At 41.1% G+C, this 457516-nt stretch carries 469 protein-coding genes, 12 tRNA genes, 3 pseudogenes and 1 riboswitch (2 of these 485 only partly in view); of the genes and pseudogenes, 307 read left to right on the plus strand and 177 right to left on the minus strand.

The features are described from left to right. Both SMUL_RS00290 and SMUL_RS00295 read right to left on the minus strand, forming a co-directional pair. On the minus strand, positions 1-929 hold the 5' portion of the coding sequence (locus tag SMUL_RS00290) for a D-2-hydroxyacid dehydrogenase (RefSeq protein ID WP_025343271.1). 4 nt of this gene lie to the left of the window's left edge; the window shows 929 of its 933 coding nt (coding positions 1-929); its start codon is at positions 927-929; its stop codon lies beyond the left edge, outside the window. A gap of 3 nt (positions 930-932) precedes the next feature. Beyond that, positions 933-1490, minus strand: a complete 558-nt coding sequence (locus SMUL_RS00295) for a cysteine hydrolase family protein (RefSeq protein ID WP_025343272.1) — start codon at positions 1488-1490, stop codon at positions 933-935. A gap of 107 nt (positions 1491-1597) precedes the next feature. On the opposite strand from SMUL_RS00295, the gene SMUL_RS00300 reads away from it, so the two are divergent. From SMUL_RS00300 to SMUL_RS00310, 3 genes are all read left to right on the plus strand, one after another. Beyond that, positions 1598-2164 (plus strand): TetR/AcrR family transcriptional regulator, encoded by a 567-nt coding sequence (locus SMUL_RS00300; RefSeq protein WP_025343273.1) that lies wholly within the window; start codon positions 1598-1600, stop codon positions 2162-2164. Positions 2165-2168: 4 nt separating this feature from the next. Beyond that, positions 2169-3386: an HNH endonuclease gene (locus SMUL_RS00305; protein WP_025343274.1), complete on the plus strand. Its 1218-nt coding sequence runs from the start codon at positions 2169-2171 to the stop codon at positions 3384-3386. A gap of 161 nt (positions 3387-3547) precedes the next feature. Continuing rightward, on the plus strand, positions 3548-4393 hold the full coding sequence (locus tag SMUL_RS00310) for an AraC family transcriptional regulator (protein WP_025343275.1): 846 nt from the start codon (positions 3548-3550) through the stop codon (positions 4391-4393). A gap of 40 nt (positions 4394-4433) precedes the next feature. Here SMUL_RS00310 and SMUL_RS00315 read toward each other — a convergent pair whose 3' ends face one another. Continuing rightward, the gene (locus tag SMUL_RS00315; RefSeq protein WP_025343276.1) at positions 4434-6002 is read right to left on the minus strand and encodes an L-aspartate oxidase; all 1569 of its coding nucleotides are present in this window, start codon (positions 6000-6002) and stop codon (positions 4434-4436) included. A gap of 387 nt (positions 6003-6389) precedes the next feature. Here SMUL_RS00315 and SMUL_RS00320 point away from each other — a divergent pair, with 387 nt between their 5' ends. From SMUL_RS00320 to SMUL_RS00330, 3 genes are all read left to right on the plus strand, one after another. Beyond that, a complete protein-coding gene (locus SMUL_RS00320) occupies positions 6390-7361 on the plus strand; it encodes a malate dehydrogenase (RefSeq protein WP_025343277.1) in 972 nt (323 codons plus the stop codon). Positions 7362-7576: 215 nt separating this feature from the next. After that, entirely contained in the window at positions 7577-8893 is a 1317-nt protein-coding gene (locus tag SMUL_RS00325; RefSeq protein ID WP_025343278.1) for an ATP citrate lyase citrate-binding domain-containing protein, read from the plus strand. 10 nt (positions 8894-8903) lie between these two features. Continuing rightward, positions 8904-10721, plus strand: coding sequence for a citrate/2-methylcitrate synthase (locus SMUL_RS00330; protein ID WP_025343279.1), 1818 nt, complete (start codon positions 8904-8906; stop codon positions 10719-10721). Between the two features lie 346 nt (positions 10722-11067). Here the strand turns inward: SMUL_RS00330 and SMUL_RS00335 are convergent, their stop codons facing one another. From SMUL_RS00335 to amrA, 4 genes are all read right to left on the minus strand, one after another. Further along, positions 11068-11682, minus strand: a complete 615-nt coding sequence (locus SMUL_RS00335; protein WP_025343280.1) for a class I SAM-dependent DNA methyltransferase — start codon at positions 11680-11682, stop codon at positions 11068-11070. Positions 11683-11756: 74 nt separating this feature from the next. Further along, positions 11757-12551, minus strand: a complete 795-nt coding sequence (amrB, locus tag SMUL_RS00340) for an AmmeMemoRadiSam system protein B (RefSeq protein ID WP_025343281.1) — start codon at positions 12549-12551, stop codon at positions 11757-11759. Then, positions 12544-13536 (minus strand): AmmeMemoRadiSam system radical SAM enzyme, encoded by a 993-nt coding sequence (gene amrS, locus SMUL_RS00345; RefSeq protein ID WP_025343282.1) that lies wholly within the window; start codon positions 13534-13536, stop codon positions 12544-12546. Before amrS ends, amrB begins: the two co-directional genes overlap by 8 nt. Then, positions 13536-14078, minus strand: coding sequence for an AmmeMemoRadiSam system protein A (amrA, locus tag SMUL_RS00350; protein ID WP_025343283.1), 543 nt, complete (start codon positions 14076-14078; stop codon positions 13536-13538). The genes amrS and amrA overlap by 1 nt, the downstream gene beginning before the upstream one ends. Positions 14079-14148: 70 nt before the next feature. On the opposite strand from amrA, the gene SMUL_RS00355 reads away from it, so the two are divergent. From SMUL_RS00355 to SMUL_RS00370, 4 genes are read left to right on the plus strand one after another with little or no spacing between them, the layout of a single operon-like run. Beyond that, positions 14149-14643 (plus strand): DUF6622 family protein, encoded by a 495-nt coding sequence (locus tag SMUL_RS00355; protein WP_025343284.1) that lies wholly within the window; start codon positions 14149-14151, stop codon positions 14641-14643. Between the two features lie 43 nt (positions 14644-14686). After that, complete coding sequence (locus SMUL_RS00360) at positions 14687-15088, plus strand: hypothetical protein (protein ID WP_025343285.1); 402 nt, start codon at positions 14687-14689, stop codon at positions 15086-15088. Then, positions 15028-15915 (plus strand): AraC family transcriptional regulator, encoded by an 888-nt coding sequence (locus SMUL_RS00365; RefSeq protein WP_223809738.1) that lies wholly within the window; start codon positions 15028-15030, stop codon positions 15913-15915. The genes SMUL_RS00360 and SMUL_RS00365 overlap by 61 nt, the downstream gene beginning before the upstream one ends. Positions 15916-15952: 37 nt before the next feature. Further along, positions 15953-16852 carry a DMT family transporter gene (locus tag SMUL_RS00370; RefSeq protein ID WP_025343287.1) on the plus strand — a complete coding sequence of 300 codons (900 nt, stop codon included), beginning with the start codon at positions 15953-15955 and terminating at the stop codon, positions 16850-16852. Here the strand turns inward: SMUL_RS00370 and SMUL_RS00375 are convergent. After that, positions 16815-17381, minus strand: a complete 567-nt coding sequence (locus tag SMUL_RS00375; protein ID WP_025343288.1) for a YqiA/YcfP family alpha/beta fold hydrolase — start codon at positions 17379-17381, stop codon at positions 16815-16817. The two genes, SMUL_RS00370 and SMUL_RS00375, sit on opposite strands and share 38 nt — an antisense overlap. Then, complete coding sequence (locus SMUL_RS00380) at positions 17378-18664, minus strand: NAD(P)/FAD-dependent oxidoreductase (protein ID WP_025343289.1); 1287 nt, start codon at positions 18662-18664, stop codon at positions 17378-17380. The genes SMUL_RS00375 and SMUL_RS00380 overlap by 4 nt, the downstream gene beginning before the upstream one ends. A gap of 64 nt (positions 18665-18728) precedes the next feature. On the opposite strand from SMUL_RS00380, the gene SMUL_RS00385 reads away from it, so the two are divergent. Together SMUL_RS00385 and SMUL_RS00390 are read left to right on the plus strand one after the other, a co-directional pair. Further along, a complete protein-coding gene (locus SMUL_RS00385) occupies positions 18729-19013 on the plus strand; it encodes a hypothetical protein (RefSeq protein ID WP_025343290.1) in 285 nt (94 codons plus the stop codon). A 2-nt stretch (positions 19014-19015) separates the two neighbouring features. Continuing rightward, positions 19016-21085, plus strand: coding sequence for a molybdopterin oxidoreductase family protein (locus tag SMUL_RS00390; RefSeq protein WP_025343291.1), 2070 nt, complete (start codon positions 19016-19018; stop codon positions 21083-21085). On the opposite strand, the gene SMUL_RS00395 is transcribed toward SMUL_RS00390, so the two are convergent. From SMUL_RS00395 to SMUL_RS00405, 3 genes are all read right to left on the minus strand, one after another. Next, positions 21082-23721 carry an ABC transporter substrate-binding protein gene (locus tag SMUL_RS00395; protein ID WP_025343292.1) on the minus strand — a complete coding sequence of 880 codons (2640 nt, stop codon included), beginning with the start codon at positions 23719-23721 and terminating at the stop codon, positions 21082-21084. The genes SMUL_RS00390 and SMUL_RS00395 overlap by 4 nt on opposite strands. A gap of 216 nt (positions 23722-23937) precedes the next feature. Continuing rightward, positions 23938-24318: a hypothetical protein gene (locus SMUL_RS00400; protein ID WP_025343293.1), complete on the minus strand. Its 381-nt coding sequence runs from the start codon at positions 24316-24318 to the stop codon at positions 23938-23940. Then, complete coding sequence (locus SMUL_RS00405) at positions 24318-25559, minus strand: type II toxin-antitoxin system HipA family toxin (RefSeq protein WP_025343294.1); 1242 nt, start codon at positions 25557-25559, stop codon at positions 24318-24320. Before SMUL_RS00405 ends, SMUL_RS00400 begins: the two co-directional genes overlap by 1 nt. A 193-nt stretch (positions 25560-25752) precedes the next feature. Between SMUL_RS00405 and SMUL_RS00410 the strand changes: the two genes are divergently transcribed. After that, positions 25753-25935, plus strand: coding sequence for a hypothetical protein (locus SMUL_RS00410; protein WP_025343295.1), 183 nt, complete (start codon positions 25753-25755; stop codon positions 25933-25935). A gap of 5 nt (positions 25936-25940) precedes the next feature. On the opposite strand, the gene SMUL_RS00415 is transcribed toward SMUL_RS00410, so the two are convergent. The 5 genes from SMUL_RS00415 to SMUL_RS00435 all read right to left on the minus strand — a co-directional run bounded on the left by SMUL_RS00415 (position 25941) and on the right by SMUL_RS00435 (position 26843). Next, positions 25941-26216, minus strand: coding sequence for an addiction module antidote protein (locus SMUL_RS00415; RefSeq protein WP_025343296.1), 276 nt, complete (start codon positions 26214-26216; stop codon positions 25941-25943). Positions 26217-26435: 219 nt separating this feature from the next. Continuing rightward, a tRNA-Ser gene (locus SMUL_RS00420) sits at positions 26436-26523 on the minus strand. A gap of 34 nt (positions 26524-26557) precedes the next feature. Next, positions 26558-26631, minus strand: a tRNA-Cys gene (locus SMUL_RS00425). Positions 26632-26652: 21 nt separating this feature from the next. After that, a tRNA-Leu gene (locus SMUL_RS00430) sits at positions 26653-26739 on the minus strand. Between the two features lie 29 nt (positions 26740-26768). Then, a tRNA-Gly gene (locus SMUL_RS00435) sits at positions 26769-26843 on the minus strand. Between the two features lie 129 nt (positions 26844-26972). Here SMUL_RS00435 and ilvD point away from each other — a divergent pair. Genes ilvD through SMUL_RS00450 form a run of 3 tightly spaced genes read left to right on the plus strand, consistent with a single transcriptional unit; the run spans position 26973 to position 29512 of the window. Then, positions 26973-28652, plus strand: a complete 1680-nt coding sequence (gene ilvD / locus SMUL_RS00440) for a dihydroxy-acid dehydratase (protein ID WP_025343297.1) — start codon at positions 26973-26975, stop codon at positions 28650-28652. Beyond that, entirely contained in the window at positions 28652-29290 is a 639-nt protein-coding gene (locus SMUL_RS00445) for a MarC family protein (RefSeq protein ID WP_025343298.1), read from the plus strand. The genes ilvD and SMUL_RS00445 overlap by 1 nt, the downstream gene beginning before the upstream one ends. Before the next feature lie 9 nt (positions 29291-29299). Next, positions 29300-29512, plus strand: coding sequence for a hypothetical protein (locus SMUL_RS00450; protein ID WP_025343299.1), 213 nt, complete (start codon positions 29300-29302; stop codon positions 29510-29512). A gap of 12 nt (positions 29513-29524) precedes the next feature. Here the strand turns inward: SMUL_RS00450 and SMUL_RS17300 are convergent, their stop codons facing one another. The 9 genes and pseudogenes from SMUL_RS17300 to SMUL_RS17305 form a co-directional block, all read right to left on the minus strand. Next, a complete protein-coding gene (locus SMUL_RS17300) occupies positions 29525-29896 on the minus strand; it encodes an FmdE family protein (RefSeq protein WP_280938044.1) in 372 nt (123 codons plus the stop codon). A 50-nt stretch (positions 29897-29946) separates the two neighbouring features. After that, positions 29947-30051, minus strand: a pseudogene (locus tag SMUL_RS17600) (FmdE family protein); the annotation flags it as partial. Continuing rightward, complete coding sequence (locus tag SMUL_RS17605) at positions 30051-30596, minus strand: TonB-dependent receptor domain-containing protein (protein WP_280938051.1); 546 nt, start codon at positions 30594-30596, stop codon at positions 30051-30053. The gene SMUL_RS17605 and the pseudogene SMUL_RS17600, both read right to left, overlap by 1 nt. 5 nt (positions 30597-30601) lie before the next feature. Beyond that, on the minus strand, positions 30602-32269 hold the full coding sequence (locus SMUL_RS00460) for a TonB-dependent receptor domain-containing protein (protein ID WP_280938045.1): 1668 nt from the start codon (positions 32267-32269) through the stop codon (positions 30602-30604). A gap of 103 nt (positions 32270-32372) precedes the next feature. Beyond that, entirely contained in the window at positions 32373-33188 is an 816-nt protein-coding gene (locus tag SMUL_RS00465; RefSeq protein ID WP_025343300.1) for an ABC transporter ATP-binding protein, read from the minus strand. Then, positions 33185-34225 carry a FecCD family ABC transporter permease gene (locus tag SMUL_RS00470; protein WP_025343301.1) on the minus strand — a complete coding sequence of 347 codons (1041 nt, stop codon included), beginning with the start codon at positions 34223-34225 and terminating at the stop codon, positions 33185-33187. Before SMUL_RS00470 ends, SMUL_RS00465 begins: the two co-directional genes overlap by 4 nt. Further along, positions 34222-35253 carry an ABC transporter substrate-binding protein gene (locus SMUL_RS00475; protein WP_025343302.1) on the minus strand — a complete coding sequence of 344 codons (1032 nt, stop codon included), beginning with the start codon at positions 35251-35253 and terminating at the stop codon, positions 34222-34224. The genes SMUL_RS00470 and SMUL_RS00475 overlap by 4 nt, the downstream gene beginning before the upstream one ends. Further along, entirely contained in the window at positions 35241-35993 is a 753-nt protein-coding gene (locus SMUL_RS00480) for a class I SAM-dependent methyltransferase (RefSeq protein WP_025343303.1), read from the minus strand. The genes SMUL_RS00475 and SMUL_RS00480 overlap by 13 nt, the downstream gene beginning before the upstream one ends. Positions 35994-36419: 426 nt before the next feature. Beyond that, positions 36420-38090 carry a methyl-accepting chemotaxis protein gene (locus SMUL_RS17305; protein ID WP_025343304.1) on the minus strand — a complete coding sequence of 557 codons (1671 nt, stop codon included), beginning with the start codon at positions 38088-38090 and terminating at the stop codon, positions 36420-36422. Positions 38091-38258: 168 nt separating this feature from the next. Here SMUL_RS17305 and galU point away from each other — a divergent pair, with 168 nt between their 5' ends. From galU to recJ, 3 genes are all read left to right on the plus strand, one after another. After that, positions 38259-39128: a UTP--glucose-1-phosphate uridylyltransferase GalU gene (gene galU, locus SMUL_RS00490; protein WP_025343305.1), complete on the plus strand. Its 870-nt coding sequence runs from the start codon at positions 38259-38261 to the stop codon at positions 39126-39128. Between the two features lie 149 nt (positions 39129-39277). After that, positions 39278-40918, plus strand: a complete 1641-nt coding sequence (locus tag SMUL_RS00495; RefSeq protein ID WP_025343306.1) for a CTP synthase — start codon at positions 39278-39280, stop codon at positions 40916-40918. Next, entirely contained in the window at positions 40911-42494 is a 1584-nt protein-coding gene (gene recJ / locus SMUL_RS00500; protein ID WP_025343307.1) for a single-stranded-DNA-specific exonuclease RecJ, read from the plus strand. The genes SMUL_RS00495 and recJ overlap by 8 nt, the downstream gene beginning before the upstream one ends. A 9-nt stretch (positions 42495-42503) precedes the next feature. On the opposite strand, the gene SMUL_RS00505 is transcribed toward recJ, so the two are convergent. From SMUL_RS00505 to SMUL_RS00515, 3 genes are read right to left on the minus strand one after another with little or no spacing between them, the layout of a single operon-like run. Continuing rightward, positions 42504-43163 carry a protein-L-isoaspartate(D-aspartate) O-methyltransferase gene (locus SMUL_RS00505; protein ID WP_025343308.1) on the minus strand — a complete coding sequence of 220 codons (660 nt, stop codon included), beginning with the start codon at positions 43161-43163 and terminating at the stop codon, positions 42504-42506. After that, on the minus strand, positions 43141-43896 hold the full coding sequence (locus SMUL_RS00510; protein WP_025343309.1) for a carbon-nitrogen hydrolase family protein: 756 nt from the start codon (positions 43894-43896) through the stop codon (positions 43141-43143). The genes SMUL_RS00505 and SMUL_RS00510 overlap by 23 nt, the downstream gene beginning before the upstream one ends. Next, a complete protein-coding gene (locus tag SMUL_RS00515) occupies positions 43886-44908 on the minus strand; it encodes a ribonucleotide-diphosphate reductase subunit beta (RefSeq protein ID WP_025343310.1) in 1023 nt (340 codons plus the stop codon). The genes SMUL_RS00510 and SMUL_RS00515 overlap by 11 nt, the downstream gene beginning before the upstream one ends. 196 nt (positions 44909-45104) lie before the next feature. Between SMUL_RS00515 and SMUL_RS00520 the strand changes: the two genes are divergently transcribed. Next, complete coding sequence (locus SMUL_RS00520) at positions 45105-46454, plus strand: tetratricopeptide repeat protein (protein WP_025343311.1); 1350 nt, start codon at positions 45105-45107, stop codon at positions 46452-46454. Here SMUL_RS00520 and SMUL_RS00525 read toward each other — a convergent pair. From SMUL_RS00525 to purB, 6 genes are all read right to left on the minus strand, one after another. Continuing rightward, positions 46435-47127: an anaerobic ribonucleoside-triphosphate reductase activating protein gene (locus tag SMUL_RS00525; RefSeq protein ID WP_025343312.1), complete on the minus strand. Its 693-nt coding sequence runs from the start codon at positions 47125-47127 to the stop codon at positions 46435-46437. The two genes, SMUL_RS00520 and SMUL_RS00525, sit on opposite strands and share 20 nt — an antisense overlap. After that, positions 47102-47266, minus strand: coding sequence for an anaerobic ribonucleoside-triphosphate reductase (gene nrdD / locus SMUL_RS17560; RefSeq protein ID WP_025343313.1), 165 nt, complete (start codon positions 47264-47266; stop codon positions 47102-47104). The genes SMUL_RS00525 and nrdD overlap by 26 nt, the downstream gene beginning before the upstream one ends. Then, positions 47263-49368: a ribonucleoside triphosphate reductase gene (locus SMUL_RS00535; RefSeq protein WP_025343314.1), complete on the minus strand. Its 2106-nt coding sequence runs from the start codon at positions 49366-49368 to the stop codon at positions 47263-47265. Before SMUL_RS00535 ends, nrdD begins: the two co-directional genes overlap by 4 nt. Before the next feature lie 209 nt (positions 49369-49577). After that, positions 49578-50276 (minus strand): aspartate/glutamate racemase family protein, encoded by a 699-nt coding sequence (locus tag SMUL_RS00540; RefSeq protein ID WP_025343315.1) that lies wholly within the window; start codon positions 50274-50276, stop codon positions 49578-49580. Positions 50277-50303: 27 nt separating this feature from the next. Then, positions 50304-52670, minus strand: coding sequence for a ribonucleoside-diphosphate reductase subunit alpha (locus tag SMUL_RS00545; RefSeq protein ID WP_025343316.1), 2367 nt, complete (start codon positions 52668-52670; stop codon positions 50304-50306). Next, positions 52670-53998, minus strand: coding sequence for an adenylosuccinate lyase (purB, locus tag SMUL_RS00550; protein WP_025343317.1), 1329 nt, complete (start codon positions 53996-53998; stop codon positions 52670-52672). The genes SMUL_RS00545 and purB overlap by 1 nt, the downstream gene beginning before the upstream one ends. Positions 53999-54115: 117 nt before the next feature. Between purB and SMUL_RS00555 the strand changes: the two genes are divergently transcribed. Beyond that, positions 54116-55024 (plus strand): RluA family pseudouridine synthase, encoded by a 909-nt coding sequence (locus tag SMUL_RS00555; protein ID WP_025343318.1) that lies wholly within the window; start codon positions 54116-54118, stop codon positions 55022-55024. 2 nt (positions 55025-55026) lie between these two features. Next, positions 55027-55641, plus strand: a complete 615-nt coding sequence (locus SMUL_RS00560; RefSeq protein WP_025343319.1) for a fumarylacetoacetate hydrolase family protein — start codon at positions 55027-55029, stop codon at positions 55639-55641. Between the two features lie 146 nt (positions 55642-55787). Here the strand turns inward: SMUL_RS00560 and rlmN are convergent, their stop codons facing one another. From rlmN to hisF, 3 genes are read right to left on the minus strand one after another with little or no spacing between them, the layout of a single operon-like run. Next, positions 55788-56864, minus strand: coding sequence for a 23S rRNA (adenine(2503)-C(2))-methyltransferase RlmN (gene rlmN, locus SMUL_RS00565; protein WP_025343320.1), 1077 nt, complete (start codon positions 56862-56864; stop codon positions 55788-55790). Between the two features lie 6 nt (positions 56865-56870). Further along, positions 56871-57419 (minus strand): phosphorylase family protein, encoded by a 549-nt coding sequence (locus SMUL_RS00570; RefSeq protein ID WP_025343321.1) that lies wholly within the window; start codon positions 57417-57419, stop codon positions 56871-56873. Further along, positions 57416-58174 (minus strand): imidazole glycerol phosphate synthase subunit HisF, encoded by a 759-nt coding sequence (hisF, locus tag SMUL_RS00575; RefSeq protein ID WP_025343322.1) that lies wholly within the window; start codon positions 58172-58174, stop codon positions 57416-57418. The genes SMUL_RS00570 and hisF overlap by 4 nt, the downstream gene beginning before the upstream one ends. A 148-nt stretch (positions 58175-58322) precedes the next feature. Between hisF and rsmA the strand changes: the two genes are divergently transcribed. The 7 genes from rsmA to SMUL_RS00610 all read left to right on the plus strand — a co-directional run bounded on the left by rsmA (position 58323) and on the right by SMUL_RS00610 (position 66329). Further along, positions 58323-59168 carry a 16S rRNA (adenine(1518)-N(6)/adenine(1519)-N(6))-dimethyltransferase RsmA gene (gene rsmA / locus SMUL_RS00580; protein WP_025343323.1) on the plus strand — a complete coding sequence of 282 codons (846 nt, stop codon included), beginning with the start codon at positions 58323-58325 and terminating at the stop codon, positions 59166-59168. Next, entirely contained in the window at positions 59131-61134 is a 2004-nt protein-coding gene (locus SMUL_RS00585) for a ribonuclease J (RefSeq protein ID WP_025343324.1), read from the plus strand. Before rsmA ends, SMUL_RS00585 begins: the two co-directional genes overlap by 38 nt. 8 nt (positions 61135-61142) lie before the next feature. Beyond that, complete coding sequence (locus SMUL_RS00590; protein ID WP_025343325.1) at positions 61143-62108, plus strand: KpsF/GutQ family sugar-phosphate isomerase; 966 nt, start codon at positions 61143-61145, stop codon at positions 62106-62108. Between the two features lie 10 nt (positions 62109-62118). Beyond that, positions 62119-62919 carry a pseudouridine synthase gene (locus SMUL_RS00595; RefSeq protein ID WP_025343326.1) on the plus strand — a complete coding sequence of 267 codons (801 nt, stop codon included), beginning with the start codon at positions 62119-62121 and terminating at the stop codon, positions 62917-62919. Beyond that, positions 62909-64105: a replication-associated recombination protein A gene (locus SMUL_RS00600; protein ID WP_038532822.1), complete on the plus strand. Its 1197-nt coding sequence runs from the start codon at positions 62909-62911 to the stop codon at positions 64103-64105. Before SMUL_RS00595 ends, SMUL_RS00600 begins: the two co-directional genes overlap by 11 nt. A 218-nt stretch (positions 64106-64323) precedes the next feature. Next, complete coding sequence (locus tag SMUL_RS00605) at positions 64324-66054, plus strand: flagellar hook-length control protein FliK (protein WP_025343328.1); 1731 nt, start codon at positions 64324-64326, stop codon at positions 66052-66054. Then, positions 66051-66329, plus strand: a complete 279-nt coding sequence (locus SMUL_RS00610; RefSeq protein WP_025343329.1) for an EscU/YscU/HrcU family type III secretion system export apparatus switch protein — start codon at positions 66051-66053, stop codon at positions 66327-66329. Before SMUL_RS00605 ends, SMUL_RS00610 begins: the two co-directional genes overlap by 4 nt. Positions 66330-66344: 15 nt before the next feature. Here the strand turns inward: SMUL_RS00610 and SMUL_RS00615 are convergent, their stop codons facing one another. Beyond that, positions 66345-67130, minus strand: coding sequence for a YdcF family protein (locus tag SMUL_RS00615; protein ID WP_025343330.1), 786 nt, complete (start codon positions 67128-67130; stop codon positions 66345-66347). Beyond that, entirely contained in the window at positions 67130-68125 is a 996-nt protein-coding gene (purM, locus tag SMUL_RS00620; RefSeq protein ID WP_025343331.1) for a phosphoribosylformylglycinamidine cyclo-ligase, read from the minus strand. The genes SMUL_RS00615 and purM overlap by 1 nt, the downstream gene beginning before the upstream one ends. A 94-nt stretch (positions 68126-68219) precedes the next feature. Here purM and coaE point away from each other — a divergent pair, with 94 nt between their 5' ends. From coaE to SMUL_RS00635, 3 genes are read left to right on the plus strand one after another with little or no spacing between them, the layout of a single operon-like run. Next, positions 68220-68825: a dephospho-CoA kinase gene (gene coaE, locus SMUL_RS00625; RefSeq protein WP_025343332.1), complete on the plus strand. Its 606-nt coding sequence runs from the start codon at positions 68220-68222 to the stop codon at positions 68823-68825. Then, a complete protein-coding gene (gene dapF / locus SMUL_RS00630; protein WP_025343333.1) occupies positions 68806-69549 on the plus strand; it encodes a diaminopimelate epimerase in 744 nt (247 codons plus the stop codon). Before coaE ends, dapF begins: the two co-directional genes overlap by 20 nt. Before the next feature lie 4 nt (positions 69550-69553). Beyond that, positions 69554-70273, plus strand: a complete 720-nt coding sequence (locus SMUL_RS00635) for a glucosaminidase domain-containing protein (RefSeq protein ID WP_025343334.1) — start codon at positions 69554-69556, stop codon at positions 70271-70273. 3 nt (positions 70274-70276) lie between these two features. Here the strand turns inward: SMUL_RS00635 and prfA are convergent, their stop codons facing one another. From prfA to SMUL_RS00655, 4 genes are all read right to left on the minus strand, one after another. Beyond that, on the minus strand, positions 70277-71344 hold the full coding sequence (gene prfA / locus SMUL_RS00640; RefSeq protein ID WP_025343335.1) for a peptide chain release factor 1: 1068 nt from the start codon (positions 71342-71344) through the stop codon (positions 70277-70279). 36 nt (positions 71345-71380) lie between these two features. Continuing rightward, complete coding sequence (rpsT, locus tag SMUL_RS00645) at positions 71381-71656, minus strand: 30S ribosomal protein S20 (protein ID WP_025343336.1); 276 nt, start codon at positions 71654-71656, stop codon at positions 71381-71383. 101 nt (positions 71657-71757) lie between these two features. Next, complete coding sequence (locus tag SMUL_RS00650; protein WP_025343337.1) at positions 71758-73482, minus strand: potassium channel family protein; 1725 nt, start codon at positions 73480-73482, stop codon at positions 71758-71760. Between the two features lie 9 nt (positions 73483-73491). After that, positions 73492-73869, minus strand: a complete 378-nt coding sequence (locus SMUL_RS00655; RefSeq protein ID WP_025343338.1) for a DUF6394 family protein — start codon at positions 73867-73869, stop codon at positions 73492-73494. Positions 73870-73990: 121 nt separating this feature from the next. Here SMUL_RS00655 and glmM point away from each other — a divergent pair, with 121 nt between their 5' ends. The 7 genes from glmM to rplT all read left to right on the plus strand — a co-directional run bounded on the left by glmM (position 73991) and on the right by rplT (position 79100). Then, positions 73991-75331 (plus strand): phosphoglucosamine mutase, encoded by a 1341-nt coding sequence (gene glmM / locus SMUL_RS00660; protein WP_025343339.1) that lies wholly within the window; start codon positions 73991-73993, stop codon positions 75329-75331. After that, the gene (gene lspA, locus SMUL_RS00665; protein WP_025343340.1) at positions 75324-75773 is read left to right on the plus strand and encodes a signal peptidase II; all 450 of its coding nucleotides are present in this window, start codon (positions 75324-75326) and stop codon (positions 75771-75773) included. Before glmM ends, lspA begins: the two co-directional genes overlap by 8 nt. A 79-nt stretch (positions 75774-75852) precedes the next feature. Then, positions 75853-75928, plus strand: a tRNA-Val gene (locus SMUL_RS00670). A gap of 52 nt (positions 75929-75980) precedes the next feature. Continuing rightward, positions 75981-77798 (plus strand): threonine--tRNA ligase, encoded by a 1818-nt coding sequence (thrS, locus tag SMUL_RS00675; RefSeq protein WP_025343341.1) that lies wholly within the window; start codon positions 75981-75983, stop codon positions 77796-77798. Next, complete coding sequence (gene infC, locus SMUL_RS00680) at positions 77795-78310, plus strand: translation initiation factor IF-3 (protein ID WP_025343342.1); 516 nt, start codon at positions 77795-77797, stop codon at positions 78308-78310. The genes thrS and infC overlap by 4 nt, the downstream gene beginning before the upstream one ends. Positions 78311-78437: 127 nt before the next feature. Further along, positions 78438-78632, plus strand: coding sequence for a 50S ribosomal protein L35 (gene rpmI, locus SMUL_RS00685; protein WP_025343343.1), 195 nt, complete (start codon positions 78438-78440; stop codon positions 78630-78632). Between the two features lie 114 nt (positions 78633-78746). Next, entirely contained in the window at positions 78747-79100 is a 354-nt protein-coding gene (rplT, locus tag SMUL_RS00690; protein ID WP_025343344.1) for a 50S ribosomal protein L20, read from the plus strand. Positions 79101-79278: 178 nt separating this feature from the next. Here the strand turns inward: rplT and ccoG are convergent, their stop codons facing one another. Both ccoG and SMUL_RS00700 read right to left on the minus strand, forming a co-directional pair. Next, positions 79279-80646 carry a cytochrome c oxidase accessory protein CcoG gene (gene ccoG, locus SMUL_RS00695; protein WP_025343345.1) on the minus strand — a complete coding sequence of 456 codons (1368 nt, stop codon included), beginning with the start codon at positions 80644-80646 and terminating at the stop codon, positions 79279-79281. Next, positions 80636-81334 (minus strand): recombinase family protein, encoded by a 699-nt coding sequence (locus tag SMUL_RS00700; protein ID WP_025343346.1) that lies wholly within the window; start codon positions 81332-81334, stop codon positions 80636-80638. The genes ccoG and SMUL_RS00700 overlap by 11 nt, the downstream gene beginning before the upstream one ends. A 202-nt stretch (positions 81335-81536) precedes the next feature. On the opposite strand from SMUL_RS00700, the gene rpsU reads away from it, so the two are divergent. The 8 genes from rpsU (at position 81537) to SMUL_RS00740 (ending at position 88066) form a co-directional block, all read left to right on the plus strand. Next, positions 81537-81749, plus strand: coding sequence for a 30S ribosomal protein S21 (gene rpsU / locus SMUL_RS00705; RefSeq protein ID WP_025343347.1), 213 nt, complete (start codon positions 81537-81539; stop codon positions 81747-81749). Positions 81750-81882: 133 nt separating this feature from the next. Further along, the gene (locus SMUL_RS00710) at positions 81883-82602 is read left to right on the plus strand and encodes a helix-turn-helix domain-containing protein (protein ID WP_025343348.1); all 720 of its coding nucleotides are present in this window, start codon (positions 81883-81885) and stop codon (positions 82600-82602) included. 4 nt (positions 82603-82606) lie between these two features. Further along, positions 82607-83233 carry a UPF0323 family lipoprotein gene (locus SMUL_RS00715; RefSeq protein ID WP_025343349.1) on the plus strand — a complete coding sequence of 209 codons (627 nt, stop codon included), beginning with the start codon at positions 82607-82609 and terminating at the stop codon, positions 83231-83233. Positions 83234-83235: 2 nt separating this feature from the next. Beyond that, a complete protein-coding gene (locus tag SMUL_RS00720; protein WP_025343350.1) occupies positions 83236-84414 on the plus strand; it encodes a glutathionylspermidine synthase family protein in 1179 nt (392 codons plus the stop codon). A gap of 168 nt (positions 84415-84582) precedes the next feature. Further along, the gene (locus SMUL_RS00725) at positions 84583-85080 is read left to right on the plus strand and encodes a YajQ family cyclic di-GMP-binding protein (RefSeq protein ID WP_025343351.1); all 498 of its coding nucleotides are present in this window, start codon (positions 84583-84585) and stop codon (positions 85078-85080) included. Positions 85081-85148: 68 nt separating this feature from the next. Then, a complete protein-coding gene (locus tag SMUL_RS00730; RefSeq protein WP_223809740.1) occupies positions 85149-85385 on the plus strand; it encodes a hypothetical protein in 237 nt (78 codons plus the stop codon). Between the two features lie 38 nt (positions 85386-85423). Then, complete coding sequence (locus SMUL_RS00735; protein ID WP_025343353.1) at positions 85424-85789, plus strand: diacylglycerol kinase; 366 nt, start codon at positions 85424-85426, stop codon at positions 85787-85789. A gap of 108 nt (positions 85790-85897) precedes the next feature. Beyond that, positions 85898-88066, plus strand: a complete 2169-nt coding sequence (locus tag SMUL_RS00740; RefSeq protein WP_025343354.1) for a malate synthase G — start codon at positions 85898-85900, stop codon at positions 88064-88066. 115 nt (positions 88067-88181) lie between these two features. On the opposite strand, the gene SMUL_RS00745 is transcribed toward SMUL_RS00740, so the two are convergent. The 11 genes from SMUL_RS00745 to SMUL_RS00795 all read right to left on the minus strand — a co-directional run bounded on the left by SMUL_RS00745 (position 88182) and on the right by SMUL_RS00795 (position 97353). Then, positions 88182-89372, minus strand: a complete 1191-nt coding sequence (locus SMUL_RS00745) for a hypothetical protein (protein ID WP_025343355.1) — start codon at positions 89370-89372, stop codon at positions 88182-88184. Positions 89373-89381: 9 nt separating this feature from the next. Further along, entirely contained in the window at positions 89382-90719 is a 1338-nt protein-coding gene (locus tag SMUL_RS00750) for a c-type cytochrome (protein WP_025343356.1), read from the minus strand. Between the two features lie 464 nt (positions 90720-91183). Next, positions 91184-91480 carry a c-type cytochrome gene (locus SMUL_RS00755; RefSeq protein ID WP_025343357.1) on the minus strand — a complete coding sequence of 99 codons (297 nt, stop codon included), beginning with the start codon at positions 91478-91480 and terminating at the stop codon, positions 91184-91186. A 79-nt stretch (positions 91481-91559) separates the two neighbouring features. After that, positions 91560-91895 carry a hypothetical protein gene (locus tag SMUL_RS00760; protein WP_025343358.1) on the minus strand — a complete coding sequence of 112 codons (336 nt, stop codon included), beginning with the start codon at positions 91893-91895 and terminating at the stop codon, positions 91560-91562. Further along, positions 91889-93076 carry a sensor histidine kinase gene (locus SMUL_RS00765; RefSeq protein ID WP_025343359.1) on the minus strand — a complete coding sequence of 396 codons (1188 nt, stop codon included), beginning with the start codon at positions 93074-93076 and terminating at the stop codon, positions 91889-91891. Before SMUL_RS00765 ends, SMUL_RS00760 begins: the two co-directional genes overlap by 7 nt. Beyond that, entirely contained in the window at positions 93033-93707 is a 675-nt protein-coding gene (locus SMUL_RS00770; protein WP_025343360.1) for a response regulator transcription factor, read from the minus strand. The genes SMUL_RS00765 and SMUL_RS00770 overlap by 44 nt, the downstream gene beginning before the upstream one ends. Continuing rightward, positions 93694-93921 (minus strand): DUF1104 domain-containing protein, encoded by a 228-nt coding sequence (locus SMUL_RS00775; protein WP_025343361.1) that lies wholly within the window; start codon positions 93919-93921, stop codon positions 93694-93696. The genes SMUL_RS00770 and SMUL_RS00775 overlap by 14 nt, the downstream gene beginning before the upstream one ends. Before the next feature lie 2 nt (positions 93922-93923). Continuing rightward, a complete protein-coding gene (locus tag SMUL_RS00780; protein WP_025343362.1) occupies positions 93924-94520 on the minus strand; it encodes an ABC-type transport auxiliary lipoprotein family protein in 597 nt (198 codons plus the stop codon). 10 nt (positions 94521-94530) lie between these two features. Then, positions 94531-95484 (minus strand): MlaD family protein, encoded by a 954-nt coding sequence (locus tag SMUL_RS00785; protein WP_025343363.1) that lies wholly within the window; start codon positions 95482-95484, stop codon positions 94531-94533. Between the two features lie 7 nt (positions 95485-95491). Further along, the gene (locus SMUL_RS00790) at positions 95492-96226 is read right to left on the minus strand and encodes an ABC transporter ATP-binding protein (RefSeq protein WP_025343364.1); all 735 of its coding nucleotides are present in this window, start codon (positions 96224-96226) and stop codon (positions 95492-95494) included. Continuing rightward, on the minus strand, positions 96223-97353 hold the full coding sequence (locus tag SMUL_RS00795) for an ABC transporter permease (RefSeq protein ID WP_025343365.1): 1131 nt from the start codon (positions 97351-97353) through the stop codon (positions 96223-96225). Before SMUL_RS00795 ends, SMUL_RS00790 begins: the two co-directional genes overlap by 4 nt. 184 nt (positions 97354-97537) lie before the next feature. Here SMUL_RS00795 and msrA point away from each other — a divergent pair, with 184 nt between their 5' ends. Then, positions 97538-98065, plus strand: coding sequence for a peptide-methionine (S)-S-oxide reductase MsrA (msrA, locus tag SMUL_RS00800; RefSeq protein WP_025343366.1), 528 nt, complete (start codon positions 97538-97540; stop codon positions 98063-98065). A 21-nt stretch (positions 98066-98086) separates the two neighbouring features. On the opposite strand, the gene SMUL_RS00805 is transcribed toward msrA, so the two are convergent. Then, a complete protein-coding gene (locus SMUL_RS00805; protein WP_025343367.1) occupies positions 98087-98692 on the minus strand; it encodes a MarC family protein in 606 nt (201 codons plus the stop codon). A gap of 13 nt (positions 98693-98705) precedes the next feature. Beyond that, positions 98706-100398: pseudogene (locus tag SMUL_RS00810) on the minus strand (methyl-accepting chemotaxis protein). A 143-nt stretch (positions 100399-100541) separates the two neighbouring features. Between SMUL_RS00810 and SMUL_RS00815 the strand changes: the two are divergent. From SMUL_RS00815 to SMUL_RS00825, 4 genes are all read left to right on the plus strand, one after another. Next, entirely contained in the window at positions 100542-101732 is a 1191-nt protein-coding gene (locus tag SMUL_RS00815) for an MFS transporter (RefSeq protein WP_025343368.1), read from the plus strand. A gap of 22 nt (positions 101733-101754) precedes the next feature. Further along, the gene (locus tag SMUL_RS17610; RefSeq protein ID WP_280938046.1) at positions 101755-102960 is read left to right on the plus strand and encodes an HD-GYP domain-containing protein; all 1206 of its coding nucleotides are present in this window, start codon (positions 101755-101757) and stop codon (positions 102958-102960) included. Positions 102961-102998: 38 nt separating this feature from the next. Further along, positions 102999-103346 (plus strand): HD-GYP domain-containing protein, encoded by a 348-nt coding sequence (locus SMUL_RS17615; RefSeq protein ID WP_280938047.1) that lies wholly within the window; start codon positions 102999-103001, stop codon positions 103344-103346. 61 nt (positions 103347-103407) lie between these two features. Beyond that, the gene (locus SMUL_RS00825) at positions 103408-103740 is read left to right on the plus strand and encodes a hypothetical protein (protein ID WP_025343369.1); all 333 of its coding nucleotides are present in this window, start codon (positions 103408-103410) and stop codon (positions 103738-103740) included. Between the two features lie 38 nt (positions 103741-103778). On the opposite strand, the gene SMUL_RS00830 is transcribed toward SMUL_RS00825, so the two are convergent. Further along, entirely contained in the window at positions 103779-104417 is a 639-nt protein-coding gene (locus SMUL_RS00830; RefSeq protein WP_025343370.1) for a class I SAM-dependent methyltransferase, read from the minus strand. A gap of 153 nt (positions 104418-104570) precedes the next feature. Between SMUL_RS00830 and SMUL_RS00835 the strand changes: the two genes are divergently transcribed. The 7 genes from SMUL_RS00835 to SMUL_RS00865 all read left to right on the plus strand — a co-directional run bounded on the left by SMUL_RS00835 (position 104571) and on the right by SMUL_RS00865 (position 111106). After that, entirely contained in the window at positions 104571-105704 is a 1134-nt protein-coding gene (locus tag SMUL_RS00835; protein ID WP_223809742.1) for an ABC transporter substrate-binding protein, read from the plus strand. After that, positions 105694-107304 (plus strand): sensor histidine kinase, encoded by a 1611-nt coding sequence (locus SMUL_RS00840; RefSeq protein WP_025343372.1) that lies wholly within the window; start codon positions 105694-105696, stop codon positions 107302-107304. Before SMUL_RS00835 ends, SMUL_RS00840 begins: the two co-directional genes overlap by 11 nt. A 4-nt stretch (positions 107305-107308) precedes the next feature. Continuing rightward, positions 107309-107968 (plus strand): response regulator, encoded by a 660-nt coding sequence (locus SMUL_RS00845; RefSeq protein WP_025343373.1) that lies wholly within the window; start codon positions 107309-107311, stop codon positions 107966-107968. Then, positions 107969-108487 (plus strand): peptidylprolyl isomerase, encoded by a 519-nt coding sequence (locus SMUL_RS00850; RefSeq protein WP_025343374.1) that lies wholly within the window; start codon positions 107969-107971, stop codon positions 108485-108487. Positions 108488-108533: 46 nt separating this feature from the next. Further along, positions 108534-108872, plus strand: coding sequence for a P-II family nitrogen regulator (locus SMUL_RS00855; RefSeq protein ID WP_025343375.1), 339 nt, complete (start codon positions 108534-108536; stop codon positions 108870-108872). A 96-nt stretch (positions 108873-108968) separates the two neighbouring features. After that, positions 108969-110150, plus strand: coding sequence for an ammonium transporter (locus SMUL_RS00860; protein ID WP_025343376.1), 1182 nt, complete (start codon positions 108969-108971; stop codon positions 110148-110150). A 128-nt stretch (positions 110151-110278) separates the two neighbouring features. Beyond that, complete coding sequence (locus SMUL_RS00865) at positions 110279-111106, plus strand: BRO-N domain-containing protein (RefSeq protein ID WP_025343377.1); 828 nt, start codon at positions 110279-110281, stop codon at positions 111104-111106. Between the two features lie 59 nt (positions 111107-111165). Here SMUL_RS00865 and SMUL_RS00870 read toward each other — a convergent pair whose 3' ends face one another. Then, a complete protein-coding gene (locus tag SMUL_RS00870) occupies positions 111166-111825 on the minus strand; it encodes a hypothetical protein (RefSeq protein WP_025343378.1) in 660 nt (219 codons plus the stop codon). Positions 111826-111855: 30 nt separating this feature from the next. After that, positions 111856-112875, minus strand: a complete 1020-nt coding sequence (locus tag SMUL_RS00875) for an aldo/keto reductase (protein ID WP_025343379.1) — start codon at positions 112873-112875, stop codon at positions 111856-111858. 80 nt (positions 112876-112955) lie between these two features. Here SMUL_RS00875 and pyrC point away from each other — a divergent pair, with 80 nt between their 5' ends. From pyrC to SMUL_RS00895, 4 genes are read left to right on the plus strand one after another with little or no spacing between them, the layout of a single operon-like run. Continuing rightward, positions 112956-113963 carry a dihydroorotase gene (gene pyrC, locus SMUL_RS00880; protein WP_025343380.1) on the plus strand — a complete coding sequence of 336 codons (1008 nt, stop codon included), beginning with the start codon at positions 112956-112958 and terminating at the stop codon, positions 113961-113963. Continuing rightward, on the plus strand, positions 113953-114618 hold the full coding sequence (locus SMUL_RS00885; RefSeq protein WP_025343381.1) for a response regulator transcription factor: 666 nt from the start codon (positions 113953-113955) through the stop codon (positions 114616-114618). Before pyrC ends, SMUL_RS00885 begins: the two co-directional genes overlap by 11 nt. Before the next feature lie 58 nt (positions 114619-114676). Then, positions 114677-115453 (plus strand): sensor histidine kinase, encoded by a 777-nt coding sequence (locus tag SMUL_RS00890; protein ID WP_025343382.1) that lies wholly within the window; start codon positions 114677-114679, stop codon positions 115451-115453. Between the two features lie 39 nt (positions 115454-115492). Beyond that, entirely contained in the window at positions 115493-116647 is a 1155-nt protein-coding gene (locus SMUL_RS00895) for a PilZ domain-containing protein (protein ID WP_025343383.1), read from the plus strand. Positions 116648-116667: 20 nt separating this feature from the next. On the opposite strand, the gene SMUL_RS00900 is transcribed toward SMUL_RS00895, so the two are convergent. From SMUL_RS00900 to SMUL_RS00915, 4 genes are all read right to left on the minus strand, one after another. After that, positions 116668-117633, minus strand: a complete 966-nt coding sequence (locus tag SMUL_RS00900) for an amino acid ABC transporter permease (protein ID WP_025343384.1) — start codon at positions 117631-117633, stop codon at positions 116668-116670. 3 nt (positions 117634-117636) lie between these two features. Further along, positions 117637-118437: a transporter substrate-binding domain-containing protein gene (locus SMUL_RS00905; RefSeq protein WP_025343385.1), complete on the minus strand. Its 801-nt coding sequence runs from the start codon at positions 118435-118437 to the stop codon at positions 117637-117639. 24 nt (positions 118438-118461) lie between these two features. Then, complete coding sequence (locus tag SMUL_RS00910) at positions 118462-119202, minus strand: amino acid ABC transporter ATP-binding protein (protein WP_025343386.1); 741 nt, start codon at positions 119200-119202, stop codon at positions 118462-118464. A 292-nt stretch (positions 119203-119494) separates the two neighbouring features. Then, positions 119495-119809: a c-type cytochrome gene (locus tag SMUL_RS00915; RefSeq protein ID WP_038532842.1), complete on the minus strand. Its 315-nt coding sequence runs from the start codon at positions 119807-119809 to the stop codon at positions 119495-119497. A 185-nt stretch (positions 119810-119994) separates the two neighbouring features. Between SMUL_RS00915 and SMUL_RS00920 the strand changes: the two genes are divergently transcribed. Then, on the plus strand, positions 119995-120897 hold the full coding sequence (locus SMUL_RS00920) for a DMT family transporter (RefSeq protein ID WP_038532845.1): 903 nt from the start codon (positions 119995-119997) through the stop codon (positions 120895-120897). A 21-nt stretch (positions 120898-120918) separates the two neighbouring features. Here the strand turns inward: SMUL_RS00920 and SMUL_RS00925 are convergent, their stop codons facing one another. From SMUL_RS00925 to SMUL_RS00935, 3 genes are read right to left on the minus strand one after another with little or no spacing between them, the layout of a single operon-like run. Continuing rightward, positions 120919-121725, minus strand: a complete 807-nt coding sequence (locus tag SMUL_RS00925; protein WP_025343389.1) for a metal ABC transporter permease — start codon at positions 121723-121725, stop codon at positions 120919-120921. Continuing rightward, positions 121722-122483, minus strand: a complete 762-nt coding sequence (locus tag SMUL_RS00930; RefSeq protein ID WP_025343390.1) for a metal ABC transporter ATP-binding protein — start codon at positions 122481-122483, stop codon at positions 121722-121724. The genes SMUL_RS00925 and SMUL_RS00930 overlap by 4 nt, the downstream gene beginning before the upstream one ends. 12 nt (positions 122484-122495) lie before the next feature. Next, complete coding sequence (locus SMUL_RS00935; protein ID WP_025343391.1) at positions 122496-123374, minus strand: metal ABC transporter solute-binding protein, Zn/Mn family; 879 nt, start codon at positions 123372-123374, stop codon at positions 122496-122498. Between the two features lie 141 nt (positions 123375-123515). On the opposite strand from SMUL_RS00935, the gene SMUL_RS00940 reads away from it, so the two are divergent. The 21 genes from SMUL_RS00940 (at position 123516) to SMUL_RS01040 (ending at position 145212) form a co-directional block, all read left to right on the plus strand. Beyond that, positions 123516-123887, plus strand: coding sequence for a Fur family transcriptional regulator (locus tag SMUL_RS00940; RefSeq protein ID WP_025343392.1), 372 nt, complete (start codon positions 123516-123518; stop codon positions 123885-123887). Then, the gene (locus tag SMUL_RS00945) at positions 123884-124366 is read left to right on the plus strand and encodes a hypothetical protein (RefSeq protein WP_025343393.1); all 483 of its coding nucleotides are present in this window, start codon (positions 123884-123886) and stop codon (positions 124364-124366) included. Before SMUL_RS00940 ends, SMUL_RS00945 begins: the two co-directional genes overlap by 4 nt. A gap of 10 nt (positions 124367-124376) precedes the next feature. After that, entirely contained in the window at positions 124377-125219 is an 843-nt protein-coding gene (gene nfo, locus SMUL_RS00950) for a deoxyribonuclease IV (protein ID WP_025343394.1), read from the plus strand. 19 nt (positions 125220-125238) lie between these two features. Further along, positions 125239-126459, plus strand: a complete 1221-nt coding sequence (locus SMUL_RS00955; protein WP_025343395.1) for an OmpP1/FadL family transporter — start codon at positions 125239-125241, stop codon at positions 126457-126459. A gap of 2 nt (positions 126460-126461) precedes the next feature. Further along, complete coding sequence (locus SMUL_RS00960; RefSeq protein ID WP_025343396.1) at positions 126462-128030, plus strand: fatty acid--CoA ligase; 1569 nt, start codon at positions 126462-126464, stop codon at positions 128028-128030. A gap of 104 nt (positions 128031-128134) precedes the next feature. Beyond that, positions 128135-129868, plus strand: coding sequence for an ATP-binding protein (locus tag SMUL_RS00965; protein WP_025343397.1), 1734 nt, complete (start codon positions 128135-128137; stop codon positions 129866-129868). 147 nt (positions 129869-130015) lie between these two features. Next, positions 130016-130414, plus strand: a complete 399-nt coding sequence (locus SMUL_RS00970; protein ID WP_407701809.1) for an NAD(P)H-quinone oxidoreductase subunit 3 — start codon at positions 130016-130018, stop codon at positions 130412-130414. Continuing rightward, complete coding sequence (locus SMUL_RS00975; protein ID WP_025343399.1) at positions 130396-130905, plus strand: NuoB/complex I 20 kDa subunit family protein; 510 nt, start codon at positions 130396-130398, stop codon at positions 130903-130905. The genes SMUL_RS00970 and SMUL_RS00975 overlap by 19 nt, the downstream gene beginning before the upstream one ends. Next, positions 130902-131702 (plus strand): NADH-quinone oxidoreductase subunit C, encoded by an 801-nt coding sequence (locus SMUL_RS00980; RefSeq protein ID WP_038532850.1) that lies wholly within the window; start codon positions 130902-130904, stop codon positions 131700-131702. The genes SMUL_RS00975 and SMUL_RS00980 overlap by 4 nt, the downstream gene beginning before the upstream one ends. A gap of 2 nt (positions 131703-131704) precedes the next feature. Then, the gene (nuoD, locus tag SMUL_RS00985; protein WP_025343401.1) at positions 131705-132931 is read left to right on the plus strand and encodes an NADH dehydrogenase (quinone) subunit D; all 1227 of its coding nucleotides are present in this window, start codon (positions 131705-131707) and stop codon (positions 132929-132931) included. Positions 132932-132940: 9 nt separating this feature from the next. Next, positions 132941-133180: an NADH-ubiquinone oxidoreductase subunit E family protein gene (locus tag SMUL_RS00990; protein WP_025343402.1), complete on the plus strand. Its 240-nt coding sequence runs from the start codon at positions 132941-132943 to the stop codon at positions 133178-133180. Continuing rightward, positions 133181-134023, plus strand: a complete 843-nt coding sequence (locus SMUL_RS00995) for a hypothetical protein (RefSeq protein ID WP_025343403.1) — start codon at positions 133181-133183, stop codon at positions 134021-134023. Next, positions 134020-136497: an NADH-quinone oxidoreductase subunit G gene (locus SMUL_RS01000; RefSeq protein ID WP_025343404.1), complete on the plus strand. Its 2478-nt coding sequence runs from the start codon at positions 134020-134022 to the stop codon at positions 136495-136497. The genes SMUL_RS00995 and SMUL_RS01000 overlap by 4 nt, the downstream gene beginning before the upstream one ends. Further along, entirely contained in the window at positions 136490-137482 is a 993-nt protein-coding gene (gene nuoH, locus SMUL_RS01005; protein ID WP_025343405.1) for an NADH-quinone oxidoreductase subunit NuoH, read from the plus strand. Before SMUL_RS01000 ends, nuoH begins: the two co-directional genes overlap by 8 nt. 9 nt (positions 137483-137491) lie before the next feature. Then, on the plus strand, positions 137492-138106 hold the full coding sequence (nuoI, locus tag SMUL_RS01010; protein WP_025343406.1) for an NADH-quinone oxidoreductase subunit NuoI: 615 nt from the start codon (positions 137492-137494) through the stop codon (positions 138104-138106). A gap of 7 nt (positions 138107-138113) precedes the next feature. Then, positions 138114-138668, plus strand: coding sequence for an NADH-quinone oxidoreductase subunit J (locus SMUL_RS01015; RefSeq protein ID WP_025343407.1), 555 nt, complete (start codon positions 138114-138116; stop codon positions 138666-138668). Beyond that, positions 138665-138967 (plus strand): NADH-quinone oxidoreductase subunit NuoK, encoded by a 303-nt coding sequence (gene nuoK / locus SMUL_RS01020; RefSeq protein WP_025343408.1) that lies wholly within the window; start codon positions 138665-138667, stop codon positions 138965-138967. Before SMUL_RS01015 ends, nuoK (SMUL_RS01020) begins: the two co-directional genes overlap by 4 nt. Before the next feature lie 2 nt (positions 138968-138969). Beyond that, positions 138970-140826 (plus strand): NADH-quinone oxidoreductase subunit L, encoded by a 1857-nt coding sequence (gene nuoL / locus SMUL_RS01025; protein WP_025343409.1) that lies wholly within the window; start codon positions 138970-138972, stop codon positions 140824-140826. Positions 140827-140836: 10 nt separating this feature from the next. Continuing rightward, positions 140837-142363: an NADH-quinone oxidoreductase subunit M gene (locus tag SMUL_RS01030; RefSeq protein WP_025343410.1), complete on the plus strand. Its 1527-nt coding sequence runs from the start codon at positions 140837-140839 to the stop codon at positions 142361-142363. Then, positions 142363-143850: an NADH-quinone oxidoreductase subunit NuoN gene (gene nuoN, locus SMUL_RS01035; RefSeq protein WP_025343411.1), complete on the plus strand. Its 1488-nt coding sequence runs from the start codon at positions 142363-142365 to the stop codon at positions 143848-143850. Before SMUL_RS01030 ends, nuoN begins: the two co-directional genes overlap by 1 nt. A 39-nt stretch (positions 143851-143889) precedes the next feature. Continuing rightward, positions 143890-145212, plus strand: a complete 1323-nt coding sequence (locus tag SMUL_RS01040) for a tetratricopeptide repeat protein (protein WP_025343412.1) — start codon at positions 143890-143892, stop codon at positions 145210-145212. Between the two features lie 14 nt (positions 145213-145226). Here SMUL_RS01040 and SMUL_RS01045 read toward each other — a convergent pair whose 3' ends face one another. Together SMUL_RS01045 and SMUL_RS01050 are read right to left on the minus strand one after the other, a co-directional pair. Continuing rightward, positions 145227-145691: a transposase family protein gene (locus SMUL_RS01045; RefSeq protein WP_084613060.1), complete on the minus strand. Its 465-nt coding sequence runs from the start codon at positions 145689-145691 to the stop codon at positions 145227-145229. Continuing rightward, positions 145613-146074 (minus strand): transposase family protein, encoded by a 462-nt coding sequence (locus tag SMUL_RS01050; protein ID WP_025343414.1) that lies wholly within the window; start codon positions 146072-146074, stop codon positions 145613-145615. The genes SMUL_RS01045 and SMUL_RS01050 overlap by 79 nt, the downstream gene beginning before the upstream one ends. A gap of 39 nt (positions 146075-146113) precedes the next feature. On the opposite strand from SMUL_RS01050, the gene SMUL_RS01055 reads away from it, so the two are divergent. Continuing rightward, the gene (locus tag SMUL_RS01055; protein ID WP_025343415.1) at positions 146114-147205 is read left to right on the plus strand and encodes a hypothetical protein; all 1092 of its coding nucleotides are present in this window, start codon (positions 146114-146116) and stop codon (positions 147203-147205) included. Between the two features lie 142 nt (positions 147206-147347). Here SMUL_RS01055 and SMUL_RS01060 read toward each other — a convergent pair whose 3' ends face one another. Next, on the minus strand, positions 147348-148766 hold the full coding sequence (locus SMUL_RS01060; RefSeq protein ID WP_025343416.1) for an aldehyde dehydrogenase family protein: 1419 nt from the start codon (positions 148764-148766) through the stop codon (positions 147348-147350). A 24-nt stretch (positions 148767-148790) separates the two neighbouring features. Further along, positions 148791-149687: a tRNA (adenosine(37)-N6)-dimethylallyltransferase MiaA gene (miaA, locus tag SMUL_RS01065; RefSeq protein WP_025343417.1), complete on the minus strand. Its 897-nt coding sequence runs from the start codon at positions 149685-149687 to the stop codon at positions 148791-148793. Between the two features lie 131 nt (positions 149688-149818). On the opposite strand from miaA, the gene mqnP reads away from it, so the two are divergent. Genes mqnP through SMUL_RS01080 form a run of 3 tightly spaced genes read left to right on the plus strand, consistent with a single transcriptional unit; the run spans position 149819 to position 151726 of the window. Further along, positions 149819-150688, plus strand: a complete 870-nt coding sequence (gene mqnP, locus SMUL_RS01070; RefSeq protein ID WP_025343418.1) for a menaquinone biosynthesis prenyltransferase MqnP — start codon at positions 149819-149821, stop codon at positions 150686-150688. Positions 150689-150690: 2 nt separating this feature from the next. After that, the gene (locus tag SMUL_RS01075; protein WP_025343419.1) at positions 150691-151221 is read left to right on the plus strand and encodes a hypothetical protein; all 531 of its coding nucleotides are present in this window, start codon (positions 150691-150693) and stop codon (positions 151219-151221) included. Next, entirely contained in the window at positions 151211-151726 is a 516-nt protein-coding gene (locus tag SMUL_RS01080) for a DUF6115 domain-containing protein (protein ID WP_025343420.1), read from the plus strand. Before SMUL_RS01075 ends, SMUL_RS01080 begins: the two co-directional genes overlap by 11 nt. A 37-nt stretch (positions 151727-151763) precedes the next feature. On the opposite strand, the gene SMUL_RS17780 is transcribed toward SMUL_RS01080, so the two are convergent. Together SMUL_RS17780 and SMUL_RS01090 are read right to left on the minus strand one after the other, a co-directional pair. After that, positions 151764-153212: a methyl-accepting chemotaxis protein gene (locus SMUL_RS17780; protein WP_025343421.1), complete on the minus strand. Its 1449-nt coding sequence runs from the start codon at positions 153210-153212 to the stop codon at positions 151764-151766. Beyond that, the gene (locus tag SMUL_RS01090; RefSeq protein ID WP_025343422.1) at positions 153178-153678 is read right to left on the minus strand and encodes a PAS domain-containing protein; all 501 of its coding nucleotides are present in this window, start codon (positions 153676-153678) and stop codon (positions 153178-153180) included. The genes SMUL_RS17780 and SMUL_RS01090 overlap by 35 nt, the downstream gene beginning before the upstream one ends. Positions 153679-153845: 167 nt before the next feature. On the opposite strand from SMUL_RS01090, the gene moaA reads away from it, so the two are divergent. Continuing rightward, entirely contained in the window at positions 153846-154814 is a 969-nt protein-coding gene (gene moaA / locus SMUL_RS01095; RefSeq protein ID WP_025343423.1) for a GTP 3',8-cyclase MoaA, read from the plus strand. On the opposite strand, the gene SMUL_RS01100 is transcribed toward moaA, so the two are convergent. Beyond that, positions 154796-155950: a molybdopterin molybdotransferase MoeA gene (locus tag SMUL_RS01100; RefSeq protein ID WP_025343424.1), complete on the minus strand. Its 1155-nt coding sequence runs from the start codon at positions 155948-155950 to the stop codon at positions 154796-154798. The genes moaA and SMUL_RS01100 overlap by 19 nt on opposite strands. A gap of 79 nt (positions 155951-156029) precedes the next feature. Here SMUL_RS01100 and SMUL_RS01105 point away from each other — a divergent pair, with 79 nt between their 5' ends. The 15 genes from SMUL_RS01105 to SMUL_RS01175 all read left to right on the plus strand — a co-directional run bounded on the left by SMUL_RS01105 (position 156030) and on the right by SMUL_RS01175 (position 168122). Continuing rightward, positions 156030-156440 carry a hypothetical protein gene (locus SMUL_RS01105; protein WP_025343425.1) on the plus strand — a complete coding sequence of 137 codons (411 nt, stop codon included), beginning with the start codon at positions 156030-156032 and terminating at the stop codon, positions 156438-156440. Further along, positions 156441-157109 (plus strand): 16S rRNA (uracil(1498)-N(3))-methyltransferase, encoded by a 669-nt coding sequence (locus SMUL_RS01110; RefSeq protein WP_025343426.1) that lies wholly within the window; start codon positions 156441-156443, stop codon positions 157107-157109. A gap of 97 nt (positions 157110-157206) precedes the next feature. After that, positions 157207-157407, plus strand: a complete 201-nt coding sequence (rpmE, locus tag SMUL_RS01115; protein ID WP_025343427.1) for a 50S ribosomal protein L31 — start codon at positions 157207-157209, stop codon at positions 157405-157407. Positions 157408-157419: 12 nt separating this feature from the next. Further along, positions 157420-158232 carry a 16S rRNA (cytidine(1402)-2'-O)-methyltransferase gene (rsmI, locus tag SMUL_RS01120; RefSeq protein WP_025343428.1) on the plus strand — a complete coding sequence of 271 codons (813 nt, stop codon included), beginning with the start codon at positions 157420-157422 and terminating at the stop codon, positions 158230-158232. Positions 158233-158323: 91 nt separating this feature from the next. Next, entirely contained in the window at positions 158324-159007 is a 684-nt protein-coding gene (gene rlmB / locus SMUL_RS01125) for a 23S rRNA (guanosine(2251)-2'-O)-methyltransferase RlmB (protein ID WP_025343429.1), read from the plus strand. Then, positions 159000-159923, plus strand: a complete 924-nt coding sequence (locus tag SMUL_RS01130; protein WP_025343430.1) for a hypothetical protein — start codon at positions 159000-159002, stop codon at positions 159921-159923. Before rlmB ends, SMUL_RS01130 begins: the two co-directional genes overlap by 8 nt. After that, on the plus strand, positions 159920-160735 hold the full coding sequence (locus tag SMUL_RS01135) for a hypothetical protein (RefSeq protein ID WP_025343431.1): 816 nt from the start codon (positions 159920-159922) through the stop codon (positions 160733-160735). Before SMUL_RS01130 ends, SMUL_RS01135 begins: the two co-directional genes overlap by 4 nt. Before the next feature lie 14 nt (positions 160736-160749). After that, positions 160750-161961, plus strand: a complete 1212-nt coding sequence (locus tag SMUL_RS01140) for an LL-diaminopimelate aminotransferase (protein WP_025343432.1) — start codon at positions 160750-160752, stop codon at positions 161959-161961. 3 nt (positions 161962-161964) lie between these two features. Further along, positions 161965-163236 (plus strand): homoserine dehydrogenase, encoded by a 1272-nt coding sequence (locus SMUL_RS01145; RefSeq protein WP_025343433.1) that lies wholly within the window; start codon positions 161965-161967, stop codon positions 163234-163236. A gap of 1 nt (position 163237) precedes the next feature. Next, complete coding sequence (locus SMUL_RS01150) at positions 163238-163564, plus strand: YraN family protein (RefSeq protein ID WP_025343434.1); 327 nt, start codon at positions 163238-163240, stop codon at positions 163562-163564. Positions 163565-163650: 86 nt separating this feature from the next. Continuing rightward, positions 163651-163968 carry a thioredoxin gene (trxA, locus tag SMUL_RS01155; RefSeq protein WP_025343435.1) on the plus strand — a complete coding sequence of 106 codons (318 nt, stop codon included), beginning with the start codon at positions 163651-163653 and terminating at the stop codon, positions 163966-163968. A 128-nt stretch (positions 163969-164096) separates the two neighbouring features. Next, complete coding sequence (trxB, locus tag SMUL_RS01160; RefSeq protein WP_025343436.1) at positions 164097-165029, plus strand: thioredoxin-disulfide reductase; 933 nt, start codon at positions 164097-164099, stop codon at positions 165027-165029. Positions 165030-165044: 15 nt separating this feature from the next. Beyond that, positions 165045-165812, plus strand: coding sequence for a 4-hydroxy-tetrahydrodipicolinate reductase (gene dapB, locus SMUL_RS01165; protein WP_025343437.1), 768 nt, complete (start codon positions 165045-165047; stop codon positions 165810-165812). A gap of 19 nt (positions 165813-165831) precedes the next feature. Further along, complete coding sequence (gene purF / locus SMUL_RS01170) at positions 165832-167169, plus strand: amidophosphoribosyltransferase (RefSeq protein ID WP_025343438.1); 1338 nt, start codon at positions 165832-165834, stop codon at positions 167167-167169. Next, entirely contained in the window at positions 167169-168122 is a 954-nt protein-coding gene (locus SMUL_RS01175; protein WP_025343439.1) for a TIGR01212 family radical SAM protein, read from the plus strand. Before purF ends, SMUL_RS01175 begins: the two co-directional genes overlap by 1 nt. Positions 168123-168280: 158 nt before the next feature. On the opposite strand, the gene SMUL_RS01180 is transcribed toward SMUL_RS01175, so the two are convergent. The 5 genes from SMUL_RS01180 to SMUL_RS01200 are packed head-to-tail and all read right to left on the minus strand — an operon-like array spanning position 168281 to position 172067. Further along, positions 168281-168823: a DUF2393 family protein gene (locus SMUL_RS01180; RefSeq protein WP_025343440.1), complete on the minus strand. Its 543-nt coding sequence runs from the start codon at positions 168821-168823 to the stop codon at positions 168281-168283. Positions 168824-168833: 10 nt separating this feature from the next. Continuing rightward, positions 168834-169370 (minus strand): DUF2393 family protein, encoded by a 537-nt coding sequence (locus SMUL_RS01185; protein ID WP_025343441.1) that lies wholly within the window; start codon positions 169368-169370, stop codon positions 168834-168836. Continuing rightward, the gene (hisIE, locus tag SMUL_RS01190) at positions 169360-170043 is read right to left on the minus strand and encodes a bifunctional phosphoribosyl-AMP cyclohydrolase/phosphoribosyl-ATP diphosphatase HisIE (RefSeq protein ID WP_025343442.1); all 684 of its coding nucleotides are present in this window, start codon (positions 170041-170043) and stop codon (positions 169360-169362) included. Before hisIE ends, SMUL_RS01185 begins: the two co-directional genes overlap by 11 nt. Continuing rightward, entirely contained in the window at positions 170040-171134 is a 1095-nt protein-coding gene (locus tag SMUL_RS01195; protein WP_025343443.1) for a prohibitin family protein, read from the minus strand. Before SMUL_RS01195 ends, hisIE begins: the two co-directional genes overlap by 4 nt. An 18-nt stretch (positions 171135-171152) precedes the next feature. After that, the gene (locus tag SMUL_RS01200) at positions 171153-172067 is read right to left on the minus strand and encodes a branched-chain amino acid transaminase (RefSeq protein ID WP_025343444.1); all 915 of its coding nucleotides are present in this window, start codon (positions 172065-172067) and stop codon (positions 171153-171155) included. Between the two features lie 287 nt (positions 172068-172354). Here SMUL_RS01200 and bcp point away from each other — a divergent pair, with 287 nt between their 5' ends. Beyond that, the gene (bcp, locus tag SMUL_RS01205; RefSeq protein ID WP_025343445.1) at positions 172355-172819 is read left to right on the plus strand and encodes a thioredoxin-dependent thiol peroxidase; all 465 of its coding nucleotides are present in this window, start codon (positions 172355-172357) and stop codon (positions 172817-172819) included. A 40-nt stretch (positions 172820-172859) separates the two neighbouring features. Here bcp and SMUL_RS01210 read toward each other — a convergent pair whose 3' ends face one another. Continuing rightward, positions 172860-175736 (minus strand): DUF748 domain-containing protein, encoded by a 2877-nt coding sequence (locus SMUL_RS01210; RefSeq protein ID WP_223809743.1) that lies wholly within the window; start codon positions 175734-175736, stop codon positions 172860-172862. 143 nt (positions 175737-175879) lie between these two features. On the opposite strand from SMUL_RS01210, the gene SMUL_RS01215 reads away from it, so the two are divergent. The 11 genes from SMUL_RS01215 (at position 175880) to SMUL_RS01265 (ending at position 187341) form a co-directional block, all read left to right on the plus strand. Continuing rightward, positions 175880-176968 (plus strand): epoxyqueuosine reductase QueH, encoded by a 1089-nt coding sequence (locus SMUL_RS01215; protein WP_025343447.1) that lies wholly within the window; start codon positions 175880-175882, stop codon positions 176966-176968. A 33-nt stretch (positions 176969-177001) separates the two neighbouring features. Beyond that, positions 177002-177445, plus strand: a complete 444-nt coding sequence (gene fabZ / locus SMUL_RS01220; protein WP_025343448.1) for a 3-hydroxyacyl-ACP dehydratase FabZ — start codon at positions 177002-177004, stop codon at positions 177443-177445. A gap of 9 nt (positions 177446-177454) precedes the next feature. After that, positions 177455-178246, plus strand: coding sequence for an acyl-ACP--UDP-N-acetylglucosamine O-acyltransferase (gene lpxA, locus SMUL_RS01225; RefSeq protein WP_025343449.1), 792 nt, complete (start codon positions 177455-177457; stop codon positions 178244-178246). Further along, complete coding sequence (gene clpX, locus SMUL_RS01230) at positions 178236-179468, plus strand: ATP-dependent Clp protease ATP-binding subunit ClpX (RefSeq protein WP_025343450.1); 1233 nt, start codon at positions 178236-178238, stop codon at positions 179466-179468. The genes lpxA and clpX overlap by 11 nt, the downstream gene beginning before the upstream one ends. A 15-nt stretch (positions 179469-179483) precedes the next feature. Continuing rightward, positions 179484-180518 (plus strand): rod shape-determining protein, encoded by a 1035-nt coding sequence (locus SMUL_RS01235; RefSeq protein ID WP_025343451.1) that lies wholly within the window; start codon positions 179484-179486, stop codon positions 180516-180518. Then, positions 180511-181257 (plus strand): rod shape-determining protein MreC, encoded by a 747-nt coding sequence (gene mreC, locus SMUL_RS01240; protein WP_025343452.1) that lies wholly within the window; start codon positions 180511-180513, stop codon positions 181255-181257. The genes SMUL_RS01235 and mreC overlap by 8 nt, the downstream gene beginning before the upstream one ends. A gap of 61 nt (positions 181258-181318) precedes the next feature. Continuing rightward, on the plus strand, positions 181319-184576 hold the full coding sequence (gene carB / locus SMUL_RS01245; protein ID WP_025343453.1) for a carbamoyl-phosphate synthase large subunit: 3258 nt from the start codon (positions 181319-181321) through the stop codon (positions 184574-184576). A gap of 5 nt (positions 184577-184581) precedes the next feature. Beyond that, positions 184582-185022: a Sua5/YciO/YrdC/YwlC family protein gene (locus tag SMUL_RS01250; protein WP_025343454.1), complete on the plus strand. Its 441-nt coding sequence runs from the start codon at positions 184582-184584 to the stop codon at positions 185020-185022. Positions 185023-185068: 46 nt separating this feature from the next. Then, positions 185069-185977 carry a hypothetical protein gene (locus tag SMUL_RS01255; RefSeq protein ID WP_025343455.1) on the plus strand — a complete coding sequence of 303 codons (909 nt, stop codon included), beginning with the start codon at positions 185069-185071 and terminating at the stop codon, positions 185975-185977. Between the two features lie 57 nt (positions 185978-186034). After that, positions 186035-186658: a hypothetical protein gene (locus SMUL_RS01260; RefSeq protein ID WP_025343456.1), complete on the plus strand. Its 624-nt coding sequence runs from the start codon at positions 186035-186037 to the stop codon at positions 186656-186658. Between the two features lie 62 nt (positions 186659-186720). Continuing rightward, complete coding sequence (locus tag SMUL_RS01265) at positions 186721-187341, plus strand: lysozyme inhibitor LprI family protein (RefSeq protein WP_025343457.1); 621 nt, start codon at positions 186721-186723, stop codon at positions 187339-187341. Positions 187342-187375: 34 nt separating this feature from the next. Here the strand turns inward: SMUL_RS01265 and SMUL_RS01270 are convergent, their stop codons facing one another. Together SMUL_RS01270 and surE are read right to left on the minus strand one after the other, a co-directional pair. Further along, entirely contained in the window at positions 187376-188020 is a 645-nt protein-coding gene (locus tag SMUL_RS01270) for a tRNA threonylcarbamoyladenosine dehydratase (protein WP_038532867.1), read from the minus strand. Further along, on the minus strand, positions 188020-188805 hold the full coding sequence (gene surE, locus SMUL_RS01275; RefSeq protein WP_025343459.1) for a 5'/3'-nucleotidase SurE: 786 nt from the start codon (positions 188803-188805) through the stop codon (positions 188020-188022). Before surE ends, SMUL_RS01270 begins: the two co-directional genes overlap by 1 nt. 133 nt (positions 188806-188938) lie before the next feature. Between surE and lpxB the strand changes: the two genes are divergently transcribed. Continuing rightward, positions 188939-189973, plus strand: coding sequence for a lipid-A-disaccharide synthase (gene lpxB, locus SMUL_RS01280; RefSeq protein ID WP_025343460.1), 1035 nt, complete (start codon positions 188939-188941; stop codon positions 189971-189973). 73 nt (positions 189974-190046) lie between these two features. Here the strand turns inward: lpxB and SMUL_RS01285 are convergent, their stop codons facing one another. Both SMUL_RS01285 and SMUL_RS01290 read right to left on the minus strand, forming a co-directional pair. Continuing rightward, positions 190047-190280: a hypothetical protein gene (locus tag SMUL_RS01285; RefSeq protein ID WP_025343461.1), complete on the minus strand. Its 234-nt coding sequence runs from the start codon at positions 190278-190280 to the stop codon at positions 190047-190049. Beyond that, positions 190280-190528, minus strand: coding sequence for a hypothetical protein (locus tag SMUL_RS01290; RefSeq protein ID WP_025343462.1), 249 nt, complete (start codon positions 190526-190528; stop codon positions 190280-190282). Before SMUL_RS01290 ends, SMUL_RS01285 begins: the two co-directional genes overlap by 1 nt. 188 nt (positions 190529-190716) lie before the next feature. Between SMUL_RS01290 and istA (SMUL_RS01295) the strand changes: the two genes are divergently transcribed. The 9 genes and pseudogenes from istA (SMUL_RS01295) to SMUL_RS01330 all read left to right on the plus strand — a co-directional run. After that, positions 190717-191805: an IS21 family transposase gene (gene istA / locus SMUL_RS01295; protein WP_168156756.1), complete on the plus strand. Its 1089-nt coding sequence runs from the start codon at positions 190717-190719 to the stop codon at positions 191803-191805. After that, positions 191796-192614 carry an IS21-like element helper ATPase IstB gene (istB, locus tag SMUL_RS01300; protein WP_025343253.1) on the plus strand — a complete coding sequence of 273 codons (819 nt, stop codon included), beginning with the start codon at positions 191796-191798 and terminating at the stop codon, positions 192612-192614. The genes istA (SMUL_RS01295) and istB (SMUL_RS01300) overlap by 10 nt, the downstream gene beginning before the upstream one ends. 52 nt (positions 192615-192666) lie before the next feature. After that, entirely contained in the window at positions 192667-192894 is a 228-nt protein-coding gene (locus SMUL_RS16915) for a tyrosine-type recombinase/integrase (protein WP_158506014.1), read from the plus strand. A gap of 59 nt (positions 192895-192953) precedes the next feature. Next, entirely contained in the window at positions 192954-193175 is a 222-nt protein-coding gene (locus tag SMUL_RS01305; protein ID WP_226980672.1) for a hypothetical protein, read from the plus strand. Positions 193176-193196: 21 nt separating this feature from the next. Then, positions 193197-193436 carry a type II toxin-antitoxin system RelE family toxin gene (locus tag SMUL_RS01310; RefSeq protein WP_025343464.1) on the plus strand — a complete coding sequence of 80 codons (240 nt, stop codon included), beginning with the start codon at positions 193197-193199 and terminating at the stop codon, positions 193434-193436. Positions 193437-193650: 214 nt separating this feature from the next. Continuing rightward, a complete protein-coding gene (locus tag SMUL_RS01315; protein WP_025343241.1) occupies positions 193651-193935 on the plus strand; it encodes a transposase in 285 nt (94 codons plus the stop codon). Further along, positions 193863-194567 carry an IS3 family transposase gene (locus SMUL_RS01320; protein WP_148295254.1) on the plus strand — a complete coding sequence of 235 codons (705 nt, stop codon included), beginning with the start codon at positions 193863-193865 and terminating at the stop codon, positions 194565-194567. Before SMUL_RS01315 ends, SMUL_RS01320 begins: the two co-directional genes overlap by 73 nt. 26 nt (positions 194568-194593) lie before the next feature. Then, on the plus strand, positions 194594-195823 hold the full coding sequence (locus SMUL_RS01325; RefSeq protein WP_025343465.1) for an IS256 family transposase: 1230 nt from the start codon (positions 194594-194596) through the stop codon (positions 195821-195823). 45 nt (positions 195824-195868) lie between these two features. Further along, a pseudogene (locus SMUL_RS01330) lies at positions 195869-196162 on the plus strand (IS3 family transposase); the annotation flags it as partial. An 85-nt stretch (positions 196163-196247) separates the two neighbouring features. On the opposite strand, the gene SMUL_RS01335 reads toward SMUL_RS01330, so the two are convergent. The 7 genes from SMUL_RS01335 to SMUL_RS01365 are packed head-to-tail and all read right to left on the minus strand — an operon-like array spanning position 196248 to position 204085. Continuing rightward, positions 196248-197495 carry a radical SAM protein gene (locus SMUL_RS01335; protein WP_025343467.1) on the minus strand — a complete coding sequence of 416 codons (1248 nt, stop codon included), beginning with the start codon at positions 197493-197495 and terminating at the stop codon, positions 196248-196250. Beyond that, positions 197495-198280 (minus strand): helix-turn-helix domain-containing protein, encoded by a 786-nt coding sequence (locus tag SMUL_RS16445; RefSeq protein ID WP_158506015.1) that lies wholly within the window; start codon positions 198278-198280, stop codon positions 197495-197497. The genes SMUL_RS01335 and SMUL_RS16445 overlap by 1 nt, the downstream gene beginning before the upstream one ends. Before the next feature lie 15 nt (positions 198281-198295). After that, a complete protein-coding gene (locus tag SMUL_RS01345) occupies positions 198296-199312 on the minus strand; it encodes a 4Fe-4S dicluster domain-containing protein (protein ID WP_025343469.1) in 1017 nt (338 codons plus the stop codon). A 25-nt stretch (positions 199313-199337) separates the two neighbouring features. After that, positions 199338-199994: a TorD/DmsD family molecular chaperone gene (locus SMUL_RS01350; RefSeq protein ID WP_025343470.1), complete on the minus strand. Its 657-nt coding sequence runs from the start codon at positions 199992-199994 to the stop codon at positions 199338-199340. After that, positions 199991-200848: a dimethyl sulfoxide reductase anchor subunit family protein gene (locus SMUL_RS01355; protein ID WP_025343471.1), complete on the minus strand. Its 858-nt coding sequence runs from the start codon at positions 200846-200848 to the stop codon at positions 199991-199993. The genes SMUL_RS01350 and SMUL_RS01355 overlap by 4 nt, the downstream gene beginning before the upstream one ends. A 1-nt stretch (position 200849) precedes the next feature. Continuing rightward, positions 200850-201422: a 4Fe-4S dicluster domain-containing protein gene (locus tag SMUL_RS01360; protein ID WP_025343472.1), complete on the minus strand. Its 573-nt coding sequence runs from the start codon at positions 201420-201422 to the stop codon at positions 200850-200852. A 17-nt stretch (positions 201423-201439) separates the two neighbouring features. Then, positions 201440-204085: a molybdopterin-dependent oxidoreductase gene (locus SMUL_RS01365; RefSeq protein ID WP_025343473.1), complete on the minus strand. Its 2646-nt coding sequence runs from the start codon at positions 204083-204085 to the stop codon at positions 201440-201442. Positions 204086-204825: 740 nt separating this feature from the next. Between SMUL_RS01365 and istA (SMUL_RS01370) the strand changes: the two genes are divergently transcribed. Both istA (SMUL_RS01370) and istB (SMUL_RS01375) read left to right on the plus strand, forming a co-directional pair. Next, complete coding sequence (istA, locus tag SMUL_RS01370; RefSeq protein WP_168156756.1) at positions 204826-205914, plus strand: IS21 family transposase; 1089 nt, start codon at positions 204826-204828, stop codon at positions 205912-205914. Beyond that, positions 205905-206723 carry an IS21-like element helper ATPase IstB gene (gene istB / locus SMUL_RS01375; protein WP_025343253.1) on the plus strand — a complete coding sequence of 273 codons (819 nt, stop codon included), beginning with the start codon at positions 205905-205907 and terminating at the stop codon, positions 206721-206723. Before istA (SMUL_RS01370) ends, istB (SMUL_RS01375) begins: the two co-directional genes overlap by 10 nt. 24 nt (positions 206724-206747) lie before the next feature. Here the strand turns inward: istB (SMUL_RS01375) and SMUL_RS01380 are convergent, their stop codons facing one another. Next, complete coding sequence (locus SMUL_RS01380) at positions 206748-206939, minus strand: hypothetical protein (RefSeq protein ID WP_025343474.1); 192 nt, start codon at positions 206937-206939, stop codon at positions 206748-206750. Between the two features lie 256 nt (positions 206940-207195). On the opposite strand from SMUL_RS01380, the gene greA reads away from it, so the two are divergent. From greA to SMUL_RS01410, 6 genes are read left to right on the plus strand one after another with little or no spacing between them, the layout of a single operon-like run. Then, complete coding sequence (gene greA / locus SMUL_RS01385; protein WP_025343475.1) at positions 207196-207693, plus strand: transcription elongation factor GreA; 498 nt, start codon at positions 207196-207198, stop codon at positions 207691-207693. A gap of 1 nt (position 207694) precedes the next feature. After that, complete coding sequence (gene argC / locus SMUL_RS01390; protein ID WP_025343476.1) at positions 207695-208708, plus strand: N-acetyl-gamma-glutamyl-phosphate reductase; 1014 nt, start codon at positions 207695-207697, stop codon at positions 208706-208708. After that, positions 208698-209432 (plus strand): UDP-2,3-diacylglucosamine diphosphatase, encoded by a 735-nt coding sequence (locus tag SMUL_RS01395; RefSeq protein ID WP_025343477.1) that lies wholly within the window; start codon positions 208698-208700, stop codon positions 209430-209432. The genes argC and SMUL_RS01395 overlap by 11 nt, the downstream gene beginning before the upstream one ends. After that, a complete protein-coding gene (locus tag SMUL_RS01400; RefSeq protein ID WP_025343478.1) occupies positions 209425-210375 on the plus strand; it encodes a chemotaxis protein in 951 nt (316 codons plus the stop codon). Before SMUL_RS01395 ends, SMUL_RS01400 begins: the two co-directional genes overlap by 8 nt. A gap of 10 nt (positions 210376-210385) precedes the next feature. After that, the gene (locus tag SMUL_RS01405) at positions 210386-212722 is read left to right on the plus strand and encodes a hybrid sensor histidine kinase/response regulator (protein ID WP_025343479.1); all 2337 of its coding nucleotides are present in this window, start codon (positions 210386-210388) and stop codon (positions 212720-212722) included. Between the two features lie 13 nt (positions 212723-212735). Continuing rightward, positions 212736-213230, plus strand: coding sequence for a chemotaxis protein CheW (locus SMUL_RS01410; protein WP_025343480.1), 495 nt, complete (start codon positions 212736-212738; stop codon positions 213228-213230). Positions 213231-213281: 51 nt separating this feature from the next. Here SMUL_RS01410 and SMUL_RS01415 read toward each other — a convergent pair whose 3' ends face one another. After that, the gene (locus SMUL_RS01415; RefSeq protein WP_025343481.1) at positions 213282-214196 is read right to left on the minus strand and encodes a methylenetetrahydrofolate reductase; all 915 of its coding nucleotides are present in this window, start codon (positions 214194-214196) and stop codon (positions 213282-213284) included. 134 nt (positions 214197-214330) lie between these two features. Here SMUL_RS01415 and serB point away from each other — a divergent pair, with 134 nt between their 5' ends. Genes serB through SMUL_RS01430 form a run of 3 tightly spaced genes read left to right on the plus strand, consistent with a single transcriptional unit; the run spans position 214331 to position 216283 of the window. Further along, on the plus strand, positions 214331-214951 hold the full coding sequence (gene serB, locus SMUL_RS01420; protein WP_025343482.1) for a phosphoserine phosphatase SerB: 621 nt from the start codon (positions 214331-214333) through the stop codon (positions 214949-214951). A 12-nt stretch (positions 214952-214963) separates the two neighbouring features. Beyond that, positions 214964-215962: a transaldolase gene (locus SMUL_RS01425; RefSeq protein ID WP_025343483.1), complete on the plus strand. Its 999-nt coding sequence runs from the start codon at positions 214964-214966 to the stop codon at positions 215960-215962. A 15-nt stretch (positions 215963-215977) separates the two neighbouring features. Then, positions 215978-216283, plus strand: coding sequence for a hypothetical protein (locus SMUL_RS01430; protein WP_025343484.1), 306 nt, complete (start codon positions 215978-215980; stop codon positions 216281-216283). Here SMUL_RS01430 and SMUL_RS01435 read toward each other — a convergent pair. Together SMUL_RS01435 and SMUL_RS01440 are read right to left on the minus strand one after the other, a co-directional pair. Beyond that, entirely contained in the window at positions 216246-216710 is a 465-nt protein-coding gene (locus SMUL_RS01435; RefSeq protein ID WP_084613060.1) for a transposase family protein, read from the minus strand. The genes SMUL_RS01430 and SMUL_RS01435 overlap by 38 nt on opposite strands. Next, entirely contained in the window at positions 216632-217093 is a 462-nt protein-coding gene (locus SMUL_RS01440) for a transposase family protein (protein ID WP_025343414.1), read from the minus strand. Before SMUL_RS01440 ends, SMUL_RS01435 begins: the two co-directional genes overlap by 79 nt. Before the next feature lie 46 nt (positions 217094-217139). On the opposite strand from SMUL_RS01440, the gene SMUL_RS01445 reads away from it, so the two are divergent. From SMUL_RS01445 to SMUL_RS01500, 12 genes are all read left to right on the plus strand, one after another. Next, positions 217140-218099, plus strand: coding sequence for a type IV pilus twitching motility protein PilT (locus SMUL_RS01445; protein ID WP_025343485.1), 960 nt, complete (start codon positions 217140-217142; stop codon positions 218097-218099). Between the two features lie 66 nt (positions 218100-218165). Further along, a complete protein-coding gene (locus SMUL_RS01450) occupies positions 218166-218702 on the plus strand; it encodes a 50S ribosomal protein L25/general stress protein Ctc (RefSeq protein WP_025343486.1) in 537 nt (178 codons plus the stop codon). 8 nt (positions 218703-218710) lie between these two features. Beyond that, on the plus strand, positions 218711-219286 hold the full coding sequence (pth, locus tag SMUL_RS01455) for an aminoacyl-tRNA hydrolase (RefSeq protein WP_025343487.1): 576 nt from the start codon (positions 218711-218713) through the stop codon (positions 219284-219286). Continuing rightward, the gene (locus SMUL_RS01460) at positions 219283-220341 is read left to right on the plus strand and encodes an LptF/LptG family permease (protein WP_025343488.1); all 1059 of its coding nucleotides are present in this window, start codon (positions 219283-219285) and stop codon (positions 220339-220341) included. Before pth ends, SMUL_RS01460 begins: the two co-directional genes overlap by 4 nt. A gap of 78 nt (positions 220342-220419) precedes the next feature. Next, positions 220420-221625 (plus strand): diaminopimelate decarboxylase, encoded by a 1206-nt coding sequence (gene lysA, locus SMUL_RS01465; RefSeq protein ID WP_025343489.1) that lies wholly within the window; start codon positions 220420-220422, stop codon positions 221623-221625. A gap of 24 nt (positions 221626-221649) precedes the next feature. Next, on the plus strand, positions 221650-222717 hold the full coding sequence (pheA, locus tag SMUL_RS01470) for a prephenate dehydratase (protein ID WP_025343490.1): 1068 nt from the start codon (positions 221650-221652) through the stop codon (positions 222715-222717). Between the two features lie 3 nt (positions 222718-222720). Beyond that, a complete protein-coding gene (hisC, locus tag SMUL_RS01475) occupies positions 222721-223821 on the plus strand; it encodes a histidinol-phosphate transaminase (RefSeq protein WP_025343491.1) in 1101 nt (366 codons plus the stop codon). Between the two features lie 12 nt (positions 223822-223833). Next, positions 223834-225564: a flagellar basal-body MS-ring/collar protein FliF gene (fliF, locus tag SMUL_RS01480; RefSeq protein ID WP_025343492.1), complete on the plus strand. Its 1731-nt coding sequence runs from the start codon at positions 223834-223836 to the stop codon at positions 225562-225564. Further along, entirely contained in the window at positions 225561-226589 is a 1029-nt protein-coding gene (gene fliG / locus SMUL_RS01485) for a flagellar motor switch protein FliG (RefSeq protein WP_025343493.1), read from the plus strand. The genes fliF and fliG overlap by 4 nt, the downstream gene beginning before the upstream one ends. A gap of 4 nt (positions 226590-226593) precedes the next feature. Further along, the gene (gene fliH, locus SMUL_RS01490) at positions 226594-227397 is read left to right on the plus strand and encodes a flagellar assembly protein FliH (protein WP_025343494.1); all 804 of its coding nucleotides are present in this window, start codon (positions 226594-226596) and stop codon (positions 227395-227397) included. Between the two features lie 15 nt (positions 227398-227412). Then, complete coding sequence (gene dxs, locus SMUL_RS01495; protein WP_025343495.1) at positions 227413-229245, plus strand: 1-deoxy-D-xylulose-5-phosphate synthase; 1833 nt, start codon at positions 227413-227415, stop codon at positions 229243-229245. A gap of 228 nt (positions 229246-229473) precedes the next feature. Further along, on the plus strand, positions 229474-229893 hold the full coding sequence (locus tag SMUL_RS01500) for a Fur family transcriptional regulator (protein ID WP_025343496.1): 420 nt from the start codon (positions 229474-229476) through the stop codon (positions 229891-229893). Between the two features lie 43 nt (positions 229894-229936). Here the strand turns inward: SMUL_RS01500 and SMUL_RS01505 are convergent, their stop codons facing one another. Then, positions 229937-230533 carry a peroxiredoxin gene (locus SMUL_RS01505; protein WP_025343497.1) on the minus strand — a complete coding sequence of 199 codons (597 nt, stop codon included), beginning with the start codon at positions 230531-230533 and terminating at the stop codon, positions 229937-229939. Between the two features lie 109 nt (positions 230534-230642). Beyond that, positions 230643-232613, minus strand: coding sequence for a methyl-accepting chemotaxis protein (locus tag SMUL_RS01510; RefSeq protein ID WP_025343498.1), 1971 nt, complete (start codon positions 232611-232613; stop codon positions 230643-230645). Between the two features lie 208 nt (positions 232614-232821). Here SMUL_RS01510 and SMUL_RS01515 point away from each other — a divergent pair, with 208 nt between their 5' ends. The 6 genes from SMUL_RS01515 (at position 232822) to SMUL_RS01540 (ending at position 236196) form a co-directional block, all read left to right on the plus strand. Further along, complete coding sequence (locus tag SMUL_RS01515) at positions 232822-233106, plus strand: DUF362 domain-containing protein (RefSeq protein ID WP_025343499.1); 285 nt, start codon at positions 232822-232824, stop codon at positions 233104-233106. Positions 233107-233259: 153 nt separating this feature from the next. Next, the gene (ndk, locus tag SMUL_RS01520) at positions 233260-233673 is read left to right on the plus strand and encodes a nucleoside-diphosphate kinase (RefSeq protein ID WP_025343500.1); all 414 of its coding nucleotides are present in this window, start codon (positions 233260-233262) and stop codon (positions 233671-233673) included. Positions 233674-233780: 107 nt separating this feature from the next. Continuing rightward, positions 233781-234047 (plus strand): DUF177 domain-containing protein, encoded by a 267-nt coding sequence (locus tag SMUL_RS01525; protein ID WP_223809744.1) that lies wholly within the window; start codon positions 233781-233783, stop codon positions 234045-234047. A 1-nt stretch (position 234048) separates the two neighbouring features. Beyond that, positions 234049-234201 carry a 50S ribosomal protein L32 gene (rpmF, locus tag SMUL_RS01530; RefSeq protein WP_025343502.1) on the plus strand — a complete coding sequence of 51 codons (153 nt, stop codon included), beginning with the start codon at positions 234049-234051 and terminating at the stop codon, positions 234199-234201. Continuing rightward, positions 234202-235194 carry a phosphate acyltransferase PlsX gene (gene plsX, locus SMUL_RS01535; RefSeq protein WP_025343503.1) on the plus strand — a complete coding sequence of 331 codons (993 nt, stop codon included), beginning with the start codon at positions 234202-234204 and terminating at the stop codon, positions 235192-235194. It begins immediately after the preceding gene. Positions 235195-235203: 9 nt separating this feature from the next. After that, positions 235204-236196 carry a beta-ketoacyl-ACP synthase III gene (locus SMUL_RS01540; protein ID WP_025343504.1) on the plus strand — a complete coding sequence of 331 codons (993 nt, stop codon included), beginning with the start codon at positions 235204-235206 and terminating at the stop codon, positions 236194-236196. A gap of 42 nt (positions 236197-236238) precedes the next feature. On the opposite strand, the gene SMUL_RS01545 is transcribed toward SMUL_RS01540, so the two are convergent. Beyond that, a complete protein-coding gene (locus SMUL_RS01545; RefSeq protein ID WP_025343505.1) occupies positions 236239-237066 on the minus strand; it encodes a prephenate dehydrogenase in 828 nt (275 codons plus the stop codon). A gap of 129 nt (positions 237067-237195) precedes the next feature. On the opposite strand from SMUL_RS01545, the gene bamA reads away from it, so the two are divergent. Beyond that, positions 237196-239442: an outer membrane protein assembly factor BamA gene (gene bamA / locus SMUL_RS01550; protein WP_025343506.1), complete on the plus strand. Its 2247-nt coding sequence runs from the start codon at positions 237196-237198 to the stop codon at positions 239440-239442. A 61-nt stretch (positions 239443-239503) separates the two neighbouring features. Here bamA and SMUL_RS01555 read toward each other — a convergent pair whose 3' ends face one another. The 6 genes from SMUL_RS01555 to plsY form a co-directional block, all read right to left on the minus strand. Next, entirely contained in the window at positions 239504-240970 is a 1467-nt protein-coding gene (locus tag SMUL_RS01555; protein WP_025343507.1) for a Ppx/GppA phosphatase family protein, read from the minus strand. After that, positions 240970-241221: a YfhL family 4Fe-4S dicluster ferredoxin gene (locus tag SMUL_RS01560; RefSeq protein WP_025343508.1), complete on the minus strand. Its 252-nt coding sequence runs from the start codon at positions 241219-241221 to the stop codon at positions 240970-240972. Before SMUL_RS01560 ends, SMUL_RS01555 begins: the two co-directional genes overlap by 1 nt. A 66-nt stretch (positions 241222-241287) precedes the next feature. After that, a complete protein-coding gene (locus SMUL_RS01565; RefSeq protein WP_025343509.1) occupies positions 241288-242598 on the minus strand; it encodes a sensor histidine kinase in 1311 nt (436 codons plus the stop codon). Beyond that, positions 242577-243248, minus strand: coding sequence for a homeostatic response regulator transcription factor HsrA (hsrA, locus tag SMUL_RS01570; RefSeq protein ID WP_012856039.1), 672 nt, complete (start codon positions 243246-243248; stop codon positions 242577-242579). Before hsrA ends, SMUL_RS01565 begins: the two co-directional genes overlap by 22 nt. Positions 243249-243327: 79 nt before the next feature. Beyond that, a complete protein-coding gene (locus SMUL_RS01575; RefSeq protein ID WP_025343510.1) occupies positions 243328-243663 on the minus strand; it encodes a dihydroneopterin aldolase in 336 nt (111 codons plus the stop codon). Then, positions 243663-244289, minus strand: coding sequence for a glycerol-3-phosphate 1-O-acyltransferase PlsY (gene plsY, locus SMUL_RS01580; RefSeq protein ID WP_025343511.1), 627 nt, complete (start codon positions 244287-244289; stop codon positions 243663-243665). Before plsY ends, SMUL_RS01575 begins: the two co-directional genes overlap by 1 nt. A 100-nt stretch (positions 244290-244389) precedes the next feature. Between plsY and nadA the strand changes: the two genes are divergently transcribed. From nadA to ribD, 13 genes are all read left to right on the plus strand, one after another. Then, positions 244390-245382, plus strand: coding sequence for a quinolinate synthase NadA (nadA, locus tag SMUL_RS01585; protein WP_025343512.1), 993 nt, complete (start codon positions 244390-244392; stop codon positions 245380-245382). Then, positions 245379-246209 (plus strand): carboxylating nicotinate-nucleotide diphosphorylase, encoded by an 831-nt coding sequence (nadC, locus tag SMUL_RS01590; RefSeq protein WP_025343513.1) that lies wholly within the window; start codon positions 245379-245381, stop codon positions 246207-246209. Before nadA ends, nadC begins: the two co-directional genes overlap by 4 nt. A gap of 16 nt (positions 246210-246225) precedes the next feature. Continuing rightward, entirely contained in the window at positions 246226-247284 is a 1059-nt protein-coding gene (gene flhB / locus SMUL_RS01595; RefSeq protein ID WP_025343514.1) for a flagellar biosynthesis protein FlhB, read from the plus strand. Between the two features lie 62 nt (positions 247285-247346). Next, on the plus strand, positions 247347-248291 hold the full coding sequence (locus SMUL_RS01600; RefSeq protein ID WP_025343515.1) for a DHH family phosphoesterase: 945 nt from the start codon (positions 247347-247349) through the stop codon (positions 248289-248291). Further along, a complete protein-coding gene (gene pgp6 / locus SMUL_RS01605; protein WP_025343516.1) occupies positions 248288-249658 on the plus strand; it encodes a peptidoglycan metallopeptidase Pgp6 in 1371 nt (456 codons plus the stop codon). The genes SMUL_RS01600 and pgp6 overlap by 4 nt, the downstream gene beginning before the upstream one ends. After that, entirely contained in the window at positions 249655-250248 is a 594-nt protein-coding gene (minC, locus tag SMUL_RS01610; protein ID WP_025343517.1) for a septum site-determining protein MinC, read from the plus strand. Before pgp6 ends, minC begins: the two co-directional genes overlap by 4 nt. Beyond that, positions 250245-251129 carry a UDP-3-O-acyl-N-acetylglucosamine deacetylase gene (gene lpxC / locus SMUL_RS01615; protein WP_025343518.1) on the plus strand — a complete coding sequence of 295 codons (885 nt, stop codon included), beginning with the start codon at positions 250245-250247 and terminating at the stop codon, positions 251127-251129. The genes minC and lpxC overlap by 4 nt, the downstream gene beginning before the upstream one ends. Positions 251130-251320: 191 nt before the next feature. Beyond that, the gene (locus SMUL_RS17330; protein WP_223809746.1) at positions 251321-251584 is read left to right on the plus strand and encodes a hypothetical protein; all 264 of its coding nucleotides are present in this window, start codon (positions 251321-251323) and stop codon (positions 251582-251584) included. Between the two features lie 9 nt (positions 251585-251593). Beyond that, a complete protein-coding gene (gene thrB / locus SMUL_RS01625; protein WP_025343520.1) occupies positions 251594-252478 on the plus strand; it encodes a homoserine kinase in 885 nt (294 codons plus the stop codon). A gap of 279 nt (positions 252479-252757) precedes the next feature. After that, positions 252758-255415 carry a translation initiation factor IF-2 gene (gene infB, locus SMUL_RS01635; protein ID WP_025343522.1) on the plus strand — a complete coding sequence of 886 codons (2658 nt, stop codon included), beginning with the start codon at positions 252758-252760 and terminating at the stop codon, positions 255413-255415. Next, positions 255412-255789 carry a 30S ribosome-binding factor RbfA gene (gene rbfA, locus SMUL_RS01640; protein ID WP_025343523.1) on the plus strand — a complete coding sequence of 126 codons (378 nt, stop codon included), beginning with the start codon at positions 255412-255414 and terminating at the stop codon, positions 255787-255789. The genes infB and rbfA overlap by 4 nt, the downstream gene beginning before the upstream one ends. Continuing rightward, positions 255782-256210, plus strand: coding sequence for a ribosome maturation factor (locus SMUL_RS01645; RefSeq protein ID WP_025343524.1), 429 nt, complete (start codon positions 255782-255784; stop codon positions 256208-256210). Before rbfA ends, SMUL_RS01645 begins: the two co-directional genes overlap by 8 nt. Continuing rightward, complete coding sequence (gene ribD, locus SMUL_RS01650; protein ID WP_025343525.1) at positions 256204-257217, plus strand: bifunctional diaminohydroxyphosphoribosylaminopyrimidine deaminase/5-amino-6-(5-phosphoribosylamino)uracil reductase RibD; 1014 nt, start codon at positions 256204-256206, stop codon at positions 257215-257217. The genes SMUL_RS01645 and ribD overlap by 7 nt, the downstream gene beginning before the upstream one ends. A 4-nt stretch (positions 257218-257221) precedes the next feature. Here ribD and SMUL_RS01655 read toward each other — a convergent pair whose 3' ends face one another. Both SMUL_RS01655 and SMUL_RS16450 read right to left on the minus strand, forming a co-directional pair. Further along, positions 257222-257536, minus strand: coding sequence for a DUF309 domain-containing protein (locus SMUL_RS01655; protein WP_025343526.1), 315 nt, complete (start codon positions 257534-257536; stop codon positions 257222-257224). Next, positions 257523-260045 carry an EAL domain-containing protein gene (locus SMUL_RS16450; protein WP_025343527.1) on the minus strand — a complete coding sequence of 841 codons (2523 nt, stop codon included), beginning with the start codon at positions 260043-260045 and terminating at the stop codon, positions 257523-257525. The genes SMUL_RS01655 and SMUL_RS16450 overlap by 14 nt, the downstream gene beginning before the upstream one ends. A 187-nt stretch (positions 260046-260232) precedes the next feature. Here SMUL_RS16450 and SMUL_RS01665 point away from each other — a divergent pair, with 187 nt between their 5' ends. Further along, the gene (locus SMUL_RS01665; RefSeq protein ID WP_025343528.1) at positions 260233-260448 is read left to right on the plus strand and encodes a cold-shock protein; all 216 of its coding nucleotides are present in this window, start codon (positions 260233-260235) and stop codon (positions 260446-260448) included. Positions 260449-260451: 3 nt separating this feature from the next. Here SMUL_RS01665 and SMUL_RS01670 read toward each other — a convergent pair whose 3' ends face one another. Genes SMUL_RS01670 through SMUL_RS01680 form a run of 3 tightly spaced genes read right to left on the minus strand, consistent with a single transcriptional unit; the run spans position 260452 to position 263145 of the window. After that, positions 260452-261621, minus strand: a complete 1170-nt coding sequence (locus SMUL_RS01670; RefSeq protein ID WP_025343529.1) for a sensor histidine kinase — start codon at positions 261619-261621, stop codon at positions 260452-260454. Continuing rightward, positions 261611-262270 carry a response regulator transcription factor gene (locus SMUL_RS01675; protein ID WP_025343530.1) on the minus strand — a complete coding sequence of 220 codons (660 nt, stop codon included), beginning with the start codon at positions 262268-262270 and terminating at the stop codon, positions 261611-261613. Before SMUL_RS01675 ends, SMUL_RS01670 begins: the two co-directional genes overlap by 11 nt. Beyond that, entirely contained in the window at positions 262267-263145 is an 879-nt protein-coding gene (locus SMUL_RS01680; RefSeq protein ID WP_025343531.1) for a cache domain-containing protein, read from the minus strand. The genes SMUL_RS01675 and SMUL_RS01680 overlap by 4 nt, the downstream gene beginning before the upstream one ends. 328 nt (positions 263146-263473) lie before the next feature. Here SMUL_RS01680 and SMUL_RS01685 point away from each other — a divergent pair, with 328 nt between their 5' ends. From SMUL_RS01685 to SMUL_RS01695, 3 genes are all read left to right on the plus strand, one after another. Then, positions 263474-264469 carry a c-type cytochrome gene (locus SMUL_RS01685; RefSeq protein WP_025343533.1) on the plus strand — a complete coding sequence of 332 codons (996 nt, stop codon included), beginning with the start codon at positions 263474-263476 and terminating at the stop codon, positions 264467-264469. 131 nt (positions 264470-264600) lie between these two features. After that, on the plus strand, positions 264601-264948 hold the full coding sequence (locus SMUL_RS01690) for a nitrous oxide-stimulated promoter family protein (RefSeq protein ID WP_025343534.1): 348 nt from the start codon (positions 264601-264603) through the stop codon (positions 264946-264948). Positions 264949-264977: 29 nt separating this feature from the next. Beyond that, positions 264978-266636 (plus strand): TIGR01212 family radical SAM protein, encoded by a 1659-nt coding sequence (locus tag SMUL_RS01695; RefSeq protein ID WP_223809747.1) that lies wholly within the window; start codon positions 264978-264980, stop codon positions 266634-266636. A 51-nt stretch (positions 266637-266687) separates the two neighbouring features. On the opposite strand, the gene SMUL_RS01700 is transcribed toward SMUL_RS01695, so the two are convergent. Beyond that, positions 266688-267161, minus strand: a complete 474-nt coding sequence (locus SMUL_RS01700) for a hypothetical protein (RefSeq protein WP_025343536.1) — start codon at positions 267159-267161, stop codon at positions 266688-266690. Then, positions 267161-267442 carry an ECs_2282 family putative zinc-binding protein gene (locus SMUL_RS01705; RefSeq protein WP_025343537.1) on the minus strand — a complete coding sequence of 94 codons (282 nt, stop codon included), beginning with the start codon at positions 267440-267442 and terminating at the stop codon, positions 267161-267163. The genes SMUL_RS01700 and SMUL_RS01705 overlap by 1 nt, the downstream gene beginning before the upstream one ends. Before the next feature lie 527 nt (positions 267443-267969). Between SMUL_RS01705 and phsA (SMUL_RS01710) the strand changes: the two genes are divergently transcribed. The 10 genes from phsA (SMUL_RS01710) to SMUL_RS01755 all read left to right on the plus strand — a co-directional run bounded on the left by phsA (SMUL_RS01710) (position 267970) and on the right by SMUL_RS01755 (position 281308). Next, on the plus strand, positions 267970-270261 hold the full coding sequence (phsA, locus tag SMUL_RS01710) for a thiosulfate reductase PhsA (RefSeq protein WP_025343538.1): 2292 nt from the start codon (positions 267970-267972) through the stop codon (positions 270259-270261). 15 nt (positions 270262-270276) lie between these two features. Beyond that, complete coding sequence (locus SMUL_RS01715; RefSeq protein WP_025343539.1) at positions 270277-270849, plus strand: 4Fe-4S dicluster domain-containing protein; 573 nt, start codon at positions 270277-270279, stop codon at positions 270847-270849. After that, entirely contained in the window at positions 270846-271811 is a 966-nt protein-coding gene (gene nrfD / locus SMUL_RS01720; protein ID WP_025343540.1) for an NrfD/PsrC family molybdoenzyme membrane anchor subunit, read from the plus strand. Before SMUL_RS01715 ends, nrfD (SMUL_RS01720) begins: the two co-directional genes overlap by 4 nt. A gap of 129 nt (positions 271812-271940) precedes the next feature. After that, on the plus strand, positions 271941-274742 hold the full coding sequence (locus SMUL_RS01725; RefSeq protein WP_025343541.1) for an EAL domain-containing protein: 2802 nt from the start codon (positions 271941-271943) through the stop codon (positions 274740-274742). A 45-nt stretch (positions 274743-274787) separates the two neighbouring features. Continuing rightward, on the plus strand, positions 274788-277073 hold the full coding sequence (gene phsA, locus SMUL_RS01730) for a thiosulfate reductase PhsA (protein WP_025343542.1): 2286 nt from the start codon (positions 274788-274790) through the stop codon (positions 277071-277073). 11 nt (positions 277074-277084) lie between these two features. Beyond that, positions 277085-277651, plus strand: coding sequence for a 4Fe-4S dicluster domain-containing protein (locus SMUL_RS01735; RefSeq protein ID WP_025343543.1), 567 nt, complete (start codon positions 277085-277087; stop codon positions 277649-277651). After that, a complete protein-coding gene (gene nrfD, locus SMUL_RS01740; protein ID WP_025343544.1) occupies positions 277648-278616 on the plus strand; it encodes an NrfD/PsrC family molybdoenzyme membrane anchor subunit in 969 nt (322 codons plus the stop codon). Before SMUL_RS01735 ends, nrfD (SMUL_RS01740) begins: the two co-directional genes overlap by 4 nt. A gap of 10 nt (positions 278617-278626) precedes the next feature. Next, the gene (locus tag SMUL_RS01745) at positions 278627-279295 is read left to right on the plus strand and encodes a response regulator transcription factor (protein ID WP_025343545.1); all 669 of its coding nucleotides are present in this window, start codon (positions 278627-278629) and stop codon (positions 279293-279295) included. Further along, the gene (locus SMUL_RS01750; protein WP_025343546.1) at positions 279282-280463 is read left to right on the plus strand and encodes a sensor histidine kinase; all 1182 of its coding nucleotides are present in this window, start codon (positions 279282-279284) and stop codon (positions 280461-280463) included. Before SMUL_RS01745 ends, SMUL_RS01750 begins: the two co-directional genes overlap by 14 nt. Further along, the gene (locus SMUL_RS01755) at positions 280460-281308 is read left to right on the plus strand and encodes a cache domain-containing protein (protein ID WP_025343547.1); all 849 of its coding nucleotides are present in this window, start codon (positions 280460-280462) and stop codon (positions 281306-281308) included. Before SMUL_RS01750 ends, SMUL_RS01755 begins: the two co-directional genes overlap by 4 nt. On the opposite strand, the gene SMUL_RS01760 is transcribed toward SMUL_RS01755, so the two are convergent. Beyond that, positions 281298-282563, minus strand: a complete 1266-nt coding sequence (locus tag SMUL_RS01760; protein ID WP_025343548.1) for a coproporphyrinogen III oxidase family protein — start codon at positions 282561-282563, stop codon at positions 281298-281300. The genes SMUL_RS01755 and SMUL_RS01760 overlap by 11 nt on opposite strands. Positions 282564-282841: 278 nt before the next feature. On the opposite strand from SMUL_RS01760, the gene SMUL_RS01765 reads away from it, so the two are divergent. From SMUL_RS01765 to xseA, 6 genes are all read left to right on the plus strand, one after another. After that, positions 282842-283318 carry a hypothetical protein gene (locus tag SMUL_RS01765; protein ID WP_190278599.1) on the plus strand — a complete coding sequence of 159 codons (477 nt, stop codon included), beginning with the start codon at positions 282842-282844 and terminating at the stop codon, positions 283316-283318. Between the two features lie 104 nt (positions 283319-283422). Next, positions 283423-284340: a manganese-dependent inorganic pyrophosphatase gene (locus SMUL_RS01770; protein WP_025343550.1), complete on the plus strand. Its 918-nt coding sequence runs from the start codon at positions 283423-283425 to the stop codon at positions 284338-284340. Between the two features lie 10 nt (positions 284341-284350). After that, positions 284351-285130 (plus strand): hypothetical protein, encoded by a 780-nt coding sequence (locus SMUL_RS01775; RefSeq protein ID WP_025343551.1) that lies wholly within the window; start codon positions 284351-284353, stop codon positions 285128-285130. Positions 285131-285195: 65 nt separating this feature from the next. Next, positions 285196-285966 carry a complement resistance protein TraT gene (gene traT, locus SMUL_RS01780; RefSeq protein ID WP_025343552.1) on the plus strand — a complete coding sequence of 257 codons (771 nt, stop codon included), beginning with the start codon at positions 285196-285198 and terminating at the stop codon, positions 285964-285966. A gap of 174 nt (positions 285967-286140) precedes the next feature. Then, positions 286141-286821 (plus strand): bifunctional demethylmenaquinone methyltransferase/2-methoxy-6-polyprenyl-1,4-benzoquinol methylase UbiE, encoded by a 681-nt coding sequence (gene ubiE, locus SMUL_RS01785; protein ID WP_038533718.1) that lies wholly within the window; start codon positions 286141-286143, stop codon positions 286819-286821. Then, a complete protein-coding gene (gene xseA / locus SMUL_RS01790) occupies positions 286821-288074 on the plus strand; it encodes an exodeoxyribonuclease VII large subunit (protein WP_025343554.1) in 1254 nt (417 codons plus the stop codon). Before ubiE ends, xseA begins: the two co-directional genes overlap by 1 nt. Here xseA and SMUL_RS01795 read toward each other — a convergent pair. Further along, on the minus strand, positions 288071-288259 hold the full coding sequence (locus tag SMUL_RS01795) for a CCE_0567 family metalloprotein (RefSeq protein ID WP_025343555.1): 189 nt from the start codon (positions 288257-288259) through the stop codon (positions 288071-288073). The genes xseA and SMUL_RS01795 overlap by 4 nt on opposite strands. 159 nt (positions 288260-288418) lie before the next feature. Between SMUL_RS01795 and SMUL_RS16455 the strand changes: the two genes are divergently transcribed. Together SMUL_RS16455 and SMUL_RS16460 are read left to right on the plus strand one after the other, a co-directional pair. After that, entirely contained in the window at positions 288419-289471 is a 1053-nt protein-coding gene (locus tag SMUL_RS16455; protein ID WP_025343556.1) for a GGDEF domain-containing protein, read from the plus strand. Positions 289472-289574: 103 nt separating this feature from the next. Beyond that, positions 289575-291953, plus strand: a complete 2379-nt coding sequence (locus SMUL_RS16460; RefSeq protein ID WP_025343557.1) for a diguanylate cyclase domain-containing protein — start codon at positions 289575-289577, stop codon at positions 291951-291953. Here the strand turns inward: SMUL_RS16460 and SMUL_RS01815 are convergent. After that, complete coding sequence (locus SMUL_RS01815) at positions 291950-292942, minus strand: adenosine deaminase (RefSeq protein WP_025343558.1); 993 nt, start codon at positions 292940-292942, stop codon at positions 291950-291952. The two genes, SMUL_RS16460 and SMUL_RS01815, sit on opposite strands and share 4 nt — an antisense overlap. Positions 292943-293077: 135 nt before the next feature. Between SMUL_RS01815 and SMUL_RS01820 the strand changes: the two genes are divergently transcribed. The 3 genes from SMUL_RS01820 (at position 293078) to ribB (ending at position 295820) form a co-directional block, all read left to right on the plus strand. After that, positions 293078-293830: an SDR family NAD(P)-dependent oxidoreductase gene (locus tag SMUL_RS01820; protein ID WP_025343559.1), complete on the plus strand. Its 753-nt coding sequence runs from the start codon at positions 293078-293080 to the stop codon at positions 293828-293830. A 36-nt stretch (positions 293831-293866) separates the two neighbouring features. Further along, positions 293867-294766, plus strand: coding sequence for an AraC family transcriptional regulator (locus tag SMUL_RS01825; RefSeq protein WP_025343560.1), 900 nt, complete (start codon positions 293867-293869; stop codon positions 294764-294766). 173 nt (positions 294767-294939) lie between these two features. Beyond that, positions 294940-295093, plus strand: a riboswitch (FMN riboswitch). A gap of 91 nt (positions 295094-295184) precedes the next feature. Then, the gene (gene ribB / locus SMUL_RS01830; RefSeq protein ID WP_025343561.1) at positions 295185-295820 is read left to right on the plus strand and encodes a 3,4-dihydroxy-2-butanone-4-phosphate synthase; all 636 of its coding nucleotides are present in this window, start codon (positions 295185-295187) and stop codon (positions 295818-295820) included. A 27-nt stretch (positions 295821-295847) separates the two neighbouring features. Here the strand turns inward: ribB and SMUL_RS01835 are convergent, their stop codons facing one another. Beyond that, on the minus strand, positions 295848-296729 hold the full coding sequence (locus SMUL_RS01835; RefSeq protein WP_025343562.1) for a LysR family transcriptional regulator: 882 nt from the start codon (positions 296727-296729) through the stop codon (positions 295848-295850). A gap of 103 nt (positions 296730-296832) precedes the next feature. Here SMUL_RS01835 and SMUL_RS01840 point away from each other — a divergent pair, with 103 nt between their 5' ends. Further along, on the plus strand, positions 296833-297861 hold the full coding sequence (locus SMUL_RS01840) for a YeiH family protein (protein WP_025343563.1): 1029 nt from the start codon (positions 296833-296835) through the stop codon (positions 297859-297861). Here SMUL_RS01840 and SMUL_RS01845 read toward each other — a convergent pair. Further along, on the minus strand, positions 297856-298332 hold the full coding sequence (locus SMUL_RS01845) for a glutathione peroxidase (RefSeq protein ID WP_025343564.1): 477 nt from the start codon (positions 298330-298332) through the stop codon (positions 297856-297858). The genes SMUL_RS01840 and SMUL_RS01845 overlap by 6 nt on opposite strands. 110 nt (positions 298333-298442) lie before the next feature. On the opposite strand from SMUL_RS01845, the gene SMUL_RS01850 reads away from it, so the two are divergent. The 3 genes from SMUL_RS01850 to SMUL_RS01860 are packed head-to-tail and all read left to right on the plus strand — an operon-like array spanning position 298443 to position 299883. Beyond that, entirely contained in the window at positions 298443-298673 is a 231-nt protein-coding gene (locus tag SMUL_RS01850; RefSeq protein WP_025343565.1) for a ribbon-helix-helix protein, CopG family, read from the plus strand. Then, positions 298666-298917 (plus strand): type II toxin-antitoxin system RelE family toxin, encoded by a 252-nt coding sequence (locus tag SMUL_RS01855; protein WP_025343566.1) that lies wholly within the window; start codon positions 298666-298668, stop codon positions 298915-298917. The genes SMUL_RS01850 and SMUL_RS01855 overlap by 8 nt, the downstream gene beginning before the upstream one ends. A gap of 18 nt (positions 298918-298935) precedes the next feature. After that, complete coding sequence (locus SMUL_RS01860) at positions 298936-299883, plus strand: hypothetical protein (RefSeq protein WP_025343567.1); 948 nt, start codon at positions 298936-298938, stop codon at positions 299881-299883. A 16-nt stretch (positions 299884-299899) separates the two neighbouring features. Here SMUL_RS01860 and SMUL_RS01865 read toward each other — a convergent pair whose 3' ends face one another. Genes SMUL_RS01865 through mqnF form a run of 3 tightly spaced genes read right to left on the minus strand, consistent with a single transcriptional unit; the run spans position 299900 to position 302831 of the window. Further along, complete coding sequence (locus tag SMUL_RS01865; protein ID WP_025343568.1) at positions 299900-300751, minus strand: YitT family protein; 852 nt, start codon at positions 300749-300751, stop codon at positions 299900-299902. Continuing rightward, positions 300751-301611 carry a signal peptide peptidase SppA gene (gene sppA, locus SMUL_RS01870; protein ID WP_025343569.1) on the minus strand — a complete coding sequence of 287 codons (861 nt, stop codon included), beginning with the start codon at positions 301609-301611 and terminating at the stop codon, positions 300751-300753. The genes SMUL_RS01865 and sppA overlap by 1 nt, the downstream gene beginning before the upstream one ends. Continuing rightward, positions 301605-302831: an aminofutalosine deaminase family hydrolase gene (gene mqnF, locus SMUL_RS01875; protein WP_025343570.1), complete on the minus strand. Its 1227-nt coding sequence runs from the start codon at positions 302829-302831 to the stop codon at positions 301605-301607. The genes sppA and mqnF overlap by 7 nt, the downstream gene beginning before the upstream one ends. 78 nt (positions 302832-302909) lie before the next feature. Here mqnF and aroQ point away from each other — a divergent pair, with 78 nt between their 5' ends. The 15 genes from aroQ to SMUL_RS01950 are packed head-to-tail and all read left to right on the plus strand — an operon-like array spanning position 302910 to position 315590. Beyond that, a complete protein-coding gene (gene aroQ / locus SMUL_RS01880) occupies positions 302910-303395 on the plus strand; it encodes a type II 3-dehydroquinate dehydratase (RefSeq protein WP_025343571.1) in 486 nt (161 codons plus the stop codon). A gap of 1 nt (position 303396) precedes the next feature. After that, positions 303397-304425, plus strand: coding sequence for a M24 family metallopeptidase (locus SMUL_RS01885; protein WP_025343572.1), 1029 nt, complete (start codon positions 303397-303399; stop codon positions 304423-304425). After that, positions 304422-304889, plus strand: a complete 468-nt coding sequence (gene folK, locus SMUL_RS01890; RefSeq protein WP_025343573.1) for a 2-amino-4-hydroxy-6-hydroxymethyldihydropteridine diphosphokinase — start codon at positions 304422-304424, stop codon at positions 304887-304889. Before SMUL_RS01885 ends, folK begins: the two co-directional genes overlap by 4 nt. Continuing rightward, a complete protein-coding gene (gene flhF, locus SMUL_RS01895; protein ID WP_148295256.1) occupies positions 304886-306172 on the plus strand; it encodes a flagellar biosynthesis protein FlhF in 1287 nt (428 codons plus the stop codon). Before folK ends, flhF begins: the two co-directional genes overlap by 4 nt. Then, positions 306153-307025, plus strand: coding sequence for a MinD/ParA family protein (locus tag SMUL_RS01900; RefSeq protein ID WP_025343575.1), 873 nt, complete (start codon positions 306153-306155; stop codon positions 307023-307025). Before flhF ends, SMUL_RS01900 begins: the two co-directional genes overlap by 20 nt. A gap of 23 nt (positions 307026-307048) precedes the next feature. Next, positions 307049-307423 carry a hypothetical protein gene (locus tag SMUL_RS01905; protein ID WP_025343576.1) on the plus strand — a complete coding sequence of 125 codons (375 nt, stop codon included), beginning with the start codon at positions 307049-307051 and terminating at the stop codon, positions 307421-307423. Continuing rightward, the gene (locus SMUL_RS01910) at positions 307389-308108 is read left to right on the plus strand and encodes an RNA polymerase sigma factor FliA (protein WP_025343577.1); all 720 of its coding nucleotides are present in this window, start codon (positions 307389-307391) and stop codon (positions 308106-308108) included. The genes SMUL_RS01905 and SMUL_RS01910 overlap by 35 nt, the downstream gene beginning before the upstream one ends. Next, positions 308101-309159: a flagellar motor switch protein FliM gene (gene fliM / locus SMUL_RS01915; RefSeq protein ID WP_025343578.1), complete on the plus strand. Its 1059-nt coding sequence runs from the start codon at positions 308101-308103 to the stop codon at positions 309157-309159. The genes SMUL_RS01910 and fliM overlap by 8 nt, the downstream gene beginning before the upstream one ends. 3 nt (positions 309160-309162) lie before the next feature. Then, positions 309163-310026 (plus strand): flagellar motor switch protein FliY, encoded by an 864-nt coding sequence (gene fliY, locus SMUL_RS01920; RefSeq protein ID WP_025343579.1) that lies wholly within the window; start codon positions 309163-309165, stop codon positions 310024-310026. A gap of 7 nt (positions 310027-310033) precedes the next feature. Continuing rightward, positions 310034-310768 carry an LOG family protein gene (locus tag SMUL_RS01925; protein ID WP_025343580.1) on the plus strand — a complete coding sequence of 245 codons (735 nt, stop codon included), beginning with the start codon at positions 310034-310036 and terminating at the stop codon, positions 310766-310768. 2 nt (positions 310769-310770) lie between these two features. After that, entirely contained in the window at positions 310771-312459 is a 1689-nt protein-coding gene (locus tag SMUL_RS01930) for a hypothetical protein (protein WP_025343581.1), read from the plus strand. 20 nt (positions 312460-312479) lie between these two features. Next, positions 312480-313409: a glycosyltransferase family 2 protein gene (locus tag SMUL_RS01935; protein WP_025343582.1), complete on the plus strand. Its 930-nt coding sequence runs from the start codon at positions 312480-312482 to the stop codon at positions 313407-313409. Continuing rightward, entirely contained in the window at positions 313406-314098 is a 693-nt protein-coding gene (locus tag SMUL_RS01940) for a WbqC family protein (RefSeq protein ID WP_025343583.1), read from the plus strand. Before SMUL_RS01935 ends, SMUL_RS01940 begins: the two co-directional genes overlap by 4 nt. Beyond that, positions 314095-315228 (plus strand): dTDP-4-amino-4,6-dideoxygalactose transaminase, encoded by a 1134-nt coding sequence (rffA, locus tag SMUL_RS01945; RefSeq protein ID WP_025343584.1) that lies wholly within the window; start codon positions 314095-314097, stop codon positions 315226-315228. The genes SMUL_RS01940 and rffA overlap by 4 nt, the downstream gene beginning before the upstream one ends. After that, positions 315228-315590, plus strand: a complete 363-nt coding sequence (locus tag SMUL_RS01950; protein WP_025343585.1) for an EamA family transporter — start codon at positions 315228-315230, stop codon at positions 315588-315590. The genes rffA and SMUL_RS01950 overlap by 1 nt, the downstream gene beginning before the upstream one ends. 39 nt (positions 315591-315629) lie before the next feature. Here the strand turns inward: SMUL_RS01950 and SMUL_RS01955 are convergent, their stop codons facing one another. Beyond that, a complete protein-coding gene (locus tag SMUL_RS01955; RefSeq protein ID WP_025343586.1) occupies positions 315630-315953 on the minus strand; it encodes an EF-hand domain-containing protein in 324 nt (107 codons plus the stop codon). Beyond that, positions 315950-316774, minus strand: a complete 825-nt coding sequence (locus SMUL_RS01960) for a DUF4405 domain-containing protein (protein ID WP_025343587.1) — start codon at positions 316772-316774, stop codon at positions 315950-315952. Before SMUL_RS01960 ends, SMUL_RS01955 begins: the two co-directional genes overlap by 4 nt. Before the next feature lie 136 nt (positions 316775-316910). Here SMUL_RS01960 and SMUL_RS01965 point away from each other — a divergent pair, with 136 nt between their 5' ends. Genes SMUL_RS01965 through SMUL_RS01975 form a run of 3 tightly spaced genes read left to right on the plus strand, consistent with a single transcriptional unit; the run spans position 316911 to position 320208 of the window. Next, positions 316911-317840 (plus strand): ribose-phosphate pyrophosphokinase, encoded by a 930-nt coding sequence (locus SMUL_RS01965; RefSeq protein WP_025343588.1) that lies wholly within the window; start codon positions 316911-316913, stop codon positions 317838-317840. After that, positions 317840-319633 (plus strand): translation elongation factor 4, encoded by a 1794-nt coding sequence (gene lepA, locus SMUL_RS01970; RefSeq protein WP_025343589.1) that lies wholly within the window; start codon positions 317840-317842, stop codon positions 319631-319633. Before SMUL_RS01965 ends, lepA begins: the two co-directional genes overlap by 1 nt. A 2-nt stretch (positions 319634-319635) precedes the next feature. After that, the gene (locus SMUL_RS01975) at positions 319636-320208 is read left to right on the plus strand and encodes a ComF family protein (protein ID WP_025343590.1); all 573 of its coding nucleotides are present in this window, start codon (positions 319636-319638) and stop codon (positions 320206-320208) included. Between the two features lie 37 nt (positions 320209-320245). Here SMUL_RS01975 and SMUL_RS01980 read toward each other — a convergent pair whose 3' ends face one another. Then, entirely contained in the window at positions 320246-320752 is a 507-nt protein-coding gene (locus tag SMUL_RS01980; protein ID WP_025343591.1) for a hypothetical protein, read from the minus strand. Between the two features lie 86 nt (positions 320753-320838). Between SMUL_RS01980 and SMUL_RS01985 the strand changes: the two genes are divergently transcribed. The 9 genes from SMUL_RS01985 (at position 320839) to SMUL_RS02025 (ending at position 329863) form a co-directional block, all read left to right on the plus strand. After that, on the plus strand, positions 320839-321597 hold the full coding sequence (locus SMUL_RS01985; protein ID WP_025343592.1) for a transposase: 759 nt from the start codon (positions 320839-320841) through the stop codon (positions 321595-321597). A 78-nt stretch (positions 321598-321675) separates the two neighbouring features. Next, on the plus strand, positions 321676-324204 hold the full coding sequence (gene gyrA, locus SMUL_RS01990; protein ID WP_025343593.1) for a DNA gyrase subunit A: 2529 nt from the start codon (positions 321676-321678) through the stop codon (positions 324202-324204). Between the two features lie 48 nt (positions 324205-324252). Next, on the plus strand, positions 324253-324690 hold the full coding sequence (locus SMUL_RS01995; RefSeq protein ID WP_025343594.1) for an LPP20 family lipoprotein: 438 nt from the start codon (positions 324253-324255) through the stop codon (positions 324688-324690). Then, positions 324666-325058, plus strand: coding sequence for a hypothetical protein (locus tag SMUL_RS02000; RefSeq protein WP_025343595.1), 393 nt, complete (start codon positions 324666-324668; stop codon positions 325056-325058). The genes SMUL_RS01995 and SMUL_RS02000 overlap by 25 nt, the downstream gene beginning before the upstream one ends. A gap of 27 nt (positions 325059-325085) precedes the next feature. Next, on the plus strand, positions 325086-326249 hold the full coding sequence (locus SMUL_RS02005; RefSeq protein ID WP_025343596.1) for a sigma-54-dependent transcriptional regulator: 1164 nt from the start codon (positions 325086-325088) through the stop codon (positions 326247-326249). An 89-nt stretch (positions 326250-326338) separates the two neighbouring features. Next, on the plus strand, positions 326339-327367 hold the full coding sequence (locus tag SMUL_RS02010; protein ID WP_025343597.1) for an aspartate-semialdehyde dehydrogenase: 1029 nt from the start codon (positions 326339-326341) through the stop codon (positions 327365-327367). Continuing rightward, on the plus strand, positions 327367-327876 hold the full coding sequence (locus SMUL_RS02015; protein WP_025343598.1) for a YqhA family protein: 510 nt from the start codon (positions 327367-327369) through the stop codon (positions 327874-327876). The genes SMUL_RS02010 and SMUL_RS02015 overlap by 1 nt, the downstream gene beginning before the upstream one ends. Continuing rightward, complete coding sequence (gene hemE, locus SMUL_RS02020) at positions 327876-328898, plus strand: uroporphyrinogen decarboxylase (protein WP_025343599.1); 1023 nt, start codon at positions 327876-327878, stop codon at positions 328896-328898. Before SMUL_RS02015 ends, hemE begins: the two co-directional genes overlap by 1 nt. Before the next feature lie 11 nt (positions 328899-328909). Next, on the plus strand, positions 328910-329863 hold the full coding sequence (locus SMUL_RS02025) for a radical SAM protein (RefSeq protein ID WP_223809750.1): 954 nt from the start codon (positions 328910-328912) through the stop codon (positions 329861-329863). 23 nt (positions 329864-329886) lie between these two features. Here SMUL_RS02025 and SMUL_RS02030 read toward each other — a convergent pair whose 3' ends face one another. Then, complete coding sequence (locus tag SMUL_RS02030) at positions 329887-331962, minus strand: TRAP transporter permease (RefSeq protein WP_025343601.1); 2076 nt, start codon at positions 331960-331962, stop codon at positions 329887-329889. Positions 331963-332034: 72 nt separating this feature from the next. Continuing rightward, entirely contained in the window at positions 332035-332988 is a 954-nt protein-coding gene (locus tag SMUL_RS02035; protein ID WP_025343602.1) for a TAXI family TRAP transporter solute-binding subunit, read from the minus strand. 195 nt (positions 332989-333183) lie between these two features. Here SMUL_RS02035 and SMUL_RS02040 point away from each other — a divergent pair. After that, a tRNA-Asn gene (locus SMUL_RS02040) sits at positions 333184-333258 on the plus strand. A 188-nt stretch (positions 333259-333446) separates the two neighbouring features. Beyond that, a complete protein-coding gene (locus tag SMUL_RS02045) occupies positions 333447-334706 on the plus strand; it encodes a tyrosine-type recombinase/integrase (protein ID WP_025343603.1) in 1260 nt (419 codons plus the stop codon). 18 nt (positions 334707-334724) lie between these two features. Here the strand turns inward: SMUL_RS02045 and SMUL_RS02050 are convergent, their stop codons facing one another. Genes SMUL_RS02050 through SMUL_RS02060 form a run of 3 tightly spaced genes read right to left on the minus strand, consistent with a single transcriptional unit; the run spans position 334725 to position 336281 of the window. Beyond that, entirely contained in the window at positions 334725-334913 is a 189-nt protein-coding gene (locus SMUL_RS02050) for a helix-turn-helix domain-containing protein (RefSeq protein ID WP_025343604.1), read from the minus strand. After that, on the minus strand, positions 334903-335661 hold the full coding sequence (locus tag SMUL_RS16465) for a helix-turn-helix domain-containing protein (protein ID WP_025343605.1): 759 nt from the start codon (positions 335659-335661) through the stop codon (positions 334903-334905). Before SMUL_RS16465 ends, SMUL_RS02050 begins: the two co-directional genes overlap by 11 nt. A 2-nt stretch (positions 335662-335663) precedes the next feature. Continuing rightward, the gene (locus SMUL_RS02060; protein ID WP_025343606.1) at positions 335664-336281 is read right to left on the minus strand and encodes a hypothetical protein; all 618 of its coding nucleotides are present in this window, start codon (positions 336279-336281) and stop codon (positions 335664-335666) included. Between the two features lie 89 nt (positions 336282-336370). Here SMUL_RS02060 and SMUL_RS02065 point away from each other — a divergent pair, with 89 nt between their 5' ends. Further along, the gene (locus tag SMUL_RS02065) at positions 336371-337015 is read left to right on the plus strand and encodes a hypothetical protein (protein WP_025343607.1); all 645 of its coding nucleotides are present in this window, start codon (positions 336371-336373) and stop codon (positions 337013-337015) included. A 145-nt stretch (positions 337016-337160) separates the two neighbouring features. Here the strand turns inward: SMUL_RS02065 and SMUL_RS02070 are convergent, their stop codons facing one another. From SMUL_RS02070 to SMUL_RS02110, 9 genes are all read right to left on the minus strand, one after another. Then, positions 337161-338363 carry an IS256 family transposase gene (locus tag SMUL_RS02070; protein WP_025343245.1) on the minus strand — a complete coding sequence of 401 codons (1203 nt, stop codon included), beginning with the start codon at positions 338361-338363 and terminating at the stop codon, positions 337161-337163. A gap of 80 nt (positions 338364-338443) precedes the next feature. Then, positions 338444-341260, minus strand: a complete 2817-nt coding sequence (locus SMUL_RS02075; RefSeq protein WP_025343608.1) for a conjugal transfer protein TraG N-terminal domain-containing protein — start codon at positions 341258-341260, stop codon at positions 338444-338446. Between the two features lie 9 nt (positions 341261-341269). Then, positions 341270-341707, minus strand: a complete 438-nt coding sequence (locus SMUL_RS17215) for a hypothetical protein (RefSeq protein ID WP_025343609.1) — start codon at positions 341705-341707, stop codon at positions 341270-341272. A gap of 87 nt (positions 341708-341794) precedes the next feature. Further along, complete coding sequence (locus tag SMUL_RS02085) at positions 341795-342202, minus strand: hypothetical protein (RefSeq protein WP_025343610.1); 408 nt, start codon at positions 342200-342202, stop codon at positions 341795-341797. Positions 342203-342245: 43 nt separating this feature from the next. Then, positions 342246-342737, minus strand: coding sequence for a hypothetical protein (locus SMUL_RS02090; protein WP_025343611.1), 492 nt, complete (start codon positions 342735-342737; stop codon positions 342246-342248). A gap of 624 nt (positions 342738-343361) precedes the next feature. Then, on the minus strand, positions 343362-343721 hold the full coding sequence (locus SMUL_RS02095; RefSeq protein ID WP_025343612.1) for a type II toxin-antitoxin system HicB family antitoxin: 360 nt from the start codon (positions 343719-343721) through the stop codon (positions 343362-343364). Beyond that, complete coding sequence (locus SMUL_RS02100) at positions 343718-343948, minus strand: type II toxin-antitoxin system HicA family toxin (RefSeq protein WP_025343613.1); 231 nt, start codon at positions 343946-343948, stop codon at positions 343718-343720. Before SMUL_RS02100 ends, SMUL_RS02095 begins: the two co-directional genes overlap by 4 nt. A gap of 73 nt (positions 343949-344021) precedes the next feature. Beyond that, positions 344022-344666, minus strand: a complete 645-nt coding sequence (locus tag SMUL_RS02105; RefSeq protein ID WP_025343614.1) for a tyrosine-type recombinase/integrase — start codon at positions 344664-344666, stop codon at positions 344022-344024. 66 nt (positions 344667-344732) lie between these two features. Next, positions 344733-345770, minus strand: coding sequence for a hypothetical protein (locus SMUL_RS02110; protein ID WP_025343615.1), 1038 nt, complete (start codon positions 345768-345770; stop codon positions 344733-344735). 272 nt (positions 345771-346042) lie between these two features. On the opposite strand from SMUL_RS02110, the gene SMUL_RS02115 reads away from it, so the two are divergent. The 3 genes from SMUL_RS02115 to SMUL_RS02125 are packed head-to-tail and all read left to right on the plus strand — an operon-like array spanning position 346043 to position 349498. Then, positions 346043-347080, plus strand: coding sequence for a DNA cytosine methyltransferase (locus SMUL_RS02115; protein WP_025343616.1), 1038 nt, complete (start codon positions 346043-346045; stop codon positions 347078-347080). Positions 347081-347114: 34 nt separating this feature from the next. Then, complete coding sequence (locus SMUL_RS02120) at positions 347115-348521, plus strand: ATP-binding protein (RefSeq protein WP_025343617.1); 1407 nt, start codon at positions 347115-347117, stop codon at positions 348519-348521. 5 nt (positions 348522-348526) lie between these two features. Beyond that, positions 348527-349498 (plus strand): O-methyltransferase, encoded by a 972-nt coding sequence (locus SMUL_RS02125; RefSeq protein WP_025343618.1) that lies wholly within the window; start codon positions 348527-348529, stop codon positions 349496-349498. A 451-nt stretch (positions 349499-349949) separates the two neighbouring features. Here SMUL_RS02125 and SMUL_RS02130 read toward each other — a convergent pair whose 3' ends face one another. The 4 genes from SMUL_RS02130 to SMUL_RS02145 all read right to left on the minus strand — a co-directional run bounded on the left by SMUL_RS02130 (position 349950) and on the right by SMUL_RS02145 (position 351119). Continuing rightward, positions 349950-350138, minus strand: coding sequence for a hypothetical protein (locus SMUL_RS02130; RefSeq protein WP_025343619.1), 189 nt, complete (start codon positions 350136-350138; stop codon positions 349950-349952). A gap of 119 nt (positions 350139-350257) precedes the next feature. Next, a complete protein-coding gene (locus SMUL_RS02135; protein ID WP_025343620.1) occupies positions 350258-350440 on the minus strand; it encodes a hypothetical protein in 183 nt (60 codons plus the stop codon). After that, a complete protein-coding gene (locus SMUL_RS02140; RefSeq protein WP_025343621.1) occupies positions 350437-350748 on the minus strand; it encodes a hypothetical protein in 312 nt (103 codons plus the stop codon). The genes SMUL_RS02135 and SMUL_RS02140 overlap by 4 nt, the downstream gene beginning before the upstream one ends. Further along, positions 350745-351119 (minus strand): hypothetical protein, encoded by a 375-nt coding sequence (locus SMUL_RS02145; RefSeq protein ID WP_025343622.1) that lies wholly within the window; start codon positions 351117-351119, stop codon positions 350745-350747. The genes SMUL_RS02140 and SMUL_RS02145 overlap by 4 nt, the downstream gene beginning before the upstream one ends. 558 nt (positions 351120-351677) lie before the next feature. Here SMUL_RS02145 and SMUL_RS02150 point away from each other — a divergent pair. From SMUL_RS02150 to SMUL_RS02200, 11 genes are all read left to right on the plus strand, one after another. Next, a complete protein-coding gene (locus SMUL_RS02150) occupies positions 351678-352163 on the plus strand; it encodes a hypothetical protein (RefSeq protein ID WP_025343623.1) in 486 nt (161 codons plus the stop codon). Further along, the gene (locus SMUL_RS02155; RefSeq protein ID WP_025343624.1) at positions 352163-352729 is read left to right on the plus strand and encodes a DUF6036 family nucleotidyltransferase; all 567 of its coding nucleotides are present in this window, start codon (positions 352163-352165) and stop codon (positions 352727-352729) included. The genes SMUL_RS02150 and SMUL_RS02155 overlap by 1 nt, the downstream gene beginning before the upstream one ends. Positions 352730-353094: 365 nt before the next feature. Beyond that, on the plus strand, positions 353095-354213 hold the full coding sequence (locus SMUL_RS02160) for a metallophosphoesterase family protein (RefSeq protein WP_025343625.1): 1119 nt from the start codon (positions 353095-353097) through the stop codon (positions 354211-354213). Next, positions 354200-356569 carry an AAA family ATPase gene (locus tag SMUL_RS02165; protein WP_025343626.1) on the plus strand — a complete coding sequence of 790 codons (2370 nt, stop codon included), beginning with the start codon at positions 354200-354202 and terminating at the stop codon, positions 356567-356569. Before SMUL_RS02160 ends, SMUL_RS02165 begins: the two co-directional genes overlap by 14 nt. Positions 356570-356591: 22 nt before the next feature. Further along, a complete protein-coding gene (locus SMUL_RS17020; protein ID WP_025343627.1) occupies positions 356592-358400 on the plus strand; it encodes a P-loop NTPase fold protein in 1809 nt (602 codons plus the stop codon). Continuing rightward, on the plus strand, positions 358357-359559 hold the full coding sequence (locus SMUL_RS02175) for an IS256 family transposase (RefSeq protein WP_025343245.1): 1203 nt from the start codon (positions 358357-358359) through the stop codon (positions 359557-359559). The genes SMUL_RS17020 and SMUL_RS02175 overlap by 44 nt, the downstream gene beginning before the upstream one ends. Positions 359560-359596: 37 nt before the next feature. Next, complete coding sequence (locus SMUL_RS02180) at positions 359597-360724, plus strand: P-loop NTPase fold protein (protein WP_025343628.1); 1128 nt, start codon at positions 359597-359599, stop codon at positions 360722-360724. 3 nt (positions 360725-360727) lie between these two features. Further along, complete coding sequence (locus SMUL_RS02185) at positions 360728-362215, plus strand: DUF2779 domain-containing protein (RefSeq protein WP_025343629.1); 1488 nt, start codon at positions 360728-360730, stop codon at positions 362213-362215. A 261-nt stretch (positions 362216-362476) separates the two neighbouring features. Then, positions 362477-362707: a type II toxin-antitoxin system HicA family toxin gene (locus SMUL_RS02190; protein ID WP_025343630.1), complete on the plus strand. Its 231-nt coding sequence runs from the start codon at positions 362477-362479 to the stop codon at positions 362705-362707. Then, complete coding sequence (locus tag SMUL_RS02195) at positions 362704-363063, plus strand: type II toxin-antitoxin system HicB family antitoxin (RefSeq protein ID WP_025343631.1); 360 nt, start codon at positions 362704-362706, stop codon at positions 363061-363063. Before SMUL_RS02190 ends, SMUL_RS02195 begins: the two co-directional genes overlap by 4 nt. A gap of 166 nt (positions 363064-363229) precedes the next feature. Beyond that, positions 363230-364192 carry a lactate/malate family dehydrogenase gene (locus tag SMUL_RS02200; RefSeq protein ID WP_025343632.1) on the plus strand — a complete coding sequence of 321 codons (963 nt, stop codon included), beginning with the start codon at positions 363230-363232 and terminating at the stop codon, positions 364190-364192. Here SMUL_RS02200 and SMUL_RS02205 read toward each other — a convergent pair. Both SMUL_RS02205 and SMUL_RS02210 read right to left on the minus strand, forming a co-directional pair. Continuing rightward, positions 364155-364718, minus strand: a complete 564-nt coding sequence (locus SMUL_RS02205) for a toxin-antitoxin system YwqK family antitoxin (protein WP_025343633.1) — start codon at positions 364716-364718, stop codon at positions 364155-364157. The two genes, SMUL_RS02200 and SMUL_RS02205, sit on opposite strands and share 38 nt — an antisense overlap. Positions 364719-364763: 45 nt before the next feature. Then, positions 364764-367124 (minus strand): phosphoketolase family protein, encoded by a 2361-nt coding sequence (locus tag SMUL_RS02210; RefSeq protein WP_025343634.1) that lies wholly within the window; start codon positions 367122-367124, stop codon positions 364764-364766. Between the two features lie 109 nt (positions 367125-367233). Here SMUL_RS02210 and SMUL_RS02215 point away from each other — a divergent pair, with 109 nt between their 5' ends. Further along, a complete protein-coding gene (locus tag SMUL_RS02215) occupies positions 367234-368004 on the plus strand; it encodes a dimethylarginine dimethylaminohydrolase family protein (RefSeq protein ID WP_025343635.1) in 771 nt (256 codons plus the stop codon). On the opposite strand, the gene SMUL_RS02220 is transcribed toward SMUL_RS02215, so the two are convergent. The 4 genes from SMUL_RS02220 to SMUL_RS02235 form a co-directional block, all read right to left on the minus strand. Further along, positions 368001-368390 carry a VOC family protein gene (locus tag SMUL_RS02220; protein WP_025343636.1) on the minus strand — a complete coding sequence of 130 codons (390 nt, stop codon included), beginning with the start codon at positions 368388-368390 and terminating at the stop codon, positions 368001-368003. The two genes, SMUL_RS02215 and SMUL_RS02220, sit on opposite strands and share 4 nt — an antisense overlap. A 53-nt stretch (positions 368391-368443) precedes the next feature. Continuing rightward, positions 368444-369022 (minus strand): DJ-1/PfpI family protein, encoded by a 579-nt coding sequence (locus SMUL_RS02225; protein ID WP_223809751.1) that lies wholly within the window; start codon positions 369020-369022, stop codon positions 368444-368446. Positions 369023-369083: 61 nt separating this feature from the next. Next, a complete protein-coding gene (locus SMUL_RS02230; protein WP_025343638.1) occupies positions 369084-370973 on the minus strand; it encodes a hypothetical protein in 1890 nt (629 codons plus the stop codon). After that, positions 370954-372729 (minus strand): PhoX family protein, encoded by a 1776-nt coding sequence (locus tag SMUL_RS02235; protein ID WP_025343639.1) that lies wholly within the window; start codon positions 372727-372729, stop codon positions 370954-370956. The genes SMUL_RS02230 and SMUL_RS02235 overlap by 20 nt, the downstream gene beginning before the upstream one ends. 355 nt (positions 372730-373084) lie before the next feature. Here SMUL_RS02235 and SMUL_RS02240 point away from each other — a divergent pair, with 355 nt between their 5' ends. Together SMUL_RS02240 and SMUL_RS02245 are read left to right on the plus strand one after the other, a co-directional pair. Further along, positions 373085-373825, plus strand: a complete 741-nt coding sequence (locus SMUL_RS02240) for a dienelactone hydrolase family protein (protein WP_025343640.1) — start codon at positions 373085-373087, stop codon at positions 373823-373825. Positions 373826-373869: 44 nt separating this feature from the next. Then, the gene (locus SMUL_RS02245) at positions 373870-374232 is read left to right on the plus strand and encodes a hypothetical protein (protein ID WP_025343641.1); all 363 of its coding nucleotides are present in this window, start codon (positions 373870-373872) and stop codon (positions 374230-374232) included. Here the strand turns inward: SMUL_RS02245 and SMUL_RS02250 are convergent. Further along, positions 374229-374582, minus strand: a complete 354-nt coding sequence (locus tag SMUL_RS02250; RefSeq protein ID WP_025343642.1) for a hypothetical protein — start codon at positions 374580-374582, stop codon at positions 374229-374231. The genes SMUL_RS02245 and SMUL_RS02250 overlap by 4 nt on opposite strands. 305 nt (positions 374583-374887) lie before the next feature. Here SMUL_RS02250 and SMUL_RS02255 point away from each other — a divergent pair, with 305 nt between their 5' ends. Next, positions 374888-376192, plus strand: coding sequence for an EAL domain-containing protein (locus SMUL_RS02255; protein WP_025343643.1), 1305 nt, complete (start codon positions 374888-374890; stop codon positions 376190-376192). 18 nt (positions 376193-376210) lie between these two features. Here SMUL_RS02255 and SMUL_RS02260 read toward each other — a convergent pair whose 3' ends face one another. The 4 genes from SMUL_RS02260 to SMUL_RS02275 all read right to left on the minus strand — a co-directional run bounded on the left by SMUL_RS02260 (position 376211) and on the right by SMUL_RS02275 (position 378388). Next, positions 376211-376561, minus strand: coding sequence for a hypothetical protein (locus tag SMUL_RS02260; protein WP_025343644.1), 351 nt, complete (start codon positions 376559-376561; stop codon positions 376211-376213). Between the two features lie 108 nt (positions 376562-376669). Next, complete coding sequence (locus tag SMUL_RS02265; RefSeq protein WP_025343645.1) at positions 376670-377074, minus strand: gamma-glutamylcyclotransferase family protein; 405 nt, start codon at positions 377072-377074, stop codon at positions 376670-376672. A gap of 51 nt (positions 377075-377125) precedes the next feature. After that, on the minus strand, positions 377126-377548 hold the full coding sequence (gene trxC / locus SMUL_RS02270) for a thioredoxin TrxC (protein WP_025343646.1): 423 nt from the start codon (positions 377546-377548) through the stop codon (positions 377126-377128). A gap of 3 nt (positions 377549-377551) precedes the next feature. Further along, positions 377552-378388 carry a DUF4392 domain-containing protein gene (locus SMUL_RS02275; RefSeq protein ID WP_025343647.1) on the minus strand — a complete coding sequence of 279 codons (837 nt, stop codon included), beginning with the start codon at positions 378386-378388 and terminating at the stop codon, positions 377552-377554. Positions 378389-378474: 86 nt separating this feature from the next. Here SMUL_RS02275 and SMUL_RS02280 point away from each other — a divergent pair, with 86 nt between their 5' ends. Continuing rightward, positions 378475-379242: a putative hydro-lyase gene (locus SMUL_RS02280; RefSeq protein WP_025343648.1), complete on the plus strand. Its 768-nt coding sequence runs from the start codon at positions 378475-378477 to the stop codon at positions 379240-379242. Between the two features lie 3 nt (positions 379243-379245). On the opposite strand, the gene SMUL_RS02285 is transcribed toward SMUL_RS02280, so the two are convergent. Next, positions 379246-380145 carry a polysaccharide deacetylase family protein gene (locus SMUL_RS02285; RefSeq protein ID WP_025343649.1) on the minus strand — a complete coding sequence of 300 codons (900 nt, stop codon included), beginning with the start codon at positions 380143-380145 and terminating at the stop codon, positions 379246-379248. Between the two features lie 123 nt (positions 380146-380268). On the opposite strand from SMUL_RS02285, the gene SMUL_RS02290 reads away from it, so the two are divergent. Next, complete coding sequence (locus SMUL_RS02290) at positions 380269-380538, plus strand: hypothetical protein (protein WP_223809752.1); 270 nt, start codon at positions 380269-380271, stop codon at positions 380536-380538. Continuing rightward, positions 380539-380952, plus strand: coding sequence for an ester cyclase (locus tag SMUL_RS02295; protein WP_025343650.1), 414 nt, complete (start codon positions 380539-380541; stop codon positions 380950-380952). It abuts the gene before it with no gap. A 3-nt stretch (positions 380953-380955) separates the two neighbouring features. Here SMUL_RS02295 and SMUL_RS02300 read toward each other — a convergent pair whose 3' ends face one another. From SMUL_RS02300 to SMUL_RS02310, 3 genes are read right to left on the minus strand one after another with little or no spacing between them, the layout of a single operon-like run. Then, positions 380956-381816: a DMT family transporter gene (locus SMUL_RS02300; protein WP_025343651.1), complete on the minus strand. Its 861-nt coding sequence runs from the start codon at positions 381814-381816 to the stop codon at positions 380956-380958. 4 nt (positions 381817-381820) lie between these two features. After that, positions 381821-382054, minus strand: coding sequence for a VF530 family protein (locus SMUL_RS02305; protein ID WP_025343652.1), 234 nt, complete (start codon positions 382052-382054; stop codon positions 381821-381823). A 54-nt stretch (positions 382055-382108) separates the two neighbouring features. Then, entirely contained in the window at positions 382109-382864 is a 756-nt protein-coding gene (locus SMUL_RS02310) for an SDR family oxidoreductase (protein ID WP_038532909.1), read from the minus strand. 268 nt (positions 382865-383132) lie between these two features. Here SMUL_RS02310 and SMUL_RS02315 point away from each other — a divergent pair, with 268 nt between their 5' ends. The 8 genes from SMUL_RS02315 (at position 383133) to SMUL_RS02350 (ending at position 392334) form a co-directional block, all read left to right on the plus strand. Beyond that, positions 383133-383357 carry a hypothetical protein gene (locus SMUL_RS02315; protein ID WP_025343654.1) on the plus strand — a complete coding sequence of 75 codons (225 nt, stop codon included), beginning with the start codon at positions 383133-383135 and terminating at the stop codon, positions 383355-383357. Next, positions 383350-384015, plus strand: coding sequence for a hypothetical protein (locus SMUL_RS02320; RefSeq protein ID WP_025343655.1), 666 nt, complete (start codon positions 383350-383352; stop codon positions 384013-384015). The genes SMUL_RS02315 and SMUL_RS02320 overlap by 8 nt, the downstream gene beginning before the upstream one ends. Before the next feature lie 63 nt (positions 384016-384078). Next, positions 384079-385206 carry a branched-chain amino acid ABC transporter substrate-binding protein gene (locus SMUL_RS02325; RefSeq protein ID WP_025343656.1) on the plus strand — a complete coding sequence of 376 codons (1128 nt, stop codon included), beginning with the start codon at positions 384079-384081 and terminating at the stop codon, positions 385204-385206. 65 nt (positions 385207-385271) lie between these two features. Further along, positions 385272-386174 (plus strand): branched-chain amino acid ABC transporter permease, encoded by a 903-nt coding sequence (locus SMUL_RS02330; RefSeq protein ID WP_025343657.1) that lies wholly within the window; start codon positions 385272-385274, stop codon positions 386172-386174. Beyond that, entirely contained in the window at positions 386171-387124 is a 954-nt protein-coding gene (locus SMUL_RS02335; protein ID WP_025343658.1) for a branched-chain amino acid ABC transporter permease, read from the plus strand. Before SMUL_RS02330 ends, SMUL_RS02335 begins: the two co-directional genes overlap by 4 nt. Next, complete coding sequence (locus SMUL_RS02340) at positions 387121-387903, plus strand: ABC transporter ATP-binding protein (protein WP_025343659.1); 783 nt, start codon at positions 387121-387123, stop codon at positions 387901-387903. Before SMUL_RS02335 ends, SMUL_RS02340 begins: the two co-directional genes overlap by 4 nt. Next, positions 387896-388618: an ABC transporter ATP-binding protein gene (locus tag SMUL_RS02345; protein WP_025343660.1), complete on the plus strand. Its 723-nt coding sequence runs from the start codon at positions 387896-387898 to the stop codon at positions 388616-388618. Before SMUL_RS02340 ends, SMUL_RS02345 begins: the two co-directional genes overlap by 8 nt. A 119-nt stretch (positions 388619-388737) precedes the next feature. Continuing rightward, positions 388738-392334 carry a bifunctional proline dehydrogenase/L-glutamate gamma-semialdehyde dehydrogenase gene (locus tag SMUL_RS02350; protein WP_038532913.1) on the plus strand — a complete coding sequence of 1199 codons (3597 nt, stop codon included), beginning with the start codon at positions 388738-388740 and terminating at the stop codon, positions 392332-392334. A 132-nt stretch (positions 392335-392466) separates the two neighbouring features. On the opposite strand, the gene SMUL_RS16470 is transcribed toward SMUL_RS02350, so the two are convergent. The 3 genes from SMUL_RS16470 to SMUL_RS02365 all read right to left on the minus strand — a co-directional run bounded on the left by SMUL_RS16470 (position 392467) and on the right by SMUL_RS02365 (position 393988). Then, on the minus strand, positions 392467-392871 hold the full coding sequence (locus tag SMUL_RS16470; RefSeq protein ID WP_025343662.1) for a hypothetical protein: 405 nt from the start codon (positions 392869-392871) through the stop codon (positions 392467-392469). 101 nt (positions 392872-392972) lie between these two features. Then, positions 392973-393194: a hypothetical protein gene (locus SMUL_RS02360; protein WP_025343663.1), complete on the minus strand. Its 222-nt coding sequence runs from the start codon at positions 393192-393194 to the stop codon at positions 392973-392975. 50 nt (positions 393195-393244) lie between these two features. Then, positions 393245-393988: a YaaA family protein gene (locus tag SMUL_RS02365; RefSeq protein WP_025343664.1), complete on the minus strand. Its 744-nt coding sequence runs from the start codon at positions 393986-393988 to the stop codon at positions 393245-393247. Between the two features lie 117 nt (positions 393989-394105). Between SMUL_RS02365 and SMUL_RS02370 the strand changes: the two genes are divergently transcribed. The 25 genes from SMUL_RS02370 (at position 394106) to yedA (ending at position 417261) form a co-directional block, all read left to right on the plus strand. After that, a tRNA-Thr gene (locus SMUL_RS02370) sits at positions 394106-394181 on the plus strand. A gap of 53 nt (positions 394182-394234) precedes the next feature. Beyond that, a tRNA-Tyr gene (locus SMUL_RS02375) sits at positions 394235-394319 on the plus strand. A gap of 2 nt (positions 394320-394321) precedes the next feature. Further along, positions 394322-394398, plus strand: a tRNA-Gly gene (locus SMUL_RS02380). A 144-nt stretch (positions 394399-394542) separates the two neighbouring features. After that, positions 394543-394617 (plus strand) — tRNA-Thr (locus SMUL_RS02385). 73 nt (positions 394618-394690) lie between these two features. Continuing rightward, positions 394691-395890 (plus strand): elongation factor Tu, encoded by a 1200-nt coding sequence (tuf, locus tag SMUL_RS02390; protein WP_025343665.1) that lies wholly within the window; start codon positions 394691-394693, stop codon positions 395888-395890. Positions 395891-395945: 55 nt separating this feature from the next. Further along, on the plus strand, positions 395946-396104 hold the full coding sequence (gene rpmG, locus SMUL_RS02395) for a 50S ribosomal protein L33 (protein WP_025343666.1): 159 nt from the start codon (positions 395946-395948) through the stop codon (positions 396102-396104). A 29-nt stretch (positions 396105-396133) separates the two neighbouring features. Continuing rightward, positions 396134-396209, plus strand: a tRNA-Trp gene (locus SMUL_RS02400). Positions 396210-396226: 17 nt separating this feature from the next. Continuing rightward, a complete protein-coding gene (gene secE / locus SMUL_RS16925; protein ID WP_041956442.1) occupies positions 396227-396406 on the plus strand; it encodes a preprotein translocase subunit SecE in 180 nt (59 codons plus the stop codon). Between the two features lie 9 nt (positions 396407-396415). After that, positions 396416-396946, plus strand: a complete 531-nt coding sequence (nusG, locus tag SMUL_RS02405; protein ID WP_025343667.1) for a transcription termination/antitermination protein NusG — start codon at positions 396416-396418, stop codon at positions 396944-396946. A 16-nt stretch (positions 396947-396962) separates the two neighbouring features. Beyond that, positions 396963-397388, plus strand: coding sequence for a 50S ribosomal protein L11 (gene rplK / locus SMUL_RS02410; protein ID WP_025343668.1), 426 nt, complete (start codon positions 396963-396965; stop codon positions 397386-397388). A gap of 65 nt (positions 397389-397453) precedes the next feature. Next, on the plus strand, positions 397454-398158 hold the full coding sequence (gene rplA, locus SMUL_RS02415; protein WP_025343669.1) for a 50S ribosomal protein L1: 705 nt from the start codon (positions 397454-397456) through the stop codon (positions 398156-398158). Between the two features lie 186 nt (positions 398159-398344). Next, positions 398345-398827 (plus strand): 50S ribosomal protein L10, encoded by a 483-nt coding sequence (rplJ, locus tag SMUL_RS02420; RefSeq protein ID WP_025343670.1) that lies wholly within the window; start codon positions 398345-398347, stop codon positions 398825-398827. Positions 398828-398966: 139 nt separating this feature from the next. Further along, complete coding sequence (gene rplL / locus SMUL_RS02425) at positions 398967-399341, plus strand: 50S ribosomal protein L7/L12 (RefSeq protein ID WP_025343671.1); 375 nt, start codon at positions 398967-398969, stop codon at positions 399339-399341. Between the two features lie 136 nt (positions 399342-399477). After that, positions 399478-403635 carry a DNA-directed RNA polymerase subunit beta gene (rpoB, locus tag SMUL_RS02430; protein ID WP_025343672.1) on the plus strand — a complete coding sequence of 1386 codons (4158 nt, stop codon included), beginning with the start codon at positions 399478-399480 and terminating at the stop codon, positions 403633-403635. Further along, positions 403613-408139: a DNA-directed RNA polymerase subunit beta' gene (gene rpoC, locus SMUL_RS02435; RefSeq protein ID WP_025343673.1), complete on the plus strand. Its 4527-nt coding sequence runs from the start codon at positions 403613-403615 to the stop codon at positions 408137-408139. Before rpoB ends, rpoC begins: the two co-directional genes overlap by 23 nt. Positions 408140-408223: 84 nt before the next feature. Next, positions 408224-408601: a 30S ribosomal protein S12 gene (gene rpsL / locus SMUL_RS02440; RefSeq protein WP_012856158.1), complete on the plus strand. Its 378-nt coding sequence runs from the start codon at positions 408224-408226 to the stop codon at positions 408599-408601. 72 nt (positions 408602-408673) lie between these two features. After that, positions 408674-409144: a 30S ribosomal protein S7 gene (gene rpsG, locus SMUL_RS02445; RefSeq protein ID WP_038532920.1), complete on the plus strand. Its 471-nt coding sequence runs from the start codon at positions 408674-408676 to the stop codon at positions 409142-409144. An 80-nt stretch (positions 409145-409224) separates the two neighbouring features. Then, complete coding sequence (fusA, locus tag SMUL_RS02450; RefSeq protein ID WP_025343675.1) at positions 409225-411303, plus strand: elongation factor G; 2079 nt, start codon at positions 409225-409227, stop codon at positions 411301-411303. 173 nt (positions 411304-411476) lie between these two features. Next, on the plus strand, positions 411477-412436 hold the full coding sequence (locus SMUL_RS02455; RefSeq protein ID WP_025343676.1) for a methionine ABC transporter ATP-binding protein: 960 nt from the start codon (positions 411477-411479) through the stop codon (positions 412434-412436). Position 412437: 1 nt separating this feature from the next. Next, positions 412438-413118 carry a methionine ABC transporter permease gene (locus SMUL_RS02460; protein ID WP_190278600.1) on the plus strand — a complete coding sequence of 227 codons (681 nt, stop codon included), beginning with the start codon at positions 412438-412440 and terminating at the stop codon, positions 413116-413118. Positions 413119-413231: 113 nt separating this feature from the next. After that, positions 413232-414053: a MetQ/NlpA family ABC transporter substrate-binding protein gene (locus SMUL_RS02465; protein ID WP_025343678.1), complete on the plus strand. Its 822-nt coding sequence runs from the start codon at positions 413232-413234 to the stop codon at positions 414051-414053. A 118-nt stretch (positions 414054-414171) separates the two neighbouring features. After that, positions 414172-414248, plus strand: a tRNA-Arg gene (locus tag SMUL_RS02470). 213 nt (positions 414249-414461) lie between these two features. Further along, positions 414462-415670: an OprD family outer membrane porin gene (locus tag SMUL_RS02475; protein ID WP_025343679.1), complete on the plus strand. Its 1209-nt coding sequence runs from the start codon at positions 414462-414464 to the stop codon at positions 415668-415670. 176 nt (positions 415671-415846) lie between these two features. Further along, positions 415847-416299 carry an Lrp/AsnC family transcriptional regulator gene (locus tag SMUL_RS02480; RefSeq protein WP_025343680.1) on the plus strand — a complete coding sequence of 151 codons (453 nt, stop codon included), beginning with the start codon at positions 415847-415849 and terminating at the stop codon, positions 416297-416299. 20 nt (positions 416300-416319) lie between these two features. Then, positions 416320-417261, plus strand: a complete 942-nt coding sequence (gene yedA, locus SMUL_RS02485) for a drug/metabolite exporter YedA (protein WP_025343681.1) — start codon at positions 416320-416322, stop codon at positions 417259-417261. Here yedA and SMUL_RS02490 read toward each other — a convergent pair. Continuing rightward, complete coding sequence (locus SMUL_RS02490; RefSeq protein ID WP_025343682.1) at positions 417250-418089, minus strand: aldo/keto reductase family protein; 840 nt, start codon at positions 418087-418089, stop codon at positions 417250-417252. The two genes, yedA and SMUL_RS02490, sit on opposite strands and share 12 nt — an antisense overlap. Before the next feature lie 236 nt (positions 418090-418325). Here SMUL_RS02490 and SMUL_RS02495 point away from each other — a divergent pair, with 236 nt between their 5' ends. Next, positions 418326-419597, plus strand: a complete 1272-nt coding sequence (locus SMUL_RS02495; protein WP_025343683.1) for a nitroreductase family protein — start codon at positions 418326-418328, stop codon at positions 419595-419597. Here SMUL_RS02495 and SMUL_RS02500 read toward each other — a convergent pair. Continuing rightward, a complete protein-coding gene (locus tag SMUL_RS02500) occupies positions 419573-420925 on the minus strand; it encodes an MATE family efflux transporter (RefSeq protein WP_025343684.1) in 1353 nt (450 codons plus the stop codon). The genes SMUL_RS02495 and SMUL_RS02500 overlap by 25 nt on opposite strands. Positions 420926-421214: 289 nt before the next feature. Between SMUL_RS02500 and torA the strand changes: the two genes are divergently transcribed. The 5 genes from torA (at position 421215) to SMUL_RS02525 (ending at position 428364) form a co-directional block, all read left to right on the plus strand. Next, positions 421215-423764 carry a trimethylamine-N-oxide reductase TorA gene (gene torA / locus SMUL_RS02505; RefSeq protein WP_084613065.1) on the plus strand — a complete coding sequence of 850 codons (2550 nt, stop codon included), beginning with the start codon at positions 421215-421217 and terminating at the stop codon, positions 423762-423764. 3 nt (positions 423765-423767) lie between these two features. After that, positions 423768-424328: a hypothetical protein gene (locus SMUL_RS02510; protein WP_025343686.1), complete on the plus strand. Its 561-nt coding sequence runs from the start codon at positions 423768-423770 to the stop codon at positions 424326-424328. Positions 424329-424428: 100 nt separating this feature from the next. Continuing rightward, the gene (locus SMUL_RS02515; protein WP_025343687.1) at positions 424429-425115 is read left to right on the plus strand and encodes a response regulator transcription factor; all 687 of its coding nucleotides are present in this window, start codon (positions 424429-424431) and stop codon (positions 425113-425115) included. A 43-nt stretch (positions 425116-425158) separates the two neighbouring features. Beyond that, entirely contained in the window at positions 425159-426688 is a 1530-nt protein-coding gene (locus tag SMUL_RS02520) for an ABC transporter substrate-binding protein (RefSeq protein WP_223809753.1), read from the plus strand. Then, positions 426685-428364, plus strand: a complete 1680-nt coding sequence (locus SMUL_RS02525) for an ATP-binding protein (RefSeq protein ID WP_025343689.1) — start codon at positions 426685-426687, stop codon at positions 428362-428364. The genes SMUL_RS02520 and SMUL_RS02525 overlap by 4 nt, the downstream gene beginning before the upstream one ends. Before the next feature lie 48 nt (positions 428365-428412). Here SMUL_RS02525 and SMUL_RS02530 read toward each other — a convergent pair whose 3' ends face one another. The 3 genes from SMUL_RS02530 to SMUL_RS02540 form a co-directional block, all read right to left on the minus strand. Further along, on the minus strand, positions 428413-429864 hold the full coding sequence (locus SMUL_RS02530; RefSeq protein ID WP_025343690.1) for a methyl-accepting chemotaxis protein: 1452 nt from the start codon (positions 429862-429864) through the stop codon (positions 428413-428415). After that, on the minus strand, positions 429836-430342 hold the full coding sequence (locus SMUL_RS02535) for a PAS domain-containing protein (RefSeq protein ID WP_025343691.1): 507 nt from the start codon (positions 430340-430342) through the stop codon (positions 429836-429838). The genes SMUL_RS02530 and SMUL_RS02535 overlap by 29 nt, the downstream gene beginning before the upstream one ends. Before the next feature lie 231 nt (positions 430343-430573). Then, the gene (locus tag SMUL_RS02540; RefSeq protein WP_025343692.1) at positions 430574-431050 is read right to left on the minus strand and encodes a hypothetical protein; all 477 of its coding nucleotides are present in this window, start codon (positions 431048-431050) and stop codon (positions 430574-430576) included. Positions 431051-431186: 136 nt separating this feature from the next. Between SMUL_RS02540 and SMUL_RS02545 the strand changes: the two genes are divergently transcribed. The 9 genes from SMUL_RS02545 (at position 431187) to SMUL_RS02585 (ending at position 441993) form a co-directional block, all read left to right on the plus strand. Then, a complete protein-coding gene (locus SMUL_RS02545; protein ID WP_025343693.1) occupies positions 431187-432701 on the plus strand; it encodes a 2Fe-2S iron-sulfur cluster-binding protein in 1515 nt (504 codons plus the stop codon). Further along, positions 432698-433981 carry a complex I subunit 1/NuoH family protein gene (locus SMUL_RS02550; protein ID WP_025343694.1) on the plus strand — a complete coding sequence of 428 codons (1284 nt, stop codon included), beginning with the start codon at positions 432698-432700 and terminating at the stop codon, positions 433979-433981. Before SMUL_RS02545 ends, SMUL_RS02550 begins: the two co-directional genes overlap by 4 nt. Then, on the plus strand, positions 433982-434476 hold the full coding sequence (locus SMUL_RS02555) for a NuoI/complex I 23 kDa subunit family protein (protein ID WP_025343695.1): 495 nt from the start codon (positions 433982-433984) through the stop codon (positions 434474-434476). It begins immediately after the preceding gene. After that, positions 434473-434970, plus strand: coding sequence for an NADH-quinone oxidoreductase subunit J family protein (locus tag SMUL_RS02560; RefSeq protein ID WP_025343696.1), 498 nt, complete (start codon positions 434473-434475; stop codon positions 434968-434970). Before SMUL_RS02555 ends, SMUL_RS02560 begins: the two co-directional genes overlap by 4 nt. After that, the gene (gene nuoK / locus SMUL_RS02565) at positions 434967-435287 is read left to right on the plus strand and encodes an NADH-quinone oxidoreductase subunit NuoK (RefSeq protein ID WP_025343697.1); all 321 of its coding nucleotides are present in this window, start codon (positions 434967-434969) and stop codon (positions 435285-435287) included. The genes SMUL_RS02560 and nuoK (SMUL_RS02565) overlap by 4 nt, the downstream gene beginning before the upstream one ends. After that, positions 435284-437167, plus strand: coding sequence for an NADH-quinone oxidoreductase subunit L (gene nuoL, locus SMUL_RS02570; protein ID WP_025343698.1), 1884 nt, complete (start codon positions 435284-435286; stop codon positions 437165-437167). Before nuoK (SMUL_RS02565) ends, nuoL (SMUL_RS02570) begins: the two co-directional genes overlap by 4 nt. Beyond that, positions 437140-438648: a complex I subunit 4 family protein gene (locus tag SMUL_RS02575; RefSeq protein WP_223809754.1), complete on the plus strand. Its 1509-nt coding sequence runs from the start codon at positions 437140-437142 to the stop codon at positions 438646-438648. Before nuoL (SMUL_RS02570) ends, SMUL_RS02575 begins: the two co-directional genes overlap by 28 nt. Next, entirely contained in the window at positions 438648-440153 is a 1506-nt protein-coding gene (locus tag SMUL_RS02580; protein WP_025343700.1) for an NADH-quinone oxidoreductase subunit N, read from the plus strand. Before SMUL_RS02575 ends, SMUL_RS02580 begins: the two co-directional genes overlap by 1 nt. 61 nt (positions 440154-440214) lie before the next feature. Beyond that, the gene (locus SMUL_RS02585; RefSeq protein ID WP_025343701.1) at positions 440215-441993 is read left to right on the plus strand and encodes a DUF4209 domain-containing protein; all 1779 of its coding nucleotides are present in this window, start codon (positions 440215-440217) and stop codon (positions 441991-441993) included. Positions 441994-442042: 49 nt separating this feature from the next. Here SMUL_RS02585 and nuoF read toward each other — a convergent pair whose 3' ends face one another. From nuoF to SMUL_RS02610, 5 genes are read right to left on the minus strand one after another with little or no spacing between them, the layout of a single operon-like run. After that, positions 442043-443287 (minus strand): NADH-quinone oxidoreductase subunit NuoF, encoded by a 1245-nt coding sequence (gene nuoF, locus SMUL_RS02590; protein ID WP_025343702.1) that lies wholly within the window; start codon positions 443285-443287, stop codon positions 442043-442045. Then, positions 443284-443763, minus strand: a complete 480-nt coding sequence (nuoE, locus tag SMUL_RS02595; protein ID WP_025343703.1) for an NADH-quinone oxidoreductase subunit NuoE — start codon at positions 443761-443763, stop codon at positions 443284-443286. The genes nuoF and nuoE overlap by 4 nt, the downstream gene beginning before the upstream one ends. Continuing rightward, on the minus strand, positions 443760-445427 hold the full coding sequence (gene nuoD / locus SMUL_RS02600) for an NADH dehydrogenase (quinone) subunit D (protein ID WP_025343704.1): 1668 nt from the start codon (positions 445425-445427) through the stop codon (positions 443760-443762). The genes nuoE and nuoD (SMUL_RS02600) overlap by 4 nt, the downstream gene beginning before the upstream one ends. Beyond that, positions 445420-445938, minus strand: a complete 519-nt coding sequence (locus tag SMUL_RS02605; RefSeq protein WP_025343705.1) for an NADH-quinone oxidoreductase subunit B — start codon at positions 445936-445938, stop codon at positions 445420-445422. The genes nuoD (SMUL_RS02600) and SMUL_RS02605 overlap by 8 nt, the downstream gene beginning before the upstream one ends. Beyond that, positions 445929-446291: an NADH-quinone oxidoreductase subunit A gene (locus tag SMUL_RS02610; RefSeq protein WP_025343706.1), complete on the minus strand. Its 363-nt coding sequence runs from the start codon at positions 446289-446291 to the stop codon at positions 445929-445931. The genes SMUL_RS02605 and SMUL_RS02610 overlap by 10 nt, the downstream gene beginning before the upstream one ends. Positions 446292-446484: 193 nt before the next feature. Here SMUL_RS02610 and SMUL_RS02615 point away from each other — a divergent pair, with 193 nt between their 5' ends. The 3 genes from SMUL_RS02615 to SMUL_RS02625 are packed head-to-tail and all read left to right on the plus strand — an operon-like array spanning position 446485 to position 448861. Beyond that, on the plus strand, positions 446485-447582 hold the full coding sequence (locus tag SMUL_RS02615; RefSeq protein WP_025343707.1) for a L,D-transpeptidase family protein: 1098 nt from the start codon (positions 446485-446487) through the stop codon (positions 447580-447582). 9 nt (positions 447583-447591) lie between these two features. After that, on the plus strand, positions 447592-447828 hold the full coding sequence (locus tag SMUL_RS02620; protein WP_025343708.1) for a hypothetical protein: 237 nt from the start codon (positions 447592-447594) through the stop codon (positions 447826-447828). Positions 447829-447832: 4 nt separating this feature from the next. Beyond that, on the plus strand, positions 447833-448861 hold the full coding sequence (locus tag SMUL_RS02625; RefSeq protein ID WP_025343709.1) for an alanine racemase: 1029 nt from the start codon (positions 447833-447835) through the stop codon (positions 448859-448861). 62 nt (positions 448862-448923) lie between these two features. Here SMUL_RS02625 and SMUL_RS02630 read toward each other — a convergent pair whose 3' ends face one another. Genes SMUL_RS02630 through rsmG form a run of 4 tightly spaced genes read right to left on the minus strand, consistent with a single transcriptional unit; the run spans position 448924 to position 451348 of the window. Then, the gene (locus tag SMUL_RS02630; RefSeq protein WP_025343710.1) at positions 448924-450177 is read right to left on the minus strand and encodes a GGDEF domain-containing protein; all 1254 of its coding nucleotides are present in this window, start codon (positions 450175-450177) and stop codon (positions 448924-448926) included. Positions 450178-450187: 10 nt separating this feature from the next. After that, a complete protein-coding gene (locus SMUL_RS02635; protein WP_025343711.1) occupies positions 450188-450565 on the minus strand; it encodes a hypothetical protein in 378 nt (125 codons plus the stop codon). Continuing rightward, positions 450565-450789 (minus strand): PP0621 family protein, encoded by a 225-nt coding sequence (locus tag SMUL_RS02640; RefSeq protein WP_025343712.1) that lies wholly within the window; start codon positions 450787-450789, stop codon positions 450565-450567. The genes SMUL_RS02635 and SMUL_RS02640 overlap by 1 nt, the downstream gene beginning before the upstream one ends. Continuing rightward, positions 450779-451348, minus strand: coding sequence for a 16S rRNA (guanine(527)-N(7))-methyltransferase RsmG (gene rsmG, locus SMUL_RS02645; protein ID WP_025343713.1), 570 nt, complete (start codon positions 451346-451348; stop codon positions 450779-450781). The genes SMUL_RS02640 and rsmG overlap by 11 nt, the downstream gene beginning before the upstream one ends. A gap of 177 nt (positions 451349-451525) precedes the next feature. On the opposite strand from rsmG, the gene SMUL_RS02650 reads away from it, so the two are divergent. Beyond that, positions 451526-452122, plus strand: a complete 597-nt coding sequence (locus tag SMUL_RS02650; RefSeq protein WP_025343714.1) for a superoxide dismutase — start codon at positions 451526-451528, stop codon at positions 452120-452122. A 56-nt stretch (positions 452123-452178) separates the two neighbouring features. Here the strand turns inward: SMUL_RS02650 and mscL are convergent, their stop codons facing one another. From mscL to ribA, 3 genes are read right to left on the minus strand one after another with little or no spacing between them, the layout of a single operon-like run. Further along, positions 452179-452607 (minus strand): large conductance mechanosensitive channel protein MscL, encoded by a 429-nt coding sequence (mscL, locus tag SMUL_RS02655; protein ID WP_025343715.1) that lies wholly within the window; start codon positions 452605-452607, stop codon positions 452179-452181. 9 nt (positions 452608-452616) lie between these two features. After that, positions 452617-453039: a GNAT family N-acetyltransferase gene (locus tag SMUL_RS02660; RefSeq protein WP_025343716.1), complete on the minus strand. Its 423-nt coding sequence runs from the start codon at positions 453037-453039 to the stop codon at positions 452617-452619. Between the two features lie 8 nt (positions 453040-453047). Then, entirely contained in the window at positions 453048-453611 is a 564-nt protein-coding gene (gene ribA / locus SMUL_RS02665; RefSeq protein ID WP_025343717.1) for a GTP cyclohydrolase II, read from the minus strand. 78 nt (positions 453612-453689) lie between these two features. On the opposite strand from ribA, the gene hemB reads away from it, so the two are divergent. The 5 genes in view from hemB to SMUL_RS02690 are tightly spaced (at most 29 nt apart) and all read left to right on the plus strand, a layout consistent with a single transcriptional unit that may run on beyond the window. After that, a complete protein-coding gene (gene hemB / locus SMUL_RS02670) occupies positions 453690-454664 on the plus strand; it encodes a porphobilinogen synthase (protein WP_025343718.1) in 975 nt (324 codons plus the stop codon). 1 nt (position 454665) lies between these two features. After that, positions 454666-455592, plus strand: a complete 927-nt coding sequence (argF, locus tag SMUL_RS02675; protein ID WP_025343719.1) for an ornithine carbamoyltransferase — start codon at positions 454666-454668, stop codon at positions 455590-455592. 29 nt (positions 455593-455621) lie between these two features. Further along, positions 455622-456080 carry a DUF2603 domain-containing protein gene (locus SMUL_RS02680; RefSeq protein WP_223809755.1) on the plus strand — a complete coding sequence of 153 codons (459 nt, stop codon included), beginning with the start codon at positions 455622-455624 and terminating at the stop codon, positions 456078-456080. Between the two features lie 8 nt (positions 456081-456088). Continuing rightward, positions 456089-457462, plus strand: coding sequence for an oxygen-independent coproporphyrinogen III oxidase (gene hemN / locus SMUL_RS02685; RefSeq protein ID WP_025343721.1), 1374 nt, complete (start codon positions 456089-456091; stop codon positions 457460-457462). A 3-nt stretch (positions 457463-457465) separates the two neighbouring features. Continuing rightward, positions 457466-457516, plus strand: partial view of a (Fe-S)-binding protein gene (locus tag SMUL_RS02690; protein ID WP_025343722.1) — the beginning only. It continues 1212 nt past the right edge of the window; the window shows 51 of its 1263 coding nt (coding positions 1-51); the start codon lies at positions 457466-457468; the stop codon falls past the right edge of the window.

The following is a 457516-nucleotide window of genomic DNA, read 5'->3' on the forward strand; positions in this document are numbered from 1 at the left end:
TGATTTAGAAAATTTTGAATGTTTTGTGCAACCAAATTCATAAGCGCTGTGCGTGCTTCAACGCTTGACCATGCGATATGCGGCGTCATAATCAGACGCTCAGGATGCTTTACATGTAAAAGTGGATGTGCCTTTTGCATCGGCTCAGTTTCAAGGACATCAAGTCCTACGTAAAGCTCTTTTTCATCGATAATTTTTGCAAGGGCTACCTCATCGATGATGCCGCCACGCCCGACATTGACAAGCACGGAACCCTCGCTCATTAGGGTGAGCGCGTTACTATCTATAAGCCCTTTGGTTTGAGCATTGAGCGGTGCGTGGATGCTGATAACAGAACATGTTTGAAGCATCTCTTCTAAGCTAAGTCGTTGATAGAACGCATCATTATTGGCGCCACTGGTGGAGAAATAAACAACCTCCGATCCAAATGCCGTCGCAATCTTCGCCACCTCTTTACCAATCGTTCCAAGCCCGATAATCCCCCAACGTTTGCCTTTCAGTTCCCAAAAAGGACGCTCGATATGCGTAAATGTTGGCGCTTCAACCCAGCCACCTTTTTTGACAAAATCGTCGTAATAGCCGCAACGACCGATAAGGCTAAGTGCTAGCATGATCGTCGTTTGCGCTACGGACGCGGTGGAGTAGCCTGCCACATTTTTAACCACGATGCCCTTTTCGCCTGCATGTACCAAGTCAACATTGTTCGTTCCCGTTGCCGTGACGCAAATGAGCTGAAGCTGTGGGCACGCATCCATTGTCGCGGCATCGATGAGGACTTTATTGGTCAAAACGATGTTTGCATCTGCGATATGCGCAACACACTCTTCGGGTGACGTGGTTTCGTACGTGTGAAACTCCCCAAAGGATTTAAAGAGGCTTAGGTCAATATCTTTTCCCATCGTTTGGGCATCTAAAAAAACGATTTTCATACATTAATCCTTTTTAAGTAATGGTATCCATTCGTTTAGCGTTAAAACGCGACTAAATCCAAACGCCTGCGCGACTAAAAAAGCTCGGTGCAACGCTTCCGCACTCACGCTTCCTGCAGTGTTCTCAAAATCCAGTGTACCATTGGCATCGCTGAGAAATTCAACATTATAGCCAAGCTGTGAGGCATCTCTTGCCGTAGCATCGCAACAGTTTTGCGTCATGTACCCGATGATGGAAACCGTGTCAATACCAAGAGCTCTAAGCCTGTAGTTTAAGTCCGTTCCCACAAAAGAGCTCGCATGGTTTTTTTCGATGTAAAGATCGGGTTTAATGGCTTTGATCTCATCGTGAAATTCCCACAGATGACTTCCTCTCACAAACGCTCCCGCATTTTCTTTGAGGCTGGTGTGTTGCATAAAAACGATCAAAATTCCCGCTTTTTGCGCTTCAGCAATGGCGGTTTTGATTCTCTCAAAACTATTGGACGGGTAGCTAATAGGCAAAGCGCCACCTTCAAAATATTCATTTTGTACATCTACAACGATAAGAGCACGTTTCATAAAACCTCCTTGACTGTTTGGTCAAGTGGCATTTTAACAAAAATTGACCAAACAGTCAAGGGGCGTAAAAATATGTTATAATTTGCCTAGAATATAAAGGAAGAATTATGGAAACGACACGCGACAAGCTTATCAACGCAACATTTGACGAGGTCTTTTCACACGGCTATCAAGGCGCATCACTCTCCGACATCTTAGCCAAAGCGGGTGTACACAAAGGCTCGATGTATCACTTTTTTGCCAATAAAAAAGAGATGGCACTCGCCTCCATCGAAGAGACAATCCTTCAAAGAAATGCCGAAAAATACCGTTACGTCGAAACCTACACCAGCGGCTTTTTAGAAGAGTTCTACACACGCCTACGCGACACCTCTGTGCGAGACTTCAAACGCGGATGCCCCATCGCCAACATCGTCCAAGAGATGTCCAACATCGACGAAGATTTCAACACGCTGATGAAGTCTATCTACGGAGCGTTTCGCGCGAATATTAAAGCCATTTTAGACAAAGCCATTGAAGTAAAAGAGATGAAACCCTGTGATACAACGAAACTGGCACTCTTCATCACCTCAACCATCGAAGGTGCTATTCTCGCGGCAAAAGCGAGCGACAATGCGCAAGACTATGTCGATGTGATAGAAGAGTTGATAGAACATATTGAGGGGAAAAGGTAATTTAGTGCAAAAAGATCTCGAGATTAAAAAAATAAAATGCTTATATTGTAATATAGCAAAAGATGAAGATAGTTTTTCATTAGAACATATTTTCCCTGTGGCTCTTGGTGGAAAAGTAATAACTGATAGTCTTTTTAAAACAAGACAAGTATGTAAAGATTGTAATAGTAAACTAGGGTTAGATGTTGATGGTATCTTTTTAAAGAATTTTTTTATTAAAAAGAACGCATCAATGGACTTTTTGAATTATATAAATTTTGAAGATGATAAGTATGTTATACCTTTCATGTATATGGGCAAGAATGAACAAGTAAATCATCCTATATACAAAGATTGTGATTCTTGGTTGTGGCAAGGGGGTAGTAGAGTCTATCATTTTCACAATAACTATTCGGATAGATTTAATGCTTATGCTGGAGGCAATCCAATAGGGCATAATGACAAAAAAAGAGCGGGCGAAGCGTATCTTGTTTCTTCAACAGATAATTCTCAATGGATTAAAAAATTACTTGTTTCTTATAGAGAGTATTTTAAGAATGCAAAGCGATATAGCACTAATATTAACATTCAAAATGAAAATAATTTTTTGAACTCTCCAAGTTCAAATGAGCAAAATATTATAAATGAGATTACAAAAATATCGGAAGAGAACAGGCTACAAATCAATCAGCTTGTATTTCAAATAGGGTTTGAAATACGATTTTTATCTAAAATTGCTTTGGCTATTGGGCATAATTTATTTGGGGAAGAGTATAGCAACTCCAATTATGCACAAATTCTAAGAGAAGTTATCTGGGAAAGTGATTATCAGAAATTGCAAAACTATGAACATAAAATATCTAACTTTTTTTCTGAATCCAATACTCTTTTAAAGGATGTCTCACAAATAATTGCGTGGAAAGGTGGCACTACAATTATATTACTTCCTATAAATAATAGCTTGGTTTTACTACTTTATCTAGTAGGAAATAAGCAACCTATAGTTATAACTATTACGGATGAATTAGATTGTTTTGCAGTAGAAACTTTAAATAAATTTCCAAATGGATGTGTTTGGATATTGATACCACAAAGGCAAGTATTTAAAGGGGCATACGGTTTGCCTGAATATTTGGCGTATAAGACAGAAGACAAAAGTTTTATAAACGATTTAAATGAAATTGAAAAACTGTATGTTGAATTTGAAAAATTGCCACCGTTTGTGATTGAAAATAAACTTTAAAATGAGAAAATATGCCAAGTTGGGATGTATTGTGTACGATGAAGGAACTAAAGCCGTTCATTTCACAAGACTATGTTCATACTTCAAAACTTAGCAACCATGGAGTAGTTTTAATTTTACTATTACTCTACACTTTCACATAAACGTTTTAAAGAGGGGCTATGAAAGAGATCACCAAAGAGGACTACGTTCACAGTGTGTATAAGGTCATCTTTTACATTGAAGCGAACTATGCGCAGGAGCTGACTCTTGAAGAATTAGCCAAAGTGGCGGGGTTTTCAAAGTATCATTTTCATAGGATTTTTAGGGCTGTGAGTGGTGAGAACATTGGGGATTACATTCGTCGTATAAGGCTTCAAGGAACGACGTGGAAGCTTAAAATCGAGCCAAAAATCACTCAGATCGCCCTTGATAGTGGTTACGAAACCAATGCCTCTTTTACCAAAGCGTTTAAAAAACATTTTGGGATGAGTCCGAGAGCTTTTGCGGATCAGCTCAAAGCGAAAAAAGGAGTTGTGATGGTAGCGCCAAAAGTGGTTAATGTAGAGCCGATAGCGGTTTTATATGTACGAAAAACAGGTTCGTATGCGACCTCAGCGTGTGAAGCGTGGAATGTGTTGATGCCTTTTGCGTATGAGCAGAAGATGAAGTTTCATAAAAAAATTATGGACAAAGAGACGATGCACTTTGGCATCGGGCATGACAATCCTAATCTTATAGAGCCAGATTTACTGCGCTACGATGCGTGCATTAGCTGTAATGATGTGAGTGTTGAGTCAAAAGGTGAAGTGTTTCGCAAGGTGATGGAGGGTGGAAAATGTGCAGTCTTTTTGCATAAGGGTGCGTATGAAAATCTCAAAGCAACGTATGATGAAATCGGTCAATGGATCGTGCAAAGTGGTGTGAAACTACGCGATAAACCCATTTTTGAAAAGTACCTCAACCGCGATCCTAGGCGCACCAAGCCTGAGAATTTGCGTACCGAGATTTATGTTCCTATCGCGTAACTTCATCGTTACGCGATAAAAAATAGCGTTACATGTAAGGCTATAAATCCCCCAATCCAATGAGTGTATTGGTTTTAAATTTTCGATCTTTTTCAGGATAATCTATGCGAAAATGCGACCCCCTGCTCTCTTCTCGAAGCAGGGCTGATTTGGCAACTGCTTTTGCCACCACGAGGACATTTATCAGCTCAAGTATGCTTTTGATGGTTGAGGGCTTATCGCTTTGCATTGTTTCCATAGACTCTTCCATTTCTTCAAATCGTTTCAAGGCACTTTGAAGGTCAGCCTCCGTGCGGATAATGCCAATTTTTTCAAACATGATCTGCCCTATTTCATTGCGAAGGGCGTTGGCATCGACATGCTTAGCAAGCGCTTCTAGCCGCTCGACCAAATGAATGTCATTGGTGATGTCATAATAATCCACGCCGTTAAACTTTTTCATCTTGTTGGCAAATTTGATAGCCTCATACGCTGAAATCTTTCCGAAAACAGCTCCTTGGCTGAGTGAATTTCCCCCAAGTCTATTGGCACCATTCACCCCATTGTCGCCTGCTTCTCCGATGATAAACAGCCCTTTGATACTGGTTTTTCCGATCACATCGGTTTGAATCCCACCCATGGTATAGTGTGCCACAGGGGTAACGGGAATCAAGTCTTTGCTTGGATCTAGTTTTTTAAGGGTGTAAACCCTTTTTTTGATGCTGACAAGCTTTGTATCGATAACCTCAGTGGGCACATCGCGTAAATCCAAATAGACTTTATTGCCTTTTTGCATCTCTTTAAAGATGGCACGTGTGACGAAGTCTCTGGTATTGAGCTCATCGACAAAAGAGTCGCCATTTTCATCGACCAATTTACCACCCTCCGCGCGTGCGGCTTCACTGAGTAAAAAATTGGTTCCTTCCAAGCCCGTAGGGTGAAACTGAACAAACTCCAAATTCATCGCTTTGAGTCCCGCACGAAGTCCTATTGCGATGGCATCTCCTGTAGCGTCTTTGACATTGGATGTGTAGTTTCTGTACAAAGAGCCAAACCCACCCATGGCCAAAATAATGCTTTTGCCTTCACACACAACCACTTTTTGACTCTCTTCATCAAAAAGCGTTATCCCTGAAATAATGTTGTTTTTCATAATAAGGTTAATCGCCATATGATTTTTGATAATATCAATTTCATACTCTTTAATCACCTCATACAGAGCCTTCATGATGGCAGGTCCCGTTTCATCGGAGGCATACACGGTGCGTTTAAATTTTGAGCCCCCAAAAGGGCGTTGCGCAAGTTTGCCACTCTCAAGCCTGCTAAACTTGACACCATAGCCCACCAGTTCACGCACCGCCGCAGGGGCTTGTTCACAAAAGATACGAATCGATTCTTCATTCCCTATATCAACAGAGCTTTTAAGCGTCTCGTTGATGTGCTGAAAAATGTTGTCGTTATCGCCCATGTTTCCAAAAGCGGCATTAATGCCACCCTTTGCCATAAAGGAATTATTGGCCGATGGGGAAGACTTTGTTATCAGAACCACATTGGCACCTAGCTCTTTTGCCTCAATGGCAGCTCTCATTCCTGAGATACCACTGCCAACCACAATGACGTCGTATTTCATTTTGTGCCTTTATGTTTCAAATATACACATAATTGTATCTTGAAGAGTTTATTAAAAGATTATTTGAGTGTAATTTTGTATCAAACTAACTAAATAAGTTACAAATATACTCTTTATTTATATAAAACATACAAAATTTGTATGATTAGGTGCTATACTGCAAACGTGCTTTGGCGCACTGCTAGAGCAAACACAGCGTTAGCGTAGTTTTTTCACAGAAACTTCGTTTTGAGCTTTGCTCTAAAAGCGTGTCAAAAGTTCTGCAAGAACTTCAGTAAAAGCGCCATAGGCGCGTGGGCTCACTGCCGAAGTGAACACAGCGTTAGCGTAGTTTTTAGAGCTCTGCTCTAAAAGCGTGTCAAAAATAAAAAAACAAGGAGGCATAGCATGGGGAAAAGTAAAAGAGTTGGCATTGTCGGTGTTGGCAATGTGGGTTCAACCGTTGGTTACTCGATAGCTATGCGAGGTTTAGCACATGAAGTCATCTTGTGTGATCACAAAGTTGAACGTGCTAAAGGGATGGCTCTTGATATGAGTCAGTCCGCTCAAGCGGCTAGAATGAGTACATCTGTCAAAGTTGCTGAAACACCTGCACAGTTAATAGATTGTGATTTGGTGGTGGTGACAGCGGGAAGCCCAAGGCTCCCTGGAATGAATCGAAATGATTTGCTCATAAAAAATGCTCAAATCATGAAAGAAGTTGTGCGTGATATTAAGACGTATTCACCCAACGCGATTATCATCCCTGTTTCAAACCCACTGGATGTAATGGTCTATGTGGCACTTAAAGAGACGGGGTGGGAGAGAAGCAGGGTTGTAGGAATGTCAGGCATTTTGGACAGCGCTCGAATGGCACATTATATTCAAGAGGCAATTTTTAATAAACATAAGATTGAATTTGGCGGTCAAGTAAGGGCACAAGTCATCGGTGGACACGGCGATACGATGGTTCCATTGCCTCGCTTTACGACGGTTGCGGGCTTACCTTTAACCGATTTTTTGGATTGGAATGAGATCAATGAAATTGTCTCCAAAACGAAAAATGGTGGCGCTGAAATCGTGGGATATTTGCAAACAGGCTCAGCCTATTATGCCCCTGCAAAGGCAACTTCACTGATGGTTGAGTCTATTTTGCAAGATAAAAAACTGGTCTATCCTTGTGCCGTGATGCTTGAGGGTGAATATGCGTATGAAGATGTTGTCAGCGGTGTTCCTGTCATGTTGGGTGCACGAGGGGTAGAACAGGTATTTGCCCCAAGCTTAGACGCCGAACAAGACAGACTTTTTGCCGAATCCATACGCTCAGTCAGAGAATTAATTGACGTCCTTAATCTCAATAAGTTTTTTGAGACAAAGTAATTTCTACTGGGTGCCAGATAACTTTTGAAGCTTTACATGTAAAGCATGGTAACGACAGCTTCTGCCTCGAAAGCGTCTAAAGTGTAAAAACAATAAGCACTAAAAAATGCTTAAGCCTCTGCCTCGCACGAGGCAAGCTTTAGCGCCTAGTGCAACGTAGCTTTTTAGGCTTTGCCTAAGAAGCGTGTAAAAATGAAAAACAGGAGAAGTAGCAGATGGCACAAAGGGGAATTTGTGAATACGATGGCAAAGCTATTTTTTCGAAACATTGGGGAAAATACTTTAGCGGATTTCACTATGGATTTAGATCGGTCTCAGTTAGCAGTGGCGATGCGTTGCGCACAAAAGCCAATGAGCATGGTTTTGAGTGGCTCAAACAAGTGCCTTTGGTTGCAAAGCCCGATATGCTCTTTGGTAAACGTGGCAAAAATAACCTCGTTTTATACAAAACAAAAAAAGTAGGCGATGTGACGCTTGAAGATGCGGCAGCTTGGATTGATGAGAAGATTTCGTATAAGACGATTCTTCTCTCAGGTCAAAAAGGCACGTTAAATCGCTTTATTGTAGAGCCATTTACGCCACACAGCGAAGATCAAGAGTATTACATTAGTGCCACAACGGTGGGGGAGGATGATGTACTGTACCTCTCTGCTGAGGGTGGAATGGAAGTGGAAGAGGGATGGGAGAGTAAGGTAAATGAGGTGGTGGTTCCTATCATGATGGATGAAGCCAACATCTCGCATCTGATTCGAGCCAATGTGCCTGAGGGCATTCCCGCTGAAAATAAAGAGCGATTTATCACATTTGCAGAGCAGTTTTATACCTTTTATCGTGATATGAATTTTGCGTATCTTGAGATCAATCCTATCGTAATGATTGGCAATGACATGCACATTATGGATGTGGTGGCACGGTTGGATGATACGGCGGGATTTATGATGAAAGAGGATTGGTGTGGTGCAGAATTTCCAACCGCTTTTGGTATGGAAGACCAATCCACAGAAGAAAAAGCCATTGCTGATGCGGACGCTAAATCGGGAGCTTCCTTGAAACTGATCGTGCTCAATCCTATGGGGCGCATCTGGACGATGGTTGCAGGGGGTGGTGCTTCGGTGGTGTATGCCGACACGATTGCTGATTTGAGTGGTAACGTGAGCGATTTGGCAAATTATGGCGAGTATTCAGGTGGCCCTACCACGGATGAAACACGCTTTTACGCTGAAACGGTTTTGGATTTGATGACCCGTCATAAAGACCCAAAAGGGCGCGATAAAATTTTAATTATCGGAGGTGCCATTGCCAATTTTACGGACGTAGCTAAGACGTTTACCGGCATTATCCAAGCCCTTGAGGTGTACGCCGATAAAATGAAAACGATTGGTACACGCATCTATGTAAGGCGTGGCGGGCCTAATTATGAAAAGGGTTTAAAAGAGATCAAAGAAGCGGCGGATCGTTTGGGTCTTTCTATCGAAGTTTACGGACCTCAAACCCATATCACGGATATCGTGCGTATGGCACTTGAACACTAAGGAGACAAAGATGAGCGCTTTATTTACCCAAGAGACACAGGCCATTTTTTGGAATCTCAATACCAGTGCTATTCAAAGAATGCTTGATTATGATTACAGTGTCAATCGCATGAAGCCCTCTGTGGCGGCGATTGTAGCACCTACATCCAACAACAAATTTGAAAAGTTTTTTTACGGTGCTGATGAGATTATGGTGCCAATTTTTAGAAACACTATTGATGCCGCAAATGCCTATCCGCAAGCAGATATATTGCTTAATTTTGCTTCGTTTCGTACCGCGTATGACGTAACGATGGAGGCGATTGGTATCCGAGGGCATTTTAGGATGATTATGGTCACAGCAGAGGGCATTCCTGAGAGGCTTGCTCGAAAGATGAACCAAGCAGGGCGTGATGCAGGCGTTGTGATTATAGGACCTGCTACGGTGGGTGGCATCGCTCCGGGGGCATTTAAAATCGCCAATATCGGGGGAACGATTGAGAATATCATCGCTTCAAAGCTGCATCGAGGAGGTTCATGCGGACTTGTGACCCGTTCAGGTGGGCTTTTTAACGAGCTTGGCAATATTATTGCGATGCACGCGGATGGTATTGCTGAGGGCATTGCTATTGGTGGAGATCGTTTTGTTGGCTCTGTTTTTATCGACAATCTTCTTCGCATGGAAGACAATCCCAATGTCAAATACTTGGTGCTTCTAGGCGAAGTGGGAGGATTGGAAGAGTATAAAGTCATCGAGGCGGTCAAATCAGGTCGCATCAAAAAGCCTGTAATTGCGTGGTGTATCGGAACGATTGCGAAGTATTTTAGCTCAGGCGTGCAGTTTGGACATGCGGGGGCTTCTGCTAATGCGGATGCTGAAACGGCAGGGGCTAAAAACAAAGCGATGGCAGAAGCTGGCTTACATGTACCAGCAAGTTTTAATGATTTGCCACATACCATTGCTAAAGTCTATACCATGCTTTGCGAGCAAGGTGTGATTGAAAAAATCATCGAGCCTGAGCTTAGAATCATCCCTAAAATCCGTCGAGGAAAAGAGTTTATCTGTACGATTTCAGACGACAGGGGCGATGAAGCGACCTATGCAGGCTATCCTATTAGCTCTTTAGCAACGCCTGAAACGGGCTTTGGCATTGGTGATGTGATTGCGCTTTTATGGTTTAAAAAACGCTACCCCAAATGGGCAACGGATTATATTGAAACCGTTTTAAAGACGGTTGCGGATCATGGTCCTGCTGTTTCTGGAGCGCACAATGCCAAGGTAACTGCACGCGCAGGAAAAGACATGGTAAGCTCACTTGTGAGCGGTCTTTTAACCATAGGTCCTCGCTTTGGTGGGGCGATTGATGATGCGGCACGCTATTTTAAATACGCAAACGATAACACGATGAGTGCCAGTGAGTTTTTGGACTATATGAAAAAAGAGGGTAAAACGATCTCAGGCATTGGTCATCGTGTCAAGTCGGTACGCAATCCCGATTTGCGGGTCTCAGGCTTGAAAAAGTACGCAAAAGCGCATTTTCCGCAGACTTCATTGCTTGAATTTGCCCTAGAGGTCGAGGCGATAACGACCTCTAAAAAAGACAATCTCATCTTAAATGTTGATGGAACCATCGGTGTTTTGATGGTTGATATGTGGCGTTCACTAGGGTATGCGGAGCATGAAATCGATAATTTTATCGAAGCAGGAACACTCAATGCGCTGTTTGTTTTGGGACGATCCATTGGATTTATAGGGCACATCTTGGATGAAAAACGCCTTGGAATGCCGATGTATCGCCATCCAACGGATGATATTTTGTACAACGTAGCGCTTGCAGACGAGATCTAAACAGTAGACTTTTAACCGTAAGAGCTCTTAAAAAACTCTTACGGTCTCTTCACATATGGCTCTTTACACCACAAAAATAGTGCGAATTAATCTTAAGTGTTACTAATTTACTCTTAAAATAGTTCAATTTTAGGTACTAGTTCAAAAAATATAAAGAAATTAAAATATTGTGTTAAAAATAAGTTACATTTCAAAACATGAACGCTTTTCTAGGGTAAATTTATCGCCATTTTAGCGTTACATGTAAAGAATTTTTACGCAAAAAAAGCTCTTCTAAAGAGGAATAATTGGTTAAGGTGTGGGTGAAGTTGTTGTGAAATGTGGGAGCATTTCACAACAGAGTCTTTTACTGCTTGCGTGCGGTGAGTAAAAAGATGGGGTAGTCTCCATAAGGTTTTTTCGCCACGCTGACAATTTCGATAGAGACATCCTCAAATCCTGCATTTTGAGCCCAAGTAGCAAACACTTCTTGGTCAAAACCAAAGTGAAACACGCCCATATCTTCGGTGTGAAAACTGCCATCTTCTTTGTCCAAATCCGCCAGCGCAATGGTACCTCCACGGTTGAGCAAGCGATGAAATTTGTGAAAGAGGGCTTGTACATCTTCGACATGGTGAATCGTCATCGAAGAGATGATACCATCAAAGTTCTCATCCAGCTCGCTACTGACCAAGTCAAGCTCTAACATGTTCAGCTCACACCCGAGTTGCTCTTTCTTGGCACGAAGCGCTTCGTTCATCGAAGGAGAAATATCAATGGTGGTCATTTTGCGCACAAAGGGAGCGATCTGTTCGGTCAAAAGCCCTGTGCCTGAGCCAAAATCCATCACATGGGTTGTCGTTTTATCATACGTTAGTCTCTCTAAAATAGCTTCACCAATGTTTTTGACGTTGTTGGTGCGCGCAGCTTCTTTTTCATACTGTTTTGATTTTTCATGAAAATAATCTTTTTTAGGTTGCATTAATAGCCTTTGAGTGTGAATGCGAAAGTATAACACAGGCCGTCGAGGAAGAAAATTAATGCACACAACTAACCTTATCCCAGCACAAACGAGGCATAACCGACCACGCGACTCGCATCGTTACTGCGTGCAAAACTTGTGCGGTAATCTAAAAAATGGGCTTGAAAATTGCGTGTAAGTGCGCTTTGAACCATTGCTTTTACGCCTGTTATGCCACACGCTTCACAGCCGTGCGTTAGGGCGTGAAGATCAAGATGTGAGATAGCATCGATGCAAGCCTGATCAAGCGCATTGGCTTCCTCTTCGGTGTAAAAATGACTCAGATCAGTGCTGATGACCAGAAGTGTTTTTTCATCTTTGAGTAGCGCATCGATCAAGCGAGAGAGTTCTCCAGAGGTAACGTCGCCATAGACGATTTCAACGACTTTGGCGTGTTTAAAGTAGTGGCGAATCAAGGGCATCTGCACTTCGGTGGAGTGCTCTTCGTGTGCGAGCGGGTTGAAGCTTAGAAAAGCGAACTGTTTTTCAAGCGCATGGCTGAGTTCGAGGTCTATTTCGATTTCACCGCACGGTGTGTGATAGCTCTCAAACAAGGCGATGGACGCACCCGCAATGTAGATACGATGACTTGGCCCTAGCACGACCACACGCTCGATGTCGGAGCGTTTTGAAGCGGTGTAGTGATAGGCAAGATTGGCGGTGTATCCGCTGTAAATGTAGCCTGCGTGGGGCACGATGAGTGCGCGAGGCAGGACATCCAGTTCCAACGGAGGCATTGCTTTAGTAAAATGGTCGATAAAGTGTTTGATCTCACTGCAGTTATCGGGATAAAACATGCCTGCAACGGCACTTTTTCGGTGTTTATTCATCAAAAACTCCTGCGAGTTTGGTTTTACATGTAGGACAGCGCGCATCTTTGATCAGATGGTTTTCCATCACATCAAAGCGGTAGCGCTTAATCAAAACCGCGTTACATGTAACGCACCGTGTTGGGTTCTCAAGTCCGGCATTGCCGATGTAGATGTGTTTGAGCCCTGCTTCTTTGCCGAGCGTTTCGGCGCGTTTGAGCGTCTCTATCGGTGTGGCGGAAAGAGAAAGTTCGTGGTAATCGGGATGAAACGCGCTGATATGCCACGGCGTCTCTTCTCCCAACTCTTTGGCAATAAACGAAGCGATGGCGCCTAGCTCTGCGTCTGAGTCGTTTTTTGATGGAATGATCAGCGTGGTCACTTCGACCCAAATGCCGTTACGCTTGAAATGTTTGAGGGTTTCTAAAACCGTTTCAAGCCCTCCTCCAAGCTCTTTTTTGTAGTAGTCGTGGTTGAATGATTTTAGATCGACATTTGCCGCGTCGATGATGCCTTTCATGTCGTCAAGCACTTCGGATGATTCAAAACCGTTCGTAACGAAGATATTTTTGATGCCTCGTTCATGCGCCAAAAGAGCGATATCATGGGCGTATGGGTAAAAAATGGTTGGTTCATTGTAGGTGTAGGCGATGGAGGCACATTCGTATTTGAGCGCCATCTCTACGATTTGCTCTGGGGTAATAAACTCTTTTACATGTAACTTTTTTTCTTGGGAAATACTCCAATTTTGACAAAAAGGACAGACGAAGTTACAGCCAATGGTTCCTAAGGAGAGCGCTCGGGTGTCGGGTAAAAAATGGTACAGCGGTTTTTTCTCAACAGGGTCAACATACAACGCCACAGGAAAGCCGTACACCAGATTTTTGATGGCGCCGTCTACGTTTTTATTGACACCACAGATGCCGCTTTGTCCCTCTTTGAGGTGGCAGTAATGTGCGCAGAGCAAGCAAACTAAACGTGAACCTTCCGTTTTAAAGTAGTTCATTATTTCACCTTTTTAACCCTGTAACGTGAAATGTCAGGATGGCTTTCTAAGCAATGTGCGTCCAGTCCTGCTTTTTGGCAGAGATGGGAAAAAAAGAGTTCAAACGTAGGCAGTTGCTCCCAAACTTGGGGTAAAAAAGTCGCTTTTCGCGCCCCTTTTTGAAGAATAATGCCATCTTCTCCCACGGTAATTTTGGATTTGAGATCGGTTGTATCGCTGTATTCCACGCTTTCTGGCGCACTTAAAAGCGAGACTTCAATGCTTACATGTAAAAACTCTTCAGAACTGAGTGGATAAAAACGTGGGTCATCAAACGCGGCGGCTTTGGCGTTGTAAATGAGGTCGTCCAAAAAGGGTCGATGCGCGATAAGTGAGCCGATGCAGCCACGAAGCTGACCATCAAGAGTAAGCGTTACAAAGGTCGCTTTGGGTTTGGAAAATTCAGGGTAGTGTTTCAGAAGGGCGTTTGTATCGATAGTCGAAGTGTGCTCCAAGCCGTCTTTGATGGCTTGTTTTGCAATAGATAGGATCACGTTTTGCATGGTATCTCCTTGTGGGAGCTTTATTATATGATAAAATGGCTGATAGGTTATAGCTCAAGGAGTCTTTAGGATGATGGCGATTTTGGAGCACACCCCATTGTGGGTTTATTTTCTTTTTAGCGTGTTAGTGATTTTAGGATGGATGCAGAGCAAGGATCGTATTGTGCCCTATTTTCGCGCATTCATCGTGCCTTGCATGATGATGCTTTTGTCTATTTATGGGGTTGTTTCCGCCTTTGGGATGAGTATGGGCATTGTGGCGTGGAGTCTTGGAATGATCATTGTGCTAGCACTTGGCATTCGCGTCAGGATTTTGTATAACGCTATTTTTATGGAAGAGCGTAATGCGTTTGCGGTGAAAGGCAGTTGGTTTTGGCTTTGCGTGATGATGGTGATCTTTGGACTCAAATTTGCGGTGAGTGTTGCCTTCGCGAGAGAGTTAGCCATGGTGTATGAGCCTTGGTTTATGCTGAGTATCAGCCTGTGTTATGGACTTTTGAGCGGTCTTTTTCTTGTGCGCATGGTGATTTTATGGAAGATCAAAAGCTTACATGTAAAACATTAACACTGTTTTGCTAGACTACCGTATAATTTTTAAGGAGCAATGGATGAAACAGTGGTTGGTCATCGTGATGAGTGTTGCATTTTTTTCAGGCTGTAGCATGAGTTTTAATTATAATTTTTGGAGCCAAAAAGCCCCTGAAACGCCCGCTCCTACTGTTGTGACAGAAGCTAAAATCGCACTACCAAGTACTGTTTTGATGTACGATCTTGATATTACCGATCGCCCTTACACCAGCCTTGGTGAAGTCAGCGTGACACTGACCAAACTCAATCCGTGGGGCGAAGAGCCGACCCAAGCGGAAGCGGAAGCGAAGCTCAAAGATGAAGCGGTGAAAAAGGGTGCGGACGCGCTCATTTACGTGCGTTACACCAAACTTGGTGCCTCGTGGAATCGACTGAGCGGCATCGAAGGCAAAGCGCAAGCGGTGAAATTTACACGCTATTAAAAGCACAATTGCGTTATACTTTTGCCATGAAAACCACGTTACTCAGCGACACGGCGTTTGAAAATATCGCCGATTCGACCAGTAGTTTTTCCTGCCACTTTCACGACACCTACACGATTGGGCTAACGCATCATGGCATGTTTACGTCTCTTCATGAGCATAAAATCACCCAAGCCTATGAGCGTTCGGCGCGCATCATTAACCCTGGTGAAATTCACGGTGGGGATTCACACGCGTGGCAATACACCAATTTTTACCCCAGCATTGAGCTCTTAAGCACGCTTTACGAGCAGATGTACGGCGAGAAAAAGATGCCGATTTTTGAGAAACACATCATCCAAGATGATGAACTCTACGCTCGATTACTCCTCTTTTTTCAAGCGGTTTATGCTAACGAAACGGCGATGCTTTTGGAGTCCAAGCTCATCGCCGCCCTCTCCTATCTCATCGCGCATTACGCGCATCAAACCTCGCCTTATCCTTTTACATGTAAAGATCCCAAAGCGATGTCTATGGTGGTGGAGTACATTCACGACAACATCGCTTCCGACATTAGTTTAGACGCACTTGCTGGAACAGCAAAGGTGAGTAAGTACCATTTTCTAAGGCTTTTTACCCATCACACAGGGCTCACCCCGCACCAATACATCTTAGCACAGCGCGTCTGCAAAGCCAAAACGCTCGTACTCGAAGGCGAATCATTAAGCCTTGCAGGACTGCATGCCGGCTTTAGCGACCAGTCCCATTTCATCCGCACGTTTCGCAAAATTTACGGCTATTCTCCCAAAACACTGCTTCAAAAAAGCAATTTTATTCTATACACCTAAATTTAAAAAGAGTACACTTTGCGCCAAGGAGTTGGCTATGACACATAAAAATCTTTTCTTCTTTTTACTCTTCATCGCGATGCTCGCGTGGGGTGGTTCGTGGGTGAACGTGAAAATTTTAGGGCACTATATCAGTGCGTATGAGATGATCTTTTTACGCTTTGGCATCACTGCCATTACGATGGTTCCGATCATTATTTGGCTGAAACATTCGTTCAAAATTGACCTCAAAAGCTTTGGGTTGGTTGTTTTAGTCGCCCTTGCGCTGATCTTTTACAACAAATACTATTACCTTGGTACGAAGTTTGGAACCGCCTCTTTGGGTGGGGCGATGGTGACCACGATGATTCCCATCTTAACCTTTGTTTTACTCGCTTTGATGGGGGTTAAAAAGGTGAGTTCTAAAGATTTGTTTGCCCTTGCTTTGGGGGCTGTGGGTGTTTTGACGATGCTTCATATTTGGACATTTGATCTCGCACACATTTTGCTGATCCAAAATCTTTACTTTATCATTGCCGCTTTTTTATGGGCGATTTTGACGATTATCAGCTCCAAATCAACGAAGATTTCGCCGATTGTTTTTACGTTTTACATGTACATTATGACCGTTGTGTTGGATTGCGTTTTGTTAGTGGATGTGAGCGCGATGCCTTTTGAAACGTTTGATGGCATCTTTTGGATTAACATGCTTTTGATCTCCCTCGCTGCTTCCACCTTTGCCAATACCATTTTCTTTTTAGGAATTGAAAAATTAGGCGCAGCCGAGGTGAGCTCTTTTGTCTTTTTAGTACCGTTTTCTGCGATTGGGCTCAGTGCCATTTTCTTAGACGAAAAAGTGGATCTTTTCATCATCATTGGAACGATCTTAACGCTTTTTGCCGTTAAGATGCTCAATAATATTACAATTTTAAAGCGACGCCGAAAAAGCGTTGAATAGTCTCAAAATGGCGATCCAGCCCTTCAAAGCTGTGATTGCCACCCTCTTCCACGACCATCTTCGCTCCCTCTAAAAAATCAAGCGCCTCTTCATAATCTAACACCTCATCGCCTTTTTGCAAAAGCAGTAAAAGATTTTCAAGATTGGGCTCTTCAATCTCATAACTCTCAAGCATCTCCAAATGCGATGCGTTCCATTCGTACGTGCTGTTATCGTAGTAATTCACCCCATGCCCAATGGCGCGCTCAAGCGTCTCGGACGCATTCACCGCAGGATTGATAAGCACGGCTTTAAGGTTGTACTTATCGCTGAGATAAAGCGCGTAATACCCACCAAGCGATGAGCCCATAAGATACACTGGCTCTTGATACGATTCGATCAGTTCACTGAGTGTTTTAATCGCAAGATCGGGAATCGTAGGCAAAGATGGCGCAATGAAAGCAATGCCTTTTTCGTGGCAATAGGCACGAAGCAATTTCGCTTTACTCGCCTCGCCACTGGAGCCAAATCCGTGAATGTAAAGTATCATACGTTCTCCTTTAAAATACCGTGTGCGGCGCGAATGCCTGAAGCCCATGCGGCGGTGATGCCTCTGCTGGTTCCTGCGCCGTCTCCGATGATGTAGTAGCCTTCTTTGACGCAAAAGTGTTTATTAATAAACGCTGGTTTATTCGAGTAGGTTTTAATTTCGGGGTAGTAAATGATGGTTGAGGGGTGAAGGACGCCTGGGATGATCGTGTCAAGCATCTTGAGTGATTTCCAAATGTCTCGTAAGATCTTTGCGGGCATGCACAAAGACAAATCCCCTGCAACCGCACTTTTTAAGGTGGGTTCAAAGTCGTACAAATCGTTGTTAAACGTCTCCGCCTTAGAGCGTGCTCCCATGCGAAAATCCCCCACGCGCTGCATGATGACAGAGCCACCGCTGAGTTGCATCACCATCTCGCCCAAAATCTTTCCAAATTGCTGACCGCTGACGACGGGTTCGGTGAGGCGAATGGTTTTGAGCATCGCAAAATTGACTAAATTGTTGCGTTCGTTTTCACGTGAGAGCGAATGACCATTGATGGAGTAGTAGCCTTTGTATTTTTCACGCACGATATGCGCACACCCTGAGTTGGTACAAAAGGTGCGTACTTTTCCTGGAAAGAGAATCTTAGGGTCATAATAATCCCGCACAATGGGGTAATTTTCCTCTTTCGTTTCGATCCTCACACCAATGTCCACGATATTGTCGCTGTAGGTTACACCCAGCGTGTCCATCTGCTCTTGCAACCAATCATAATCGGCACGGCCTGGGGCTAAAATGAGGTGATTAAAGGAGATGCGGGTGTCATCTTCAAGCAAGATGGTTTTCTTCTTGGCGTGAATGCTGTGCACTTCTGTTTTAAGCGCGACGTTTACATGTAAGACTTTGAGCGCATCAATCAAGTTCCCAATCAGCTCTGAGGATTTGTCAGTTCCGACATGTGCTTGGTCGATACTGAGGATTTCAACCCCAATTTTTTTCGCACGTGCCGCGTATTTTTCAATGTTAATTTTTGTTTCAATTGTAGGGTTCAGATGAGAAGCGACCTCTTTGAGCAACTCCTCCGCCTCTTCTTTGCTCCAATGCTCACACGGAAAACCCACGGGATACGTGTAGTTTTGCTTGCAGTCGTTGCGCAAGCCGCCTGAGCTTATCTTCTTTTTTTCAACGAGTAAAATGGAGTGTTGAGAATTTTCAGCAAGCTTAAATGCTGCACCTAGACCTGCAGGTCCTGAGCCTACGATGATGACATCGTAATGTGAGTTGAGTCTGTTTTTTTCCATGGAAAAGAGTATAGCAAAAGATTCGTTAGGCTATAATACGCGCAATTACTTATAAGAGGTTACTATGAAATTACAAGAATTGGAAGCACGAAAAATCATCCAGATGGTGATGGGTGAGTCGCGTCCCCTCACCAAAAATGATGAAGAATTGGCACTGCTTCTCAAAAAGAGATTGACCAAAAAAGAGTGTGAAGTCTTAAATGCACAAGCACGTGGCAAAGACAAAGAAGCGCTTATGAACGAGCAAAAAATAGATGCAACACGTTACGATGCGCTGATGATGAGTGCGACTAAAAAGATCAAAAATGAGTTCGTTCATGGAGACTTTTTCTATACCAAAGGTGAATAAATATGGAACACGTTGAAGTCATAGACAGCGTCTGTACCTATTGTGGTGTGGGGTGCGACATCGCCGCCAATGTCAAAGATAATAAAATCCAAAGCATTTTCGCCCATCCTGAAGGTGTGGTCTCAGAGGGAAATCTGTGTGTCAAAGGCAAATATGGCTTTGAGTTTGTGGATGCTCCTGATCGTCTCAGAATCCCACGTATTCGTAAAAGCTTTTTGGCTCAAAACCCTGTAATTTACGAAGCGATTTCTTTACATGTAAACGATTTGGATGAGACGTGGGTTGAGACAACACTCGATGCTGCAACCACCGCGGCGGCGATGAAGCTTCAAGAGATTCAAGCAAAGTATGGACGAACAAGTGTCTGCTCCATCGGAGGAGCACGAACCTCGTGTGAAAGTTCGTACCTACTTCAAAAATTTACCCGTCATACGCTGAACTCTCCCCATGTCGATAACTGCGCGCGCATTTGTCACTCTCCAAGCCTTAAAGGCATGCGCACGACCATCGGCGAGGGTGCGGCGACCAATCCTTACAATGACATCTACAACGCCGAATTTATGATCGTTTTTGGCTCCAACACCACCGAAGCGCATCCGATTATCTCCAACCGCATCGTCGATATGGCAAGCAAACACGATAATCTAGCCGTGTTTGATGTGCGAGAAATTACCTTGCACCGCTTTGCCAAATACAAAGGCATCATCCCTCACGAAGCCAATTTGCTTGTTTTGAATATGATGGCGTACGTCATTATCACCGAAGAGCTTTACAATGAGCATTTTCTCTCAGATCGCACCAAAGGTTTTGAAGCGTTTAAAACAAAAATACTCAATGATCCGTATGCTAATCCAAAGTATTTTGAAAGCATTGAAGGCTATGAAAGCCTAAGTAAACTCATCCCCAAAGTGGCGCGTGAATACGCACTTAAACGATCGATGATCTTTTGGGGATTGGGCATTACAGAACACATCGATGGTTCGTACGCTGTTATGGCGATAACGCATTTAGCGCTTATGACAGGTAACATTGGAAAACAAGGTGCAGGGCTTATGCCGCTTCGTGGGCAAAACAACGTCCAAGGTGCGTGTGATATGGGTATGCTGCCTTACTACGACCCCGATTATCAAACACCTAAAGAGATAGGGTTGATGACGCCACAGTTGGTCGATGAGATGCTAGAGGGTCGCATGAAAGCAATCATCAATATGGGAGAAGACCTCACCCACGTTCACCCCAACAGTAACAAAGTCAATCATGCGCTTGATAATGTAGAATTCATTATGGTGCAAGAGCTTTTTATGACAGAAATCGCTAATCGAGCGGATATTGTCATCGGCGTGAAATCTGCCTATGAAAAAACAGGTGTTTACGTCAACGCCATGCGCCGTCTTCACCTTTCGCAACCGCTTGTAAAGTCTGACTTGCCCGATGACTGGGAAGTGATCAAACTGCTGGGTAACAAAATGGGCGGAAGCTACGCGTATGAAGACTCCAAACAGATTTGGGATGAAGTACGCGAAGTGGCTTACCGACGTTTTTCGGGTGCAAGCTACAACAGACTAGAGCGCCACCGCGTGCGTGGACTACAATGGCCCGTACACACCGAGGATACACCGATCTTGCATCAACTAGACTTTAGAACCGAAGATGGTTATGGTGAGTTTCACTACCATCCCTATCAGCTTCGTGGAATGGTGCAAGAGATACAGGAGAAAAGACTCACAGGCTATCATCTTACCACTGGAAGAACCTTAGCTCAGTACAACAACGCTTCGCAAACCAGTCGTTGTGAAAAGCTCAATAAACGCTACGATGAAACGATTTTGTTAGTGCATGAAGAGGACGCGGCAGATTTTACCAGTGAAAAAGTCATACTCAAAACCGAGTTTGGGCAAAGTGCGCCACTTACGGTTAAATTTACCGACAAAGTAAAGCAAAAAACGCTTTTTTGCACCTTTCATCACGCCAAATCAAAAATCAATAATCTGTTTGGCGACAGATGTGATGAACTCATTTTAACGGCAGCCTTTAAGTCGATCAAAGTGGAAATTGTAAACGCGTTAGATTAAATAGTCATAACCCTGTTTCTTCCTGTCGTTTTAGCGGCATAAAGTGCTTTATCTGCACGGATAAACATGCTGTCTTTGGTGTCATTCTCTTGATACTGGCTAACACCAAAGCTGCATGTTTGAAAAATACGCGTTCCAAAAGAGTGCTCTTCGATGATAAGGCGCAGTTTTTCTGCCAAACGAGACGCCTCTTTTTGCGCGGTGTTCGGACAGATAATCAAGAACTCTTCGCCTCCCCAACGTCCAAAAATATCGATGGATCTAATATGCAGTTTGATCAATTGTGCCAGCTCCACCAAAATGGTATCGCCCATAGTATGACCGTAAGAGTCGTTAATGTCTTTGAAATAGTCAATGTCGATTAGGATCAGCGAAAAGAGATTGGTGGGAGAACGAGAAGCGCGTAAAAGCTCTTTTTGATAGTGTTGATCCAACGAGAGTCGGTTGTAAATTTGAGTCAATTGGTCGGTTTGCGAAATCTCTTCGATACGCTTTTTGTCGGTAATGTCTACTCTAAAACTGTTATAGCCTTGAATCGTTCCATCTTTGGCAACGATAGGTGAAATACGCGCATGAACCCAATAAATCACGCCATTTTTTTTGATGCTTTTAAGCTCACCTTCCCATGTTTGAGCTTTGAGAGCTGCTTTTAAAGCCGTTTCAAACAGTTTTGTCGAAACATCAGGATGGTTTAAAATCGTTTCCGATTCTCCCATCAACTCCTCTTTGGTGTAGCCACTTAATTGACACAGCGCTTCACTGACATTGGTAATGATACCTTCGTTATTGGCACTGATGAAAAGCACGTACTGATCGATCACTTCGATGTGTTTTTTGATTTTGGTGTTGTAGCGTTGCATGACTCGGTAGCGATACATGAGCAGTATAAAAAGTAGGAGTACAATAAAAGCCAATTGCCAAAAAAGAGCATAGTCAAATCCATTTTCATAGCGAATGTTAACCCATTTGGTTGTAATGGACTGTTGGGTATTTTCATCAAGGGTACTCAGTACTTTTTCCAAAATCTGTGCAAGCTCAGGCTCATCATTGCGTGCAGCAAAGCCCATATCCCATGATTGGTTCATTTTCCCCGCAATTTTTAGCATATTGGGGTACTCTTTTTGGATCATATAGCCCACCGTCATCAAGCTATCAACAAAACCGTACAGCTCGCCTCTGGCTACTTTTTCAAGACCTTCTTTGATGTTTTTGACTTCAACGAGCTGGATTGTGGGGTAGTCCGTCTTTAATAATGCTACGAGCGAATAACCCTTTACCACACCTATTTTTTTATCCAGAATATCTTCCGCTTTAGCAATAAAAAATTTATCATTGGTGGTTGCTATAACGATCGGCGTTGAGAGATACGGTCGGGTATAGATCATATAGCGCTCATTTTCAGGAGTGCTCATGGCGAGTGAAAAAATGTCGCATTTGCGCTCTTTGGCATACCGTAAAGACTCTTCCCAGCTAGCGGTTGGAACAAGGGTAAAGGGTATGCCCGTGATAGGCTCTATAAGATTGAGATAATCCACACTCAGACCCTTAAGTTTGCCATTTTCAATTTTTTCAAAGGGCATCCAATTGGGATCTGAACAGACTTTTATCTCTTTCTTTGCTTCCAAATAGGCTTTTTCTGTGTCACTTAGCTCACCAAAACGGTCTTGCACAAAATCCTCAATCTTCATTTTGGTGGGAATATACCCCATGACATTGTAGAGGTCATAAATTCTCTGAAGCTTGTTTTTATCCATTTTACCGAGCGTTTCAGTTTTATAATAAGAGAGTTTTTTAAGCTCTTCCCCTTCATAGATTAACGCTTCTTTAGAGAGATTTTGAGTGTTGTATTTTTCCAAGATAAGCTCGGCACTCTCTTCAATATGAGCGTAAGCGTATTGCCATCCTTTGAGAGAGGCTTGCTTAAATGCTTCAACGAGCTTTGGATTTTTCTTGATGAGCGCTTCGTTGGTGTATAAAAAATCACTGTACATATCAAACCCATACTCTTTGGGATGAAAAATCGTGTACGAAATCCCTTTTTCTTTCAAATCAAAGGGCGCTTTTGAGAGATACGCGGACATAATATCGACTTTTCCATCGATCAAATCGTTAATCGTGTGGCTATGTTCGATAAAGGCATAATCTTGAGGCTTCAGATGGTACGAGTTGAGCATGGCTTTTAAAGAGACTTCAGAAGAGTCGTTCAATGTTGCCATGAGGCGTTTGCCCGCAAAATGGTGTAAAGAGTTAATGGCAGAAGATTCTTTGGTGATAAAAATCAAAGGCGAAGTTTGAAACAGAGCATAAAGGGCGACAATCTTTTGATTGAGCGCTCGCTCTACAATCAAGGTCTCTCTTCCAATGGCAAAATCCGTTTTCTGTGCTACAACGTCATGAACGCTGTTTGCCCCAAATTGAAAAGGTAGAATCTCAACATCAAGCCCCGCCTCTTTGTAGTACCCTTTTTCTTTTGCGATATAGTAGCCCGCAAATTGGAATTGATGAAACCAAGAGAGTTGCAATGTCACTTTCGTAGGCTCACCATTAAAGGCAGAAGCATACGTCGATAGAAGAGAAATCCCTACCATACATTTGACACAAAAAATGATAAAACGAACTTGAGGTTTCATACGCATTTGATTCCAGTATCGTGTAAAATCTTGCTCAATAGTAGCTAAAATTGAATAAAAATTACAGAATCCCACCAATAGGCACTTTTAAAATACTATGAATCCTAAGAAATGGAATTTATTCTCATGTGAGGTATAAAATCATTTGGTATAAGAAAGAGAAAGATATGTTACATGTAAAGAGGGAATATTGAAAGATGCATGCGTGAATCTAAGATAAAGCTACCTAACGCGTTTTTTAGGTACGAGAATATTCGCTTTGACATCTTCAATTTGTTCTTTAACGGTTGGACGCAATAATGCTTCTAATTCTTCCAATCGGCCAAATGTTCGCATAACCTTGATAAAATTTGCTAGAGAAATGATTCCTTTTTGTTCAAAATTTGCATACGTTGTTGGTGAGCTGAGCTCTGCTTCTGTACTAAATTCTCTTTGTTTCTTATCCTGCTTTATTCTCAACTCTTTAGCTCTCATCGCTATAACTTGAGCTATCTCATCATCGGTAAGTGTTGCAAATGTACTCGTAGGGGTCAATTTTCTTTTTACGATTTTCTTTGCGTTTTGCTGTGAGTGTTTTAACTTTTTAAGGAGTTCACTTTGCATTATAATGCTCCCATGAATGTTCTTTTGTTTACGGCATCTAAAATCTGTTCTTGTTTTGGAGTATCTACGTTGTACTCTTTTAAAAGCTTTGGTAATTCAATGTCTCGCGTTTTTTTCATCGTTTCCAAAGATAAAGCAACAAATTCCATATCAATAGAAAATTCCGTTCCTAAAGCTGCGATTTCATCCAGGCCAATTTCAGATAGTGGTTTACCGTAAAGGGATAATTGATGCTCTACTGTTTGTCCACCACCTTTCGCAAAAGTAAGATCATACGCTGGAGTTGCTCGCCATTTAAAATCTTTGTCACACATAAACGAGAAATTTCGACTATGATCATCTTGGTTAACGAACATATAATTGAACACCATTTGCAGAAAGAGTTGCTTTAAACTATTATGAGCACCTAATTGAACAGCCGTTCTCAAGAGATCCTCATATCCTATTGCACGTGGGATATTATAATCTAAGTGCAAGAGCCCGGCAAGCGAATGAACATGGTATCTTTTTGCATTTGGCTCAATATCAAATCGCTTTGTTATAAAATGATGCTTTCCATCCGCTTCCAAGAGATAACTATCTGTCATAGTAAGCCCACATTGCTTTGCCAGGCAGTAATAGATATATTCAACTTTTGAATAAACTGACTTTTTCTTGTCAGAATCATCGTATTTAATAATGACATGCGTTAAGCCGTCTTCTAGTGGTTTTGTACGATCACCTAAGAATACAGTTTTTGTATCAAGATTTATCGCGCAAACAGCTTTGCTTCTTGCTCCTCCCACAAAAGAGTGTGCACTTACCAAAAAGACATCTTGCAGAGCGTGATAATGTCCACCACGTTGAATTTCCCGTGCTTGTTCAAACATACTCTTAAGCGAGAGCGTATGTTCTGTGTAGTCTTCTTTTATAACGGATGGTTCAAATGTAAGTGCACCAAGCCCACGATTGCCTATAAAAAGTAGCTTATCACTCACCGTAGGATTTGAGCGATGATTTTGGAGGAAAAAATTCTTTAGAATTTCATTTCCAAAGTTACCAGGTAATGAATCACTGATAAAGCCGGCCACTTTTTCCAGATGTACCAATGTTGTTGTATCAATCTCTTTGATGGTCGGAGATAATCGTAGAGGGCTTACTTTATGGCACATATCATTAACCTGTTCTAAAAATATGCGATCATCATTTTGATACATATCAGCCACATGTTGGTCAAAAATATTAATGGATACTTTTTGCATGGTTTTTATCCTAAAACATATATATTTGTAATTATAGCACTATTTGTTTGTTAATTACAAATATATATGAATTATTTACAGTCGTTGGAATGTATGTTTTGACTAGTAGAAACTTAGTAATAATTTGGCAAAATGATAGCTCAGGATAAATATTAGCGCAGCATGTCGCTATAAAATATAGAGGAAATATAAAATGGAAATTACATCCATAAGAACTGAAAAAGATTATATATTAGCGTTACAAAGAATTGATACGCTCATGGACGCAAAGCCTAATACTAAAGAATTTGATGAACTAAATAGTTTAGTTCATCTTGTGGAAGTCTATGAAGAGAAACATTATAAAATTGATGCACCGAGTCCAATATTTATGTAAATTTTTTATTTGATTTGTAGAGTAAATCCCATTGCATTCATGACGCTAACAATAGTGCTGAATTCTGGATCAGCACCCTTCTGAAAAGTTTTATCAAGACTTTCTATATCAAGGCCAGTTTCTTTTGAAATTTGTGTCATGCCTTTTACTTTTACAAGATATCCTAATGCTCGTAAAAATTCATCTTGATCTCCTCTTTCAAGGACTTGAGATAAATATTCCATTATTGCTTCTTGGTTATCAAGATATTCTGACATATCAAAATCTGTTAATTTTTGCATTTGAGTGCCTTGTCTTTAATTAAAGATGTATCTTAAAAGGCATATTTTAGCAAAGAAAATTATAAATTATGGGATGAAAAATACAGCTGAATTGACCGTTAAAAGCTATGTATGTTTTTGTGATTGTTGGAAATAGGTTGGAAAGAAGCTTTTTTTATTTTTCTTAAATTGTTTTAGAATATCGATAAAATGGGAGTTTTGAAGGAGTTTAAGTATTAGTGGCCGGGAGAGAGGGATTTGAACCCCCGGAGGTATAACCCTCAACGGTTTTCAAGACCGCCGCATTAAGCCGCTCTGCCATCTCCCGACAGAAAATTTGTAGATGATACATAATACAAAGGTGGAGGCGACACCCGGATTTGAACCGGGGATCAAGGCTTTGCAGGCCCATGCCTTACCGCTTGGCTATATCGCCACCGTATTCTCTATATCGAGGTGGTGCCCGGAGCCGGATTTGAACCGGCACACCCAAACGGGCGAGGGATTTTAAGTCCCTTGCGTCTACCAGTTTCGCCATCCGGGCAACGCGTTTCTTTTTAAGATTAAACTAAATGGAGCGGGAAACGAGGTTCGAACTCGCGACCCCGACCTTGGCAAGGTCGTGCTCTACCACTGAGCTATTCCCGCATCTAAAAAAGAGATGAGAGTATAGCAGTTTTTTTTCGCAATGTAAAGTGCTATAGGCTAAATTCTTTACATGTAAGCTTTTTTAGAGCGGTTTTGCTATAATCTAAGAAAATTTTTAAGGAATAATTGATGCGTAGTGATCAAGTCAAAAAAGGGTACAACAGAGCACCACACCGAAGTTTGTTTCGAGCAACAGGTTTAAAAGATGAAGATTTTAACAAACCATTCATTGGAGTCGCAAACTCATATATTGATATTATTCCTGGTCACTTTTTCTTACACGAATACGGACAAATCATTAAAGATGAGATTCGCAAGAACGGCTGTGTGCCATTTGAGTTCAACACCATTGGTGTCGATGATGGCATTGCGATGGGGCATGATGGTATGCTCTACTCTCTTCCAAGTCGTGAATTGATTGCTAATTCCATTGAAACAATGATGAACGCGCATATGTTGGACGCGATGATTTGTATTCCTAACTGCGACAAGATTGTTCCTGGTATGATCATGGGAGCACTTCGTGTCAATGTCCCAACGGTCTTTGTGAGCGGTGGACCGATGAAAAAGGGGTATACCAAAGAGGGAACACCGATTGACTTAACCACGGCTTTTGAAGCGGTGGGGAAATTTGAAAAAGGCGACATTAACGAGGCCGAACTCAATGACATTGAGTGTAATGCCTGTCCAAGTGGTGGTTCATGTTCTGGTATGTTTACCGCCAATAGTATGAATACATTGATGGAAGCAATGGGAATTGCCCTTCCTGGTAATGGCACGATTCCAGCATTAACGCCTGAACGTGAAGTGCTTTTACGCGCTGCTGCGAAGCGCATCTGTGAGATTGCCATCGATGATCGCTTTAAACTTCGTAATATTCTCAATGAAAAAGCGGTACGCAATGCCTTTGCTGTTGATATGGCGATGGGTGGAAGTTCTAACACTGTTTTACATATGTTAGCGATTGCCAAAGAAGCAGGTGTTAACTTTGCGATCAAAGATATTAATGAGATCAGTAAAAACGTTTCACATATCGCCAAAATTGCCCCTTCACTTTCAACGGTTCACATGGAAGACATTAACCGAGCTGGAGGCGTGAGTGCGGTGATGAAAGAGGTCAGTCGTCGTGATAACGGCATTTTACATTTAGATAATTTAACCGTGACAGGTGAAACGATTGGTGCACGCATTGCCAATGCTGAGATCAAAGATACGACGATTATTCACACGCTTGAAAATCCTTATTCAAAAGTGGGCGGGCTTGCGATCTTGTTTGGTAATTTAGCAGAAGAAGGGTGTGTTATTAAAACGGCTGGTATTGTAGGGGGTCGTCAGTTCATCGGTAAAGCGGTCTGTTTTGACTCACAACAAGAAGCGCTTGCGGGCATTATGGGTGGAAAAGTCAACAAAGGAGATGTTGTTGTTATTCGCTATGAAGGCCCAAGGGGTGGCCCTGGTATGCAAGAGATGCTTGCTCCTACGAGTTTAATCATGGGTATGGGACTCGGTGCTGATGTGGCACTGATCACCGATGGGCGCTTCTCTGGAGCAACCAGAGGGCTTAGCATTGGTCATGTAAGCCCAGAGGCGGCTGAGGGTGGACTTATCGGTCTTGTGCAAGATGGCGATACCATACAGATCGATGTGGATGCCTATACGATTGAGGCGTTGATTGATGAAGCAGAATTGGCGCGTCGCAAAGCGGCCTTTAAACCCAAAGTAAAAACGATTCAAGGAAGTTGGTTGAAACAGTACCGTCAACTGGTCACCAATGCAAGCAGTGGCGCTGTTTTAAAGACTGATGAATAATGGCTGAATTTTTTAATTTATTGCTACAACATACCATCACAATGATGGCGATTGTTGATCCTTTAGGCGTGAGTGCGATTATGCTCTCGCTTCTGCCTCAAAGTACCACCAAAGAGCATATCGATAAAATTGCATGGAAAGCTACGATGACAATCATCGTAGCTTTCTTTGTTGTCCTTTTAACAGGTAATTTTTTGCTCAATCTTTTTGGCATTGAAATCGATTCACTGAAAGTGATGGGCGGTATTATCTTACTTTTAACTGCGATTAAAATGGTACAAGGCTCAATGGAGTCGAAAAATCAAACCGAGGAAGAACGCGAAGAGGCGATCAAAAATGATGAATTCTCCGTCATTCCTCTAGGTGTGCCGATTACCTTTGGTCCTGGTATTTTTGCAACGATCATTATTTTGCGTGGGCACAGCGAAGGCATTGCTTCGATTGCAGCACTGATTATTGCCTATCTCATTGTCGCACTGAGCGTTTATCTTGCGTTTAAAAACAGCATTTACATTCGTCATTACCTTGGCATTACGGGGCAAAAGATCGTGAGTCGTTTGATGGGACTTATTGTCGGAGCGATTGCAGTGCAGTTTATTGTGGGTGGTGTGAGTGTGCTGGCGAAACATTACATGTAAGGATTTTTCATGAATCAAGGTGGTTGGAGCTGTCCTCATGATGTGGAAGGAATTTGTGATATTATTCACAAAGAGTGTGATCCGGGAGATCGCGGATGTGTGTTGTATGGAAAAGCAAAATTTGCCTGTGAAGACTCCCCTTCCAATGAAGCCTTTGAAAAACGCATGGAGCGCAAAATGCGTGAAATGTTAGGCGAGAGTCCAAAAGGCCCTAGCACCTAACATTTTTATCGCTTACCAGCCGCGTGAATACGCCTTTGCACACTCAATGCAGACAGTTTTGCCCTCTTCTAATCGCATTTTGTGCTCAGGGGCACTCTCACCGCATTTCTCACAGATAACAGACGTAAAAATCCGTGCTTCTTCTGGAAGTTCAAAAGAGGGCTCTTTAAGATCAAAAAGTTCATCCAGTGGTGCACTCAAGATATGCTCTTGGAGTTGCTGGCGTTCGAAATTGGGATTGAGCGGACGCTTAAACACAATGCGCCCTTTTTTACCATTTTTACGATCAAAAAAACTGAAAGCCTGTTTGCCCGTATCTTTGTAGATAAGATTGCCTTTTCCCATACTGCAACCAAGAAGCACTTGAATGGCATGACGCCACAAGCATCATTTTCGGTGACACACACTAACTCCTCATCTTGGCTAAATCCAATCATTCCAAGCCACGTGTGTGCCGCTTCTGCTGCCCTAAAACCAATCGCTAGTCCTGGACACGCATGTCCATGAAATGCGATACATTTTTCCCATAAGTGTTGCATTAGAAATGTACCCCCATTGTTAACATAACGGTGCGCGGAGCACCTTGGTAATAACTGGCTGCGCCATCCATTGTATCGTCCGAAGCATTAATCACTGAAATATACTCCTTATCAAAAATATTATTGATTTCAAGTGCCACTTTAAGTTTTGCTTTGTCGTAAAAATTCTTTTGCGTATAGACAATTTGCCCATCAAATAACCAACACGCATCTACTTTATTATTGTTAGTAGCATCCCCATACCGTTCACCCAAATAGCGCGCCATTGGAATGATCTCAAAAGGACCTACTTTATAGATAAGACCCGTGCGCGCCATCCATTTAGGCGTATCTACGATCTGATTATCTTTGGTAGCCATGGTAGCGCCTAGGTACGTGATCTCGTCATCGTAGGTAAAGTGGCTGTAGGTTGGATTGACAAAGAGGGTTAGGGAATCACTCATATAAAGATTGATCTCTGTCTCTAGTCCATAACTGGTCGCTTTCCCAATATTTTGTTGGTAATTGATAGGCTTACCGCCTGAGAGTACTCTGCTATCGGAAATAGTGGTTAAAAGGTCTTTGTGTTTGCCATAAAAGAGTGTTGGGAGATCTCAAAGAGATCTGCTTTGTAACGAATTCCTACATCAAAGTTATCGGATTTTTCAATGCCATAACCATCAAACAGGTCTTGCGCAGTTACACCTGCTGCTTGAAACTGTGTTCTGTAGGTATTGTAGGTGTTCATAAGGGGCATATAAGAGTAAGGACGAATAAAATTTTTGCCATAATTTGCATAGAGTTGCCATGCTTCATCCATATCGTAAGAGGCTCCAATCGTTGGAAGGACAATGGTATAATCCGTTGCATCCCGATCCAAATCAGAAGCACGCTCTAACGCATACGTTGTGCTGTTAGTTGTGTAGCCTAAGCTCTCTGAATCTTCAAATTTGAAGTATTTTACCCCACCTTGCCAGTTAAAATCTCCCTGTTTTCCTGAGACTTTCATATACGGCGTGTTAATGTACGTCGTTCCTGATGTTCCCACAACGCCATAACCACGATACGAAAGACCTGAGCTTGTGATGGCATAGTTTTGGGTGGAGATGTCCATGGATGAGTTTTCATAGTGGTAGCCTAAAACCGCTTTCATATCGCCAAACGTAGCCTCAACTTCACTTAAAATACCATAGCGCTCTATATCGCGTGTACGTTTTTGAATGCGGCCTCCATTGGAGGTCACCCCTTGATAAATTTGCGTATCTTCGGAGGAGTAGTACGGTTTGAGATTAAGGGCAAACGTGTCGTCAATGTGGTATGTTATAACCGATAAAAAATCATCGTTTTTATAGGTTCCTTTATTGTAATCGTAATAGTAAATATCCTTGGAAGCGACACCGCTTAATGCGCTATTATAATCTGTTTTGTAGTTTGAGGAGAGATTGCCGTTACTGATTTGGCTATAGGTGAGGGGGCGATAGAGATGTTGTTCTTGATCATTGTGGTTGTACCAGAGTTTAATCGTTGCTTTATCGCCTACGGGTTGAACAAGGGAGACATTTCCATTGACACGAGGTCCTAGTTCGCCCTCCCCTCGAAATTTATCCGCCTCAGCGTAAGAGAGAGAGCCCGAAAAACGTGTACCACTTTCATTGAGTATGCCACTATCAAGCCTAAAATAGCTTTTGGTGTAATCATTACTGCCGATGCTTTGGCTGACATCAAATCCAAACTCTTTTTCCGCCCATCTTGGATGCAACGTAATAGCCCCGCCACGAGAGCCAACGCCCGTGCCAATATCTGCAGGAACGCCCCCTTTGTAGATGGAGATCGATTCCATATTTTCCATATCGTAAAGATAATCCCTAGGGCCTATGGGATTGCCACCATAATTGGGCACACCTTCAACGCTGAGTGCTCCCATAGAGCTTTTAACTCCTCGCACGCGCACGCTACTTTGCTCAATGGCAAGTCCACTGCTATCGGGTGTTTCGACACTGATACCTGGCAAAAGACCAATCGCTTCATAGACGTTTGTGGTCGCTTTTGTTCCTTGGAGCTCCATACCTTTTTGGGTGACTTCGCTGCCCGTGTAGACCGTTTCGTTCGCCTGCATCGTTGGCGTTATCAACCTGTCCGCCTCAACTTCAATTTTTTCAAGCTCAACAGCGTGAAGAGACACGGCTAGTAAACCGATTGCTACGTAAGGCGAAAGCGATGTTTTTTGAAAATAGATCACCACAGCACTCCTTAATAATCAGTAATTTTAATAAATAATTCGTGTTACTATAGAGTTTTTAAGCTGTAATACAAATTAATTTTTATTAATATTTAAAATAGATTTATTGATTATTCTTAGCGATTGTAAAGGTATGTGCGTGCTTGTGGGGCGTCTCATCGTGCGCATGCCCATAATAGACAAAGGTGTGTCCCTCTTTTACATGTAAGCTTGCTTCGACATCAAAAAGCTCTTGAATCATCGATTCACTCAGAGTTTTGGTGGGGACATGATGCAGAATCTTTCCCTGTTTGAGCAGCACCAGCGCATCGGTGTAGTGGATCGCATGTTGGATGTCATGCAACACAATAAGAGTTATCAACCCTTTTTCACGGGTCACATGGCGCACGGCGGAGAGCATTTCAAGCTGATTTTTAGGATCAAGATGGGAGATGGGCTCATCTAAGAGGAGAATTTTGGGCTCTTGCAACAGTGCACTTGCGATCAATACTTTTTGTCTTTCTCCTCCGCTGAGTGTCTCAATTTCCTCTTCCAAAAGAGGTGCGAGTTCAAAGTGCTCAACGATGGTTTCAATTTTTTCTTTATCGCTCTTGCTGAGTCGCATACCACTGTAAACCCTCCTTCCAAGCTCTAACACCTCTAAAACCGTTGCATGAGAAGGGGTGTTAAATTGTGAAAGATACGCAATATGCGAAGCCAATGCTTTGGCATCCAGACTGCTAAGATCTAACGCGCCTAGTGTGATGCTTGAAGCAGGGCTTCGTAAAATACCTGCAACATGTTTTAACAGGGTGCTTTTACCTGCACCGTTTGGTCCGATGAGTCCCAAAACTTCATTGGGAAATGCTTGAAGGGTGATGTTCTCAAGCAGATGGCGTTTTTTAACCTGAAAATGAAGATGGTTGATGCAAAGATTCATCGCATTTTTCCTTGGCTGACAAGAAGGTAAAGCAGTAAGGGCGCTCCAATAAATGAGGTAAGAATCCCCACAGGCAGTAAGGAAGGGTACAGAAGCATCCGTGCTGCTAAATCTGCCCCCAAAAGTAAAAATCCACCGCACAATGCCGAGAGCGGAATTAACGCGCTATGTGCGCTTCCAAGGATGAGACGCACCATATGTGGAGCAATCAAACCGATGAAGCCAATAATGCCAAAAAATGCCACAGCAATAGCCGTACAGAGTGCGGAGAGAAGAAGCACTAAAGGGCGAAAAGAACGTGCATTGACCCCTTTGTTGAAGGCACTTTCATCGCCAAAAGCAAGGGCGTCAAATTTCCAATGCACCATGCCTAAAAAAAGAAGCGATGGTAAAAGAATCGCACTCATCAGCCAAAGATTGAGCGTGGTTGCTTTGCTGAGATCTCCAAACGTCCAAAACAGGGTTGCGGCGGCGTTAATTTCGGTTGTAAAATACTGTAAAAACATTGTTCCTGCATGAAACAGTGAGCCCAAACCTACACCCGCTAAAATCAGTGAACTAGGGCTCATGCCCACTTTTTTGCCGATCCAGACGATCATCAGCGTGCAGAGCATACTTGCCCCAAACGCAAATAGCACGATATTAAATTTTGCCATTAATGGGTTGGTAAAACTCTCTGGATGGCATACAATGATGGCAAATGTCGCCCCAAATCCAGCGGCTTGCGAGATGCCTAAGGTAAAAGGCGAGGCAAGAGGATTGCGTAAAATGCCTTGCATCGTAGCACCCGAAAGTCCCAAAAGCATTCCAACCAAGATAGCCGCTAAGGCTCGTGGAAGTCGTATGGATATGACGATCATCGAAAAGCTATCGGACGTAGACCCCAGTGTGAAAAGTCTAGCCGTATCGGCTAAAACAAGATGGCCCGCGCCACTGATAAGCGTTGCCCATGTGAGCACGATAATGCCCATAAGCAAGAAGCTTCCCAAAAGAAGGCGTTTACGGGTTCGCGCGCGGTACGCTTTGTGTACGCTCATGGTTGATTCAAATGGTAAGGAAGTTTGGTAAGCAATGCGTCTGCTTTTTCACCGTAAAACGTGGTAAAAATCTCTTTTGCTTTGCTGTTGATGTCAACAGGAGCTCCAAGGGCGTGCGCTACTTGCCATGCAATCACAAAGAGATTTTCGATATTGGTACTGTAGTAGTTGTACCCAATCACCTCTTTGACATTTCCTTTTTGATACGCTTGAAGACTCTCAAAAAGAGGCTTTTTCTCCGCATACTCCTCTTCAACTTTTGCTTTACCAAAAAGATCAACAAAAATAATCTCAGGATCAGCTTTTAGAAGAGCCTCTAATTCGATAAATTGGTGACCTTTGGCATCGGTGTTTGCAAACACACTGTTTTTCAGTCCGAGCAGTTCAAAAGGAGGATAATTGGCTTCCGTACTCGTCATTCCCTGAACTCCTTTGTAGCCGATACCTCCTACGTAGAGTGTTTTAGGGCTTAGTTTCAAAGCCGAAAGTCCTTTCTCTTCATTTTGCATAAAGGCAGTTAATTTTTGGGCACGCGCTTTGGTTTGGGTCACCTCTCCTAGTAAAAGCAGTGATGCCTTAATCTCTTCAAGATTTTTTTGACTGCTTCCTCCATACGAGGCGCCATAACTCACCGCAAGAATGGGAATAGTGGTTTTAGAAGCAATGAGGTCAATCTGATTTTGATCAACGAATGAGGTGATGATCAGATCAGGTTTCAAAACAATCAACGCTTCAAGATCAGGCATTTTTCCAGGACCTCCTGGTCCTACAAGGGGTAGTTTAGCGATCCATTCTTTGCCTAAGAATGTACGGTAAGGAGAAAGAGGTGAAGCATCATTTTCCGTTTTTTCGATGCCGACAAGACGCTCTTCAAGCCCCAAATAAACACCCAAACGCAAGGCGCCTGGTCCTAAAAAAACCAATTTGGAAGCGCTCTTGACTTCAACATGACGCCCCAGCATATCGGTATAAGTTTGGGCACAAAGGCTGCCTAGAAGGATGAGCGTGCAAAGGATTATTTTTTCCATGAGATGAGTTCTACTCCTATATTGGTTTCAAACGCAATGGTGTTGTTATGATTTAGCGGGGCTAAAAGCTCTTGAATGCGCTCTAATTGAGGAAGGGTTTGGTTGATCTCTAAGTGCCATAAAACAGAAGCAAGCGCTTCTTCATAAGGCTTTACATGTAAACGTTTCTCTTCGATGTATTCGCGCTCATAATCAATTTTTTGATCGTGTAACCATGCTTTGAGAGGTTCGGCTCCTGGAGGTGCTTTTAGGGGTAAATCGTGTGCTTGAAAGATGGGATCTAACAGTGTTGACTCACGTTTTCCTGCCCAACCAAGATAGATACAGTGTTCGTGTGCGAGGTCATGAAATTTTTGAAAATCCGCATCATTTCGTAATGCAGGTGACATGGAACAAAAAAGAATCTCAAATGTTTCGGGCGCTTCAAACGCTTCCCATGTTTTACATGTAAGGGTCAGTTTGGAGCAAAGTCCTTCGTGTTTGGCATCTTCGTTTAAAAGTGCGAGCATTTCACCAGAGAAATCAAGCGCGTTTACATGTAACGCTTCTTGGGCGATATGAAGCGTGTAAATACCTGTGCCACAGCCAACATCTAAAACGCTCTTGTCATGAAAATGAATACCGCGTGCTGCTATTTTAGAGAGAATTTGCTTTTGAAAGCTGTTTTCATGGTGTGAAAAGCGTCCGTACTGCGAAGCTTTTTTATCCCACATCTGTGGTTGAGAGGCTTGAGTGAACATTTTTTATGCCTTTGTGTAATAACACTAAGTTAATATTTTTATTATCTTAGCAGTAAAAGTTTAAAGCATAACTGAAGAGGAGGGATGGTTCTGTTTAGAGTCCAAAACCATCGGTGTGCATAAAAAAAGAGGTTTTTAATCTATTAAAATGATTGAGATTGTGCCAAATATACAAAACCCAGGGCAAATAAAACAGCGTTAAGAAGTGTCATCACTAATCCAACTTTTGCAACGTTTAACTTTTTCATCGTTATAACTCCTTTTTTGTATTTTCGGAATTATATGTATATTAAACTTAAAACTAAGTAAATAAAATAAGAATAATTTTAAGTATTGAAAATTGGTAACCTTTCTACACTTCAGTTTGAATGAAAATACCTTAATTAATCATATAAATTAAGCTATTTATAAGTAGAATAGACGTAGTTACGCTTTGGGTTTGTAGCCTATTCTAAAGCCACCCCAATGACGCCCCTTAATGTAGATGGGGATCGAAATATCATGCATAACATCGCCATTTTCCCGACGATAGGTCTGAAGTAGCACGCGCTTTTCATGGTTCGCACCTCTAATACCACTGTCGGTGAAGATGCGTTTGGAGCGGTTGCCAAAGAGATCTTTTTCATAATTGCCTGTAAGCGGTGCACGCGCGTTATGGGTGGAGATGTAGCCTGATGTGTGCATGGCGACCGCGTAAAAAAGCGTTTGCGTATTCTCTTTCATCAACGTATCCACAATATCGGGGAAAGTTTGGTCGGTAAACGCATCGTATGCGGTCGTGTATTTTTGAGGATTGGTATTGGGGATTGGTTTAAAACGGGTATCAAAAATGGCTTCAAGGGTGAGTTTTCCACTCTCAATGGCATTTTCAAAAAGCGCTTCAACGCGCGTTTTGGCATTTAAACAACGCTGATACATTTTTTCATGGTACTCATCCATCGCAAATGCGCTGAGGTTTTCATGCGCCTCTTCAGATCCTAGGATGATCGCTTGTGTCTGTCCTGAGATGGCTTTCATCTCTTGAGTACCCGATTCGAGCTGTTCACGCATCTTTAAGATCATCTCTTTAATGTCCAGCAACTGCTCGCTGTTATAATCTGAACTCTGTGCAATGGTTCCGATTTGGTGCTCAATCTTTTCTGCATTGCTAATAAAATGTTTAATCTCATCGCCCACATGTTGCACGGTATGGGATGCTTGTTCTATCTCTTGGCGCAGGGTTTCGATGCTAGTGTATACTTCATTGGTGTCGTGTTGAATCTGTTTTATAATGAGGGTGACTTCACTGGTTGATTGGGAGGTGCGCTCTGCTAGATTGCGCACTTCATCCGCCACCACGGCAAAACCACGCCCATGCTCACCTGCACGTGCTGCTTCGATGGCGGCATTGAGTGCAAGCAGGTTGGTTTGATCGGCAATATCATCAATGACAGTCGTGACATTGTGAATGGTGATCGATTTTTCTTTCAGATCATTGACTTTGGATGAAGCGTCCGCCGATTGGGCATTAATATGTTTCATACGGGTGATAATATCGTTGAGTTCTGCAATGCTTTGTTGGCTCTCTTTCATGGAAAGCTTGGCAAATGAAGAGGCTTCTTGCGCGTTAGAGCTGACTAAATGCACGTGTTCAAAAATGTTTTGAGTTGCGTTTGAAATTTCTGCAATGGAGTGTGCTTTTTCTTCAAGCTTCTTCGACATAGCGTCGATTGAATACATCAGTTGTGCCGTTGCAATGGAATTTTTGCCCGCACTTTGTGAGTAGTTCTCACTCAAATAGGTTAAGAGTGTCACAAGCGTATAGATTCTAGGAAAAAGTGTGCTCAGTAACGTGTTCTGTTCGGTTACATGTAAAAACTTTTTTTGGTAGCCCTCGCGCACGGTTTTGTCTCTTGCATCAAATTGAGACAGGAGTTCTAGGGCATTGGAAAGGGGTTGAATGATGATTTTAAAGAAGATGATTAGAAGCACACACAAAGAGATCACTGCAAAGAGTGCAACCCAAAAAGGCTCTGAAACACGCCATGTAACAAGAAAAAGTGCGATGCTTAAGAGAATCATAACAGCGCTGATTTTAAGAAAGTAACGTTGAAGCATGGTGTCCCTTGAAATGAAGATGTATGAGCGTAACATATTTAAATGACAAAAGTATAAAAACACGTAAGCGTTGAAAAAAAATGAGTTTAAATGTTTAGATTTGCTACTCATGAAAAAAAGAGCAAAATTAAGCTAAAATTGCACATTTAAAACCTCAGGAGCGATACAGTGTCGAGTATCTCAAAATATAGCAAAATTAATAGTTTAAAATCCGTCAAAAAATGCCTTTTCCCAGCCGCAGGCTATGGAACACGCTTTTTACCAGCCACCAAAGCGATGCCAAAAGAGATGTTACCCGTTCTTACCAAGCCTTTGATTCAGTATGGTGTTGAAGAAGCCGTGAGTGCGGGTATCGATACGATGGCGATTGTTACAGGTCGTGGTAAACGAGCGATTGAAGATCACTTTGATGTGAGTTATGAGTTGGAACACCAAATCAAGGGAACCTCGAAAGAGAGTTACCTGACTGAAATTAGAAATTTGATCGATAATTGTACGTTTAGTTACACCAGACAAGTGGAGATGAAAGGTTTGGGTCACGCGATCCTTACAGGCAAAACGTTGATTGGAGATGAGCCGTTTGCGGTTATTTTGGCGGATGACTTATGTGATAATAACGATGAAGACCCTGTGCTTAAACAGATGGTCGAAGTGTATGAAAAATACCGTTGTTGTGTCGTTGCCATTGAAGAAGTGCCTAAAGAAGAGACGAATAAATACGGTGTGATTGATGGCAAAATTGTGGATGGCAATGAGTCCGTGCTTCGTGTTTCCAACATGGTGGAAAAACCAGATCCTAAAGATGCGCCAACGAATTTGGCGATCATTGGTCGTTACATTTTAACGCCCGATATTTTTGATGTGATTGAAAACACCAAACCGGGAAAAGGTGGCGAAATTCAGATCACCGATGCACTTTTGGAACTGGCACAACAAGGTAAAGTTATTGCGTATAAATTCCAAGGAAAACGGTTTGATTGTGGCTCCATCGAGGGCTTTGTTGAAGCAACCAATTACTTCCACGATAAAGCAAAATAACGTTTTTAAATCGTTACATGTAAGCCTCTTGACCCCATAATAAGAGGCTTTCCGCGCGTATTCACTTTTCTTCACCGCTTGGGAATAAACCCTTTATTAGCTTACATGCGTTATAATCAAGGCATTAAATAATAATGAGGCGGAAGAGTATGTCCAATCACGAAACGAAGTATATTTTTATAACCGGAGGCGTTTTAAGCTCTCTTGGTAAAGGCATAGCAGCGGCGAGTATCTCCACACTTTTAAAAAATGTTGGCTTTAAAGTCAGCATCCTAAAAGCTGACCCTTACATCAATGTCGATCCAGGAACAATGAGTCCTTTGGAGCACGGCGAAGTTTTTGTCACCGATGATGGCGCCGAGACCGATCTTGATCTTGGGCATTATGAGCGTTTCCTTGATGAAAATCTTACCCAAGCGAACAACTTCACCACAGGACGTGTTTACTCGGCGGTTATTGAAAAAGAGCGCAGAGGCGATTACCTTGGTAAAACGATTCAAGTGATTCCTCACATTGTGGATGAGATTGCAAACCGCATCAAAGAAGCGGGTCGTGGTCAAGATATTTTGATCGTCGAGATCGGTGGAACCGTTGGCGACATCGAAGGACTTCCTTTTTTAGAGGCGATTCGTTCCCTTAAAAGCGAGCTTGGCAAACGCAGAGCCATGAATATTCATCTTACCTTGGTTCCTTTTATTAAAGCTGCGGGTGAACTTAAAACCAAACCAACCCAACACTCGGTTCAAGAGCTCCGTCGTATTGGTATCACGCCTGATATGTTGATCTGCCGCTCTGAATACCCGCTTCCAAAAGAGCTGAAAAACAAGCTAGCATTTTCATGTGGCGTTGAGCGCAATTCCGTCATTGAGTGTCTGGATGCTACGACCATTTATCAAGTACCCCTTAGTTTTCTTAAAGAGAACATTTTAGTACCGATTTCAGAAGCACTGAATCTGGGTGATCTTACACCGCATATGGATGAGTGGGATATCTTGGTCAAACGTGTCATAGCACCTCGTGATGAGCTCATGATCGCCTTTGTAGGTAAGTACCTTGATCTGAAAGAGTCATACAAATCACTCACTGAATCATTGATTCACGCAGGGGCAAATCTCAATGCCAAAGTGAAAATTCGCTGGGTTGATTCTGAGATGATCGAAGAAAAAGGGTGTGAAGAGATACTCTCCGATGTCGATGGCATTTTGGTTGCGGGCGGTTTTGGTGAGCGTGGTGTTGTGGGTAAAATGGCTTCTATCCGTTATGCAAGGGAGCACAACATTCCTTACCTTGGGATCTGCCTTGGAATGCAACTTGCGATGATCGAATTTGCACGCAATGTTCTGCACATTGAAGATGCTAATTCGGCAGAATTTGATGCTACATGTAAAAATCCTATTATCTATTTGATCGACTCATTTATGGATGCAAGCGGTCAAAAACAGCTTCGTACGTTCCAAAGTCCATTAGGCGGTACCATGCGTTTGGGCGGTTATGAGTGCGAAACCAAAGAGGGTTCGCTGCTCCGGTCTGTTTATGATGGCGCTAAAGTGATTCGTGAGCGTCATCGCCACCGATATGAAGCCAACCCTGCGTATCGCGAAGCGTTTGAAAAAGCGGGTCTCATCATCAGTGGCGAGAGCGAAGGCTTGATCGAAGCGGTGGAGCTTAAAGGGCATCCATGGTTTTTGGGTGTTCAATTTCACCCTGAGTTTACATCACGTTTAACAAACCCAAACAAAACCATTTTAGGTTTTGCGAAAGCGGCTTTGTTACAACGTCAAAATGGCTAGTTTACTGACCAAAGAGGAGATAAAACGGATTCTTCAAAGCAGGTTCGAGAATGACGAGTGTACCCGTCTAAATGAGATTCCTAAGCCCTCCTCTTTAAAAGATATTGCGCGCGCGTCAAAACGCATTGTCCACGCCATGAAAAATCATGAACGCATTGCCATTGTGGGCGATTACGATGTGGATGGTGTGATCTCTTCGGTGATTTTAAGCCAATTTTTTGATGATTTGGGTGTGGATTACTCGTTGATCATCCCCAACCGTTTTACCGATGGGTATGGCTTAAATCCTGACATCGTTGCCAAACTGGATGTGCATGTGATTATCACCGTCGATAACGGCATCTCTGCGATTGAAGCGGCGCACATTTGTAAAGAACAAGGGATTGATCTTATCATCACCGATCATCACAGTGTTCCTTCCATCTTGCCCGATGCATATGCGATTGTCAATCCCAAGCAAGACGATTGTGCGTTTCCGCATTGTGAAATTTGTGGTGCGCAAGTGGCGTGGTATCTGGTCGCAGCGCTTAAAGAAGAACTCGGCGTTGAGTATGATCTCTCCAGCTTTTTAGACCTGCTGTGCATCGCCATTATGGCCGACATGATGGCACTGGTTGGCATGAACCGCGTGATGGTTAAAAAAGGGATTGTCGAGCTTAACCACTCCAAGCGTGCCGCCTTTGAAGCGATCAAGCAGTATTTTGGTAAAGCAACCTTAGAGGGCGATGATATTTCCTTTTTGATAGCACCTCTGATTAACAGCTCGGGACGCATGGAAGATGCGATTTTCTCCTATGAATTTTTGAAATCCAAAAATGTGAATGACGCACTGGTTAAACTCGATTACATTGTCTCATTGAATGAAGCGCGTAAAGAAGAAGAGCGGCTTTTATTTGAAGCCACGCTTCCGTACGTCAAAGAGGGTGAAAATATCATCGTGGCGTGGGGTGAAGAGTGGCATGAGGGCATCGTCGGGATCGTCGCCTCGCGGCTTTCTAAACGCTTTAAAAAGCCTGCGATTGTCTTTTCTATTCGCGATGAGAGAGCCAAAGGGAGTGCGAGAGGCATTGGTGATGTCGATATTTTAGAGCTCATTCGTTCTCAAGAGGCGATATTGCTAGGTTACGGTGGGCATAAAGGGGCTGCAGGTGTTTCGATTGAGATCAAACATTTGGAGCAGTTTCGTGCTAATTTGGAGCAAGCATCAAGCCATTTAAACAAAGAAACGTTAGAAGCGGATAATGATCTTTTAGGTGAAATCACTGCCGATCAGATCGATTTTGAGTTACTGGAAATTTTGGAAAACCAAGAGCCTTATGGGCAAAAAAACCCAAAACCGAGCTTTTTATTACGTAATATCGCTGTCAAAGTCGATCGTTTGATCGGCAAAGATGGGCAACATTTAAAGCTTATTTTGCAGGAGGGAAGTAATGCCCTTGAAGCACTGTTTTTCAATTACGATATGAAAGCCAAACAAGGCGATCACATCGACATTCTCTTTACCGTTTCGCGCAATGACTATCGAGGACTCGTGACGCCTCAGCTTTTAATCAAGCAGATTGTGAATAAATATTAGCAAAATGTACTAAAACTCACGACCATCTTGCACGGGCACAAAGAGGCAATCGCCGATTGTCTCTTTGTGTATGCCCTCTTCTGTTTTGATAAAACGGGTAATGATCTGTTTATTCCCTTTTTCAATGGGCGCAACCAAAATCCCCCCTACTTTTAACTGTTCAAAGAGTCTTGGCGGTACTTCAGGCGTTGAGGCTGAAAAGAGGATGCGATCGTAGGGAGCAAACTCTCTCCACCCATTTTGCCCGTCGTCAAAACGCGTGTGAATGTTAGAAATTCCCAAGAGTTTAAAACGCTCACGCGCCTCTTTAAGTAATCTTTCAATGCGCTCAATCGTAAAGACTCTGCGGATGATTTTACTGAGAATAAGCGCTTGGTAGCCACTACCACAGCCGATCTCCAAAACACTGTCCGCACCTTTACATGTAAGCGCTTCGGTCATTTTAGCAACCGTTAAAGGCGAGCTGATCCATTGATTCGCAGCCAAGGGCAGAGCGTCGAGTTTGTAAGCGTGCATGCTCATGCCTTGTGGCACAAAAAGCTCTCTCTCACTCTGACAAAACGCATCGTAGACGTTAGGGCTGATGGGACATATTTTGGCGATTTCATCTGCCATTTTCTTGTGTTTTTGAAAACTAATTTTCTCTTTAAAGTGAGCCGTTTGCGGCATTATGGTTTAATCCTATGTCAAGGTATCGTCGCATTTTTTTGATCTCGTTCGTATCAAAAGAGTGCAGTATTACAGTAGCGCTATCATCGCTCGTTACGTCGCCAAATGGGGAGATAATCGCACTTCCTTTTGCCATACTTTCATCCGCTCCATTGGCACACAGCACATAGGCTTGATTGGCAATGGCGAGCGCGGTTGTAAGTATTTCAAAGTGCTTTTTGCGAAGCGTGCCCCAGTAGGCTGGGACTAAAATAAGATCTGCCCCTTTGATTTGCTCCCACAGTTTTGGGAAGCGAAGTTCAAAGCAGATAAGTACAGCAATTTTTATTCCATCCACGTCGATGATGCCAATCTCTTCAGGGTTTCCTGCTTGAAAATAGTGCTCTTCTTCGCCTAAGGGGAACAATGTTGCCTTTGCGCGCGAGAAAATAAGCGCTCCGTGGTGAAACAGTTTGAAGTTATTCACATAGCCAGTCTCTGTTTTTTCAATTAAGGTGAGACCAACTGTTTTACATGTAGAAAGTTTTTCAAGTTTTGGAATGACCAAAGCCGAAAAGGCTGCGGCTTCTTCCATCGTGTCGTAACTGTACGCACTTAGACAAAGTTCTGGCGCTAACGCGATGCACTTCTCGGGTGTTTGCTCGAGAAGTGCTTGCAAGGTTGCAAAATTCTCCTCAAAGCTTCGGCCTTCATAGGCAAATTGTAAAGCGCAGAGCATGGGTTTAGAAGTCATCGAACGTCAGACTTCCTTTGCTGTAGTTGGAGACATTGCCTTCAAAAAAGTTCGTTTTTTGGTCATTAAATTTCGAGAAGTCATCGACCCATTTGATTGGATGTTTGGCATTGTAAAGCTTTTCAAAACCTACGGCGGTTAAACGATCATCAATGAGGTAGTGAATGTACGTCTCGATGATGTCATCGGTGAAGCCCATAATTTGATTTTGGGTGATGTATTTACCCCACTCAATCTCAAGATCGCCTGCTTTTTGGAACATATCGTAGACTTTGGCTTTGAGTTCCGTGGTGAAAAGATCAGGTCGCTCTTTTTGAACGGAATTAATCATATTTTGAAAGATCAGAAGGTGCGTAATTTCATCGCGTTGGATAAAACGAATCATCTGCGCACTGCCAAGCATTCTTCCCGCACGGGCAAGCGCGTAAATCGCCGTAAAACCAGAATAGAAGTAAATCCCCTCTAAGATTTGGTTGGCAAACATCGCTAACACAAGTTTTTCATCGGTCACATCACCGGCTAATTCTTCGTAAACACTGGAAATATAGTCATTTTTACGACGCAACACTTCATCGTGTTTTTCCATCTCGTAAATCAAATCGGTGTTATCGCAAATCGCTTCGACCATAACGGCATACGATTTTGAGTGGTTCGCCTCTTCGTAGGATTGACGTGAAAGACACGCGTTGATCTCGGGTGCGGTGATGTAAGGGTTGATGTTATCGGTTAAGTTATTGGTTTGGAAACTGTCCATGCTGATCAGTTGTGACCACACCAGATCGTACATCCGTTTTTCGGCATCGGTGAGGTTGCGGTTGTAGTCGATGACATCTTTAGTCGTATCGACCTCTTTAGGAAACCAGGTATTGGCCTCCATCATATCCCAAAGTTTGAGTGCCCATGTGTATTTTGCTTTGGTAAAATTTAAAATTCCGTGTGGATTTCCGCCAAAGACTCTGCGATCATTGATGCTCTCATCTGAGTTTGGGTTGTAGATTTTCTTGCGCTCCATTGCCATTCCTAATACGTTAATCTAGGAACTATTTTATCGAAAATTTCTTAATTCTATGGGCAGTGGAGGGTTTAGTTGGCTCACATCAAACTGATTTTGTTGCTCTTTTGTTGCTTTTACATGTAAATCATTTTAAAGATGCTAAACTCCCATAAATACAGTTTTTAACGCACTTTTTGGGAGAACGTCACATACGATGAAACAGCACGCAAAACCGCATAACGATGAAATCGACGCTTTATGGGAACAAGCGCTAAAATTTCATAAGCTTTCACACGACGACGAGGCTCAAAAACTGTATGAGAAACTCTTAACCATTCAGCCGCATGCGCACGCTTATTACAATTTAGGCACGATTTTTCAAAAACAAGAGAAGCTTGAAGAAGCCATCGAAATGTATGAAAAAGCCATCGCATTGCAACTGAATCATGCGAATGTTTACTACAATTTAGGCGTTATTTTGAAAACACAAAATAGATTTGAAGAAGCTGCTACATTCTATGAAAAAGCCATCGCATTGAGTCCAGATCATGCCAATGCCTACACCAATTTAGGCAATATTCGCAAAGAGCAAAACAGACTTGAAGAAGCCATGGCACTCTATGAAAAAGCCATTGCTTTAAATCCAAACAATACCAATGCGCACCTTAACAAATCGCTCATTCTTTTGGCAAAGGGCGATCTTTTAGAGGGGTTTGCGCTGTATGAAAAACGAAGGCCTGTAAGATCGTTTTCAAAGCCTGCTTGGACAGGTGCGGAATCGTTGGAGGGTAAAACCCTTTTGATCTATTCTGAGCAAGGATTTGGCGATACGATTCAGTTTTGCAGGTATATTGAGATGGTTGCAAAATTGGGTTGTACCGTCATTTTTGAAGTCGCCAAACCACTTTTGCCGCTTATGCGTCAATTACGCGGCGTTTCTTGCTTTGTGGAAAAAGGTGAAGCTTTACCCCCATTTGATCTTCATTGTTCCCTTTTAAGCCTTCCTTTTGCGTTTCAAACCACGTTGGAGAGTATTCCTTCAAAAGAGCGTTATTTGACTGCAGATCCTCAAAAAGTTGCTGATTGGCAGAAGGTATTAAATGGGACAAAACCCAAAGTCGGGTTGGTTTGGAGCGGTAGCGAGACCAATAAGGGTGATGTGTATCGAAGTATTTTTTTAGAAACATTGCTTGCATCTCTTCCCAAAGGTTTTGAGTATATTTGCTTGCAAAAAGAGGTGCGACAGAGTGATCACACTGCTTTAGAGAATTCTCCGATACGTTTTTTAGGAGAATCATTACATGATTTTAGCGATACCGCAGCGGTCTGTTCTCTTATGGATTTGGTTGTAAGTGTCGATACGAGTGTTGCGCATTTAGCCGCGGCTTTGGGTAAAAAAACTGTGGTGCTTCTGCCGTTTGCTCCTGATTGGAGGTGGCTGCTTGAGCGAAACGATAGCCCTTGGTATCCTACGATTCAGCTTTTAAGACAAGAGACAATGGATGATTGGGAACGTGTGTTACAAAAGCTCAGCCAAATATTGCTTAATTTCGAAAAGCAATAGGGATAAGGGTTAAAAGCTCCGTTTGATCAAAAGTGCGTGTTGGTGGTGCTGTATGCCCCATTGTTTCGTTTACATGTAAATAATTTTGGAGGTAATACGTTCCTGTATAGCCTTTTACATGTAAATCTTCTATGATCGTATTGATGTTAGCAGTTGTGAGCAGATCAGGGTGAAGTGTGGTTCGAACTTCAAACGGAAATGAGCGTTGAATAAGCATGCTCAGACTCTGCTCAAAGCGTTCAAAGTGACGGTAATGCGTTAGGGTCTCATACTGCTGCTTTGGGGCTTTATAATCAAGGGCGATGTAGTCCACAAGCTTTTTTTCGATTAAGCGGGTGAGAAGCTCTGGATTGGTGCCGTTGGTATCGATTTTGATCTTATAGCCTAAGGCTTTAATCGCTTCGCAAAAGGGTTCAAGATGTGGGTAAAGGGTACACTCGCCGCCGCTTAAAACGACACCATCCAAACGACCTTGGCGGCTGTGTAAAAATTGCAGGGCAAATTCGAGGTCAATCGTTCCATTGTCTCGTACGATGTGAGGATTGTAGCAATATGGACACGCCATATTGCACTTGGCAAACCAAAAAATAGACGCTAGATGATGGGGATAATCCAGCGTCGTAAATTTGGTAATGCTGTGGATTGCCTTATCGGCAAGAGCATTTTTCAACAAATTGAATGCGCTCCCTATGTTCGCCTGTTTTACCAACATTAAAACTCTCTACGGGTCTGTGGTAGCCCATAACACGGGTGTAGACGATACATTTGGTACGTTTTTCTTTCAACTTCTCTAAAATTTCGGTTTGACTCACGATACTTCTCCTTTTTTGAATTGTTCGACTAATTCTTCATCGCATTTCGGGCAAAATTCATGCTCACCACTGATGTAGCCATGCTTCTCACACACCGAAAAAACCGGCGTGATCGTAAGATATGGCATACGGTAGTTCGTAATCACGTTTTTCACCAACTTTTTGCACGCTTCACTGGAACTAATGCGCTCTTTCATGTAAAGATGCAGAACGGTTCCGCCTGTGTAGGAGCATTGAAGGTCATCTTGGAGATCCAATGCTTCAAAAGGATCATCGGTAAAATTCGCAGGAAGTTGAGAGGAGTTGGTGTAGTAGACATTTTTTCCCGATCCTGCTTGGATGATCTCAGGGTAGCGTTTTTTATCTTCTTTGGCAAAACGGTACGTTGTTCCTTCTGCTGGGGTTGCTTCAAGGTTGTAGAGATTTCCACTCTCTTCTTGATAGGCGACCATTTTGTTGCGCACAAATTCTAAGATTTCGTGAGCAAATTCCATTCCATACTCATCGGCAATCGTGTGCTTGTCATCTGTAAAGTTACGAATCATCTCGTTAATGCCATTCACACCAATCGTTGAAAAATGGCTGTTAAACCCTGGCAAATAACGTGCCGTATACGGGTAAAGTCCACGGTTATACATTTCTTGAACAAAGACACGCTTTTTCTCTAACGTTGATTTTGCCAAATCCATCAGGTACTTAAAACGCTCCATCAACTCAGTTTTATTGCCTTTGTACAGATAACCAAGGCGCGCCATATTGAGCGTAACGACACCGATGCTTCCGGTCATCTCAGCGCTTCCGAAAAGGCCACCACCGCGTTTTAGAAGCTCTCTAAGATCGAGTTGTAAACGACAACACATCGAGCGTACATGACCGGGCTTATAGGCTTTGGGGTTTTCAACGAGTTTTCCATCCGCATCTCTGACATATTGACTTCCGATGAAGTTTTGAAAGTACGAAGAGCCAATTTTGGCAGTATTTTCAAAAAGGAGTTCGGTGTTCTCTCCATCCCAATCAAAATCTTCGGTGATATTCACGGTCGGAATTGGGAAGGTAAAGGGTTGACCTGTTTTATCGCCTTCGGTCATCACTTCATAGTAGGCTTTATTGATCTGATTCATCTCTTTTTGGAAATGTTTATAGGTCATCGCTTCCAGTGAATTTACACCGCGTTTTTTTGCCTCTTCAATCAGCTCTGCATCGTTAATCTCTTTAAAAAGATGGTGTTGGCTTGACGTTGGAATTTGATCGGCTAAATCGGTCGGCACGGTCCAGTCAATCGTAATGTTAGTAAACGGACTTTGTCCCCAACGTGCAGGAACATTGAGGTTGTAAATAAAGCTACGAATCGCTTTTTTGATCTCTTTGAATGAGATTTTATCTTTAAATGCGTACGGCGCTAAGTAGGTGTCAAACGAGCTAAATGCTTGCGCACCTGCCCATTCGCTTTGTAAAATGCCTAAAAAATTTGCCATCTGCCCGAGTGCTTCTCTAAAGTGCATTGGAGGACGACTCTCCACGCGACCGCGAACACCGTTAAAGCCTTCATCTAAAAGGACGCGAAGGCTCCAACCCGCACAATAAGCGGTTAAACAATCCAAATCATGAATATGGTAGTCTCCATTACGGTGCGCTAAGCCCTCTTCTTTAGAATAAATTTTATCAAGCCAGTAGTTAGCGATGACTTTGCCTGCGGTGTTGTTCACAAGCCCTGCATTGGAGTAGCCTGTGTTAGAGTTTGCCTTAATTCTCCAATCGCTTTTGCCAATATACTCTTCAATCGTTTGGCTGGAATTGACATAGGTTGTATCTTCACTTAGCCCGTAAATATGCTCGCGTTGCATTTTGTGGGTATGGCGATAGAGAATGAATGAACGCATAACGTCAAAATAGCGTGATTTGTAAAGCTCTTGTTCGATCATATCTTGGAAGTCTTCGACCGCTGCTACCCGTTTCTTCTCGATCCGCTTTTGAATCTCTTTGAAAATGCTTTCATCGTACGTGACACCTTCACTTTTAAAGGCCTTCTTGATGGCGTCTTCGATCTTGTAGGGTTGAAATTCTTCGGTTGTACCGTCGCGTTTGAGAACTTTGGTGAGCATGGTTATCCTAGATTTAAAAGTAGAGAAGATTATAGTAAGTCTAAAGTTTAAAGAAACTTAATAATTAACCTGAAACACTTATGTCACAGCTAACAAGTAAAGCTTTTTTGATGAGTTTTATTAAAGCAATAAATCCCTAAATTATGGGATTATACTTAACTTTATGCTTTAAAATATTAAAATTTAAAGTTAATTTTTATTCCAAGTTATTATGGCGTGAGTGCGCGCCGAAGCGCTGCATTTACATGTAAAACGGTTGTGTCAAACAGCGGTAAAGGGGAGCTTTTTTGATCCAGTAAAAGACCAATTTCTGTGCAGCCTAAAATAACCGCATCAATCGCTTTATCATGGACTTTCAGCGCATCGATGATGTTTATAAAGATCTCTTTGGAGGCTGTTTCAATTTTACCAACACAAAGCTCATCAAATATAATGCGATTGATCTTTTTGATAGACGTAGTATCGGGGATAACAACCTCAATCTGATGGGCATTTAAAACCTCTGTGTAAAATGTCTCTTGCATCGTAAACGTGGTTCCAAGTAAAATAGCTTTACGCGCACCTTGTGTACGAAGCGCGTTTGCAGTCGCTTCGGCAATGTGTAAAAAAGGTGTTTTTACATTGGGCGTGATGAGTGGAAGAATTTTGTGCATCGTATTGGTGCACAGGAGTATAAAATCTACTCCTGCGCGTTCCAGTGAAAGTGCTGCTTCTTGGATAAGCTCAGCCGCCTCTTCCCATTTACCTTCGCTTTGAAAGCGTGCAATCGGTGCAAAATCAACAGAATAAAGGATGATCTTGGCGCTATGAAGTCCACCGCAGTGTGCTTTGACACCCTCGTTTAAAAGTGTGTAATAACTCTGCGTGGACTCCCAACTCATGCCGCCGATCAATCCTATTGTTTTCATTTGCACCTTTACATGTAAAACATTTTTTTATTGACAACCCTCGCACTCAATGCTACGATCTGCCACTTCGAGCTTATTCTCAGGCGATTGAGAGCGTAGGTAATAGGTCGATTTAATACCGAGTTTCCATCCAAGCATATAGATGTCATTGAGGTACTTTCCGCTGGCTTTATCAAGGGTGATAAAGATGTTAAGGCTTTGCCCTTGATCGATCCATTTTTGACGAATCGCACCTGCTTTAATGAGCACTCTTTGATCCAGTTCGTAAGCGGGTGTGTAAAAATTCCACGTATCGGGACTCAGGTTTGGAACGACCACAGGGATCATGCCAGAGAGATTCTCTTCAAACCATTTACGTTTGTACACAGGCTCTATCGTTTGCGTTGTGCCCACTAAAATGGAGATAGAACTCGTTGGGGCAACGGCCATCAAATAGCCATTGCGCATACCATTTTTTTTCACTTTTTCTCTCAAACTATCCCAGTCGTACATGTAACCAAACAGTCCACCACGATCGACCAATTTTTTTGCCTCTTCATTGGCAGTGTCGATTGGGAAAATACCTCGGCTCCATTTAGAGCCTTCAAATTCAGGGTACATCCCTTTTTCAATCGCAAGATTGGAAGAGGCAAGAATAGCGTTGTAACTCACCGCTTCCATCACTTCATCGATTTTGCTAAAGTGCTCGTAGCTTCCCCACGCAATGTGTTGTTCTGCCAGCATTTGGGCTTCGCCCATGACGCCCAACCCAATGGCACGTGATTTGAGGTTGGTGTGTTTGACTTTGGCATGCGGGTAGAAGTTCAGATCAATCACGTTATCGAGCATGCGAATTGCAATTGGAACGGTTCTTTCAATATCTTCTTTGGTATGAATCAGTGAGAGATTGACACTGGCAAGGTTACACACGGCAGTTTTTCCCTCAACCATCTCTTTTTCAACAATGAAAATATCTTTGCCATTGATGCTATCCAGCGCCGTTACTTTTTTCGCCTCTTTGGTTACGCCACTATCGACTTTGACCAAGTCGCTCTCTTCATAGGTATCAATGCTCTGGTCATTGTAAACAATCTTGATTTTATAATGATTCGGTGCCGTATTTTGAAAAATCTCGGTGCATAAGTTGGAGCTTCGAATGATACCTGTATGATCATTGGGGTTAGCACGATTGGCATTGTCTTTGAAACAGAGGAACGGACTGCCGCTTTCAAAGTAACTGGTTAAGATTTTTTTCCACAACTCTTTTGCAGGTACATACTCTTTAGAAATAGCATCGTTTTGCTCATATGCAGTGTAACGACGCTCAAACTCTTCGCCGTACACTTCAGCAAGATCACCTGCTTCAGCAGGATCAAACAGTGTCCACATCGCATTGGCTTCAACACGTTTCATAAAGAGATCATTGATCCATAGTGCTGGGAAAAGATCGTGTGCACGACGTCTCTCTTCACCCGAATTTTTCTTAAGGTCTAAAAAGTCAGAGATGTCCATGTGCCATGGTTCCAAATAAACCGCAATCGCACCTTTACGCGTTCCGAGTTGATCAACGGCAATGGCGATGTCATTGGTGATTTTAAGAAAGGGTATCACGCCACCTGCGGCATTTTTATGCCCATCAATCATGCCACCCATTGACCTAACCAAGTTCCAATCCCAACCAATGCCGCCACCAAATTTACTCAGCAGTGACATCTCTTTGTAAGAGTCAAAAATACCTTCGATATTATCAGGGGTACTTCCGATGTAGCAGGAACTGAGTTGATGACGTGTGGTTCTTGCATTGGACAGTGTTGGCGTTGCGAGCATCACTTCAAATTTACTAATCACATCGTAAAACTTTTTCGCCCAATCTTGTGAGTTCAGCTCATTTTGCGCTAAAAACATTGCAATCGCCATAAACATATGCTGTGGCAATTCAATCGGCCTGCCTTGTCTGTTTTTAATAAGGTAACGATCGTGAAGGGTTTTAATCCCAAGATAGGTAAATTGAAGATCGCGTTCTGGTTTGAGGTGCGCTTCAAGGTCGTTAAGATCGTATTTGGCTTTCATACCAAGCGCGATACGTCCCTCTTTTTCACCACGATCCAGATACTCAGCAAAGCTTCCATAACCCGTAAAGCCATTGACTTTATGGTAAAGATCATACAAAAACAGGCGTGCGGCAACAAAAGTCCAGTTGGGACGATCAATATCGATCTTATCTACTGCTGTTTTGATCAATGTCTTTTGAATCTCTTCCGTGGTAATTTGATCGCGAAACTGAATCTTCGCATCAACCTCAAGTTCACTTTGAGAGACGTTGTCCAAACCTTTGATGGCAGAGCTGGTGTATTTTTGAATTTTAGAGATATCTAGTGGCTCAATGCGACCATTACGCTTTTGGACGGTTAACATTATTTGAACACCCTTTGAAAGATTTTGTCGACATTTTTTGTATAGTAAGCATAGTCAAAACACTCTCTGATTTCTGTTTCGTCCAGTTTGGCTCTGAGGTCTTCATCGCCTAGCAAGTTTTGAAGGTACAAACTTTCGCCATCACTGTTAAGAGCAGGTTTTCCATGTTGAAGATCTTCCCAGACTTTCATCGCATTACGTTGAACGATTTTGTAGGCATCTTCGCGTGATACATTTTTGAGTGGAAGTTCAAGTAAAATGCGTTGAGAGAAAACAAGACCGCCCGTAAGATTAAGGTTGCGCATCATATTGTCTGGATAAACCACCAGTTTTGAGATAACGCTATTGAGTCGGTTGAGCATGAAATCGGTCGTGATAAACCCATCCGGTAAGATAAAACGTTCAACCGAGCTATGACTGATGTCGCGCTCATGCCATAATGCCACATTTTCCATAGCTGGGATCGCGTAGGATCGTATCATACGGCAAAGCCCCGTAATGTTCTCACTGAGGACGGGATTGCGCTTGTGAGGCATTGCAGAGCTTCCTTTTTGCCCTTTTTCAAAGAACTCTTCACATTCATACACTTCGGTGCGTTGATAATGACGAACAGCCACAGCAATTTTTTCACAACTGGAAGCTAAAAGTGCGAGTGCATTCATTAAAGCAGCATAACGATCGCGCTGAATAACTTGGTTGGAAACTGGAGCAGGTGTGAGTCCAAGATCAGCACAAACATACTCTTCAAGTTCGATCGGAGAGTGCGCCATATTTCCCATAGCGCCACTGATCTGCCCTACCGAAATCACTTCCATAACATTTTCAAGATTTTTGAGGCTGCGTTTGATCTCTTCGTACCAAATAGCAAGCACCAAACCAAAGGTAATAGGCTCACCATGAATGCCGTGACTTCGTCCGACCATTAAGGTCATCTTGTGTTCCATCGCTCTTGTTTTTAAAGATTCCATCAATGTTTTAACATCTTCTATGATTACATGTAAAGAGTCTCGCATCTGAAGTGCAACGGCGGTATCGATACAATCGGAACTGGTCATGCCATAATGCACCCATCTGCTCTCTTCGCCAAGGCTGTCCGCAACGCTGGTTAAAAAAGCGATAACATCGTGTCGTGTTACTTTTTCGATCTCATCAATGCGGTCAATATTAAATTTGGCATTCTTAACGATCTTCTCACAATCACTATCTGGAATGAGCCCTAATTTATTCCATGCTTTGGTTGCGGCTTTTTCGACTCTGAGCCATGCGTCGTATTTTGCCTCAATTGTCCAATGCTTTTTCATCTCTTCTCGTGCGTAGCGCTCTACCATTCTCATTCCTTGTCTGTTTGTGATTTTTCTGTGATAAAATACGGTGAATTTATCTATCATTGCGTGTTTTATGTAATGATTTATTTTAACAATATCGGACTAAAAAAGGGTTGAATTTTGGCGTATACTTTGAAAAAGTTTGTTCTTGAAAAACCAACACTAGCCTTTCGTTTCTTGATGGATACCTTTGAGATTCGTATGGGTGAAGCACAAAAGATGATTGACAAACGACGTGTTTTTGTCGAAGGCGAACAGCTTCTGAAAAAATCAACAGTGATCGTAGGTAATATTAGTGTGGTCGTTTTTGAAGGCGAATCCAGAGGGTTGGCTCCTGTTTTTGAGACAGAAGATTTTGCTGTATTTGAAAAGCCCAGTGGCGTGATGATGCACCCACGAAAGCGCAGTGATGGTTATACACTCAATGATGAGATAAAATCATTGTATGGGAATGATGCCAATGCGGCGCATCGTATTGATAAAAGTACGAGCGGATTGGTTTTGGTTGGTAAACATAAACAAGCCGAAATTGAGCTCAAACGTCTTTTTGCCACGAGACAGGTTCAAAAAAGTTATTTGGCGTTGGTTCATGGGAAAATGGATGATGTGCTGATGATCGATGAAAAACTCAAACGCGATGTTGAAACCAGTCAAATTCGCCTCAAAGTCCATGTGGATGAGAGGGGCAAATTCTCTCAAACAAAAATAACCCCGCTCCACTATTTTAAAGATAAAAATGCCACGTTGGTTGAGGCGATTCCTTATACAGGTCGGCAACATCAAATCAGGGTGCATTTGTTCCACGTGAAACATCATATCGTTGGTGATCCCATTTATGGTGTTGAAGAAGAAGATGCTGAACGCTTTTTAGACGGCACAATGTGCCTTGATGAGCAAATCACCCTGACCCACAGTTCCCGTCTTCTTTTGCATGCACAAACCTTAGCATTTGAATATAAAGGGATTTTTTATAAGATAGCATCACAATTTGATGCTAAAATTGAATTTTACACATTGATGAAAGGTTAGAGATGAAAACAGTTGTTTTTGATGGTATACGCGTTGCCCCAAGCAAGGTTGTTTGTATTGGACGAAATTATGTTGAACATATCAAAGAGTTAAATAATGAGGTACCAACCTCGATGGTTCTTTTTATGAAGCCTAACGCAGCACTTAGTGGTGAGTTAATAACAGGTGCACAAACACCGCTGCATTATGAAGGTGAAATCTCTTTTTTAATCAAGCAAGGAAAGATCTGTGCTGTTGCTTTTGGACTCGATTTGACTAACCGTGAACTTCAGAGTGAGCTTAAGGCAAAAGGGTTGCCATGGGAGCGTGCAAAGGCTTTTAATGGTGCTGCTGTTATGAGTTCGTTTGTCAGTATTGATGAATCTGATGTCAACAAACTCTCGATGCAATTATGGATTAACGGTGTGTTAGTACAAGAAGGAAACATCGATCTGATGATTCACAAACCTTTGGCTGTTATTGCTGAGATTAACTCCTTTTCAACACTGATTGATAATGATATTGTAATGAGTGGAACACCAAAAGGGGTAGGGAGTTATGTCAAAGGAGATTTGTTTATTGGTAAGATTTTTATTGGTGATAGAGAAATCATTTCTCAGGAGTGGATAGCAAAATAAAATAATAGCGCTTAGGATTTTACTAAGCGCTATTCTAAAATACGCTTTACATGTAAAGCTATTACTTCTCTTTTTTAAAGAGGACGGTTACCAATCCCCCTACTCCTACAATAACAACGATAATTAAAAATCCAAGTTGAAAAAGATCAAGCATTGTCATTTTTTTGCTCCTTATCTTTAAGTTGACCACAAGCGGCGCTAATGTCTAAGCCTTTGGATTGACGAATAGTACAAAGCACTCCGTGATCCACAAGATACTGTTGAAATGCAACCATATCTTTCTCTAGCGGTCGTCCAAATTCACTTCCTGGATGTGGGTTAAAATAGATAAGATTAACTTTCGATTTTATGCCGTGTAGGAGCTTCACCAGCTTCTTTGCACTCTTCTGGTCATCGTTTACCCCTTTCATCACCAAATATTCAAACATGACGCGTTTACGTGCGTCTATGGGGAATGCTTTGACGGCGTTGATAATGGACTCAATATTATAGGCTTTATTGATGGGCATCAGTTTTTGCCTAAGATCATCATCCACTGCATGCAGTGAAATAGCTAACAGTACCCCTAAATCCATAAGGCCGAGTTTTTCGATTTGCGCACTCAGTCCACTGGTAGAAATGGTTTGTCTACGAGGTGAGATGGAAAGACCATCAAGATCGTTAAAAATGCGTACCGCTTTACTCACGTTAGCAAGATTGTCCAATGGTTCACCCATCCCCATATAAACGATATTAACACGTCTGTTTTCGGCAATAGCATTGTCTCTTTTAATCATGAGAATCTGGGTTGTTATCTCTCCAGCAGTTAGGTTGCGTTTAAAGCCACTTTTCCCTGTAAGACAAAAGGCACAGCCTATTTTACATCCGACTTGGGAAGAAATACAGATCGTGTAGCGTGTATGGTGAAGTAACTTTCCCTCTTCATCTGTTTGTTCTTGTTTCATAGGAAGAAGAACAGATTCGACGGTATTGCCATCTTTGAGCGCAAAGAGATACTTCTTGGTACCATCTCTACTCTCTTCAATTTTATCGATCGAAAGAGGATCAAGATAATAATGTGTATTGAGCTGCTTTTTGAGCTCTTTGGGTAAATTTTTCATCTCATCAAAAGAATTCACATATTTTTGATACAGCCATTGGTAAATTTGCTTTGCTCTAAAGGCAGGTTTAATGACTTCCGATAACTCTTCTTTGGAGAGATCAAATATATTTTGTTTTTCCATAATACCTCAAATTTTCATATTTTTTTCTACATGTAAAGTGATTAGCGCTTTTGCTTGAGCATGATTTTTTATAAAATCACTATGTGCATTTTCATCGCAATAGTTGGTAACAACAAAAAGTCCAGAACAAGGTATTCTAAATTGGTTAGCAACGCTCACAATGGAAAAGAACTCCATATTTTCTAGTTCAATATTTTTTGTAAGCATTTCATTTGCCAACGTTGCATCGGTAGTAATGTAATTACTTGAATTCACACAAGGAGAGGAATGATTTGTTCCACGTGAAACATAGATTGTGTCTGCTTCAATTTGGTTTTGTAAAGGGGTATAACATTGATTTTGTAAATATCCAAGTTCAATATTGGCGGCACGATGACTGTAAATGAGATCAAGTGGCTGATGGTTCCCATAACTTCCTGCAGTACCTACAAAAAATAAAAAGGCAGGTTTTTCCTCAAGCACAAGTTTTGTAAGGTTGATGGCACTTTCTATCAGCCCAACGCCAATAGGTTTGGCAAAGTCAAATGTTTCATTTCGCCCCGCGCAGAGAATCATAACCGTACTGCAATCCCCTCATTTCTGAGGTAACGTTTAAGATCCATAATATCAATCTCTTTGAAGTGAAAGATAGAAGCAGCCAAAGCCGCATCAGCACCATTTAAAAACGCATCTTTAATATGCTCCATCGTTCCTGCTCCACCACTGGCAATCACAGGAATATCAAGCATGCCACTCATTTGAGAAGTAAGAGGAATATCATAGCCATTTTTTGCACCGTCGCAATCCATTGAGGTTAAAAGTATTTCTCCCGCGCCTCTTTCTTGAACTTCTTTAGCCCAAGTAAGCGCATCAATGCCTGTATCAATTCTTCCGCCATTGATGAAGACATGCCACGAATCACCTGTGCGTTTAGCATCAATTGCCACAACAATACATTGTGACCCAAATCGTTTGGAGGACTCATCTATAAAATGAGGATTAGCAATTGCCGGAGAGTTGATGCTTACTTTATCACAGCCTACATGTAAAAGGCTATAAATATCATCTAATGTTCGAATCCCTCCACCAACGGTTAGGGGTATAAAAACTTCACGTGCGACTTTTTCAACAATCTCAACAATGGTGCCACGCCCTTCATGACTCGCTGTAATATCCAAAAATGTGAGCTCATCTGCACCTTCTTCGTTGTATCGTTTTGCTATTTCAACAGGATCGCCTGCATCTTTGAGTCCAACAAAATTAACACCCTTAACAACACGTCCATTTTTGACATCCAGACAAGGGATAATACGCTTAGCAAAATGCTCCATAAGGCTCTCTTTTTTAGGTAAATATAGGCACAAATGATAGCGAAAGAATTAAAAAAAACTTCTGAATACTAAGATTAATTAAGACTATAACTCTTTTATAAGTAAAGGTTAGCTACAATCGGTTAAATTTTAGAAAACAGGGTACAAATTGATAGAGGCAAAAAAGAAATTTGGCCAAAATTTCTTAAAAGATAGCAGTGTTTTAAGTAAAATCATCCAAGCGATGCCCCAAAACGATCGAAAACTCGTTGAAATAGGGCCTGGCTTAGGTGATTTGACGCAAGAACTACTGAAGGTTAAGCCTTTAGTAGCATACGAGGTCGATGAAGACTTGTGCGTTTATTTGAGAAAGAAATTCTCAAAAGAGATAGATCAGGGGAGCCTGACATTGGTCCACGCCAATGTTTTAAACCAATTTGAAAAAGGGTCATTGCTCAACGAGCCCTATGATTTGGTGGCGAATTTACCCTATTATATTGCGACAACCATTATTTTGGAAGCCTTAGAAGATCCTTATTGTAAATCAATGGAGGTGATGGTTCAAAAAGAGGTTGCAGAGAAATTTGCAGCAGCTCCAAAAACCAAAGAGTTTACTTCTTTAGCGATTTTAACCCAAAGTATTGGTACTGCAAAGTTACTTTTTGATGTCGATCGAACATCGTTTGATCCACAGCCTAAAGTGGTCTCTTCTATTCTCAAAATTGATAAACACAAAGAGTTTGTTGAAGGATCCTTTGCGGGTATCTTTGAAACCAAAGAGCAATTGCAAAAATTTAAAAAATATTTGCGCTGTTCCTTTCAAAGTCCGCGAAAAACTTGGTTGAAAAATATTTCTTCTGAGTTTGATAAGCAGTCTGTTCAAGATTTGATGCAGATGCATGATCTTCCAATAACCATTCGTCCTCATGAAATAAGCGTCTTGTCTCATCATCTACTATTTAAACATTTAAGGTTGAATGATGCAAGAAAACGAAGTAACGCAACAACAGAATAACAGTAACGAGAAGCCTAGAGAAAATACTCCAAAACTTTCAGGTCAATCTAAACAAACTCCCCACCCGAATAACAGAACTCAGGTGAACCCTAACCAAAATCCAAACCCGAATGCACCCAAAGATGCTTCTGGTGAGCCAAGTGAGAAAAAGCCACGCAATAATAGAAGACGCAAAAGCAATAAATCTCCTACCGCAACCATTGAGGGGAATGAGCCTTGGCAACGTGATATGAAAAAGGCAATTGAAGCCAACCAAAAAATGCACAAAGATAGGTTAAATCGCTCAAATTTGCTTGACCAAACATCCAAAGGAAAGATTAAAATCACACCTCTTGGAGGATTGGGTGAAATCGGCGGAAACATCTGTGTTTTCGAGACTGAGACATCAGCCATTGTTCTTGATGTTGGTATGAGCTTTCCAAGTGAAGATATGCACGGTGTGGATATCTTAATACCTGATTTTAGCTATTTGCGCCAAATTAAGAAAAAAATAGCTGGAATTATTATTTCACATGCCCATGAAGATCATATTGGCGCACTGGCTTATTTATTCAAAGAGATGCAGTTTCCACTCTATGCGACGCCATTGCCTCTTGGTATGATCGCAAATAAATTTGACGAACACGGTCTTAAAGGTCACAAAAAATATTTTAGACCTGTTGAAAAACGCAAAATCTATAAAATTGGTGAGTTTGAAGTAGAGTGGATACACATTACGCACTCAATTATTGACGCTTCTTCTATTGCCATTACCACAGAAGCTGGAACAATCATTCATACGGGTGATTTTAAGATCGATCATACCCCCATTGATGGTTATGTAACGGATCTTAACCGCTTTGCCTCTTACGGTGAAAAAGGGGTTCTTTGTTTGATGAGTGATAGTACCAACTCTTATAAAGAGGGCATTACGCGTAGCGAAAGTACTGTTGGAAAAACATTTGATTCTATTTTTTCCAAGGCAAAGGGTCGTGTTATTATGTCTACTTTTTCGTCAAATATTCATAGGGTTTATCAAGCGATTGATTACGGTTTAAAATACGGCAGAAAAGTCTCAGTTATTGGTCGTTCAATGGAGCGAAATCTCTTTACGGCAATTGATCTTGGGTATATAGAGCTGGATAAAAGTATCTTTATTGATCCACATGAGGTCAATAAATACCCTGATAAAGATGTTTTGATTGTCACCACAGGAAGCCAAGGCGAGACGATGAGTGCACTGTACCGAATGGCTACGGATGAACACCGACATGTTAAAATTAAGCCAACCGATCAGATCATCATCTCTGCAAAAGCGATCCCAGGCAATGAAGGGAGTGTCTCAAAGGTTCTCAACTTTTTGCTTAAAAGTGGTGCGAACGTAGCGTATCAAGATTTCAGTGAAATTCACGTGAGTGGACACGCCGCGCAAGAAGAGCAAAAGCTCATTTTACGTTTGGTTAAGCCACGCTTTTTCCTCCCCGTTCACGGCGAATACAATCACATCACCAAACACAAAGAGACAGCGATGCAATGTGGTATTTCTGAGCGAAATATCGTCTTAATGAGCGATGGTGATCAAATTGAAGTGTGTTCAAAATACATCAAAAAGATTAAAACCGTCAAAACAGGCAAGGTGTTTATTGATAACCAAATCAATGAGCAGATTGCAGATGACGTTGTGATTGATCGTCAAAAATTAGCAGATTCTGGTTTGGTTATGTTAGTGATTCAGCTCGATAAGAGTGATCATAAACTTATTTCTAAGCCAAAAATCATTAGTTATGGTTTGGTGCCTGATCGTGACGACAAAGCATTCTCCATTGAGATGGAAGGTGTTATTGATCAATTTGTTGCGAATGCCAAAAAAGAGCTTCTTGAGAATGCACGAGCCCTTGAAAATGAAGTACGCCAAGTGGTGCGTAAACATATCTATCGTACAATGAAAAAATACCCAACGATCGTTCCAACGATCTTTATGATGTAGGAACGTGTATGGAAGATTTTAAAGCAATAGCGAAAGAAGTGTTAGAACTTGAAGCCAAAGAGCTTCTCAGTGCCGCTCAAATGATTGGCGAAGAGATGAGTGAAGCAACGAATTTAATTGCTAACATCAAAGGCAAACTGATTGTTACAGGCGTGGGCAAAAGTGGACTTATTGGGGCAAAAATTGCCGCAACGCTAGCCAGTACGGGAACCAGTAGTTTTTTTCTTCATCCTACTGAAGCCATGCACGGTGATCTTGGCATGGTTGGTAAAGACGATGCGGTGCTTGCCATTAGTTACAGTGGTGAAAGTGAAGAGCTGATCAAGATATTACCGCATATTAAGCGCTTCGAGATTCCTCTCATTGGAATGGCACGTTCATGTGACTCTTCTCTTGGGCGTTACAGCGACATTTTTATCCCTTTACATATAGAAAAAGAGGCATGTCCATTGGATGCGGCACCAACGTGTTCAACGACACTCACCCTCGCATTGGGTGACGCGTTAGCAGTTTGTTTGATGAAGAAGAAAAACTTTCAAAAAGAAGATTTTGCATCCTTTCATCCAGGTGGAAGTTTAGGTAAGCGTCTGTTTGTTAAAGTAAAAGACTTGATGCTAACAGACGAACTTCCGATCGCACATGAGACAACAAGGCTTAAAGATGCCATCATCACGATGAGTGAAGGCAGACTTGGCAATGTTCTTATAACCGATAAAGATAACAAATTGTTAGCTATTTTAAGCGACGGGGATTTACGTAGAGCACTGATGCGAGATGATTTTAGCATGGATGCAACGGCATTCGAGTATGCTTCTAAAAATCCAAAAAAACTAGACGACGAGACGCTTTTAGCCAGTGACGCATTAGCTTTCATCGAAAAACATAAAATACAACTTTTAGCCATTACCGATAAAATTGGAACGCTTAGAGGTGTTTTACATATCCACCATTTAGTGGAAGCAGGAATAAAATAATATGGAATTAATGAGACTCAATAAAATGATTTCGCATAACACGCACTTTTCTAGGCGTGAGGCGGATGAACTGATCAAAGCAGGGCAGGTCAAAGTCGATGGTGCCGTTGTGCAAGATCTCTCAACGCAGGTGAGTTTTAAAAATAAGATCGAACTCAATGGTAGAGCCCTTTTTGAAAAACACGGTTATTCTGTAATTGCGTATCACAAACAAAAAGGCGAGTTAGTGAGTAAAAAAGATGATCGTGGTCGAAAGACCATATACGATACGCTTCCTGCGCAATTTGGGCATTATCTCAGTGTAGGAAGACTCGATTTTGCGAGTGAAGGGTTGCTACTTTTGTGCGATTCTCCCTCCGTCGTTTCAGCGTTGATGCATGGCGATTTAGAACGTGTCTATTATGTGAAAATCAATGGCATGATCACACCCGCAATGGAAAAAGCGATGCAAGAAGGGCTTTACCTTGAAGATGCCCGTAAAGGTGGACACTCGCGCAGTGAAATTCATTCTATGGATTTTGCACCGTTTCTCTCGTACCGCATTATTAAAAACAGCCCAACATTCTCAACGATTAAAGTGATGATTAACGAAGGCAAGAACAGAGAGCTTAGACGCTTTTTCGGCTATTTTGATGTTGATGTCGTGGATCTCAAGCGCGTGAGTTATGGTAAAATCGATTTAGGCATGCTTAAACCTGGAAAACATCGCTATTTCACGGGGAGTGAATACTCAGCGCTGAGAGACTATCTTGAGTATATGAAAAAAGGTAAAGAGAAGGTTAACGAGATTGAAGAGGATGATGATCAATAACTTCGCCCTCTTCTTTCGTCCTCAAGCGATTGAAGAGTTAGCCGGGCAAAAACATCTTAGTGGTGAGCGTAGCCCTTTTCGTAAACTTCTTAAGTCTGGCTCCATGAGCCATTCGCTTTTCTTTGGTCCTGCCGGTGTAGGGAAAACGACGTTAGCCCGTATTGTGGCTAACGAGTTAGGACTTCCTTTTTACGAATTAGATGCGACAAGTGTTAAAGTCGAAGAGATTCGCAAGATCCTTTCACAACACCGCGGCGCTCTTCAAAAACCACTTATTTTTATCGATGAGATTCACCGTCTCTCTAAAACACAGCAAGAAGTACTCTTGCTCCCCATGGAAAATCATGAAGCGATTGTCATTGGTGCTTCAACCGAAAACCCCTACTTTGTTCTTAGTTCTGGCATACGTTCACGTATGATGCTCTTTGAATTTTATCCCCTTGAAGAGGATGATCTCAAAGCCATTATTGAACATGTTCGCGAAAAAGTTACGTTTGAGATTGATGATGATGCCATAGCCTATTTGATCAGTTCAAGTGCAGGAGATAGCAGGGCACTCTTGAATTTACTTGAATTTGCGCTCAAAGTGGATTTACATGTAACGCTCGAAACCCTTAAAATGCTGCGCCCTAGTGCGCTTAAAGATGGTGTAAGCTCCGATAACACACACTATAACTTGATTAGCGCGATGATTAAAAGCGTGAGAGGCTCTGACGTGGATGCGGCGCTGTATTATCTTGCGCGTCTCATTGATGGTGGAGAGAGCCCTGATTTCATCGCTAGGCGGCTTGTCATCCTTGCAAGTGAAGATATTGGCAATGCTAACCCTAACGCGCTTAATTTGGCCTCTAGCACGCTTGCAAGCGTAAGTAAGATTGGTTATCCTGAAGCGCGTATTATTTTATCGCAGTGTCTGATCTATCTAGCATGTAGCCCCAAGTCTAACAGTGCTTATATGGCGATCAATAATGCGTTAGCCTATGTTAAAAATGAAAAAGCACTGAAAGTCCCAGCACATCTTAAAAGCCCTTCGCCTAAAGGGTATCTCTATCCACATGATTTTGGTGGCTGGGTGGAGCAGAAATATTTGGAAAAGCCCCTTCATTTTTACGATAATTTGCCGATAGGGTATGAGAAAACACTTGCTGAGTGGCTTGTGAAAATTAAGACAAAAGATACTAAATAACTGATGTTACGCAATGTGCGTAACGGTATCTTCAACAATGAGTAAAACCCATTGTTGAAGGTCAGGGATAAATCCCCGACACCTCCTAAAGCTTCATAAAACAAGTTTTATGAGAAATAAAAGGTGAGATGTTGCGCTCTTTTGAAAAAGTGCGTAACATCCATAAATAATCGTAAAAAGGCACGGACTATGATAGTGTGTGGCACAAAGGTGTTTTAATGGACATTTCAACGACGTCACTGCTTGCAAATCAGCTCCAAACGCTTGACCCAAAAGCGACAGCCAAAGAGAATGCCACAAAGATTATCCAAAACAGTGCCGATATTCCGTTATCGCTTACCGCTCAAAAAAGCACAACAACGCCAAGTAATGCCCAAGAGGTCATTGGTCAACTGTTAGGATCTGCTGTGAGTGAAGCCAAATCGAAAAGTACTATTTTTGAGATTTTACAAAACAATCAACTTTTTAAAAACATGGGAAATTTTGCCGAAGATATTAAAAATCTAAGCTCTATCGTTAAGATGGATTCAACCATTGCACAACCTTTAGCCCTTTTGCAGATTTTTTCCAAGAGCATTGATCAGATTGATACGAAGATGCTTCAAACACAAGTGCAAAACTCAGGTGTTTTTTTTGAATCAAAGTTAGCGAACATTGTGACTCAAAAAGGAGTTGCAGAGAGTATTCAAACACTCCTGTCCGAGCTTCAAACCCATCTTGAGGGAACCAACAAAGCCATTGCTCCCCTGGCAAAAGAGATAACGGCGATTATGGATCGTCTGAATGCGTCACAAGATCTCTCCTCTAAAGAAGCGCAAACAAGCCTGAAAAGTCTGTTAGATCTTTTCCGTCAAAGTGTAAAACAAGAGATCGCAAGTGAGGGAGTGGCTGCGTTTAAAGGTGTTTATCAAAACGTTCAAAAACTTAATTATGCGATTGCTCAGATGGATTTGATCCATTCTAAAGTAGAGAATTATGCTACCAATATGAAAGTGGAAGAGCATTTTACAACACAAGTGAAAGTTCTTTTAGAGATGCTAAAAGAGAACCTCAGTGCCTTGCAACTGGATGAGTTGCAACCTCAAATCGATCAGCTACTCAAAAAAGAGACATTGTTAAAAGCGCCTTCCACTGCGGCGTTATCTTTGCCTTTAGCTGAAGGGTTAGAAGAGGTCGTTTTAGCCACAAAAACAGTGCAAGAGAGCTCTTTAGCAACCGCAATGAGCAAAACTTCTATGCCTCCTGCAACAGTAGAAGAAGCGCTTCAGATGGTGGTGAACCGCATTAAACAACAGATTGAAATTCTAGACAGTAAAACGATTCAGCAAGCAGACTTCCTTGATAAGAGTAGTACGTTAGAGCAAAAGATTCACAGCCTGATTAAGCCTGAGCTTTTTGTGGGCAAAGCCATTGCGCAAAAACTCTCACTTGATCCTACAGATGTAGAGTTGCTCAGCGATATGAAAGGCGTTTTAACCAAACTGAGTGATCATCTTCAAGCATCGGGGCAAAACAAAGAAGCCCTAGAAATTACGAATCGTCTGCTAACACAAATCGAGTACCATCAGTTAGTCTCCTACGTGAGTAGTTCGACACATCTGTATGTTCCTTTTAGTTGGGATGGACTCAAAGGTGGTTCCATGATGATGAAGCAAAGTAGCGATGATAAATTCCATTGCCAAATAGACCTTGATCTTGAAGCCTATGGAAAGCTTAATATGATGCTGGTGCTTTCAGGCGAGAAGTATATTGACATTACCATTGCATCGCAGAAAAAAGAGCTAGGAGAGAAGATTACACAGCAACTTGCAAAACTCAAACGTGCTCTCAACGAGGTGGGCCTTATCACAGGAACGGTGAAAATGTTGGAGTATAAAGACGTCAGTGTTGTCAAAAATGACTATTTTAGCGGTGAAAAACTTCAATTTGGGATTAATATAACAATATGAATACACCCTCCCCTAAACCTCAAAAAGCGGTTGCGCTCAAATATGACCGAGAGAAAAAAGGTGCCCCTCGGGTTGTTGCTTCGGGTAAAGGTGAAGTGGCAAACAACATCATCAAACTAGCGCAAGAGCATGACATCTTCATCAAAAAAGATGCCGATTTGGTCGAGCTGCTCTCAAAAATTGAACTCAATAAAGAGATCCCGCCCATGCTGTATAAAGCCGTGGCAGAAGTTTTTAGCTTTATCTATAAAATTACGGGCGATAAACGCAAATAATCTTTACATGTAAGCCTAAATCCCTCGAAGTTTTAAACTCAACAACCCAACATATTCATGCAGTGCAATGTAACTTTTGTAAAACGAGTGCGCATTTGGAAGGTAATCCCAAGTATCTTTGGCTCTGTGATTGATTTTAAAGTTCGTCGCAGCAGGAATGACGTTGAAGCCAAAGTGCTCATAAAGGCGGATAGATCGTCTCATGTGATACGCAGAGGTTACAAGGTAAATGGTCGGTGTAGCCAGTCCTGCTTTTTCAAACGCAACTTTGCAAAACTGTGCATTTTGATAGGTATCGAGGCTTTTATCTTCTACATGTAAAGAGAACTCTTTGGATCCTAAGCTTTTAGACGTGGGTGTTGGGATTTCGAGGTAGAGTTTTAACTCTTTAAGGCTATCCAAAAAGGCATCGCTTTCCAAATACTCTTTTTGCATACCGCCGCCGCTAAATAAAAGTGGCACATTGTTCGACTTTGCAACCATCAATCCCCACATCATACGCTTATACGCATCGCTGCTCAGTGGTAAATTGGCAACCCCTTGCGTGTGCCCTCCTCCAAGGACGATCACCGCGTCTACGGGCGCTTTGGTGATATTTTGGTTAAAAGGCTCTTCCAGAGGTTTTAAAAGCCAGTCGGCGACATAAGCGTTGCTCAAAAGATAAAAAATGACAGCATTGGCTACAAAGAAAAGACGAAAACGTTTGGCATAGAATGAGGCAACTAAAAAGAGGATAATAAAAATACCTGGCGGTAAAACCAGGTATGTAAAAAGCTTTGAGAAGAGGTAAACGTTACTCATTAGAGCATAATGGCACTACGTTCGCCAGCTTTAAGTTCCCCGATGACATAGCCATCACTGTTTGCAAGGACATCATCGACATTCTCAGGACTGACCACGAGAATCATTCCTACGCCCATATTGAACGTGCGGTGCATTTCGCTCTCTTCGACGTATTGACTCATAAAGTCAAAAATGGGGAGGGTTTTGATTTTAGATTTATACACCTGCGCTTGTAATCCCTCAGGAAGAACACGCGGAAGGTTCTCAACGATGCCACCGCCTGTGATATGTGCTAAAGCGTTGATCTTGGGTTTAAGCGCTTTAAAGAGTTTCACGTAGATACGTGTGGGGGTTAAAAGCGTCTCGATAAGTGGTTTGCCATCAAACTCTGTCTTAAAGGTGTAGCCTAATTTGTCAAAAAACAGTTTACGAACGAGTGAAAAACCATTAGAGTGAACACCTGAACTTGGAAGTGCTATAAGAACATCACCAGCTTTAACGTGTGGAAGACGGTTCATTTCATCTTTTTCAGCGATTCCAACTGCAAAACCTGCAAGATCAAAATCTTTACCGTGATACATGCCTGGCATTTCAGCCGTTTCGCCACCAATGAGAGAACATTCGGCTTGAATACACCCTTGCGCAATACCTTTGACAATGTTCACAGCAGCATCGATCTCAAGCTTGCTCATTGCATAGTAATCCAAGAAGAAAAGTGGCGTTCCAAAGTTACAGATAAGATCGTTCGCACACATAGCAACTAAGTCGATACCAACAGTATCATAAATCCCTGAATCGATTGCCAGTTTAAGTTTGGTTCCAACGCCATCGGTTGCGCCTAAAATAACAGGTTTTTGATACCCCAAAGGTAGCTCATAAGCACCTGCAAAAGAGCCAATGCCTCCGATAACATTTTTATCAAAAGTGGACTTGACGAGTGGTTTAATATTTTCGACAAATTGGTTTCCCGCGTCTATATCGACACCAGCGTCTTTGTAGCTGACAGTGCTCATGGATATGCCTTTAGTGAGGTTATTTATTGTTTAATAGATTTTAACAAAAGTATGTTAAAATCGTTATAAAAATAGCAAAAGGTGTTAGGATTCTATGGCGTATGAACATGCGATTGTTTTAACGGGTGGGATTGCCACTGGCAAAAGTACGGTCTCGTCAATGCTAAAATCACATGGTTTTGATGTGATTGACGCGGACGTCATCGCAAAAGAGGTTTTACCTTTACATGTAAAAGAGGTGGAAGCACTTTTTGGGGATCGTGTCATTAAAGAGGGCACGATTGATCGTAAAGCACTTGGTGCATTGATTTTTAATGATAAAAAAGAGCGTGAAAAACTCAATGCTTTTTTGCATCCGTTGATTCGTCAAGAGATTTTCAGACGTTGTGACCTGTTAGAAGCGAAGCAGAAGCCTTATATCATCGATATTCCGCTCTATTTTGAGAGTGATGGCTACGCGTGTAAGCTCGTCGCTGTCGTCTATGCACCTGTTGAGGTTCAGCGCAAACGGTTAATGGTGCGGGAAAACTTTACCAAAGAAGAGGCGCAAAAGCGCATTGATGCGCAAATTAGCATTGAAGAGAAGAAAATCTTAGCTGATTTTCTGATTAACAACTCCTTTGATATGAAATTCTTAGAGAGTGAAATCGAAAAATTTATCAAATTTGTACGAGGTATCTATGCACATTGCAAAATATAATGCGAATGGAAATGATTTTATTATTTTTCATACTTTTGTTGAGGTGGATCGAAGCACACTCGCCCAACAGCTCTGCGATAGACAAAAAGGTGTGGGTGCAGATGGATTAATTGTGTTGCTTCCCCACAGTGAATATGACTTTAAATGGCAATTTTACAATAACGATGGCAGCATCGCTTCGATGTGTGGTAATGGTACGCGTGCTTGTGCACATTATGCGTTTACGAATCAGCTTGCAGACGCTTCGATGCGTTTTTTAACAGGCGCTGGGGTGATTACTTCCGTGGTCGAAAACGATGTGGTCGAAACAGAGTTGACAACGCCCAAAGTGCTCAGCGAATCCTTCGAAGAAAATGGGCTAACATGGCATTTTTGCGATACAGGAGTGCCTCATTTGGTGACATTCGTTGAGGATATTGGCTGTTTTGACAAAGTGATTGCACGCCAAATGCGCTACAAATACAATGCCAATGTCAATTACGCGAGACTTGAAAAAAATGCTTTACATGTAAGAACGTATGAGCGTGGGGTCGAAGATGAGACTTTGGCATGTGGGACGGGCATGGCGGCATGTTTTTACAGTGCGTATCGTCAAAAACTCGTCGGGACGAGCGCTACGATTTACCCTATCAGTGGTGATGAGTTAAGTTTGCGTATTGTGGATCAAAAACTTTTTTTCAAAGGTAGCGTTCAAAAAGTCTTTGAAACGGTGTTGGACCTCTAATTTCGTGAAAGTATTTTCTACTTTTTTGATCGCCTCGTGTCTGCTTTTGCAAAGCGTACTTCATGCAGGAGGTTTATCTTCAGAGTATTATCAGATTGATGACAGCGCTAAACAAAAAGAGGAATTTATTCGCCAGATGAAAATTCTTGTGGATAAAAGCAACGAAGAGATTCGTAAAGATCGTGAGTTTATTACCAATTTTTTTGCCAAAGCAATGCCCGATGCGTTTCGGGGGCTTAATCAGCAAAATGTAGGTTATTTGATCTCATTACGCAATAAATATGGCATAGAATCGCTCTTTGACAGGGATGAATACTTCAAACGTATTGACGTTATTCCAACTTCATTAGCCCTCGCACAAGCCTCTCTTGAGAGTGGGTGGGGAAAGAGTCGTTTTGCCAGAGAAGCGAACAACCTTTTTGGCCACTGGACTTACTCCGGTGTTGGTTTGATGCCTCAAAATCGAATGATTGGTAAAACGCATATGATTCGTATTTTTGGTTCGCTTCAAAAATCCGTTAACGCCTATATGCTCAATCTCAATACCAATGACGCGTACAGCCTCTTTCGTGAAAGAAGACTCATCGCACGTAACAGTGGGAAAGCATATACGGGAATGGATGCGGCTAAGACGATGGTCAATTATTCAGAACTAAAAGAAGAGTATAACAAAATGATTAAAGAGATGATTGAGCAAAACAATCTCCTGATCTACGATCAATAGACGTTAGAGATTTGCTTCTTTCATAAGCTCAGTTTGATAGTGTGTGATAATCGGGTCAATAATCTCATCGTACAAGCCACCTTCCATAATCGCATCCAAACGGTACAACGTTAGCCCTACTCTGTGGTCCGTAATGCGGTTTTGTGGATAGTTATAGGTTCGAATTCTAGCACTTCTATCGCCTGAACCGACTTGAGTTTTTCGCGCTTCACTCTCTTTGGCATTGCGTTCTTGCATCTGCATGTCGTAAAGCTTTGCTTTAAGAACTTTCATTGCGGCATCTTTGTTTTTGTGCTGAGATTTGCCATCTTGATTGACAACAACAAGTCCTGTGGGTAAGTGCGTGATTCTTACGGCACTATCGGTCGTATTAACCGATTGACCGCCATTTCCAGAAGATCTCATAACATCAATTTTGAGGTCTTTTTCCAATATCTCAATTTCAACATCATCCACTTCGGGCATAACCGCAACGGTAACCGCTGAAGTATGTACCCTGCCCTGAGATTCCGTTAATGGAACCCTTTGGACTCGGTGTACACCGCCTTCGTATTTGAGGCGTGAAAAAGCACCCTGCCCTTTAATAAGCGCGATAACCTCTTTATAGCCGTTAAGTACGCCTTCACTTAAAGAGACCACTTCGACTTTCCAACCACGGTTTTCAGCGTAACGAAGATACGATTTGAAAAGATCTGCCGAAAAAATAGCAGCTTCATCGCCACCTGTTCCTGCGCGAATTTCCAAAAAGATATTGCGATCATCATTGGGGTCGGTTGGGAGTAAAAGAAGTTTAATCTCTTCTTCAATCTCCTCTTTGCGAGGTTCAAGAATTCGAAGTTCATCTTTAGCAAGTTCACCGAGTTCTTCATCATCAAAAAGAAGTTTGTTCTCCTCAATTTGCTCTAGTGTTGAAAGATATTCCAATGTTTTATCTTTGATTTTCTCTAATCCTGACTGCTCTTTAGAAAGTGCGGTCATTTTTTTAATATCAGTAGCGATATTAGGATCACTTAAAAGTGTAGAGAGCTCGTTGTAACGTTCAAGAAATGGGAGTAATTTATCTTTCAGCATGAGAGGAGACTAAAATAAAGAGGGAGTTGCCGCACGTTATGCAGCAACACTACCTAGCGTATTAACAAGTTGTGACAATCTGCTTACACGACGCGCAGCTGTATTTTTAGTTAAAATACCTTTGCCTGCATAAGAGTGAAAGTTTTTATTCACATTTTTCAACGCAACTTCAGCTGCCGCTTGATCACCTGCCTCAACAGCTTCTCTTACAGCACGGGTTAGATTTTTGATTCTAGTTTTATAAAATCTATTTCTTTCAGTGCGTTTTTTTGTTTGTCTAATACGCTTTTCTGCTGACTTGTGGTTTGCCATAGATAAGCCTTTCGTTTTTAAATTTAGGCGTAGATTATATAAAAATAAATATTAAATAGAACTTATTTTAAGGACATTTTAAAATAGAAAGAGCAATCTTTTCATCCATTTGAGAGGTTTTTCGCCGAAATAGGCTTTTTTTGCCAGAGTTTGTTTAAAAAACTCTTCTCTTCTCCATAATAAGCATAGTGAAATTCATAAAAATTATTGGCAATGTACTCTAAATGATCTTGTGCATTGGCATCACCTGCAAATAAGAAGAGGTCGTTTCGCTCCAAAGAACTTTCCCAATCAGGCAGTATCTCAATCTCTTTATGACGCACGCGCATAAGAGGAATGAGATTGTTATTAAAATTTCTATCTTTGAGCGATCGTTTAAGCAATGAGAGCTTGAATGACAATGTTTGAATGTTTTGAACGAGCATTGGTGCTTGTGCCTCATCAATTTTAAGGGTAAAAAGAAGCGGGTGCAAATTGATCTCTAAAAGTTTTTTGGTTAAGCTCATCACTTCATCTTCTGCTAAACGGTGAACATGTTTAATGAAAAGGTCCAAAGTAGGATTTAAAATGGCATTCACCGTTTTATTAATCAGCACTTTGGCGGGAATAAAGATCGTATCAATATTGGAGCTTTCGAAAATGGAAAAATCTTCGAGCTCATTTTCGCGCGCGATGGTAATAATATGAGGATTCAACTTTTTGGCGGTTGCTAAGATCGAAAGGTTATTGGTGTCATCGTCAGTTCCTGCAATAATGGCTACACAGCTATCAATACCCAGTTGTTTGAGGATCTCTTTATCGTCTCCATCGCCAATCATGATCTTGGGGTGATCGTTGCTAGCAGCATTAGGATGAGATATCTTTTGAGGATCAATTTCGGCAAAAGCAATCTCAAAATTATTTTGCTTGAGGACTTCATAAATACTTTTTCCCATTCGCCCGTATCCACAAACAATGTATTTGCCATGCGGAAGGCTTAATAGAGGATCAAAAAGGGTGCCAAGACCATAAATCCAGCGCACCAGTCGCAGTCTATGCGGCGTATTGATTGCCATATTGATGTGCTCTGCAATAATCTCAAAAGGATTTTCAATGATTTGAACTCCCACATCCATCAGATTTTCTGTTTGATTTTTAGTGGTTGATTTAATTGCCATAAAGATAGTGGGGTTGAGAACTTTCGATGTTAATGCGATGCGAAGATTGAGGGCATCGTTTTCAAAAAGACTCACAATCGCGCGGCAATAGGGCGACTTGATTCCTGCACGCTCAAGCGCTTCTGGGTTGTACGCATCGGCATTGAGGCAAAAAACAGGCGGTGTAAAGTTTTCCAAAAGCAGATGATCTCTCTTTTGCTCCTCTTTTTCAATCACAACCGAACGAAGACCATACTCATTAGCTTTCTTAATAATTTCACTTGTAATGCTGTTATAGCCTAAGATAATAATATATTTCTCTTTGAGATATGCCACTTTACGTGTAAATTTGGCTTTTTCAAACTCTTCTAAAAAAAGTTTATTTTGCAAGAGCGCGATGAGGGTTCCCACACTGTAAAACCACCCAGTTACGGTAAAGAAGATCGACATCGAGACCCAAATACGTTGAGGATAGGTAAAAACAAAAGGTGTCTCTCCAAAGCCAATGGTTGTAGCGGTGTAACTGATAAAATAAAAAGCATCAAAAATAGTGAGATGATACACATTCCCTTCATTATCAACCCCATCAATCAGTAAAAGACCAATAATGGAAAGTGTGTATGTGAAAATTATCACCAAAAAAGGGGTGCGCATCCGCTGTAAAATGAGCCATAGTGAGCTGTGTTTCACGTAGCTTCTCTAGCGCTTGGATTTGAGCGTATCACCGATGTAGAGCAAAACGCTGGTAATATTGGCAAGCAGTGCGCCTCCACTGAGGCTGATAATCATCGAGGTCACTTCACGATCAATACTGTAAGCATACGCTGCAACCGTCCAAATCGTTGCCGAAGCGATGAGTTGAATATCAGCAACTAAACTGGTGGCTAAGAGTACCGAGCCTAATTGTGTTTTATCACCAATTTTAAGTGTTGTAGCGATAATATTTACAACCAATGCGGCAAAAAGTTCATATTTACTGTGTAATTCCAGGTCGCCCAAATCGCCGTAAAAAAATCCAAAGTTAAGCGTCATGGCTAAAATAATAAAGAATCCAGAGATCACTTTATCTAAATTCATTCATTTCTCCTCGTGGTGTTAGGGTGCTAAAGTACCATTATACCCTTTACATGTAAAGATTAAAAAAGTTTTGTTACAATTTGCGTATCATTTTACATGTAAAGAGAAAACAGGAAAAACAATGAAACTTTTTGGAACTGATGGTGTACGAGGCAAAGCAGGTAAAAAACTGAGTGCTTTTATGGCAATGCGTTTGGCTATGGCTGCTGGGATCTATTTTCGTAAAAACTCCATTACCAATAAAATCTTAGTGGGAAAAGATACCAGACGCAGTGGTTATATGATCGAAAATGCGATTGTCTCAGGCTTAACGGCTGTGGGGTACGATGTACGACAAATTGGACCTATGCCCACACCTGCCATTGCATTTTTAACCGAAGACATGCGTTGTGACGCGGGTATTATGATCAGTGCATCACACAATCCTTATTTTGATAATGGCATCAAATTTTTTGACTCTTTGGGCAATAAACTTGGTGAAGTGGAAGAAGCGGCGATTGAGAAGATCTATTTTGATGATGAGCTTATTGAAGCCAATCAAAAAATCGAATTTGACATCGGACGATCTAAACGAGTCGATGATGTTATTGGACGTTATATCGTTCAGATCAAAAACTCCTTTCCAAAAAACTTAACCCTTAAAGGGCTGCGCATTGTGCTTGATACTGCCAATGGTGCAGCGTATAAAGTCGCACCGACGATTTTTAATGAACTGGGTGCGGATGTGATTATGATCCACGATGATCCGAATGGAAGCAATATCAATCTTAATTGCGGTGCTTTGCATCCTGAAGAGTTAGGCGAAGAGGTGAGACGCTTGCGAGCAGATGTGGGATTTGCCTTTGATGGTGATGCCGATAGACTGGTTGTTGTGGATGAAAATGGAAATCCTATTCACGGCGATAAGCTTTTAGGGAAGATTGCAACCTTTTTGCAAAGCCAAAACAGGCTGACTAACAAAGGCGTGTGTGTTACGGTTATGAGTAACCAAGCGTTAGAAGATTATTTGAAAAAAGCAGGGATTAAAACGTACCGATGTGATGTGGGCGATAAAAATGTTCTAGAGACCTTGTACAGGGAAAAAATTAACTTTGGAGGCGAGCAAAGTGGGCATATTATTCTCTCCGATTTTGCCAAAACAGGCGATGCGTTAGTTGCAGCACTTTCTGTTATGCACTGTATGCTCACAGAAAAGAAAAAAGTGAGCCAACTGCTCAATCCTTTTGAGCTTTATCCGCAGTTACAACAAAATATTAAAATTGACAATAAAATTCCTCTGAACGAACTCAAAGGCTACACCACCCTCGTCTCAGAATTGGAAAGTAAAAAAATCAGAGTGCTGATTCGCTACTCGGGAACTGAAAATTTACTGCGCATTTTACTGGAAGGTCAAGATGAAAAAACGCTCGAAGAGCAGATGGAAAAAACCGTTAAATTTTTCAAAAGTGCCTTAAATGAATAGAGCTTGGATTGTTGTTTTGGGAGTCGGGTGTTTCATTTTTTTCGCGGATCAATGGATAAAAATGTTTTTTTTAGAAGGTTTTCGCTGGCAGGGAGAATTTTTTTCTTTAATTCTAACCTATAATAAAGGCGTTGCTTTCTCGATGTTTGCCTTTTTAGAAGAGTACCTTAAATACATACAGTTATTGTTAGTGGGTGGCTTAGGGATTTACCTATTTTTTAATAAAGAGATACTTCGTATGTACGCGCTTCCTATTGGAATTATCGCAGGAGCTGCGCTTAGCAATATTTTTGATCGGTTTATTCATGGCGGAGTGGTTGATTATTTCTTTTGGCATTATGGCTTTGAATTTGCCGTTTTTAATTTTGCCGATGTTATGATTGACTTGGGGGTGGTTTTGATTTTATACCGTTCATGGAGAGCGCCTAAAAAAGTGTTTTAATCTTACATGTAAAGATTTTTTCACAAAAAACGTTGCATTTTCGTTTTTTTTTGGTATAATCTCAGCTCTTAAATTGTGTGGCCGCGTAGCTCAGTTGGTAGAGCACTACCTCGACAAGGTAGTGGTCGGAGGTTCGAATCCTCTCGCGACCACCATTTTTTTGTTCTCCCGTCTGTTTGGGAGTTCATACAAGTAAAAGGATTTATTATGATGAATGATGTTATAGCCTACAAAGATGGCGCCCTTATCATCGACACCCAAACCGCTGCTGTTTCCTCAAAGACTTACGAAGACAAAATCTTATTTGACAACTCTAAAGAGGCTCTTGAAGTGATTCGTCACTCCTGTGCACACTTAATGGCTCAAGCCATCAAAGCGCTGTATAAAGATACACAATTTTTTGTTGGACCGGTCATTGAAGACGGTTTTTACTACGATTTTCGTGTGAATGAAAAGATCGGTGATGCTGATCTTAAAGAGATCGAGAAAAAGATGGCAGAACTTGCTAATGCCAAGTTACCCATTGAAAAAAGTTATACGACAAAAACGGCTGTTATTAAACATTTTGAACACGATGATCTGAAACAAGAAGTGTTGCTTCGCATCCCTGATGGTGAAGTTTCCATCTACAAACAAGGGGATTTTGAAGATTTATGTCGTGGCCCTCACGTTCCAAATACCAAATATCTTAGATTTTTTAAATTGATCAAAGTCGCGGGTGCTTACCTTGGCGGTGATGAAAAACGTGAGATGCTGACACGCATCTACGGTATAGCTTTTGCAGATAAAGAGAGTCTCAAAGATTATGTAACCATGATTGAAGAGGCGAAGAAGCGCGATCATCGTAAAATCGGTAATGAACTTAAACTCTTTACCTTTGATGATGAAGTAGGCGCAGGACTTCCTATTTGGTTACCTAATGGTGGAAAATTAAGAAGCAAATTAGAGCAACTTTTATTCAAAGCGCATAGACAACGTGGTTACTTGCCTGTACGTGGTCCTGAGATTTTGAAATCAGAAGCGTGGAAAATTAGCGGGCATTATCAAAATTACGGTGAAAACATGTATTTTACAGTAATTGATGAAACAGAATATGGTATTAAACCGATGAACTGCTTAGGCCATATAAAAGTGTTCCAAAGTGAAGTCAGAAGTTACCGTGATTTACCGCTGAAGTTCTTTGAGTACGGTGTTGTTCATCGTCATGAAAAAAGTGGAGTACTTCATGGACTCTTTAGGGTTCGTGAATTTACGCAAGATGATGCACATATTTTCTGTACACCGGATCAAATTAAAGAGAACGTTTTAGAAATTTTAAGTTTTGTCGATTCTATTATGAAGACTTTTGGATTTAAGTACGAGATGGAGATCTCCACACGTCCTGAAAAATCAATCGGCGATGAAAAATACTGGATAGCAGCAACAGAAGGGCTTAAAAACGCGTTAGATGAAAATGGCATCCATTACGGTATTGATGAAGGTGGAGGAGCGTTCTATGGTCCTAAAATTGACATCAAAATTACCGATGCGCTTAAACGTAAATGGCAATGTGGTACTATTCAAGTTGATTTTAATTTGCCTGAGCGTTTTGATATCTCGTATGTGGATGCCAACAATGAACATGCGCGCCCCGTAATGCTCCATCGTGCCATTTTAGGTTCATTTGAGCGTTTTATTGGTATTTTGATTGAGCACACCTCTGGTGAGTTTCCATTCTTTATAGCGCCAATTCAAGCGGTGATTATTCCTATTTCTGATGCGCATTTGGATTATGCGAAAACATTAGCCAATGCATTGATGGCTGAAGGAATTGACGTTGAGGTCTCTTCTAAAAATGAGAGTCTGAATAAACGTATTCGTAACGCTGAAACCATGCGTGTACCGATGATTTTGGTGATTGGTGATGCCGAAGTTGAAGGACAGAGCGTTGCAGTGAGAGATAGACGCGAAAGAATACAGTATAATTTGACAAAAGAAGCATTAATATCAAATATGAAGGATAAACTTAGTGAGGTACACTTTTGAGTAAAGACAAAGACGTTATGCTAAACGACGAAATCAGGGCAGCTGAGGTAAGATGTGTTGGCGATGATGGCACACAATATGGCATCATTACCAGAAATGAAGCTCTTGCGAAAGCAGACGAGCTAGGATTAGATCTCGTTTTAATTGCACCTGATGCAAAACCACCTGTTTGTAAAATTATGAACTATGGTAAGTTTAAGTATCAACAAGAAAAGAAGTTAAAAGAAGCGCGTAAAAATCAGAAAATTATTGAGATCAAAGAGATCAAACTTTCTGTTAAAATTGCGGCGAATGATGTTAACTATAAAGTCAAACATGCTAGAGAATTTCTAGAAGAGGGTAAACATGTTCGTTTTAGGGTTTTCCTAAAAGGGCGTGAGATGTCTAATCCAGAGATTGGTGAGCAGGTTTTAGAGACTCTTTGGCCACTCATAGAAGATATCGCCGAACGCGAGAAAGCGCCAAAGCTTGAAGGACGTTATATTAATATGCTGGTGACTCCTAAAAAGTAACTCCAGTTTATCGCAATCTTTCCACTCTTTTAATCCCCTCTAAGGAAAATTAAGCTATTATAGCCGTTTTCTAACGCTAGAGGGGATATTTCCTCATTAGATTTTAGAATAATCACAAGGAGTAAGCATGCCGAAAATGAAAACGGTACGCGGTGCAGCCAAACGCTTTAGAGCAGGTAAGAACAGAATCAAAAGAGGCGCTGCCTTTAGAAGTCATATTCTTACTAAAAAACCATCGAAAAGAATGCGTGGTTTGAAAGTCGCTAAAACAGTTGATGCACGCGATGAGAAGTCCGTTAAATTAATGCTTTGTAAAGCGTAATTTAAAAAGAGTTTTTGACAAGAGTCATTCACCCAACATGTAATGTTCCCCTCATTATGAGGGCAAGTTCCCCCGCGGGACACCGACATTGATTTATTTGGTCAAGGAGACACCATGGCAAGAGTAAAAACAGGTATCGTCAGAAGAAGACGTCACAAGAAAATTTTAAAGATGGCAAGAGGCTTCTTTAGTGGAAGAAGAAAACACTTTAGAAAAGCGAAAGAGCAAATAGAGAGAAGTTTAGTTTATGCATTCCGTGATCGAAGACAAAAGAAAAGAGATTTTAGAAGACTTTGGATCACACGTATCAATGCAGCATGTAGACTTAACGACATTAGCTACTCACGCTTCATCAATGCCCTAAACAAAGCAAATATTGATTTAGACAGAAAGATTCTTGCAGATATGGCGATGAATGACCCTGAAGCCTTTGCAACCGTTGTAAAACAAGCAAAAGCAGCGATTTAATACCTCTACACACTAGATGGTGGTTTAACCATCATCTAGCCCCTTTTTTTACCTTCACTTTTTTATTCCACTATCCAGACTTGTTTTGTAAATAAGAAGTAATGAAGATATAAAAAATAACTATTGCAGTATTGAAAAAGTGTGTAAGGAAAAAGTTTCCTTACACACTTTACTCTTTCTAAGGTTGGACATCACTTTTTTTAGGATAGATAAAAATCGTATGTCGTTCTACAATGATGGTCTCTTTTGCATCAACGGCAAAGGCTTTCACCGTAATAGGAAGATCCTCGCCTTCGACTTTAAGCTCTTTAGGCACAGAAACGAGAATCACAACTTTTTTGACTTTTTCACCCGCTTTGAGTAAAAAAGGCTCGCTTGGTTTCTCTATTTTTATATCATTATTGGAAATGTCAAAATAATAAAGATGGTCTTTTGAATCCGTATTTTGAAACAAGAAGGTATAGACATTTTCAACAGTTTTACCATCGTCTGCCATTTTGTAAAGTTGGCTGGTACGGTTAATATTTAAGAGCATATACTCTTTTTGCGTTCCCATAGCAAAAAGTCCGATAAGCGCAATACTTAGCGCCACCATATAGGCAATGGTTCTAAAGCGGAAATATTGTGTTTTAACACCTTTTTCTGCCGCATTATAGCTTGTCCATGTGATCAGAGACGTTTTACCTAATTTTTCCATCACTGGAGTACACGCATCCGCACACTCTAAACAGTTGATACACTCTAATTGCATACCTTTACGAATATCAATATGCGTTGGACAGACGCGAACACATGCTTCGCACCCTGTACAGTCATCGGTTGCCAAAGGAGGTTTGCTTCCGAGTTTGTGACCTTTTTCATCGTAAATCTTTCCACCACGCTTTTCATCATAAATGGTTTGGATGGTATTTTCATCAAAGAGTGCGGATTGAATACGTGCATAAGGGCAAATATAGACACAAAAATTTTCTTTAAGCGTAACAACATCGTACACTAAAAAAGCAGTGATACCTATCAAAAAGCCATACATAATGCTATTATCAAGAGGGTTTTGAAGGTAAACAAAAAAGTCTTCTGGTGGAATAAAATACCACAAGAAGTTCGATGCTGCGAGCAATGCTAAACAGGCCCAAATGACCACTGCTACAAAGCGTTTTAGTATTTGACCCTCGGGCTCTTTTTGTTTATTATGAATATTTTTTCGGATTCCTAGGAGTTGTGTCTGGATGAGATCGCGAAAAATAACTCTGAAAATGGTTTGGGGACATGACCAGCCGCACCAAACTCTACCACCAAGGGTGGTGATAAAAAAGATGCCTAAGAAAAAGAGCATGATAACAAAAGGCATTAAATAAAGTTCTTGCATATCAAAAGCAGTAAAAAAAAGATTTAACTGTTTTTTGTCAAAACTCAGTAAAAAAAAGTGTTTCCCCTCTATGGTAATAAATGGCAAAATCAGTGCAATAAGTGTAATGATGCCAAAAACAACATAGCGTTTTATCCTATAATAGATTGGTTGTGTTGAACAATCGCTATTACAATTCATGGTGTAATCCTTCTGGTTGATCTATGATTTGCGTAATGAGTGAGCACTCTTTCGCGGTTTGAGCTTTCGTAAGTGTTAGTGGTCGTTGACGAGGAGATTGAAGTAAGGTTGCTTTTGCTTTAACAAGTTCTTTTAAGCCTCTTGAATTGACATAATCTTTTAAAGACGTACGGCTTACATGTAAGATTTTTGCAATCTCACTAATGGACGTGCGATTTTCAAGCAGTTCAATCACTTGAGGACGATACGCATCAAATTTGGATTTGGACATACGCCCTTTTGGTCTTCCTTGCGCTTTTTCTTTGTCCAATTTTTTATTGAACTCGCGTTGTTTTACCAGAAGATCCAGTAAGACTAAGGGTTTTGAGTCAACATGAATACAGGCATTTGCATCGGCAATGTGTATCGAAATGGAACGTGTTAGCAAGCACTCAAATACTTTGACTAATTCTTCCACATTGTTGGAAAAGGTTGATAGATCAAAAATGATAATATGATCATTTTTGGAAAGTGATCGTAAAAAACCTTTAAACTCTTTACGCTCTTCTAACTCCAACGTAGAATCGGAGTTCTCAATCTCTGTTGTATCGATTTTGAGATCGTGATGATGAGCGTACTTCATGATCTGTTTTTGCTGAACAATGATGGGAGCATCATCGCTTCTGTTTTTTAAAAGGACAATATTCATAAAAATGTCACCTTTTTATCATTTATATAAACGAAAGTATACAGATATTGACGTAGAAAGTCAATATAAAATTGAATTTCTACGTCAATATTCATAATAATATAGTATTAGTATAAAAGTAATAAGTTGTTTTAAGCTTACATGTAAAAAGAGTTGGCTAAAATGCAACCCTAAATTCATCCAGAAAGGTGGTGGATAGAGTATGCCAGGAATTAAAGTACATCCTAACGATTCGTTTGACGAAGCGTATAGAAAGTTTAAAAAACAAGTTGATCGTAACCTAGTTGTAACCGAAGTGCGTGCAAGACGTTTCTATGAAACAGCAACCGAAAAACGCAAAAAAGATAAAATTAGTGCGCGCAAAAAACAGTTGAAAAGACTTTATATGCTTCGCCGTTACGAGTCGAGACTCTAACACACACAGCCAAGAAGTTAGCTTCTTGGCTTCTTCTCTTCACTCTCCAAAAAACTTTCTCAAAATAAACTAAACAAACCTATGATAACATGAATGCAAATATATTTCTCTTTGTTAGCAAAAGGGTCACAAGATGGATAAAAAACTAACCGTTATTGAGGCGGCAAAGCTTTTAGGCGTGAGTAAAGAGGCTATCTACAATCGTTTGCGAAGAGGGTCGTTACAAAGCGTTGTTGAAAATGGAGTAAAGTACATTTTACTAACAAAAAATAGTCTCAAAGAAGGAACGCCTGCGCGCAAAATCCAGAGTCCTACCGAGAGTGCTTATGTTGAGCTTCTTAAACTACAGCTTGAAGAGATGAAGCTTAAAAACGAGAAGCTAGAAGGAGATAAAGAGCGACTGATTGCCGATAAAGAGCGTTTATTAATCGAATCCAAAGAAAAAATCGAGATGATCTATAAAGAGAGAGATGAACAGCTCAAAGCCATTCTTACGTTAGCCAATCGCCAAATCGTGCATGCTCCCATAAATGAAACCGTCACAGCGGCTAACGCATCTACGACAGATGCTTCTATGCCAAAGAGTCCTAGTGAAGACACTTTTTCTTTCGAAGAGGCGGATGTCTTAGATGAAGAGGAAGAGGGTGGTGTTTTGGAAAATAGGTTTGAGGCATACAGTGACTGGAGAGATTTGCGCAGTTATCTTAAGGAAAAAGGATTTTCTAAAAAAGAAAAACAGTATATTAGCGATAAAGTAGGTAAAAAAGTAGGTCAGCTGAATGATGTGATGGATAAAAATGGCAAACTTTTTATCAAAAAAGGAAAAAAGCTTAAAGAGATATTGGGAGAATAAAAAAATGAAGTATATTCGTAAAATTTCAGACTATATGATTGCCGGAGGCATAGGTGTGCTTGTGATTGCCAGCATGCAAGGGTGCGATCAAAAAGATGAGAATAAAAATGTTCTATCCGATGCCGCTAAAACACAAGGGGCATTGGTCATTGTCGATGAAAGTGCTACAGGTGAGTATAAAATCGCAGAAGAATACCCAAGCTCAACAACACGGGTCATTGTGCGAAAGCCCGATGGAAGCGAGCGTATTTTATCGCAAACCGAAATTGATGCACTCGTCAAAGAAGAAGCCGCTAAAATTGATAACAACACATCTGCGCTCACAAATCCAAGCATGGGTACAGGTCAAATGGGATTAGGTGGTATTTTACTCTCCAGTATCGCTGGTGCGATGATTGGTAGTTGGATAGGCAATAAACTTTTTAACAACCAAAATTTTCAAAATCAACGTGCAGCAACGTATAAATCTCCACAAGCTTACTCACGAAGTACCAGCAGTTTTAACAAACCGATGTCAACATCAGGCAGCAGTAGCGCTACTAAAAGCAGCGGGTTCTTTGGTTCTTCAGGCTCAAGTAGTGGCTCTTCATCCAGTGGTACTTCAAGTGTACCTAGAAGTTCAGGAAGTTAATCATGTTACATGTAGAAAAAATTAAACCTTTAAGCAGAGAATTTTTAGAGTCGATCGGCTTTTACTGGCATACCGATGCCGATCAAACATCGTATGTTGCGGACGAGCTTGTTCTTGTCAGCAACGATGAAGTGGAAGCGTATTATGAAGCGGCTAACACGCTGTACGATATGTTTGCACAGGCAGGTCAGCATGTGATCGATAACAATCTTTTTCATGAGCTAAACATCCCTTTTAATTTAGTGGAACTGATCAGAAACTCATGGGCAAATGATGTGCATTGGCATCTGTATGGTCGTTTTGATTTTGCAGGTGGTGTGGATGGTAAGCCAATTAAACTCATCGAATTTAATGCCGATACACCAACCTCACTTTATGAGACAGCCATTATTCAATGGGCAATGCTTAAAGCCAATGGTATGGATGAAGCGAAACAATTCAATACCGTTTTTGAAGCGCTAAAAGAGAATTTTAAACGCCTTGTTGTACTGGGTGGAAATACAGAAGATTTTGCTGAGTATTACGATGGTTGGAAGATTTTGTTCTCTTCAATTCGCGGAAACATTGAAGATGAAAATACTACACGGTTACTTCAAACAGCCGCAAATGAGGCGGGATTTCATACCGATTTTGCGTACGTGGATGAGGTAGGATTTAATGCCGAAGGGATTTTTAAAGAAGATGAAAATTTCGAATTTTGGTTTAAATTGATTCCTTGGGAAAATATCGCCATCGAAGAGGGAGATTTAGCTCTTATTTTAGATGAAATTGTGCGAGAGCAAAAAGCGATTATTCTCAATCCTGCCTATACACTGTTGTTTCAAAGCAAGGCATTTATGAAAATTCTATGGGATCTTTTTCCTAACCATCCGCTATTGTTAGAGACATCGTATGAGCCACTAAAAGGCAAAAAACAGGTTGAAAAACGGGCGTTTGGACGGGAAGGTGCTAACACGGTTATTTACAATACCGATATGTCTGTTATGGCAAAAGTTGAGGGTGATTATGGCAATTTTAAACCCATTTACCAAGAATATGTGGAACTTCCCAAAGACAATGAAGGTAAATCCTACCAAGCAGGGGTCTTCTTTGCTTATGAAGGGTGTGGTCTTGGTTTTAGAAGAGGAGGGCTCATTATGGAGAATTTCTCCAAATTTGTGGGTCACCGCATTAACGATTAAAGTATGAGACTTCTTGCAAAACTTAATTTTGTAAGAAGAAAAAGCACCAAAGGTGCGTGGGCACTCTGCCGAAGAGAACCCAGTGTTAACGTAGTCTTTAGAGCTTTGCTTTAAAGACGTGTAAAGAGTTCTGCAAGAACTCTATTGATAAGATTATAAGGAGAAAAAATGGCAAAAGAGCATAGTTTTGACATTACTGCAGAGATAGACAAACAAAAATTTAAAGATGCGTATGAGCAAGCTAAAAAAGTCATCACCAATCGATGGGATTTTAAAGGCATTACGTGTGAATTTGAACACAATGAAAAAGCCAAAACGGTGACGTTGTTGACGACAAGCGATACAAAAGCGGATGCTATGGTGGAGTCATTGATTTCCGAAGCGATTAAACGTGACATCTCTTCAAAAGCACTCAAAGAGACCAAGCGAGAAGTCGCAGGTGGCAATAAAACCAAAGTCACCGTCAGCATTGTTGATGCGATTTCCGGTGAAGATGCGAAAAAAATTGTCAAAGAGATTAAAGAACTTAAACTCAAAGTGCAAGCTTCCATTCGAGGCGATGTGGTACGTGTGGAGGGCAAAGCGATCGATGATCTGCAAGAGGCGATCAAAGCGATTCGCGGATGCGATTTTGACTTTCCTGTCAATTTTACCAATCTTAAGTAGCTATGGAGCAGATACCTCCTATTCTTGAGCTCGTTCCCAAGATCAAAGGATTTTGGTGTAGGATTTTAATGTTTAGCCTTTATGGTGCGTTAACCTTCATCCCTTTGATTGTGGGACTGTGGATAGGCTATGTGTACAATATCTGGATAGGCATCGCTTTTTTTCTGTTTTTGACGCTTGTAAGCGGCGTCATAAGCTCGAAAATGCGTGTCTGTTCCATTCCTTTTGACCAACGCGAAATGAACTATTCGACGATGGCGATTGTGAAGTGGTATTTGGCGCGAAATATCTGTTTCAAAGCGTAATCAATCCTTACATGTAAAATTTTGATATAAGGCTTAGTGTGCGAAATCAACCTAAATACCATTTTATAAAAAATACAACCTACGCTCTTAAAGGGCTTAGGGATATTATTGTCAATGAGACCTCTTTTCGCTTGGAATTGATCATTGTGTTGTGTTTATTGCCTGTGAATTTTTTAGTGCCTTTGGAGCTTTCGTATAAACTATTGATGTTTATTGCTTTGATGGGAATGCCTTTGGCGGAGGCAATCAACAGTGCCATTGAGCGAGTGACGGATTTGGTCACGCTTGAGTACCACGAAATGGCAGGGCGCGCGAAAGATGCAGGAAGTGCGGTTGTGTTTTTAAGCATCGTGATTGTTGTGGTTGTATGGGGTGCTTGTTTTATTAAAATTATTTTTGGGTAATTTTTACACGACCGTTGCGTTGTGTGTGAACATTTGTGTCAAACATCGCAAGATTGTCATGCGGTTGTGTTAGCCTTTACGAAAAGAGAGATTCGTAGGAGGCAAAACGTGTCAGATAAAATTTTTGTAGGTCATTTAGCCATTGATAGCGTACTGTATGATTTTATGATCAATGAGGCACTTCCCCAAACGGGTATTTTGCCAGAGCGATTTTGGAGTGGGTTTGAACAAACCGTACAAAGCCTTGCTCCGTTAAACAAAGCCCTTTTAGACAAACGAGATGCGTTTCAAGCAACTTTGGATGCGTGGTATAAAGCGCGTCGTGGTACTTCGTTGTCATTTGAGGAACATCACGCTTTCTTGCGCTCTATTGATTATCTGATCACCCCTCCATCACCTTCTTTCATTGCACCGTTACATGTAGATCCTGAAATCGCTCATTGTGCCGCACCTCAGTTAGTCGTCCCCGCAGACAATGCCCGTTATGCGCTCAATGCCGCCAATGCACGGTGGGGAAGTTTATTGGACGTTTTTTATGGAACCGACGTAGTAGAAGAGGCAGTGGGGTATGAAAAACAAAAGGACTATAACCCCAAGCGAGGTGAAAAAGTCTTTGCGCTGACGTATGATTTTTTAGATGTTATTATCCCGTTAAAACAAGGCTCTTATCGTGATGTGAAATCCTTTACAGTGCGAGATAAAGCCGTAATTATGACGCTTTTATCAGGAACTGATACAACGCTCAAGGTGCCTGAACAATGGGTGGCTTACCTTGAAAAAGAGGGTGTGTTAACTTCGCTTGTTTTTAAACATCATGGTTTACATGTAGAGATTCAATTCGATGCAAAAAGTCCGATAGGGCAGAGCAATGCCGCTGGTATCAAGGATGTTATTTTAGAATCGGCGCTTAGCGCTATTCAAGATTGTGAAGACTCGGTTGCGGCGGTAGACAGTGCGGATAAGGTGAATATTTATCGTAATTGGAATGGACTAATGAAAGGTGATTTGTCTGTTGATTTTGAAAACAGAGGCAAAAGGATTCATCGTACCCTCAATCCCGATAAGCACTTTTTAACCCCCGATGGACAAACACTCACGCTCAAAGGTAGGGTGTTGTTATTGATTCGTAATGTGGGAATGCACATGTACACCGATACCATCACCTACCGAGGCGAAGCCATTCCCGAGGGTTTTTTAGATGCGTTTGTCACCACGTTGTGTGCTATACATGATGTGCGTAAACGTGAGGGCATTCGCAACAGCGTGGAGGGGAGTGTTTATATCGTAAAACCAAAATGCCATGGTCCAGAAGAGATAGCTTTTGTAAGCACTCTTTTTGCGCAGGTTGAAGAGGTTTTGGGGCTTCCTGCATACACCATTAAAATGGGCATTATGGATGAGGAGAGGCGTACCAGTGTCAATCTCCAAGCATGCATTGAAGCGGCAAAAGAGAGCGTCTTTTTTATCAATACAGGATTTCTTGATCGAACGGGCGATGAAATTCATTCGTGCATGGAATTGGGCGTCGTTGTTCCCAAAGAAGAGATGAAAAAAGAAGTTTGGTTGAAGGCCTATGAAGACCAAAATGTCGATATTGGACTTCTTTTAGGGTTTAAAGGAAAGGCTCAAATTGGGAAAGGTATGTGGACGATGCCCGATGCTATGAAAAAGATGGTAGAGATCAAAATCGCTCATCCCCAAGCGGGAGCTACCACAGCATGGGTGCCTTCTCCTACGGCGGCGACATTGCATGCGTTGCATTATCATTATGTGGATGTGATGGCAAAACAAGATGAACTGATGACACGGCAAAAAGCGTCACTGGAAGCATTGCTGACACCGCCTCTTTTGAAACGTGCATTGAGCGCAGAGGAGAAAACCAAAGAGATTGAAAATAACATCCAGAGTATTTTAGGGTATGTTGTGAGATGGATAGATCAAGGTGTTGGATGCTCTAAAGTACCTGATATTAACAATGTTGAACTGATGGAAGATAGGGCGACGTTACGCATTTCAAGCCAACATCTTGCGAACTGGTTGCACCATGGATTGGTGAGCGAAACAGAGGTGAGAGAGGCGTTTAAAAAGATGGCGATAATCGTCGATCGTCAAAACAGTCATGATCAACAGTATAAACCAATGGCACCCCATTTTGAAAAAAGTGTTGCGTTTCAAGCTGCATGTGATTTGGTTTTTAAAGGAAGAGTTCAACCCAATGGCTATACGGAATTTATTTTACATGTAAAGAGAAAAGAGGCTAAAAAAGAGAGAACGTGAAACGATCTTAACTCTTCGGACGCAGCTCGTTTTGTGAGAATGTATTGGATGAATGGTTACATGTAAAGTATCGCAAGGCTCATTGAGCCTTGCGATACTTCAATAGAAGACGCGCTTAGAGTGTATTTTTAAAGACGACAACAAGTCCCCATGCAATAAAGACTAATGCCCAAATAATCGTAATGCCAACCGTAGCATTGGCCAGTTTAGTAACGGTACCATCTGCCGTATAAAGACCTTTGGTTCGTCCTGCCCTCCATGCTAATGTCAACATAAATCCAACGCCCGTAAAGCCAACGCAGACAAATGTTGATAAGAACATAATCACAGTTGGCCAGTCGATATTCATTGGATAATCATAGATACTGTAGCCGTATTTGCTCATGATATTCATGCGAATGACTTCACGCAGTGTTGAAATGAGAAGTGCCGTTACCACTAAAACAAGGGTTGTAATGTAACTGTTGATCTCTTTGATCACCATAAAAAGCAAAATAAGCACAAAAAGTACAATAGCAAGCACCAATGGATGAAATAACATATGAAGTGTAAGAACCCATGCTGCAAAAAGAACAGCACTGATCAGTAAGCCTACAATAGCTATTTTCTTACCAAGGCTCTTCACAAATGCGAGATATTCAGCCGTATAGCCATCGCATTTTGATGTGTAATCTGTATAGTTGAGCAAAAAGATACCCACAACAGGTGTACTAAGGCTCACCATAAAGGCTAAGCGTAGAATATCAATATGCAAAACAGTACCAGATGTGTCTACCACGCCATTGGGGGCGTACCAGTTCATCCACTGATCGGGTTGAATGGATTCGTTGGCAAAAGCATGCATCAAAACCCCTGCTGCGATAAAAGCAACAAAAGAGACGCTACCGATAAGCCATGTAAACGAAGAATTGCCTTTATTGGCATAATAGAACCAATACCAAAGTGAGTACGCTAAAATCAGGATATAGATAAAAGCAACAACCCAAAGTCCTGATAATGTGTTGGTGACGTACCAATTCGCATCATAGATGACTTGCGTAAATAAAAGAGGAGCGACCCCTAAAACAATGAGCAAAGAGACGCTGATTTTGGCAACCTGTGTCATATGCGCACCTAGTTTTTTCCAGTTTTCATCAATGGATTTTTTAGCATTACCAATCAATGCAAGGGGTATTCCACCAAGCGCTAACAAAACAAAGGCGATATGCAATGCCCATGTTAGAATATAAAGTGCTTGAAATACAATGGGATAAAAGGGTACGCCCGCAGGATCGCGAAGCGTATTTAAAACAAGACCAATATCCATGTCGTCCTCCTATTTATTTTGCGTAGCAAGCCAAGCTGCTAACGCTTTAGTTTCATCTGCAGGTAGTTTAATCGGTGGTATATAACTACGAACTCCCGTTGCAATAACCTCTGTTAGTACCATTTCAATCGTATCCTCATCCATTTCTGGAAACTTATCGGGTAATGGTCTAAATTTAGCTCCTTTTTCCAAGGAGTGGCAATTGGAACAAGCGATTTTGGCGAGCAACTGTCCTGCTTCAAGTTGATTTTCAGGCGTAATGGTTCGCAGACGATCAGGAATAAAAGGGGCTAGCTTTAACAAGCCTTTTTCTGCGACAAGCGCCATTTCAGATTTGACATGTTTACCAGGAACATCTCTTGAAATCAGTTGATTACTGTAAATATAGCGACCTGCAACATAAGGTTTACGCATACTCTCTCGCATTTTTTCACCCGGCCAAACTCCGATAACGCCAATAACGAGCATCATCACGACGGCTAAGACTGTATTGATAGATCGAGGGAGTGCAAACGCTAACAGTAGATAGAATGCAATAACGCTTACGACAATAATTCGTGTCATTCCATCACGTTCCCAGAGCACATCATGGAAAAGATCCCATGCGCTTTGTGGCAATGTTTGCACATACCATAAGAACGACATCATGACCGTAAGCCCACCAATCATTCCAACAACCGCAAGTTTACGCGTTAGCTCAGCTCTAAGATCTTGTTCTTTTAGGCTACTACTGATAATAAATCCAATGATAGCTGACATAACAATCATAAAGCCAATGCGTAGAAACATATGTGGGAATGTATTGATACCAAAAAACGCGTCGCTGGCTGAACCTGTTTGATACCATGCTTCCGTTCCAGGCCACATCATAAAGCTGATGATGCCGATAATGAGGAATAGGGTAGAAATGGAAGCTAACGCAAACATATAAGTAAGCTTTAGATGTGTTTTGCGATCAATCTTCCCAATCGTATAAATGAGTGTAAAGATACCAATCACTTCAACAATAAAGAAGACCCATTCAGTTGCCCACACCCAAACGAAGTTATGAATCAACGCGCTAATACCACGAGGACTCGCCGCTGTGGCGGTATACCAAATACCAGGCCCCGTAATAGAACCGATAACATAAGAGAAGATCACCAAAAACATACCATACTTTTTCATATAGTCATAAAGTTCTGGTCGGTCTTCGTGGTATGCTTTGTGTGCTAAAAAAGCAAACAATAAAGCCGCGCCAACAGACGTATGCGACGCCATAATATGTATGCTGCCCGTAATTCCCATCAGCCAAGCTGAGCCAATTTCTGGAAAATAGAATAGAGGATATAATCCAATGTATTCCACCTAACACCTCCTTAAGATTTTAAAATGGTTTGCAAAAGCAGAGCCTCTTAATACGTACTATTTTTGTGACATAATGGTGCACCAAGAGGGGAGGTGTCTCTGCCTTTGCAAACTATTTTTAGATATTACATGTAAAAGGTACTTGTGGTTAATGCAGAAATAGCTTAGTCTTTAAGCCAATGATTGAGTAGAATATTTCCACGTTGCAACAAGCACGTTGTGCTTACCCGATGTAGGTTTGGCGATCACTTCGGGTAAGCGGCATTTTGAAACTAAAAGTTTCCTTGTGTAAAAGAATGACATATAAGTGTTAATTTAATGTTAAATTTAGAGCCGTTAGAAAAGGGTTAGAGGATGTGTTTGTAGATGAACAGATAAGGATTTTGGATAAATAGGATTTTAAAAGAGTTTAAACAGAAAGAAGTGGGAGCGGAGGGGAAAAATTTCCCCTCGGAAAGGTAAGGCTATTTAAGTGTAGGGATGTACTCTGAGAGTACTTTAATGTCGTCTGCGCTCAGGTTCTTAACCTGTGGTGTCATAGTGCCCTTTAGTGGACCACCGTAAGTGCCTGCTTTATAACCATTTAGTGCGGCGGTGATTTTAGCAGCATCCCAACCCGCGATAATTTGCGATTTGTTTAGGGCTGCTTTTTCTGCTTTCATCCCATGACAGGCAGTACATGTTTTAAAAAGTGTTGCCCCATCTGCTGCAAAAATAGAAGTAACACACACAAGACCTGCCAAGAATACTGTTTTTTTCATCTTTCATCGAATCTCCTTATATAAATAATAGAAGAATTATATAGCTTAAAAGTGAATCTATTGTGAAATAAAAAAGTAGTTATTTTAATTTATTAAAAACTTGGTATTTTAGCCAATACGTATCGAGGGCTTCTTGGAGTTCTGTGTCGCTGAGTGTTGTTTTTTTCTTGACACCAAAGCGGTTAATCAGTCCATCGACCAAGATAGAGTTCTCCGCTTTTGGGTTTTTAAGATACTTTGTCATCGCGTTTTTCACTTCCATTTCACTGCTGTATTTCAGTAAATAACGGTAGAAAAATTTATCGATTTTAACCGCCATATCTTCATGACACGGGAGGCAATTTTTCTCATAAACGCCTGTTTTTGCATCAAGGAAAGAGATGACAAGCGTGAAAATAAGCGCTTTTTTTACCATGAAATCCTCACTGTCGTTCCTTCATCAAGTACCGATTCTAGCTTTACATGTAAAGCATACTCCTTCGCAATGCTCGCCACAATACTCAGCCCAATACCAAAGCCTCCCACACTACGATCAAAGCGTGAATAGCGCTCAAAGACTTGGTTGATTTGACTCTTCTCAATGCCTCTACCACTGTCTTTGATCGCGATGCCCTGCTGGCCGAGGGTGACTTCAATGAAACCACCAATTTTATTGTATTTTATCGCGTTGGAGAGAATATTGTCGATGAGTTTTGTCATCTTTTTACGATCAATAGTGAGGTAAACTCCCTCTTCAAGCGTATGGGTAAGTTGGATTTTTTTAGATTCAAAGAGCAGAGAAAAATACTCCAACCTCTCCTCAAGAAGCAGTTTAAGATCAATCGTTTCATCTTGAGAGAGAATTTTGTGGGAAAGCACCAAATAGGTCAGATCATCGTAGAGGTTGCAAATCGTTTTCGATGCGATCGTAATGCGTTTGATCTTCTTAAGCATATTCTCATCAAGGCTTTGAAGGTCCATCATCTCGATGTTGGAGAGAATGGCATTGACGGGTGTATTGAGTTCATGCGTTGTGTCTTTGATAAAACGATCTAAAAGGGCTATCGTGTCTTTCATGGGACGCAGAAGAAGACCCAGCAGAAAATAGCCAATCACCACCAAAATAGAAAAGATAAGCGCGCCATAACCTAAGAGTTTACGAAAAACTTTTTCGCTCCATGCTGGGGGTGCAGGTACTTCCAAAACGATGTAACGCGCTCCTAAATAGTAAGACTCGAGCTCTTTAATAAAATAGATACGGTCGTTTTTAAGGTAAATATCCTCATAAAGATTGACTTTGTGTGTGCTCAATGTTGAGAAAATTTGCTTAAGACTGCTGTCATAAATGGCAGAGTTGAAACGCTCATCTCTAGGATATATTTGCTCTTTTTCAAGGTTTACATGTAAAGATTTTAAGCGCGCGATCTGTTCATTGGTCAGGTTTGAAAGCGCTTCTCTTTGGTTTTGAAGCATCAAATCACGCTCCAAGCCATAGTATAAAAATGCAACAAAGGCTAAGATCAGCAGTGTTAAAAAGGCGTAAAGAAATAAAAACGATCGAAGCGTCTTTTTTTCACGCGAGCGTAAATTTATATCCCAGTTTTTTAATACTAACAATGCGGTCCTTCCCCATAATTTTACGAAGGTTTTTGATGTAAGTGCGAAGGGTTTCGTCACTGCCTTGTTCGTCGTATTCCCATAAATGCGTCATAAGCATCTCATGACTGATAATCTCATTCTTCTTTTGCAAAAAGAGTTTAAGCAGTTTTGCCTCTTTGTTTTGAAGTTGTACTGCTGTTTGATTGATGAAGAGTTGGTTACTCATCGAATCATACGCGATGCGCTCATCTATCTGTATTCTAGGACTTATTGCGTGGAAAAACTCCCGTTTTAAAATGGTTTCGATGCGAAAAAGCAACTCTTTAAGGGCAAAAGGTTTGCGCAAATAGTCATCGCATCCACTCTCATAGCCTTGTTCTAAATCTTCAATCGCATTAAGGGATGTGAGAAAAATGGCAGGCGTTGTATTGCCCTCTTTTCTCACGTTTTTCAAAAGCTCAAAACCATTTAATAAAGGAACATTGACATCGAGTAAAAAAAGATCAAAATGATGCTCATAGATGAGTGTTTCGGCGGCTTCTCCATCGTAAATGGGCGTTATTTCATACCCTTTAGACTCCAAAAACTCACACATAGTTTCACTGAGATTGGTATCATCTTCCAAAAGGAGAAGCTTAGTTTTGGGCATGGTCTCTTCTTCGTTTATCTTCCTCGTAAAGCGCTTTTTGTGCTTCACTCATCTGCTGGGTTCGACGCTCTAGCTCTTCATAAAAGCGCTCCTCTTTTGTCTTATCCACATAGCCCATCAAGGCGACAAGCTCTTCGGTACTCATTTCACTAAAATCCGTTTTAGCGAATAGAAACGAGAGCGTGCATAAGACTAAAAAGAGAATTTTTTTCATCGTTACTTGCGAACCTCATTGATCCAGGTGGCGAGGCTTTGGATGACATCGGCAGTTGCTAAATTAAACGCTTCAACCGTTCCTACTGCACCGTTGGTGTTGGTAACCTCTTCTTTGGAGGAGAGTTTGATACTGCCTAAGACGTCACCATTTTTGATTTCGACGACGCGAAAACGTAGGCTAACATGGACATAGGATGTTCCATCTTCTCTAAAAACTTCTTCAAAATTTTGAAGGACAGGCTCCAATACAAGGTTATTGGCTGCCATGGACGTTCCTGAAATAACCGAACTAAAATGGTGTTGATCCATCAAGGCTTCGGTGATGAGGTGCTGGAGTTTTAAAGGGGGAGTTTCGCTCCATGTTCCGTATTTGTAAGGTTGCATCGCACCATCTTTTTTGTACAAGATCGCTCGGCTATTGAGCCCACTAGGCGCATCGATGTAGGCAACTTTGAGCACATCTTGGTTTTGGACGCTAACGTGTTTTAGCTTTAACATGGGCTCTAGAGTATAGTTGTAGGGTTTCAAAGAGGTCTCTTTGACGCTACATCCACTGAGTATGAAGAGTGTGAAAATTGCAAGCAGTATCGGTTTCATTCTTTTTCCTTTATCGTTCATTTGGAGCAGGTTTGATGGTCTCTTCTTTGAAGAGAAGGTCACTTGGACTATCTTTGAGGTTACTGACAAGACCTTGTGTTTCATTCAGCAGTACCTGTAACTCTTGAAGCGTTTGGTGTAAAGGCATCAGGTTCTCTTTCAGTAAAATATCGACATCGAAGGAGCCTTTCTCAAGTTTTTGATTGAGTCCTCCCATAACATTCGTAATGCTTTGAGAGGCTTTACTCACGTCACGCATCATTGTAACGCCCGTGGTATCAACGGCGGTTGAGAACGAATGCGACATATCTTTAACCCCTTTGACAGCAGCAGTAGCTTCTTGTAAGAGTTGATTGATCTCTTTGTTGTGTGCTTCGATGTTTGCCATGGTTTTGCTGGTAGATTCAGCTATCTTGGCACTATTTTCAATGATAATCTCCAAGTTTTTGACATTTTTCTCACTCATAATGCGCTCAGCCCGCTCAAAAATCATCTCTGCTTTGGTGCTTAACGAGGTGATTGTTTTATCGAGCCTTGAAAAGGTTGAAGGTTTAGAGTAGATAATGCCATACTCTTCGACTTTACCGCTGGTTTTAAGCTCTTTGGCTTCGTTGGTTCCGCCTTGAAGCTGAATAAAACTAAGCCCCGTAATCCCTTGTGCTTCGATAACAGCATACGTATTTTCTTTAATAGGTGCGTCATCTTGAATACGAATGGTAACTAAAACTTCTTCAGCATTTTTGGGGTTAATGGTGATGGCGCGTACTTCACCGATTTGAACACCTCGAAGTTTGACAGGTGCTTTTTCATTGAGTCCTGAAACAGACTCTTTGGTCGCCACCCTGTAAAATTTAAAGGTTCCTTCATCGGAATAGTTTCCCAACCAAAAGATCGCCAAAACACCTCCGATGAGCAATATAAAAATAAATGCGCCTACTAAAATATAACTGAGTCTATTTTCCATGTTTTCCTCAACTTAAAAATTTTTTCAATTCGTCGTTCGTTGTCTGTTTTAACTGTTCCATATTGCCTTCAAAGAGCACTTTCTTATTGCCTAAAATGACAAAGCGATCAAGGACATTTGCCATCGTGTCTTTATCGTGCGTGACCATCACCACGGTAATGCCTAGGGTGTCTCGAAGCGTGAGTATAAGCTCATCAAAGGCTCTTGCACTTTGAGGATCAAGTCCCGAGGTTGGTTCATCTAAAAAAAGTAGTTTTGGATCAAGTGCAAGAGCCCTCGCAAGTCCTGCTCTTTTTTTCATACCACCGCTGAGTTCTGAGGGAAACATCGTGGCTACTTTGGGAGGAAGTCCTACCATGGAGAGTTTCATCAAAGCAGATTCTTCGATAATCCAAGCAGGAAGATCTGTGTATTCACGCATCGCGATGGTTATATTTTCTAAAATGGTTAACGAGGTGAACAGAGCGCCAAATTGGAACAGCACGCCCCATTTTTGCCTTAACTTTTGAGCCATTTTGGATGAAGCTTTCATCACATCGGTGCCTAAAACAAGCATCTGCCCCTCGGTTGTTCTTTGGAGCATGATCATCTCTCGAAGCAGGGTTGTTTTACCGCTACCGCTACCACCCAAGAGTCCGAAAATCTCCCCTTTTTGGATTTTAAAGCTGATGCCATCGTGAATGACATTTTTGCCAAACGAGGTCACAATCTCTTTTGCTTCAATAACAACATGATTTTTCATAGGCCGATCTCCGTTAAAAGAACAGAGATAATCGCATCAATGGCGATCACCCAAAAAATAGCATTGACGACGCTAATCGTGGTGTATTTACCGACACTCTCGGTGCTACTGTCGATCTGAAAGCCACGAAAACAGCCAATGGTTGCGATAACAGCTCCAAAAATAGGCGCTTTAATCAATCCAATTATAAGGTGTTTAAGCGCAACGGTCTCTTTAATGCGGTCAATAAATTCGACAAAACTCACATCCAGTTTGGTTGTAGCGATGACCATACCGCCAAAAATCGAGACAATATCAGCAAAAAAGACTAAAAGAGGCATGGAGAGTATCAAAGCAAAAAGGCGAGGTAAGACCAAAAAATTCCATGGCGAAAAGCCCATGGAGCTCATGGCATCGACTTCATCGGTGATTTTCATAACACCAATTTGCGCGGTGTAGGCAGAAGCACTTCGTCCTGCTACAACGATGGCGGTTAAAAGCGGTGCTAACTCACGCACCGCAGAGATCGTGACCATCTCGACAATGAAAATATTGGCGCCAAATTTTTCCAGTTGGGCTGCCCCTTGATACGCAATGACAATACCAATCAAAAAAGAGGTGAGTAAAATGATAGGGATAGCCCCAGCACCGCTTTGCTCAATGTGATACAGCGTTGCTTTCAGACGAATGGTAAAAGGTTTTAGAAAAGCAGCAATAACAAAATGGGTCAACTCTCCTGTAAAAGCGAAGAAAAAAGAGAGGGTTTTGTAGCCTTCAAATATGTGTTTACCGACGTTTTCTAAATACGAGAGTATAAAATTTTCGTGAGGGAGAATGATCTTGTCTGCGGGGTAGTTTTGCTCACAAACCGCGAATAGCTTTTCGAACGATTCACTCGCACCCACTTTTGAGACAGTGCATTTGTGTGCTTCCAGTTTTTTAGCATAGTGCAAAATAAGCATAATACCATGCGTGTCAAATTCACGAATGCCTGAGAGATCAAATGTATAAGCAGTTTCTGGTTTACATGTAAGCGCGTTAAATGCCAGGTCAAGCGCTTTGACCGCCTCTTTGACCCATTGACCCTGCAATGCCACCGTAAAACCATCGTTTGTTTGTGTTACTTGCAGTGAGGGTTTGCTTTTCATTTTGACATACACCCTATTTTTTTGGTTATTATAACATAATTAGATTACTCGAAACGGCACAGATTAGGTTTTATCAGCAGATGCTATAATCTTTGGTAAAAGGGAGTTATTCATGAAAAAAGTGCTCTTTTTAATGCTGCTTTCACTGAGTGTTATCACTCACGTGAGTGCAAAGGAGGCAGAGATGAAATACGAAGTTGCAACATTGGGTGGTGGCTGTTTTTGGTGCTTGGAAGCGGTTTTTGAAGAGACACGCGGTGTGATAGACGTGGTGAGTGGTTACGCAGGAGGAATGCTTCACACTCCAAGCTATGAGCAGGTCAGCAGTGGCGCCACAGGACACGCTGAAGTGGTGCAAGTGACGTTTGATCCTAGCATCATTTCGTATAAAGCACTGCTAAAAATCTTTTGGCTCATTCACGACCCCACCACGCTTAATCGCCAAGGAAACGATGTCGGAACCCAGTACCGCTCTGTCATTTTTTACCACGATGAACACCAAAAAGAGCAAGCAGAAGCTTCGCTCAAAGCATTTTCAAGCAAATTTACCAAGCCCGTTGTCACCGAAATAAAGCCTTTGGAAACGTTCTACAAAGCCGAAGCTTACCATCAAGACTATTTCAAAAACAACCCAAACCAAGGCTATTGCATGTTTGTCGTTTCCCCTAAAGTAGAGCATTTTAAGCATGAATATAAGGATTTGGTGAAATAGCCAAATCCTTTACATGTAAACCTAAAACGTGTGAATAAGCCCTCGTATACCGTCTATAAACATCTGCACCGACATCATTAAAAGTAACATTCCCATCAAGCGTTCAAGCGCTGAGAGTCCTTTTTCGCGTAGCAGTTTGTAGAGTAGGGGCGAGAGGTACATGATGAGTGCGGAGGCAAGCCATGCTAAAATGAGCGCGGCAAAGACACCGCCTAGTTCGTGCGTGTGTGCTTTTCCAAGGACTAAGAGCGTTGCGAGTGTTGAGGGGCCTGCGATGAGTGGCATCGCGATAGGTACCATAAAAGGCTCTTTAGATGAGCCGTACAGTCCGCTACTGCCTTCGTTTCCTGGGAAAATCATCTTGATGCCAATGACAAAAAAGATCACCGCTCCTGCGATGCGAACCGACTCTGTTTCCAAGTGAAAAATACTTAAAAAGAGCTCTCCACCAAAAAGAAAAAGCATCAAAATAACAAGTCCAAAAAGCATTTCTCGGATAATAATAATCCTTCGGCGCGCGATGTCTACATCTTTGAGGATGGAGAGAATCACTGGAACCGCGCCAAAAGGATCAATCACGAACATCAATAGAATAGCCGTCGAAACAATGGAAAAATCAGCGTTCATTCGCACACATCCATCATGTTCTAAACTCAGAAAGTTTGAGGTTGAGTGTTTCGGTCATACGGCTGAGGTGTTCCGCCGCACTCGCGATCTCTTCAACACTTCTAGCATTTTGAGAGGAGATGTCGTTAATGCGACTGACATCATCAATCATCGATTCGATGTCGGAGCCAGTTTTGAGGTAATTTTCTGCAGTTTTATCGGAAACTTTGGTGGCATTGCCCATGACGTTGAACATATTGTTGATTTTTGTCTCAACATCACTCGCCGTGGTGGCAAGGGATTCTACTTTTTTGGAGTTAGAGGTCATTTGATCGCTACTGTCCGCGATGGCTTGGACAATGACATTGATGGTTGCATTGATCTCTTGCAGACTTTTTTGGGTTCGCTCTGCTAGTTTTCGCACCTCATCCGCAACAACGGCAAAGCCTCGTCCATGCTCACCTGCACGCGCTGCTTCAATGGCAGCATTGAGCGCAAGCAGATTGGTCTGATCGGCAATATCGCCAATAACGACCAAGATGTCTTTGACTTGGCTGGCATCGGAGCTGAGTTGTTGAACACGGTGTGCGAGTTCAATCTCGGTGCTTGCGCTAATTTGAATCTCTTTGGTCAGCTCAAGTATGGCATGGTTGGCTTCTGTGAGATAGTTGTTGGCTTTTAGAAGCTCCTCTTTTCCTGACTTGGCTTCATTCATCCCCGCATTCATCTCTTGTTTGAGTGTTGTGGCTTTGCCCGTGGTGTTGCCTACAATGTTCATAGATGTTTCAACCGAACGTCCTACTTCAAGGGATGTTGAAGAGAGTTCATGCGAAATAGAAGAGTTTTCGTTCGAGAGGTTCTTCGCTTCCGCGATTAAAATACGCACTTTTTCGATAAAACGGTTAATGCTCGTACTCGCTTCTGCGATCTCATCGCGTCCGACCACTTCAAGTTTGCGCGTCAAGTCGCCATCGCCACTGGAGAGGTTGTCTGCTCGGAGAATCAGTGCGTTCAAAGGGTTTGAAATCGTTCGTTTGATGATAACCATGGTTCCTGCGATGCTGAAAACCACAAGGACTAAAGAGATGAGCAAGAACGAGCGAATCTGAGAAGCAACATTGTCACTGATTTGTGTTTTGATTTTACCCACTTCCGCTTCGACATTATCGACATAAATACCCGTTCCTAGCGTCCATTTGTAGGGTTCAAAGGGTACGGCGTAGGCAAATTTCAAAAACGGTTGTCCATCTTTGATTTTTGGGAAAAAGTATTTCACAAGACCGCCACCTTTTTGTGCCATTGCAATGAGTTCTTTCACAAAAAAGACGCCATTAGAGTCTTTTAATCCAATGAGGCTTTTACCTTGTAGTGATTTATTGGTGGGGAGAAGAACGTTAGTGCCATCATTTTCATAAATAAAAACATAACCGCTTTTGTCATTGAAAAAACGCAGTTCATCCAATTGTGCCAAAATAGCTTCTTTAATGGTTGCATCAGAGCTGCCTTTGGCTTTTTCTGCTTTATAGATGGTGTTTGCATTGTGTTGCATCATCTCCATAATTGTTTTGAGTTCATTTTCATAAAAGGTATAGGCACTTTTTTCATAATCACTGACAAAGGTCTCGGCGTTACTTTTGGTATTGCTATTAAGATATACCAATTAAACATCCACCTAAGAGTAGCAGTGATAGAACGAGCGAGATTAAAATCCGCGTTGAAATTTTCATTTTTCCCCCTTATTGCTAGTGTCTTTTATTGTAACACAAAATACGATTTATTGCGATATATCTTTAGGACTAATTAATACCCACAAAAGCTTAAAAGAGCGTATGAAAAGTTACAATGGCGGTGAAAAAATTTAGGAGAAGAAATGAATCAGTATGTTGAGTTGTTACGCAACAACACAACGCTTCGTCGCTTAAGCATTATCCAGCTTATTAGCTATTTTGGCGCATGGTTTAGCCACATGGGAATTTATACCCTTTTGATACAGTTAGATGCACCTGTTTGGGCACTCAGTGCGGCGGCGGGATTTACCTTTTTGCCTTCGATGCTTTTAGCCCCTTTTAGTGGCGCGATCATCGATAAAGTTGATACGAAAAAGTTTATGCTTTTTTTAACAGCGATCGAAATTGTAACAGTTTTTTGGCTTATGTTTATCACGTCACTGGACGCTCTGTGGATTTTACTGGGATTGATTTTTATTCGCATGGGAACGGGAAGTATCTACTTTCAAACAGAGATGTCGCTTTTACCCAAACTTTTAAACAATGACGAACTTAAACTTGCCAATGAAATTCACTCGATGATCTGGTCTATTTCGTATGCGTTTGGAATGGCGGTGGCGGGGTTTTATATTCACTACTTTGGAACAACCAGTGCTTTTATTGCCGATATGGTTCTTTATTGCATCAGTTTTTACCTGCTGTTGGGCTTAGATATTCCCTCCATTGCAAGCCAACATGCTTTACATGTAAAGGCAATGATCTGGAGTGGGTTTGTCTATATCAAAGAAAATCCAAAGATTATGCATCTGATTTTTCTGCACGCGAGTGTGGGGCTAACGGCGTATGATGCGCTCATCGCTCTTTTGGCGGATCATCAATACAAACAGTTCTTATCGATTGCGCTCGTGATGGGTTTTATCAACGCTTCGCGTGCGCTCTCTCAGGTTTTAGGGCAATTTTTACTCAGTCGTTATATCACGAAAGAGACTCTTTTTTACATTTTTATCGTTCAAGGTATAGGCATTATCCTCTGGGGTGTGTTGCAGTATGATTTTTACCTCAGTTTTATCGGGATCTTTGTGTGCGGGCTTTTTACGACAAGTTTATGGTCGTACACCTACACGCTTTTACAATACGAAACCGATGAAGCCTTTTATGGCAGGGTGATTGCCTATAACGATATGGTTTTTATGGGCATGTGTACACTCGTCTCTTTTGCCATTGGGATCTTGTTTGAATGGGGGCTTTCGTTGTCACTGATTACAGGTGGGTTGGGATTCTTTTTTATCGTGTTTGGGTTCTATTGGAAGTGGGTTCAAAAAGTGATAAAATAGTTTTTTAGCTCAAAGGAGTGTTATGAATATTCGCACGAAAGTCAAACTGAGCTTTGTTGTGGTTGTTGCAATGTTGCTTTTTTTAGGGGGCATTAGTACGATTATCACCTATCAGATTAAAGAAAATAACATGTTTCGAGAGAACATCTCTTTTATTCTGCTGATGCAAGAAGGCATGAATGATATCATCCTTGAAAGCACTAAACAAGGCGATGCTCTTAAATTAGAACAATTGCATACAGAATTTATGATGTATGAAAAGAATTTTGAAGATTTACGCGCCATACTCTCTTCGCACGTTCATGCTCCTATGCTCAATACGTTTATCGTCAATATTCGCGAAGATAAAATGATCCAAAATTACCTGAATGCGCTGTATGCCAATGAGCATCGCATCGAGTTGATGTACAGTGCGCTTTTTAACCTTGAACGTGAGAAGCTTGATTATGTCACGATCTTTAATGCACTTTATCCCGAAGAAAATCGCGCGCGTCTTGAAATTCAAGAACATCTTTTGCACAATAATCACTTAGATCAGATCAAAGCTTTGAGTGATTTAAGGTACTATAGCAAAGAGACGCTTTACCAACATGGCAATGAAGCCACACTGCAAAAATGGCTCGCACCTATTAATGAGCTTCTTGATGCAACTGCGAATGAAACCGAGGGTGATTTGCATGAAAATTTGCTCTATTACAAGGAAGTTGTCGGCATTATCGCGGAAAAAGCCATTAGCATTGAACGAACCAAAGCGATTGAAAATGAGACGATCACCGAAGCATCTAACGTGTTGGATGAAAACAAAAATGTCAGCATTGCCTTAGAAAAAACGATCTCACAATTATCAAATGAGTTTATTGACCAAATGCGTCTTATTCAGCTTTTTGTCGGTATGGCAACGATTGTATTTATTGTGCTTCTTGCCATCAAAGTTTCACGCAATGTCTCGCTGAGCATGGATGAGGTGGAAGCGAAAATAGAAGAGGGTTTGCAAGAGGTAAATGCGCTCAATCAAGAGATCGAAGACACGCAAAAAGAGGTTATTTTTACGATGGGTGCCATTGGCGAAAGTCGCTCCCAGGAGACAGGAAATCATGTAAAGCGTGTTGCGGAGTACTCTAAGATTCTTGCGTTGCATTACGGGTTGGATGAAGAAGAGGCAGAAATGCTCAAACTGGCGTCTCCAATGCACGACATCGGTAAAATAGGCATCCCTGACGTGTTTTAAACAAGCCGGGCCGGTTTGATGAAGAAGAGCGCGCAATCATGGACACCCACGCAATGCTAGGGTATGAGATGCTCAAATATTCCACACGCCCTTTGCTGAAAATTGCAGCGATTGTAGCCAAAGAGCATCATGAAAAGTACGATGGCACAGGCTATCCTGAGCAAAAAAGTGGTGAGGAGATTCATATTTACGGTCGTATTACCGCACTCGCAGATGTTTTTGACGCCCTTGGAAGCGAGCGCGTGTATAAATCTGCATGGGATGATGAGAAAATTTTCGCACTTTTCCAGAGCGAAAGAGGGAAGCATTTCGATCCTAAGCTGGTCGATATTTTCTTTGAGCACTTGGATGAATTTTTACATGTAAGAGAGCAAATGCGCGATTGATTTCACAAATACTTCACAATTATCTGTTAAGATTCTACCAAATAAACGAAAGGAGTATCCAATGAAAATGTTAAAAATGAGTTTAGTTTCAATCCTGTTGGTGCTCGGTGTAACTACGAATTCTTATGCGTGGGGCGATAGAGAACAAGGTGTATTGCTTGGTGCAGGTGCTGCTGTTTTATTAGGCGGCATTATTAATGCGGCTCAACAACCAACACGATACGTCGAAAGCCCTGCTGTCTATTATGAACCAAGACCGACCGTGGTTTACAGAGAGCCTGTTTATGTTCAAGAAAGAGTGATCTATGTTGATCCTCCACGTTACTATTATCCACCGCGTCATCATCGTGATCGTTACGACCGTTATGATCGCTATGATCGTCACTACCGATAAGCACTCAAAGTTCAAATCAGAGGTAGCGCCACCCATCGCTACCTTTTTCTTAAAATTGCGATCCGCTTTCCATCCGTTTTAACAACGTCCAATCCACATTTTTTAGCTAAAACATCAAGCGTATGCGGCGTGTAAAATGTAATATGCGTAGGATCTCTTCGGTACCACCATGTTAAAAAAGAGGCTTCGTCATTAGTATGAAACAGTGTCATCAGTGCGATCATTCCCTCTGGTTTAAGATGCTGATTTAAAAGACTGAGTGTTGCCACAGGATCTTCTAAATGTTCAAAAACTTCAGTGGAAGTGATGAAGTCATAGGATTGATTTTCAAAGCATTTGATCGGTTGATAAAACTTATCGTAATGATCAACATTCACGCCTCGTTGACGAAGAAGTTCCGCTAAAACAGGCGTTGGGCCAGATCCAAAGTCGAGCCCTTTTTCTTTACATGTAAGATCATTCCAAAAGAAATCCAAAAAATCCTCAAACATTTTCACATAGCCTGCATTTTCCAACGAGTTGTGATGGTTGTCGTAGAGGCTATTCTCTTTTTCTAATGAGAGCTGATATCGAGGATCAAGCATGATGCACTGGCAGTTTGGGCAGATGTAAAACTGTTTATGAAGGTCTGGATCGTCAAACACTTTTGTATCAAAATCACAAATTTTACAGTTCATTTTTTAACTCTCTTTCATTTTTTCCGAAAAAAATATTTAAGTAAATATTTTTTTACTATTTAAGCGTTTTTATAAAAAATAGTTGATATTATATCGCTAAAATAAGATGAAAGCTAAAAAAAGATGCGCAAATTCGTAGGAGTTATCCTTGTCGTGTTAACGCTACTGCTTCCGTACTACTTCTCAAACACAAAATTTGAAGGCAATGTCATTCGTTTGGGAATGAGCGGTCCTTTTAGCGGAGGGCTCAATAGCGTTGGCAATCAGTTTCTCTTAGGCGCTGAAATTTATCTGCAAAACCTCAATGATCAAGGGGGCATTTACGGTCGAAAAATAGAGATCGTTGCCAAAGATGACCGTTATGAGCCTAAAATTGCGATTGAAAATGTTCATGAACTGATTGAAAAAGAGAAGGTGTTTGCGCTCTTTGGCATTATCGGAACCCCTGTAATAGAAGAAGTTTTTCCTATCGCCATTGAAAAACGCATTCCTTTTGTGGGTGCTTATTCGGGTGCCGAATTTTTACGCAATCCTCCCAATCCCATTGTCCTCAATGCAAGAGCGGGTGATCTTGATGAAATCGAAAAATTGGTGCAACATTATGCGGATGATTTGAAATACAAGCGTTTTGCCCTTTTTTATCAAAACGATAGTTTTGGAAGAGCAGGGCTTAAGGGCGTCAAAACGGCTCTGTCCAAACGTAACTTAGTGCTTGTTGGCGAAGGAAGCTACAAACGCAATACGCTCTCTGTAGGAAATGCGCTGTATGAAATCGAACTGTGCAACCCTGAAGTGATTTTGATGATAGGCTCAACCAATCCTACGGCAGAGTTTATCAAGCGAGCACGTAAGAGTACAAAAATACGCCAAGAGGTACAGTTTGGGCTCTTTTCATTTGTTGAACCCAAACCTTTGATCGATCTTTTGCATGGTCAGGGCAAAGGCATTACGTTTGCGCAAGTGGTGCCTTCTCCTTGGACCTCAGAGGTTGATGAGGTGGAAAATTACCGTCTGTTGATGCGCACCTATTATCCCAAAGAAGCACTGGGGCATGTCTCATTGGAAGGTTATTTTGCTGCGCGTATGATCACGGAAGTGTTTAAAAGTTTAGGTCGTGATTTTACGAAAGAGGAATTTATCAAAGCGCTGGGAAACTTTTCTAAAACACTTGATGAGACCGCTGTCTCTAAAAATAGGGATGAACGTTGTAAATGTTTGCACCGCGTGCATTTAAGTGAATATGTCGATGACGACTTTTACTCCGTAGGAAAAAGTGATGAACAATAACCCTTTAAGTGATTTTATGGGTAGCATCGATGAGATGACCATCGCGAAAAAAACAACGCTTCTTTTTCTCATCATGGTGGTTGGAATGCTTTTTATTGGGAGTTTTGCCCATCTGAGCATTAACCGCATTAAAGACAATTTCGATATTTTGTATACCAAACGTATGCTCCCAACCATTCGTCTTGAAAACCTAAAAGACATCTACACGGTCAATATCTTAGACACGATTCGTGACATCGAAAAAGGTTCCATCAGTGCCCATGAAGGACAAGTCGTGATCGCTCTTGCACAAGAGCTGATCAAGATAGAGTTGCAAGAGTATAAAAACAGTTTAGGGATTGACGAGAGTGATTGGTTGATCAAGTTAGCGCGTTCGTGGGGATTGATAAATACCACGAGTAAATCTTTTTTTAAAACCAAGGAAGATGATGTTTTAACCTTCAAGATAGAACAAAAAATTCACACCATTGATGGCATTTTGCTTAAAATGTTTAGCTATTTTGAAACCAAACAAGCGCTCAAAGCGATTGACACGCTCCAAAATGAGCTCTATCCCAGTGTTTATTCTATCAACATTGATCTTACGGGGCTGATTAACCTCAATTTGGATGGTGCAAAAGAGGGCTATGCGCGCACAACAAAAGTGTATGACAATACGTTTGAGTGGATCGTTGTAGCAACGCTGGGTACAATTGCATTTGCCGCACTTTTGGCAATTGTGTTATTGCAAAATATTCGTTTACTTCACGCCAGACTGGCAAAAATGGTCGATGCCAAAACCAAAGAGTTACAGCAACTGAACCGCGATCTTGAGCTTAAAGTGCAGCATGAAGTCGAGCAGAGCCGTCAAAAAGATCAGATCATGTTTCGTCAATCAAGACTCGCTTCAATGGGTGAGATGATCGGCAATATTGCCCATCAGTGGCGTCAACCCCTCAATGCCATTGTGCTTATTATTCAAAGTTTTCAGATGAAACGCATGGCAGGATTAGCGCTGAGTGATGAATTTATCGACAAGCAGGTCAATGAAGGTCTTCAACTTGCTTCATTGATGTCGCATACGATTGATGATTTTCGTAACTTCTTCAAACCCAACCACAGTGAAGAGAAATTTAGCGTTAAAGAGACCGTGTTGTATAGCCTTAAATTGGTGCAAGAGTATTACGCCAAATCGGGGATTGAGATCTTTTTAAATTGCAATCATGATGTGCAGATTTGTGGTTATCCCAATGAATTTTCCCAAGTGATAATGAACCTCTTCTCCAATGCCAAAGACGCCCTTGAAGAGCGCGGTGTGGAAGAGAAGTTGATTGAAGTTGTGGTAACAAAAGAGGCGAGTAATGCGGTTATTAGCGTGATCGATAATGGAGGTGGCATCAGCGATGAGGTGCAAGATAGGATGTTTGAGCCCTATTTTACGACCAAACACAAAGCTTCAGGCACAGGAATTGGACTTTACATGTCAAAACAGATTATTGAAAAACAGATGCAAGGAAGTATGAGTAGCACGAATATCACGTATGTTTTTCAAAATGGCAAACGCTATGAGAAATGTGCTGTTATGACAATTTTAGTACCACTTGAAAAAAAGGAGGAATAATAAGATGGATTTTAATGGGTTAAAAGACTGCGTCGTATTATACGTCGAAGATGAAAAATCAGTTCAGATGCAAACACAGATGATTTTGAAAGATTTTGTGAAAGAGGTGTATCTTGCTTCAAATGGCGAAGAGGGGCTGAAAATTGCACTTGAAAAAGAGGTTGATATTATCGTGACCGATATTTTAATGCCGGGAATGAATGGCATTGAGATGCTTAAAAAGCTCAAAAAAGAGTACAACCGTGACATTCCTGTCATCATTACAACAGCGTTCACTGAGACAGAGTATCTTATTGAGGCGATCATGCTGAAGGTGGATGGGTTTATAATGAAACCGATTAACGTCAAAGATTTGATTAGCAATATTTACACTACGATGCTTCCAAAACTTCATAGCAAAGAGATCCAAGGGTGCTCATTTATTATTGAAGGGCTTGCCGCGCTCATCGGTGGTAAAAAAATTGAAATTTTAAAATACATCATCAACCATCTCGATGAAAACAAGATCTTTAATGGCTCCTACCAAGATATTATTGACAACATTGGTGTGAGTAAACCAACCGTGGTGCATATGTTTCAACAGCTCATTAAAGTTGGTATATTAGAGAAAGTGAAAAATAAAATGTATCGATTCCGCAATACAAAACTTATTGGAGATCAGTAAATGAAAAAAGTGATTTTTGTTCTATTTTTAGGGCTTTGGAGCGCACTTCTTGCCAAAGAGGTGGTGTTTGAAACAACGCAAGGAACCATTATTTTTGCTCTCAAACCAGACGTTGCACCTAAAGCGTGCGAGAATTTTGAGGGATTGGTGAAAAAAGGGTACTACGATGGCATTAGCTTTCACCGTATTATCAAAAATTTTATGATTCAAGGTGGAGATCCTACAGGAACAGGTCGTGGTGGCGAATCGTTGAATGGAGCGCCATTTGAAGATGAGTTTAAACCCAACGTGACATTTACAAAAGCAGGGATTTTAGCGATGGCAAATGCAGGTCGAAATACCAATGGAAGCCAGTTTTTTATCACCACGGTTCCAACTCCGCACCTCAATGGCAGACATACTATTTTTGGTGAAGTCGTGGAAGGAATGGATGTTGTTCGCAAGCTTGAAAATGTTGCGACCGATGGTAGAGATAAGCCCATGCAACCACAAAAAATTCTCAAAGCATATTTAAAATAATTTAAGGTAAAATAGACCCAATTTGAAACATTAGAGGAGAAAAATCATGAAAAAAATCGAAGCGATTATTAAACCTTTTAAACTTGAAGAGGTCAAAGATGCCCTTGCAGGTGTTGAGATCACAGGTATGACCGTGCATGAAGTCAAAGGCTATGGCAGACAACAAGGACACTCTGAGCTTTACCGTGGTGCTGAGTATGTGGTTGATTTTTTACCAAAAATTAGACTTGACATCGTTGTAGCTGATGAAAATGTAAACAAAGTGATTGCAACCATCACAGAAGCCGCAAAGACTGGTAAAATAGGCGATGGTAAGATATTTGTGAGTAATATTGAGCGTGTTATCCGCATTCGTACCGGTGAAGAAAACGAAGACGCTATCTAGAAACTAACAAAAGGTGATTAAATTTTAATCACCTGCCATCCTCCCTTTTTTGTACAATCCTCCATTACATTTTAGTTCACACAAAGGTTACATGTAATGGATGTATCTTCAATTCACTATGTCATTGACACCTTCTTTCTTCTTTTTGCGGCTGTCTTAATTCTTTTGATGGTTCCAGGTTTTGCCATGCTTGAAGCAGGGCTGGTTCGTAGTAAAAATGCCTCAGCCGTTTTGACAGGCAATGTGATGCTCTACGCGATTACGTCGTTTGTTTTTCTGCTGTGGGGTTATAATCTCATGTTTGGTGGCAGCGGCTTTTTTTTAAACGGTGTCGCCGTTGAGGGTTACAGTGCGTATGCGTATTTTCTCTTTCAGATGGCATTTGTAAGTAAAACGGTTTCTATTATGAGTGGTGGTGTGAGCGAGCGTATTCGCATTGTTCCTTTTATGATTTTTGCCGTTCTTATGAGCGGATTTATCTACCCTATGGTCGGCAATGCGATTTGGGGCGGAGGCTTTTTAAAAGAGGTGCATGATCTTGCGGGCTGTACGGTGATTCACTCTGTTGGTGGTTGGGCACTGCTAGCAGGTATTTTAGTCTTAGGTGCAAGGCGAGGGCGTTATGGTAAAGAGGGACAGGTACGTGCCATTCCTGCGTCTAACATTCCTTTGGTAACCCTTGGTGCGATGCTCCTTTGGATTGGTTGGTTTGGCTTCAATGGTGGCAGTGCTTTTACGATTTCCAGTGTTGAAAAAGCAGACTTGGTTGGACTCATTATCGTCAATACCAACACCGCTGGGCTTGCAGGAGCGATAAGTGCTGCGTTTATTATCTATTTTCAGTATAAAAAACTGGACATTACGATGATACTCAATGGTGCATTGGGCGGACTCGTCGCTATTACCGCAAGTGCCGATGTCGTTGGACTTTGGGAGCCCATTATCATCGGTGCCATTGGTGGGACATTGGTCGTTTTTGCCGTTCCTCTTTTTGATAAATTAAAAATCGATGATCCTGTAGGTGCGCTTTCTGTTCACTTGGTCAATGGCATTTGGGGCACGCTTGCAGTGGCACTCTTTGCCGATTTCTCACTGCTTACACAACTCAAAGGCATTGCATTAACAGGATTGTTTACCTTCCCAATTTCCTATATTGCGTTTGTTCTGATTAAGAAAATGATTGGTCTGCGAAGTGACGAAGAACACGAATACGTAGGGCTTGATCTCGAAGAGTGTGGCTTGGAAGCGTATCCAGAATTTGCCAAATCCAAAGTCTAAAAAATCTTTACATGTAAGGGATATCCTTACATGTAAACTCACTATCTCTTTTATTCCATCCTGAAATATTTTCAAACAATCCAAGAAGATTATGGTACGTTACATGTAAAGATTATGAGGAGTGTAACATGAACAATATCAAGCTCTTTGAAGATAAAAAAATTCGCAGTCATTATGATGAAGAGCATGAAAAATGGTTTTTTAGCGTGGTGGATGTCGTAGGCGTATTGACACAAAGTGTTGATGGTAGAAAATACTGGAATAAACTCAAACAAAGACTAAAAAAAGAAGGTAATGAAACGGTGACAAATTGTCACCAGTTGAAACTGAAAGCCGAAGATGGCAAACAAAGGCTCACGGATGTAGCCGATGCAGAACAACTTTTACGCCTTATACAGTCTATTCCCTCTCCTAAAGCAGAACCTTTTAAACTCTGGCTTGCCAAAGTGGGGTATGAGCGCATTCAAGATATGAGCGACCCATCATTAAGCGTTGATAGAGCTAGAGGCTTTTGGAAAAGTGCAGGTAGAAGCGAAAAGTGGATACAACAACGCATGATGGGACAAGAAACGCGCAATAAGTTGACTGATTATTGGCAAGAAAATGGGGTTGAGAAGCCCAATGAATTTGCTCTTTTAACAAACATCATTCATCAAGAATGGAGCGGACTGAGTGTACAAAAACACAAAGCCATCAAGGGACTTAAAACGCAAAACCTTAGAGATCACATGAGCGAAGCAGAACTCATCTTCACCGCACTCGCAGAACTCTCAACTCGGCAGATTGCCGAAGTTGAAGAGGCAAAAGGTCTGGATGACAATGCAAAAGCTGGCAAAAAAGGTGGAGGCATTGCCAAAAAAGCCCGCTTAGAGTTGGAACACACGACAGGTAAAAGTGTGGTAAGTGGCAAGAATTTTTTACCACCTAAAAAGAAGAATAATATTAAAAAGGTTTGAAGTTTAAAAGTCTCAGCTTTTTGTACCTAGAGATAGAAAGCCAAAGTTCTATTTTGCTTTTATTTTCCATAATATCCTCCATTCAAAATAAGTCTATTGATTAATGAGTTCCACACAAAACTTATATTTGTTATTGATATTCCATTTCTAACAGGGATAGCCATAACACCATCATTAAATCTAAGTAAAATATAACGTTCTATTTTGAAATTCAAAATAATATAAAGACATTGCATTATCAACGTAATTCCTACATATAAAAAAGAAAAAAGCCAAGCCCAATGCTTTTTATCTCTTTCTTTAATATCAGTAATCCATATTTCATCAGTCATCACAGAATAAGGAAAAAAACTCCAACTAACTTTTTCTATTTGAGTGTAAAAAAGTGTGTGAGTCTTTTTTTCACCTTTTTCTGTGATATATTCATAAGCAATTTGATCTTTATTAAGTGTGATAAAAAGTTTATTTTTTATCAATCCAATGAGCATTTTTCCATGCCCTAAAAAACTCCAAAATAGACCAGAAATAAAAGTTCCTAAAGCCATTTTTCGATACAGCTCATTTAATGAATCTTCTTCTACTACTAAATTAGAACTGATACCCCAAGTAAAAAGAACTATCAAAATAATTCTTAGCATTAAATCAACTCTTAACAAATAATTGTTTTGAATTTGAAGAGGCAATATTTCTTCAGGAACACCTAATGCTGAATAGTTCATTTTAACCTTTCATTTTTTTACATGTAAAGCTTACCCCATCGGGTATAAAATCTCTTTTTGCACCTTCTCACATTCGTTTAAAATTTCAGGGCTGAGTTTGAGTTCAAGCGCTTTAAAACTCTCTTCTAGCTGTGTGGCATAGCGCGCGCCGATGATGGTAGATGCTACAAAATCAAAGTGCATGCTCCACGCAATAGCGAGGGTGACAGGACTCATGCCGTATTTTTTGGCAATGTCGAGGTATTTGGCGGTTGCGCCGAGTGATTTTTCATTGACGAAGCGTTTATACATCGCTTTTTGTCTGGGTTCTTTTGCTTGAAGGTATTCGCCAAAACGACTTTTGGGGTCGATGAAGGCTTGATTGTATTTACCGCTCAAAACGCCTCCAGCCATCGGCGAGTAAGGAAGCAGTGAGACATTTTCTTTACGGCACACGTTGGAGAGTTCATCCAAAAAGCGAGGATTGAGCAGTGAAAAGTTGTTTTGGATCGACTCAAAGTGAGCGAGTTTTTCATACTGCGCAATCGTGTTGGATTTGGTCAGTCCATATGCGGTGTCATTGGATGTGCCGAGGTAGCGTACTTTTCCACTTTTGACCAGTTCATCGAGTGCGCGCATCGACTCTTCTTTGGGAACAAGCTCATCGGGCCAATGCACTTGGTAAAGGTCGATGTAGTCCGTTTTAAGACGCTTCAAACTTCCTTCTATGGCTCGTTGAATGTGAAAACGATCGATCGCAGTGAGTCCATGACGAATCGGTGGAACAAACCAACCGTTCGCTGCACCTGCCATTTTGGTTGCTAAAATAATGCTTTCACGCGGTTTCGTCGCAAGCCACTCAGAAATAATTTTCTCAGTCTCCCCTGCATAATCACCACGAGGAGGAACGGGATACAGCTCTGCGGTATCAAAAAAATTGATACCACGATCGTACGCCGTGTCGAGGATTTTAAAGGATTCGGCTTTGTCGCTCCAGCTTCCAAAACTCATCGTTCCCATACAAATAGGGGTTACTCTTAGTCCGCTTTTCCCAATGTAACGAAATTCCATAGGTATGCCTTAACATTTTTGATGGAAGTATAACATTTTGGGCTTGCTTTGATATAATTAAAACCAAAAAGGCATGCGTAATGACCCACACTCTGATTTCTCCTCTTGATATGCACCTGCATTTACGTGATGAAGCGATGCTCAAGGTGGTGGCACCTTTGAGTGCGCACAGCTTTGTGGGTGGTATCATTATGCCCAATGTTGTTCCTCCTATTACGACCATTGAAGCAGTCATTGCCTATAAAGAGCGCATTATGAGCGCCATTGGCAACAACGTGTTTGAGCCTTTGATGACACTTTTTTTTCGTTCGGATTACACGCGTGAATTTTTAGAAAAAGCGGCGTTACATGTAAAGGCGTTGAAGCTCTACCCTTCAGGCATTACGACCAATTCTGAAGGTGGTGTGGCGAGCATGGACATTGAAGTTTTGCGCCCTGTGTTAGACGCGATGAGCGATTTGGGACTGATTTTATGCGTGCACGGTGAGACCAATGGATTTGTGATGGATCGGGAAAAAGAGTTTGGCTCCATTTATGAAAGTCTAGCTTCGTCTTTTCCAAAACTGAAAATTGTGATGGAACACATCACCACCAAAGAGAGCGTGGCGCTTTTAGACCGATATGAAAATCTTTATGCCACGATTACACTCCACCATCTTTTAATTACGTTGGATGATGTCGCAGGTGGCATGCTTCAGCCGCATCTTTTCTGTAAACCGATTGCGAAGCGTTATGAAGACAGAGACGCACTTTTACATGTAAGCCTTAAAGCCCATCCTAAAGTGATGTTTGGAAGTGATTCTGCTCCACATCCGATTCATAAGAAAGAGTGCTGTGGCTGTGCAGCGGGTGTTTTCACAGCACCCATCGCACTACAGGCGTTGGTTGAACTCTTTGACAAACATAACGCCTTAGCAAACCTACAAGCGTTTGTGAGTAACACTGCACAAACCATTTATGGCTATAAAGCCCCACATAAAGAGGTTGTTTTAGAAAAAACACCCTTTGTAGTAACACACAGTTATGGTGACGTTGTTCCTATGTTTGCAAACGAAACATTAGCTTGGAGTATCAAACATGTCCTATAAAATTCTCATCTTAGAAGATAACACACTACTGCTGCAAACACTCGAAGATTTTTTGAGCGGGCATGGGTACGAATGTACGTTGGTGAAAAGTGGCGAAGAAGCGCTGAAACAGTGTTATGAACATAAATTTGATCTCTATCTTTTAGATGTCAAAGTGCCAGATATGAACGGATTTGACTTCTTAAAAGAGCTTCGCGCTGCTGGGGATCGCACGCCTGCTATTTTTGTGACATCACTCAATGATCAAGAGAGCCTTGCGAAAGGTTTTATGTTGGGTGGGGATGACTACATCAAAAAACCGTTTGATTTGGAAGAGGTATTGCTGCGCATTAAAGCGTTGCTAGCGCGTGCAAAAGGGATTGTGGATGATTGGCTAAGCATCGATGAAGCGTATAAACTCAATCTTGCGCGCAAACGTCTTTTTTGCAATAAAGAGGAACTTGATATTAACCTCAAAGATTTTGAACTGCTTTATTTACTGGTTAAAGAGCGCGGAAACGTGGTCACTAAAGAGATGATTCATGAGCGCCTTTGGAGCAGTAGTGAAGAGATTAATGAGGGTTCTATTCGTGTCTATATCAATAATCTTAAAAAGATTTTTGGTAAAGAAGTCATCGTCAATATTCGAGGAATTGGGTATCGTTTTGAGAAGTAGTGGTCGTTATTTTTTAGTGAGGACTATTATAGGGCTGAGTCTAGGTTTGTTTGTTTCCATGACATTTACAGCGGTATTGTGTTTTTGGATTGATTCATGGGCTTGGATATTAGGTTTAAGCATTGTATTTGCCACGATTGTTGGTTATGTAACGGTAACATCGTGTCTCTCTACGCTTTTGAAAACCAACCGTTTTTTAGATATTTTACTCAAAGACACACTCCATGAGCTCAATATCCCTCTTTCTGTCATCAATGCCAATCTGCAGATGCTTCAAGCTGATGAACAAGATGAAAAGAGGCTCAAACGTTTAGGGCGTATTGATTTGGCGAGTAAAGATCTGTATGCGCTTTACAAAGAGGTGGATTATTACATCAAAAAAGAGATTCAAGAAGATGTTCGCGAGAAGTTTTACCTTGATGAGCTCATTGTAAGCGTTGTTGAAAAACAACAGGAGATGGCGGAAGGTGTTGCCATCATCCAGACTCTTTTACATGTAGAGATTTTTGCCGATAAGCACGGCTTCGCCAAAGTCATTTCAAACCTTGTACATAATGCGTTGAAATACAATAAAGATCATAATGAGATTCATATTTTTCAAGAAAAAGAGAATCTTATCATTAAAGATCAAGGGTTAGGTATGAGTGAAGCAGAGCTCTTTTTGGCGTTTGATCGCTACTACCAAGCCGATACAACCAAAGAGGGATATGGCATAGGGTTGAGTCTTGTTAAAGCTTATTGCGATGAGTTTAAGATTACCATGCGGATCCATTCTCAAAAAAATGTGGGCACCGAAGTCATCTTGGATATTTCACATCTTCTGAATAAAAAATGATATAATCAAGCCAAAATCAACAATCAACGGGACATTACGATGGAAAAAGAAGTTATCTCCTCCAGCGACAAAGAGAAATTTTTAGCTGCTTCTGCACTTTTTTTGAAAGAGTTTGAGCTCTCTTTTACAGAATATTTTACCTGCTTGTGCATGAATTACGCTAAGGCTGTGAGTAAGGATGAGGCAAAAGAGATCGCCTTAACGATTTATCACGGGCTTTTTAAGTGTGATTATGACATTGAAGAAATCAGAGAAGATCTTTTTGTCCGTATGGGGCATGATGGTGTTATGATTGGTTTTTTGATCAATCGCATTCTTTTTTATGTGATTGAAAACTATCTCTCTTTTGTGCGGAAACAAGAGATTGATTCACAAGTGGAACTTTTGATTGGGTGTGTGAGTCATTTTATCCATGTCATTGAAAGTGAAGTAATGCCTAAAGTGTGCAATGCCACAGCTGCTTTTGATGTCAGTTTTAGCAGTGATGTGATGTTTACCCCCACCAACAATATTATTGAAGCCTTTCATACGATGCGAGACGATAATCAAAGCGTTACCTTTCTGAACCTCTATAAAGGTGTTCCGATCAGTTCTGAAGCGAGTATTGTCGAGATTGAGGGTGAGCAAGTAACCTTTCGCATCGATAAATTGCAAGAGATTGCGATGAAATTAGATGCGCAAGCGTTCATTGTCAAAAATAACTATTTTAATAAACACCTCAAAGCGGACATCGTTCACAGCGATTTTCAAAACAATACGGTGGTGTTAAAAAACTTTATTTATCTTTTAAATATGCCTGCACTGCAACGTGAGTTTATTCGCGTCCATCCGGATATTATCGCCAATGTTTATCTGCATCAGTTTGACAATATGCAAACCATAGGGCGTTTGTATGATCTCTCTATGAACGGTTTAGGTGTTGTGAGTAGTGAGAATAATGGTATTTTTGTAGGTGCAAAAGTCTTGGTTGCGTTTGAACTTAACAGCGCTTCCATTTCTTCTGTGAAGGGAGATAAAAAGATTGAAGTTCAAGGTGAAGTCATTAATGTGATTGAGTATAAGGACTCTTACCGCTATTGTATGCGTATTGTTCCCAATCGCGAGATGAGTGACAAGATTCTGCACTATATTACTAAACGTGAGCGTGAAATTTTAGAAGATCTCAATAATGAATTAAACGAATACAGGGTGTGATGGCACGTAAGCTTTGGTGCTTACATACCACCTTGTTTTTTCATTTTCATTTCGATTTTATGTCCGAGTACTGAGAGTAAAAATGTAATTGCAAAATAGACTGCTGCAATAATAAGCCATGTTTCAAAGGGTGAAAAGGTGTTAGCAACGATCTCGCGGCCTACTTTGGTTAGATCGGTTATGGAGATAACAGAGACGAGTGAAGAGTCCTTAACAAGCGCGATCATCTCTCCTACTAAGGTTGGGAGGGCACGTTTCAGTGCTTGAGGCATAATAATATAAATCATCGTTTGCGTATAGTTCATACCCAAAGATTTTGCAGCTTCATATTGCCCTTTATCGATGGATTGAATCGCACCTCGTAAAACTTCAGCTATGTAAGCTCCAAAGAAGAGTCCGAGTGATATGGCACCTGCTAGAAAGCGTTCAAGCTCAAAGATTGTAGCAATAATAAAATAGAAGATAAAAATTTGAACCAGAAGAGGCGTTCCTCTGATGACTGCAATGTAAACGGTTGCAATATCTTTTAAAAATTGGTAATTCGAGATACGCATAAAGGCAAGCAGTGTGCCTATCGAAAAGGCTAAGATCGCAGCAAGACCTGAGATCTCAAGTGTTACAATTAAGCCCTCAAGCAAAGGTCCCATTTGCATGGATGTTTTTTTAGCAAGGGTATCATTTTCATAAACACTATCACCCTCTTTGACACTCAAAGAGTACCCTGAGTCAATGGTAACCTCTTTGCTGTCATCACGTCCTTGAATAACCAGTGCAGATCCTCGCACTTGGATGACGCCATCAAGCGGTGCTGTAATAGTCTCTGTTTTTTCATAGGCAAAGTATTGTGGTACGCTCGTCCACTTCCAAATGTAGTTCATGTTAGAAGCTGCTGTAAAGAGCAAGTAGCCAAATGTAACATAAAAAGCAACGGCCACAAAGTGACCGAATGCTTTATTATGCAAAAGATTTTGTTTTGTCTTTGCCACTGCTTACATTACCTTTTTTTGCCAAGCGGTATCTGCAAACCATCTGTCATAGATTTTTTTGTACGTACCATCATTTTTTGCTTGATTTAGGAAGTTGTTGAGCCAGTTAAGAAAATCTGGATCGCCTTTACGAATGGCAAAACCAAGAGGTTCATAGGTAAGTTCATCACTTAGGTGTGCTAATTTATCGGCACCTTTTTCAGCGAAGAAGATAGCATTGTAAGGTTTGTCATAGACCATTCCATCTGCATTGCCATTAAGCACTTCTTGTGCAGCATCTGCTTCTGTCTCAAAGGTTCTGATTTTTGCTTTTTTAAACATTTTACGTGTTGCGATTTCGCCGGTTACACCGATTTTTGTGACGATGGTGTATTCTGGTTTATCCAAATCACTCCATTTTTTACCCGCATGTTTTTTGCTAGCAAGAATGGTTTGACCCACACTGATGTAAGGATCAGCAAAGTTGATTTTGAGGTTTCTCTCTTGAGTAATCGTCATACCCGACATAATGATGTCATATTTGCCTGTCAAAAGTCCTGCAATAATGCCATCCCATGCGGTTGGAACCAGTTGGAGTTTGACACCCATTGCTTTTGCCATTTCATTCGCCATATCAACATCAAAACCGATGATGTTTCCTTGTTTGTCTTTCATCTCAAATGGCATATAACCAGGCTCCAAGCCTACCGTTAAAACCCCTTTTTGCACGATGCTGTTGAGGGTTGATTTTTGCCATAGGTTGATATCATCAGCCATAGCGTTAATGCCTAGCATTACAAGTAATGCTGCTAAAAGTTTTTTCATTGCTACTCCTTAAAGATTTGGGTTTTAGTGTGTTAAGATCTCTTGTAAAAATTTTTGAGCACGTTCTGTTTTGGGGTTGGCAAAAAAAGCTTCAGGGGTTGCCTCTTCTATAATAACACCCTCGTCCATAAAGACGATGCGATCGCTCACTTCTTTGGCAAAACCCATTTCATGCGTCACACAAACAATCGTATAGTTCTCATGGGCAAGTTCGCGCATAACATCCAAAACACCACCGATCATCTCAGGATCAAGCGCACTGGTTGGTTCATCAAAGAGGATAATTTTAGGCTTCATTGCAAGCGTTCTCGCAATGGCAACGCGCTGTTTTTGCCCACCACTCAGCTCATTTGGGTAACCTTCTGCTTTATGCACCAGTCCAACACGCTCCAATAATTTAAGCGCTGCTTCGTTGGCATCGTGTTTGCTCATCCCTTTAACTTTACGTTGAGCGATGGTAATGTTCTCCAGAATCGTTAAATGGGGGAAAAGATTGAAGTGCTGAAAGACCATTCCTGTCTCAGCACGCACTTGGTTGACGTTGGTTTTTCGATCGTAAAGATTGTAGTCGTCGATGACAATTTCACCACTATCAATCTCTTCAAGTTTATTCATACAGCGAATAAGCGTTGATTTGCCACTGCCACTAGGACCGCAAATGACAACGATTTCACCTTCGGTAACAGAAAAATTAATATTTTTAAGCACATGAAACGCGTCATAATATTTATTGACATTTTCCATGCGCACGATCGCTTGACTCATTCAAACCTTTCATTTAAAAGGGTTCGTGTAGAACTCTTTTTATTACGGCTTTTAGGTAAAGCCTAAAAACCTACGCTAAGCCACGGTAGCACTAAAGCTTGCCTCTGCAGAGGCAGAAGACTTTTGCCGTTTTGCAAGAAGTCTATTACGTGGCGTTGCGCATAATTGTAGCAGTAGAATATAAAAGTAAGATAAAGGAGTTTTTACATGTAAAAAAGCGCAAAAATCTTTGTGATTAGTAAAAATATAGACACTTTTTTACCTCAAAAAGGCATGGCAGAGCATGTAAAAGCTATTTTTGCAATTTAGAGACATAGGTTGCTATGTCTTGAAGATCTTGTAGATTCATATTTTTAACCTGTTTGGACATGACCAACGAGGTTCCATGGGTTTTAAATTCGGTCTCTTTATAATATTTAAGGCTTTCCACCAGCACTTCAGCATCTTGACCTGCAATGATACCACTTTTACCAAAGGCTTTATTGCGTCCATCGGCTCCATGACAGCCTGCACATTGTTTAAAAAGTACCTCACCGTTGTTCGCGGCATGTAAAAATGAGCAGAGTAAAAAAAGAGAAAGAAGGGAGATTTTAATGTGTTGTACCATAACCCAAAGCCTCCAAAAATTAAATAGTCATAAAAATATTTTACTAGGTTTGGATTATAGCATGTTCTGACAAATGAGGTAAAGGAAATTTTCTGAAGCAGAAAAATTTTGAGCGTAGGTATTCGGTATTTCACATGTCATTGTGATACAATGCCGATTTTATCTATGGTATGAGGTGTGTGGTGATGAATCATAAATTGCGAGAATTGGGTGCAGATTTTTTACTTTTAATGGTGGCTGTGGCATGGGGAAGTACCTTTTTTGTGGTACAAGCTGCGGTCAATGAAACACCGGTGTACACTTTTCTATTTTGGCGCTTTTTCTTAGCCGGCCTTTTGATGGCACTCATTTCATTTAAACACCTGCATTTGATCAATAAAGAGGTTTTAAAAGCGGGAATGCTTTTGGGTCTTTTTATGTTTTTAGGCTACGCGTTTCAAACCTTTGCACTCACCTATACCTACTCTTCAACGGTTGGCTTTATCACGGGGCTGAGTGTGATTGTGGTTCCTTTTGCTTCGTATCTTATTTTTAAACATAAAGCTTCAGTTTTCTCCTCTTTAGGGGCGATTGTGGCAGCCATTGGGCTCTATTTTTTAACGCTTAACAGTGAAATTGGACTCTCTTTAGGCGAATTGTACGCCTTCATCTGTGCGATGATGTTTGCACTGCATATCGTCTTTACGGGGCATCTTTCCCGAAAGCACAATGTCTATCTTTTGGTCACCATTCAATTTTTAACCGTGGGCATCTGCTCTTTGATGGGAGGTCTTTTCTTGGAAGGTTCTATCGTTCCGCCTCAAATGGATCTGCTTTTTATCAATGCTATTGCGATTACGGTTATTTTTGCGACAATTTTTGCCTTTTGGGTTCAAACGGCGATGCAACGTTTTACAACCGCGGCTAAAACAGCGATTATCTTTACGATGGAGCCTGTGAGTGCGGGGATTTTTGGCTACTATTTTGCGAACGAGCTTTTAAGCTTTTCTCAAATGTGTGGTGCTGTGATGATTTTGTGCGGCATGGTGATTGCAGAACTAGGCTCTTACTTTATCGAACAGTACCGAAGACGAAAGAGTAGACTTTAATTAGAATTCGTAACACGTGTTCTAAGCTTTCGTCAATCTGCTGTATAAAAGTTGTAGGAAAAAAAGCGTGGTTGCGACGAGAATGATGGATGCACCGCCACTGAGGTTGAAGCGATACGAGAGGTACAGCCCAAGTATGCAAAAAAGTGCTGAAAGAAGCGAAGATACGACCATCATGCCCCCCACGGAATTGGTGAATTTTTCGGCAATGTAGGGTGGAATGGTCAGCAGTGCAATGACTAAAATAAGCCCTACCGCGCGAATGATAATGACAACACCCAGCGCTACCATTAAAACCAACGCAAAATAGAGTAGTGTGACATTGATGCCTCGAAGTTTGGCAAATTGCGCGTCAAAACTCATCGCTAAGAGCTGCTTGTAAAAGATAATGGCAAAGGCTAAAACTAACACCAACACCGTACCCATACTGTAAAGATCTTCGGGTGTGACCGATAAAATCGCACCAAAAAGATAACTCATCAAATCCACATTGTATCCAGGTGTAAGGTCGGTCATGATGATGCCCAGCGCCATACCAAATGCCCATAAAACACCAATCAGTGCATCAAGACGTGCGTTGTTTTGGTGTGTTATATAGGCGATAATGGCTCCTAAAAAAAGCGCAAAAAGTGAAGCACCTAGCATGGGAGCAATACCAAAATAAAGTGCTAAACCAATGCCACCGTACGAGCCATGTGCAATGCCTCCTGCGATAAACACCATGCGATTGATAACAGTGAGTGTTCCAATCACACCACAAATAACGCTGACTAAAAGTGACGCCCAAAGGGCATTTTGCATAAAATCAAAGCTTAGAATATCCATCATGCGAGCTCTTTGGGGAAATGATTGCAACGGGTGGCGCTGATGAGTTCAACGGGGCAGACATGTTCGTTTTGATTTTCAAAGACTTTGAAATTTTGGGTTTTTGGCACATCGTGAACGAAGAGCGTTTTGTTGACATGGACGACTTTTGTGGCGTAATTGAGTGCAACGTTAATGTCATGACTGATGATGACAATGCCGACCGTTTCATTGAGCGATTTGAGCAGTTTAAACATACTGATCTGCCCTGCAGTGTCAATACTTGCAGTTGGCTCATCTAAAAACATGATTTTAGCTTCACACGCAAGGGCGCGGGCGATGAAAACACGTTGGCGTTGTCCGCCTGAGAGCGTGTTGATCTTTTGGTTTTCAAACCCTTTCATGCCCACTCGCTCTAACATGCCAAGCGCAATCGCGCGATCTTCTTTTGAGTACGTTGCAAAGGCTTTGGATTTGGAGAGTCTGCCCATCAAAACAACGTCCATCACTTTAATGGGGAAGTCTTTATTGGCGATAGTATCTTGGGGAACATAAGCAATTTCATGGCTTACATGTAAAGGGTTTTCACCAAAAAGAAGCACTTCGCCGCGTTCAGGTTCCAGTAAGCCTATCATCATTTTTAAGAGGGTGCTTTTACCGCCACCGTTGGGACCAATGATGGCTAAAAATTCGCTCGTGTTGTACTGGAGGTTGATGTCCTCCAGCACGCACGCGCCATCATAACTAAAATAGAGGTGATTGATTTGAATATCATTTTGCATAAAGCGATTATATCATTTTAGTTCTGATTGAAACGTTTTGGCAATGCTCAAAAGATTTTCACTCCACGCATAAGCTAAAGGATCGATGGGTACTACTTTGCCATTAATTTGCTTGGCAATACTGATGGCACTTTTTTGAGAAAACTGAGGCGCAACAAAAATCACTTTAGCATTTTCCTCTTTAGCTTCTTTGATGATGGTCGCTAACTCACTTGGTTTTGGCTCTTTTCCACTCACTTCAATCGCAATTTGCTCTAAATCATAACGTTTTGCAAAGTAGCCATACGAAGGATGAAAGACGATAAATTTACGGCTTTTAATGTCGCTAAGGGTCTTTTGAATAGACGTATCTAAAGCATCGATTGAGACGATAAATGCTTCGTAATTTTTGGTAAATTCACTTGCTTGTGCTGGATAAAGTGTGACCAGTGCATTGTAAATGTTTTTAGCTTGGGTTTTGACTAAAATGGGGTCAAGCCAAACGTGTGGATCGAGAGATTCATCTTCATGGTCGTGATGCGCCTCTTTTTTAGAATCTGCTTTTTCATCTTCATGATGATGTTCCGCCATTGCTATTTTTTCAATGCCTTTTACTGTATCGACCATCACCATTTTAGGATTGGTGCTTTGAAATTTAGGAAGCCACGCTTTTTCAAACCCATCACCGATGCTAAAGTAGGCATCTGAACTGGCAAGCTCTTTCATTTGCGAAGGCTTCGGCTCATAGGTGTGTTGGTTCGCCCCAGGCGCTACCATAACGTTTACATGTAAAAAATTTTTCGCGATTTGTTCCACAAAATATTTTTGAGGCAAAATGCTGACCGTGACGGTCTGCGCGGCACTTAAGAGTGAACCAAAGAGAAGTGTGACGAGAAGAAGAATGTATTTCATGATGTTTCCTTTGCGACTTAGTTGCATAATTTTGTGAAATCTTAATCAAATGCAACTTAGTTGTGACTTAGAATGATTCTTTAATCGTATATGAAAAAAAATTGGGTACTATTTCTTAGATTTCATCCCAAAGAGGAAACTATGAGCGAACAGCTTCAAAACGTGTTTCAAGAATACGACATCAAATTTACAACCGCGCGCGCTTCGATTTTAGAGGTGCTCAAAGTTGCCAACAGTCCGCTAAGTTACGAGCAGATCAAAGAAAAAATGAGCGTGAGAATGGACAAAGCGACCTTTTATCGCAACATCGCTAAGTTTGAAGCGTTAGGCATGGTGCATAAGTTTGAGTCGGATGATCGTAAGTGGTATTTTGAGCTTTCCAGTACGACACATGCGCATTTTATTTGCGAGCAGTGCCATAAAATCACCTGTATGAACGTCGATATTGGCAATGTTGAGGGCGAAGTGACCAGCATCGTTTTAAAAGGTACATGTAAGGAGTGTCATTCGTGAAAAAACTTTTACATGTAAGCTTTTTAGCCTTGCTTTTTTTGAGCGGATGTGCACTGAAACAAGAGATTACCTCTTCTGAGACGTATGTGATTACCATTAAAAACAAACACGTAGCACTTTCCGATACAGGGTTTATTAACCACGGAAATGACTATACGAATGTTCAAATTTTCACGGCAGGCAGTGCTCTTTTCAATCTTGAAATCATGGGAAGCACTATCTGTTTGGATGGGCGTTGTTTGGACAAACTCGCTTTCAATGAGCAGTTTTTTCAAGAAGAACACTACGCGGAATTGATGCAGGAAATTATCGCCAAAAAGCCTATTTATGAAGGGCTAAATCTGCTTCAAACTTCTAGTGGCTTTGAGCAAGAGATAGACCGCCCAAACAGCCATCTTATCTACACAGTGCAAGGGCAAATACTGAGCTTTAGAGATACCAAAAACGGTATTTTGATACGCCTAAAACCATTACCATAAAGGAATTTTCATGAAATTTGTCGGGGCACATGTGAGTGCCAGTGGCGGAGTCTTTAATGCTCCCATTAATGCTACAAAAATCGGAGCCAAAGCGTTTGCGCTTTTTACAAAAAATCAACGTCAGTGGGAAGGAAAGTCTTTAACCCAAGAAGAGATTGATCGTTTTAAAGCTGAGTTAGAAAAAGCGGAGATTTTACCCAAACATGTGTTACCGCACGACAGTTATCTGATCAATCTTGGGCATCCAGAGCGTGAAGCGCGTGAAAAATCATTGAACGCCTTTTTGGATGAGGTGCAACGCTGTGAAGCTTTGGGGTTGGATAAGCTCAATTTTCACCCAGGAAGTCATCTTAAACAGATCAGCGAAGAGGCGTGTTTGGAGCTTATTAGCGCTTCCATGAACGAAGTGCTACGTCAAACAAACGGTGTGACTTTGGTTGTGGAAAATACTGCAGGGCAAGGAAGCAATATGGGTTACAAAATGGAACACCTAGGCTACCTTATGGAGCACTCCATCGATCAAGAGCGTGTCGGGGTTTGCATCGATACTTGCCATCTGTTTACTTCAGGTTACGATATCAGAAGTGAAGAGTCTTATAGGCAAACGATGGAAAAATTTGCTACAATCGTCGGATTTAAGTACCTCAAGGGGATGCATCTTAATGATTCTAAGCCAGATTTAGGCACTCACGTTGATAGACATGACTCTATTGGCAAGGGGAAATTAGGCGTAGAACCGTTTGGGTTTATCATGAACGATGCGCGCATGGATGACATTCCTTTAATACTTGAAACGATCGACGATTCGCTATGGGCAGAAGAAATTGCACTGCTTTATAGTTTCACTCACTAAAACATTCTAAGGACAATCTATGACACAAACGGTAAGAGTTGCCACGTTACTCAGTCTGAGTGCGGCGACGCTTTTGGCTTCAGGATACCGTATCCCTGAACAATCTTTAAACTCAGTAGCACTCAGTGCAGCGTATGTCGCTAGTGCCAATGGCGCAGATGCGAGTTATTATAACCCTGCCAATATGGCATTTATGGCTGAAGGTGGTTATATTGAAACCTCTTTAACGTATATTAATTTATCAGAGGTTAGTTTTGAAGGTGTCTCTTCTTCTATGGATGGAGATTCTAAAGAAGAAGAATTTTTACTTCCAAATTTGCATTATGTCTCCCCCAAAATGGGTAATTGGCGCTATGGTCTCTCTATTGTTGCTCCTGCAGGTCTTTCAAAGCGTTGGGATGAATCTTTTGCCAAAGCAAGTTCTGAAGAATTTACGCTTAAAGTCATTGAGGTAAATCCAACAGTGAGTTATCTTGTGAATGAGCAACTCTCACTGGGTTTTGGTTTACGTGGTGTTTATACGGATGGGGTAGTAAAAAGTGATGCTTCAGGTCTTGGTTCTCAAGCAAACAGGGATCTTACAGGTGATTCGATTGACTTTGGTTACAATCTAGCTCTCAGTTACAAGCCGATTAAAGATGTGACCTTAGCTGCAACGTATCGCTCTAAAGTAGATTTGAGTGTTGAAGGTGATGCTACACTTGTCAATGGAATGTATAATGGAGGTGCAAGTGTAACGATTCCACTTCCTGCCTCCTTAGCATTAGCGGCAGCGTATACCTATGATAAAACAACGGTAGAATTTGTGTTTGAGCGAACCTATTGGTCAAGCTATAAAGATTTGGATTTTAACTATGATGTTGATTTAACCGCTACGGCTATGGCTGGATTTGATAATCCCATTGCCAAAAATTGGAAAGATGCTAATGCGTATCGTATTGGTTTAAGTCATCAATGCACCGACAATCTCAAAATGATGCTTGGTTTTGCGATCGATAAATCGCCAGTTCCTAGCAATACCCTCGGTTTTGAGCTTCCTGATTCGGATGCAAAACTCTACTCCATTGGCTTTGAATACGCCATGAGTCAAAATCTTAAAGTGGGTTTGGCATACCTTTATGACGACAAAGAAGATCGAACCGTAAGTAATTATACGGGAGGAACATCGGTAGCGCCATCGGGTACCTTCACCGATTCAGCTGCCCATCTTTTAACAGCATCACTCAAATATAAGTTTTAAAGATGCTCACCTATCCGTATCAAAATTTTTATGAGATCATGGAGGCCAATGCTAAAAATGATCCTAAAAAAACGGCTATTTTTATGGATGATCACAAAGTATCGTATGTGAAGCTTAAGCATCACATCGATACGTTTGCGCGTTTTTTGGAATTTAGCAGTATCAAAAGTGGGGATCGGGTTGCCATGATTGTGGGCAACTCGGTGGAGTTTATTGTCTCTTTGTTTGCGATTACGAAGATTGGAGCGATTGCCGTACCTCTGAATACTTTTTTGAAAAAAGAGGAGTTTGAGTATATTTTGAATGATTGCAGTGCCAAAATGCTGGTTTGCTCCGCATCGTTTGCCAATGAGACCAAAAACTTACTGGATACGACGAAGATTGAAAAGATCATTTGGTGCGATGATTACCCGCATTTGGATGAACGCAATTACAGCTTTAGCGAAATTGATGCAAGTGCGGACAGGCATGGCTATGGAGCCAAAAAGCCAAAATTGGATGATTTGGCCTGTATCGTTTACACATCAGGCACAACAGGTAAACCCAAAGGCGCTATGCTCTCGTATCGCAATATCTTCTCCAATGCGATCTCAGGCGCAGACTCATTTCACATTACATGTAAAGATCGTTTCATCGTTTTTTTACCGATGTTTCACAGCTTTACGCTCTCCATTATGGTACTTTTGCCCCTCTTTACGTGCTCTAGCATTGTCATCGTGCGTTCGGTTTTTCCTTTTGCCAATGTGCTTAAACAGACCCTACTTAAACGTGTGACCATTTTCCTTGGCGTTCCAACCTTGTACAACGCGCTGTTGAAAGCAAAAATTCCATGGTATTTTATGTGGTTCAATCAGGTGCGTATTTTTATCTCAGGCAGTGCGCCACTCAGTGAGCAGTCACTGAATGATTTTAACGCCAAATTTAAAAAAGCGACGCTTTTAGAAGGCTATGGACTCAGTGAGTGTTCGCCTGCGGTGTGTGTGAACCGATTGGATCACCAAAAACCGCTCTCGGTTGGTTTACCGCTTCCAAGTTATGAAGTGAAAATCGTCAATGAAGAGCGCGTTGAGGTCAAAACGGGCGAAGTGGGTGAAATTATGGTGAAGGGCGATTGCGTAATGCAAGGGTATCTTAACCATGCCGATGCAACCGATGAGACCATCATCAATGGCTGGCTTTTAACGGGCGATTTGGGTAAAAAAGATAGCGATGGCTTCATTTACATTGTGGATCGTAAAAAAGATCTGATTATCTCCAAAGGAATCAACATTTATCCTAGAGAAATCGAAGAGATTATCTATAAATACGAAGGAATAGATGCGGTTGCGGTGATTGGTATTCGGGATGAACAGACCAAAGATGAAGAGGTTCTCGCTTTTATTCAACTCAAAGAGGGTATGGAGATTCAAGAGAGCGAATTGCGCGCTTATCTTAAGCAACATGTGGCAAATTTCAAGTTACCGAAGCATATTTACTTTGTTGAAGAGCTTCCTAAGAATGCAACGGGTAAGGTTCTAAAGCGTGTTTTAAAAGAAAATGTCAAAAATGGTGGAATCTTACGTAAAAGATAGAGATTAACTTTTTAACCAAAGGGTTATTTTATCATCATCTTGTCATCATATATTTCCATGTAGTCGTATAATAATATTTTTACTATGGATCAAAAGGCTTTGTATTGCAGTATTTGATAGATTTTTTAGAGAGTAAAACGGTTCAAACATCCACAATCTATGAGCATCTTAAGTGTTCGATTGACGAAGCAAAATTTTTACAATTGATGACCAAAGAGTACGTGCAAGGCTCTGTTGATCTCGGTGTTGGGGAGATTTTGATCAAACTTTTTGGCGATAAAAAGTATGCGCATCTGCAAAAACTCTCGTTGGTGAAAGAGTTGATCGAGCAAGGGTGGATTGTTCAAAACAATTTTCTAACCTCAAAGATCATGGATGTCTCCAATTTAGAACTCTTAAACAGCAGTGTTACGCTGAGTTCTGCTTTTTTAAAGCTTTTGGAAGAGGGAACCCTAGAGGTTGTGTTACCAGACGTTACGCCATACGCCGATCATCTTGAATATCTTAAAGATCAGTTTTTCAGAATTGAGCTGTATCAAAAACTAAGCCAAACCAAACACAATGCAACGGAAAATTCACCCAGCATTGGACGCCTTAAAAATAAACTCGATCTTTTAGAGAGTCGTATTGTTGAGCGTATTAAAGTCACTCAAAACGAGATCATCGTTGAAACTATTTTCAAAGAAAATGAGTTAAGTCCTAAAGAACAGCTCATTTTTCTAGCACTTCTCAAAGAGGAGTATGCCGGTGAGTTCGAAAGTTTACGCGATATGAATACACTCATTAGTCTTATCAGCGTCGATGATTATGAGAAGATTAAAAATCGTTCTTTGTTGGAAGAGGGCTCAAAACTCATCGAAAATCTCATTATTGACTACGATGAGATGCTGAGCACCTTTGGTGGCGTGACGCGGAGCTTTTTCATCTCTGAAGAGATTTTACAAAAAATCATGCACCCCAATAAAGAGAAAAAAAGCAAGAAAATTAAGCTCGATATGCTCATTGGCGAGCAAGAGCTTTTTGAACTGATCGACCCTAAGACTAATTTAGATGATGTGATTTTGCATCCAAAAACCAAAGAGGTGCTTGACAATTTACTCAAACAAATTGATAAAAATGTGGTGAAATTGCTTCGGGAATGGGGGATAAAAGAGCGTCGCAGTGGCATTGATGCTAAGATCATTCTCTACGGTCCTCCGGGTACGGGTAAAACGATGACAGCGCTCTCTTTAGCGAAGTCGATGAAAAAGCGCGTGCTCAGTTTTGACTGTTCTAAGATTCTCTCCAAGTACGTTGGTGAGAGTGAAAAAAATGTACGTAGTATCTTTGACACCTACAAAGAGTTGTGTAAAAAGACGAAAAGTGAGCCTCTTTTACTTTTAAATGAGGCGGATCAATTTTTAAGTGCGCGATCAACCGACAGTGGCGCAAGTGCGGATAAAATGCACAATCAGATGCAAAATATCTTTTTAGAGCAGATTGAGCGTTTTGATGGACTACTTATTGCAACTACGAACCTTTTGGAGACGATCGATCCTGCATTTTCAAGGCGTTTTGATTATAAAATCGCGTTTGAAAAGCCTGATTTAAAACAGCGAATAGCGCTTTGGAAAAAACTTTTACCTGAAAATGCTACCTATGAAGAGGGTTTAGATATTGAAAAACTCGCTTCGTATCCGCTCACGGGTGGGCAGATCAAAGTCGTGCTTAAAAACACAGCGCTCAAAGTCGCTGCCAAGGCAAAACCGCTGTTTACGTTTGAAGATTTTAAACTCTCGATTGACCGCGAAACCAAAGGCGCCTTTGGCGACGCAAAATCCGTTGGATTTATGAATTAAAGGCATAAACAAGCCTTTTTGAGTGCTTTACATGTAAAGCACTCAGATGGATTTGTTGTGAAATGATAGATTCTGCCTTGATAGAGGTAGTAGCGTTTTGGGCTTTGCTCAAATAGCGTTATAAAATGAATGAATGAAGGAATGATGATGACCCCTTTGTCGCATATGGATTTTGCCCATCCCTATTTTGGAGCTTTTTTCCTCCTTGTTTTTGGCGCCGTTGTCTTTTATGGCATTACCGTCTTAGCACGTCTTGTTAGCCGTAAAATGGCGCGACTCGATACGGAAAAACTTAAACTCAGCATTTACGAATGCGGTCCTGAAGTGACCAAACAGCCCAATAAAATTTCGGCACATTTTTACCTTTTTGCGCTTTTGTTTATTTTATTTGATGTGGAGATTATCTTTATGTTTCCGTGGGCGGTGGATTTTAAAGTTTTAGGCATGTTTGGGTTTGTTGAGATGATTTTATTTGTCATTATTTTAACCATTGGTTTTGCATACGCATGGAAAAAAGGAGCGCTCGAATGGCACAGCATAAGATAAATTACCTTCAAGAAGCAGGACTTCCTGTGGCACTGACCACAGTCGATAAGTTGGTTCAATGGGGTAGAAGTAACTCGTTGTGGCCACTGACCTACGGGCTTGCCTGTTGTGCGATTGAGATGATGGCAACGGGTGCGAGTCGTTATGACTTTGACCGTTTTGGAACGATTTTTAGGGCGAGTCCTAGACAAGCAGACGTCATCGTCATTGCAGGAACACTTACCAAAAAACACGCGCCGTTTATGCGTCGTTTGTATGACCAGATGCCCGATCCAAAATGGGTCATTAGTATGGGAAGTTGCGCCAATACGGGTGGTATGTTCAACACCTATGCCACCGTTCAAGGCGCTGATCGCATTATTCCTGTGGATATTTATTTACCAGGGTGCGCGCCTCGTCCTGAAACCCTTCAATACGCACTTATGCTTCTACAAAAGAAAATTCGAACCGAGAAAGCATCACGCAGACTTTCTCCCAAAAGGTTGGTATGATGAGACGTTACAGCGATAAACAAAATGTTCAAAAAAAGCCGTATTACAGTGATCGTTACTTTGTAGCCCCTCAAATTCCAAAAGAGGCTGTGGAGAGTGACGAAATCTTTGCCAATGATGTCAAAGTATTGCAAGAGAGTTTTGAGATCAAAGAGGCGTATATTCAAAGGGGGCAATTGGTTGTTTATATTGACCCAAAAGATAACGTCGATGTTTTAATGGCTTTAAGAGATCAGCTCTCCTACAACTTTTTGAGTGAACACAGCGCGATTGACTGGTTAGCCAAAAGTGGTGAATTTGAGATTTTTTACCAGATGCTTTCAACCTCAAAGCGTAAACGCATGCGTGTGAAATGTTTTATCAAAGAAAAAGAGGTGCTTAAAAGCGTTATTAACGTTTACAAAAGTGCCGATTGGGCGGAGCGCGAGATGTACGATATGTTCGGTGTTATTATCAGTGGACATCCGTATATGAAACGTATTTTAATGCCCGATGATTGGTATGACCATCCGCTTCGCAAAACCTATCCGTTGCACGGTGATGAAGTGGCGCAATGGTATGAGATCGATAAGATTTTTGGTAAAGAGTACCGTGACATCATAGGACCCGAAGATCGCGATAGTGCACGTGTGGATGTGAACGATACGTACCGTTTTGCACACCTTAACCACGAAGTGCCTTTTGGTGCTGAGCCAAGCCAAGAAAAAACGAACATCGATTACCAAGAAGAGGGTGGCGTATTTATCGTGAAAAAACTCAAAAAAGAAGATGCTAAAATCGTGAAAGAGAGATATTAATCATGCAAAAAGTCAATCGTCTAAAACCTTTTTTTGAGAATATTGCTTTTGAGCGTGAAGATAACCACATGATCGTTAACTTTGGCCCTCAACACCCAAGTGCACACGGTCAGCTTCGTTTGATTTTGGAACTTGATGGCGAAAAAGTGAGCAAAGCGACCCCTGATATTGGCTATTTGCATCGCGGTATGGAGAAAATGGCTGAGAATATGATCTACAACGAATTTTTACCAACGACCGATCGAATGGATTATATTGCCGCAACTGCCAATAACTACGGCTTTGCGCTCTCGGTTGAAAAACTCATCGGTCTTGAAGTGCCAAGACGTGCTAAAGTGATTCGTATGATGCTTTTGGAGCTTAACCGCATCTCTTCTCACCTCTTTTGGCTCGCAACGCATGCCCTTGATGTGGGCGCGATGACAATTTTCCTTTACACCTTTAGAGAGCGAGAATACACGCTGGATTTGATCGAAGATTATTGTGGTGCGCGTTTGACGCACTCTTCGGTGAGAATCGGTGGTGTGCCACTGGATTTGCCAAAGGGATGGATTGACGGGCTCAATAAATTTATTAACCATTTGCCGCTTGATATTGCAGATTACGAAGGCTTACTTGACCAAAACCGTATCTGGAAAATGCGTTTGGAAGATGTGGGCGTTGTGAGCCCTGAACAAGCGCAAAGTTGGGGCTGTTCAGGACCGATGCTCAGAGGAAGTGGCATTGCATGGGATATTCGCAAAGAAGAGCCGTATGAACTCTACGATGAAGTGGAGTTTGATGTGCCTGTAAGTACGACCTGCGATAGTTATGGAAGGTATAAGCTTCACATGGAAGAGATGCGCCAAAGTGTTCGCATTCTCAAGCAACTCATTCCGATGTATGCGGAGACCTCACCCGAAATTATGGCCCATGCGCCTCAATATATCTCTGCGCCTAAAGAGCAGATTATGACGCAAAATTATTCGTTGATGCAGCATTTTGTACTCGTGACGCAAGGGATGCGTCCTCCTGTTGGAGAAGTGTATGTGGCGACCGAATCACCTAAAGGGGAGCTTGGTTTTTACATCAACTCTCAGGGCGATCCGTATCCTTACAGGTTAAAGCTTCGCGCACCGAGTTTCTTTCACACGGCACTTTTACAAGAGATTTTAGTGGGTGAATATTTAGCCGACGTGGTTGCGATTATTGGTAACGCGAACATCGTCTTTGGCGAAATTGACAGATAGGAGAAGGCGATGCAACGGTATGATTTACGCCATTTAGGGGATGATTTTTACGGACGTATGCTTGAGATTATCGATGAGACAGCCATGGGTGAAGTGTCCATTTTTATGTTTGAGATCGGTGATTTTTCTCCCATTCAAAAAAGTGCAGACGTCATCAAGGAGGCAGGTTGGACACTCATGAACTCGTTGAAATTCAATGAAGCTGACTGGACAATTGTGGTTAAAAAAGTGAAAAGTGAAGTAGCATAGATGGTAAAGAAGCAATTTATAGAAGCCTTAAATCAGCCGAGCCAAGACGCTTTTGCGTTTACATGTAAAGAGTTTGATCTTATTATTTGTCTAGGAACGCTTCCTTCTCGCCATGACACAACACTCTTGGAAGATTTGAGTGCGAGTGAGGCTAAAGTGGTCTATCTCTTTACGATGGAAGATTCCGATTTGGTTGAAAAAAGTACTTTTTTTAGCCGCTATGAAGTGGGTGCAGAAGAGGGTGTATTGGCACTTCTTGCCAAAAGTTTTCTTTTACATGTAAAGCTTCCAGAAACTGTTCAAAACTATTTTGAAGAACTCGATGAGGGTTACATCAGTGCGGAGAGCAATCTAGGCGAAGAAGAGATTGAAGAGATCGAAGCGTTGTATCAAGAGGCTAACCGTGTGCTGATTGTTTTAGGTGATGATCTGATACGTCATCCACAAGCTGCTTCTATTGCACATCTTGCAGGATTGATCGCAAAGTTTGGCAAAGCGAAATTGCTTGTTGTGGGTAGCACACCTGAAATGATTGTCTCATCACACAATGAGAGCGTTTTAGGCGCAGTTGAAAATCTGAAAAGTTTTGATGGGGTTGTGGTTTACCAATGCCCTGTAACGCAAGCGGATGAAGAGCAACTTCTCATCGGTTCCGCCCAGTTTCAAATGGCAGCCAAAGTGCAAAACAACGACAAAATCACGGTTGCCATCAACCAAGAGGTCTATCCGCGCACCTTTGTTCGCGACGATAGTTTAAAAGGCGTGATCGCTTTAATGCCCTGTGCGAAAGCGGACTCTAACTATCCCTACCATGTAGTAAAAATAGTGAAGGCAGAGCAATGAGCGATGTTTTAATAACCATAGATGGAAAACAGTGTACCGCGACAGAGGGTGAATACGTTTTAGGCGTTGCGCGCAGAAACGATATTTTTATCCCAGCGCTCTGTTATGTAACGAACTGTTCACCAACGCTTGCGTGTCGTTTGTGTTTGGTGGATATCGATGGCAAAAGGGCGTACAGTTGTAACGCACGCGCCAAAGAGGGCATGAACGTTATCACGAAAACGGAAGAGATCGAAAAAGAGCGAAGAGCGATCATGGAGATTTATGACATTAACCATCCTTTGGAGTGTGGTGTCTGCGACCAAAGTGGTGAATGCGAACTGCAAAACTACACCTTGCATATGGCTGTGGACAGCCAACACCACTGCATCGCCGACACGCACCGCCCAACCAAACAGTGGGGTAAAATCCATTACGATGCATCACTCTGTATCGTGTGTGAGCGTTGTGTCACGGTGTGTAAAGATATGATCGGCGAATCAGCCCTTAAAACCGTTCCTCGCGGTGGTGCTGAGCTTGATAAGGCATGGAAAGATAAAACCGAAAAAGACGCCTATGCGATGTGGAATAAACTCCAAAAGTCGATCATCGGTATTGCCAGTGGTGCTGAAACACTCGACTGTACACAGTGTGGCGAGTGTACGGCGGTATGTCCTGTAGGAGCGCTTGTTAGCTCAGACTTCCAATACACGTCTAACGCATGGGAACTTCAAAAAATCCCAGCGTCTAATCCGCATAGCAGTGATTGTTCGCTTCTTTATTACGATGTCAAACACACCAGTACGAGTAATCCTGAACCTAAAATTTACCGCGTCAATAGTGACCATAACTACGCGCCCCTTCATGCGGCAGCTCGTTATGGTTTTGACTTCCAAAACGAGGTTACATGTAAAGATGAAAGTGCGTTTGCACGGGTGGTTGAACTGCTTCAAACCAAAGTTGATACCATCGTTTTTGACAGTTACATTACCAATGAAGAAGCGTTGATTTTACAAAAACTCAAAGAGAAATTTGGCTTTAAGTTAGTAAACGAAGATGCCAAAGCGTATCAAAACTTCCTCAAACATTTTGCAAGTACATCAGGTTCAAATCTCTACAGTGGCGATTTAAAATTTATTTCTGAAAGCAATTTTGTCGTAAGCTTTGGATCTGCGATTAAAACTGATAGCCCTAATGCAGGGTATGCGATGAATAATGCGATTGGTATGAACAAAGGTGCTGGACTTTATTTCCACCCTGTGGCAGACCCCATCGTTTCGGCTTACTCAAAAAATCTTCTTAGTATCACTCATAAAATTGGCGCAGAAGAAGCCATCGCTTATCTTCTACTTGACCTTTTTGGTGATAAAGCGGCGATGCCAAAAGGTGTCGTTGACTATCTTGCCTCTTTTCACGCAGTAGAGAAAAAAATCATTCAAGAGAGCGTCAAAGAAGAGATCAAAGAGATGGTCAAAGACGAAGAGAGTGGCGAAGAAAAAGAGGTTGTTAAAACCATCACGAAAATGGTGGAGACCGAGATTGAAGTTGACACCAATGCGCTTCTTGAGATGATTGGTGAGGAAGTGGATTTGGTTGAGAAAATTACTAAACTGCTGGATAAAAAAGATAGCTTTAGTTTGATCGCGGGCGAAGACCTTTACACGCATCCACGAGCGGAAAATATCGCCAAACTGTTAGGCTTGATTGAGCGTTTTACCGCGTTTAAACTGGTCATTATTCCTTCACGTACCAATACATTGGGTATTTCGCTCATCTGTGATTTGGACGATGTAAAAGGAAACTTTAGTCTAGGCTATAACGTGAAAGGTGATTTTACGCTGAGTAGTTTGGGTAAGGGTGATTTGGATATGCCAGCCCTTAATCAACAAGAAGGAACGTTTACGTCGATGAACAAATGCGTTGTTCCTACCAACGCGGCACTTGCTTTTAAAGGCTATTGTCTTAATGATATTGCTAATGCCGTGGGCTTGGAAGCGGAGTGGACGATTGATTATACGCCTTATTTACCGAGTGAAAAAGGTTTTAAGAAAGAGAAATTTGATACCTTGCCGAACCGTTTTGAAAACGATGGTACTGAAAATCGTGGCTACGCCCTTGAGCCTCAAACGTTTACATGTAAAGATAATGTTGAACCAATTGCAAGCTTTACATGTAAAGAGGGCGATGTGGTTTACCGTGCTAATCCAGTATATCAATTTAGCGCCTTCACCAACAAAGCGCATCAACTCAGTGAAGCAGGAGCGCTGTACGCATCGACGGCATTCTTAGAAGCTAAAAATCTTCACGATGGTGCAGTCGTTACCGTGGAAAATGAGGCAGGTGCGAAGTTGGTTATCGCTGTAAAAGAAGAGAAGATGATCGATGGATTGATCGCGTATCTTCCAACGTTCGATACCAAAATCGATACCGCACCGTTTTTTAAAGAGGGTTACCGATTCGCTCACGTCGTGATTAAAGGAGTTGAACATGTTTGAAACAGCCGTTTTGGTTGAAACCATTGTCAAAGCCGTCATTGTTGTTGCGGTGGTTGCAGGTATGGCAGGGTTTGCGACGTTTATTGAACGAAAAGTGTTAGCCTTTATGCAACGCCGTCTAGGACCCATGAATGTGGGCCCGTATGGGTTATTACAACTCGCAGCCGATGGTATTAAACTCTTTACCAAAGAGGACATTGTCCCTCAAAATGCGGTCAAGCCTATTTTTATGATAGCCCCCGTGATTGCTGCAACAACAGCGTTTGTGGCGATGGCAGCGGTTCCTTATTTTCCTGAATTCACCCTTTTTGGCTATGTGATTCATCCGATTATCTCCGACATTAACGTAGCACTTTTGTATGTGATGGGCGTGGCATCGGTGGGCATTTATGGTCCACTACTAGCTGGTATGAGCAGTGCCAATAAATGGTCACTTTTAGGTGCGGCACGCGCTGTGGTGCAGATGCTCTCGTTTGAAGTGGTCACGGGTTTATCGGTACTTGCACCGATTATGATGATAGGCTCTTTATCACTGATTGATATTAACGATTACCAAAGTGATGGTCTTACCAGTTGGCTGATTTGGAAGCAACCTTTAGCCTTTATTTTGTTTGCGATGGCGGGATTCATGGAGACCAATCGTGCGCCTTTTGATACGATTGAGTTTGAAGCCGAAGTTGTGGCTGGGTATGCGACGGAGTATTCAGGTATGCGTTGGGGACTCTTTTTCATTGGTGAATATGCCAATATGATCACGATTTCAGTCCTTGTCAGCATCCTCTTTATGGGCGGCTACAATTCACTTTGGTTTATTCCAGGAGCCGTGATGATGTTAGTGAAAGTCTCTTTTTGGGTCTTTTTATTTTTATGGGTAAGAGCAGCATGGCCACACATTAGACCCGATCAGTTGATGTGGGTCTGTTGGAAAGTCTTAATGCCTTTAGCGGTGATTAACATCTTAATCACTGGCTTTGTGCTGATTTAGGAGGATGAAATGGAATTAAAAGATTTTAAGCAACGTAATATTTCTCCTGGATACATCTTTCTTGAGGGTGAAAAAGCACCTGAAAATGGGTGGCAAGCGTTTCAAAAAGTGGTCAAACGAACGCTCAAAGGCGAGCTTTTTGTTGGTCTTTGGATAGTGTTTCGAGAGATGATTCGTTTTGACATTCACACGATTCAGTACCCTGCCGAAAAAATGGAGATGAGTCCACGCTATCGTGCCATTCATCGTCTGCTTCGTCTGTTTGAAAGTGGTAGTGAGCGCTGCATTGGGTGTGGGTTGTGTGAGAAAATTTGTATCTCGAATTGTATTCGCATGGACACGCACATTGATGAGAAAAGCCGAAAAATGGTGAGCGAATACAGCATTAACTTTGGGCGTTGTATCTTTTGTGGGTATTGCGCTGAGGTCTGTCCTGAACTTGCCATCGTGCATGGGGTAGAGTATGAAAATGCCAGTGAACAACGCGCTCATTTTGGTCTCAAAGAGGATATGTTAACCCCGCTTGATACCTTTAGAGCCAACGAACAAAAAGAGTTTCCAGGGTTTGGTGCATTAAGTGATAATGCCGATGAAGCTGTGAAACAGACACCATTAGCGTATTGAGGTAGCCATGTATGAAATTATAGCATTTTATGTTTTTGCCGCATTGACCATCGGTATGTTTAGCATTGTGGTGACGAGTCGTAATGCCCTGTATGCGATGAGTGCATTAGCGGGCGGAATGATCTTCATCTCGGGCTTCTTTTTCATTTTGGATGCCGAGTTTTTAGGGGTCGTTCAAATCGTCGTTTATTCGGGCGCTATTATGGCACTTTACGCGTTTGGTATGATGTTTTTTGATACAACCCGCGATGTTTCAGAGAAAATGCGCTCCAAAAGAATCGCCTACAGCCTCTCCCTCTCCAGTGCGGTTTTGATTGTCGTCATTTTATGCGCACCGCTTGTGGGCGAGAGTGTGGAAGCACTGTATCCTAGCATCGAGGGTGTAGGCAATGTTCAGATGATCGGCGTTGTGCTCTTTACCAAATACTTAGTTCCGTTTGAGTTAGCCGCCATCATGCTTTTGGTTGCGATGATCTCAGGCATTGTGCTTGCGAGTAAAAAGATGGATGAGTATTTAGCCATCGAAGATGAAGATCTTGAAGATGTCAAGGAGGGCAGATGATCACCTTAACACACTATTTTATTTTAACAGGTATTCTATTTTCCATTGGGCTTGTCGGTGTGATGCGACGAACGAACCTTTTAATGCTTTTTTTCTCAACCGAGATTTTGCTCAATGCGATTAACGTAGGGTTTGTAGCGGTTTCAAAATATTACAACGATCTGAGCGGTCAACTTTTCGCCTTTTTTATCATTGCCGTTGCGGCAAGTGAAGTTGCCGTGGGGCTTGGACTTCTCATCTTGTGGTACAAACGCAATGGCTCGGTTGATCTTAACAGCCTTCAAACGATGAAAGGGTAAGCATGGAAAATTATCTTTATACCGCACTCTTTGCACCCTTGGTAAGCTCACTGTTTGTCGCCTTGTTTGCGGCACGCCCTAAGATGCTTTTTACGGGCATTGTGGCTTCTCTTCTTATTGCGATTTCGATGATTGCCTCCTTTGTGTTGCTCATCGATGTGAACACGTATGGCCCTTTACATGTAACGATGATGGACTGGATTGCCGCGGGCAATTTGGACGTTCCGTTTGGCTTTGTGGTCGATGAAATTTCTGTCATTATGATGGTCACCGTCACGCTGGTTTCAACCATCGTTCATATCTATTCGATTGGGTATATGGATTACGATAAGAGCTTTAACCGCTTTTTCTCTTACCTTTCCGCCTTTGTTTTCTCGATGATGATTTTGGTCATGAGCGATAACTTTGTAGGGCTTTTCATTGGTTGGGAAGGCGTGGGACTGTGTTCATGGCTCCTCATTGGTTTTTGGTACCAAAAACACTCTGCCTCTTGGGCGGCGAATGAAGCGTTTATTATGAACCGAATTGCCGACCTTGGCATGTTGATGGGTCTTTTTCTGATCTACTGGAGTGTGGGATCATTCCAATACGATGAATTTTTTGCCAGCGTAAAAACGATGGATTCTACGCTTCTGACAACGATTGGTATCTTCTTATTTATCGGTGCGATGGGTAAATCAGCACAGTTTCCCCTTCACACATGGCTCGCCGATGCGATGGAAGGTCCAACACCGGTTTCAGCACTCATTCACGCGGCGACCATGGTAACCGCAGGTGTTTATCTGGTTATTCGTTGTGGCGAACTCTATGCCCTTATCCCCGATGTGGGCTTTGCAATCGCATCCTTAGGCGCATTTGTCGCACTCTTTGCCGCTTCAATGGCATTGGTCAATAACGATCTTAAACGCATTATCGCCTACTCAACGCTTTCACAATTAGGTTACATGTTTGTGGCAGCAGGACTGGGTGCCTACTGGATTGCACTGTTTCACTTGATGACACACGCCTTCTTTAAATCACTTCTTTTTTTGGGTGCGGGTAATGTGATGCACGCGATGCACGATGAACTCAACATCAAAAAAATGGGTGGGTTGTATGGTTCGATGAAAGCAACGGCTATTTTGATGAGCGTGGCTTCGGTGGCATTGGCGGGAATTTATCCTTTCGCTGGCTTTTTCTCCAAAGATAAAATCTTGGAAGTTGCCTTTAATGAAGGTGCATACTTTTTATGGTTTGCCCTTTTCATCGGTGCGGGACTCACTGCATTTTACAGTTTCCGTTTGGTAATGCTCGTTTTCTTTGGCGAAAAAGAGCATGTGAAGTATGGCATTCATCCGCATGAAGCGCAACCGTTTGTCATTTATGCCCTGCTTCCTTTAGGGCTCTTAGCTATTGTGGCAGGATTTCTAGAACATACGTTTGAAGGGTTTGTAACGCGTCTTTTGGCACAGTATGAGATTCACATCGAACACGGTACGGAAGTGTTGCTCATTGCCGCCACATTGGGAATTGCGCTCAGTGGAATTGCTTTTGCAGTTTACATGTACAGGCACGGAGGTTTCCCAAAATCGTGGGAAGAACGTTTTTGCTACAAACTTTTAAGCAACCAATACTATATACCCAAACTCTATGAACTCTATATTATGCGTCCTTTTAGTGCTTTAGCAAACTTTGCATGGCAAAAAATTGATACGAAAGTGGTGGATTTAACAGTGGATTTAATTGCTAAAATGGTGTACTCCACAGGTGAAAAAAGCAGAAAAATGCAAAGTGGTAACCTCTCTGATATGCTCAGATGGATGGTGGTTGGTATGATTGGCTTACTCATTTTAGCCTTCGTTTATAGACCGATGGTTTAGGGAGTAGAAGATGGAACATATTTTATCACTTCTTGTATTTTTCCCTGCAATTGCAGGGCTCTTAGGCTTTTTGGTCGTTAAAGAGAGCATTCGAGCGTATGGTATCAGTGTCAGTGCGATTGAGTTTTTTCTCTCGATTATTTTATGGATTGGCTATGATGGTTCCAATGCTGGCTATCAATTTGTCGAGTATTATCCTTTTATCTCAAGCTATGGTATGAGTTATTATCTTGGCGTGGACGGTATTTCCCTTTTCTTAGTGATCTTATCGACCTTTATTACGATGATCGCACTTATTGCACTGAGTATCGAAAAAGAGATTAAAAACCTTATCATCTCCGTGCTCTTTTTAGAGATGACGATGGTGGGCGTATTTGTGATCTTGGATGTGATTTGGTTCTACGCCTTTTGGGAACTCTCTTTGGTGCCGATGCTCTATATCATTGGTGCGTGGGGAAGTGCGAACCGTATGTACGCTTCGATAAAATTCTTTCTCTACACCTTTGCAGGCTCCGTTTTAATGCTTGTGGGCATTTTGTATATGGGCTTTTTATACCACGAGGCAACGGGTATTTGGAGTTTTGCATTGCCAGATTGGTATTTGTTGCAAGTACCATTTGAGACGCAACTGTGGCTTTTTGGAGCGTTCTTCTTAGCGTTTGCGATTAAAGTGCCGATGTTCCCGTTTCATACATGGCTGCCTTATGCGCACGGTCAAGCCCCAACGATTGGTTCGATCATCCTTGCAGCCGTGCTTCTTAAAATGGGAAGTTACGGTTTTGTCCGTTTTTCACTCCCGCTATTTCCGGATGCGTCGGTCTATTTTCTGATCCCTGTGGCGGTGATTTGTATCATCATGGTGATTTACGCGGCGATGATTGCGTATGCACAAAAAGATATGAAACAGGTGATTGCCTACAGTTCGATTTCGCATATGGGTATTGTCATCCTTGGAACGTTTGCAATGAATGCTGAGGGCATTACAGGCTCCATCTTCTTGATGCTGAGCCATGGTATTGTCAGTGGCGCTCTGTTTATGCTGGTGGGGGTCATTTACGATCGCCGTCATACGAAGCTTATGAGTGATTTTGGAGGTCTGGCTTCCGTGATGCCAAACTTTGCAACCATCTACGGCATTATGCTGATGGCCTCTGTTGGACTTCCTCTTTCCATCGGATTTGTTGGGGAGTTTTTATCCTTAGCAGGGTTTTACCGCATTAGCTGGGTAATGACATTGTTGGCGGGAACGGGCATTATTTTGGGTGCAGTTTACATGCTCGTTTTGTATAAAAAATCTTTTTTTGGTGAAGTCGTGCATGCTGAGAATAGAACCCTCAAAGATCTTAACGCAAAAGAGTTAACGGCACTGATTCCGTTAGTGGCACTGGTCGTCATTTTGGGTGTTTATCCCAAACCCGTACTCAGTGTGATTGATATGAGTGTTCAAAAGATGCTGGTACTCATGGATCAAAAAGCGGTTGTGCAAGAGACAAAAGATCTGTTGTTTAAAGCCAATACGATAGGAGGAGCCTACTAATGTTAGAGCCTATTATCATTGATGTCGCAAGCCTCAATCTGCCTGCGCTTCTTCCTATGGCAATTCTTGTTGTGGGTGCCCTAGCGGTTATTTGTGCTGATTTAGCGGTTAAAGGGCTCAATCGTAGTTTTTTAACGATGATTACAGTGCTCTTCATTATCTTGGATTTTGGCGCGGTGATTGGCTACACAGGTCCTTCACGTGGATTTTTTGATGTGCTTTTGGTCGATGGCATTGCCATAATGGCACAAGTGATTATTTTAGTCGCTTCGGCTCTTTTCTTACCGCTCTCGTTAAGTCATCGCCACTTTAGAGAGTTTCGAATGGCAGAATTTTACGCCCTCTTTATGTTTATGATCGTAGGGTTCCAATGTATGGTGGTCAGCGACAATCTCATTTTGATTTTTATTGGATTAGAAACTTCAAGCCTTGCGCTTTACACACTCATTGCGCTACACAACCGTGCTAAAGCCTTTGAAGCAGCGATTAAATACTTCACTATGGGTGCATTGGCGGCTGGATTTTACGGAATGTCCGCACTTATTTTTTATGCTCTCACGGGGAGTGTTGAGATTTATCAGATCGAAAAAGTACTGATGGCGCGTCATTTTGAGCCACTTATTGGTGTGTTAGCGGCAACGGTATTTATGTTAGGTGCGCTTGGATTTAAACTCTCCTTGGTGCCATCACACACATGGACACCTGATGTGTACGAAGGAAGTTCAGCACCACTGGCTGGGTATATGTCCGTTGTACCAAAAATCGCAGGATTTGTGGTCGCAATGCGTCTGTTTGAGATGCTCGTAGCTTCGGGTGTGGTATGGGTAGAGCACATTCTTTACGTAGCCGTAGTGCTCACAATGACGTTAGCCAATCTTACAGCTCTTGTGCAAGAAGATGTCAAACGAATGTTAGCCTTTAGCTCCATTTCGCATGCGGGCTTTATGATGGCAGCCATTTTAATCGGAACAACCCAAGCCAATACTGCTCTTTTTCTCTATTGGACGCTTTTTATGTTTACCAACCTTGGCGCATTTACAATGCTTTGGATTGTCCGACATCGTAAAAATCTTTGGGATGAGCGTTATCAACACCCCTACACCAAATTTTCTGGCTTGGTCAAGATTATGCCTACAACGGCAACGATTATGGGTATTTTCATGTTTGCACTTGCGGGTATGCCACCTTTTTCTGTCTTTTGGGGTAAGCTCTATCTGATCAGTGCTGCGATTAACAGTGAGTTTATTTTCTTAGCTGTTATCATCGCGCTCAACAGTGCTATTGCGGTGTACTATTACATGAAGTTGGTCATTTACATGTTCTTAAAAGAGCCTGTCACTATCGATGCAAAGTTGTATGCCACCAATGCGTCAACCCCATTAAAAGTTATTGTGGGTGTTGCGGTTATTTTCACTATTTTTGCGATTGTTTTCGTGGATCCTTTATTAATGGTTATTACCAAATATGTGATCGCTAGCGGTTTTTAATAAGGGGTGAAAAACCCCTTATTTTGCTATAATGCACGCATGAAATCTATTTTAATCTTCCTTTTAGCATCGGTACAACTCTTCGCTTTGGAGATTGTTTTAAACAGTGGAAAAGAGAGTAGGGTGAATTACGCCATCTTACATGTAATGGATGCAAAGCCCTTTTTATGCCAAACAATCCCTGATGCCCTCGATAAAAAACACTACATTTGTACGATCAATCGACCCATTGACAAACCCATAGATTCGAAGAAAATGAAGCTCGTAGAGCTTGATTTTTATGAAAAAGAGGGTCTGTTTTATGTCGCGATTGAGCCAAAAGTCGATTCAAAACTGATCCCTGTGGAAGAGAGTCTTTATACGACCAGTGAGATTTTAACGAAACCTCAAGAGAAGCTTTATTCCCACTGGACGATTCTCTTGCAAGAAAAACCCCTTTATGAAGAGAAGAGTGTTCAAGATGGAATTGACTTTCCTGTTGAATTCCCCAAATATCAAAAGCCTTACATCGGCGCACTTGATCTCAATGGTGCTCCTATTTCATACGCACAAAGCAAAGATATAGGGCTCTATTTAGAGATTAAGAAGGCGTATGAGAGTGGTTATTATGATAATGTGGTGAAAGATGTCAAACGTGTTTTAACGCTTTTTCCTAACTCGATTTTTCGAAGTGAACTGGAACTGTATCAGATGCGCGCCATGGATAAAGTCTTGAGCGCTAAAGGTGAAGACAAATCCGATAATCTCGCTTTCAATGAAAATGACATTATCACTGTGGGTAAACGGTGGACAAAAGAGTTTGCCAGCGATGAGAATATTCCTGAAGTGTTAATGTTGATGACCAAAGCGTATATCAAAAGTGGCTCTAAATCGGATACCAATTATTTTATTGATATTTTAATCAGCGAGCATCCCGATAGTCTTTTTACCAAACGTGCCATTTTGCTCTATGCCGATAATCTTTTCCTTAAAAAAGAGAAAGATAAGGCGATGAAACTCTACCTCGATGTTCTCTTTAGCGCGCAAGATTTGGACATAGCATCCGAAGCGGCGATTCGCTTGAGTGATCATCAGATGGATGCGGGTAAGATGAAAGAGGCTAAAGAGTATCTGCTAAAAGTGCTCAATGTCAATGCGCAGTATCTTCTTAAAGACAAAGAGGCCAGTTATAAGTTAGCACGAAGACTTTTTGAACATCGGCTGTATGACTTAGCGGCGAAGATTACCGATTTGCTCTTAGATAACGCATCGAAGCGAGAGGATAATCGAGAGCTCTTACTTAAAGAGAGTGGAGATTGGCATGCCAAAGCCAATGAGGTGGAAGCGGCACATGCACGCTATCAAGAGTATTTAAATGATTAGACATCTTGCAAAACTCATTTGTATTCCACAGCAAAACCACGGTCAAAGTTGATTAATCCACATATCAAATTAAAGCGTAGATTGAATCGTTTTCTTCTGTTTCTGTATTTTTGGGTGAGTATCTGAAATGTTTTGATTTTAGCATTCACATGTTCAACACATATTCTAGCACTTGCTTTTTGTCTGTTTTCCTCTTTTTGCTCCTCACTCAAAGGATGAAGTTTGGAGGCTTTATGGGGAATTTGACAATGGCTATGTTCTTTGGCAATACCCAGATATCCCAAATCAACATAAACACAGGTCTTGGGCATCAAGGGGAGATTAGATTCTTGAAACAGTCTAAAATCATGTGTCGTACCTTTAGCGGTATGCACACACATAATCCTCTCCTCTTTATCAATCACAATCTGTCCTTTAAGGGTATGACGCTTTTGCTTACCTGAGTAGTACTCTCTTTGCTTTTTTTGGGTCTTTGACAAGGCGTTTCTGTCGCATCAATGACAACAAAAGAGAGGGCAACATCACTTTTATAGAGTTCTCTCTTGCTTGGCAATGAAAATCTACCAGACTTAATCAACACTTCTTCTACTTCACATACAATCCTTGAAGCCGTTGATTCACTCACACCATAATCAAATCCAATATGTTCAAGGGTGCGATACTCACGATAATAGCCAAGCATCAAAAGTACTTTATTTTCTGGTGAAAGAGATCTCCTCCCTCCTACACCTAATCCTTTTTTACGATTCTCATCGTATTGCCTAAACACCTCTATCATTGCGTTAAATGTCTCTTCATTAACGCCAATATGGCGCTTAAAATCTTTGGGTTTATGCTTTTGCATTTGTTCATATTTTTTCATGCCTCTTGCCAAGCATTTTTAGTGCCTTTTATTTGAGTTTTGCAAGATGTCTATTATAAAAACAGTGGTGATTATGTTCAAGAAGTAACGGAGAGTTTGGATGAGCTCTTTTTTAAACGGAACGAAAACAATGAGACAAAACTTGCCAATTACTATGATAAATTGATCGAAAAATACAACAATGAAATTGGGCAAAAAGCGCTGTTTGAAAAAGCAAAATTATTGCTCAAACAAGAGCGATTTGAAGAGGTTTTAAACCTTCAAAAAGAGCTTGAGCGCGTACCGGACCGCTTTGAAATTAAGCCTGAAGAGTTGGTCTATGAAGCGGCAAAAGCTTTGGCATTGCAACAACTTCAGAAAGATGAATGCCATACTGTGGTCAATCTCATTGAAACCTATAAACTTCAAATTACTGAGCCTGAATACGAAGAGAAACTTTTTCAATGTTTTATGCGTGTATCGCGCTTTGATCGAGCTAGGGAGATTTCAACAGCACATCTTAAAGACAGCACTCTTTCAAACAGGTACTACTGGGCTCAAAAAGAGGTTCAAGCACTCTTTAAAATGGGCAAATACCCAGAAGCACTTGCGTTTAAAGAAGATCTGAAAACCCTCTCTTTTTCACTCAGAGAAACCATTGGACTAGAGACGATTCGCGATCTTTTCTTCTCGTTGGTCAAACTCAAAAACCTTGAAGGTGCCGCTTCGTTGGCGGAGGGTATTAAAATTCTCTATCCTAATGAAGCGAGCAATTTGGATATCTATTATGAGATTGTGAAAATGGCGAGTGATGCTAAAAACGATCTTCTGCTCGTAACATACGCAGAGGCAAGCCTTGAGATGCAAAAGAAGTTTAACTCCACAGCCCTTAGCCCCACACTGGAGTTTAGTTATGTGGATGCGCTAAAGCGTTTGGGTCGAGATGAAGAGGCTTTACGTATCGCAGAGTCGCTTCTACCTCAAAATTTAACACCTAAAGATAGAATACGACTCTTCTATCAAGCAGGAGAGCTCAGTTTAAAATTGCAAGATACGGCTAAAGCCAAATCGTATTTTACACAGTGCGTCGCCATTAACGATAACAGCTCATGGAAAAATATCTGCCAACAAAATCTTGATTTAATGCCTTAAAACGTATTTTGTAAGAAGTAAAAAGCACCAAAGGTGCGTGGGCTTACTGCCGAAGTAAACCCAGTGTTAACGTAGTTTTTTCACAGAAACTTCGTTTTGAGCTTTGCTTTAAAAACGTGTTCAGAGTTCTGTAAGAACTCTATTAAAACAATATAGACTTGATCTCGCAAAAAGCGTCCATGGAGTAGCGTCCACCCATTCTGCCTAGACCTGATTGTTTCATGCCACCAAAGGGAGGGTTTTTTGCCTTTGATGCAGCAGTATTGATCAGAACTCTTCCACTTCGTATCTGTTTAGCAAATTCATACGCCTTCGTTTCATCGCTTGAAAAGACATATGCAGAGAGCCCAAAAAGAGTGTCGTTTGCCATGCTGAGCGCTTCTTGCTCACTCTCGTAAGGTAGAACGCATAAAACGGGGCCAAAGATCTCTTCTTGCACGATTTTTAATGTTTGATCGTGACAGATAAAAACGGTTGGTTTGACAAAATAGCCTTTCTCAAATTCTTGAACCCTTCCAAGTCCACCGCACAAAAGCTGCGCCCCTTCTTCAATACCACTTTTGATGTAGGCTTGTACCGTATTAAACTGGGTTTGGTTGATCATTGGACCAATCTTTGTCTCTTCGTTTTTTGGATCGCCGATTGTGAGTTTTTGGATCGTTTCGAGGAGTAGCCGTTTGACTTCGTTCAATTTTGCTTTGGGGACTAAAAGTCTACTGCCTGCATGGCACGCTTGCCCGCTATTGCTATAGGCACTGCTTAAGACATGAGGAATCACTTTGGCTAAATTCGCATCTTCTAAAAGAATCGTAGGGGATTTTCCACCGAGTTCGAGGGTCATACGTTTAATGGTTTTAGAGCAGTTTTCAAAAATTTTTTTGCCTGTTTTGGTACTTCCAATAAACGAAATAGCATTGACAAGCGGATGTTTTGTTAAAATTTCACCGACACTCTCACCGGTGCCATGAACGACATTGACAACACCTTTGGGAACATTGGCTCTGTGCAAACACTCTAAAAACGCTTGGGTTTCAAGGGCATTAAATTCACTGGGTTTAATCACCAGTGTACATCCAAGTGCGATGGCAGGAGCGATATTACTACATAAATGCGCTAGATTGGCATTCCACGGAATGATCACGCCAATGACGCCCACGCCCTCTTTGATTGTTATGGAGTAGTCATCTTTTTTGATAAAATCGTAGCTTTTAAGCTCTTCTTTGATCGCTAAAAAGAGGTTGATAGCATTTTTGGTTCGTCTGCGTGTCGTGGTAATCGTCGCGCCAAATTCTAAAACGGCTAAGTCAATCAGTCTCTCTTCGTGCTTGATCAGTTCATCATGAATATGCTGTAAAATCTCCATTCGTTCCTGAATCGACGTTTTTGAAAAGGATTCAAACGTCGTCGCTGCGCAATGAATGGCTTCGTCCATTTCAGAAGGCATGCTCAAATAAATTTGAGCGATTTCCTCTTCGGTTGTAGGATTTTTCAGCGTTAAGCTTTTGCTCGAATCAATTTTTTTAAATTCGCCGTTGATGTAGTTTTGGTCGATTATTTTCATTTAATGAGATTACCTTTATCGTTGTTAAGATTTAAAATGCGTTTCAATGGCGCCAAAAAGATCATTCACATCGCCTTTGGGATGCGGCGGAAATTGCGAAGCATTGAAGGTGCGTTGGCGTTTGGCTAAATGAATTGTATTAAAGCTAATGCGCTCGCTAAGAGCATTAAACGTCAATTTCCCATCGAAATAATCCAACACCTCTTTGATGCCAATCGCTTTCATACATTGGGGCGCTCTGCTGTACCGTTTTTCCAACCCAAAGACTTCATCCACCAAACCTTGTGTGAGCATGTTCTGCGTGCGCAGTGCAATTCTTTGCGCAAGAATTTCTCGTGGCGTATCAATTTCAAACAGGGCAACCTCTTTAATGAGAGGCGCTTGCTTGGCATGCAAAAGATAGGCTGAGGGAATTTCACCTGTTGTCAAAAAGATCTCCAACCATTTCTCGATGCGGTAACGATCACTGGAAGCAATTTTACTCGCAAATGCCTCATCATGCGCGTTTATGAGCGCATACGATGTTTCGAGATTCAGCAGGAGATGATCGATTTTTTCTTTTACATATAAAGATATTTCAGGCTTGATACTGAGTCCTTCCATCATCGCTTTGAGGTAAAAACCTGTACCACCTACGATGATCAGATTTTTCCCCTCACGCAAAGCTTCGTGTTTTGCTTCGTTAAAGAGCTCAAAAAACATCGTGACATCAAAATGCTCGCTGGGCAAAAGAACATCCATCCCAAAATGCTTTATGCCTTGTCGCTCCTCAAGGGTGGGTTTTGCAGAAGCAATATCAATCTCTTTATAGATGCTGAGCGAATCAAGCGATACAATATGTGCGTTATATTTCAGCGCCAATTCGATGGAAAGTGCTGTTTTACCTGAAGCCGTTGGTCCTAAAATAGCGATGGTTTTCAATGAGTTTCTCTTACATGTAAGTCTGAGTACCGTTGTACTTTTGCGCCTTTTAGCGGTGCTGTGCGTGCAATTATAACACTTTTAAAGGGTTTTGTTGTAAAATCAAGCCATCTTAAACGTAAAGGTTAGTATTGCAACAACTCTGGCTCAAACTCAAAGATATTAGTGATTTGATCGTCTTTAAACACTCCGTTTTCGCACTCCCTTTTATTTTCGTGGCGATGATTGTCTCCTCCAAAGCGCAAAGTGGCACCGTCTGGTTTGGATTTAAACTGTTAATTTTTGGACTACTCGCCGCTGTAAGTGCGCGTAATTTTGCGATGGCATTTAACCGCTATGCCGATCGCGATATTGATAAGTACAATCCACGAACCGCCAATCGCCCGAGTGTCGATGGACGCATTGGTACGTTCAATATGCAGCTTTTTATTGCGCTCAATGCTATTGTTTTTATTGTCGTCGCATATCTTATTAATGATCTTGCCTTTTACCTCAGCATTCCAATTTTGATTATTTTGGGCGGTTATTCCCTGTTTAAACGTTTTTCACCGTATGCACATTTGGTACTTGGAGTTTCGCTTGGATTGGCACCTATTGCGGGTGTCGTCGCGATTCAAGAATCCATTCCGTTGTGGTCGATTTTACTCTCCATTGGGGTGATGTACTGGGTGGCAGGGTTTGATCTGCTTTACTCCTTGCAAGATATGGAGTATGATAAAGCCAATGGACTTTTCTCGATTCCCTCCCGCTTTGGCAAAGAGGCGACTTTTTTTATCTCACGGCTGTTTCATGCCCAAACCGTACTGTTTTGGTTTCTATTTGTGCTCAGCGCTGATCTTGGATTTTTGGCGTATGTGGGTGTTTTAATCTCTGCGATTGTGCTCTTTTTTGAACATCGCATTGTGCTCAAAGATTTTTCCAAAATTGATCGCGCTTTTTTCACGCTCAATGGCTATTTGGGAATCATCTTTTTTGCCTTGATCTTTTTAGATAGGATCTGAATATGGAAACCATTCGTTTCGTGACCGCTTTTTTAAAGATCGCCTTTGAGCCAAGTGATGTGGAAAATTCACCGTTGATGCAAGAGTATTACACACTTTTGCAGATCAATGATGACCCGTTAGGCGTTTGGCTCAAATCTTCTAGAATTCGCAAAGAAGCCGAAGCGAGCGATCAGGTACTTTTAACACTGTTGATTGAACTGCACCGCAAAATCGATAAATTGACCCATCTGTCGACCAGTGACACACCGTTGTATGTGCCTTTAGCGATGCACGGAAATCTCAAAGCGATTGGGCATGGGTACATTGAGTTTGATAGCGCTGTTTTAAAATTAAACGAGAGCTATTATGCACGCATTGATATGCCAACGTTTCCAAGGCGTCAGATTCCCATTTTTTTTGAAGCGCACACGCAGAGCATCGGTAAAATTGTGATGATGCACGAAGATGATGAGAACGATTGGAACGCTTATATGGTAGCGTGTGAGCGTGTGATGATACGCCAAATGAAAGGAAATCAAAGTGAGTATTGAAACCCTCGCCTTTATAGCATTAGCAGCCCTTGTGGTGATCATTTTTTTAATGGTCTATATTCGCGATATCGAGGTCAATAAAAAACTGATGATTTATGAAAAAAGCATCGAAGAGCTGAACTACCAAAATCATGTGCTCAATAAGACATTAAACGAACTCACTTCCGCTTCTAAAGAGCCTGCACTCGATGCTAAGGCGTTGGAGAGTAAGATTCTTGGGAGTGTAAAAGAGGAGATCCATCAAAGCGTGTTTCCTCTGGTGGCTTCCCTCCAAGATGTTGAAAAAATTATGCAAAATTTCAGAGATGAGCAAAGTGGTCGCATTGATCGTTTGGAGAGCCGTACCAAAGAGATGGGATTTGCCTCCTCGTCGCCTTCAAGCTCGAATGAAAAAGTGATCGTTTCCCAATACGCCAAAGGCAGAAGCGAAGCTGAAATTGCCAAAGATTTACGTATTGGCATTGGTGAAGTTGATCTTGTGTTGAAATTGGCAAATTTAAAATAATGTAAAACGGCTTTACATGTAAAGCCGTTTTAAGTACTTACTTCCCTGTAGAACGGCACTCCGAAGCGGATTCTTGGATCATGGAATCTAAAAGAGTAAAGAGGCTGGTACTCGCATCTTCCATCTTTTTAAAATTGTTAATGAAGTGTGAAATCGTCTCACTGGTATACCCATTTTTAAGCAGTTGCATATTTTCAAGCACAGAGTGATGCACCGTTTTGTGCGGTTCGTGAAGCATCGGATACGATTTGGTACTACCAAAGCGCTGTTGAGTCGTAGGCTCTTGGTACCACTTTCCAAGCCTACACGTCTCATGGTCTGAGAATGCAATATCTTGTTTTTCATTGAGAACGGCAGAGTAAGCATTGGTTTTATAGACAACATGATCGATCTTCGCCAAAATTGTAAAGATTTTATTTTCAAGCTTATACGAGATGTCCGCTGTAGCATTAGCATCTTTGTTAAAGGCACGCAGTGCATCTTCAAAGTGAATGACATTTTGACCGCTCGTGTTAGCAATAACGCTAATACGATCCGAATTGGAGTGAATGCCATTGGTCTCTTGTTGCAAGGTTTGAATCGTCATGGCGATCTCTTGCGTCGCTTTTTGGGTACGTTCAGCAAGCTTTCGCACTTCATCCGCAACAACGGCAAAGCCACGTCCGTGTTCACCTGCACGTGCTGCTTCAATGGCGGCGTTGAGTGCGAGCAAATTGGTTTGATCGGCGATGTCTTTAATGAGGTTTGCCACAGAAGAGATTTCCGAAGTGCGTTCACTCAAAGAAGTAATCGCCTCATTGGTGCTGGCTAAAAGTTCTAGGAGCTCTTGAATGCCTGAAGAGAGCTCGATGACAGTTTCTAAACTATCATTGGATTTTTCAGCGGTCATATTGGAAACTTCAGTGATTTGCGACATCTCTTGAATGCTGTTGGAGAGGTCTTGTTGAATGCTAATCACACCGTTATTTCCATTGCCAAGGTCTGAGAATGCCGAAGAGAGCATGCCTCTGGCTTTTCCTTTTTGCCCTTCTGAGATGCCACTAACCCCCTGGGAAAGATAACGTGCATTAATCGCAAAGAGTCCACGGAACCCTTCGTTAAAGATATTACGATACGTTTTGCCTTGACTAGCTGATTCGATAGAGGTTTTTGTCTCTCTCATCAATGCTTCCATTTGGTCTAACAGATCGTTGATGGCGTACGCCACTTCGCTCATCGGTTGTTTGGGATTGACATTAACGACACGAGGCTCTAGGTTACCTTTAGCCGCCTCTTTAACCACATTGAGCACTTTTTCATAGATGTCAACATCACACTGCATACTCTTACGGCTTCCAAAAAAAGAGCCGACACCCACACCCAGAAGCAATCCAGACGTCGCCATCGTATCGGTATAGCCTGCAAAGTAACTTCCACAAGCGATGAGAACGAAAAGAGCAAAAAAAGTCAGTTTAGAGTCGTTGAAGCGTGTTAGAAAGCTCTGCATAGCTGACTCCTTTTTGATTGAGTAGATCGGTAATATAGGCTTGTGAAGCATCGATGCCGCCTGTTTTTTCCAATTCAAGTAATTTGGCGTACAGAGGTTTGATAATTTCTAACGCTTTAGGATTGGCTTTGCGTCTGACGGAGTAATACCCGATAATGTTGCCTGATTGATCGGTTGAAGCGGTGACATTGGCATACACCCAGTAACATCCTCCATCAAAACTAAGATTTTTAACATACGCAAAAATCTCTTCTTTATTTTTGACATGATCCCATAACAGTTTAAAGATGATGCGAGGCATATCAGGATGACGAATAATACTGTGAGGTTTACCAAGAATTTCTTGCTCGCTCGCACCTACGATTTTGATGAAAGGTTCATTGCAGTAAGTGACTTTGCCATGGATATCGGTTTTAGAAACCAAAAAGGCATCCGCACTTACGGAATGTTCCTTACTATTGGGAATAGGCTTTTGCATACCTATACTCCTTGCAAAGATTATTTAAAAAATGTCACACATTCTAGCTCAATCAATTTTAGAAATAGCTTGAAAGTTCTGAGAATCACTTTTGCAATCTATATTGTGGATATTTATGTATAATGACCTCCGCATTAAAGTAACAAGGAACAAAAATGTTAGTGGATGGATTTGGAAGAAACGTCACTTATTTAAGGGTTTCCGTAACGGAGAGGTGTAATTTTAGGTGTCAGTATTGTATGCCTGAAAAGCCTTTTTCATGGGTGCCTAAAGAGAATTTACTGAGCTTTGAAGAACTTTTTTTATTTGTAAAAGTCGCCATTGATGAAGGCATCACCAAGATCAGAATCACTGGAGGCGAGCCTCTTTTAAGAACCGATTTAGATAAATTTATCGCCATGATCAATCAGCACAAGAGTGGATTGGATTTAGCGCTCACGACCAACGGTTTTTTACTCAAAGATGCGGCGCAAAAACTCAAAAATGCTGGACTTCAACGCGTTAATATCTCATTGGATAGCCTAAAGCCTGAGGTCGCCAGTAAAATGGCGCAAAAAGATGTCTTAGCTAAAGTGCAAGCCGGTATTGAAGAAGCACTCAAAGTGGGACTCAATGTTAAAATTAACATGGTGCCTATTAAAGGCATTAACGCTGATGAGGTTTTAGATGTGCTTGAATATGCGAAAGAGCGTGGCATGTCGATTCGCTTTATCGAATACATGGAAAACACCCATGCCAAAGAGCAACTCAAAGGTTTGAGTGGCGATGAGGTGCAAGCACTGATCGCGCAACGATACCCCTTTAAAGCGATAGGCCGTGTGGGACCCAGTCCTGCGCATCTTTTTGAGTTGGATGATGGGTATGTTTTTGGCATTATTGACCCGCATAAACACGATTTTTGTGAAGATTGTAACCGTATTCGACTCACCGCAGAGGGCATGCTCATACCCTGTCTTTATTTCGATGAGGCGATGAGTATCAAAGATGCGGTGCATAAAGGCGATGTTGCCGCAGCGGCTGAGATTTTAAAAGAGGTACTCCGCAATAAACCTGAAAAGAATAAATGGAGCGATGATGATCAAAATGAGACATCAAGTCGCGCCTTTTACGAAACGGGTGGGTGAGTAAAATAGAAGAAGGGGATCTCTTCGCCTTCTTCTATACTCTCTTTGCCTTCGCTTAGGGTATAACCATTGCATTGACTGAGGATATTAAGCCGTCCTGCCTCGTAATAGGGAGCGCATACAAAGTGTCTTCCATCGCTGTAACCTGGAATGGCACTCATCGAATTATCTTTACATGTAATGCGTTTTTGGTTGATGCAGGTGATAAAATCAGGAATAATGCAATGCCGGTGTTGCAGGTGTCGAAGCAGTGGAACACCCAACATTTCAAATCCCAACATGCACCCCAGCGGAAGTCCTGGAAGATGTAAAATAGGCGTGTTCTCAAAAAGTGTCAGTGCACTTGGCTTAGCAGGCGTAATGCGGACTTGGTGAAAAAGAGGCAGAAGTGTTTTGGTCTCCAAGAGATGGCGCATCGCATCGTGACGACTGAGTGCTCCCGTTGTTATCACACAATCTGCTTTGCCAACCAGTTCTTGCAGTGCTTTTAAAATCTTAGCGTCATCCTCTTCGCCAATAACAATTTCCCCTACTTTCCCCCCTAATTCGATAACCCGTGCCGCTAAACTCATCGCATTGGAGTTATGAATTTCGCCCGTTGCGAGTTGAGAGCCAATGCTTAAAATACTTACCGTTGGTCTTTGAACGGCTTTGACGGTATTAATGCCTTGTGACGAGAGGGCGGTGATTTTTTGCGCACTGATGCGCTCATATTTTTTCAACAACAACTCTCCCTTAGAAATGTCTTCGCCCTCTTTTTTGATGTGTTGGGATTGGCTTACATGTAAAGGAATTTTGATGCACTCATCGTGGTCAACCAAGACATCTTCTTCGGCAATAATGGTATCGGCACCTTCGGGAATGCTCTCCCCCGTGGAAAGCCTAACACCGTACCCCAACGGAATGGGCGTAGGATAGGGTGGATTTAAAAGTGTGTAGGTAAGGGTAGTTGGCTCAAATGCAATGCCATAGCCTTCTTTCAGGCTCATCGGATGTTTTGGGAGCGCAAATTTGGCGTAAACATCGCTACTGGAAATGCGGTTGATCGCTTTTAAAAGAGGCAATGTTTGGTTTACATGTAAAGGTTGAATCTGCGTCTGAATGATCTGAAGCGCTTCTTGGTACGAAATAGGCATGGTTTAACCTTATGATTTATGGGTACTATTATACTAAAATGGGTAGAATCTGTGATTATTTTTTGAAGGATTTTTCATTATGGAAGAACTGATCCAATTATCGAGTCAACTGCATTTGGTTTTTATCATCCTTTTAGTCGTACTCATCGCACTCAATCTCTATTTGCTCAAAAGTGACAAAACATTTCTTAAACTCTCCAAAAGACTTGAACTGATTGCTCCTCAATACTACATCGTCCTCTCCGCCATCTTTTTCACAGGCATTATTGTCATGGCAGTGCGTCAATTTACCTTTTCGCTTTCGGTGTGGGTGATGATTGTTGTCTGGATTGGTATTGTCGCTTTTGGCATCAGAGGGCATAAAATGTACAAAAAATTGGAGCGAACCGAAGCGTCTCAAAGCGCTTATAAACGTTATGCCATTAAAAAATACACGCTCGATTTACTCGCACTCGTGCTCACAAGCGCGCTCTTTTATACGGTGCATTAAATGCAGTTTGTCTATCATCCCCGTGCAGGTGAGCCACTCCTCAAAGTAGATACGAGGGAATACGAACATCTCTTTAAAGTGCGTCGTATCAGCGTGGGAGAGAAGCTTTCGTGGCGAAATTTAGAAGATGCGTTTATCTATGAGTATGAAATTACCCAGATTGGTAAAAAAGAGGCAGAGCTCGCACTTGTGTCTCAAAAAGAGTTGCCATTGATGCCTTCAAACGTTTTACATGTAGGTTGGAGTATCATCGATCCTAAGATCATTGAAAAGACACTTCCGATGCTCAATGAACTCGGTGTTTCTAAGATCAGTTTTGTTTATGCCGAATTTTCGCAAAAAGGGCATAAACTGGACTTGGAGCGCATGAAGCGTATTTTGATCAACTCTTCCCAACAGTGTGGGCGAAGTTTATTGATGCCAATCGAAGTGTTTACTTCGCTTCAAACCTATTTAGAAGCGTATCCGAAAAGTCATGTCTTGGACTTTTCAGAGGTCAAATTAAAGGGCGATGAAGCGATTAGTTCAATCTTGATTGGACCGGAGGGCGGATTTAGCCAAAAAGAGCGATTGTTACTTCAAACTCAACCGATTGTGGGTCTTACATGTAACACAATTTTACGAAGTGAAACGGCAGTAGTGGCTGCGGCTTCCAAAATATTGGCATGACTTGAAATAATGAATCTTTTGTGCTATAATTTGCACCCTTTGGCAAGACGTGCCAAATAATAGATTTTATTTTTATGAACAATTAAGGAAAAGCATTATGAAAAAAGATATTCATCCAGAATATGTACCATGTGTTGTAACGTGCGCATGTGGAAATAGTTTCGAGACTATGTCCAACAAAGCCGAGTTAAGAATTGACATTTGCAGTTCATGCCATCCGTTCTTCACGGGCAGTGAGAAGATCGTAGATGCTGCAGGTAGAGTTGAGAAATTTAAGAAAAAATATAGCTTAAAATAGTTCTTAAACCCATTGATCTATTTCATTCCTACCCCTATAGGAAATTTAGATGACATCTCCGTTAGAAGCCTTAAACTTTTAACGGAGTGCAAAACCCTTTTCTGCGAAGACACCAGAATCACTAAAAGACTTCTCTCCCTCCTTGCTCAAAGACATAACGTAACCTTTCAGATCCAAAATTTTATCTCCATGCATTCACATAACGAAGAGGCTGTTTTAGCGAGTATTGATAAAAAAATCTTTGAAGAGCATGTAGGCTATCTTAGTGATGCAGGCATGCCCGGTATCAGCGATCCAGGCGCTGCATTGGTACGTTTTTGCCAAGCAAATGCCCTAGCGTATGAGATCCTCCCAGGTGCGAATGCTGCCTTACTAGCGTATGTCACCAGCGGCATTAAAACCCATCAGTTTTTGTTTTATGGCTTTTTATCGCACAAAGGAATGGACCGTCAAAACGAGCTGTTTGAGGTGTTGAACGCTCCGTACGCGGTGATTGTGTATGAGTCGCCTCATCGGATTGAGAAATTGATTGAAGAACTCGCCCAGTTTGCCCCCAACCGTCAGATATTTGCGATCAAAGAGGCAACCAAGCTGTATGAAAAACGTTTTTTTGGAACTGCACTTGAGGTGCAAAAAGCGTCTAAAACAGCGAATCTCAAAGGCGAATGGGTCGTAGTGATTACGCCTGAAACAAAGCACGGTGGTGAAGCCATTACCAAAGAAGATTTGATTGATCTTGACCTTCCTCCAAAACAAAAAGCCAAACTGCTTTCCAAACTCACCGGAGAGAGTATCAAAGAGTGGTATACGAAACTTCAAAATTAATGTCCCTCTTTTGTTACATGTAAACTCTTAAAAATGGTATTTTACATTCAAGCTAGTATTATTTTAAGCCAGTTTGGATACAATAATTGCCATGATAATCTATGGAAAACAACTCTTTTTACATCTGTTAAATCACTATCCTTCAAGGATTGAAACGGTCTTCTTGCCCAAGCAGTGTGACCCTAAGCTCTTCTCTCAGATTGCGCGTGTCACGCAAAAGATCTGCACCATTGATGAGCGAAAAGCACAAGCGTTGTGTCATGGAGGAAACCATCAAGGCTTTATTGCTGAGATTAAGGATTTTGAACTTGCTTCGTTTAATGAAATAAAGCATGGCTCTTTCTTGGTCATTTTGGATGAAGTCACCGATGTGGGAAATATTGGTGCTATTGTACGCAGTGCGTATGCCTTTGGGGCGGATGGCTTGATCTTAAGTGGTATGAAAACATGCAACTTGGAGGCAATTTTGCGTACTAGCAGTGCTGCTGCATTTGAATTGCCCATTGCACTTTGTCCTTCAACACGCGATATGCTCAATGAACTCAAGCAAATAGGGTTTACACTCTATGGCGCCGACATGAGTGGCGTGGATGTGAAAGAGGTCACCTTTGCACCCAAACGGGCTTTGATTATGGGAAGCGAAGGCAAGGGTTTGTCTCCTAAGGTAAAAGAGCGATTGGATACACTTATTTCAATCAAAATGACAAGAGCATTTGACTCTTTAAACGTAAGCGCAGCTGCCGCGGTACTGTGTGATAGGATTGCCAATGGATAAGGATATCAGGGTCTTAGAAAAGGTTGGTTTACAAGAGGTTTGCAAACAAACCCATATTGAAGTCAAGCAACTCGAATACATGGTTAACAATCAGTATGACAAGCTTAATCAAGTCAATACTTTAGGCTTTGTCAAAATCTTATCCAGAGAGTACAAGCTTGATTTAACCGATTGGCTTGAAGGCTTTTATGATTACTGGGCTGAGCACAGTGTTGAAGAGGATTCTCATAAAGATAGGATTTTTATTCGCGCTAAAAGCGATCGCGCTTCTAAAAAAGGGGCATGGCTTTTTCTCTTTATCTTCTTAATTGCAGGCATCTTTGGTGTTGTCTCTATTTTTAACGGTGAGATTACTATTGATCTTATGGCTCTTTTGGATAAAGCCAAAATTGAAACCAATCAGACCAGCGCTTTTCAAAGTGCCCCTATCGTTCAAGAAGCAGCGACATCTTTAGGTGTCAAAGTGGAAGAGCGTGTTGTTGAAACGAACAGTAGCAATAGCACCGTGGAAGCTGTTGTGGTCAGTATTGATGAGAATTTAACACGTAAAGCAGAAGGGAATGATAGCAATGCTTCAAGCATACCTCTGCCAATGCTTCCAGAATCCAATACGACGTTGATCAATACAGTTCCTCACAATAATGCAATCATTATGCCAACAAAACGTATTTGGATTGGTCGTGTCAATCTTGAAACCTTTAGCCGTAATGAGAGTACCAACGATCAAAATATTACCATCGATTTAAGTAAGAATCAAATCATTAAAACAGGAAATGGCTTTTTCAAACTCTCCTACGATGGAAGTGTGGAAGATTTTAGTGAACAAGGATCAACTCGTTTCTTAGTGGAAAATGGTGTAATGAAAAAAATCTCTGAAGAGAAATTTGTAGAGCTCAATCGAGGCAAAAACTGGTGAAAAAATTATGTCTTATTCTCATCCTTTCACTCTCTTTATTTGGGGCGCAGAGCCTTCAAGAAAAGATTCGAAGTTTTGTGGGTGCTTCAAAATATGAAACACAAAAAAACCTAATTCAAGTCCTTTTTGCGCAAAATAGCACCTTTGTAAAACCCAATGGTGAAGTGGACAGTGTCAAAGTGATTTCAACGCTTAAAAAAAATGGGTTGCTCCAACTTTTATACGATAGACCCATCCAGTTACGTTTGGCATTTCGTACACAAAGTGATCCGCTTATTTTTCTCAAAATTGTGAATGAATCCCTTGAAGCGATGGGGTATAACTATTTTTTAACAAACAATGCACTGCGCGATAGTGCGGGTTTCGTATGGGAGATTTACCTTCAAACCGAGCATATCGTCGATCCTGAAACCTTCGCGAATGCCCTTGAGGCTAGAGGATGCACTGTAACGAATATCGTAAAAAATGAAGACCATTACTGGTTTTATGACATTGATTCAAGTAACGCTTATCTGGGCGCTAAAAAGGTAGAAAGTGGTGTTACAACACCCTTAGGCAAGCCTTTAAAGCCTTATTGGATTGATGTGAAAAATAGGAGAGAGGTCACCATAACCGTTCACTCAGGTGATCGTTGGTTTCCCGATGTTGTCTTTTTTGATGAAAATTTGCATCTACTCAGTGATGTCAAATCGGAAGAATCGACACGAACGCTGAAGCTAAAAGTTCCTAGTAATGCCGTTTATTTGAAAATTGGCGATGCTTTTATGCTTGAGAATATAAAACATGGATTATCTTTACATGTAAAAGAGTAATAGGAGAAATAAAGATGTTTGATGAGATTAGATTTAATACCATTGATAGATTACCAGGGTATGTTTTTGCCGAAATTAATGAACTAAAGCTTGCAGCACGTCATGCGGGTGATGATATTATCGACTTTTCGATGGGCAATCCTGATGGAAGAACCCCACAGCATATTATTGACAAACTCGTAGAATCTGCTCAAAAAGATGGCACACATGGCTATTCGGTGAGCAAGGGTATTTATAAATTGCGATTGGCAATTTGCAATTGGTATGCACGGAAATACGGTGTTACACTTGATCCTAATACTGAAGCGGTTGCAACCCTAGGAAGTAAAGAGGGCTTTGTGCATTTAGCCCAAGCGATTATGAATCCAGGTGACGTGGCGGTTGTGCCTGATCCTGCGTATCCGATTCATGCCTATGCGTTTATGATTGCTGGTGGAAATGTTCATAAATTTAGCCTTGATTATGATGAAAAATATGTCTTGGATAAAGAGCTATTTTTTACAAAACTCAAAAAAGTGTTTAAAGAATCAGCTCCCAAGCCAAAATTTGTCGTCGTAAATTTTCCACACAATCCGACCTGTGTGACCACCGATGTCTCTTTTTACGAAGAGTTGGTTGCGTATGCTAAAGAAGAGCGCTTTTACATTATCAGCGATATTGCCTATGCAGATCTCTCCTTTGATGGCTATGAGACACCTTCCATTTTCCAAGTTGAAGGTGCTAAAGATGTCGCAGTTGAGTGCTATACGCTCTCCAAAAGTTACAATATGGCAGGCTGGCGTGTCGGTTTTGTTGTGGGTAACAAAAAACTTGTGGGTGCACTTCAAAAGATTAAATCATGGTTTGATTATGGCATGTTTACACCGATTCAAGTCGCTTCTACGGTAGCACTCGATGGCCCGCAAGAGTGTGTGGATGAAATCAGATCTACGTATCAAAAACGTCGCGATGTTTTAGTAGAGAGCTTTAACAATGCTGGCTGGCCGATGGAAAAACCGCAATCAACGATGTTTGTCTGGGCAAAAATTCCTAAAGTGGCAGCACATTTAGGCAGCATGGAGTTTGCAAAACAGTTGCTTCAAGAGGCAAAAATTGCTGTGAGCCCCGGTATTGGTTTTGGTGAAAGTGGCGATGGTTATGTGAGAATTGCGCTCATCGAAAATGAGAACAGAATCCGCCAAGCCGCACGTAATGTGAAGAAGTATTTGAAGAGTTTAGAAGGTTAAAGAATGATCAGAGTCGGAATTATAGGCGTAGGAACCGTTGGTAGCCACGTGGTTAAAATTTTACAAGAGAATGAAGACATTATCACAGCGCGTAGTGGCAAAAAAATTATTCCTATCATCGGTGTCGTCAAAGATACAACCAAAAAAAGGGATGTTAACCTCCCTTTGAGCAGCGATGTTAATGACGTTTTAGACAATCCTGAAGTCGACGTTGTGGTTGAACTCATGGGCGGCGTGGATGAAGCCTATAAAATTGTCACCCGTGCACTTAAAAATAAAAAAGCTGTTGTCACCGCCAATAAAGCACTTTTGGCGTACCATCGCTATGAATTACGCGATCTTGCTGGCGATACCCCCATTGGCTATGAAGCTAGTGTTGCGGGTGGAATACCCATTATTAAAGCATTGCGCGAGGGCTTAAGTGCCAATCATATTGAAGCGATTAAGGGCATTATGAATGGTACATGTAATTTCATTTTGACTAAAATGATGAATGAAAAAGCGGAATTTGCAGATGTTTTAAGAGAAGCGCAAGCGCTAGGATATGCCGAAGCTGATCCAACCTTTGATGTTGGTGGATTTGATGCTGCGCATAAACTGCTAATTTTAGCGAGCATTGCGTATGGCATTGATGTCAAGCCTGAAGAGATTTTGATCGAAGGCATTGAGCATATCAATAGCGAAGACATCTACTTTGCCAAAGAGTTTGGGTACAACATCAAACTGCTAACGATTGCGAAGAAAAGTGGCGATCAAGTTGAGCTTCGTGTGCATCCTGCCCTTGTGCCGATCACGCAGATGATCGCTAAAGTGGATGGTGTGATGAACGGCATTAGCGTTATCGGTGATCGTGTCGGCGAGACGATGTATTATGGACCAGGAGCTGGTGGAAGCGCTACGGCGAGTGCGGTTGTTTCAGACCTCATTGACATCGCGCGGCATACGCAAAATTCACCCATGCTTGGATTTATCAAACCGCTTGAAAAAAGTGGTTTGACGCTGATGAATAGGGATAATATTTGCACACAATATTACATTCGTGTTACGGTGGAAGATAAAATTGGTGTTCTCTCTAAAATCTCAGAGATTTTGGGAAAACACTCTATTTCTATCAGCAGTTTTTTACAAAAACAAGATGTGAAAAAAGAAGAGCGTGCGGTATTGCTCTTTTCAACCCATACATGTAAAGAGAGCGATATTCAAAAAGCACTCCAAGAGCTCAGTCAGTTGGAATTTGTTGAGCTTAAACCTGCAATGATCCGTATCGAGGCGTAAAATGAGTTTAAAGGTAGGAAAAGAGGCTGAAGAGAAGGCCTCTGCCTACCTTAAAAAAGAGGGACATACGATCCTTGCACAAAATTTTCACTCGAAATTTGGCGAAATCGATATTATTACATGTAAAGAGAATACCCTTCATTTCTGCGAAGTTAAATTTTCACACAAATACGATCCTATCACGCGTATTACCCCTTCTAAAATGACAAAAATCATCAAAACAATACAGTATTATTTGCTAACGCACCCCAATTCGTATGATTATCAAATTGATGCTATTTTAGTAACGCCAGAAACCATTGAAATAATAAAAAATATTAGTTACTAAAAAAATAACTTTATCCACTATGGTAATTTTAAAGTTAGAGTGAGTATAATTGACCATCTATAAAATAACGTTTTAGGGGAAAAAAAATGGGAAAATATTTAGAGTTGAATGCATCAAATTTTGATAGTACCGTAGCAGAAGGCGTAGCCCTAGTAGATTTTTGGGCACCTTGGTGTGGACCTTGTCGTATGATCGCTCCCGTTATTGATGAATTAGCAGGTGATTTTGAAGGTAAAGCAAAAATTTGTAAAGTCAATACCGATGAAGAGCAAGATGTTGCGATTAAATATGGCATTAGATCTATCCCTACGATCCTTTTCTTTAAAAATGGTGAGTTAGTAGACCAAATGATTGGTGCATCATCAAAACAAGTTTTAGCGGACAAAGTTAATTCACTTCTTTAATTAAAATTTTGCACGGAAGCCGTTAGACTTCCGTGACTACGTTACCTCTTTTGAACCATAAACATGATTTGTACGAGTATAGATACAACGTGTCATTCGGTCACTCTAAAAAAAGATAAGGAAAAATTATGTTAGATCTAGCAATTATTGGCGGCGGCCCAGCAGGTCTTAGTGCTGGATTGTACGCAACACGCGGTGGTTTGAAAAATGTAGTGATGTTTGAAAAAGGACTTCCTGGCGGACAAATCACCAGCAGTAGTGAAATCGAAAATTATCCAGGCAGTGCAGAAATACTCAGTGGTTTAGACTTTATGGCTCCTTGGTCAGAACAGTGTATGCGCTTTGGTCTTAAACATGCGATGGAAGAGGTCTCCCGCATTTCAAAAAATGCAGATGGCACGTTTACAATAGCGCTATCAGGCGGTAAAAGTGAACAGGCTAAAAGCGTCATTGTTTGTACTGGAAGTACGCCTAAAAAAGCCAATTTTGAAGGTGAAGCCGAATTTTTTGGAAAAGGGGTAAGCACCTGCGCAACCTGCGATGGCTTTTTTTATAAAAACAAAGAAGTTGTAGCCCTAGGTGGCGGTGACACTGCTCTTGAAGAGGCACTTTATCTCTCCCATATCTGCTCAAAAGTTTATCTTGTTCACAGACGTGATACCTTTAGAGCCAGTCCAAGTACCATCGAAAAAGTTAAAAATAATCCAAAAATTGAACTTATTTTAAATGTGACGGTCAAAAAAGCGTATGGCGATAAAACGGGACTGAACGGCATTATTGTCGTTGATGCTGAAGGCAAAGAGCGTGACATTGCCGTTCCTGGTGTCTTTGTCTTTGTTGGAATGAATGTCAATAATGCTATTTTGAAGCAAGAAGATGGTAGTTTTTTATGCGATATGGATGAAAATGGCAATGTGGTTGTTGATCTGAACATGCACACCTCGGTAAAAGGACTTTTTGCGGCAGGCGATTTAAGAATTAAAGCTTCAAAACAAGTGGTATGTGCGGCAGGCGATGGCGCAACGGCAGGTATTCAAGCTTTAGAATATGTGAACCATTAAGAAGGAAACGCGCGAATGATAGATGTTGGAATCCATGGCTCGACCGGTAGAGTAGGCAGATTGTTGATTGAAAACCTCATAAAAGATAAAGAGGCAAGACCACACGTTTTGCATGCACTGGAAGATTTTAACTTTATGCCTCCCAAAGAGGCAATCGTAACGGATGATGTTGTAGAACTGTTACAAAAAAGTGCTGTTATCATTGACTTTACCATTGCTATGGGGTGTGAAACATTGCTTGAAAATGCGCTGAAGCATCCTACTCCTCTTGTTATTGGAACGACAGGGCTTAACGAACATCAACAAAATCTCTTAAAAGAAGCGGCGAATAATATGCCTATTCTTTACTCTACTAATATGTCTTTGGGTGTAGCCGTACTCAACCGTTTGGTTGAGCTTGCTTCTAAAAGCCTGAGTGATTTTGACATTGAGATCGTGGAGCAACACCACCGTTTTAAAAAAGATGCACCCAGTGGTACGGCATTAACCCTTGGAGAGCACGCTGCTCGTGGACGAGGTCTTAATTTAGATGATGTACGTGTCAGTGGTCGTAATGGTCTTATTGGTGAACGTAGTAAAGATGAGATTGCTATAATGGCACTTCGTGGTGGTGACATTGTTGGGCGCCATACGGTAGGATTTTACAATGATGGTGAATTTATTGAGATGAACCATACGGCAACCAGTCGTGATACCTTTGCCAAAGGCGCTATCAAAGCCGCAAAGTGGATCATCAATCAACCAAATGGTCTTTATACCATTAGTGACTGTTTAGGTCTTTAAAAAAAGGTGATATGAACTTATGTGTGCAATTGTTGGTGTATTTGATGTAAAACATGCTTCTAAGATAGCCTATTATGCTCTGTTTGCGATGCAACATCGTGGTCAAGAAGCAACAGGTATCAGTGCCAGTGATGGCAAGAAAATCCGAACGATTAAAGATAATGGTTTAGTCACCGAAGTCTTTAACGAAGAAAAACTCGCTTTCTTACATGGCGACATGGCGATCGGGCATAACCGTTATTCAACCGCAGGAAGTGACTCGGTAAGAGATGCACAACCTGTCGCCGCTAGTTATAAACTGGGCGATATTTCTATTGTTCATAATGGAAATTTGATCAATAAACATGAAGTGCGAAGTAAATTGGTGGAACAAGGTGCTATTTTCCAATCTTCCATGGATACGGAAAATATCATCCATCTCATCGCTCGTTCCCAACAAGGCAAACTCAAAGACCGTATCATTGAAGCTTTACATGTAATCAAGGGAGCGTATTGTCTTTTGATTCAAAGTAGATCCAAAATGTTTGCTATCCGTGATCGTTACGGAGTTCGTCCGTTATCGATTGGTAAAATGAAAGAGGGCGGTTACATCGTTGCAAGTGAGACATGCGCACTTGATCTCGTAGATGCTGAGTTTGTAAGAGACGTCAGACCTGGCGAGATGGTTATTTTTCAACACGGTAAAGAGACCTTTGAAAGCATCCAACTTTTTGAGCCCGATCCACATATCTGCGCCTTTGAATTTATCTATTTCGCTCGTCCTGATAGCGTCATTGAAGGTAAAAATGTTTATGCCGCACGCAAAAAAATGGGTATGAAGCTCGCAGAACTCGCTCCTGTTGAAGCAGACTTTGTGATTCCCGTTCCTGATAGTGGCGTTAGTGCAGCATTAGGATATGCACAAGCCAGTGGCATTCCTTTTGAAATGGCGATTGTTCGAAATCATTACGTTGGAAGAACGTTCATTGAGCCAACCCAAGCCGTACGTGATCTCAAAGTAAAACTCAAACTCTCTCCAATTCATAAAATTTTAGAAGGTAAAAAAATCGTTGTGATTGATGATAGTATCGTAAGAGGTACCACGTCACGTCAGATTGTAAAATTACTTAAACGTGCGGGTGCTGCTGAAGTGCATATGCGCATCGCGGCTCCAACGATTGAGCATCCGTGTTTGTATGGCATTGATACCCCAAGCTATAAAGAGCTTATTAGTGCCAATAAAACTGTTGAAGAAGTCAGAGAGTATATTGAAGCAGATTCATTGGCTTTTTTAAGTATTGAAGCGCTTAAAGAGAGTATTGGCAACGATATGAACTATTCACTGGTTAGCTTTGATGGAAACTATTTTATTAAATAATGCGCGAGATTTTAACCGCTGGGCGGTACTTTAGGAGAAAATTTGGGGAAAATGTGTACAAAATCCCCATCTCTATCTCTGGATTTACCTGTCCGAATATCGATGGTACGGTTGCGCGAGGTGGCTGTGTTTTTTGTGAAAATGAATCATTCAGCCCCAATTTAGAGCACAACCAGCCGAAACGATTTTTCCTCAACCCGACTTCAGAAAATCCTTACTTAGCATTTCAACTGATTCAGTTAGAAGCACAGTATAAGAAGACCAAAAAAGTACTGGCTAAAAAATTTGGCGCTCAAAAATTTATCATCTATTTTCAATCCTTTACCAACACCTACGCTCCACTTACGACACTTCAAGCCCTTTATACGAAAGCGCTTAGTTTTGAAGGGGTTGTGGGGCTTAGCATTGGCACGCGTACCGATAGCATCAACGAAGAGGTGCTTGCGTATTTGGCTGAGCTTTCCACACAGCATGAAATTTGGGTCGAGTATGGGGTGCAATCTTCATCGGATGAGACACTTAAACGCATCAATCGTGGACATGATAGTGGTAATATTGAGAGATACATCACTTTAACGCATCAGTACGGGCTTAAAATGTGTGCGCATGTTATCTTTGGACTCCCTGGAGAAACACCTGAAATGGCGTTGGAAAGTGTGAAGTTTGCCCTTAGACTTGGCGTTCACTCGTTCAAATTTCATCCCTTGTATGTTGTCAAACGAACAGCCTTGGCGAATGATTTTAAAAAAGGAGAGTTTTCGCCTATCTCAGAGGAGTGCTACATTCAAACGTTGATTGAAGCGATCAAGCTTTTGCCAGAAGAGGTGATGTTACAACGTGTGAGTGCAGGCATTGAAGATGAAACACTGCTCTCTCCTGCATGGTGTTATACCAAACATCAGCAGATGTTTAATATTCGACAAGCCTTAAAAAAAGAGGGGTTTATGTATTAGACTTCTTGCAAAATACATTTTGCAAGAAGAAAAAGCACCAAAGGTGCGTGGGCATTGCGCCGAGCAAAACCCAGTGTTAGCGTAGTCTTTTCACAGAAACTTCGTTTTGAGCTTTGCTTTAAAGACGTGTAAAGAGTTCTGCAAGAACTCTAATAGCACTAGTGGCAGAAAAGCTCGTAGCGTGTATAAGGTTTTGCATAAGAGGGTGGATAGCGCATAAAGACGGTGAAGTTGCGCATCTCACCTTTATATAAATTCTCAGCAATCACAAACTCTTTCGTTGTCTCAACACTATGGCTCTCTTCTCCCCAATTAAACAGGTTATCAAACGCAGATTTTGGAACAAAGCTTATACCTTCTGTGCCAGCTCGCTCAAACGATTCATTGGAAATTTTGACTTCCAAAACACATGCGCCAATTTTAAAATGACCAATATTACGAATTTGTCCTGAGATAGAAAACGATTCATTGATCAGGACTTTTTTCTGTACTATATTTTCAAGTCGTGCAATTTTAGTGTATTTATCAAGACCATAAATAGCAAAAGCTGCAAAAACAGTTGCAATAAAAAATGCAGTAAAAATAGGTGGATAGAGGGAAGATTTGCCATCATGGCTACGAATGGTCAATACGATGGCCAAGATAAAGAGTAAAAAAATAACAATCATAGCGAACCAATGGAGTATGGTAAAATAAGTCATTTGCACTCCTTTAGTAGCATTCTGCGCTAAGTGACGCATTCACATCGCCACTGTAGACAAAATCATCGAAGACACTTTGGAATTCCATGACACCCTCTTTGAGAAGCGTTTGTTTTACTAGTATCGACTGATTCGCGATCGGTTTTAATCTGTTAATAAACGCTTTAATCCCTTGTGCATCGGTTTGTTTGAAAACAGTGGTATGCACTAAACAGAGTGAAAAATCTTTTGTTGAATGGTTAGTAATGGACCCCTCAACAATCAAAGAGTCAGAAAAGGTCAATTTTTTCACCAGACTGATTTCCGTTGTGGTCGCTCGTGTGATTTCACTGAGTTTTAGTTTGATAAAAAAAGGTGAAACCACAAGAAGAATCAGTGCAATAATAATCATAAAAAGTGAGGCAACAGAAGATTTTTTGGCAATTAAACTTGCCAAGATAATCAATGCTAAAAAGGTAAAAAGTAGCCATCCAAATGCCAAATAATCATAAAGACCAAAATGTTTTACATAGGTCAATAGTGATAATTTAAGGGCATCAATGTTCATTGCGGCTATTTTTCTCCTCTATTCCACTGAGTCCAAAGCGCCTCTCAAGCTCTTTGGAAATGAGTGATGGATGAATGTTTTTAGCGCCGAGTGCTACGAGGGCATGAAACATAAGATCGGCCGCTTCATAGACAATCTCTTTACTCTCACCATCTTTACATGCAAAACAAAACTCACCCGCTTCTTCAACCACTTTTTTCAAAATGCTGTTATCGCCTTTGTGCAGCAGTGATGCAACATAAGAGCTTTTAGGATCAGCGTGTTTACGCTCTTGAATGATATGGTAAATTTTATCGGTGATCGAATAAGCTTCGATCTTTATTTCTGGCTCTTTAGGTATCTCTTCAACGTCTACACGGTTAAAAAAGCACGATTTACGACCCGTATGACATGCAACACCCTCTTGCTCGACTTTGAGCAATAAGGTATCGCTATCACAATCCAAATAAGCCTCTTTAACGTGTTGAAGATGCCCACTGGTTTCACCCTTTTTCCAGAGGCTTTGGCGGCTTCTGGAATAGTAGTGTGCAAGTCCTGTTTGCAGTGTTAATGCAAGCGCTTCTTGGTTCATGTAGGCAAGCATCAGCACTTCACCACTTATAACGTCCTGTGCGATGACAGGCAAAAGCGGTGAAGCATTCCAGTCGATGGAATTTAAAAGTGTTGAACTCATTTGCTTATACTAACTGCTTTCTGGCTATCTTTAGTATCAACCCAAATGTTTGGCACTGCGCCACCAGGTGTTAGGAAAATTTTTGCATCTTTGTTTTCACGAAGTGCTTCATTAAACTTTCCTTGAACTTCAATTTGTCTAAGTGTCAAAAGAGGTGTTGAGATACTGTCGCTGATTTTTTTGTTGGCATACGCATCCGCTTCTGCTTCAATTTTAATCGCATTGGCTTGACCTTGCGCATTAATTTCTCTCGCTTTTGCTTGACCTTCTGCTTCAGCAGCACGTTTTAAAGCTTGTTGGTTAGCGATTTCAACCTCATAACGTGTTCGTTCTACCTCTTGTTTTGCTACTTGTACACGCTCAATTTGCTCTTTGATTTTCACCGGCAAAACAATTTCTCTAAGTTGCATCGTGAGAAGTTCAACAGGTTGACCCGGTTGTGCATCAATCGCTTTACGAATGCCTTCTTCAATGTTAACCGCAATTTCATTCCGTTTTTGAGGAAGTTCCTCAGCGTTAAATTTACCAACAACGGCACGTGTTACATCTCGAACGACGGGATTGATAATTTTATCTTCCCATGACATACCCCATGTTGCAATGGTTTGTGGTGCTGTGGTTGGTTCAAGTTTGTATTGAACGGTGAGTTCAATCGAAACAGGAAGACCTCTAGCATCAAGAACGGAGATAGCAGCATTTCGTTTAATGCCTGAGCCTCTTTGCAGCACTTCGCCCAAATCTTCTGTGGAGGAGTAGTTCATAATACGCACTTTCGTATCAACAATAAAAACTTGTTGAATAAACGGAATGAAAAGGTGAAAACCTGGTTCCATCGGCGTTGATTCAAATTTACCTGCGGTGGCTTTAATACCCATTTCACCTGAGTTAATAATAACAAAAGGTTTTGCCACAACGGCAATGATAATAATGGCAATGAGCACATAGATAATCCCGGCTTTTTTGCCAAGGTTTTTCAAAAAATCAGGAGGTTCGATATTAAAAGGCGTACGATTGTCATTGTCACCGCCACCGCTGTTTCCGCTTCCTCCACCGTTTTTCTTTTTAAAATAATCGTTTAAATCTGCTGGCATAATGTTCCTTTTAGTTGTTTAGATAAATGTTAATAAGTGTTTGTATTTTGGATTGCGTCCGTAGACAACATCAAAGTACGCATCTTGAAGTTGTTTGGTTACGGGACCTCGGTTACCATCCCCTATGATGTAGTTATCGATGTCTTTAATCGGTGTGACTTCAGCAGCTGTACCTGTAAAGAAAGACTCATCGGCAATATATGCTTCATCACGAGTAATGCGTCTGCGCTCAATGGGGATACCTGCTTCGCGTGCAAGATCTAACACGGTTGCTTGGGTAATGCTTTCAAGTGAAGTGTCATTTGGTGGTGTAATTAAAACACCGTCTCTTACGATAAAAAAGCATTCACCACTGCCTTCTGCGATAAAGCCATCTTTATCGAGCAATAAGGCCTCTTCATAACCAGCTTCTAAAGCTTCGTATTTTGCCATTTGTGAGTTAAGGTAGTTTGCCGCGGCTTTGGCTTTACCCATGGTTGAACTCACAGGGTTTCGTGCAAACGAAGAGATTTTAACACGAATGCCATTCTCTAACCCTTCATCACCGAGGTAACTTCCCCATTGCCAAGCCGCGATGGCTGTTTTGACAGGCGCTTGAACGTGGTTTAGTCCCATAATACCGTAGCCTAGATAGATCAAAGGTCTAATATAAACATTTGACGTAAAGTTATTGGATCTTAGCACTTCAATGTGCGCAGCTTCAAGTTCTTCAAGTGAATAAGTTGCTTTAATACGTGTGATTTTAGCAGAATTGAGCAAGCGTTTGGTGTGCTCTCTGAGCTTAAAAATTGCCAGACCATTGTCTGTCATATACGCACGCGTACCTTCAAAAACACCATTGCCATAGTGAAGTGTATGGGTCAAAATATGTACTTTTGCATCGTCCCATGCAACGAGTTCGCCATCCATCCAAATGTATTTTGCTTTATCCATTTTCTACCTTCTTAAAAGTCGTTTTCTAAAGAGATACTATGTTAGCCAAAAATTAATTAAAGATAGTTTTAGTATGAAAAGTTGCGTTATAATTTGGTGACAAACCAAGGCGTAAAAATCATGAAAGTAATGCTTTATTGTGGTTTTACATGTAAAGATATAGGAGCGTATAAAGAGGTGCATTCACCTTGCGATGGGTGCATGACACTGTATTTTTCGCTCTGAGATGACGATACTCAGATAAAATCTGTGGTAATATGCTGAAAAATATAAACAAAGGAAATACTATGTTAACCATAGGCGATAAAGCTCCCGCTCTAAGTCTTCCCAATCAAGACAATGTCGAAATTTCACTCAGAGACCTTGAGGGCAAATGGATCGTGCTCTACTTCTACCCCAAAGACAGCACACCTGGATGTACCACTGAGGCGTGCGATTTTACAGCAGCACTTCCCGCATTTGAAGATCTTAATGCGGTTGTGTTAGGTGTAAGTCCTGATAGCACAGCGTCGCATCAAAAGTTTATAGCCAAGCAAAAATTGGACATTACACTGCTTTCGGATGTGAGTACCGAAGTAGCGCAAAGTTATGGGGTTTGGCAACTCAAAAAGTTTTGCGGCAAAGAGTATATGGGCATTGTGCGCTCAACGTTTTTGATCGATCCCAGCGGTAAAATTGCCAAGCTTTGGTCCAATGTGAAAGTGAAAGACCACGCAAGTGACGTTAAAAAAGCTTTGGAATCACTAAGCTAAAGTGTCATTTGGAGGCTTAAATGCGAGCCTCCAAACTTTCTTAGTTACTCACTGAAATCGAACATCCCACCCACTCTTCACGAATCGCATCACTGGCTTGAGGCTCATTTTTTATAAGTCGCGCAGGTGCTATTTTATACTTTGTCGTCAAGGTTTGAAAGATAGTATCGAAGCGCTTAAGTGCTAAAGCGTGAAGTGCTTCAGGTGCTATCGTAATGCTTTCTGCAATCTTAGAGATCAAAGAATCGTGAATAGCACCAAGATCTAAATTCTCTTCTTTATAGGTTTTCATCAGCTTACTGTACGCATCATCCGAGTATTTTTGAATGAAAAGTTTTTTGATCGTTTTGCCATAACTATCATCTTCTTTGCTTTTTTTAGGAATCAAGGTTTCGATTTGTGCTGTGACATTTTGTTCTTGAAGCGCCTTGGTATCGAGGGTTTCATTGTAACTTGGCGTAATGATGAGTTTGAGTTCCGCTCTTTTGTCTAAAATTTGACGATACTGCTCCATTTTTTCCTCTTCCGAGGCAATAAGTACAGATTCACCAGCCGCAAAATCGATACTTTTAAGATTTTCCGTTTCAATTCCTAGCATAGAGCCTAAAAGTTTAAACGGAGATGTCACAATGCTCCCGATGAGGTTTCCAATCGCTTTCCATACAATGCTTCCATAACGAAATTCAGGGTCATTCAAGTCGCCACTCACGGAGAGGTCAAGGTCAATTTGCCCTCTAGAATCTTTCAAAATAGCAATCGCAAGTCCTAAAGGAAGATTGGATGCGTCTTTACTTTCGATCTTTTCACCCAGGATGAGTGAATCGAGGTTGATTTTATTGGCACCTTCCATGACTCCTTTTTTAATTTTATAGTTCAGATCCATCGAGAGTTTTCCCTCTTTAATCGCATACCCTATGAATTTACTCGTATAAGGTGAAAGAGAAGGCATATCGATGTTTTTAAAGAGGATTTTGAGTGCGGCTCGATCTTTAAAATCAAACGGCAAAACAGATCCATCAATTTTTGTATAGCCGTATTTATCCACTTTTCCTTCGAGTTTGAGCACGGAGGGTTTGGTGCTTTTAGTGTCAAGGGTTGACATCGATCCATTGAGGCGATCTGCAAATGTCGCAAAAGGAAGGAGCAAGGAAGCATCTTTAAAATGCGTTGTTCCTCTTTTGAGTACGATATTGCCAATATACATGGACATCGCATCGTGTGTGGTTGTGGCTTTTTGTGTTTGAGACGACTTTTGGGGTTGTGTGGTTGATGTGTTTAAAAGATTGGAAAAATTGGTGGTGCCATCTTTTTTGATGTCAAGATTGATATAAGGTTTATCCAGCGTGATCTTTTGAATACTAAGTGCTGCAGGAGAGAGATTGTAAGCGATACTGTTAACATTTAGCGTTTCCCATGCCACAAGCGAGTTTTTGAATTTATCGGCGAGTGAAAATTTAGAGACGGTTGCATCTCCTTCGATTTTGAACGTTGGCTTTTGATCAAACGAAGCGGTGAGCTTAGACGTGAGCGATAAGGAACCGTCTTGAATGAGCGTTGTTGTAAAAAGCGTGATGTAAGGTTGCGCTTTTTCTAAAGAGAGTTTAGAGGCATTCATTACCATCTCAAGTGAAGCCGTCGCAGGGATAAAAATACCTTTTGCGTTTAAAGAAGCGGTGGTGTCGATGGTGCTGTTAAAATCATAACTAATAGGGCTATTTTGATCGTGCGTAATGTTTTGAGCCGTTAGTTTCAAAGGTGCCAAGTGGATAGGCGTACTTTTGACATTTTTGTCCGTAACATCAATGGTTGCTTCATTGATTTCGAACGTTTTGAGTGCAAATTTCCACTCATTTTTAGTTTCTTGCGCGGCAGGTGTTGGAGTTTTGGGTTGCGTTGGTCCACTTTTAGGGGTAAACAGTTGTACCAAATTCACCGCATACTCTTTCTCCAACTGCACATCCACAAACGGTTTGGAAAGGGTGGCTTTTTCGATGCTGATGTTAGACGTTTGCAGGTCAAAATCAATCGTTTCAAGTTTGAGAGAAGGCACTTCAACGACTGTTTTTTGCTCCGTATCGACGAAGCGAATTTTTTCCAATAAGGCAGATGCTTTTTCGAAAGATACCAGTGGTTTTTCTTTGCTTAGATCTATGGAAAAAGGAACTTTAAGTGAGAGCTCGCCTTGGGTAAGGGTTGCTGGAATGTTGGGTAATGCGTATCGCCAAAAGTGTGAAATTGGAAGATGTGAAATACCCAGTTCCCCGTAAAATTTGAGAGGTTCAAAGGAAGCACTGCTGGCGAGCGTTATTTTTTCTTCATTTTTTAACATCACTTTGAGTGCGTGAATGCTCAGATCATCTTTGTAAAAACTGAGATTGTTGACCGCATAATTGATAGGGCCAATTTCGAGTTTAAACGGCTCACTGGGGCGTTCATCGCTAAAGTTAGTTTTCGCATTTTGAATTTCAACATGCTCGATGATAAAAGGCATCATCAGACTCGTATCCGTGGTTGTATTGCTTTCGCTCGAAGGGTTTGTTGGAAAAAGGCTCAGGAGTGTTAGATTCCCTTTTGGATCGATTTTAAGGTCAACAAAGGGTTGCTCAAGCAGGAGTGATTTGACAAAAAACTCTTTCTTGAAAAGATAGGTTGGATCGTAATTGATGTAAAGATGCTCCAGCGTTGCAACATCGTTTTTTGCCGTATCGCGCAGTGCAAAATGGTTTACATGTAACTCAAACGTAAAGGGGTTAAAAAGCACTTTTTCCATGGAAACAAAGAGATGAAATTTCTCTTCCAAAAGGGAAGGCATTTGGGTACGCACCCACCATGGAAGGATCACAAAACCACTCAACGTATAAAGCAAAGGGAGAAAAATCAACCAGAATAGTAGACTTTTGAGACACTTTTTGATCATAGTATTCTCCTTCGGTGGTAAATTTATTATACTACAAAATACAAAATTCTATTTAAAAATACGATTAGTTGTATGAGGCAGGAAAGGTTATATGTTACCTATGTTATACTTTATACAAAATTTAAACGTGATAAAGAAATGCCATGCTCGTACATATTTGCTGCTCCGTCGATAGCCACTTTTTTCTTCAAAAACTACAACAAGCGTATCCCAAAGAGAGACTGGTAGGCTTTTTTTACGATCCTAACATTCATCCTTTTAGTGAGTATGAACTAAGGCTTTTAGATGTGAAACGCAGTTGCGATAAATTGGGTATTCCTTTACATGTAGGCGCGTATAATTATGAAGGATGGATCGAAGCCGTACGAGGACTAGAAAAAGAACCAGAAAAAGGAAAACGCTGTTTAGTCTGTTTTGATAACAGGTTAGAAGAGACTGCACGAAAAGCACTGGAACTGGGTGAGAAAGTGATAACAACGACCTTACTAACAAGTCCCAAAAAATCACTCGATCAGTTAGGAAACGCATTGCGTTTGATTGCCGATCGGTACCATCTTGAAATCGCCGTACCTGATTTTAGAAAAGGGGGTGGCACGCAAGAACAATTTGCTCTTGCTAAAGAGGCGATGTTGTACCACCAAGATTATTGCGGGTGCATTTTCGCACTCAGTGTTCAAAGGCAACAGCAACAAAGATGGGCAGATGAATTAAGCTCTCCTTTGCGACCGCAGATACTTCCCTCTTCCATTGAAGCACGCACCGTTTTGTATGAAAAGGTCATGGAATGTGAAGCGCAAAAAATTCCGTTTAAACTGGTGCGCGAAAAGTTTTTAAATTACAGATTGCTTCGCGCATGGGTGAAAAACAGTGAAAAAGAAGTGGTTCCCAGTTATGTTCTTTTTTACTCTACATGTAAAAAAGAGAAGATCAAAGCAAACATCGAATTTATCAACGAAGGTGTTGGTTTTTTAAGCAAAGAAGAGGCGCGGTTTATTGCGCTTGAAACGTTTAATACGTTAGCCAATACGCACTATGAAACACTCAAAGAAATGCTACAAAATCCCCCAACGGTGGAAATTGAAATGGCAGTGAGAAACGCGATAATGAAGTTATCCTTTGCCTCTTTAACCCCTCTTATCGTACTGGATGAGGTGAACGTGGGTGCTTATGAACTCTTCCTTCAAAGCAAAACCTACCATGACATTAGAGAAAATTTAGTATTTATTAGCTAAAATATTAGAATTTTCATTGATAAGGTTTCAAGAATGATAGATGTTATAGAAATTCAAAAAATACTTCCCCATCGTTACCCTTTTTTATTGATTGATCGTGTTGAAGAGCTGATTCCAGAGCAATCAATCAAGGCGTATAAAAACGTGACCATTGGAGAACAAATTTTTCAGGGGCATTTCCCTGGTCATCCCATCTATCCGGGTGTTATGATTTTAGAGGGCATGGCGCAAGCTGGTGGCGTGCTAGCATTTAAGAGTATGAACATGACCAATGAAGAGGCAGCGCAAAAAGTGGTTTACTTTATGAGCATTGACGGTGCTAAGTTTCGAGCTCCTGTTCGTCCTGGTGATAAATTGGAATATCACATGAATGTTGTGAAACATAAAGGCTCCATTTGGGTTCTATCAGGCAAGGCGTATGTCGGTGATGTGCTGATGAGTGAGGCTGAACTTAAAGCCATGATCGTTGATAAATAGGCGGTTACGATGAGTTTAATTTCCCCCCATGCCCTTATCGAAGAGGGTGCTATTATCGGACCTGATGTTGAAATCGGGGCGTTTTGTTTTATTTCAAGTCAAGCTAAAATTGGACAAGGGACAAAAATTGCTCCAGGTGTTCACATCTGTGGCAGTACCACCATTGGCAAGCACAATGAGATTTTTTCGCATGCCGTTTTAGGGTCTATCCCACAAGATCTCAAATACGCAGGTGAAGCGGTTGAACTGATTATTGGCGATTACAATAAAATTCGTGAATTTACTCTGTTCAACCCAGGAACCCTTGGCGGTGGTGGTAAAACGATCATCGGAGACCATAACTTGTTTATGGGCTATGTCCATCTAGGGCACGATGTCATTGTGGGTAATCACTGTATTTTAGCCAATGCCGCAACGATTGCTGGGCATGTTGAGATGGGAAATTACGTGGTCGTTGGTGGAATGACACCGGTGCATCAATTTGTTAAAATTGGCAGTTACGCGATGATTGCAGGAGCGGCGGCACTTTCACAAGATGTTCCTCCGTTTTGTTTAGCAGAAGGCAATCGTGCGGTTTTAAGAGGACTGAATCTGACAGGACTTCGCCGTCATCTGGATCGCCAAGACATTGATGCCCTTAGAAGTGCTTACCGTGAATTATTTGAGTCGGGTCAACCGTTACAAACACAAGCTGCAAAATTGTTAGAAGAACAGCCTAATGTTCATGTTCAACAAATGTGCAATTTTATTATGGAGTCCACACGTGGCATTCCATTTGAGAGGAAAAATAATGGTCAATAGAGAGTGTAGTTTTTGTGGCACGAAAGAGAGTAGTGACACACGTTTGATCGCAGGCGATGATGTTTTCATCTGCGAGCATTGTGTTATCTCCGCCCATAAGATATTTTTTGGAGAAATCCCAGAGCCTTCTGTAAGTGGCAATGAAGAAGCGTTCGATCAAGAGCTTTTAGCACCCAAAGAGCTCAAAAAAGTGCTCGATGATTTTGTGATCGGACAAGACCATGCCAAAAAGATTTTTTCGGTGGGTGTGTATAACCACTATAAGAGAATTTTCAAACAAAGCACTATTGCTGACGATACTGAAATTTCTAAATCCAACATTTTACTCATTGGCCCAACGGGTAGCGGTAAAACTTTGATGGCTCAAACTTTAGCACGCTTTTTAGATGTGCCGATTGCCATCTGTGACGCTACGAGTTTAACGGAAGCAGGTTACGTGGGTGAAGATGTTGAAAACATTCTTACAAAATTGCTTCAATCCGCCAATGGCGATATTAAAAAAGCAGAGCAAGGTATTGTGTTTATCGACGAGATCGATAAAATAGCTCGTATGAGTGAAAACCGCTCCATCACCAGAGATGTTTCAGGCGAGGGCGTTCAACAAGCATTGCTTAAAATCATCGAGGGTAGCGTGGTCAACATTCCACCCAAAGGTGGACGAAAACACCCAAATCAAGATTTTATTCAGATTGATACCACCAATATTTTATTTGTCTGTGCGGGTGCTTTTAATGGCTTGGAAGAGATCATCAAACGTCGTATCGGCAAAAATGTGCTTGGATTTGAGCAAGAAAAACGCACCAAAAGCCAAGATGCAGGACTGTTTGATTTGGCAGAGCCCGATGATTTAGTGCATTACGGTCTGATTCCAGAGCTCATTGGACGTTTACATGTAACCGCAAAACTCTCACCAATTACGCAAGAAGACATGGTGCGTATTTTGACGGAACCTAAAAATGCGATCTATAAACAGTACCGAAAACTCTTTGCAATTGATAACGTCGAGCTCTCTTTTGAGAAAGAAGCGCTTGATTCTGTGGCAGAGCTTGCGATCAAACGCAAAACGGGAGCGCGTGGACTTCGAAGTATTATAGAAGACATTATGGTGGATGTAATGTATGAGCTTCCAGAGTTGGATGGGTACGAAGTGGTGATTACAAAAGATGTGGTTACAAAAGGTGAAAAACCGCTTTATATCAAAAAAGATAAAAAAAGTGCGTAAAAAAGGATTAGAGAGATGATTTTAGACAAGATAATAGGATTTTTCTCAAGTGATATGAGTATCGACCTTGGAACGGCTAATACATTGGTATTGGTCAAAGGTAAAGGTATTATTATCAATGAGCCTTCCGTTGTTGCTGTACAACGCAACCGTTATGGTAAACAAAATATCCTAGCGGTGGGTAAAGAAGCGAAAAATATGGTGGGTAAAACACCAGGTGACATTGAAGCGATTCGTCCGATGCGTGATGGCGTTATTGCTGATTTTGATATGACAGAAAAGATGATTCGTTACTTCATTGAAAAAGCGCACAAAAGAAAAAGCTTTTTACGACCGCGCATCATTATCTGTGTCCCTTATGGTTTGACGCAAGTGGAGCGTAAAGCGGTACGTGAGTCTGCAATGAGTGCGGGTGCGCGTGAAGTTTTCTTGATCGAAGAGCCTATGGCAGCAGCGATTGGCGCAGGACTACCGGTTCGTGAACCCCAAGGAAGTTTGGTCGTTGATATCGGTGGTGGTACGACAGAAATCGGCGTGGTTTCCCTGGGTGGTTTGGTTATTAGTAAATCAATTCGCGTTGCGGGTGATAAGATAGATCTTGCCATCGTGGATTATGTGAAGAAAAAATACAACCTTCTCATTGGTGAGCGAACCGGTGAAGAGATTAAAATCGCCATCGGTACAGCGGTTCCTATGGATGAGCCTATCTCCATGATGGTCAAAGGTCGTGACCAAGTGAGCGGACTTTTAAGCCGCATTGAGCTTACCAGTGAAGATGTGAGAGACGCGATTAAAGAGCCACTTAAAGAGATTGCAGACGCGCTTAAAGATGTGCTTGAAGTGATGCCTCCTGATCTTGCGGGTGATATCGTTGAAAACGGTGTTGTCCTCACAGGTGGTGGTGCATTGATCCGCGGGTTTGATAAATACCTCTCAGACATCGTCAAGTTGCCTGTTTTTGTTGCAGATGAGCCACTGTTAGCGGTTGCAAAAGGTACGGGTAAAGCACTCGAAGAGATCGAACTTTTACAACAATTGTCGAATGAGTAAATTAAAAATTATCATTTTGCTTGGCATCTTTGTGTTTGTATCGTTTCGGTACAGCACGGAGGCTAGGCACATCATAGGTAGCGCGAACACAAAAATTCTTGCTTTCTATGTTGAGATAAAGACCAAAATTCAAGATAAGATCGACGAGCATTTCTCTCAACAAGAAGAGATACAGCGACTCAGAACTGAAAATCAAACCTTGCAAAAATCAGCCGTTCTTTCGATCGCTTTTGCCAGTAAACTCAACGATATGTTAAAAGAACACAATACCACAGGGTATGATCCTCAGGTGAAGATGGTTCAATCCATTGGGTATACCAATCTGAATGATTATGGCAAAGTGTGGCTGAAATTTGATGATTTTAATCAAAGCAAGATTTACGGCTTGTTGCAACAAGGGTATGCTGCGGGCATTGTGGTTTCAAATGATGGGCATCCTCAAGGTTTGCTTTTGAGTGACCCCAAAGCTATTTTTGCGGTTTATGTGGGCAATCAAAAGATGCAAGGTGTTGCGCAAGGCAATAGCAAAGAGCTTTTGGTCAAATACATTTCCCAATGGCTTCAACCTCATGTAGGCGATGAGGTCATTACAAGTGGGCTCGATACGCTCTTTTTTGAGGGAATTAAAGTGGGCGTGGTCACCGAAGTGATTGAAGAAGAGTCTTCAAAAACAGTGGTCGTTAAACCCTATGCAACATCGCATGTACCTTCGTATATGCACGTGATCGTACGCAACTAGTTTTGAATCCAGAGCCTAAGAGGCATTGGGTTGAATACTACATGTAGAATAAAGGAAAGAGATGCCAAAACGTCAAGATATTAAAACCATATTATTAATCGGATCAGGTCCTATTGTTATCGGACAGGCATGTGAATTTGACTATTCAGGAACTCAAGCAGCGAAAACGTTAAAAGAGCTCGGATACCGAGTCGTACTTGTTAACTCCAATCCAGCGACCATTATGACAGACCCTGAATTTGCAGATCGCACCTATATCGAACCGATCACGCCTGAAGTGATCGCACGCATTATCGAAAAAGAGGGTGTTGATGCGGTACTTCCAACAATGGGTGGACAAACCGCACTCAATGTCGCGATGACGATGCACGATCAAGGCATGCTAGAAGGCATCATCTTTTTAGGTGCCAATCCTGAAGCGATTAAAAAAGGCGAAGACAGACAAGCCTTTAAAGAGGCGATGATCAAAATTGGTATGGATTTACCTATTAGTGCGTATGCGTACAATTTAGAAGAGGCGTATGCGGCAGCGGAGAAAATTGGCTTTCCTCTCATTATTCGTGCTTCTTATACCTTAGCAGGTGGCGGTAGTGGCGTTGCGTATAACATCGATGAATTCAAAGAGCTTGCGATGGCAGGTATTGATGCCAGTCCGATTAATGAGATTTTGATCGAAGAGTCACTCCTTGGTTGGAAAGAGTATGAGATGGAAGTTATCCGTGATCGTGCCGATAACTGCATCATTGTTTGCTCCATCGAAAACTTTGACCCCATGGGTGTTCATACGGGAGATTCCATTACCATTGCTCCAGCTCTTACCTTAACCGATAAAGAGTACCAACGTATGCGCAATGCCTCGTTTGCGATTCTTCGTGAAATTGGTGTGGATACGGGTGGTAGTAACGTACAATTTTCCATCTGTCCTGAAACAGGCAGAATGACCGTTATCGAGATGAACCCACGTGTAAGTCGTAGTTCTGCCCTTGCTTCTAAAGCGACGGGGTATCCTATCGCTAAAGTAGCGACGCTTTTAGCGGTTGGTTTTACACTCGATGAGATTAAAAATGACATTACAGGCACAGCGGCAAGTTTTGAGCCTGTTATTGACTACATCGTGACTAAAATCCCTCGTTTTACGTTTGAAAAATTCCCTCTGGCGGATTCTACACTCACCACTTCGATGAAAAGTGTGGGTGAAGTGATGGCGATTGGTCGAACGTTTAAAGAGTCTTTCCAAAAAGCACTCTGCTCACTTGAAACCAATTTGAGCGGATTTGAAAGTATCAAAGCAGATGAAGACAAACTCAAAAACGAGATTAGAAGACCCAATGCCGATAGAGTTCTTTATGTGGGCGAAGCATTCCGTAGAGGTTACAGCGTGGAAGATGTTTTTGCGCTGAGCAAAATCGATCCATGGTTTTTAAGACAAATCAAAGAGATCATTGATTTTGAGAAAAAGATCGATATGTTTATTCTCAACGATGAAAAACTGTTACGTCAAGCCAAAACAATGGGCTTCTCCGACAAGATGATCGCCAAACTGATCAACAAAGAGGACAATTTAGAGCTCACAACCAATGACATCTATTTTGCACGCAACAAACTGGGTATCGATTTTGAGTACAACGAGGTCGATACGTGTGCGGCAGAGTTTAAAGCGCTTACACCGTACCTTTACTCAACGACCAATGTGACCAAACTTCCTTTACATGTAAAGGAAGAAGAGACACAGAAAAAAGTGATGATCATCGGTGGTGGACCAAATAGAATAGGGCAGGGCATCGAGTTTGACTACTGTTGTGTGCATGCGGCGTACGCGTTAAATGATATGGGTGTTAAAACCATTATGTACAATTGTAACCCAGAAACCGTTTCGACTGACTATGACACGAGCGATATTCTTTACTTTGAACCGATTGATTTTGAACACGTGAGAAGTGTGGTTGAAAAAGAGCAACCCGATGGCGTCATTGTCCATTTTGGTGGTCAAACACCCCTTAAGTTAGCGAAAAAACTCACCGTGATGGGTGTTAAGATCATCGGTACAACGGCGCGTGTGATCGATATGGCAGAAGATAGAGAAAAATTCTCCAAGTTTATTACAGAAAACAACATTAAACAACCAAACAATGCAACCGCAACGAGTGAAGAAGAGGCGATCGAAAAAGCAAAAGAGATCGGCTATCCCGTTCTTGTACGCCCAAGTTATGTTTTGGGTGGAAGGGCGATGCGTATCGTTTACAACGAGAGCGAACTTCGCACGTACATGAAGGAAGCGGTGAGTGTAAGCCATAATTCACCTGTTCTGATCGATCAATTCCTTGATCGCGCCATTGAAGTGGATGTGGATGCGATTTGTGATGGTAAAGAGGTGTATATCGGTGGTATTATGCAACACATCGAAGAAGCGGGTATTCACAGTGGCGATAGCGCATGTTCATTACCTTCAATTAGCCTCAGTGATGAACTGCTTGCTAAGATTGAGTCACAAACTAAACAAATCGCCCTTAACCTTGGCGTTGTCGGTTTGATGAACATTCAATACGCCATCTATCAAGATGATGTCTATATGATCGAAGTCAATCCTCGTGCGAGCCGTACGGTTCCATTTGTGAGTAAAGCGACAGGTATGCCGATGGCAAAAATCGCGACACGCGTCATGTACCAAGGCAATCTGAGAGAAGCGCTTGCTTTTTATGACAAATTTGACGTGGTACGCGAAGGCAATGGCATCTTGAAACCTAAAAAGTTCGACCATGTTGCAGTTAAAGAAGCGGTTTTCCCGTTCAACAAACTTCAAGGTGCAGACCTCATTTTAGGACCTGAGATGAAATCAACAGGCGAAGTTATGGGCATTAGCAAAAATTTCCCAGCGTCGTTTGCAAAAAGTCAAATCGCTTCAGCTAACGTGCTTCCTAAAAGTGGTTCTGTCTTTATCTCGTTAGTCGACATTGACAAATCGTTTGCCAAAGAGATCGGGACGAAATTTGAAGCCTTAGGCTTTAAAGTCGTCGCAACGGGTGGCACACACAAAGCCCTTCAAGAAGCAGGTGTCAATGCAGAGTTTGTCTATAAAATCTCCGAAGGTCGTCCAAATATCGAAGATAAACTCAAAAATGGCGATATCGCCCTTGTGATTAACACGAGTGATGCCAAATCAAGCAAAGACGATGCAAAGAAAATTCGCCAAGCGGTTCTTCGCTTTAAAATCCCATACTTTACCACCGTTGCCGCAGCCGCAGCAGCAACGACGGCGATAGAGTACATCCAAGACAAAAGTGCGCTTGAGCCACGTGCTTTACAAGATTATCTAAACTAAATCCCATGAACCCCGACCTTGTTTATCTAGCCCAAACAGAGACAACGGCGGGGTTCCTCTCCCAAAATGCTGAGGCACTCGCTCGCATCAAAAATCGCCCAAGCGGTAAATCTTTTCTCATCAGTGTCGATTCGCTGAGCACACTTCGTAGTTTTACCAGAGTTCCAAAAAGACATAAAAAAAGTGTTCGTAAATCCCAAAAAACAACCTTTGCTTATCCCTGTGGTTTAGCCATTCGTGTGGTTAAAGATGCAGAGCATTTACAGTTTTTACAAAAACTAAAATGGAGTTATTCTACTTCATCCAATCCCAGTGGAAAGGGCTTTGATGAAGTTTATGCCCAAGAGAAAGCTGACGTCATACTCTTTATATGTAAAGGTTTTTTCGAGTCCAAACCTTCTTCGATTTTGAAGCTTGGAAAAAGAAAAATGAGGAAATTACGGTAAGATTTGAATGGTGTTCTCTAACTAACTCAAAGTGAGAAGCAGATTTATGCAAACGCAAAACGATCAAGTGCCCAATCATTTCGATGCGCATTTTATTTTCCAAGCGTTAAATCAAGATATTCATAAAGATAGATGGTCGATTCCTTTCATCATTCTTCTTTTTTTAGCTCTGACGCTTTTACTCTTTCCGATCACTTTTTTATATTTAGTGGGTATGGTAGCTTATGCCGATTTGCCAATTGTAAACCACAGTCTCCTCTCTACATTTAGTACTACAAAATTTGTTTTAGTGCCGTACTCTTTGGTCTTAATCTTTTACTTTTATGCAACCTATAACTCCATTCAAGATAAAAAACAGCATGCGTATGAAAAAGCACACTTTTTTCTTATCACCTCCTTGGTTGTAGGGTGTTTCCCTTTTATATGGTACGAGTATCGCTTAATATGGTATGTCATCTATGCACTGCTTTTTGGCGCAAGTATTTATTACCTTTCGATTGCTTATTTAGGTTATGAAGACAAAAAAGGCGATTTTACGCCCATGAATGAAAATAATTTTATCCGCAATGAAGACATGGGCATCTATGGATTTATCGACGATCCACTGAGCACATCCGATGATATAAACAGGGCAAAACTAACCGTTGCAACCGCTTCGGCTGGATTTACATTGATAGGATTTTTAACGAAAATGGCTTTGCATTCATGGATCTATTTTATTGCAACGGGGAACAAAAAGTATATCTTAGAAGCAGTGCGTTTTTTAGATGCTCTCTTTGAAAATAAGATGAATCAACCGCGTACCAATTTAAGTCATTATGCAAAAGCAATTTTGAGCTATAAAGGGTATATTGTCTTTGCATCAAGCGGTTTGGAAGTCACAGAAAAAAGCAAACAATTAGCAGATAGGGCAAGAAAAATTACAAGAGAAAAAGAATTTTATGAAAACCATTGAAGCAAAAGCCTCTTTACATGTAAAGACGTTAAAAAAGAAAATGAGGAAATTACGGTCATGAATCTGCATAAGCTCAAAGAGGCAGAAGCCTATTTTTTGGAAATCTACCCACAAGGTTTTGAAGATGTAGGACTTTTGCCCATCATCAAACGACACAATACCGCGAAAATCGGCGAACAAGTCCGTGAGCTGTTCGCCAAAGAGAACTTCACACAGCCCGAGATCATCTGCGAAAACTTCACCAAAATCGTCTCAAAATCAACCCTCATATCACTCTTTGAAAAACCAAAAGTAAGAGATATGATCAAATCGATGCGTATGGAGCGAAGAGATATGTTCGCTATTGGTCTGTATGAAATGCTTTATGGTGATCAAAAAGAGGGATTTGACACTTTGGTAGAGGTGCTCTCATTTTATAGTTTGGCAAAATGGTCTATTGTAACACTCATTCCTTATTATTTCTACAGAGACAAAGAGTTTTTCATCAAGCCTACAACCACCAAAAATATCATCACATTTTTTGAGATAGAAGGGTTAGTCTATAAGCCAAGACCGAGCTATGAATTTTACGTGCAGTATACAAAAGTTTTAGAATGTATGAGAGCGGAAGTTAGTGAGAAGATAAGTCCTAATGATAATGCTGGGTTTACGGGATTTTTGATGATGGCGATGGAAGAGTAATTGGATATAAAAGACAATATTGGAAAAGTTTTTAAAATAGACAATTTGGTGTGGAGACATATATGAGATGTTCTATCTTGATATTTATTCTTTTAGTGATTAGTAGCGAAAATATGTATAGTGCCAGTTTTGACTGCACAAATTCAAAAACAACAATTGAGAACATGATTTGCTCCGATGAACTCTTATCTGAGGTTGATGAACAATTAAACCATGAGTATCAAGATATTCTTAATAACTTGGAAATGGAAGAAGCTGAACAAATAAAATATAAACAAATAGAATTAGAACGCAAAAAATGGTTAATAAAAAGAGATCAATGTAGAAATATAGAGTGTGTCTATGAGGCGTATATTGAGCTCGCATGCGAAGGAAATCGCATAGGTTCATATAGAGGAGCTGGTGAATGTTTTGATCTAAAACTTAATACTTTAGAGCGATACTTAAACGCGATAGAAGAAGAATACGTGAAAAAAATTCTTGTTCAATCTGAGAATCCAGAATATTTGAAAAGCGTAGTGGAAGATGAAAGAATCAAATGGAAGCAGTACCGTAACTCCTATTGTGAGCTTGTAGGTCAAGTTACAGGTGGTACGGACGGATGGAAAAGTGTTTGGACAGTTGATTGTAAAGTTGAAGAGACAAACAAACGGATAGATTGGTTAAAAAATGGTTGGCACTAACAATTAAGAAGAGGTTGTGTATTCCTCTCCTTTTTTACATTTTATCCGTTAATTTACGAATCGCCAACGAAGCAAGCGTCAAACCAAACGAAGCGGTCACACACATCAAACTTCCCATCTCTTTACAAATAGGCTTTTCATCCGAAAACACCGTTAAAAACGAGCCTTGAAAACCTGTTTTTTTAAGCCCATCTCTAAAGCCCTTTGCTAGCATATCGCCATACGTGTCCCAAATAGGGGCATAGTGAATTTTAGTTGGGTCAATTTTTTTCGCACCACCTGCGGAGCTTAGAAGTTTGGTGTGGGCTTTGTGCGCCACGGCGATTTTCGCTTCCATATCATCGATCGCGTCAATGACGATGTCGTAGGGTTCAAAGTCAAAACTCTCGACCCATTCAGGGGTAACTTTTGCTTCGATGGGTGTTACGCCTTTGTAAAGGCTTGCCATATGCAAGACTTTGACTTCGCCCACGGCTTCAGAGCCTAGCTGTCTGTTTTGGTTGGTCACATCGTAGGTATCAAAATCAACGATGGTGATGTCACTGATACCTGTGCGGTAGAGTGCGTCCAAACAAGGGCTTCCGACACCGCCGATGCCTAAAAGAAGTATTTTTGCTTGTTGGAGTTTTTCAAAGTCTTCACCAAAAACGCGTCTAACACGTGAATAACGATCTTCCATTATTTTATCCATTCTTTTAACGTTTCAAGTTCATCGTGTGCGGTCATATCGAGTTTGATCGGGGTGATGGAGACGTAGCCATCATCAATGGCGCTGAGGTCACAGTCATCTGCCTCACCTTTTTTCCACTCCAGCGTATGAACGCCCAGCCAGTAGTACTCTTCTCCTCGTGGATTTCGGTGCAGATGCGCGTCGTTGCCGTACATTCTATAGCCTGCGCGTGTAATTTTGTAGCCTTTGCACTCTTCGGGTTTGAGCGGAGGAATATTGACATTTAAAAAGCGACGCTCTGCAAGAGGAAAAGTGCCGTCTAAAATGCGTTTAGCCAGATCGTACACGGTTTGCTCTGCGAGATCATAGCCGTGGGTGAGTTCAATGTTTTGAGGACCACCGGTGTAGACTTGGGAGATGGCGATGGCGGGAACACCGTGCAAGGCTGCTTCCATTGCCGCACTCGCTGTTCCGCTATACGTGATGTCTTCGCCTAAATTGGAGCCTTTATTGATGCCACTTACGATCAAATCAGGTTTTGACTCTCCCTCAAAAAGGGCGTTCAAGGAGAGATAAATACAGTCCGTGGGCGTGCCATCGTCAAGTTTGAAAAAATCATCGCCTATGGCAACAAAACGAAGGGGACGTGTAAGAGTAAGTGAGTGTCCGCAGGCGGATTTTTCAGACGTGGGGGCTACAATGGTTACTTGCCCTAAAGGACGAAGTGCGCGAGCAAGGGCGTGAAGTCCAGGACTTTCAAAGCCATCATCGTTGGTAATTAAAATACGTTTCATTGAAATGCCTATTTTTTAGTTACATTATAACGAAAGAGGCTTATAGTTGACTTCCTTTTTAGCTCGTAAAAGAAGTCTATTTTTAAGAGATTTTTGTATAGACTTCGTGTAATAGAATGTAAAAGGTACCATTTTGAAATTACTTGTCTCCGCCCTAGAGCCATCCGCCAATTTACACTTAGAGCCTATTTTAAATGCCCTTGAGCAGTGCGAAATTTATGGCATCTTTGATGAGCGTTTTGGCAAACCTTTGATGCCCAGTCGAGCTTTTTCGATTATGGGTTTTTTAGATGCTTTACCAAAAATCCGTAAAGCCAAAAAGGCGATTAAGATTATGGCGCGTATGAGTTTTTTTGTGGATAAAGTGCTGCTCATCGACTCACCTGCGTTTAATCTTCCGCTTGCCAAGGCGATTAAAACGATCAATCCGAATGTCGAAATCATTTATTATATTTTGCCAAAAGTGTGGGCTTGGAAACCCAAACGTGTCGCCGCGATGGAGAAGTATTGCACCGTTTTAGCTTCCATCTTTCCGTTTGAACAGCAGTTTTACACCAAAGCAACCTATGTGGGCAATCCTTTGCTGGATGAAATTCCTCTGTTTAAACTGCGCTATGAAGAGACGGGGATTGTTTCTTTTTTCCCAGGGAGTCGTAAGAGTGAGATTCGCAGTCTTTTCCCGATTTATAAGGAGTTGGCTTCTAAAATTGAGGGAAAAGAGAAATGGCTGGTGATTCCTGCGCATTATGATTACCGTGAAATTGCAGAGATTTATGGCGATATTCATGACTTTAAAATTTGTCGTAACACGTATGAGGCGTTAGAGCAAAGTGAATTTGCGTTTGTCTGTTCAGGAACGGCGACGCTTGAAGCTGCCCTTGTAGGAGTTCCATTTGTCTTGGCGTATAAAGCCAAAGCGCTGGATTATTGGATCGCGAAGCAGTTTGTGAAGCTTAAACACGTGGGATTGGCGAATATCATTTTCGACTTTGAAAACAAAGAACCATTGCATGAGGAACTGTTGCAAGAAGAGGTGTATGCGCAACGTCTGTTTGAAGCGTATGAGAGTGTGGACAGAGAAGCATTTTTTAGCCGTATCACCGAGCTTAGGAAGATATTGGGGCATGGAAGTCAAGAGGCAATGATAAGCATAATGAAGATTATATGATGATTTGTCAAGAGGTAAAGCGGTTTTTTTAAAAGATTGTGATTTTTTTGAAGTTTTTAGAGGAAAGAGGCGTTTAAGCCTCTAACCTTGTTTTAGAGTCAAGTTGCTTGATAACCATGTCAAGCTTAGTGTTCAGAACTGCTAAAAGCTCATGTTTTTCTGTAGCATCTTTTTGTGCTTCTTTTAATTCTCGAATATCTTCCTCATTACGTTTTACTCGTTCTCTAAGAGAGAGAATAACAGAACCAAAAGCGATCACATAACCAAAAATGGCAAGAGCTAAAGAAATCCACTCAAAAACTGACATTAAGCGCCTACCGCAACTTCACGCATTGTAACAAAAACAGTATCAGCTTTAACACCGTTGATTGTTTTACCAACGAGAGCCGTTTGAATTTCAACATCGGTTACACCTGCTTTAGCTAAAAAGCCAAAGTATGTTTTAGAACCCGTTGAAGAAGCAATTTGGATACGTACATCGTGATATGATGTGATACCTGAATCGGTACCGCTCTCACTTTGTTTTGTATAACCTACATATTCACCATCCAACATAGCCGCGCAAAATGCGCTAGCCGCGGTGTCATCAGCAGGTGTCAGACGAAGTGCTAAACTCGTCAGTTGAAAATGTAATTTGAACGTTGCATTTTGATTTAAAACCTTAAGAAACCAAGTTAAATTGGTTAAACTCCATTTTCAAATTTCTGGAAAGGAGTTGAGTGTTAAAAAAAGGTGAAATTAAAATGATAAAGAAGTTTTTAGCTGAGGGTTTGAGTAAGAGTGCCATTGCACGAAAGTTAGGTATTTCAAGAGATACCGTAAGGCGTTACGCCAATCTTCCTGATGATTATGTTCCTCATATTAATCGACCTCCTGTCATCAATAGTGTTGATCCTTATCTACCGCATATTGCCAAGATGTTAGAGATGGCAGAAGCGACGAAAAGTGAAATCCCTTTAACGGTTATTTATGAAGAGATTAAGAAGCTAGGCTATGAGGGAAGTTTGCGTTGGTTGCAGCAAGTTATCCAAAGATATGAGTTAAGAAGTCGAGCCAAATTGGATGAACCTATCATTCGCTTTGAAACCAAACCTGCCCAACAGATGCAAGTCGATTGGATAGAGTTTCCAAAGGATAATTTATCAGCATTTGTGGCAACGATGGGATATTCTAGGGCTTCGTATGTGGAATATGTCAATAATGAGAAGATAGAGACGCTCATTGGATGCCATATGAATGCCTTTAGCTACTTTGGAGGTGTTCCAACGGAGTGTTTGTATGACAATATGAAAACGGTTATTTTAGGACGGAATAGTTATGGCAGAGGCAAACATAAACTCAATCCACTCTTTGAGGACTTTGCCAAACACTGTGGCTTTAGCATCAAAGTCTGCAAACCCTACCGTGCCAAGACCAAAGGAAAAGTAGAGAGATTTAACCATTATCTACGGTATAACTTTCATAATGGATTGATAGTGAGACTTTCTATGAAGCATTATGCATTAACGCTGGATAATGCGAATGCAGAAGTGCTCAAATGGTTGGATAATACCGCCAATAAACGCATCCACCAAACAACATTACAGATACCATTTGAATTATTAGCACAAGAGCAGCTGCAACTGCGTCCTGTGCCTAAAGCCTATCAAGGAATCCACCCTAAAGCTTTGATTGAAAGTGTAGCTAAAAAATATACGCCAATCAATTCATACCATGACATCGATAAGCTCTACATTCCCCATCGTGACATTCAATGCTACGATGAGTTTATCCCGATCGTTGCCAATATTATTCTTCCAGTTGGATTATACGGTGGTGCATTATGGAATTAATTGTATCCATTGAAGCACTCTGTAAAGAGCTGAATCTCTCCACCATTAGTACACACTATCATGAGATAGCAACAACAGCAGCCAAAGAGAATTGGCAGTATGTTCAGTTCCTTGAGGAACTCTTACGCCAAGAGGTGGATAATCGCTTAGGACGCTCCAAAAACACATTGACAAAGCTTGCAGGCTTCCCCGTTATTAAAACCCTAGAGCAATTTGATTACACTTTCTCAGTAGGCGTAAACAGAAAACAGATTGAAGAGTTATCCAATCTCACCTTTGTAAAGAAGCATGAGAATATCATCCTCTTAGGTGAAAGCGGTGTGGGTAAAACCCATCTGGCTATTGCTCTAGCATTAAGAGCTGTACAACATCGCTACAAAGTGAGATTTACCACCATCAGTGAACTCTTAAGCAGTGCCAATAGAGCTAAAAAAGAGAAAAAATACGATAGCTTTCTCAAATCCATCACAAGCCCATCGGTTCTTGTTATCGATGAGATTGGATACTTTAATATGAGTAAAGAAGAAGCTAATCACTTTTTTCAAATTATCTCTAAACGCTATGAAAAAAGCTCCACCATCTTTACATCAAATTTGGTATTCAGTAAATGGGTTCAAGTATTTGCAGGGGATAAAATCGTTACAACAGCTATTTTAGATAGAGTATTACATCACTCACATATCATCAATATTCAAGGAGACAGTTACCGACTTAAAGAGAAAAAACTAACAGGAGTTTTACACTCAGAAATCTATAAGTTTGAAGCTAAATCTTCAAACCTAGAAGGTCAAAATTCAGAGGTGGTTTAAGTTTCAATTCGCAACTTTCTTACATTAAAAACTGACGACTTCTGCGCTTCGCTTGACAGCACTAAATCTTCTTTTTAATAAAAATCCCAATGCTGATAGAAAACAAAAAGTTGTGCAACACTCATTAAGACATACCTTTGCCACCACAGTTTTAAATAATGGTGCTGAACTTAATACCGTGCGCCACCTTTTAAATCATCGCTCTATTGAAACAAGTTTACGCTATTCAAAAATGGCTGATTCTACCATGAATAAAGCAGTTGAAAATTTATATGACTAATCATTATTTATTATGTGCTATAATGATGTTTATACATCACTACGTTATGAAAGGAGTATATGATGCATAGAATTAGTTTAACCATAGATAAAGAGCTTTATGAACAAGCAAGAGCATTTGGTTTTATAGAAAAAAAATCTGTTTCTCAAATTTTACGCGAAAGCTTGGAAGTTTATTTTAAAACATCAAATTCCAAAGATAAAGCAGCTCTGATTTTAGATGCCAAGACAAGAAGATGTTTTACACATCTTGAATTCAGATACGTTTACAGATCAAAATGATTTTGCTAAAAAGTATAATGTGTGAAAATATCATTCTCAAAAACGTTTGAAAAAAGCTTTTCAAAATATGACCATACTTTACAAAAGCGCATTTATGATGCGATTGTAAAATTACCAGAAGGTGATGTCAAACGATTAGCGGGTGATGACATACCACCCATTTTTAGATTGAGGGTTTCGAAATATCGCATTCTTTTTTATATGAATGACATTGAAATCAAAATCTTAAAAGTTGATAGTCGAGGCGATATCTATAAATAAGATTCTCCGCCTCGGCTTTCGATAAACTTTCCTTCTAAAAATTCTCAGAAAAATTTTGAAATGTATTATGCAAAACCAATGTTGCCTTCTTAGATATTGCATTAATATACTTTTTCATAACTCATTGGAATGACCCCACAATACTAGACACTCTTGAAACTGTTAATCTGGTCGATAATGACCAAATAAAATACCAAGAGGAGAAAGTCATTCCATGGCAAATAAACTATACACAGACGAGTTCAAACAAGAGGCTGTCAACCAAATTATCAAAAATGGTTATCCCATTAAAGATACTGCACAAAGATTGGGAGTGCATCCTGATTCGCTCAAAGCATGGATAAAAATCTACAGTAATCCGCAAAGTACCTCACAACACCAAGCTTCCAAAGATTTGTCATCGGAAAATAGAAAGCTCAAAGCAGAATTAAAAAGAGTCACAGAGGAGCGCGATATTCTAAAAAAGGCCGCAGCGTACTTTGCCAAAAACCAAAAGTAAAGTACGCCTTTATCAAAGAGTATGAGCCACTCTATCCTGTGAGAAGAATGTGCAAAACTTTGCAAGTTCATTTTAGTGGTTATTACGCATGGGCTAAACAACCAGAGTCAAAGCGTGACATAGCTAATAAAGTTGTGTTGCACCACATTAAAGAGGCTTATGAGCATAGTGGGCGTATTTATGGATATCGAACTGTTACAAAAGATCTTGTGGCATCAGGTATTGGTGTTAATAAAAAACGCGTTGCAAGATTGATGGGTGAAGCCAAACTCTTTGGTGCAGGTGTAAAGCAGAGAAAACCTCGTTACAAAAAAGGGAAAAGACATGTGGCGCATCCTAACCATCTTGGACAGTGCTTCAATGTTCAAGAGCCAAATCACACATGGGTAACAGATATAACCTATATCAAAACATACGAAGGATGGTTTTATTTAGCAGTTGTATTAGATCTTTTTAGCAGAAAAATAGCAGGATGGGCAACAAGTCATCGCATGACAACTGGGTTGGCTCTAAAAGCCCTGGAAATGGCAACCTTTAGACAAAAACCACATCATGAAGTGATTGTACACTCAGACCAAGGCTCACAATATAGCTCATACGGGACCGTTCAGAATTCTGTGTCAATCGGGTAAAATAACAAATACCCAAGGACACAGATATGAAGATAGAAATAGACGTAGAGCAATTTGCTCAAGATATTAAAGCCGGCAAGAGTATTGGTGGCTCAAATGGAGCCTTAGGATCACTCATCAAACAGCTAACCGAAGCCGCGCTAGCAGCTGAGATAGATTCGCACCTCTCCCAAGACCTCAATAGAAATCGAAAAAATGGCTATAGTTCAAAGACTATGAAAAGCGATCATGGTGCCTTTGAACTTGATGTTCCAAGAGACCGTAACGGTAGCTTTGAACCTGAAATCGTAAAGAAAAACCAGACCAGCATGACGAGTGAAATCGAAGAGAAGATTCTTTCTCTCTTCGCACTTGGCAATAGCTATTCCCAAATAGCCAAACACATAGAGGATTTTTACTGCGTAGGCTTCTCTAAAGCCACTATAAGCGCCGTAACCGACAAGATAATACCAATGCTTCAAGAGTGGAAAACAAGACCCTTAGAAGCTGTGTATCCATTTATATTCTTAGATGCCATTCACTACAAAGTAAAAGAGGATGGTCGCTACATCTCAAAAGCATTTTATACAGTGCTTGGTGTTCGAGTGGATGGCAAGAAAGAAGTCTTGGGACTTACCTCAAGAAAGGAAGTCTTGGGACTTTACCTCAATGAAAGTGAAGGCGCCAAATTCTGGCTACAGGTGCTTACCGATTTGCAAAACCGTGGCGTTAAAGATATCCTCATTGCTTCGGTAGATGGGCTTAAAGGCTTTCCAGAAGCGATAAACTCAGTCTTTCCAGATACGGAGGTGCAACTCTGTGTAGTTCACCAAATACGCAACAGTCTCAAATATGTGGGCTCTGCTTATCAAAAACAATTTGCTAAAGAACTCAAAGCCGTCTATCAAGCTTTTACCAAAGAAGAAGCAGAATTTGAGCTTGATAAGTTGGAAGAAAAATGGGGTAAAAAATACCCTATCGTCTTTCAATCTTGGAGAAATAAATGGGATAATTTATCTGTCTACTTCCAATATCCAGAAGATATACGTAGAGTTATTTACACAACTAATATCATCGAATCAGTCCACCGCCAGTTTAGAACTCTAACGAAAACCAAAGGTGCTTTTCCCAATGATGATAGCCTGCTAAAACTACTTTATATGGGGATTCAAAATGCCCAGCAAAAATGGACTATGCCAATTAGAAACTGGAGCTTAACAATCTCTCAATTAGCCATTCACTTTGAGGGACGGCTTGATGACGCTTTAAACTTATGATACAATTTTAGGAATTATCCGATGTTGACACAGAATCTTGAACACTACCGCTCATACGAGTGGCAAGCACTTCTCCAAAAATACAACCTTATCCCTAGTATGAGCAGGCGAGGAAATTGTTATGATAATGCAGTTGCTGAGAGCTTTTTTAAAACATTTAAGCGTGAATGTGTCAAAAAGCAGATTTATATTACACGAGAAGAAGCACAATCAGACATATTTTACTACATCGAAATGTTTTATAATTCAACTAGAAGGCATAGTTATCTTGGTTATATTTCACCCAATGAATTTGAAAAAAGATATAATGAGAAATTAAATATGGCTTCGCAGAATTAAATTGTGTCTACAAATTTGGGGTCATTCCAAAAATAATAGCAGTACGTTCCAAAGAAATTATGGAAAGATATAGAGTTTCATTTATTTAGATAGTTTGCAAAATAAAATTTTTCTGATCAATTTTTTCAATTTTTAATTCTTTAATAAAAACATTACTATTGATCTCTTCAATTATATTATATGACATACCAATATCTATATTTACCATATCAAATAATGTTATATATTTAGGATGAAACTCTAAAAAATTATAATCATCATTCTTATTATATTGAAGAAGATTATTTTTTCTTAACACATGTTCAACACAATGTATGTCATTATCATATACTTTTGCACTTTTTAAAAAATAATCTTTCTCACTAAGATAAAACCATTTGTCAATAGGATATGCTGTATTGTATTGATATATTTGTCCCAAATGTTTATTTGCTAATGAACAATAATGAATACCCATTTTAAAATTATTTTGTTTAGCAAATCTAAGTAATTTAAGGCTGTCTTCTTCACTTCCTGCAATAGCTAAACCACCGGAATACCAATAGTTATAATATACTTGAAATGGTGGATATTTCAATAAAAAACCTCTTCTTATAAATTCTTTTTCATTGTGCAATGGAAAACAAAATTCAAGCAAATTAATACCCCTAACTCCAATGCTTTCTAAAGTAGTTATAATGTTTTCCATATGTGAATATGTCTTTGGAATGACTGGCATTTCTACAATAACATCAGGTATATAATATCTTGCTTCTTCAATTTTTTCTAAAATATCTGCCTGTTTTTCTAATGAATCTTCAAGCTTAATGCTAAATCTAATTTCTTGTAAGTTGCAGTTTTTTAATTTTTTTAAAATAAACGTATCAATTAATTCTCCATTAGTATATAAACGTTTGTGAATTTTTGAGTTAAATCTTTCTATTCTCTGAAAAAAATTTATAGCCTCTTTTTTATGTAACAAGGGTTCACCACCAGTGAGAGCGACATATTGTATTCTTGGATTTTCTTTTAAAAGGTGATTGGCTATTGATTGCCCTTTTTTAATATTTTGAGTATTGTCTAAAAAATCAATTTGATTTGGATTAAAACAAAAATAACAGCTTTTATTACATTTAAGTGATAAAAAATCTGAACGAGAATCAATACCTTTTTCACATGCAATACATGCAGAAGATTTAAAATTAATATATTCACTTGGTGAATACATTCTATCGCTTGAATAAATATTATGTTTATCAAATTTGAGGCCATATTGTTGTTCAATACTATTTATAAAGTCGTTCTCAATTTTATTATACATTTGAATGGATGTCGCAAGATTATTAGGAATCATTAATTCATCCCTAATGTAAATTTTATTGGCTGGTACAGGAAAACTTTTTTAAGAGGCAAATATCCCCATCTATAATTACAAATAGCGCCTGATTGCATTACAGTATCATAACAAAATGGAAAACATGGAACTATACTTAAAATTTCATTATGAAAATGGTCATTTTTTTCCCAAAAATCCTCTATGGTGTTATTAAAGGGTAAATTAAAAACAGCATTCCACAAATTTAGTTTATTATTGTTATTCATTTTATTTTTTTCTGTGAATAAACGGTCAAGATATTCTTGAATAATAACTTTATCTTCTATTAAATCAGCATTCCTCCAATATCCTTCAATATTCATGTGAAATTCATCAGCAAATTCTAAAAAACTTAAAAAACATATTCCTTTGTTTGTTATTCCCATTAATGCTTTGCCTAAAGGGCTTTGACCTATACCATATGTAATTTTTGTTTGATAGCCAAAATGTTTATATTGATCAGGGCTAACAGCACAACTTTTTATAAAAATATCATATAACCTGGAAGAACTAGATAAGCCTAAATCTAGGGTATTATCTAAAAGAGTTTTATTAATTCTAAGATTTTTCTTTGCATCATTTAAAATTCTCATATGTAAAAATTGAATAGGAGTAATCCCTATAAATTCTGTAAATAATCTTATAAAATGATATTTACTTAAATGCACAGTTTGTGCCAATTTTTCAATATTTGTACTGTTCAGATTTAAAATAATGCTATCAACATTAGTGATAAACTGACTAATTTTTTCAAATTTTTTCATACTTCCCATACTTTTTTATGAGTTAAAAAAATTATAAATATTCTTTTGACTTTTGCACTCAATACACATAGTATCTTCTTCATTGGGCATAAAATTACCACATATAGTACATTTTTTAGGAGTGATTTTTATTGTTGCATAATTTATTAGTGAGTTTTTTGCGTTATATGACTTTAATCCAAGGTTTCCTTTGAATAAACAAACGGTTTGACATAACATGCATTCCATACATCTCAAGGGTGAATGCTCATAAATAATATAATTTTTAGACTTTGTAATAGATATCGCGTTATTAGGGCACATTTTTTCACAAATAGCACATCCAATACAATTTGCTTGGATATCTAATGTTTTCCATCCATGATCTTGATCATATTGTTTTAAATATTTAAACATAATTTTTCGACTAACATCATTTAGTAGGTGAAATTCTGGATCATCAATGAAATCCTTCGCATATTTTTTAAATAATTTAAATATTTCACGCTTTCTAATTTCAGAATTCACTACTTTATCTTCAATAAGAACCCTTTTATGGTACTCTACCCCTAAAAACTCTTGTGCCCTATGTAAAGATTTTTTGAAAATGTCTAAATGAGATGTTAAATTACATGTAGAACAAGTATCCATGAAAAAAATCACAGGCTTTTTTAGTGCTGCATAAACAATAAATTCCCAAGGAAGGGAAGCAATACAAAAAAGTTTTAAATTCTTATAATTTTGACTTTTTTCACAGCCTATATATATGAAGTCATCAGATGTTTCATTCAATGCCTGCCAAATTGATAATGCATTTTTTTTTGAAAAGGAAATAGAACGAGTTGGGCAACCAACTAAGCATAAATTACAATCTATACATTCTTCAGAATTTATTTTAGTATAGGGGGTTGTTTTCATAATCTGTTTTGGACAGACCGTCTCACAGTTATTACAAGGTTTTTTACTTTGCAAAGTATTTAAACATGTATCAATATTTTTAGATACATGTGAAGAATAGTACTTCATATCAATTGTTGTTAAAAAACCACTCATAATAATGTCCCTCTAAATATCAATATTAACTAAAATATTGTTGTAAAAATTTTTTATCAGCAATAAGAAAACTAGATAAATGCCATGCAATTTGCTTGATATATATGCTCTCACTCTCATTCAATTGATTTGCATATAAATTAATCCATTGGAGTAAATGATTTTCTAGAAATAGCAAGCTATCGCCAATCACATTAACATCTTTTTCATCTTCACATAAAAGGCCTGCTAGGTAAAGCATATAATTTAATTCGAACATAATATGATCATCTGAAACATGAGGATACTCTTTTGGAAGAAGATTATATTTCTGATATTCACTCCTAACTTGTAATGTATACTCAGTAAAAATGACATTTTCTTTTTTACGATATACACTTTCCCATGGTGGCGCTACAAGTTTATGTGGGCCAATCATCAATTCAGTATATTCCTTTTGTAACCTATTCTTGAATTGACTATTTCCAAAATTATTAGCCAAATTTATTACAAAATTATAGTAGTCTATATTATTATAGATATTTTCCGCTATCTCAAAAGTTTTCTTAAATTCATTACTTGTCAAAAAGCTAATATCATCTGTATCTAAAGCTTTTGAGAATAATAGGTAAAATGACTTGTAGAGATACACTCTACAAGCCAAAATTAAATCCAAATCTGATATATATGTTAACTTTTTCATTGCAAACCTATAGTACTTGTTTGCATTGCTAAATAAAAAATTAATTTTGCTAATAATGCAGCAGTAGTTAGTAATAACGCTGAAATTATACTGGAATTTATCGCAAGTTGATTATTGCTGACCTTTTCAAATCCAATAAATTCAAGAAAATTCTTCAAATAGTACAAAACTATTGATAATCCTCCAGTAATCCATGCTAATAACATAACATCTTTATATGAATAAAGTATTTCTGCACTTTTTTGTATGACATTATTTCCGTTGGCTAAAGATAAACCATGGAAGACATAAGAAATAGCTAAAATACTCGCTGAAACAATAGTAATAGCTCCTAAAAAGACATATTCTTTACTTGAATATTCAATATTTGCGCCAATACTGTAGAAAATTGCTCCTAAAGCTATGGCTGAAGCATAGTATTCAATATAGGTATGGTTTGTATGCCAAAAAGGGACACTTGTATAAATATAAACATTACTCATTGCAAGTAATGTAAATATTCCAACTATAGCTGAAAGAGAACCAAAGATTTTTTCAAGACTTCTTTGATTTTTGAAGCTAACAAATAAATATATTATTGTAAAAATGGTAAAAGTACTAACTGATAAAATTTCTCTTGAAAGCCAGGACGTTTCTATATTTACTATAGAATAATAAACATGGAATGGATAACCTAAATGTTTCAAGGAGACAAGAGAACCAATAATTGCGCATATAGCAGCTATACTAATTACTCTCTTATTCGTTTGACCATTTTTGAAACTATAAAAAACTTCAAATAGAATCATACCTATTGATATTTCAACCAATATCGTAAAAAGACTAAGTCCTAATTCTCCAAAAAAATGTTCCATCTTATAGCTCCTTGATTTTAAAATACTTATCAAATGCTTGTGCCTTTGGCTTAATCAATATACTTGGTTGAGTAATAGATGACTGTGGCAAAATAGGAAGATCTTTTATATACGCAGAATCTTCTTCTATGTTATCTAAATCAACAATCTCCAAACAACGCATAACACAAGAATCAACACAAGCTGGATTTTGCCCTTTATTTTGTAAATCTTGGCACATATTACATTTAGCAACCATTCCAGTTTTTTCTATGTACTGTGGTACACCATATGGACAATTCCATGTACAATATTTACATCCAATACATTTTGAATCATCATGTTGCACACTACCATCAGAACTTATATGCATTGCGCCAGTTGGACACCCTTTAACGCATTTTGGATCACGACAGTGATTACATGTGGCAGTATAGTGATACATCTTGGCATTGGGGAAAACGCCTGTTTCAAAACTTACTACTTTCCTAAAAAAAGTACCTACATCTAAGTTGTTTTTATCTTTACATGCTATTTGACAAGTTTTACAACCAATACAGCTAGTCATATCTAGTTTAAAACCTTTTTTTCCCATAATTATCACTCCTTGATTTATAAAACAATTCTTTGTGGTTTTTTAACATCATTTATAAGCTGGTCATTGAATTTACTTATATTTACAATACAACTATTGTAGCCTGACACCCCTTGCCCTGTTGCAAATTGACCAGATAGCGTATTATCCGCCCCACCCTTATCTATACCTGTTTTAGGATCAACATCACTCCATGCACCATGTGGCAATGCAACAACTCCTGGCATTAAACACTCTGTAACTAATGCATTTCTCAATACTTTTCCATATTCATTTTCTACCAAAACAGTATCACCATCTTGTAAATTTTTTATCTTTGCATCATATGCATTGATAAAAATTGGATTTTTCCATGCTTCTTGAAGCCATTTGATATTATCAAAAACAGAATGTGATCTTCTCAAATAATGTGGGGTTATTAATTGAAATGGATATTTACCTTTTTTCTTTTTTTGCCAATTCTCAAAGGTATCTACATAACCATCTTTAACATTGATGTATGTAGGTATTGCCTTAATTGTTGAGAATCCCATTCGATTAACTTTTTGAGCTAGTGTTGGAGAACAAATTTCTAACTTACCAGTTTGTGTTGTTAATGGATATGCATCAGGATTTTTTCTAAACTTTTCATAGGCAATATAACCAAAATTATCACCTTGGAAACGTTCAACTTGATATACACCATTTTCTTTGAATTTTTTATAAGAAATTTTTCCTTTTTGCGTTTTACCGATAACACCTAATTCTTTAATATCTTCCTCTGTAATAGTTACAAGAGGTGAATATGTTTTCCCATCATCATTAACAACTTGAATAGTTGTTAATTCATTAAAATATTGTTGTTTTTCATCAAAAGGATAAACATCTTTTTCACTAATTCCAAGTTTCTTTGCAAGTTCTTTTGCAATCCATTGCTCAGATTTAGCTTCATAGAGAGGATTTGTAACTTGTGAATAGTGAATAATCATTTCTCTATTACCACTATGAATCAAATTACCACCTAAAAAACCTCCAAATTGTTCCCATGGTGTAATAATTGGTAAAACAATATCAGCATATTTTGCATTTGTTGTCAAAAATTGACCATGAGCAACAACTAAATCTACTTTTTTGTGGGCTTCTATTCCTCGTGCCATACCATCATTGGTTTGTAATAATGCACTCGCTGCATGATAGATAACTTTAATATTAATATTTCTTAATTCACCTTTACTATATTGCGTCGGTGAAGCGAAGGAGCCTTGACCGGTAAAAGTATATTTTCCATCAAGAATAGCATTCCATAACTCATTGGCATTAATTGTGTCATCGATAGGATTTAGAATGGCTGGCAATCCTTTACTCCCAGCTTTTACAAGTGCTGGACCACCATTCCCTGAAGTACAATGCATTGTACTTCCTGTCATATGTCCTGATTTACCCATATGTCCGGTCATAGCACCAATAGTCATAATTAATTGTGGTAAATTATCAGAATTTCTAGTTCTTGCAGATGCCATACCACATAAGATAGCAACCTTATTATTCTTACCAATAGTTAATGCTAATTGCTTAATTTCATTTTCGTTAACACCACAAATATCCGATGCCCATTTTGCATTTTTAGGTTGTTTATCATATGTTCCAAGAACATAATCTTTAAAATTATCTTCTTTTTTCATATTGTCTGGCATGTGATCCGCATCAAATCCAATAGTACATTTTGATAAGAAATCCCAATCTATAAGGGGCTGGTGTATTGGATCATCCATTACTAATAAAGAGTGTGCAACACCAAGTAATAATGCAGTATCTGTGGATGGACGTGTTGGTAGCCATTTGGCTTCAAGAAGGTTATGTGTTTCATTATACATTGGATCAATTGCAATAAATTGCGCACCTGCTTTCTTTGCTTGCAAGTAATTTAAGGTAGAACTACCCATCGCACTCCATGCTGGATTCATACTAATCATAACGATTGTGTCACAATTTCTTAAATCAAATCTATCATTAACAGTTTGATCCCAAACTCCCAATTGCATAAAACCAACTGTTGCAGGTGTTAAAGACCAACTTCCAAAAGAATTTGTATTCCAACATTCTGTATATCCACCAAAAAGTCCTAAAGTTCTTGAAATATCAGTAATGGCGCTATTCCATCCAGCAGATATTAAAATTGAATTATTACCAGATTCTTTTTTTGTTTTTTTTAATTCATCTGAAATATAATTGAATGCCTCATCCCAAGAGATTCTTTCCCATTCATCTTGACCACGTAAGTTTTTATCACCGCCACCAGGTTTCCAATGTTTTCTCTTCATTGGATATTTTAATCTATCAGCACCAAAAACCTGTTTTCGCTGGCTCCTACCACGTAAACATCCTCTTTGTTGTGGGAAATCAATACTATCTGAATGGGTGTCATCTGTTTTTTGTCTAATGACAATTCCTTCTTTTACTAGTGCTTTATTTACACATCTACCACCACAGTTATGCCAACAAGCTGCTGTAATCCATTGTCCCTCATCAATGTCCTTAGATACTTCTTTTGTAGATAATTTATTTATTAACGTATTATCAGAAGTTGCCACAGAAGTAGAAGCTGCTGTTAATGCAGCAGCTTTTAAAAAATCGCGCCTATTAAATTTTTTTTCATTTACACCAATGGAATCAACATAAGACATTTTTATCCTCCAAAACTAATTTTTTAGAATAATATTTAATAAAGAAAGTTATATCAATCTGAATATTGCGATTTTATAGAACACTAAAAGTTCATTTGAGAATAAATCTTTAGAACTGCAAGATAATATTAATTATACCCAAACTGCTAGTTGAACAGCAAGGCTTTTTTGTCATCACTAAGCTTCAAAAAGCAGTTGATAGCGTAAGTGTCAAACGAAGTGTAGAACTAGGCATATATTTTTAAAAACTATCCCTTTTGTTTAGGCTTTTAACAAAATTATACATGCAAAAAATTGCACTTCGCCTGATAGAAGATAAAAAAGTTATTGTAGTGATTGATGTTTTGTTCTTTTTGAAGTCTTTGAATGACTGCATTTTTAACACTTTCACATTCACAGACTATGACAACTTTATGTGGTTTTAGCAGGTTGTATTTCTCTGATAGGACTCTTTTTGAAATTGCAAAGACATGAACACATAATTGTTCAAATAGCCTTTTGACATCTTGACCGTTATGCTGCTCAAATAAATAAAGGTGCTTTTGACATCTTGACCGTTATGCTGCTCAAATAAATAAAGGTGCTTTTGACTGTCAGACGAAGTGCTAAACTCGTCAGTTGAAAATGTAATTTGAACGTTGCATTTTGATTTAAAACCTTAAGAAACCAAGTTAAATTGGTTAAACTCCATTTTCAAATTTCTGGAAAGGAGTTGAGTGTTAAAAAAAGGTGAAATTAAAATGATAAAGAAGTTTTTAGCTGAGGGTTTGAGTAAGAGTGCCATTGCACGAAAGTTAGGTATTTCAAGAGATACCGTAAGGCGTTACGCCAATCTTCCTGATGATTATGTTCCTCATATTAATCGACCTCCTGTCATCAATAGTGTTGATCCTTATCTACCGCATATTGCCAAGATGTTAGAGATGGCAGAAGCGACGAAAAGTGAAATCCCTTTAACGGTTATTTATGAAGAGATTAAGAAGCTAGGCTATGAGGGAAGTTTGCGTTGGTTGCAGCAAGTTATCCAAAGATATGAGTTAAGAAGTCGAGCCAAATTGGATGAACCTATCATTCGCTTTGAAACCAAACCTGCCCAACAGATGCAAGTCGATTGGATAGAGTTTCCAAAGGATAATTTATCAGCATTTGTGGCAACGATGGGATATTCTAGGGCTTCGTATGTGGAATATGTCAATAATGAGAAGATAGAGACGCTCATTGGATGCCATATGAATGCCTTTAGCTACTTTGGAGGTGTTCCAACGGAGTGTTTGTATGACAATATGAAAACGGTTATTTTAGGACGGAATAGTTATGGCAGAGGCAAACATAAACTCAATCCACTCTTTGAGGACTTTGCCAAACACTGTGGCTTTAGCATCAAAGTCTGCAAACCCTACCGTGCCAAGACCAAAGGAAAAGTAGAGAGATTTAACCATTATCTACGGTATAACTTTCATAATGGATTGATAGTGAGACTTTCTATGAAGCATTATGCATTAACGCTGGATAATGCGAATGCAGAAGTGCTCAAATGGTTGGATAATACCGCCAATAAACGCATCCACCAAACAACATTACAGATACCATTTGAATTATTAGCACAAGAGCAGCTGCAACTGCGTCCTGTGCCTAAAGCCTATCAAGGAATCCACCCTAAAGCTTTGATTGAAAGTGTAGCTAAAAAATATACGCCAATCAATTCATACCATGACATCGATAAGCTCTACATTCCCCATCGTGACATTCAATGCTACGATGAGTTTATCCCGATCGTTGCCAATATTATTCTTCCAGTTGGATTATACGGTGGTGCATTATGGAATTAATTGTATCCATTGAAGCACTCTGTAAAGAGCTGAATCTCTCCACCATTAGTACACACTATCATGAGATAGCAACAACAGCAGCCAAAGAGAATTGGCAGTATGTTCAGTTCCTTGAGGAACTCTTACGCCAAGAGGTGGATAATCGCTTAGGACGCTCCAAAAACACATTGACAAAGCTTGCAGGCTTCCCCGTTATTAAAACCCTAGAGCAATTTGATTACACTTTCTCAGTAGGCGTAAACAGAAAACAGATTGAAGAGTTATCCAATCTCACCTTTGTAAAGAAGCATGAGAATATCATCCTCTTAGGTGAAAGCGGTGTGGGTAAAACCCATCTGGCTATTGCTCTAGCATTAAGAGCTGTACAACATCGCTACAAAGTGAGATTTACCACCATCAGTGAACTCTTAAGCAGTGCCAATAGAGCTAAAAAAGAGAAAAAATACGATAGCTTTCTCAAATCCATCACAAGCCCATCGGTTCTTGTTATCGATGAGATTGGATACTTTAATATGAGTAAAGAAGAAGCTAATCACTTTTTTCAAATTATCTCTAAACGCTATGAAAAAAGCTCCACCATCTTTACATCAAATTTGGTATTCAGTAAATGGGTTCAAGTATTTGCAGGGGATAAAATCGTTACAACAGCTATTTTAGATAGAGTATTACATCACTCACATATCATCAATATTCAAGGAGACAGTTACCGACTTAAAGAGAAAAAACTAACAGGAGTTTTACACTCAGAAATCTATAAGTTTGAAGCTAAATCTTCAAACCTAGAAGGTCAAAATTCAGAGGTGGTTTAAGTTTCAATTCGCAACTTTCTTACATTAAAAACTGACGACTTCTGCGCTTCGCTTGACACTTTTTTTATAAGTAGTTTTTAAATAATCAAAAAAGCCTAGAATTGAACCCTCATTATTTAAAATTGTGAGAGAGTCGTATTTTTGACCATCACATGTAAAAGAAATATCCAACTTATCCTTGGCAACATCTACACCAACAAAAACAACTTTACGCATGGTAAATCCTTTTTTATGTATAATGTGTACTTCTTTATACTTGTAAACGTGATCTAGTCACTAGATTATTATTAAAAGTTAGTACACGAAAACCCCTATCTTCATTTAAAGCTTAAAGCCTAAGGTATAATTCGGGGTTAAACGTGTATATCGTGAGAATCAAGTAACTTTTAACACGAATAATTCAAAGAGTATTAAAAGGATGAATGACAAAAAGCATCTTACAAGGTATAATGGAAGATATTAAGGAGTGAAAATGAGCAATGCAAAAGAACCAATGACCGAATACGGTTACAAAAAATTAATGAATGAACTGAATGATCTTAAAAAAAAGCAACGACCGGAGACGGTTATTGAGCTTGATATTGCGAGAAGCCACGGCGATTTAAAAGAAAATGCGGAATACCATGCCGCGAAAGAGCGTTTAGCGTTTATTGATGGGCGTATTGGGGAACTCAGCGATCTTGTATCGCGCGCGCAAGTGATTGACCCAACCACGTATGAACATGAGAAAATTCGCTTTGGTTCGACCATTATGTTGGAAAATTTAGAAACCAACGAAGAGGTGACGTACACCATCGTGGGAAGTACGGAGAGCAATCCGGACCTAGGGCTCATTTCGTACTATTCACCTTTAGCGATTCAGTTAATGGGACGAGGAGAAGGTGAAGAAGTAACCATCAAACTGCCTTCAGGCAAACAAGTGTATGAGGTTTTAGAAGTCGCATACCGTGAGATCAATTTCGAGGGATAACATGGCAAAAATAGACGTAGCCATCATCGGCGCAAGCGGTTATACAGGCTTAGAGCTGATCAAAATTTTGATCAATCACCCCCATTTTAACATTAGCTACATCGCAACCACAGAAGGCGGCATCAAAGCGAGCGAATTGCATCCAAGTTTACTGGGCGTTTTCGAGCAAGAGGTTTTAAAAGCAGATGCTTCAGTCGTTGCCAAGCATGCTAAGCTCGCTTTTTTAGCGCTTCCGCATAAAGCGGCGATGGGGTTTGCGAAAGAGCTTTTGGGTTTACATGTAAAGGTAGTTGACCTTTCCGCGGATTATCGTTTGGAGTTAGAAGCGTATGAGAAACACTACTGTGAACATGAAGATAAAGAGCATTTAAAAGAGGCTATTTACGGGCTTCCTGAGATCAATCGTGCCAAAATCAAAGAGGCGAATCTGATTGCCAATCCAGGGTGTTATCCAACGGCTTCGATTTTGGGAATTTTACCGTTTTTGAGTTATCTTAAAAAAGATGCGCCCATCTTTATTGATGCAAAAAGTGGTGTGTCGGGTGCGGGTAAAAAACCGAGTGCGACAGCGCATTTTGTCACCATCAATGAAAATATCTTTGCCTACAATCCGCTCAAACATCGCCATGAGCCAGAGATTTCTGAAAAACTCCGACTTGTGAGTGGACATCCGTTTGAGGTGAATTTTGTACCGCATTTATTGCCTGTGAGTCGTGGCATGTTGGTAAGCTCGTATTTGCAAACCAATGAGGTGATTGACGCGAAAGCGATTCTTCAGGATTTTTATAAAAATGAACGTTTTGTACGTATCCGCGAAGTACCTGTGGATATTAAATCAACCGCAGGAACGAACTTTTGCGATATTTTTGTGAGCCAAAAAGGCAAATCCATTTTTGTCTCATCAAGCATCGACAACCTTTTACGGGGTGCGTCCGCCCAAGCGGTCGTGAATGCCAATCTGATGTGCGGCTTTGAAGAGTCCGCAGGAATCCCTATTATCGCCTATGTCCCCTAATCTTATCATCCAAGAAGGAGCGCTTTTTATTGCCGATGCGCATGATTCAGATGAGCGCTCTTTCTTCTTTGATTTCCTTTTACATGTAAAGCAAAATCCTCCACCCCAACTCTTTTTAATGGGCGATATGTTCGACCTTTTGGTGGGCAGTGTTGCGCATGGGGTTCAACAGTACCAACGCTATATTGATCTGATTGAGGCGCTTGGAAAAAGTTGTGAAGTTTACTATTTTGAGGGCAATCACGACTTTGATCTCTCCAAACTCTTTAACCATGTAAAAGTGATTCCGATTGAATCACAACCACTTACATGTAAACTTCCCAGTGGCAAAACCTGCTTGTTGTTGCATGGCGATAAGTATGGAACGCTTCTTAATCGCACGTATACCAAAATCATCCGCAATCAAAGTGTCTTAAAAATCCTTAATTATATTGATAAAAGAACAGGCGCTTCAATCTCAAAAAAGATCCAAAATGATCAACGCACGAAAAAATTGTGCAAGACCATCGAGCATTTTGCAACGCAAATACAACGCAAGCTTCATTTTTACCCCCAAACGGACGTTATTGCAGAGGGACATTACCATCAGAATGTCGATTTTATGGTCTCTGGCGTGCATTATGTAAATTTTTCCTCTTTTGCGTGCGATCAAAGTTACTTTAGTGTACAATCTTCCTCAGAGACAGAATTTGCGCAAAAGCAACTAAGGGGCTGCAATGGCTAAAGAGAGTATTTTGAAAGTAGGCTCTAATGAAATGGAGCTGGTGGACTTCCGTATTTTTAAAAAGGAAGAAAACGGGGTGTATGAGGGAATTTACGGTGTGAACGTTGCGAAAGTGCGCGAGATCATCAAAATTCCTAATTTAACAGAACTTCCAGGCGTTCCTGATTATATCGAGGGAATTTTTGACCTTCGTGGCATCGTAATTCCTGTGGTAAATCTTGCAAAATGGATGAACATTAAAGAGCCGGATGATGGATCGATTAAACCTCGTATTATCATTACGGAGTTTAGCGACATTTTGATCGGTTTTGTGGTGCATGAAGCCAAACGCATTCGTCGTATCAGCTGGAAAGATATTGAGCCAGCATCGTTTGTTGCGGGCATGGGCTCACTGGATAAGAGTCAGATTACAGGTGTAACGCGTATTGAAAATGACGATGTACTTTTGATCTTAGATCTTGAGAGCGTGGTTCAAGCACTGGGCATTTACCAACCGAAAATGGATATTAATGATGACCAAATTCTTAAAGTAGAAGGCACCGCACTCATTTTGGATGACAGTATGACGGCTCGAAAGCTTGTCAGCGATGCGCTTAAAAAGATGGGCATGCGTGTGGTTGAAGCCAAAGATGGAATGGAAGGGATGCAAAGACTCAATGAGCTTTACGCAACCTACGGTGATCGTTTAACCGATGAGGTCAAAATTATTATCAGCGATGTCGAGATGCCTCAAATGGATGGATTTCACTTTGCAGCCAATGTGAAAGAGGATGCCAGATTTAAAAACATTCCGATCGTTTTTAACTCTTCAATTAGCGATCATTTTAGCGAGATCAGGGGCAAAGAGGCGGGCGGTGAAGCCTACTTAACGAAGTTTGATGCAGGAATTTTCTACAAGGAAGTCTCAAAAGTCATCAAATCACACGTGAAAACAGCACAATAGGGGTAGAACGATGGAAGATATTCAAGAAATTTTAGAAGATTTTTTGGTTGAAGCGTTCGAACTTATTGAACAACTTGATCAAAACTTAGTGGAGCTTGAGTCCAATCCCGATGATTTGGAACTGCTCAACAGTATTTTTAGGGTCGCACATACGATTAAAGGATCATCATCCTTTTTAAATTTTGACATTCTAACAGGTCTCACACACCACATGGAAGATGTTTTAAATAAAGCACGCCATGGTGATTTGAAACTCACACCTGAGGTTATGGATGTGGTTTTGGAGTCTATTGATTTGATGAAAAGCTTGCTTCATGCCATTCGTGACAGTGGAAATGACACTTCAGCGGGTATTGATATTACGGATATTTGCCGTCGTTTGGACATCATCTCTAATGGTGAATCTGCCGCCAATGTTGTCGTAACACCAGCGGAAGTGGATGAGTCTCCAACCCCTACGTATGAAGAGGATGATAACACAGACTACTCCAAACTAAGCGACAAAGAGGTCGAAGACGAAATTGAACGTCTTTTGAAAATGCGTAAAGAAGAAGACCGCAAACGTAAAGAAAACACCAGTGCTGCTAAAGCGGCGGCTGTGCCTACACCATCGTTTGAGAGTTTGAAAGACAGCGATGAAGAAGTAGCACCAAAAGCGGCGGCTGAACCTGTTGTTGCAAAACGCGCTTCAGCCGAAGCGAATGCGCCAGCTAAAAAAGAGTCAGCCAGTGCGATGGAGCAAACCATTCGTGTTGAGGTTAAGCGACTAGATCACTTAATGAACCTTATTGGTGAGCTGGTTTTGGGTAAAAACAGACTTTTAAAAATTTACGACGACGTGGAAGAGCGTTATGAAGGTGAAAAGTTCTTAGAAGAGCTGAACCAAGTGGTTTCATCGATTTCACTCGTCACAACCGATCTTCAAATTGCGGTTATGAAAACCAGAATGCTTCCAATTGCAAAAGTCTTTAACAAATTCCCAAGAATGGTAAGAGACCTCTCTCGTGAACTTGGAAAGCAGATCGAACTTGAAATTTCAGGTGAAGAGACCGAGCTTGATAAGTCCATCGTTGAAGAGATTGGCGATCCACTGGTGCATATTATTCGTAACTCATGCGATCATGGTATTGAAGATGGTGCGACCAGACGAGCGCAGGGTAAATCCGAGATGGGACTCATTCAGCTTAAAGCGTACAATGAGGGAAATCACATTGTTATTGAGATTACCGACGATGGTAAAGGACTTGATCCTGATCTTCTTCGTTCAAAAGCAGTTGAAAAAGGTATGATTACCGAGCGTGAAGCCGATGCAATGACCGACAAAGAAGCCTTTGCATTGATCTTTAGACCATCATTGTCTACTGCGAAAGTGGTAACAAACGTTTCAGGTCGTGGTGTGGGAATGGATGTTGTTAAAACCAACATCGAAAAACTCAACGGTATCATTGATGTCGACAGCGAAGTTGGACATGGTACGGTGATTAAACTCAAAATTCCTCTTACTTTAGCGATTATTCAAGCCTTGCTTGTCGGTGCGCAAGAGGAGTACTATGCGATTCCTTTGGCGTCTGTTTTAGAGACGGTTCGTATACCATTGGATGAGATTTATACGATTGAAGGCAAAAATGTTTTAAGACTTCGTGATGAAGTGCTCTCTTTGGTTCGCCTCTCAGACATCTTTGGTGTCAAACAGGTGTATGAAGGTGGCGAGCATACCTATGTGGTTGTTATCGGACTTGCAGAGTCTAAACTGGGTGTTGTGGTTGACACATTGGTAGGTCAAGAAGAGATTGTTATTAAATCACTCGGTGATTACCTCCAAGGCATCGAAGGCATCGCGGGTGCTACGATTCGAGGAGATGGACGTGTGACATTGATCGTCGATGTTGCCGCTCTTATGAATCTTGCAAAAGGCATCACGGTTGATATTCGTGCGAGTGCAGAAACCGTTGTGAAGACCAAAACGGTACCAAGCGACTACATCGTTTTAGCGGTGGATGATAGTGCGATGGATCGTAACATCATGAAAAAATCGATGGAACCTATTGGGGTTAAAGTGCTTGAAGCCAGCAATGGTCAAGAAGCTCTTAACATGCTCAAATCGGCTGAATACAGCATCGATGCGGTTTTGATTGATATTGAGATGCCGCGCATGGATGGATACACGTTAGCGGGCGAGATTCGTAAATACTCGAAGTACAAAAACCTTCCACTCATTGCAGTAACATCTCGTACGTCTAAATCAGACAGACTTAGAGGCGTTGAATCAGGTATGAGTGAATACATCACCAAGCCATACTCTCCCGAATATCTCGAGAGTGTTGTGCGAAAAAATATAAAACTATAAGTGGGGCAAAACGATGAATGATAAACTCAATCAAATTCTTAAAAAACAGCAAGAACAAGTTGATGAGCCGCACAAAAAAGAGGATGATGTTATTCAACTGGTCGGATTTATTATAGGGCAAGAAGAGTACGCGGTGCCCATTTTAAGCATTCAAGAGATCATTAAACCGATTGAATACACAAGGGTTCCCAGTGTGCCAACGTATATCTTAGGTGTCTTTAACCTTCGCGGAAGCGTCATTCCTTTGATTGATCTTAGAAGCAAGTTCAAAATGGATCCAGCTAAAGTGACGGAAGATACGCGCTACATCGTTATGAAGGGTGTCGATAATACCGCAGGCTTTGTGATTGATCGTCTCACAGAGGCGATTCGTATCAAAAGCAGTCGTATTGGACCACCACCTGAAACGATTCATGCGGAAAAAGGGATGGTGTACGGCATTGGAATGCGGGATGAAAATATCTTGACAATTCTCAAAGTCGAACAACTCTTAAAACGCGATTTCTAAACCCTTGTAAAGCGCCAAATCAAAAGGTTTGGCGCTTTACATGTAAACACCTTAATACTTCACCAAATCTGCGACCAATTCAAAGTTATTGGCACTCATTATATGAATCTTTGGATGAATCTTTTTAAGTTCTAAAAAGGCATTTAAAGAGAGTTCAAACCCTACTTTTTTCTCTTCTTCTTCACTGATTTTTTTAGCATGTGCTAGTTTGTCCATCCAGATAGAAGGCACATGAATGCCTGGAACGTGCGCGCTCAAAAATTGAGCGGTACGCAGTTTGATAATCGGAAAAAACCCTAAAATGAGTTGCGCTTGGCTCTGCTCTTTGTTGATCTCGGCTTTGGCATCTTTGAGTAAGTCTAAAAGCATTTTCGCATTTTCAACGCTGTAAACAGGTTGGGTGATGATGCCCACCGCGCCATGTTTGATCTTTGTTGCCATCTTTTTCATTAAATTTTTAGGGGTATTGGCATGTGCATTGCACACCGCAAAGGAGTAAATGGGTTTGGGTTGCGTTTTAAACGGTTTTCCCGAGTAGTCAATGCCTGCATTAAAGCACTGAATGATTTCTAACAGAAGCGTACTGTTTCCTTCAAAAACCCCTTTAACGGCGGGTTGATCACTTGCGCTCGCTGGGTCTCCCGTAAGGGCGAGAATCGTGCGCAGATCAAATCCATTGGCGCCCAAAAGGTCCGATTGTAAGGCGACTTTATTGCGGTCTCGCATGCTCATTGTCGCGATGACGGGTTTATGAAACTGTGTTTGAAGTTTGAGCGCGCCAAAAAGGGCATTGAACTTAAGACGTGCGAGCGGATTGTCGGTGGTGCTAAAGCCATCCACAATTTTATCCAGTCCAAACGTCGCAATTTTTTCAATAATCGGCTCAAACGTTGGCTCGTGCATCGGGGTTGTCTCAAGCGTCAAGAAGGTGTCATGCTTTAATTTTTCAATAAAATTTTCAATCATTTCGTTTATCCATTCGGGTGAACTTTGGCGTATTATAACTTAAACGCTGAAAAAGAGGTAATTGTTTTATGTTTTATTGCCTAAGCAAGATACTGCTATAATAAGTGCCTTAAGAATCACAAGGAGCAGTCTGGATGAAGTTGTGTGTGTTTGATTTTGACTCAACGCTGATGGATGGCGAAACCATCGATTTTCTAGCCAAAGCGCATGGAGTCGAAAAAGAGGTTTCAACGATAACTGAAGCTGCGATGCGTGGAGAGCTTGATTTTTTCGAGAGTTTGAGCACACGTGTAGGGCTTTTAAAAGGGATGAACGCCAAAATTGCAGAAGAGATGTGCGCTTGCTTACCTCTGATGAATGGTGCCAAAGAGGCAATCTCTGGACTGAAAGCCAAAGGCTATACGGTAGTCGTTTTTAGCGGAGGTTTTCGCATCGCAACGACACCTGCTAAAGCGATTTTAGGGTTTGATGTGGACTTTGCGAATGTTTTACATGTAAGAGATGGACATCTTAGTGGACTGGTCGGTGGCGACATGATGTTTGGTTTTTCCAAAGGTGATATGCTAAGACGCTTGCAAAATCTTTTACATGTAAGTTATGAAAATACGATTGCCGTGGGTGATGGCGCGAATGACATCTCGATGTTTGAATGTGCGGCGAAGAAAGTAGCCTTTTGCGCCAAACCGATTTTGAAAAATGCAGCGAATATCGTGATCGATGAGAAAGATATGCGCAATCTTCTCCAATTTATTTAAAAGAGTCAAACAATGTATAACAATGAACTGAAATTTTCGTTATGGTGTGATTTTGTGGAGCGAAGCTTCCTTGAGGGTGAATTTGGCGAGTTGATCGCAAACAATGTTGTTAATGCGGCAACGAGTAATCCTTCTATTTTCCAAGCCGCTTTTTTAGGCTCGCCTGCGTATGCAGAAGATAAAGCCAAACTCCAAGGCAAATCGGCTAAAGAGATTTATGAAGCGCTGGCGATTAGCGACATTCAACTCGCCGCCAAAAAGCTTTTAAGTTCGTATGAAAAAGGCGATGATGGCTTTATCAGCATCGAAGTAGACCCTTTCTTATGTGACGATACCGAAGCGACCGTAGAAGAGGGCAAACGCCTTTTCAAAGCGATCGGTTATCCTAATGTGATGATCAAAGTACCAGCTACGGAGGCTGGTTTTAGTGCGATGGAAGCGCTTTTGAGCGAAGGCATAAATGTCAATGCTACTCTTGTTTTCTCTGACACTCAAACCAAAGAGTGTATTAAAGCCTTTGGCAGTGCGAATAAAACGTTAGTCGAAAAAGGGGTTAAAAAACTGCCTCAAGCGGTCATCAGCATCTTTGTCAGTCGTTTTGATCGTAAGTTGGATGGTGAACTTGCAAAGATTGATTTTGTAACATCACGTGTGGGCATTATGAACGCCATGCGTTGCTATGAGCTCATTCAAAATGCAAAGTTACCCAATGTGAGAACGTTGTTTGCGAGTACAGGCGCTAAAGGCGATAAGCTGAGTCCTGATTATTACATTAAAGAACTTTTGCTTCCAAACTCGATCAATACCGCTCCACTTGCAACCATTAAAGCATTCATTGCCTCTTCTAAAGCGTGCAAGCCTATCGAGCTTAGATCGGACTGGATTGAGAACTTTTTTCACTCTGTAGAAGCCAATGGCATCGATATGAACGTTGTATGTGATGAATTGATGGATGAGGGTTTACGTGCCTTTAAAGAAGCTTTTGTAGAGATTTTAAACGAACTCAAATAGACAAAGGATGCCCAAATGGCAGCAGTTGAAGTCAATGTAAGCGAACTCACATTTGAGATGACCAAAAAGCTGAAGTTTTATCTCAGTAAGCTGGTTGAGCACAAAGGAAGCGATTTACATGTAAAGACAGGAGCGACAATTCGTGGGCGTATTCATGGTGAAATTGTCTCCTTTTCAAAAGAAGCGCTTGGATACCAAGATGGACTGACGTTGGCAAAAGAGCTTTTACGAAGTCGTTTCCCTGAGTTGGTTGAGAAGAAAAACATTAGACATCTTGCAAAACTCATTTGTATTCCACAGCAAAACCACGGTCAAAGTTGATTAATCCACATATCAAATTAAAGCGTAGATTGAATCGTTTTCTTCTGTTTCTGTATTTTTGGGTGAGTATCTGAAATGTTTTGATTTTAGCATTCACATGTTCAACACATATTCTAGCACTTGCTTTTTGTCTGTTTTCCTCTTTTTGCTCCTCACTCAAAGGATGAAGTTTGGAGGCTTTATGGGGAATTTGACAATGGCTATGTTCTTTGGCAATACCCAGATATCCCAAATCAACATAAACACAGGTCTTGGGCATCAAGGGGAGATTAGATTCTTGAAACAGTCTAAAATCATGTGTCGTACCTTTAGCGGTATGCACACACATAATCCTCTCCTCTTTATCAATCACAATCTGTCCTTTAAGGGTATGACGCTTTTGCTTACCTGAGTAGTACTCTCTTTGCTTTTTTTGGGTCTTTGACAAGGCGTTTCTGTCGCATCAATGACAACAAAAGAGAGGGCAACATCACTTTTATAGAGTTCTCTCTTGCTTGGCAATGAAAATCTACCAGACTTAATCAACACTTCTTCTACTTCACATACAATCCTTGAAGCCGTTGATTCACTCACACCATAATCAAATCCAATATGTTCAAGGGTGCGATACTCACGATAATAGCCAAGCATCAAAAGTACTTTATTTTCTGGTGAAAGAGATCTCCTCCCTCCTACACCTAATCCTTTTTTACGATTCTCATCGTATTGCCTAAACACCTCTATCATTGCGTTAAATGTCTCTTCATTAACGCCAATATGGCGCTTAAAATCTTTGGGTTTATGCTTTTGCATTTGTTCATATTTTTTCATGCCTCTTGCCAAGCATTTTTAGTGCCTTTTATTTGAGTTTTGCAAGATGTCTATTGACTTCACCTTTAAACTCAACGATGAGTACCGTTTCCGTGTTAATATGTTCTTTCAAGTCGATGGTGTCTCCGCAGTTTTTAGAACGATCCCGATGGTGCTTCCTACGATTGAAGCCCTTCATTTGCCTGATATTTTGAACACGCTGTGCGATCTTCCTCGGGGTCTTATTTTAGTCACAGGTCCTACGGGATCGGGTAAAACAACGACACTTGCTTCGATGATCAATCGCATCAACAAGACGCAAAAAAAGCATATTATTACGATTGAAGACCCCGTGGAGTTTATCTACAAAGATGAATCGTGCGTGGTCAATCAGCGTGCCATCGGGCAAGATGCCATCTCCTTCTCCGATGCGCTTCGTGCCGCACTTCGTGAAGATCCTGATGTTATTTTGGTGGGTGAAATGCGTGATCTTGAAACGATCGAAACGGCGATGCACGCAGCCGAAACCGGTCACTTAGTGCTCTCCACACTGCACACCGTAGATGCAAAAGAGACCATTGGGCGTATCATTGGTATGTTCCCAGGAAGCGAGCAAAACCGCATCAAGATGTCATTGGCGTCTGTTTTGCAAGGCATTGTTGCGCAACGATTGGTTAAAACGGTCGATAATGGACGAACAGCAGCAGTCGAAATTTTGGTCAAAAACGCCCGTATTGAGGCATTGATTTTAGAAGGGCGTGAGGGTGAAATTCCTGATGCGCTTAAAGAGGGAAAAGACGTTTACAAAACCCAAACCTTTGATCAAGCCCTTTTAGGATTGTACGCGGAGGGAAGAATCTCACGTGAAGCGGCGATTCAAACCTCGACCAGTCGCAATGACATTACGATGGCACTCGATTTTTACGATGCCGATAAAAGTCAAAAAGAGACACGCAAAGATGAGACGCGTGTAAGCATCAAAGAGCTTCAAGAGATCGACAAAGACATCCTTAGCTTAAAGAAATAGAAACTTTATACAGCTTTTAGGTTTACTCCTGTACAATTAGCACCTTATTTTTTACAAAGGAAAACTATGTTAGAAGGCATCATTAGAGATAGTATCGAAAAAAAGGCTACCAAAGCGCTTCGTAGAGATGGATATCTAATTGCTAATATTTACGGTAAGGGTGAACAAAACATCAATGCTGCATTTAAAGCAAACGAATTCATCAAAGCAGCAAAGAACAAAGAGACTCTTATTTTCCCAGTCAAAGTTGCTGGTAAAGAGTACAATGTTGTGATCCAAGATTACCAAAGAGACCCAGTAAATAGCAATCTTTTACATGTAGATTTGCGTATTGCACTTCCAGGTGTTCTTAGTAAATATTTAGTGCCTGTTATGCTTGAAGGTCTTCCCGTCGGCACAAAAAACAAAGGCGTTTTGATTCAATCAAAAAAACGTTTAACCGTTAAATGTACAGCAGAAAATTTACCAAACAGCTTCGTCATTGACGTCAGTGGACTTGATGTTGGTAATACTGTTCTCGTACGTGATATCCCCGTTCCAGCAAACGTTATCATCATGGATGAGACACGTGTTTCTGTTGCCGGAGTTATTAAAGCGAAGTAACGCTTATTATGACACTGATCGTAGGGCTTGGAAATCCAGACTTACAATACAAAAACAATCGACATAATGTCGGTTTTATGGTCATCGATGCACTCATCGATGACCAATCTTCTTGCGAAAAAATCACCAAAGCCAATTTCAAAGGCGAGCTTTTTAAAGCCCCTTCGATGCTTCTTCTTAAACCCACAACGTATATGAATCTCTCAGGCGAAAGTGTTAGAGCCGTGGATGATTACTTTAAACCTGATCAAATTATTGTGATTCATGATGATTTAGACCTTCCTTTTGGAACCCTGCGTTTTAAAATCGGAGGTGGTCATGGCGGTCATAACGGGTTAAGATCGATTGATGCACATATTGGTGCTGAGTATATACGGGTGCGCATTGGCATTGGAAAACCCTTGCATAAAAGCGATGTAGCCAAGTATGTGCTTTCTGATTTTTCAGCGTGTCAGCGAGAATTTTTACCCGAAATTCTTTTACATGTAAAGAAAAGCATTCAAGCCCTCCTCTCACAGGATTTAAAAGAAGTTTCGCTACAATACTCCCTTAAACAAACACTGTGCGAGGCGGATAAGGTATGAAACTTTTTGAGAAATACATTGTTAAAAATTATCTCAAAAATTTCTTTGTTATTTTCATAGCGCTTGATCTTTTTTATGTCGGTGTTGATCTGCTTACCAATTACAATAACATTCCCGATTCTGCCAATTTACAGCTACTCTACGCAATTTTCCAAGGGATGAATGCGGTCAATTATGTATTGCCACTCTCTATTGTTTTTGGCATGGTTGTAACCTATTTTGGGATGATCAAATCCAATGAGCTCATTTGTATGTACGCTTCAAGTATCTCAAAACGCTCTTTGGTCAGACCTTTCTTTCTGACGGCTTTGCTCCTAACGCTGGGCTACATTGGGCTTAATTGCACCGAGTTTGCCTATGCGTACGAGTACAGTGCCAATCTTAAAAAATATAACCGTATTTCCACCAGTTCCGAAGATCTTTTCTTAAAACACGATAACCAGTATGTCTATTTTAAGCGGCTTGACCCTCTTAAACAAGTCGCATACGATGTCACTATTTTTGAAGTGGAGAGTGTGGATCTTACCAAGATTATTCGCGCTTCCGTTGCTTCGTTTATTCAAAATCATTGGGTTTTAGAAAATGTCAGCATCATTCATAAACCGCATGTCAGCTCGCTGGATGATACAGGATACCGCACGGAAAGTGTTGAAACACTCAAAACGATGGAAAATTTTAAACCAAAGATCATGGACAATGTGTATCAGAGTGAATATGCACTCTCCATTATAGACGGCATCGATGCGCTACTCTTTTTTGAAACCCAAGGGGTGAATACCCATAAGATCAAAGCGACACTTTTTTACCAACTTTTTTTCCCGCTTTTTGCCCCTTTTTTGATTGTCATTTTGTACTATAAAGCACCTGTTATGGGGCGTTATTTTAATATGGCACTGATTGCTTCTTCGTTTGCCTTTATCACCCTTGTGGTGTGGAGTGGACTCTTTTTGCTCAGCCGTTTGGCAGCCAATGGCGTTATTTTTGCTGAGATTGCTATTTTACTTCCAATTATTCTGCTCTTTTTTACAGCATTACATTTTTACGCTAAACGCTAAATTGGGCTCTATTTAATCATTTTTTGTTGAACTTTTTGATAGAATAGTAAATTATTGTTATCTCTGATAAGGTTCAAAATGACGAAATTCCAAGCTTTGGCACAAAAATATGGCACCCCTTTATACGTGTATGATTTTGATACGATCGACACAAAATTTTCTGCTCTCAAAGAGGTTTTTAAAGCACGCAAATCACTGATCTGTTTTGCCGTAAAATCAAACTCCAATCTCTCTGTTTTAAAACACATGGCACACCTAGGTGCAGGATGCGATTGCGTCTCCATTGGCGAAGTGAAACGCGCTTTAGTGGCGGGAATTCCAAAATACAAAATTATTTTTAGTGGTGTCGGCAAACGGGATGAAGAGATTGAAGAAGCCCTTCAAAACGATATTTTGATGATCAACCTTGAGAGTGAAGAGGAGATGAATCGCGTTGAGATGATTGCCTCAAAACTAGGCGTGATTGCACGCATCAGCATTCGTGTCAATCCCAATATCGATGCTCAAACCCATCCGTATATCTCAACGGGTCTTCATGAAAATAAATTTGGCGTGGATTTGGACAGTGCCAAACGCATGTACATTCATGCCAAAAACAGCGCTTCACTTGATCCTGTGGGCATCCATTTTCATATTGGAAGTCAGATAACCGAAGTGGAGCCTTTTAGAGAAGCGGCACTGGTGTTGGCGAATTTATTACGAAATTTAAAAGCGCTCAAAATAGAGATTAAATTTTTTGATGTGGGTGGTGGCATTGGTATTCAGTACAAAGATGAAACAACTGTTGATCTTTATGCTTACGCTCAATCAATTTTTGCAGCCCTTACCGGTCTTGATGTCACACTTGTGTGCGAACCAGGACGCTATTTGGTAGGCGATTGTGGCTTCTTTTTAACGCGTGTGCTGTATGAAAAAAACAATGGTTTTAAACGCTTTGTGATCGTTGATGGCGCTATGAACGACCTGATTCGCCCCAGCCTTTACCAAGCGTATCATGCCATTGATGTTGAAGGCAAAGAAGAGCAAGCGACAAGCGTGTGTGATGTCGTTGGTCCGATTTGTGAAAGTGGTGACTTTTTTGCGAAAAATATTGCCTTACCTGCCCTTGAACACGATGATCTTCTGGTCGTTAAAAGTGCAGGAGCCTACGGCTTTACGATGAGTAGCAATTACAACACACGTACGCGCGTCGCCGAAGTTGCACTTGAAAAGGGCGAAGATCGTTTGATTCGCCAACGTGAAAGCTTTGAAGATGTGATTGCATTAGAGAAAGCATATCTGTGAGTTATTCCATAGGAAAGGCACATCATGCAGGTAATCGATAAATTTCGAAAAGAGATTGATCTGATTGACAATGAGATCTTAAAACTACTCAATGAACGTATGGAAAAGGTCAAAGAGATTGGACGTGCCAAACAAACCAGTGGAACAGCAATTTACCGACCTGAGCGTGAAAAAGAGATCTTAGATCGTCTCAAAGCGCTCAATAACGGTGCGCTGAACACAAAAGCGATAGATGCAATTTTTTTAGAAGTTTTTGCCGTAAGCCGCAACCTTGAATTTCCTGAGAAAATCGCATTTATGGGACCAGAAGGCAGTTACACGCATCAAGCCGCAGAGAGTCGTTTTGGCGCGATGGGCAGTTATATTGAAGTCAGTTCCATCGAAGCAGTGTTTCATGTCTTGGAAAATGGTGAAGCAAAATACGGCGTGGTTCCTGTGGAAAACAATACCGCAGGTGCCGTGGGTACGACACTGGATTGTTTAGGAAAATTTAGCTCAAAAATTGTAGCAGAACTGTATATGGACATTCACCACTCCTTTGCTACGGTGTGCGAGGACATTAAAAAAGTAAAACGCATCTACTCACATCCGCAAGGTTACAACCAATGTCGAAGATTTTTGGAGGAGCATATGCTCTTAGGCGTGGAGTTTATTCCCACCAAATCAACGGCAGAAGCGGCAAAAAAAGCAAGCGAAGATCCAGATGCCGCAGCGATTTGCTCACACATTGCTGCTAAATTGTCGAACTTGCCCATTTTGTTTGAAAAAATTGAAGACAATATGGCAAACCAGACGCGCTTTTTGATTTTAAGTGACTTCAAAAACAAAAAAGGGGTACATAATAAAACCTCCATTTTGGCAAAAACTGATGATAAACCAGGCGGACTTGTGGAGTTTTTACAAACCTTCCAAGATCAAAAAGTGAATCTTACAAAGATTGAGTCGCGCCCAACAAAAGAAAAAGGGTTTCAATCCATTTTTTACATGGATTTTGAGGGACACATTGATGATGAAAATGTCCAAAAAGTGATCGATGAAAATAGAGACAGATACGATATTAAATGGCTTGGAAGCTATATTTGTGGAGGATGAGGAATGCAATTTAACGGTATTTTAGCAAATTTAAAAACGTACGAAGCGGGCAAGCCGATTGAGCTTGTGGTACGTGAGTATGGCATTGAAGCCAAAGATGTGATTAAACTAGCAAGCAATGAAAACCCAAGAGGGTGTAGTCCAAAAGTGATTGAAGCGGTACGCGCAGAAGCGGTTCATATGAACCGTTATCCCGATGACAGTATGTATGAACTCAAAGAGTCTTTGGCGAAAAAATACCATGTTGAAGATAAAAACATTATCATAGGCTCAGGTAGTGATCAAGTGATTGAGATTGCGATTCACGCGAAAGCCAATGCGAATACGAAAGTGTTAATGGCAGGTATTACCTTTGCCATGTATGAAATTTATGCGCTTCAAACAGGTGCAAAAGTACTTAGAACGCCTTCTGCTCAGCACAATTTGAAAGAGATGCTTGAAATTTATAAAGCAAATAAAGATATTTCGATCATTATGCTTTGTATCCCAAATAATCCATTAGGCGAGTGTTTGGATGCTAAAGATGTTTATGCTTTTTTAGATCAAATTGACAAAGAGACATTGGTGGTGGTTGACGCCGCTTATTTAGAGTATGCACGCTTTAAAGATCCTGCTAAAAATATTGATTCCCAAGAGCTAATAACCAAATACCCTAATGCCATTTACACCGGAACCTTCTCAAAAGCGTATGGACTGGGCGGTATGCGTTGTGGTTATGGCATTGCACAGCCTGAGATCATTCAAACGTTTTTGAAACTTCGAGCACCGTTTAACATCACCAATCTCACACTTAAAGCTGCGATTGTAGCACTCAGTGATGAAGCGTTTGTGGATGCTTCGGTTAAGGAAAATTTTGAGCAGATGAGCGCGTATGAAGCATTTGCAAAAGAGCTTGGATTTAAAGTGATTGAGAGTTATACCAACTTTATCGTTTTAGAATTTGATGCGAGTAAAAACTCTGGCGCAATTGCGCAAAAGTTGATGGAAAAGGGTATAATCGTTAGAAATTTAGGATCGTATGGTATGAATGCTATTCGTGTTACTATCGGAACACCAGAGCAAAATGCACGCTTTTTTGAATGCTTTAAAACACTTTACATGTAAGAGAAAGAGACTATGGAGCTTAGAACACTTTTAAACCAAATAGCAACACTTATACAAAACTTGACCTTGCGCCAAAGGATTGTTGCTGCCGTATCGATTGTTGTTTTGATTGGTTTTTTAGTGTTTCTGACGCTTTATAAAAATTCAACTTCGGGCACAGGCAATGGCTACAGTGTTCTGTTTGAAAATACAACCGCAGGTGATTCTGCACTGATTATTCAGCAACTCGAAAAAGAAAAAGTTCCTTATAAAGTGCTCAATGAAGGCACCATCGCAGTTCCGAGTGATGTCGTTCATAAACAGCGCATTGCGATTGCAGCCCTTGGCATTCCTAAAAACAGCAAAGTAGGTTTTGAGATTTTTGATAAAACGGAGTTTGGTGCGACCGATTTTGAACAAAAAATTAAATACATTCGCGCCCTTGAGGGCGAACTTGCGCGCACGATTGAAAGCCTGGGTCCTATTGCCAATGCGAGTGTGCATATAGCGATTCCAAAAGAGACCGTTTTTGCGCAAAAACAAGCGGCTCCAACGGCTTCCATTGTTTTAAATATTCGCCCCAGTATGAACCTCTCTATCAAACAGATTATCGGCATTAAAAATCTCGTTGCAGCTTCTGTTTCTAACCTCAATGCGGAAAATGTCTCTGTTGTCAATCAAGATGGTGAGCCTTTGGGCGACGAGCAGAGCAACATCTTCCAAGGTGAGCTTGTTAAAAGTCAGATGCGTTATAAAAAAGAGTTTGAGAATAATGTTGAGCAAAAAATTATCAATGTCTTAGCGCCTGTTATTGGTGGTGTGGATAAAGTGAATGCCAAAGTAACAATTGATTTTGACTTTTCACAGCAAGATTATGTGAGTGAAACGTATGATCCAAACTCAGTTCCCAGAAGTGAGCAGAGCGTTGAAGAGAAGCGTGAAGGAAAAGAGCCCCAAGATGTGGGTGGCGTTCCTGGTGCTATTAGCAATATCGGACCTGTTCAAGGGTTAGAAAATGGTAAAAAAAGTGAAACCTATCAAAAAAGTTCCACCACAACCAATTATGAAATTTCTAAAAAAGTGGTCAATTCTAAAGATGAGTTTGCAAAAATTAAACGCTTAACTGCAGCAGTAGTGGTGGATGGTGTTTATAAATACGGAGTGGACAGTGAGGGCAATAAAAAGAACGAGTTAGAGTATTTTTCACTTTCCCAAGAACAGATGGATGCCATTCGTGATGTGGTACGTCAAACGGTTGGATACAATCAAACAAGAGGGGACGAAGTCACGGTGAATAACTTTGAATTCAAGCCACTCTCCAGCGATGGAACCCGTGCTCCAACCAAAGATATGATGGATAAAGTCTCTAATTACGTAGGGCCATTGGTGCCACTGGTTAAATACCTGATTGTTGCTATTTTGCTCTTTATCTTCTACAAAAAAGTTATCATTCCCTTTAGCCAAAAAATGGTGGAGACAAAATTGGATGACTTTGAAGATGAGGTCGAACCTGTTACGACCCATGAAGAAGAGGGTGCCGAAGATACCTTGGAGAAATTTAGACAAGCGCGTAAAAAAGTGGAAGATCAACTTGGTATTGGTCAAGACTTTAACGAAGAAGCCCTTAAATACGATGTTTTACTTGAAAAGCTTAAACATGTTGCTGAGCAAAAAGGTGAAGAATTTGCTTCACTTTTACAGTCTATGATTCGCAATGAAGGCGACTACGATAGTAGCAGAAACAGTTCTAAGGATATTGGATAATGAAACTAACAGAAGAGCAAAAAACCCTCTATAATGAACTCTCAATGTCTGAAAAAGCGGCAATTTTGATGATCCAACTGGGTGAAGATTCAACCGCTAACCTTTTTTCACATATGGAGATAGACGTTGTAACGGATATTTCCAAATTTATTGCAACGGCCAAAAATATTGATAAATCGGTTGCTAATGCTGTTTTAGAAGAATTTTATGTCATTTTACAATCCAACCAATACATCCGAAGTGGTGGTATGGAGTATGCGAAAGAGATTTTATACCGTACGTTTGGAGCGGAGGGTGCTCAGAAAATTCTTGATAAACTCTCTAAATCGATGGAAAATTCTCAAAGTTTTGGTTACCTCTCTCAAATTAAGCCTCAACAGTTGGGTGATTTTATTATGAATGAGCACCCTCAAACGGTTGCGCTTATTTTGGCACATATGGATCCAACGAGTGCGGCTGAAACACTCTCGTTTTTCCCTGATCAGTTGAGAAGTGAAGTAACGATTAGAATGGCAAACTTAGGTGAGATTTCACCTTCTGTTGTTAAAAGAGTGTCGGCTGTTTTAGAGAATAAACTCGAATCCTTGACTTCGTATAAAGTGGAAGTGGGTGGGCCAAGGGCTGTGGCTGAAATCCTCAACCGTTTGGGTCAAAAAGCGTCTAAAACAACGATTGCCTACATTGAACAAGCCGATGAGAAACTGGCTTCTATTATTAAAGATATGATGTTTACGTTTGAAGATATTATGAAACTTGATGGCAATGCCGTGCGTGAAATCCTTAAAGTTGCCGATAAACGTGATTTGATGGTAGCTCTGAAAGGCTCAGCCGAGGATCTTAAACGCAAGTTCTTTGATAATATGTCACAACGTGCTCAAGAAGCGTTTGTCGAGGAGATGAACTTCTTAGGCGCTGTTCGTGTCAAAGATGTCGAAGAGTCTCAACGAAAGATTGTTGAAGAGGTGCAAAAACTTTCAGAGCAAGGCATTCTCCAAATCGGCGAAGCCGAAGAGATGATAGGTTAAGATCGTGACAGAAAATATCATTGATAAAGAAAAAGTAGACGATCACTCGGTTAAACCGTATCGGTTTAAAGTCCTAGGCTCCAACGTAGCAGATGGCGTGGCACCTTTACATGTAAATGAAGAGTACGTCACTGAAAACGCTTTTGCTAGCGAATCAAAGCATGTTCCTGATGAAATCGTTAACATTGCCCGTATTGAAGAGGGAACCCAAAATCAGTTTATTGAAGAGCTGCTCAAAAAGACCGATGAGCTGACAACTAATGTGGTAAAACTTCAAATTCAGATTGAAAAACAAGAACAAGATTTTAATAATAGACTCACAGAAGAGCTCACCAGAGAGCGTGAAAACGCCTATGCTCAAGGGTACCAAAAAGCCAAAGATGAGTTTGAAGAGGTGACATCTGAGATGAAGTCACGCTATTTAAAATCGATTGGGCATTTGGATACGCTGTATAAAAGCATCGAAGAGAGATTGGCTAAACTAGAAACCGATATGAGTGTGACGGCTTTTGAGATCGCCAAAGAGGTGATTAAAAAAGAGGTGAGTGTCTCAAGTTCAAAAATTGCTGCATCGCTTTCAAAAGCGTTATTGCAAGAGGTTAAAGATGCGATTAAAATTGAACTGAGGGTCAACCCTAAAGATTTAGAGGCACTTAAAGAGCTTTACGCAGAAGATGAAAAGATCAAAGTAACGTCTGATGATGCGATTACCTTAGGTGGCGTTGTCATTCTCAGCGACGTGGGAAACCTCGACGGCAATTTGGCAATGCGTTTAGAAAAAGTAAAATATTTACTACAAGAAAATTAAAAAGCACTGGAAGCGATGAAAACATTACGAGAATACTCCATTGAAGAATTGAACGAATATTGTGAGCAAATTAGGCAAAAAATTATTCAGACCGTCAGTAAAAATGGTGGGCATCTGAGCAGCAATGTAGGCGCTGTGGAGCTAATTGTTGCCATGCACTACGTCTTTGATGTGAAGAATGATCCTTTTATTTTCGATGTAAGTCATCAAGCCTATACCCATAAACTCCTCACCGATCGTTGGGATCGTTTCGATACGCTTAGGGAAATTGATGGCATTAGTGGCTACACAAGACCCAATGAATCACCGTGTGATTACTTTGTTGCCGGGCATAGCTCCACCTCAATTTCACTTGCTGTAGGCGCTGCAAAAGCGATAGCACTCAAAGGAGAGCAATACAAACGCGTACCCATTGCGTTGATTGGAGATGGCTCACTCAGTGCGGGGATGGTGTATGAAGCACTCAATGAGCTAGGCGATCGCCGTTACCCTGTTGTCATTTTACTCAACGATAATAAAATGAGTATTTCAAAGCCCATTGGTGCCATTAGCAAGTTTTTATCCAGTGCGATGGCGGGTGGATTTTACCAAAGAATTAAAAAAACAACCGAACAAATTTTGCAGTACCTACCTGAGAGTGCTACATACATGGCGAAAAAGTTTGAAGAGAGTTTTAAGCTGATTACGCCTGGTATTTTATTTGAAGAGTTGGGTATTGATTATATTGGGCCCATTGATGGTCATGATGTTGAAAGCCTGATTCGTGCATTGCAATCGGCGCGAAGTCTTAAAAAACCTGTGATCGTTCATGCACAAACCCTCAAAGGCAAAGGCTATGAGATGGCGGAGGGGTACTACGAAAAGTGGCATGGTGTAGGCCCTTTTGATGTGGCAAGTGGCGAAGCGATCAAGCAAGGGCTGAGCAAAAATGCAACAACGATGTACTCTGAAGCACTGATGCAATTGGCTAAAACGCACGACAATGTCGTAGGTGTTACCGCAGCCATGCCCAGCGGCACAGGATTAACGCCTTTAATTCAAGCGTATCCAAATCGTTTTTGGGATGTGGCAATTGCTGAACAACATGCTGTAACATCGATGTGTGCCATGGCGAAAGAGGGTTTTAAACCCTATATTACAATCTACTCCACATTTTTGCAACGAGCGTATGATCAAGTGATTCATGATGCCTGTATTATGAATTTGGATGTTGTGTTTGCAATTGATCGTGCGGGCATTGTGGGTGAAGATGGCGAGACGCATCAAGGGGCATTTGATATTTCTTATCTTAGTGCCGTCCCCAATATGACCTTAATGGCACCACGCGATGAACGAAGCATGCACGCAGCGATTCACTACTCGTATCTTCACAAAGGGCCATTAGCCATTCGTTATCCAAGAGGATCATTTTTAGAATCAGATGCTTTTGAATCCTTGCCGTTTGAGTATGGAAAAGCACAACTGCTCCAACAAGGGCAAAGCAGCATTCTTCTTTTAGGGTATGGTGCAGGGGTTGGAAAAGCTGTGGCAACCGCAAAATTATTGGCTGAGAAAGGTATTGAAGCAGCGATTGTCGATTTACGATTTGTCAAACCTTTGGATGAGCCATTACTGATCTCTTTAGCGCAAGAGTATGATCAATGGTATGTCTTTAGTGACAGTGTAAAGATTGGTGGCGTTGGCTCATTGCTGATGGTATTGAAAGAGAAACATGCTTTACATGTAAAGATTAAAAGCTTTGAATATGAGGATGCTTTTATCACGCACGGTGCGACACATTTGATTGAAAAAAAATTGGGCATTAGCATTGAACAGTTATCCGAAGCCATTTTAAAGGAACTCTATTAGAGCTCTTGTAGAATTTTTTACACGTCTTTAAAGCAAAGCTTTAAAGACTACGTTAACACTGGGTTTTGCTCGGCGCAATGCCCACGCACCTCTGGTGCTTTTTCTTCTTGCAAACGCATTTTGTAAGAAGTATATTAATTAATAAAAACTATTAGTTAGTTTTTTTTCAGGAAAATTGATCTGAATTATGGAATCATTCAGAAAATAGTAATAAGAAAGGGGTCTATGATGAATGATTTTATCACTCTTCTCAAAACCAAAGAGCTTAAAGCAACACCCCAAAGAATATCGGTTCTTAAAGAGTTAGGTAAAAAGATGCATCCGACAATTGATGATCTTTATGAGGCACTTAGAAAAGAGAATCCATCGATGTCTTTGGCAACGGTTTACAAAAACCTTGCAACACTGAAAGAAAAAGGTGTGGTGATTGAGGTCAATACCGCTGAGGGGAAAATGCGCTATGACATCTACTCAAAGCCACATATTCATATTATTTGTAAACAGTGTGGAGCGATTGAAGATGTGGATTATGACCAAAATTTGTTTGAATATCAAACAGCGTTAGAGCAAGCTAAGAGCGTTAAAATTGATCGAATGGATGTGATTGCCAGTGTTGAGTCATGTTCTGTGTGTCACAAGAGGTCATAAAAAAGAGTACGCTAAGAGAGTTCATCTCTCTTAGCGAAGATGATTATAGTTTTTCTGAGTTATGCGCTAGATAATCAGCAACACCTTCTGTGCTTGCTGTCATACCTTTATCGCCTTTTTGCCAACCGGCTGGGCACACTTCACCGTATTCATTTGTAAAGAGCATCGTATCGATCATTCGTAACATCTCATCAATATTTCTTCCAAGAGGTAAGTCATTGATCACAGCGTGTCTTACCGTACCGTCTTTGTCGATCAAGAATGAACCACGAAGTGCGACACCCTCTTTGAAAAGAACATCGTAATCACGAGAAATTTGTTTGGTAATATCGGCAACCAATGGGAATCTTACTTGCCCAATTCCACCTTGATTGACAGGAGTATTTTTCCATGCAAAGTGTGAAAATTGTGAGTCAATAGAGACGCCAACAACATTAATTCCACGGTTTTTAAACTCTTCAAGTCTTTTATCAAAGGCAATGATTTCAGATGGACATACGAAGGTAAAATCGAGTGGATAGAAGAACACAACAGTGCCTTTTGATCCAAAGTTTTCGTATAGATTGAAGTTGTCGACAATTTGGTTGTCACCAAGAACGGCAGTTGCTGTAAAGTCAGGAGCTTTATTGGTTACTAACATAGGTATCCTTTAATTGAGAATTTTTATTGGTACAGAAATTATACAATTAAATATACAAAACTCTTTTAATCAAGAAGACTAATTTTATCCAATAAGTTTTAACCCAAAATTATGTTCTAAATTCTTCGAGCTTATGGTTGAGGTTTTCCGTCATTTTGCTGAGGTGTTCTGCCGCTCCTGCTATCTCTTCAACGCTTCTGCTATTTTCTGTTGAAATTTTATTGATTTCACCTATCTTAGTGATAATCGCATCAATTTCAGTGCCTGTTTGAAGATAATTATCAACGGTATTTTCGGTTGTTTTTGTCACCGCATCAATAATCGTGAAGCTCTCTTGCAGACGATTTTCAACTTCTTGGGCGCTGATAGCGAGTGCTTCAATTTTTTGAGAGTTATGGCCCATCTGTTCACTGGAGTTAACGATGGATTGGACAATGACATTAATCGTTGCATTAATTTCGATAAGGCTTTTTTGAGTACGTTCCGCTAGTTTTCGTACTTCATCCGCAACAACAGCAAACCCACGTCCATGCTCTCCTGCGCGTGCAGCTTCAATGGCGGCATTTAAGGCAAGGAGATTGGTCTGATCCGCAATGTCACTGATGACGGTTAAAACACTTCTGACTTGTTCTGCATCGGTACTAAGTTGGCTTAATTTTTGAGCTAACTCAATTTCGGTGACAGAACTTTTTTGTATCTCATCCGTGAGCGCAACAACGGCATTACTGGCGGAGTAGAGTGAACGGTTGGCTTTAATCATCTCTTCTTTACTGCTCTTAGCTTGCTCAATAGAGCCTAACATATTTCCGCGCACTTGATTGGCTTGTTTGGTGGTATCAAAGACAATGGTGGTTGATTGTTCGACCAATTTTTCAACTTGTAATGAGGTGGTTGAGAGTTCATGAGAGATGGAAGAATTTTCACTGGAGAGCGATTTTGCATTGCAAATGAGCACACGCACTTTTTCAATAAAATGGTTGATTTGCTCACTCGCTTGTGCGATTTCATCACTGCCTTTAATCTGCAGTTTTCGGGTAAGATCGCCATCGCCACTGGAGAGCTCTTTGGCTTTTTCAATCAGGTTATTAAGCGGTTTGGTAATAATTTGATTGATAATAATCCAGATAACAAGCACAATTACCACGGTAAGAATTAAAGAGGTAATGATAAGTATATCTCGTAGTTTGTCGTTTGCTGCTTGAAAATCTTTTTCATTGGCTTTGGCAACTAAAACCCAATTCCACTTATTAAAGGCTTGAAAACTTAAGATTTTCTCTTCCCCTTCTTCAATAATATGGAACATTCCATTTTTTTGTGTGAGCATTTTTTTATCGAGCTCTGAAGTAATTTTCGCTCCGTCATTTTTTGGGTGAATGTCATACGCTTCACTTTTGGTATTCATCGCATAAAAATAGCCATGTTCCCCAATTTTCATCGTATTGATCTGTGCTTCAAGTGCTTTAAGCCCCTCCGTAAAATTGTAACCAATAAATAAAATTCCCAAAATTTTATCATCTTCAATAATAGGAGCGTAAACGGTAATATAATCTTGACCAAAAAGCCTTGCACTTCCAATGTATTTTTGCTTTTTCATAATGGGCTCATAGGCCGGGCTATTTTTCCCTAAATAAGTTCCCATGGCACGTGAGCCGTCTTCTTTTTTTAAAGAGGTTGAGACACGAATAAAATCATCTCCACTCAATGCAAAAACAGTTGAAATCGCTCCTGTAAGCTCTTTAAAAGCTTCTACTTTTGAAAAATTATTATTGAGTGTGTATCCGCCTGCTGCAATTAAAGGTGTTTCAATACCGTTGACCTTGATCTTCTCATTGGCATCGACATTAAAAGAGCCAAAGCCCGCTTCAAAAATACTAAAAAGTTTCACCGCAGTATCTTCAAGCGCACTGTTATAAACTTGAACCGTTTGTTGTAAATCTGTAATATTTGAATGAATTTTTTGTTCAGTTTCTTGCTTAATATAACCACTCAGATAAAAATTGATGTAAAAAATAAATGAAAAAATAGAGATAGAAACAATGAATACTTGTAAAATTGTCACTTTTTTTGCTATTGAGTTCATGTAATACGCCTCCGCTTAACTAAAATCTAATTGAATGATAGTATTCAAATAATCCTTTTAAGATCGTTAAGGGGAAGCAGAAAAAACGTCAATGGGCGTTTACCTTCTTTTGGTTTGATGTGTTTAGATTACAATCCATTTTAATATCAAATTTAATTTAGTTTCGGTATAGTTTTTTGCTAGTATAAAACTAAAGTAAGGAGAAATTATGGCAGTTAAAATTACTGATATTTGTATCGCATGTGGTGCCTGTATCGACGAGTGTCCTGTGGAAGCAATTGTAGACGATAGTGACAACCCAACAGGTGCAGATATTTATTATGTTTATGCAGACAAATGTGTAGAGTGTGTCGGACATCATGATGCCCCTGCATGTGCAGAAGCGTGCCCAACAGAAGGCTGTATCGTATGGGATGCTCCTTATCCTGGTCAGCCAAGTCGTGATGAAATCGGCGCAGATTTGAGAAAAGGCACAACGCCTTGTGCTGAGTAAAAACAGTAAAAACTAAAGAGGATTTTTCCTCTTTAGTTTTACATGTAAGATACTTTCTCGTCTCTTTATTGATATTAAAAAAAAATTCTGCTATACTCCCACGTTCTAATTCCCTACAAAGTTATGAAATTAAATTATCTATAGGAGAGAATTGTGGAGAGCACATTATCTATTATTAAACCAGATGCAGTAGCAAAAAACGTTATTGGTAAAATTGTTGACAGATTTGAATCAAATGGGTTAAAAATTGCAGCGATGAAAAAAGTACAACTCAGCCAAGCGGATGCAGAGGCTTTTTACGCTGTTCATGCAAGCAGACCATTTTTTGGCGAATTGGTTTCATTTATGATTAGTGGTCCTGTTGTGATTATGGTTTTAGAAGGCGAAAATGCCGTTCTTAAAAACCGTGATCTTATGGGTGCAACCAATCCTAAAGAGGCAGCTAAAGGTACGATTAGAGCTGATTTTGCCGATAGTATTGATGCAAATGCAGTTCATGGTAGTGATAGTTTAGAGAATGCAAAAATCGAAATTGATTTCTTTTTTGCACGAAGAGAAATTCTTTAATTTCAATGCAGATCGAATTCAAAAAAATTCCCACAACTGGGATTCATTTTGAAACATCTTTAGGTGAAATTAGATTTTTCGGAGAAGCGTTAAAGACAAGTAAGACAATGGTAAAATGCACAGGTACAATGGAAGGAACCCTTCTTCATGTGTGTGATCGATGCGCTGAAAGTTTTAAGCTGATGGTCAATGAAGATGTTGAAGTCTTTGCCTGTGAGGGTCTTTATGAAGATCAAGAAGGCGAAGGGCTTTTAAATATAATAGAATTTTTTGACGGTTCGATTGATGTGGATTCAATGCTTCAAAGTGAGATCGAAGCCTTCAAAAGCGATTACCACTACTGTGGACAATGTGAACAACTAAAAGGAGAATAAAATGGCAGTACCTAAGAGACGCGTGAGTAAAACCAGAGGCGCGAAAAGAAGAACACACTATAAAGTAACCCTTCCTATGCCTGTTAAAGACACTGATGGAACATGGAAAATGCCTCATAGAGTGAACAAAACGACAGGCGAATATAAAAACTAAATGCTAACCATAGCAATTGACGCGATGGGCGGGGATTTCGGTCCTGCCCCCATTGTTGAAGGAACGCTTCACGCATTACGAGAACGTGATTTTAAAGCACTTCTTGTTGGGGACGTCACTCTTCTAAGATCCCTTACTCCTCATGAATATTTAGACAGAATCTCATTTGTTGAAGCTTCCGATGTTCTTGATATGCACGAAGCAGCCACCAATGCCCTTAAACGCAAAGAGACCTCTATTTATAAAGCCGTTGATTTGGTGAAAGACAAGGTAGCTGACGCCGTTGTTTCCATGGGACACAGCGGGGCAACGATGAGTTTGGCAACATTGCGTATTGGAAGGCTTAAAGGCGTTTTACGGCCTGCCATTGCAACCATTATGCCAACAGCTGTTCCTGGCAGATTGAGTTTGGTATTGGATGTGGGTGCTAATGTGGATTGTAAAGCAGAACATTTAGCACAATTTGCGGTCATGGGCGAAGCCTATGCCAAAGATATTTTAAAAATTGCTAAGCCTAAAGTTGGTTTACTCTCTAATGGCGAAGAAGAGAGTAAAGGTAATGAAATTACAAAAGAGGCATTTTTAACACTCAAAAAATGTGAGAGTTTTGTCGGTAATGTCGAAGGTAATAATATTTTTGACGGCTCTGTTGATGTCATCGTTTGTGATGGTTTCGTGGGTAATATTTTGCTTAAAGCCAGTGAAGGTGTTGCCGATTCGATTACCAAGATTATCAAGCAAAATGTTAGGCGCTCTCCTTTAGCGATTGCGGGGGCGGTACTGATGCGCAAAGTATTTAGAGTGCTTAAAAAGCAAGTTGATTATGCAGAATACGGTGGAGCACCACTGATTGGTATTAATGGCTGTGCGATTATAGGGCATGGTAAAAGCAACTCTAAAGCGGTCAAAAATGCTATTTTTCAAGCGATCAATTTTTCAAGCTCCAATATCAACGCTGATATTGAGCAAAAAATAGCGCTACTAGAGCAATAAAGGATAAACGTGTACGCATCTTTAAAATCCATTGGTGGTTATGCCCCTTCTCACATCCTCAGCAATGTGGATCTTGAAAAAATGGTTGAAACAACAGATGAGTGGATTGAGAAGCGTACAGGCATTAAAGAAAGACGTATTGCTGCGGATGATGAGACAACAAGCGATTTGGGCGTTAAAGCAGCGCTTCTTGCCATTTCGCGTGCGGGGATAGCGAAAGAAGAGATTGATCTTATCATCTGTGCGACACTTTCACCTGATTATCTGTGTATGCCCTCCACTGCGTGTGTGATTGCTGGTAAACTGGGCATTAATGATGTGATGGCATTTGACATCAGCGCTGCGTGCAGTGGGTTTGTCTACATGCTTTCCATGGCAAAAGCTTTCATTGAATCAGGCATGAAGAAAAATATTTTGCTTATTGGTGCCGAAAAAATTAGTAGCATGATTGACTATACCGACCGAGGAACCTGTATTCTTTTTGGTGATGGGGCCGGTGCAGCAATTATTGGTGCGACTGAAGATAAAAACGAAGCTATTTTAGATATTCACGCCTCTGCTGATGGTCGTTATGGCGATCTTCTGATCACTCCAGGGTGTGGCTCAAAATACCCATGTTCCCAAGAGACACTGGATAACAAACTTAATTACATCAAAATGCAAGGCAATGAAGTTTACAAAGTGGCGGTTAAAACTTTGACCAACGATGTGATTGATATTTTAGAAAACAATAACATCACAGCTTCTCAGGTCGATCATTTCATCCCACATCAAGCCAATTTTAGAATCATCGAAGCGGTGCGTGCAAAACTTAATTTCCCTATCGAAAAAACCGTTCTAACCGTCGCAAAATACGGCAATACTTCTGCAGCGTCCATTCCGATGGCAATGAACGATGCTTATGAAGAGGGACGTATCAAAAAAGGCGATCTGATGCTCTTAGATACCTTTGGTGGTGGTTTCACGTGGGCAAGCGCTCTTGTGCGTTTTGGCGGTCATTAATCCTTACATGTAAACCTAAAAAAACTTACATGTAAAGCTTTTTTAGAGAATTTTATGCAAGGTGGTGGCTTTACTCATCCACGCTTCAAGACCATTCCAGTCCTCTTCTTCAATCATCTTTTTTGACTTTTCAAGCTCTTCTTTAAACACCTCAATCGAACTTAAAAGATTGGCTTTATTTTGTCTGAAAATGTCCGACCACATTTGAGGCGAACTCTTAGCCACACGGCTCATGTCCCTAAAACCACCTGCTGCAAGGGCTAAAATGCTTTTTGGGTCTTCTTGCCCCATAACACTGTTGGCTAGTGCATAACTAATCACATGGGGAAGATGCGAGATAAATGAAGCATGCGCGTCGTGTGAGATCGGATCCATAAAGACGATTTTCATTCCAATGTGGGAGAACATCTGAATGGCTCGGTTTTTATGCAGGTCATTGCTGTTGTCTGTATCGCACAAAACAACCACTTTGTCATGATAAAGATTTTGAATCGCGGCACTGGGGCCAAATTTTTCGGTACCCGTCATCGGGTGTGCGGCAATGAAGTTGGATCGAATTGCTTCAGGCACAGAAGCTACAATCTCCGCTTTGGTACTTCCTAAATCAATAATGGTCGTTGTATCGCGCACATCTTTAAGATCCTGGAGTGCTTTGATAATGCCTCCAACAGGAATGGCAAGGAAAATCACATCGCAAGCTTTAATCTCAGCGAAGGAGACAATGTCATGTACAAGATTGAGTTTTAATGCCTCTTCACAGTGGCTCAGATTGTGGTCGAAGCCAACAATTTTAGAGACCAATTTGGTGTTCTGGAGTGCTAAACCTAAAGAGCCTCCCATCAAACCAAGTCCAACAATACCAACAACCATCAAAACTCCTTTTCTACCGTATCTTCGAGCACTTACATGTAACCTTATATGAGGTTTAATAGGCACTTAATTCTAGAGATGGTATTATATTCAAAATATCTAAAAAAATAAATTCTAGGGCTGATCAGTATGAAAAAAATAACTGCGTTGTCTCTTGTTGTCGCGACTGCTTTGTGTGCGGCTCCGTTAAAAAACCTTCAGTTTGATGGTTTGATCCATCTTTCACCAGAGATGGCTTCAGAGATGATCGATATGAGAGCCGGTGACTCTGTCGATATGGAAAAAATCGATAAAGCAGTAAAAACGCTTTACAAACAGAACTATTTTGAAGATGTTTGGGTCGAAGAGGTGAGCGAAGGTGCTCTGTTGATCCATGTGAAAGAAAAACCCGTTATTGCTAAGGTCGATTTTTTAGGCATTAGTGAGAGCGACAAAGATGAGATGAATAAACTTGCAGGCATCAAAAAAGGTGAAGTTTATGATGCTGAACGAGCAGAACTCTCCAAACTCAAAATTATCAAGTTTTATGAAGACAAAGGGTATTTTGATACCGTTGTTGAGATTAAAACGACTTCGCTCAGTGAAAAACTCTCTATGTCATTGGATTTTATCATTAACCGCGGTGAAAACGTTGTGATTAAAAACGTTACCTTATGCGGTACAAAAGAGCTGGATTATGATGATGTTGAGCCTAATATCGCCAATAAAGCTGCAGAGTGGCTTCCTTGGATGTGGGGCTTTAACGATGGAAAGCTGAGAACCAGTGATTTAGAGCATGATTCTGCGCGTATTAAAGATACCTATATGCAAAAAGGTTACTTGGACTGTGAAGTGAGTCAACCTTTCTTAAAAACCTACCTCGATAGTTATACCGCTGATCTTGTTTACAGTATCAGTGAAGGCGAACAGTACAAAGTGGGTACGATTGCGATTGAAATTCCAGAAGGGTTTATCGATAGCGATGAAGTGATTAAAGCGATGTTCCTTCAAAATGGAAAAGTCTTTAACGTTGCAAAACTTCGTAAAGATATGACACTGATTGAGACCAAGGTCGCGGATCAGGGGTATGCGTTTGTGAAAATTGTTCCGGATGTTAAAAATGACAAAGCAACACACATTGCAAACATTACATACCGTGTTATCCCGGGTGAAAAAGTGTATATCAACAATGTCAGAATCGCAGGCAATAGCCGAACGATTGATAGGGTTGTCAGACGCGAAGTTTACTTAGCCAATAATGATCTTTATAGCAGAACCGATGTTACCGATACAAAAAGTGCGCTTAAGCGAACAGGGTATTTTGAAGATGTTGAGATCAAAGAAGAGCGTTTGAGTAAAAACTCTATGGACTTAGTCATCAATGTCAAAGAGGCTTCAACAGGTTCAATCGGTGGTGGTATTGGTTATGGCTCATCCGATGGACTTTTGTTGAGTGCGAGTGTGTCTGATGGCAATATCTTTGGTTCAGGCTTGCGAGCTGGTATTGATGTGGAAAGAAGTGATAGTGAGCTTAATGGTGCACTTTCTTTAAGTAACCCACGCCTTTTTGACTCTGTGTACAGCCTTAGTGGTAAAATTTATGCCGCCGACAATGACTACGACTATTATGATGAAGAGCGATACGGAATTAACATTGTTTTAGGGCGTAAAATTGCACGTAACTGGGGTGTTTCAATAGGGTATATTATTGAGCAAAACAAACTCTCTGATGTGGATGACAGCGTTGATCCCTCTTTGTATACCACGGAACGAACACTTAAAAGTTCGGTTGTTCCAGGTATCTCGTTTAACAATACCGATGACTACTACCTTCCACGTAGTGGTATCGCTGCAAGCAGCAGTTTAGAGATTGCAGGATTGGGTGGTGATGAGAAGTTTATGAGCAGTGTCAATAAATTTGCAACCTATTACGGTCTGCAAGATTTGATCGATTATGATTTGATTTTACGTTACAAAGCTCAGTTCAAATACCTTGCCATCAATGATTCAGATGAAATATACTCTTACGGTGAGAAGTACTATATGGGTGGTGTTAGAACCATTCGTGGTTATGAGTCTAACTCCATTTCTCCAAGAGGGACTCTAAAAACGACTGATGAGCCTTTAGGTGCGCTTGTTGGTGGTAACACAATGCTCATTAATACCGTAGAAGCGAGCTTCCCATTGATCGAACGTCTTAAAATGCGTGCCGCAATCTTTTTTGACTATGGTATGATCGGTGAAGATAATTTAAATATTAAACGCGGTGGTACAGGTATTGCGCTTGAATGGGTTTCTCCATTAGGACCGATTGGGCTTATCTTTGCACAGCCGGTTATGGATGAAGCAGGGGATGAAAAAGCATCCTTTGAATTTACCATCGGACAGAAATTCTAATCTTACATGTAACCAAGGAAAGCGTCTCTTTCCTTGGTCTTCTTCGCTTCAACTTCCTAAATTACTTAATAATAATCGCAAAAGAGGCTGGTTTAATCAGTTGCTTAATCTGTTCACGTGCTAAAAAAAGTCTTTTCTCTGCTTGAATAGTGAGAGTATGATTTTGGTAGCTAAAGGAAATTTTGCTGCGACGCATATCGCTGTTAATGGCTTTGGCTAACGAGAGAATGAAGCTGAGCCATTGCACGGTTTGCATATCGGGCAAAAGGGTTTTATAAAGCGTCATATCCTCTTGTGTTGGAAGTTTGTTGACGTGGTATTTAATCAACATCGCAATGAGAATTTTTTGTTCATGCGAAAAGCCGTAGTTGAGGTTATTTAAAATAAAGTAGAAACTGTGCAGATGATTTTGATAAAACCCTAGCTTTGTGCCTATGTTATGAAGTTCTGCGGCGACACCCAGTTCGTATTTAAAATGCTCGGTCATGCCATGAAGTGGTGATAGTGTTTCAAAAAGAAGGTGCGAAACCCTTTTAATATAAAGATTGTCTTCTTCCATCAGTGAAAAACGATCTTTAAAACTGCGAAGGCTGAGTTTAAAATCAGCGCTAAATTTATGATGGTGGGAGCGTAAAAGATCGCATAAATAAGCCCCTTCTCTGATCCCCGCACCACTGGTGATCATTGTTTTGCTGGAGAGCTTTTGCAAGATAGACTGAAAGATTATGCACCCTTCGCGCATCGTATCAAAGCGATCTTTACGCACACCCAGATTCTTGAGTCCCAAAACATCGGAACTGACGATAGCATTGACCAAAGAGGTGTGCGAAGCGATCTCATACTCAAAGCCATGCACCGTTTTAAGCGGATAATTGGTGCGTTCCATAATGATCTTAGAAAGCGATCTTAATGTTCCCCCAATACCAATCATATCGTTACATGTAAAACGCTCTGGAATCTTTTCAATGGCTTCATTGATAAAAGCACGAATTTTTTCCAAAGGTATTTTTTTATCAAAAAAGAGCTCTTTGAGTCGGACAGTGCCAATATTAAGTGAGATCGTTTCAACAATCAGACCATTTTCAATCTTAGCAAGCTCCGTTGAGCCTCCACCAATGTCAATCGTCACAGCATCGTGGATCTCTTTAAGGTAGTTAAGCGCTCCAACAGCGCCATAATATGCCTCTTTCGTTCCTTCAATAATTTTAATGTTGATATTAAGCTCATGATGGACTCTGTTAATAAAAGCATTGGCATTGGGGGCATCACGAAGTGCAGATGTGGCAATGCAAAGCACTTTGTTGCACTTAAACCCTTTAATGATGTGCCCAAACTCTTCAAGTGCCGTAAAAGCGCGATTCAGTGCAGGTTCTTGCAGTACGCCATCAAAGTTGTAAGCACCTTCTCCAATGCGTACACGACTCTTGGTCTCATTAATCAAATGGAACGCAAAACGGCTGCTTTTTTCAAAGATTGCCATTCTTGCAGAGTTGGATCCTATATCAATAATGGCTGTGCGTTTAGACATTAAAGGTCGCTATTAAGCTGTTCGTATTTTAGCTTTAGCTCTTCAACGCTTTCGATATTATCGGGGTCTGCAACGATGCACTCAACAGGGCACACAGAGATACAAGCGGGCTCATCATAGTGACCAACACACTCTGTACACACATCAGGATCAATGATATAAATAGGATCAGACTCCTCAATTGCTCCATTGGGGCATTCATCGCGACACGCGTCACACGCGATACACTCTTCCGTGATCATTAAAGACATGCTTGTTTTCCTTATTTAAGTCAAATTTATTGACGAGTTTATACACTAAAAATACTTTAACGAAATTTAAAGAGAACGTTTGCGAAGAGGAAGTAAGAGTGTAGCAACCGTTCCTTGCCTATCTTCCCTGTTTTTTAATGTGATTTTTGCCCCAATAGCATCGGCGGCATTCTTTGCAAGGAACAGTCCAAGCCCTGCACCTGTTTGATTTCCATAGCGTTTAAACGGTGCAAAAAGATCTTTACTCTCATCAATACCAATCCCTTCATCAATCACATGTACCACAAAACCCTCTTTTGAAAGGAGTGCTTGAATCGTGATATTTCCGTGCTTTGGCGTGAATTTGATTGCATTTTGAACAAAATTCTGTAAGATATGAATCAAAAGAGTGGGTTGAAGCATCATTTTATAGCTCAAAGGTGCGATCTCTTCAATAAGATTTTTATCTTCCATCTTGGCTAAAATGGTGTAATTATTCACTTGCTCTTTTAAAAAAGCAATCAAATCAATCTCTACAGGTTTTTCAAATTGCGCCCCTTCTTGCCTACCAATCTCTAAGATATTGCTGATCATCTTGTTCATATCGTTAATCGTTTGGTTATTGCTTTTGATCGTATCGATATATTTTTCATTCTCTCTTGGTTTTAAAAGTGTTACTTCATTTTTTGTTTTCATAACTGCTAAAGGTGTTTTGAGTTCATGTGCGGCACCGATGAAGAGCTCTTTTTGAGAGTTAACAAAGATTTGAATGCGCTCAACCAGTTTATTGATACTTGATCCCAAAGGTTGAAACTCACTGGGGAGCTTTTGTGTCTCAATCATCTGTAAAAAGTTTTCATTCATATTGGCAAGTTTGTTGGTCAAAGAGCGAATGGGAAGGACTAGCATCCGAGAAAGAAAAAGCGCATAAAAAAGGATCAAGAAGATCGCGGTCAGGTTAATGCTCAAAATATTTTTAAGAATTTTATTCAGCAAAATATCGGTATTGGAAATATCTTTGGTGATAGAGATGAAGTAATGTTCGCGTTTTTCCAAAGGGTAGTAGATGGTCAGAAATTTTTGCTCATCTTTTTCACTGTGCTCAAACGAAGGGGTATTGCCTTGATTGACACGAATGGCAATGGTGACTTTCACATCGTTGGGGTTATTGATTGAACTTAAGGATGGATCAAAAATATTAATGCCCATGCGCTCAATAGAGCTGGTGCGTGAGGTAGCAATAATTTGGGCTTGTTTGGTGAGTTCTTGGGTAATATCTTCAAAAATGGAGATTTTAATGTAGTTGTAGAGGATAACGGAAAAGATTACAATCAGTGTCGCCGAAGCGGACACCAATTGTAATATAAAACTTTCTCTTATACTTTTTTGGGAAAGCAAAATCTATAACCTCTTCGTCTAACGGTCTCAATGGTTGAGATTTCCAATGGTTTATCCATTTTTTGACGAATTTGGTTAATAGCAACTTCAATAACGTTGGGTGTAACAAGCTCTGGCTCTTCCCAGATCGCGTCAAGGAGTTGCTCTTTGGAGACGATTTGGTCGCTATGGCGAGCAAGGTGTGTTAATACTTCAAACGGTTTACCTTTAAGTTCAATCTCTTGACCTTTGTAGGTAATTTTTTCTTCATCAGGATCGATCGTAAGGTCATCAATTTTGATAACATTGGTACCGCCAAAACGAAGACGAGCTTCGATACGAGCGACTAAAATATCAAAATCAAATGGTTTACGAATGTAATCATCAGCACCCGCTTTAAGGGCTTTGATTTCGCTCTCTTTGTCATCTTTTGCAGAGATAATCACTGCAGCCGTGCGTGGAGATTTTTGTTTAATGAGGTTGATAAGATCAACGCCATCGCCATCAGGGAGCATCCAGTCTGTTAAAACGAGGTCATAATTACGAATACCAATGTAGTATTCTGCATCTTTATAGTTTTCAGAGCTGTCGGTTTGGTACCCAAATTCTTGTAAGCCTTCTGCAATAGTCTTATTGAGGGTTACTTCATCTTCAACGATTAAAATTCGCATTATAAATTCCTTAGTTGCTAAAATTTAAACGGGATTATAGCATAATTTTAGCTAGATTTAAAGTTTTTTTAATTAAATTTTAATTTTGGGCGTAGTAAATCGTGTGCGAAACCCCAACTATCGCATTTGGCAAAATATCGGGTTTTAAAATTTTGAGTTTAAGTTTTGAGATTTGTGGATAGAAAACTTTAAGTTTTTGACTTAAATCCTTTAACGCATCTTCGAGTAAAAAGTAGCACATCGCGTTCATTTCAGATTCTAAAAAAGCAGAAACTTTGGCATAATCAATGAAATTATCCCCCTGATAATCATACGCAATCTTTACATGTAACGTAACCTTTTGAGGGGTGAGGCGCTCTTTTTCAAGAATGCCTACAATTGTCTCAAACGTTAAATTGTCAATATGAATCTGCATTAGACAACTTTAGATTCTTTGCCTTGAAAGAGTCGAATGATATTGGGAATGTGTTTATACACAATCAAAAATGCGATGATAAAAATCGGCGCATGGGTTTTAATCCCTTCAAGATCAGGATGCAGGATAAACGAAGAGAGAATCAAAGCACACAGTGCCAAAAGGGATGATAACGAAGAGATTTTAAGCACTTTTCCCGCGACAAACCATGTTACAAAAGCGATCAAAGTTTCAAAAGGAAGCATCACAAATAGCACACCCGCTCCTGTTGCCACGCCTTTACCGCCTTCAAATTTCAGGTAAGGACTGTAGCAATGCCCAATGACGGCAAAAATAGCGATCGCCCACAGCGTTTCGATGCTTAATCCCAAAAATTTACCAACTAATAAAAGAACAATGCCTTTCAGTGCATCTAAAACAACCGTAACAATGGCGAGTTTTTTTGCCAATACGGGATTGGTCTCTTTGAGAACTCGAAGCACATTGGTCGCCCCAATACTTCCACTTCCTGCTTCTCGAATATCTTGACCTGTAAAAAGTTTTGCTAAGAGTAAACCAAACGGAATACCGCCCACAAGATAGCTTAAAATATAAAATTGAACGTTAATATTATAGAGAAAATCCACACACAATCCTTCATTGAAATTGCCACAGTATAGCAATAATTTTGTTATTATTTCTTTAACGCTATAATAAGTTTTTTCAATAGAACGCAAGGAATTTAGGGTGGATAATTCAAAACTCAAAGCAGAAATTTTAAAACTCAAAGACGAGTTACATGTAAGCATTGTGGCCCATTTTTATCAGAAAGATGAAGTGTTTGAACTGGCTGATTTTGCAGGAGATTCGCTTCAACTTGCTCAATGGGCAGCCAAAGATAAAAATCCTTATTTGCTCTTTTGTGGTGTGGGATTTATGGGGCAAAGTGTCAAAATTTTAGCGCCCGAAAAACGCGTTTTAATGCCTAAAATCGCCTGTTGCGCGATGGCTCGGATGATTGATGTGGATTATTTTGATCAAAACGTTGCCCTTTTAGAAAAAGCAGGCATTGCCAAAGAAGACATTTTACCCGTGACGTACATCAACTCCTCGGCAGACGTGAAAGCGCGCATTGGTATGATGGGTGGGTATGTCTGCACGAGCTCCAACGCTAAAAAAATTATCACCAAAGCACTGGAGAGCAACAAGAAAATTCTCTTTGTTCCCGATCGCTGTTTGGGACAAAACATCGCCAAAGAGATGGGGCTAAAATCATGCATCGTTGGGGACGGAAGTGATCCTAAAGAAGCGGATATTTTATGCTATAACGGTTTTTGCTCGGTGCATCAACTCTTCGATGTCGATGACATCGCGTTTTACCGTGCTAAGTATCCTGGCATCCTCATCGTCACGCATCCCGAGTGCAAGCCTGACGTGTGTGATCTCTCCGATTTTGTAGGTTCTACGAGTCAGATTATTGAGTACGTGAAAAAACTTCCACTGGATCAAAAAGTTGCGATTGGTACGGAGTACAACATGATTAAGCGTTTGCGTAAAGAGAATACCTATGTGCTCTCCTCTTCAAAACCAGAGTGTCCTACGATGAATGAAACCACACTTCAAGATGTGTACAACGTGCTTCTCAGCATCAAAGAAGGTCGATTTGAGAATGAAATCATGATTTCTGAAGAGACCCGAAAATGGGCGCATGTAGCGCTGAATCGGATGTTTGAGCTATGATCAAAACATTTGTCAAAAAAGCACTTGAAGAGGATGTCGGCAGAGGAGATCTTTTTTCATTGGTCGGCAAAGACAGTTTCGCGAGTGCCAATATCATCTGTAAAGATGAGGGGATTTTTGCAGGAAAGCCTTACGTTAAAGCGCTGTGCAAGATGAATAAACTGGATGTTACCTTCTACTTTGACGATGGCGATACACTTCAAAAAGGTGATTTGGTAGCCTTAATCGAAGGCAAATCTAAAGATATTTTGCGGTGTGAACGAACAATTTTAAATCTTATGCAACACGCCAGTGGCATTGCAAGCAATGTTGCGGCGTATAAAAAAGTACTGGAAGGTTACCGTGTCAAACTGCTGGATACTAGGAAAACCAGACCGCATTTGCGCGTGTTTGAAAAATATGCCATTCGTTGTGGTGGCGGTAATAACCACCGAATGGGCTTGGATGATTGCTTGATGATTAAAGATACCCATCTGAAAACCATCGACGATCTGAATGTTTTTATTGAAGAAGCCAGAGAGAAACTTCCCTTTACATGTAAGATTGAAATTGAGTGTGAAGACGCGGAGTTTGCGAAGTTTGCGATGCAATGTGGCGCCGATATTGTAATGTGTGACAATATGTCGTATGAAGCGATCGAAGCCGTTGTTGCGTATAAAAACAGCGATTTCCCTCATGTACTTTTAGAAGCCAGCGGCAACATCACCAAAGAAAATATCGTAGCGTACGCTCAAACAGGCGTGGATGCGATTAGCAGTGGGAGTTTGATTCATCATGCTGTTTGGCTTGATTTTTCAATGAAAATCACCCATAAAACCGTAATCTAAGTAGGAATAGTGCACTGTGGCAGATGATCAAGAAAAGACGGAAGAGCCCAGTTCCAAGAAGATAGATGATGCCAGAAAAGATGGCAATGTTCCCAAAAGCCAAGATACCAACGCTTTTGTTACGTTAGTCGTGGCACTGGTTGCTTTTTTAGCGCTCTTACCGTGGATAGAATCACGCATCGTCTATCTTTATTTCTATTATCAATCCCTCATTGGCACCGAAATCACCAAAGAGGTAACCTTTCAAATTTCAATGATCTCTTTTCGAGAAGTTCTTTTTATGGTCATTCCTCTCTCCTTAGCCGTAGCTATTTCTGGAATTTTAGCCAATGTGATGCAAACAGGTTTTATTTTTACCACCAAACCACTGATCCCGGATCTTTCAAAACTGGATCCGATGAAAGGGCTAAAAAATCTTTTTTCGATGAAAAAAGCAGTAGAGTCGATTAAAATTATTATCAAAGTGAGTGTGATTTTATGGGTATGCTACTATTTTTTACTCTCGTTTACGAAAGAGCTTCCTACCGTTATCTATTTTCCACTTTATGATCAATTGGCGTGGCTAAAAGAGAAAATGCTTATTTTAATTGCCGTCATTTTATTGCTCTTTTTGGTTATCGCCTTAGCGGATTTGATGTTTGTTCGCTATAACTACTTTAAAAGTTTGCGGATGAGCAAGCAAGAGTTGAAAGATGAATACAAACAGATGGAAGGTGATCCGAAGATCAAAGCCAAAATCAGGCAGATTCAGATGCAGATGACGCGCAAACGCATGATGCAAGAGATTCCTCAAGCCGATGTCGTTATCACCAATCCAACGCATTATGCCGTAGCCATTCGTTACAACCAAGAAAAAGAGGCAGCGCCTAAAGTGATTGCCAAAGGGACAGATTACATAGCCCTTCGCATTAAAGAGATTGCGATGAATTATAATATTCAGATTGTTGAAAATCCTCCATTGGCAAGAGAGCTTTATAAAAAGTGCAATATTGGTGAGATCATTCCTGAAAATCTTTACAAGGCCGTTGCTGAAGTATTGGCGTTTGTCTACAAAAGCTCTAAAAAAATGCGCTAGGGCATCAATAACTTTTCAGCAAAAATTAAGTATAATCACTGTTTTACGAATGTGGAGTTAAAATGTATCACCAAGCGTGGAAGCGTATGCAAGACGCCAATCATATTGTTATTGTCTCTCATGTACATCCCGATGGCGATACGCTAGGGAGTGCGCTCGCGTTGTATGATGCACTGATTCGTGCAGGAAAAAAAGTAACGCACTACAACAAAAACAGTGAATTGCCACGTGTGTATGATTTTTTGCCAGGTTTCTCAAAAATAAAAAATAGTGTACCAAAGCATTTTGATCTTGTGGTCAGTTGTGATTGCTCAACCCGTGATAGGCTCAAAATCCCTCTTGGTGATTATGAGATTATCAACATTGACCATCACCTTACCAATCACTATTTTGGAGACATCAACCTTGTCGTAGATCACTTCAGCAGTGCGGGTATGGTGGTTTACGAGCTTTTAAAAGCCAATGCCATTGAAATGAGCCAAGCGTGTGCAACCTGTCTTTACACGGCAATTGCAGATGATACAGGGTTTTTTCAGTATGGCGATATGGATGAATTTACGTTTAGCATTGTGGCACAACTGGTGAAAGATGGTGCCAATCCAAAAGAGATCGCTTCTAAAGTAAAGCGCAGGGAATCACTTTCAAAGATAAGACTCTATGGGTATATGCTCAACCATTTTGACCTTTATGAAAATGGGTGTATCGCGACCATTATTTTTGATAAAGCAGCCCTAGAAGCAACAGGCGCCAAAAGAGAAGATACCAAAAATATCGTCAATATGCTCAGAAGCATTGCGAATGTCACCATTGCTATTATGATATTGGAAGAGAAAGAGGGAGGCTATAAAGTCTCATTACGCAGTAAAGATATCAATGTTTCAAACGTTGCGTTGGCGTATCAAGGAGGTGGTCATAAGACTGCTGCAGGGTTTGAAGTGCCCCTCTGTGATCCCAAAATGCTTCGAGATGAAATTGTGGAAAAAATAAAAAGGATAGACAAAGAATGAAAAAACAGAGAAAATCATCTATAGCCGCGTTTGTGTTAGGATTTATTTTTTTACTCCTCGTGGGCGGTGTTGCGTTTGTATTTAACTCCAATTTGTTTGAAAGAGAAGTCCCACAGATCGTTCTTCCCAAAGAGATAGAGTGGAATTTAAAAGATCCGATTAAAGTTCAGATAGCCGATGCAAGCGGACTTCGTTTTGTACGTGCTTCGCTTTTTGATGGTGAAAAAAGCATTATTTTAGATACCAAAGAGTTCAAATCAGCTGAAAAAATGGTTGATTTAAACCTCTCTTTCCCAAAAATGGGCTTTGGTGCGAATAAAAAAGTATTTGAGTTAAATATCGAAGCAGTCGATGGTAGCAAATGGAATTTCTTCTCTGGCAATAGTGTCAGTGCCAAATCGGTGATTAAAGTCGATACCAAAAGACCTGATGTCAATATCATTGGAAGTTCGTATAAGATTATGAAGGGTGGTGTTGCGGCGGTGATTTTTAAAGCGCAAGATGAAGCGATGAAATCACTCTACGTTGAGACGAATTTTGGTAAGAAATTTTATCCGACACCGTTTTACAAAGAGGGTTATTACATCACGCTAGTGGCATGGCCTACAAGTATCGAAAGTTTTAGTGCTTCTGTGATTGCCATAGACCGCGCAGGAAATTTAACCAAATCCCATGTGCCGTATTTCTTACAAGATAAAAAGTACAAAACATCTACGATTGCATTGGAAGATCGCTTTTTGGATGGTAAAATTGCCGATTTGATTGCGGAGATGGCACCTGAACGCTCATCCCTTACCAAACTAGAGAAATTTAAATTTGTTAATGAAGATATGCGCAAAGGCAATGAAGCTAATATTTTAAAAGTAACCTCTGCCGTTCCAATAGAGCCTATTAGCGGATTTTATTTAAAACCTTTTTACCCGCTTCGCAATGGTAAAGTGGTTGCCAGTTTTGGTGATCACCGCTATTATGAGTATGAGAAGCAACCTACCAGTGAGTCATACCATCTAGGGCTGGATCTTGCCAGTAATGCACAAGCGCCCATGCAAACTTCAAACGATGGGGTCGTTGTCTTTGCGCGTGAAAACGGCATTTACGGCAATAACATCATTATCTCCCATGGTTTAGGTGTTTATTCACTGTATGGACACTGTTCTAGCTATATGGTCAAGGAGGGCGATGTGGTCAAAGCAGGAGAGTCCATTGCCAAAACAGGCTTAACAGGCTTAGCGTTAGGAGATCATCTTCACTTTGGTATGTATGTTCAAGGTGTGGATGTCAGACCCGAAGAGTGGATGGATGAGGTGTGGCTTAAAGAGAGCATTTTTAATGTAATAGAATCAGCAAAGAAGATTATGGATCGATGAAAGTAACGCAAAAAAACGTCAGAGTGTTTCATATTGAGATTGATGATGAAGCCTCTTTTTTAGACTATTTTAGAAAAAATAGCCTTCTTTTAAGGGAATTCTTTTTGCTTATAGAAGGTGAAATTACGAAGAATATTGTCTTTGTTTTAGAGCAAAGTGGCGTGTGTTATAAAGAGATCAATCAGTGTAACATTCGTTTTGGTGGTATTAAAAAAGAGGCACCAGCTCTTGAAGAAGCACCTAAAAAAGAGAAAGTTTTAGAAGTGCAACCACTAAAACAGATGCCAAAACTCAAGCTTTATGATCGTCCGATTCGTTCAGGCGAAGAGATTGTTGAGAGTTTACCGATTGTTATTTTCGGTCGCGTTAACAGCGGTGCAAAAGTCTTTTGTGAAGAGAGTATGAGTATTTATGGTATTATTGACGGATTAGTACAGTGCGATGGCGAGTATATCGTGCTGAGTGGCATGAGCCCTAGAGGTCACCTCATTTTTAATGGCGAGATCGTGGATCGGGAGATGCTCAAACTTAATGTGCTTCAAAAAATCGTTATGCGCGATAACGTTCTTGAGATAAAGGAAGTTGTGTGAAACAGACCACATTAGCCAAAGCTGTCAGCGGTGTTGGAATTGGGCTTCATAAAGGTGAGCCTATTCAAATACGCCTTGAGCCTCTTGAAGCCAATAGCGGTATTCTTTTTTACCGAAGTGATATTGGACTCTTGGTTCAAGCTTTGCCCCAAAATGTTGTGAATACGCAAATGGCAACGGTCATTGGCAATACAAGCGGCTATATCTCAACGATTGAACATCTTCTCTCTGCGGTATATGCGTATGGTATTGATAACATTAGAGTGGTTCTTGATGGTGCTGAAGTGCCCGTGATGGATGGCAGCAGTGCCAGTTTTTGTATGATGCTCGATGAAGCGGGAAAGCGAAAATTGGATGCAACCAAACAGGTTTTGATCCTCAAAAAAGAGGTCGAAGTCGCCGATGGCAAGAAATTTGCACGCGTGACGCCGAGTCTTAAACCTACCTATAACTTTATGATTGAATTTGCGCATCCTTCCATTGGGAAACAAGAGTATCACTTTGAATTTAGCAAGAAAAATTTTATTGAAGAGATAGCGCGAGCACGTACATTTGGCTTTATGAAAGATGTACAAATGCTACGTGCTCGCGGCCTTGGGCTTGGTGGCTCGTTGGATAACGCGGTTGTTTTGGATGAGACGAAGATTCTCAATCCTGAAGGGTTACGTTTTACCAATGAATTTGTCAGGCACAAGATTTTAGATGCGATTGGCGATTTATCACTCCTAGGAGCTCCTTTTTTAGGTGACTACACCTCCTTTGCAGGAAGTCACAACTTAAATCATGAGCTGACCAAAGCGATTTTAAGAGATCCAAGCAATTATGAAATTCGTACGCTAAGTGTTGAGAGAGCCCAAGAATTTGAGAAGGTGTACGCATAAAAACGGCTGTTGATATTGTTGTTATAACGCTTACTTCGCCTTTACATGTAGGCATTTATGAAAATAACCAACTCATTAAAACGTATGAGACAGCGGAGCAAACGAGCGAAGTTTTGCCCTTGCTTTTTGAGGCTATTTTAAAAGAGTATCATCTTGTGCGTCTCTTTTTTGCGAGAGGTCCAGGAAGTTTTATGGCAATTAAAATTACCTACATTTTTTTAAAAACGCTCAGCATTACACTGAACATTCCTCTTTTAGCCTGCGATGGATTTGCTTTTAATGAAGGAAGAGCGATTCGTGCGATGCGCAATCTTTATTTTATAAAAGAAGCAAAAGCGATTACCACGGTGCGTTTGGAAAGCCCTGTGGAGCAACATTTTACATTACCGAAAGTTTTAGATGAAACCCTTTTCACGAACGAAATTGAACCACTTTATATGTTACCAGCAGTTTAGGAGCGATGTGTGAAGATAAAGATACCCGCGACCAGTGCCAATTTAGGACCCGGATTTGATTGTTTAGGTCTTGCCATCGCACTTTACAATGAAGTTTGCATTAAACCTTCAAGTTACCAAAGTATCTCTGTTAAAGGAGAGGGGGAAGAGAATGCAAAACTTAAAAAAAACAATATTTTTGTCTCTATTTTTTACGATATTTATCAAGAATTAGCGGGTAAAAAAGATCCTTTTAGGTTTGAGTTTTTTAATGCTATTCCTTTTTCAAGAGGGCTTGGAAGCAGTTCAGCCGTCATTGTTGGTGCCATCGCAAGTGCTTATGAGATGGCGGGTGTGAAAGCGAGTCGTGAGACTATTTTAAACAAAGCTATCTTATATGAAACGCATCCTGACAACATTGCCCCAGCCGTTTTTGGAGGCTTTACTAGCTCAGTGGTTGAAAGTGGAAGAGTAAGAACGCTGAAAAAAGTGCTTGGAGAGAAGCTTAAAGTGGTGATGGTGATCCCTGATCGCCCTATGTCCACCGCACATTCTAGGACACTGCTTCCTAAATCGTATCCGATGAAAAATGTGGTGTATAATCTTTCGCGCGCATCCTTGCTAACGGCAGCACTTTTTAGCGAAAATTGGGAATTTTTAAGAGTGGCATCCAAAGACTGTATGCATGAACATCGTCGCATGAAGCAGATGAAAGAACTTTTTGAAGTACGTGAGATTGCTTTAAGAAGTGGTGCATTGATGAGTACCCTCTCAGGAAGTGGCTCATCGTTTTTTAATCTCGTTAAGGCGGAAAATGCTCTAAAGGTTGCTACAGCGCTTAAAAACGCATTTGGAATGTTTAGAGTAGAAATCTTTGAATTAGATAATAACGGTTTTGAAATCGTAAAAAGCTGAAAGACAGCTAAAATTTGATATAATCAGGCGCAAAAATGAGTCAACCCATACGAATGTGCATTGTTTGTAGAGAAAGATCTTTACAACACAGTTTACAAAGATTGCAGATTGTAGATGGAGAGCTCATGCTCTTTTCCAAAGTTGGAAGAAGCTTTTATATCTGCAAGGCATGTATGACACACAATGAAAAGAAAGTTGTAAAAATACTCAACAATAAATGCAAAACAAATCACAAAGCAATGATGGAATTTGGTAAAATTTTTAAGGAGATAGGGTCGAATGGATAAAGTTCGTATAACCGAAATAGCAAAAGAACTGGGCATGAAGAACAAAGAAATCGTTGACAAAGCGGTAGATCTTGGTCTTGATGTCAAAGGGCATTCAAGTTCAATTAGTACAGAAGATGCCGAAAAACTCATGAATTACGTCTTAAGCGGAGAGACAGCACAAGCAAGCAAGCCGTCCCCTCAACCTAAAGCTCCAGAGATTAAACACGTTGAAGTCGTAGAGACTCCAGCACCTGTCGTTGAAAAACCAAAAGTACCTGAAGTTGCTGCTCCTAAAACGAAGACATTAAAAGAAAAAGAGCTTGAAACGGGGCATACCGCTCAAACTATCCCTCAAAAAGAGGTGGTTGAAAACGCAGTATCAGATGTCGTCGCAGATAAAGTAGAGACCGTAGACAAAGTAGATCCAACCAATGTACAAAAGCGCAGAGGTTTGGTTATTGTCAAAAAGAAGCGACCTGAAGTTAAAGAGGTCGAAGTTGAAGTAAGACAAAGCCCATCATCATTTTATGGTTCACGCGAGAGTACCCCTTCAAGGAGTATGGAGTCTATGTTTGCTACGTCTAACAGTGCAAGCGAACTTCAGAAAAAGAAAAAGAAGCTTAAAAAAATACCTGCTGAGAAAAAATCTACAACAGAAAAATTGGATATTGCTTTAAATATTGAGATGGGAGATAACCGTATTGATACGGAAGAAGAGGATATGATTGTCCTTCCCGATCTTAATGTGGGCCTCTTGGTGAATGAAGAAGCCAAAAAGAAAAAACAGATCGATCCAAGCCAAATTAGAACCACTAAAAAAACCAATTTTGTGATGCAAGGTATTCAAAGAGTTGGGCGAAAGCGTAGACGCCGTCCAGCGCAAGTGCAAGAATCCGAAGCGATTAGTGCGATTGAAATTCCTGAAGAAATTAGGGTGTATGAGTTTGCTGAAAAGATCAATAAACCGGTGAGTGAAGTCATTAAAGAGCTTTTCTCGTTAGGTGTTATGTTTACTAAAAATGACTTTTTAGATAAAGATTCGATTGAAATTTTAGCAGAGACCTTTGGCATCAATGTGACAACGGTTAATGATCAAGAAGCGTTTGACTATGTTAAAGCGTACGATGATGAAGGCGAAGCTAGTGATCAAATTCTTGTCGAGCGTGCTCCTGTTATCACGATTATGGGTCACGTCGATCATGGTAAAACATCTCTCTTAGATTACATTAGAAGTGCCAAAGTCGCTGCCGGTGAAGCAGGTGGCATTACCCAACACGTGGGTGCTTATATGGTAGAGAAAAATGGTCGAAACATTACCTTTATCGATACCCCAGGCCATGAAGCATTTACGGAAATGCGTTCACGTGGTGCGAAAGTGACCGACATCGTTATCGTTGTTGTCGCTGCCGATGATGGTGTTAAACCTCAAACTAAAGAGGCGATTGAACATGCAAAAGCGGCCAATGTTCCTATTATTATTGCCGTCAACAAAATGGATAAAGAAGCCGCCAATCCTGATCTTGTCAAAGCGCAACTTGCAGAGCTTGGTATTACCCCTGTTGATTGGGGTGGAGAGCATGAATTTGTGCCAGTATCTGCCAAAACAGGTATGGGTATCGAAGACTTACTTGAGACTATTTTATTGCAAGCAGACGTTTTAGAGCTCAAAGCAGATCCTAGTCGTGAAGTGAAAGCAACCGTTATTGAAAGCTCCCTCGAAAAAGGGCGTGGTCCTGTCGCAACCGTTGTTGTTGAAGATGGTACGATGCGTGTGGGCGACATTGTGGTTGCTGGCGTTGCCTTTGGTAAAGTCAAAGCATTGCTCGATGATCTTGGACGTTCCGTCAAAGAAGCACTTCCTGGTGAGCCAGTCGTTGTGCTAGGGCTTAGCGAAGTTCCAGGCGCTGGTGATACATTGATTAGCGTTAAGACGGATAAAATTGCACGTGAATATGCGAAGAAAAAAGCAGAATACCTCCGTCAAAAAGAGCTCTCCAAAACGACTAAAGTAAGTTTGGATGATCTAAGTGCGATGATTGCAGAGGGTGCTTTAAAAACATTGCCTGTTATTATCAAAGCGGATGTTCAAGGAAGTCTTGAAGCCATCAAGGGCAGTTTAGAAAAAATCAGAAATTCTGAAACCAAAGTTAATATCGTTAGTGCAGGTATTGGTGGCATTACAGAGAGTGATGTCGCGATTGCGAGTGCGAGCTCAGACTGTATCATTCTAGGTTTCCATGTACGACCTACAGGTGTGGTTAAAGAGAAAGCAAAAAGTGCTGGTGTTGAAATTAAAACCTACAATATTATCTATGATTTGATTGATGATGTCACCAACATTGTGACAGGCCTCATGGCACCGGTTATTCGTGAAGAGAATATCGGTCAAGCAATGGTTAGAGAAGTCTTCCCTGTGCCAAAATTGGGACACATTGCAGGTTGTATCGTAACGGATGGAACCATTAATCGTGGTGTTAAAATCAGGGTTATTCGTGATGGCGTTATCATTTATGAAGGCAGTGTTTCATCCCTTAAACGTTTCAAAGAGGACGTTAAAGAGGTGGGCAAAGGGTATGAGTGTGGTGTAGGTATCACAGGATACACAGATATTAAAGTCGGCGATTATATCGAGAGCTTTAAAGAGGTTGAAGAAAAAGCGAAACTATGATAGACAAAAGTATTAAAATCCAGAGAACCCAAAGCGTTTTAAGAGAACTTATTCCTGAGGCGCTTTCAACGTTAGAAGATGAGATGTTACGCGGGGTTTGCGTGATCGATGTTGAGTGTAGCCGTGGAAAATACGATGCGAACGTCTATTTAGATGGTTCTGTGTATGATGAAAAAGAGAAAAATTACATTCTTTCACGATTGGATCGCGTTCAGCGTCACATTCAAACCCACTGTATGCAAGCAGAAGGTTGGTTTCGCTGCCCCCGTTTCACGTTTTATTTCGATGATAGCTTAGAGCGCCAAAATAAGATGGATGCTCTGTTTGCCAAGGTAGATGAAGAGCTCAAAAAAGGTAAGAATAACGATGCTTGATCAAGAAAAAATTGTAAAAATTGTAGAGAGCTGCGGTGTCTCTTTCTATGATACCGAAGTAGCCAATGAATTTGATAAAAGAATTTTTCGTCTTTACATTACGTCAAAAGAGGGCATTAGCCTTGATAAATGTGCGGAGATTAGCCGTATTTTATCCCCTATTTTTGATTTAGAGCCACCACTTGAGGGTGAGTATCTTTTTGAAGTCAGTTCTCCTGGCATTGAGCGCAAACTCACTAAACCTGAGCATTTTACAGCTTCCATTGGTGAAAAAGTTAAAGTCAAGCTGAACAGTAAAGAGAAATTCATCGGGCTTCTTGAGAGCTTCGCTGACAATGTTGCCTGTGTTCGCGTTGAAAATGAACTCAAACAGATTTCACTGAATGAGATCGAAAGTATCCGAACTTATTTTGAATGGTAAGCGCGTTTGACACTCTTTTAATGCAAAAAGCACTTGATGCTGCTTGGGCGTATCAGGTGCTGACGTTTCCAAACCCTGCCGTGGGCGCAGTTGTGAGCAATGACCAAGGCGATATTTTGGGGTTAGCGGCACACCAAAAAGCGGGATCGGCTCATGCTGAAGTACTCGCGATTAAAGCAGCTTACGAAACACTCACAGAAGATAGGCGCATCAGCGACATCGAAGATGCGAGCGAACTCCATACATTTTTAAAAAAACATCACACCCATCTTTTCCACAATCTCTCTTTACATGTAACCCTAGAGCCGTGTCACCATTTTGGCAAAACCCCTCCATGCTCCTCCTTGATTGAAGCGCTTCATTTTAAACGGATTGTTATTGGCTCGTATGATGAAAGTATGGCACAAGGCGGTGGGGCGTATCTTCAAAGCAAAGGGATGGAGGTGCATTTTGGATGTCTGAAAAAGGCGTGCGATCTGCTTTTATCTCCTTTTACATGTAAAGAAAAAAAAGAGCCGTTTCTCTTTTTTAAACTCGCACTGAGTGCGAATGGCGTGGCTACGGGCGGGATTATTACTTCGCTTGATTCGCGCATTATGGTGCACCGTTTACGGGATCGCTGTGATCTTTTAGTTATCGGAGGCAATACGGTTCGAACCGATCGTCCCATTTTAGATGCGAGGCTGTGTGAGGGTAAAGCACCCGATGTGCTTATTTACTCTCATCACAACGATTTTGATTGTACCATTCCTCTGTTTGACACTCCTGATCGCTGCGTAACCGTTGCTTCTGATCTTAATCACGTCAATGACTATGCAATGGTGATGGTTGAAGGAGGGCAAGGGCTTTTGGATGCTCTTTCAAATGAAATCAAGTGGTATTTGATCTTTGAATCACCGCATGAAAAAGAGGGGAAGACGATCGTTTTACCCACAGGATTACAAAAGGTTTTTTCTCAAAGAGTGGGCGAAGATACGATGAGTTGGTATTTTAAACACACCTCTTAAACGTTTACATGTAAAGCGAATATTTGCGTAATAAAAGCGCTTGAGCCTCTTCGTAGCGTGGGGTTAAGGATGAAGGTGTGGAGGCAATTAGCGGAGCGTATTTTTCATACGTTTGCCACACGCGTAAAGCGCCCTCTTTTTTCCCTTTGCACGCCAATGCCAAAGCGGTAGAGGCATTGATCAGTCCTTTAAGGATTTTGGCTTCATCGGCGTGCTCTGGAAGTTTTTTCAAACGATGCCACTCCACTTCCAATACTTCGTGTCCTTCGACAAACTCATCACGTTCAACGACGTTCAAAAATGCTTCAATGGCTAACATAATGACTCTTTAGTTTTGTTTTTGGGGAAGGTTCATGCAAGTAGAAGCCTTGTGCAAAGTCAATGTCAAGCTCTTTGACTTTTTCTAAGATCTCTTTTTTATGAACAAATTCAGCTACGACTAAAATACCCAAGTTTTTAGCAAAATGGGTAATTGTTTTTACCGTCGCATACGCATTGGCATCGGTATCAAGGTTTTTAATCAGTGAACCATCGATTTTGATGAAATCCACATTGAGGCGCAGTAAGTATTCAAAGTTAGAATACCCTGCACCAAAATCATCAATCGCAAGCAAACAGCCGTATGTGCGTATCTGCTGCAAAAATGTTTGCACTTCTGTGGAGTCTTCAATGCCCTCTGATTCGACGAGTTCTAAGGTGATGTGCCCTTGAAGTGTGGGGTATTGGTGTAACATATCCATCAAAAACGCCGTTGTTTCTTGGTTCATAATATCTTCTTTGGTGATATTGATCGAAATATCACAATGCAGCTCCAAAGCGGCTCGCAACCCCTCTTGAATGACAAAACGTGTGAGTTGGTCGTACAGGTGCATGCGTTTTGAGAGGTCAATAAAATGAAAAGGGGAGATAATGCGTCCATCGGTATTAATGAGGCGAATCAGTACCTCATACTTTTTGCGCGCGTTCTTCTTTACATGTAAAGGAACAATTTCCTGCAAAAATATGGTAAAACGGTTCTCTTTAAGCGCACTCATGATGGTTTCATTCCACTGAATGTCTTTTTGCAAACGCTCTTCAAAGCCTTTATTGTCATCGTAAACCACGAAATTTTTGCGAGATTCGCGTGCCTCTTTCATGGCTATTTCCGCACGGTTGTAAAGATACCCAACCCCGTTGGCAATGCCAAAACGAAGGGTGAGTGGGTAAAACGATTGTTGTATGAAAAGCCCTTCATGCGAGAGAATGGCAAGAATGTGTTGGCACTCATTGTTAAAGGCTTGGTCAAGAAGTGGTGTGTCGCAAAAGAGGGCAAATTCATCACTTTGGAGATGAAAGAATTGCCATGTTTTTGGCATAAGCTGTTTGATTTTAAGGGTTAAATGGCGCAGATAGAGGTCTCCAAAAGCTTGTCCATGCAGGGTATTGATGTCACGAAACCCACAAATATTGAGAATGGCTAAGTGCGGTGCTTGGCTGCGTTCAATGGCTTCAAAGAGAAACTTACGACTGGGCAATTCCGTGAGCTTCTCTTTGCGCAGGTGTTCCACTTGTTCAAACAGCTCACTGACATCGTAACGAATCGCAATGTACTCATGAATCGCTCCTTGCTCATCAAACAGTGGCATAATCACCGATTTGACATAGTAAGCACTGCCGTCTTTGCGACGGTTTTTCACAACACCTTTCCAGGTATTTCCCTCTTTTAGGGTTTCCCACATCTCTTTAAAGAAGTTTTGAGGGTTGTCTGGATGGCGGACAATGTTATGAGGTTTGCCTAAAAGTTCCATTTCGGTGTAACCTGAGATAGCCATAAATTGAGTATTGGCATAGGTAATAATGCCTTTAGCATCGGTTTTGGAGACAATCGTATTTTCATCAATCGCCTCTTTGTAGTGTTCTAAGAGGTGTGATTGTTTTTCATGCTCACAAATCAGATGCGCAATTTCACCCAGTTCATGTTCTTGACGTGAAAGTGCTGCGATGTAATTGAGATTGTGGCTTTTAAGTGCCATGGAGATGTATCGAATTGGTGTGAAGATAATCTTATAGGTAAGGGTATGAAACAGTACAATGCCTCCTAAAACAATGATAAATCCTGCAAAAAGTAGAAAGTTTTGCATTTCAGCCATAAAAAGAAGCATCGAAGAGGTGTAGTAAAAATCAAGATAACCGATCACGTCATCCTGCAAGGAGCAAAGTGGAATCTCAAAGTGCTCTTCTAAGGTAGGATGATCACTCGCAGAAAAAAGTGACGCTGTTCCAAGGCTCACGTATCCCATACTTTTAAGAAAAGCATCATCAAAAAGTCGTCCTAAAACCAAAAATCCTTTTGGATCACCCGTGCGTTTCAAATCAGCCGAGGTATGAATGGGTGCTAAAAAAAATTGGACAAACGTACCATCTTCGTAGTGGTAAAATTCTTTAAAAGAGGACTTTGAGGCATCAAAAGAGGATAAATCGAAATTTATGGTTTGAACGTCGTTACTTTTATGGCGATAAACCTGCTTTTTGGAAGCATCAAAGATAAAAATATAATGCAGCCCAAATGTGGGAAGTAGAGGCTCTAAATTATCCTTGCTCCAGCTTAAATCTTGGGTGTTCACAAACGTTGCCATTTCATCCCAGCGTGAGTAGTTAAGGCTCATTTGCCTCAGAGGAGTCTTTTCCAGATTTAAGACGGCTTTGTAGCGTTCAAACACACTACTTTGCTCGTGTGCGATCTGCCTTTGCTCTTGCGTTTTTTTACTAAACCAGACACTTGTCATTAAGATCAGTGTGCAAGAGAGGATGATTGTGCTGTAAAGTGCGTATGTTTTTGCTATTTTCATGTCTCAGTATAGTTAAAAGCAATTTAAATTTGCTTTATTTTAAAAAATAAGATACACTATTTTCCTAGAAAGATGAGGTTCGAGTTCATCTTTGGTAGTTTTTTGATACGTGACCTTTAGTTAGCATCCTAAAATACTCCAAAAATACTCAATTTTCTACTTTTCGATCTTATAACAGGAGCATAGAATGGCTTTATTAGAGGGAACCGTTAAATGGTTTAACAATGAAAAAGGTTTTGGATTTATCCAACCAAACGATGGCGGAAAAGATGTATTCGTACACTTTCGTCAAGTAAATAGATCAGGTTATGGTCGTGTATCTTTGGCAGAAGGCCAAAAAGTCACTTATGAACTAGGCGAAGGTCCAAAAGGCCCACAAGCTGAGAACGTAACAGCACTATAATTTTTAGGAGGAGATTTTCTCCTCCTTTTCCTCTTTTCTAAACCAATAGCTAAATTCACTTCCTTTTTTCTCTTCCGATTGCACTTCAATCACAACACCATACTTATCACAAATACTTTTCACAATACTAAGCCCAATTCCAAAGCCACCTTTATAGATGTCACCTCGGTAATGGCGCTCAAAAATCTTCTCGACCTCCTTAATTCCCACCCCTTGATCTTTGACTTTAAAACAGAGTCTGTCGTTGTCTGAGTTTAATGCGACTTCGATGATGGTTTGCGTGGGCGAATATTTGATCGCATTGGTCAGATTGTTGTCGATGATGCGTTGAAGCTCAATGCGGTTGATGCGCACATAAAGCTGAGGCTCGATGTGTGAACAAATCGTAATCTCTTTTGAAGCGCTCAGAGCTTCAAAGTACGCAATGCGATCTTCTAAAAACGTTGAAAAATTGAGCAGTTCGGTTGTGTAGGTGATCGTTTTATTTTTGATGAGGTACTCCAAATCATCGTATAACGTTGCAAGGGTAGAGAGTGCCGCAAGGGTGCGACCGAGGCGTTTGTCTTTGTATTTTAGAACCAGCCCTTCGATATTGAGCTGCATAATGCCCAAAGGTGTTTTAAGTTCGTGCATCACATCGGTGAAAAAGAGATTCATACGCGTGGAAGTTTCGATGTAGGGTTTAAGCAAGAGTTTTAACAGCAGGTACGAAAAGAGCAACATTCCCATCAAAACGACGCCAATAATGACCAAAATATCAAAAATAACTTGCGAATGCGAGATCTCTTTTTGCACGATTAAATACTTTACATGTAACGCATTCGCAGCCAGAGGATGTTTGTAAAAAAGCGAGTTCTCATTGGTGACAAATTCATCGCTAAAGCTTGGAATGGGCTCTTCGATCAGTGAAAAAACGATGCGGTTGTTGGCATCTAAAAGCGCACTTTTAAAGAGGATGGAGCGTGGAAACAAGAAAGTTTTTTGAAGTGGCAAAATGCCTTGAATGGTTGCTTCAATCTCTTTGGCATAACTGCGCAGCTGCGTCTCTTGATTGACTTGGCTGAGGCGCAGTGAAACGGAGAGGTAATTTAAAATGGGAAATGAGACGAGTAAGAGCGTCAAAAAAGTGAGAATGATGGCGAAAATAAACGCATTTTTAGTCTCACTTTTCAATTTTGTATCCTATACCTTTCGCGGTGATGATAAAGTCCTTATCGGTCTTGTCGCGCAGTTTTTTAATCAGCATGCGTATGTCATTATCACCGACTTCTTTGCCTTCCCAAACGTATTCGTGGATGAGCTCTGTGGAGATAAAATTGCCCCTATTTTTTACCAAAACAAAGAGCAATTTGCGTTCATAATTGCTGAGATTGACCTGCATCTCTTCAAACCAAAGGCTTTGGTCGTCACTATGGTAGGAAAAACCATGCGTGAGGGGAATGACATCGAGTGTCGTATGCAGATGGTAACTTTTAAGCGTTTGCGAGACACGGTACTGAAGCTCTTTGAGTGAAAAAGGTTTACGCAGATAGTCATTACAGCCAAGCTCGTACCCCAAAGAGAGGTTGTTAATGTCCGTCAGCGAAGTGATGAAAATGATCGGTAGATCAAGTTTTGCTTTGCGAATCTCTTTGAGGATTTCATAGCCGTCCAGATGCGGAACTCGAATGTCCAAAAGGGCAAGATGGTACTGCTTTTCAAAGAGCGCATCAAGTGCAACAAGCCCATCTTCAAAGGCATCAACTGCATAGCCCATCTCTTCTAAGGAGTCTTTGATGCTTTCATTGTAGGTGTGGTCATCTTCCAGCAGTAAAATTTTCATCGAATCAGCACCTCACGTTTCTGTGAGTCTTCAATTGCAGGCTCCAAGGTCTTTACATGTAAAGGGGTCGCGCGAGGTGTCAATGAGGCTCGAAGGAGCAACGACTCTTTGAGCAAGGACTCTCCAAACCAGATTCCAATGTAACCGACCTGTTTGGCTTCAATGTCAAACAGCGGCGTAAAGCCAAAGAGGGCATCGTTAGAGCGCGCAAACCCTTTCTCCAGCGTAGACGTCGAGATGATGGAACTAAGGGCGTTGATGCACCCACTAGGGCAACCGTTACTAACGATGACGTAGTTATCGATTTGGGTCAGCTCTTTCATCCATTCGCCAATTTCTAAAAGCTCTTTATCCATTAAAATGACAAAATTGATCTTTTTGGCGTTCAGCTTTTGCGCGACTTCATCAAAACTGATGATGATTTCGAGTGAGCCGATAAACTCATTTTTAGCATAAATCGGGCAGAGTGCTTTGATGTTGAGGCGTTTGCCAAGTTCAATGGCAACGAGGGGCATTTTAGTTTGTTGCAGGAGCGCTATGCCTTTGCGAAACGTGGAGAGATCATCACCATAACCTTCAAAATCCCAACTTCGCACATAGGCTCTAGCATCTTTGGTATGGAGTTGTACTTCAAGGGTTTCAATGTGCAGATACTGTTTGATTTTAGAAATTTCGCTCTGTAAGGTTTCAAAAAGTAACGCACGATCATTTTTAAGGTATCCCGCTTTGAGTGTCTCATTTTGAGAGAGCATCAGTGCAATGCTAAGGGCGAGTTGTTTTTCATGGGAAATCAACTCTTGGGTCAGTCCTAGCACACTCTCCACACTGTTTTTGGCATCTTCGATGTAAAGGTTGTGGTTCGCGCGATAGATCAAAAAGCCAAGAGTGAGTATGAGGACGAAAAAGAGTCCAAAAAAGAGTGCAAATGCACGAAATGTTTTGATGGGAAATCCTTTAAAATCATTAGAGTTCTGGAGAACTCTTTACACGTTTTCAAAGCGAAGCTTTCAAAACTACGTTAACACTGGGTTTTCTTCGGCAGAAAGCCCGCGCACCCTTGGTGCTTTCCTTCTTGCAAATTGAATTTTGCAAGAAGTCTATTATGACTTGAATTATAGCTCAAAAGGGCGAAGTGGAAATTGACGAAAAATTGACGGAAAAAAACTATGATGGTGGTTATAGAAAATTTTAAGGAGATAAGAGATGAAAAAAGTATCGATTCTTGGAACAGCGCTACTCTTTTTGGGTGCAAGCGGGCTTTTTGCATTTGATGTGGGTGAACTTGCTAAACGAAGTGACCATGGTTTTAAACCTGTTGTGGTGAAAGATTGGCAAGCGCCTGATGAAAAAACGATTCCTAACAATATGTTTGGTGAGTATGTGCGCTACGGCAAAGCCTTAGTTCAAGAGACTTATAAATACATTGGACCTGAAGTAAATGATCCTAAAATGCGTTATGCAGGGAATAATCTTTCCTGTAATAATTGCCATCTTGACGCGGGAACTAAAAAATACTCTGCTGGTTTTATGGGTGTTTTTGCGAATTTTCCACAATACCGTCCACGTGAAAATACGATCGGTAATATTGAAGAGCGCATTAATGGGTGTATGCAACGCAGTATGAATGGTAAACCATTACCTGAAAACTCTAAAGAGATGAAAGCGATGGTTTCTTATATGTATTGGTTAGGTCAAGGCGTACCGATTGGCGCGAAAGTTGAAGGCGTCTCTTTGGTGAAAGTCGATCGTAAAATCATCATGAGCCGTGCGGCCGATCCGATTGCGGGTGAAAAAGTGTACAAAGAGATGTGCGCTTCATGTCATGGTGATAATGGTCAAGGTGTCAAACGTGAGGGTAAAGCAATGGGCTATGAGTTTCCGCCACTCTGGGGAAAAGACACGTATAACACAGGAGCTGGTATGTTTAGATTGATTAAATCAGCCGATTGGATTGTCGCCAATATGCCTTTGGGTGCTACCAGCGATGCTAGAATTTTGAGTGATGATCAAGCCTATGATGTCGCTGCTTATATGAATAACTACGACAAAGAACGCCCAATTAAAGCCAACAAAGAGAAAGATTTCCCTGATGCCGTTGTGAGAGCAGCTGATAGCGATATTGGACCATACAATGATGACAAAAATCGTCACCAACACAAATTTGGCCCTTACAAAGGGATCATTATTCCTGCAAAATAAACACCTTGTGGCAAATTTCGGTTTGCCACAGACTTCAACCCCTGCTTTAAAAATTGACACTGCTTTGCTGTAATAACGTTAGGTTTAGACTATTTCTTTATAATACGGTATAAAATCAGAAAAGAGCCTCCATGACCAAAGAAAAACTCATCTCCGACACGCAAACCTTGCACCGTTTTATTCAACTGCATTGCGACAAAAAGCATCACGATGTTCCCAAAAAGAAGGGCGCTTTGCAGGTGAGTTTTAAAGAAGAGTCCTTGTGCGATCTTCCCTATCATATCTGCGAAGAGTGCGAGACGCTTTTTCTCTACGCGTATGGCAAGCTTAAAAAGTGTCCGCATGAAAATAAACCGAGTTGTCGCAAATGCCCTGATCCATGTTATGAAAAATCGATGTGGAAAAAGATGGCAAGCGTAATGATGTTCAGCGGTATGCAGTTTGGACTCACTAAAATACGCAAAATTTTTTCCAAATAATGCTCCCCTACCTCAGTCACAAAGCCTTTATGCGCTCCCATTATGGCGAAGCACTCTTTAGCATTCCTGTCAATTTAGAGTTTGGCTGTCCTAATCGCGAACGTGATGGCAGTGGAGGCTGCTCTTTTTGCCCCGAACACGGAGCGCGTGCGGCGCAGATTGCGGATGCAAAAAGCGTGGAAGAGCAGATAGAAAAAGCAATTTCTTTTGCTAGAAGACGATACAAAGCCTCTTCGTTCGCACTCTACATTCAAGCTTACACAGGAACTTTTGCCTCGTTGGTCATGCAAAAAGAGGCGTATGAAAAACTGCTGTCGCTCTACCCTTTTCGCGCGTTACATGTAGGCACACGTCCTGATTGTCTCAGTGAATCGACGCTGGAGTATTTGCGTGAATTAAACCAAAAAATAGACGTCGTGGTCGAACTGGGCGTGCAAACTTTGCACGATGCAAGTTTAGCGCACATGAACCGAGGGCACGATGCCGCTTGTTCGCTGAACGCAATTAAGCGTTTACATGTAAAGGGTTTGAAGGTCTATGCGCATCTCATTATTGGCTTGCCTAATGAGAATTTAGAGATGTGGAAACAGAGTCTGAAAGGCTTGGTGGACGCTGGCATTGATGGCATTAAATTTCACAATTTGCATATCATCGAAAATACCGATCTGGCGCGCGAATTTTCTCAAAACCCTTTTGCGCTTTTAAGCGAGTACGAATACGCCGAAGCGCTCATCGAGCTGTTGCGTTTGACGCCTTCACACATTCCTATTTTGCGCCTTGCCACCGACACGCCAACACATGAACTCATCGCTCCCAAATGGCACATGGCAAAAGGACAATTTGGCGAATACATTGCCCAAACGATGCGCTATCGTGGCATCAAACAAGGCGATTTGGTCGAATCTAAGCGTGAAGAAAGTTATGAAATACCACAAAAAATCGATCTAAAAGATGGAAGTTCGACTTTATGGAGTGAAACGTACCATGATTATTACCATCCCAAAGCAGGTGCGTACATACAAGCCGAAACGCTTTTTATTGAAAAATCAGACCTCAAAGCACGCCTTGAAAAAGGCGATGTGAACCTTTTAGAGATCGGTTTTGGGATGGGTTACACCACATTTAAAGCGTTAGAATTAGCCCAAACCTTAGCCAAAAATCGTTTACATGTAAACACCATCGACCAAGATCGCATGCTCTTGCAAACGGCATCTGCCATCGTTCCCAATGCTTTACATGTAAAGATGTTGAACGCACTTTTTACATGTAAAACCTACGAAGATGATTTTACAAGGATTGACTTCCACACTATCGAAGCGCGCTATGGTGTCACGCTTTTGAGCGAGACATTTGATGTCATCTTTCTAGACCCATTTATCGAGAGTAATAACGCTTCGCTCGTCACCTTAGAATTTTTCAAAAACCTGCGAAAATTGCTTAAACCTGATGGCATTTTGGTCGCCTCAACCACTTTACATGTAAGCCAAATCGGACTCAATCTCGCAGGCTTTGACGTGCAAGTCGCCAATGATGAAAACAGCGACATCAAAGGTGTCGTCGCCACACATTCTACGGCTTCAAAATCGTTACATGTAAAAGAGCCGTACCGCGATCCTTATGGTGTTTGGAGTGATAAAATGATAGAAAGCGAGCATCAAAAAATCTTTACATGTAAAGGCAGAAGTTAAAAGTTTAGCCCTGACCCCCTATGTACTTTCTTCATCTCAAAACCTTTTTCTTTACAGTGTTGGATAAGATAACTTCTCATTATGTGCTTGCGCATCATCTTCCCAAATAAGCCGTACGATATGCTTTGGTCTTGTTTGCATATAAACTACAGTCATGAGTTCAACAGACTGATATTTTTCCAAACTCTCCATCGGAAATTTATCAGTCACTTCTGAATCAATGACCACATCGTTTCCTTCTGGAAACTCTATTCTCACGTTCCTTGCAGTTGATGCACCTTTATTCCATATTTTTAATCGATACTTACTACTACCTAATTTTATAAAAGATGCTCCGAGATCAGCTCTTTTCTCTTTAAGTAAATCCTCACTTTCTTTTTCTAATAAAAGTTTGTTCAGTTTCTCTTGGCTTTCAAAAAGTGACTTCTGCTTTTTATTGAAGCTGACTGTTTGCCAAGTTGCATAGCTAGACAATAAAAAGGCTAAGCCGGCAATTATATCTCCTGTATCAATAGCTACTGGCATTACTTAAACCTAATATTTTTATTACCAGAAAATGCCTTTTCTAAAGACTTCTGCAGTTCATTGGTTAAATCGTTCACAATTTCTTCTTTCGTCTCTGAAATATGCTCATGAATATTTTCACTATTTTCTTGGATTAGTTTGTCTTTATTGAATTCTCTTTTACATGAAGCACACGTTATTATTTGAATAGTTTCGTCTACTCCTTCATCATACGAAAAATCAGAGCAACCACATGTTGGACACAACAACTTTATACTTCGATTATATTTTTCAAGATTCATGTTATTCCTCCATTTATTAAGAATTAATGGAACTTAATGGTGACAGGCTACTTTTTTATATTCTCATCTCATTTTATATTTTTAACATGTAAAAATTTTATCTGACCATTTTGAGACAAATTATTGTAGCAAAATAACAGAAAATAGGGGTCAATGCTAAACTTTTAACATTTCCCCATTAAACGCCAATTTTATACGTTAAATTGTAGCCAAATTTCGTCTGCAAATCTTTACATGTAAAGATTTTTCACGTATCAAAAAACCAACCATCCTTTTTATTCTATGAAAAAAAGCTTTATTTGTAACGCTTACGACTTCTTTTTAAACAAAGTATCTTTACATGTAAACGTAAAAACATCAAAATTTACGTTATTTTTACGTCATAGAGTGCCCTGAAGCACGATGAAAAGCCTACTTATATAAAATCTTCTACAAAAAAAGTATTTAAAAGTCGTCTTTAAAGTTTACATAAAATTTACATAGCTTTTCTAAGATACCACTATGAAATCTTATGAAAAGGATGAAAGATGACTCAAATGCTTAGCCGAAGAGGATTTTTAAAACTCTCTTCTACTGCAGCGGCCGTTGCAAGTCTCTCTTCGATACCAGGGACTCTTGGGGCGATTGAAGAGAGTAAAAAGCAATACAAAGGTACAACGAAGTTTACACCGAGTATTTGCGAGATGTGTACGAGTTCGTGTACCATTGAAGCGCGTGTGGAAGAGGGGAAGGGAATGTTTATTCGCGGTAATCCTGCGGATAAAAGCCGAGGTGGCAAAGTCTGCGCTCGTGGTAGTGCAGGGTTTAATCAACTCTATGATCCACAACGTTTGGTCAAACCGATTATGCGTGTGGGTGAGCGTGGGGAAGGAAAGTGGAAAGAGGTCAGTTGGGACGAAGCATACACTTTCATTGCCAAAAAACTGGATGAGATCAAGCAAAAACACGGTGCGCATACGGTGGCATTTACCGCACGCAGTGGTTGGACGAAAACATGGTTTCACCATTTAGCACAAGCGTATGGCTCTCATAACCTTTTTGGTCATGAAGCGACCTGTCCATTGGCGTATGGAATGGCGGGTAAAGATGTATTTGGCGCAGGCGCTAATCGTGATTTTGCGAAAGCAAAATACATCATCAATATGGGTCACAATGTCTTTGAGGGCATCGTTATCTCTTACGCTCGTCAATACATGGATGCCCTTGCAAATGGTGCAAAACTGGTAACTTTGGAGCCAAGACTCTCTGTCATGGCGGCAAAGTCAACCGAATGGCATGCCATCAAACCAGGGCACGATCTTCCGTTTGTTTTAGCGTTTATGCACACACTGATCCATGAAAATCTTTACGATAAAAAGTTTGTTGAAAAATACTGCGAAGGCTTTGAAGAACTTAAAGCGAGTATTGCGGAGTATACACCTGAAAAAATGGCAACCGAATGTGATATACCAGCCGATACCATCAAACGTTTAGCGCGTGAGTTTGCAAAAGCGGCTCCAAAAGCGATCTTTGACTTTGGTCACAGAGTTACGTTTACACCACAAGAGTTGGAGCTTCGCCGTGCGATGATGATGATAAATGTTCTTGTTGGTGCGGTTGAGAGAGATGGTGGTTATTACCTCTCTAAGGGAGCGGATTATTACAACCAATTTATTGGCGAGGGTGATCCAAAAGCATTTAAACTTAAAAAACCAAAAACACCAGCGTATCCAAAAGTCGAAGTACCACGCATTGACCGTATTGGCGAGAAAGACAGTGAATTTTTCCTTGCAGGCAAAGGTGAGGGTATTGTCACATTGATTCCTCATGCGACACTGACAGAACTTCCAGGTGTGGGGTATAAACTTCACGGATGGTTCATTGCACGTAACAATCCTGTTATGACACAATCCAATATGGAACATGTCATCAAAGCGATTAAAGCGATGGATTTGGTGGTGGTTGTAGATATTCAAGTCTCTGATACCGCATGGTTTGCTGACATCGTGCTTCCAGATACGACCTATTTAGAGAGAGATGAAGAGTTTACTGCCAGTGGTAGCAAAAATCCAAGTTACGGGGTCGGTCGCCAAAAAGTGGTTGAGCCTATTGGTGAGAGTAGAGCACCATGGCGTATTGCTAAAGAGCTCGCTGAAAAAATGGGACTCAGTGCGTATTTCCCTTACAAAGACATTGAAGATTATCGTTTGCAACAAGTGGGCGATAACATTGATCTTCTTGCAAAACTTAAAGCGACAGGAAGTGCTAGCTTTGGTGTGCCTTTGATGCTTCAAGAGAAAAAGAGTGTGGCTGAGTTTGTGAAAAAATACCCAAGTGCTGCGAGCAAAGTGAATGAAGAGGGCACGATGGACTTCCCTCATAAAATCAAACTTTTCAGCCCAAGATTAGAAGAAGTTTCTAAAAAAGGCGCTCTGAGCTATGAGCCTTATAAATACAAAGAAGCGGATGAACTCTACTTCGTTAATGGTAAATCAGCGGTGCGCTCAAACAGTCACAACGGTAACAACGCATGGCTTAACAACCTTTTAGACGATGCGGCGGTGTGGATTCACCCAAAAACTGCTGAACGTCTCGGTATTAAAAATGGTGACAAGATCGATGTTTATAACAAATACAGCACTCAAAAAGGCAAAGCGCTTGTCACCAAAGGGGTAAGAGAAGATACGATCTTTGCTTACTTCGGATTTGGTCACATCAGCAAAGAGCTCAAACGAGCTTACGGCAAAGGTGTTAACAGCAATTCGCTTTATTCGCCTTTGGTATCGCCAAATTCAGGTATGAACCTGCATGTCGTTGGCGTCAAAGTCAAAAAAGCGTAAGGGGAGGAGAGAACAATGGCAAAAAAATATGGAATGATCCACGATAACAATCTGTGCATCGGCTGTCAAGCGTGCAATGTTGCGTGTAGATCGGAAAATCAAATACCAGAATCCGTGTACCGTTTACAAGTATGGGTCAAACAAGAAGAGTACCCTAATGGAACGCTTGGCTATGAATACCACCGCCAATCCTGTGTCCAATGTGAAAACACACCGTGTGTGAGTGTTTGCCCAACTAAAGCGTCTTATGTCAATGACGAGGGCATCGTGTTAGTCGATGTGGATTTATGTGTGGGCTGTTTGTACTGTGTTGCAGCGTGCCCTTACCAAGCACGTTATGTGCATCCAATTACCAAAGCGCCTGACAAATGTACTTTCTGCCATGAATCACGATTGGCTAGAGGTGAAGAGCCAGCCTGTGTCACCGTGTGCCCAACAGACGCACTTATTTTCGGTGATCTGAATGATCCGAAAAGCAAGATCAATAAAGCACTCTCAGAGCGCGTAACGTATCGTCAAAAAGAGTCTTTAGGCACTCAACCAAAAATGTTTATTGTACCAAACCACAAAGGAGGGATCAGATCATGAATCAGATATGGGGCTCAATGGAGCAATACTCAACACTCGTATGGCATTGGCCAATTGCGGTCTATCTCTTCTTAGCAGGTCTCTCAGCAGGTGCGGCGATGACGTCGTTAATCGTTAAATGGATAGAGGGTAACGGCAAGCCTCCTTGGGATGGTCTTATCAAAGCAGGAGCAATTCTTGCGCCTCTTACAATTTGTCTTGGTCTTTTCTTGCTAATTTTCGACCTTACACGACCATTGCATTTTTGGAAATTGTTGATTCATTATAACTTTGGATCGGTTATGACACTGGGTGTTTTAGCGCTTTTTATCTATACTCCACTCAGTTTTCTCTACACAGCCATCAAATTTAAACCGTGGTTGTTTGAAACAGGACCGTTTGCAGGACTTCTCAAACCTTTCCGTGGCATTATCGATAGCATAGGTGATAATCCTGCATGGTTAGAGAGAACACTGTTCTTGTTTGCTGTTATCATCGGTATTTATACAGGATTTTTGCTCTCAGCAATGTACAGTTATCCGTTGTTTAATACCCCGTTATTGCCGATTCTTTTCTTGGCTTCCGGTCTTTCATCGGGTGTGGCAGCGTCTATTCTCTTTGGACTTCTTTTCTTCAAATCAGAAGTAAACGAGAAAAATGCTAAGTACCTCCTTGAACTCGACCTTCGGGTTGTGCCAATGGAGTTGTTACTTCTTTTTACTCTCTTTGTGGGTATGTACTTTCAAGGTGGCGATAAAGCGATGGTTGCTATTCAAGCGATGACAACAGGTATTTGGGCTTTTGTTTTTTGGTTCGGTGTGATCGGTGTGGGTATTGCTACGCCACTTCTTATCGCCGTTACAGCGCTTAGACACCATGCGTACCGCGTAGGTTATATTTTACTAAACTCTGTAGTGGTTCTTATCGGTGTTATCTTTTTACGCCTTTACATTCTCTACGCAGGACAAACCTTCGTAGGATAAGCTTTCATCCTAAAGCTCCCTTTTTTAAGGGGGCTTGCCTTCTTTTTATGTTTCACTTTGTAAAATACTTCTTATAATAATTTTTTATTAGGGCCTTTTACATGTAAGACTTCAAAATAAGGTAACAGAGTGAAGTTAGTTAATTATACATATGAAACACTTGAGGCATTAGAGCACTTTTCACGAACCTATTTCAGACCGAACGAACATCTCTTTATCCAGCTTTTCTGCGGCAATACAGACAAAGCAATCATAACCGAAATCCTCCATTTTCTCAAAAAAACCTTTCCCAAATGTGTCATCATCGGTGCGAGTACGGCAGGCGAAATTAAATCGGGTCGCATCAAAGCCAGCACCCTTCAAATCAGCTTTTGCCAGCTTGAAAAAAGCAGAGCCAAGGCGCATTATTTTGAAGCGGTGAACTTTGAAAGCGGGCAAAAAGCAGCTGCAACGATTCTCGAAGAGGATACCAAAGTGTGTGTTGCGTTAGCGCATCCTTTTGGAGAGGATGACAGCGAAGATTTTGTGGAGGGATTTAATACGCTAAGAGCCGATATGCCACTTTGTGGTGGCAATGCTGCGGATGATTTTTTCTTCCAGAGCGCGTTTGTTATTTACGAAAAGCAGATCTTTTCCAAAGGCATCGTGCTCGTAACCCTAAGCGGTAAACGTTTACATGTAAACACCAATTACTCCCTTGCATGGACGCAAGTTGGCAAAGAACTGAGCATTACCAAGGTCGATAAAGGAACCATTTACGAGATCGATCATCAACCGATTCAAGAGGTTTATCGGCACTATTTAGGAAACGATGCGATTCAAAATCTTCCGAGCAGTGCGATGGAGTTTTCGTTTGTCAAAATCTCGGATGATGTCGATGTGTGTCGTTCTCTGATTAGCGCTAATCTTGATGGTTCATTAACCTTTGCGGGGCATTTTGAAGAGGGCGAAAAGGTACGTTTTGCGATTGGCAATGTGGAAGCGATTATCGACAGAGCTATCGTGATGCAAGATGAGATCAATGAAAAACCCTGCGATGCTATTTTTGTCTATTCGTGCAGTGCGCGTAAACTGTTTCTCTCAAAACAGCTCAATTACGAATTTGGACTCTTACAGCAAATCGCTCCCACAGCGGGCTTTTTTACCTACGGAGAATTTTTTCACTCACACCATAAAAACCAACTGCTTAATGTGACCACAACGGTGTTGGCGCTGGGTGAGTCGGATTATATTATCACCCATCCTTTGGGCGAAAAACCAGCCCTTAACTGCTCCACACTCAAATCTCTCACCCATTTGGTCAACACCACGCAGCATGAACTCGATGTCAATCTTAATTTTTTAAGTCAGTATAAACTGATTTTAGATGAGTGTTGTATTGTCTCCAAGATGAATTTAGAAGGAGAGCTGATCTACGTGAGTGAGCCTTTTTGCACGGTGGTAGGCTACTCTAAAGAGGAACTTTTAGGCAAAACGCATCGCATGCTTAGACCCAGCGACGCCGATCCTGCGATTTACATTCAGTTATGGGAAACCATAAAAGCGAAAAAGATTTGGAAAAACAGCGTTAAAATAGTCACTAAAAATGGAAGTGTACGCTATTTGCAAGCTACGGTTATGCCTATTTTGGATGAAGATGGCGCTACATTTGAGTATTTTTGTGCCCATTTTGACATTACCGATCTGATTTTGAAAGAGCAGTTAATCGAACAGCATTTTAAAGACGAGCTTACGGGGTATGGAAATCGCGAAGCCCTTTTTCATCGCATGCGTTTGGATGAGAGTGCGAAGCTGTTGATTTTGCTCAATTTAGTCGAATTCTCGGAGATCAATGACTATTTAGGGTATGACGTCGGCGATGAACTTTTACAGCAAGTGGCGCATTTTTTGGTGGAGACCTTTGATGGGCATCCTGATACTGTTTTTCGCATTAACGGTGATGAATTTGCCATTTTACTGATGGAGCAAGACCATAAAAGTTTTCGCAGCGTGCGCGATAAAATCAAACGCATGATCCACCATATCGAGAAAAAAGTCTTTACGATTGGTGGCTATGAGGTCGTGGTGAGGCTCAATGTGGGGGTTGCTGAGGGAATTTCCGATGCGATTTACATGCAGTCACATGTCGCGCTCAAAGCGGCAAAGGTGGAGCATAAAGCGGTGGTCTTTTACGACATCCATCAAACGTTGAAAGCCAAAACAGAAGAGAACCTTCAAGTCATCCAAAAGATCAGTGCAGCGATTGAAAATGACCGTATCGTTCCCTTTTTCCAAGGCATTTACGACAATACTTTGCGTAAAATCACCAAATACGAAGTGCTGATGCGTCTGCAAGAAGAGGATGGTAGTTATCTGAGTCCTTATTTTTTCTTGGATCAAGCAAAAAAGACACGGCTTTATGAGAAGCTGACCAAAATCATGATTTATAAATCGTTTGAATACCTCAAAGATTTTGAAGTGGATTTTTCGATCAACCTGACCAAGGGCGATATTTTATCCCTTTCGGTTAAAGAGTGTTTGTACGAAGCGATCAAAAAATACAACTGCGCACACCGCGTTATATTAGAGATCGTTGAGTCTGAAGGCATTGAAAATTTTGGTGAAATTACCGCGTTTATTCATGAAGTCAAACAGCTAGGATGTCGCATCGCCATCGATGACTTTGGTACAGGATATTCTAATTTTTCCTACCTCGCAAAGCTTGAAGTCGATATTATCAAGATTGATGGCTCTTTGATTAAAGATATTGACACGAACGAGATCAGCGCGATGGCAGTGGAGACCATCATCTCGTTTGCACACAAAATGGGCTATGCGATTGTCGCTGAATTTGTCGATCGTGAAGCGATTCAAGAGAAGCTTTTAGGTTTACATGTAAACTTCTCGCAAGGCTACCTTTTCAGCAAACCAAGCCCCATTATTTCGCATTAAAGTCAAATTATCGTACAATAGTATTAAACTAGGAAAGGGTAAGGTATGGCATATCTCCAAGCGCGAAGAGACTTCTTAAAGCTAGCAACAACGGGTGCAACCGCAACGGTTTTGATACCTGGAAGCTTGGGCGCTTTGGGCGAAGTCGCACTTCGGGGCGAAGATAAATTTGTTCGCTCCATTTGTGAGATGTGCAGTAGCAGGTGCCCCATGGAAGCGCGTGTCATCAATGGCAAAACCGTCCTGCTTCAAGGAAACGCCTTTGCTAAAGAGATGGGAACTTCTTTGTGTGCCAAAGGGGTTGCGGGCTCTTCTCAACTTTATGATTCCCAACGGCTTGTGAGTCCCTTGATTCGCGTGGGAAAACGTGGTGAAAACAAGTGGAGAGAAGCGAGTTGGGAAGAGGCATTAAACCTTGTCTCCACCAAACTCTCTGCGCTAAAAGAGCGGTATGGGGCTCGCAGTGTCATCTTTTCGTCTAAAACAGGCGAACATTACGACCTTTTGCGCTCTTTCGCCTCTGCGTTTGGCTCTCCCAATGTCTTCTCCCACTGGAGCTCCTGTCCCATCGCCATTGAGAGTGCGTTTACGCAGACCTTTGGCGAAAAACTTCACCGTGATTTTGAAAATGCTAACTACATTCTCAACTTTGGGCACAACCTTTTTGAGGGCTTAGACATTCCCCTCACCAAAGCGATGGCACACTTTTGCGCCAATCCTTCTAAAAAATTGGTCGTGCTCGATCCTCGCTTTTCCATCATCGCAGCTAAAGCCGATGAGTGGCATCCCATCAAGCCAGGCAGTGATTTAGCGTTTGTTCTTGCGCTTTTACATGTATGGATCAGGGATGGCAAATTCGATCACACTTTTGTTGAACAGTACACCATTGGCTTTGATAATTTGGTGGATGCGGTGAAAGAGACAACTCCTCAATGGCAACAAACACTCAGCGGTATTGACGCCAACATGGTGGAGCGTATCGCCTCCGAACTGTACGCGGCAGCACCTCGGTGTATTATTGATTGGGGGCACAAAGCGACTACGACGCAGGCAGAGTATCAGCGATCGCGGGCAATTTTGATCGCCAATATTTTGATGGGCAATGTGGAAAAAGAGGGTGGCATCTATTTTACAAAGAGTGCAAAGCGTGTCAATGCACTGGCAAAAGAGAGTATTGTTCCCGAATTAAATAACCCATATCCTCGTCCACAGATTAACGAACCACGCATCGATGGGGCAGGAGAAGAGGGAGCCTACCGTTTTGTCTCAAAACAACACGGTGTTTTAACCGCAATTCCCGAAGCCATACTCTCCCAAAAACCGTATGAAATTAAGGGATGGTTTTTAACCCGTCACAATCCGCTCATCACCGTCGCCGATCCGCAAAAGATGAAAGAGGCGATGGAGCAGCTCGAATTCATTGTGGTCAACGATATTTACCTCTCCGACACCGCGATGATGGCAGATGTCATCTTGCCTGAGTGCACCTATTTGGAGCGCGATGAGGGCATTAGCACGCTTACATGTAAAGTTCCCACGTATGCCATGCGAAACCGTATCGTCGCTCCTTTGCATGGGAATAAAAGTGCGATTGAGATCATGCGAGATTTGGCTGAGCGCATGGGGTTTGGAAGCCATTACGCGTGGAAAAACAGTAGTGAGCTTCGAGCATTTCAAGCCAAAGGCAATGCGGAGCTTTTGCAAACCTTGCTCTTACGAGGTGTCGCGTCGTTTGATGTGCCATATTTTTGTGCGCTTGAACCCTCTTTGGTGGAACGGTTTTGTGAACGCTACCCCAAAAGTCGCGCTTGGGTAGATGCACAGGGCTGTTTTGGACATCTTTTGGAGCATCTTAAAACACCCTCAGGAAAAATTGAGATCTATTGCGAAGAGATCGAAAAAGTGTTTAAAGGTTATGGAGTACCCAGAAGTGTTGATATGGACGTCACACAAGGATTTCCTTATGTGCTCACCAGTGGCAAAAGTGCGGTGCACACCAACGGGCACACGCAAAATGTTCCCTACCTTGCGATGCTCCTCTCTTCCAATCCCATCTGGATGCACCCCTCAACTGCAAAGGCGCATGGGCTGAAAATGGGCGATACTTTTTACCTTCAAAACGCTATTGCTAAGGAGAAGGCGACTGTTTTTATCACCGAGGGCATTCGACCCGATACACTGTTTGCCTACATGGGCTTTGGTCATGACGCCCCTTCTCTGAAACGAACCCATGGTAAAGGGACAAACCCTTCAACGTTTCTCTCCTTGGAGTCTGCACCGCTTTGTGGCGCTATGATCACCAATGTTGGTGTGAACATCATCAAGGCATAGGAGACACGACAATGGAAAAACAGTATCGACTGCTTTACGATGAAAACCTCTGCATCGGGTGTCAAGCCTGCAGTGTGGCGTGTCGTGTGGAAAACAGCGTACCTGATGAGGTTTACAGATTGCAAGTGCATCTTCACACCAAAGGCGAATTTCCCAATCTGGGGATGAATTACGAGCGACTCAGTTGTGTGATGTGTGAAAATCCTCCGTGTGTGAGTGTATGTCCTACCAACGCCTCGTTTCAGAGCAAAGATGGTTTGGTGCATATTGATGAGCGCTCTTGCATTACATGTAAATACTGCATCCTCGCCTGTCCTTACCATGCACGTTTTATCAACCCTTTGAAAAACGTCGTGGAGAAGTGTAATTTTTGCTACGAAACACGTGTTTCCAAAGAGCTAAGTCCAGCGTGTGTCAGCATCTGTCCGACCGATGCGCTGAGTTTTGGCGACATGCGACAGAAACATTCTCTCGTGCATCAAAAATCGCACAAAGAGGTTCTGGTGTTTCCCAAAGCGCATCTTGGAACAAAGCCCAAAGTGGCGTTTATACCCAATCGCAAAGGGATGAAATCATGAGTCCAATGTGGGGAAGTGTGGAGCAGTACAGTACCATTCATTGGTCATGGGCGATTGCGATTTACCTCTTTTTAGCAGGACTCAGCTCAGGCTCCATCATTGTTGCGTTGCTCGTAAAATGGAACCGTCATGAGCGCAGTAACTCCTCCATTTGGGATGCGATGATCAAAGCGGGCTCTGTCGTAGCGCCTGTGGCAATCTTCTTGGGGTTAATTGTTTTGGTCATCGATTTAGGACGTCCTCTTTCGTTTTATTGGTTACTGATTCGCTACAATATCACCTCTGTTATGAGCTTGGGAGTGCTTTTTTTACTCATTTACACGCCCATCGTAGTAGTCTTTATGCTGCTTGTTTTTGAGCGCAGTGTGATCAAATACCCGTTTTTTGCCCCACTGGAAAGTTTGATCAATCTGGTCAAAAGCTTTCATTCGTACGCGAAAATCATTGAGTATTTTCTCTTCGCAGCCGCTCTTTGTGTAGGCTCCTACACGGGGTTTTTACTCTCAGCTTTGTATGCGATTCCGCTGTGGAACAGCCCGCTTTTACCGATTTTATTTTTAACCTCAAGTCTCTCCTCAGGCGTTGCGGTGAACATTCTCATCGGACTTCTCTTTTTTAAAAGCACCATCAATGCAGAGAGCATCAAATACCTTTTGGTGCTCGATACGAGGGTTATTTTAACGGAACTTCCTCTTTTAGGGCTCTTTTTTATCGGTCTGTTTTACGCAGGAGGTGACGCTCCAAGTGCTGCTAAGATGGCACTCACAGAGGGGTTTTGGGCAGGTATCTTTTGGCTTGGAGTCATTGGTGTGGGGCTTGGGCTTCCTCTTTTGACGGTCATTATCGCTTTGCGCAGTCATGTGTACCGTGTGGGATATGTTGTGATTAACTCAATGGTGGTTATTTTAGGCGTTTTGATGTTGCGGTACTACATCATTTACGCAGGACAAATTTATCTTGGTTAAGGAAAAAGGCATGAAGATTTTACTGTTGGAAGATGACTACAACTACAATGAGAGCATTAAAGAATATTTGGAGCTCTTAGGGTACGAAGTCGATGCCTTTTTTGATGGAGAGAGTGCGCTGGATGCGATTATGGAAAAGTGCTATTATCTCTTTTTACTCGATGTCAAAGTGCCCAAACTCAATGGACACGAGCTGATCAAATACATCAAAGAGGCGAACATCACGACGCCGATTATCATCATGACATCCTTGGTCGATATTGACAACATCGAAATTGGGTATCAGCTTGGGTGCAATGATTACCTCAAGAAACCTTTTGAGCTCAAAGAGTTGGAGCTTCGAGTACGTGAGCTCATTAAAAAGCACTATCAAACGAGCAGTGATGGCGAGTTTCGCCTCAGTTGCGGTTTTGTCTTTAATTTTGAAACGGGTGAGCTTAAAAACGAGGAAAAAACCGTTTCACTCACCTCAAAAGAACTTGATTTGGTGCGTTTTTTGATTCGACGTAAAAACACCTTTTGCGACATTGAGTTGATTCGTGAAAATGTGTGGGAAGGCAAAGAGATCAGCTACGCGGATATTCGCATGTACATCAGAAAAATCAGGCTTAAAGTGGGTGAAGATGAGTTTATCAAATCCTCCCGTGGTTTAGGATACCGCATCGATGTTATCGCTTAACCCCTTTCGTTCGGTCTTAATCTATACGCTGATCGTGATGGCACTTTTTTGCGTGCCCAGTTACTTTGCGATTCAAAGTACGATCATGGAAGAGAAATACAAAGCAACGCAGGAGATTTTGGAGTGGGTGGATGCCCACGAGAAGAGCATTTTTGAAAAAGAGCACTTTGAAATTCCACGAAGCGTGCGCTTTCATATCAACATCTACGATACCTCTCACCAACTTCTGTACCGAGGTATCCAAGAATCTTTGATGGATCTTGATTTTAAAGTGCATGTGATTTATCCGTTTTTATATTTTCAAAAAAAGATTCAACACAAGAATGAGCTTTTATACCTTGTGGTGGAGTTGCAACTCAATTATGCCAAGATTATTTTTATTACGACGATGCTCTTTTTTATCGTGCTTTTTTTGATCTATTTGATGAGCAACGTTTTTATTCACTCCAGCATTTATCCCTATAAAAAGATGCAGCGTTATATGAACGACTTTTTTAATGACTCGATGCATGAGCTCAAAACGCCTTTGGGTGTCATCAACATCAACGTTGAACTGCTTTCAAGTTATGTGAACTCCACTAAGCATCTTCAGCGCATTAAAGCCGCCACCAAACAGATGCAGATGACCTATGAAGATGTGGAATACTACATCAAACATAAAAAAGTGATCTACAACAAAGAGAGGATGAATCTCTCCGAGTATCTAAACCAACGCATCGCATTTTTTGAAGATATTGCTGTTTCAAAGTCCATTGATTTGGAGCACAGCGTAGCGCCTGATATGATGATCTATATGAGTAAAGTGGAACTGCAACGCATCATCGACAACACTCTCTCCAATGCGATCAAATACTCCTTTTTTCAAGGCAAAGTGGAGATAAAACTTCTGCTTAAAGATGAAGAGCATTGTGTTCTTAGTTTTCACGATTACGGTCAAGGCATAAAAGATCTCTACAAAGTATTTCAGCGCTTTGAACGGGAGGATTCGGTGCAAGGTGGATTTGGTTTGGGACTTAATATCGTTCAAAATATTTGCAATAAAAGTGACATTGACATCAGCATCGAATCGTATGAAAACAAGGGTTCATGCTTTACGTATATCTTTAGGCTTGATAAAAAGAAGCTCTTAGACAGCGTCGATGATGGAACACTAAAGGGTGAAAAATGAAAGAAAAACGGTTTTTTCTCAGTGCGGCACTGATGCTTTTTTTTGGGCTTGTCATGCTTTTTTTGTACGACAAATCCATTGCGTATGAAGAGGAAGCAACGCTTAAAAAACAGATGGATGCTCTGCTGTTAACCTTGCACAATAAGATTGAAGAGACGACCAAGGTCTCTTTGGCAAGTTCGGTTATTTTGGCGAAAAGCCCGCATGTGGTGGCGTGTTTGAACCAACAAGAAAGAGAGCACTGTTTGCAATACTTGCTTGAAATCAGAAACAGTATGGCACAAGCCAACATCTTTGAGAATGCACGCCTGCATCTGCATACCAAGGATTTTAAAAGTTTTATGCGCTTATGGGATTACAGCAATCAGACCAATGATGATCTTAGCACATTTCGTCATGCGTTAGAGAAGATCAAACAGAGTAAACAGCCGATTCATGGCATTGAGATTGGAAGACATGGCATGTTTATGCGTGCGATTGCTCCGGTTTTTAGCAAAAGTGAGTATATCGGAACGATTGAAACCGTGGTAGATTTTAAAGACCTGAATGAGTACTTTAAAAAAGATGGTATTGAGCTTTATGTGTTGATGAAAAATGAGTACCAACCTATCGCCAATGCGGCAAGCTACTGTCAAAAACTGATGCTCGATAATTACACCATTGTCAATCAAGAAATCAATGGTTTGGGGTTCATTAAAGAGATCAATTTTCAAGGCACGGGGTATCTTAAACGCGGCGATTATTATGTGCTGTATACCCCAATTGTGGACATTAACGGGGAGCATATTGGTTTCTTTGTACTGACTTGGAGTGAGAGTCTCTCCCTCGCATCCTTTAAAGGATGAGTCCCTTGCGTGCATCGTTGCGGATGCGATCCATGCCCATGTAAAACTCTTTCATCATCACTAAAAAGAGGTAGTCGCCAAATTCAGTCGTGGTGACACTCTCGTGATTCTCTTTGATCGCTTTGGCAAATTTAAGCAGCATCAACTCTTTTCCAAGTGTGTCGTTAATACTGACGCCAAACATGGTGGCAAATTTTTTCTTTGAAAGTTTGCCATTGAAAAGATCGACCATCAAGCGATAATACATCTGAGAATTAGCAGGAAAGGTGCGCTCTTTGGTCACGGCTGAGTGTTTTTCTTGAATCAATGCCGCGTATTTATCCAGAGCAAATTCATTGAGATAGAGGGTGTCTTGAAGGAAGCTAAACGAGCCTGAACCTACCCCGATGTACTCTTCATTGTCGATGATATACTCATCGATAATCAGCTCGCTCTCTTTAGAAAACGACCAACCATGGCGCGCAGGATAACGCTCTTTTAAAGACTCTTTGATCACGCTAAAAAAGGCAAATTCGTTCTCAAGGCTGAATTCACCCAATGTTTTTTGGACACTGTTTTTCACTAAAGAGGAGGTCATAAGTGGATAAACACTGGTTTGCTCAGGGCTTAGTTTTTTCAAGATATCTAAATCTTGAATCAATCCCTCTTTGGTTTGCGTTGGAAAATTGAAGATCAGATCCACGCTGGTGATGGGCAAGATCCCCAACATGGATGCAATCTTCGCGTACACCTCTTCGCCTGAACCAAACTTTTCATAACGTCCCAGTTTTTTTAACAGAACATCATCAAAGGTTTGAACACCGATGGAGAGACGATCCACCAAACCATCCAATTGGAGTATGGTCTTGGGCTTGATGTGGTTGGGATCGGTCTCGCACGAGACGTGTTCAATGGAGAAGAGTTTTCGAACCAACTCAATGGTCTTTAGAAGCTCTTCTTCATCAATCAGAGGTGTACCGCCACCAATCACCAAATAGTTAAAATCATACCCTAACGCCTTTACATGTAAAATCTCTTCACGTAAATGTGCATAGTAGTGCGCCGCAGCTTCTTTGGTGTAGGTGAATTTATTAAACGAGCAGTACGGGCAAAACATCGTACAAAACGGTACGTGAATATAGAGAAGATACTTTTTGTCTTCAGGCGGTGGTGGCAATCCTAAAGAGGGTTTTTCGACATGTAAATAGTGCTTGGTGTATTGGCTCATAAAATAGCTTGTCGCATTCGTAATAAGCTTTGATTGTCGGGTTTGCATACTAATCCTTATTTACTTTTCGTGCCAAATGAAAGTACATTATAGTGGTTCTTTGTGACATTCAGAATGATATAAATTGTCTATAACAAACTTCTAGAAGTATTATAAACCTATGAACGTAATTTTTATGTAAACAAAAGGTTACGTAAATCAAAATGTTAAGAAATAAAAAAGGAATACTACATATAAAAAAGGAGAAAATGAGGGGAAATGCTTTTCATAATGAATCCACGTTATTTAACTATAATGATAAGATCTATTTAAAGGCTCAAGGAGAGATGATGAAATGTATAAAAATAGTTTTTACCGCGTTTGGAATAATGATGCTTACGGTATCTGCCCTCAGTGCTGCTGATTTTGATTGGATGGTCAATCTCAATCTTCGTTCAAACGCAGATCCTTACGCGTATAAATCAGGGCTTGTCTCACGTTTTGGCGTTCCTGAGTCACAGCTGAGCGTGATTCTTAAAAGTGTTGGTGCCCCTGCGGATGCCTATATGATTTTACGTTTGTCGGAGCTTTCGGGAAGACCGCCTGAATATGTGCTTAAACACTATCATGCGAAAAAAGACCGTGGTTGGGGTGTTTTGGCACAAGATCTTGGTGTAAAACCTGGCTCCAATGAGTTTAAAACACTCAAAGGGGGGCATGATATGCGTGATATGAATGATGACCGTCATGACGATAAACGAGACGACAAACGTGATGAGAGAGACCAAGTGCGTGAGAAAGAGCACGGTAAAGGCAAACACTAATCGCTACGCTTCAAGCGCTTAGAGGGTTTTGCTTCTAAGCGTGATACGTGGCTAAAATTTGAGCTAAATCGGTTATAATTACAGAAAAACTAAAGGAATTTTCCATGAAAACGTATGCATGTGGACATATTAATCCCGATTCTGATTCTGTTGTATCAGCCATTTCCCTCTCGTATCTCAAAACCCAACTAGGTGAGACATGTATTCCCGCTCGTCAAGGCGAACTTAGCCCTGAGACAGAGTTCATTTTAAAGACGTTTAATCTTGAAAAACCGCTGTTAAAAAATGATTTTTCAGGCGACAATCTTTACATTACCGACTATTCCGACCTTGCGCAAGCACCTCACAATCTCAAAGAGACGAATATCTTAGGGATTATTGATCACCATAAACTAGGTGACATTACCACAACGACACCCCTTGAGTGCTGGATTCGCCCTGTTGGGTGTACCAATACGATCGTCAAAGAGATGTTTGACCACTATAAAATTCAAATTCCAAAAGAGATTGCGGGTGGGATGATGCTAGCCATTCTCAGTGACACCGTTTTGTTCAAATCCCCAACCTGCACCAAAGTCGACACCAAAGCGGTGAAAGAGTTAGCGATAATTGCAGGTGTGGTTGATTTTAAAGCGTTAGGTATGGAGATGTTTTTAGTCAAATCGGCTGTGAAAGGTGCAAGTCCACGCTCCTTGTTACTTCGCGATTACAAAGACTTTGAAATGGGTGGTCATAAAATTGGCATCGGTCAACTTGAAGTGGTCGATCTCAAAGTGTTTGATGAGATGAAAGAGGCACTTTTTGCCGATATGAAAGCCTACAAAGAAGAGGGCGGACGCCATACGGTCATGCTTTTGTTAACCGACATTATGATTGAAGGGTCTCAATTTTTAGTCGTGAGTGATGATGAAAGTGTGATTGAAAAAGCAATGAATACAAAACTTGTAAACCACGAAATGTGGGTTGATGGCGTATTGAGCCGTAAAAAACAGGTCATTCCTGTTATGGAAAAGCAGTTCTAAAAGCGTTTCTGTGAAAAAATTTACGCTGAAGCGACGCTATCTGATTCAAAATCCTAAGGAAGTGGTGAAGTCTATTCTCACCACGTTTCCTCTTTACAAAAAAAATCTTCAACAACTTTTTATCGAAAACCATCCGGATGCGTCTGAGCGGTTGGCAGTACTTGGAACACGGTTTCATTCACTCGGCGAGATGGAAGATTTTGAAGAGGATTTGAAATCATTTCTATGCGCGGACGTGAGTGGCGATAAACGTTACAAAAGCCGCTATCTCTCTTTGTTTGGATTGCCTCAAACGTATGATTTTTCACTCTATGAAGTTTATAAGAAATGCGACAGAATCGGCATTAAATCCTTTGAGTTTGCTTTTGCTTCAGGAATGAGCACGCACAAAGTACTCAAAGTACTTCTCTATCGTGAGATGCAATTTTTAGAATACGAAGTGGCACTGCTTTTGGAAGATCATGCTAAAGCGCCTAAAACGATTGCCAAGCGAGCGGAAAATATCGGCTATCTTTTGAAGGTTTCAACGGCGATTTTCGATGAGGTGATGCGAGAAAAAATGCTCAAAACGTTCGCACCTCTGCTAAGTCAAGACAGAGCGCGTCTGCTTCCTTTTGTGCAAAGTAGAGCCTATGCAACCTTGCTGTTAGACATGCGTTTTTTTCTGCGTGAACAGAGTGGTTTTTACCTTTTAAAAAAGAGCGAAATGCCCCTGCTTTTTTTTGTGAAAAAGTACCTCAAAAAAGAAGAATTTCGCATCGCCAAAAGGCTTAAAAAGGCGCTTTATTAACACTTTATTTTGATTTTTGAGGTATTGCGATACAATATCATACTTCTTTCTAAAAAGGATAAACAATGAAAAAAATAGTACATGTAAGCCTTGCACTCAGTGCTGCGCTTGTTTTTATGACAGGATGTGCGACGAGTGAACTGCAAACAAGTGCCCGTATGACACAGAGCGTTTTTATTAATCCTGTGGCAAAAGATAAACGAACCATTTTTGTTTCAACTAAAAATACCAGTGGCGCACCAATTAACCTTGAAAACCGCATGGTTCAAGCCCTTTATGCCAAAGGATATACGATTGTGGATGATCCTGAAATGGCAACGTATGTGCTTATGACAAACATTTTATTTTGTAACAAAAAAAGTGAGAACAATGTCGTTGCAGGAGCTGTAATGGGCGGTGCTGCAGGTGCGATCGCCAATTCAGGATCGAGTGGAAGAGGCATGGCAGCAGCAGGTCTTGGAGGTGCACTTGTCGGTGGACTCATTGGAAAAGCGACCGAAGATACCATTTTCCAAATGCAAGTCGACATCGTGATTCGTGAAAAAGCCAAAGGCAGAGTGATGGCAAATACAGGCAATGTTGGTGGACAAGCTGGCATTAGAGACGGTCAAAAAACAGGCACGATCAACAGCTTTGGCGGACCAATTCGCGATGCGGATGCAAGTGGCAAACTCTACAGCAACACCTACTCCTCTGCTTCCCAATCGTATGAGAGTGACTACATCGAACACCGTACGATGATGTTTGCAGAAGCTACGAAAATGGATCTAACACTGTCCGAAGCAACACCGATTTTAGAAGATAAAATCGCACAACAAGTCGCAGGACTGTTTTAACCTTGACACGCACCAAAAGCAAAGCTCTTGGTGCTACGTTTGCCACTAGGGCACTAAAGCTAGCCTCTTGCGAGGCAGAATCGTTAAGCAAAGCTCGCCAATCAATTGGCAAGTATTTTACATGTAGGAATTGTTTTGGAGAATAACGACAACAAGCAACAAAAAATTGTTCAGATGTTTGATGAGATCGCAGGGACATATGACACTGCAAACCGCGTTTTAAGTATGGGAATTGACATTCAGTGGCGTAAAACGGCGTGTGATGAGACCTTTGCACGCTACACTAAACCGATCACTCTCATTGTCGATGTCGCATGTGGCACAGGCGACATGATGGGCTATTGGGCAAAGCAAGCCAAAAAAGCAGGACGCCAGATCGGCAAGATTTTAGGTGTTGATCCCTCCGTTGGAATGACCGATGTGGGCAAACAAAAATTTCCCGCGTTTGAATTTGTCATCTCTGAAGCTACACAGATCCCTCTGCCAAATGAAAGTGCTGATATTTTAAGTATCAGCTATGGTATTCGCAATGTCGTCCGTCGAGGGGAAGCGTTTAGCGAGTTTGCGCGTGTCGTTAAGCAAGGCGGATATGTTGTCATTTTAGAATTTACCAAAGATGAGAAAAAGGGCTTTTTCTTCACGATCAAAGATTTTTACCTGAACAAAGTGCTTCCGATTTTGGGTGGCATTATCTCTAAAAACAGAGCGGCGTATGAGTATTTGCCAACCTCTATCGAAGGGTTTTTAACCGCTTCGATGCTTCAAAAAGAGTTGGATGTCGCGGGCTTTGAAACTGAATTTGTTAAAAGCTTTTCGATGGATATCTCGACCTTGGTCATTGCTAAAAAACGCTAATGAGCCAAACGCTTAGTGTTTCAAGTTTAAACAATCAAGTCAAGTCTCTGCTTGAGACCACCTTTTTACATGTAAGCGTGGAAGGTGAGGTCTCAAGACCGACGTATCACAGCTCAGGACATCTCTACTTTACCCTCAAAGATGCCGACTCTTCCATCTCCTGCGTGATGTTTAAAGGCAATACCAAAGCCTTAAAATTTCAAGTCGAAGAGGGCATGGCGGTGGTCGTTCATGGCTCGATTTCTGTTTTTTCACCGCGTGGAACCTACCAAATTAATTGTACATCCATGGAACCTTCCGGAAGTGGTGCTTTGGCTAAAGCGTATGAACAACTCAAAGTTAAACTTGGAGCGAAAGGCTACTTTGAAGCAGAGTGCAAAAAGCCACTGCCTCGTTTTGTGAACCACATTGCGTTAGTCACTTCGGGTACGGGTGCTGCGCTGCAAGATATGCTGCGTGTTGCGACAAAACGTTGGCCGTTGGTGAAGATCACCCTGCTTGATACCCTTGTTCAAGGCGAAGGCGCAAAATTCTCCATCGAGGCGAACATTGCGCGTGCTGACGCTCTTGGGGCTGATGTTATTATTGTCGGGCGCGGTGGTGGAAGTGTGGAAGATTTGTGGGCGTTTAATGAAGAGATCGTGGCGGATGCTATCTTTACATGTAAAACACCGATTGTCTCAGCCGTAGGGCATGAGATAGACTATGTTATCAGCGATTTTGTGGCTGACATGAGAGCCCCAACGCCCTCGGCTGCGATAGAGATGATACTACCAGATAGTGTCGAGATGTTGCAACGCATCGATGGTTTGATGGAGCGCTACACACTTGTGTTTGGGCGAATCTTACGCTCCAAAGAGGAGAGTTTAACGCACCTAACACGCCTTTTTGCCAAACGTTCTATCGATGAAAAACTCGCTTTATGGAAAAATGAGATAGTCATTTTACAGAGTCAATACAACGATAAAATAGCGCTTCTCTACCGTGAAAAATCACGTCACGTCACGCTACTCAAAGAGCAAATTTACTTTCAAACCAGACAAAATCTCGCCAAAAAAGAGCAACTGCTCTCCTCCTACACCATAGCGCTTAATTCCAAAGAGCCGACGCGTGAACAAAAAGAGTGTTATGCGCAAATTGTTCAATCCGGTAAAAAAATTGCTCTTGAAAAAATCACAGAGGGTGATATTTTTGAACTGCAAACACCCCATACCATTGTAAAAGCAAAGGCATTAGAAAAAAAAGTGCTTTAGAGATTGTGTTGCGCTTTAAACGCCTCTGCTTCGTGAATCGCTGCAACAATTTTGGCGGAGAGTATGGGAAGCTCGTTGTATTTGACCCACAAGGTATCTTCAACAATATCGTGAATTTCACCTGCGATCTCAACGGCTAAACGTTTGAGTCTTGCTAACTCTTTTTTGAGCTCTTTTTCATCCATAGGGCACTCCTTACGTGACATTAGTGTTTCATTTGCAAGGAGTATTCCGCATGAGAGAATATTTTTTATATTTTTTTGCATACACCATGACAGTTTTGAAACGTTTAACCGATATAGTGGCTGGTGCTTTTATTATGAGGATTATTGGGAGTAGGTGTAATGCTAAACTTTTTTTACCACTTTTTTATCTCTAACCGCATGCCACTGAGTTCGTATGCAAGCAGGCAATATTCATTGGTGATGATATTTGCCACATTGGGTGCCGCCACATTTGGCTTTTTCTTTTTTTACAACCTTTTGGTTCTGCACTATTACACAATCGCTCTAATCGATACGATCTGTTTTGCAACGTCGGTTGGTTCCATACTTTTTTTAAAGAAAACGCACAACATCGATCTGAGTAGAGTTTTTGTAACTGCCTACTTTTTTGTTTTTTTTGTTGTGTTTACCTACATTAATAAAAATGAGAGTTTTGGACTCATTTGGAACATCTTCTTTTGTATGATTGCCATCAATCTTAACGGGCATAAAAAAGGACTTTTTTATACGTTTGTGCTCTACGGCTATATCTTTTTGATGGCACATGAGGGCATTGGGGTGTGGCAAAATGGTCTTTGGGATAAGGTCGCTTTTTTTCGCTATGCTTTTTCAATGGTTCTCCTCACCTTTGTGGTCTATGTGATGGAATTAGCCTTGTATCGCTCGTACACGAAGCTTCAAAAATTAGCCGAAGAGGATGAGTTGACCCAGACGTATAATCGTCATAAATTACGCGAAATCTTACAAGCGGAGATTGAGCGTGCAGGGCGTCATGATACGCTTTTATGCGTCGTCTTGTTTGATGTGGATAATTTTAAAAGCATCAATGATACGCATGGGCATAATACAGGCGATGCGATGCTTCAACTCCTTGCGAAAATTGTTAAAAACTCTATACGGGTGAATGACACCTTTGGGCGTTGGGGCGGAGAGGAGTTTTTGTTGGTACTGCCTCATATGAGCATAGAACAGGCGCAAAAGGCGTGTGAAAAGGTACGTCTTTTAATCGCGCAAAGTGTGTTTGAAAACGTCAGTGCGCTGACCTGCAGTTTTGGGTTGTGTGCGTATGAAAAGGGTATGAGTTTGGATGCGTTGGTTAACCGTTGCGATAAGGCAATGTACCAAGCGAAGTTGTTAGGCAAAAATTGTGTTAACGTTTTTGCTCAGTCGTAACCGCTTGCATCTTCTTATAAATATCATTCAGTTTTCTATTATTATTCGCACAGTAGAATTGAGTAGGCATTTTTTGACGAATCGAGCCAAAAAAAGGCGTAAAATGATAAAGGTTCTCCTGAGCTCCATACTTCTTTTTTTAATGGCATCCGTACCTCTTTTTGCGCTTTCTGATCTTACCTCACAACCAAATATTGTAGCACTCAGTGAAACAGAAAAAGCATGGCTACGCGAACATCCAACGATCAAAGTGGGGATGGATTCGGCGTATGCGCCCTATGAGTGGATGAACCAAAACGGAACGTATGTAGGTATGGCGGTGGATTATCTGCATCTTTTGGAGAGAAAATTGGGTGTTCACTTTGAAATTATCAAAGGAAAATCGTGGAGTCAAATCATTGAGATGGGCAAAAAAGGTGAAATTGACATGATTACAAGCATTGTTCAAACACCTGAGCGTTTAAAATATTTTACATTTTCTGACCCTTATCGAGAGACACAAACGATGATTGTGGACAAGGGGGAGGGAGCGTTTATCGGTAGTTTAGAGCATCTAACCCACAAACGTGTTGCCGTTGAAAAAGGGTACTTTACCCAAGAAGCGCTTGCAAAAAAATACTCCACAATCCAGCTGGTATTAGCCAATAACATTCTAGAAGCATTGACATTTGTGATGGAAGGAAAAGCCGATGCCTACGTTGGTGATCTAAGTGCCATTAATTATGCCATTAAAAATAACGGCTTAGAAACACTTCGTTTTTCAGGGCATACTGAATTCTCAAGCCAACATCGCTTCGCCTTTCCTAAAAGCCATACTGAATTTGCTTCAATCATAACAAAAGCAATGGCTTCCATCTCGAAGGAGGAGTCCGACGCGATTTTTAACCGTTGGCTGGGTATGCGAATCGAGCGAGGCATTCGTGCCGAAACATTGATAAAATACAGTGCTGGTGTTGTCTGTTTGTTCCTGCTTTTTGGGTATTGGTATTATCGATTGCACTGCGAAATCAAGTACCGTAAAGCCGTTGAATTGCGTGAATGTCGCAGGAACAGTGTTTTAGAGATGATAGCAAAAATGCTCCCTTTACCGGTCATTCTTGAATCCATCGTCAAAGAAGTGGAAGAACAAAATCCACATATGATCTGCAGTATTTTGCTGTTGGATGAAGAGAAAAAATACTTTTGCGATATTATTGGCCCCAGTCTGCCTGATTTTTACAATGAAGCTATCAAAGGAGTTTTGATAGGGGAAAGTGTTGGCTCTTGTGGAACGGCGGCGTACCGTAAAGAGCGTGTGATTGTCGAAAATATTGCAACCCATCCTTATTGGGAAGCGTACAAAGAGGTAGCCCTTCGTGCAGGGGTGCAGTCGTGCTGGTCCGAGCCCATTTTTGCATCGGACGAGACCGTTTTAGGCACGTTTGCGATCTACCATGCGAAACCTCAAACGCCAAGCTTAGCCGATAATATGCTTATAGAGCAGTCTGCCAATCTTGCAAGGATCGCGATTGAAAAAAGCAGAGTGGCTACACAACTCAAAGCGAGTGAAGAGCTGTATCGGCATTTGACTGAGGAGGTAAGCGATGTGATTTGGAAGACGAATCGTGATCTGATCATTACCTACATCAGCCCCTCGGATGAGCATTTAAGAGGGTATGAAGCTTCTGAAGTGATAGGACATCATGTTTTTGAGATGTTTACACAAGAGGGTATTTCGATCATTTTAGACAATATGAAACGAAGAGCCGAAGCGGAAAAAAACGGCATTCGTACCAATTTTGCGACGTATGAGGTGCAACATCAATGCAAGGATGGCAAGTTGATTTGGGGTGAGATTATCTCAAAACCTGAGCGCAATGAAAAGGGTGAAATCACCGGCTATCATGGCATTACCAGAGAGGTCAGTGAGCGCAAAGCGATGCAAGATCGTGTGCAACAGTTGGCATTTTACGATCCACTGACAAAATTGCCCAATCGCCTACTGCTCAAAGAGCGTCTTAACCATGTGATGTACGAAATGAAACGTACGAAAAAATACAGCGCACTCTTTTTCATTGATCTGGACAATTTCAAATCGCTCAACGATACCCAAGGACACAGTGTTGGCGATATATTGCTCTGTCAGGTTGCAGATAGGCTTATGCGTTGCGTTCGCGAAGTCGATACGGTGGCTCGTTTTGGTGGCGATGAATTTGTGGTGATTCTCGACGCGCTTCATGAAGATAAAGAGAGCTCAACGAAGCAAGCCCAGACCATTGCCGAAAAAATGCGCCTCAGTGTTTCAGCCCTTTATCTGCTGAGTATTCCGGGTGAAGAAAACGAGCACGTGGTTGAGCATCGCTGTACCGCAAGCATTGGCGTGCTGGTTTTTAACAGCGAAGAGGGAAGTCAAGACGATCTGCTTAAACGAGCCGATACAGCGATGTACAACGCCAAAGAGGCAGGGCGCGATCAGATCTGTTTTTACGATCGTGAGACCTAAAGAAGAGCGATCATCTGCGTAAAATGCTGCTTTTGTGCTTCACTTAAAAAAGAGGCTTTGAAACTGTTTTGAGCCAAGAGTTTGAGCTCTTCTTGGCTTACATGTAAACTGTTCGCAACCGCTTCATAATTCTCATTGATATACCCACCAAAGTAGGCTGGATCATCCGAATTGATGGTCACCAAAACCCCTTTGCGCAGTAAATTTATAATGTTGTGTTCACGCATGCTTGAAACAGCTCTTAGTTTGACATTGGAGAGTGGGCAGACGGTGAGCGGTATCTGTTTTTCGATGAGAAACTCGACCAATGTTGCATCTTCATCACAGCGAATCCCATGGTCAATTCGCTTTACATGTAAAAGATTAATCGCCTCCCAAATATACGAGCTATCGCCTTCTTCGCCTGCATGAGCAACGATCTTATAGCCCACGTTTTCACACGCTGCAAAGACGCGCTCAAACTTGGAAGGCGGATGACCCACTTCGCTAGAGTCTAGTCCGACGCCTAAAATTTTATCTTTGAACAGCAAGGACTCTTGAAGCGTCTTAAAGGCTTCCTCTTCACTGAGATGGCGTAAAAAGCACATAATGAGAAACGAGCTAATGCCGAGCTCAATTTCACCTTTTTGAAGTGCTTTGGTGATGCCATTGACCACAGTTTCAAAGGCAATACCTCGCGAAGTATGTGTTTGAGGATCGAAAAAGATCTCTACATGTAAAACGTTTTGTGCTTTACATGTAAGCAGATATGCCCACGTCACATCGAAAAAATCAGACTCGGTGATCAGCACGTTGGCTCCCGCATAATAGATGTCTAAAAACGATTGTAACGACGTAAAGTTGTAAGCGTTTTTGACCTCTTCGATCGTTTTATAAGGTAGTGTGATGTTATTTTTTTGAGCGAGCGCAAACATAAGTTCAGGCTCCAAGGATCCTTCAATATGCAGATGCAGTTCGGCTTTGGGAAGTTTAGCGATGAGTTCTTTCATAGATTCTCTTTTTGAAAATTATAGCAAAATTATAGTATTGAAGAGAAATAGGCAAATCTTAAAGCGTTTCATGCTAACACTATTTGAGCGTATGTGATAGAATTTTGTCTATAAAATATCTTTTTAGGAGTTACCATGAAAATAGCATTGATTACCGGAGGAAGTAGAGGTTTAGGCAAAAGTATGGCGTTGCATTTGGCGCAAAAAGGGCATGATGTCATCATTACCTATCAGCATTCCAAAATTGAAGCACAAAATGTGGTGGATGAGATAGTCCAAGGCGGTCAAAAAGCAGCGTTGCTGCAACTGGATATCGCTCAAACAAAAATGTTTCCTCTGTTTTTAGAAGAGCTACAACTGCTCCTTGCTTCACAATGGAACACTCATCGTTTTGATATTCTCATCAACAATGCAGGTATTGGGATTAACACGCCTTTTATGGAGACAACCGAAGAGCAGTTTGATACTTTGATGAACATTCATCTCAAAGGAACGTTCTTTTTTATTCAAACAGTGTTACCAATCCTCAATGATGGCGGTAGAATTCTCAATATCTCATCAGGCTTAGCCCGTTTTGTCATGCCAGGATTTGCAGCGTATGCGATGATGAAAGGTGGCATTGAAGTTTTGACGCGTTATTTAGCGTTTGAATTGGGAAAACGTAACATCACCGTGAATGTTATAGCCCCCGGTGCGATTGCGACAGATTTTGGTGGCGGTGTGGTAAGAGACAATGCAAACGCAAATGCTTATATCGCGTCGCAAATTGCACTTGGTCGTGTAGGACTTGCCGATGACATTGGTGCGGCGGTTTCCATGCTCGTATCGGATGATGCGCATTGGATCAATGGCGAACGCATCGAAGTTTCGGGTGGAATGCGTTTGTAGTACAATAACACTCAAAAAGAGTCAAAAGGGTATTTCGTGCAAGTAAAACTAAGAGAACTCGCTGATTTACTTCAAAAAGAGACTTTACACGAAGGGCTCAATGCGACACGCATCGCTCATGTCAAGCTTTTCAAAGCCTCAAGTGTCACCGAAGCGTTGCATACAGTGTATGAGCCTTCACTCTTTATCATTGCTCAAGGGGCTAAAATCGTAATCTTGGGCGCTACTACTTATCGTTATGATGCTTCTTCGTATTTAGTCTCTTCGATGAATTTACCCATATCGGGGCAAATCATCGAGGCGTCTTTGGAAAAGCCTTTTTTGTCGATGCAACTGTGTTTTACGCCTGAGTCTATTTTTGACCTTGTATCTCAGTTGCCTTCTCACAAAGAAGAGGTAGCAAGAAGCCCTTTGGCAATGAGCGTTCACCACGTTACCGAAGAGCTGATTGATGCGGCGTTACGACTCGTAAAACTCCTTCACAAACATGAAGAGATTCCCATCTTAGCGCCACTGATTATCAAAGAGATTCTCTATCGATTGTTGCAAGGAGAATATGGTGTTATCTTACGGCAATTTGCATTGCATGGCTCTAACGCAAACCGCATTGCTCAGTCAATTGAGCTGATAACCTCAGATATTTCAGAGCCGTTGCGCGTCGAAGCCTTGTCGCAAAAAGTAGGCATGAGTGTCTCGGCTTTTCACAAACAGTTTAAACACGTAACAGCGATGAGTCCCATTCAGTACCAAAAACAGTTACGCTTGCAAAAAGCCCGCGAGCTGTTATTTACCAAGACGCACGAAGTAGGTGAAGTGGCGTTTAATGTAGGCTATGAAAGTCCTTCGCAATTTAGCAGAGAGTATGCACGATTTTTTGGTCTTTCGCCTCAAAAAGACCTTATGAAATTTAAAATGGAAAGTTCTTGCAAAAGTTAATTTTGCAAGAAAAAAGCACCAAGGGTGCGTGGGCTTTCAGCCGATGAAAACCTAGTGTTAACGTAGCTTTCGAAGCTTAGCTTTGAAAGCGTGTCAAGAGTTCTGTAAGAACTTTATAGATACAAGGGCGTGTGACATTTTTTAAGAAGAGTGGAGTTATACTTTCATCGAAACTTATTTCTCAGGGCAGGGTGCAACTCCCTACTGGCGGTAATCTTGTAACAAGGAGAGTCCGCGAGCGCTTTTACATGTAAAACGGTAAAAGGTCAAGCAGATTTGGTGTGATTCCAAAACCAACGGTTAAAGTCCGGATGAGAGAGAATGTAGTGCATTATTGCCATTGTTGATGACAAAATCGTGTGTCTATATTTAAAGATGCCCTGATTCTGGTAAGTTTACTCATTCCTAGGAGTAACCCATGAATCAAATCTGTCGGGAATTTTCCCTTCACCACAATGTTAAGCAAGCCATCGCTTCGCTTCAAAACCACAACGGCGTGATCGTTATGGACAACTTCAACCGCGAAAACGAAGCGGACATCATCTTTGGTGCAGAATCTCTCACTACAGAGCAAACCGCACTGCTGATACGCGAATGCAGTGGCATTGTCTGCCTCTGTTTACCCCATGAAAAAGTTGATGCACTCGATCTTCCGATGATGGTCACGCATAATCAGTCCAAATTTCAAACCGGTTTTACCATCTCCATCGAAGCCAAAGAGGGCGTAACCACCGGTGTGAGTGCGAAAGATCGCCTTACCACGATTCAAGCGGCGATTCATCCAGAGGGTAAAACGAAGATCGTCTCGCCTGGGCATGTTTTTCCACTTCGCGCGAAAGAAGGTGGTGTGCTAGAACGTGATGGACACACCGAGGCTTCGGTGGATCTGATGCGTCTCTCTAATCTTTCACCCTATGCCGTTTTGTGTGAATTGACCAATCCTGATGGCACCATGATGGTGGGCGATGCGATTGATGAGTTTGCTGCAAAGCATGGATTGCCCATGGTGAGCATTGATGAGATTATTGCGTACCGAAAAGCGCATACACTCTAAGCATTTCGCCGACATAGGTTTATTGATCTATGTCGGGGTCATCTTTGAATGAACAAACTGTTTGAACTCTGTAAAAAGTCTGCTTTGGTATTTGCTCTTGTGGTAAATGAGGTAAAACGACCGATCAATCTTTAAATTGACAAGCTTCACCTCAAAAAGTTCACCACGTTTAAGCTCAGTGGCAACGGCAACTTTGGAGAGACAGGTGATGGTTTGAGGATTGTTCAGCAGAATCGTTTTTGCCTCTTCAAACTCGGAAAACTCCATAAAAATCGTTAAATCTTTGACGATTTCTCCCAAAGCTTCTAAAAAAACTTCTCTCGTGCCTGAACCTTTTTCCCGTAAAATCCATTTTTTATGAAACAGCTCATCAATAAAAAAAGTCCCCTCCGCAAGGCAAGGATCACTACTCACAACGATCAGTTGGTCATCGCCTATCACTTCTTTGTGCAGCTCTAGTTCATCACACGAAGACTCGATAAAACCGATGTCGATAGTAGCATTTTTAACCATTTGGATGATCTGCGCCGAGTTTTGAATATCTTTGTGAATCTTCACATGCTCATGCTCTGCTAAAAAATCAAACACTATCTGTGGGGTAATAAAATCTCCAATCGTTTTACTCGAAGCGATCGTTAAAATACCCGATATTTTGGTATTTTTAAAAAAATCTTCTGCATCATTGAGCGCTAAAAAATGGGGTTGTGTTTTCTCTCGAAACAGTTTTCCCGTCTCACTGAGCACCAGTTTCTTCCCAATGCGATCAAAAAGAGGCTCACCGATGTTTGCTTCAAGCGATTTGATCGCTAAAGAGATCGCTGATTGCGTGATGCCAAGCTTTTGTGCCAAATTGGAGATGTGCGAATCTTCACAGAGATAATAAAAGAGTCTGAGTTCTTGAAAGGTCATAGCGCCTCATTGATTAAAAATATTTATGATTATAACGAATATAATTTATTTTACTTGTGAAGTGAATCGTTTTATAATCTCTAAAATCGTTTCAAGGATAACCATGTTTCAAAAAGAGCATCGCACTAATACGCTTAGTGGTATTTTATTGGTTGCACTTTTTGCGATGAGTGCGACCTATTTGGCGGAGTTTTCATTGTTTCAACGCCTTGGCATCAGTCCTTTGATTATTGGCATCGTTCTTGGGATGATCTATGCCAACACACTTCGTACAAAATTGCCCAAAGAGTGGGTTCCTGGCATTCAATATTGCACTAAAACTATTCTTCGAGCAGGCATCGTTTTATACGGTTTTCGCATCACCTTTCAAAACATCGAAGCCGTAGGTCTTGCAGGCATTGCAACGAGTGGTTTGGTGGTGAGCTCAACGTTTATTATCGGTTATTTTGTGGGGACACGATGGCTCAAATTAGACAAAGAGACGACGATCTTAACCAGTGCTGGAAGCTCCATTTGTGGCGCTGCTGCAGTACTTGCAACGGAGCCTGTACTGAACGCAGAGCCTTACAAAAGTGCTATCGCGGTTTCAACTGTCGTGGTGTTTGGAACGCTTGCGATGTTTTTCTACCCTTTTGCCTACAAATTTGGGGTCATTCCTTTTACTCCTGAGCAGATGGGCATTTACATCGGAGGAACCTTGCATGAAGTTGCACACGTTGTTGCCGCGGGGAATGCTGTAGGCGTGGAAGCCTCAAAGACAGCGGTCATTGTCAAAATGATACGGGTCATGATGCTCGCTCCTTTTTTAGTGATTTTGGGATTTTGGTTGGTTCAAACGTCGCATGCGCTGAGCCAAAAGCAAAAAAAGAAGATTACAATTCCTTGGTTTGCCGTCTTTTTTATCGGTGTTGCAGGGTTTAATTCGTTAAATTTTGTTCCACTCAATGCCATAGAATATATCAACGCCATCGATACCTTTTTACTGACTATGGCGATGAGCGCTTTGGGAATGGAGACGAGCATCGACAAGTTTAAAAATGTGGGTATGAAGCCGATCTATTTGGCGAGTATTTTATTTGCATGGTTGATGGTTGGAGGCTTTTACATCGTCAAATTTTCATTGATGTTATAAATAGAGCAGAATGTCCACTTCTAAAGATTCTGGTTTGGTTGCTGGGGCAAAACGGTTGACAATAACGCCGCTTTTATCGACTAAAAATTTGGTGAAGTTCCATTTAATCGCTTCAATTCCCAAAAGCCCCTTTTGCGCCTCTTTAAGGTATTTGTAGAGTGGGTGAGCCTCTTCCCCGTTGACATCAATTTTAGCAAACATAGGAAAAGTAACACCATAATTGAGTGAGCAAAAGCTCTGGATTTCCTCTTCGCTCAAAGGCTCTTGATTCATAAATTGATTGCACGGAAATCCCAAGATAACCAGCCCTTGGTCTTTGTACTTTTCATACAAACGCTCAAGCCCTTCGTACTGGCTCGTAAAGCCACATTTACTCGCCACATTCACGATGAGTAAAACCTTGTTTTTAAAGCTACTCATTGAGATGATTTCACCGCTAATCGTTTTCACTTCAAAGTCATAAATACTCATAAAAGCTCCTTGTTTGACACAAACATGAAAAACAGAAAATTATAGCAAAGTTATTGACAAGTAACGCTATATGCACTACAATTGTATCTACAAAATAAAAGGTGCTACGTATGAAACAGGCTATTAATATACGTCTCGAAAAAGAGATGATTGACACATTGGATGAATATGCAGGTGAGCTGGATAAGAGTCGAACCAGTTTGATCGAAAAAGCAATTGAGCTTTACTTTGATACGCTCGATGAGATGGTGGCGGACAAACGCATCGACAATCTCAAAAGTGGCAAGTCAACCGTAATCTCTTTGGGAGAGGTCTTTAAACAAGCAGGAATCAATGTATAAAGTCGCCTTTGAGCAAGATGCTCAAAAAGAGTTTTTGAAGCTTCAACAAAGCATTCAAACGTTTGTCGCCACAAAGATTTTAGAGCTCCAAGCAGGTAATTTTTTAGGCGATAAAGCACTCAAAGGTAAACACAAAGGCAAATTTAGAAAACGAGCTGGAGATTACCGCATTGTTTACCTCAAAGAAGGCGAGTTACTTGTTATTACGATCATCCGTGTGGCACATCGGAAAGAGGTTTACTAAATTGAAGGGAAATATATAATGTCACTAAAAGAATCTCAAAATATGCCTAGAAAACAAGATAAAGAGACTATTTTTAATTCTTTTGATTTAAAAAAAGGTTTAATTATAGCTTTAATTTCAAGTGTTTTAGTTGGGATTGGTTATATAGCAAAAATAGAATATTTTGATAAAAAAACACAAGCTGAACAATTTGTTATTGAAAACCATAAAATTTTATATAAGCAAGGAAGTGAAAAATTTCAAATTCTTCAAAATGTATATCGTGAAATCACAAATTATTTGACATCACGATATGGCTTAACACCAATAGAAATTAAAAAAGATAAAGTGTTTGACAATTTCTATAAAACTAAAAATGAAATGCTTGATTATAAAAAAGAATTAGAAAAATACTCATTTGATACTTTCATTCTTTCGATTGACAATATCTTAAATCTTATGTATTCTGATATGTTGATTATAGAAACATACAAACTTTCTAGTCACGCACTAGAAGATAAAATTGGACAGATTTTATCTGAAGAAAATATACAAAAATTATCTGATATAGATGTTAATATGATAAAAAAAATATTGATAGCTGTTGATCATGATTTGGATAAATTTATTTCTTTAGAAAATGAGCTTTATTTTAGACTAGATCCTTTTAGTACACAATTGGTGAATGGATTGGAAGAGGATTTTAATAGTAATTTTCGTAGTTTTTTAGGGATGAAAGGGTTAAATAAAGAACAAAATTTAAATAAATTGATTCATGATTGGAAAAATTATAAATATGATGATCAAACGTATCCATTTATCATATCAAGTCAAAGAATTTATGCAGCACCTAACTTAAAGGTTGAAGGTGAATTTTTTGTATCGCAAAATTCTTTTTTGAAAAAGCAAATTTTATTAAAATTTATTTTAAGTGCGTCTTCTAAAATTTATGGAGAAAATTTTTTTCAAAATTTATCAGAAAATTAGAAAATAGTGTGTTTGTCTAGTCTCTTCCCAAAAACTCAGAAGCTTCGGAGATAATGAGAAACGCTTCAGGGTCGTACTCACGGATGATGTCTTTAAGCAGTTGAATTTTTGAGATCTCAACCGAGAGCAAAATCATCGTCTTCGTCTGTTTTTGATGGTGCAATCCTACACCTGTAAAAATCGTACCGTGCTCTTCGATGCGCTCTCTGATCTGTTCGGTTAAACTTTCAACGTTGTTAGAGACGATTTTAACGACTTTTTTAGAGGGACGACCTGTGAGGATGACATCGATGATCTTAGCCGTGACATACACCCCAATCATGCTATAAAGCGCTTTTTTCAGGTCTCCATAGACGAAAATGTAGGCAAACATGATGGTCACATCGATGCTTAGAAGTACCTCAGAGGCTTTAAATTTACTCTTCATTGCGACGATTTCACCCACCACTGACGTGCTGCCTGTAGAGGAGCGTCCTTTGATGACCAACCCGACGCCAAGACCTATAAAAATACCCCCAAAAACAGCGGCTAACAAAACGTCATCGGTGAGCGGTTTTAGGTGCAGAAATTCTCGAAAAAGATCGGTAAAAAATGAGGTGGAAAGCATGGCGAGCAGGGTTTTAAAGGTGTATTGCTTTCCAAAATAGATAAAGCCTAAAAGGATGAACGGAACACTCACCAACATAATGAGCGTTCCTAGCGTGAGCGATGTCACAATATAGTGCAAAATAAGCGCAATACCGATACCACCACCCGTGACCATGTTGTTAGGCGATAAAAAGCAGACGACGGCAAACGCCATCGACATGGTGCCTAAAAGCACGTAGAGGTATTGCAGAAAAGCTAGGGAGCGTGAAGGCAGTTTCATTATTTGAGATACCCCATCAAGTTAAAAATAGGCAGTTTGGAGCTGCTTTCTAATTTTTTCATCCATTTATCCATCGCATCTGGCTTCTCCCAAACGGCTGATTTGACTTGGGCAAGCTCCTCGACCTTGTTTTTAGCATCTTGGATGGAGCCCACTTCGTCGATAAGGTGTAGACCCAGTGCTTTTCGGGCGATAAAAACTTGTGCGTTCGCAAATTCATTGGGTTTCGCAAGGTTGAGTCCTCGCGCTGTGGCGACATCGGTGATAAAAAGGGTATACGCATCATCGATCAGCTCTTTAAGTGCGCCGCGCTCTTTGGGTGTCCATTCACGGGTAAACGTTCCCATCTGTTTATACTCACCCGCGGTAATAATCTGCTCTGAGATACCCAGTTTTTTAGCCAACTCTGCCACGTTAGGCGCTTGGAAAAGCACTCCGATGGAGCCTACAAACGCCCCTGGATTGGCAATGATATGGTTTGCCCAGATGGAAGCGTAGTAACTTCCGCTAGTCATACTTCCTGCCGCGTACGCCACGACAGGTTTGTGCACGCTCAAACGTTTCACTGCCATCGAAAGCTCGATGGAAGGCGCTAAAGCGCCACCAGGAGAGTCTACATGTAAAAGCACACCTTTGATGTGTTCGTCTTTATCTGCTTTGTCGATGTTCTCTAAAATCTCTTCAACGTTTAAGATTTCACCTTCGATTTTGATGATCGCAAGGTTGGGGTTATTTAGCTCTTCTTGGGAACCAAAAATCAGCACCAAGATCAGTACAAAAAGCATTGCTTTAAAGTGGTTTTGGATGTAGCTAAGAATGGCACCTATCCAGATAAAAGGTTTTTTAATCAGGTCTAGCATGGTTGTTCTCCGTCAATAAAAGTTAAACGGGTTTGGTGCGTGTGCAAGATGAGCTGTAGTGCCACATCCTCTTTTTCACACGCTTGTGGCAAGGTTGCCACGATAAGGTCACTGTAACGCTTTTTTTCAAGCACGCCACACGGCAGTTGTAACGCTTTGGCAGCGTTACATGTAACGCTTTGTAGAAGCGTTTTCGCTAAGCTTGAAAGTTCACATTCAGCATGCATCATTAAGGCAGAGCGCATTTCATCCCAAAGGCTGAGTGAAATGTTGGAGCTCAGTCCATCGGTTCCTAAGGTGAGGTTGATATTCTCTTTTTGCACGGCTTCGAGACCCAGTTTCCCCACCCCTAAAAGTCGGTTGGAAACGGGGCAATGTGTCAAGGTCGCTTTTTGCTCAGCAATCATCTCTAACTCGTGTTGCGTTGCGTGTACCGCGTGGGTGAAAAGCGTTGTGTTTTGCGAAAAAAGCTCAAGGAATTCTACACTTGAACACATCGGTTTGGCATGAGGATTAAACGCACTAAAAAACGTTTCAAAATCGCCCGTTCCTTCATCGATCCACGCACGCTCCGCAGGGCTTTCCATAAAATGGGTGGAGACCACACACTGCTCTTCACGAGCAATTTGAAGTGCTTTTTTAGCCAAAATCGGATGCGTTGAGTAGGGTGAATGCACGGAAATCGCAGGAATGAAACGTTTACATGTAAACTCTTTGGACGCTTCAAGTCGCCCCCTGAAATCCCCATACATCGCGTCTACGGTACTCGGAACCGAGCCTAAAACTTCATTGAAATAAACCACACGTTGCGGTGCCTGAGCACACGCTTCCAAGTCCGCTCCAAAACTGCTGATCGCACCCAAGGTGGTTGTGCCACTGTAAAGCATCTCGTGAAGTTTACATGTAATGAGTTCCGTTGTTGCAAGCGCGCTGAGCTCTTCTCGATGTTTGATGACGGAGCGAAGCCATGGGATAAAATCGCCATAGCGAAGCATGCTTTGGTTGGCACTAAATTCGAGGTGAACATGGCTATTGATGAGACCGGGCAAAATAACACTGTTTGGAGGTGTTTCAATCAATTCTGCATGAGGATATTTTTGTTTTAAATCTTCACTGTGTCCTACATCAATGATGGTTTCATCAAAAGCAACAGCACCTTTTTCTATGATCTCAAAAGAGGCGTTGCAGGGTACTACAAAGTCTGCAATTAACAGTTTCACATCGATCCTTTTTGGCGTAATTGTATCCTAAACTAACCACTGATATAATAAGAGTAAATTTTAAACAAAAGGTAACTCATGAAAATTGTCGTGATTCAAGGTCCAAATCTTAATATGCTCAGTCACAGAGAGCAAACCATCTACGGTGGCATGAAACTTGAAGAGATTCACTCTCAAATGGAGACGGTCGCCAAACAAAATGGTTTTGAAATCGAATTTTTTCAATCCAATTTAGAGGGCGAAATCGTTGATCGTATCCAAGAATGTCTTGGCGACGCAGATGGCATTATCATCAATCCAGCAGCCTATACTCACACCTCGATTGCGATTCGTGATGCGATTAGCGCGGTTGCTTTGCCAGCGATTGAAGTGCATATTAGCAACATCTACCGACGTGAAGAGTTTCGTCAAAAAAGCATGACCGCAGCGGTTTGTACGGGTCAAATCAGTGGTTTTGGACCGTTTGGCTACCACCTTGCGATGATCTCGATGATGCAAATGTTAGGTGAGCTTGACGCACTTCGCAAAGCACAAGCTGCACAACAACACGTCACAAAAGCGTAAGATGAACTACATTCTCCAAGATGAAAATGCGCTTTATTACGAATGCGGGTTTTCATGCGATCATGCGGTTTTTTTGAAGCTTGGAAGCGAAGCCTTTTTTATCACCGATGCCCGTTATACAACAGAAGCCTCAGAGATCATCCAAAATGCAACTGTTTTAGAGGGCGATAGACGCGATCTGCTCAAAACAGCGCGTCTGTTGATCCGAAAAAGTGGCATCACAACGCTTGCGTATAACCCCGCCGAATGGAATGTGGAAGCGTACGCAAGGCTGAGTGAAAAGTTGAGCATCAACCTTCAAAAAAAACCTAATTTTTCGCAACAAAAACGCATCATCAAAAATGAGCATGAGCTTGAAATTCTCAAGAAAGCGGCACTTTTTGGACGAGATGCATTTACTCAGTTTGGAGAATTTTTAAAACTTCATGGCGAAGGTATGGATGAAAAACGTGCCTTCTTTGAAGCCGAAGCGATTTTAAAACGCCACGGCGAATTGGGGCTTAGTTTTGAGCCGATTATCGCGCTTGGAGCGAATGCCGCCAAACCGCATGCGCTGCCTACATGTAAAACGCTTCAAAAGGGTGAACTCGTTCTTTTAGATGCGGGCGTGAAGTATCAGCGTTACTGTTCTGATCGCACACGCACGAGCTTTTTTGACACGCAGTTTAACTTTGAGAAAGAGCAACATTTTAACGAGACCTTTAAACAGAAAGTTTATGATACAGTGCTGTCCGCGCAAGAAGCGGCACTTAAAACGGTCAAAATTGGTGTTAAAGCCAAAGAGATCGACAAAGCGGCGCGCGATGTCATCGACAAAGCGGGATTTGGAGCGTACTTTATTCACTCCACGGGGCATGGTGTCGGACTTGATATTCATGAACTTCCTGTCATTAGTGCGCGTTCAGAAACCATCATTGAAGAAAATATGGTCTTTACCATCGAACCTGGCATTTATTTACCAGAGCAATTTGGCGTACGCATTGAAGATACGATTATTGTGAGAAATAGCGGCGCTGAGGTTATGGGGTGAAGCTAGAACGCATTCGATTTTTTCCTACATGTAAAAGGGCCAACCCCCATTTTTCGCACCGAGCTGTCATCGGCCTTGGTGGCAATCAAGGCGATGTTAAAAAGCGTTTTGTCAAACTCTACCGTATCTTTTTAAACGATCCACGTTTTTATATACAGAAAAGCTCCATGGTGTTTCAAAATCCACCGTTTGGCTATCTGGATCAGCCCGATTTTTACAATGCAGTGATCGTGTTGCAAACTTCTCTAAGCGCAAAAGCATTGCTCAAAGTGCTTTTACGCTTAGAGCATCTTTTCGGGCGCGTGAGACTCTTTAAAAATGGACCAAGAACGCTGGATTTAGATATAATATTTTTCGATAATCAAAAGATCCATCAACCAAACTTAATCGTTCCCCACCCTAAATGGTCGGAGCGTGCATCGGTTATCGTTCCACTCTTTACGCTAAAAAGTTTTAAAGGATAGAGGTGAAATTTCATACGTTTAGTGGTGAAACGCCAGCAGAAGCGCTCAAACAAGCTCAACAAGACTGCGGTGAAAATGCGCTTGTGATAAGCACCAAACAGATTCGCAAAAAGACGATTAGCACTTCCGCACTCTACGAAGTGGTTGTTGCCGTCGAAGAAGATCAACCAACACCCATTCCAAAAAAACCAGAACCAAGAGCCGAGAGTAAATACAAAAGTGGCGAAGATGTCCTCTTTAGCCTCTCAGAAGCGGCCAAGCAGATCTCACAAATTGCGCAAGCGACAGGCGATATGGGTGGCTCAAATGCTTCAAGAGCGGCAGAGCGAGCTCAAAACAGTGAAGGCATTGGCGAGATCAAATGCGAGATCAATAAGCTTGCCGATAAAATTAAACTGATTCAAGAGATGTTTTGGGAAGAGAGAGCGCCACATCGCAATAATTTAGCGATTCCTTCAGAATTTTCAGAGATTTATAAACTCGCTAAAACCAGTGGCATGGGTGAAGATCATTTAGAAAACATCATGAACCTCACCTTAGAACACATGCCTGTACGCATGAAAAACAGCTCAGAGACGATCAAGCGCTATTTTCAAGTCTTACTTCGCAAACTGATTCCTGTGCGCATGGAAGCCGAACTTCCCAAAGGCAATAAGCGCGTGATGATGTTTGTAGGACCAACCGGCGTGGGCAAAACAACGACGATTGCTAAGCTTGCGGCACGTTACTCCTACATTCAAGAAAAGCGTGCGAAAGTAGGCATTATCACCCTTGATACGTATAGAATTGGAGCGGTTGAGCAACTCTTTCAGTATGCGAAGATGATGCGTTTGCCCATCGAAGATGTGGTCGATCCTAGCGATTTTAATAATGCTCTTTCTTCACTCAGCCATTGCGATGTCATTTTGATCGATACGGTAGGAAGTTCACAGTACGATAAAGATAAACTGATCAAGCTCAATAAGTTTCTGCAAAGCTCCCAATTACAAATCGATGTTAACTTAGTGCTCTCCGCGGGAAGTAAGCTTGAAGACCTCAAAGAGATCTACAAAAACTTCTCTTTTTTAGATATTGATACACTTATTTTTACAAAATTTGATGAAACGAAGGTTTTTGGAACGATATTTTCTTTGATTTACGATATTGACAAACCCGTAAGTTATTTTTCCATTGGTCAAGAGGTTCCTGATGACATTGTCCCAGCCTCCAGTGACTTTTTGGTTGAATGTATTTTAGATGGCTTTGAGAAAAAAAGAGGTGAACATGGAAACGCAGGCGAATAAGCTCCAAGAACTGGTCGGCGCAGCTTCTGCAAAAGAGCATAGCCATACGAAATACATTGCCATTACCAGTGGTAAAGGCGGCGTGGGTAAAAGTACGGTCAGTGCCAATATGGCAAATATTCTCGCTAGCAATGGCTACAAAGTGGGGCTCTTTGATGCGGATATTGGACTAGCAAACCTCGATGTCATTCTCAATGTTCGCATTGATAAAAATATTTTACATGTACTTAAAGGCGAGTGTACGTTAGCCGATGTGATTGTCCCTATTAAAAAAAATCTTTTGCTCATTCCTGGTGAAAGCGGTGATGAGATCTTAAAATACTCCGAGCAGTTTTTGTTCGAGCGCTTTTTAGAAGAGACTAAAGTGCTTAACGATCTTGATTTTATGATCATCGATACGGGTGCTGGCATTGGTGGGCATATACAACTTTTCCTAGAAGCAGCAGATGAAGTTATTGTGGTCACAGTGCCTGATCCTGCGGCGATTACCGATGCGTACGCAACGATTAAGATCACCAGTAAAACGCAGTCAAACATTCATGTCATATTAAACATGACCAAAAGCGAAAAAGAGGCGCAACTGATTTTTGATAAGATCAATAAAGTTGCCATGGCGAATATCGGCAATGGTTTGAAGCTCAATTTAATTGGTAAATTGCCTGAGGATAAACTCATTTCAAAAAGCATCAAACAGCGCACGCTTTTTACCAATGATGCGCCTAATTCTTTGGCATCTTTGGATATGAAACGCATCGTCAACAATTTAGTCTACAAATTGGAACGAAAAGTGCTTAAAAGTGATACGAATAAGAGCTTCGGAAGCTTCTTTAAGCGTATTATTGAGCAATTTTAGATACATTTTGTAAAGGCGTTTATATGGTCAAATCAGAAAATTTCATCTATTTTTTCACCATCTGTGGTTTTTTTATAGGGTTGATGTTTTCGATACTGAATTTTTCAGAGCCAGAAGAGATACTCTTTTACACGTTAGAAATAACGCTGTTTTTTTATCTCATTATCCATGTGGCTGTGATGAATTTCTTTGATTTTGATCGTATGGCGACGTTTATTTTCGATAAAAAAGATCACGAAAATATTGGCGATTATTTTATTCAAGAGCTTGAGAGTAGAGAAAAAGTGATGGACAGTCTCTTAGCAAGCATTGATAATATGAACCAGCACTATGATAAGATCATGAAAGGCTCAACGGAGAGTAATGAATCCTACACCACTAAAAAAGCAGCAGCCTAATCCTTACAGTCAAAATATTAAAAAAGAGCAAGATGAACTTGTCTTGCAATACCTTCCTGCCGTGCGTGCTATGGCGTATCGCCTTCGTGAGAGACTTCCCGCATCGGTAGATGTCAATGATCTGATCTCCATTGGAACCGAGGAGATGATCAAACTTTCCCGCCGTTACGATAAAGACCAAAATGACTCTTTTTGGGGATACGGTAAAAAACGCGTCTACGGTTCAATGCTCGATTTCTTACGCTCTTTAGATACGATGAGCCGAGCCAACAGGCGCCTCATCAAAATGGTCGATCATGAAATCACCGCCTATTTGGGTGAACATGGAAATGAGCCAGATGATGCTTACTTGGCACAACTTTTAAATGAAGATATTGAAAAGATAGCCGAAGCTAGAAATAGTGCTATGATAGTCTCTATCATGTCACTTAATGAACAGATCACCATTCTCTCAGGCGAAGATACCGCACAAAGAGTGGAAAAAGATGAGCTGATGGAGATGGTGCAAAGCATCCTTACAACCTTTAATGAGCGAGAACAGATGATCATTCAACTCTATTATTTTGAAGAGCTCAACCTCAAAGAGATCAGTGAAATTTTGGATATTAGTGAATCAAGGATTTCTCAAATTCATAAAAAACTTTTGGTAAAGATCAAAGAACAGTTGGGAATTAACCATGGCTGATATATTAAGTCAAGAAGAGATCGATGCGCTCTTAGAAGTTGTCGAAGAAGAGGGTGATACACTCTCCGCTGAAGTTGAGGCATCTGATACCAGACAAGTTATTCTTTACGACTTTAAACGACCCAATCGTGTTTCCAAAGAGCAGTTGCGTGCGGTTAAAGGTATTCACGACAAGATGGCGAGAAACCTCGCTTCGCAGATCTCTTCCATAATGCGAAGTATCGTTGAAATTCAACTGCACTCTGTCGATCAGATGACGTATGGTGAGTTTTTGATGTCCCTTCCAAGCCCAACGAGCTTTAACGTCTTTTCGATTAAGCCACTGGATGGTAACTGCATTATTGAGATCAACCCTTCTATCGCTTTTCCAATGATCGACAGACTCTTAGGTGGACTGGGAGAGTCGTATGAATCAACGCGTGAGTTAACCGACATTGAGCTCAATCTCCTGGACGCCATTTTGCGTATTATCATGCAACGTCTTAAAGAGGGTTGGGCGCCGATTACGGACATGTACCCAACGGTTGAGACCAAAGAGTCTAGCCCTAACGTTGTTCAAATCGTTTCACAAAATGAGATTGTTATTATGGTGGTGATGGAGATTATCATTGGAAATTCCAGCGGTATGATCAACCTGTGTTACCCTGTTATTTACCTAGAACCCATTCTCTCACGCCTTGCAAACCGCGATATTATGCTCGGTGAAACGAGTGCTAAAAAGAGTCGTAACAAAGAGCTCAATACATTGATTTCACGTGCAGAAGTGTTTATTGAGTCCATCATTGGACAAGCAGAACTCAGTGTAGGAGAGCTTTTAGAGCTTAAAAAAGGGGACATAATCAGGCTGGATCGTGCAGCAGATGATAAAGCCATTGTGATGATTGATAAAAAAGAGCTCTTTTTAGCGGAGATTGGCTTGCATCGTTTCCGTAAATCGATTAAAATAGAGAGTTTGGTTCGAACTGATAAAGATGAAGTCAAAAGTGCGCTCGAAGAGCTAGAACATATTCGTAAATCAAAAATTTCATCATTTGATACATCGCAGGGGTAAAGTGTGAATAATACATTTGTACAATTATTACAACAAGAGGTTATCTCTACCATTGAAGGGTTAACAGGTATTGCACCTACGGTTGAACTCAACAAAGAGGAGAGTGGTGAGAGTAAACTCAAACTCAGTCCTCCCCTTGCAAAGCTTGATGTCACGGTTGGTGGAGAACTTCGCGGTCGCATGCGTGTTACAATTGCAACGTCGATCGCAACAGCCATTGGCGATATGATGCTGGGTGGCGAAGGTGATGAAAAAGAGGAGATGGACGCAGAAGATCTTGACGCGACCAAAGAGATTATCTCCAATATTTTAAGCTCTTTCTCACGCTCGCTTGGCAGTCAGAAAAATATGCCTAAATTGGAGTTTGACATTGATGGCATTGAGTACATTGATGCTAACAGTCAAATCGATTTTAAAGGGTATGAGAAGCTTTTTATTTACAATTTAGCCGTTCATAATTCTCATGATACGATTGCTTTTGCGATCACACATGAGCTGATACCGCTTATTGGTGAGGAGATCGCACCTTCTTTTGTCAGTGATGAAAGAGAAGAATATACCTATGAAGAGCCTAAAAAAGTTGTTATGGGGATTAGTCCTGAGGAGCTTAGTAATATCGAACTGATTAAAGATGTCAGACTGCCTATTCGTGTGCGCATTGGCTCTAAAAAGATGCTTTTAAAAGATGTTTTAAGCATGGATATCGGCTCTGTCATCGAGCTGGATCAATTAGCGAATGATCCTTTGGAAATTTTAGTCGGAGACAAAGTGATTGCGATGGGTGAAGTGGTCATTGTCGATGGTAACTTTGGTGTGCAAATAGGCGAGATCGGAACGAAACGTGAACGCTTAGAGAAGTTGCGATAGTACGACCATGGAAGAACAACAGCACATTAAAGATACCGAACACTCGAACGAATGGAGTGTTCTTCGCATTATGTCCGATTTTGTTAAGGGGTTTGATGAACTTCAAGATCTAGGTCCTTCGGTGACTTTTTTTGGGAGTGCGCGTTTTCATGCCAATCATCGCTATTACCAAGATGCTCATGATCTAGCCTATACACTGGGGCAAAAAGGGTATACCATTATTACCGGTGGCTCCAAAGGGATTATGGAAGCGGCAAATAAAGGCGGATTTGATGCCAAAAATTGTCAATCCATTGGGCTGAATATTAACCTTCCCCATGAACAATCCGGCAACCAATTTACCACAAAGCACCTCACCTTTGACTACTTTTTTGTGCGCAAAGTGATGCTCATTAAATACTCCCTTGCCTATGTCATCTTCCCTGGAGGATTTGGCACGCTGGATGAACTTTTTGAAGCACTCACCCTCACCCAAACGGGTAAAATCACTAAAATTAGCATCTTTTTGTATGGGAAAAGTTATTGGGAAAAACTCTATGATTTTATTGCAACCACGCTTGTGGAGCATCATACGATTCGCCCTGAAGATGTTGAACTGATTACATTAACCGATGATATGGATGAGATCGTTGCCAAGATCGATGAACGCTTGGTGATTTACACCAATGAGCTTAAAAACGATGGCTTAGATCAAAGCCGTCATTACCAAAAAACCGTAGAATTCTTATCCAATCAAGAGTAAGCATGCGCTCACGAATTTCCTTACAAACTCAGGTTAAAAAGTACTTACCCTTCTTTGGTGCAGTGATGCTACTGGGGTTTGTGCTTTATGAAATCAGCTTTTATATTTTTAAAACCTATCGTGCTTTTTTTAATTCAGATGCGGCGATTGCCAATATTTTAGCCGAAGAAATGGTGGTTGCAGAAAGTTTTTTTCCAAGCCATTGGTGGTATGTCAATAACGATTTGTGGATTTTTTACAAACAGATTTTAGTGATTCCTTGGGTGTTAGCGGGTAAAAATGGTTACTTTGCCCATGCCTTTACGGTGTTTGAAGTCAGCATTTTTATGATCGTGTTTATCTACCTCTTTTTACGCTCCCTCATGCTCTCCCGCACCTCTTCGATTATGGGAAGCGTGGTTGTCTGCATTGGGTACTCACCGATGTATCTGCGAGAGCTTTATGGGGAAGCGGCGTACACGTGGTATTTTCTCTTTATGATTGCATTTATGTTTATCTTTCGAAAACTCAGCCCGCATGTGATTAGCAAAAGTACACAAATTAAAGCATTTATTTCATTTATGATCTTGCTGTATCTGCTTGTTCTTGCCAATCCTGTACGCTTTTTTGTCTACTATGTCGCACCTTTTTTTGGAGCATTGGCGCTGAGTATCTACTTTGCGCGGGATAGTCTTAAAACATTTGAACATGCGATGTATCGCCTTTTATCCATTAAACGAATCGTTATTTTTGCGTTTGCCTGTATTGTAATGGTGCTTGCCGCCATGGCACATTTTAATCTTTTGGAGAGCTTGCATTTAGCTGGTGGTGCGAACAATGCAGGTCTGGTTTCGCTTGAAATCTTACCCGTACACGCAGCACACGCTCTTTTAGGACTGCTTAATTTTATTGGTGCGGAGTGGACAGAGGGTGTGCGAGCTTCGTCGCTCGAAGGGGTTATCTCGCTTTTAAAATTTGGACTTTATCCATTTGTTTTGATTATTCCAGCCTTACATGTAAAACGATCTTTTTATCAAATGAGTGCAACGGAGCGCTTTTTTGTGCTCTTCTCATATGTGGGGTTTGCGATTATTTATATTTTGTATTCGACAACGGCACTTCATGAACATGCGTGGGCAGCACGCAATAACATTCGCTACATCTCACCGTTTTTGATGATGATCTTAGTTTGTAATGTCATCATGTGGCGCTTCTTTTCACTGTTTATCAAATTGGTCTTGTCGCTTAGTTTGACGATTGCATTAGGACTTTCGTGGAATTATGTCTCCCCCAAAGAGTGGCGAGGCATTGTCGATGAACGCATTGCTTTGGTTGAAGAGCTTAAGACGCGACATCTTCACTTTGGCTATGCCGAGTATTGGGATTCGCACATTTACACGGTTTTTAGCGATGGAGAGGTCGATATTCGTCCGATTGAATTTAGTGAAACCGAGGGCATGAAACTGGTCAAATGGCTCTCGAGTGACCGCTGGTACCAAAGAGACTCGACCGATGGAAAAGTCTTTTTTATGGTGATTCCAGAAGATATTGATGACATGTACCGTGCCATCAAAGATTTCAATATGCCAGATCCCATTGATCAGTTTAATTATGATAAATATACGTTTTTTGTTTTTGAAAAAAATCCGCTGTACGTGAAGAGAGCTAAAGCTGAAGCTAGGAAGAAAAAGCGTATAATGACGGCTCCCTAATTTACATGTAAAGGTGTTGCGTGGAGTCTGTCAAGATAAGTGTTATCTCTCCTATTTATGGCTGTAAAGAGTGTCTGTTTGAACTCTATGATCGTTTAGTAAAGACACTGAGCCAAATTACTGAAAACTTCGAGATCATTTTGGTCAATGATGCCTGTCCGCAAGCTTCGTGGGAGCGCATTGCGATGTTATGCGCTAAAGATCCTCGTGTCAAAGGCATTAATCTCTCCCGAAATTTTGGGCAACACTACGCCATTACGGCGGGACTTGATCATGCAAAAGGTGAGTGGGTGGTGGTGATGGATTGCGATTTGCAGGACAGACCCGAAGAGATCATCAAGCTGTACAACAAAGCACTGGATGGCTACGATATTGTTTTTGGAAGACGGGCGCAGAGGCAAGATAGTTTTATCAAACGGTTTGGCTCGATGGCATTTAACCGCGTTTTAGAGTATTTCACCGAAACCAAACACGATAATAGCATCGCCAATTTTGGTATTTATGCGCACAAAGTGGTTGAGACGATTAACCGTTACCGTGAGCACAGCCGCGATTTTTTACTTTTTGCTCAAATGGTCGGATTTAAAAAAGTTGAAATTGACATCGAACATGCTCCACGGGTGCATGGCGAATCTTCTTATAATTTCTCAAAACTGTTTCGTTTGGCGATAGATTCGATTATTTCCCACTCCAATAAACCGCTCAGGCTTTCGATTCAACTGGGCTTTTTCATCGCCTTAGCGAGCCTTGTGTATGCGAGCTGGCTGGTGATTCGTTACTTCTTCTACCACACACCCGCTGAGGGTTGGACGAGTTTGATGGTGTCGATGTTTTTTATGTTTGGACTTTTGTTTGCCATCATTGGCATTACAGGGTTGTACATCGGCAAGATTTTTGATGAGGTCAAACGACGACCGCTTTATCTGATTCAAGAGACACTTAATTTATGAAAAAAATAGCAATTTTACAATCCAATTATATCCCGTGGAAGGGATATTTTGACATTATTGGCAGTGTGGACGAGTTTGTTTTGTACGATGATATGCAGTACACCAAAAATGACTGGCGCAATCGCAACAAGATTAAGACGCAAAACGGACTTCAATGGCTCAGCATTCCCGTACGCCAAGAGAGTTTGCATCAAAAAATCAATGAAACGAAAATTACCGATCCCAAATGGAACGTGAACCATTGGCGAAGCATCGCGCAAAGTTATGCCAAAGCACCTCATTTCAAGGCGTATAAAGAGCCGTTTGAAGCGCTGTACATGAGTGCAACGATGGAAACCATCAGTGAGATCAATCGCCATTTTATCGATGCGATCTGTGCGATGCTTGGGATTAAAACAATCATTCGTGATTCCAGGGAATTTGTCTTAGCCGATGGTAAAAGTGAACGCCTTTTAGCGCTCAATCACGATTTGGGTGCCACGACGTATCTTAGTGGGCCTGCGGCAAAGGATTATCTGGATGAATCCATCTTTGTAAAAACAGGTATCAAGGTTGAATGGATGGATTACAGTGGGTATGCTGAATACCATCAGCTGTTTCCACCGTTTGAGCATGGTGTGAGTGTGATCGATCTCATTTTCAACGAAGGCGAAAACGCCAAAAACTTTTTAAAGAGCACAAAACAATGATTCATTTTAATAAACCTCCACGAACAGGAAACGAAGATAAATATGTATTAGAGGCGATGAATAGCCTTAAAATTTCGGGCGATGGTGCCTTTGGTAAACGCTCCCAAGAGTGGTTTGAAAAACGCTATGGTTGTCCTAAAACGTTGCTCACACCTTCGTGCACGCACGCACTTGAGATGGCAGCACTTCTATTGGACATCAAAGAGGGCGATGAAGTCATCATGCCTAGTTACACGTTTGTGAGTACTGCCGATGCTTTTGCACTGCGTGGGGCAAAAATCGTCTTTGTGGATGTGCGAGCTGAGACCATGAATATGGATGAACGTTTGATTGAAGCGGCAATTACGCCTAAAACGAGAGCCATTGTGCCTGTGCATTACGCAGGTGTGGGATGCGATATGGATGTTATTATGGACATCGCGAACCGTCATAATCTTTTTGTCGTTGAAGATGCAGCGCAAGGTTTTGAAGCAACCTACAAAGGCAAACCGCTTGGAACGATTGGGCACTTGGGTGCGTTTAGTTTTCATGAAACAAAAAATGTGACCAGTGGCGGAGAGGGTGGATTGTTACTTATTAACGATGAGCGTTTTTCACAACGTGCCGAGATCATTCGCGAAAAAGGAACGAACCGTAGCCAATTTTTTAGAGGCATGGTCGATAAATACGGTTGGATGGACATCGGAAGCAGTTACCTGCCCAGCGAACTTCAAGCAGCGTATCTTTGGGGTAATTTAGAAGAGGTGGATGCGATTCAAAATCACCGTTTGAATGCGTGGAAAATGTACTATACACAACTTGAAGGTTTGGCTAAAAAAGGGTTGATTGAACTTCCTTTTATTCCTGAGGGATGTGTGCATAACGCGCACATGTTCTACTTTAAAGTGAAAGATTTAGAGACGAGAACGGCTCTGTTAGAGCAGTTTAAAGCGCAAAATATCGGTGCAGTGTTTCACTACATTCCCCTTCACAGCGCTCCTGCAGGGCTTAAATACGGTCGTATGTTTGGCGAAGATGTGTACACGACCAAAGAGAGTGAACGACTGGTTCGTTTGCCACTGTATTATGGCATTACCCATGAAGAGATTGACGCGGTTTGTGACATTTTGATGAAATGGAGTGCATGTTAATGGCGCATTTATACATTTTTGGAACGATCTTTTTTACGGTCTACGGACAGCTCGTCATCAAATGGCGCATCCCTTTTCATGGGCATTTACCCGATGCGTCTGCTGAAAAATTGATTTTTTTGCTCAAACTTTTTTTAGACCCGTTTATTTTAAGTGGCTTTATCTCCGCGTTTGTCGCTTCTCTTTGTTGGATGGCGGCGATGACCAAGTTTGAACTGAGCTACGCCTATCCGTTTATGGGAATGACGTTTGTGGTGGTGTTCGTCTCTTCGGTCTTTTTATTTAGTGAGAGTGTGACGCTTTATAAAATTTTGGGTCTTGCTTTGATTGTGTTGGGTATTGTCATTTCAAGTCGAGGATAAGCGAAGGTGAGGCGAACAATCGCCTCTTTACATGTAAGGCTATTTTCTGCCTCTGTTTTGCCTGTTTTCCTGCATATGTTTTAATTGACCTGTTTGAAACTCTTCTTTGGTCACTTTACCGTCTTTGTTGGCATCAAAATAGGTAAAATCAGGTGAATTAGCAGCGTTTCGCATCGGCATTCCCGCTTTTGCATTCGCACTCATGCGTTCTACTTTAACAGTATCAAACTCCTCTTGGGTCAACATCCCATCTTTGTTGGTATCGTACGCCTCAAATCCGATGGGACCGCGCGTTGTGTCCACAGCATTTAAACTCAAACCGACCAGACTAACCAGTGCTAAGCACATGAAAGATTTTTTCATTTTGACTCCTTTTGGGTAGATGTTTTAAGTAATTCTAAGAGTTCAATGGGCTTTACATGTAAAGCATCAGCGATCTCTTTGAGTGTTGAATCCTCAGTAGCATTAAAGCCTTTTTCTCGGATAAGTTCCAGGGCTTTTTCCAGTGCAAAAGTGTGCTGCATGCTTGCATTTTTGAGCGTTACTTTACCGTATCCTCCACCTTCGCTTAGCGTGGACATTTTGGGTTTAGCATTGATCATATCGAAAATTTGCGCGGGTGATTTGCCATTTTCTTGAGCAATCTGCGCAATCGTTTTGGTCAGATTGACACCCTTGAGCTTAGAGGCGTTTAATTGCGAAACGATGACAGAGACATTGCGTCCCGTTTTTTGGGAAAACTCTTCGAGAGTTGAGAGCTCGGCATGACCGTAAGGTGCTTGGTCGACTTTTTCTTCCCACGAAGCTTTTACCTCCTCTTGAAAGTCCAAAAATTGTTCAAAAGGTGCCCAATAATAGAGTGTTCCTACGATAAAAAGTAGATTCAAACCAAGGGCGAATAAGAACTCTTTGGTGAAAAGTGAAAAGGATTTGGCTCTGTTTTTGAGGTAATTTAAAAGCGATCCCCAGTTGAGGTAGATATGAAAAAACATGCCCAGTAAAAAAAGTACCATAAAGGTTACATGTAAATGGGTGTATTGCGTTTTATCAAGCCCTAGAAGCTCCCAGTTCGTCCAGTTGGCAACCCTGCCTTTGGGCGATAAAAAAAGAATAATACCTGTGTAACTCATGATGAGAAACGAAAAACTGATAGACAAAGAGATAAAACGTCGTAGCGAAGACATAGGAATTCCTTAATTTGCTTATAATGTGAATAAATACTTCTGTTATTATGGCACTTTAATGTTAAAAGAGTGTTAACGCTATCTTAAGTCCCTATTGGGTAAAATAGAGCACTTTTTGATGTAAAGGATATTTCATATGAGAGGCTATAAAGTCTTTGCAGGAACGGCAAATCCAGAGTTTGCAAAACGAGTGGCAAAACATCTCTCTCTGCCTCTTTCAGCAGCGGAGATTAAACGATTTAGCGATGGCGAAATCAGTGTTCAAGTCAGTGAAAGTGTACGTGGAAAAGATGTTTTCATCATTCAATCCACCTGTGCACCAGCGAATATTAATTTAATGGAATTGCTTATTTTAACCGATGCGTTGCGAAGAAGCTCCGCCAACAGCATTACAGCCGTTGTGCCTTACTTTGGATACGCAAGACAAGATCGAAAAGCAGCCCCTAGGGTTCCGATCACAGCCAAATTGGTCGCGAATATGATGCAAACCGCAGGCATTGATCGTGTTGTAACGATCGACCTTCATGCCGGTCAAATTCAAGGCTTCTTTGATATTCCCGTCGATAACCTTTATGGCTCAATCGTCTTTAATGACTACGTGAAAGCTAAAAATCTCAAAAACCCTATTATCGCAAGTCCTGACATCGGTGGCGTCGCTCGTGCAAGAAGCTTTGCAAAACTCTTGGGTGTGGATATGGTCATCGTCGATAAACGTCGTGAAAAAGCCAATGAGTCTGAGGTGATGAACATCATCGGTGACGTCACGGGCAAAGATGTGATCTTGGTGGACGATATGATCGATACGGCTGGAACCATCGTCAAAGCGGCTGAAGTCTTGAAGAAAAAAGGGGCTACGAGCGTGATGGCATGTTGTACACACGCGGTCTTAAGCGGACCTGCGTATGAGCGCATCACCAAAGGTGAGCTTGATGAATTGATTGTCACGGACACCATTCCTCTCAAAGAAGCCAATGATAAAATCAAAGTCCTTAGCGTCGCTCCTGTTTTTGCAGAAGTCATTCGTCGTGTCTATCACAATGAAAGTGTCAATGGTCTCTTTGTTTAATGCAGAAATATATTCGTAACTTCTCAATTATCGCTCATATCGACCACGGTAAAAGCACACTTGCCGATCGTCTCATTCAAGAGTGTGGTGCAGTGAGTGCGCGTGAAATGACCGCGCAGATGATGGACACCATGGACATTGAAAAAGAGCGTGGCATTACCATTAAAGCGCAAAGTGTTCGTCTGACGTATGTGAAAGATGGACAACCGTATATTCTCAATCTTATCGACACTCCTGGTCACGTTGACTTCTCGTATGAAGTAAGCCGTTCCTTAGCTTCGAGTGATGGAGCGCTTTTGGTCGTCGATGCCTCTCAGGGCGTTGAAGCACAAACCATTGCCAATGTGTACATTGCCTTAGAAAATAACTTAGAAATTATCCCAGTTCTCAATAAAATAGACCTTCCTGCAGCGGATCCTGAGCGTGTGAAAGATGAGATCGAACATACCATCGGGCTTGATTGTTCGGAAGCTTTGAGCGTGAGTGCGAAAAGTGGTATTGGTATTCGAGAACTGCTTGATACGCTAGTCGATAAAATTCCTGCTCCCATAGGCGATGAAAATGCCCCGACTAAAGCGCTTATTTACGATAGCTGGTTTGATAACTATCTTGGCGCACTTGCACTTGTCCGTGTTTACGATGGCTCGATCAAAAAAGGGCAAGAAGTTTACGTGATGGGTACGGGCAAAAAGCACGAAGTGTTAAACCTGATGTATCCGCATCCGCTTGTGCTTGAAAAAACACCGATGATTAAAACGGGCGAAGTGGGCATTGTCGTACTTGGTCTTAAAAACGTAGGCGATGTTAAAGTAGGTGATACGATTACGGATTTTCGTAACAAAACGAAAGAGCCGATAGCAGGCTTTAAAGAGGTTAAACAGTTTGTATTTGCGGGACTTTACCCGATTGAAACCGATAAATTTGAAGAACTCAGAGACGCGCTTGATAAGCTAAAACTCAATGACTCAAGCATCTCGTATGAGCCTGAAACATCCGCCGCACTGGGATTTGGTTTTAGGGTTGGATTCCTTGGGTTACTTCACATGGAAGTCATTAAAGAGCGTTTGGAGCGAGAGTTTGACCTTGATCTCATCGCCACCGCACCAACGGTAACCTACAAAGTCAAAACGACCAAAGGCGTTGTTTTAGACATTCAAAACCCAAGTCAACTGCCACCGGTGAATGAATTTGAAGAGATTCAAGAGCCGTATGTCAAAGCAACCGTTTTAACACCGACAGAATTTTTGGGCAACATTATCATTTTAATGAATAACAAACGGGGTATGCAAAAAAAGATGGACTATCTTAGTCCTGAGCGTGTACTTTTGGAGTATGAAATTCCTCTTAATGAAATCGTGATGGATTTTTACGACAAACTCAAATCGGTCAGTAAAGGCTACGCCAGCTTTGATTATGAGCCTATTGGGTATCAAGTCGGTGATTTGGTTAAGCTTGATTTGCTTGTTGCAGGTGAGCCTGTGGATGCACTTTCCATCATTGTTCCAAGGGTTAGTGCGCAAACCAGAGGACGCGATTTTGTCAAAGCGATGAAAGAGATCGTACCACGACAGCTTTTTGAAGTGGCGATCCAAGCGAGTATTGGTACCAAAGTTATCGCACGTGAAACCGTTAAATCGATGGGTAAAAACGTTACTGCTAAATGTTATGGTGGCGACATTACCCGAAAGCGAAAACTGCTTGATAAACAAAAAGAGGGTAAGAAACGTATGAAATCCATCGGTAAAGTCCAATTACCGCAAGAGGCGTTTCTCACCATTCTCAAAATTGACTAAAGATGCGTTGCCATCTCTGCCTTGGGCTTAGCTGGCAACCGCTTTGTAAGAATTGTTTAGAAACCATTCTGGCTCCAACTCCCGCTTTTAGAATTTTGGAGAGTGGGCTTAAAGTCTACTCTTTTTACAGCTACAGTGACATAGCCCCACTGCTTCACACCAAACACACCTACATCGGCGCTAAAATCTTCGCTCAATTAGGACATCACACTTTCTTTGAATTTTTAAAAACCTTTGAGTTGCCAAAAGGCATTTGCGCCATTCCTATCGACGATCATGTGAGAAACGGCTATTCGCACAGTGCGATTTTAGCCAAAGCGACCAAGCCTTTTTTAACGCCACTGTATGGAAGTTTAAGGGCGCAAAATCATGAGAGTTATTCAGGTAAAAGCAGAGCCTTTAGACAAGCCAATAAACGGGATTTCATCCTTACATGTAAAGATGAAATCGATGCTATTTTGATCGATGACATCGTTACCACGGGAAGTACTTTGGAAGAGGCGCATGAGACACTCAAAAAGCATGGTGTCAATGTTTTGTTTGCCCTAGTGTTGGCAGATGCCAAAGAGGGTTAAAGAAGAAAGCTAATAATTAGCCTTCAGATAAGCTTATTTATATATTAGCACAGGAACGCGTATCAAGTGTCGATGGGCAATTCTTTTCTACATGTAACTTTATCATCAGCAAGAACAGTTGATACATATCTTTGTCATTTGCCTTCGCAATTGTCTTTAATGTATCTTCAACATGTTCAATTTTCACATGATGTTCCAAAAGCTTTTGTTGCAAAAATGTGGCGTCACAATGAAATAGGACACAGAGTTCTTGAAACGATTGGTTTTTAGTGTTGCGAATCAGAAAATCTATGTTCTCTTCATGATGGATGTGTGTGTTCAAAAAAATGGCAACACACTCTTGTAAAAGTTTTCGAATCGTACAGCGTCGAAGCCACGCATGGACACCTAAAAGCACAATAATAACCAGCGCTGAAAGTTTGTGTAAGAACAGATTGGAAGGGGTAGGATGGTTCAGCACAAAAGCGATACCTGTTATATAAAGAACACCAAACATCACCAAAATTGCTACAATAATCAAGACTTTTAAAACAGATTCATTCATGCATATTCTTTCAAAAAGGGGTCAGGGCTAAACTTTTAACTTTTTAACATTCTGTGGTACAATTTTAGCAAAAAAAGAGGGTAAATATGCCACGAAGATTGCGCATCGAAAATGTGGGCTATCATCACGTTTACAACCGAGGTGTTGCCAAGGGGAAGGTTTTTGAAGATGAAAAGGACAAGGCGAAGTTTATTGAACTGATGGCAAGTGCTGCTAGGGAGTACAAGTTTAACATTCATGCGTTTTGTTTGATGGACAACCACTATCACATTTTAGTGCAAAACACACGTGAAAATCTCTCTTCTGGGATGCGCCAGCTTAACGCACAGTATGCGAGTTACTTCAATAAACGCCATGATCGCGTAGGGCATTTATGGCAAGACCGCTTCAAATCATGGTACGTTCTAGATATAAAATATCTTTTTACCCTCTTTAAGTACATCGAAAACAACCCCGTAAAAGCAGGGATGAGCCAAAAAATAGGCGAATATATGTATTGTGCAACGTACAGTATTTTAAAAGATGCCGTGCCACCTTTTTTGCAAAATTCGTTTGTTTTGCGCGATTACAATACTAAAGAGTTATTGGATCTTTTAAGCATTTCTCTAAGCGTGGCAGAACGTTCAACTATAGATGCGTTTCATCAAACAAAATACAAACACGAAGAGGGACAAATTGCGCCTTTGCACAAAGAGATGCTTGAAAATTATTTCTTACATGTAAAGAGTAAACAAGAGCGAAACGAAGCAATCAAAAAAGCCTATGAAGATGGGTACAGCAAAAGTGAGGTTGCACGAAATTGCTCTCTAAGCGTTGCAGGAGTCAGTAAAATCCTCAAAAGTTAAAAATTTAGCCCTGACCCCTATGGAAATGAAAGGTAAAGTAAAGTACAATCAAACAATTTTATATTGCAAGGTTAATGAATGGATAATATTTTTGATTCGAACCAAGACATCAAAACGATTAGTATTGAAGAGTCGATAAAGACCAGTTATCTTGATTACTCGATGAGCGTTATCATCGGTCGTGCACTTCCAGACGCACGTGATGGACTCAAGCCCGTACACAGACGAATTTTATACGCAATGAACGATCTTGCGATCTCTTCACGTAGTCCGTATAAAAAATCGGCACGTATCGTCGGTGACGTTATCGGTAAATACCATCCACACGGTGACACCGCGGTGTATGATGCACTTGTTCGTATGGCTCAGCCGTTTTCAATGCGTATTCCGATTGTTGATGGGCAAGGAAACTTTGGTTCAATAGACGGTGATAGTGCTGCTGCGATGCGTTATACCGAAGCACGTATGACACCACTTGCTGAAGAACTTCTTCGTGATCTCGATAAAGATACCGTTGATTTTGTACCCAACTACGATGATAGTATGAGTGAACCCGATGTTCTTCCAAGTCGTGTTCCAAACTTGTTGCTGAATGGTTCAAGTGGTATCGCAGTTGGTATGGCAACGAACATTCCTCCACACTGTTTGGATGAACTTTTAGATGCACTACTTCTTTTGATTGAAAACCCAGAAGCAACACTTGATGAGATCATGGAGTTTATTAAAGGCCCTGATTTTCCAACCAGCGGTATCATCTTTGGTAAAAAAGGCATTCTTGAGGCGTACCGAACGGGACGTGGTCGTGTAAGAATACGTTCTAAGGTGCATATTGAGAAAAAAGGCAATAAAGACATTATTGTTATTGATGAGCTTCCGTATCAAGTTAATAAAGTTCGTTTGATCGAGCAAATTGTAGCACTCGTCAAAGAAAAGATGCTTGAAGGTATCAGCGAAATCAGAGATGAGAGTGATCGAGATGGTATTCGCCTTGTCATTGAGCTTAAACGTGAAGCGATGAGTGAGATCGTGCTAAACAATCTTTATAAATCAACCAATCTTGAAGTCACATTTGGTGTTATCTTACTTGCAATTTATAACAAAGAACCAAAAGTCTTTACGCTTATCGAGCTTTTAAAACTTTTCTTACGTCACCGTAAAACGGTTATTATTCGTCGTACGATTTTTGACCTTGAGAAAGCGAAAGCGAAAGCGCACATTTTAGAAGGTCTTAAAATCGCGCTTGATAACATTGATGAGATTATCGCCCTTATTAAAGGCAGTGCGGATACCAAAAGTGCGAAAGATGGCTTGATCGAACGCTTTAACCTCAGTGAAGTTCAAGCAGGTGCGATCCTTGATATGAGACTCCAACGTCTAACTGGACTTGAGAGAGATAAGATTGAAAATGAGCTTGCCGAGCTTCTTCAAGAGATCGCGCGTCTTAGCGATATTTTACGCAGTGAAGCGCTTTTAAATGCGCTGATTAAAGAAGAGTTAGTTGAGATTAAAGATAAATTTAAATCAAAACGTATCACTGAAATCGTCGATGATTACGATGATATCGACGTGGAAGATTTGATCGCCAATGAGTCCATGGTTGTGACTATTACACACCGTGGTTACATCAAACGTGTTCCACTCAAACAGTATGAGAAGCAAAAACGTGGTGGTAAAGGCAAAATCGCTGTTACGACGTACGACGATGACTTTATCGAAAGCTTCTTTGTCTCTGATACCCATGATACACTCATGTTTGTGACGGATCGCGGACAACTCTACTGGTTGAAAGTCTACCGAATTCCAGAAGGAAGCCGAACCGCAAAAGGTAAAGCAGTCGTGAACCTCATTCAGCTACAAGCGGATGAAAAAATCATGGCAATCATCCCAACAACCGACTTTGATGAGACCAAATCATTGGCATTCTTTACCAAAAACGGTGTGATCAAACGTACGAACCTCAGTGAATTTAAAAATATCCGCTCCGTGGGTGTTAGAGCGATTACTTTAGATGATGATGATGAGTTAGTCACCGCAAAAGTGGTCACCCATGACACAAAATACCTTTTCATTGTAACGAAAAAAGGTATGTGTATCAGATTTGAAGTAGGTGACGCCAGAGAAATTGGAAGAACTGCACGAGGTGTTACAGGCATTCGCTTTAAAGAAGAGAATGATAGAGTCGTTGGTGCTGCTGTGATTTACAACGATCAAGAGGAGCTTTTAACCGTAACGGAAAAAGGTATTGGTAAACGCACTACTGCAGATGAGTACAGATTACAAGGTCGTGGTGGTAAAGGTGTTATTGCTATGAAGCTTACGCCAAAAACAGCCGATCTAGTGGGTGTTGTTATTGTTGATGAAGACAAAGACCTTATGGCACTGACCAGCAGTGGTAAGATGATCCGTGTGGATATGGAAACAATCCGTAAAGCAGGGCGCAATACCAGTGGCGTTAAAGTTGTCTCGGTTGAAGGCAAAGATGTGGTTCAAAGCCTTGCACGTTGCCCTAAAGAAGAGATTGACGAAGGTGACGAAATTTTTGATGATGAAGAGAGTTCAAACGATGGCAGTTTGATTGTCTCAGATGATGCGCCAAGCGATGAGTAATTGGAATGGTAGTTGCTTAAAGATAAAAAAATATTTAAAGGTGTAGCTATGAATAAATGGTTTGTGACACTTTTGGCAAGTTTAGGTTTGATATTAGTGATTTCGGGTTGTTCCTCAAAGTCAGAACCCGCAAAAGATCCAAAAGCGGCAATGTATGATTTTAGCAACGAAAAATCATTTGTCGTTTACGGTGAAGGAATTGCGCCCAAAAATACAGTTTCTCCTGCACAAGCAATAGCCCTTGCAAAACGAGCCGCCATCACAGATGGGTATCGTCAACTTGGAGAGAAGCTGTACGGTGTGAAAATTAATTCAACTGAGACTGTTCAAGATGCTGCGTTAAAAGACTCTCGTATCACAGCACAAGTCAGCGCACTTGTTAAAGATGCAGCCATAACAGATGCAACCTTTAGAGATGGTCTGTACAGCATAAGAATGGAAATTACAATGAGCGCACGTAGGTGGCACGAACTTTTTGCCTATTAATTTTAGGCACAACACAAGCACTTTTTTGCAGTGATCTTTTTTGGTTTTCATACAAAATTGTCACTGCAAACAGTATTGTGATTTATGAGCAAAAAAATATTGCTCCTGTCATGATCCCTTTTGAAGGCAAAGCGCAGAAGTTATGCACACTGCCATTATCAAATACGCAAAATCTTCCAAAAGAGCTGTTTTTGCGAAAACACTTTGATACGATTCTCCCTTGTTTTTATCAGCTCTCCTCACATCTTCTTGCATGGAACGAACAACATCTCAAATACGGCAATGACAGAATAGAGTTGGTGATCGAGCCGGTACGCTTTACAGTAGACTTTAAAGATGAATTTGCTACCATAAATGCCATTAGGTAAAACTCTTTTTGGCAGGATTGATTCAAAATGCATGTTGCAATTGTAGAAGATGATATAAATATGAGAAAATCCCTAGAAATCGCTCTAGGTGAGTATGAAGAATTTAAAATTTCTACCTACAAAAGTGCATTGGATGCTCTTAAAAAGATTGATTCAAGTGTTGATTTGATCGTTACGGACATCAATATGCCAGGCATGGATGGCATTGAGTTTATTAAAAAACTGGATGGGCAGTATGATATTATTGTCATCACAGGCAATGCAACATTGAGTCGCGCCATTGAGTCCGTGCGTTTGGGTGTCAAAGACTTTTTAACCAAGCCTTTTGAGATCGAAACACTCGTTGAAGCGATCAAGCGACACGATAAAATCCGAACCAAAGTTAAAGAGAGTTTTGAAAAGATCGATAGCACCAAAGAAGAAAATGGCGATTTTATAGCCACTTCACCCGAGCTTGAACAAGCACTCACGATTGCAAGAAAAGCGGCAAAAACGGATGTCAGTGTTCTTCTTTTAGGTGAAAGTGGTGTGGGTAAAGAGCTTTTTGCCAATTATGTGCATAAAAACTCTCCACGAGCTAAAAATCCGTTTGTAGCAATCAATATGGCGGCCATTCCTGAAAATCTTTTAGAGAGTGAGCTTTTTGGCTACGAAAAAGGTGCCTTTACTGACGCTATTGCGGAGAAAAAGGGCTATTTTGAAGTTGCCAATGGCGGAACGCTTTTCTTGGATGAAATTGGGGAAATGCCGATGATGCTTCAAGCTAAGCTTTTAAGGGTCATTCAAGAGCGTGTGATGGTGCGTGTGGGTGGCACAAAAGAGTTGCCGATTGATGTGCGTATTGTTTCCGCAACGAATGCCGATATTAAACGAAGCATCAAAGAGGGTCAGTTTCGTGAAGACCTGTACTACAGGCTCAATACGATTCCGATTGAAATAGCACCTCTTCGACAACGCAAAGAGGAGATTTTACCGATTTGTGAAGTCATTTTAGAGCGTGTGACGAAGAAATATGGTCTGCAAAAACGTTATTTCTCTGGGGAAGCGGTGGAGTCTTTGATGACCTATCGATGGCCAGGGAATATAAGGGAGTTGATCTCTGTCGTAGAGCGTGCCGTGATCTTAAGTGATACCGAAGCGATCAGTAAAGAAGATCTCTTTTTAGAGAGTCGTAATTGGTTTAGTTCGTAAAGATAGCAACACATAGACTTTTTTGATAACTTAATACCAACTCTATTGGGTTATTAAAAAAGTCTCACATAAAAAATAAGGTAAGAGAAATGAAAAAGTACAATGTAGCAATCGTTGGAGCTACGGGTGCGGTTGGCGAAGAGCTGTGTAGAGTTTTAGAAGAGGTTGACTTTCCTGTCAATAATCTCGTTCCCCTTGCAAGCAGCAAAAGTGCAGGTCTTGAAGTTGAATTCAAAGGTAAAACCTATAAAGTGATTGAGCTTACAGAAAAAGCGTTTGATGAGAATGATGTTGAGATCGCATTTTTTAGCGCTGGTGGTGACATCTCAGCGCATTATGCTCCCTTTGCAGCAGAAGCAGGAGCTGTGGTGATTGACAATACCAGCCATTTTAGAATGGATCCCGATGTTCCATTGGTCGTACCTGAGTGTAATCCAGGTGACATTGACCAATGGCAAAACAGAGGTATTATCGCCAATCCAAACTGTTCAACGATTCAAATGGTACAAGTTTTAAAACCACTCGATGATCTCTTTAACATCACTCGCGTTGATGTCGCAACCTACCAAGCGGTCAGTGGTGCAGGCAAAAGCGGTATGGAAGAGTTAGTCAATCAAATGCAAGACTTTTTCGCGTTCAAACTGGATCAATGTGAGCCAAAAACATTTGCGCACCAAATTGCACTCAATGTCATTCCTCATATTGATGTTTTTATGGACAATGACTATACCAAAGAAGAGATGAAAATGGTCAATGAAACTCAAAAAATCTTGGGTAAAAAAATGGAAATCAGTGCAACATGCGTACGCGTTCCTGTTATGAGAAGTCACTCTGAAGCAATTACGATTCACTTTGAAAAAGATGTTAATTTAGAAAAAGCCATTGAAGCACTTCAAAATGCAGAAAATGTTGTGGTTTTGGATAACCCCGCTAAAAAAGAGTACCCAATGCCTATCATCTCAACTGATACCAATGAGACTTACGTGGGAAGAATTCGTAAAGACATCAACCGCGACAACATCCTTCATTTATGGTGTGTTGCCGATCAAATTCGTGTAGGCGCTGCGACCAATGCGATTAGAATTGCACAAAAATGGATTAAGAGAGAAGAGGCTTAATGTTAGAAAAACTTTTTGAGAGAGGGTTATGGTCGACACGACTGATGACTCTCTCAGCGGTGATCTTTAGTATTTTAGCAGCCTTTGTACTCTTCTTCTTAGCCAGTGCAGATTTGTATCATGCTGCTGTTTCAACGTATCAGTATTTTTTTATGGGGATTCATCCTGCAGATTTTCATGCAGACCTCGTAGCAGAGATTATTGGCGCAGTTGATCTTTATCTCATTGCGCTTGTTCTTTTGATTTTTGGATTTGGTATCTATGAGTTATTTATCTCCGATATTGATGTGGCGAAAGATATAGGTGGCGATAAAGTACTGTATGTAAGCTCTTTGGATGAACTGAAAGATAAAATTGCAAAAGTTATTGTGATGGTATTGATTGTTAACTTTTTCCAACGTGTGCTTCACACAGATTACAAAGGTGCGTTAGAAATGCTCTATTTTGCTTTTTCTATTTTAGCACTTTCCTTAGGGCTTTATTTTTTACATAAAGGTGGAAAACACTGATGATTTTTGTTGATGCGTGTTTTGGTAAAAAAACGCCCTATACGCCTGTATGGATGATGCGTCAAGCGGGGCGTTATTTACCTGAGTATATGAAAGTACGTGCACAAGCAGGAGACTTTTTGCGTTTATGCAAAGACCCTGAAAAAGCCTGTGAAGTGACCCTTCAACCTGTGGATATTTTAGGCGTTGATGCGGCTATTTTATTTAGCGATATTTTAGTGGTTCCCTTAGAAATGGGTATGGAGCTTCAGTTTTTAAAAGGCGAAGGTCCTGTTTTTTCACACCCGATTACTAATCAAGCGGATTTAGACAAACTCAGTGTTGAAAAAGCGATCGATGGCTTAGCATACGTTTATGAGACGATTAAACTGATTCGCGGAAAATTGGCTGCCGATAAAGCCCTCATTGGTTTTTGTGGCGCTCCTTGGACACTTGCGACGTATATGATCGAAGGGCAAGGCACTAAGACGTACGCTCTTGTGAAGAAAATGATCTATTCTAATCCTCAATTTATGCATGCCCTTTTGAAAAAAGTCACTGAAGTGCTTAAAGGCTATATGGAGCGTCAGATTCAAAGTGGTGCGAATGTCGTGATGATCTTTGACTCATGGGCAGCAGCGCTCGAAGAGAGTGCGTATTTTGAATTTAGCTGGTCCTATATGAAAGAGATAAGTGCGTATTTGAAATCAAAATACCCGCATGTTCCTGTGATTTTATTCCCAAAAGGTATTAGTGGCTATTTGGATAGAATCGATGGTGAATTTGATGTTTTTGGCGTGGATTGGTCAACACCGATTGAGCTTGCTAAAGCAAAATTGGGAGGCAAATATGTCCTTCAAGGCAATATGGAACCCACACGTCTTTACAGCAAAGAAGCGATTGATGAGGGCATTGAGCATATTGTCACGGTTATGAAAAACGAGAGACATATCTTTAACTTAGGGCATGGCATCTTGCCTGATATTCCTGTCGAGCATGCAAAATACTTCATTAAACAAGTCCAAACTCGCACCAAAATCTAACCATTCTGTGCTTGGAAAGTCCAAGCACACTCTTTACATGTAAAGGATTTCCCATCAGTCAAATTATCTTTGGACCCATTACGTCTAGACGTTTTGGGCAATCCCTTGGCATAGACCTTAGTCCCTCTTCCAAACAGTGCAATTTTGACTGCCTTTACTGCGAACTTAAAGGGGCAAAAACAGTCGATAAAGTGAGCGATGCACCTTTGGTCAAAGAAGTCTTAAATGCGCTTAGTGAGGCATTGCTCAAACATCAAAACCTTGATGTCATTACGCTGACAGCCAATGGCGAACCGACACTTTATCCTGACCTTGATGCCTTGGTTGATGGTATCGTAAAGATCAAAAAAGAGACTAAACTGCTGATTCTTTCCAACGGATCAACAATTATGGATCTTTCCATTCAAAACATCCTCTCAAAACTAGACATTGTCAAACTCTCTTTAGATTGTGTGAGTCCACAATGCTTTAAAAAGCTTGATCGTGCGCATAAAGGTATCGAGATTAGCCAGATTATCGAAGGCATGAAAAGCTTTAGAACGCGTTATTTGGGTGAATTGGTCATCGAAATTTTAGTCGTTGAAGGGTTAAATGACACCGAAGAGGAGTTTCAAGCTCTGAGTGCAGTTTTGCATGACATCAAGCCCGATCGCATCGATGTTAGCACGATTGATCGCCCGCCTGCTTATGCGGTGAAAGGGGTGAGTATCGAGCGTTTAGTAGCGCTTTCAAGCCTTCTTGAAAGCTTACATGTAAACATTGCTTATAAGAAAAATTACATACCACAAAAGCGTCATTTTAGCCGTGAAGAGATACTCGAGCTTCTCAAGCGCAGACCGCAAAGTTTTGAAGATATCGCTCTGTGTTTTGATGATCAAAGTCTTGAAAATCTCCATCGTTTGGTCGAAGAAAAGCATTTACATGTAAAGAATATTGCAGGGGTGAGTTTTTATAAAGTACTCTAGTGGGCGATTTTGCCCACTAGAAATTATGCAACCAATCGCTGTTGTTTTTTGTACTTGATGCGTTGATTAAAATAGATAAATCCATACAGTCCAAGACCAATCACATAAGAGATGTAATGGCTTGGCAATCCAAGTTGTGTAGCCATAATCTTTGGTAACATTAAAAATGGAATAACAAGAATCAACCCGATACGTTCAATCGTATTGATCTTCATTAAGATAAAACTTTGCGTGGCTGAGGTAAAGGCAAACATACCGAGTATTGCTCCTCCAAAAATGAGTGCTATCTCAAACGGATTGGTGATCCACAACCATTTAGACGCGTCGTTTGGATCTTCTGGATCGACACCGCCGATGAGCAGAAGTTCATTATTGAAGAAGAACATAAACGGTAATATTCCTGTTCGTATATCATAAATAAACGATTGAATACCCGTAACGATAGGATCACTCTTCGCAATCGCCGCCGAGGCATACGCTGCCATACCTACAGGAGGCGTGTCATCGGCTAAGATACCAAAATAGAAAACAAACATATGCGCTGCAATCGTTGGAATAAGATAACCACTGTTGCCTGCTAATTCCATAATAATGGGTGCCGTTAAGGCTGCCATAACGATATAATTTGCGGTGGTTGGAAGCCCCATACCCAACACGAGTGAGACAAAAGCTGTCATGAAAAGAACGGCTAAGATGTACCCACCTGAGAGATTATCAATCACTTCGGCTAGAACCAATCCAATGCCCGTCAGTGTCACAGACCCTACAATAATGCCCGCAACTGCCGTTGCAATGGCAATAGAAACCATATTTTTAGCCCCCATGACCATGCCATTTCCAATATCGGCAAAGCCTTCAGTAATAAGGGGAAAGGTTATTTTTTCTTTATTCAAAAATGCTTTAAAAGGTTTTTGAACGACCATGATGACCATCAAAAACATAATGGCACTAAAGGCGGCACTTTGTGCGGATTGTCGTAGGACAATGAGTGTGTAAATCAAGAAAAAGATCGGAATAAGATAGTGAATCCCTCTGATGAAAATAGGCCATGTACGTCCTAGGACACTGGGGTCTTCACCTTTGAGACCGTGTTTTTTTGCTTCTAAGTGAACGATGTAAAACAGTGCGGCATAACATGTAAAGGCAGGAATAAAGGCTGCAAAAACGATGTCAGTATAATCAAGCCCTAAAAACTCCGCCATAATAAACGCAGCAGCACCCATAATTGGAGGCATGAGTTGACCATTAACCGAAGCGGCTGTCTCAACAGCGGCAGCTTTGTGTGCGCTAAAACCAAGGCGTTTCATCAATGGAATCGTAAACGTACCAACGGTGACGGTATTGGCGATGGATGAGCCTGAGATCATACCAAACATTCCCGAAGCCGCAACGGCTGCTTTGGCAGGACCTCCATCGTATCTTCCTAAAATGGTGTACGAAACTTTGATGAAGTATTCACCTGCTCCTGCTTTGTCAAGGAGTGAGCCAAAAAGAACAAATAAAAAGACAAAACTTGCACTAACACCCAGTGGAACACCAAAAATGCCCTCGGTTGTGAGTACCATTTGCCCCATAATTTTATTGATACTTGCACCTTTGTGCGCGATCATTTCAGGGAGATAAGGACCAAAATAGTCGTAGAGTAAAAAGACAACTGCCGCAAGCATCAAAGGTAGACCCATAACCCTTCGCGACGCTTCAAGGACGATAAGAAGTGTTGTAACACCTACGATGATGTCCATCTGTGTCCAAGCACCTGAACGCATCGCAAGATCTCTGTAGGCATACCATTGGTATAAAACTGCCGCAATGCCTACAAGCATAATCACAAAATCATACCATGTGATCGTCGATCTTAGTTTTGGGCTTTTACTAATAGCATGCATCGCAAACGCAAGGGCGATACCAAAGGCTAAGTGAATCGCTCTAACATGAGCACTGTTGCCTGGATCGATGACAATATAAAGTTGGTATAAAGACCAACAAAAAGCAATGCTTGCGACAAACCAGTATTGCCATGTATTGGTTTCAAAATCTCTATGACCTTCAAATTCGCTGATGAGTTTCGCATCATCCAGTCGTTCTTCAAGTGTTTTCACGCGTAAACCTTTATGTCAATCTGTAAGGCTTCTTTTTTCAAAAAGCCTTACATGTAAGAATCGTTTGGAGTATTATTTAAGCAGACCCGCTTCTTTAAATGCTTTAATCGCACCTGGATGTTGTGGCACGCTTAAGCCCTCAAGTAAGCTCTCTTTGGTAATCGTTTTGTATGAAGGGTGAAGCTCTTTAAATTTGTCAAAGTTCTCTAAAATCGTTTTGACAACTTGGTAAACCACTTCATCTTTGACTTTGCTGCTGGTCACAAGAACGGCTTTAACACCAATGCTTGGAACGTCCTTTGGCACACCTTTGTAGTAAGTACCTGAGATGGTGCCTTTGGCATAGTAAGGGTATTTTTTAACCAACGCATCAATCGCAGGACCATCGATAGGAACGATGTTGATGTCTACAGAGTTCGCCGCATCTTTGATGTTAGCGGTTGGATGACCTGCAACGAAGAAGTAACCATCGATGTGGTTGTCTTGAAGCATCGTTGGACCTTCGGTCGATTTAAGTTCATTGACAAGCGCTAAGTCGGAGCGTTTGATGCCAAGCGCTTCAAAAATAACATCAACCGTCATGTTGGTTCCAGAACCTGGTGAGTCTAGGTTGAGCTTTTTACCTTTTAGATCCGCCATCGTTTTGATGCCTGATTTTTGACTGACAACAAGGGCTAGAAGTTCTGGATAAATGGCAATCGCACTACGAAGTTCTGGCACAGCCGCGGTACCTTCAAACTTACCTTCGCCTTTAAATGCTTGGTAAGCCGTATCACTTTGTGAAATACCAAAATCAAGCTCGCCCGCTTTGATCGTATTCACATTGTAAACCGAACCACCTGTGGACTCTACAGAACACCTGATGTTGGTCTCTTTTTTGTTCTTGTTCACCATCTGACAGATGGCACCACCCGTTGGATAGTACGTTCCTGTAACGCCACCCGTACCAATCGTGATGAACTCTGCTGCAAACATAGGAACGCTAAACGCTCCAGCCAATACCAAGCTAATAAGTTTCTTATTCATAGGGACTCCTTAAAATTAAATCTTTTTATCCTACAATGTTTCTTCTTACCTTTTCTTGAATGAATCAGCACACGCGTGTAAGATTTATGTTATTTTTAAGATTTGTGTGACAAAAAACTTTTTAACCCATTTTATTAAAATACGTCTTGACAATAAAGTATTTTTTAACTATAATTTCGACCTCATTCAAAGTGTTCCGAATTAGCTCAGCGGTAGAGTAGGTGACTGTTAATCACTTGGTCGCTGGTTCGAATCCAGCATTCGGAGCCACTCTCTTTTCTAATACAATCTAATAAAGTCTAAAAATTCCCTAAACATCGAGACTATGGCGATTTTGTTCGTCTATTGAAATCCAGTAAAAACCAATACCATCTACGACATTAATGTACTTTTTAATGTACTTCGGATAAGATTTATAAAAAGCTTCCTAAAAAAGTACATTAAGAGATGAGAAAACCATGGCAAATAGGCGTGTTGCTCCACTTAACGATACACTTATAAAAACAGCCAAACCAAAAGAAAAAGACTATACCCTCCCTGATGGCGATGGATTACAACTACTTGTTAAAGCTATTGGTTCTAAAGTATGGGAAGTTCGCTATACGATTAATGGTAAAACAACAAAAACAACTATTGGTACATATCCTAAAGTAACTCTTGCAAATGCTCGAAAAATTAAAGATCAATACAAAACTACTGCAATGGAAGGTCTTAACCCTACCCACTTAAAAAAACAGGCCAAATTAGAGCAGGAACAAGACACTCAGGGGCAATTTCATTTGGTTGTCTATGATTGGCTTAAAACGCTTAAACAGGCACCTACAACACTTCATAAAAAAACGCGTAATTTTGAAAGAGATGTCTTCCCCTTCTTTTGCCAATACGATAAGTACCAAAATATCACTTCATCGTGCCCCATTAAAGAAATAACACATAGTCAAATTTATGATGTTGTTAAAACTAAAGAAAACACTTCCATAGATACAGCTAGGAGGCTTTTAAATGATTGCAGAGATATCTGGCTATATGCAATTCATAAAGGGTTGGTTGAAACGAATGTAATTGCAAATATTTCAAGAAAAGGGTTAGCCAAATATGAGGTGACACATCATCCAAAGATTACTGATGAATCGATTTTAAAAGAGCTTATACAAGCAATAAATAATTATTCTAGTCTTCTTACACGCTATGCACTTCAATTTGTATTGCTTAATCCTCTAAGAGTTGAAAATTTAGTAACTCTGAAATGGGAATATGTTGATTTAAAAAAAGGAATTATTACCATTCCTCGTTCAGAAATGAAAGTAAAAAATAAAAACTTTAGTGATTTTATTCTTCCTCTATCTACGCAAGCAGTATCCCTAATGAAAGAAATTTATCAATTAACAGGTTGGGGTACATGGGTTTTTCATGGTACAGATCATACTCAACCAATGAATAAAGAAACGTGCAATCGGGCTTTAGAACGTATGAGATTTAATGATGAAGAAGCAGGAAGAAGGCAAAGAACACACTCTTTTAGAGGTACTTTTAGAAGTTTAGCAGAAACATATGAGCAGCAGCATGGTGTCAGCGAAGCAAGTAGAGAGGCATGCTTAGATCATCACGAACAAGATGTTAAAAAACGTGCTTATACACACAGAGCAGATTATACTGCTCAAATGAAAATACTTATGCAGTGGTGGGCTAATTTTATCGATAAATTAACCCACCACTAAAATATAATCAATAGAGAGCTATATAGAATTTTGATAAATAAATGAAACAAGGTCTTCTTTTTTTATCAAAGTGGTTCTTGGCGTTGGTTTTAAAGTTTTAATTTTGTTGTTTTTTATGTGGAGCCATAAGGTTGATAGACCAATACTAAGGAACTGTGCTGCCTCTTTTGGGCGAAAGAATTCTTTTTCAATTTGATTATTTTTCATGATGTGCTCTTTGATTATTTTGAATTGTTGCTTGTTCAAAAACTTGAAGTTTTTTCTCATAAAGATATTGCCATACGTCAAGGCTTTCCTCACTATTGACTAATTTGCCAGTGTGTAAACTGTGGATATACCCACTTTTTAAACAAAAACCTGAATGTTCGTTTGAGTAACCTAGTTTACCCGCTATACTGAACTTAAAGTTTGGACAAAACTCAATGAGTTGTTTTCTAAAATTTTTTAAATCAACTCTCTCAAGAGAGAGGTTAAATGAAGATTCATAATGATGTTTAAGTGATGGTTCATATAGTTGTCCACCTGGTAGACTACCCTTGTCTATGGCGTTGACTACCCCTAGTCCACTTGGTAGACTACCCTTGTCAACACCATTGACTACCTGTGGAGCGTTAGTGTTTTTAAACTTTTTCATATCTTCTAATAATTTTGCTTCTTCAATTTTAAAGCTAAAAAGATCTTCATGAAATTGATACAAATTGGATGTATTACTACCATTTTCTCGTTTTCTTTTGTTTTTAGAGACATAACCAATTTTAATGACTCGGTCCATGCTATTCAAGAGCCCTTGTTTTGAAAAAAAGCATTTTTTTTGTATTTTAGATAAGCTTGGATAACATTCACCATCATCATTAGCATGGTCAGCAAGAGCAAGAAGTAAAAATTTATCATCTCTATTAATTTCAGCATTGATTTGCGATAGCTCCCAGACAATCGACATAATCTTAATACTCATTTTTAGTCCTCAAAATCATTAATTTCAAGGATTTCTTCAGTTTCTACAAAATCCAAACATTGTTGAAAAGCACCTTTTTTACGAGCTTTTTTAAAATCTACCGCAGCACCTATGTGCTCTAGTTGAGCTTTTTGAAATTCTTTTTTTTGTTGATTCTTTTCATCATTTTTAAGTTGAGAAATAATTGCGCGTTTTTGTCGTGACTTTTTGTCTTTTGAAAAAAAACCGTGATCTCGCCAATAAGTGCCAGAGGCACTCGCTAGAATGCGAGCTATTTTGGTGCAATCATTGATTTTAGCGGCTTCAAACAATTTTAAATCTCGGCCATTTTTTCGATCACTTTGACCTTTAATCGCACGTAACATCAGCTCTTGCAACTCTCTTAAGCAAGAATTACGATCTTCGTCATTCGCAATCGATGCAGGGTTCGCAATGAACTTTTTACCTTCTGAATTCACACTAACCCACTTAGCAAGTTCCTCAAAAGTGCCAATCAAAGAAAGTTCTTTTAAAATGCTTTCGCGTTTCGCAAGTGAAACAGAATGTTTTTTTAATAACTTTATGTTAAAATCTTCCTTAACCTCAGGGTTAAGGAGATGAACAGGGCCGGCAAAACTCATGTCTTCTCCTACAATTATTGTGATTTTATATTTTATAATCACAATAATTGTAACTTTAACTATATTAATTCCTCTTTAAAGAAGTGAAATTGCAGAAAACTATTGCAAAACTTTTTGATGTTCATCAAAATACTGTTACTAACTGGAAAAAAGAAAAGAAAAAAGGCTTGTTATTATTAATAAAGTATTTTTCTAAAGAGGAACTTGAAGAGTTTATTCAAACGGACAAGATTACTAGACTAGAAAACCTTGAGCAAAACAATTTTTTTATACAGTTTTATCTTGAGTTCATTTCTAAGTGGATTTATTCTCTTGATAACCTTTTTTCTTTATTTTTAATACTTACAAATATTATAGATAATAAGCCATATAGCTATGAAACTGAGCCTGTAAAAAATAAAATATTTTTTGAAGCAGTTTCAAATGTAAAAGATAAAAAATTTCTTTTGGAACTAGCCAATTTAGATAATTATCTCTGTGACTTTATAATTCAATTGCATTTGCAAGGCTATTCTTTAGCTTCAAAAAACAATACTACATTAAATTATATTTCTACACTTTACCAAGCATGGAGAAAAGGCTATAAGGCTCAAGACATACAAATTATTGTCGATGAAACTTATTTTGAATACTATGGTATCGAGGGATCAACAAATAATTATTTTGGAATATTGAATCCAGATTACCTTAACACAATACAAAATAAAATTAAAGAATATTTTTTAAACTCATAAAACGTCTAAAGCCATGATACGTCAGTTTTTTAGATAGTTTTTCATTGATCAAAATAGTTATTGAAGCTATAGATAATCCTTTATTACGTAAAGTAAGGTAGTGTTCAAGATTCTGTGTCAACATCGGATAATTCCTAAAATTGTATCATAAGTTTAAAGCGTCATCAAGCCGTCCCTCAAAGTGAATGGCTAATTGAGAGATTGTTAAGCTCCAGTTTCTAATTGGCATAGTCCATTTTTGCTGGGCATTTTGAATCCCCATATAAAGTAGTTTTAGCAGGCTATCATCATTGGGAAAAGCACCTTTGGTTTTCGTTAGAGTTCTAAACTGGCGGTGGACTGATTCGATGATATTAGTTGTGTAAATAACTCTACGTATATCTTCTGGATATTGGAAGTAGACAGATAAATTATCCCATTTATTTCTCCAAGATTGAAAGACGATAGGGTATTTTTTACCCCATTTTTCTTCCAACTTATCAAGCTCAAATTCTGCTTCTTCTTTGGTAAAAGCTTGATAGACGGCTTTGAGTTCTTTAGCAAATTGTTTTTGATAAGCAGAGCCCACATATTTGAGACTGTTGCGTATTTGGTGAACTACACAGAGTTGCACCTCCGTATCTGGAAAGACTGAGTTTATCGCTTCTGGAAAGCCTTTAAGCCCATCTACCGAAGCAATGAGGATATCTTTAACGCCACGGTTTTGCAAATCGGTAAGCACCTGTAGCCAGAATTTGGCGCCTTCACTTTCATTGAGGTAAAGTCCCAAGACTTCTTTCTTGCCATCCACTCGAACACCAAGCACTGTATAAAATGCTTTTGAGATGTAGCGACCATCCTCTTTTACTTTGTAGTGAATGGCATCTAAGAATATAAATGGATACACAGCTTCTAAGGGTCTTGTTTTCCACTCTTGAAGCATTGGTATTATCTTGTCGGTTACGGCGCTTATAGTGGCTTTAGAGAAGCCTACGCAGTAAAAATCCTCTATGTGTTTGGCTATTTGGGAATAGCTATTGCCAAGTGCGAAGAGAGAAAGAATCTTCTCTTCGATTTCACTCGTCATGCTGGTCTGGTTTTTCTTTACGATTTCAGGTTCAAAGCTACCGTTACGGTCTCTTGGAACATCAAGTTCAAAGGCACCATGATCGCTTTTCATAGTCTTTGAACTATAGCCATTTTTTCGATTTCTATTGAGGTCTTGGGAGAGGTGCGAATCTATCTCAGCTGCTAGCGCGGCTTCGGTTAGCTGTTTGATGAGTGATCCTAAGGCTCCATTTGAGCCACCAATACTCTTGCCGGCTTTAATATCTTGAGCAAATTGCTCTACGTCTATTTCTATCTTCATATCTGTGTCCTTGGGTATTTGTTATTTTACCCGATTGACACAGAATTCTGAACGGTCCCATAAATGCCTCTTTGAACTTGTTACCGCTCCACCGGTTTATTTTTATGTTTTTGACTTTTTATTTCTCCCTCATTCAACCAGTGTTGTTCAATAACTTGGTTTTGGTTTTCTTGATGATCTTGTTGTTTCACAGGTGCTAATTCCGATTTTTTATGATCTATTACAGCCTGAGTATCATTGATTTTTGTATCAACATTCGTTGTATCTTTAATAGAATCAGCATAAGTTGAAAAAGCATCTTGGGTATATCTTGTACTCTCAAGTTTATTTAGTTCAGCACGTAGAGCTACTTTACCAGATTCACCACCACCTGCATTATCTGCAACATTTTGAAGATATTTTGTTGCAATATCTTCAGCAACAGTAGCTGAATTTTGTTTAACGTAGGTCTCCTTTTTGGTTGCAGTATCTGAAACTTGTTGAGCGTGTTTATATGAATCACTCGCAGATTGCGTTGATGCAAATGAATCATTTATTTTGGAAGTAAAGTCTTGTTTGAGTGTAGCGTCAAGTTTAGATGAATTGGATACCATTGCAGTCGCTTCAGTCGCATAGTTTTTTGAAAACTTTTCTGCAAATGATTTTTCAAGAGCTTCTTGTTTTGATTTTGTTGTTTGATCAATGTCTGAACCCTCACGAGCGATACTCGCGCTGGACTGAATGCTTACTCCAGTTGTTTTGGCAAAGATCCCACCAAGTGCACTTTTAGATGAATCAACATTAACACCAGCGCCAATGGTGTTTTTAACAGCTACTTGTTCTATTTGTTTCGCATCAGTTGACGAGATCTCCTTATTTGCAACCATCTCATCCAAGGACTTACTTAATGCTCTTTTTTCAGCCTCTTGCTTTGTCGTAATTGCATCCTTACCTTCTGCTTTTGATGCAGCTGTTATAGCATCCGTAGCAACTTGATGTTGACTTTGGGTTGCATTCTGAACGTTATGCTCGGCTGTTTCTAAATCATTTTTTGCTTGAGCAGCTTCTTTCGATGCGGAGGCAATTACTTGAGACTGAAGTTGACCAGTAGTACCAGATCCCAATTTAGTACCAGTAACATCTTTCCCATTATACTTGGCAGAATTCCCACCAGTAGTATCAATTTGCGTTGTCTCTTTGCCATTGATTGATGTTGTCGTCTCAAGTGTTCCTGTGCTATCCACTTTCTTACTGGTATTCATTCCATTAAGATTATCTCTTGATGTTGAACCATCAGGATTCCATCGATCAAGATCACCTGTTCTCGCATTATGGTGTTGCGTGCCACTTGAATCCGATTTATCCATACCATGATCAAAATGCCCTTTAGCCATATTCGCAGACGTTCCCATACCAACCGAGAGTTGACCAACCGCACCACTAAAAGAAGCAGCCAGTTTATTCCCTCCCATATAAACTAAACTAGCAGCAATCCCATAACTTGCAAATCCCATATAGCCTAAAAATGCAAGTGCCTTTTGATTTTCTTCATCAAACGTAGGTTGCGACCAAAGGGTCATTTGATCTCCTGCCCCTAAGTCTGAAAAGAAGATATTTGGTAATGATTCTGACATTTTATCTATCGTCATGAAGTTGATTAAAGCCAGGATAAATGACCAAACGATCAGTGTGACTTGGAATCCTACTACTGATCCAAGATAAGGCGCTGGAGAGGCAGTCATAATGCTAAGAATAGCTAATACCCATATCAATCCTAGTGCAATTCCTTGCATCATTCCCCTCATAGAAGGAATCCACTCTTTTGCCATAACTCCTAAAACCATAAATTTACTTCTTTGTTCCCGATCAGCCATAGTTGTACCATACGCCAAAATATTGGGATCAATACCGCTTGCAATGGCACTATTGATAATAGACTCATTCGTAAGATTCATAATGGTGCGTTGTTCAATCTGAGCCGAAGCGTCTTTGGTACTATTGAACATTAATTGCCCAAAGTTTTCTGCGGCTAAACAGATATCATCTGTCGATGCTTCAGAAGCAGCAGATCCACTGGCTTTTGCTTGAAGTTTTTTAGCCGTGCTACCACAATTAATATTACCCCATAGCGCAGCGCTAGAGACCTCATAGCACGTTTTAAGGGTTCCGTTAGGGTTTGAGGCTGAATAGACGTTTGTGAGCCTTGCATTGGGGCTTAAAATGTACGAAGCTAGATCCCTGCTCTTATAGATACCGTCTACACTTTTTGTTCCATCCGCTAAATCATAGATAATGCAGTTCTCATAAAACTCCATGAAAGTGTTGTAGGTGTATGGATCACCTTTTGTTTTTGAGATATGATCATAAAATGTGAAGCCAAATCCTAAGCCCATTCGAGAGAAAGAGTAAGTCATGGCGTTAGCGTCCATCATAGAGCTTTCCATCATACCAATGCCGGCTCTCTCAAAATTCGTAGCGTAGGTCATGAGCATTTTCACACCAATCGGTGCATAACATTCATTGTCACCACTAACTGGACGGCACTTTTGCCATGATGCGGCAGAAAGCTCATTGGCTGATAAGATATAGACATGGTGTGCATCATCTCTTTCAACACTTAAAAATCCATAGACAGTTATTTGTGATACGATGATAAAAAAGAGCATTTTAATGGCAGCCGCTCCTGGTTGGAAACCTACTCCCTTTGCGTACTCTCTTATGAAAACAATGAGCATACCAATAAGTCCAGCGTATTTGATGATGGCAGCTAATGTATCGATATTGAGTAAAAAATATAAAAATGAGAGAATAGAGGCAATATTTCTTCCATTGCCCCAGGTCCAAATGATATCAGAGTTATCTGCACCAAATAACACACTGTATGATAGTATCGTTGAGATAAAAAGTATTTTTTTCATCACGATACCCTAAAAAAGCTGCTTAAAAATTGCGATAAAGTCGTATTTATAGGCTAATCCCAAAAAATTATATGCCGTTATTGCAGTTATTGACACAATAAACGTATACGCCATAAAAGCATGTTTTAATTGCTCATTTCCTGATGTCTCAATAATGAGAATTTGAATATCTTTGACTGCTTGAACGGCAGTTTTAATTTGCTTGATTTTGATTTTAAACCAATTTCTTGCACGAGTAACACGGTTTTTAATCGCAGTTACGGGATTGGGGAAATGAAACGTATAAGCTTCACCTTTATATTTACTCTTTGCCCATTGATATGTTTCTGCAACCAACGCAAAGATGAAATTCATTAGCAACAACATTGCTATAAATAAACCTAATGTGACATAGAAACCTAAATAACTCTCAGCACTTGGTAGTGCAAACTCTCTCATGAAATCCATTGGTAACTCCTTTATTTTTTCAGAAATTTCTTTCCGTTAACACTATTCGTTTTTTTTTGAGAGAGATTTGAGATCTCTCCCAACTTTTTACAATTTATAAATCACCTGATCATCAAAATTGATGCCAAAATCATGTGTGGAAGCCTCTTCATATACGAGTGCCTTTTCTTGCAAAACATTACGATCTTGAATCAATGAGTCTTTCTTTGTGATGGCATGAAATGTCAAATAGATTTCATCGTTTCTATCTTCAAAGTAGTACACAAAGAAAAATTTTGGAAATTGCTTCTGTAACTGAATGCAAAAGACTTCGGCATCGCTCCAAGTCTCACGCGTAAAATCAAGAAGCTTTTGAGTGAGAATCTCCACCTTTTCATCTTCTGATCGATTTGACGCTTGCAATGCTTTATATTTTTCGGACTCTATTGGCTTAATAGCACCATGTTTTTGTAGGTTTTCCTCTGAGAAAATCCCTTCAAATAATTTTTCTTCCATAACAACTCCTTGAGTGAAATTTTTGATAACAAGACTATTCGTTTTATTTTGGGTCGCTTTTTGGACACAGTTCTGGATAGAAGATGCAAAAGCCATAAACAAGGCGTCTAATCTCTTCTTTTGAGATGTAAAATTCTTTTTTGAGCCACTGGTATGTGACGTACAAAATGATTTTTTTGAGCAGTCGTTTCTCAAGCTCTCTTGGTAATTCATTGATGACATTGGATTCAATGGTACGCAGTGCCTTTTGGATGCGGCGTATCTCTTTGCGGTGTATTGCTTTAGTGCTAAGAACAATGGCCCTTTTGGTTGTTGAACTAGCATTAAAATAACATTTTTTGATAATGTAAAAATCAATGTAGTAAATGCTTATTTTGTTTGAAATTGGGAACAAGCTACTTTGATTTTCAAGACGTTTGATCAGTTCTTTTTTGATAATACCTCGGACAATTTTTTCAATACGATTATTTTTGCTGCCATTATCTTCTGCATTTTCAAAATCAAATGGGACGATCTCTTCTTGTGTTATTTCCATGGTTTTTCCTTGTGGGTCGTAGCCCTTTAACGTAATACCCCTAAACTAGTGATATTTGCGCTCTTTATGTTGTCGCCCTTTAACGTAATACTCGCTAACCAGTCGCCTAAAAAGCAGGTCGTAACCTTCTTTATATTATCGTTCTACGATAATCAGTAAACTAGTGACCTTATTTTTAGGTACTGTTTGGCAGAAACTATGGAGAGTAAAGACGCGTAGTCATAAAAACTCCTTGTAATTTTGGTGTATATGACTATTCGTTTTATTTTGGAGGTATTTTTAAAAAATGAGGGGAATTTACTTTTCAAGAGTGATTTTTTTACGCTCTAAAACCGCCATTCGACTAAATCTGAATTTGAAAGTGATGGTGATTGAGGAAATGAAAACGGTGATGTTTTAGTGAAGGATTGATCGGCGGTTTATTCCTAGAGCAAGAGTCGTCTGAATTGGATAGTTTGTATGCGGCGTTACATGACTCGCCCCTTGAAAGGCAAAGATTAGCCTCCATGAATGACTCTTAAATCTAAATATCTTATACACTTATTGGGAGTTGACTGTAAAATTACGAGAGACCATAAGGTATAGCATAAGAAATGTATCGTATTAGCAGATAGATTGGGGCGATTATACCCCGATCTCTTTCATGGCAACCTTTTGTAAAAAAGCTGAACGGGTAAGATGCAAAGGAGCAATAAAATCATCAATCTTTTTAACTAAACGCTCTGGCATAGAAATGTTAATACGAAGGCTTTTATCTGCTTCATTAGGCTCAGCGATACTTTCTTTACTCTCAAGCATAACCATTACTAAAGCTTTAAATGCTTCTTGGGCAGATTGTAATGCCTCATCAGCACTTTCACCATCACCCATAACGCCTTTGAAGTCTTTATAGTAAGCAAACCATCCACCACCATCTTCTGGTTTAACTTTTTTAACAATAATCTCATAATCCAAGTTTGTATAATAATCAAGGTTCTTTTTCATTTTATTTCTCCTAATATCTCTAAAACATGTTTGACGTAAATAGCTTTAATGGGCTTATGATAAGGGATAACAATATGTTCACAAAACTCTTTACGAAATACATAATGACTACCACCACTATTCTGACAGGTGTAGCCATAACCTTCTAAAAGCTTCTTGATATCCTCAAATGGAATATCTTTTGGGTTGTTTTTCATCGCTTGCAAAAGCTTATCTTTTTTACTCATCCATGCCCTCTCAATACACAATCTTACACAACATTTATTTAAAAGAAATTAAAAAAATCTTTTATGAAAAATTTCACATACCGTAAAGCCTTGCGTTTGCATTCTCCAACGCCTTATCCAACTCCTGATTGGAATACTTCAAATAGATCAAAGTGCTCTTAATACTCTTATGACCAAGGGCATTGCTAACTAAAACGATATTAGCGCCTGAATCTAAAAGGTGAATGGCACGAGAGTGACGCAACGTATGTGGATGAGCTCGTTCTCTTTCTATATTTGCTTGAGTGGCATATTTGATAAACGCATAATTGTAAGTTGTTCGATCACGATTTTTGAGGATAAAGCCATCTTTGGTGGCATTACGAGAGAGTTGCTCTTGCAATATCAATGATTTTAGTCTATCGCTGATTTTAATGAGACGAAAACTATTTTTCTTGCGCTGCTTGAGGTTGATAACTTTCAATCGATTGGTCTCTAAATTGAGATCACCAAAAGTGAGCTTGAGTGCTTCAGAAATACGGCTTGCTGTTTCATAACATACAAGCCATGCTAAGCGATAGGATGAATCGCTAATGTATAACAAAGTATTTAGTTCTGCAACTGAGAGGTATTTGATGTCATCTTCGGCATCATCTTGCTGAATAGGTACAATCTCTTGTTTGCCTCTTTTGATAGGCAACGTCTCAATAATTTCTGCTTCGATAAGTTCGTGTGTCATAGTTTGCTCCAAAACAAATAGATTTAATACTATTCGTTTTGAAAACAACACTATTTACAGTAAATACTAATACGATGACGGCATAATATATCCACCATTTACAAAACGGCAACCATACCCTTTTGGAAACATCTCATCACGTTTAATCCAATGTTCATTTCCATAGTTTTGCACTGGAAAATAAATTTTAATTAGGGAATCTTTCACTTCAAGTATTGGTCCGCAATTACTATCCATTCCACTTTTTAAAGATTTTCTAAATGATTCAACATTTTTTTTACGTTCATCACTAGCTTTTTGTTCAGCTTTTGCTTGTGCTAGTTGTTCTTCTTGTCTCTTTTTATTCTCTTCTGCAAGTTTTTTTTGCTCAGCTTTTTGTTTTTCAATCAATTGATCGCGATTTTTAATGGCAGTAGGTATAAAGTTTTCCTTATCTTTTGATGTGTAATCAGCTATAAATTTATCGTAATCTGCAATAGTTCTAGCATTATAGAAAGAACGCTCATATAAAGCTTGCTCGAAATTTGTTTTTTCATTTTCAATGGCATTGAATAAATCAGTTTGTACTACAGCCTCATTAATCAAATTTTCGTCTATATATCTATGTGATCCGGATGCTAAACCAAAAGTTACTGCCGCAGCTATAATATTTTTTCCAATAGACTTCGCAACGCTTGCACTTGTTAATTGGCTAGAGCAAGGGCTATACTGGTCTACTGTTGGTTTGAGCATATAGCTACATTCATAAGTATCTCCCAAGCGATGGAAGTTTGTAGTTTTGTAATAAGGAATAACTTCGGCATATGATTGATTAACTCTCAAAATTTCTTGATTTTCATTTTGTCTTTTATCCATAGCTGTATCTCGTATTTCAACAATGGACCATCCTCTATCGTTTTTTTCAATTAACGCATAGTAGAACCCACTTTGACTTTTATAAGAACTTTTTGATATTGGCTTTTCAGGTTTTTTAGTAGTTTCATTAACAGAAGGTTGCTCAGAAGTAGCTTGAGGTACAGTTATATTTTGCTGATTGGAAGATTGTGCACATCCAGATAAAAGGATAGAACTTAGAAGGATACAAAAGCTATATTTTAAATTCATTATTGCTCTCCAAGTGTTAAAATTATTAAATATATATTACATTGTGAAACTTTAATTGGTAGTTAATAATCATTTTCCTTTTACGAAAATTTCCACATTTTATCTAAATGTTGAAAATTGAGTAACAGAACTAATGTTTGATGGACAAATATATAATCTAACGAAGTGGAGTTTCAAATGGTTTTCAACAAAATGGGCTATTTTGTTGAATATTCTTAAAAACTCAAGAAAACTTTGGCATAATTAGAAAAATAATCTATTTCGGAGCTACTTTGGACATAACTGCTGTTGATCTCTTCTGTGGTGCTGGCGGTTTGACACATGGGCTTATTCAAGCTGGCATCAATGTAAAGCTTGGTGTTGATATTGATCAAAATTGTAAATACCCTTATGAAACTAATAATAATGCCAAGTTTATAGGTTGCTCAGTCGAAGATATTACCGGAAAAGATCTTGCAAAATATTTCGATACATCTAGTATACGACTATTGGCAGGGTGTGCTCCTTGTCAAACATTTTCAACCTACAATCAAAAAGCGAATTCTACAGATAAGCGTTGGTGGCTACTAATGCAGTTTTCCCGCTTAGTAAAAGAATCATCTCCAGATATCGTAACTATGGAAAATGTTCCTGGGCTTTTAAGTCAAGATATTTTTCACACTTTTGTTAATAACTTGAAAATGGCAGGCTATTTCGTCGATTATAAAGTGGTCAATTCAGCAGAGTATGGTTTACCACAAAGACGGCGCAGACTCGTTTTATTAGCGTCCCAAAAGGGACCAATTGAGCTTCTTTCACCAAAGGCATTAGATGTGGAAATCCATACCGTTAGAGATGCTATTGCACATCTACCTAGTTTAAAGGATGGTGAAATGCATCCAGACGATCCTCTACATCAATGCTCATCTCTATCTTTGTTAAATCGTAAGCGAATGAATGCTTCACTCCCTGGTGGGACATGGCGTGATTGGGATGAAGAACTAATTGCTGATTGTCACAAAAAAACCTCTGGTAAAACCTATCCGGGTGTTTATGCTCGTATGGAATGGGATAAACCAGCTCCTACTATAACTACCCAATACTATGGATTTGGTAATGGTCGATTTGGACATCCTGAGCAAAACAGAGCAATTTCATTACGAGAAGGTGCCATTTTTCAAGGGTTTCCTAGAGATTATCAATTTATACGCCATGGAGAATCAATAAATAAGAGAATAATTGGTCGTATGATTGGTAATGCCGTGCCTGTCAAATTGGGTGAAGTAATAGGTAAAAGTATATTGTCACATTTAAAAAACAATTGTGCATAAAAAAATCTAAATCCACACTATTAGGAAAGAACATATGGAAAATCAGATTAATGCAGCACCTGCAAAAATATTCTTCGTTGAGATGTTAACAAGAGATATTGATCTTGATGATGCAATACTAGATTTACTAGATAATTCTTTAGATGGGTTACTAAGATCAACGCTTGCATCAACAGATCAGTATAAAAAGCATAAAGTCGAAATATTTATTGATGCAAATCATTTTATGATACAAGATACATGTGGAGGAATCCCAACAAAAGTTGCACAAGACTATGCATTTAGAATGGGGCGTCCAGTTGGAGATCTAGATAATAATATTCCTACCATTGGTATGTATGGTATTGGTATGAAAAGATCTGTTTTTAAAATGGGTACGGATATCAAAATTTTAAGTCGTAATGATGAACGATGTTTTAAGGTCGAAATTACTAAGAAATGGCTTGAAGACGATAATCTATGGATTCTTGATATGCTTGACTGCAATCAAGAAATGCCTAACGAATTTGATAAAGGAACTAGGATTATTGTTACTGACCTATATCCAGGTATAGCGACTTTATATTCTCCAGACAGTGATTTTCTTGGACGATTAATGGAAAAAATATCAATACATTATGCCTTTGTTTTAAAGCATGGATTTAATATTTTTGTAAATACAACAGCAATTAAAGGTAAAGAAATTAGTCTATTAATTGATAACAATCCAGCACAATTTTTAGAAAAAAATATAATTGCACCGTATATTTACAAAGAGGAGAACGACGGACTAGAAATTACAATAGTGTGCGGCTTAGTCGATGCACCACCTTCACCAGAAGAAGAGTCAATAAGTGCTGAGACAGGGAAAGTTGATAGAGTAGATGCTGGCTGGACGATTATTTGTAATGATAGAGTTGTATTATATGCTGATAGGAGTAGGTTAACTGGATGGGGAGATGGATTACCCCAATTTCATTATCAATTTAATACATTAGTTGGCGTTGTAAGCTTTAGAAGCAATACAGCAAATAAGCTTCCTGTTACAACAACAAAACGAGGTGTTGATGCTTCATCTGATGTATATTTACGAATAAGAAGGAAAATGATTGAAGGAATGAGATTATTTGTTGATTATACTAATAAATGGAAAAATAAGCGAGATATAGAGCGAAAAAGCATATTACCAAAAGCTAAAAGTGAAACACTTGAAAGCGTTATGATCTCCAAACAATTTGATAGTATTATGTCAACCACAAAAGATGGATATGGAGGTAAATTTTTCAAACCTAAACTACCAGAGCCTTCAACAGAAGATGATGGAATGAGAACAATAAAATTTTCAAAACACAAAGATGAAATAAAGCAAATTGCATCTGATTATTTTGAAATTGCAGAATTAACAGCATCTCAGGTTGGTGAAAAATGTTTTGATGAAATTTATGCCCGTATAAATGGATAAGTAAAATGTCTGGAGGAAATTTACCCTATCATTTGAGAGTTAAAAAAGAAATAGAGCGCCGTTTATTTGTAGAACAACTGAGACTAATTTCAAAAATCCATGATTTTGAAGAATATGCTTATATAGGTATGGCTGGTCCTTTTTCTGAAGATTTTAAAATAATGTATGATAGATTCAACTTCAAACATTTCTTTTCATATGAAACAGAAGAATCCGTTTATAAAAGGCAATCATTTAATATTCCATTTACACACATAAATTATATTAATAACAAAATTTCTACAGTACTAGATCAATACCCACAAATAGAAATAAAGGATAGCACATCTGTTATTGAAGCTTCTAAAGCAGTCCTTTGGTTAGATTATACGGGCTTCGATTATCAGTTATTAAATGATTTTGAGCGAGCTATTACGACGCTAGAAAGTGGCAGTGTTATAAAAATAACTCTACTTGCACATGTTTCAAAATTCTATTCATCAGCAACAGAGCCAATGACAATAGTTCGTGAGAATAGAGTAAGAAAGATTAATGAGGTATTGGGTGAAAATTATTTTTTAGCAGATGTTTTTACTCAAGAAAAAATGACTGAAAAAGACTTTCCTCTTACTATCTTTGAGTTATTAAAAAAAATATCTTATTCAGCATTGCGAGGGGGGAAAACAAAATTTCTACCTATTTCATCTTATATTTATCAAGATGGTATGACAATGATTACTTTTACTGGAATGATAATCAATCAAGACCAAGAAGATACATTTTTGCAAAAAACAGGCTTGAAAGAATGGATATATGGGCTACAAGCCTCTCCTCTTCCTTTAAAAATTGAAGTACCCTTCCTATCATTAAAAGAAAAGTTAAACTTAGATGCTTGTTTACCAAATAATCCTAGTAACTTGGATTATTTTGAAGGTTTAGAATTTCAGTCATATGAAAAATTCCATCGATTTTATCCTACTTATGCAAAGATTTTTTAAAAATCTTCAAATATAGCCTTTTGATATACAAAGGAGCTAATCTTTTTTTGAAATAGCTCCAATGGAACTACAAAAAATTTATTTGCACACGTATTCTTTTTCGTTTATATCCAAGATAGATCAAACATATTTATTTGCAGAATACTTTCAAGGTATTAAATGGCATTCGCCTAATGACACGCATCCGATAGTGTGTTAAATTCTTGTACTATATTCCTAAATCAGATATCGATTAAAAGGTATTATTTGGCATTCGCCAAGGTATTAAATAGCATTCGTTTTAGTGATTTTAGAGCTGAAGAAAGAAAAAAACGCTCGAACCGGGCAATCCGAGCGTTCATCTTAAAATTGGTAGGTTATTCACAAAAAGGAGGTAGTGTCTTACACGTAAAAGTATAGAAGAATAGGTTAAATGCTTTCGTAACCTTTTGTTAATCAAAAGCCAACAAGTTCAAAAATAACGATTGAACCAACTTTTAAGCCAAAAACTCTTTGAATATTTTCCAATAAAACATGAAAGAATCCCGATCATGACTAAAAACCAACATAACACTGTACCTTTCCATGACGTATCGATCACACTGACAAGCAATGCTGCAATCAAGAGAAAAATACCATAGGCATATTTGGTAATGCTCATGAGGATTTATTTTTCCTCTCATGGAGTAGTTTTCCCAATGCCAAGAAGCCTGCAAATATCAGTAAAATCATTAGAATGTTTTCTAACGTCATTTCTTTTCTCCTCTAATCTCCATAGCTTTATCCTTCCATGTCTGCTTGCCAACGTTTTTTAACTGCTAGGCTAATTTTTTCTTTATAGGATAATCGTTGATTTTTAATACGATTTTTTCTCACATCGTTTCCTAGTTTTGTAAGAAATAATGTCGCCATCAGACCTAAAATACTTAGTATTAATGCGATAGTTGGACCATCAATTTTCATTGCTTTGCCTTATCTTCAGTGACATCGTGCGTTGATGTTACTGATTTTTGCATTTGCATCAAAGTTTCAAATTCTTTAAGCGTTTCGTCTAAAAGACGTCTTTCGTTTTGATCATCGATATGATATACCTCATACTTAAATTCAGGATGCAATATTTGATAGCTACGGCGTGCGATCTCCTTTGCTAAAAAGCGATTTAGTGCTATTTTATAGCGCTTATTGAATGATCTCATCATAAACGTATAGATAACAAGTGCTGCAAGAATCGCAAAAATAAACAATAGTGTTGATAAAGAAACATCTATCATAGCTTTACCTTTCCTTCTGTAGTATCTTGCACTGGCGATACATACTCAAGAAGTTTTTCGTATCGCTCAATTGGTATCATGACAGCCATAAGCGTATCATCTTTCATAATGCCAATTTTTTCAAGCTTTTGAGAGGTTAAGGCATCAAGATACTGATCTATATTATTTGCAATGCTATCAACGCATTTAATCTCAGCCAGCGTAAAAGGGATCTGGACTTGTGTGGTATTGTCACTTTGTTCTTGATTGGAATAATTTTGAAGCGCTTGTTTTGCCTGTTTTCGATCAATATACCATATCGCTATTTTTAGGTTCATAGCCGTAATGAGTATGAGAACTCCAGCTAAAACAGTGAGTTGGATTGGTGACATGTAAAAACTCCTTTTTGAGACTATTCGGTTTGAATAGAGCTCTTCATTTGATTTAGATAAATGAAGTTAAGAAGTTTTTGGAAGTTTGTTTTTGAAAGATAAAAAGCATTCTACTACTTTGGTTAAAAAAATCAAGAGATTTTGAGAAAAATAGCGTAATTTTATGAAACGAATGCCATTTAATACCTTTTAATTGGTACGTGATTTTATAATATAGTGTCAGAATTTGACACAGTATCGGTTATGTGTCATTATTCAAAGATATGCAAATGCCATTTAATACTTATGAAATATCCTTGTGCTACTTATCTAGAGATGCTTCTATTAAAAATTCTATCACAATGTTTCGTACAGAGTTTTTATTTTAACAAAATTAAACTTTTACAAAAAAATATTTTGTAAAAGTTCTAAAGTTGTATAAGTAATTTATATCCATATTTTAGGAATATTTATATAGTAATTGAGGGGATTGTATATTTGACAATTCGGCAGATATTGCCTATAATTATATTATAAAAAACGGCAGATATTGCCGAAAAGTAAGAAAAGGAGTTTTTGATGACACAGACACAAATGGTAAAGCTTCTTGGTGTCTCTGATAGAACTTTAAGAAGCTGGAAAACAAATCGAAATAGCCTTTATACATTACTTGATCGATTGGATTTTAATCAATCAGAAGAGTTACTTTCTCAAAAAGACAATATGCATGTTAAAAAACTTTTAGAAAATCAAGAGTATTTTCAAGAGTATAGATCGTTTGAAAAAGAGCTCTTTAAGTTTTTGGTTTCAAAATTTGACACGAATATACTCAAAAAAATGGCAAAAGACACTGCACTTTCAAAAGAAGCACGAGCAAGAAGTGCATACTTGTATACTTTTTTAACAAAAAAACCTCTCAAACTAAGCTTTTCATTGAATAAAAAAGTAGGTCTATACCATGGAAGAAAGCAAGAATCTGGAGATGGCTTGGCTGATTATTATGGACTTTTAAGCGGTGTGGATGCCAATAGATTTAATCAATACAAAACAAAAGGGAACAATTGATGAATACTTCACTCGAAGATGCCGTAAGAGAAATGATGCAAAAAATTAGTAAGAATATACGGGGAGCAAGTAAAAAAATGCCCGTCAATGTGTATATAACGGGAGGAATTGCGATTCATTTTCATACTGCCGCTAGAGTGTCAAAAGATTTGGATGCAATTATTGATCAAAACATCAATATTCCCAGTAAATTAACGGTACTTTGGCAAAATGAGAACGGTGAATTTGAAGAACTGGCCTATGATTATAACTACAGCCCAACGCTTGGACTTATGCATGAAGATTATGATAGAAGGGCCATATTCAAGTTTAGTATCGATGATAAGCTTAATGTTTATATTTTAGATCCAGTAGATTTAATTATTTCAAAATTATCACGATTTGGAGAGCAAGACCAAGAAGATATCCAAAGAATTATACAAAACGACCTTGTTAATAAAAGTCAACTTGAAGAATTAGCTAATGACGCTATCACAATAGCAAGTGCAGGTAGACCCGAAACCTTTAAACTGCATCTTGCGTTGACACTTGAAATGTTTGATGAAATACCCAGGGATGTTCAGTAAATCACTTTATATCGCTCAATATAGTCTCTCTCCTTGCACAATCTTAAACGAAGTGCTTAGGCTTTTAAAAGAATTTTTTGTCTAGAACGGCTCTTCGTCTGACACTTAGTATTGAACATTTGTTACTTGGAAGAGTTGAATATGGTATAATCAAAACAAGACTATAAGATTTACATGATCATACTAGAAAATTATTAATGTACTTTTTAATGTACCTTATTTTAAAAATATATATTTAAGTACTAAAAAATAGGCATGTTAGAGACCAGCATTCGAGCCACTCTTTTTTAATATTTTCCTCAAAATTTCTTTTCACTCACACAAATCTTTGCTATAATCGGAAGAAATAATCACAAAGAAGCACCGTGAAATTGATTCATTTTTCGGACACACATTTAGGCTTTAACGATTTAGACACTGTAAATGCGCTAGGCATCAACCAACGAGAGGCTGATTTTTACGATGCTTTCTCACAGGTCATCGAGCAAATCAAAATCCTAAAACCTGACTACATTATCCACACGGGTGATCTCTTTCACCGCCCATCCCCTAGTAACCGAGCCATCACCTTTGCCCTTGAGCAATTCAAACTCATCGAAGCACTGAATATCCCGTTTATCATGATAGCGGGCAATCACTCCACGCCTCGAACCAACCTAAGCTCTCCAATTTTAAAAATATTTGAAAACTTCAAAAACGTTTATGTCTCATACAATCAAGAGTACAAAAAAATAGAGTTTGACGACGTGGTTTTTCACACCTTACCGCATATGCACGATGAGAGCAAAGCACTTTCCCAAATCGAACTGTGCGAAGCAAATCTCGATGCAACCAAACGCAACATTATGATGCTTCACTGCTCTGTAGGTGCGCACTATCTCATGGCTGAGTTTGGTGAATGGGTTTATCCGCATGATAAAGAGAGCCTTTTTTCTAAGATGGATTATGTCGCCCTTGGGCATTGGCATGGATTTGGAAAAGTCGGCAAACACGAAAATGTTTACTATGCAGGTTCCACCGAACGCACCAGTTTAAATGACAAACGCAACTCTAAAGGCTTTGCGCTTGTCACACTGGATGAGTCTTTACATGTAAACTACCATGAGATAACTATACGCCCCATCAAAACCTACGAGATTGATTGTGAAGACTACGAGCAATCAGTTGAGGCTTTACATGTAAACGATATAAAAGACGCCCTCGTCGAAGTGAAACTGACCCATCTCACCCCTTTGCAGTCCATCGACATCCAAACCCGTGACATCAAAAATCTTTTTGGCGAAGCTTTACATGTAAGCATCAAACGAGAGTTCAAACAAACCAACGGTGAAGCCACACTAAATGACATCGAAGCACTCTCTTTGGAAACGTATTTTTTAGAACACATCAAAGAAGAGAGTCAGCCTGAAGAGTTTGAGCGGCTCAAAGGCAAAATCCAAGGCTTGTTTAGTGCCTACGAAGAGGTGAGCGATGATACTCTCTAAGCTTCACCTTGAAAACTTCAAACGCTACACCTCTTTTGATATCGAGTTTGGCGAAGGGCTTATCGGCATCATCGGTAAAAATGGCAGTGGCAAATCGACTCTTTTTGAAGCGATACTTTTCGCGCTTTATGGCGAGCTTCGAAACAAAAAATTTAAAGAAGTCATACGAAATGCCAGTGCAAGTGATAAAGATGCCGTTTTAGTTGAGCTTGATTTTGAGTTTGAAGGCATGGCGTACAAAGTCATGCGTGAGTTTCGAGGCAAAGCCCTCAGTGCCAATGCCAAGCTTTATAAAAACGGCGAGCTTACCACCAGTGGCGCGCGAGAAGTCACCGTGGCTATCACGAAGCTAACGAAGATGAGTAAAGAGGCATTTTTGCATACACTTTTTGCTTCTCAAAAGGAACTGACAAGTCTTAGCACACTTAAAAATGAAGATCGAAAAAAGATGATACGAAAACTTCTTGGGCTTGAGAAGATTGATTTTGTGGAAAATGAACTCATTGAAAAAAGCAGGGAACTCAAACGTGACATCGCAGCAAGTGCAGAATTTCTTTTAGGCGAAGAAGAGCTCAAAAGTAAAACAGTGTTGATAAAAGAGACAACCGCCATAAAACAAGCGTTTGAAAAAGAGGTCAAAACCAAATCCACGGAACTAGAAACCACCAAAAAACAAGAGTTACATGTAAAGCAAGAACTCGAACTTTTTGTCAAAACGAAAGAGCAGAAACAAAAGTTCATCGGCGAACTTTCCCTCATCAAAAACGACATTAACGCAAACATAGCTACTCAAACCAAACTTACCACAGAGCTTAAAGCCTTAGAAACGAAAGTCAAAGAACTTAAAAGTTTAAGCACCGTTAAAAAAGAGTACGAATCTTTGTCAACAAAGCTAAAAGAGCAAGAAACTCTTAAAAATATTCAGATAAAAAAAGAGGGTTTGGAAAAAGAGCAAACCCAGTTGCGTGCCCAGTACACCAAAGCCAAAGCAGACATCGCAACTTTGGAAGAGCAAACCAAACCCTATGAAACACTCTTGGGGCAAAAAAAAGAAAATGAAGCTTTACATGTAAAGATAAAAACCGAACTTGCGAACAAGCAAACAGAGCAAAAACAACTCCAAAATGAATTCTCAGCTGAACAGCGAGTCGTCTTAGACACACAACAAAAAATTGCCAAGATACAAAGCTTAGGTCGAGAATCAAACTGCCCTACCTGTACCAGACAACTACTTGATGAATACGACAATGTCATCGCCTCCCTAAACGACATCGTGCAAAAAACGCAAAGTCAAAAGATAGACAAAACCAAAGCAAAACTTGAACTCTTAAACAAACAGATAGGAGAGCTTGAACTTCAAAAAGAGCAAACCCAAAAAGCCTTACATGTAAATGAGACAGCGCTAAGTTTGATAGCAAGCAAGCAAAAAGATTTGGCAAGTGCCAAAGAGCATTTTACGAAGGTCAGTGAACAAGGCAAACGCAACAAAGAAGAACTTGACAAACTCGCACAACACGCTTACGATGAAGCCTTACATGTAAGCCTACAAAAAAGCTTTTTGGAGTTAAAACCAAAGTACGAAGCCGTCCTAAGCCTTGAAACTGAACTCAAACGAGAGCAGGGCGTGAGAGAGGATTTGGCACTTACATGTAAGAGTGCAGAAGCTTTACATGTAAAAGAAAAAGAGAAAGAAATGGAAGTTACCAAAACACTGTACGATGAGCCAAAACACACCGCAAAAAAAAGCGAATACGACGAACTTCAAAAGCAAAAAGAGAAACAATACAGCGTTATTTCGGAGATAAAAGAAAAAATAGCCAAGAATGAGGGCGAGATAAAAACCTTGCAAAACGCTCTTGAAAATAACGACATACAACTTAAAAAAGTACAGAGTAAAAAAGACGATTTGCAAGACTATGAGAAAATCAAACTAAGCCTTAGTGAGTTTAAAACAAAACTCAACTCAAAAATAGCCCCACGCATCTCCCAAATCGCTTCCCAAATGTACGCCACCATCACCAAAGGCAAATACCAATACATCGAAGTGAACAACGACTTTGACTTTTTCATCTACGACGAGGGCAAATGCTACCCCATAGAACGCTTCAGCGGCGGCGAAATAGACCTTGCCAACTTAGTGCTTCGCATCGCCATCTCCAAAACACTGAGTGAACTGAACGGTGCAAGCAGTGTGGGATTTTTAGCCTTCGATGAAGTCTTCGGAAGCCAAGATGAAAACAGAAGAATGGAAATCTTAGAAGCGTTTCATACCATAAAAGAACAGTACAGACAGATATTTTTGATAAGTCACGAGATGGAGATAAAAGAGATGTTTGAGAGAGTTGTGGAGTTGTAAGAAACAAAAAAAGGAAAAGATAATGGATGAATTAGATAGTTTACTTCAAGTGTTTAAAGAGATTGACAATAACTTAAAAAATTCAATGATTAAAAATCGTATAAACCTTTATAATAAAGATTTTGACTATGAAAAATTAGTAAAAATAATAAAAGAGTATATTGAAAATTTCAATATACTCAGAGAAACCAGTGAAGATGAATTAATAAATGATATTAAAAAGAAAGCTACTAATATTTTGTCTTCTACAAAAGAAGAATATTTTAATGTTCATTCTTTTACAAATGATGCAATATCTTTAATTGAAAAAGTTCCTCATGCTAATATAAATCTAAAGATTTTAAAAAAATCTCCAATGTTAATTGGTGCAGAAATAGAAAATAAATTTTACTTATATCTACTGGAAAGAAATTATCAACAAGAGTACATTTTAAGAAATGTTCGATCAAGAGTTAGTGAGCAAATACGTGCAGAATATGATTTTGTAATTCAGGATATACAAAAAAATATTATTGCATATATTGAAGTTAAAGTAGCAAAAAATAAACAAATTTTGTCAAATGTGGTTAATCAAGTGCGCCAGAAATTATATCATGATAAAAATATAGCATTTTATTTAGTTGTTTATTTGAGTGATACACAAAAATTTATTTATATTTTATTAGATGGCGAGAAAGAAATAAATTTAAATGAGTTTCCATCCTATGATGAATTGATAAATAATAGTCCATATCAAACTTTAGTAAAACACACAAATTGGAATAATTTTGTTAATAGTGTAGATTTTCAGAAACTTGCAAATATTCAAAAGCATAAAAAAGACTTAAATTATGAAGAAGGGGAAAAAGTAAGAGTATTTTTGAATCAATATGCTATTTCATTGCAAGAAAAGGTACCCGAACTAAAATCTTATAAGTGGAAACTAAATCAAGCATCAACACAAATACAATGGACTGATGACAATGGTTTTAGGTTAAGTTTTTATAAAGGAGATAGTCTTCCCACATCTACACAAATAAATATTACATTCTGGGCAAGTTGGTATGGCGGAATTTTTATAAAAGATAATAAAAATCTTATTTTTAGCAGACCTGAAATAATAGATGACCTTAAAAAAGAATATCCTAATATGGAATTTGCAAAAGATAAGCAACATGTTATGGCTATTCATTTTAAAAATGGTATGCCTAAGGAAAATGAAGTAATAGTTGCTATACAACAATTATTGGCTATTTTAGAAAACATTAAATCGTTAAATGGTAGTAAATCAATAGAAAGCGAAGTATCTACCGAAAATGGAAAAAATATAGCTATACCATTACAAATTGCAATTAAGAAAAAATCAGAGATGCAATCAGTTCTTGGTGTAGAAGCTGTTGCTAATACATTATCTTCTGTTATAGTGAAAGAATTTGATGATAGTGGAATGATGATAGGGATATTTGGAAAATGGGGGAGAGGGAAAACACATTTTTCTCATAGATTATGGGTATCAATAGAAGAAAAAAAATCAAACTATATTCGTGTTTCTTTTTCAGCATGGAAATATCAAGATACAAAAGCATCTTGGGCTTATCTTTATGAAAATATTTTTGCTGCATATCTTGATGATTTAAGAAATGAAAATACATATATTAAAAAATTAAAAAAATGGACTACTAACAATACTTGGCACAAATTAGTAGATAATTTAGATAACTTTTATATTGAAAAGAAAAAAATATTTAAGGGACCGTTCAGAATTCTGTGTCAATCGGGTAAAATAACAAATACCCAAGGACACAGATATGAAGATAGAAATAGACGTAGAGCAATTTGCTCAAGATATTAAAGCCGGCAAGAGTATTGGTGGCTCAAATGGAGCCTTAGGATCACTCATCAAACAGCTAACCGAAGCCGCGCTAGCAGCTGAGATAGATTCGCACCTCTCCCAAGACCTCAATAGAAATCGAAAAAATGGCTATAGTTCAAAGACTATGAAAAGCGATCATGGTGCCTTTGAACTTGATGTTCCAAGAGACCGTAACGGTAGCTTTGAACCTGAAATCGTAAAGAAAAACCAGACCAGCATGACGAGTGAAATCGAAGAGAAGATTCTTTCTCTCTTCGCACTTGGCAATAGCTATTCCCAAATAGCCAAACACATAGAGGATTTTTACTGCGTAGGCTTCTCTAAAGCCACTATAAGCGCCGTAACCGACAAGATAATACCAATGCTTCAAGAGTGGAAAACAAGACCCTTAGAAGCTGTGTATCCATTTATATTCTTAGATGCCATTCACTACAAAGTAAAAGAGGATGGTCGCTACATCTCAAAAGCATTTTATACAGTGCTTGGTGTTCGAGTGGATGGCAAGAAAGAAGTCTTGGGACTTTACCTCAATGAAAGTGAAGGCGCCAAATTCTGGCTACAGGTGCTTACCGATTTGCAAAACCGTGGCGTTAAAGATATCCTCATTGCTTCGGTAGATGGGCTTAAAGGCTTTCCAGAAGCGATAAACTCAGTCTTTCCAGATACGGAGGTGCAACTCTGTGTAGTTCACCAAATACGCAACAGTCTCAAATATGTGGGCTCTGCTTATCAAAAACAATTTGCTAAAGAACTCAAAGCCGTCTATCAAGCTTTTACCAAAGAAGAAGCAGAATTTGAGCTTGATAAGTTGGAAGAAAAATGGGGTAAAAAATACCCTATCGTCTTTCAATCTTGGAGAAATAAATGGGATAATTTATCTGTCTACTTCCAATATCCAGAAGATATACGTAGAGTTATTTACACAACTAATATCATCGAATCAGTCCACCGCCAGTTTAGAACTCTAACGAAAACCAAAGGTGCTTTTCCCAATGATGATAGCCTGCTAAAACTACTTTATATGGGGATTCAAAATGCCCAGCAAAAATGGACTATGCCAATTAGAAACTGGAGCTTAACAATCTCTCAATTAGCCATTCACTTTGAGGGACGGCTTGATGACGCTTTAAACTTATGATACAATTTTAGGAATTATCCGATGTTGACACAGAATCTTGAACACTACCATATTTAAAATTAATCTCCAAAAGCATTCATGGTTTCCAATTGTTATTTTTTCATCATCTTTTTTCATAGCCTTTATTTGGAGTTTTTCTATTGATAAACCAGCTTTTATAAACTATATAGTTAGCACGTTTGGGATACTAGTAGTAATAAAATTTCTTTTTTTCTTTTTTCAACAAAAGCCATCAGCAGTAAATTTGTATAAAAAATATTTTTTTAAAAACCACTTTAGTGATTATTTAGGGTTACAATCGGAAATTGAAAATGAGTTAATTATATTGTTGAAAACATGGATTCCTAATGCTAATGATGATAAAAAGATAGTTTTGTTTGTTGATGATATAGATAGATGCAAGATAGAACAAGTTATTGATATAGTAGATGGATTAAGAGTAATTTTGGATAATCCAGAAATACATAACCGACTTATCATTATTACTGCAATTGATGAAGGAATTTTAAAACAAGCTTTAGAGCATAAATATAATGATATAAAAAAAGAAGAATCAATAAAAATTTCTTTTATGTATAAAGAATATTTAGAAAAAATCTTTATTATAGGTTTAAAATTAAATACTTTAAGTGATAGTGAAGCAGAAGAAATTCTTCTCACTATCCTCCCAGATAACTTGACAGAAGAAGTTAGCAAAAATAACAATGATCTTTACACTAGAGAAAATAATGAAAGTATTAACCAATCCAATAATGAACTCCAAAAGGATAACTTAGGCAATACTAACGAAAATATAACAGAAGTTATTTCTGATGAAGCTACGATGGAAACAAATGAGCTTGAAAATCATGATGCTGAAGTTGGTGAAATAAATATACACGAAAAAAAATATTTATTAGATGCTATAAAAAGACTAGATAATATCACTCCTAGGAAAATAAGAATATTTTATTATAAATATCTAATAATGAAAATATTATTTGATATTAGAATAAAAGAAAAAAATTTGATACTTGATTGGAATAAAGATAAAAATGAGAAAATAACAATTGATTTACTAATACATTTAGCTAATGATAAAAAAGTAAGTGACTTTCGGTGCAGTATCAAAAAAGAGATATTGAAAGAGCTTGCTTATGTTGCAGAAATGGTTTCTGTATTGTAAATGATGACCCTCTCAAAATCTCTCTACACCCGTGCCATCCAATGCCCAAAATCCCTCTGGCTGAAAAAGTACAAGTCAGAGGTTTTAACCCCTCCTGATGCCAGTGCCAAAGCACGGTTTGAGACGGGTAACATCGTGGGGGATTTGGCGTGTGAACTGTTTCCTGATGGGCGTGAAATACCTTTTGATGCACACGATTTTAAAAGTATGGCGAGGCTGACCCAAGCGTATCTTGATGAGGGTGTGGAAAACATCTACGAGGCGACATTTATACATGAGGGCATTGTGGTGATGGTGGACATCCTGCACCAAACACCTGAGGGCTTAGAGCTGTATGAAGTGAAGAGTTCCACCGATGTGAAGCCTATCTATCTGCATGATGTTTCCATTCAGCTGTATGTTTTAGAAGCCCTTGGGTTTAAGGTTGGGGCGTGTCATGTGGTGCATATCAACTCAGGTTATGTGAGTGAAGAAGCGTTAGAGCTTGAAAAGCTTTTTGTGGTGGTTGATGTTACAGGTGAAGTGCGAGATTTGCAAGGCTCTATTCCTGCGAGACTTGAAGCGTTTGAGGCGTATCTGGACGATAAGTTTCATGAGCCAAACATCGACATCGGCAAACAGTGCAATGACCCGTATGAGTGCGATGCAAAGGCGTATTGTTGGAAGATTCAGCGAAATATCCCAGAGTACAGCATCTTTAACATCTTCAATCTTGGCAGTAAAAAACAACAAGAGCTTTATGCCCAAAACATCGTAGCTATCGAAGATATACCCGAAGACTTTGCGATGACACCCATCCAATGGCAAAAGGTCGAGAACTGGAAAAAGCAACACACATTCATCGACGTTGAGTCAATCGCTGAGTTTTTAGAAACACTCACCTATCCCATCTATCATCTTGACTTTGAGACCTTTCAACAAGCCGTTCCCGAGTGGAGTGGTGTCAGTCCTTACAAGCAAATACCATTTCAATACTCTTTACATGTAGAATACGAAGATGGCACACTGAAGCATAAAGCATTTTTAGCAGAAGCAGGAGTTGACCCAAGACGTGCGTTGGCTGAAAAATTGGTCGAAGATATACCTTTACATGTAAACATTTTGACATACAATATGAGCTTTGAAAAAGGCGTCATCGCCTCACTTGCCCAGCTGTTTCCCGACTTACATGTAAAGCTCATGCACCTACACGGAAGCATCAAAGATTTGATGATTCCGTTCCAAAAAGGACACTACGTCACTCCAAGTATGCAAGGGAGTTACTCCATCAAATACGTTCTTCCCGCCCTTGTGCCTGAGATGGAATTAGCCTATAAAAAACTTGAAGGAATTCAAAATGGCGGTGATGCCATGAACGCCTTTGCATCTTTACATGTAAAGAGTTTGGAAGAGCAAATGAAAGTGCGAGAGCAGTTGTTGAAGTACTGTGAACTCGATACTTTGGCTATGGTGAAGGTACTTAGAAAATTAAAAAAGGTCATCCATGATTGATTACAGAAAACTAAGTGAAAAAAGGTGACAGGCTACTTTTTTATTCTTACATGTAAAAAACTATGAACTTTGGCGTACGGATTGTTGCATTGCAAAGTATTTCAAATTGAAATTTTTTCAAAGAAATTGAACAATCAGGAGCTGGATAAAGCTTTGGAGAATGCAAACGCAAGGCTTTAAAGCATATAAAATTTTTCATAAAATCTTTTTTAATTTCTTTTAAATATATGTTGTGTAGTATTGTGTATTGAAAGGGCATGGATGAGTAAAAAAGATAAGCTTTTGAAAGCGATGAAAAACAACCCAAAAGATATTCCATTTGAGGATATTAAGAAGCTTTTAGAAGGTTATGGCTACACATGCCATAATAGTGGTTGTAGCCATTATGTGTTTCGTAAAGAGTTTTGTGAACATATTGTTATCCCTTACCACAAACCCATTAAAGCTATTTACGTTAAACATGTTTTAGAGATATTAGGAGAACTAAAATGAAAAAGAACCTTGATTATTATATGAATTTAGATTATGAGATTATTGTCAAAAAAGTTAAACCGCAAGACGGTGGTGGCTGGTTTGCTTACTATAAAGATTTCAAAGGCGTTATGGGTGATGGTGAAAGTGCTGATGAGGCATTACAATCTGCACAAGAAGCATTTAAAGCTTTAGTAACGGTTATGCTTGAGAGCAAAGAAAGTATTGCTGAGCCTAATGAAGCGGATAAAAGCCTTCGCATCAATATCTCTATGCCAGAGCGATTGGTTAAAAAGATTGATGATTTTATTGCACCTTTGCATATCACACGTTCAGCTTTTTTACAAAAAGCAGCCATAAAAGAGATTGGGGTGTAGATAAGAAACTATTATTCTGGATTTTGTACATGCGCAGTTTTTTTTTAGATTACTTTACATGTAAAGTTTGTTCTAGCTATTTACATTTCTTCTCCCAATGCCCATTTTTTAACACAGCCGAAACTCCAAAGGATGTTATAATTTTGCATTCGTTTAAAGGATGCAAATGCGCGTAGGAATTATTGGTGTGGGCGGTGTTGGCGTTGAACTGGTCAATTATCTTCTCACACTTGGCAGTATGAGTGAAATTGTCTTGGTCAATCGCAACAAAGAAAAGGCGATGGGCGAAGTGGCGGATTTTTCGTATGTTGAGTCGTTTACTTACGCACGTAACACGCATTTGCACAGTGGCGATTATGTGGATTGTGCGCATTGCGATGTCATCGTCATTACCGCGGGAATTACGCTCAAAGGGGAGCAGACGAGGGATGCGCTTTTAGGTGAAAATGCTGCGTTGATTCGCACACTGATGCATGAGCTTTATGCCTACGCGCCACACGCGATCATCATTATGGTGACCAATCCTGTAGATGTTCTGACCCACATTGCTTTCAAAGAAGGGCTTTACCCAAGGGAGCGACTCATCAGTGCGGGAACGCTGGTGGATACGGCGCGTTTTATGAAGATCGTTAGTAAAAAAGTGGGGATTGACCCTAAAAATATCAACGGGTATGTTTTGGGTGAACATGGCAAGGGAAGCACGCTTCCATGGAGTATTTGCAACATTTGTGGGCTGGATGTCGATACATTTTGTGAGCTCAATGGCTTGCCATTGCTTGATCGTGCACAGATTTACCAAGATGTTATCAACGCTGGATTTGAGATATTTTACAAAAAAGGCAATACCAATCACAGCACCGCCGCAAGTGTTTTTCGCATCATTCGCGCCATCGCCAACGATGAACACTCCGTCCTTCCTCTGGGCGTTTACTTAGAGGGTGAGTACGGATTAAGCGATGTGGTGCTCAATGTTCCCGTTGTCGTGACGCGAAAAGGTGCAACGAAAATCCTCAACTACAAACTCCTTCCCGAAGAGCTTGAAGCGTTACATGTAAGCGCGAAAACGATGCAGAAAATGGCGCAAGAGGTGCTTACAAATTCATCGCTTTCAGTTGCGCCTCACTCATAGGCGTTTTAGCTCCTTTTTCATCGTACTGAAATCCACCAACGGGGCTACTGTGTTTAAATTCGATTTCATTGGCAATCTTTCCAGATTCGTAGTAGAGTTTGGAGATGCCTTCTGCTTTGTTCTCATGAAACGGCGTTTCGCTTTGCACTTTGCCAGACTGGTAGTAGATCTTTGCGATGCCCTCAGCCTTGTCGTTGATGAAAGGCGTTTCACTTTGAACTCTGCCCGATGTAAAGTAGCTTTTTCTTAAGCCCTCTACGATGTCATTTTTAAACGGTGTTTCACCTTGCAGTTCGCCTGATTCGTAGTAGGTTTTGCCTACGCCTTCACGTTTGCCCTCTTTGAAGGGCGTTTCGCCACGTAATTTGCCTGAGTCATAGTAAAATTTTCCTGTGCCATTGGCAAGTGCGTGGGTTTTGACCTCGATTAAAACACCATCGTGTCTCTCTTCCAAATCGCCGTATTCGTAAATTTTCTCAGCACCATAAAGCGTTACGCTCAAAAGCAGTATCAGTAACCATTTCATGTTTAGATTCCTTCTAAATTTTTCGCGCATAGTAGCATATTAGATTTAACAGCGCCACTTCCATTCGAGAATTTCTGGCATATCCTGCCCGTACGTTTCGATGTAGGTTTTGTGCTTCCTCAGTTTTTCGCGCATTTTTTCCTTAACCTCTTTGGCGAAAGGCTGCATTTTGGGCACGCGATCCATCACATCCATGACCAGATGAAACCGATCCATATCGTTTAAAACGACCATATCAAAGGGCGTTGTGGTCGTTCCTTCCTCTTTGTATCCTCTTACATGTAAATGCTCATGATTCGCTCTTCGGTACGCCAAACGGTGAATCAACCACGGATAACCATGGTACGCAAAAATCACAGGCGTCTCTTTGGGGAAGAGCGCATTAAACGCTTCATGGTCAAGGCCGTGTGGATGCTCTTCGCTGGGTTGCAAGCACATCAAGTCCACGACATTGATAAAGCGAATGCTAAGACTGGGCACAAGGGTGCGTAAAATGCTCACCGCTGCTAGGCTTTCCAACGTTGGCACATCGCCACAGCATGCCATCACCACATCGGGATCGCTTTCTTCGTCATTGCTTGCCCACTGCCAAATCCCCATGCCTTTTTCGCAGTGTGCAACCGCTTCTTCCATGCCAAGCCACTGCAATTCGGGCTGTTTGCCTGCGACAATGACATTGATGGCGTCACGACTTTTGAGGCAATGTTCTCCAACCCATAAAAGTGTGTTGGCATCGGGTGGAAAATAGACGTTGACAATGTGCGCTTTTTTGTTCACAACGACATCGATAAAACCTGGGTCTTGGTGTGAAAAACCGTTGTGATCTTGTCTCCAAACGTGCGAGGTCAAAAGGTAATTTAAAGAGGCGATGGGCTTGCGCCATGGGATTTCACGACTCGTCACTTTAAGCCATTTGGCATGTTGGTTGAACATTGAGTCGATGATGTGGATGAACGCCTCATAACACGAGAAAAAGCCATGCCTTCCCGTGAGCAGATAGCCCTCAAGCCAGCCTTGGCAGGTGTGTTCGGAGAGAATTTCCATAACGCGACCGTCTTGGGAAAGGTGATCGTCGCTCTCATCATGCTCTGCCATCCAAACGCGATTGGTCACTTCAAAAAGGGCACCTAAACGGTTTGATGCCGTTTCATCGGGGCCAAAGACGCGAAAAGTGTGCATATTGTGGCGCATTACATCGCGAAGAAACGTACCTAAAACGCGTGTGGATTCAGCGATAGATTGCCCATGAGATTGAACGTCCACCGCATAGGTTTTAAAATCAGGCAGATGTAAAGGTACTAAAAGCGCACCGCCGTTGGTGTGAGGGGTTGCTCCCATGCGTTTTTCGCCTTGGGGTGCAAGGGAGGCGAGCTCTGGGATGAGTTTACCCTTTGTATCAAAGAGCTCTTCGGGCTTGTAGCTTTTCATCCAGTTTTCAAGAATCGTGATGTGATCAGGTTTTTTATCAAGATCGGAAAGAGGAACTTGATGAGAACGCCATGAGCCTTCGGTTTTCAGTCCATCGACCTCTTTAGGCCCCGTCCAACCTTTGGGACTGCGTAAAATAATCATAGGCCAAAAAGGGCGTTTCGTGTTTGCATTGACTCTGGCTTCATGCCAAATCGTTTTGATCTTAGTGATGATGGCATCCATTGTTTCTGCCATTTTTTGATGCATTAGCTCAGGCTCATCGCCTTCAACAAAGTAGGGCTCATACCCATACCCGATGAAAAGTTTTTCAAGTTCGTCATGGGAAATGCGCGCTAGTACGGTTGGATTGGCGATCTTGTACCCGTTGAGGTGAAGAATGGGAAGCACGGCACCATCACGTTTTGGATCTAAAAATTTATTGGAGTGCCACGCGGTCGCCAATGGCCCTGTTTCGGCTTCGCCATCGCCTACCACGCAACACGCGATGAGCTCTGGATTGTCAAAGACCGCACCATAGGCATGTGACACTGCATAACCCAGTTCGCCACCTTCGTGAATGGAACCGGGCGTTTCGGGTGCGGCGTGGCTTGGAATGCCACCGGGGAAGGAGAACTGTTTGAAGAGCTTTTGCATGCCTGCTTCATCTTGCAAGATGTCGGGATAGACTTCGCTGTAGGTTCCTTCCAAATAGGTGTTGGCAACGACCGCAGGGCCACCGTGTCCAGGACCTGCGATGAAAAGCATGGTAAGGTTATCTTTAAGGATTATTCGGTTCATGTGCGCGTAGATAAAATTCAGCCCCGGCGTTGTGCCCCAGTGCCCTAAAAGGCGAGGTTTAATATGCTCTAACCTCAGAGGCTCTTTCAAAAGTGGGTTTTCAAGCAAGTAAATTTGCCCCACAGAAAGGTAATTGGCGGCGCGCCAATAGGCGTTAATGCGCTCTAATTCAGATGATGAAAGTGGTTCATGTTTCATGGAAGCCTCCAGCGAAAATGCGTTGTAAAGTTATGCTACTTCAATTTTACTTAAAGCACATTGGGGTTGTGTTATGATTTTATTTTTTATATTTCTTAAAGGATTTTTGATGCTTTTAGCCATGACCCATTTGCCTTCACCCAAGTTGCAAGAGTGCGAACTCACGTTTGTACAAAGCGAGCCTATTTCCCTTGAAAAAGCGACCCTTCAACATGCTGCATATTGTGCGATGTTAGAGCGCTGTGGTGCCAAAGTGATGGTTTTAGATGAAAATTTAGCCTGCCCCGATAGTGTGTTTGTGGAAGATCCGATCATCGTTTTTGACGAAGTGGCGGTGTTGACTTCAATGGGCGTAGAATCACGCAGAGCTGAAAGTGCATCGATGGAAAAAGTTTTTTCCAAATACCGCAACGTGGAGCGCATCGTTTTGCCTGCTCAAATTGAAGGTGGCGATGTGCTAAAAGTCGGTAAAAAAATCTTTGTCGGCAAATCGCCTCGCACCAATCAAGAGGGTATTTCCGCACTTGAAGCGATCATCAAACCCTTTGGTTATGAGGTGATTGCTGTGAGCGTTACGGGATGTTTGCACCTCAAAACAGGCGTGACAGCACTGGATGATCAAACGGTTTTGATCAATTCAAACTGGCTGGATGCGGACGCCTTTCATGGCTTTATCAAAGTTGAAGTACCAGAAGACGAGCCTTTTGGGGCAAATGTACTCAAAATCGGTGAAATTCTCTGTATGAATGAAGCGTTTCCTGAGAGTATTAGCCTTGTCAAATCATTGGGATACAAGGTTGAAACGGTCAATATCAGCGAGTTTGTCAAAGCCGAAGCGGGGCTCACGTGCATGAGCGTCGTGTTTACATGTAAAGATTAAAAAGCGACCAATTCATTGGCGACTTCGATGAGATTTCCATCGGGGTCGCGAAAATAAACCGATAAAAGATCACTCCTTGCGCCAGTGCGCTTTACGGGGCCTTCAATGCAGACAACGCCACACTGGTGCAGATGCTCTAAGAACTGAGAAATAGGCATTTGCGTGATCAAACATAGATCGGCTGAGCCTGCCATTGGGTGTGTCGCTTTGGGTTTGAACTCATGTCCGACTTCATGCAAATTGATTTTGCTATGCCCAAATTTGAGTGCTTTTCGACCTTTGAAGGTGATCTCATCCATCTGCAAAACCGCGGTATAAAAAGCACAACTTTGTTCAATACTTGCAACCGTCAAAACAAGATGATCAAGATGTGAAATAAGCGACATAGCTTTCCTTTGAGAAAGAGGAGGGGGTTAACTCCTCTTTTACATGTAACGTTTTAGAGCGTGATTTTTGTTCCCAAAACGACGAGAAATTTAGCGATCCACTGAGGATGTGCTGGCCATGCAGGAGCGGTGACAAGGTTGCCATCCACGGTTGCTTCAGTCACTTCGATAGACGCATAGGTTCCGCCCGCTTTCGTGACTTCAGGTGCGCATGCAGGGTAGGCTGAACAACTTTTTCCTCCGAGTACATCAGCAGCTGCAAGCAGTTGAGCCCCGTGGCAAATCGCTGCGATGGGTTTGTTGGTTTTGGCAAAATGGCGTACCATCTCTAGCACTTTTTCATTGAGCCTCAAATATTCAGGAGCGCGACCTCCCGGTACTACAAGCGCATCAAACTCTTCGGCTTTGATGGCGTCAAATGTGCCATTAAGTGTAAAATTGTGACCTGGTTTTTCACTGTAAGTCTGGTCTCCCTCAAAATCATGAATCGCTGTGCGGATAAACTCACCCGCTTTTTTGTTTGGGCAAACAGCGATCACCGTGTGACCCACTGCCCCTAACGCTTGAAAAGGCACCATAACTTCGTAATCTTCAACGTAGTCTCCGACGATAAACAGAATTTTTTTTGCCATCATGACTCCTTTTAAAATGGTGTTATGTTTGATTATAGCCCGTAAAGATTATAAAATCAAATTATTTGTAAGCCTTCTCATAAACCAAAGGATAGTTTAAAAGTGGCAGATATTCGCCATCATACGACACATCGTTTTCATCGATCAATGTTTCTACGATGCCCGCACCTTCCGTCAATGTTGCCTCTTTTTCGATGGGACGATCGGTGATGATCTCACCTATGTGATACGCTGTTCCATCAAGGTGTGTGTACGTCTCTTTGCCAACTCTAAAGTAACGATACGTAAAAGGTGTTTGAGCAAACACATCTTTTCCCAACGTGAAGCGTTGTGTCGCGACGACTTTTCGATACCCAATAGCCGCATTTAAAGCCTCTTTTTCAGTGGGATAAAGCAGTCTTGGGTGAATAAAACCCTCGTTTGTCAGATACGCTTTTGCTTCCACAAATTCAGTCATCAGCTTTACATGTAAACGTTGTTGCTCTACTAACGTGCTAGGATTTGACACATCCAAAGGACGCCAGTTATCGCTGTAACCGCGCTCTTTGGTAATGCTTTCCTTCAAAAAAGCTTCCATACTCTCAGGCATAACGCCGTACAGATTGGCTCCGACAACATGCTTTAAAAAATATCCAAATTCGCCTTGATGTGTTTTGCGGTTGAGCGGATCACCTCTACCTGAAGTCGCTTTGCCTTCTTTTAAAGTGTAAGCGAGATAATCCATCTCACCCCAGCCCAGCTTTTCGGGAAATTTACGAGGAAATGCCCACGTCGAATCAATCGTGTTGCTGCTCCCTGAGGTAAACGAGGAGGGCTCAAAACCGTAGTTATCGCTATGGCATCCCACACATTGCATTAACTCTTCGCCTTTTTGAGCCCTTAAATGACCCTTGGCATCTTCGATGAAACCAGCGAGTATCCAGCCTGCACCGTTGTTGATCCACCCTTGTTTTTCGTTGAGATAGAGGGGTGCATTTTCCTCTTTTTCCGCCGCTTCCCCTGGGTAATACATACGCGTTTTAACCATATAACGTATCTCTTTCACCCGTGTGGCACGTGTGCCATTTTTGCGAAGATCGACATAATGCAAAGGATGAGCAAACTCGGTGTAAAGTGGGTAAAGTCCACGGTGAACCTCTACCTCATTCGCCTTTCCGTAGTAGGTTTTAGGATCATTCGGCTCAAGTCTGTCGGTAATGGCGCGTTCTAAAAGATCAAGGTTTTGAGCATAAATGAGCTCACTCCACGCCCCTTTTTCATCTTGCATAAAGGCTTTAGGCAGGCGAATGTAAATGCCAGAGACACTGCCGCTCATCGGTGTGAAAATACCATAAGGCATAAAGTTAATCGCACGCCAGCCTGTCATATCTGCAAACAAAGCGCGTGTTTTAGCTTTGGTTCGCACAAAACCATCCTCTTTGGCTGGAAGATCGGAGGGGCTTAGGTCAGGAAATAGCCGCCAAGATGACGCATCGTCTCCATTTTCCCACCCCACTTTTCCACCACGCTTGGCATAGGCTTCGCTCCAATTGTCTTCTTCTAAATAGCCAAGCATTTTAGTTTCATCAAAACGGTTAGGGCTTTGTTGATAGGCTGTTTCTAACTTTTCAGGAAAGAGAGTGTTTTCCCAAGGATTGATGCTGGGTGATTTGGTTTGCTGGGTTGCAGGGGCAAAACTGTAGGTGGTTTGCAGATTACCCGTAATGCTTGAAAGTCCTGCTTGGGGGTTGTTGTTGCCAAGACGTGCGCGAGCAGGGGCATTGGTGTGGCAGAACATACAGGCGTTTTGAGTTCCACCACTCGTTTCGATGTAGCACTGCGCAGGGATGTTCGCATACGGGTTTGCAAAGATTGTTCGACTGACAAATTCACCTTTCAATGAGCCGCCAAAGCTCACGACGGAGCTAAGGCAGAGTGTGAAAAGGAGGCGATTAAAGCCCTGGGATGCCATAAATATACCCTACAGGCGCTTGGAATTTATCGATTTTTGGAGCAACTTTGCTTTGAAGGTCTTTATCCATCGTTTTGATAAAATCGCCTTGATGTTGCGCGTTGCTCATGATGTACGCAAAGCCGTTCATATTTTCAACCACTTGAAGTCCTGTGGATTCTGCACCTGCGGGAGTGGAGAGAATGCGAGAGAGCTTTTTCGTATCAATGTTATACGCCCAAACGAAGTTATTGACATGCGTTCCACTGTCTTCACCGATGAAAAGTGTGCGAGCACGTGAGGAGTAAAAGAGGTTGTCGGTGTTGGCTATTTTATCGACGGCACAGGTATTTCCAAGTGCATCGGTAGCGATCTCTTCACCCAAAAGTGCGGAAGGCACAGACATACGCGTAGGCACAAAATCACTTTTTATCAACTCTCCATTGCTGTCTTTAATGCCAGAGGCAAGGGCGACTTCATAGGTTCCACCACAGCGGTTTTTAGCGACTTTGATGTCGTCTTTGGCAAACGTCGTATCTTTTGCCATTCCTTTTTCGATGTACGACATGGCGATGTAGAGTTTTTTATCTTCTTTATTAAACGCGACACCTTCCATTTTGTTAAACTCTGTCGTAGCTCCTAAATAAGCGGCATAACGACGTGTCTCTAAAAATGCGGCAGCGCGTTCCATGTTTGGTTTGAGTTTAAGGTACTCGATCTCAGAGTGTCCCGCTTTTACCGCTTTAAAACCTTCGTGTTTTTTCGGGTCAAATTCTGCTGGAGCGTACGCTTCAAAGATGTCATTAAAACTCAGTTTCTCTTTCCATTGAGAAACCTCTTCAGAGCTTGCGTGTCCTAGCTTGATCCAACTGAGTTTGGCTTGTCCACCATCTCGTGCGCCATCTTCATTCGTTTGAGACCAAATGGCGGCATACAGTGTACCGTTATCTAAATCTTTTGCTTTATCGCCTATGTACATGTAAAGCCCCACTTGTGCACCATCATCGCCAAAAAAAGCTGTTTTTTCATCGCTCATGATTTTTGCCATCTCCCATGTTCCACGCCCCATAGCGTAGTGTTTGGTAACCGTGGTTTTGCTCGTGTCATTGACTGCAACTTCGGTGATGTAACCATAATCATAAGCTTTAGCCTCTTTTTTACCTTCAAAATAGAGCTCACTCATGGCTTTAAGCCCTTTTTGCGCGGCTTTGTAGTTTTTTCCACTTGCGGCGGTAAAGTAAAGATCGTAATCCTCTTCGCTACCTAAGTGGGTGTTCCAAGGTGTTTGCGACCCAGCACAGGGAATCCAGATGCCGCCCACTTTAGAAAAATCAATCGGATACTGATCGACCGCTTTGAGTTTGCCATTTTTGGCATCTTGTTTGATGGACGTGAGTGTCATACTCATAGGAGCGCGGTTATGCCAGATGTCACTTTTCTCAGCCGAAGAGCCATCGCTTAAAATCCAGTCATATTCGTAGTGTGTGACAAGATAGAGTGAACCATTGACATTTAAGAGTGAATTGCTATCGGGTGTTTCAGCGATGAGCGGTTTTCCAAAAGGGTCCATCAAGGGTTTCATGGACATAGAGTAGAGTTGTCCTGCGGGATTTTTGTTGGTGCCGACTTTATCTTTTACCCCAAAAAGTGTTTCATACGAGAGGGCTCTTTGTATCTTTCCACCGTTTGCAGTGTGGATGATGACTTTGGCTTCTGAGTACGCTTTTGCCATTTTTTCAGGCGTGCTTGGCGCATCCATACCTATAAATTCAACCATGCTTCCTGCGCATAAGCTTGATGCCACGAAAGAAAGAGATACACAGAGTGTTTTGAGAGATTTCACGAAAGCCTCCAAATAAGATTTTGATACGATAATCGTAAGCTAGAACAGTTACAAGGATATTACAATCTTAAAAATAAGCGTTAATGGCAACAACTATGCCACACTTGAAGCAAGCTGATTTAGAATAGAGTTCTTGCAAAACTCAATTTGCAAGAAGGAAAAGCACCCAAGGTGCGCGGGCATTCCGCCGAGGAAAACCCAGTGTTAGCGTAGCTTTTAGAGCTTTGCTTTAAAAGCGTGTTGAGAGTTCTGTAAGAACTCTAATAAATGAAATTCACAAGGAGAAAAAATGAGAAAATTTCTAGCACTGTTGATGCTCTTTATTTGTGCGACACTTTCGTTTGCGAAAGAGGGTTTTGTTACGTATGTGGTTGATGGAAAAACGTACGAGGGTTACTATAGCACCCCCTCAGATGAGGCACCCCTTGTTTTTATTATTCACGACTGGGATGGGCTCAATGAGTACGAGATGACACGCGCAAAGATGCTCAATGATCTGGGCTATGGTGCCTTTGCGATAGACCTTTTTGGCAAAGGCGTCAAACCTGTTACGATGGATGAAAAAAAAGCACTGACCAACGCGCTTTACAATGATAGGGCTAAGATGCGAAAGCTTCTGGATGCGAGTTACCAAGCGGCTAAAAAAGAGGGTGCAAACGTGGCAAATTCTATAGGAATTGGTTACTGTTTTGGCGGCGCAGCACTTTTGGAGATGGCGCGCATGGGAACCCCACTCAAAGGGTTTGTCAGTTTTCACGGAGGTTTAGCAACGCCTGCTGGAGAAGACTACACGCAAACAAAAGGCTTTGTGCTTATATTACACGGATCAGCCGATGAGAGCGTGAGTTTAGACGAATTTGCAGGACTCGCCAAAGAGCTTGAAAAAACAGGCATCAAGCATGAGATGATCACCTACAGTGGCGCTCCTCACGCATTTACTGTTTTTGGAACCGAGCGATACCGAGAAGCTGCTGATAAAAAATCGTGGAGAAGATTGGTCGAATTTGTCGATGAAACACTCTCAAAATAGGGTATGTTTTTTGCTTGTACCTTTACATGTAAAAGGAGTTCGCCATGGATAACAGACTATTTGAAATCGACCCGTACGCAGGGGTGAGTTACGGACTTTACAATTCGCTCAAAGGTGAAGAGGGGAGTTTTGAGGACTTTTTGCTTCACTATGACTCCACAGGTGCGAGTGAAGGCGATAGCTCATGGCTGACCGATTTGATCAACCAAGATACACTGAGCGCCCTCTCCTCTACCACGGTGCTTGAAGCGATGAATACGCTGGGTGTAAGTGCGCTTGATTTTGGCAATTCTACGACCTATTTTGACTCTCAAGTCTACGCGGCTAAAATGCAGTTGATGCAAGCTTTTAGCCAGCGTGATGATTATGAAGAGATGAAACCTTTATTGGACCAGTTGATGAGTTAACGGCAAACGTAGGTGATGATGTCCGATTGAATCGAGCCAATCACAGGTTTTACCCATGGTTTTGGCGTATCCGTTGAGATCGCTTTAGCCGATTTGATACTATTGCCCAATTCGCGAATCACACGTGAAGGACAGTTGATTTCAACTTTGATGTAAAGCATGGTGTCGTAGCTTAAACGCTTTAGTGTAACATTGTAAAGTGTCGTTTTTTTGCTCTCTTCAACAATGTAGTATTTGTAGATGTCTTTTTGCACCGTACGGGGCACTTCTACTTCACCTCTACTCGCACCAAAACAGTTCACTGCTAGTGTAAGTGCTACTATCATTCCAAAAAATTTTTGAATTTTCATGTGGATCTCCTAATGTCAATCTATGAGTTATTCTATCAAAAGCAGTCTCAATCTGGCTTAAGCGAAATTATCTATTATTAGAGTTCTACAAGAACTCTGCAACACGCTTTTACAGCAAAGCTGTAAAAGCTACGTTAACACTGGGTTTTCTTCGGCAGAAAGCCCACGCACCTTTGGTGCTTTCCCTTCTTGCAAAACTTAATCTGCAAAAACTCTATTAAAGCGTCACTATTTCATTATTTATGATCTTTTTAGATACAATTGAACTGTTTACAGTGGTATACGTTTGCAAGAGGGGGCTTTGCATGGGAAATAGTGTCGATAAAGAGCAAGAGCAAAAAGAGAAGATTAAGCATCTCTCCAAAGAGCTTCGCGCCGTGCAGAAAAATCTTGTGGAGCAGTTTTACACCGACCCACTCACGCGCCTTCCCAACCTCTATAAATTGCGCCATGATCTCGAAGAGGTTAGTGATTTTACACTGATTATTGCCAACATTGACAACTTCAAACTGCTCAATGATTTTTACGGGTTTGTTGTGGGCGATTTCATCTTAGAATCTTTTGCAAAAAGCCTTAAAACCGAACTTCAAGATGTGAGCGTTTACCGTATGGCGGGCGATGAATTTGCCATTTTACTGCATGAACGCATGAGTTTTTACCTCTTGAAAAATTACCTCACCTATCTCTCCCGTCAACTCACCCATCTGAAGTACGCTTACGCGCAAACGGAGATTTACGTTGACTGCACGCTTTCATCCAGTGCTAGTTTTTCACACAGTGACATCTTTTCCAAAGTGAGTATGGCACTCAAATATGCCAAAAGAGAACAACTCAAGTTTTGGATCTTTGAAGATACAATGAACTTCTCGCAAGAGTACGAAAGCAACCTCAAATACGCCACTAAAGTGCGTAAAGCCATTATGGATTTCTCAGGTATCGTGCCTTATTTCCAACCCATCATCGACAACAAAACCGACGAAATCATCAAGTTTGAAGCACTCTCCCGTTTGGTCGACGAAGAGGGCGTCATCCACTCACCGCACAATTTTATTCCCATCGCGAAGATGATTAAAGTCTACGATAAAATCACGATGGCGATCATCGACAAAAGTTTTAAAGTGTTTGAAACGCATCCATTTGATTTTAGCATCAACCTCTCGTTTGAGGACATCATTAACGAAGAGATTTACGATTTTATCATCCGAAAACTGCGTGATTCCAACATGGGGCATCGCGTCACGTTTGAACTGTTAGAGTCTGAACGGGTCAATGACTTCAACAAAGTGATGCACTTTTTCAATGAGATCAAGCGCTACGGTGCCAAAGTCGCGATCGATGATTTTGGAAGTGGATTTTCCAACTTCTCTTACATCATCAAGCTGAATCCCGATTTTATCAAGATCGATGGCAGCCTCATCAAAGACATCGACAAAGATAAAAATGCCCAAATCGTTGTGGAAACCATTGTCGACTTCTCCAAAAAAATGGGCATCAAAACCGTCGCAGAATTCGTCCACTCCAGTACAGTTCTCTCCACGGTCAAACAGCTTGGCATCGACTACTCGCAGGGCTATTTCATCGACATGCCATCCCCTCAGATCGATCTGTAACATCGTTACATGTAAAGACTAAGCCACTTCCGTATCCCACAAAATACTCACGCCGTATTCGGGATCGGGAATGACGTACTTAAAGTATTCGCTCGTTCCCTTCCGCCCATGCAACCGCACCGCAATCTGCCCCTCTTTTAAAAGTTGCTTCATCTCGTATTCGCTTAGACTGCGTTTATTCCAGCGTAAAAACGTGTTAGAGTAAACCCGAAACCGACACGAAGAAGTGGCACTAAAAACATAATCATCGTTAATGTCACGCTCTTTTATTGCATGCTCACAGCTGTAAAGATTGACCTTTTGACCTTGAATGGTAAGCTTTTGGGAGATCACATTACCACCGCAATACGGGCATTTGCCAAGAATCATTATGCACCTCAGTTTTGATTTATGGGGTTATGGTAGCAAAGTGGGAAGTAAGAGGTTGAAAATATTTCAATTTGAAAGAAAAGGAAGAGACAATCTCTTCCTTTGATGTTAAAAAATTGGAACGTTATATTTTTTCATACACGCTGTTAATTTTTCTAAGTATTCAGGATTATTTTCACCAGTCGCTGGTGGAACACGTAAATTGCAACATAAAACGGATAGTGTCGCATTGTCTTTTGTTGTTGCGGTTAATGATTCAGGTACATAAGCTAGCAATCCTGAGCCATTGTAGAGTTTATCGATCTCATCATGGGTTAATGAATAAATAATGCCACTCGCTTTACTGTTTTCATCTCTTAACAACGTTGCCAACTTCCCGATTCTGAGTTTATAACCTTTTACTGTGGCAATTCTGGGATTTCGAGGTGTTACCTCTTTGCTAGTGAGGATTTCTGGATCCATATATAACCCATAAAAAAAGACTTCGTGTAGTCTATGTTCTGAATTGTCCATGTGTAAATTCCTTTATAAATAGTTTTTTTCAGATTACATTTTGTAGTTACTTTACAAAAACCTCTCCACAAAACGATCCAAATCTTCATCGCTCATCGCGCCACTTACGCGCTCAACTTCCACGCCATCTTTAAAAACGATCAGCGTAGGAATCGAGCGAATTTTAAAGCGTGAAGCCAAAAATTGTTCGGCTTCGGTATCGACTTTGGCAAATAAAACGCGCAACGGATAGGCTCGGGCGGCTTGTTGGAAGGTGGGGGCGAAGGCTTTGCATGGGGCGCACCACGGTGCCCAGAAGTCGACGATGACGGGCACATCGGTATTACCTAGAACGGCTTCAAGAATGTCGCTGGTCAGAGCGATGGGATGTGGGTCGAGCAGGGAAGTTTGGCACTTCCCGCAATTTGCTTTTTTGTAGACTTCGAGTTTTGGGACATTATTGGTAGCCAAACAGTTGGGACAGATGACTTTCATGATTTATCCTTGTGTTGCGTATGCTTTTAAGGCGCTGAGTATTTCAGGTTCTATCGACCACTCTTTGCCATCGACTGACATCACGGATTCTCGTTTGATGCCGTCTACTGAGCCTTTGGAGACGATAAATTCAAGGTATTTTTCAACCTCTTCAAAGCTGGGTAAAACGTTTACATGTAAAACTTTTTCAAGCTCTGCGATAAAACCGTATCCGCCCCAGTTGGAAACCGATGCGATCATCGGGTAGTCGCAGGGAATGACGCAGTAGTCGTAGAAAAATTCTTTATCTTTCAAAACTTCTTCAAAGCTTCCCATGCCCACTTCATTGCCACCATCGCCGATGCCAAAGCTTGGAGCGGTTTTGCTTCCTAGTTTGAAAAGCTCATCGACAGGAGCGGTGAACTCTTTGATGTTCACACCACGCGAGTTGAGGTAAAGCCCTTCATGGTTTTGTCCGCAACGCTCGATGGAGAGATGTGCGATGGGTTTGTAGGTGTCTAAAAGCATTTCGTATTCTTGGTGGCTTAGCCCTTCAAGCGGGATGTAGAGGGTTTTGATATCAAAAAAATAGTCCTCGCAAAAATGGTCGGTCACGATAACAGGCGTGTATCCTAGTTTTTCAAACGCTTTGGCTAAAAAGTAAGCGCCTAAAGGACCATCGGTTTCTGCAAAACCTGCCACGTAAAAACCGGTGTAGATGAAAACAACGCCTTTATCTAGTTTCAGGAAAGCGTGAACAGCCTTTTTAGTGTGTTCATGGGGAAAATGAGCCTGAATTTTGTCCATATGACGGGTGGAATGTTGAAGAACGATCTCTTCGATTGTATTAAAAGTGTGCATAAAAGCCTTTACATGTAAGAATTGTCTGGAAAAATTGTATCTAAAAATTGGATACAATTCGATTAGTTTTTGATTAAAGGATCACCATGTCTCCGAAAGAGTTACGCGCAAAAATCGCCAAAGGCGAGTTTACCAGACCCACAGCGGGCGAATGCCCTGGCTACATTCAGATGAATATGGTAGCCCTTCCCAAAGAGTACGCGAAACGTTTTGAAGCGTTTGCAAAAGAGAATGCCAAAGCAATTCCCGTGCTTGAAGTAATTCACGAGGGGCATCATTCAAGCGTTTTAGCTAAAGGTGCTGACATCTTAAGCGAAATTCCAAAGTATAACATTTTGCGCGATGGCGTTGTGGTCGAAACCGTGACGGACATTACGCCTTATTACCAACCTGATTTGGTCTTTTTCTTGATTGGGTGTAGTTTTTCGTTTGAGACAGCGCTTATTGAAAATGGCATGCCACTTCGCCACGTCGATCAGCAAAAAAATGTCGCCATGTACCGCACCAACATCGCGCTTAAACCTGTGGAAGGCTTTTCAGGTGAGATGGTCGTGAGTATGCGCCCGATCAAAAAAGAAAAAGTAGCGGATGCGTGTGTCGTGACGAGTCATTTTCCTCGTATGCACGGCTCACCGATACAAGTGGGTTACCCTGAAATGATCGGCATCAATGATGTTTCAAGGCCTGATTATGGCGATGCGATTGAGATTAAAGTGGATGAAATTCCATTGTTTTGGCCCTGCGGTGTCACGCCTCAAAATGTCATCACGAGCATGAAACTCCCGTTTGCGATCACCCACGCACCTGGGCATATGTTTGTAACGGACAAAAAAGATAGCGAATACTACGAATAGAATTTACGGTACAAATGCTTCCTGTAAAGGGTGAAACTGATAGGTTTTCACCACTTCAGGAAGCTTTTTCTCCAACATCTCAATCCCTTGCGGTTCATTTTTATTGCCATGAATCAAGATGATACTTCCCGTCTTAGTCGGCTCATTTTTCGCAATCCACGCATTTGCCCCCAAAGGAATCAAAAAGTAGGTTTCCCTAAGCTCACGCATCAGTTTTTCATTGGCGATTAAACCAGGGAAGCGAAAAAAGACCGAGGGTGTGATGCCTTCTTCTAATAATGTTTTCTCCACCCCTAAAATTTCACTCTTCACGTCCGTGTTTACATGTAACATAAAATTATCGCGAATCGGAAGTTTTGGGTCGTAAAAATGGGTGTGCGAATGGTTCACCCATGTGATCTGCAAAAGGGGATTATGGACTAGTTCTTCAAACTCTTTTTCATGATGCTCTTTCCACGCAGAACTCAGCGCAATCGCAATCGGTGTTTTACCATTTTGTTTCGTGAGGTGTTCTATAAATTCGCGCTCATACCCTTGTTTGCTCGAAGGGCAGAGATCCATGCTCAGGTAAATCGCCTTAAGGTTTTGTGTGATGGCATGCGTCGCTCCACCGTTTACATGTAAAGCGGTTGACTCCTTTAAACGTTTGGCAAAAAGGCTTTGCTCAAAACGCTCATCTAAGGGCAGAAGCTTGGTTGCATCGAGGGCTAGGACTTTGGTTTGCAAGGTTTGCGTGTTCGTGGTAAGGTAAAACGTGACGCCACTGAGTTCAAAACGGCGAGAAATAAGCAGGAGCGCGTCCTTTTGCTCGTACGCTTTGACAAAGACTTCGTAGTGCTTTATGTTCTCCATTGCTACCAAAGGAAGCCAACAGAGCATCAAAGAGAAAATTAGTCGTAGCATGCACACTCCTTTTACAAGAATTTTAGCTCTTTTTTGAAAAAATATGATTATAATTTTGTAAATATTGTCTAGGCGGTGTTTGAAGTTTCAAACGGATTTTGAAGGCTTTTAAAGCCTAATTGTATGAATGAGAATGAGAGAATGACGGTCAACGAAGCAGTTTTAGAGATGCGTTACAGCGGAATCCCCGAAGAAGATATTGAGGAGATTCTCGAAATTTGCAAAAAAAAGGGGCTTAGTCCTCAAAACATTGACAATGAACTCGCAACCAGAGGCTTGGATAAAGTGTTTGAGTTCGAGTACGATGCCAGTGAGAGTTGGTTTGAAAGTGGAGCGAGTGCTTCAGCGCCAAAAGTCCCCAATAAACAGGGCACAGAAAAGGAAAAAAAGTAGATGGCAAAGCAGATAAGACAGATCATTGAAGAGTACTACGATGTGGTTTGGAACGAGAAAAAACTTGACCAAGCACAGCGATTTTTAGACCCTTCACTCAATTTTAGAGGCTCGCTCGGTATGCGAGTTGATAGTATCAATGGTTTTTGTGACTACGCCAAGATGCTTTTTAGCGCCTTCCCAAATCTCTACCATGTAATCGAAGACATCGTCATCGATGGCGACAAAGCCGCCGTAAGACTCGTTTACACCGCAACACACTCTGGAAAACTTTTTGGGTTTGAGCCTACGGGCAACCGTATTCGTTATTCAGGAGCGTGCTTTTTTAAATTTGAAAATGAAAAAATCGTAGACGCATGGGTCTTAGGTGATCTTAACGCGCTTTATGGACAACTTAACGTCGCCAATCATTAAGCATTAATGACGTTTTTTTGCCTCTTTATGTGCCATTATCGAGTGAACGAGTAAGGTCGTTACGATGATGGCGCCTCCTATTAGGGTATTGCTATGCGGTTTTTCATCCATCAGTATCCACACCCAAAAGGGTGCAAGTACTGGTTCTATAATCGTCAAAAGTGCCACTTCTACCGAGGGTAAAAACTTGGTGCCAATGCCTATGCAAATCCTTGAAACGGGGGTTAAAAGGGCTCCCATAAAGAGAATTATTTTAAAAGAGTATGGATCAGGAAGCACGATCGAGGCGGTCATAAACGCCAAAAGTGATGCTACCAACCCTCCCGCTCCGACACACGCAAGACGACTCACCTCTTTGTAACGCTCTAACACAGAAAACAGCGACGTAAACGAGAGCACGCATAAAAAGGCATAAAAATTGCCGAGCATGTTTCCCAAACCCAAATCGTTAAATAAAATAATGCTAAGACCGACAAAAACAAAAAAGATCGCTCCAAATGTACGGCGGGGTGTTTTTTGTCTGAAAAAGATGAAAGCGATCAAAGCACTCACGAGTGGCGCAGTACTCAAAATAAACACGGCACTCGCAACACTCGTGTGTTTAACGGCTAAAATAAAAAAGAGGTTGCTTATTCCCATGAAAAAAGCACTGAGCAAAATCGGTTTATAATGGACGCGGTACACCTCAAAAAAAGCGCTTTTTTGCCTGAATACAAGAGCGATGTGCGTGATCGCAAACATAAAAAGACCAAAATAAAAGGTGACACTTTGTGCCGGAATAGTCGTCATTTTGATCAAGGGTGACTCAAAACTCATGAGCAGCATGCCCAAAGAGGTGACGCCAAAGGCTTTTGCGTAGGTCATGGGCTTACTTGCCTTGATTTGTGCGAAAGGAGATGTAGAGTTTTTCGATTTTCGTGCGCGCCCAAGGGGTTTTACGGAAAAATTTTAGGCATGCGTTGATACTTGGGTTAACATGAAAGCAGTTCATGCGCAGCATCTCATCCAGTTTTTCCCAACCGTAATGCGCTTGCAGTTCCGTGACGAGTTTTTCTAATGTGACGCCGTGAAGGGGATTGGTGTTTTGTTCGGTCGTGTTCATGTATTCCTCAAAATTATCTTTACATGTAAGGAAAATCCTTACATGTAAAAAGGTTTAGTTGTTGCGCTCGACGCTAAGTCCAGCGTAGCTTTGAACCGTTGGCATGATTTCTATGCGGTTAACATTGACGTGTTCTGGAAGCTCCGCAAGCGAAAAGATGGCATTGGCAATGTCTTCTTTCAAAAGCGGTGTCGTGTTTTTGTAAACAGAGTCCGCTTTTTCTTTGTCGCCTTTAAACCGTACATCGGAAAATTCGGTCAGTGAAAAACCTGGCTCAACATTGGTCACACGCACGTGCGTACCTTTAAGGTCGGTTCTAAGGTTGAGTGAAAACTGTTTAACAAACGCTTTTGTCGCGCCATAGACATTGCCACCCTCGTACGGCCAGCTTCCTGCGGTGGAGCCAAGGTTAAAGATATACCCCGTTTTGCGCTCAACCATCACAGGAAGGACGGCTTTGGTCACGTAGAGCAAGCCTTTGATATTGGTGTCGATCATCTGCTCCCAATCATCCAAGCTCGCTTCATTCGCGTGTTCCAAACCCAACGCAAGACCCGCATTATTGACCAAAATATCAATGTTTTTGTATTCACTAGGAAGGGACGCGATCGCGCTAAATACCTCTTTTTTGTTGGTGACATCAAAACACAGTGGCAAAATGTCGCAGGTAGATAAACGATTTTTCAGCGCCTCAAGTCGCTCTTTGCGACGACCTGTAACGATGACTTTATAGCCAGCTTTCGCAAATTTCTCAGCGGTTGCTTCTCCAAAGCCAGAAGTTGCTCCCGTAATCAAGACGATTTTTGACATGCGCATCCTTTACATATTTTTTACGATTATAGCAAAGTGAGGTGTAATGATACCTTTTGTAACTTGCCCAAAAAGTCTCTTTCTGCTCCAAATTGCTAAAAGTAGCCTTAAAATGGCTCTTTGCAATGGGTGAATTCAAGAAATCATACGCTTTGTTTAAAATTTCATCAACAATGTTTGCCACAAACGCCCAAAAATATATTAAGATTTCTTTGTTGAGTAAAAAGTATTCCTTTTAGTATTCCTAAATTTTACTAAGGTGTGAAACGTGGCAAAACAGAAATTTGGCAGAGAGATCATTCAGCGTGTGATTGAGAAAAATCAGACCAAAAAACGTGAAATTGCCCAATTGACCTTAAAGATTGACGCGAAACTCGACATTGCCCTTACAAAACTTTCCAGCGCTTTAAACATCTCCAAAAACAGACTGATCGAAGATATTTTGATGGAGAGTGGCATCATCCAAGAGGTTGAGGAGAACTACTATGAGTAATTTTCCCACACAAACATTGGTCGTTCAATCCATTCTTGAAGGCATCAGCAAAGCAGCGCACAACTTTCTTTTTTGGACGAACAACCGCCTTTCGCTCTCCAGTGGTCCTCAAAAAATTCTCTCCATCCATGTGGCGCAGTCGCTGAGTCTGATCGAAAATGCGCCTGAAGTGTTTATTGACGCGACGGTTGCCGATATTTTGCGTTGTTCGCTGCCCAACCGCAAAGCATTTAAAACCTTTATGGAAAAAAATGCGCTCTCTCAAGGCGTTTTTAGCATCACCCTCGATGAGCGCTTTTCGCATCAAAATCACAATGACTCCACATCGCGTGTTATCATCACGCTCAAAAATGGCGTCTGCAATGCCAAAGCAGAGTACAGCTACGAGATCGAGCGTTTGTGCAAAATGCTTCAGCGAAAAACTAAAGAGGAGAGCGCACTGGATTATGGTGTGTTTGCGTTTTACTCCGACCTTTCACCTCAAGCGCGTAAAAAATTGACCAAGCGAATACCTGAAATCATCGCGAGTTTTGATGAAGTCGTGAGTCGTTTTCCTTCGCTTCGTGCCAAGTGCATTACCACGCCGATTCGTGAAGTCGAGAGTGTGGGCGAGTGGATGGCAGGAGCATATGTGATCGAACCAAACGTTGAAAATTAAGCAGAATTGCCTTTACATGTAAAGCGACTCTGCTTAGTTTTCAAAATTTATAAAGGAGTGAGAATGAAGAGAATGTTTCCAAAATTGACAGCCTCTTTGGCGGTCTGTTCGATGTTAGCCAGTGCAAGTTTTGCAGCAGATGTGATTAAAATTGGTGTGCAAGCGCCTATTACAGGGCAATATGCCAATGAGGGTCAAAGCATCGACAACGGTGTTCGTTTGATCGTCGAGCAACAAAATGCCAAAGGTGGCGTTTTAGGTAAAAAGATCGAAGTGGTCACCTGCGATGACCAAGGTGCAGCGCAACAAGCGGCAATTTGTGCGAAAAAATTGGTGAATGAAGGCGTTAAAGCGGTCATTGGCTCCTACACATCTGGCGCAACCGAAGCGGCTCAAACGACCTATTTTAGAGCAGGAGTGCTTCAAACCAGCGATGGCACGAGTGATTCACTGATTGTACACAAATACTGGACATTTTTTAGAAATTCATTCCCCAACAGTGCTGAAGCCGAATACACCGCAAAATACTTTGTGGACGGAAAACAGTACAAAAAAATCGTGGTTCTCTCCGACTACTCAAGCTACTCAACCGACTTAGCGGACGCAACAGTGAAAGCGCTTAAAGCGAAAAATGCCAACATTATTTATGAAGGTAAAATCAAATCAGGCACTCAAAACTTTACCGCAACACTGACCAAAATCAAATCCATGAACCCAGATGTGATCTACTTTAGCGGTTACTACACCGATGGCGGACTATTACGTGCGCAACAAATGCAACTCGGCATCAAAGCAGACTTCGTGGGCGGCGACTCTAATGACAATCCAGACTACATGAAACTTGCAGGCGATAGTGCCAAAGGAACACTGCTGATCAATGTTCCAACCCCTGGCATCTTACCGTACGACATCGCCAAAACGTTTTTAGTTGACTACAAAGCAAAATTCAACATGGCGCCAGCATCCATTTGGTCACTGATGAATGTGGATGGACTTCGCGCGATTTTACATGTCATGGAGCAAAGCAAATCAGACGATACGAAAGTGATCGCTGAGGGCTTGCATGCACTCAAAGATTTCCCAGGTATCACAGGTCCTGTGACCTTTAGAGAAGATGGCGAGCGCATCGGTGGTGGTTACATGACCTATGAAGTTCAAGCGGATAAAAGCTATAAGATCGTTTACCAATAAAACAGAGTGCATCGCCAAAGAAAATTCTTCTTTGGCGTGCCATTACATTAGGATAAGGTGATCTTATGGATATTTTCTTACAACAAATGGTCAATGGTCTGACCATCGGAAGCCTCTACGCACTCGTAGCTCTGGGGTATACGATGGTGTATGGCGTGATGCGACTGATCAACTTTGCGCACGGTGACCTCGTTGCTTTTTCAGCATTTATCGGCTTAAGCGTGTATGCCCAAATTTTTGGTGAGAGTATTACCTCTTTGGTAGCGGTCATTACGGTTTTTGTCTTCACGGCGGCTATTGTTGCTTTTGTGGGTGTGCTTCTTGAGCGTCTTGCATACAGACCTTTACGAACGGCACCACGGTTGAGCGCAGTGGTTTCAGCTCTTGGTGCAGGGCTTGTGATTCAAAATTCGGTGATGCTGATTTGGGGACCCAATATGAAAATATTTCCTTCCAATCTTTTTCCTTCAACGATTTGGGAAATCGGTGGCATCGTCATTACCTTTACGCAAGTGATGATTTTAGGCGTTTCATCGCTCTTAATGGTAGGGCTTTATTTTTTCATTCACCAAACCAAAATTGGCACCGCGATTCGAGCGGTAGCGATTGACCAAGACGCGGCAAAACTGATGGGCATCAATGTCAACCGCATTATTATGATTATTTTCATCATTGGCTCTGCATTAGGTGCTGTGGCGGGATTGTTTATCGGAACCTATTACCGTGGCATTACCTTCGATATGGGCTGGATGTACGGGCTTAATGCTTTTGTGGCGGCGATCATGGGAGGCATTGGCAATATTCCAGGAGCGATGCTTGGAGGGCTTCTTTTAGGACTCTTTAACGCGATGATTACAGGCTACATCTCGACGCAATGGGCGGAAACGTTTACGTTTGTGTTGCTCATCGGCATTTTGGTGTTGAGACCCACAGGCATCTTGGGCGAAACCGTGGCGGAGAAAGTATGATGAATAAAACCAGTCTAATAGCGTTAGTGCTACTTGTTTTTATGGGCTTTTTCCCTCTGTTTGTCGACTCGGCGTGGTTAGCTGTAGGTACCACTTTTTTGGTTTTTGCGGTCGTAGCACTCTCCCAAGACATCATTTTAGGGCGCGCGGGCGTGTTTCACATGGGGCATGCAGTCTTTTTTGGCTTGGGCGCTTACACGACCGCCATTTTAAATGTCAACTTTGGACTTCCCATCCTTGCGACGTGGGCGCCGGCGGTGTTGGTTCCCATGCTCGTTGCATTTATCATGGTGGCTCCGATTATTCACCTTCGAGGTGACTACTTGTTGGTGGCGACGATTGGCTTTAACATCATCTTTATTCAAGTGCTCGAAAACGATGTTTTTGGGCTGACAGGAGGGCCAAACGGTCTTTTTGGCATTGATGTTGTAAGAGTCTTGGGCTATGACTTCTCATCTCAAACGCACATGTACTATATGGCGTTTATCCTTTTGGGTATTACACTGTTGATTATGCGAAACCTTGATAAGAGCAAATTTGGGCGAGCGATGTTTTACATCCACAAAGATGAAATTGCCGCTCAGAGTATGGGTATTAATGTGCGTTACTTCAAGCTTTACGCGTTTATTTTAGGTGCTGGGATTGCGGGGGCGGCGGGAAGTATGTTTTCGGTTCAGTACTCTGCGGTCAGTCCTGAGGCGTTTAATGTCACGCAGTCCATTATGTTTTTTACGATCGTTTTAGTGGGTGGTTCGGCTTCACTTCCGGGTGTTTTGATCGGAACGTTCATCATGTTTGTACTTCCTGAAATGTTTCGAGAGTTTGAGACGGCGCGTTATTTGGTCTTTGGAATTGCGATGATTTTGACGATGATCTTACGCCCTCGTGGCATTTGGCCGGTGCGTTTTGGCAACATCCCAGACTTCCTTAAAAAGAAGGGGGTCAAATGAGCGAGTATCTTCTAGAAATTAGCCATGTGAGCAAGTATTTTCAAGGATTGGTCGCCATTAATGATCTTTCGATGAAGGTGAAAAAAGGGCAGATTTACGGCATCATCGGACCTAATGGCGCAGGTAAAACGACGCTGTTTAACTGCATTACGGGCATTTACCGACCTGAAATCGGGCAAATCCTCTGGAAAGGTAAAGAGATCAAAGGCATCAGTCCGCATAAAATTGCGGAGCTGGGCATCTTGCGTACGTTTCAGACGATTCGTCTTTTTGCGGAGATGAGTGTGGCGGAGAACATCATGTCGGGTCGTCATATCAAGTCTAAACAACGCTGGTATAACGGGGTTATTCCCACGCCTGCGTATTACAAAGACGAGAAGGCGAATTGGGAGAAAGTCGGCGAATTGATGGACTTTTTCCATCTTTCAGAGTATGCGACTATTCCCGCAGGCGATCTCTCGTATGGCGTTCAAAGGCGCATTGAGATGGCACGCGCCCTTGCAGCTGAGCCGGAGCTTCTCATTCTCGACGAGCCCGCCGCAGGACTCAATGAAAACGAGACGTTGGAACTCACCCAAACGATTCGCAAAATTCAAGCGATGGGTGTGACGATCATGATGATTGAGCACGACATGGAGATGGTGATGAGTTTGTGCGAATACATCACGGTTATTAACTTTGGCGCGAAGATCAGCGAGGGTATGCCTTCGTTTGTTCAAGACGATCCTGTGGTGATTGAGGCGTATATTGGCAGTGATGAGGACGATGACGATGAGTGAAAAATTATTAGAAGTCAAAAGCTTACATGTAAACTACGGGGCGATTGAAGCGATCAAAGGCATTGATTTACATGTCAACAAAGGCGAGGTCGTGACGATCCTTGGTGCGAATGGCGCAGGGAAAACAACCACACTTCGCACGATCAGTGGGCTTTTGAAGCCGAGTTCTGGGAACATCTTTTTTGATGGCAAAGAGATCACACAGCTGCCTGCGCATGAGATCGTGAGTCTGGGTATGAGTCATTCGCCCGAAGGCAGGCGTGTGTTTGGCACGCTCAGTGTCGAAGAGAACTTGATGATGGGCGCGTACAGTCTTAAAACGTTTGATGCGCCGACATTGGAATGGATTTATGAAATTTTACCACGTTTACACGAGCGCAAAAAACAGTTGGCAGGCACACTCAGTGGTGGTGAACAGCAGATGTTGGCGATTGGGCGAGCGATTATGAGCAAACCCACACTTTTGATCTTGGATGAACCTAGCCTTGGACTGGCACCCGTGTTGGTTAAGGTGATTTTTAAGGCGATTAAAGAGATCAGTAAACGTGGTGTTACCGTGCTTTTGGTCGAGCAAAATGCGAAAGCGGCACTCAAACTCGCCCATCGTGGTTATGTTTTGGAGTTGGGAAAAATAACCCACAGCGGAAGCAGTGAGGAGCTCCTCAATTCAGAAATGATACAAGAGGCGTACTTGGGCAAGAAAAAAGAGGCGTAACTTCCAACAAAGATGCCCGCCCCGCTAAAAGTGAGCATCTAAGACATGTCTAATCTTTACATGTAAAGTGAAAGTTACTTAAATTTGATTTAAATACGAATTAAAGTTGAGGAACATTAATGCTAAAGAATGAAATAATCATCGAACGTGCCATCGCATTGGCAGAAAAATGGCAAAATCGCGCTACCGAGTTGGTCAGCGATTTTGATAAAAAATTCCACATCAAAATGAACAAAATGCTCAGCCATCCTAAAGATAAAGTCTTTTTGATCGAGCTGATGGATCAGAGTTTTAGAAGTAAAAATCCCGCACGCGTTGCCAATCAGATCGAGTATCTTTTCGCCAAATACGAAATGGCATCATTTTTCACGACCTCCGAGCGCTTTTTGGTCTTTTTATTTCGCAATGCAGGCATTTACTTGCCGCAAATTTCCATCCCACTTTTTATCAGCAATATCCGAGAAGACACTAAAACTGTGGTGCTCAAAGGTGAAGACGATGTGCTCAATGCTCATTTGATCAAACGCAAACGTGAGGGCACACGCATCAATCTTAATCTCATTGGCGAAGTCGTTTTAGGCGAAGAAGAAGCGGAAGAGCGCATTGAAAAATACCTCAAAGTGCTTGAAAACCCCAATGTGGATTACATCTCCATCAAAATCTCAACGCTCTTTTCGCAGATCAATGCGCTTGCTTACGAAGAGACGGTGGAAGAGCTCGTGAAACGCTTAAGTCGCATCTACGCACAAGCGAAAAAATACAGCTTTACCAATGCCAAAGGTGAGCAAACGAACAAATTTATCAACCTTGATATGGAAGAGTACCGCGATCTTGGCTTGACGTTTAGCGCGTTTACCCAAACGCTTGATCTTCCAGAATTTCAAGATTTTCGTGCAGGCATCGTGCTTCAAGCGTATCTGCCTGATTCGCATTTGTGGCAACAAAAGCTTATCGCATGGGCAAAACAACGGGTTGAAAAGGGCGGTGTGCCGATTAAAATGCGCTTGGTGAAGGGTGCCAATATGGAGATGGAAGAGACCGAAGCAGGGCTTCGTCACTGGGAACTCGTCACACACACGCGTAAAATCGACACCGATAGCAACTATAAAGTGATGGGTGAATTTGCCTTGCGCCCTGAACATGCCCAGTATGTCAACCTCGGTATGGCATCGCACAATCTCTTTGAATTGGCGCATGGGTATGAGCTTTCACGTGAGTACGGCACCACCGAATTTTTCAGCATGGAGATGTTGGAAGGCATGAGCGAATCGGCACGCCTTGCGATCAAAGAGATCAGTGGCGAGGTGATTTTGTACGCTCCCACAGCAAAAAAAGAGCAGTTTACCAACGCGATTGCTTATCTGGTTAGACGTCTGGATGAAAATACGGGTGAGGAGAATTTTATCCGTTACTCGTTTGGTCTTACCGTGGGAAGCCCTGCATGGGAGAGTCAAAAACAGAAATTTATCGACGCGTTTGAGAACACACAAAACCTTTTCATTGGCGCAAAACGCAACCAAAACAGGCTGAGCGAGCAATGGGAAAACTACGAAGGCGGAAGCTTCTTTAGGGGCGAATACCATGGCGAAGCTGATACTGATTTTATCTTGCCACCGAATAAAGAGTGGGCAAAAACGATTCGCGCCAAATGGCAGAAAAAAGTGGGCGATGAGGTTGGCATCGCGCCCATTGTCGTTGGCGGCGAGGCGATTGTGGATCGAGACATAAAAACCGTCATCGACAAATCCCAACTTAAAGAGGGTGTGGTGTGCGGTAAATACGCACTTGCCACCAAAGAAGATTTACAAAAAGCGGTTGAAATTGCCACTAAAGACGTCGATGGTTGGAGAAACCTCAGTGCGAGCGAGCGCCAAAAGGTGCTTGGGCAAGTAGCGAATAAGATGCGCGCCAAACGAGGTGATCTGATCGGGGTTGCCGCGGCGGAAGTAGGAAAAGTCTTTTTTGAAACCGACGTGGAAGTCAGCGAAGCGATCGACTTTTTAGAGTTTTACGGCTACAGTGCACGCTATTTTGAGGAGTTTAAAAACCTTACATGTAAAGGCAAAGGTGTTGGCGTTGTGACACCTCCGTGGAACTTTCCGATCGCGATTCCCGTCGGAGGCATCAGTGCTGCGTTAGCGGCAGGAAATTGCGTGATCATCAAACCTGCCAGTGCGGCTGCGTTATGTGCATATGAGCTCTGCCAATGCTTTTGGGAAGCAGGGGTGAGTAAAAATATCCTTCAATTTGTGCCGTGCGCAGGAAGTTTGGCGGGGGAATACCTTGTTCAAAATGAGAAAGTTGATTTTGTCATCTTAACGGGCGGTGAAGAGACGGCGTATACCATGCTCAAAAGTCGTCCAAATCTCTTTTTAAGCGCTGAAACGGGTGGCAAAGATGCGACCATTGTGACCGCGATGAGCGACCGCGAACAGGCGATCAAAAACGTGGTTCACTCTGCCTTTTCCAACAGTGGTCAAAAATGCTCTGCAACCTCACTTTTGGTCTTGGAAGAGGAAGTTTACAACGATCCACACTTTAAAAAAGGACTTGTCGATGCGGCACAGAGTTTACATGTAGGCTCCGTGTGGGACTTTGCCAATCGCCTAGGAACCCTTGCCAATTCCGTCAGTGGCGCGCTGAAACAAGCCCTTGAGAGCCTTGAAGAGGGTGAGAGTTGGGCATTAGCGCCAATGTATGCCGATGAAAACGAGTACATGCTCAAACCTAGCATCAAATGGGGTGTCAAAGAGGGCAGTTTTTGCCATAAAACGGAGCTGTTTGGTCCTGTACTTTCGGTGATGTGCGCGAAAGATTTGAAGCATGCCATTGCGATCGTCAATGCGACAGGCTATGGGCTGACGTCGGGCATTGAGTCACTTGATGAGCGCGAAGTGGCGTATTGGAGGAAGCATCTCAAAGCGGGCAACCTCTACATCAATCGCGGAACAACAGGTGCGATCGTGCTGCGTCAACCATTTGGTGGCTTTGGAAAATCCGCCGTGGGTTCAGGCAGAAAAGCGGGCATTCACAACTACATTACGCAGTTTATGGAGATCGAAGATGTGGCTGAACCTCTCCTCAAGCATTCCCCTCCACACGCGTTTATTCATCTGATTCATGGTTGGAAAGATGGCTGCGATAAAGGATTGTACGCAGGATTTAAGGCTGATTTTGAGAAATTAAGTTTGGCGGTTGGCAGTTACGTTGAAAATGTCGAAGTGACGTTTAGCCAAGAGCAAGACTTTGCAAAGGTGCGAGGTGAAGACAATCTGTTTAAATATCTCCCGCTCAAACGCATCGCACTTCGCGTCAGCCAAGACGATGGACTTTTTGATGTCATGAGCCGCATTATGGCTTCCATCATCGCTCAAACCTCTTTACATGTAAGCATTGACTTTGGCGCTCAAAGCAGTGTCATCTCATTTTTATATGAAAATCAAGGCATGCTGTTTGGGAAAAATGACACGATAGAACGCGAAGATGAAGCTACATTTGTCAAATGCTTTGAGACCACCGATAAGATTTTCTACGCAAACGCTGCACGCATCTCGCCTTTTGTCTATGAAGCAGCCGCCAAAAAAGCGAAGTGCATTGTCAGAGCAAAACCACTGATGGAAGGGCGCGTGGAGTTGTTGCACTATTTTGCAGAACAGAGCATTTCACACAGTTATCATCGTTATGGGAATCTTGGAGCGAGGGGAATTAAAAAGTAAAACCAAGGCAGGGGCAAAAAAGCCCCTGTTGTGTGTCAAAATGCTTTATAGAGCTTAACCGCATAAAAACTAAAATGTGGCTTTTGAAACAATTAAATCTGTGTGTATTGCCTTTACATGTAAAGCCTTCGTTTACTTTGATTTAGTAAACCTAAGCCATTTAATATTGCCTTCAACTTTTGAAAGGTTCAATTCTTTTCTCAAATCATTGCGTAGGCTATTGATTAAAGGGTTAAGTTCAAATTGATTGCCTTCAGCAACAGTAATAGCTAAGTTTTTTGCAAATTCAACCTGTTTTTTTGATCCAAAAAGTTGTATGTCAGCAAGAATATTTTCAAGTTTTTCTTTTCGCTCATCGGTTAGTTCTCGGTTCGCGACATCATTTGTTAATATTCGATAGGCATTGATTAGATGGGTTGTTGATAGTTCTCTTTGTTTGTTTTTTAAATCACGTCTAGCTGTAAAAGAGTGTGCAATGAGCCATCCAATAACTGCAAGACAAATTGTTATGATAATTTTAAGATATTCAAGCTCCACTTAAATCCTTTTACATGTAAAGACAACAAGGATAAAGTAGTTTGCTCCTTTATCCTTTATCCTTTATCCTTTATCCTTTATCCTTTATCCTTTATTTTCAATTATTTAAGTTTCTCGATAATCGTTTGATTGAGCTCGATGGTTTCTTTGTTTTTAGCGATCTCTTCTTTATTTTTCTCAATACGGTGTTTGTTTTTCGTGATCTCTTCGCGGTTTAGATCGATGAGGCGTGTTAGTTCATCGACGCGTTGCTCGTATTTATTGATAAGGTAGTAAATCACATAAACCAGTACACCAATGACAATCCATTGTAAAATATCCATAGACGCTTCCTTTAGTCAAATTTGGTGCTATTGTACCCTTTTAATCCAAATCACGCAATAATCTCAAAAACGTATTCGCGCTTGAGTTTTTGCTCCAAAATCTCTTTGATACGCAGGTTTGTAAATGCAATGGCGCTCAGCTCTTTTTCGTCTTTGGGTTGATGAAGGGCGATTTCGCGTAACACTTGCCCACGGTACGCTTTGGCAAAATGGCTCACGACTTTTCCCTTTTTGAGAAACTTCATAGTAATGTAAGGACGTTTCAAGGTGTAAAACTTTTCGTAAAAGCCAGCACGCAGATCCAGCACGCATTCATCGCCTATCCACGCATCGATGGCATCGCTAAAATGCTCTTTGTAAAAAGCTTCCGTTTTAAACCCAGCCAAACTTTCGCCTTGTTGGAGTTTGTATTCAGGGATCAGATCGCCCGCCAAGAGAGGGCCAAAAAGGTTGGAGAAGATCATGACATTGGCTTCAATATAGGCGTGTGCATTTTCAGTGAGTGTTTCAAAACGAAGATGATCGTAGGCAATGCCGCTGTAGCGAAGAATGGCTTTACATGTAAGCGCGTCAAAAATAGTTTTACTCGCTTGCGTTAAGATTTTCTGCGTGTCTTTTATGCCAAAAAGCTGTTGCAATGTTGGAATGTCTTGGGTCTGCAAAAGGGCTTGGTAGTTTTCTAAAACCTGCAGGCGTTTTTCATATAAATAAGGAAAGATCAAACTCGATTTTTCAAGTTTTCCATGAGTCGCAAGTTCCCTTTTGGTCTCACTCGGGGAGAATAATATTTTCATGTTCAGCCTTTATTGCAAACGTAAGCGACCATTTTAGCCAAGATTCCACTAGAAACTGCAAAAAAGTATTGACTTTGGAAATGTTTTGAGATATAATTTCACCTCACAATCAAGGGTGCTGGTGTAGCTCAGTTGGTAGAGCAACTGCCTTGTAAGCAGTAGGTCGGCGGTTCGACTCCGTTCACCAGCTCCATTTTTGTTTGTGAAAGACAGTGTTTGACCAGCAATGAAATATGGTAAAAATACGGTGAGATACTCAAGTGGCCAACGAGGGCAGACTGTAAATCTGCTGACTATGTCTTCGAAGGTTCGAATCCTTCTCTCACCACCATTGCGGGAGTAGCTCAGTTGGCTAGAGCATTAGCCTTCCAAGCTGGGGGTCGCGGGTTCGAGTCCCGTCTCCCGCTCCAAGATTTTATAAGCAAACTGGGAGCTGTTGAATTTCTTCTGCTTTAGGGCACTACAGAACAAGTTCAGTAGTCTTACCTTCCTTCCTTATGAAATCAAATCGTTACTGGTATTTCGATACAATATGGTCCACCCTTTTGTAGTCGGCTCATATGGCTCAGGGGTAGAGCACTTCCTTGGTAAGGAAGAGGTCGAGGGTTCAAGTCCCTCTATGAGCTCCATCACTTAAAAAGTTTTTATAACTTTGACAAATTGAAATGTATTAAAAAAACAAAACTCATTACGGAGGAAAAAATGGCAAAAGAAAAGTTCTCTAGAACCAAGCCACACGTTAACATTGGAACCATCGGTCACGTTGATCATGGTAAAACTACGCTTACAGCTGCGATCTCAGCAGTTCTAGCGACAAAAGGTCTTTGTGAATTTAAAGATTACGATGGTATTGATAACGCTCCTGAAGAGAGAGAGCGCGGTATTACTATTGCAACTTCTCACATTGAATATGAAACAGAAAATCGTCACTATGCACACGTAGATTGTCCAGGCCATGCTGATTATGTTAAAAACATGATTACAGGTGCTGCTCAAATGGATGGCGCGATTCTTGTTGTTTCTGCAGCAGATGGTCCTATGCCACAAACTCGTGAGCACATTCTTCTTTCTCGCCAAGTAGGCGTTCCATACATCGTTGTTTTCATGAACAAAGCGGATATGGTTGATGACGAAGAACTTCTTGAGCTAGTTGAAATGGAAATCCGTGAACTTCTTTCTGTTTATGACTTCCCAGGTGATGACACTCCAATCATTGCAGGTTCTGCGCTTAAAGCACTTGAAGAAGCAAAAGTTGGTACTGTTGGTGCATGGGGTCAAAAAATTCTTGATCTTATGGCAGCAGTTGATGCTTATATTCCAAACCCAGTTCGTGAAACGGATAAAGACTTCTTGATGCCAATCGAAGATGTATTCTCAATCTCAGGTCGTGGTACCGTTGTTACTGGTAAAATCGACAGAGGCGCTGTTAAAATCGGTGAGACTATCGAAATCGTAGGTATCAAAGATACTAAAACAACAACCGTAACTGGTGTTGAAATGTTCCGTAAAGAGATGGAGCGTGGTGAGGCTGGTGATAACTGCGGTATCTTACTTCGTGGTATCAAAAAAGAAGACGTTGAGCGTGGTATGGTTCTTTGTAAACCAAAATCAATCACTCCACACACTGACTTTGAAGCTGAGATCTATGTTCTTTCAAAAGAAGAGGGTGGCCGTCATACTCCATTCTTTAACAACTATAGACCACAATTCTATGTTCGTACAACAGACGTAACAGGTTCTATCACATTACCAGAAGGTACTGAGATGGTTATGCCTGGTGATAACGTAAAAATCAAAGTAGCAATGATCGCTCCTATTGCTCTTGAAGAGGGTACTCGTTTTGCAATCCGTGAGGGTGGTAGAACTGTTGGTGCGGGTGTTGTTTCAACAATCATCAAGTAATTTTAACATGTAAAGGGTTTAACCCCTTTACATGTAATCAAGTCAAGGAAATATTATGACCGTTAAAATCGGACTAAAGTGTTCTGAATGTGGTGACATTAACTACACGACAACCAAAAACAGCAAAACAGTTACTGAAAAAGTTGAACTTAGCAAGTATTGTGCAAGACTGAAAAAACACACACTTCACAAAGAAGTAAAATTAAAAAGTTAAGTCTCTAAACAGACTTAACTTTATCATGTAGGGTAGTAGCTCCAACGGTAGAGCGTCGGTCTCCAAAACCGCAGGTTGTGGGTTCGAGTCCCTCCTACCCTGCCACTAGTCGAGGTAATACAATGGAAAAATTAAGAGCTTATTATCATCATTCTAAAGCTGAATTGTCAAAGGTTATATTCCCGATTAAAGAACAGATTCGAAATGCTTTCATCTCTGTCTTTGTCGTCGTAACCGTAATTTCACTCTTTTTGGCGCTGATTGATGCTATTATGTCTTTTTCTTTATCTTCTTTAATTTAAGGAGAAAGAATGGCACATAGATGGTATGCAATTCAAACCTATGCAGGTAGCGAGCAAGCAGTCAAAAAAGGTATTATTACGATTGTCAATGATCATGGTATCGCTGATAAGTTGGAGCAAATCGTTGTTCCAACCGAAGATGTCATTGAAGTTAAGAATGGTAAGAAAAAGATTAGTGAACGAAGTCTCTATCCTGGTTATGCGTTTGCAAAACTGGATTTAGACACAGCACTCTGGCATCTGATTCAATCTTTGCCAAAAGTCGGAAGATTCATCGGTGAAGCGAAAAAGCCTACACCGTTGAGTGAAAAAGATATTGCACTGATTTTAGAAAAAGCAGAGAAAAAAGGTGCGCCAAAACCAAAAATCTTCTTTGAAAATGGAGAGAGTGTTAGGATTACAGAAGGTCCTTTCGCTAACTTTACAGGTTCAGTTGAAGAGTATGATATGGTTCATGGCAAACTCACACTCAATGTTTCAATCTTTGGTCGAAGTACCCCAGTTGAGATTCTCTATTCTCAAGTTGAAAAAATAGTCTAAGCGTAAAGGAAAAGAAATGGCAAAAAAAGTCATTGGTGAAATTAAATTGCAGATTGAAGCTGCTAAAGCAAATCCATCACCTCCAGTAGGACCAGCTCTTGGTCAACGTGGTGTGAATATTATGGAGTTTTGTAAAGCGTTTAACGAAAGAACAAAAGAGATGGCAGGTTTTAGAATTCCTGTTGTTATTACTGTTTATGCCGATAAAAGTTTTACTTTCGTTACAAAACAACCACCTGCAACAGATCTTATCAAAAAAGCAGTGGGTCTTAAAAGTGGATCAAGCAACCCTTTAAAAAATAAAGTTGGTACACTTAGCAAAGCTCAAATTCTTGAGATTGTTGAGAAAAAAATTGCTGATCTTAATACAACAGATCGCGAACAAGCAGCGAAAATTATTTCAGGTTCTGCTAGAAGCATCGGTATTAACATCGTCGATTAAGTCTAACCCTTTACCGTCAGGGTTTTAAATATAAAGGCGGAAGCAAAATTATGCGGAGATAAAGAATGGCAAAGAAAGTAAATAAACGTTTTCAAGAACTTTTGAAAAAAGTTGATAAAGAGAAAAAATATTCTGTTGATGAAGCCCTTGGCAATATTAAAAACCTCGCATCTGCAAAATTTGATGAAACAATCGAAATAGCACTTAAACTTAACGTTGACCCACGTCATGCGGATCAAATGGTAAGAGGTTCTGTTGTTCTTCCTTCAGGTACGGGTAAAACAGTTCGTGTTGCGGTTATTGCAAAAGATGAGAAAGCTGATGAAGCAAGAGCTGCTGGCGCTGATATCGTTGGTAGTGATGATTTGATTGAAGAAATTCAAGCAGGTCGCATTAACTTTGATGTCTTAATTGCAACACCAAACATGATGGGTTTAGTGGGTAAAGTTGGTCGTATTCTTGGACCAAAAGGTATCATGCCAAATCCAAAAACAGGTACTGTAACAATGGACGTTGCTAAAGCTGTTGAGAACAACAAAGGTGGTCAAGTAAACTTCCGTGTTGACAAACAAGGAAATATCCACGCAGGTATTGGTAAAATTAGCTTCACATCTGAGCAAATCAGAGAGAACTTTGAAGCATTTATCAAAGCTATCAACAAACATAAACCTGCTGTTGCAAAAGGTAAATATATTAAAAGCGCTGCATTGTCACTTACAATGAGCCCATCAATGAACCTTGAAAATCAAGAATTAATCGACCTTAGATAACAATTTACGTGAACATAAACCACTTAAGTGGCGAATGTTCGCGTGCCTTAAAAATGCTCGTTGTAAAACGCAGTTTTATAACATCACATGTACGTACTTAATCTTATGATTGGAGAAAGTAGAGGCGAAAGCTTAATTTGAGGCAACTCATCTCAACTTGAAATCACCAGTTGGAAAGGAGAAAAATTGACAAGAAAAGAGAAAGCTGAATTTATTAGTTCTCTAACTGAAGCGTTTAAAACTTCCGACGGCTTAATTGTTTGTGACTATAAAGGTCTTAATGTTAAATCCATTGAAGTTTTAAGAAATAGTGCTAGAACTGAAAATGTTACAGTGCAAGTTATTAAAAATACCTTAGCAAACATCGCAATGAAAAATGCTGGTCTTGATGGTCTTGACCTTAAAGACACCAACATTTTTGTTTGGGGCGCTGACCAGTTAGCGGTAACAAAAATTGTCGCTACATTCGCCAAAACAAATCCAAATTTTATTATTAAATCTGGTTTTGCTGGTGGTATTGTTGTTGACGCTACTAAAGTTGAAGCACTTTCTAAAATGCCATCACGTAATGAGCTTATTGGAATGCTACTATCAACTTGGATGGCACCAATTACAAACTTTACCATTGGTCTTGATGCACTTCGTGCTAAAAAACAAGAGTCTGAATAGAGCGTGTTTGTAAGGTTTTTAGCCTTACATGTAAAGTGCAAGAGTGAAGAAATTATCAGACTTCTTGCGAAACAATAAAAAGTTTATGCTTCGAAAAGAGCAAGCTTTATATTAAATTATAATAATCAGGAGATTTGAAATGGCAATTTCAAAACAAGACGTATTAGAGTATATTTCAGGTCTTAGTGTTCTTGAACTAAGTGAACTAGTCAAAGATTTCGAAGAGAAATTTGGTGTATCTGCAGCTCCTGTTATGGTAGCTGGTGCAGGTGCTGCAGTTGCTGCAGAAGCTGTTGAAGAGAAAACTGAGTTTGACGTTATTCTTAAAGATGGTGGCGAGAAAAAAATCAACGCTATTAAAGTTGTTAGAGAAATCACAGGTCTTGGTCTTAAAGAGGCTAAAGATGCTGTTGAAGGCGCTCCTACAACCGTTAAAGAGGGTGTATCTAAGCAACTTGCTGAAGAGATTAAAAAGAAACTTGAAGACGCTGGCGCTGTCGCTGAAATCAAGTAATTTTATTACTTTAAGAGAAGCCTTGTGCTTCTCTTTTAAAACTTTTTCCCTGGAAATTAATTATTAGTCGTTACAACGTCTGTCAAATGATAGATGAACCCACTGCCCTTTTCAAACAACTACACGAGGTAGACTCATGTTAAATAGCCTAAAATCTGGAAATCGCTTACGAGTTGATTTTTCCAAAGTCCCAAAAAAAATTGATGTACCAAATCTACTCCAACTTCAACAAAAGAGTTATGAACAGTTTTTAAATGTTGAAAATCTCAAAGAAGAGAGCGGCGTAGAGAAGGTTTTTAAATCTATTTTCCCTATTCATGATCCCCAAAACCGACTTACGTTGGAGTATGTTGGATCAGAAGTTGGAAAACCTAGATATACGGTTCGCGAATGTATGGAACGCGGCCTTACTTATTCTGTCAGCTTGAAAATGAACATTCGTCTTATCTTATGGGATAAAGATGAAAAATCCGGTGAAAAAACGGGTGTAAAAGATATTAAAGAACAAGCCATTTTTATTCGTGAAATTCCTTTGATGACGGAGCGAACTTCGTTTATCATCAACGGTGTTGAAAGAGTGGTTGTGAATCAGCTTCACAGAAGCCCTGGTGTTATCTTCAAAGAAGAAGAGAGCCCAACGGTTGCAAACAAACTGATCTACAATGCTCAAATTATTCCTGATCGTGGTTCTTGGTTGTACTTTGAGTACGATGCAAAAGATACCCTCTTTGTTAGAATTAATAAACGCAGAAAAGTTCCTATTACGATTTTATTCCGTGCACTTGGTTACAGCAAACAAGATATCTTAAAACTTTTTTACCCTGTGCTTAACATTATGATTCGCGAGAATAAGTTCCTCATTGAATTTTCAGCTGATAATTTCTTAGGTCGTGTCGATTTTGATCTTAAAGATGAGCATGGTAACCTTCTTTTAGCCGCAGGCAAACGTTTAGCGCGTAAAAAAGCAGAAAAATTTATTGAAGATGGTATTAAGTTTATCGAGTATCCTGTTGAAATTTTGGTCAATCGTTTCCTCTCCTCTCCCATCATTGATAAAGAGAGCGGTGAAGTACTTTACGATACATTAACGCAACTTGATGAAGGAAAATTGGCGAAAATTATTGAGCAAAAATGCGAAGTAATTGAAATTGCGAATGATCTTGCAAGTGGTGTGGATGATGCGATCATTAACTCTTTTATTGCAGACACTGAAACCCTTAAATTGCTTCGTCAGACTGAGGGCATTGAAGATGAGAATGACTTAGCGGCCATTCGTATCTACAAAGTTATGAGACCAGGTGAGCCAGTAACGAAAGAAGCAGCCAAAACCTTTGTAAAAGATCTTTTCTTTAACTCTGAGCGTTACGACTTAACCAAAGTTGGTCGTATGAAAATGAATCATAAACTAGGCCTTAGTGTGCCTGAGTATGTGACGATTATGACGAGTGAAGATATTATTAGAACAGCGAAATACTTGATCAAAGTTAAAAATGGTCAAGGTCACATCGATGATCGTGATCACCTTGGTAATAGAAGAATTAGAGCGATTGGTGAGTTACTTGCGAATGAACTTCATGCAGGTCTCATTAAAATGCAAAAAGCCATTCGCGATAAATTTACAGCGCTTAGCGGAAGCGTTGAAGAGTTAATGCCACATGATTTGATTAACTCTAAAATGATTACCTCTGCGATTTCAGAGTTCTTCTCCAGCGGACAGTTATCACAATTTATGGATCAAACCAATCCACTCAGTGAAATTACGCATAAAAGAAGACTTTCTGCTCTTGGTGAGGGTGGTTTGGTTAAAGAGCGCGCTGGCTTTGAAGTCCGTGACGTTCACCCAACACACTACGGAAGAATTTGTCCGGTTGAGACCCCCGAGGGTCAAAACATTGGTTTGATCAATACACTTTCTATGTATGCTAAAGTCAATGATCTAGGATTCGTGGAAGCACCGTATCGTAAAGTTGAGAATGCAACCATTACTGAAGAGATTATTTATATCACAGCAACGCAAGAAGAGGGTTTAGTCATTGCCCCTGCGAGTACTAAAATCAATGAAAACAACGAAATTGTTGAAGATTTGATTGAGGTTAGGGTTGATGGTGAGACCGTATTGATTGAAAAAGAGAAAGTCGATTTAATTGACCTCTCTTCTATGATGATCGCCGGTGTGGCAGCCTCGTTAATTCCATTCTTGGAACATGATGATGCTAACCGTGCGCTTATGGGTTCAAACATGCAACGTCAAGCCGTGCCGTTAGTCCAATCAGAAGCTCCAATTGTTGGAACAGGTGTTGAAAAAATTGCGGCTCGTGATTCATGGGAGGCAATTAAAGCAAAACGCGCTGGTATGGTTGAAAAAGTTGATAATAAAAATGTTTACATTCTAGGTGAAGATGAAGGTGGTGCATTTATTGACCATTATGCGCTTCAAAAAAATCTTAGAACCAACCAAAACACAACGTTCACCCAAAAAGTAATTGTGAGAAAAGGGGATATGGTCGAAGCGGGTGGTGTGATTGCTGATGGTCCAAGTATGGATCAAGGTGAGCTTGCTATCGGTAAAAATTCGATGGTTGCCTTTATGCCATGGAACGGTTATAACTACGAAGATGCGATTGTTATGTCAGAGCGTATGATTCGTGAAGATGCCTTTACAAGTGTTCACATCTATGAAAAAGAGATTGAAGCACGCGAACTTAAAGACGGTGTGGAAGAGATTACCAAAGATATTCCAAACGTTAAAGAAGAAGAGCTTGCGCACCTTGATGATAGCGGTATTGTCAAAGTAGGTACCTACATCATGCCAGGTATGATTCTTGTCGGTAAGGTTTCACCAAAAGGTGAAGTAAAACCAACCCCTGAAGAGAGACTTTTACGTGCGATCTTTGGTGAAAAAGCAGGACATGTTGTCAATAAATCCCTTTATGCAACGCCTTCCTTAGAAGGTATCGTTGTGGATGTTAAAATCTTTACGAAAAAAGGTTATGACAAAGATCCACGTGCCGTTCAAGCGTATGAGCAAGAAAAAGAGATATTAGACCGTGAACATCATGATAAACTCTTGATGTTAGATCGTGAAGAGATGTTACGCATCAACGCGTTACTTCTTCGAAATCCGTTGAATGAAGATCAAGAGATCAGTAAAAACAGCTATAAAAAAGGTGGTTTTATTAAAGCGGAAGATCTTCATAATGTGAACCGTTTTTCAATTAACTCGATTGTAAAAGCGTTCTCAAATGAGATTCAAGATGAGTATAAAGACCTTAAAGTCTACTTCCAAAATGAGAAGAAAAAACTCAAAGAAGAGCACGACGAGAAGCTTAATATCATTGAAAAAGATGACATTTTGCCAAGTGGCGTTGTGAAACTTGTTAAAGTTTATGTCGCAACCAAACGTAAACTCAAAGTGGGCGATAAAATGGCAGGACGTCACGGAAACAAAGGTATTGTTTCTAATATCGTTCGTGAAGTGGATATGCCTTATCTTAAAAATGGTGAAATTGTAGATATCGTTCTCAATCCACTGGGCGTTCCAAGTCGTATGAACATCGGACAAATTCTTGAGGTTCACTTAGGACTTGTTGGTAAACGTCTGGGCAATCAAATCGAAGAGATTTTTAAAGAGAAGCAAGGTGATTGGATTAAGTCACTTCGTGAAAAAATGATTAACATCGCGGATGTTGCAAAACTGATGGATGCACGTAATTTCATGGATACTTTAAATGATGAGCAACTTTTAGGTTATGCACGTGATTGGAGTAAGGGTGTGCGTTTTGCAAGCCCAATCTTTGAAGGTGTCAATACAGAAGAATTTGCAAAACTCTTTGAGATGGCGAAAATTGATACGGATGGAAAGACAGATTTATACGATGGTATGACCGGTCAAAAAATGCATGAAAAAGTCAACGTGGGTTACATGTACATGTTAAAACTCCACCACTTGGTTGACGAAAAAGTGCATGCAAGAAGTACAGGACCATACTCACTGGTCACACAACAGCCCGTCGGTGGTAAAGCACTCTTTGGTGGACAACGATTCGGTGAGATGGAGGTTTGGGCGCTTGAGGCATACGGTGCTGCTCATACCCTAAGAGAAATGTTAACAGTCAAATCAGACGACGTTGAAGGACGTATTTTAGCTTATAAAGCACTCACACGAGGTGAAAATGTCCCTCAAACAGGAATTCCTGAAACATTCTATGTTTTAACGAATGAGTTGAAGTCTTTGGCTTTAGATGTTGAGATTTATGACGAGGTGGAAGAAGATGAAACGACTAGAACCAATTGAGATTCACGAAGAGAGCCGTCCTAGGGACTTTAAAGCATTTCAACTAAGACTTGCAAGCCCAGAGAAGATCCGCTCATGGAGTTATGGTGAGGTCAAAAAGCCAGAAACCATTAACTATCGTACGCTCAAACCAGAGCGTGATGGCCTTTTTTGTGCGAAAATCTTTGGACCCGTTAGAGATTATGAATGTCTATGCGGAAAATATAAAAAGATGCGTTACAAAGGCATTAAATGTGAGAAGTGTGGCGTTGAAGTCACGAGTACCAAAGTAAGACGTTCCCGTATGGGTCACATCGAGTTAGTAACTCCTGTGGCGCATATTTGGTATGTTAACTCACTTCCAAGCCGTGTGGGAACACTGCTTGGCGTTAAGATGAAAGATCTTGAGCGCGTACTTTACTATGAAGCCTACATTGTTGAACAAGCAGGCGAAGCATTTTACGATGCTGAAAATAAAAACAAAGTCGCTTTGTACGATGTTTTAAATGAAGAACAATACCAAGCACTCCAACAAAAATTTGAAGACACCGGTTTCGTGGCTAAAATGGGTGGAGAGGTTATTCGTAATCTATTAGCAAGTTTAGATCTTGTAGAGGTTCTTGGACAGCTTAAAGAAGACATTAACCTAACCAGTTCAGAAGCGAAGAAAAAAACGATTATTAAACGTCTGAAAGTGGTTGAAGCATTCCTTCACAGTGGCAATCGCCCTGAGTGGATGATGATTACAATGCTCCCCGTACTTCCCCCAGATCTTAGACCACTTGTGGCACTTGATGGCGGAAAGTTTGCGGTCAGTGACGTGAATGATCTTTATCGTCGTGTTATCAACAGAAATGCTCGTTTGAAACGTTTGATGGAACTTGATGCGCCTGAGATTATTATTCGCAACGAAAAAAGAATGCTTCAAGAAGCCGTTGATGCGTTGTTTGATAATGGTCGTCGTGCCAATGCGGTCAAAGGTGCTAACAAGCGTCCTTTAAAATCGCTCTCAGAGATTATCAAAGGTAAACAAGGCCGTTTCCGTCAAAACCTTCTCGGTAAAAGGGTTGACTTCTCGGGTCGTTCGGTTATCGTTGTTGGACCAAATTTGAGAATGGATCAATGTGGTCTTCCAAAACAGATGGCTCTTGAATTATTTAAACCCCATTTGTTAGCGCGTCTTGAAGAAAAAGGGTATGCTACAACGGTTAAACAAGCAAAGAAAATGATCGATAGCAAAACCAATGAAGTATGGGAATGTCTCGCTGAAGTGGTTAAAGGTCATCCGGTTATGTTAAACCGTGCGCCGACACTTCACAAACTCTCTATTCAGGCGTTTCACCCTGTTTTGATTGATGGAAAAGCGATTCGTTTGCATCCTCTTGTTTGTTCTGCATTCAACGCGGACTTCGACGGCGATCAAATGGCGGTTCACGTTCCATTGTCTCAAGAGGCCATAGCAGAGTGTAAAATTTTGATGCTAAGCTCGATGAATATCTTACTTCCAGCTTCGGGTAAAGCGGTCACCGTTCCAACCCAAGATATGGTTTTGGGTCTTTATTACTTAACACTCGAAAAACCACATGCAAAAGGAAGTAATAAAATTTTTGCCAATGTGGATGAAGTTCATATTGCAATTGATGCAGGATTTTTAGATATTCATGCAAAAATTAAAACACGTATTAACGATAGAATACTCTTTACCACAGCGGGTCGTTTGATTTTAAAATCAATCTTACCTTCTTTTGTTCCTGAAGAGCTATGGAACAGAGTGTTGAAGAAGAAAAATATTGGTGGTTTGGTTGATCATATCTTTAAAGAGGGTGGTATTGGTATCACTGCAGGATTCTTGGATAACCTTAAAACACTTGGTTTTAAATATGCGACACAATCAGGAATTTCAGTCTCTATTGATGATATTCGTGTGCCTGATACCAAAGTGAAAAAGATTAAAGAAGCGAAGAAAAAAGTACGTGAGATCCAAAAACAGTTCAGTTCAGGTTTATTGACCGAGCAAGAGCGTTATAACAAAATTATTGATATTTGGACCGATACGAACAATGACGTAGCTTCGGAGATGATGAAGCTTACAGAGAGTCATAAAGGCGGCTTTAACTCCATTTACATGATGGCAGACTCTGGTGCGCGTGGTTCTGCTGCGCAAATCCGTCAGTTAGCTGGTATGAGGGGTCTTATGGCAAAACCTGATGGAAGTATTATTGAAACACCAATTATTTCAAACTTCCGTGAAGGTCTAAATGTTCTTGAGTACTTTATTTCAACGCACGGTGCGCGTAAAGGTCTTGCGGATACCGCTCTTAAAACAGCGAACGCGGGTTACTTGACACGTAAACTGATCGACGTTGCACAAAACGTTAAAGTAACGATGGATGATTGTGGTACACACGAAGGTGTTGAAATCACAGAAATCAGTGAGAGCGGTGAGCTTGTTGAATCACTTTATGAGAGAGCAACAGGTCGTGTTTTAGCTGAAGATGTTATCGATACGATTACCAATGAAGTCCTTTTCACAGAGGGAACATTGATTGATGAGAAGAGCGCACAAGCCCTTAAAGAGGCGAGCATTAAGTCGGTGGTTATTCGTACACCGATTACATGTAAAGCTAAAAAAGGTGTCTGTGCAAAATGTTATGGTACCAACTTGGCTGAGGGAACTTTGGTTCGCCCGGGCGAAGCGGTTGGTATTATTTCAGCACAATCCATTGGTGAGCCAGGTACACAGTTAACCCTTCGTACATTCCACATCGGTGGTACGGCATCAACCGAATCTCAAGATCGTCAAGTTATTGCTCAAAAAGAGGGTTTTATTCGTTATTACAATGTAAAAACGTATGCAACCAAAGAGGGTAAAAACATCGTTGCGAATCGTAGAAATGCAGCCATCTTACTTGTTGAGCCAAAGATCAAAGCACCGTTTAAAGGTACGATTGAGATCGATACAGCGCACGAAGAGACAGCGATTACGATGAGTGGAACAGCGGGTGAGACTATTCGCTATACGCTTCGTAAAAGTGACTTTGCTAAGCCAAATGAGCTTGCGGGTGTTAGTGGTAAAATTGAAGGTAAATTCTACATCCCTTACGTTAGTGGTGATGTGGTTGAGCTGAATGAAAGTATCGTAGAGGTGATTAAAGAGGGTTGGAACGTTCCAAGCCGTATTCCTTATGCGAGTGAACTTAAAGTCAAAAATGGTGAGCCAATTATCCAAAAAATTCATGCGGATGCGAAAGGTCTTGTCAAATACTATAAACTTCGTGGGGATTATTTAGAGCGTATCCACGATATTGAAAAAGGTCATATTGTTAAAGAAAAAGGTATCTTTGCAGTTGTTGCGGATGATGATGACAGGGAAGCGATTCGTCATTATATTCCACGTGATTCCATTATTGATGTCAATGACAACAGTATAGTTGAAGGTAAAACACTGCTTGCGTATCCGTCCACCAGTGAGCAAATTACGATTGCTGAGTGGGATCCGTATTCAACTCCAATTATTGCGGAAGATGCGGGTACGATTACGTTTGAAGACATTGAACCTGGTATTAGTGCGACAGAGCAATTCGATGATATGACCGGTCAAAGTAGACTTGTGATCAACGAGTACCTTCCAAGTGGCATGAAACCTACGATCATCATTGCCAATAAAAACGGTGAGATTGTGAAGTACCAATTAGAGCCAAAAACAGCGATTTTCGTTCAAAACGGTGTGACCGTTGGCTTGGCTGATTTAATCGGTAGGACACCAAAAGCGATTGCAAAATCGAAAGATATTACCGGTGGTCTTCCACGTATTAGTGAACTTTTTGAAGCGCGTCGTCCTAAAAATGCAACTGTAATTGCGGAAATTGATGGAACGATTCGTTTTGGAAAGCCATTACGTTCTAAAGAGCGTATTATCATTGAAGCCGTTGATGGTACAAGCGTTGAGTACTTAGTCGATAAAAATACACAAATCCACGTTCAAGCGGGCGAGTTTGTGCATGCGGGTGAGCGACTCACCGATGGTGTGATTTCAAGTCATGATATTTTACGTATTATGGGTGAAAAAGCATTGCATTATTATTTGATCAGTGAAATTCAACAAGTCTACCGTGGACAAGGTGTTACGATTAACGATAAACACATTGAGGTTATCGTTTCTCAAATGCTTCGTCAAGTCAGAATTGTTGACAGTGGCGATACGAAGTTCATTATGGGTGATTTGATTAGCCGTAGACGATTCCGTGAAGAGAATGAAGCGGTCATGAAAATAGGTGGAGAGCCAGCGATTGCTGAGCCAACACTTTTAGGTGTAACACGCGCCGCAATTGGTAGTGATAGTGTTATCTCGGCAGCATCCTTCCAAGAGACAACTAAAGTTCTTACTGAAGCGAGTATCGCAGGTAAGATGGATATGCTTGAAGATCTTAAAGAAAATGTTATTTTAGGACGTATGATTCCAGTTGGAACGGGTCTGTATCAAAACAAAAGCTTTAATCTAGAGTTGAACCCAAGTAGAGGTTAAGTTAAGGTTCCCTTAACTTAACCTTTTTTTAAGCTATTTTTAAATAAAATTAGCACCTATTTTTTACAAAATAAAGGAAATAATGTGCCAACCATTAACCAACTCGTCAGAAATGAGAGAAAAAAGGTGATTAAGAAATCAAAATCACCTGCACTTGATAAGTGCCCTCAAAGAAGAGGCGTTTGTACAAGAGTTTATACGACAACTCCTAAGAAACCAAACTCTGCTTTGAGAAAAGTTGCCAAAGTCAAATTGACCAGCGGTTTTGAAGTCATTAGCTACATCGGTGGCGAGGGACACAACCTACAAGAACACTCCATTGTATTGGTACGTGGCGGTAGGGTAAAAGATTTACCAGGTGTTAAGTACCATATCGTACGTGGTGCGCTTGATACTTCAGGTGTTGCAAAAAGAACGGTGTCTAGAAGTAAATACGGTACCAAAAGACCAAAAGCTAAATAAATTTAACCACAGGTGATGTCCATTGTTTTGACATCATTTGAGTAAAATTTTCTAAAATTTGAAGGAAAAATAATGAGAAGAAGAAAAGCTCCCGTAAGAGAAGTACTACCGGATCCAATTTATAATAATAAAGTGATTACAAAGTTCATCAATGCGTTGATGTATGATGGTAAAAAAAGTGTTGCAACCAAAGTATTTTATGGTGCATTAGAATTAGCTGAAAAAAGAAGTGGAACTTTAAAAGGTATTGAGATTTTTAATACAGCTATGGATAATGTTAAGCCTGTCATGGAAGTAAAAAGTAGACGTGTAGGTGGTGCAACATACCAAGTTCCAGTAGAAGTTAGACCTGCAAGACAACAAGCATTGGCTCTTAGATGGTTGGTTTCTTATTCACGTAAAAGAAGTGAAAGAACCATGGTTGAGAGGTTGGCAAATGAACTTTTAGATGCGGCTAATAGCAGAGGCGCAACATTTAAGAAAAAAGAAGATACTTATAAAATGGCAGAAGCAAACAAAGCGTTTGCTCACTATCGCTGGTAGAATGATGATGAGAGCGAAACACTGTTTACGCTCTCTCTCATTTCTCAATTTTTACCCCTACTACATTTAAGGAAACGACAATGGCAAGAAATACCCCTATAAGCATGGTACGTAATATCGGTATTGCTGCGCACATCGATGCCGGTAAAACCACAACAACAGAAAGAATCCTTTTTTATACTGGGATGTCTCACAAAATTGGTGAAACACATGAAGGCTCAGCAACAACAGATTGGATGGAGCAAGAGAAAGAAAGAGGGATTACTATTACTTCTGCTGCGGTAACATGTACATGGAAAGATCATCAAATTAACATTATCGACACCCCCGGCCACGTTGACTTCACCATTGAAGTTGAGCGTTCTATGCGTGTTCTTGATGGCGCTGTAGCTGTATTTTGTGCAGTTGGTGGCGTTCAACCACAATCTGAAACGGTTTGGAGACAAGCGAATCGCTACAAAGTTCCAAGAATGGTATTTGTTAATAAAATGGACCGCGTTGGTGCAGATTTCTATAACGTTGAAGCACAAATTAAAAATCGTTTAAAAGCAAACCCAGTACCTATTCAAATTCCTATTGGTGCAGAAGAAAACTTTAAAGGTGTGATTGATCTCGTAGAGATGAAAGCACTTGTTTGGGATGATGACGCGGCTATGGGTTCAAACTACCAAGTCGTTGAAATTCCAGCAGACCTAATGGATAAAGCAACTGAATATCGAGAGAGAATGGTTGAAGCTGTTTCTGAGACCAGTGATGAGTTGATGGAAAAATACCTTGGTGGCGAAGTGCTTACCAATGTTGAAATTAAAGCAGGTATTAAAGCGGGATGTCTAGCAATGACATTTATCCCTATGATTTGTGGAACAGCCTTTAAAAACAAAGGTGTTCAACCCCTTCTTGACGCGGTTATTGATTATATGCCTTCACCTACGGAAGTACACGCAATTAAAGGCGAGTATGAAGATGGACATGAGTGTGTTGTTGATTCAACCGATGAGGGTGAATTTGCTGCACTTGCATTTAAAATTATGACCGATCCATTTGTGGGTCAATTAACCTTCGTTCGTGTTTACCGTGGTTCATTGGAAAGCGGAAGTTATGCGTACAATACCACCAAAGATAAAAAAGAGAGAATTGGTCGTTTGCTAAAAATGCATGCGAACAAAAGAGAAGAGATCAAAGTCCTTCACTCAGGTGAAATCGGTGCGGTTGTAGGTCTTAAAGACACACTAACGGGTGATACACTTGCAAGTGAAAAAGATCCTGTCATTTTAGAGCGAATGGTGTTTCCAGACCCCGTTATCTCTGTTGCCGTTGAGCCTAAAACCAAAGCGGATCAAGAGAAAATGGGTATCGCCCTTCAAAAATTGGCTCAAGAAGATCCAAGCTTTAGAGTTGAGACTGATGAAGAGAGTGGTCAAACGATCATCTCTGGTATGGGTGAGCTTCACTTAGAGATTCTTGTTGATCGTATGTTACGTGAGTTTAAAGTAAGTGCTGAAGTCGGTCAACCACAAGTTGCTTACCGTGAGACAATCCGTGCATCTGTTAACCAAGAATACAAATACGCAAAACAATCTGGTGGTCGCGGTCAATACGGTCACGTTTACCTCAAAATCGAACCTCAAGATGCGGGTAAGGGTTATGAATTTGTTAACGATATCAAAGGTGGAGCGATTCCAAAAGAGTTTATTCCTGCGGTTGATAAAGGTATCAAAGAAGCTCTTGGTGCGGGTGTACTTGCTGGTTATAAAGTGGAAGACATTAAAGTTACCCTTTATGATGGAAGTTACCATGATGTTGACTCCTCTGAGATGGCATTTAAACTCGCTGCTTCTATGGGCTTTAAAGAGGGTTGTCGTAAGGCAAAACCGGTTATTCTTGAGCCAATCATGAAAGTGGAAGTTGAGACACCTGAGGACTTTATGGGTGATGTTATCGGCGATCTTAACCGACGTCGTGGACAAATCAACTCAATGGATGATCGAAGTGGTAACAAAATTGTTAACGCATTCTGCCCATTGGCTGAAATGTTCGGTTACTCTACGGATCTTAGAAGTCAAACTCAAGGTCGTGCTTCTTACTCTATGGAATTCGATCATTATGATGAAGTACCTAGAAACGTTGCCGAAGAGATTATCAAAAAACGTAACGGTTAATGAGTTTACATGTAAAGAGTCTTCGGACTCTTTACACCCCTTTTTCTACCAAAATCTCCCAAACACACTCTTTTCTCAATCCATTAAAAATGATGTTTTTATTCAGAACGATCAATGAATAAATCGCTATAATCGTGTGTTTTGGATTTGAACACTTTTATAAAGGTTACAATGTGATAGATATAAAACATCTCAGCAAATCTTTTAATGATCAAAAAGTTTTAGATGACATCAGTTTACATGTAAACGCAGGAGAAATATTTGCCATCGTTGGGCACAGTGGTGCTGGCAAATCAACACTGCTTCGTTGCATCAACGGGCTTGAACGCTTTAGCGATGGCGATCTTATGGTGTTAGACAAAGAGGTTAAAACCCTCAATGAGCGCGGTCTTAATGAACTAAGAAGTCAAATTGGTATGATTTTTCAAAATTTTTCGTTACTCAATCAAAAAAATGTCTATGAAAACATTGCACTTCCTATGAAAGTGTGGGGTTACAGCAAAGAAGCCATTCAAAAAAGAGTCGATGAACTCCTCAATCTTGTGGGACTGGAGAGTAAAAAATTTGTCTATCCCAAAGAGCTCAGCGGTGGTCAAAAACAGCGTGTTGCGATTGCCAGAGCACTTACACTCAATCCCAAAATCCTTCTCAGCGATGAAGCCACATCTGCACTTGATCCCAATACCACCAAATCCATTTTAGAGCTTCTACAAGAGATCAACATTAAACTGGGCGTTACGATCATCATTGTTACGCATGAAATGGACGTTGTCAAAAGAGTCGCATCGCGTGCGTTGCTTTTGGAAGATGGAAAAGTGATTGGACTGGGTCGGATTGAAGATCTTTTTTTAAGACCCGATGAAAAGATGATGCGATTTCTTGGTGAAGATGAAGAACTCCCTGCTGAGGGTGTCAACATAAGGCTTTTCTTTCCCAGCAATGTCTCGTATCAGCCCATCGTAACCCAGATGGCACGCGAGCTTAATATCAATTTTAATATCGTCTGGGGAAAGCTTGAAAAGCTCAATGATCATGTGGTCGGTTCACTTGTTATCAATGTAGACGAGGAAGCCTCATTAAAAATAACAGACTATTTGCACGAAAAAACAGAAGTCATTTGGGAGGCACTCTAAGATGGAACAGACGATCACAACATTTTTTGAAAAATCTTTCGTTATGAAAAGTGTGCTCATCGATGCGGTCATTGAGACACTCACGATGAGCCTTGTTTCAACGTTTTTGGCAACATTCATAGGCTTTATACTAGCGATTGTGCTCATAATTACCGATAAAAATGGCATTTCGCCTAATCGATACACCTATAAATTTTTAGATGTCACGATCAATATGTTGCGCTCGTTTCCGTTTATTATCCTTATCATTGTTTTATTCCCCGTGACAAAATTTTTGGTCGGAAAGCATACGGGAACCTTTGCGATGATCGTACCGCTCACGATTGGAACAGCCCCTTTTATCGCTCGAATGATCGAAGGTGCTTTTAAAGAGGTGGATCAAAGTGTCATTGAAGCGGCGCAATCGTTTGGAACGAACAAATTTCAAATCATTTTTCGCGTTCTTCTGCCTGAAGCGTATCCAAGCATTATCTCTGCGATTACACTCTCGTTGATCATCATTGTTGGTTTCTCAGCGATGGCAGGAACCGTTGGTGGTGGCGGTCTTGGCGCGGTGGCGATGAATTATGGTTACTACCGGTTTGACGCACTGTATATCTTTTGGACAGTTTTTATTTTGATCGTGCTTGTCCAGATGTTTCAAAGTATGGGTGATATTCTCTATAAAATCGTAAAGCATTAATGCTGGGTGAAGTGTCTCATTCAGTCCTTTTTAATGCGAATGACGTTAGGATTTCATAAATGTTTAGTAAATAAAGTGGTTTACTAAACATTTAGTTATTTTAAGGAGTACACATGTATAAACGTTTAGGAGTTCTTTTAGTTGGAGCCGTGCTTGCATTGAGTGGCTGCAGTGGCGATAAAAAAGGTGAAGACAAAGTAACTTCAAAAGAAGATAAAAGTGCGAAAACGATTATTGTTGGGGCAACACCTGTGCCACACTCTGAGATATTGGAAATTGCAAAACCTCTTTTAGCCAAAGAAGGGTACACACTTGAGATCAAAGTGTTTAATGATTATGTCATTCCCAATAAAGTCACCGACAGTGGTGAGATTGATGCCAACTTTTTTCAACATACACCCTATCTTACGGAGTTTAACAAAAGCCAAGGTACAAAGCTTGTGAGCGTTGGGAATATTCACATTGAACCAATCGGTGTTTACTCTAAAAAGATTAAAGCGCTTTCTGAGCTTAAAGATGGCGATAGCGTTGCAATCCCCAATGACCCGAGCAACGCTGGACGCGCTTTAGATGTTTTAGTGAATGCAGGACTCATCAAACTCAAAGATGCTGAGCACAAAACTAAACTTGACATCGTTGAAAATCCAAAAAATCTTACCTTTACAGAGCTCGAAGCGGCACAACTTCCTCGTGTGATTGAAGATTTTACGATTGCTGTGATTAATACTAATTACGCCCTTCCTGCAGGTCTTAATCCAAGCACGGATGCGCTTGCCCTAGAGTCTGCTAATTCTCCGTATGCCAATATTTTGGTTGTCAAAGCGGGCAATGAGAACAGCGACAAAACCAAAGCACTGCTTAAAGCGGTTCAATCCGATGAAGTGAAAAAATTTATCACTGAAAAATACAAAGGCGCTATTGTTCCTGCATTTTAACGCGCAGTAGCATCATTCTCTAAATCAAAGTGCACCTTCGGGTGCACTTTGATTCTGCTTATTTTAGGTTTACTAAGTCTATTTTTGTTATAATCCCGCCACATAAAATCACTCAAATGTCCTCATAGCTCAGCTGGATAGAGCACAGAATTCCTAATTCTGAGGCCGTGCGTTCGAATCGCGCTGGGGACACCACCCTTGTATCCTCCTCTTTTTATCTAAAAATACAGTTACATGTAAGTAATAAAAAAGCACTTTCCCCTCAATTTTTTGAAATGGTTACAGCCCAATTACGGTTTGGTTACAAAAGGGTCAAAAGTTAAAAATAGGCTTAAAAATAATATTGAAACTCAAAAATTCTTCTGATAAACTCCTGCTGTTTTTTAAACAAAAGTCTAAGGAGATCGTATGAAACTAGCTAAACTTAGCTTGGCGGCAATCGTAGTTGCAGGGCTTGCGTCCAGCTCATTCGCAGCAGATACATTAGCAGACGCTTTTAAAAATGGTAAAGTAAGTGGAGAGCTTCGCGCTTACTATTTTGACAGAGATAAAGGTCCAGGCAAAGATGCGGATATCTTCAATGTGGGTGTTGTTCTTGGTTATGTCACGGACTCTTTTTACGGTTTTAAATTAGGTGCGACATTCCAGTCTAACTATGCACCTTTTGCTGATGGTGCCATTGGAGAGACAGGAACAGGTAAGGATTTATTTAAAGGTGATATGTACGGCTCAGGTGCTGTGCTTTCTGAAATGTATGTTCAGTACGCTATCGGCAAGACAACGGCAAAAGTAGGTCGTCAATTCATCTCTACTCCATTGGTTGCAGGTAGTGGTTCTCGTATGATCAAACAATCGTTTCAAGGTGCTACGATCATCAATACTGATCTTCCTCAAACCACATTGGTAGCAGGTTATGTTGATAAATTTCAAGCTAGAACGGACGGAGCAGGTGATGTAGCAGATTTTGAGAAAGTTGGAGACAACGGTGCTTATACGTTATTAGCAATTAATAAATCAATCGCTGGATTAACCATTACTGGTCAATGGGCTGAAGTAACGGATGCTGCAGATATTTACTATGGAGAACTTGCGTATGCTGGTAAAGCGGGTGAGTTTGCATACGGATTATCAGGACAATACGATATTATTAATTACGACACACTTATAGGTAGAGATGATTCAGGGTTTTATGGCTTAAAAGCAAGCTTTGGCTTTAGTGGTTTAAAGACTTATGTCGCCTATTCTAAAGTGGATAAAGACGATAGAGCTGATGGTACAAGTGGCAATGCAGGTTTAGGAGGCGGTTCTGATATCCTTTATACTGCAAATGTTATCACCGGTGGTGATTACAGTGCAGATGCAAAGGCATATGCCATCGATGCTAACTATGCAATTACATCTCAAGCAAAAATTGGCGCACGTTATGTTAGTGTAGACCTTCCAAAAGCTTCAGGTGCAGCAAGCAAAGATTACAGCACGATTAACTTTTATACAAGTTATGCATTTGATGGTTCTTTAAAAGGTTTCGTAGTTGAGGCTCAATATGAGGATTTAAGTGCGGATAGTGGCGCTACAGATACCAACGAATTTCGATTTAAAGCCGCGTATAAATTTTAATACGTGCGCGTAAAAGCGGTGATCTCGATCACCGCTTACCTCGTTTTCTTCTCCCTTAATCATTACGATACGTCACATAATCTATTATATACTAACGAAATGTTTTAATTTATCACTTACTAAAACGATTCGTCTCATAACAAACTCAATCCGTTATACTTTTACAGGAGAAAACGATGGATGAACTTGATGTACAAATTCTAAAATTACTGGAACACACGGGTAGGCTTTCCCATGAAGAGATTGGAAAGCTGGTTCATATCTCAAGACCTGCTGTGCATCAGCGTGTGGCTAAGCTTGAGAAAAATGGGGTGATCAAAGGGTATCGCGCCATTATTGATTGGCGCATGTTGGAGCAAAAAATTCAAGCGTTTATCTTTGTCAAGGTGAAATGCCAATCGTTTCAACAGATTACTGCAAAAATTCTCAACATATCTATTGAGAACGGTGCTATCTTAGAGTGCCAGCGTTTAGCAGGCGAGTGGTGCATGGTGTTAAAAGTACGCGTGAGTTCTCCAGATGATATTACACGTTTTTTGGATGAACTGGTAACGTTTTCTGAAGTGTATGAGACATCGACCACGTTTATTCTCTCAACCCTGCATGAAAACGGCTTTAGTGAACTGTAAAATTGAAGAGGGAAATAAGCATGAACGCTTTACATGTAAACGAAAATCTAACGCTAGAATACAAAAAAACCATTATGACTGTCGTGGCATTGTTGAGCGTGTATATTGTCTGGGGCAGTACCTATTTGGGGATTAAAATTGCCATCGAAACCTTTCCACCTTTTTTAATGGCGGGGATTCGCTTCCTCATCGCGGGGGCGCTTTTGTATGGTTTTGTCGTGGTGAAAGAGAAAAAGCATCCCAAACTTATTGAGTGGAGAGATACCACGATCATTGGCACGTTGCTGCTTTTGGGTGGTAACGGACTTGTGGTGATTGCTGAGAAAACGATTCCTTCCTCAATTGCTGCGATTGTGATTGCAACGGTTCCTTTGTGGATGATTGTAATCGCATGGTTACTGAAAAGTCAAACAAGACCCAATAGAAGCACGCTTATAGGAACCCTCATTGGCTTTGTCGGTGTGGTGATTTTGATGTTTCCCTCTCAGCAAACGCATCTTCACTTTGATACATTTGGGCTATTGCTGACACTCTTAGCGGCAATATTGTGGTCATTAGGCTCTATCTATTCTCAAAAAGCAATACTCCCAACTTCGGTGATGCTCTCAACTGCCATGCAGATGCTCTCAGGTGGCTTGGTTTTAATCATCGTCGCAACGCTCTTTGGCGAATGGCAACAGTTTCATATAGAAATGCTCTCTTCACGCTCGTTGTTTGCTGTGGCATATTTAGTCTTTATTGGCTCTTTGGTGGGCTTTAGTGCGTATGTGTGGCTTTTAAAAAATGTCTCACCCTATCTTGCCTCAACCTATGCCTTTGTCAATCCGATGGTCGCACTTTTTTTAGGATACTTTTTTGCCGATGAAGTGCTAAGTGTGAAAGCATTAATCGCGACGGTGTTGATTATCAGCGCGGTGGTGATGATCACCCTCTCAAAAGCCAAAAAAAGATCACACAAGTAGCGCATCAATGCGCTCTATCTCAAGAGGGCTGAGCGTAAACTCACCGATGCTTAAATCCTCTTTCATGTGCTGCGCGGAGGTTGTTCCATTAAGAGGAATAATGCCTTGGTGCATCACGTAACGGTAGAAAATTTGCGCAGCACTTTTGCTGTAATGTTGGGCAATTTCTTGAAGAATGAGCGAATGTAAAATGTGCGGATTGGCACTCAGCGTCCAAAAACTCTGATAAATCATCCCTTTTTCGTTTGCCCATGCACGAAGCGTTGTATCGTAATGAACATCGGCGTAAAAACGGTTTTGAACGATGGAGGGTTTAATGCGTGCATCTTCAAAGAGTTTGTGCAGCAACGAAGAATCATAACAGTTGCTAATGCCGATATGACGGACATCTCCTTTGTCGAATAGCGATTCAAGGACTTTCCACGCACTGAGTAGATTGACATAAGGGAAAAGGGGCGAATGCAATAAAAAAGAGTCCAGATAGTCTGTTTGCAAATTTTGCTTGGAGACATGACACGACGTGAGAATCTGCTCTTCTAACGAGGCGTGTGAGTCGTATGGAACCCTTTGGGAGTCATGAGCGTTCAGTGGTGTGAACTTGGTTTGCAGAAAAAGATCCTCTCGCTTGCCTCCAGTGGCATAAAAACGAGCACACCCTTCGCCGACGAGTGCTTCTTCATAATGCTTAGGCTGGCACGCCGTATCAATGCCTCTAAAGCCGCTTTCAAGTGCTAAGGCGACCAGATCTGCTGTGCGCTCTTTTTTCCACGCTGTGCCATAAAGCATGGACGGAATTTGTAAATTTCGATTGGTGGTAATGTAGTGCATAATGAGCTCCTTTGGTCTATTATTTTAATCACGGTTTTTAGGCAAAGCCTAAAAACCTACGCTACGCCGCTGTGGCGCTAAAGCTTGCCTCTTTCGAGGCAGAAGCGTTCTTTTGTTTCTATTAGAGATTCATTGTATACAAACAAATTTTTAAGGGTGCTTTACATGTAAGATTAAACCTTACATATAAAGCGTTCTAGAGAGAGGAGAGTGTAGGATAACACAAAGGAGTCACGATGTTGTCTTACCATGCCCAAACGATGCACACATACAACTCTGTGCGCACTAAGTCTCACAGCATTGACTGGGATCATCCACCCAAACAATTTAAACTTTACCCTGAAACGTTTACGCGCATTCCGCTTGATAAGAGCAACCCAGAGCACCGCTTTTTTTATTTGATTGGCGGTATCACCGCACAAAAAAGCTACCCAGGCGTCACCTACGCTCTGCGCACCAATCCCAGTGCTGGGGCACTGTACCCGACCGAAATTTATGTGCAGATACGAGGTGTGGAAGGGTTTGAAAACGGCATTTACCATCTCTGCCCTTATGAAACGTCGTTGGTGTTGTTGTACCCATTGCCTGAGGATGAAGGCGTTGAGAGCTTTTTACATGTAAAGAAAATCAAAGGGTTTGTCTTTTTATTTTCAACCTTGTACTATCGCTCCTCATGGAAGTACAAAGACCGCGCATTTCGCTACTGTTTGCACGACACAGGACACATGATAGGCGCACTTGAGGCTTCGTGTCTGCTGAGTGCAAAGTCATACCGCATTGCTTACACCATAGATAAAAAGGGTTTAAACACGCTTTTTGGGTTCACGCAAGAAGAGTTTTTTCTCTCCTCAGCCATCGTTGGAGAGGAAGAGGAAACGTTTACATGTAAAGCGCCAGTGCTAAGCTTGCCGTATGTCAATGGCACAGGATTTTTTGAAGCCAATGCGCGTGTGGAAGCGGTGTATGACGCAACATGTGAACTTTCACCCAAGAAGCAAACGACAATAATGGCTGCGTTTAACGTGGATAAAGAGCGTTTCATGCAAGCGATTTGGAAGCGTCGCTCCATTCGTGATTTTGCCCAAAAGCCCATTACTAAAGAGGAGTTTTTAGCTGTCATGGAATTTATAACCCAGCCCATTGCGAGTGATTGCGATACCGTGGTGGAAATCTATGCGATCATCAACCGCGTTGAGGGGATGTGGCAAGGCGTTTGGAAGGAGGGTGTTTATCTGCAAAGCGGTGATTTTGCACGTAAAGCAGGGTATCTTTGCTTGGAGCAAGCCTTAGGCGAAGAGAGCGGTGTTACCTTCTTTTTAGTCGGGAACGAGGATAAAAACTACCAAGCGATGGTGCAAAAAGCGGGGATTATCGGGCATCGACTCTATGTGATGAGTGAATACATGGGCTTTGGGTGCAGTGGTATTGGCGCGTATTATGATGAAGAGGTAATGGCGTTTTTGGACACGCAGGGCATGATTCTCTACGCCCTTGCGATCGGTCGATGAGGCAGTTGACGGTAGGTGTAAACGAGTAAAAACAGAGCCGAACTGTACACAATGCCTCCAAGACCTATCCACATCCAGACAAAGGAGAGCTCCCAATAGTTTACACACAGCGCGAACACAATGCTCGGCGCTAAGATTTGGCGGAAGAATCCGACGTAGAAAATCATCGCAGGTTTTTTGATGCCTTGCAAGGTGGCGACACACGAAAAATGGGTCACGTAACCGAAAAAGAGAAAGAGCATCACATAGATGTAAGTTGTGCCAGAACGTATCACTTCCACGCTGGGGTCAAACTGCGAGACCAACCACTCTCCGCTAAACCACAAAACGCCCATGCCGATGAAACTGAGGGTGTAACCATACGCAAGCGCGTAAAAAAGTGTCTGATGCACCCGCTCAAATTTGCCTGCGCCCATGTTGTTGGACACAAGACTCAGCACCGCACTGCTAATGCCAAGAGAAGGCAGTAACATCAACTGCTCCACGCGGTACCCAATGCCATAGCCCGCCACCGTTTGATAGCCATACTGTGTGACAAAATGAAGCGCAATGAGGGCGCCAAACGACATCATCAGCATATTGAGTCCTGGTGGCATCGCTTGGGTGAAAAAAGTCTTATAGATGCGGCGATCGGGGTAAAAATGCGCTTTACATGTAAAGCCAATCAGCCCAGTTTTAAGGCTTTTATACAGAAGATACCCTGCATTAATCGCTTGGACTAAAACCGTGGCAAACGCAATGCCACCGATGCCCATCGCAGGAATAAATCCCCAGCCGTAAATGAAAAGAGGGTTAAATACAATATTGGCAAAAAAGCCAAAAATGAGGGTGTTTCGGTAACTCTTGGTATCGCCTGTTGCAAACAGAACACTGTTGAGCGCAAAATTGGCAAAGAAAAAAGAGGTGCCCAGCAAAATCACCTCGATGTAACTAACTGCTAATGCGTGGTAACGCTCCTCCGTGCCGATCCATGTGAGCAGCTCCGAGGCAAAACAAAACCCTAAAAGCCCCAAAAAAACGCCCACAGTCACCACCAGCGCAACCCCTTTTTTAGCGATAATACCTGCAAGAAAGAAGTGCTGTCTCCCATACGCATGTCCAATGAGTGCGGTTAAAGCGCTCGTTCCCCCGTATGCCATTCCAATGATGAAAAAAAAGAGAAATGAAGAGGCGGAGAGTGCTGCGAGTGCTTCGGTGGAGATAAGCCCCGCATAGTAGGTGTCAACGATGTTGTACAAGGTGTTAAAAAGCATCCCAAGACTCGAAGGAATGGCAAGTTGACGCAAAAGCAATGGGATAGGTTTATGGGTCAGTGACGTTGAATCCATGCAGGCTCTTTTTGATTTTATCATAACGCTTTAGGGCTTTAAAAGAGCTCATTTTTAATAACGACTTTTGAAGCAAAGCTTTAAAAGTCTACGTTAGCCACTATGGCGCTAAAGCTTGCCTCTTTCGAGGCAGAATTTTAACGATATTTACACCAAATACACTCATTAATTCCTCATTTTATTTCGTTAAGCTTCATTTATAAAAATAAAAACTACACAATAAATGTAATTTTTATTTAAGGTTTGCATGTTTCCAGTATGAAAAATCGTTCAATCTAAGGAGAACACAATGACAAAGAATATGGACAGAAGATCGTTTTTAAAAGTAGGCGGTGCTGCGGCAGGTGTTGCTGTAGCGACGGTAAGTGCTGAAGCGATTCCTTTGGTGGGAGATTCTATTTTGCAAGATGGCGTTGATGGTGTGAGTGCCTCACACTTTGGTGCGGTTAAGACCAAAGTGCGCAACGGTCGCTTTGAAAGTGTGGAAGCGTTTGAGGGTGACAGCTATCCTAGCACCTTGATTCAAGGGCTTCCAGCGCGTACCTATGCGCAAGATCGTATCTTATACCCATGCGTTCGTGAGGGGTATTTGAAAAATGGGTATAAAAGCGATAAAAGCAAACGTGGCTCAGACAAATATGTCCGTGTTTCATGGGAAAAAGCCTTTGATTTGATCGCCGATGAGCTCAAACGTGTCTATAAAAGTTATGGTCCTGATGCTGTCTTTGGAGGAAGTTACGGTTGGTTTTGTGTAGGAAGTCTCAACAACCCACAAGCGTTGGTCGGCAGAATGTTAGGCGTTGCAGGTGGCTACACGTCACGTACCTTGACCTACTCAACCCATGCAATTCGTGCGATCACCCCTTATGTAACGGGTGGCGATGAGTCGAGTAACCAACAAACCGCGTATCCAAATCTCATTGCGAATTCTGAATGTATCGTTTTTTGGAGCAGTGATCCTATCAATACCAACCAAATTGCGTGGGGCGTGCCTGACCATCAATCGTATGAGTATATGAAACAGCTCAAAGCTGAGGCTAAAAAACGCAATATCAAGTTCTACTGCATCGATCCCGTCTATAACAACACTGCGATGTATTTTGGAGCAGAGCACATTAAAGTGCGTCCAACGACCGACGTTGCGATGATGCTGGGAATGGCGCACTATCTGTACAGTGAAAATCTCTACAGCAAAGAGTTTGTGGAAAAATACACGAGCGGTTTTGCGGAATTCAAAGCCTATCTTTTAGGTGAGGGTGAGGATAAAGTCATCAAAACACCTGAGTGGGCGGCTAAAATTTGTGGTGTGGAGGCAAGTGTGATCAAAATGCTTGCTAAAGAGTTTGCCTCAAAACGTACGATGCTCATGGGCGGTTGGGGATTCCAAAGAGCGCACCATGGGGAGCAACCTCACTGGATGCTGATCACGCTTGCGAGTATGCTCGGTCAGATCGGACTTGCTGGTGGAGGATTTGGATGTGCGTATCACTACTCAGATGGTGGTGTTCCTGCCCCAGCAGCTGCTACTGGCAATCCTTTAAGCGATGTCAAAATGGGCAATGGTAGCCAAGGCGCTGCAGCAAGTGCGGATGCTCCTGCTGCATCTCCTGGATTAACAGGCATTAGTGTCAACTCTAAAGTGGATGGTCCTTGGAAACAACGTAAAATTCCTGTGATTCCTGTTTCGCGTATCGTTGAATGTTTGGAAAATCCAGGTCGTGAGATCTTATTTGATGGTAAAAAACTCACCTATCCTGATTTGAAAATGGCGTATTGGGCGGGCGGAAATCCTTTCCATCACCACCAAGATCGTAACCGTATGATCAAAGCGTGGCAAAAATTTGAGACCTTTGTGGTGAACGAGTGCTTTTGGACAGCAACGGCGCGAATGGCAGACATCGTGCTTCCTGCAACAACAGAGCAAGAGCGCAATGACATTACCAAATCGCACACCAACAGCTACATTTTTGCGATGAAAAAAGCAGTTGAACCCGTCGGTGAAGCGATGGATGATTTTGACATTTTTGTGAACATCCTAAGACGTTTTAGTGCTGCTGAAGTGTTGGCGTTTACCGAGGGTAAAAGTAAAATGGAGTGGATCAAATCGTTTTATGATGAGTCTTACAACAAAGCAAAAAAATCAGGCGTTGCGATGCCTGCCTTTGATGAATTTTGGGAGAAAGGGTTTGTGAAGTTTGAGACACCTGAAGCGGCTAAAAATTTCATTAAGTACAAAACCTTTAGAGACAATCCTGTGACCAACCGTTTGGGAACGCCATCCGGTAAGATCGAGATTTTCTCGAAAAAAATTGCAGGATACGGGTACAAAGAGTGCAAAGGGCATCCAACATGGTTTGAGCCGATGGAGTGGCTTGGTAGTTCCGTGGCAAAAGAGTTCCCACTCAATCTTGTCTCTCCACACCCAAAATACCGCCTTCACTCACAGCTCAATAACACATGGCTTCGTGATCTTGAAGAGGTTCAAGGCAGAGAGCCTATCTGGATGCACCCTAAAGATGCCGCCAAACGAGGCATTCAAAATGGCGATGTCGTGCGCATCTTTAACAAACGCGGACAAGTGCTTGGTGGCGCTGTCGTGACTGAAGCCGTGATGGAAGGCGTTGTAAGAATGCAAGAGGGCGCTTGGTACGATCCTAAAGAGCCAGGCAAAATTGGTTCATTGTGTGTGCATGGTGATGTCAATGTCCTTATCGCCGATGTTCCAACCTCCGAACTTGCCCAAGGCAATCAAGCCACAGCGCTGGTCGAGATTGAAAAATTCAAAGGGGAAATACCTGCCATTGGCATCTTTAAAGCCCCTGTGATGAAAGGAATGTAATTCATGTTGTTTAGAAAGATACTTGGAATGCTCTGCCTCACGTCGCTCCTTTTTGGGGCGGGCGGATCGTTTATGAGCAAAAATAGCCCTCTGTTTTCCGATGCGAGTGCTAAAGAGGCTTTGGGCGAATTGATCGTCTCGGCTGAGGTAAAAGAGCTCTCAAAAAGCGGCGAGTACACCGAAGTTGAATTTACAGGCTATCAGCCTAAAGACAGTGGCGTTGTGTATGAAAAAACGGGGGTACTGATCGTTGGATTCGAGACGGCGAAACCCAGCGCAGTTAAAATCATCGGCGAAAAAACAGATGAATATGGCACTGTTTGGTCGCATGTGACAGTCAAAGGCTTTGTTGTCACCAGCGCACTTGGCAAAGATAAAGGGAGTATTTTACAAGCGGGTAAAGATCTTTTTAGCGCCAAATGCGGTACCTGCCATGCCCTTCATGCTGAGAATGAGTTTGATGCCAATGTATGGCCAAGCATTCTTGAAGCGATGGGTGAGCAAGCCGCACTTTCCAAAGACGAGAAATATTCGATTATGAAGTATCTGCAAAACTATAAGTAGATTTGCCTTCCTTCGCCTGTAAAGGCGAAGGAATCTCATACGCTCCAAAGATAAAATAGGCTAAAATCTTTACATGTAACATCATTTCAAAGGATAGTAGATGGAACTTTGGCTGGAAAAACTCAAATCTTTGCGCATGCTGTACGCCGAAGATGAAGAGGGTATTCGAAAGCCCATGGCAAACACGCTTTCGTACTATCTCAAAGAGGTGCTTGAGGCGCGAGATGGCGAAGAGGCTCTTGATCTGTACTACGAACAACGTCCCGACATCATTCTGACCGATCTGAGAATGCCTAAAAAAGATGGGCTTTATATGGTCAAAGAGATTCGTAAGAGTGACAAAAAAACCCCCATTGTAATGATTACCGCGCATACCGATAAAGAGTATCTGCTCAGTGCCATTGAGCTTAAGATCGAAAAATACCTGATCAAACCCGTTGCACTGGATGAACTCTTAGGCGCTCTTAAACTGTGTGTGACCGAAATTGAATCAGGTCGCTCTCTTTTTCTTGAATGTAAAAATTGCAAATTTGACTTTAAAAACAGGCACATTGTGTACGATGATGGCAAAGAGACCGAACTGACCCATAAAGAGGCGGATTTTCTAGAGCTGTTATTGCGCAAAAAAGGGATGGTGGTCAGTTACGAAGAGATTGAAGTCAATGTCTGGAAAGAGGAGTTTATGAGCATTGCCGCCCTTCGCACCTTGGTCAAATCCCTGCGAAAAAAGTTGCCCAATAGTTTTATCAAAAACCACTCTCAATCAGGATACAGTTTTGAGGTTTAGCCCTCTTTTTCTGTTTTTCATTCCACTCCTCTACGGAGCTCTTTTGGCAGAAGAAGCCTTTTACCATGAAGATTCGAGTCAAGAACGTGTTTTACATGTAAGAGATCCACGCTCACATATTAAGGTCTTTTTGCCCTCCATGCCGTACAATTATGTCTCACGCTTGGTCAATGAAGGCTTAGTGAGACTGGCAGAGAATGAACAAGGTTGGGAGTATGCTTTAGCGATTAAAAGTACCAAACTCTCACCGCTTTTGTATGAGTTTGAACTGCGTCAGGGGGTTCGTTTTCAAGATGGAACCCCGTTTAATGCCGACTCGATCATGCACAATTTTAGCTACTTTTTAAAACAACCGTTTAACTATACCAATATTCACAATGCCCTTAAACACGTCGAAAAAGTCTCGGAGTACAAAATCCGTCTGCACCTTAGCGAGCCTTATGGGATGCTCTACCGCGACCTTGCGCGCATCTACTCCGAAGCGTATCTCAACACCTTTGGGTGGGGCGGTGCTGAGACAGGGGCGAACATTAAGGCGTCAGGTCCTTATGGACTGGGACCTTATATATTGGTTGAAGGGATGATTACAGGGCGCAAACAGACCCCCAAAGCGATTCTCAAAGCCAATCCTTACTATTGGGAAAAAGAGTATCCTTCCATTGAGACGATTACTTTTTTTACGGAGCTTTCAACCTCGCAAGCGCTTCGGTTAGCCTTGTTTACGGATGGCGGGCTTGATTTTATGCAGATTCCTTTCAATAAAAAAATCGAAACGATGCTCTCTCCTTATGCCAAACTGGTCTCGATGCCTTCCTCCCATAACTTTACGATCTACTTTAATTTGCTCAAACACTATTCCCCCATCGCGCGCAAAGAGGTGCGCCAAGCGCTGAATTGTGCCTTGAATCAACAAAGCTTGCTCGATTTTACCTACAAAAAAGAGGGTAGACTTAACCCTGCGGCACTTAAAGCGTGCCCTTTGGACGCGGAAATGGTGGAGCGTACGTTAAAGGGGTTGGAACTCAATGTCGCTACCCAAGATTCACTGCTGTTTTTATGGAAAGGGATTGAGTATCAACTCTCGATGTATGGCGTGAAGTTTCACTACACGATTACGACGAGTGAGAAAGAGATTTACGACTTAACGCAAAAAAATCATAAAAGCATTCAAGAGTGGGATCTTTTGATTCAAAATACCCAAGATTGGTATGGCAGACACCCTTGGCCGGTTTTCATTCGCTACCAAGAGAACAATCCTTGGAGTTTTGTCCATCATGATGCTTTGATGAAAGACTATATTAAGGCATTTTTTGGGCTTGAACAAGAAGATGTGCTGTTTCAAACACTGACCCAAAAGATTCAAGATCGAGCGTGTGAGGAGGCGTATATGCTGTTTGTCCCGATTCCCAATGCCGTTTTTGCGATGAATAAAGAGCTGGTTTTTGAGCCACTTGGCATCGGTATGCAACCGTTTTGGAAAGCGAAGATTACCGATCAACACTGGTCAGTTAGAGGCGATAAACCCTATCCTTTAGTGCTTCAAAATCCTCTTTTACCAAAGCGACTCCCATGAAAAAAATCCCTATCAAATACAAACTCTTATTGCTTTTTAGCTTTTCCTTCATCGGGATGCTCATCCTCTCAGAGCGTACCTTTGCGCTCTCTCAAGAAAACATCAGCAATGCAACCATGATTTTTGAGAATTCGCGTAGCACACAGCATCTGCAAGAGAACTACATCGAGCCGACTAACGTTTTGCGTGAGATGAGCCTCTCGTTGGTGATGTCGCCCAATGAGGATTATCGTAAAAATATTGAAATTGACATTGTGAAGCAACGCAAGCGTCTGGAAGAGAATTTTAGCAAACTGGATGCGCAAACCTACGCTTCGTGGAAAGCCTATGCGAACAGTGTGGAAAAGACGTGTGGTTACCTTGGCGCACGTTTTGAAGAGGGTGCGTTTGTGCATGTGAATTCGATTGAGCGAGAGCATTATTACGCACTGCTCAATCGCCTCAAAGCACTTCAGCATGACGCAGTAAATCAAACTGAGCAAAATTTTTCAGACATTCAAACCAGCGCACGTGCGCTCAAATATGAACTTGCCATTCTCGTTCTTTTGCTCTCCGCATTGGTGTTTGTGGCAGGCTATCTGCTCTCCAGCCACATTGTTTCTTCCATCTTAAAGCTTCAAGAGGGTCTTAAAGAGTTTTTTGGTTATTTGGAGACCAAAGCTATAGTGCCTAAATCCATAGAGTTGAACAGCAGAGATGAACTTGAGGACATGTCAAAGCTGCTCAACCTTAGTATTGCTAAAGCTTCAGCCAATATTGAGCAAGACATTATTTTTGTTGAAGACGCGATCAATGTGGTTAATGATCTTAAGATGGGAAAACTCTCTTCACGCCTTCATGCCACCGCGCAAGCCCAAGAGTTGCAACTGCTTAAAAACGTTATCAACGCGATGATTGACAATCTCGAATCCAAAATCAATGAAGAGATTTTCAAGCGTAGCGAACAAGAAAAACTGCTGATTCAGCAGAGTAAATTGGCGAGTATGAGTGAAATGATCGGCAATATCGCGCATCAATGGCGGCAGCCGCTTGGCGAGATCAGCGCACTTTTAATTAACATTCAAGTCAAGCATGAGTTTAATGATTTGGATGAGCACTCTTTACTCTCATCCATTCAACAATGTGTTAAAATCAGTACCTTTATGTCAGGCACGATCAGTGATTTTCAAAACTTTTTTAAGCCTTCCAAAGAGAAAGAGGTGTTTGAGATCAGTGAAGCGTGTGAGCGTTCTATCGCGATTTTGCAAGCATCCCTTAAGTACCACGGCATCGAATTTTCGTTCGATATTTCCGAAAAGATGGAGGTGCTGGGCTATCCCAACGAGTTTGCTCAAGCGCTTTTAAACATTCTCTCCAACGCCAAAGATGTCTTAAGTGAGCGTGAAATCAGCAATCCATTTATTCGTTTGAATCTCAAAAAAGGGTACAAATACATTTTGATCGTGATCGAAGATAATGGCGGTGGCATCGCAAGCGAACACATGGAGCGCATTTTTGAGCCGTATTTTACCACCAAATATGCGAAGCAAGGTACTGGCATTGGGCTTTATATGACGAAGATGATTATTGAAAATAACATGGGTGGCATTATTACCGTTAAAAACACAGAAATTGGGGCACTTTTTACAATTAAATTGCCCAGCATTTCAGAGGTAGCTGTGGAGTATGAGGCTTAAAAAAAAGCGTTTACATGTAAGTCAAAGATGCTTACATGTAAAGATGCTTTAGGCATGAGTGTTTTTCTCTGCAACCATCTCATCAAGGGTTTTAAAGAGCACTTTACTCTCTTTTTCCACCTCTTTAAAGGAGTGCACAATCTGCTCTTTCTCCTCCAAAAGGTTTGAAGAGGTGGAATGAATCAGTTTTGCCACTTCGAGCACATGGGTGTGGAAATTTTGGTGTGGCGCATAAAGCGCTTTGAAGCTTTGCGTATCGCCAAAAATCTTCGCCCCATCGTGATGGTACCACTCACCCAAGCTACAGGTTTCATGGTTTTGGAACGATGCGTCTTTGTCATTGACATACACAGCACTGTAGGCGTTGGACTTAAAGATTGCGTGGTTCATCTTCGCTAAGGTGATAAAAATCGTCTGCTGAATGGTATTGATGTTCGTGGCGGTTGTGTTGGAATGATCAATCAGGCTGTCAAACGTCGTACTGAGGTTATCCAGCGTTTTGGTAGAAGCATCGGCATTTTCTTTCATCGCATCGGCATTGGTCTCAAGCCCTGCGGTCTCTTGTTGCAGCATCTTAATCGACACAGCGATCTCCGCGGTTGCTTTTTGGGTGGTTTCGGCTAGTTTTCGCACTTCATCAGCGACCACGGCAAAACCACGTCCGTGTTCACCTGCGCGCGCCGCTTCAATGGCGGCATTGAGCGCAAGCAGATTGGTTTTATCGGCGATGTCATTGATCATATCGACCACATTGCTGATATCGCGCGTTCGCTGTGCCAGAACGCCAATACTCTGCTCATTTTGGTTGACAAATTCGACCAAGGAGGTGATCTTGGTGATGGTGTCACGTAGATTTTGGTAGCTTCCTTTGGTCTCATCCGCGTAAATCTCGCCATCGTGTGCAATATCTTTGAGACGCTCCACAATGATGGTCAGATTAGACTGAACGGTTGAGAAGTCATTTGAGCCACTGCTGATTTGCGCCAGTTCAGCATTGAGCGTGTTGCGTGCGATAAATTCGTGCGTTTGCTGCATCGCATGCACCGATTGATTGACCATGTTGGTCTGCTCTTTAAACTCGCCGTGCATTCCTTTTTGGAGAATTTTACGGCTAAAATCCTCTTTGGACGCCGCTAAAATGGTCGATTTAATCTCTTTGGTAACGAGCTCAAAATTATCCAAAAGAGAGTTCATATTGGAGCAGAGCAGTTTAAGTTCTCCGCCATCTTGAACATTTACAATGCGTCCGTGTAGATTACCGTGCTCGCTCTCTTTGACAATGTTTGCAAGTGCATGAATGGTTTTTTGTACCTTTCGGATATTGATAAACATAAACCAGCCCAGTGCAAAATTGCTAAGGTTGAGGATTTGAATCCAGTGCAGGCCATTAAAGGTGACTTCCAAGCAAAAGGCAATAAAAAAAATGACCAGTGAAATGAGGTTGGCATCTTGGATTTTTGCAAGAGACGATCTATTCATACGAGAGGATGAAGGCATCATAGCTGACCTTTAGTTGAGATAGCGTATTTTCTAAGACGGTATTGGAGGCAGATATGCCACCTTGTCTTTCGGCGTTGAGCATTTTTTGGTAAAGAGGGATAATGACATCAAGCCCTTTTTGACTGGGCGCACGACGCACGGAGTGGTAGCCAATCAGCTGATTGGTGTTCGTGTCAATAATGGGTGTAATGTAGGCATGTACCCAGTAATATTGATTGTTTTTCGTGCGATTTTTCACATACGCAAAAACCTCTTTGCCCGCTTGAACACGCTCCCACAGAAGTTTGAAAATCGCTTTGGGCATATCGGGATGGCGTAAGACGTTGTGGGCAGCTCCGATGAGTTCGCTCTCTTTAAAACCAGAAATCTCGATGAAAAGATCATTGGCATAGGTAATTCTGCCCTTAAGATCGGTTTTAGAGACAATAAAAAGATTTTCATCAAAACAGAGCTCATCGCCTTTTTGAGTAATGGACATGACGGTTACTCCTTTTAAAATTGTTAAGTATTAAGTATAACGAAAAAAACAATCACTTTGTCACACATCCTTATGCAAGAAACATTCCTAATCACGATTCATTACTTTTCGTAGCGTAATTAATTAAATAGCGTTCTTTCAGAACTCTTGACACGTTTTTAAAGCAAAGCTTTAAAAACTACGTTAACACTGAGTACACTTGGGCAGAGTGCCCACGCACCTTTGGTGCTTTTATTTATCGGTTTTAAAGGTAAAAATAGCGCCTTGACTTTGGGCGGTTTGGTTCAGGATAACATTGGCTTGCCAGATCATGTTGCCAACCACGCAGGTGGGAAGCATACCCTCTCCTTCATAGACGCCTTGGGCGGTTTGGTTAAGTTTAATCGTATGGAGTCCCATGTTCATATTGGTCGCAAAAAGTTTGATCTCAAGGGATGGCAGATCAACCGTGGAGGTGACCTTAAACTTTAGGGGTTTCATCAGCGGAATCTCTTTGGGTATTATCTCTAAAGAGAGCATGGAGCCATCTTTCAGTGTCACGTCACAAGCGCTTACATGTAAATCACACGTGTCACTGCTCTGCACAAAATGGGTATCGCCCACCCACCATTGATACACATCGTGCGAGTCAATCAACACATACGCCCCAATGCCAACAACCGCGATTATTTCGATGATAAGCCACTTAAAAAATCGAGACGAGAACATAAAGTCTCCTTCTAAAAAAAGTGTATGGAGTTTAACATCACTTGGGTAAATTTTTAGTAAATTGGATGCGACAGCTCCTTTAAAGTTGACGCTCGCTAGAATTGGAATACTTCATCCAAACGAGGATAGCAATTTTATGGCGCATATTACGGTTGATGGCACGGTATTAGAGGTTAAAGAGGGTGCTTTATTGATTGAAGAGCTGCTCGTTCACAAGATTAACATTCCCCATTTTTGTTACCACCCAGCCCTTGGAAAAGATGGCAATTGTCGTATGTGTATGGTCGAAATCGAAGGGCAAAAACGCCCCCAAATCGCCTGTGATACGCCTATCATTGAGGGCATGATCGTCCGCACGAAAGGTGCTAACATTGACCGCGTTAAACGCTCCATTTTAGAACTTGAACTCATCAATCACCCCATCGACTGTCCTATCTGCGATCAAGCAGGCGAGTGCTCGCTCCAAAACTATTATATGGACGTGGGGCTCTATGAGAGTCGCTTAAGTACTCCTAAAGTCAGAGGCGAAAAGCATGTGGATTTGGGGGCAAACGTTGTGCTCGATCAAGAGCGTTGCGTGCTCTGTACGCGCTGTGTGCGCTTTACCAAAAACATTACCAAGACCAATGAATTAGGCGTCCTCTCCCGTGCCGATCATTCGGTTATCAGCACGTTTCCTGGTTCCAAACTCACCAATCCGTATGCGATGAATGTGGTCGATCTTTGCCCTGTGGGCGCACTCACCAGCAAAGATTTTCGCTTTCAACAACGGGTCTGGTTTTTAAACACCAAAGAGGCGATCTGCGATCATTGCGGCAGAGGCTGTTCCATTTTTGTCGATCACCACAAAGAGAAGTACAAAGATGAGATGATTTACCGTTACCGTCCACGCCTCAATGAGACAATTAATGGCTATTTTATCTGCGATGCGGGAAGGCTTAGCTACACCAAAGAGAATGAAAACCAAGCGTTTCATGCCCTCATTCGTGGCAAAATGAGCGAATACGAATACGCCGAGGGAAAACTCCTGCGTCTTTTAAAGCGCCACTTGGGTAAAACGCTGTTTCTGCTCTCTTCAAACCTCTCTTTAGAAGAGATGGTGCGGGTGCAAAAGCTCTCAAAGCTCTATGAAATAGCATTAAATGCTTATGAGCCTGAGCGATACGATGCTACGTTTGGCGATGATTTTTTAAAATGCAATGATCGCTCTGCTAACGCCAGAGCACTACCACTTTTAGGGATTGATACAACCAAAGAGGGTTTGGAAAATGCTCTTGAAAAAGCAGAACTGGTCGTGCTTATCGGACGCAGTGATGCCAAAATCATTAAAGAGATGCGCTATACGCGCAATACCGTGATTCTCTGTTCCAGCTGTGAGGTTACATGTAAAGAGGTGGAACTCGTTCTTCCCATCGCTTCACACACCAGACGCGATGGCAGTTTTATCAATGTGGACGGCTACATTCAGTACAGCGCCTGTGCCATCCAAAGCGAGCACGGACACAAAACACTGTTAACACTTTTGGCCGCCATTTTAGGCGATACGATCTTTACATGTAAAGAGGTTTGGGACGCCGAACTCTTCTTTTACGAGGTACTAAAAGGCATTACATTTGCCTCTCTTAAAACCACACCAAAGATCGCGCTATGAGCACTCTTAGCGTTTTTGTTGTCATCCTCAACGTCATTTTAGCGCTCCTTTTTTCGCTTGGATTGGCACCCATTTTGGTCTGGGTGGAACGTCGTGTGGCGGGACTCATTCAAGATCGTTTAGGCCCTAATCGCTGTCACATCAACGGTATTCGACTCGGTGGACTGGTTCAATCCTTAGCTGATATGCTCAAACTGGTCTTCAAAGAGGATTTTCAAGCCAAAGCGATTCAAGAGAATTTTTTCTTCTCCTTAGCGCCTGTGATCGTCTTTGTCTCTGCCTTTCTAAGCTTTATGGTGATGCCCTTTGCCGATGATCTGATCATCAACGGCGAGCGTTTCATCATGCAGGGTTTGCCGACGGATCTGGGCATTCTTTGGTTTTTAGCGCTGGCAGGGTTGAGCGTTTATGGAATCATGCTTGGCGGTTGGGCGAGTCGGAGCAAATACTCCCTTTTGGGCGCGATGCGAGCGGGTGCGCAAGTCATCAGCTACGAAGCAGCGATGGGACTTTCGGTGGTTTCACTGCTCATTACCTATGGCTCCATTCATTTGGGCGACATTGTGGCATATCAAGGTGAACTTCTTTTGGGCTTTATTCCTGCGTGGGGCATTGTGGTGCAACCTCTTGCCGCGCTTATCTTTATCGTGACCGCGTTTGCAGAAGCCAACCGTACACCGTTTGATTTAGCGGAGGGCGAGAGCGAAATCGTCGGAGGCTACCACACCGAATACAGCGCGATGCGTTTTGGACTCTTTTTCGTGGGCGAATATGTCGCGATGAGTGCCTCAAGTGCGTTGATTGTAACCCTCTTTTTGGGCGGCTATCATCTGCCCTACCTCAATACCCAAACGCTTCAAACCACGATGCCTTATGTGTTAGGCTTTATCATACTAGCCCTTCCATTGGGCAGTTTTTATGCGATGCGTTGGATCAAAAAACATAACCGTTGGTATCTCAAAAGTGATGTACGAAACACGGAAAGTGCGGTGTTGCAAAAAGGGTTGATTGGGTTCAATGTGCTGGTCATTGCAGGACTTGGAGCACTGCTTTATCTAGGGCTTACGCCAACGTCTACGAATGTCGTGACGGCGGTTATTCAGATCTCAACCTTTGCGGTCAAACTGCTGTTTATGAACTTTGTGTTTGTTTGGGTGCGCTGGACTTTGCCTCGTTTTCGTTACGATCAGTTGCAAACCCTTGGATGGAAAGTGCTGATGCCTTTGGCGATTGCCAACATTGTTGTTAGCGCGATTATCATTGTGGTAAAGGAGCTGTAGATGGGCATTAAAGTCGTTAAACGCCATGGCAATACCCTCAAAGAGAAGCTCTACATTCCTGCCATTTTTGGCGGTATGAAAACCACGCTTTCGCATTTCATCACCAATCTAAGCGATAAGCCGCATATTCCCACTATTCTTTACCCCGAAGAGCAACCGCACGACATCAGTGAGCGCTACCGCGGCGTGCATCGTCTGACCAAACGCGACGATGGGAGTGTGCGTTGTGTGGCGTGTTTTATGTGCGCGACGGCGTGTCCTGCGGAGTGTATATTCATCGAAGCAGAAGAACGCACAGATGGGGTTGATGAGAAGATGCCCAAACGCTTTGATATTGACCTTTTAGAGTGCGTCTTTTGCGGCGCGTGTGTTGAGGCGTGTCCGTGTGACGCGATTCGCATGGACAGTGGCATTTTTAGTTTTATCGGTAAAAAACGCGAAGATTTTGTGCTCACGAAAGAGCAACTTTTAGCCAATGAGGAGAAAAAGCAATGATGGATATTCTCTTTTTACTGCTCGGCTCCTTTGCCATTTTAGGCGCTATTGGCATGGTTGGTTTTCATCAACCCGTGCACAGTGCGCTGAGTCTTATTTTGACGATTCTCGCCTTGGCGGGGCTGTTTGCGCTTTTGAGTGCTTCATTTTTATTTATGGTGCAAATCATCATTTATGCGGGTGCAATTTTAACGCTTTTCATTTTTATCATTATGTTTTTAAACGTCAAAGAGGCGAATTTGCCCAAAGAGCCTAATAAAAATATCACGCTCTTTTTAGGCTCCATTGCGCTGTTGCCGTTCAATTTTTTGATTCTCCGTGCTTTTTCCAAAATGCCTTTACATGTAAATCCCGTTGACAGTGATTTTGGGAAGATCAAACCCCTTGGCATGGAGCTTTTCACGCAGTGGCTCTTGCCGTTTGAACTCATCTCTATTTTACTCCTTGTGGCACTCATCGGTGCCGTTGTTTTGGGTCGAAAGGACGAAGCATGATCGCCAATACCCTTTTTGGTTACATCGTTGTTGCCATGATACTTTTTTCCATTGGTCTTTTAGGGGTCATTAGTCGTAAAAATATCTTTGTGATTTATATGTCGATTGAGCTGATGCTCAACGCTGTAAACCTGATGTTTGTCGCTTTAAGTAACTACCATCACGATATGGGCGGACATGTGATGGCGATGCTGATCATTGCGATTGCCGCCGCGGAAGCAGGTGTGTTTTTATCGCTGATTATCGTGCTCTATCGTCGTAAAAAATCACTCGATTCTGACCTCTTTAGAACCCTCTCCCAAAAGGAGGCTGTATGAGCGCTCTTTTAGCAGGAATTGTCCTATCGCCATTGCTCTCTTCCGTGTTGATCGGACTTTTGTACATGCTGAGCATCACCAAAATGCCTCTGGCTAAAAAATGGTTTACCCTCCCTGCACTTTTTGCGCCATTTTTGAGTTTTGTTTTTGGGCTCATTGCTTTTTTAGAGGTTGCTAAAACGGGTGTTGCATTGCATTTTGAGCCCTATTTATGGCTCGGTGTGGGCGAATACAAAATCTATATGGGCTTCTTGGGCGATAAACTCTCTTTATTTATGGTGCTTTTTATCACCTTTGTGGGCTGGTTGATCCACCTTTACGCGACTGCGTATATGAGCGACGACAAAGGGTATGGCAAGTTTTTCTTCTACTTCAACCTCTTTTTAAGTTCGATGCTTCTGCTCGTCCTTGCCGATGGGCCTTTGATTATGTTTATTGGTTGGGAAGGGGTAGGGCTTTGCTCGTATTTGCTCATTAGCTTTTACTTCCAAGATAACTCCAACGTTGTCGCTGGCAATAAAGCGTTTATCGTCAACCGTGTCGGCGATCTTGGCTTTTTGGTGGGACTTGCGATTCTCTTTTTTCACAGTGGATCAGCAGGGTTTAGTTACGAAACGATCGCCCTTCACATCTCTTCCATGCCCTCTTCGTTACTCCAAATTGTAGGCATCGCGCTCTTTATCGGTGCGATGGGAAAATCGGCTCAGATTCCACTCTACGTCTGGTTACCCGATGCCATGGCAGGCCCTACGCCTGTTTCAGCGTTGATTCACGCCGCAACGATGGTCACAGCGGGCGTTTACATGGTCGCGCGCTTCTCCTTTTTGTATGAGCTTATTCCAAATATTGGACTTTTCATTGCCTACATTGGCGCGTTTAGTGCGCTTTTTGCCGCTGTGATTGCGACCAAACAGAGCGATATTAAAAAGATTTTAGCCTATTCAACGATGTCGCAGTTAGGCTATATGTTTATCGCCGTTGGTTTGGGCGCGTATAGCAGTGCACTGTTTCACGTCTTTACCCACGCCTTTTTCAAAGCACTGCTTTTTATGGGAGCGGGTGCGGTGATTATCGCGTTGCACCATGAACAAAATATCTTCAAGATGGGCAAAATGCGTCGTGTCACGCCTGTGGTTTACATCACGATGCTGATGGCAACCTTAGCGATTAGCGGGATTCCTCCTTTTGCAGGATTTTTCAGTAAAGATGAGATTTTACTCGTCGCGTTTGCGAGTGGCGAATACGTCATTTGGGGCATTGCCGTGTGCAGTGCTGTTTTGACCGCGTACTATATGTTCCGACTCTTTTTTGTCGTTTTTGAGGGTAAAAATGCTTTACATGTAAACCATCCGCACGATGTCTCGTGGGTGATGAAAGCCCCTCTTGTCGTGCTCGCCTTTGGCTCTCTTTTGGCTGGATTTATGGGGTTACCTTCGCTGTTAGGCGGGAGCCATCTGATTGGTTCATGGTTGGGTGAATGGGGCATGAGAATCTTACATGTAAGCCATGAAACCGAATGGCTTTTACTGGGTCTCAATGTCACCGTTTCGCTTATAGGTATTGGCATCGCGTATCAAAAATTTTATGGGTACGATCTTTCTCGCCACAAAGAAGCCAAAGGAATTGTCTACAATAAGTTTTATGTGGACGAGATTTACGACGTTTTATTTGTACGCTCCATTCGAAAGCTCAGCGAATTCATCGCGGTGGGATTAGATGTCAACATTGTCGATCGCGTCATTATGGGGCTGAGCCATGGTTTTATCAAACTAGGGCATGTGGTGGCACTCGTGCAAAATGCCAATGTCCGCTTTTACGCGCTTATTATGATGCTCGGCATCAGCGTGGCGTCATGCTATTTGATTTGGGCGGTGGATTAATGAATATCGGCATACTTTCAATCATCATTTTTCTACCCATGGTTGTGGCACTTTTTCTGATGGTAGCACCCTTTTCTTCGCGCATCACGCGCAATGCCGCTTTTGGCGTGTCACTTACCATCTTTGCGTTAGCACTCTACATTTACACCCATTTTGAGCTGACAGGCACGCTTCAATTTAAAGAAGTGTATCCGTGGATCAAGAGTTATGGCATCTCATACAGCCTTGGCATTGATGGTTTTTCACTGATCATTTTGATGCTGATCGCCACGCTGATCCCGAGTGCCTATCTGCTTTTGTGGAACAATGCGCGCTCTAAAAGCTACTGGATCAGCATGCTCTTTATCCAATCAGGCATCAGCGGTACGCTCTTTTCGCTCGATCTGTTTTTATTCTACTTTTTTTGGGAAGCGATGTTACTGCCGGTGTTTATGATCATTGGTCTGTTTGGCTCAGGCAATCGCGTCTTCTCAACGCTGAAAATCACGATTTACACCATTATGGGTTCGCTCTTTATGTTTGTGAGCATTCTCTATTTGGGCGTGACACACTACTATGAATTTGGTGTCTGGAGTTTTGCACTTTCGGATTTAGTCAATATCACGACCATTGCGCGTGAGCAAAAAATACTCCTCTTTTTTGGGTTTATGCTCGCTTTTGCGATTAAAATTCCTCTCTTTCCGTTTCACTCATGGTTGCTTCAAACCTACTCCAACTCACCCACAGGCGGTGTTTTCTTGCTCTCGTCCATCATGGCAAAACTCGGTGTCTACGCATTGGTTCGTTTTATGATTCCGCTGTTTCCAGACCTCTTTGTGGAGTTCTCGATTTATTTTGTTGCCCTTGGTATTTTTGGATTGGTCTATTTTGGTATCGCTGCGATTTGTCAAATGAACATCAAAAAGATGTTTGCCTATTCGTCCGCTTCGCACTTAGGGTTCATCACCGCAGGCGTTTTTGCGCTTAATGTGCAAGGCATGATGGGAAGTGCCTTTTTGATCGTCGCACACGCCATCGCTACGGGTGGACTTTTCCTACTGGTCGGCGTGATGGAGCGACACTTAGGCATTCGCTCACTTTCAGGACTGGGAGGCATTGCGACCAAAGCGCCGTGGTTTACCCTTTTTTTTGCCATTATGCTCTTTTGTACCGTGGGCATTCCGGGAACGAACGGTTTTGTGGCAGAGCTATTGATCGTCTTGGGCATTTTTCATTACAACCCTTACCTTGGCGTGCTCTCCGCCCTTACGGTTTTAGTCGCGGCAAGTTACATGTTTTGGGTCTTTCAAAAAGCGGTTTTGGTCAAAAGTGACAACGATGTCTCGAACATGAAAGACTTAACATTGTATGAGATTTTAGGTTTGCTTCCTTTAGCGGTGCTGATCATCGCGATGGGTATTTACCCCGATCTTTTCTTGTATAAAATCGAGCCGACCTTGCAGCACTATCTCATCGATATTTTACATGTAGGAGTGAAGTGATGCTTGTAAACGACCTTGGTTATCTTTTACCGCTCATCATTGTTGCAGGCGGGGCGGTTGTTTTGATGCTTCTCTCCCCCGTTGAGCGTTTTTCGATGGAGCGTTTTTCACTCTTTACCTTTTTGATTTTACTGGGAGCTTTGGGTGCCGATCTGTTCTACTTTGGGGAGCTTTTCACCGCTTTTCCGATGCAAGAGCTTTTTTCTAAGATGCTCATTGTTGACAGCTATTCGGTCTATTTTGACGCATTGATTTTGAGTGGTGCATTGGTGACTTCTCTCATTGGAACGCACTATTTTCAAACGAAACGTCACTTTAAAAAAGAGGTTTTTTCACTGTTTCTCTTCTCTGTTTTTGGCATGATGTTACTAGTACATGCCAATGAGCTTTTAACCGCGTTTATCGCGCTTGAGATCGCTTCACTTTCCCTTTATGTAATGATCGGGTTTCAAAAAATTCACGACAAACGGGTGGAAGCAAGCTACCAATACTTAGTGCTTGGCTCCATTTCAGGGGCATTTTTCCTCTTAGGTTCTGCGATGATGTATGCAGGGCTTGGTACGACGATTTTGGGCGATATTGGAAAAGCGCTTGATGTACAGATGGGCAAAGATGTTTCGCTCATAATCATCGGTGCGACGTTTATCTTGGTGACGTTCTTGTTTAAAATCTCCGCGTTTCCGTTTCAAAACTGGACGATTGACGTGTACGATGGCTCGCCTCTGCCCGTAACGGCGTTTATGGCGGCAACCTTTAAAGTGGCGATTTTTGGCTTTGTGCTTCGTTTGATGCTCATCGATCTTGACCCGATTCGCGACATTTGGGACACGCTTTTTGTTGTCGTGATTTTAGCGACCCTGCTGTATGGAACGTTCTTGGCGATCATCCAAGAGAGTCTTAAGCGCATGCTTGCCGCTTCGAGCATCGTTCACACGGGCTATCTGCTCATCGCTTTCGTCTCTATCGGTTACGCAGGGGAGAGTGCATCTTCCTCCATCATCTTCTACCTCGTCGCCTATTTTCTCTCCGCGATGGGTGCGTTTGGACTCATCTCGTACATCGCCGCCGATGAGCATGTTCGTGTCACGTACGAGGATTTTCGTGGCTTTGCACATGTGCATCCTTATATGGCAGCGATGCTAAGTGTTTTTATGCTCTCGCTTGCTGGCATTCCAAGCACCATCGGCTTTGTCGGTAAATTTTACATCTTCACGGGTGCGATTGAAGCAGGCTACACCTTTCTAGCCGTGTGTGGCATCATCGCCACGTTTATCTCGATCTATTACTACTTCAAACTCATCGCACTCATGTACTTTTACCCCGCGTGCGAGAAAGAAGGTGCCATGATCCCCACACTGAGTGGCATTACACCCATTACGATTGGTGTGATTGCGATAGCGGTTATTTGGGGAGGAATTGGTAATACCTTTATCGCTTATTTCCCAGGAGTCGATTTCTTGATTGATACCGCAAGACTTTCGTATATGTCGTTGTTTATTAAGTAACGTTTACATGTAAAGACTTCTTGTTAATAGATTACTATATTAAAAAGAATAAGGAGAATAAATGACCAGAGAAGAATGCGGAAATGCTCCCCTATTGCTCCAAAATTTTATATCAATTAGAAATCAAATTAAATGTCAAAAAGATTGCAATGAATTTTCATTCAACTTTCATCAATTAGCGCAAGATGCCGATGAGTCAACTATTGCAAGAATTTATTTTTTAATGAGTGATTTATGCTCAATGATGTTACATCCACAAAGCAAAAACGAACCATTTTCTCCACACATTATTCTTGCAGATGGTCGTCGTTCAGCAATACTTGATGATTTTACTTCAGAGGAATTAGACTTTTTTGAACTCATCCTCCCCGAATGTAAAACATACCAAATCAAAGCTCGCATAGCTGATGTCTTATGGACATTAAAACGAGGCAAAGTTATTGATTTTGCAAAAATTGCTATTGAAAACTATCAAAAATATCCACTCTCGCACGATACAATTCATTATGCAGGGAAAGCATGGCAACGAGCAATATTATTAGCTTTAACCATTAATCAACCTACTGAAAACCTTACCAATCATATTTTAGAGCATATTAAAATAACTTCAAATGAAGACAATTTTTATTTAATGCGTCTTGTCGAAATTTTGGATATTGCCAAATTAGCAAAAGAAGAAATTGAAGTTATCACGACGCAACTCGAAATAATTGCCCAACAGTACAAAGAACAAAGATTCTATTATCAAAGTACACAATATTACCAATATGCCTTAAAATGGGCTAGAAAATTAAAAAATCAAGAATTATGCCACAAGCTACTCTATGAAACGGGTTTTTCTTTTTATCAAAATGCACTTGCCCAACCGTATGAATTTCAAAGTACAGCACATTATGAGAATGCGTTGCAAACACTCAGACAAATTCCCCAAAAACACCGTGATACCAATAATATTCATGCTCTTATCGCTGAGATTGAGAAAAAAATTCCTGAATCAAATCAAATCACTTTAGAATATATGCAAAGAGTTAAAACTCAAATAGACACTAAAGAAATGGTCGAATACAGTGAAAAAGCGGTATCAAATCAACCTAAATTTAAAACACTATTCATTTTTGCTAACTTAATTGATATACCAACAAAAGAATATTTTAAAGAGCAAGCTCAAGCACATATCCAACAATTTCCATTACAACATTTATCCGGGGGTGTGCATATAAATCATGATGGAAGAACCATTGCCAAAACACCTTCCATTGATTTAAAAGAGAGCACGACAGCTGATTTTGATACACTCTTCCCTACAATGGTACAAAACTATAAAAATTACATTGAACTTACTGCTCAAGCGTATGTCATTCCTGCACTTTTTCAACTACTTCTTGAACATCGCATTACCAAAGAAGATTTATATCTTATCTGTACAAACTCTACATTGGTTCCCAACGAGAGAGTCGTTGCATGGGTTGAAGGACTATGGCATGGTTTTGAACTTAATTTTTTAGTTTCTATTCAACTTTTAGTTCCTCAAGTTGAACACTTTGTTCGATTAGAATTAAAAGGTAGAGGCGTTAAAACAACAACGATCGATAAAGAAGGAATTGAAACAGAGTTAGGCTTATCTAAACTTTTAGAGAAAGAGGAAATACATCTGGTTTTGAGTGAAAATCTACTTTTTGAAATGCAAGTGTTGCTAGCAAAACCACTCGGTTACAATTTTAGAAATAACTTAGCACATGGGTTATCCGAAGTAGGCGAAATGAACTCATACCCAGCTGCATATGTGTGGTGGCTGTGTTTAAAATTGGTCATCAATAACAATAGTTTTGATTTTAAATAAGAAGATTAGAGCATTTTAAAAAGAGCATTCAATAGCTTTACATGTAAAGCTATTGAATCAATGTCTCAAACTCTTCCCGAAACTTCTGAATGTAACTCTGCGCGATAAATGCCACCGATGGCGCAAAAACGCAGATGGTTTTGCCGTTAAGCATATCGCACGCATCAAGGATGGTTTTAAAGTCTTCCTGTGTGCCTTTGCCAGCTATGATTTTGGCTAAAACACGATCAACCCAGCCTGTGCCTTCTCGACACGGAGTGCATTGACCGCAGGATTCGTGGTGGTAAAACTCGAAGAGGTTTTTCATCACTTCAGGGATGCTCACATCTTCATCCATCACGATGATACCGCCTGTTCCAAGGGCGGAGCCATGCGCTTTGAGACTTTCGTAATCCAGCGTTATACCTTCGATCTCATCGGCTCTAAGTATCTGTACGGACGAACCACCGGGAATGACGGCTTTGAGTTTTTTGCCACCTTTAATGCCACCGCACAGCGTGTAGATCACCTCTTTCATACTCGTGCCATACGGCAGTTCGTAGATACCGGGTCGTTCCACCTGACCGCTGATGCCAAAAAGCATGGTTCCAGGAGATTCTGCTGTGCCATAAGCGCGGTACGCTGCGAAGCCTTCGTTGATGATGTACGGCACACTGGCGATGGTTTCAACGTTGTTAACAACGGTTGGATTGCCAAAAAACCATTCAGGCTCTTTGCCTTTGGGTTTCAGTCTTGGGTGTCCGCGTTTGCCCTCAAGAGATTCTAAAAGTGCCGTTTTTTCGCCACAGATGTAGGCACCTGCTCCTTTGTGAACCGTTACATGTAAAGCGTAATCGTGCCCTAAAATGCTTTCCCCCAAGATGCCAGCCGCATAGGCTTCATCAATGGCATTTTGCAAGCGATTGATCCAAAAAACATATTCACCACGAACGTAGACATACGCGTGATGTGCACCGATGGCGTAAGAGGAGTCAATAATTCCTTCAAGGAGCAGGTGCGGATCAAACTCTAAAATCTGGCGATCTTTAAAGGTTCCAGGTTCGCCCTCATCGGCGTTAATCACCAAATAAACAGGTTTGTCACTGTTTTTGGGGATAAGTCGCCACTTCTCGCCCGTTGCTGCACCTCCGCCACCTTTGCCGCGAAGTCCGCTTTTTTCAACTTCACACGTCACATCATCAGGGCTCATGCTAAAGAGTTTGTTCAAAGAGGCATACCGACCATGGTTTCGCGCCACCTCTAAGGTATGCGCATTGGGAATATCAAAATTTTTACTGACCAGTTTCACCATCATTTTGAAAGTTCCTCCAAAAGCGCGTCGAGTTTTTCAAGGGTAAGATTTTCGATGTAATCATCATTGAGTCGCATACAAGGCGCTGTGCCACACGAGCCTAAACACTCGACCAACGAGAGGGTAAATTTGCCATCAGGTGTGGTTTCTCCTGCTTTAATGCCAAGGCGGTTTTGAAGATGCTCTTGCAAGGTTTTAGAACCTGCCAGCATACAGGAGAGTGTTTTGCACAGCTGAATATGGTGCGTTCCAATGGGTTGAAGCAGAAACATCGAGTAAAACGAAGCGACAGAGTAGACATCCATCGCCGAACATCCCAATTTTTTCGCCACAAATTGCATCGCATCGAGACTGATCCACCCCTCTTGGTACTGAACCATCCATAACGAAGGGAGCATCAAGGAACTTTTATCGGGGTAGCGCTCTAACAGAGCACTGAATTTTTCCTCATTGTCTTGATTGAATAAAAAAGTGCTCATCGATCTAACTCCCCTGCGATGATATTAAGACTGCCTAAGGTCAAAACCGCGTCTGCGATCATGCTGCCTTCAATGATGCGTGGATACGCCGCCATCGCGTAAAAACACGGAGGTCTGACTTTGACTTTGTAGGGTGTGCCACTGCCATCGCTGACGATAAAAAAGCCAAGCTCTCCGTTCGCACCCTCAATAGCTCGGTAATACTCAGAAGCAGGCACTTTCACCCCCTCGTAGACGAGTTTAAATTGATTCATTAAGCCTTCAATGTTGTTATAGACCTCTTTTTTAGGTGGCAGGGAGATCGCGTGATCTTGCACGCAAATAGGCCCTTCTGGTAAGCGTTGCATCGCTTGGTTAATGATGCGTGTGCTCTGTTTGATCTCTTCAAAACGTACCATCATACGATCGTACACATCGCCAACACTGCCTAAAGCGATGTCAAAGTCAAACGTCTCGTAGTGATAATAAGGTGCTGTGACACGAAGGTCGTAAGGAACGCCACACGCACGTAAATTAGGCCCTGTGAGTCCTCGGTTGATCGCATCTTCTTTGGAAATAATGCCCACATTTTGCGTGCGGTCGTGAAAAATACGGTTGTGCTCAATGAGTTTAAGCGCATCACTGACCCCTTCTTTGATCTCTTTAAGACACACCTTAAGATCATGCTCAAAGCCATCGTACAAATCGTAACTCATACCGCCAATACGCATGTACGAGTTCGTTAGACGCGCACCTGTGAGTTTGGAGAGAAGGTCGTACACTTTTTCGCGGGGGTTGTAAAGGTACCAGTAATTGGTCAGCGCTCCCATATCCACCAAAATCGCCGCTAAACAGACGAGATGGTCGATGATGCGTGAGAGTTCGCCGATGATAACACGAATAAACTTCGCGCGCTCAGGCAGATCAACGCCTAAAATTCCCTCAACGGCGTGTGCATAAGCGATGTTATTTAAAATCGCAGAGCAGTAATTCAGCCGATCGGTGTAAGGAATAATTTGGTTATAGGTATGGTTTTCGCACGACTTTTCAAAGCCTCGGTGTAAGTAACCTATCTCACTGACTGCCGAGGTGATATTTTCACCATCAAGGGCGACAAACGTGCGAATCGTACCGTGACTTGCGGGGTGCGCGGGGCCAAGGTTGAGAAACATCAGATCTTCATGCGAAGTGTAGCCTTTAGATTTCAGACGCGGTGTCATCTCGTCCATCAAGGTATCGCTTTGGTGGCAGAGTTGCCCCTGCGTGATCGGATAATCTTTGCGTAAAGGGTGTCCCACAAACTCTTTGTGATTTAAAATGCGTTTGAGGTTGGGGTGGTTTTTAAAGTGAATGCCGTACTGATCCCAAATCTCCCGCTCCGCCCAGTTGGCACTTTTAAACAGCGGCGTCACGCTTTGCGTCGCAAGGGAGCTGTCGATGTAGGTTTTGATCGTAATAAGGTTTTGAAAATTCTGATCGCGCAAAAGATAGACAACGGCAAAACGCTCGGGTTGGCTCTTTACATGTAAATAATCAATGGCGGTGATATCGACCAAAAAAGTGTATTTATCTTCTTCTAATAGGGTCTGTAGCGCTTTGAAAATAAGCGCTTTATCTAAAATAAATGCGCCATAAGTATCCACAGTGTAAGCGGTTTTGAACTGTTCTTTAAAGGATTTAGACATCGAGCACTCCTTTAAAAACACGTTTGGCACGATCGTCTAAAAGGCTCTGTGTTGCTTGAATCTTTTGAACCTCCAAAAGAGCATCCAAAAAGGCTTCAGGACGCGGTGGACAGCCTGCGACATACACATCCACAGGAATGATGCTATCAATGCCTTGAAGGGTTGTGTAGTTGTCGTAAAAACCACCGCTACAGGCACAAGCACCTGCGCTGATGACCCACTTGGGCTCACTCATTTGATCGTAAATTTTCTTTAAAATCGGCGCTTGCTTGTAGCTGACGGTTCCTGCAATGATGAGCAGATCAGCTTGGCGAGGGGAAAAACGAACGACTTCGGCGCCGAAGCGGGAGATGTCGTATTTGCTGCTCGCCACGCTCATAAATTCGATGGCACAACAGGCGGTTCCAAAAACATACGGCCACATGGAGGATTCTCTTGCCCATGAAATGGCACTGTCCAGTTTGGTGGTAATGAGGCTTTCGCCAAAGATTGCTTCTGCGCCTACTGCCATGAGAGTGCCTTAATACGGTAGATGTAAATAAGTCCTAGCAGAAGCAGTCCGATGAAGGTAAACATCTCAAAAAGCCCAAAAAGAGAGAGTTCACGCACGTTGACTGCCCAAGGAAACATGAAGACGATCTCCACATCAAAGAGAACAAATAAAATCGCCACCAGATAAAACTTGGCGCTAAAGCGACTTTCGCTGTTTCCGATGGGAGAACTAATCCCACTTTCATACACACTGTTTTTGGCTTTATTGCCACTGTTAGAAGGGCCTAGTTTTCGACTGAGTAAAAAAAGTGTGGGAAGAAGGATGACCAGTAGAGCGACGATTGAAGAAGCTAAAATAAGTTCTAATGACATGGGCGCATCTTTCGTTGAAGTTCGATAAATTCATGATAGCCAAAGATTTTTAAAATGTACGTAAAAAAAGAAAATCAATTGTGATTCGTCAAAAGAGGAGCTCTTAAGTGATTTTTTTATAGAATAGCCCCAAAAATTGTCTTAGACCAAAGTACTGCTTCTCGCAGTGAACGTCTATGTAAAGAGGGGTTGTATGCGCTATCTGTTCTTTTTGTCTCTGTGTGCTCTTGCCTTATATGCGGCAACGGCTGAGGATATTTATAAAATCTACAAAACGAAAGGTATCAACGCTGTTGAGGACTTCCTCAAAAAAGAGTTTGAATCCAAAGAGGTGAAGGCTCCGATTAAAGAGGTTAAAAAAGAGAAAGAAGTGATTCTTGAACCTGCGGTGAAACTAGGTCACAATCGGTTTGTTAAATCAAAAACACCGAGCGAAAAAGAGAGTGTATCACGCGATTATTGGCTCAAACACCTTAAAGGGATTGATGTCAGTTATGGTTACTATGAAGATGTCGAGTCGCTTGTTGTCTGCGAAAAAGAGAAAAAACGGTGTGAAGTCTATCACGTCGAAACCGATGGTTTGAAACTGGTGCGTGGGCATGATGATGTAATTATGGGTAAAAGTGGGGATAAGCTCAAACGTGGCGATCTTAAAACGCCTGTAGGGGTTTATGAGATCACCAGACGCTTTAAGCCAACCGATCAATTTTACGGACCTTTAGCCTTTGTGCTTTCGTACCCCAATCTTTTCGATACGTTACGCAATAAAAGTGGCGATGGTATCTGGATTCACGGTATGCCCATTGATGGAAAAGATCGCGATGATCGTACCAAAGGGTGTGTTGCCTTTGAAAACAATCAACTTATAACACTCGACACCGAAATCAACGCGCAAAGTGCCGTTGTGATTATTGGAGAGTCAAAAGTGCCTAAAATGACGCGCGAACAAATTGCCACCATTTTAAGCGAAGTGTACAAATGGCAACGTGCTTGGAAAGTCAGTGACGTCAATACATATTTGAACTTTTACTCGAATGACTTTAAAAAATCTGATGGATCGGGTAAAGTGCAATTTTCCAATATGAAAAAACAAATTTTTTCACGTAAAGAGAAAAAAACGATTCTTTTTGAGCATATGAGTATTTCGCCGTATCCAACATTGGATGACCGTAAACTGTTTAAAATCTCATTTTACCAAACCTATAAAAGTCCCTCATTTGCTTCTAAGGGCGAAAAAGAGCTTTACATAGAGCTTATCGGTGATAAAATGCAGGTTTTGGCAGAGAAATAAGGATAGAAGATGAATCCAAACGAAATAGAGATCGATCAAGAGCTTGCTAAACTCATTGACGCTCGAGATGCTTTTATGGCGTATATTGACACACAGGTTCCAAAAGACAGCAAAGGGATCGCGTTTGATTTTTCAAGCGCCCCAATGCTCGATGCAAAAACGGTGTATGAACATTTTTACAAACTCGATTACCAAGCCCGTAAAATCAGGGGTTTTGTAATCCGTAATCTTGGGGTGAAAGCGTAGAGACATGGCATTTATTACGATTAATAAAGCACACTTTTTTCATAATCTTGATCTTTTGTGTGCCAAAGCTGGGGGCAAAACAAAGCTCATGGCGGTTTTAAAAGATAACGCGTATGGGCATGATCTGAGGACAATGGCAGAACTAGCCGCTGAGTACGGTCTGCTTCGCGCAGCGGTTAAAAACATCGAAGAAGCAGAATCGATCGCTGATCTGTTTGAAGAGGTTTTGGTGTTAGTCGATCATCCTACATGTAAAACACTTTCTCCTTCCATTTCATTTGCAACACACTCTTATGAAGCGCTTCAAGCACTTCCTGAAGGTGCTTCGATTCATCTCAGTCTTGATTCGGGGATGCACCGCAATGGCATTAAGGAAGAGGACATTGAAGCGGCGATGGCATTGATACATGCTAAAAAATTGCGCTTAAAAGGGGTCTTTACTCATTTTAGAAGTGCGGATGAGCTGAACAGTGAACTTTTCTGGCAACGCGCCAATTTTGAGCGCGCGAAACTCAAAATCAAAGCGATTGCACAAGCGTATGGAATGCCATCCATTGCCTTTCACTCGTGCAACTCCGCAGCGCTCTTGCGTGTAAGCTCGATTGGGAGCGATGATTATGCCCGTTCAGGCATCGCGATGTATGGCTACACCACGCTTCCTTCTTCCATCGCTTCGTTTGATCTCAAACCAGTTCTTGCACTCTGGGCAGAAAAACTGAGTTCTCGCATCTTGAAACAAGGAGAACGCGTTGGATACGGTGGGGTTTATGAAGCCAAAGAGGACGAACTGATCTCTACCTATGACATTGGCTATGGGGATGGGTTTTTTCGTTTTGATGGCTTTACGCCTGTTCCAATGGCAGATGGCAGTCTCACCAAAGGGCGCATGTCTATGGACAGTTTTTGCCTTGGAGGCGATGCCAAAAAGGTGTGCATGTTTGAGGATGCAAACCCTTTGGCGAAGCAGTTTAACACAATCAGTTATGAGATCATCACGAAGCTCTATCCTGCGTTAAAGCGAGTTATTATTTAACGGATGCTACGCACCTTTTTTTCTCTCATTGTTGAAGATACCGTTACGCAAACGGCGTAACATTAATGATTTAACTCTGTGGTTTGAAGTTTTACCTCGATGGCATTGCCCTCTTTGGCTGAGGCTGCAACAAGGGCACTCTCGGCTCTGGCTTTAAAGCTACCGATGGTGTCTTTGGGCGAAATCGAGGTGATGCCATAACTGCAACTGATTTTGCCTACTCTGGCAAATTTGGTCTCATCTAAAATCGCTTGAAGTTTTTTAGCCACGCGTTGACCTGCGCGAAAATCAACATCAGGCAGGAGCAGGGCGAATTGGTCATTGCTCCACTTTCCAAAAATATCCACTTCACGTGTATGTTTAATCACTAACTGTATAAAATCTTTTTTAAGGGTTGTCACCACTTCTGCTGGAAAAACTTTGGTGAGGTTTTTGAGCATCGTAATGTCGATCAGAACCAGCGTTAATTGGGTGTGGTAGCGTTTATGACGTTTGTACTCTTGATCGATGTGCTCTTGCACTTTAGAGAAGTTAATGATATTGAGCACCTTGTCAAAATGACTCGTTGTATCGCTGGAGTATTGCGAATTGAGGTTTTGCAAGAGCTCTTTTTTCGCAGCGATGGAGAGTGCAAATGTCAGCATCTGCGTGCATTTTTCGATCATATCTGTCTGTTCTTCAAGAAATTTTGCATTACTGCTAGCAAGAACAAGATTGCCTAAAGCGGTTTCACTGCGAGGCTCTTTTAACGCAAAGCTAAAAAGCGTGACCGGTCTGTTCTCTACCTTAACGCTCTCTTTGGATGTCATGCGCTTTTCCAAAAAACAGTTAATGGCAAACGTCTCAACAGCACTTCTTGAGGGGTTTGTACGAAACGGTAAAATCTCTTTTGAGCGAAATGTGGCTTTGATAAACTCATTTTCATTGTAAAGGCTTAGACTCTCTTTGTTGTAGATAAACAGCAGACTTGATTCAAGATGCAGGCTCTCTTCAAGCATTTCAAGCGCTTTGATCACATTAATCCGAGTCGAGAGTGAGGAGAAGAGAATGTCTGAAATACGCTGCAACTCTGCAAATTCATTGGGAGGTATGGGCGCATTTTTATCCATACGCTGTTTGAAAAAAAGCGGTGTTAGGGTGAGCGTAAAGAGAAGTCCTGCGGTTAAGAGTTTAATGAAAATAAGAGTGTGCGGCGTTTGGAGTAAAATCTCATCGATCAACGAAGAGCCATAAAGCGATACACTGGTATACGCATCAAGAAACCAATAGAGTAATGTGATAAGAGAAGCAAGGATAAAATAGTGTTGTTTGCTCATATACCTCTCGTTAAAGTGATGTAATACCAGTTTCAAATAAGATGCCATCGATGGCATGAGACGCTGTAAATTCGATCTCATTCTCATCACTGCTTAAAAGTAACACTTTGCCATCAAAAAGGTAATCATCGGCAATTTTTTGCGCGTGAAGGGCTAAGCTTTTATCGACGACAAAGTAAGAAGCACCTAACGCATTGGCAAAAATGAGCTCTTTAATATGCCTTACATGTAAAGCAAACGTAACCTTTTGTTCGACACAATAGGCCGATAATGCAGGCTCAAACTCAAACAGAACCACGGCATTAGAAGGTGTTTTGGCAATCTCTTCAACAGAGGCAACTTTGTAAAAAGGCTCGCTGGAAATAAGTTCATGACCGATCAGTATCATTAGGGCAACCTTGCACACTCTTTCGAGCAGTAAAAAAGTCCATCTTTGATGATGGCCTCTTTGTGGCTGATAAAGGTTGAACACGCATGGCACTCGACCATTGTTTCACCTTCTAGAACTTTTTTAGAGGCACTTTTTTGAATATCGTCTTTACGGCTATTTTTGAAAAAAAAGATATAAATCAGAAAGATGACACCGGCAAACAACGCAATTTTAATTAACATTAACATCCTTCATAACAAGATAATAGCGTTTATCACGCTGGTAAACCTGACAATTTTTTAGCCCTTGAATCTCTTCATCGACCAATTCGCCTTTGTAAAACAGAAGCGTCGTCTTTGGATCAATAAAGTTTTGACACAATTTTACCAACATTTTAGTGTTCGTAACCGCGCGTGAGCTAATCAGATCGACCTGAAAAGGCGTGACTTTTTCAACTCTGTTGGTCGATACATCGACATTTTTGAGTTCCAGTGTAGTTTTGGCTAAATGCAAGAACGCACTTTTCTTCGCAATCGGCTCAAACAGCGTAAAATGAACGTGTGGCAGAGCAAGGGCGAGTAAAAGACCGGGAAATCCAGCCCCCGTGCCTATGTCAATCGCACGTTTTAATTCATTTACATGTAAATACTGCAAAGGGTAAATGCTATCGTCCACATTTCTCAGCACCACCTCTTTGCTCTTCGCCCCAGAGATATTGTGGGTTTGGTTGTACTGAAGCAGAAGGGTCGAAAACAGATCCACATCCTGCCAAAATGTATCGGGAAGCACGTATGCAGCCATTGCCTAAAACCTTGTGTATTATTTCGTCTCTTTATGGTAGCAAAATAGCGATTAATGAGCGATTAATCTCTGAAAGCAGGAGCGTTAAACGGTAAAACTAATTGTTTCTATTTAGCATTCATTTAGTAAGAAGCAGTAGAATGAATCGTATCTAAATTTTAAATAAAGGAGTTTTTTATGGCTATTACTTTACCGGCACTTCCTTACGAAGCTAACGCACTAGAACCTCACATCTCAGCCAATACCCTTGGATTTCATCATGGAAAGCATCATCAAACTTATGTTACCAATCTGAACAATCTTATCCAAGGCACTGAACTTGCCGAGGAGAGTCTTGAAAAGATCATTTTAGCGGTTGCCAATAAACCTGAAAAAATGGGTATTTTTAACAATGCTGCTCAAGTTTGGAACCATACGTTTTACTGGAACTGTATGAAAAAAGGCGGCGGTGGCGCTCCAAGTGGCGCGATTGCGACTAAAATCACCGAAGATTTTGGAAGTTTTGACACGTTTGTCGAAGCGTTTAAAAGCGCAGGACTCACACAATTTGGTAGCGGTTGGGCATGGCTTGTACTTGAAGGTGGAAAACTGAAAATCACCAAAACTGCCAATGCTGACACACCTCTCGCACACGATCAAAAAGCGATTTTAACCGTCGATGTTTGGGAGCATGCGTATTATCTGGATTATCAAAACAAACGTGCTGATTATTTGGATGTTTTCTTGAAAAGTCTTGTCAATTGGGATTTTGCTAACGCAAATTTAAAAGCATAAGACGTTTTTTTTCTGTTTACATGTAAAGTGTTTTGGCTTTACATGTAAACGCTTTTTTACACTTGTTCACTTCCACAATAAGGGCATTTTTTAGCCGCCACAGGGATAGCCATAGCGCACTCTGGACATGTTTTAGTGATGGTTTCAGGTGCTTTTTTCGGAGCGATTTTTGAATACCCTTTGATCATCATAAACATGACAAAGCCTAAGATGACAAACGAGGTGAAGTCATTGAAAAAGACACCCAGTTTAATGGCAGGAGCTCCCGCTTTTTCCAAATCCGCCAAAGAAGCATACACTTTGCCATCCAACGCAATGAAAAGCGATGAAAAATCCACATTGCCCAGCAGCAGACCAATGGGAGGCATAATCACGTTGGAGACAAGCGATTTGACAATGGTCGCAAATGCCGCACCAAAGATAAATCCAACCGCCATATCGACCACATTACCTTTGAGTAAAAAATCACGAAATTCTTTGAACATGGGACTCCTTTAAAATAGATGTTTGACGAAGTATTTGGGAGATTCAACAAAGCCGTGGCGTTCGTAAAAACGGTGCGCATCTTTGCGTCTTTCATGGCAATGCACTTCGATGCGATCACACCCTTTCTCTTTGGCAATTTGACTTGCCAACGCTTCTAGTTCCGCCCCAATCTTGAGTGAGCGTGCCTTTTCATCCACGACAAAATAACTGATGCGCAAGAAGGAGCCTAAAAGTGCGATTTGAGGAATGACATGTAAAGACAGAAGTGCAACAACCTTGCCCTCAGATTCGTAGCAAAACAACAGTGCATCGGGGTTTTTGAGAAGCTCTTGGATACGCACGTGCATAAAAGCGTGGGTGTCTGCGTATCCTAGTTGTGCAAGAAGTGAGACAATGGCTTGGGCATCATCCACCGTAGCTTCGCGTATCATTGTGACTCCTAAAGAAGATGTCCCATTTGCTCTTTTTTTGTTTTCAAATACCCTGCATTAAATTTATTGGAAGGGATAATGACAGGGATTCGCTCGACAATGTCAATGTTTTTCAAACTCTCAATTTTTTTAGGATTGTTGGTTAAAAGCTTAATTTTGGTGATCTTAAAATAGTCCAAAATAAACTCAACCATCTCATAGGTGCGCTCATCATCTAAGAAGCCGAGTTGGTGGTTTGCTTCGATGGTGTTAAACCCTTTATCTTGCAGCGCGTACGCATTGACTTTGTTTAGAAGCCCAATGTTTCTGCCTTCCTGACGTAAATAAATGACCATTCCACCATTTTTTTCGATCGTGCTCAGTGCAAATTCGAGCTGATCGCGGCAGTCACATTTGAGACTTCCTATGCTATCTCCGGTTAAACATTCACTGTGAACGCGCACCAACGGAATCTCTCCTAAAGGCTCTTTAAAAATGACTAAATGCTCTTTAATACCCTCTTTAAACGATTGGATTTTGAACGTCCCAAAACGTGATGGGAGGTTCGCAATCTCGGAAATTTCTATTTTCATTTTCTTTTATATCCAGTTATGCTAAAATCACTACTTTTTATAACGAGTGGGTAATTTTAACCAAGATAAGGCAAAAGAATGTTTAAAAGATTTAGAAGACTAAGGATGAACGCAACGCTTCGCTCTCTTGTTCGCGAAACAACACTGAGTATGGACGATTTTATTTATCCGTTATTTGCTAAAAGCGGCGAAGGGTTTAAAAAAGAGATCGGCTCGATGCCAGGTGTTTTTCAGATGAGCATTGATGAGATTATAAAAGAGTGTGGAAGCTTGCAAGACCTTGGCATTAACTCGATTATTTTATTTGGAATTCCCGAAGTGAAAGACAGTGTGGGAAGCGACGCGCTGTGTGAGCATGGCATCATCGCTAGTACGATCAAAGCGGTTAAAAAAGCCTACCCAAACATGTTTGTCGTGACCGATCTTTGCTTTTGTGAATTTACCGACCACGGACATTGCGGTATCTTAGACATCGAACATGAGAGCGTTGACAACGACGCAACACTCGAAATCTTAGCCAAACAAGCCCTCGTTCATGCGCACGCAGGTGCAGACATGATCGCTCCAAGTGGTATGATGGATGGTATGATCGAAGCGTTACGTGAAGCGCTGGATAGTGAAGGGTTTATCAACCTTCCGATCATGAGTTACTCGACTAAATTTGCCAGTGCATATTATGGACCATTCCGCGATGTAGCGGAGTCTGCTCCTTCTTTTGGTGATCGTAAAACCTACCAAATGGACCCTGCAAATAGAAGAGAAGCGATCGCCGAATCCGTGGAAGATGAGATGCAAGGGGCGGACATTTTGATGGTTAAACCAGCTCTTGCGTACCTAGACATCATCCGTGATGTACGCAATGCAACATCGACTCCCTTGTGTATTTACAACGTGAGTGGCGAGTACGCGATGCTTAAAGCAGCTGGGCGTGCAGGCGTGATTGATTATGAGCGTGTGATGATGGAGACGATGATCGCGTTTAAACGTGCTGGGGCTGATATGATCATCAGTTACCACGCGAAAGAAGTAGCTGAAGTTTTAAGGAGAAAATAGGATGAGACATTTTTTAACCCTCAAAGATTATAGTAAAGAAGAGATTTTAGAGATCATCGATTTGGCGATCAAGATCAAAAAACAGGCGAAAAAGGGGAAATTTAAACCCTACCTTGAAAATCAAACCTTAGGTATGATTTTTGAAAAAAGCAGCACCCGAACGCGTGTGAGTTTTGAAGTGGGCATCCATCAGCTTGGTGGAAAAGGATTGTTTCTCTCTTCTAACGACCTTCAGCTTGGACGTGGTGAGCCTATGAAAGACACGGCGCGTGTCATTAGCCGTATGGTTGACATGGTCATGATACGCACATTCGCGCAAAGCACTTTAGAAGAGTTTGCCGCTTATTCGCGTGTGCCTGTCATCAGCGGTTTGAGTGATTCGTACCACCCTGTTCAATTGATGGCAGATTATCTTACGATGGTCGAGTATAAAAAAGATCAAAACCCAATCGTAGCTTACGTGGGCGATGGCAATAATATGACCCATTCGTGGTTGATGATGGCTTCTAAACTGGGCTTTGAGCTTCGCGTCGCAACACCCAAAGGGTATGAAGTCGATGCGACCATTTTAGAAGAAGCACTTGCTTTTGCCAAAGAGAGTGGCGCGGTGATTAAAATTGGTAATGACCCTAAAGAGGCGATCGCAGGTGCTACCGTTGTGACCACAGACACATGGGTTTCAATGGGTCAAGAAGCGGAAAAAGCGAAGCGAATCGCTGATTTTCAAGGATTTATGGTCGATGATGCGATGATGGACTTGGCGCAAGACGATGCAATGTTTTTACACTGCTTACCAGCGTACCGCGACTATGAAGTGAGTGAAAGTGTCTTTGAAGCGCATGCCGATGAGATTTTTGATGAAGCAGAAAACAGACTGCATGCCCAAAAAGCCGTGATGGTATGGCTGGATAGGCATAGAAATAGCTAATGGAATTTAAGCAACGAAAAGAGTTCAGGATGATAGACAAAATTTCTAAGGGTTTGAGCCTCAGTAAACAAAAAGAACAGACGGTTTTAGAGATAACTCCCAGCGAGGAAGAGAGCACAAAACTTTTGCGCCTTAAACGCGGTTCATGGGAGAATGCGAAAGAGCCATGGTTGGTGTATGATGAGAAGCAAAAGCTTCATGCGCTGCTCTCCATTGATACGCTGAGCAAAATGATAGAGCATTTTAAAAAAGCGGAGCAAGAAGCCCTCTTTTTAAAACTTGAAAAGAGCATTTTGCAGCATTTGCCACTCGATTTTAACGATGTTCTTACGGTGGCAATGGAAGAGATGAACAAAAGTAAAAAGAAAGACATAGACTTTAATAAATTGATCAAAAAGATCAAAAAGGATCACCCAAATCTCTTTTTAGATATTAAAGATCTCTATTTGCCTGAAGGGGCGAGTATTATCAGCGCGACTACGCGCTAGGATGTAGCATGATTGATTTTGATAAATTTGCCAAGTACTCCAAAGCGGGTCCTAGGTACACGAGTTACCCAACAGCGCCCGAGTTTCATGAGAGCTTTACATGTAAAAGTTATGAGGACGTCTTGGCAACCCAAGATAAGAGTCGTAAACTCTCGCTTTATTTTCACCTTCCTTTTTGCCGAAGTGCCTGTTATTTTTGTGGCTGTAACGTTGTTTACACCAGCAAAGAGGATAAAAAAGAGCGCTACATTGACTATCTTGTGCGCGAACTTGAGCTTCTCTCTAAACACCTTGATACGTCGCGTGAAGTGATTCAGATGCACTTTGGTGGCGGTACACCAACCTTTTTCAGCACAGCACAGTTAGAGCGCATTATTGGCGCTATCAAAAGCCACTTCAAAAACTTTGCAAAAGATGCTGAAATCAGCTGTGAGATCGACCCGCGTTACTTAACCAAAGAGCAGTTAGATGTGCTTACATGTAACGGGTTTAACCGCGTGAGTTATGGCGTTCAAGACTTTAACGATGAGGTTCAAAAAGCGATCCACCGCATTCAACCGTACGATGTGACTGCCAATGTGGTAAAGATGGCAAAAAGCGCAGGTATTAAGTCGATCAATATGGATTTGATCTACGGTCTTCCGTATCAAACCTTTGAGACGTTTAAAGAGACATTACGTCTTGCCGTTTCGCTTGATCCAAGCCGTTTGGCGGTGTTTAACTACGCCCATGTGCCGTGGATGAAAAAAACAATGCGCAAGATCGATGAGACAACGCTTCCGCTCCCAAGTGTCAAGCTTGCCATTATGCGCTATACGATTGATTATTTAGAGTCCAATGGCTACAAAATGATCGGTATGGATCACTTTGCTAAGCCTGATGATGAGCTTTTCTTAGCGATTGAAAAAGGCGAATTGCACCGCAATTTCCAAGGATATACGACCAAAGGTGGCGCAGACTTGATCGGCATTGGTTTGACGAGCATCGGTGAAGGCTTGAGTCACTACGTGCAAAACTTCAAAGAGATGGATGCATACGAAAACGCCATCGATGCGGGTGTTTTGCCAGTACATCGTGGGCTAACACTTAATGATGACGACGTACTTAGAAAAGCGGTCATCATGGAGATGATGAGCAACTTTAAGCTCAATATCGCTGGCATTGAGCAAGCATTTGGCATTGACTTCTTTGACTATTTTGCCGATGCGATTAAAGCACTTGAGCCTTTTGAGCAAGAAGAATTAGTCGTTGTGGATAGAGTTGCTAAAAAGATTTTCGTCAATACCACAGGCACACTGCTCATTCGCAACATTGTGATGCCTTTTGATGCGTACCTCCAAAAAATCCCTGAAGATAAACGACGCTTCAGTAAAACGGTGTAAATGATGTTTAAATTTAACGTAACGAGCGATGCCTGTGTCAAGTGTGGCAAGTGT

Source organism: Sulfurospirillum multivorans DSM 12446, from assembly GCF_000568815.1.
In the GTDB taxonomy this organism is placed as follows: Bacteria; Campylobacterota; Campylobacteria; order Campylobacterales; family Sulfurospirillaceae; genus Sulfurospirillum; species Sulfurospirillum multivorans.

What these genes read in the sequence shown, in the direction of transcription:
- SMUL_RS00295 (WP_025343272.1), bottom strand. Translation starts at nt 1,490, where the DNA reads ATGAAACGTGCTCTTATCGTTGTAGATGTACAAAATGAATATTTTGAA.
- SMUL_RS00300 (WP_025343273.1), top strand. Translation starts at nt 1,598, where the DNA reads ATGGAAACGACACGCGACAAGCTTATCAACGCAACATTTGACGAGGTC.
- SMUL_RS00310 (WP_025343275.1), top strand. Translation starts at nt 3,548, where the DNA reads ATGAAAGAGATCACCAAAGAGGACTACGTTCACAGTGTGTATAAGGTC.
- SMUL_RS00315 (WP_025343276.1), bottom strand. Translation starts at nt 6,002, where the DNA reads ATGAAATACGACGTCATTGTGGTTGGCAGTGGTATCTCAGGAATGAGA.
- SMUL_RS00320 (WP_025343277.1), top strand. Translation starts at nt 6,390, where the DNA reads ATGGGGAAAAGTAAAAGAGTTGGCATTGTCGGTGTTGGCAATGTGGGT.
- SMUL_RS00325 (WP_025343278.1), top strand. Translation starts at nt 7,577, where the DNA reads ATGGCACAAAGGGGAATTTGTGAATACGATGGCAAAGCTATTTTTTCG.
- SMUL_RS00330 (WP_025343279.1), top strand. Translation starts at nt 8,904, where the DNA reads ATGAGCGCTTTATTTACCCAAGAGACACAGGCCATTTTTTGGAATCTC.
- SMUL_RS00335 (WP_025343280.1), bottom strand. Translation starts at nt 11,682, where the DNA reads ATGCAACCTAAAAAAGATTATTTTCATGAAAAATCAAAACAGTATGAA.
- amrB (WP_025343281.1), bottom strand. Translation starts at nt 12,551, where the DNA reads ATGAATAAACACCGAAAAAGTGCCGTTGCAGGCATGTTTTATCCCGAT.
- amrS (WP_025343282.1), bottom strand. Translation starts at nt 13,536, where the DNA reads ATGAACTACTTTAAAACGGAAGGTTCACGTTTAGTTTGCTTGCTCTGC.
- amrA (WP_025343283.1), bottom strand. Translation starts at nt 14,078, where the DNA reads ATGCAAAACGTGATCCTATCTATTGCAAAACAAGCCATCAAAGACGGC.
- SMUL_RS00355 (WP_025343284.1), top strand. Translation starts at nt 14,149, where the DNA reads ATGATGGCGATTTTGGAGCACACCCCATTGTGGGTTTATTTTCTTTTT.
- SMUL_RS00360 (WP_025343285.1), top strand. Translation starts at nt 14,687, where the DNA reads ATGAAACAGTGGTTGGTCATCGTGATGAGTGTTGCATTTTTTTCAGGC.
- SMUL_RS00370 (WP_025343287.1), top strand. Translation starts at nt 15,953, where the DNA reads ATGACACATAAAAATCTTTTCTTCTTTTTACTCTTCATCGCGATGCTC.
- SMUL_RS00375 (WP_025343288.1), bottom strand. Translation starts at nt 17,381, where the DNA reads ATGATACTTTACATTCACGGATTTGGCTCCAGTGGCGAGGCGAGTAAA.
- SMUL_RS00380 (WP_025343289.1), bottom strand. Translation starts at nt 18,664, where the DNA reads ATGGAAAAAAACAGACTCAACTCACATTACGATGTCATCATCGTAGGC.
- SMUL_RS00385 (WP_025343290.1), top strand. Translation starts at nt 18,729, where the DNA reads ATGAAATTACAAGAATTGGAAGCACGAAAAATCATCCAGATGGTGATG.
- SMUL_RS00390 (WP_025343291.1), top strand. Translation starts at nt 19,016, where the DNA reads ATGGAACACGTTGAAGTCATAGACAGCGTCTGTACCTATTGTGGTGTG.
- SMUL_RS00395 (WP_025343292.1), bottom strand. Translation starts at nt 23,721, where the DNA reads ATGCGTATGAAACCTCAAGTTCGTTTTATCATTTTTTGTGTCAAATGT.
- SMUL_RS00400 (WP_025343293.1), bottom strand. Translation starts at nt 24,318, where the DNA reads ATGCAAAGTGAACTCCTTAAAAAGTTAAAACACTCACAGCAAAACGCA.
- SMUL_RS00405 (WP_025343294.1), bottom strand. Translation starts at nt 25,559, where the DNA reads ATGCAAAAAGTATCCATTAATATTTTTGACCAACATGTGGCTGATATG.
- SMUL_RS00410 (WP_025343295.1), top strand. Translation starts at nt 25,753, where the DNA reads ATGGAAATTACATCCATAAGAACTGAAAAAGATTATATATTAGCGTTA.
- SMUL_RS00415 (WP_025343296.1), bottom strand. Translation starts at nt 26,216, where the DNA reads ATGCAAAAATTAACAGATTTTGATATGTCAGAATATCTTGATAACCAA.
- ilvD (WP_025343297.1), top strand. Translation starts at nt 26,973, where the DNA reads ATGCGTAGTGATCAAGTCAAAAAAGGGTACAACAGAGCACCACACCGA.
- SMUL_RS00445 (WP_025343298.1), top strand. Translation starts at nt 28,652, where the DNA reads ATGGCTGAATTTTTTAATTTATTGCTACAACATACCATCACAATGATG.
- SMUL_RS00450 (WP_025343299.1), top strand. Translation starts at nt 29,300, where the DNA reads ATGAATCAAGGTGGTTGGAGCTGTCCTCATGATGTGGAAGGAATTTGT.
- SMUL_RS00465 (WP_025343300.1), bottom strand. Translation starts at nt 33,188, where the DNA reads ATGAATCTTTGCATCAACCATCTTCATTTTCAGGTTAAAAAACGCCAT.
- SMUL_RS00470 (WP_025343301.1), bottom strand. Translation starts at nt 34,225, where the DNA reads ATGAGCGTACACAAAGCGTACCGCGCGCGAACCCGTAAACGCCTTCTT.
- SMUL_RS00475 (WP_025343302.1), bottom strand. Translation starts at nt 35,253, where the DNA reads ATGGAAAAAATAATCCTTTGCACGCTCATCCTTCTAGGCAGCCTTTGT.
- SMUL_RS00480 (WP_025343303.1), bottom strand. Translation starts at nt 35,993, where the DNA reads ATGTTCACTCAAGCCTCTCAACCACAGATGTGGGATAAAAAAGCTTCG.
- SMUL_RS17305 (WP_025343304.1), bottom strand. Translation starts at nt 38,090, where the DNA reads ATGCTTCAACGTTACTTTCTTAAAATCAGCGCTGTTATGATTCTCTTA.
- SMUL_RS00495 (WP_025343306.1), top strand. Translation starts at nt 39,278, where the DNA reads ATGTCCAATCACGAAACGAAGTATATTTTTATAACCGGAGGCGTTTTA.
- recJ (WP_025343307.1), top strand. Translation starts at nt 40,911, where the DNA reads ATGGCTAGTTTACTGACCAAAGAGGAGATAAAACGGATTCTTCAAAGC.
- SMUL_RS00505 (WP_025343308.1), bottom strand. Translation starts at nt 43,163, where the DNA reads ATGCCGCAAACGGCTCACTTTAAAGAGAAAATTAGTTTTCAAAAACAC.
- SMUL_RS00510 (WP_025343309.1), bottom strand. Translation starts at nt 43,896, where the DNA reads ATGACTTCTAAACCCATGCTCTGCGCTTTACAATTTGCCTATGAAGGC.
- SMUL_RS00515 (WP_025343310.1), bottom strand. Translation starts at nt 44,908, where the DNA reads ATGGAGCGCAAGAAAATCTACAACCCAAACTCAGATGAGAGCATCAAT.
- SMUL_RS00520 (WP_025343311.1), top strand. Translation starts at nt 45,105, where the DNA reads ATGAAACAGCACGCAAAACCGCATAACGATGAAATCGACGCTTTATGG.
- SMUL_RS00535 (WP_025343314.1), bottom strand. Translation starts at nt 49,368, where the DNA reads ATGCTCACCAAAGTTCTCAAACGCGACGGTACAACCGAAGAATTTCAA.
- SMUL_RS00540 (WP_025343315.1), bottom strand. Translation starts at nt 50,276, where the DNA reads ATGAAAACAATAGGATTGATCGGCGGCATGAGTTGGGAGTCCACGCAG.
- SMUL_RS00545 (WP_025343316.1), bottom strand. Translation starts at nt 52,670, where the DNA reads ATGTTAACCGTCCAAAAGCGTAATGGTCGCATTGAGCCACTAGATATC.
- purB (WP_025343317.1), bottom strand. Translation starts at nt 53,998, where the DNA reads ATGGTAGAGCGCTACGCACGAGAAGAGATGAAAAAGCATTGGACAATT.
- SMUL_RS00560 (WP_025343319.1), top strand. Translation starts at nt 55,027, where the DNA reads ATGAAAACAGTTGTTTTTGATGGTATACGCGTTGCCCCAAGCAAGGTT.
- rlmN (WP_025343320.1), bottom strand. Translation starts at nt 56,864, where the DNA reads ATGGAAAAACAAAATATATTTGATCTCTCCAAAGAAGAGTTATCGGAA.
- SMUL_RS00570 (WP_025343321.1), bottom strand. Translation starts at nt 57,419, where the DNA reads ATGATTCTCTGCGCGGGGCGAAATGAAACATTTGACTTTGCCAAACCT.
- hisF (WP_025343322.1), bottom strand. Translation starts at nt 58,174, where the DNA reads ATGGAGCATTTTGCTAAGCGTATTATCCCTTGTCTGGATGTCAAAAAT.
- SMUL_RS00585 (WP_025343324.1), top strand. Translation starts at nt 59,131, where the DNA reads ATGATGCAAGAAAACGAAGTAACGCAACAACAGAATAACAGTAACGAG.
- SMUL_RS00590 (WP_025343325.1), top strand. Translation starts at nt 61,143, where the DNA reads ATGGAAGATTTTAAAGCAATAGCGAAAGAAGTGTTAGAACTTGAAGCC.
- SMUL_RS00595 (WP_025343326.1), top strand. Translation starts at nt 62,119, where the DNA reads ATGAGACTCAATAAAATGATTTCGCATAACACGCACTTTTCTAGGCGT.
- SMUL_RS00600 (WP_038532822.1), top strand. Translation starts at nt 62,909, where the DNA reads ATGATCAATAACTTCGCCCTCTTCTTTCGTCCTCAAGCGATTGAAGAG.
- SMUL_RS00605 (WP_025343328.1), top strand. Translation starts at nt 64,324, where the DNA reads ATGGACATTTCAACGACGTCACTGCTTGCAAATCAGCTCCAAACGCTT.
- SMUL_RS00610 (WP_025343329.1), top strand. Translation starts at nt 66,051, where the DNA reads ATGAATACACCCTCCCCTAAACCTCAAAAAGCGGTTGCGCTCAAATAT.
- SMUL_RS00615 (WP_025343330.1), bottom strand. Translation starts at nt 67,130, where the DNA reads ATGAGTAACGTTTACCTCTTCTCAAAGCTTTTTACATACCTGGTTTTA.
- purM (WP_025343331.1), bottom strand. Translation starts at nt 68,125, where the DNA reads ATGAGCACTGTCAGCTACAAAGACGCTGGTGTCGATATAGACGCGGGA.
- coaE (WP_025343332.1), top strand. Translation starts at nt 68,220, where the DNA reads ATGGCGTATGAACATGCGATTGTTTTAACGGGTGGGATTGCCACTGGC.
- dapF (WP_025343333.1), top strand. Translation starts at nt 68,806, where the DNA reads ATGCACATTGCAAAATATAATGCGAATGGAAATGATTTTATTATTTTT.
- prfA (WP_025343335.1), bottom strand. Translation starts at nt 71,344, where the DNA reads ATGCTGAAAGATAAATTACTCCCATTTCTTGAACGTTACAACGAGCTC.
- rpsT (WP_025343336.1), bottom strand. Translation starts at nt 71,656, where the DNA reads ATGGCAAACCACAAGTCAGCAGAAAAGCGTATTAGACAAACAAAAAAA.
- SMUL_RS00655 (WP_025343338.1), bottom strand. Translation starts at nt 73,869, where the DNA reads ATGAATTTAGATAAAGTGATCTCTGGATTCTTTATTATTTTAGCCATG.
- glmM (WP_025343339.1), top strand. Translation starts at nt 73,991, where the DNA reads ATGAAACTTTTTGGAACTGATGGTGTACGAGGCAAAGCAGGTAAAAAA.
- lspA (WP_025343340.1), top strand. Translation starts at nt 75,324, where the DNA reads ATGAATAGAGCTTGGATTGTTGTTTTGGGAGTCGGGTGTTTCATTTTT.
- thrS (WP_025343341.1), top strand. Translation starts at nt 75,981, where the DNA reads ATGATGAATGATGTTATAGCCTACAAAGATGGCGCCCTTATCATCGAC.
- rpmI (WP_025343343.1), top strand. Translation starts at nt 78,438, where the DNA reads ATGCCGAAAATGAAAACGGTACGCGGTGCAGCCAAACGCTTTAGAGCA.
- rplT (WP_025343344.1), top strand. Translation starts at nt 78,747, where the DNA reads ATGGCAAGAGTAAAAACAGGTATCGTCAGAAGAAGACGTCACAAGAAA.
- ccoG (WP_025343345.1), bottom strand. Translation starts at nt 80,646, where the DNA reads ATGAATTGTAATAGCGATTGTTCAACACAACCAATCTATTATAGGATA.
- SMUL_RS00700 (WP_025343346.1), bottom strand. Translation starts at nt 81,334, where the DNA reads ATGAATATTGTCCTTTTAAAAAACAGAAGCGATGATGCTCCCATCATT.
- rpsU (WP_025343347.1), top strand. Translation starts at nt 81,537, where the DNA reads ATGCCAGGAATTAAAGTACATCCTAACGATTCGTTTGACGAAGCGTAT.
- SMUL_RS00710 (WP_025343348.1), top strand. Translation starts at nt 81,883, where the DNA reads ATGGATAAAAAACTAACCGTTATTGAGGCGGCAAAGCTTTTAGGCGTG.
- SMUL_RS00715 (WP_025343349.1), top strand. Translation starts at nt 82,607, where the DNA reads ATGAAGTATATTCGTAAAATTTCAGACTATATGATTGCCGGAGGCATA.
- SMUL_RS00720 (WP_025343350.1), top strand. Translation starts at nt 83,236, where the DNA reads ATGTTACATGTAGAAAAAATTAAACCTTTAAGCAGAGAATTTTTAGAG.
- SMUL_RS00725 (WP_025343351.1), top strand. Translation starts at nt 84,583, where the DNA reads ATGGCAAAAGAGCATAGTTTTGACATTACTGCAGAGATAGACAAACAA.
- SMUL_RS00730 (WP_223809740.1), top strand. Translation starts at nt 85,149, where the DNA reads ATGTTTAGCCTTTATGGTGCGTTAACCTTCATCCCTTTGATTGTGGGA.
- SMUL_RS00745 (WP_025343355.1), bottom strand. Translation starts at nt 89,372, where the DNA reads ATGGATATTGGTCTTGTTTTAAATACGCTTCGCGATCCTGCGGGCGTA.
- SMUL_RS00755 (WP_025343357.1), bottom strand. Translation starts at nt 91,480, where the DNA reads ATGAAAAAAACAGTATTCTTGGCAGGTCTTGTGTGTGTTACTTCTATT.
- SMUL_RS00760 (WP_025343358.1), bottom strand. Translation starts at nt 91,895, where the DNA reads ATGGTAAAAAAAGCGCTTATTTTCACGCTTGTCATCTCTTTCCTTGAT.
- SMUL_RS00770 (WP_025343360.1), bottom strand. Translation starts at nt 93,707, where the DNA reads ATGCCCAAAACTAAGCTTCTCCTTTTGGAAGATGATACCAATCTCAGT.
- SMUL_RS00775 (WP_025343361.1), bottom strand. Translation starts at nt 93,921, where the DNA reads ATGAAAAAAATTCTCTTTTTAGTCTTATGCACGCTCTCGTTTCTATTC.
- SMUL_RS00780 (WP_025343362.1), bottom strand. Translation starts at nt 94,520, where the DNA reads ATGAAACCGATACTGCTTGCAATTTTCACACTCTTCATACTCAGTGGA.
- SMUL_RS00785 (WP_025343363.1), bottom strand. Translation starts at nt 95,484, where the DNA reads ATGGAAAATAGACTCAGTTATATTTTAGTAGGCGCATTTATTTTTATA.
- SMUL_RS00790 (WP_025343364.1), bottom strand. Translation starts at nt 96,226, where the DNA reads ATGAAAAATCATGTTGTTATTGAAGCAAAAGAGATTGTGACCTCGTTT.
- SMUL_RS00795 (WP_025343365.1), bottom strand. Translation starts at nt 97,353, where the DNA reads ATGAAAAGCAAACCCTCACTGCAAGTAACACAAACAAACGATGGTTTT.
- msrA (WP_025343366.1), top strand. Translation starts at nt 97,538, where the DNA reads ATGAAATACGAAGTTGCAACATTGGGTGGTGGCTGTTTTTGGTGCTTG.
- SMUL_RS00805 (WP_025343367.1), bottom strand. Translation starts at nt 98,692, where the DNA reads ATGAACGCTGATTTTTCCATTGTTTCGACGGCTATTCTATTGATGTTC.
- SMUL_RS00815 (WP_025343368.1), top strand. Translation starts at nt 100,542, where the DNA reads ATGAATCAGTATGTTGAGTTGTTACGCAACAACACAACGCTTCGTCGC.
- SMUL_RS17610 (WP_280938046.1), top strand. Translation starts at nt 101,755, where the DNA reads ATGAATATTCGCACGAAAGTCAAACTGAGCTTTGTTGTGGTTGTTGCA.
- SMUL_RS17615 (WP_280938047.1), top strand. Translation starts at nt 102,999, where the DNA reads ATGGACACCCACGCAATGCTAGGGTATGAGATGCTCAAATATTCCACA.
- SMUL_RS00825 (WP_025343369.1), top strand. Translation starts at nt 103,408, where the DNA reads ATGAAAATGTTAAAAATGAGTTTAGTTTCAATCCTGTTGGTGCTCGGT.
- SMUL_RS00830 (WP_025343370.1), bottom strand. Translation starts at nt 104,417, where the DNA reads ATGAACTGTAAAATTTGTGATTTTGATACAAAAGTGTTTGACGATCCA.
- SMUL_RS00840 (WP_025343372.1), top strand. Translation starts at nt 105,694, where the DNA reads ATGAACAATAACCCTTTAAGTGATTTTATGGGTAGCATCGATGAGATG.
- SMUL_RS00845 (WP_025343373.1), top strand. Translation starts at nt 107,309, where the DNA reads ATGGATTTTAATGGGTTAAAAGACTGCGTCGTATTATACGTCGAAGAT.
- SMUL_RS00850 (WP_025343374.1), top strand. Translation starts at nt 107,969, where the DNA reads ATGAAAAAAGTGATTTTTGTTCTATTTTTAGGGCTTTGGAGCGCACTT.
- SMUL_RS00855 (WP_025343375.1), top strand. Translation starts at nt 108,534, where the DNA reads ATGAAAAAAATCGAAGCGATTATTAAACCTTTTAAACTTGAAGAGGTC.
- SMUL_RS00860 (WP_025343376.1), top strand. Translation starts at nt 108,969, where the DNA reads ATGGATGTATCTTCAATTCACTATGTCATTGACACCTTCTTTCTTCTT.
- SMUL_RS00865 (WP_025343377.1), top strand. Translation starts at nt 110,279, where the DNA reads ATGAACAATATCAAGCTCTTTGAAGATAAAAAAATTCGCAGTCATTAT.
- SMUL_RS00870 (WP_025343378.1), bottom strand. Translation starts at nt 111,825, where the DNA reads ATGAACTATTCAGCATTAGGTGTTCCTGAAGAAATATTGCCTCTTCAA.
- SMUL_RS00875 (WP_025343379.1), bottom strand. Translation starts at nt 112,875, where the DNA reads ATGGAATTTCGTTACATTGGGAAAAGCGGACTAAGAGTAACCCCTATT.
- pyrC (WP_025343380.1), top strand. Translation starts at nt 112,956, where the DNA reads ATGACCCACACTCTGATTTCTCCTCTTGATATGCACCTGCATTTACGT.
- SMUL_RS00885 (WP_025343381.1), top strand. Translation starts at nt 113,953, where the DNA reads ATGTCCTATAAAATTCTCATCTTAGAAGATAACACACTACTGCTGCAA.
- SMUL_RS00890 (WP_025343382.1), top strand. Translation starts at nt 114,677, where the DNA reads ATGACATTTACAGCGGTATTGTGTTTTTGGATTGATTCATGGGCTTGG.
- SMUL_RS00895 (WP_025343383.1), top strand. Translation starts at nt 115,493, where the DNA reads ATGGAAAAAGAAGTTATCTCCTCCAGCGACAAAGAGAAATTTTTAGCT.
- SMUL_RS00905 (WP_025343385.1), bottom strand. Translation starts at nt 118,437, where the DNA reads ATGAAAAAACTTTTAGCAGCATTACTTGTAATGCTAGGCATTAACGCT.
- SMUL_RS00910 (WP_025343386.1), bottom strand. Translation starts at nt 119,202, where the DNA reads ATGAGTCAAGCGATCGTGCGCATGGAAAATGTCAATAAATATTATGAC.
- SMUL_RS00915 (WP_038532842.1), bottom strand. Translation starts at nt 119,809, where the DNA reads ATGGTACAACACATTAAAATCTCCCTTCTTTCTCTTTTTTTACTCTGC.
- SMUL_RS00920 (WP_038532845.1), top strand. Translation starts at nt 119,995, where the DNA reads ATGAATCATAAATTGCGAGAATTGGGTGCAGATTTTTTACTTTTAATG.
- SMUL_RS00925 (WP_025343389.1), bottom strand. Translation starts at nt 121,725, where the DNA reads ATGATGGATATTCTAAGCTTTGATTTTATGCAAAATGCCCTTTGGGCG.
- SMUL_RS00930 (WP_025343390.1), bottom strand. Translation starts at nt 122,483, where the DNA reads ATGCAAAATGATATTCAAATCAATCACCTCTATTTTAGTTATGATGGC.
- SMUL_RS00935 (WP_025343391.1), bottom strand. Translation starts at nt 123,374, where the DNA reads ATGAAATACATTCTTCTTCTCGTCACACTTCTCTTTGGTTCACTCTTA.
- SMUL_RS00940 (WP_025343392.1), top strand. Translation starts at nt 123,516, where the DNA reads ATGAGCGAACAGCTTCAAAACGTGTTTCAAGAATACGACATCAAATTT.
- nfo (WP_025343394.1), top strand. Translation starts at nt 124,377, where the DNA reads ATGAAATTTGTCGGGGCACATGTGAGTGCCAGTGGCGGAGTCTTTAAT.
- SMUL_RS00955 (WP_025343395.1), top strand. Translation starts at nt 125,239, where the DNA reads ATGACACAAACGGTAAGAGTTGCCACGTTACTCAGTCTGAGTGCGGCG.
- SMUL_RS00960 (WP_025343396.1), top strand. Translation starts at nt 126,462, where the DNA reads ATGCTCACCTATCCGTATCAAAATTTTTATGAGATCATGGAGGCCAAT.
- SMUL_RS00970 (WP_407701809.1), top strand. Translation starts at nt 130,016, where the DNA reads ATGACCCCTTTGTCGCATATGGATTTTGCCCATCCCTATTTTGGAGCT.
- SMUL_RS00975 (WP_025343399.1), top strand. Translation starts at nt 130,396, where the DNA reads ATGGCACAGCATAAGATAAATTACCTTCAAGAAGCAGGACTTCCTGTG.
- SMUL_RS00980 (WP_038532850.1), top strand. Translation starts at nt 130,902, where the DNA reads ATGATGAGACGTTACAGCGATAAACAAAATGTTCAAAAAAAGCCGTAT.
- nuoD (WP_025343401.1), top strand. Translation starts at nt 131,705, where the DNA reads ATGCAAAAAGTCAATCGTCTAAAACCTTTTTTTGAGAATATTGCTTTT.
- SMUL_RS00990 (WP_025343402.1), top strand. Translation starts at nt 132,941, where the DNA reads ATGCAACGGTATGATTTACGCCATTTAGGGGATGATTTTTACGGACGT.
- SMUL_RS00995 (WP_025343403.1), top strand. Translation starts at nt 133,181, where the DNA reads ATGGTAAAGAAGCAATTTATAGAAGCCTTAAATCAGCCGAGCCAAGAC.
- SMUL_RS01000 (WP_025343404.1), top strand. Translation starts at nt 134,020, where the DNA reads ATGAGCGATGTTTTAATAACCATAGATGGAAAACAGTGTACCGCGACA.
- nuoH (WP_025343405.1), top strand. Translation starts at nt 136,490, where the DNA reads ATGTTTGAAACAGCCGTTTTGGTTGAAACCATTGTCAAAGCCGTCATT.
- nuoI (WP_025343406.1), top strand. Translation starts at nt 137,492, where the DNA reads ATGGAATTAAAAGATTTTAAGCAACGTAATATTTCTCCTGGATACATC.
- SMUL_RS01015 (WP_025343407.1), top strand. Translation starts at nt 138,114, where the DNA reads ATGTATGAAATTATAGCATTTTATGTTTTTGCCGCATTGACCATCGGT.
- nuoK (WP_025343408.1), top strand. Translation starts at nt 138,665, where the DNA reads ATGATCACCTTAACACACTATTTTATTTTAACAGGTATTCTATTTTCC.
- nuoL (WP_025343409.1), top strand. Translation starts at nt 138,970, where the DNA reads ATGGAAAATTATCTTTATACCGCACTCTTTGCACCCTTGGTAAGCTCA.
- SMUL_RS01030 (WP_025343410.1), top strand. Translation starts at nt 140,837, where the DNA reads ATGGAACATATTTTATCACTTCTTGTATTTTTCCCTGCAATTGCAGGG.
- nuoN (WP_025343411.1), top strand. Translation starts at nt 142,363, where the DNA reads ATGTTAGAGCCTATTATCATTGATGTCGCAAGCCTCAATCTGCCTGCG.
- SMUL_RS01040 (WP_025343412.1), top strand. Translation starts at nt 143,890, where the DNA reads ATGAAATCTATTTTAATCTTCCTTTTAGCATCGGTACAACTCTTCGCT.
- SMUL_RS01050 (WP_025343414.1), bottom strand. Translation starts at nt 146,074, where the DNA reads ATGAAAAAATATGAACAAATGCAAAAGCATAAACCCAAAGATTTTAAG.
- SMUL_RS01060 (WP_025343416.1), bottom strand. Translation starts at nt 148,766, where the DNA reads ATGAAAATAATCGACCAAAACTACATCAACGGCGAATTTAAAAAAATT.
- SMUL_RS01075 (WP_025343419.1), top strand. Translation starts at nt 150,691, where the DNA reads ATGGAAACCATTCGTTTCGTGACCGCTTTTTTAAAGATCGCCTTTGAG.
- SMUL_RS17780 (WP_025343421.1), bottom strand. Translation starts at nt 153,212, where the DNA reads ATGCAGAGCTTTCTAACACGCTTCAACGACTCTAAACTGACTTTTTTT.
- moaA (WP_025343423.1), top strand. Translation starts at nt 153,846, where the DNA reads ATGTTAGTGGATGGATTTGGAAGAAACGTCACTTATTTAAGGGTTTCC.
- SMUL_RS01100 (WP_025343424.1), bottom strand. Translation starts at nt 155,950, where the DNA reads ATGCCTATTTCGTACCAAGAAGCGCTTCAGATCATTCAGACGCAGATT.
- SMUL_RS01105 (WP_025343425.1), top strand. Translation starts at nt 156,030, where the DNA reads ATGGAAGAACTGATCCAATTATCGAGTCAACTGCATTTGGTTTTTATC.
- SMUL_RS01110 (WP_025343426.1), top strand. Translation starts at nt 156,441, where the DNA reads ATGCAGTTTGTCTATCATCCCCGTGCAGGTGAGCCACTCCTCAAAGTA.
- rpmE (WP_025343427.1), top strand. Translation starts at nt 157,207, where the DNA reads ATGAAAAAAGATATTCATCCAGAATATGTACCATGTGTTGTAACGTGC.
- rlmB (WP_025343429.1), top strand. Translation starts at nt 158,324, where the DNA reads ATGATAATCTATGGAAAACAACTCTTTTTACATCTGTTAAATCACTAT.
- SMUL_RS01130 (WP_025343430.1), top strand. Translation starts at nt 159,000, where the DNA reads ATGGATAAGGATATCAGGGTCTTAGAAAAGGTTGGTTTACAAGAGGTT.
- SMUL_RS01140 (WP_025343432.1), top strand. Translation starts at nt 160,750, where the DNA reads ATGTTTGATGAGATTAGATTTAATACCATTGATAGATTACCAGGGTAT.
- SMUL_RS01145 (WP_025343433.1), top strand. Translation starts at nt 161,965, where the DNA reads ATGATCAGAGTCGGAATTATAGGCGTAGGAACCGTTGGTAGCCACGTG.
- SMUL_RS01150 (WP_025343434.1), top strand. Translation starts at nt 163,238, where the DNA reads ATGAGTTTAAAGGTAGGAAAAGAGGCTGAAGAGAAGGCCTCTGCCTAC.
- trxA (WP_025343435.1), top strand. Translation starts at nt 163,651, where the DNA reads ATGGGAAAATATTTAGAGTTGAATGCATCAAATTTTGATAGTACCGTA.
- trxB (WP_025343436.1), top strand. Translation starts at nt 164,097, where the DNA reads ATGTTAGATCTAGCAATTATTGGCGGCGGCCCAGCAGGTCTTAGTGCT.
- dapB (WP_025343437.1), top strand. Translation starts at nt 165,045, where the DNA reads ATGATAGATGTTGGAATCCATGGCTCGACCGGTAGAGTAGGCAGATTG.
- purF (WP_025343438.1), top strand. Translation starts at nt 165,832, where the DNA reads ATGTGTGCAATTGTTGGTGTATTTGATGTAAAACATGCTTCTAAGATA.
- SMUL_RS01175 (WP_025343439.1), top strand. Translation starts at nt 167,169, where the DNA reads ATGCGCGAGATTTTAACCGCTGGGCGGTACTTTAGGAGAAAATTTGGG.
- SMUL_RS01180 (WP_025343440.1), bottom strand. Translation starts at nt 168,823, where the DNA reads ATGACTTATTTTACCATACTCCATTGGTTCGCTATGATTGTTATTTTT.
- SMUL_RS01185 (WP_025343441.1), bottom strand. Translation starts at nt 169,370, where the DNA reads ATGAACATTGATGCCCTTAAATTATCACTATTGACCTATGTAAAACAT.
- hisIE (WP_025343442.1), bottom strand. Translation starts at nt 170,043, where the DNA reads ATGAGTTCAACACTTTTAAATTCCATCGACTGGAATGCTTCACCGCTT.
- SMUL_RS01195 (WP_025343443.1), bottom strand. Translation starts at nt 171,134, where the DNA reads ATGCCAGCAGATTTAAACGATTATTTTAAAAAGAAAAACGGTGGAGGA.
- SMUL_RS01200 (WP_025343444.1), bottom strand. Translation starts at nt 172,067, where the DNA reads ATGGATAAAGCAAAATACATTTGGATGGATGGCGAACTCGTTGCATGG.
- bcp (WP_025343445.1), top strand. Translation starts at nt 172,355, where the DNA reads ATGTTAACCATAGGCGATAAAGCTCCCGCTCTAAGTCTTCCCAATCAA.
- SMUL_RS01210 (WP_223809743.1), bottom strand. Translation starts at nt 175,736, where the DNA reads ATGATCAAAAAGTGTCTCAAAAGTCTACTATTCTGGTTGATTTTTCTC.
- SMUL_RS01215 (WP_025343447.1), top strand. Translation starts at nt 175,880, where the DNA reads ATGCTCGTACATATTTGCTGCTCCGTCGATAGCCACTTTTTTCTTCAA.
- fabZ (WP_025343448.1), top strand. Translation starts at nt 177,002, where the DNA reads ATGATAGATGTTATAGAAATTCAAAAAATACTTCCCCATCGTTACCCT.
- lpxA (WP_025343449.1), top strand. Translation starts at nt 177,455, where the DNA reads ATGAGTTTAATTTCCCCCCATGCCCTTATCGAAGAGGGTGCTATTATC.
- clpX (WP_025343450.1), top strand. Translation starts at nt 178,236, where the DNA reads ATGGTCAATAGAGAGTGTAGTTTTTGTGGCACGAAAGAGAGTAGTGAC.
- SMUL_RS01235 (WP_025343451.1), top strand. Translation starts at nt 179,484, where the DNA reads ATGATTTTAGACAAGATAATAGGATTTTTCTCAAGTGATATGAGTATC.
- mreC (WP_025343452.1), top strand. Translation starts at nt 180,511, where the DNA reads ATGAGTAAATTAAAAATTATCATTTTGCTTGGCATCTTTGTGTTTGTA.
- carB (WP_025343453.1), top strand. Translation starts at nt 181,319, where the DNA reads ATGCCAAAACGTCAAGATATTAAAACCATATTATTAATCGGATCAGGT.
- SMUL_RS01250 (WP_025343454.1), top strand. Translation starts at nt 184,582, where the DNA reads ATGAACCCCGACCTTGTTTATCTAGCCCAAACAGAGACAACGGCGGGG.
- SMUL_RS01255 (WP_025343455.1), top strand. Translation starts at nt 185,069, where the DNA reads ATGCAAACGCAAAACGATCAAGTGCCCAATCATTTCGATGCGCATTTT.
- SMUL_RS01260 (WP_025343456.1), top strand. Translation starts at nt 186,035, where the DNA reads ATGAATCTGCATAAGCTCAAAGAGGCAGAAGCCTATTTTTTGGAAATC.
- SMUL_RS01265 (WP_025343457.1), top strand. Translation starts at nt 186,721, where the DNA reads ATGAGATGTTCTATCTTGATATTTATTCTTTTAGTGATTAGTAGCGAA.
- SMUL_RS01270 (WP_038532867.1), bottom strand. Translation starts at nt 188,020, where the DNA reads ATGGAAGATCGTTATTCACGTGTTAGACGCGTTTTTGGTGAAGACTTT.
- surE (WP_025343459.1), bottom strand. Translation starts at nt 188,805, where the DNA reads ATGAAACGTATTTTAATTACCAACGATGATGGCTTTGAAAGTCCTGGA.
- SMUL_RS01285 (WP_025343461.1), bottom strand. Translation starts at nt 190,280, where the DNA reads ATGTCAGTTTTTGAGTGGATTTCTTTAGCTCTTGCCATTTTTGGTTAT.
- SMUL_RS01290 (WP_025343462.1), bottom strand. Translation starts at nt 190,528, where the DNA reads ATGTTGGATGGTGAATATGTAGGTTATACAAAACAAAGTGAGAGCGGT.
- istA (WP_168156756.1), top strand. Translation starts at nt 190,717, where the DNA reads ATGATAAAGAAGTTTTTAGCTGAGGGTTTGAGTAAGAGTGCCATTGCA.
- istB (WP_025343253.1), top strand. Translation starts at nt 191,796, where the DNA reads ATGGAATTAATTGTATCCATTGAAGCACTCTGTAAAGAGCTGAATCTC.
- SMUL_RS01305 (WP_226980672.1), top strand. Translation starts at nt 192,954, where the DNA reads ATGATGCATAGAATTAGTTTAACCATAGATAAAGAGCTTTATGAACAA.
- SMUL_RS01315 (WP_025343241.1), top strand. Translation starts at nt 193,651, where the DNA reads ATGGCAAATAAACTATACACAGACGAGTTCAAACAAGAGGCTGTCAAC.
- SMUL_RS01325 (WP_025343465.1), top strand. Translation starts at nt 194,594, where the DNA reads ATGAAGATAGAAATAGACGTAGAGCAATTTGCTCAAGATATTAAAGCC.
- SMUL_RS01335 (WP_025343467.1), bottom strand. Translation starts at nt 197,495, where the DNA reads ATGATTCCTAATAATCTTGCGACATCCATTCAAATGTATAATAAAATT.
- SMUL_RS16445 (WP_158506015.1), bottom strand. Translation starts at nt 198,280, where the DNA reads ATGAAAAAATTTGAAAAAATTAGTCAGTTTATCACTAATGTTGATAGC.
- SMUL_RS01345 (WP_025343469.1), bottom strand. Translation starts at nt 199,312, where the DNA reads ATGAGTGGTTTTTTAACAACAATTGATATGAAGTACTATTCTTCACAT.
- SMUL_RS01350 (WP_025343470.1), bottom strand. Translation starts at nt 199,994, where the DNA reads ATGAAAAAGTTAACATATATATCAGATTTGGATTTAATTTTGGCTTGT.
- SMUL_RS01355 (WP_025343471.1), bottom strand. Translation starts at nt 200,848, where the DNA reads ATGGAACATTTTTTTGGAGAATTAGGACTTAGTCTTTTTACGATATTG.
- SMUL_RS01360 (WP_025343472.1), bottom strand. Translation starts at nt 201,422, where the DNA reads ATGGGAAAAAAAGGTTTTAAACTAGATATGACTAGCTGTATTGGTTGT.
- SMUL_RS01365 (WP_025343473.1), bottom strand. Translation starts at nt 204,085, where the DNA reads ATGTCTTATGTTGATTCCATTGGTGTAAATGAAAAAAAATTTAATAGG.
- istA (WP_168156756.1), top strand. Translation starts at nt 204,826, where the DNA reads ATGATAAAGAAGTTTTTAGCTGAGGGTTTGAGTAAGAGTGCCATTGCA.
- istB (WP_025343253.1), top strand. Translation starts at nt 205,905, where the DNA reads ATGGAATTAATTGTATCCATTGAAGCACTCTGTAAAGAGCTGAATCTC.
- SMUL_RS01380 (WP_025343474.1), bottom strand. Translation starts at nt 206,939, where the DNA reads ATGCGTAAAGTTGTTTTTGTTGGTGTAGATGTTGCCAAGGATAAGTTG.
- greA (WP_025343475.1), top strand. Translation starts at nt 207,196, where the DNA reads ATGAGCAATGCAAAAGAACCAATGACCGAATACGGTTACAAAAAATTA.
- argC (WP_025343476.1), top strand. Translation starts at nt 207,695, where the DNA reads ATGGCAAAAATAGACGTAGCCATCATCGGCGCAAGCGGTTATACAGGC.
- SMUL_RS01395 (WP_025343477.1), top strand. Translation starts at nt 208,698, where the DNA reads ATGTCCCCTAATCTTATCATCCAAGAAGGAGCGCTTTTTATTGCCGAT.
- SMUL_RS01400 (WP_025343478.1), top strand. Translation starts at nt 209,425, where the DNA reads ATGGCTAAAGAGAGTATTTTGAAAGTAGGCTCTAATGAAATGGAGCTG.
- SMUL_RS01405 (WP_025343479.1), top strand. Translation starts at nt 210,386, where the DNA reads ATGGAAGATATTCAAGAAATTTTAGAAGATTTTTTGGTTGAAGCGTTC.
- SMUL_RS01410 (WP_025343480.1), top strand. Translation starts at nt 212,736, where the DNA reads ATGAATGATAAACTCAATCAAATTCTTAAAAAACAGCAAGAACAAGTT.
- SMUL_RS01415 (WP_025343481.1), bottom strand. Translation starts at nt 214,196, where the DNA reads ATGATTGAAAATTTTATTGAAAAATTAAAGCATGACACCTTCTTGACG.
- serB (WP_025343482.1), top strand. Translation starts at nt 214,331, where the DNA reads ATGAAGTTGTGTGTGTTTGATTTTGACTCAACGCTGATGGATGGCGAA.
- SMUL_RS01425 (WP_025343483.1), top strand. Translation starts at nt 214,964, where the DNA reads ATGTATAACAATGAACTGAAATTTTCGTTATGGTGTGATTTTGTGGAG.
- SMUL_RS01430 (WP_025343484.1), top strand. Translation starts at nt 215,978, where the DNA reads ATGGCAGCAGTTGAAGTCAATGTAAGCGAACTCACATTTGAGATGACC.
- SMUL_RS01440 (WP_025343414.1), bottom strand. Translation starts at nt 217,093, where the DNA reads ATGAAAAAATATGAACAAATGCAAAAGCATAAACCCAAAGATTTTAAG.
- SMUL_RS01445 (WP_025343485.1), top strand. Translation starts at nt 217,140, where the DNA reads ATGTCTATTGACTTCACCTTTAAACTCAACGATGAGTACCGTTTCCGT.
- SMUL_RS01450 (WP_025343486.1), top strand. Translation starts at nt 218,166, where the DNA reads ATGTTAGAAGGCATCATTAGAGATAGTATCGAAAAAAAGGCTACCAAA.
- pth (WP_025343487.1), top strand. Translation starts at nt 218,711, where the DNA reads ATGACACTGATCGTAGGGCTTGGAAATCCAGACTTACAATACAAAAAC.
- SMUL_RS01460 (WP_025343488.1), top strand. Translation starts at nt 219,283, where the DNA reads ATGAAACTTTTTGAGAAATACATTGTTAAAAATTATCTCAAAAATTTC.
- lysA (WP_025343489.1), top strand. Translation starts at nt 220,420, where the DNA reads ATGACGAAATTCCAAGCTTTGGCACAAAAATATGGCACCCCTTTATAC.
- pheA (WP_025343490.1), top strand. Translation starts at nt 221,650, where the DNA reads ATGCAGGTAATCGATAAATTTCGAAAAGAGATTGATCTGATTGACAAT.
- hisC (WP_025343491.1), top strand. Translation starts at nt 222,721, where the DNA reads ATGCAATTTAACGGTATTTTAGCAAATTTAAAAACGTACGAAGCGGGC.
- fliF (WP_025343492.1), top strand. Translation starts at nt 223,834, where the DNA reads ATGGAGCTTAGAACACTTTTAAACCAAATAGCAACACTTATACAAAAC.
- dxs (WP_025343495.1), top strand. Translation starts at nt 227,413, where the DNA reads ATGAAAACATTACGAGAATACTCCATTGAAGAATTGAACGAATATTGT.
- SMUL_RS01500 (WP_025343496.1), top strand. Translation starts at nt 229,474, where the DNA reads ATGAATGATTTTATCACTCTTCTCAAAACCAAAGAGCTTAAAGCAACA.
- SMUL_RS01505 (WP_025343497.1), bottom strand. Translation starts at nt 230,533, where the DNA reads ATGTTAGTAACCAATAAAGCTCCTGACTTTACAGCAACTGCCGTTCTT.
- SMUL_RS01510 (WP_025343498.1), bottom strand. Translation starts at nt 232,613, where the DNA reads ATGAACTCAATAGCAAAAAAAGTGACAATTTTACAAGTATTCATTGTT.
- SMUL_RS01515 (WP_025343499.1), top strand. Translation starts at nt 232,822, where the DNA reads ATGGCAGTTAAAATTACTGATATTTGTATCGCATGTGGTGCCTGTATC.
- SMUL_RS01525 (WP_223809744.1), top strand. Translation starts at nt 233,781, where the DNA reads ATGGTAAAATGCACAGGTACAATGGAAGGAACCCTTCTTCATGTGTGT.
- rpmF (WP_025343502.1), top strand. Translation starts at nt 234,049, where the DNA reads ATGGCAGTACCTAAGAGACGCGTGAGTAAAACCAGAGGCGCGAAAAGA.
- plsX (WP_025343503.1), top strand. Translation starts at nt 234,202, where the DNA reads ATGCTAACCATAGCAATTGACGCGATGGGCGGGGATTTCGGTCCTGCC.
- SMUL_RS01545 (WP_025343505.1), bottom strand. Translation starts at nt 237,066, where the DNA reads ATGGTTGTTGGTATTGTTGGACTTGGTTTGATGGGAGGCTCTTTAGGT.
- bamA (WP_025343506.1), top strand. Translation starts at nt 237,196, where the DNA reads ATGAAAAAAATAACTGCGTTGTCTCTTGTTGTCGCGACTGCTTTGTGT.
- SMUL_RS01555 (WP_025343507.1), bottom strand. Translation starts at nt 240,970, where the DNA reads ATGTCTAAACGCACAGCCATTATTGATATAGGATCCAACTCTGCAAGA.
- SMUL_RS01560 (WP_025343508.1), bottom strand. Translation starts at nt 241,221, where the DNA reads ATGTCTTTAATGATCACGGAAGAGTGTATCGCGTGTGACGCGTGTCGC.
- hsrA (WP_012856039.1), bottom strand. Translation starts at nt 243,248, where the DNA reads ATGCGAATTTTAATCGTTGAAGATGAAGTAACCCTCAATAAGACTATT.
- SMUL_RS01575 (WP_025343510.1), bottom strand. Translation starts at nt 243,663, where the DNA reads ATGCAGATTCATATTGACAATTTAACGTTTGAGACAATTGTAGGCATT.
- nadC (WP_025343513.1), top strand. Translation starts at nt 245,379, where the DNA reads ATGATCAAAACATTTGTCAAAAAAGCACTTGAAGAGGATGTCGGCAGA.
- SMUL_RS01600 (WP_025343515.1), top strand. Translation starts at nt 247,347, where the DNA reads ATGTATCACCAAGCGTGGAAGCGTATGCAAGACGCCAATCATATTGTT.
- pgp6 (WP_025343516.1), top strand. Translation starts at nt 248,288, where the DNA reads ATGAAAAAACAGAGAAAATCATCTATAGCCGCGTTTGTGTTAGGATTT.
- minC (WP_025343517.1), top strand. Translation starts at nt 249,655, where the DNA reads ATGAAAGTAACGCAAAAAAACGTCAGAGTGTTTCATATTGAGATTGAT.
- SMUL_RS17330 (WP_223809746.1), top strand. Translation starts at nt 251,321, where the DNA reads ATGGCAATTAAAATTACCTACATTTTTTTAAAAACGCTCAGCATTACA.
- infB (WP_025343522.1), top strand. Translation starts at nt 252,758, where the DNA reads ATGGATAAAGTTCGTATAACCGAAATAGCAAAAGAACTGGGCATGAAG.
- rbfA (WP_025343523.1), top strand. Translation starts at nt 255,412, where the DNA reads ATGATAGACAAAAGTATTAAAATCCAGAGAACCCAAAGCGTTTTAAGA.
- SMUL_RS01645 (WP_025343524.1), top strand. Translation starts at nt 255,782, where the DNA reads ATGCTTGATCAAGAAAAAATTGTAAAAATTGTAGAGAGCTGCGGTGTC.
- ribD (WP_025343525.1), top strand. Translation starts at nt 256,204, where the DNA reads ATGGTAAGCGCGTTTGACACTCTTTTAATGCAAAAAGCACTTGATGCT.
- SMUL_RS01655 (WP_025343526.1), bottom strand. Translation starts at nt 257,536, where the DNA reads ATGTTAGCCATTGAAGCATTTTTGAACGTCGTTGAACGTGATGAGTTT.
- SMUL_RS16450 (WP_025343527.1), bottom strand. Translation starts at nt 260,045, where the DNA reads ATGAAAATAGCAAAAACATACGCACTTTACAGCACAATCATCCTCTCT.
- SMUL_RS01665 (WP_025343528.1), top strand. Translation starts at nt 260,233, where the DNA reads ATGGCTTTATTAGAGGGAACCGTTAAATGGTTTAACAATGAAAAAGGT.
- SMUL_RS01675 (WP_025343530.1), bottom strand. Translation starts at nt 262,270, where the DNA reads ATGAAAATTTTACTGCTGGAAGATGACCACACCTACAATGAAAGCATC.
- SMUL_RS01685 (WP_025343533.1), top strand. Translation starts at nt 263,474, where the DNA reads ATGAAAAAAGTATCGATTCTTGGAACAGCGCTACTCTTTTTGGGTGCA.
- SMUL_RS01690 (WP_025343534.1), top strand. Translation starts at nt 264,601, where the DNA reads ATGACCAAAGAAAAACTCATCTCCGACACGCAAACCTTGCACCGTTTT.
- SMUL_RS01695 (WP_223809747.1), top strand. Translation starts at nt 264,978, where the DNA reads ATGCGCTCCCATTATGGCGAAGCACTCTTTAGCATTCCTGTCAATTTA.
- SMUL_RS01700 (WP_025343536.1), bottom strand. Translation starts at nt 267,161, where the DNA reads ATGCCAGTAGCTATTGATACAGGAGATATAATTGCCGGCTTAGCCTTT.
- SMUL_RS01705 (WP_025343537.1), bottom strand. Translation starts at nt 267,442, where the DNA reads ATGAATCTTGAAAAATATAATCGAAGTATAAAGTTGTTGTGTCCAACA.
- phsA (WP_025343538.1), top strand. Translation starts at nt 267,970, where the DNA reads ATGACTCAAATGCTTAGCCGAAGAGGATTTTTAAAACTCTCTTCTACT.
- SMUL_RS01715 (WP_025343539.1), top strand. Translation starts at nt 270,277, where the DNA reads ATGGCAAAAAAATATGGAATGATCCACGATAACAATCTGTGCATCGGC.
- nrfD (WP_025343540.1), top strand. Translation starts at nt 270,846, where the DNA reads ATGAATCAGATATGGGGCTCAATGGAGCAATACTCAACACTCGTATGG.
- phsA (WP_025343542.1), top strand. Translation starts at nt 274,788, where the DNA reads ATGGCATATCTCCAAGCGCGAAGAGACTTCTTAAAGCTAGCAACAACG.
- SMUL_RS01735 (WP_025343543.1), top strand. Translation starts at nt 277,085, where the DNA reads ATGGAAAAACAGTATCGACTGCTTTACGATGAAAACCTCTGCATCGGG.
- nrfD (WP_025343544.1), top strand. Translation starts at nt 277,648, where the DNA reads ATGAGTCCAATGTGGGGAAGTGTGGAGCAGTACAGTACCATTCATTGG.
- SMUL_RS01745 (WP_025343545.1), top strand. Translation starts at nt 278,627, where the DNA reads ATGAAGATTTTACTGTTGGAAGATGACTACAACTACAATGAGAGCATT.
- SMUL_RS01750 (WP_025343546.1), top strand. Translation starts at nt 279,282, where the DNA reads ATGTTATCGCTTAACCCCTTTCGTTCGGTCTTAATCTATACGCTGATC.
- SMUL_RS01755 (WP_025343547.1), top strand. Translation starts at nt 280,460, where the DNA reads ATGAAAGAAAAACGGTTTTTTCTCAGTGCGGCACTGATGCTTTTTTTT.
- SMUL_RS01760 (WP_025343548.1), bottom strand. Translation starts at nt 282,563, where the DNA reads ATGCAAACCCGACAATCAAAGCTTATTACGAATGCGACAAGCTATTTT.
- SMUL_RS01765 (WP_190278599.1), top strand. Translation starts at nt 282,842, where the DNA reads ATGATGAAATGTATAAAAATAGTTTTTACCGCGTTTGGAATAATGATG.
- SMUL_RS01770 (WP_025343550.1), top strand. Translation starts at nt 283,423, where the DNA reads ATGAAAACGTATGCATGTGGACATATTAATCCCGATTCTGATTCTGTT.
- traT (WP_025343552.1), top strand. Translation starts at nt 285,196, where the DNA reads ATGAAAAAAATAGTACATGTAAGCCTTGCACTCAGTGCTGCGCTTGTT.
- ubiE (WP_038533718.1), top strand. Translation starts at nt 286,141, where the DNA reads ATGTTTGATGAGATCGCAGGGACATATGACACTGCAAACCGCGTTTTA.
- xseA (WP_025343554.1), top strand. Translation starts at nt 286,821, where the DNA reads ATGAGCCAAACGCTTAGTGTTTCAAGTTTAAACAATCAAGTCAAGTCT.
- SMUL_RS01795 (WP_025343555.1), bottom strand. Translation starts at nt 288,259, where the DNA reads ATGGATGAAAAAGAGCTCAAAAAAGAGTTAGCAAGACTCAAACGTTTA.
- SMUL_RS16455 (WP_025343556.1), top strand. Translation starts at nt 288,419, where the DNA reads ATGCTAAACTTTTTTTACCACTTTTTTATCTCTAACCGCATGCCACTG.
- SMUL_RS16460 (WP_025343557.1), top strand. Translation starts at nt 289,575, where the DNA reads ATGATAAAGGTTCTCCTGAGCTCCATACTTCTTTTTTTAATGGCATCC.
- SMUL_RS01815 (WP_025343558.1), bottom strand. Translation starts at nt 292,942, where the DNA reads ATGAAAGAACTCATCGCTAAACTTCCCAAAGCCGAACTGCATCTGCAT.
- SMUL_RS01820 (WP_025343559.1), top strand. Translation starts at nt 293,078, where the DNA reads ATGAAAATAGCATTGATTACCGGAGGAAGTAGAGGTTTAGGCAAAAGT.
- ribB (WP_025343561.1), top strand. Translation starts at nt 295,185, where the DNA reads ATGAATCAAATCTGTCGGGAATTTTCCCTTCACCACAATGTTAAGCAA.
- SMUL_RS01835 (WP_025343562.1), bottom strand. Translation starts at nt 296,729, where the DNA reads ATGACCTTTCAAGAACTCAGACTCTTTTATTATCTCTGTGAAGATTCG.
- SMUL_RS01840 (WP_025343563.1), top strand. Translation starts at nt 296,833, where the DNA reads ATGTTTCAAAAAGAGCATCGCACTAATACGCTTAGTGGTATTTTATTG.
- SMUL_RS01845 (WP_025343564.1), bottom strand. Translation starts at nt 298,332, where the DNA reads ATGAGTATTTATGACTTTGAAGTGAAAACGATTAGCGGTGAAATCATC.
- SMUL_RS01850 (WP_025343565.1), top strand. Translation starts at nt 298,443, where the DNA reads ATGAAACAGGCTATTAATATACGTCTCGAAAAAGAGATGATTGACACA.
- SMUL_RS01855 (WP_025343566.1), top strand. Translation starts at nt 298,666, where the DNA reads ATGTATAAAGTCGCCTTTGAGCAAGATGCTCAAAAAGAGTTTTTGAAG.
- SMUL_RS01860 (WP_025343567.1), top strand. Translation starts at nt 298,936, where the DNA reads ATGTCACTAAAAGAATCTCAAAATATGCCTAGAAAACAAGATAAAGAG.
- SMUL_RS01865 (WP_025343568.1), bottom strand. Translation starts at nt 300,751, where the DNA reads ATGAAACTGCCTTCACGCTCCCTAGCTTTTCTGCAATACCTCTACGTG.
- sppA (WP_025343569.1), bottom strand. Translation starts at nt 301,611, where the DNA reads ATGCTAGACCTGATTAAAAAACCTTTTATCTGGATAGGTGCCATTCTT.
- aroQ (WP_025343571.1), top strand. Translation starts at nt 302,910, where the DNA reads ATGAAAATTGTCGTGATTCAAGGTCCAAATCTTAATATGCTCAGTCAC.
- SMUL_RS01885 (WP_025343572.1), top strand. Translation starts at nt 303,397, where the DNA reads ATGAACTACATTCTCCAAGATGAAAATGCGCTTTATTACGAATGCGGG.
- SMUL_RS01900 (WP_025343575.1), top strand. Translation starts at nt 306,153, where the DNA reads ATGGAAACGCAGGCGAATAAGCTCCAAGAACTGGTCGGCGCAGCTTCT.
- SMUL_RS01905 (WP_025343576.1), top strand. Translation starts at nt 307,049, where the DNA reads ATGGTCAAATCAGAAAATTTCATCTATTTTTTCACCATCTGTGGTTTT.
- SMUL_RS01910 (WP_025343577.1), top strand. Translation starts at nt 307,389, where the DNA reads ATGAATCCTACACCACTAAAAAAGCAGCAGCCTAATCCTTACAGTCAA.
- fliM (WP_025343578.1), top strand. Translation starts at nt 308,101, where the DNA reads ATGGCTGATATATTAAGTCAAGAAGAGATCGATGCGCTCTTAGAAGTT.
- SMUL_RS01925 (WP_025343580.1), top strand. Translation starts at nt 310,034, where the DNA reads ATGGAAGAACAACAGCACATTAAAGATACCGAACACTCGAACGAATGG.
- SMUL_RS01930 (WP_025343581.1), top strand. Translation starts at nt 310,771, where the DNA reads ATGCGCTCACGAATTTCCTTACAAACTCAGGTTAAAAAGTACTTACCC.
- SMUL_RS01940 (WP_025343583.1), top strand. Translation starts at nt 313,406, where the DNA reads ATGAAAAAAATAGCAATTTTACAATCCAATTATATCCCGTGGAAGGGA.
- rffA (WP_025343584.1), top strand. Translation starts at nt 314,095, where the DNA reads ATGATTCATTTTAATAAACCTCCACGAACAGGAAACGAAGATAAATAT.
- SMUL_RS01950 (WP_025343585.1), top strand. Translation starts at nt 315,228, where the DNA reads ATGGCGCATTTATACATTTTTGGAACGATCTTTTTTACGGTCTACGGA.
- SMUL_RS01955 (WP_025343586.1), bottom strand. Translation starts at nt 315,953, where the DNA reads ATGAAAAAATCTTTCATGTGCTTAGCACTGGTTAGTCTGGTCGGTTTG.
- SMUL_RS01960 (WP_025343587.1), bottom strand. Translation starts at nt 316,774, where the DNA reads ATGTCTTCGCTACGACGTTTTATCTCTTTGTCTATCAGTTTTTCGTTT.
- SMUL_RS01965 (WP_025343588.1), top strand. Translation starts at nt 316,911, where the DNA reads ATGAGAGGCTATAAAGTCTTTGCAGGAACGGCAAATCCAGAGTTTGCA.
- lepA (WP_025343589.1), top strand. Translation starts at nt 317,840, where the DNA reads ATGCAGAAATATATTCGTAACTTCTCAATTATCGCTCATATCGACCAC.
- SMUL_RS01975 (WP_025343590.1), top strand. Translation starts at nt 319,636, where the DNA reads ATGCGTTGCCATCTCTGCCTTGGGCTTAGCTGGCAACCGCTTTGTAAG.
- SMUL_RS01980 (WP_025343591.1), bottom strand. Translation starts at nt 320,752, where the DNA reads ATGAATGAATCTGTTTTAAAAGTCTTGATTATTGTAGCAATTTTGGTG.
- SMUL_RS01985 (WP_025343592.1), top strand. Translation starts at nt 320,839, where the DNA reads ATGCCACGAAGATTGCGCATCGAAAATGTGGGCTATCATCACGTTTAC.
- gyrA (WP_025343593.1), top strand. Translation starts at nt 321,676, where the DNA reads ATGGATAATATTTTTGATTCGAACCAAGACATCAAAACGATTAGTATT.
- SMUL_RS01995 (WP_025343594.1), top strand. Translation starts at nt 324,253, where the DNA reads ATGAATAAATGGTTTGTGACACTTTTGGCAAGTTTAGGTTTGATATTA.
- SMUL_RS02005 (WP_025343596.1), top strand. Translation starts at nt 325,086, where the DNA reads ATGCATGTTGCAATTGTAGAAGATGATATAAATATGAGAAAATCCCTA.
- SMUL_RS02010 (WP_025343597.1), top strand. Translation starts at nt 326,339, where the DNA reads ATGAAAAAGTACAATGTAGCAATCGTTGGAGCTACGGGTGCGGTTGGC.
- SMUL_RS02015 (WP_025343598.1), top strand. Translation starts at nt 327,367, where the DNA reads ATGTTAGAAAAACTTTTTGAGAGAGGGTTATGGTCGACACGACTGATG.
- hemE (WP_025343599.1), top strand. Translation starts at nt 327,876, where the DNA reads ATGATTTTTGTTGATGCGTGTTTTGGTAAAAAAACGCCCTATACGCCT.
- SMUL_RS02035 (WP_025343602.1), bottom strand. Translation starts at nt 332,988, where the DNA reads ATGAATAAGAAACTTATTAGCTTGGTATTGGCTGGAGCGTTTAGCGTT.
- SMUL_RS02045 (WP_025343603.1), top strand. Translation starts at nt 333,447, where the DNA reads ATGGCAAATAGGCGTGTTGCTCCACTTAACGATACACTTATAAAAACA.
- SMUL_RS02050 (WP_025343604.1), bottom strand. Translation starts at nt 334,913, where the DNA reads ATGAAAAATAATCAAATTGAAAAAGAATTCTTTCGCCCAAAAGAGGCA.
- SMUL_RS16465 (WP_025343605.1), bottom strand. Translation starts at nt 335,661, where the DNA reads ATGAGTATTAAGATTATGTCGATTGTCTGGGAGCTATCGCAAATCAAT.
- SMUL_RS02060 (WP_025343606.1), bottom strand. Translation starts at nt 336,281, where the DNA reads ATGAGTTTTGCCGGCCCTGTTCATCTCCTTAACCCTGAGGTTAAGGAA.
- SMUL_RS02070 (WP_025343245.1), bottom strand. Translation starts at nt 338,363, where the DNA reads ATGAAGATAGAAATAGACGTAGAGCAATTTGCTCAAGATATTAAAGCC.
- SMUL_RS02075 (WP_025343608.1), bottom strand. Translation starts at nt 341,260, where the DNA reads ATGAAAAAAATACTTTTTATCTCAACGATACTATCATACAGTGTGTTA.
- SMUL_RS17215 (WP_025343609.1), bottom strand. Translation starts at nt 341,707, where the DNA reads ATGGATTTCATGAGAGAGTTTGCACTACCAAGTGCTGAGAGTTATTTA.
- SMUL_RS02085 (WP_025343610.1), bottom strand. Translation starts at nt 342,202, where the DNA reads ATGGAAGAAAAATTATTTGAAGGGATTTTCTCAGAGGAAAACCTACAA.
- SMUL_RS02090 (WP_025343611.1), bottom strand. Translation starts at nt 342,737, where the DNA reads ATGGAAATAACACAAGAAGAGATCGTCCCATTTGATTTTGAAAATGCA.
- SMUL_RS02095 (WP_025343612.1), bottom strand. Translation starts at nt 343,721, where the DNA reads ATGAAAAAGAACCTTGATTATTATACAAACTTGGATTATGAGATTATT.
- SMUL_RS02100 (WP_025343613.1), bottom strand. Translation starts at nt 343,948, where the DNA reads ATGAGTAAAAAAGATAAGCTTTTGCAAGCGATGAAAAACAACCCAAAA.
- SMUL_RS02105 (WP_025343614.1), bottom strand. Translation starts at nt 344,666, where the DNA reads ATGACACACGAACTTATCGAAGCAGAAATTATTGAGACGTTGCCTATC.
- SMUL_RS02110 (WP_025343615.1), bottom strand. Translation starts at nt 345,770, where the DNA reads ATGAATTTAAAATATAGCTTTTGTATCCTTCTAAGTTCTATCCTTTTA.
- SMUL_RS02120 (WP_025343617.1), top strand. Translation starts at nt 347,115, where the DNA reads ATGGAAAATCAGATTAATGCAGCACCTGCAAAAATATTCTTCGTTGAG.
- SMUL_RS02125 (WP_025343618.1), top strand. Translation starts at nt 348,527, where the DNA reads ATGTCTGGAGGAAATTTACCCTATCATTTGAGAGTTAAAAAAGAAATA.
- SMUL_RS02130 (WP_025343619.1), bottom strand. Translation starts at nt 350,138, where the DNA reads ATGAGCATTACCAAATATGCCTATGGTATTTTTCTCTTGATTGCAGCA.
- SMUL_RS02135 (WP_025343620.1), bottom strand. Translation starts at nt 350,440, where the DNA reads ATGAAAATTGATGGTCCAACTATCGCATTAATACTAAGTATTTTAGGT.
- SMUL_RS02140 (WP_025343621.1), bottom strand. Translation starts at nt 350,748, where the DNA reads ATGATAGATGTTTCTTTATCAACACTATTGTTTATTTTTGCGATTCTT.
- SMUL_RS02145 (WP_025343622.1), bottom strand. Translation starts at nt 351,119, where the DNA reads ATGTCACCAATCCAACTCACTGTTTTAGCTGGAGTTCTCATACTCATT.
- SMUL_RS02150 (WP_025343623.1), top strand. Translation starts at nt 351,678, where the DNA reads ATGACACAGACACAAATGGTAAAGCTTCTTGGTGTCTCTGATAGAACT.
- SMUL_RS02155 (WP_025343624.1), top strand. Translation starts at nt 352,163, where the DNA reads ATGAATACTTCACTCGAAGATGCCGTAAGAGAAATGATGCAAAAAATT.
- SMUL_RS02165 (WP_025343626.1), top strand. Translation starts at nt 354,200, where the DNA reads ATGATACTCTCTAAGCTTCACCTTGAAAACTTCAAACGCTACACCTCT.
- SMUL_RS17020 (WP_025343627.1), top strand. Translation starts at nt 356,592, where the DNA reads ATGGATGAATTAGATAGTTTACTTCAAGTGTTTAAAGAGATTGACAAT.
- SMUL_RS02175 (WP_025343245.1), top strand. Translation starts at nt 358,357, where the DNA reads ATGAAGATAGAAATAGACGTAGAGCAATTTGCTCAAGATATTAAAGCC.
- SMUL_RS02185 (WP_025343629.1), top strand. Translation starts at nt 360,728, where the DNA reads ATGACCCTCTCAAAATCTCTCTACACCCGTGCCATCCAATGCCCAAAA.
- SMUL_RS02190 (WP_025343630.1), top strand. Translation starts at nt 362,477, where the DNA reads ATGAGTAAAAAAGATAAGCTTTTGAAAGCGATGAAAAACAACCCAAAA.
- SMUL_RS02195 (WP_025343631.1), top strand. Translation starts at nt 362,704, where the DNA reads ATGAAAAAGAACCTTGATTATTATATGAATTTAGATTATGAGATTATT.
- SMUL_RS02200 (WP_025343632.1), top strand. Translation starts at nt 363,230, where the DNA reads ATGCGCGTAGGAATTATTGGTGTGGGCGGTGTTGGCGTTGAACTGGTC.
- SMUL_RS02205 (WP_025343633.1), bottom strand. Translation starts at nt 364,718, where the DNA reads ATGAAATGGTTACTGATACTGCTTTTGAGCGTAACGCTTTATGGTGCT.
- SMUL_RS02210 (WP_025343634.1), bottom strand. Translation starts at nt 367,124, where the DNA reads ATGAAACATGAACCACTTTCATCATCTGAATTAGAGCGCATTAACGCC.
- SMUL_RS02215 (WP_025343635.1), top strand. Translation starts at nt 367,234, where the DNA reads ATGCTTTTAGCCATGACCCATTTGCCTTCACCCAAGTTGCAAGAGTGC.
- SMUL_RS02220 (WP_025343636.1), bottom strand. Translation starts at nt 368,390, where the DNA reads ATGTCGCTTATTTCACATCTTGATCATCTTGTTTTGACGGTTGCAAGT.
- SMUL_RS02225 (WP_223809751.1), bottom strand. Translation starts at nt 369,022, where the DNA reads ATGGCAAAAAAAATTCTGTTTATCGTCGGAGACTACGTTGAAGATTAC.
- SMUL_RS02230 (WP_025343638.1), bottom strand. Translation starts at nt 370,973, where the DNA reads ATGGCATCCCAGGGCTTTAATCGCCTCCTTTTCACACTCTGCCTTAGC.
- SMUL_RS02235 (WP_025343639.1), bottom strand. Translation starts at nt 372,729, where the DNA reads ATGGTTGAATTTATAGGTATGGATGCGCCAAGCACGCCTGAAAAAATG.
- SMUL_RS02240 (WP_025343640.1), top strand. Translation starts at nt 373,085, where the DNA reads ATGAGAAAATTTCTAGCACTGTTGATGCTCTTTATTTGTGCGACACTT.
- SMUL_RS02245 (WP_025343641.1), top strand. Translation starts at nt 373,870, where the DNA reads ATGGATAACAGACTATTTGAAATCGACCCGTACGCAGGGGTGAGTTAC.
- SMUL_RS02250 (WP_025343642.1), bottom strand. Translation starts at nt 374,582, where the DNA reads ATGAAAATTCAAAAATTTTTTGGAATGATAGTAGCACTTACACTAGCA.
- SMUL_RS02255 (WP_025343643.1), top strand. Translation starts at nt 374,888, where the DNA reads ATGGGAAATAGTGTCGATAAAGAGCAAGAGCAAAAAGAGAAGATTAAG.
- SMUL_RS02260 (WP_025343644.1), bottom strand. Translation starts at nt 376,561, where the DNA reads ATGATTCTTGGCAAATGCCCGTATTGCGGTGGTAATGTGATCTCCCAA.
- SMUL_RS02265 (WP_025343645.1), bottom strand. Translation starts at nt 377,074, where the DNA reads ATGGACAATTCAGAACATAGACTACACGAAGTCTTTTTTTATGGGTTA.
- trxC (WP_025343646.1), bottom strand. Translation starts at nt 377,548, where the DNA reads ATGAAAGTCATCTGTCCCAACTGTTTGGCTACCAATAATGTCCCAAAA.
- SMUL_RS02275 (WP_025343647.1), bottom strand. Translation starts at nt 378,388, where the DNA reads ATGCACACTTTTAATACAATCGAAGAGATCGTTCTTCAACATTCCACC.
- SMUL_RS02280 (WP_025343648.1), top strand. Translation starts at nt 378,475, where the DNA reads ATGTCTCCGAAAGAGTTACGCGCAAAAATCGCCAAAGGCGAGTTTACC.
- SMUL_RS02285 (WP_025343649.1), bottom strand. Translation starts at nt 380,145, where the DNA reads ATGCTACGACTAATTTTCTCTTTGATGCTCTGTTGGCTTCCTTTGGTA.
- SMUL_RS02290 (WP_223809752.1), top strand. Translation starts at nt 380,269, where the DNA reads ATGAATGAGAATGAGAGAATGACGGTCAACGAAGCAGTTTTAGAGATG.
- SMUL_RS02295 (WP_025343650.1), top strand. Translation starts at nt 380,539, where the DNA reads ATGGCAAAGCAGATAAGACAGATCATTGAAGAGTACTACGATGTGGTT.
- SMUL_RS02300 (WP_025343651.1), bottom strand. Translation starts at nt 381,816, where the DNA reads ATGACCTACGCAAAAGCCTTTGGCGTCACCTCTTTGGGCATGCTGCTC.
- SMUL_RS02305 (WP_025343652.1), bottom strand. Translation starts at nt 382,054, where the DNA reads ATGAACACGACCGAACAAAACACCAATCCCCTTCACGGCGTCACATTA.
- SMUL_RS02310 (WP_038532909.1), bottom strand. Translation starts at nt 382,864, where the DNA reads ATGTCAAAAATCGTCTTGATTACGGGAGCAACTTCTGGCTTTGGAGAA.
- SMUL_RS02320 (WP_025343655.1), top strand. Translation starts at nt 383,350, where the DNA reads ATGAGTAATTTTCCCACACAAACATTGGTCGTTCAATCCATTCTTGAA.
- SMUL_RS02325 (WP_025343656.1), top strand. Translation starts at nt 384,079, where the DNA reads ATGAAGAGAATGTTTCCAAAATTGACAGCCTCTTTGGCGGTCTGTTCG.
- SMUL_RS02330 (WP_025343657.1), top strand. Translation starts at nt 385,272, where the DNA reads ATGGATATTTTCTTACAACAAATGGTCAATGGTCTGACCATCGGAAGC.
- SMUL_RS02335 (WP_025343658.1), top strand. Translation starts at nt 386,171, where the DNA reads ATGATGAATAAAACCAGTCTAATAGCGTTAGTGCTACTTGTTTTTATG.
- SMUL_RS02340 (WP_025343659.1), top strand. Translation starts at nt 387,121, where the DNA reads ATGAGCGAGTATCTTCTAGAAATTAGCCATGTGAGCAAGTATTTTCAA.
- SMUL_RS02345 (WP_025343660.1), top strand. Translation starts at nt 387,896, where the DNA reads ATGAGTGAAAAATTATTAGAAGTCAAAAGCTTACATGTAAACTACGGG.
- SMUL_RS02350 (WP_038532913.1), top strand. Translation starts at nt 388,738, where the DNA reads ATGCTAAAGAATGAAATAATCATCGAACGTGCCATCGCATTGGCAGAA.
- SMUL_RS02360 (WP_025343663.1), bottom strand. Translation starts at nt 393,194, where the DNA reads ATGGATATTTTACAATGGATTGTCATTGGTGTACTGGTTTATGTGATT.
- SMUL_RS02365 (WP_025343664.1), bottom strand. Translation starts at nt 393,988, where the DNA reads ATGAAAATATTATTCTCCCCGAGTGAGACCAAAAGGGAACTTGCGACT.
- tuf (WP_025343665.1), top strand. Translation starts at nt 394,691, where the DNA reads ATGGCAAAAGAAAAGTTCTCTAGAACCAAGCCACACGTTAACATTGGA.
- rpmG (WP_025343666.1), top strand. Translation starts at nt 395,946, where the DNA reads ATGACCGTTAAAATCGGACTAAAGTGTTCTGAATGTGGTGACATTAAC.
- secE (WP_041956442.1), top strand. Translation starts at nt 396,227, where the DNA reads ATGGAAAAATTAAGAGCTTATTATCATCATTCTAAAGCTGAATTGTCA.
- nusG (WP_025343667.1), top strand. Translation starts at nt 396,416, where the DNA reads ATGGCACATAGATGGTATGCAATTCAAACCTATGCAGGTAGCGAGCAA.
- rplK (WP_025343668.1), top strand. Translation starts at nt 396,963, where the DNA reads ATGGCAAAAAAAGTCATTGGTGAAATTAAATTGCAGATTGAAGCTGCT.
- rplA (WP_025343669.1), top strand. Translation starts at nt 397,454, where the DNA reads ATGGCAAAGAAAGTAAATAAACGTTTTCAAGAACTTTTGAAAAAAGTT.
- rplL (WP_025343671.1), top strand. Translation starts at nt 398,967, where the DNA reads ATGGCAATTTCAAAACAAGACGTATTAGAGTATATTTCAGGTCTTAGT.
- rpoB (WP_025343672.1), top strand. Translation starts at nt 399,478, where the DNA reads ATGTTAAATAGCCTAAAATCTGGAAATCGCTTACGAGTTGATTTTTCC.
- rpoC (WP_025343673.1), top strand. Translation starts at nt 403,613, where the DNA reads ATGAAACGACTAGAACCAATTGAGATTCACGAAGAGAGCCGTCCTAGG.
- rpsG (WP_038532920.1), top strand. Translation starts at nt 408,674, where the DNA reads ATGAGAAGAAGAAAAGCTCCCGTAAGAGAAGTACTACCGGATCCAATT.
- fusA (WP_025343675.1), top strand. Translation starts at nt 409,225, where the DNA reads ATGGCAAGAAATACCCCTATAAGCATGGTACGTAATATCGGTATTGCT.
- SMUL_RS02460 (WP_190278600.1), top strand. Translation starts at nt 412,438, where the DNA reads ATGGAACAGACGATCACAACATTTTTTGAAAAATCTTTCGTTATGAAA.
- SMUL_RS02465 (WP_025343678.1), top strand. Translation starts at nt 413,232, where the DNA reads ATGTATAAACGTTTAGGAGTTCTTTTAGTTGGAGCCGTGCTTGCATTG.
- SMUL_RS02475 (WP_025343679.1), top strand. Translation starts at nt 414,462, where the DNA reads ATGAAACTAGCTAAACTTAGCTTGGCGGCAATCGTAGTTGCAGGGCTT.
- SMUL_RS02480 (WP_025343680.1), top strand. Translation starts at nt 415,847, where the DNA reads ATGGATGAACTTGATGTACAAATTCTAAAATTACTGGAACACACGGGT.
- yedA (WP_025343681.1), top strand. Translation starts at nt 416,320, where the DNA reads ATGAACGCTTTACATGTAAACGAAAATCTAACGCTAGAATACAAAAAA.
- SMUL_RS02490 (WP_025343682.1), bottom strand. Translation starts at nt 418,089, where the DNA reads ATGCACTACATTACCACCAATCGAAATTTACAAATTCCGTCCATGCTT.
- SMUL_RS02495 (WP_025343683.1), top strand. Translation starts at nt 418,326, where the DNA reads ATGTTGTCTTACCATGCCCAAACGATGCACACATACAACTCTGTGCGC.
- SMUL_RS02500 (WP_025343684.1), bottom strand. Translation starts at nt 420,925, where the DNA reads ATGGATTCAACGTCACTGACCCATAAACCTATCCCATTGCTTTTGCGT.
- torA (WP_084613065.1), top strand. Translation starts at nt 421,215, where the DNA reads ATGACAAAGAATATGGACAGAAGATCGTTTTTAAAAGTAGGCGGTGCT.
- SMUL_RS02510 (WP_025343686.1), top strand. Translation starts at nt 423,768, where the DNA reads ATGTTGTTTAGAAAGATACTTGGAATGCTCTGCCTCACGTCGCTCCTT.
- SMUL_RS02515 (WP_025343687.1), top strand. Translation starts at nt 424,429, where the DNA reads ATGGAACTTTGGCTGGAAAAACTCAAATCTTTGCGCATGCTGTACGCC.
- SMUL_RS02525 (WP_025343689.1), top strand. Translation starts at nt 426,685, where the DNA reads ATGAAAAAAATCCCTATCAAATACAAACTCTTATTGCTTTTTAGCTTT.
- SMUL_RS02530 (WP_025343690.1), bottom strand. Translation starts at nt 429,864, where the DNA reads ATGATGCCTTCATCCTCTCGTATGAATAGATCGTCTCTTGCAAAAATC.
- SMUL_RS02535 (WP_025343691.1), bottom strand. Translation starts at nt 430,342, where the DNA reads ATGTCCATTACTCAAAAAGGCGATGAGCTCTGTTTTGATGAAAATCTT.
- SMUL_RS02540 (WP_025343692.1), bottom strand. Translation starts at nt 431,050, where the DNA reads ATGTTCTCGTCTCGATTTTTTAAGTGGCTTATCATCGAAATAATCGCG.
- SMUL_RS02545 (WP_025343693.1), top strand. Translation starts at nt 431,187, where the DNA reads ATGGCGCATATTACGGTTGATGGCACGGTATTAGAGGTTAAAGAGGGT.
- SMUL_RS02550 (WP_025343694.1), top strand. Translation starts at nt 432,698, where the DNA reads ATGAGCACTCTTAGCGTTTTTGTTGTCATCCTCAACGTCATTTTAGCG.
- SMUL_RS02555 (WP_025343695.1), top strand. Translation starts at nt 433,982, where the DNA reads ATGGGCATTAAAGTCGTTAAACGCCATGGCAATACCCTCAAAGAGAAG.
- SMUL_RS02560 (WP_025343696.1), top strand. Translation starts at nt 434,473, where the DNA reads ATGATGGATATTCTCTTTTTACTGCTCGGCTCCTTTGCCATTTTAGGC.
- nuoK (WP_025343697.1), top strand. Translation starts at nt 434,967, where the DNA reads ATGATCGCCAATACCCTTTTTGGTTACATCGTTGTTGCCATGATACTT.
- nuoL (WP_025343698.1), top strand. Translation starts at nt 435,284, where the DNA reads ATGAGCGCTCTTTTAGCAGGAATTGTCCTATCGCCATTGCTCTCTTCC.
- SMUL_RS02575 (WP_223809754.1), top strand. Translation starts at nt 437,140, where the DNA reads ATGCTATTTGATTTGGGCGGTGGATTAATGAATATCGGCATACTTTCA.
- SMUL_RS02580 (WP_025343700.1), top strand. Translation starts at nt 438,648, where the DNA reads ATGCTTGTAAACGACCTTGGTTATCTTTTACCGCTCATCATTGTTGCA.
- SMUL_RS02585 (WP_025343701.1), top strand. Translation starts at nt 440,215, where the DNA reads ATGACCAGAGAAGAATGCGGAAATGCTCCCCTATTGCTCCAAAATTTT.
- nuoF (WP_025343702.1), bottom strand. Translation starts at nt 443,287, where the DNA reads ATGATGGTGAAACTGGTCAGTAAAAATTTTGATATTCCCAATGCGCAT.
- nuoE (WP_025343703.1), bottom strand. Translation starts at nt 443,763, where the DNA reads ATGAGCACTTTTTTATTCAATCAAGACAATGAGGAAAAATTCAGTGCT.
- nuoD (WP_025343704.1), bottom strand. Translation starts at nt 445,427, where the DNA reads ATGTCTAAATCCTTTAAAGAACAGTTCAAAACCGCTTACACTGTGGAT.
- SMUL_RS02605 (WP_025343705.1), bottom strand. Translation starts at nt 445,938, where the DNA reads ATGGCAGTAGGCGCAGAAGCAATCTTTGGCGAAAGCCTCATTACCACC.
- SMUL_RS02610 (WP_025343706.1), bottom strand. Translation starts at nt 446,291, where the DNA reads ATGTCATTAGAACTTATTTTAGCTTCTTCAATCGTCGCTCTACTGGTC.
- SMUL_RS02615 (WP_025343707.1), top strand. Translation starts at nt 446,485, where the DNA reads ATGCGCTATCTGTTCTTTTTGTCTCTGTGTGCTCTTGCCTTATATGCG.
- SMUL_RS02620 (WP_025343708.1), top strand. Translation starts at nt 447,592, where the DNA reads ATGAATCCAAACGAAATAGAGATCGATCAAGAGCTTGCTAAACTCATT.
- SMUL_RS02625 (WP_025343709.1), top strand. Translation starts at nt 447,833, where the DNA reads ATGGCATTTATTACGATTAATAAAGCACACTTTTTTCATAATCTTGAT.
- SMUL_RS02630 (WP_025343710.1), bottom strand. Translation starts at nt 450,177, where the DNA reads ATGAGCAAACAACACTATTTTATCCTTGCTTCTCTTATCACATTACTC.
- SMUL_RS02635 (WP_025343711.1), bottom strand. Translation starts at nt 450,565, where the DNA reads ATGATACTGATCGGTCATGAACTTATTTCCAGCGAGCCTTTTTACAAA.
- SMUL_RS02640 (WP_025343712.1), bottom strand. Translation starts at nt 450,789, where the DNA reads ATGTTAATTAAAATTGCGTTGTTTGCCGGTGTCATCTTTCTGATTTAT.
- rsmG (WP_025343713.1), bottom strand. Translation starts at nt 451,348, where the DNA reads ATGGCTGCATACGTGCTTCCCGATACATTTTGGCAGGATGTGGATCTG.
- SMUL_RS02650 (WP_025343714.1), top strand. Translation starts at nt 451,526, where the DNA reads ATGGCTATTACTTTACCGGCACTTCCTTACGAAGCTAACGCACTAGAA.
- mscL (WP_025343715.1), bottom strand. Translation starts at nt 452,607, where the DNA reads ATGTTCAAAGAATTTCGTGATTTTTTACTCAAAGGTAATGTGGTCGAT.
- SMUL_RS02660 (WP_025343716.1), bottom strand. Translation starts at nt 453,039, where the DNA reads ATGATACGCGAAGCTACGGTGGATGATGCCCAAGCCATTGTCTCACTT.
- ribA (WP_025343717.1), bottom strand. Translation starts at nt 453,611, where the DNA reads ATGAAAATAGAAATTTCCGAGATTGCGAACCTCCCATCACGTTTTGGG.
- hemB (WP_025343718.1), top strand. Translation starts at nt 453,690, where the DNA reads ATGTTTAAAAGATTTAGAAGACTAAGGATGAACGCAACGCTTCGCTCT.
- argF (WP_025343719.1), top strand. Translation starts at nt 454,666, where the DNA reads ATGAGACATTTTTTAACCCTCAAAGATTATAGTAAAGAAGAGATTTTA.
- SMUL_RS02680 (WP_223809755.1), top strand. Translation starts at nt 455,622, where the DNA reads ATGATAGACAAAATTTCTAAGGGTTTGAGCCTCAGTAAACAAAAAGAA.
- hemN (WP_025343721.1), top strand. Translation starts at nt 456,089, where the DNA reads ATGATTGATTTTGATAAATTTGCCAAGTACTCCAAAGCGGGTCCTAGG.